Origin of the sequence: Flavobacterium soyae, assembly GCF_021245985.1 — a bacterium.
GTDB lineage: Bacteria > Bacteroidota > Bacteroidia > Flavobacteriales > Flavobacteriaceae > Flavobacterium > Flavobacterium soyae.
Window position 1 is genome coordinate 102,668 of the sequence record NZ_JAJQXA010000002.1, and the last position, 393,708, is coordinate 496,375.

At 33.3% G+C, this 393,708-nt stretch carries 290 protein-coding genes, 1 tRNA gene and 3 pseudogenes; 94 read left to right on the top strand and 200 right to left on the bottom strand.

The window, feature by feature from the left end; translation table 11 throughout:
• Positions 1 to 402: 402 nt before the first annotated feature.
• The gene (locus LUU93_RS02915) at positions 403 to 942 is read right to left on the bottom strand and encodes a hypothetical protein (RefSeq protein ID WP_232678039.1); all 540 of its coding nucleotides are present in this window, start codon (positions 940 to 942) and stop codon (positions 403 to 405) included.
• A 175-nt stretch (positions 943 to 1,117) separates the two neighbouring features.
• Between LUU93_RS02915 and LUU93_RS02920 the strand changes: the two genes are divergently transcribed.
• Positions 1,118 to 1,513: a VOC family protein gene (locus LUU93_RS02920; RefSeq protein ID WP_232678040.1), complete on the top strand. Its 396-nt coding sequence runs from the start codon at positions 1,118 to 1,120 to the stop codon at positions 1,511 to 1,513.
• A 25-nt stretch (positions 1,514 to 1,538) separates the two neighbouring features.
• Here the strand turns inward: LUU93_RS02920 and LUU93_RS02925 are convergent, their stop codons facing one another.
• Positions 1,539 to 1,856 (bottom strand): winged helix-turn-helix transcriptional regulator, encoded by a 318-nt coding sequence (locus LUU93_RS02925; RefSeq protein WP_232678046.1) that lies wholly within the window; start codon positions 1,854 to 1,856, stop codon positions 1,539 to 1,541.
• 113 nt (positions 1,857 to 1,969) lie between these two features.
• On the opposite strand from LUU93_RS02925, the gene LUU93_RS02930 reads away from it, so the two are divergent.
• Positions 1,970 to 2,380 (top strand): DUF6194 family protein, encoded by a 411-nt coding sequence (locus tag LUU93_RS02930; RefSeq protein ID WP_232678052.1) that lies wholly within the window; start codon positions 1,970 to 1,972, stop codon positions 2,378 to 2,380.
• Positions 2,381 to 2,517: 137 nt separating this feature from the next.
• Here the strand turns inward: LUU93_RS02930 and LUU93_RS02935 are convergent, their stop codons facing one another.
• The 8 genes from LUU93_RS02935 to LUU93_RS02970 all read right to left on the bottom strand — a co-directional run bounded on the left by LUU93_RS02935 (position 2,518) and on the right by LUU93_RS02970 (position 7,855).
• Positions 2,518 to 3,456 (bottom strand): hypothetical protein, encoded by a 939-nt coding sequence (locus LUU93_RS02935; RefSeq protein ID WP_232678053.1) that lies wholly within the window; start codon positions 3,454 to 3,456, stop codon positions 2,518 to 2,520.
• Between the two features lie 87 nt (positions 3,457 to 3,543).
• The gene (locus LUU93_RS02940; protein ID WP_232678055.1) at positions 3,544 to 4,086 is read right to left on the bottom strand and encodes a helix-turn-helix domain-containing protein; all 543 of its coding nucleotides are present in this window, start codon (positions 4,084 to 4,086) and stop codon (positions 3,544 to 3,546) included.
• 54 nt (positions 4,087 to 4,140) lie between these two features.
• Entirely contained in the window at positions 4,141 to 4,554 is a 414-nt protein-coding gene (locus tag LUU93_RS02945) for a VOC family protein (RefSeq protein ID WP_232678056.1), read from the bottom strand.
• A 75-nt stretch (positions 4,555 to 4,629) separates the two neighbouring features.
• A complete protein-coding gene (locus LUU93_RS02950; RefSeq protein WP_232678057.1) occupies positions 4,630 to 5,748 on the bottom strand; it encodes an FAD-dependent oxidoreductase in 1,119 nt (372 codons plus the stop codon).
• Positions 5,749 to 5,811: 63 nt separating this feature from the next.
• On the bottom strand, positions 5,812 to 6,576 hold the full coding sequence (locus tag LUU93_RS02955; protein WP_232678058.1) for a helix-turn-helix domain-containing protein: 765 nt from the start codon (positions 6,574 to 6,576) through the stop codon (positions 5,812 to 5,814).
• A 100-nt stretch (positions 6,577 to 6,676) separates the two neighbouring features.
• Positions 6,677 to 7,051: a DoxX family protein gene (locus tag LUU93_RS02960; RefSeq protein WP_232678061.1), complete on the bottom strand. Its 375-nt coding sequence runs from the start codon at positions 7,049 to 7,051 to the stop codon at positions 6,677 to 6,679.
• Between the two features lie 6 nt (positions 7,052 to 7,057).
• On the bottom strand, positions 7,058 to 7,525 hold the full coding sequence (locus tag LUU93_RS02965) for an SRPBCC domain-containing protein (protein WP_232678062.1): 468 nt from the start codon (positions 7,523 to 7,525) through the stop codon (positions 7,058 to 7,060).
• Positions 7,526 to 7,528: 3 nt separating this feature from the next.
• Entirely contained in the window at positions 7,529 to 7,855 is a 327-nt protein-coding gene (locus LUU93_RS02970) for an ArsR/SmtB family transcription factor (RefSeq protein WP_056209295.1), read from the bottom strand.
• Positions 7,856 to 8,131: 276 nt separating this feature from the next.
• Here LUU93_RS02970 and LUU93_RS02975 point away from each other — a divergent pair, with 276 nt between their 5' ends.
• The gene (locus LUU93_RS02975; protein ID WP_232678063.1) at positions 8,132 to 8,485 is read left to right on the top strand and encodes a DUF2200 domain-containing protein; all 354 of its coding nucleotides are present in this window, start codon (positions 8,132 to 8,134) and stop codon (positions 8,483 to 8,485) included.
• An 89-nt stretch (positions 8,486 to 8,574) separates the two neighbouring features.
• Here the strand turns inward: LUU93_RS02975 and LUU93_RS02980 are convergent, their stop codons facing one another.
• The gene (locus LUU93_RS02980) at positions 8,575 to 10,923 is read right to left on the bottom strand and encodes a TonB-dependent receptor (protein ID WP_232678065.1); all 2,349 of its coding nucleotides are present in this window, start codon (positions 10,921 to 10,923) and stop codon (positions 8,575 to 8,577) included.
• Between the two features lie 335 nt (positions 10,924 to 11,258).
• Here LUU93_RS02980 and LUU93_RS02985 point away from each other — a divergent pair, with 335 nt between their 5' ends.
• Complete coding sequence (locus tag LUU93_RS02985; protein ID WP_232678068.1) at positions 11,259 to 12,347, top strand: sensor histidine kinase; 1,089 nt, start codon at positions 11,259 to 11,261, stop codon at positions 12,345 to 12,347.
• A 1-nt stretch (position 12,348) separates the two neighbouring features.
• Complete coding sequence (locus tag LUU93_RS02990; RefSeq protein ID WP_232678070.1) at positions 12,349 to 13,053, top strand: LytR/AlgR family response regulator transcription factor; 705 nt, start codon at positions 12,349 to 12,351, stop codon at positions 13,051 to 13,053.
• Between the two features lie 77 nt (positions 13,054 to 13,130).
• Here the strand turns inward: LUU93_RS02990 and LUU93_RS02995 are convergent, their stop codons facing one another.
• From LUU93_RS02995 to LUU93_RS03035, 9 genes are all read right to left on the bottom strand, one after another.
• Complete coding sequence (locus LUU93_RS02995; RefSeq protein ID WP_232678072.1) at positions 13,131 to 13,499, bottom strand: hypothetical protein; 369 nt, start codon at positions 13,497 to 13,499, stop codon at positions 13,131 to 13,133.
• Positions 13,500 to 13,640: 141 nt separating this feature from the next.
• On the bottom strand, positions 13,641 to 14,573 hold the full coding sequence (locus tag LUU93_RS03000; protein ID WP_232678706.1) for a transglutaminase-like domain-containing protein: 933 nt from the start codon (positions 14,571 to 14,573) through the stop codon (positions 13,641 to 13,643).
• A gap of 20 nt (positions 14,574 to 14,593) precedes the next feature.
• Entirely contained in the window at positions 14,594 to 15,445 is an 852-nt protein-coding gene (locus LUU93_RS03005; RefSeq protein ID WP_232678074.1) for a substrate-binding domain-containing protein, read from the bottom strand.
• A gap of 47 nt (positions 15,446 to 15,492) precedes the next feature.
• On the bottom strand, positions 15,493 to 15,966 hold the full coding sequence (locus LUU93_RS03010) for a DUF4265 domain-containing protein (RefSeq protein WP_232678077.1): 474 nt from the start codon (positions 15,964 to 15,966) through the stop codon (positions 15,493 to 15,495).
• Complete coding sequence (locus LUU93_RS03015; protein WP_232678078.1) at positions 15,966 to 16,358, bottom strand: VOC family protein; 393 nt, start codon at positions 16,356 to 16,358, stop codon at positions 15,966 to 15,968. The genes LUU93_RS03010 and LUU93_RS03015 overlap by 1 nt, the downstream gene beginning before the upstream one ends.
• Before the next feature lie 3 nt (positions 16,359 to 16,361).
• Complete coding sequence (locus LUU93_RS03020) at positions 16,362 to 16,802, bottom strand: DinB family protein (protein WP_232678080.1); 441 nt, start codon at positions 16,800 to 16,802, stop codon at positions 16,362 to 16,364.
• Entirely contained in the window at positions 16,802 to 17,674 is an 873-nt protein-coding gene (locus LUU93_RS03025; RefSeq protein ID WP_232678082.1) for a nucleoside phosphorylase, read from the bottom strand. Before LUU93_RS03025 ends, LUU93_RS03020 begins: the two co-directional genes overlap by 1 nt.
• 229 nt (positions 17,675 to 17,903) lie before the next feature.
• On the bottom strand, positions 17,904 to 18,236 hold the full coding sequence (locus LUU93_RS03030; protein WP_232678085.1) for a translation initiation factor: 333 nt from the start codon (positions 18,234 to 18,236) through the stop codon (positions 17,904 to 17,906).
• Between the two features lie 113 nt (positions 18,237 to 18,349).
• Positions 18,350 to 19,300 (bottom strand): isopenicillin N synthase family dioxygenase, encoded by a 951-nt coding sequence (locus LUU93_RS03035; protein WP_232678086.1) that lies wholly within the window; start codon positions 19,298 to 19,300, stop codon positions 18,350 to 18,352.
• 371 nt (positions 19,301 to 19,671) lie between these two features.
• Here LUU93_RS03035 and LUU93_RS03040 point away from each other — a divergent pair, with 371 nt between their 5' ends.
• A complete protein-coding gene (locus tag LUU93_RS03040; RefSeq protein ID WP_232678087.1) occupies positions 19,672 to 21,648 on the top strand; it encodes an alpha-ketoacid dehydrogenase subunit alpha/beta in 1,977 nt (658 codons plus the stop codon).
• Positions 21,649 to 21,747: 99 nt separating this feature from the next.
• Here LUU93_RS03040 and LUU93_RS03045 read toward each other — a convergent pair whose 3' ends face one another.
• From LUU93_RS03045 to LUU93_RS03060, 4 genes are all read right to left on the bottom strand, one after another.
• Complete coding sequence (locus LUU93_RS03045) at positions 21,748 to 22,719, bottom strand: quinone oxidoreductase family protein (RefSeq protein ID WP_232678088.1); 972 nt, start codon at positions 22,717 to 22,719, stop codon at positions 21,748 to 21,750.
• Positions 22,720 to 22,899: 180 nt separating this feature from the next.
• Positions 22,900 to 23,478, bottom strand: coding sequence for a Crp/Fnr family transcriptional regulator (locus LUU93_RS03050; protein WP_232678092.1), 579 nt, complete (start codon positions 23,476 to 23,478; stop codon positions 22,900 to 22,902).
• 16 nt (positions 23,479 to 23,494) lie between these two features.
• The gene (locus LUU93_RS03055) at positions 23,495 to 23,971 is read right to left on the bottom strand and encodes a hypothetical protein (RefSeq protein WP_232678095.1); all 477 of its coding nucleotides are present in this window, start codon (positions 23,969 to 23,971) and stop codon (positions 23,495 to 23,497) included.
• A 6-nt stretch (positions 23,972 to 23,977) separates the two neighbouring features.
• The gene (locus tag LUU93_RS03060) at positions 23,978 to 24,385 is read right to left on the bottom strand and encodes a glyoxalase (RefSeq protein WP_232678097.1); all 408 of its coding nucleotides are present in this window, start codon (positions 24,383 to 24,385) and stop codon (positions 23,978 to 23,980) included.
• 250 nt (positions 24,386 to 24,635) lie between these two features.
• Between LUU93_RS03060 and LUU93_RS03065 the strand changes: the two genes are divergently transcribed.
• Entirely contained in the window at positions 24,636 to 25,064 is a 429-nt protein-coding gene (locus LUU93_RS03065; RefSeq protein ID WP_232678102.1) for a hypothetical protein, read from the top strand.
• 215 nt (positions 25,065 to 25,279) lie between these two features.
• Here LUU93_RS03065 and LUU93_RS03070 read toward each other — a convergent pair whose 3' ends face one another.
• Both LUU93_RS03070 and LUU93_RS03075 read right to left on the bottom strand, forming a co-directional pair.
• Complete coding sequence (locus tag LUU93_RS03070) at positions 25,280 to 26,539, bottom strand: mechanosensitive ion channel family protein (protein ID WP_232678104.1); 1,260 nt, start codon at positions 26,537 to 26,539, stop codon at positions 25,280 to 25,282.
• Positions 26,532 to 26,825, bottom strand: a complete 294-nt coding sequence (locus tag LUU93_RS03075; RefSeq protein ID WP_232678108.1) for a DUF3817 domain-containing protein — start codon at positions 26,823 to 26,825, stop codon at positions 26,532 to 26,534. The genes LUU93_RS03070 and LUU93_RS03075 overlap by 8 nt, the downstream gene beginning before the upstream one ends.
• A 103-nt stretch (positions 26,826 to 26,928) precedes the next feature.
• Between LUU93_RS03075 and LUU93_RS03080 the strand changes: the two genes are divergently transcribed.
• The 5 genes from LUU93_RS03080 (at position 26,929) to LUU93_RS03100 (ending at position 32,609) form a co-directional block, all read left to right on the top strand.
• Positions 26,929 to 27,462, top strand: coding sequence for a DUF6155 family protein (locus tag LUU93_RS03080; RefSeq protein ID WP_232678111.1), 534 nt, complete (start codon positions 26,929 to 26,931; stop codon positions 27,460 to 27,462).
• Between the two features lie 108 nt (positions 27,463 to 27,570).
• On the top strand, positions 27,571 to 29,109 hold the full coding sequence (locus LUU93_RS03085) for a DEAD/DEAH box helicase (protein WP_232678113.1): 1,539 nt from the start codon (positions 27,571 to 27,573) through the stop codon (positions 29,107 to 29,109).
• 169 nt (positions 29,110 to 29,278) lie between these two features.
• Complete coding sequence (locus LUU93_RS03090; RefSeq protein ID WP_232678117.1) at positions 29,279 to 30,613, top strand: DEAD/DEAH box helicase; 1,335 nt, start codon at positions 29,279 to 29,281, stop codon at positions 30,611 to 30,613.
• Positions 30,614 to 30,691: 78 nt separating this feature from the next.
• Entirely contained in the window at positions 30,692 to 31,216 is a 525-nt protein-coding gene (locus tag LUU93_RS03095) for a GNAT family N-acetyltransferase (protein WP_232678120.1), read from the top strand.
• Between the two features lie 124 nt (positions 31,217 to 31,340).
• Positions 31,341 to 32,609, top strand: a complete 1,269-nt coding sequence (locus tag LUU93_RS03100) for an NAD(P)/FAD-dependent oxidoreductase (protein ID WP_232678122.1) — start codon at positions 31,341 to 31,343, stop codon at positions 32,607 to 32,609.
• A gap of 361 nt (positions 32,610 to 32,970) precedes the next feature.
• Here the strand turns inward: LUU93_RS03100 and LUU93_RS03105 are convergent, their stop codons facing one another.
• Positions 32,971 to 34,200 carry a multidrug effflux MFS transporter gene (locus LUU93_RS03105; RefSeq protein ID WP_232678123.1) on the bottom strand — a complete coding sequence of 410 codons (1,230 nt, stop codon included), beginning with the start codon at positions 34,198 to 34,200 and terminating at the stop codon, positions 32,971 to 32,973.
• Between the two features lie 117 nt (positions 34,201 to 34,317).
• Between LUU93_RS03105 and LUU93_RS03110 the strand changes: the two genes are divergently transcribed.
• Positions 34,318 to 34,734 carry a hypothetical protein gene (locus LUU93_RS03110; protein ID WP_232678125.1) on the top strand — a complete coding sequence of 139 codons (417 nt, stop codon included), beginning with the start codon at positions 34,318 to 34,320 and terminating at the stop codon, positions 34,732 to 34,734.
• Positions 34,735 to 35,013: 279 nt separating this feature from the next.
• Here the strand turns inward: LUU93_RS03110 and LUU93_RS03115 are convergent, their stop codons facing one another.
• A complete protein-coding gene (locus LUU93_RS03115; protein WP_232678133.1) occupies positions 35,014 to 35,475 on the bottom strand; it encodes a hypothetical protein in 462 nt (153 codons plus the stop codon).
• 170 nt (positions 35,476 to 35,645) lie between these two features.
• On the opposite strand from LUU93_RS03115, the gene LUU93_RS03120 reads away from it, so the two are divergent.
• Positions 35,646 to 36,116, top strand: a complete 471-nt coding sequence (locus tag LUU93_RS03120) for a hypothetical protein (protein ID WP_232678142.1) — start codon at positions 35,646 to 35,648, stop codon at positions 36,114 to 36,116.
• A gap of 235 nt (positions 36,117 to 36,351) precedes the next feature.
• Here LUU93_RS03120 and LUU93_RS03125 read toward each other — a convergent pair whose 3' ends face one another.
• From LUU93_RS03125 to LUU93_RS03155, 7 genes are all read right to left on the bottom strand, one after another.
• On the bottom strand, positions 36,352 to 37,203 hold the full coding sequence (locus LUU93_RS03125) for a hypothetical protein (protein ID WP_232678144.1): 852 nt from the start codon (positions 37,201 to 37,203) through the stop codon (positions 36,352 to 36,354).
• A 5-nt stretch (positions 37,204 to 37,208) separates the two neighbouring features.
• The gene (locus tag LUU93_RS03130; RefSeq protein WP_232678146.1) at positions 37,209 to 37,730 is read right to left on the bottom strand and encodes a hypothetical protein; all 522 of its coding nucleotides are present in this window, start codon (positions 37,728 to 37,730) and stop codon (positions 37,209 to 37,211) included.
• A gap of 158 nt (positions 37,731 to 37,888) precedes the next feature.
• Complete coding sequence (locus LUU93_RS03135) at positions 37,889 to 38,434, bottom strand: hypothetical protein (protein WP_232678148.1); 546 nt, start codon at positions 38,432 to 38,434, stop codon at positions 37,889 to 37,891.
• Positions 38,427 to 38,603 (bottom strand): hypothetical protein, encoded by a 177-nt coding sequence (locus tag LUU93_RS03140; RefSeq protein WP_157848516.1) that lies wholly within the window; start codon positions 38,601 to 38,603, stop codon positions 38,427 to 38,429. The genes LUU93_RS03135 and LUU93_RS03140 overlap by 8 nt, the downstream gene beginning before the upstream one ends.
• Positions 38,604 to 38,706: 103 nt before the next feature.
• Positions 38,707 to 39,105, bottom strand: a complete 399-nt coding sequence (locus LUU93_RS03145) for a hypothetical protein (protein WP_057117985.1) — start codon at positions 39,103 to 39,105, stop codon at positions 38,707 to 38,709.
• 114 nt (positions 39,106 to 39,219) lie between these two features.
• Positions 39,220 to 39,696: a hypothetical protein gene (locus LUU93_RS03150; protein WP_065450148.1), complete on the bottom strand. Its 477-nt coding sequence runs from the start codon at positions 39,694 to 39,696 to the stop codon at positions 39,220 to 39,222.
• Between the two features lie 3 nt (positions 39,697 to 39,699).
• Positions 39,700 to 40,419, bottom strand: coding sequence for a hypothetical protein (locus tag LUU93_RS03155; protein ID WP_232678150.1), 720 nt, complete (start codon positions 40,417 to 40,419; stop codon positions 39,700 to 39,702).
• Positions 40,420 to 40,556: 137 nt separating this feature from the next.
• On the opposite strand from LUU93_RS03155, the gene LUU93_RS03160 reads away from it, so the two are divergent.
• Positions 40,557 to 40,826 carry a hypothetical protein gene (locus LUU93_RS03160; RefSeq protein ID WP_232678152.1) on the top strand — a complete coding sequence of 90 codons (270 nt, stop codon included), beginning with the start codon at positions 40,557 to 40,559 and terminating at the stop codon, positions 40,824 to 40,826.
• Here the strand turns inward: LUU93_RS03160 and LUU93_RS03165 are convergent.
• The 3 genes from LUU93_RS03165 to LUU93_RS03175 all read right to left on the bottom strand — a co-directional run bounded on the left by LUU93_RS03165 (position 40,823) and on the right by LUU93_RS03175 (position 42,601).
• Positions 40,823 to 40,993 carry a hypothetical protein gene (locus LUU93_RS03165; RefSeq protein WP_232678154.1) on the bottom strand — a complete coding sequence of 57 codons (171 nt, stop codon included), beginning with the start codon at positions 40,991 to 40,993 and terminating at the stop codon, positions 40,823 to 40,825. The two genes, LUU93_RS03160 and LUU93_RS03165, sit on opposite strands and share 4 nt — an antisense overlap.
• Before the next feature lie 3 nt (positions 40,994 to 40,996).
• Entirely contained in the window at positions 40,997 to 42,190 is a 1,194-nt protein-coding gene (locus LUU93_RS03170) for a hypothetical protein (protein WP_232678156.1), read from the bottom strand.
• Positions 42,191 to 42,274: 84 nt separating this feature from the next.
• Positions 42,275 to 42,601 carry a hypothetical protein gene (locus LUU93_RS03175; protein ID WP_232678158.1) on the bottom strand — a complete coding sequence of 109 codons (327 nt, stop codon included), beginning with the start codon at positions 42,599 to 42,601 and terminating at the stop codon, positions 42,275 to 42,277.
• A gap of 672 nt (positions 42,602 to 43,273) precedes the next feature.
• Here LUU93_RS03175 and LUU93_RS03180 point away from each other — a divergent pair.
• Positions 43,274 to 45,187, top strand: a complete 1,914-nt coding sequence (locus LUU93_RS03180) for a DUF294 nucleotidyltransferase-like domain-containing protein (RefSeq protein ID WP_232678160.1) — start codon at positions 43,274 to 43,276, stop codon at positions 45,185 to 45,187.
• Between the two features lie 3 nt (positions 45,188 to 45,190).
• Complete coding sequence (locus LUU93_RS03185; RefSeq protein ID WP_232678167.1) at positions 45,191 to 45,787, top strand: 3'-5' exonuclease; 597 nt, start codon at positions 45,191 to 45,193, stop codon at positions 45,785 to 45,787.
• 291 nt (positions 45,788 to 46,078) lie between these two features.
• Here LUU93_RS03185 and acs read toward each other — a convergent pair whose 3' ends face one another.
• From acs to LUU93_RS03220, 7 genes are all read right to left on the bottom strand, one after another.
• Entirely contained in the window at positions 46,079 to 47,989 is a 1,911-nt protein-coding gene (gene acs / locus LUU93_RS03190; RefSeq protein ID WP_232678184.1) for an acetate--CoA ligase, read from the bottom strand.
• Positions 47,990 to 48,492: 503 nt separating this feature from the next.
• On the bottom strand, positions 48,493 to 49,962 hold the full coding sequence (gene ilvC / locus LUU93_RS03195; RefSeq protein ID WP_232678186.1) for a ketol-acid reductoisomerase: 1,470 nt from the start codon (positions 49,960 to 49,962) through the stop codon (positions 48,493 to 48,495).
• An 87-nt stretch (positions 49,963 to 50,049) separates the two neighbouring features.
• The gene (ilvN, locus tag LUU93_RS03200) at positions 50,050 to 50,571 is read right to left on the bottom strand and encodes an acetolactate synthase small subunit (protein WP_232678188.1); all 522 of its coding nucleotides are present in this window, start codon (positions 50,569 to 50,571) and stop codon (positions 50,050 to 50,052) included.
• A gap of 92 nt (positions 50,572 to 50,663) precedes the next feature.
• Positions 50,664 to 52,358: a biosynthetic-type acetolactate synthase large subunit gene (ilvB, locus tag LUU93_RS03205; RefSeq protein ID WP_232678190.1), complete on the bottom strand. Its 1,695-nt coding sequence runs from the start codon at positions 52,356 to 52,358 to the stop codon at positions 50,664 to 50,666.
• Between the two features lie 120 nt (positions 52,359 to 52,478).
• Complete coding sequence (gene ilvD / locus LUU93_RS03210) at positions 52,479 to 54,152, bottom strand: dihydroxy-acid dehydratase (RefSeq protein ID WP_232678192.1); 1,674 nt, start codon at positions 54,150 to 54,152, stop codon at positions 52,479 to 52,481.
• Positions 54,153 to 54,421: 269 nt separating this feature from the next.
• Positions 54,422 to 55,540: a 3-isopropylmalate dehydrogenase gene (gene leuB, locus LUU93_RS03215; protein WP_232678194.1), complete on the bottom strand. Its 1,119-nt coding sequence runs from the start codon at positions 55,538 to 55,540 to the stop codon at positions 54,422 to 54,424.
• Between the two features lie 240 nt (positions 55,541 to 55,780).
• Positions 55,781 to 56,956, bottom strand: a complete 1,176-nt coding sequence (locus LUU93_RS03220; RefSeq protein WP_073482969.1) for a 2-isopropylmalate synthase — start codon at positions 56,954 to 56,956, stop codon at positions 55,781 to 55,783.
• 155 nt (positions 56,957 to 57,111) lie between these two features.
• Here LUU93_RS03220 and LUU93_RS03225 point away from each other — a divergent pair, with 155 nt between their 5' ends.
• Positions 57,112 to 58,656: a hypothetical protein gene (locus LUU93_RS03225; RefSeq protein WP_073481254.1), complete on the top strand. Its 1,545-nt coding sequence runs from the start codon at positions 57,112 to 57,114 to the stop codon at positions 58,654 to 58,656.
• 312 nt (positions 58,657 to 58,968) lie between these two features.
• On the opposite strand, the gene LUU93_RS03230 is transcribed toward LUU93_RS03225, so the two are convergent.
• Positions 58,969 to 60,624: a M1 family metallopeptidase gene (locus LUU93_RS03230; protein ID WP_232678196.1), complete on the bottom strand. Its 1,656-nt coding sequence runs from the start codon at positions 60,622 to 60,624 to the stop codon at positions 58,969 to 58,971.
• Positions 60,625 to 60,771: 147 nt separating this feature from the next.
• Positions 60,772 to 62,427 carry a M1 family metallopeptidase gene (locus LUU93_RS03235; RefSeq protein ID WP_232678198.1) on the bottom strand — a complete coding sequence of 552 codons (1,656 nt, stop codon included), beginning with the start codon at positions 62,425 to 62,427 and terminating at the stop codon, positions 60,772 to 60,774.
• Positions 62,428 to 62,543: 116 nt separating this feature from the next.
• Here LUU93_RS03235 and LUU93_RS03240 point away from each other — a divergent pair, with 116 nt between their 5' ends.
• Positions 62,544 to 63,242, top strand: a complete 699-nt coding sequence (locus LUU93_RS03240; protein WP_232678200.1) for a carbohydrate-binding family 9-like protein — start codon at positions 62,544 to 62,546, stop codon at positions 63,240 to 63,242.
• A gap of 176 nt (positions 63,243 to 63,418) precedes the next feature.
• Here the strand turns inward: LUU93_RS03240 and hisIE are convergent, their stop codons facing one another.
• The 10 genes from hisIE to LUU93_RS03290 form a co-directional block, all read right to left on the bottom strand.
• Entirely contained in the window at positions 63,419 to 64,015 is a 597-nt protein-coding gene (gene hisIE / locus LUU93_RS03245) for a bifunctional phosphoribosyl-AMP cyclohydrolase/phosphoribosyl-ATP diphosphatase HisIE (protein WP_232678211.1), read from the bottom strand.
• A 97-nt stretch (positions 64,016 to 64,112) separates the two neighbouring features.
• Positions 64,113 to 64,868 carry an imidazole glycerol phosphate synthase subunit HisF gene (gene hisF, locus LUU93_RS03250; protein ID WP_232678222.1) on the bottom strand — a complete coding sequence of 252 codons (756 nt, stop codon included), beginning with the start codon at positions 64,866 to 64,868 and terminating at the stop codon, positions 64,113 to 64,115.
• A gap of 85 nt (positions 64,869 to 64,953) precedes the next feature.
• Positions 64,954 to 65,676 carry a 1-(5-phosphoribosyl)-5-[(5-phosphoribosylamino)methylideneamino]imidazole-4-carboxamide isomerase gene (hisA, locus tag LUU93_RS03255; protein ID WP_232678224.1) on the bottom strand — a complete coding sequence of 241 codons (723 nt, stop codon included), beginning with the start codon at positions 65,674 to 65,676 and terminating at the stop codon, positions 64,954 to 64,956.
• A gap of 123 nt (positions 65,677 to 65,799) precedes the next feature.
• Positions 65,800 to 66,381: an imidazole glycerol phosphate synthase subunit HisH gene (hisH, locus tag LUU93_RS03260; protein WP_232678226.1), complete on the bottom strand. Its 582-nt coding sequence runs from the start codon at positions 66,379 to 66,381 to the stop codon at positions 65,800 to 65,802.
• A 68-nt stretch (positions 66,382 to 66,449) separates the two neighbouring features.
• On the bottom strand, positions 66,450 to 67,586 hold the full coding sequence (gene hisB / locus LUU93_RS03265; protein WP_232678228.1) for a bifunctional histidinol-phosphatase/imidazoleglycerol-phosphate dehydratase HisB: 1,137 nt from the start codon (positions 67,584 to 67,586) through the stop codon (positions 66,450 to 66,452).
• A 369-nt stretch (positions 67,587 to 67,955) separates the two neighbouring features.
• A complete protein-coding gene (hisC, locus tag LUU93_RS03270; protein ID WP_232678238.1) occupies positions 67,956 to 69,005 on the bottom strand; it encodes a histidinol-phosphate transaminase in 1,050 nt (349 codons plus the stop codon).
• Positions 69,006 to 69,121: 116 nt separating this feature from the next.
• On the bottom strand, positions 69,122 to 70,405 hold the full coding sequence (gene hisD / locus LUU93_RS03275) for a histidinol dehydrogenase (protein WP_232678240.1): 1,284 nt from the start codon (positions 70,403 to 70,405) through the stop codon (positions 69,122 to 69,124).
• A 200-nt stretch (positions 70,406 to 70,605) separates the two neighbouring features.
• Positions 70,606 to 71,463: an ATP phosphoribosyltransferase gene (hisG, locus tag LUU93_RS03280; RefSeq protein ID WP_053471449.1), complete on the bottom strand. Its 858-nt coding sequence runs from the start codon at positions 71,461 to 71,463 to the stop codon at positions 70,606 to 70,608.
• A gap of 304 nt (positions 71,464 to 71,767) precedes the next feature.
• The gene (locus LUU93_RS03285; protein ID WP_232678242.1) at positions 71,768 to 73,174 is read right to left on the bottom strand and encodes a sensor histidine kinase; all 1,407 of its coding nucleotides are present in this window, start codon (positions 73,172 to 73,174) and stop codon (positions 71,768 to 71,770) included.
• On the bottom strand, positions 73,175 to 73,840 hold the full coding sequence (locus tag LUU93_RS03290; protein WP_232678260.1) for a response regulator transcription factor: 666 nt from the start codon (positions 73,838 to 73,840) through the stop codon (positions 73,175 to 73,177).
• Between the two features lie 202 nt (positions 73,841 to 74,042).
• Here LUU93_RS03290 and LUU93_RS03295 point away from each other — a divergent pair, with 202 nt between their 5' ends.
• Positions 74,043 to 76,133 (top strand): LTA synthase family protein, encoded by a 2,091-nt coding sequence (locus LUU93_RS03295; RefSeq protein ID WP_232678271.1) that lies wholly within the window; start codon positions 74,043 to 74,045, stop codon positions 76,131 to 76,133.
• A 410-nt stretch (positions 76,134 to 76,543) separates the two neighbouring features.
• Here the strand turns inward: LUU93_RS03295 and LUU93_RS03300 are convergent, their stop codons facing one another.
• A complete protein-coding gene (locus tag LUU93_RS03300) occupies positions 76,544 to 77,542 on the bottom strand; it encodes a zinc dependent phospholipase C family protein (RefSeq protein WP_232678273.1) in 999 nt (332 codons plus the stop codon).
• Between the two features lie 324 nt (positions 77,543 to 77,866).
• Between LUU93_RS03300 and LUU93_RS03305 the strand changes: the two genes are divergently transcribed.
• Positions 77,867 to 78,667: a hypothetical protein gene (locus LUU93_RS03305; RefSeq protein WP_232678275.1), complete on the top strand. Its 801-nt coding sequence runs from the start codon at positions 77,867 to 77,869 to the stop codon at positions 78,665 to 78,667.
• Position 78,668: 1 nt separating this feature from the next.
• Here LUU93_RS03305 and LUU93_RS03310 read toward each other — a convergent pair whose 3' ends face one another.
• From LUU93_RS03310 to LUU93_RS03405, 20 genes are all read right to left on the bottom strand, one after another.
• Positions 78,669 to 79,634 (bottom strand): YeiH family protein, encoded by a 966-nt coding sequence (locus LUU93_RS03310; protein WP_232678277.1) that lies wholly within the window; start codon positions 79,632 to 79,634, stop codon positions 78,669 to 78,671.
• A gap of 74 nt (positions 79,635 to 79,708) precedes the next feature.
• Positions 79,709 to 80,605, bottom strand: coding sequence for a LysR family transcriptional regulator (locus LUU93_RS03315; RefSeq protein WP_232678279.1), 897 nt, complete (start codon positions 80,603 to 80,605; stop codon positions 79,709 to 79,711).
• A gap of 242 nt (positions 80,606 to 80,847) precedes the next feature.
• Positions 80,848 to 82,875: a hypothetical protein gene (locus tag LUU93_RS03320; protein WP_232678280.1), complete on the bottom strand. Its 2,028-nt coding sequence runs from the start codon at positions 82,873 to 82,875 to the stop codon at positions 80,848 to 80,850.
• A 127-nt stretch (positions 82,876 to 83,002) separates the two neighbouring features.
• Positions 83,003 to 83,749, bottom strand: coding sequence for a 3-oxoacyl-[acyl-carrier-protein] reductase (gene fabG / locus LUU93_RS03325; RefSeq protein WP_232678282.1), 747 nt, complete (start codon positions 83,747 to 83,749; stop codon positions 83,003 to 83,005).
• 165 nt (positions 83,750 to 83,914) lie between these two features.
• Positions 83,915 to 84,187 (bottom strand): hypothetical protein, encoded by a 273-nt coding sequence (locus tag LUU93_RS03330; RefSeq protein WP_232678284.1) that lies wholly within the window; start codon positions 84,185 to 84,187, stop codon positions 83,915 to 83,917.
• 84 nt (positions 84,188 to 84,271) lie between these two features.
• Positions 84,272 to 85,618, bottom strand: coding sequence for a DUF4302 domain-containing protein (locus tag LUU93_RS03335; protein WP_232678287.1), 1,347 nt, complete (start codon positions 85,616 to 85,618; stop codon positions 84,272 to 84,274).
• Between the two features lie 10 nt (positions 85,619 to 85,628).
• Positions 85,629 to 86,489 carry a substrate import-associated zinc metallohydrolase lipoprotein gene (locus LUU93_RS03340; RefSeq protein ID WP_232678288.1) on the bottom strand — a complete coding sequence of 287 codons (861 nt, stop codon included), beginning with the start codon at positions 86,487 to 86,489 and terminating at the stop codon, positions 85,629 to 85,631.
• A gap of 19 nt (positions 86,490 to 86,508) precedes the next feature.
• Positions 86,509 to 87,984 carry a RagB/SusD family nutrient uptake outer membrane protein gene (locus LUU93_RS03345; RefSeq protein WP_232678291.1) on the bottom strand — a complete coding sequence of 492 codons (1,476 nt, stop codon included), beginning with the start codon at positions 87,982 to 87,984 and terminating at the stop codon, positions 86,509 to 86,511.
• A 10-nt stretch (positions 87,985 to 87,994) separates the two neighbouring features.
• Complete coding sequence (locus LUU93_RS03350) at positions 87,995 to 91,723, bottom strand: SusC/RagA family TonB-linked outer membrane protein (RefSeq protein ID WP_232678293.1); 3,729 nt, start codon at positions 91,721 to 91,723, stop codon at positions 87,995 to 87,997.
• A 296-nt stretch (positions 91,724 to 92,019) separates the two neighbouring features.
• Positions 92,020 to 93,132: a FecR family protein gene (locus LUU93_RS03355; protein ID WP_232678295.1), complete on the bottom strand. Its 1,113-nt coding sequence runs from the start codon at positions 93,130 to 93,132 to the stop codon at positions 92,020 to 92,022.
• A 90-nt stretch (positions 93,133 to 93,222) separates the two neighbouring features.
• A complete protein-coding gene (locus LUU93_RS03360; protein WP_232678297.1) occupies positions 93,223 to 93,834 on the bottom strand; it encodes an RNA polymerase sigma factor in 612 nt (203 codons plus the stop codon).
• Positions 93,835 to 94,196: 362 nt separating this feature from the next.
• Complete coding sequence (locus LUU93_RS03365) at positions 94,197 to 94,625, bottom strand: hypothetical protein (protein ID WP_232678299.1); 429 nt, start codon at positions 94,623 to 94,625, stop codon at positions 94,197 to 94,199.
• A 140-nt stretch (positions 94,626 to 94,765) separates the two neighbouring features.
• A complete protein-coding gene (gene sucD / locus LUU93_RS03370) occupies positions 94,766 to 95,638 on the bottom strand; it encodes a succinate--CoA ligase subunit alpha (RefSeq protein WP_053471430.1) in 873 nt (290 codons plus the stop codon).
• Between the two features lie 86 nt (positions 95,639 to 95,724).
• Positions 95,725 to 96,087, bottom strand: a complete 363-nt coding sequence (locus LUU93_RS03375) for a nuclear transport factor 2 family protein (RefSeq protein WP_232678301.1) — start codon at positions 96,085 to 96,087, stop codon at positions 95,725 to 95,727.
• Between the two features lies 1 nt (position 96,088).
• Positions 96,089 to 97,018: a UDP-3-O-(3-hydroxymyristoyl)glucosamine N-acyltransferase gene (locus LUU93_RS03380; RefSeq protein ID WP_232678303.1), complete on the bottom strand. Its 930-nt coding sequence runs from the start codon at positions 97,016 to 97,018 to the stop codon at positions 96,089 to 96,091.
• 132 nt (positions 97,019 to 97,150) lie between these two features.
• Positions 97,151 to 97,717: an elongation factor P gene (gene efp, locus LUU93_RS03385; protein WP_132991049.1), complete on the bottom strand. Its 567-nt coding sequence runs from the start codon at positions 97,715 to 97,717 to the stop codon at positions 97,151 to 97,153.
• A 142-nt stretch (positions 97,718 to 97,859) separates the two neighbouring features.
• Positions 97,860 to 98,645, bottom strand: coding sequence for an acyl-ACP--UDP-N-acetylglucosamine O-acyltransferase (lpxA, locus tag LUU93_RS03390; RefSeq protein ID WP_029270176.1), 786 nt, complete (start codon positions 98,643 to 98,645; stop codon positions 97,860 to 97,862).
• A 70-nt stretch (positions 98,646 to 98,715) separates the two neighbouring features.
• The gene (locus LUU93_RS03395) at positions 98,716 to 100,104 is read right to left on the bottom strand and encodes a bifunctional UDP-3-O-[3-hydroxymyristoyl] N-acetylglucosamine deacetylase/3-hydroxyacyl-ACP dehydratase (RefSeq protein ID WP_232678305.1); all 1,389 of its coding nucleotides are present in this window, start codon (positions 100,102 to 100,104) and stop codon (positions 98,716 to 98,718) included.
• Positions 100,097 to 101,140 (bottom strand): UDP-3-O-(3-hydroxymyristoyl)glucosamine N-acyltransferase, encoded by a 1,044-nt coding sequence (gene lpxD / locus LUU93_RS03400; protein ID WP_232678307.1) that lies wholly within the window; start codon positions 101,138 to 101,140, stop codon positions 100,097 to 100,099. The genes LUU93_RS03395 and lpxD overlap by 8 nt, the downstream gene beginning before the upstream one ends.
• Positions 101,141 to 101,179: 39 nt before the next feature.
• Positions 101,180 to 102,409: an HD domain-containing protein gene (locus LUU93_RS03405; protein WP_232678309.1), complete on the bottom strand. Its 1,230-nt coding sequence runs from the start codon at positions 102,407 to 102,409 to the stop codon at positions 101,180 to 101,182.
• Positions 102,410 to 102,630: 221 nt separating this feature from the next.
• Here LUU93_RS03405 and porX point away from each other — a divergent pair, with 221 nt between their 5' ends.
• The 4 genes from porX (at position 102,631) to LUU93_RS03425 (ending at position 106,601) form a co-directional block, all read left to right on the top strand.
• Positions 102,631 to 104,184, top strand: a complete 1,554-nt coding sequence (gene porX, locus LUU93_RS03410; RefSeq protein ID WP_232678311.1) for a T9SS response regulator signal transducer PorX — start codon at positions 102,631 to 102,633, stop codon at positions 104,182 to 104,184.
• A 233-nt stretch (positions 104,185 to 104,417) separates the two neighbouring features.
• Complete coding sequence (gene tsaE, locus LUU93_RS03415) at positions 104,418 to 104,825, top strand: tRNA (adenosine(37)-N6)-threonylcarbamoyltransferase complex ATPase subunit type 1 TsaE (protein ID WP_232678313.1); 408 nt, start codon at positions 104,418 to 104,420, stop codon at positions 104,823 to 104,825.
• A gap of 165 nt (positions 104,826 to 104,990) precedes the next feature.
• The gene (locus LUU93_RS03420) at positions 104,991 to 106,190 is read left to right on the top strand and encodes an alanine dehydrogenase (protein ID WP_232678315.1); all 1,200 of its coding nucleotides are present in this window, start codon (positions 104,991 to 104,993) and stop codon (positions 106,188 to 106,190) included.
• Positions 106,191 to 106,226: 36 nt separating this feature from the next.
• The gene (locus LUU93_RS03425) at positions 106,227 to 106,601 is read left to right on the top strand and encodes a DUF4258 domain-containing protein (protein WP_232678318.1); all 375 of its coding nucleotides are present in this window, start codon (positions 106,227 to 106,229) and stop codon (positions 106,599 to 106,601) included.
• A gap of 107 nt (positions 106,602 to 106,708) precedes the next feature.
• Here the strand turns inward: LUU93_RS03425 and LUU93_RS03430 are convergent, their stop codons facing one another.
• The gene (locus LUU93_RS03430; protein WP_232678320.1) at positions 106,709 to 107,374 is read right to left on the bottom strand and encodes a uracil-DNA glycosylase; all 666 of its coding nucleotides are present in this window, start codon (positions 107,372 to 107,374) and stop codon (positions 106,709 to 106,711) included.
• Between the two features lie 134 nt (positions 107,375 to 107,508).
• On the opposite strand from LUU93_RS03430, the gene LUU93_RS03435 reads away from it, so the two are divergent.
• The gene (locus LUU93_RS03435; protein ID WP_232678322.1) at positions 107,509 to 109,674 is read left to right on the top strand and encodes an endonuclease MutS2; all 2,166 of its coding nucleotides are present in this window, start codon (positions 107,509 to 107,511) and stop codon (positions 109,672 to 109,674) included.
• Positions 109,675 to 109,971: 297 nt separating this feature from the next.
• Positions 109,972 to 110,385, top strand: coding sequence for a thiol-disulfide oxidoreductase DCC family protein (locus LUU93_RS03440; protein ID WP_232678324.1), 414 nt, complete (start codon positions 109,972 to 109,974; stop codon positions 110,383 to 110,385).
• Between the two features lie 218 nt (positions 110,386 to 110,603).
• Here the strand turns inward: LUU93_RS03440 and ettA are convergent, their stop codons facing one another.
• The 3 genes from ettA to holA all read right to left on the bottom strand — a co-directional run bounded on the left by ettA (position 110,604) and on the right by holA (position 113,615).
• Positions 110,604 to 112,295 (bottom strand): energy-dependent translational throttle protein EttA, encoded by a 1,692-nt coding sequence (ettA, locus tag LUU93_RS03445; RefSeq protein WP_111291005.1) that lies wholly within the window; start codon positions 112,293 to 112,295, stop codon positions 110,604 to 110,606.
• Between the two features lie 65 nt (positions 112,296 to 112,360).
• Positions 112,361 to 112,543 (bottom strand): CAL67264 family membrane protein, encoded by a 183-nt coding sequence (locus LUU93_RS03450; RefSeq protein ID WP_056209547.1) that lies wholly within the window; start codon positions 112,541 to 112,543, stop codon positions 112,361 to 112,363.
• Between the two features lie 67 nt (positions 112,544 to 112,610).
• Entirely contained in the window at positions 112,611 to 113,615 is a 1,005-nt protein-coding gene (holA, locus tag LUU93_RS03455; RefSeq protein WP_232678326.1) for a DNA polymerase III subunit delta, read from the bottom strand.
• Positions 113,616 to 113,716: 101 nt separating this feature from the next.
• On the opposite strand from holA, the gene LUU93_RS03460 reads away from it, so the two are divergent.
• From LUU93_RS03460 to LUU93_RS03470, 3 genes are read left to right on the top strand one after another with little or no spacing between them, the layout of a single operon-like run.
• Entirely contained in the window at positions 113,717 to 114,169 is a 453-nt protein-coding gene (locus tag LUU93_RS03460; protein WP_232678328.1) for a type I restriction enzyme HsdR N-terminal domain-containing protein, read from the top strand.
• 12 nt (positions 114,170 to 114,181) lie between these two features.
• Complete coding sequence (locus LUU93_RS03465; protein WP_232678330.1) at positions 114,182 to 115,201, top strand: glycosyltransferase family 2 protein; 1,020 nt, start codon at positions 114,182 to 114,184, stop codon at positions 115,199 to 115,201.
• Positions 115,202 to 115,235: 34 nt separating this feature from the next.
• On the top strand, positions 115,236 to 116,069 hold the full coding sequence (locus LUU93_RS03470; protein ID WP_232678332.1) for an OmpA/MotB family protein: 834 nt from the start codon (positions 115,236 to 115,238) through the stop codon (positions 116,067 to 116,069).
• Between the two features lie 191 nt (positions 116,070 to 116,260).
• Here the strand turns inward: LUU93_RS03470 and LUU93_RS03475 are convergent, their stop codons facing one another.
• From LUU93_RS03475 to LUU93_RS03485, 3 genes are all read right to left on the bottom strand, one after another.
• Positions 116,261 to 116,881, bottom strand: a complete 621-nt coding sequence (locus tag LUU93_RS03475) for an L-threonylcarbamoyladenylate synthase (RefSeq protein ID WP_232678334.1) — start codon at positions 116,879 to 116,881, stop codon at positions 116,261 to 116,263.
• 149 nt (positions 116,882 to 117,030) lie between these two features.
• Positions 117,031 to 119,367, bottom strand: a complete 2,337-nt coding sequence (locus LUU93_RS03480; protein WP_232678336.1) for an ATP-dependent helicase — start codon at positions 119,365 to 119,367, stop codon at positions 117,031 to 117,033.
• Positions 119,368 to 119,587: 220 nt separating this feature from the next.
• Entirely contained in the window at positions 119,588 to 120,355 is a 768-nt protein-coding gene (locus LUU93_RS03485) for a sulfite exporter TauE/SafE family protein (RefSeq protein ID WP_232678338.1), read from the bottom strand.
• Positions 120,356 to 120,470: 115 nt separating this feature from the next.
• On the opposite strand from LUU93_RS03485, the gene LUU93_RS03490 reads away from it, so the two are divergent.
• Positions 120,471 to 120,992, top strand: a complete 522-nt coding sequence (locus LUU93_RS03490) for a DUF7935 family protein (protein WP_232678339.1) — start codon at positions 120,471 to 120,473, stop codon at positions 120,990 to 120,992.
• Positions 120,993 to 121,115: 123 nt separating this feature from the next.
• Here LUU93_RS03490 and LUU93_RS03495 read toward each other — a convergent pair whose 3' ends face one another.
• The 4 genes from LUU93_RS03495 to LUU93_RS03510 all read right to left on the bottom strand — a co-directional run bounded on the left by LUU93_RS03495 (position 121,116) and on the right by LUU93_RS03510 (position 125,460).
• The gene (locus tag LUU93_RS03495; protein ID WP_232678341.1) at positions 121,116 to 121,523 is read right to left on the bottom strand and encodes a hypothetical protein; all 408 of its coding nucleotides are present in this window, start codon (positions 121,521 to 121,523) and stop codon (positions 121,116 to 121,118) included.
• Between the two features lie 24 nt (positions 121,524 to 121,547).
• Positions 121,548 to 122,453 carry a patatin-like phospholipase family protein gene (locus tag LUU93_RS03500; RefSeq protein ID WP_232678344.1) on the bottom strand — a complete coding sequence of 302 codons (906 nt, stop codon included), beginning with the start codon at positions 122,451 to 122,453 and terminating at the stop codon, positions 121,548 to 121,550.
• A 116-nt stretch (positions 122,454 to 122,569) separates the two neighbouring features.
• Positions 122,570 to 124,630 carry a M1 family metallopeptidase gene (locus tag LUU93_RS03505; RefSeq protein ID WP_232678346.1) on the bottom strand — a complete coding sequence of 687 codons (2,061 nt, stop codon included), beginning with the start codon at positions 124,628 to 124,630 and terminating at the stop codon, positions 122,570 to 122,572.
• A complete protein-coding gene (locus LUU93_RS03510; RefSeq protein WP_232678348.1) occupies positions 124,627 to 125,460 on the bottom strand; it encodes a transposase in 834 nt (277 codons plus the stop codon). The genes LUU93_RS03505 and LUU93_RS03510 overlap by 4 nt, the downstream gene beginning before the upstream one ends.
• Positions 125,461 to 125,548: 88 nt before the next feature.
• Here LUU93_RS03510 and LUU93_RS03515 point away from each other — a divergent pair, with 88 nt between their 5' ends.
• A complete protein-coding gene (locus LUU93_RS03515; RefSeq protein WP_232678350.1) occupies positions 125,549 to 126,292 on the top strand; it encodes a Dph6-related ATP pyrophosphatase in 744 nt (247 codons plus the stop codon).
• An 87-nt stretch (positions 126,293 to 126,379) separates the two neighbouring features.
• Here the strand turns inward: LUU93_RS03515 and LUU93_RS03520 are convergent, their stop codons facing one another.
• The gene (locus LUU93_RS03520; protein WP_232678352.1) at positions 126,380 to 126,919 is read right to left on the bottom strand and encodes a DUF1697 domain-containing protein; all 540 of its coding nucleotides are present in this window, start codon (positions 126,917 to 126,919) and stop codon (positions 126,380 to 126,382) included.
• A gap of 223 nt (positions 126,920 to 127,142) precedes the next feature.
• Here LUU93_RS03520 and recG point away from each other — a divergent pair, with 223 nt between their 5' ends.
• Positions 127,143 to 129,251, top strand: coding sequence for an ATP-dependent DNA helicase RecG (gene recG / locus LUU93_RS03525; protein ID WP_232678354.1), 2,109 nt, complete (start codon positions 127,143 to 127,145; stop codon positions 129,249 to 129,251).
• Between the two features lie 252 nt (positions 129,252 to 129,503).
• On the opposite strand, the gene LUU93_RS03530 is transcribed toward recG, so the two are convergent.
• The 3 genes from LUU93_RS03530 to LUU93_RS03540 all read right to left on the bottom strand — a co-directional run bounded on the left by LUU93_RS03530 (position 129,504) and on the right by LUU93_RS03540 (position 131,666).
• Positions 129,504 to 130,103: a PAS domain-containing protein gene (locus LUU93_RS03530; RefSeq protein ID WP_232678356.1), complete on the bottom strand. Its 600-nt coding sequence runs from the start codon at positions 130,101 to 130,103 to the stop codon at positions 129,504 to 129,506.
• Between the two features lie 77 nt (positions 130,104 to 130,180).
• Positions 130,181 to 131,035, bottom strand: coding sequence for a hypothetical protein (locus LUU93_RS03535; RefSeq protein ID WP_232678358.1), 855 nt, complete (start codon positions 131,033 to 131,035; stop codon positions 130,181 to 130,183).
• Between the two features lie 31 nt (positions 131,036 to 131,066).
• Complete coding sequence (locus LUU93_RS03540; RefSeq protein WP_232678360.1) at positions 131,067 to 131,666, bottom strand: TlpA family protein disulfide reductase; 600 nt, start codon at positions 131,664 to 131,666, stop codon at positions 131,067 to 131,069.
• Between the two features lie 573 nt (positions 131,667 to 132,239).
• Here LUU93_RS03540 and LUU93_RS03545 point away from each other — a divergent pair.
• The 9 genes from LUU93_RS03545 to LUU93_RS03585 all read left to right on the top strand — a co-directional run bounded on the left by LUU93_RS03545 (position 132,240) and on the right by LUU93_RS03585 (position 144,449).
• Positions 132,240 to 133,298, top strand: a complete 1,059-nt coding sequence (locus tag LUU93_RS03545) for an efflux RND transporter periplasmic adaptor subunit (protein ID WP_232678362.1) — start codon at positions 132,240 to 132,242, stop codon at positions 133,296 to 133,298.
• A 111-nt stretch (positions 133,299 to 133,409) separates the two neighbouring features.
• Entirely contained in the window at positions 133,410 to 136,505 is a 3,096-nt protein-coding gene (locus LUU93_RS03550; RefSeq protein ID WP_232678364.1) for an efflux RND transporter permease subunit, read from the top strand.
• Positions 136,506 to 136,574: 69 nt separating this feature from the next.
• Positions 136,575 to 137,885 (top strand): TolC family protein, encoded by a 1,311-nt coding sequence (locus tag LUU93_RS03555; protein WP_232678366.1) that lies wholly within the window; start codon positions 136,575 to 136,577, stop codon positions 137,883 to 137,885.
• A 27-nt stretch (positions 137,886 to 137,912) separates the two neighbouring features.
• Positions 137,913 to 138,776 carry a bestrophin family protein gene (locus LUU93_RS03560; protein ID WP_232678368.1) on the top strand — a complete coding sequence of 288 codons (864 nt, stop codon included), beginning with the start codon at positions 137,913 to 137,915 and terminating at the stop codon, positions 138,774 to 138,776.
• 136 nt (positions 138,777 to 138,912) lie between these two features.
• A complete protein-coding gene (pheT, locus tag LUU93_RS03565; RefSeq protein ID WP_232678370.1) occupies positions 138,913 to 141,333 on the top strand; it encodes a phenylalanine--tRNA ligase subunit beta in 2,421 nt (806 codons plus the stop codon).
• Between the two features lie 631 nt (positions 141,334 to 141,964).
• The gene (locus LUU93_RS03570; protein ID WP_232678372.1) at positions 141,965 to 142,399 is read left to right on the top strand and encodes a hypothetical protein; all 435 of its coding nucleotides are present in this window, start codon (positions 141,965 to 141,967) and stop codon (positions 142,397 to 142,399) included.
• A gap of 7 nt (positions 142,400 to 142,406) precedes the next feature.
• Complete coding sequence (locus LUU93_RS03575) at positions 142,407 to 143,054, top strand: hypothetical protein (protein WP_232678373.1); 648 nt, start codon at positions 142,407 to 142,409, stop codon at positions 143,052 to 143,054.
• Positions 143,027 to 143,815 (top strand): sensor histidine kinase, encoded by a 789-nt coding sequence (locus tag LUU93_RS03580; protein ID WP_232678375.1) that lies wholly within the window; start codon positions 143,027 to 143,029, stop codon positions 143,813 to 143,815. The genes LUU93_RS03575 and LUU93_RS03580 overlap by 28 nt, the downstream gene beginning before the upstream one ends.
• Entirely contained in the window at positions 143,799 to 144,449 is a 651-nt protein-coding gene (locus LUU93_RS03585; protein ID WP_232678377.1) for a response regulator transcription factor, read from the top strand. Before LUU93_RS03580 ends, LUU93_RS03585 begins: the two co-directional genes overlap by 17 nt.
• A gap of 196 nt (positions 144,450 to 144,645) precedes the next feature.
• Here LUU93_RS03585 and LUU93_RS03590 read toward each other — a convergent pair whose 3' ends face one another.
• Positions 144,646 to 145,158, bottom strand: a complete 513-nt coding sequence (locus LUU93_RS03590) for an adenine phosphoribosyltransferase (protein WP_232678379.1) — start codon at positions 145,156 to 145,158, stop codon at positions 144,646 to 144,648.
• 112 nt (positions 145,159 to 145,270) lie between these two features.
• Between LUU93_RS03590 and LUU93_RS03595 the strand changes: the two genes are divergently transcribed.
• Positions 145,271 to 145,344 (top strand) — tRNA-Arg (locus LUU93_RS03595).
• Positions 145,345 to 145,535: 191 nt separating this feature from the next.
• Here the strand turns inward: LUU93_RS03595 and LUU93_RS03600 are convergent.
• The 28 genes and pseudogenes from LUU93_RS03600 to LUU93_RS03735 form a co-directional block, all read right to left on the bottom strand.
• Positions 145,536 to 146,191, bottom strand: a pseudogene (locus tag LUU93_RS03600) (IS6 family transposase).
• Between the two features lie 83 nt (positions 146,192 to 146,274).
• Positions 146,275 to 147,312 carry a hypothetical protein gene (locus LUU93_RS03605; protein WP_232678381.1) on the bottom strand — a complete coding sequence of 346 codons (1,038 nt, stop codon included), beginning with the start codon at positions 147,310 to 147,312 and terminating at the stop codon, positions 146,275 to 146,277.
• Positions 147,313 to 147,783: 471 nt separating this feature from the next.
• Entirely contained in the window at positions 147,784 to 148,749 is a 966-nt protein-coding gene (locus LUU93_RS03610; RefSeq protein ID WP_232678383.1) for a glycosyltransferase, read from the bottom strand.
• 144 nt (positions 148,750 to 148,893) lie between these two features.
• Positions 148,894 to 149,583: a thioesterase II family protein gene (locus tag LUU93_RS03615; RefSeq protein ID WP_232678386.1), complete on the bottom strand. Its 690-nt coding sequence runs from the start codon at positions 149,581 to 149,583 to the stop codon at positions 148,894 to 148,896.
• Positions 149,584 to 149,598: 15 nt separating this feature from the next.
• On the bottom strand, positions 149,599 to 150,432 hold the full coding sequence (locus tag LUU93_RS03620; protein ID WP_232678388.1) for a carboxylesterase family protein: 834 nt from the start codon (positions 150,430 to 150,432) through the stop codon (positions 149,599 to 149,601).
• A 2-nt stretch (positions 150,433 to 150,434) separates the two neighbouring features.
• Positions 150,435 to 154,415, bottom strand: a complete 3,981-nt coding sequence (locus LUU93_RS03625; RefSeq protein WP_232678390.1) for a condensation domain-containing protein — start codon at positions 154,413 to 154,415, stop codon at positions 150,435 to 150,437.
• Positions 154,416 to 154,418: 3 nt separating this feature from the next.
• On the bottom strand, positions 154,419 to 158,774 hold the full coding sequence (locus LUU93_RS03630; protein WP_232678392.1) for a type I polyketide synthase: 4,356 nt from the start codon (positions 158,772 to 158,774) through the stop codon (positions 154,419 to 154,421).
• Position 158,775: 1 nt separating this feature from the next.
• Entirely contained in the window at positions 158,776 to 161,469 is a 2,694-nt protein-coding gene (locus LUU93_RS03635; RefSeq protein WP_232678394.1) for an AMP-binding protein, read from the bottom strand.
• 14 nt (positions 161,470 to 161,483) lie between these two features.
• Positions 161,484 to 165,881, bottom strand: coding sequence for a condensation domain-containing protein (locus tag LUU93_RS03640; RefSeq protein WP_232678396.1), 4,398 nt, complete (start codon positions 165,879 to 165,881; stop codon positions 161,484 to 161,486).
• Complete coding sequence (locus tag LUU93_RS03645) at positions 165,878 to 167,743, bottom strand: class II aldolase/adducin family protein (RefSeq protein WP_232678399.1); 1,866 nt, start codon at positions 167,741 to 167,743, stop codon at positions 165,878 to 165,880. Before LUU93_RS03645 ends, LUU93_RS03640 begins: the two co-directional genes overlap by 4 nt.
• Positions 167,744 to 168,005: 262 nt before the next feature.
• Entirely contained in the window at positions 168,006 to 168,674 is a 669-nt protein-coding gene (locus LUU93_RS03650) for a 4'-phosphopantetheinyl transferase family protein (RefSeq protein WP_232678401.1), read from the bottom strand.
• Positions 168,661 to 169,614 (bottom strand): aminoglycoside 6-adenylyltransferase, encoded by a 954-nt coding sequence (locus tag LUU93_RS03655; RefSeq protein ID WP_232678403.1) that lies wholly within the window; start codon positions 169,612 to 169,614, stop codon positions 168,661 to 168,663. Before LUU93_RS03655 ends, LUU93_RS03650 begins: the two co-directional genes overlap by 14 nt.
• A gap of 6 nt (positions 169,615 to 169,620) precedes the next feature.
• Positions 169,621 to 172,008: an outer membrane beta-barrel family protein gene (locus tag LUU93_RS03660; protein ID WP_232678405.1), complete on the bottom strand. Its 2,388-nt coding sequence runs from the start codon at positions 172,006 to 172,008 to the stop codon at positions 169,621 to 169,623.
• A gap of 17 nt (positions 172,009 to 172,025) precedes the next feature.
• A complete protein-coding gene (locus LUU93_RS03665) occupies positions 172,026 to 176,477 on the bottom strand; it encodes a non-ribosomal peptide synthetase (RefSeq protein WP_232678407.1) in 4,452 nt (1,483 codons plus the stop codon).
• Complete coding sequence (locus LUU93_RS03670) at positions 176,465 to 178,084, bottom strand: cyclic peptide export ABC transporter (RefSeq protein ID WP_232678409.1); 1,620 nt, start codon at positions 178,082 to 178,084, stop codon at positions 176,465 to 176,467. Before LUU93_RS03670 ends, LUU93_RS03665 begins: the two co-directional genes overlap by 13 nt.
• 155 nt (positions 178,085 to 178,239) lie before the next feature.
• Positions 178,240 to 185,271, bottom strand: coding sequence for a non-ribosomal peptide synthetase (locus tag LUU93_RS03675; protein WP_232678411.1), 7,032 nt, complete (start codon positions 185,269 to 185,271; stop codon positions 178,240 to 178,242).
• Positions 185,272 to 185,976: 705 nt separating this feature from the next.
• Positions 185,977 to 187,884 carry an alpha/beta fold hydrolase gene (locus tag LUU93_RS03680; protein ID WP_232678415.1) on the bottom strand — a complete coding sequence of 636 codons (1,908 nt, stop codon included), beginning with the start codon at positions 187,882 to 187,884 and terminating at the stop codon, positions 185,977 to 185,979.
• A 113-nt stretch (positions 187,885 to 187,997) separates the two neighbouring features.
• Positions 187,998 to 188,327 carry a peptidase associated/transthyretin-like domain-containing protein gene (locus LUU93_RS03685; protein ID WP_232678418.1) on the bottom strand — a complete coding sequence of 110 codons (330 nt, stop codon included), beginning with the start codon at positions 188,325 to 188,327 and terminating at the stop codon, positions 187,998 to 188,000.
• Between the two features lie 141 nt (positions 188,328 to 188,468).
• Positions 188,469 to 189,143 carry a thioesterase II family protein gene (locus LUU93_RS03690; RefSeq protein WP_232678422.1) on the bottom strand — a complete coding sequence of 225 codons (675 nt, stop codon included), beginning with the start codon at positions 189,141 to 189,143 and terminating at the stop codon, positions 188,469 to 188,471.
• 27 nt (positions 189,144 to 189,170) lie between these two features.
• Entirely contained in the window at positions 189,171 to 193,802 is a 4,632-nt protein-coding gene (locus LUU93_RS03695) for a non-ribosomal peptide synthetase (RefSeq protein WP_232678424.1), read from the bottom strand.
• A complete protein-coding gene (locus LUU93_RS03700; RefSeq protein ID WP_232678426.1) occupies positions 193,789 to 202,128 on the bottom strand; it encodes a non-ribosomal peptide synthetase in 8,340 nt (2,779 codons plus the stop codon). The genes LUU93_RS03695 and LUU93_RS03700 overlap by 14 nt, the downstream gene beginning before the upstream one ends.
• Before the next feature lie 6 nt (positions 202,129 to 202,134).
• A complete protein-coding gene (locus tag LUU93_RS03705) occupies positions 202,135 to 203,739 on the bottom strand; it encodes an MBL fold metallo-hydrolase (protein ID WP_232678428.1) in 1,605 nt (534 codons plus the stop codon).
• Positions 203,740 to 203,748: 9 nt separating this feature from the next.
• The gene (locus LUU93_RS03710; RefSeq protein WP_232678430.1) at positions 203,749 to 207,171 is read right to left on the bottom strand and encodes a non-ribosomal peptide synthetase; all 3,423 of its coding nucleotides are present in this window, start codon (positions 207,169 to 207,171) and stop codon (positions 203,749 to 203,751) included.
• Between the two features lie 18 nt (positions 207,172 to 207,189).
• Entirely contained in the window at positions 207,190 to 208,227 is a 1,038-nt protein-coding gene (locus LUU93_RS03715) for a serine hydrolase domain-containing protein (RefSeq protein WP_232678432.1), read from the bottom strand.
• Positions 208,228 to 208,239: 12 nt separating this feature from the next.
• Complete coding sequence (locus tag LUU93_RS03720) at positions 208,240 to 212,169, bottom strand: non-ribosomal peptide synthetase (protein ID WP_232678434.1); 3,930 nt, start codon at positions 212,167 to 212,169, stop codon at positions 208,240 to 208,242.
• A gap of 158 nt (positions 212,170 to 212,327) precedes the next feature.
• Positions 212,328 to 214,040 carry a carbamoyltransferase N-terminal domain-containing protein gene (locus LUU93_RS03725; RefSeq protein ID WP_232678436.1) on the bottom strand — a complete coding sequence of 571 codons (1,713 nt, stop codon included), beginning with the start codon at positions 214,038 to 214,040 and terminating at the stop codon, positions 212,328 to 212,330.
• Between the two features lie 168 nt (positions 214,041 to 214,208).
• Positions 214,209 to 220,502, bottom strand: coding sequence for a non-ribosomal peptide synthetase (locus tag LUU93_RS03730; RefSeq protein WP_232678438.1), 6,294 nt, complete (start codon positions 220,500 to 220,502; stop codon positions 214,209 to 214,211).
• Between the two features lie 200 nt (positions 220,503 to 220,702).
• A complete protein-coding gene (locus LUU93_RS03735) occupies positions 220,703 to 221,752 on the bottom strand; it encodes a TauD/TfdA family dioxygenase (protein ID WP_232678440.1) in 1,050 nt (349 codons plus the stop codon).
• Positions 221,753 to 222,282: 530 nt separating this feature from the next.
• Here LUU93_RS03735 and LUU93_RS03740 point away from each other — a divergent pair.
• A complete protein-coding gene (locus LUU93_RS03740; protein WP_232678442.1) occupies positions 222,283 to 222,960 on the top strand; it encodes a response regulator in 678 nt (225 codons plus the stop codon).
• Positions 222,961 to 224,454: 1,494 nt separating this feature from the next.
• On the opposite strand, the gene LUU93_RS03745 is transcribed toward LUU93_RS03740, so the two are convergent.
• Entirely contained in the window at positions 224,455 to 226,149 is a 1,695-nt protein-coding gene (locus LUU93_RS03745) for a T9SS type A sorting domain-containing protein (RefSeq protein WP_232678444.1), read from the bottom strand.
• A gap of 1,122 nt (positions 226,150 to 227,271) precedes the next feature.
• Here LUU93_RS03745 and LUU93_RS03750 point away from each other — a divergent pair.
• From LUU93_RS03750 to LUU93_RS03770, 5 genes are all read left to right on the top strand, one after another.
• On the top strand, positions 227,272 to 229,401 hold the full coding sequence (locus LUU93_RS03750) for a tetratricopeptide repeat-containing sensor histidine kinase (RefSeq protein WP_232678446.1): 2,130 nt from the start codon (positions 227,272 to 227,274) through the stop codon (positions 229,399 to 229,401).
• 42 nt (positions 229,402 to 229,443) lie between these two features.
• Positions 229,444 to 231,354 (top strand): sigma 54-interacting response regulator, encoded by a 1,911-nt coding sequence (locus tag LUU93_RS03755; RefSeq protein ID WP_232678448.1) that lies wholly within the window; start codon positions 229,444 to 229,446, stop codon positions 231,352 to 231,354.
• A gap of 220 nt (positions 231,355 to 231,574) precedes the next feature.
• On the top strand, positions 231,575 to 232,141 hold the full coding sequence (locus tag LUU93_RS03760; RefSeq protein WP_232678450.1) for a Crp/Fnr family transcriptional regulator: 567 nt from the start codon (positions 231,575 to 231,577) through the stop codon (positions 232,139 to 232,141).
• Positions 232,142 to 232,507: 366 nt separating this feature from the next.
• A complete protein-coding gene (locus LUU93_RS03765; RefSeq protein ID WP_232678452.1) occupies positions 232,508 to 233,932 on the top strand; it encodes a DJ-1/PfpI family protein in 1,425 nt (474 codons plus the stop codon).
• 216 nt (positions 233,933 to 234,148) lie between these two features.
• The gene (locus LUU93_RS03770) at positions 234,149 to 234,946 is read left to right on the top strand and encodes a DJ-1/PfpI/YhbO family deglycase/protease (RefSeq protein ID WP_232678454.1); all 798 of its coding nucleotides are present in this window, start codon (positions 234,149 to 234,151) and stop codon (positions 234,944 to 234,946) included.
• Between the two features lie 73 nt (positions 234,947 to 235,019).
• Here the strand turns inward: LUU93_RS03770 and LUU93_RS03775 are convergent, their stop codons facing one another.
• Entirely contained in the window at positions 235,020 to 235,595 is a 576-nt protein-coding gene (locus tag LUU93_RS03775; protein ID WP_232678456.1) for a Crp/Fnr family transcriptional regulator, read from the bottom strand.
• 220 nt (positions 235,596 to 235,815) lie between these two features.
• Between LUU93_RS03775 and LUU93_RS03780 the strand changes: the two genes are divergently transcribed.
• Genes LUU93_RS03780 through LUU93_RS03795 form a run of 4 tightly spaced genes read left to right on the top strand, consistent with a single transcriptional unit; the run spans position 235,816 to position 238,091 of the window.
• Entirely contained in the window at positions 235,816 to 236,034 is a 219-nt protein-coding gene (locus tag LUU93_RS03780; protein ID WP_232678458.1) for a 2TM domain-containing protein, read from the top strand.
• 11 nt (positions 236,035 to 236,045) lie between these two features.
• Entirely contained in the window at positions 236,046 to 236,615 is a 570-nt protein-coding gene (locus LUU93_RS03785) for a cupin domain-containing protein (RefSeq protein WP_232678460.1), read from the top strand.
• A 17-nt stretch (positions 236,616 to 236,632) separates the two neighbouring features.
• On the top strand, positions 236,633 to 237,187 hold the full coding sequence (locus LUU93_RS03790; protein WP_232678463.1) for a carboxymuconolactone decarboxylase family protein: 555 nt from the start codon (positions 236,633 to 236,635) through the stop codon (positions 237,185 to 237,187).
• 37 nt (positions 237,188 to 237,224) lie between these two features.
• Entirely contained in the window at positions 237,225 to 238,091 is an 867-nt protein-coding gene (locus LUU93_RS03795) for an alpha/beta hydrolase (protein WP_232678465.1), read from the top strand.
• Positions 238,092 to 238,283: 192 nt separating this feature from the next.
• Here LUU93_RS03795 and LUU93_RS03800 read toward each other — a convergent pair whose 3' ends face one another.
• The 3 genes from LUU93_RS03800 to dinD form a co-directional block, all read right to left on the bottom strand.
• Positions 238,284 to 238,724, bottom strand: a complete 441-nt coding sequence (locus LUU93_RS03800; protein WP_232678467.1) for a hypothetical protein — start codon at positions 238,722 to 238,724, stop codon at positions 238,284 to 238,286.
• A gap of 86 nt (positions 238,725 to 238,810) precedes the next feature.
• Positions 238,811 to 239,233 (bottom strand): MgtC/SapB family protein, encoded by a 423-nt coding sequence (locus tag LUU93_RS03805; protein ID WP_232678469.1) that lies wholly within the window; start codon positions 239,231 to 239,233, stop codon positions 238,811 to 238,813.
• 68 nt (positions 239,234 to 239,301) lie between these two features.
• Positions 239,302 to 240,153 carry a DNA damage-inducible protein D gene (gene dinD / locus LUU93_RS03810; RefSeq protein ID WP_232678471.1) on the bottom strand — a complete coding sequence of 284 codons (852 nt, stop codon included), beginning with the start codon at positions 240,151 to 240,153 and terminating at the stop codon, positions 239,302 to 239,304.
• 268 nt (positions 240,154 to 240,421) lie between these two features.
• Between dinD and ppsA the strand changes: the two genes are divergently transcribed.
• The 6 genes from ppsA to LUU93_RS03840 all read left to right on the top strand — a co-directional run bounded on the left by ppsA (position 240,422) and on the right by LUU93_RS03840 (position 248,022).
• On the top strand, positions 240,422 to 242,848 hold the full coding sequence (ppsA, locus tag LUU93_RS03815; RefSeq protein ID WP_232678473.1) for a phosphoenolpyruvate synthase: 2,427 nt from the start codon (positions 240,422 to 240,424) through the stop codon (positions 242,846 to 242,848).
• A gap of 105 nt (positions 242,849 to 242,953) precedes the next feature.
• Positions 242,954 to 244,141, top strand: a complete 1,188-nt coding sequence (locus LUU93_RS03820; protein WP_232678476.1) for a PAS domain-containing sensor histidine kinase — start codon at positions 242,954 to 242,956, stop codon at positions 244,139 to 244,141.
• A complete protein-coding gene (locus tag LUU93_RS03825; RefSeq protein WP_232678478.1) occupies positions 244,138 to 245,187 on the top strand; it encodes a response regulator in 1,050 nt (349 codons plus the stop codon). Before LUU93_RS03820 ends, LUU93_RS03825 begins: the two co-directional genes overlap by 4 nt.
• Positions 245,188 to 245,305: 118 nt before the next feature.
• Positions 245,306 to 245,758 carry an Hsp20/alpha crystallin family protein gene (locus tag LUU93_RS03830; protein WP_232678480.1) on the top strand — a complete coding sequence of 151 codons (453 nt, stop codon included), beginning with the start codon at positions 245,306 to 245,308 and terminating at the stop codon, positions 245,756 to 245,758.
• Between the two features lie 76 nt (positions 245,759 to 245,834).
• Positions 245,835 to 246,665, top strand: coding sequence for an ATP cone domain-containing protein (locus tag LUU93_RS03835; RefSeq protein ID WP_232678482.1), 831 nt, complete (start codon positions 245,835 to 245,837; stop codon positions 246,663 to 246,665).
• Between the two features lies 1 nt (position 246,666).
• On the top strand, positions 246,667 to 248,022 hold the full coding sequence (locus tag LUU93_RS03840) for an MBL fold metallo-hydrolase RNA specificity domain-containing protein (protein WP_232678484.1): 1,356 nt from the start codon (positions 246,667 to 246,669) through the stop codon (positions 248,020 to 248,022).
• 7 nt (positions 248,023 to 248,029) lie between these two features.
• Here the strand turns inward: LUU93_RS03840 and LUU93_RS03845 are convergent, their stop codons facing one another.
• Entirely contained in the window at positions 248,030 to 250,525 is a 2,496-nt protein-coding gene (locus LUU93_RS03845) for a cation-translocating P-type ATPase (protein ID WP_232678486.1), read from the bottom strand.
• Positions 250,526 to 250,610: 85 nt separating this feature from the next.
• Positions 250,611 to 251,048 (bottom strand): OsmC family protein, encoded by a 438-nt coding sequence (locus tag LUU93_RS03850; RefSeq protein WP_232678488.1) that lies wholly within the window; start codon positions 251,046 to 251,048, stop codon positions 250,611 to 250,613.
• Between the two features lie 547 nt (positions 251,049 to 251,595).
• On the opposite strand from LUU93_RS03850, the gene LUU93_RS03855 reads away from it, so the two are divergent.
• The 5 genes from LUU93_RS03855 to LUU93_RS03875 all read left to right on the top strand — a co-directional run bounded on the left by LUU93_RS03855 (position 251,596) and on the right by LUU93_RS03875 (position 254,591).
• Entirely contained in the window at positions 251,596 to 252,108 is a 513-nt protein-coding gene (locus LUU93_RS03855; RefSeq protein WP_232678490.1) for a hypothetical protein, read from the top strand.
• Between the two features lie 51 nt (positions 252,109 to 252,159).
• Complete coding sequence (locus LUU93_RS03860; protein WP_232678492.1) at positions 252,160 to 252,828, top strand: BON domain-containing protein; 669 nt, start codon at positions 252,160 to 252,162, stop codon at positions 252,826 to 252,828.
• 174 nt (positions 252,829 to 253,002) lie between these two features.
• Complete coding sequence (locus LUU93_RS03865) at positions 253,003 to 253,167, top strand: FeoB-associated Cys-rich membrane protein (RefSeq protein ID WP_232678494.1); 165 nt, start codon at positions 253,003 to 253,005, stop codon at positions 253,165 to 253,167.
• Positions 253,168 to 253,218: 51 nt separating this feature from the next.
• Positions 253,219 to 253,704, top strand: a complete 486-nt coding sequence (locus LUU93_RS03870; protein ID WP_232678496.1) for a hypothetical protein — start codon at positions 253,219 to 253,221, stop codon at positions 253,702 to 253,704.
• A 53-nt stretch (positions 253,705 to 253,757) separates the two neighbouring features.
• Entirely contained in the window at positions 253,758 to 254,591 is an 834-nt protein-coding gene (locus LUU93_RS03875; RefSeq protein ID WP_232678498.1) for a universal stress protein, read from the top strand.
• Between the two features lie 116 nt (positions 254,592 to 254,707).
• On the opposite strand, the gene LUU93_RS03880 is transcribed toward LUU93_RS03875, so the two are convergent.
• Positions 254,708 to 255,148 carry a hypothetical protein gene (locus LUU93_RS03880; RefSeq protein ID WP_232678500.1) on the bottom strand — a complete coding sequence of 147 codons (441 nt, stop codon included), beginning with the start codon at positions 255,146 to 255,148 and terminating at the stop codon, positions 254,708 to 254,710.
• Between the two features lie 257 nt (positions 255,149 to 255,405).
• Here LUU93_RS03880 and LUU93_RS03885 point away from each other — a divergent pair, with 257 nt between their 5' ends.
• Positions 255,406 to 256,044: a hypothetical protein gene (locus LUU93_RS03885; RefSeq protein ID WP_232678502.1), complete on the top strand. Its 639-nt coding sequence runs from the start codon at positions 255,406 to 255,408 to the stop codon at positions 256,042 to 256,044.
• A gap of 32 nt (positions 256,045 to 256,076) precedes the next feature.
• On the opposite strand, the gene LUU93_RS03890 is transcribed toward LUU93_RS03885, so the two are convergent.
• Genes LUU93_RS03890 through LUU93_RS03900 form a run of 3 tightly spaced genes read right to left on the bottom strand, consistent with a single transcriptional unit; the run spans position 256,077 to position 258,199 of the window.
• Positions 256,077 to 256,796: an LOG family protein gene (locus tag LUU93_RS03890; RefSeq protein ID WP_232678504.1), complete on the bottom strand. Its 720-nt coding sequence runs from the start codon at positions 256,794 to 256,796 to the stop codon at positions 256,077 to 256,079.
• A gap of 49 nt (positions 256,797 to 256,845) precedes the next feature.
• Positions 256,846 to 257,517 (bottom strand): BON domain-containing protein, encoded by a 672-nt coding sequence (locus LUU93_RS03895; RefSeq protein WP_232678506.1) that lies wholly within the window; start codon positions 257,515 to 257,517, stop codon positions 256,846 to 256,848.
• Positions 257,518 to 257,539: 22 nt separating this feature from the next.
• Positions 257,540 to 258,199: a BON domain-containing protein gene (locus tag LUU93_RS03900; protein ID WP_232678508.1), complete on the bottom strand. Its 660-nt coding sequence runs from the start codon at positions 258,197 to 258,199 to the stop codon at positions 257,540 to 257,542.
• A 305-nt stretch (positions 258,200 to 258,504) separates the two neighbouring features.
• Here LUU93_RS03900 and LUU93_RS03905 point away from each other — a divergent pair, with 305 nt between their 5' ends.
• The 3 genes from LUU93_RS03905 to LUU93_RS03915 are packed head-to-tail and all read left to right on the top strand — an operon-like array spanning position 258,505 to position 261,034.
• Positions 258,505 to 259,275 carry an MlaE family ABC transporter permease gene (locus LUU93_RS03905; protein ID WP_232678510.1) on the top strand — a complete coding sequence of 257 codons (771 nt, stop codon included), beginning with the start codon at positions 258,505 to 258,507 and terminating at the stop codon, positions 259,273 to 259,275.
• 2 nt (positions 259,276 to 259,277) lie between these two features.
• Positions 259,278 to 260,048: an ABC transporter ATP-binding protein gene (locus LUU93_RS03910; protein WP_232678512.1), complete on the top strand. Its 771-nt coding sequence runs from the start codon at positions 259,278 to 259,280 to the stop codon at positions 260,046 to 260,048.
• Positions 260,049 to 260,050: 2 nt separating this feature from the next.
• Positions 260,051 to 261,034: an MlaD family protein gene (locus LUU93_RS03915; protein ID WP_232678515.1), complete on the top strand. Its 984-nt coding sequence runs from the start codon at positions 260,051 to 260,053 to the stop codon at positions 261,032 to 261,034.
• Positions 261,035 to 261,202: 168 nt separating this feature from the next.
• On the opposite strand, the gene LUU93_RS03920 is transcribed toward LUU93_RS03915, so the two are convergent.
• Positions 261,203 to 261,448: a hypothetical protein gene (locus tag LUU93_RS03920; protein ID WP_232678517.1), complete on the bottom strand. Its 246-nt coding sequence runs from the start codon at positions 261,446 to 261,448 to the stop codon at positions 261,203 to 261,205.
• A gap of 211 nt (positions 261,449 to 261,659) precedes the next feature.
• Between LUU93_RS03920 and LUU93_RS03925 the strand changes: the two genes are divergently transcribed.
• From LUU93_RS03925 to LUU93_RS03945, 5 genes are all read left to right on the top strand, one after another.
• Positions 261,660 to 262,349: a VIT1/CCC1 transporter family protein gene (locus LUU93_RS03925; protein ID WP_232678519.1), complete on the top strand. Its 690-nt coding sequence runs from the start codon at positions 261,660 to 261,662 to the stop codon at positions 262,347 to 262,349.
• Positions 262,350 to 262,459: 110 nt separating this feature from the next.
• Entirely contained in the window at positions 262,460 to 262,894 is a 435-nt protein-coding gene (locus tag LUU93_RS03930; protein WP_232678521.1) for a thioredoxin family protein, read from the top strand.
• A 40-nt stretch (positions 262,895 to 262,934) separates the two neighbouring features.
• The gene (locus LUU93_RS03935; RefSeq protein WP_232678523.1) at positions 262,935 to 263,828 is read left to right on the top strand and encodes an FAD:protein FMN transferase; all 894 of its coding nucleotides are present in this window, start codon (positions 262,935 to 262,937) and stop codon (positions 263,826 to 263,828) included.
• A complete protein-coding gene (locus tag LUU93_RS03940; protein WP_232678525.1) occupies positions 263,825 to 264,052 on the top strand; it encodes a DUF4266 domain-containing protein in 228 nt (75 codons plus the stop codon). Before LUU93_RS03935 ends, LUU93_RS03940 begins: the two co-directional genes overlap by 4 nt.
• A gap of 15 nt (positions 264,053 to 264,067) precedes the next feature.
• Positions 264,068 to 265,252, top strand: coding sequence for a DUF3570 domain-containing protein (locus LUU93_RS03945; RefSeq protein ID WP_232678527.1), 1,185 nt, complete (start codon positions 264,068 to 264,070; stop codon positions 265,250 to 265,252).
• Between the two features lie 126 nt (positions 265,253 to 265,378).
• On the opposite strand, the gene LUU93_RS03950 is transcribed toward LUU93_RS03945, so the two are convergent.
• The 7 genes from LUU93_RS03950 to LUU93_RS03980 form a co-directional block, all read right to left on the bottom strand.
• Complete coding sequence (locus LUU93_RS03950) at positions 265,379 to 268,492, bottom strand: efflux RND transporter permease subunit (RefSeq protein WP_232678529.1); 3,114 nt, start codon at positions 268,490 to 268,492, stop codon at positions 265,379 to 265,381.
• 3 nt (positions 268,493 to 268,495) lie between these two features.
• Positions 268,496 to 268,795, bottom strand: a complete 300-nt coding sequence (locus LUU93_RS03955; RefSeq protein ID WP_232678532.1) for a DUF190 domain-containing protein — start codon at positions 268,793 to 268,795, stop codon at positions 268,496 to 268,498.
• 69 nt (positions 268,796 to 268,864) lie between these two features.
• Positions 268,865 to 270,235: a magnesium transporter gene (gene mgtE, locus LUU93_RS03960; RefSeq protein WP_232678533.1), complete on the bottom strand. Its 1,371-nt coding sequence runs from the start codon at positions 270,233 to 270,235 to the stop codon at positions 268,865 to 268,867.
• An 11-nt stretch (positions 270,236 to 270,246) separates the two neighbouring features.
• Positions 270,247 to 271,257 carry an efflux RND transporter periplasmic adaptor subunit gene (locus LUU93_RS03965; RefSeq protein WP_232678535.1) on the bottom strand — a complete coding sequence of 337 codons (1,011 nt, stop codon included), beginning with the start codon at positions 271,255 to 271,257 and terminating at the stop codon, positions 270,247 to 270,249.
• Between the two features lie 2 nt (positions 271,258 to 271,259).
• The gene (locus tag LUU93_RS03970) at positions 271,260 to 272,513 is read right to left on the bottom strand and encodes a TolC family protein (protein WP_232678537.1); all 1,254 of its coding nucleotides are present in this window, start codon (positions 272,511 to 272,513) and stop codon (positions 271,260 to 271,262) included.
• Positions 272,514 to 272,615: 102 nt separating this feature from the next.
• Positions 272,616 to 273,983, bottom strand: a complete 1,368-nt coding sequence (locus LUU93_RS03975) for a sensor histidine kinase (protein WP_232678539.1) — start codon at positions 273,981 to 273,983, stop codon at positions 272,616 to 272,618.
• Positions 273,973 to 274,659, bottom strand: a complete 687-nt coding sequence (locus tag LUU93_RS03980; RefSeq protein WP_232678541.1) for a response regulator transcription factor — start codon at positions 274,657 to 274,659, stop codon at positions 273,973 to 273,975. Before LUU93_RS03980 ends, LUU93_RS03975 begins: the two co-directional genes overlap by 11 nt.
• A gap of 337 nt (positions 274,660 to 274,996) precedes the next feature.
• On the opposite strand from LUU93_RS03980, the gene LUU93_RS03985 reads away from it, so the two are divergent.
• Positions 274,997 to 275,860: a DMT family transporter gene (locus tag LUU93_RS03985; RefSeq protein ID WP_232678543.1), complete on the top strand. Its 864-nt coding sequence runs from the start codon at positions 274,997 to 274,999 to the stop codon at positions 275,858 to 275,860.
• A 275-nt stretch (positions 275,861 to 276,135) separates the two neighbouring features.
• On the opposite strand, the gene LUU93_RS03990 is transcribed toward LUU93_RS03985, so the two are convergent.
• The 3 genes from LUU93_RS03990 to LUU93_RS04000 all read right to left on the bottom strand — a co-directional run bounded on the left by LUU93_RS03990 (position 276,136) and on the right by LUU93_RS04000 (position 279,917).
• The gene (locus LUU93_RS03990; RefSeq protein ID WP_232678545.1) at positions 276,136 to 276,834 is read right to left on the bottom strand and encodes a DUF1826 domain-containing protein; all 699 of its coding nucleotides are present in this window, start codon (positions 276,832 to 276,834) and stop codon (positions 276,136 to 276,138) included.
• Between the two features lie 102 nt (positions 276,835 to 276,936).
• A complete protein-coding gene (locus tag LUU93_RS03995) occupies positions 276,937 to 277,464 on the bottom strand; it encodes a GNAT family N-acetyltransferase (RefSeq protein ID WP_232678547.1) in 528 nt (175 codons plus the stop codon).
• A 74-nt stretch (positions 277,465 to 277,538) separates the two neighbouring features.
• On the bottom strand, positions 277,539 to 279,917 hold the full coding sequence (locus tag LUU93_RS04000; RefSeq protein ID WP_232678549.1) for a TonB-dependent receptor: 2,379 nt from the start codon (positions 279,915 to 279,917) through the stop codon (positions 277,539 to 277,541).
• A gap of 197 nt (positions 279,918 to 280,114) precedes the next feature.
• On the opposite strand from LUU93_RS04000, the gene LUU93_RS04005 reads away from it, so the two are divergent.
• Together LUU93_RS04005 and LUU93_RS04010 are read left to right on the top strand one after the other, a co-directional pair.
• Positions 280,115 to 281,692 (top strand): histidine kinase, encoded by a 1,578-nt coding sequence (locus tag LUU93_RS04005; RefSeq protein WP_232678551.1) that lies wholly within the window; start codon positions 280,115 to 280,117, stop codon positions 281,690 to 281,692.
• Positions 281,689 to 282,384, top strand: a complete 696-nt coding sequence (locus LUU93_RS04010; protein WP_232678553.1) for a LytR/AlgR family response regulator transcription factor — start codon at positions 281,689 to 281,691, stop codon at positions 282,382 to 282,384. The genes LUU93_RS04005 and LUU93_RS04010 overlap by 4 nt, the downstream gene beginning before the upstream one ends.
• Positions 282,385 to 282,472: 88 nt before the next feature.
• Here LUU93_RS04010 and LUU93_RS04015 read toward each other — a convergent pair whose 3' ends face one another.
• The 4 genes from LUU93_RS04015 to LUU93_RS04030 all read right to left on the bottom strand — a co-directional run bounded on the left by LUU93_RS04015 (position 282,473) and on the right by LUU93_RS04030 (position 288,588).
• Positions 282,473 to 282,907, bottom strand: a complete 435-nt coding sequence (locus LUU93_RS04015; RefSeq protein WP_232678555.1) for a response regulator — start codon at positions 282,905 to 282,907, stop codon at positions 282,473 to 282,475.
• 134 nt (positions 282,908 to 283,041) lie between these two features.
• A complete protein-coding gene (locus tag LUU93_RS04020; protein WP_232678557.1) occupies positions 283,042 to 286,083 on the bottom strand; it encodes a PAS domain S-box protein in 3,042 nt (1,013 codons plus the stop codon).
• Between the two features lie 2 nt (positions 286,084 to 286,085).
• The gene (locus tag LUU93_RS04025; RefSeq protein WP_232678560.1) at positions 286,086 to 287,228 is read right to left on the bottom strand and encodes an FIST signal transduction protein; all 1,143 of its coding nucleotides are present in this window, start codon (positions 287,226 to 287,228) and stop codon (positions 286,086 to 286,088) included.
• The gene (locus tag LUU93_RS04030) at positions 287,203 to 288,588 is read right to left on the bottom strand and encodes a sigma-54-dependent transcriptional regulator (RefSeq protein WP_232678562.1); all 1,386 of its coding nucleotides are present in this window, start codon (positions 288,586 to 288,588) and stop codon (positions 287,203 to 287,205) included. Before LUU93_RS04030 ends, LUU93_RS04025 begins: the two co-directional genes overlap by 26 nt.
• Before the next feature lie 148 nt (positions 288,589 to 288,736).
• Here LUU93_RS04030 and LUU93_RS04035 point away from each other — a divergent pair, with 148 nt between their 5' ends.
• Entirely contained in the window at positions 288,737 to 289,780 is a 1,044-nt protein-coding gene (locus tag LUU93_RS04035) for a serine hydrolase domain-containing protein (RefSeq protein ID WP_232678564.1), read from the top strand.
• Between the two features lie 142 nt (positions 289,781 to 289,922).
• Here the strand turns inward: LUU93_RS04035 and LUU93_RS04040 are convergent, their stop codons facing one another.
• The 6 genes from LUU93_RS04040 to LUU93_RS04065 form a co-directional block, all read right to left on the bottom strand.
• Complete coding sequence (locus tag LUU93_RS04040; RefSeq protein WP_232678566.1) at positions 289,923 to 292,301, bottom strand: DUF4982 domain-containing protein; 2,379 nt, start codon at positions 292,299 to 292,301, stop codon at positions 289,923 to 289,925.
• A gap of 380 nt (positions 292,302 to 292,681) precedes the next feature.
• Positions 292,682 to 293,713, bottom strand: coding sequence for a glycoside hydrolase family 53 protein (locus LUU93_RS04045; RefSeq protein WP_232678568.1), 1,032 nt, complete (start codon positions 293,711 to 293,713; stop codon positions 292,682 to 292,684).
• Positions 293,714 to 293,716: 3 nt separating this feature from the next.
• Complete coding sequence (locus LUU93_RS04050; RefSeq protein WP_232678570.1) at positions 293,717 to 294,814, bottom strand: glycoside hydrolase family 53 protein; 1,098 nt, start codon at positions 294,812 to 294,814, stop codon at positions 293,717 to 293,719.
• Between the two features lie 108 nt (positions 294,815 to 294,922).
• Positions 294,923 to 295,990, bottom strand: a complete 1,068-nt coding sequence (locus LUU93_RS04055) for a SusE domain-containing protein (RefSeq protein WP_232678572.1) — start codon at positions 295,988 to 295,990, stop codon at positions 294,923 to 294,925.
• 29 nt (positions 295,991 to 296,019) lie between these two features.
• On the bottom strand, positions 296,020 to 297,627 hold the full coding sequence (locus LUU93_RS04060) for a RagB/SusD family nutrient uptake outer membrane protein (protein WP_232678574.1): 1,608 nt from the start codon (positions 297,625 to 297,627) through the stop codon (positions 296,020 to 296,022).
• A 10-nt stretch (positions 297,628 to 297,637) separates the two neighbouring features.
• Entirely contained in the window at positions 297,638 to 300,580 is a 2,943-nt protein-coding gene (locus tag LUU93_RS04065; protein ID WP_232678576.1) for a SusC/RagA family TonB-linked outer membrane protein, read from the bottom strand.
• 990 nt (positions 300,581 to 301,570) lie between these two features.
• On the opposite strand from LUU93_RS04065, the gene LUU93_RS04070 reads away from it, so the two are divergent.
• Positions 301,571 to 305,641: a hybrid sensor histidine kinase/response regulator transcription factor gene (locus LUU93_RS04070; protein WP_232678578.1), complete on the top strand. Its 4,071-nt coding sequence runs from the start codon at positions 301,571 to 301,573 to the stop codon at positions 305,639 to 305,641.
• A gap of 395 nt (positions 305,642 to 306,036) precedes the next feature.
• Here the strand turns inward: LUU93_RS04070 and LUU93_RS04075 are convergent, their stop codons facing one another.
• From LUU93_RS04075 to LUU93_RS04145, 15 genes are all read right to left on the bottom strand, one after another.
• Positions 306,037 to 307,101 (bottom strand): cellulase family glycosylhydrolase, encoded by a 1,065-nt coding sequence (locus LUU93_RS04075; protein ID WP_232678580.1) that lies wholly within the window; start codon positions 307,099 to 307,101, stop codon positions 306,037 to 306,039.
• Between the two features lie 568 nt (positions 307,102 to 307,669).
• Complete coding sequence (locus LUU93_RS04080; protein ID WP_232678582.1) at positions 307,670 to 309,898, bottom strand: DUF6055 domain-containing protein; 2,229 nt, start codon at positions 309,896 to 309,898, stop codon at positions 307,670 to 307,672.
• 229 nt (positions 309,899 to 310,127) lie between these two features.
• Entirely contained in the window at positions 310,128 to 312,338 is a 2,211-nt protein-coding gene (locus tag LUU93_RS04085) for an alpha-galactosidase (RefSeq protein WP_232678584.1), read from the bottom strand.
• Between the two features lie 28 nt (positions 312,339 to 312,366).
• Entirely contained in the window at positions 312,367 to 313,578 is a 1,212-nt protein-coding gene (locus LUU93_RS04090) for a M24 family metallopeptidase (RefSeq protein WP_232678586.1), read from the bottom strand.
• Between the two features lie 32 nt (positions 313,579 to 313,610).
• The gene (locus LUU93_RS04095) at positions 313,611 to 315,752 is read right to left on the bottom strand and encodes a family 43 glycosylhydrolase (protein WP_232678589.1); all 2,142 of its coding nucleotides are present in this window, start codon (positions 315,750 to 315,752) and stop codon (positions 313,611 to 313,613) included.
• A gap of 196 nt (positions 315,753 to 315,948) precedes the next feature.
• Entirely contained in the window at positions 315,949 to 318,051 is a 2,103-nt protein-coding gene (locus tag LUU93_RS04100) for a beta-galactosidase (protein ID WP_232678590.1), read from the bottom strand.
• 7 nt (positions 318,052 to 318,058) lie between these two features.
• On the bottom strand, positions 318,059 to 320,746 hold the full coding sequence (locus LUU93_RS04105; RefSeq protein ID WP_232678592.1) for a DUF5695 domain-containing protein: 2,688 nt from the start codon (positions 320,744 to 320,746) through the stop codon (positions 318,059 to 318,061).
• 75 nt (positions 320,747 to 320,821) lie between these two features.
• Positions 320,822 to 322,513, bottom strand: coding sequence for a DUF885 family protein (locus tag LUU93_RS04110; RefSeq protein WP_232678594.1), 1,692 nt, complete (start codon positions 322,511 to 322,513; stop codon positions 320,822 to 320,824).
• Positions 322,514 to 322,622: 109 nt separating this feature from the next.
• Positions 322,623 to 325,676, bottom strand: a complete 3,054-nt coding sequence (locus tag LUU93_RS04115; protein ID WP_232678596.1) for a beta-L-arabinofuranosidase domain-containing protein — start codon at positions 325,674 to 325,676, stop codon at positions 322,623 to 322,625.
• Between the two features lie 53 nt (positions 325,677 to 325,729).
• On the bottom strand, positions 325,730 to 327,979 hold the full coding sequence (locus LUU93_RS04120; protein ID WP_232678598.1) for a S9 family peptidase: 2,250 nt from the start codon (positions 327,977 to 327,979) through the stop codon (positions 325,730 to 325,732).
• 294 nt (positions 327,980 to 328,273) lie between these two features.
• Positions 328,274 to 329,689: an APC family permease gene (locus LUU93_RS04125; RefSeq protein ID WP_232678600.1), complete on the bottom strand. Its 1,416-nt coding sequence runs from the start codon at positions 329,687 to 329,689 to the stop codon at positions 328,274 to 328,276.
• A gap of 250 nt (positions 329,690 to 329,939) precedes the next feature.
• A complete protein-coding gene (locus LUU93_RS04130) occupies positions 329,940 to 331,175 on the bottom strand; it encodes an NAD(P)/FAD-dependent oxidoreductase (RefSeq protein ID WP_232678602.1) in 1,236 nt (411 codons plus the stop codon).
• Positions 331,176 to 331,249: 74 nt separating this feature from the next.
• A complete protein-coding gene (locus tag LUU93_RS04135) occupies positions 331,250 to 332,260 on the bottom strand; it encodes a 4-hydroxyproline epimerase (RefSeq protein WP_232678604.1) in 1,011 nt (336 codons plus the stop codon).
• Between the two features lie 3 nt (positions 332,261 to 332,263).
• A complete protein-coding gene (locus LUU93_RS04140; protein ID WP_232678606.1) occupies positions 332,264 to 333,832 on the bottom strand; it encodes an aldehyde dehydrogenase (NADP(+)) in 1,569 nt (522 codons plus the stop codon).
• A gap of 20 nt (positions 333,833 to 333,852) precedes the next feature.
• Positions 333,853 to 334,767 (bottom strand): dihydrodipicolinate synthase family protein, encoded by a 915-nt coding sequence (locus LUU93_RS04145; RefSeq protein ID WP_232678608.1) that lies wholly within the window; start codon positions 334,765 to 334,767, stop codon positions 333,853 to 333,855.
• Positions 334,768 to 334,903: 136 nt separating this feature from the next.
• Here LUU93_RS04145 and LUU93_RS04150 point away from each other — a divergent pair, with 136 nt between their 5' ends.
• Positions 334,904 to 335,746 carry an AraC family transcriptional regulator gene (locus LUU93_RS04150; protein WP_232678610.1) on the top strand — a complete coding sequence of 281 codons (843 nt, stop codon included), beginning with the start codon at positions 334,904 to 334,906 and terminating at the stop codon, positions 335,744 to 335,746.
• Between the two features lie 516 nt (positions 335,747 to 336,262).
• Here the strand turns inward: LUU93_RS04150 and LUU93_RS04155 are convergent.
• From LUU93_RS04155 to LUU93_RS04180, 5 genes and pseudogenes are all read right to left on the bottom strand, one after another.
• Positions 336,263 to 337,864, bottom strand: a complete 1,602-nt coding sequence (locus LUU93_RS04155) for a RagB/SusD family nutrient uptake outer membrane protein (protein WP_232678612.1) — start codon at positions 337,862 to 337,864, stop codon at positions 336,263 to 336,265.
• Between the two features lie 11 nt (positions 337,865 to 337,875).
• A complete protein-coding gene (locus LUU93_RS04160; protein WP_232678614.1) occupies positions 337,876 to 340,875 on the bottom strand; it encodes a SusC/RagA family TonB-linked outer membrane protein in 3,000 nt (999 codons plus the stop codon).
• Between the two features lie 472 nt (positions 340,876 to 341,347).
• Positions 341,348 to 342,707: pseudogene (locus tag LUU93_RS21870) on the bottom strand (IS3 family transposase).
• A gap of 164 nt (positions 342,708 to 342,871) precedes the next feature.
• Positions 342,872 to 344,866, bottom strand: a complete 1,995-nt coding sequence (locus tag LUU93_RS04175) for a flavin monoamine oxidase family protein (protein ID WP_232678619.1) — start codon at positions 344,864 to 344,866, stop codon at positions 342,872 to 342,874.
• A 46-nt stretch (positions 344,867 to 344,912) separates the two neighbouring features.
• Positions 344,913 to 346,631 (bottom strand): alpha-keto acid decarboxylase family protein, encoded by a 1,719-nt coding sequence (locus tag LUU93_RS04180; protein WP_232678621.1) that lies wholly within the window; start codon positions 346,629 to 346,631, stop codon positions 344,913 to 344,915.
• Positions 346,632 to 347,293: 662 nt separating this feature from the next.
• Here LUU93_RS04180 and LUU93_RS04185 point away from each other — a divergent pair.
• From LUU93_RS04185 to LUU93_RS04205, 5 genes are all read left to right on the top strand, one after another.
• Positions 347,294 to 347,506, top strand: a complete 213-nt coding sequence (locus LUU93_RS04185; protein ID WP_232678623.1) for a hypothetical protein — start codon at positions 347,294 to 347,296, stop codon at positions 347,504 to 347,506.
• Positions 347,487 to 347,741: a DUF2141 domain-containing protein gene (locus tag LUU93_RS04190; RefSeq protein ID WP_232678625.1), complete on the top strand. Its 255-nt coding sequence runs from the start codon at positions 347,487 to 347,489 to the stop codon at positions 347,739 to 347,741. Before LUU93_RS04185 ends, LUU93_RS04190 begins: the two co-directional genes overlap by 20 nt.
• 36 nt (positions 347,742 to 347,777) lie before the next feature.
• The gene (locus tag LUU93_RS04195; protein ID WP_232678627.1) at positions 347,778 to 348,470 is read left to right on the top strand and encodes a DUF4397 domain-containing protein; all 693 of its coding nucleotides are present in this window, start codon (positions 347,778 to 347,780) and stop codon (positions 348,468 to 348,470) included.
• Between the two features lie 190 nt (positions 348,471 to 348,660).
• Positions 348,661 to 349,140, top strand: a complete 480-nt coding sequence (locus LUU93_RS04200; protein WP_232678629.1) for a CAP domain-containing protein — start codon at positions 348,661 to 348,663, stop codon at positions 349,138 to 349,140.
• A gap of 335 nt (positions 349,141 to 349,475) precedes the next feature.
• On the top strand, positions 349,476 to 350,231 hold the full coding sequence (locus LUU93_RS04205) for a GH12 family glycosyl hydrolase domain-containing protein (RefSeq protein WP_232678631.1): 756 nt from the start codon (positions 349,476 to 349,478) through the stop codon (positions 350,229 to 350,231).
• Between the two features lie 95 nt (positions 350,232 to 350,326).
• Here the strand turns inward: LUU93_RS04205 and LUU93_RS04210 are convergent, their stop codons facing one another.
• From LUU93_RS04210 to LUU93_RS04260, 11 genes and pseudogenes are all read right to left on the bottom strand, one after another.
• Positions 350,327 to 350,698, bottom strand: a complete 372-nt coding sequence (locus LUU93_RS04210) for an MmpS family transport accessory protein (protein WP_232678633.1) — start codon at positions 350,696 to 350,698, stop codon at positions 350,327 to 350,329.
• Positions 350,699 to 350,792: 94 nt separating this feature from the next.
• Positions 350,793 to 351,611, bottom strand: a complete 819-nt coding sequence (locus LUU93_RS04215) for a helix-turn-helix domain-containing protein (protein WP_232678635.1) — start codon at positions 351,609 to 351,611, stop codon at positions 350,793 to 350,795.
• A gap of 272 nt (positions 351,612 to 351,883) precedes the next feature.
• Positions 351,884 to 352,354 (bottom strand): energy transducer TonB, encoded by a 471-nt coding sequence (locus tag LUU93_RS04220; protein ID WP_232678637.1) that lies wholly within the window; start codon positions 352,352 to 352,354, stop codon positions 351,884 to 351,886.
• A 15-nt stretch (positions 352,355 to 352,369) separates the two neighbouring features.
• Positions 352,370 to 353,050, bottom strand: a complete 681-nt coding sequence (locus tag LUU93_RS04225; RefSeq protein ID WP_232678640.1) for a 3-keto-disaccharide hydrolase — start codon at positions 353,048 to 353,050, stop codon at positions 352,370 to 352,372.
• 171 nt (positions 353,051 to 353,221) lie between these two features.
• Complete coding sequence (locus LUU93_RS04230; protein ID WP_232678642.1) at positions 353,222 to 353,413, bottom strand: hypothetical protein; 192 nt, start codon at positions 353,411 to 353,413, stop codon at positions 353,222 to 353,224.
• A 420-nt stretch (positions 353,414 to 353,833) separates the two neighbouring features.
• Positions 353,834 to 354,498, bottom strand: a pseudogene (locus LUU93_RS04235) (IS1 family transposase).
• A 147-nt stretch (positions 354,499 to 354,645) separates the two neighbouring features.
• Positions 354,646 to 355,002 carry an immunity protein Imm33 domain-containing protein gene (locus LUU93_RS04240; protein WP_232678644.1) on the bottom strand — a complete coding sequence of 119 codons (357 nt, stop codon included), beginning with the start codon at positions 355,000 to 355,002 and terminating at the stop codon, positions 354,646 to 354,648.
• 153 nt (positions 355,003 to 355,155) lie between these two features.
• Positions 355,156 to 356,022, bottom strand: a complete 867-nt coding sequence (locus tag LUU93_RS04245) for an RHS repeat domain-containing protein (RefSeq protein ID WP_232678645.1) — start codon at positions 356,020 to 356,022, stop codon at positions 355,156 to 355,158.
• 627 nt (positions 356,023 to 356,649) lie between these two features.
• Positions 356,650 to 357,075 carry a DUF7832 domain-containing protein gene (locus LUU93_RS04250; RefSeq protein ID WP_232678647.1) on the bottom strand — a complete coding sequence of 142 codons (426 nt, stop codon included), beginning with the start codon at positions 357,073 to 357,075 and terminating at the stop codon, positions 356,650 to 356,652.
• A 12-nt stretch (positions 357,076 to 357,087) separates the two neighbouring features.
• Positions 357,088 to 357,579, bottom strand: coding sequence for a hypothetical protein (locus LUU93_RS04255; RefSeq protein WP_232678649.1), 492 nt, complete (start codon positions 357,577 to 357,579; stop codon positions 357,088 to 357,090).
• A 191-nt stretch (positions 357,580 to 357,770) separates the two neighbouring features.
• Positions 357,771 to 358,469 carry an IS1 family transposase gene (locus LUU93_RS04260; protein WP_232678651.1) on the bottom strand — a complete coding sequence of 233 codons (699 nt, stop codon included), beginning with the start codon at positions 358,467 to 358,469 and terminating at the stop codon, positions 357,771 to 357,773.
• Positions 358,470 to 358,732: 263 nt separating this feature from the next.
• Between LUU93_RS04260 and LUU93_RS04265 the strand changes: the two genes are divergently transcribed.
• Positions 358,733 to 359,074, top strand: coding sequence for a helix-turn-helix domain-containing protein (locus LUU93_RS04265; protein WP_232678653.1), 342 nt, complete (start codon positions 358,733 to 358,735; stop codon positions 359,072 to 359,074).
• Positions 359,075 to 359,566: 492 nt separating this feature from the next.
• Here the strand turns inward: LUU93_RS04265 and LUU93_RS04270 are convergent, their stop codons facing one another.
• The 6 genes from LUU93_RS04270 to LUU93_RS04295 form a co-directional block, all read right to left on the bottom strand.
• Complete coding sequence (locus LUU93_RS04270) at positions 359,567 to 360,277, bottom strand: leucine-rich repeat domain-containing protein (protein ID WP_232678655.1); 711 nt, start codon at positions 360,275 to 360,277, stop codon at positions 359,567 to 359,569.
• A 206-nt stretch (positions 360,278 to 360,483) separates the two neighbouring features.
• On the bottom strand, positions 360,484 to 361,263 hold the full coding sequence (locus tag LUU93_RS04275) for an RHS repeat protein (RefSeq protein ID WP_232678708.1): 780 nt from the start codon (positions 361,261 to 361,263) through the stop codon (positions 360,484 to 360,486).
• 1,455 nt (positions 361,264 to 362,718) lie between these two features.
• Positions 362,719 to 363,579 carry a tyrosine-type recombinase/integrase gene (locus tag LUU93_RS04280; RefSeq protein WP_232678658.1) on the bottom strand — a complete coding sequence of 287 codons (861 nt, stop codon included), beginning with the start codon at positions 363,577 to 363,579 and terminating at the stop codon, positions 362,719 to 362,721.
• A gap of 3 nt (positions 363,580 to 363,582) precedes the next feature.
• Complete coding sequence (locus LUU93_RS04285) at positions 363,583 to 364,437, bottom strand: tyrosine-type recombinase/integrase (RefSeq protein WP_232678660.1); 855 nt, start codon at positions 364,435 to 364,437, stop codon at positions 363,583 to 363,585.
• Between the two features lie 108 nt (positions 364,438 to 364,545).
• A complete protein-coding gene (locus LUU93_RS04290; protein WP_232678662.1) occupies positions 364,546 to 366,837 on the bottom strand; it encodes a CHC2 zinc finger domain-containing protein in 2,292 nt (763 codons plus the stop codon).
• 9 nt (positions 366,838 to 366,846) lie between these two features.
• Positions 366,847 to 367,083 carry a hypothetical protein gene (locus tag LUU93_RS04295; protein ID WP_232678664.1) on the bottom strand — a complete coding sequence of 79 codons (237 nt, stop codon included), beginning with the start codon at positions 367,081 to 367,083 and terminating at the stop codon, positions 366,847 to 366,849.
• Positions 367,084 to 367,284: 201 nt separating this feature from the next.
• Here LUU93_RS04295 and LUU93_RS04300 point away from each other — a divergent pair, with 201 nt between their 5' ends.
• Complete coding sequence (locus tag LUU93_RS04300) at positions 367,285 to 367,626, top strand: helix-turn-helix domain-containing protein (protein ID WP_232678653.1); 342 nt, start codon at positions 367,285 to 367,287, stop codon at positions 367,624 to 367,626.
• 809 nt (positions 367,627 to 368,435) lie between these two features.
• On the opposite strand, the gene LUU93_RS04305 is transcribed toward LUU93_RS04300, so the two are convergent.
• From LUU93_RS04305 to ppk1, 5 genes are all read right to left on the bottom strand, one after another.
• Positions 368,436 to 368,864 (bottom strand): hypothetical protein, encoded by a 429-nt coding sequence (locus tag LUU93_RS04305; RefSeq protein ID WP_091291046.1) that lies wholly within the window; start codon positions 368,862 to 368,864, stop codon positions 368,436 to 368,438.
• A gap of 5 nt (positions 368,865 to 368,869) precedes the next feature.
• Positions 368,870 to 372,178, bottom strand: coding sequence for a DUF6443 domain-containing protein (locus LUU93_RS04310; RefSeq protein ID WP_232678666.1), 3,309 nt, complete (start codon positions 372,176 to 372,178; stop codon positions 368,870 to 368,872).
• 13 nt (positions 372,179 to 372,191) lie between these two features.
• On the bottom strand, positions 372,192 to 375,647 hold the full coding sequence (locus LUU93_RS04315; protein WP_232678668.1) for an RHS repeat domain-containing protein: 3,456 nt from the start codon (positions 375,645 to 375,647) through the stop codon (positions 372,192 to 372,194).
• Between the two features lie 7 nt (positions 375,648 to 375,654).
• Entirely contained in the window at positions 375,655 to 377,316 is a 1,662-nt protein-coding gene (locus LUU93_RS04320) for a T9SS type A sorting domain-containing protein (RefSeq protein ID WP_232678670.1), read from the bottom strand.
• Between the two features lie 180 nt (positions 377,317 to 377,496).
• Positions 377,497 to 379,515, bottom strand: a complete 2,019-nt coding sequence (gene ppk1 / locus LUU93_RS04325) for a polyphosphate kinase 1 (protein ID WP_232678671.1) — start codon at positions 379,513 to 379,515, stop codon at positions 377,497 to 377,499.
• A 460-nt stretch (positions 379,516 to 379,975) separates the two neighbouring features.
• On the opposite strand from ppk1, the gene LUU93_RS04330 reads away from it, so the two are divergent.
• From LUU93_RS04330 to LUU93_RS04360, 7 genes are all read left to right on the top strand, one after another.
• Positions 379,976 to 381,277, top strand: coding sequence for a beta/gamma crystallin family protein (locus LUU93_RS04330; RefSeq protein ID WP_232678673.1), 1,302 nt, complete (start codon positions 379,976 to 379,978; stop codon positions 381,275 to 381,277).
• A gap of 209 nt (positions 381,278 to 381,486) precedes the next feature.
• On the top strand, positions 381,487 to 382,344 hold the full coding sequence (gene fdhD, locus LUU93_RS04335; RefSeq protein WP_232678675.1) for a formate dehydrogenase accessory sulfurtransferase FdhD: 858 nt from the start codon (positions 381,487 to 381,489) through the stop codon (positions 382,342 to 382,344).
• 315 nt (positions 382,345 to 382,659) lie between these two features.
• Positions 382,660 to 385,029, top strand: coding sequence for an FdhF/YdeP family oxidoreductase (locus LUU93_RS04340; RefSeq protein ID WP_232678677.1), 2,370 nt, complete (start codon positions 382,660 to 382,662; stop codon positions 385,027 to 385,029).
• A gap of 78 nt (positions 385,030 to 385,107) precedes the next feature.
• A complete protein-coding gene (locus LUU93_RS04345) occupies positions 385,108 to 385,689 on the top strand; it encodes a Crp/Fnr family transcriptional regulator (protein WP_232678680.1) in 582 nt (193 codons plus the stop codon).
• Between the two features lie 122 nt (positions 385,690 to 385,811).
• On the top strand, positions 385,812 to 386,414 hold the full coding sequence (locus tag LUU93_RS04350) for an isochorismatase family protein (protein WP_232678682.1): 603 nt from the start codon (positions 385,812 to 385,814) through the stop codon (positions 386,412 to 386,414).
• A 60-nt stretch (positions 386,415 to 386,474) separates the two neighbouring features.
• Positions 386,475 to 387,209 (top strand): pirin family protein, encoded by a 735-nt coding sequence (locus tag LUU93_RS04355; RefSeq protein ID WP_232678684.1) that lies wholly within the window; start codon positions 386,475 to 386,477, stop codon positions 387,207 to 387,209.
• A 2-nt stretch (positions 387,210 to 387,211) separates the two neighbouring features.
• Complete coding sequence (locus LUU93_RS04360) at positions 387,212 to 387,703, top strand: cupin domain-containing protein (RefSeq protein WP_232678686.1); 492 nt, start codon at positions 387,212 to 387,214, stop codon at positions 387,701 to 387,703.
• Positions 387,704 to 387,938: 235 nt separating this feature from the next.
• Here LUU93_RS04360 and LUU93_RS04365 read toward each other — a convergent pair whose 3' ends face one another.
• The 3 genes from LUU93_RS04365 to LUU93_RS04375 all read right to left on the bottom strand — a co-directional run bounded on the left by LUU93_RS04365 (position 387,939) and on the right by LUU93_RS04375 (position 390,446).
• The gene (locus LUU93_RS04365; protein ID WP_232678688.1) at positions 387,939 to 388,940 is read right to left on the bottom strand and encodes an NADP-dependent oxidoreductase; all 1,002 of its coding nucleotides are present in this window, start codon (positions 388,938 to 388,940) and stop codon (positions 387,939 to 387,941) included.
• 1 nt (position 388,941) lies between these two features.
• Positions 388,942 to 389,730, bottom strand: a complete 789-nt coding sequence (locus LUU93_RS04370; protein WP_232678690.1) for an SDR family oxidoreductase — start codon at positions 389,728 to 389,730, stop codon at positions 388,942 to 388,944.
• A gap of 125 nt (positions 389,731 to 389,855) precedes the next feature.
• Positions 389,856 to 390,446, bottom strand: coding sequence for a TetR/AcrR family transcriptional regulator (locus tag LUU93_RS04375; RefSeq protein WP_232678692.1), 591 nt, complete (start codon positions 390,444 to 390,446; stop codon positions 389,856 to 389,858).
• Between the two features lie 426 nt (positions 390,447 to 390,872).
• Between LUU93_RS04375 and LUU93_RS04380 the strand changes: the two genes are divergently transcribed.
• Positions 390,873 to 391,955 (top strand): pentapeptide repeat-containing protein, encoded by a 1,083-nt coding sequence (locus tag LUU93_RS04380; protein WP_232678694.1) that lies wholly within the window; start codon positions 390,873 to 390,875, stop codon positions 391,953 to 391,955.
• A 580-nt stretch (positions 391,956 to 392,535) separates the two neighbouring features.
• Here the strand turns inward: LUU93_RS04380 and LUU93_RS04385 are convergent.
• Entirely contained in the window at positions 392,536 to 393,057 is a 522-nt protein-coding gene (locus LUU93_RS04385; RefSeq protein ID WP_232678696.1) for a hypothetical protein, read from the bottom strand.
• Positions 393,058 to 393,708: the final 651 nt, after the last annotated feature.

Consider the following 393,708-nt stretch of genomic DNA (forward strand, 5'->3'; position numbering starts at 1 on the left):
ACTTCCATATTTAGATGTCCATTTAATAGACTGAGGGCCTTCTTCTCCCGTGCGCTCAATACCTCTGGGTAATATCCACAGATTGGTATGAAGATCTGAGCTCCAATCCATTGATCGGGCAGTAAGTATTAATCCATCTAAGCCTTTGTAGACTATTCTTGTGCACATACGAAAATTTTATAGCAACATGTAAATGTTGTAGTTAATTAGTAGTTGTTTTTTTAATTTGATTCATTTCTCCTAAGAATTTATAATTTAGATTTCGAAAGTTTTATTAAAACTTTTTAACCTTAAAAATTCTTCAGTAGAAGCAGATGTAAAATTTGAATATAGATTTTAAAAATAGTAAAATAATAAAGTAAATGTAAGATTTTTAACAGTAATTTTTACTGTTTCATTTTTTTAATTTTTTCCGGAATAAGGAACATTCATTTTTGCGGTTTTTATATATCTGTTAGAGACTGTATCTGTATCAATTCCTTTCATCACGTAATTTATTTCTCTAAACCAGCTTTGTTTATCGGGAACATATTTTGTTGTTAAATTCCCTCCGTGATATGGATCGTAATAATTAACACTTGTAATTAATGTATCTCCTTTGACTTTATAAGAGCCCTCCGCAGAAATTTTTCCGTCTATAGTCGAATATTTTGGAATTTGAAGAACACTATATCTGGCATTTTGATACACAAAATGATATTGAAGCAGGGTGTCTGCAGCAGTTTGTTCAGATGACAATTCTTTTTGATGTTTTAAATAAACATTGTAAACCTTTCCCTGAAGTTTAAATTTTGCAATCCATTTGCTGTCTTTTGTAATATCCGAAGAATCATAAACAGAACTTGATGAAGGCTGGATTACGGTTTTCTTTTTTTTCTTTTGTTGAGAATACGTAATGCTAATACTTAAAATTAAGGCAGATAATAGTAAAACTTTTTTCATATTTGAAATATCAAATGTTTTTTTATGTTATTAAATGACTTCCATTTTAGCGAATATAAGAAATATCTTTGTTTTTGGTAATCAAAAATAAAGCTGAAAAAATGCAGCCTTTTCATTATGAAAAAATATCTGCATCAAGAAATTAATTTCTTTACTTTAAATAAAACTTAAGCTTATGAAAACTAGAATGATATGGGGAAACTTGGTTTCTAATGATTTACAAAAAACAATTCAGTTTTATACTGCGTTAGGCTTCAAACAAAACGGAAAAGAAACGGATGAATTGGTAAGTTTCATTTTTGCTGAAAATAATTTTATAATTAATTTCTTTACTGCCAAAAGATTTGAAAATGCTTTAAGAAGCAAATTAACCGACACTACAAGCAATAATGAAATTATTTTTTCATTATCCGCAGACAGTAGAGAAGAGGCAGGCCTTTGGCTTGAAAAAGTTAAAAAAGCAGGCGGAAAAATATTCTCTGAACCTGAAAATTTTGAAAAAGGTTATACCTTTGGTTTTACTGATCCCGATGGGCATAAATTCAATTTTTTATATTGGCCGGGAATGTAATTATAGCTGATATATAAAAGCAAAATCATTCCATATGACTTATTGCCCAATTTTGAATTTCCTTAACAACTGACTTTAACGAAAGACCTTTAGCTGTAAGGGAATATTCAACTGTTGGAGGAACTGTTGCGTATGCTTTTCTTTTTATTATTTTTCTGGACTCTAACTCCTTAAGAGTTTTTACTAACATTCTGGTGTTAATGCCAGGAATTGCTTTTGAAAGTTCATTATATCTCATAGTTCCTGACATAAGATTGTTAATTATGGTCATTGTCCATTTTCCCGAAAAAAGATCCATTGCTTCCTGAAAAGGGCAAACTGAAATATTTTTTATCTTTTTCATCGCTTCTAAAGTCTATTTTTAGCCATTACTTTACTTTTGCAAACTATATACCAAATTGGTAACTTCTTGCAAATGTAAAACTTCAAACTTACATTTGCTAAAAAAACAATACTATGACAATTGAAGATATTAAAACATACTTACTTGAAAATTTTGAAGGATTAAATATTATAGAAGCGGATGGTGACTTGTTTTTTATGCATATGAATAATGACAAACTACCATTTGTTACACTTATCAATAAGGATAATGATTACGATAGTGTATCAAATCTAAATAGGGATGGTTTTTTCAGATTAAATTTCCCAATTAATAAAGAAATTTTCATATCTAAATTTGGAGGTTTGACAAATGATACAAAACTTGAAGCATATCTGAACATTGGGTTAGACTTTACACAAGAAGATACACTCTTTCCTCATCCAACTTACGGTTCATTAAACTGGGTTTGTATTGTTAATCCATCAAAAGAAACATTTGAAATAATAAAGCAATATTTAAAGACATCATTTGAAAGGTTATAAATCTTTATTTCATTTTGCTTTTTTTGAATACAATTAATACTCAACCAATTCAATGTCCATAGTTTTTATAAGTCCGTTATCAAAATAAAACCTCTAAATGTATGACCCAATAAGAGATTTTAAATTGCCGTTATATTTTACTCAACCCTGAATCTTTCATTTTTGCAATCAATAATCAATTTATGGTTTAAAAAGATTTTATTCCCAATCATTCCCTGCATTCCTGAGCTTTTCATTAAAAAAGTCTGCATTTTTGAAACTCCTTCGATATACGTTACTTCCGAAATTTTTAATTGCGTACCTCCAAACTGCATTTCTTTATTTGCAGGAGCAGAAATCACTGTCAGTAGATTTTCCCATGAATTTCCTTTTTCGACTTTTAATTTGCTGTTTTTGAGCTTATATTTTTGCCATTCTTCTTTATTTATAATCAATTCATAACCACTGGTTCCGGAATCATAAAGGAGTTTTAAATCCTGATTTTCAATTTTTGCAGTAAAAAGGAGTTTACGTTTCTTAAATTCAAATTTTGTAAATCCGTTTTCGATTTCATTTTCAGTAAATGCGCAGGTGTTATTTCTAAAATCTAAAGAAACTGTTCTTTTTTCTAATAAGTCAGTTCCAATTGTTCCTATGATATCGACAGAATCCGGGTTCTGTAAATCAACTTTTTTACCATAATTCAACAATTGAAATTTTTCAGAAGAAATATTGAGATTCATTATTTTGAAGTTTAACAGAATATCTTCTTGTTTTTCCTTAAACTCAATTTGTTTAGGGAATTTTTCCTGAACAGACTGCAGTGATTTTTTGTAGAAAATAGTTACCGGCGAACCAAAGTCCAGCTGCATATAAAATGTTTTTTCAAGACCTTTTATTTGAACAGGTAAAAGAAGCGCAGTATAAGGATTTTCTCTATCTGATACCCATTTAATGTGGACGTTTTCTACATTTCCCGAAACCTTAAGGTAATTTTCCGAAGGACTGAATTTTCTATCAAAATAAAAATAGCCGACAATTAATGAGAAAAGAATAAGGGCTAAAAAAGCCAGCACGATTTTTTTAATTATTTTCATTACATTTTTTTCTGCAATATTGAGAATTGTAATGCAATTTAACCGAAAAACCGATATGACTTTTTTACGCCAATCTTATGGCATAGCCTATAAAATATTGTATTTCAGCTTTATATATAAATCTGCTTTTTGAGTTAAACTCAATCCGTTTTTAAAAATTATATAAACATTTATGATTTTTAAGAGTACTAAAAAGACAATAAACAGCGGAAAATTTAGAGAAAATGCTTTCTGAATAAATGGACTTACAATCATCAAAGTTCCAAGAACAAAAGTGTAGATAATCTGTACGGTCAAAATACTTTTTCCTAATTCTTTTGCTTTTGGTTCTTTCGATTTATAAGTTAAAATAGAAGGAAAAATAATATTTCCAAACGGAATAACAAGAGAAGACAAAGCAGAAAAATTAATAAGTTTAGCTCGTTTAATTTCAGGATCATTTTGTGAATCTGAAATTAAATTTTCAGGTTCAACTTCAAATGATTTTGCCAAAGCTTTAAGCGTAAAACCTTTTGGGATATTTCCCGCTTCGATTCTTTGTATTGTTCGTAATGAAAGCCCTGATTTTTCAGCAAGTTCAGTCTGAGTCAGATGCTTTTCTTCTCTCAATATTTGAACTTTTGTTTTCATTTGCTTATTTTAATTATACTTTTTCGAACTGATTTTTCTTAACAGATTAGATTTTTAATAAACCGGTTCCCAAAGCTCAATTTTATTACCTTCTGTATCCATTATATGCACAAATTTTCCATAATCATACGTTTCGATATCATCAAGAACGGTTACGCCATTTGCTTTGAGTTTTTCTACAAGTCCTTCGATATTTTGAACACGGTAATTTACCATAAAGTCTTTTTTTGACGGAGAAAAATATTCATCGCCTTTGTTAAAAGGGCACCATTGCGTTGATTCTATCTGCTCTGGTTTATCAAGATTTCTCGATTCAAAACTTGCCGAACCCCACTCATTGATTTCTATTCCTAAATTTTTAACATACCAGTCTTTTGTTTCCTTTGGATTTTCAAGAAAAAAGAAAACACCGCCAATTCCAGTAACTTTAGGAGTTGTATCGTCTGGTTGATTTTGTGAATCTGACATATTTTTAGCTTTTAGTTATAAAGGTTAGTTTTCTTTGACTAAGATAAAATTATTTTCATCACAAAGGATAAAATTTCAGTTAACAAATTTTAGAAAAGAAAAATCAGTTTTAAGCATTTCTATTTCATTTTCCTTAGTTTCCTGCTGCGCTTCTTTTGCATAAACAAACATTCTTTCTTCGTAATTATGTATAGCACTTTCAATAGTTTCAAATTCCCCGCTTAATAGATTTTCAGATAAAATTAAAGCATCAAGAAGTCCAATATTGGCACCTTGTCCTGCAAAAGGAGGCATTAAATGTGCGGCATCGCCAATAAGTGTAATAGGCAGGGGGCGGTTATTTTTCCATGCTTTTTCTACAGAAATCTTTTTAGTTGGTAATCCGGTAAAGAAAGAAGTGGTACAAAATAATTCTTTATATGATTCTCCCCAATCAGAAAGTTTATCTAAAAGAAATACTTTGACATTTTCTATATTTTGAAAATCGATTTTTAACGTTTCAGGCATCTTAAAAATAACATTATAACTTAATGTATTATTATTTTTAGGATTGGCAGCCAATAAATTACCATTGTTAGAAACCATTAAAATTTTATCACCACATAACTCATAAAAACCGAGAGATTTTGCTTGTGATGCAGAAACTTCACCTTGAATCATATACGTTCCCGTAAATTCAATTTCGGCATCTGTAATATATTTTCTAATAGAAGTCATGCCGCCATTTGCGCCAATAATAAAATCAGCAGCTATAGTTTTTCCGTTTTCAAAATGCAAATGCCATTCTCCATTTTGTTCCTCAATTTCAGTCAGTTTACTATCCCAAACAACTGTATTTTCTTTTAAACTGTCAATTAAAAGTGTTCTTAAATCATTTCTATTAATTTCAGGAGCGTCATATAGTTCTTCTTCAGTAATTTCTTTACTAAACAATACATTTCCTTTATAATCAGTCATAATTCTCCCCATCGGAATCGCCATTTTATAATACGTATCAAGCAATCCCGCTTTCTGCATCGCGTCCTGACCTGAACCTTTATGTAAATCGAGTGTTCCGCCCCAAATTCTTGCTTTTGGATCTTTATCTCTTTCGTAAACCGTAACATCAATTCCGTTTTGCTGTAATAATCTGGCCATTGTTAAACCAACCGGACCAGCACCAATAATGACCGTTTTTTTATTTGTAAGTAACATAATTTTTTATTGCTTAATTAGGTTACAAAATTGGAAAAGGGTTGTGAGATGAAATAGTAAAAATCAGTCGTTTTTGGTATTCAGCTTTTTAATCGCCACAATATCCATAAAACGATTGTCTTTGTTTCTGCTTAATTCTTTTGGCGTAACGCCGGAGTATTTCTTGATTTCTTTGATAAAATGATTTTGATCTGTGAAGTTTTGTTCCGGAAAAAGGATGCCTTCACTGATAGGTTTAAACGAAGAGCCAAAACGCAGAATATTGCAATAAGTTTTTAACGAAATGCCGAATTGCTGGTTAAAGTAACGATTAATCTGACGGCTGCTCCAAAACACGTTTTCAGAAAGTTCCTTTACCATTATAGAGCCTTTTGAAAAATAAATAAGTTCGAATAATTTCTTTTTTCGATTGTCAATATTTGGTATTAAAATTCGGTTTATTATCTGGGTCGCTTTACCGCAAAAGTTTTCAAAAGTGCTTAAATCATCTGCTTCAAACTGCCAGATTTCATCTGAAATAATTTTTCCGTCATTTAAAACATCTTTGATCGAACCTCCAAATAAATATTCTACGGCAAGCAGTTTAAAGCCAATGGAAAACATTTTTGCTCCAACGGGAATAGTAATCTGACCCGGAATTGTATCTAAACCTCGAATTGTTTTCTGCCAGTTATCAGCATTTAAATTCATTACCGCCAAATCAACCATTCCGTTTGGTAAAACAGTTGATGGAATATCCTTTCCCGTATTGTTTTCCAGCATCCAAAAGCTGTGAACAAAATGCAAAATCGAATTATCCGGTAAAGCTGATTGAATTAGCAGGCTCATTTATTAGAAATAATATTATTGTAAAATTAAATATTAGTTTTCAGTCGCAGTCTCGGTTTTCAGTTTTTTCAGAACCGTAAACTACGACTGAAAACTGAGACTAAATAACAGTTCTTCTCTCATCTGGCCTAAAATACCATGAAGTAACTGTTAAAACCAATAATAATGTCGGTCCAAAATATGCTATACCAGAATCACCTACAGCAAAATGAGAGAAAATAGCGCCGCTCATGGCAAAAAAGAATCCTGCGTAAGCCCATTCTTTTAATAAAGGGAATTTCGGAATTAAAATGGTTATAACACCTAAAATTTTCCAAACGCCTATAATGGTTAGAAAGTAAAGCGGATAACCTAAATGCGCCATCATATCGGCTTCTTCTTTCATTTTTATAATTTGTACAATTCCTGTTGAAGTCATTCCTAATGCCAGCCAAATTGTGGCAATCCAATAAATAATTTTGTTTTTTTTGCTCATAACGATTTATTTAAGTTTGTTTACTATTTCCTGTAAGCGATTGTGTGCGAAATTCATACCTTGTGCAAAAGGCAGTTTCAATTGTTGATCTCTGTGTTCTACAGATTTGTAGATAATTTGCATCGTAAGTCTGCTTGTATCTTCTGTAAGTTTTTCAAACTCCAAAAATTCTAACTGAGGCACAAAATTGGCATTATCCATTTCAAAAGTTCTGGTAATTCTTTCATTTGGAACAAAATTATGTATTACGCCATTGGCACTAAATACAACATTTCCGTTGGGATCTTTGGTTTCAAACTGCCAGCCGCCATGCTGTCTATTTTCTAATTTTACCACTTTTGTTCCCATCCATTGTTCCACAATTTCGGGCTCTGCATAAGCTTTAAAAAGCAAATCAACCGGAAGATCAAATTCTCTTGTAATTACAATTTCCTGCTGGCCGTTTTCGGCATTAATTTTTGTTTTGCGTTCCATAAATTAATCTTTTTTAGGTTTATAGTTTTTCATTATACTTTCTAATTTATTAAAACGATCGTCCCACATTTGGCGAAAAGGTTCAATAAAATCAGCAACTTCTTTTATTTTTTTCGGATTTATATAATAGTAAATCTCGCGTCCGTTTTGCTTTTGGTCAAGGAGTTCACATTCCGTTAATATTTTAATATGTTTCGAAATGGTCTGTCTTGACGAATCAAAATTTTCCGCTATGGTTCCCGGCGTCATCGCTTGTATGGCCACCAAATTTAAAATTGCTCTTCGCGTTGGATCGGCAATTGCCTGAAAAACATCTCTACGTATTTCCATTATGCAGTTATTTGACTGCAAATATAATGAAGTCATTTGACTGCGCAATATTTTTTTTGATTTTTTTTTCACCATGCGTTAAACTGGATCAAAATCCAGCCTTACAATATAAATCGAGCCTGGGGCCTTTCTTCAAAGGATGGAAGTTCCGAAGGAACGATTCATACTGCAGCAACAGATTTTAATTCGTTGAAACGGTGCATATTCATTTTGTTAATTTTTACCAATAAAATTCAAAATTTTTATAATTTTAAATTCATTAAAAAAGAAGAAAACATGAATAATAATGCTAGAGTGTTTCAATATTCATTCGCAAGTATTTATCGATTATACAAGGAAAAAGTAGAGAAGAAGGGACGTACGGCAGAAGAAGTAGATACTGTTATACTCTGGCTTACGGGTTATAACGATAAACAATTTAGAGATCAGATTGAAAAGAAGGCTGATTTGCAGGCATTTTTTGCAGAAGCACCAAACCTGAACCCAAATGCATCTAAAATTACAGGCGTAATCTGCGGTTACCGAATTGAAGATATAGAAGATCCGTTAATGCAAAAGATTCGCTATATGGATAAATTAGTAGATGAATTGGCGAAAGGAAAGAAAATGGAAAAAATCCTAAGGGAATAGAATAAAAAAGTCGTTTTAGAATTAAAACGACTTTTTTATTTAAAATCAACATTTGGAATTTGTATTTTTAAAATTGGAATTTAAACCTTTTACATTCCGTCAGGCAATCTATCTGCTTCATTTTTACTTCTGTTAAAACGATAAATAACATTAAGGTTGATGTATCTTCCTTGCGATCTGGCTTCAGATTCTAAATAGTAATATTGAGTTGTAATTTTTTCTGTCGTAATCTGTGAGTTGAATAAATTATTTACGTTTAAAGTTACCGACATTTTGTCTCCAATAAAATCCTTGCTCAAGCCTAAATTTGCACTATACTGGGCTTCTGTAAGCGATTGAACTCCCTGATTTTTTCCTCGGTATCTAAAACTGAATTCTCCTGAAATAATTTTAGGAAACTTAACAACAGATCTAAAATTAGACAGCCAGGTTTGATCTTCGGCACTATAATTTACGTTTTCAAAAGTTCCCTGCTGTTTGAATTTGTAATAATTAAAATCTAAAGCCAGCCTAAGCCATTTTGTTGGATTATAAGTTGTTGAAACTTCTGCACCGTAACGATCTTCAGTATCAAGGTTTACAGGCGTGCTTACAAAATAATTTTCATCTGTACGTTTTACTATATACTCAAAATAATTGGTGGTATGCTGATAATAAAGAGACGGATTAATACTTAGTTTTCCTGGTTTTGCCAATAATGTCAACTCAAAAGAATTAGTAAACATTGGGTTCAAATCTGGATTTCCTACTGTTAGGTTTCTTAAATCTGAAACTCCCGAAAACGGATTTAACTGCCAGAATCTCGGTCTGTTTATTCGTTTACTGTAACTCAATTGTAAATCTGTTTTTTCGGTTAAATTATATACAAAATGCAGTGTAGGGAAGAGGTTAATGTAATTTTTAGAGTTATTAAAAGTATTTTTTGTATCGGCAATTTTTATATCTGACAGTTCAGAACGCAGACCTAACTGGTAATTAAACTTTTTATATTTGCTTGAAAACTGAAAATAAGCGCTGTACAAATTTTCATCGTATTTTAATTTATTAGTAAATTGTTCCTGCAGTACATTGTCCAGAATAGTGTGATAATCACTTCTTAGTGCGCGAAGATCGCTTCTAATTCCCATTTCAATTTTAGAATTTTCAGAAATTGGGTCTACAAAATCTGATTTTATAAAAATATCATTACTGCTTTCTATATCTCTCGAATACAAATTAGAAACCGAGGCGTTAAAAGGATACGTTTTTTGCTGCGTAATATATTGGTTTTCATCATCATTCCAAAAATCATATTGTAAACTTGTTGTCCATTTTTTATCTTTTTTGTCAAATATTTTTACATAATTTAATTCTAATGCGTTGTAAATTTGAGGTTCTTTATACTTTTCAGATCTCGAAATAATACTGTCAGTAACATTATTCGCATCTGCATAATTGTAATTGTAATGCATTTTGTTGTTATTATTGTTCTTACTGCGGTAATAACTTCCTGTTAATGTATTTTTTGAATTGATATAATAATCCCCGCCAACATACATATTATAGATGCCAATACTTCGTTTCATATCATCATACTGGTTTAAAATTGTCGTTGTACCATTATCTGTATTAGTCTGAAACTGTTTGTTGTAACCATAAATATCTAAATAGCGGCAGCCCAAATTTCCAAAAAGATTTACCTTTTCTGTCTTATAACTCACATTAGCATTTAAGTTATGTCTTGCAGGATTTCCAATTCCGGCCTGAAGCGAACCATTAAAGCCTTTCATTGTGTTCTTTTTCATAATAATATTAATGATTCCTGCACCGCCCTGCGCTTCATAAGCAGAAGAAGGATTGGTAATAACTTCTACTTTTTCAATATTTGCCGCCGATATTTGCGATAAACCATTATTTGCCGTCAGCATAGACGGTTTTCCATTTATTAATACCGTAACGCTGCTGTTTCCTCTAAGGCTTACAACTCCTGCAATATCTACATTTACTGAAGGAACATTATTTAAAATATCATTAGCAGATCCTCCGCTGGATAAAATATCTTTACCAACATTAAAGACTTTTTTGTCAATTTTCATTTCTACTGCTGATTTTTCGGCAATAACATTTACTTCGTTTAATTGATTTATACTCTCTTCTATAAGAATGTCTTTCATGACAATATCTTTATTCAATTGAATATTTTCGACCGTAAAAGATTTATACGACATATAAACGGCTTTAAGCTGATAATTTCCGGGATTGCTTTTTAAAATGTAATTTCCATCAGCGTCTGTAACGGCTTCTTTTTTATTTTCTACAGATGATAATAAAAGCGTTACATAAGGTAATGCCTGTTTGGTTTTAGAATCTACTATTTTTCCTTTAATAATAAATTGTGATGTTTGTGCTCCAGATGTAAATCCGAAAAGCAAAATGATTAATAATGCAAACTGTTTCATTTTTTGATTGGTTTAGAATTTTAAGCAAAACTCCTTTTTAATTTCACTCAAAATTTACACACATGATATAAGGGCGATTATTGCGTATAAACAATCAAATAGAAACCATAAATCGTGTTTATAGCCAATTTTTATATGTTTGTATCTTTTTTTTGCATGTTCATCGACAACTATTTTGTCTTTCTAAATAAATGTTAACTTTGGTTTTATTTAAAGCTGCTAAGGTTCTGAGATACTGAGATGCTAAGTTTTTTTAAAACAAAGTAATAGCAGTTTAAAAAAAATCTTAGCATCTCAGTATCTCAGAACCTTAGCAGCTCAGCAACTTAAAAACCATGACACCATTCGAAAAAATTATAAATTTCTCTAAAGACCACAGGATTAGTACCCATATCATTTTTTGGGTATTCATTTTTATTATGTTCTTTAGTAAAAACACTTCTTCTGATCCTGAAGAATTAAAGGTTGATATAGCATACACGCTGTATTACGAATTGTTTTCTATCATTGGGGCTTATTTTATGTCTTATAGAATTTTACCTCGTTTAATGGCACCACAAAAACATAATAGAGTTTGGGCAGAATTTATTCTGGGTAGTTATGTAATCTCTGTTACTGCCAGGATTTCAATGGTGTATGGCTTAGAGGGCTTTACACGAAAACGGCCTTTTAATCAGGAACCCATTGCTGAAATCCTGACCGATTTACCTACTTTATTTGGAGCTTATTTTTTGCACATACTTTCTTTGTCTATATTTTTTATTTTTATAAAATTGATAAAAGACCAGTATGTCATTCAGAAAAGGTCTTTGCTGCTCGAAAAGCAAAAAGCAGAAACCGAATTAAAAATCTTAAAAGCACAATTGAATCCTCACTTTTTGTTTAATACACTCAATAATATTTATTCTCTTTCTATTGTAAATTCTCCAATAACCTCAAAATCAATTGCTGTCTTATCTGAAATATTAGATTGTATTTTATACCGCTGCAGTTCGACTTATGTTCCAATTTCTCAGGAAATTTCCTTGCTTGAAAATTATATTACACTCGAAAAACTGAGATATGATGAACATTTAAACGTAGTATTTAATCATTCCATAGATCATAATAAATCTATTGCGCCTTTGATTTTGCTTTCTTTGGTCGAAAATGCTTTTAAACATGGAGCAGGAGAAGACACGGGAAGTTCTCCAAACATTCAAATTGATTTGAAACTGCAAAACGATCATTTTGAGTTTAAGATTGTAAACTCCATAAACAAAATTGACAGCGAATCTGGAAATGGAAAAATTGGATTAAATAATATTATCCAGCAGCTTGATAAAATTTATCCGGAACATTATACTTTTGATGTTACTAAAACTGAGGAGGATTTTACGGCTTATTTGCAGATTAATTTAGCAACCGAATATAATTTAGCTTAAAATGAAAATAAAGTGTTTATTAGTCGATGACGAGCCTTTAGCAATCAGCTTATTGCAGAACCATATCAGCAAATTAGATTATTTTGAAGTCGTGGGTACTTGTCCAAACGCTTTAAAAGCCGCCGACGTTTTGCGTACAACTGCTGTAGATTTAATGTTTTTAGATATTAAAATGCCGCAGATTACGGGAATCGATTTTTTAAAAACATTAAAGAATCCGCCGGCTGTTATTTTTACTACCGCTTATCGTGAATATGCCTTAGAAAGTTATGAACTTGATATTGTAGATTATCTTTTAAAACCAGTTACTTTTGATCGTTTCTTTAAAGCGGCAGATCGTTATTTAAGAATCAGCGGGCCGGTAAACAGCAAGATAATTACACCTTCGCAGGAAGATTATATTTACATTAAAAACGGGCCAAAATTCAATAAAATAAACGTCGATACTATTTTGTACATAGAAAGTGTCAAAGATTATATTATTGTGCATCAAAAAGAAGGAGTAAAATTAAATGCCAAATATAAAATTAGTGATATTGAAATAGAACTGCAGGATAAAAGCTTTTTAAGAATTCATCGCTCTTTTATTATTAATCTAAAAAATATCACAGCATTTACCGCTTACGATGTCGAAATTGGAAATATTGAGATTCCAATAGGTGCAAGCTATAAAGAGTATGTTTTTAAAATTTTAAAGAATTCATAGAAAATAAAAACTCCTTAAAAGAATAATTTAAGGAGTTTTTAGTCTTGTTTTTAATGGTTAGACCAGGATAGCAAAGCTTATATTTTCTTGAGCGTAATTTTCATCTCTTTACTGTCCAAAATTAATTCATCACTTGTAATAGTACTTTCGCAAGGATACGGGGTTCCAACTTCATCTTTAATTACTAAATTTTTTCCCCCTTTTGTCAATGCATAAGTACCATTTGTTATTTCTCGTGTTAGAAATCCGGTAACATGCCCATCTTTTGTAAATGTTAAGGTTCCATCTGTTAAAATTACAGTTTTTAAAGAATCCGAAATAGGAATTTTCGGTTCTACCGCTGTTATTTTCCAAGAGTTTACCAATTTATTTCTACCCTTAGAACATGAAATCATTAATACTGCAGCCAATGCAAGTGTGAAGATAAATAATTTAGAATTTTTCATGATTTTGTGATTAAAAATTAGAAATGAAAAGTTACAAAAAAAAAAAGTAATTCTAACATTATAGTCACAGAAAGTGAATTTATGATATCTGATTTCTAATATTTTAAACTAAATAAGAAAAGATTAAAGAACTTTGATAAATTAATTTAAAGTCAAAGCACCCAGAATTTCTTCATACATAAAGGGTCCTCCGGGATAAGTTGCTGTATAATCCAGGTTCATCCAGACCTGACCACGTTCGTCAATATGGTAATGCAGATTTTTGCCGTAACTTTCTCTTTGAAAAAGTACGTTTTTAATTAAATAATTAACTTTTTCCAGATCAATCATAGAACCAATTAATATTTCGGGATAAATATGGCCTTTTGTATGAATAAGTCTTGGAGTTCCGCCAATAGACCGAATTGCCGCCGCCATTAAAATAGAATGATCGTCGCAGTCTCCTGAAAAATATTCTAATGACTCGCTGGCCGTAGCAATATAATCGCCTTCTTTAGGGTCATTGACATAATTCCAGCGGCTGTTTATTTCTTTAAAAACAGCAAAACACTGAATAATTGTCCTGTAATCAGAATAGCCTTTAATGCCTTTAAAATGCTTTGTAGTGGCCATAATGGCAAAATTTCGAACTTTCGGATTTTGATATTCGATGGCGCTTAGAATTTTTGATTTATTGGGAAACGGAAGCAGTTTTGCCACAATTATATCCTGCGGATACGGATTGTCTGACATGGTATAAATCATCGAATTATAATCTTCAGAAATCTCGCTGAAACCATAATTTCCAATAACCGATCCGTAAAATAAAATCAATAAATAAACCGCTACACATAAAATTATTATGGTTCGCAGATACATCAGCAGAAAGAAAACAGCGGCAAAAACAAAAATGAATATAAAAACACGATCCAGATTAAAGGCCCACTCTAAATCAATAAGGTTTTGATGCAGAATGATAAATATTGGAATGGTAATAAAAAGACTCAACACAGAAATAATAATCCTATCCCAAGGCGATTTCACCTGTAATTTAGATTTTAATTGCGGAAGGTCAATTTTAGGGAAATTTATCATAAGAATCAAAAAAGCAGTTTTTACAGCGCTTTCACCGTTTCAACAAAAGTACTTTTTTTATCAATAATTCCCAGATCAAATAATTGATTTTGAATTTTGATAAATGCTTTTTCACTTAAATGTTTTTGTGACCATTGTGTTAGTTTCAGCCATTCCTGAATGTCCTCAGCTTTTTGATTAAATAACTCGGCCAAAGTCTTGTCGATATCAGGAATCTGTGCAAAATCATGCGTAGTTTTATTGATAATTTCCAATACTTTTTCAACCGTTTTTGGGTTCTTTTTTAAGAATTCATCACGAACCGCTATAACAAACGAAGGCCATGGAGTAGGGCAGTCGCCAACACGCCTGAAAATTCCCTGGTCAACAAGAGGTTTTGTCATAAAACGTTCCCACATAAAATAATCTGCAGTTCCGTTTGTCAGGGCTTCAACAGCACCGTCGATAGTGTTTATAATTTCAAATTGCAGATTATCACTGTTCCAGCCTTGTTCACTTGCATTTACATAAGCCATTAATTGTGAGCCCGAACCTATTCTTGAAATCGCTATTTTCTTGTTTTCTAAATCTTTTACAGTCTCGAAACCTGATTTTGCTGCTACGTGAATTCCCCAAATTAATGGTGACTGCACATAAATCTGCACAATTTTGCTCGGATTTCCTGCTGTTATATCTTTTACAATTCCTTCTGTTAAAATAACGGCCATATCAGCTTCGTCGTCACGCAGCATCTGACACATTTTTCCGGTACCCTCAGGAACATTTTTCCATTGTAAATCGATATTTTCTGCTTCAAATTCGCCATTTTCAATGCATAAATGCCATGGCAGATTGAAGTGTTCAGGAACACCTGCAATTTTTACAGTTTTCATTATAGTTTAAGTTTAAGTTTGGTATGCGTATTCTTAAGTATGTAAGTTTAGTTTTTTAGTAAATCGGCCCGGTGTTTATCTGAAAGGCAAGGTTCTGCATATTGAATAATTTCCTGAGACTCGTATTCGTTTAAAACACTTCTCACGATCGAATAATCGACATCACGAACTACTTCGACAGAAATAAAATTATCGTTCAGGCCTTCTGACAAACAGTTTATTGCCCTTAGTTTTTCTCTGATAATTTCCTTGTCAAATCCTTTTTCTAAAATTATAACCTGAACAATCGAATTTCCTGAATTTTCTATAGTTTCTCTATAAACCAGATGTTTTTCATTTTCATCAAATTCAGCATAAAATAAATCATCCGTAGCAATTAAAGGGCCAAAAAATGGAATATTATCCAGCTTAAAAAGCCCTTTATCTAAATCTATAATTTCAGCCCACATAGTTTCTGAAACCGTATCTTCTAAATAATCGCTGTAATATTTAAATAATATTTTTTTATGTGTTTCCTGCATTATTCTATTTCGTTTATTATGGCTTTTAAGGATGATATAACTATGCGGTAACCATCAGGGTCCTGAATCATTTTTCCGTTTTCGTTCCAGAAAGGATTAGTTGCAGTTATCGTTGCAATATTATGGCGTATAAGTTTATGAATTAATTCATTATAATCTGAAATTGTTTTAGGATAAAGTATAATTACATCGTCTTCATCAAAAGAATGATTGGCTTCTGTATGAGACTGTGTAAATTCAAAGTGCCAGTCTAAACCCGATTTGCCAATAAAAATACCGTCATAATTATTATGATTCTGAAAATCTCCTAATCGTTCAAAACCCAAAACATTGACATAAAAATTTTCAATTTTTTCTAGGTCATTGGTATGTCTGGCTACTCTTAAAAACATAATCTAAGATTTTATCTGATTGATATGATGTTCTAAATGTTCTACATAATCAGTCATGAGAAACCTTAGATCGATTACAGATTCATCACTCAAAATAATTTTATAATCTAAGGCTTTTTCATCAACAGATTTAATTAATCTCACAATCTGCTTGTTTAATACAAACCATAATTGCAGGAGCTCATCAGGATCCATTGTTTGATACTGATTTAAATTTACTAAATCTATTTGATTATACGGTCGATGCTGGTAAGGTTTTGCTGCATAATTAATTTCTGTAAAACGAACCAAATTATGAATAGCAGAATCTGTTAAATGACCTAAAATTTCTTTTTTAGACCACTTTCCAGGTATTTTGGCTTCTAAAGCTTCATTACTTAACGTTGAGAAATGATTAACATTTTCGTTCAGTAATTTTTCAAATTTAAGAATAGCCGTTTGCATTATTTAATACTTGAAAGTTTATTTAGTGTATACGTAATCAATGCATCTACAGCTTTATAAGGATCTTCGCTAAAAGTTCCCGAAGCACGATTGGCAATAATTGCATTTAAAGATAATGCATTATGTCCTAAAAGCGAAGAAAGCCCATAAATAGCTGCAGTTTCCATCTCTAAATTGGTAATGCGATTGTCATCAAAATCAAAATTATCCATTTTATTGTTTAATTCTTCATCCTGAATATTCAATCTCAAAACACGTCCCTGCGGCCCATAAAATCCTCCTGCTGTTGCTGTTATTCCTTTGAAAATTTTATCAGATTCAATAATTTTTTCCAGTTTTTCAGAACACGGAATTACATAAGGTCTTCCTTTTCTAATATCCCAATTGGTATGATGAATAAAAGCATCTTCAAGAGCCGTATTCGAAACTTCGTCAATTAAATAGGAGCGAAGCATATTATCTAATCCAAGTCCGAATTTTGACATTACAAAGCTGTCTACAGGAATATCTGCCTGCAAAGAACCCGAAGTTCCAATTCTAACAATATTTAAAGAGGTTAATTTTTCTTTTGGCTGACGTGTTTTTAAATCGATGTTTACCAAAGCATCCAATTCGTTTAAAACAATATCAATATTATCAGGTCCAATTCCGGTTGACATTACAGAGATTCTTTTTCCTTTGTAAATTCCGGTTTGGGTTTTAAATTCTCTTTTTTGTGTAGAATATTCAATCGAATCAAAAAACTGAGTAATTTTTTCGACTCTATTCTGGTCTCCAACAAAAATAATATCGTTGGCAATATGTTCAGGACGAAGGTTTAAGTGGTATACACTTCCGTCCGGGTTAAGTATTAATTCTGATTCTTTTATCATTTTTTTTAAGGTACTAAGGTTCTGAGGTACAAAGGGACAAAGGTTTTTCTGTAGAGGCGCACAGCTGTGCATCTATAAAATTCCAAAATTTAAATTCCAAATTCCAATTACTCAAATTTACACAAAGCTTTGTGAACTTTGCATTTTTATAAAAGCCTTAAAGTAAATATTCTTAGCGAACTTTGCGTTAAATAAAAAATTGGAATTTGGAATTTAAATTTTGGAATTTTTATCCCCCGACACGCTTCGTTTTAAATCCTTTTTCTTTTAAAATTGCCATAATTTTGTCGCGATAATCGCCTTGAATGATGATAGAATCATCTTTAAAAGTACCGCCAACACTCAATTTTGTTTTGATTTCTTTGGCTAATACTTTAAAATCTTCATCGCTTCCTTCATAACCTTCAATTATAGTCGTTGGTTTTCCTTTGCGTTTTTCAAATTTACAGATCATAGGTTCTTTCTGTACATACAAAACATGTTCCTGCTCCTGAATTTCCTCAGGTTCATTTGATTCTTCGTGATCTGGAAATAAGTTTTTTAACTGATCTTTTAAATCCATAATTTTTTTATTCTAAAAAATAAATTCCAAATATTAAGGTTTTTAAAAATTAAATTCCAAATTCCAATGTAAGTTTGGAATTTGGAATTTTAATATTGGAATTTACTAAAGTTTTATTTTTTTATTAAACCTAATTCTACCAAACGTTCGTGTAAAAACTCGCCCGCTGAGATATCCTCATATTTCTTAGGATTCTCTGCATCAATACATTTATCTAAGCAATCCAGACGCATATCGCTTACAGGATGCATAAAAAACGGAACTGAATAACGAGAAGTTCCCCATAATTCTCTAGGTGGGTTTACAACCTGGTGAATTGTAGATTTAAGTTTATTATTGGTATGTCTTGACAACATATCACCCACATTAATAACCAATTCGTCATCTGCCGCAATAGCGTCAATCCATTCGCCGTCATGGTTTTGAACCTGAAGTCCTTTACCCTGAGCACCCATTAACAAAGTGATTAAATTAATATCACCATGAGCCGCTGCACGAATTGCATTTTCTGGTTCAGAAGTAATAGGAGGATAATGAATTGGTCTTAAAATAGAGTTTCCTTCTTTTGCATATTCATCAAAATAAAACTCATCAAGTCCAAGGTGTAAAGCCAAAGCTCTTAAAACATAAATTCCGGTTTTTTCAAGCATTTGGTAAGCATCTTTACCAACCTCATTAAAGCGAGGCAATTCTTTAACTTCTACATTTTCAGGATATTCTGAAGCCCATTTAGATTCTTTATCAACATACTGGCCAAAATGCCAGAATTCCTTCAAATCTCCCTCTTTACGCCCTTTAGCATGTTCTTTACCAAAAGACACATAACCTCTTTGTCCGCCAATTCCGGGAATTTCATAATTATGCTTAGTTTCTACTGGCAAGGCGAAAAATTTTCTAATTTCACCATAAAGTTCGTCTACCAATTTGTCATCTAAGAAATGACCTTTTAAAGCTACGAAGCCAATGTTTTCAAATGCACTGCCGATTTCATTTACAAATTTTTGTTTACGTTTCGGGTCGTCCGAAAGGAAATCACGTAAGTCTACACTAGGAATGTTTTGCATACTTTACATTTTTATTTAAGAAAAAAAGGCGTATAAAGCCTTTCAATAACAAAGGTAGAGAATATTTTATATTTGAATTTTATAAATTACCATAAAATTTAGTTTTAAATCTATTTTTTAATACAAAATCTGAATAATTAATTTTAAATACTGAAAAATTTACGCATTATTTTTTTTGTAGCTAAAATAAGATAAAAAACATTTCGCTTACAAAAAAATCCCATTATATTTGTCTTCATTTTTTTAAATAGAAAACAGCAGATTATTTTTTCTATTTTTATAAATGCTAACTAATAACTGTTTTTAATTATTTAACAAATAACGTTAAAATTGTTATATTTTTATATATTTGACTAAAAAATAATAGTGCAATGATCTTTTACAGAGAAAACCTTACTGACGAAAAATTACTAGATTTATATAAAAAAATCCTGAAACCCCGCCTGATCGAAGAAAAAATGCTCATTTTGATTCGACAGGGAAAAGTTTCAAAATGGTTTTCAGGAATTGGCCAGGAAGCCATTGCAGTAGGAGTTACATCCGTATTAGACGAATCTGAATATGTATTGCCAATGCACCGAAACCTTGGTGTATTTACAACCAGAAATATCCCTTTACATAGACTTTTTTCACAATGGCAGGGAAAAGCAAATGGTTTTACAAAAGGCCGTGACAGAAGTTTTCACTTTGGAACCCAGGAATTCAATATTATAGGAATGATTTCGCATTTAGGTCCGCAATTAGGTATTGCTGACGGAATTGCGCTTGCTAATAAACTTCAGGACAATAAAAAAATTACTGCTGTTTTTACCGGAGAAGGGGCAACAAGTGAAGGAGACTTTCATGAAGCATTAAATATTGCAGCTGTTTGGAAACTTCCGGTTATGTTTATTATCGAAAACAATGGCTACGGACTTTCTACACCAACAAACGAACAGTATTTATGCGAAAACCTTGCCGATAAAGGAATTGGTTACGGCATGGAAAGCTGGATTATTGATGGAAATAATATTGTTGAAGTATACAACAAATTATCGCAGTTAAAAAAAGAAATGATCGAAAACCCGCATCCGGTTTTATTAGAATTTAAAACATTCAGGATGCGCGGCCATGAAGAGGCGAGTGGTACGAAATATGTTCCGCAGGAATTAATGGACGAATGGGAAGCCAAAGATCCGGTTACGAATTATAGAAAATATCTAACTGAAAATGGAATTCTTACTGCAGAACTTGACGAACAGCTTCATGCTGAAATTAAGCAGGAAATTGATGAAAACTGGTCAATGGCAAATGCTGAACCTGAAATAGAACCAACTTACAGCGGAGAATTAGATGATGTTTATAAAGACTTTGAATATGAAGAATATACTCATGGTGAAGAAGTAAAAAATATTCGTTTTATAGATGCTATCCGAAATGGTTTAGAGCAATCTATGTGGCGTAATAGAAACTTAGTCATTATGGGGCAGGACATTGCTGAATATGGCGGTGCTTTTAAAATTACAGAAGGATTTGCTGATGCTTTTGGAAAAGATCGAGTACGAAATACACCAATTTGCGAAAGCGCCGTAGTTTCGACCGCAATGGGATTATCCATCAATAATTATAAAGCAATTGTCGAAATGCAGTTTGCTGATTTTGTTTCGACAGGTTTTAACCCAATTGTCAATTTATTAGCAAAATCACATTATCGCTGGGGCGAAAAAGCCGATGTTGTCGTTAGAATGCCTTGCGGCGGCGGGACACAAGCCGGACCGTTTCACTCGCAGACAAATGAAGCCTGGTTTACTAAAACTCCAGGTTTAAAAGTCGTTTATCCGGCATTTCCTTATGATGCAAAAGGGTTATTGAATACTGCCATTAACGATCCAAATCCAGTTTTGTTTTTTGAACATAAGCAATTGTACAGAAGCATTTATCAAGACGTTCCAACAGATTATTATACCATTCCGTTTGGAAAAGCTGCTTTATTAAAAGAAGGAAATGCAGTAACCATTATAGCTTTTGGAGCTCCTGTTCACTGGGCATTAGAAACTTTAGCCAAAAATCCTGAAATTCAGGCTGATTTAATTGACTTAAGAACATTACAGCCGCTTGATACGGAAACTATTTTTGCTTCGGTTAAAAAGACCGGAAAAGCTATTATCTATCAGGAAGATACTATGTTTGGCGGAATTGCCAGCGATCTTTCGGCTTTAATTATGGAAGAATGTTTTGAATATTTAGACGGTCCTGTAAAAAGAGTGGCCAGTTTAGATTCGCCAATTCCGTTTACAAAAGCTCTTGAAGATCAGTTTTTAGCTAAAAATCGTTTTGAAGAAGTTTTATTCGAGTTACTGAGATACTAAGATTCTAAGTTGCTAAGATATTGAGGTTCTAAGATGCTAAGATTAGTTCTGAGTTTAAAAAAAAACTTAGAATCTTAGCATCTTAGAACCTTAGCAACTTTAAATAAGAACCACTAATCTTTTACCATCAGGAACGTCTGTGTCCCACATTTTCTCGATATCGACTAAATTCACTTTTTCTATATTTACTTTTAGTTTGTTTTGAGAAGCCAAAAGAAACATTTCAGGAAGCATTTCTAAAAATAGCAATTTTACTTCGTCTTTTGTCCAGCTCCCTAAACCAGAGCCAGACAATTGCAAATCAACACTTCGCAAAATTTGAGCTGATAATTGAATCGTATCGCCAGATATTGAACCCACAGAAACATAACGTGTTTTATGTGTAAAATTCCCGTTTCCTTTTAAAGCAAAAAGAATCAGTTCTGCCGAATGCCCCCACAAATAATCCAAAACAATATCAATTGGTGTATTTTGATGAATTTGTTTAAGCTGCGAAATAAAGTTTTCATCATTCTGTTTTAAAGAAATAATTTCGTCAGCACCCAATTCTAAAAGACTTTGAAGTGTTTTCTCGTTTCTTCCCGTAACAATTATTTTCTTCGCTCCATAATGTTTCGCAATCTGAATGGCTATTTGACCTGTAAAACCAGTTGCGCCATTAATTAGAACCGTTTCTCCCGGTTTTATTCCGGCTCTAAAACGAAGCGCCATTGCCGAACCTGCAACTGCATTTGGCATTGCTGCCGCCGTTGCATCTTCAATTCCGTCTGGCAATGCAACCATTCTGTTTTTTTCGACTAAAGCTTTTTCGGCTATTGTTCCGGAAATTCCGCGGGCATAAACTCTGGTTCCGTTTTCAAGTAAACCAATGGCGTCGCTGCCAATTACAAATCCGTTTTGATTTTCATTTTCTGAAGAATAATGTTCTCCACTTGCAATTCCTTTATCCAGATTGGTAATCGCTATGGCTTTAACCGAAATTAAAACCTCATTTTCATTTGCTGAGACTGGCTCTTGAAATTCTGCATATTTTGGCAATTCGCCTTTTTTGTAAACTACTGCTGCTTTCATAATTTTTTATAAATATTAAATTTTATGAAGCAAAATTATAGAGCCGTTTATGGGCAGACGATAACATTTGTTATCAAATGAAATAAGAAACAATTATCAAGTTTTTTTTAAACCATATAAGTTATATAAGAAATTATAAGCTAGGCTTAAATTAACTTATATAACTTATATGGTGAAATTTTAATTATTTTTGTGAACCAGTTTACTTTTGATTCGGCTTAAATGAACAGTGCTCACGCCAAGGTAAGATGCAATGTAATGCTGCGGAACACGCTGCACAATTTGAGGTTTTTCTTCAATTAAACTAAGGTAACGCTGAGTAGGGGAGTCTTTTATGAAAGAAAAAAAGTGTTTCATATAATCAAACGTTCTTTGAAAAAGCATATTGATTAACCGATCCCGAAGTTCTGGAATTTCTTTTATTTCTTCCAAAATTGTATCAACATCATTTTTAGAAATCCACCATAAAACAGAAGGTTCGATTGTTTCCACCACAACCGGACTCGGAAATTTTTTAATGAAACTTTCGATAGAAGCAACGCTTTGATTTTCGAAAAAGAACTGCGAAGTCAAATCTTTTCCGTTATTATTAAACCAAACCCTGATACAGCCTTTTTCAATTATAAAAAGCTTTTTAGAAACTTCTCCTTCTTCAATCAGAACTGTTTTGGCAGGAACTTCAATACGATTAAAACAACTCGTGTATTCGTTCCATTTTTCATCGGTTAAAGGGAATTTATTTCGGAATTGATCAAACATTTTTTTTTATAAATTATTAAGCTACATTAGAATTATATCCTGTGTGAATGGACAAAATATGAATTATTATTTGATCAAGTAACTCAATATTTTCGTTATCAAACAACACAGAAATTTTTTGTGAGGAACTCCAAAATTTATGTTTTATATCGGCAACTTTAATTCCATCTAAAAAATAAGAAAAATCAGTATTGAAAGAAAAAATATTCTCTGGAGTTATCCTTAAAATTGTATCTTGGTTAGATATATAGCTTTTGTTAATTTCAATTATATCTTTGATTTTATCTTTATCTTGAAATAAAATTTCATATTTCGCAGAACTGAAAACAGGTTCATAACTTTGAAGTTCTAAAATAAGATCATCATTAGAATCAAAAATTTTAATTAAATTCTTTCGAAGCCAGTTAAATTTTATTGTAGAATAAAACAACAATTTACCATCTTTATAAACAAATAAATTTTGATTCTTATCTTCTATAATTTCTATTTCCATTTAAAATCATTTCGAATCTGATTCAACCTCAAACAACTGCACCTGACTTTTCAATCTCTCAATCAATAAATTCATCATTCGTTTGTTTAAACTCGATGAATTTTTAATATAGGTTTCGTATTCTTCAATGGTAAAAAGCGCCATTACAATTCCTTTTAGAGAATTTCTGAACTTAATATCTTTTTGAATGGAATTTTCTATAGTCTGTAGTTTCTTTTCGACTGTATACGAATAAAAATCAGCTTTGTTTTTATTTACATAATTAATAAAAACCGCAATAAACAAATCGTTCTGAAGTTTTAAAATAGGCCTAATCGTCTGATTTTGAAAGATCTCATCTGAAGAAGATTGAGCACTTACAGTTCCTAAAGTTTCGCCTCTTAATTCTCTTAAAAAAGTGTCTCTATCCGCCATGTTTTTTATTTAAATTTAGAAAAAAATATAATGCAAAAATAATTTCACCATATAAGTGATATAAGAAAATTTAAGTTTTATTCTTAACAAGCTGAAATTGCTTATGTTAGAAAATAAATTAGTTCAAACCATATAAGTTATATAAGGAAATTAAGTTCTCTCTTAACAAACTAAATTACTCGTATGGTCAAGATTATGCTTTAATTTAAATGAATTTACATAACTCTTATATGGTTCAAAAAACACACTCATGAATATAAAATCTTTTATTTTTCTTCTGCTGATATTGGTTACCATACTTTCCTGCAATTCTAAAGAGGAAAAAAATGGTTATCACGAAGTTTTGTATCTTGCTGTAAACAATAAAGATACCGCAATTTTAGCCATAAACATAAGCGACAAACGCTTTTACGGCCGTTATGAAATATCTTATTACAAAACAGGAAAAGATTCCGGCGATGTAAGAGGGGATATAAAAGGAGACACTTTTAGAGGTGATTTTCATTTTATTTCTAACGGCGGAAGCTGGAAAAGAATTCCTTTAGCGTTGCTGAAAAAAGAAAATAAATTGATCTTAGGAAATGGTGTAATTGGCACTTACATGAATCTCCCGTGCTTTATTAATGGGACTTTGAATTATAACGATCCAAAGTTTGTTTTTGAAAAGGTGGGGAAATAGTTTCAGGTTTCAAGTTTTTAAACTTTGTCTTTAGTTTCCTAGCGCAAAGTATTTCCATAAAGTATTGTCATTTCGACTGAAAGGAGAAATCGCACACGAAACTCCGTACAGTTTGTCGCCAATCTTTGTCGATATACGCGTGCGATTTCTCGTTCCTAGAAATGACAAACTGCGAGAACTTAAAACCTGAAACAAACAAAACTTGAAACTAAAATTTACCGATCTAAAACCCCAATCTGCGAAGGAAGTTCAAATATTTCAAGATCAAAATAGATAACCGACGCCATAATGTGATCGAAAATATCAGACATTATATATTCGTAGTTTGCCCAGCGTTTATCGCTTGAGAAAACATAAATTTCTAACGGAACTCCATGTGCGGTCGACTGCAGCTGGCGGCACATGATATGCATGTTTTTATTTAATCCAGGATGGTCTAATAAATACTGCATAATATATTTTCTAAACAAACCTAAATTGGTCATATTACGACCGTTAAGGGCAAGTGATTTATCTATTCCCCTAAGATCATTATACTTTTCAATTTCTGCTTGTCTGGTTTCAATGTACGAAGTGATAAGCTGTATTCCTTTCATGTGATTTAAATCATCATTATTCAGGAAACGAATACTGCTGCTTTTAATCAAAATATGTCTTTTGATACGTCTTCCTTCAGAATTCTGCATGCCGCGCCAGTTCTGAAAAGAATCTGAACTTAAAGCATAAGTTGGAATCGTTGTAATGGTGTTATCAAAATTTCGAACTTTTACAGTCGTTAAATTGATTTCAATTACATCGCCATCGGCACCAAATTTATCCATTGTAATCCAGTCACCAATGCGAACCATATCATTTATGGCAACCTGAACACTCGAAACAAATCCTAAAATAGTATCTCTGAAAATTAAGATAATAATGGCCGAAAGAGTTCCTAAAATGGTTAGCAATTCACCTTTTTTTATTCCGAATAAAGTCGAAATAATCATGGCGACTCCAAAAATCCAAAGCACAATCATAATAACCTGAACGAAACTGTCGATAGGTTTGTCGCTGTATTCGGGTTTTTGCTTTAAATAATCTCGTAAAGCATTAAAAATTGTTCTAATGATCCATAAACTGATCAGAACAATATAAATGCCAACGATTTTTCCGAAAAGTAGTTCCCAATATTCGTATTTGTCCAGAATAATAGGAACAGCTTTATAAATGAAGAAAAACGGAATTAAATACGCTGTATATTTTGTGGTCTTATTGTGAATTAAATAATCGTCAAACTTTGTTTTGGTACGCTGTGCAAATATGGCAGTAAGTGTTACCAAAACAAATTTTGCAATATAATAAATGGCGTAAGCCAAAGCCAGCATAATGGCAATATTAAAGATCAGGCTGATATAAGATGCAAAGTTGCGGCTCATTCCCCAATCCCTGAAAAGCGGGTATAAAAAATTGAATATTTTATCCAAAAGCTTAAGCATTTGCTTTAGTTTCTAAGTATTTTTTCTCTATGTAGAAAGTTCCAAACGGAATAAGAGAAGCGATTAGTATAATTGCAAATGTTTTTAAATCCCAGTTTTGAGGTTTTTTCAATAAAAAGGCCAAAATAATATAACCTATAAATAACACACCATGTGTCATTCCTAACGGTCTTAATAATGTATGATAAAGTTCAGGATTGTTAGTTTTAATAATAAGCATATTGGCAAATAAAACTAAATAAGAGATTCCTTCTAAAATAGCGGTAACTTTAAAAATCTTAAGCATGTAGATATATTTTGAGATTATAGGCACAAAATTAAGTATTAGGATTGGTTTTTAAGTTATGTGTCAGGAAAGTAATTTACTTTTGTAATCTTAAACTTTGATAATGAGCAAACGCGATTTAAAAAAATATTTAACCGAACTAAGCAAAGAACAACTAGAAGAACAGCTTATTGAGCTGTATGAAAAATTCAGTCCCGTAAAAGTGTATTATGATTTTGTTTTTAACCCAAAAGAAGACAAACTTCTACAGGAATCAAAGGTTAAGATTTCTCATGAATATTTTCCGGTAAAAAAGCCCAATACAAAACGGCGCCCGAAAGCAAAAATGCGTCGTTCTGTGGCACAAAAAATCATCAAACATTTCATAATGTTAGGCGTTGATCCGTTTATTATTGCCGATTTGATGTTTTATAATATCGAAATTGCGCAAACCTATTCTTCTAATAATTTAATTAAGCAGGAATTGTTTTACAAAAGTATCTTTAGCTCGTTTGAACAGGCGGTAAATTTTGTAATTTCTAACGGAATCCTGACTGAATTTAAAGCAAGGATTAAAGGCATTCATCAAGAGATTTTGCAGCAAAAATGGAAAAATAAGTATGATTTTGAAGCAATTCTGGATAAAATTGACTTTTAAAAACACTTCCTATAAAAAATCTTATTTAAAAAAATCATTTATTTTAGGTTAAAATAAGATGAATAACTGTTTTTTAGATGTATTTTTGCAAAAATCCAAAAATAAACAATGCTTCAAAACACTTTAGAAATAGAAAGAGAAGAGAAAAAAGAACTTTATGCATACCAAAAGGGTGATATCGACGCCATTTTTGACCGCTTAGACAATGCTCCTTCTAAACATCATTTATTGTATCAATTGCCAACCGGAGGCGGAAAAACAGTAATTTTCTCTGAAATTGTGCGTCGTTATTTATCCAATAATGACAAAAAAGTGGTTGTTTTAACACACCGAATTGAGCTTTGCAAACAAACTTCAAAAATGTTGAAGGGCTTTGGCGTAAGCAATAAAATAATCAACAGTAAAGTAAAAGAATTACCGGATCAAAATGATTATTCTTGTTTCGTGGCTATGGTTGAGACTTTAAAAAACCGTATCAACGACGAAAAATTACACCTTGACAATATTGGTCTGGTGATTATTGATGAAGCTCATTACAACTCATTCAGAAAACTATTAAACTCATTTAAAAATGCTTTTATTCTTGGAGTAACAGCAACACCTTTGAGTTCAAACATAAAATTACCAATGCACCAAAGCTACGACGAACTTATCGTTGGGGACACTATTGGTTCATTGATCGACAAAGGATTTTTGGCCAGAGCAACAACATACAGTTACGATGTTGGTTTGACTTCATTAAAAGTGGGTATCAACGGAGATTATACCGTAAAATCATCTGATGATTTGTATACCAATTCATTAATGCAGGAAAAATTGCTTCATGCGTATACAGAACGTTCTTTGGGCAAGAAAACTTTAATTTTCAATAATGGTATTCATACCTCATTATATGTATATGATACTTTTAGAGAAGCAGGTTACGATATCAGGCACCTTGATAATACAAGCAGTTCTGAAGAGCGTAAAGATATTTTACAGTGGTTTAAGAAAACTCCGGATGCAATTTTGACTTCTGTCGGAATTTTAACAACTGGTTTTGATGAGCCAACTGTTGAGACTATCATTTTAAACAGAGCAACGAAGTCATTAACTTTATATTTCCAGATGATTGGCCGCGGATCTCGTAAACTACCTGGTAAAGACGAATTTACGGTAATTGATTTAGGAAACAACGCCGCTCGTTTCGGTTTATGGAGCGAACCGGTAAACTGGCAGCATATTTTTAAATCTCCAGAATTTTATCTTGAAAACCTAAGAGACGATACTGAGATCGAAATGTTCTTTAAATACAGCATGCCGCTGGAATTAAGAGCAAAATTCAGCAAAACTGCCGATGTTACTTTTGATGTTGATGAAGAACACAAACTGGCGATAAAACAAAATTTACGTTCAAAAATTGTTTTAGACAAATCGCTTGAACAGCATGCCGCAATGTGTGTTGATAATACGGAGACACTTCAGGAAGCAAAAGCTTTGTCGAGAGAATTAGAAGACGATATCGAATGCCGAATTAAACGTTACGCAAAATGTTTAAGCCAGTGCAGTAAAAACTACCGCGAATGGCTTCTTGACGATTACAAACAAAGACTTACCTTATTAGTAGGTAAAAAATACCGCGAAAAAATCATGAACGAACCGGATTGAGAATAGAGGTTAAAAAAGTTTCAGGTTTCAAGTTGTACCCCTGAACTATATAAAAAAGCATGATCTTTGTCAAAATTTGAAACTTTGACAAAGATTTTTAGTTTCAGTTTGTATAATAAGCAATCTGAAGCAAATCTAAAATCAGAACTCTAAAATCTAAAAATAAAACATGTCTAAACAATTCTCAACATTACGACTTTCAGCGCCAATTTTAAAAGCTTTAGGCGAATTAAACATTGTTGAACCTACTGAAATTCAACAAAAAACAATTCCGCTTTTATTGTCCGAAAACCACGATGTTGTGGGTTTAGCCAAAACCGGAACCGGAAAAACTGCCGCTTTTGGACTTCCGCTATTACAATTAATTGACACGGAATCTCCTGTAGTTCAGGCTGTAATTTTAGTTCCAACAAGAGAATTAGGACATCAGATTTTTAGAAATTTAGAAGATTTTTCAAAATATATTCCGAATATTTCAATCGCAGCAACTTGCGGTGGAATCCCGATTAAGCCTCAAATTGAACGTCTTACATCGCCAACACATATTATTGTGGCAACTCCGGGACGTTTAATCGATTTGATCCAAAGAAAAGCCGTTGATTTAAAACAAACGCAATTTTTAGTTTTAGATGAAGCCGATGAAATGGTTTCAATCTTAAAAGAAAGCCTGGACGAAATTCTGGCTGAAGTCCCTAAAAAACACCGCACATTATTATTCTCGGCTACTTTACCGGGAACAATTAAACAATTGGTTCAGAATTACTTAAACAAAAATGTAGTTCAGGTAAGTGCCAATATGGAAACTGTTGGTAACCAAGGAATTGATCACGAATATATTGTAGTTGATCCAATTGAAAAATTAGACATTTTAATGCATTTTCTAAATTCAAAAGATGGAGAACGCGGTATTATCTTCTGCAAAACAAAAGCTGCTGTTAATAAATTAGCCAAAAATCTGGCGATTAACCGTTTTTCTTCGGGAGCAATTCACGGGAGTTTAACACAGGGGATTCGTGACAGAATTATGGAACAATTCCGAGAAGGACATATCAATATATTAGTTGCCACCGACTTAGCCGCTAGAGGAATTGATGTAAAAGAAATTTCTTATGTTGTAAATTACCATTTGCCTGACGCTTACGAAACTTATGTTCATCGAAGCGGAAGAACTGCCAGAGCAGGGGCAAAGGGACTTTCTTTAACCGTTTTGCAGGAAGAAGAAGTGGCAGAAATTGCAGATTTTGAAAGAGAACTGGGGCTTAAATTCACCAAATTTCAAAAACCTTCAGCCTTGAGTATTGAAGAAAACAATACGCTTTTATGGGCAAAACAAATCTTCAAAACTAAACCAAACCACGACATTTCGACTGATTTGAAAACTAAGGTAAAAACCGTTTTTCACCATCTTACAAAAGACGAACTGATTGAGAAATTGCTGGCCAATTATGTTTTACAAAACAAAATTGAAGTAACAGAAAAGCCTGTTAAAAAATTCAAAAAGTAATACTTCAAGCTTTTGAATCTGCTGATTTATGTTGTAAATTTATGAGGAAATTTAAATCCTAAAATAACATAATCCAGAATGGAAAATATTCAAATTAACAAGATTACGCTTGACGAGATTGAACAATTGCAAAAAATTGGGAGGCAGACTTTTCAGGAGACTTTTTCAGAATCAAATTCTGAAGAAAATATGAAAGATTATTTAGAGAAAGGTTTTTCTACAGAAAAATTAACGGAAGAACTAACGAATAAAAATTCTGAATTTTATTTTGCTGTTCTTGATAATAACGTAATCGGTTATTTAAAAATAAACTTCGGAGAATCGCAGACTGAACTGCAGGACGAAAAATCCCTTGAAATCGAACGTATTTATGTTTCAAAAGAATTTCACGGAAAAAAAGTCGGACAATTACTTTATGAAAAAGCGATTCAAACAGCAAAAGAAAAGAATGCTGACTATGTTTGGTTAGGGGTCTGGGAAGAAAATCATCGAGCTTTAAGTTTTTATAAAAAAAATGGTTTTGTTGAATTTGACAAACACATTTTTAAACTTGGAAATGATGAACAAACAGATATTATGATGAAACTTAAATTGACTGAATAATTCTCAAAAAAGGAAAACAAAACTCAGGTTTGGGTTTCGTATCTGGAATTAAAATGTTAAATTTATGGAACTGCTAAGGCAAAAACAATTTTACTCATAAATCCTACATTATAAAACAACACATATGAATATAGTCATTATAGGAGGCGGTTTTGCAGGAATAAATCTCGCAAAAGAACTTGTAAATCATCCTCAAATACAAGTAACCCTTGTAGATAAAAACAATTATAATTTTTTTCCTCCGCTTATATATCAGGTTGCAACCGCTTTTTTAGAACCCTCAAGTATTAGTTATCCTTTTAGAAAATTTTTTGCAGGTAAAAAGAACCTTCAGTTTCGTTTAGGCGAATTACTTTCTGTAGTTCCTGCCGAAAATAAAATCATTTTGAGCAACGGCGAATTATCATACGATTATTTAGTTTTTGCAACGGGTGCCGAAACGAGTTATTTCGGAATGGAAAACGTAATGAAAAACGCGATCCCGATGAAAACCTTAAATGATGCCATCGAAATGCGAAATGCATTGCTTAAAAATCTTGAAAAAGCAGCTATTACCAAAGATATTCGTAAACGTCGTAAATTGTTAACGATCGTTGTTGCCGGAGGCGGACCAACTGGAGTTGAAGTTTCTGGAATGTTTGCCGAAATGAGAAAAAATATTCTATTAAAAGAATACCCTGAATTAGAAACATCTGCCAGTAACGTTTACCTTGTTGATGGAGGTGATGCTTTACTGTCGCCAATGAGCGAAGCTTCTCAAAAAGACACTCTCGAAGCTCTTACAAAACTTGGCGTTGTAGTAAAACTGCACACTCGTGTTGTCGATTATATTGATGATACGGTATTTTTTGAAAACGGAGATACGATTAAAACCAAAAACTTAATTTGGGCAGCAGGAGTTTCTGCCAAACTTTTTGACGGAATTCCGAAGGAAAGCTACGGCCGCGGCCGACGCATGGCTACAGATCAATATAATAAGGTAAATGGTTTAGAAAACATATATGCAATTGGTGATACCGCAATTTTAGCCGGAGATAAAAACTTTCCCGACGGACATCCGCAGGTGGCTCAGGTTGCTATTCAGCAAGGATTAAATTTAGCCAAAAACTTTAAAGCAATGGCTCAAAACAAACCTTTGAAATCATTTGCTTATAAAGATAAAGGTTCGATGGCCATCATTGGAAAAAATAAGGCTGTAGTAGATTTACCAAGCCCAAAATGGCATTTTAAAGGCTTTTTGGCCTGGATCATTTGGCTGTTTATTCACTTAATTTCTTTAATTACATATAGAAACAGACTGAATACTTTCTGGAATTGGATGGTAGCATATTTCGCAAGAGATCAATCTCTTAGAATGATTATTAGACCTGACAAGAAACAACAATTAGAGTAAAGTTTTAAACTCCAAAATTTTTAAAAATCCAAATTCCAATTACCGGAGTTTGGATTTTTTTTTGAGTTTACTGTAGCTTTTATCCTCAAAGTATTGTCATTTCAACCGAAGGGAGAAATCGCACACGAAACTCCTCAATCTAAATCGCCAATCTTTGTCGACATTCTAGTGCGATTTCTCCCTTCGGTCGAAATGACAAACTGTTGAACATAAAAAAGAGGCTGTCTCAAAAGTCGAGACAACCTCTTTTTTATTCGGATACCTATCGGAGAAATTTTTCATTTACGCGATTCTCAACAGCTTGATTTTACTTTTGAGACAGCCTCTTTTTTATGTTTTATAATCCAATTGGAATTAATATCTAGTGTCCAACTACCACATCATCATTTTCAGCGATTTCGACTTTATTTTTAATGAAACGTTTTCCGATATTTAAAACTACAAAAGCAATAATTGTAGTAACTGTCATAATAAGAACCATTGGTGCTGCAGAATCTTTTACAAAAATCCCGACAGCAAATGAAGCTAAAGCTCCCAATCCTAATTGAATAGCACCCATTAAAGCTGAAGCACTTCCGGCATTTTTAGCAAATGGAGCCATTGTAAGTCCGGCAGTATTTGGATTTGAAATTCCTAAACAGCCCAGAAATAAAAAAAGCATCACAATAGTCGTATACAATCCTAATAAATTGTTTAGCGAAAGTATCAGGAATATAATGGCAATTAGAGATTGCAAAATTAAGGCCGCAAAAATCATCTGTTCGCTGGAAAATCTCTTCAATAAAACTGAATTAAACTGACTCGAACCGATAAAACTAACTGACATAAAAGCAAAAATCCATCCGTATGTTTTGGCATCAACGTGGTAAATATCCATAAAAATAATAGGCGAGGCTGCTACATAAGTAAATAATCCCGAAAAAGCGATCGCTCCCGTAAATGCGTAGGTGTAAAATTGTGGTTCTTTTAAAACCTTTAAAAAATTAGAAATAATAGGTTTTGGTTTTAATGAAATAGAAGTATCGGGTTTATAACTATTTGGCAAACCAACTTGAGAGGCAATTAAAATAGCGATTCCCATACAAAATAGTATAAAAAATACGGTATGCCAGCCATAATCTTCTGTTACATAACCACCAATTGTTGGAGCAAGCATAGGCGAAAGCCCTAAAACAAGCATTAAAAGAGAGAATACTTTTGGAATATCTTTTACAGGAAACAAATCACGAACCATTGCAACAGAAGCAACTGTTGCAGCACAGCTTCCGATAGCCTGAATGAAACGTAAGAAGATAAATAAATCAATATCAGCAACATATATACAGCCAAAAGAAGCCAAAATATAAACCATCAAACCGATAAAAAGTGGTTTTTTACGCCCAAATCGATCTAATAACGGCCCGTAAAGTAATTGCCCGGCAGAAATTCCGATAAAATAACTCGATAAACTCATTGAAACTTTTGCCACAGATGTATTCAAATCTTTAGCAATACCAGAGAAACCAGGCAGATACATATCGATTGAAAAAGGACCAAGTGCTGTTAAAGAACCAAGAATGAGAATAAGCTGGATATATTTTTTTGTTGTCATTTTCTTAAAAAAAGGCTTATAATTTTTTGCAAAGGTAAAGATTTCATACCTTGTAGTAGATATCAAATACATTTAATATCAAAAACGTAACATTAGTAATCTTAAAAAATAAAAATTATGAAAAAGTACATTTTATTATTTGCCATTCTTTTTACAACAATTTCTTTCGCTCAAACCATTTCATCAAAACAAGAAAATGCAAATGTTGAGCAATACGCATTACTAACAAAAGTAAATCAATATTATCCAGATATTACTTTAAACAAAACGATTACAAATTTTTATGCTGATGGAAAAATTATCGATTCGCAGCAGCAATTTGATTTAAAAGGAACAAAATTTACAAGTTATAAACTGGGAATTGAACCAGACAATAAAAAATTATTATTTGAATATGTTTCTGAAGAAACCGGAAAAGTTTATGGTGATGTTTCAATTTTTAAAGGAAATGTTTTGAGAACAACTTTTTCTGAGAAAAATAATTCTATAGAAGTTTCATTAAACGGAAAATCTGTTTACCAAAATAAAATTTAAATATAACAATTTAAAATATCATATTTTCGAAAATAAGAGCATCGCATTATGTGATGCTTTTTTATGAAACACATAGATATCTGACAAACAACAATCTAGCTATATTTAAACACATATTAAAATGAACTATAATTTATAGTATGATTTGCAGTACGTCCAAGAAGATGTTAACAACTTTATCAACAACACATTTGCCCCAGGTTTTAGGTAAGTCTAAAAAATCAAAAAAGATAAGAACATAAAAAAAGCCCCGTTTTATTGGGGCTTATTTATTGCTTTTTAATTTAATCCTTCATAGGGATTATCACTGTATACTTCTTTGCCATTCTTATATAATTGAAAAAAGTATTTACTTTTTCCTTTAATTGTAGTGTCGACCTTATAAACATCAGAGCCCAAAATATAAATTGAGCCTTTTGAAGTAGCATTACCATTCCCAACAGCGTATTGAAACTCATAATCTAAACGCTTATTGTCAGGCTGTACTGTAATCAAATACTCATTACAATCATTAGGTGGTTTTGGATATTCAATATAACTTTCTGCTATTTGTTTATCTGAATCGTAAATGTTAAGCATCTTTGCAGGTAAACTAAATTCAGGATAATAACGATTTACTAAGCTAATAAATGCAGATTGCCCCGAGTTCAAGGATTCCGACTTAGAGATAAATGTTTTTTTCTCCTGAGAAAAAGCAGAAAAACATACCAATAATATAAGAGATAAAGTAATTTTTTTCATGTGGCTTTATTTGTGAGTTTAAATTTACTAAACATTTTCAAATATAATGCCAATAATTTTAATTTCACTTTGTCAATTGCTATAAAAGAATAAATAATTATACCTTAAAAAAAAAAGTACTGTCATTAAAATATTGTTAAATTAGCGAATTATTAACTTAAATATATGCTATGCAAGAATTTGACGAGAATTTTGAAGAAGATGAAGAACCAATTGATACAGATGCAATATTAAAATATCTCGCAGAAAGTGAAATTGAAGCTAAAGAAAGAGACGCTAGATGGAAAAAAATGGAAGAAGATGGTATCAAAGAAACTGTAAAATATTTTGACAGAATTCATGATTACCTTTCAAATTATAATAACCTAATGGTAGGCGCATTTTTTGCTTTAGCACAGTTTCAAAAAAATATTTCAAGATGGACAATAATAATTCCTATTGTTAACTTAGGTGTTTTAGTTTATATAAATTATAGAATGATGAATAAAAGTAGATTTGAAGCTAATATCACTAACCAAGATTTAAGTTTACTTCCTCAACAAGAAAGAAAACTAAGAAACACTAATCTTTTTTCGTTTCTATCGATCATATCAACGGCAATTGTAACAATTTGCTTTTTATATTATCTCGCAACTTATTAAAAAAAAAGCCTTTGTAAATTAATACAAAGGCTTATCTATTATGTAATCATTGAAATATTGTCGAGAAATATAATTACCAGTTTTTCGGTTGTAAATATTAATGTAGTGATAATCAAATCCGACATTTTTACACCAGTTATGTAGATAATATATTGATTTGCAAAACTCAACTTTTATAGGTCTTATACTTTTATCTTTATTAAAGATTGTACAGCTGTAAGGCGTTGGAGTAGTATTAGCCATAAATATTTGTAATTTGTATTTCTACATCTTGCAAGATATTTTTGATTTTAAAACCACCATTGATACAAACAAATGTTGAAATATCAAATTCTCCTTTTTTGATGATACTTGTACCTTGTTCAATGTAATTTGTCAAAATCCAAAATTCATTAGTTCTTATATCCGTGAAAATGTAAACTCTTAATCCGTAAGGATATGAGGTTTTGCCAGTTGTCATTTTTACGTAAAAATCTCCAAACTGAACGATACCGCCGTTATTCTGAACAGGGAACGACGTAACCAAATCATAACCATTTCGAATATAATTTGGAGTTTCCCCTTGAAATTCAATTGTATCTACGTGAGTAGAATTCGGGTAAGTATCATAACTACCAATGTAAAATTTGTTATCTCCCTGAATTGTTCCAAGATTAAGCATTGAATAAACCCTACGATCAAATGTATAGCCTGAACCCTGAGAAAATCTGCCATCGATACGAAATTGAGGTAGCTTATATTCTTTAAGGTATCGCAACGGTTTTTTCTGAAAATCACTAAAGTTTGAAATTTCTACACTTGAACCACCGTTGCTATAAGGAATACTTAAATAAATTTCGGTAAATGCAGTAGCAAAATAATTTTCTGGAATCACATTTAAATCGACATTACCCAAGTCATTGATAACTGACAGCATAGGCAAACTATCATAATTATTAAACTCTACGCCATTAACACGCTTGTTATCAATAAATACTGATAATATAAAAAATGGTGTTTGAATACCTCTAATTAAATACCCCTCAGAAGATTCAATCTCTTTAACTTTGACTGCGTAAGTTTCATCTATATATTGAATATAATTCATAGTAATTAATTAAATAACGGAACTTTTTTTAAGTCCGAGGTTGATAAATATTTTTTTAAATCAGCCTTTAAATCACGGCGTGTAATAACATAATAACAGCCGATTACTAAAGGAACAGTTGTAACTTGCTTTACTTTCAATAACTCGTTAATAGTCTCTCTCTCATTTTCGAAATTAGACATTGGTTCAGTTATCCAAGTGTACCAAGGAGAATCTTTCGTTTGCTTATTTGTTCCCAACCAAACCGCCAAAGATTCTGCTATGTCATGAACTTCTTTACGAGGTGTAATTTTATTCAATTCAATTTCCTTTGTCATTGGGTTAGAAACTGCAATTCTTAAATCCTTTTCAGCATCTTCCAAAGCTTTTTCCTCAGCATCTTGTGTGAATTTAGCATACCATTTTTTTAATAATGGATAACACACAATGATACCAACAACCAAAAGCCAGTATTTTTGCAGAAAATCAAAGAGCCAAACAGTATTGGCTTGGCTCTTTGTTCTATTTACTATCTCTCTTTGAGCCATAATTATTTTTTCTTAAATAATTTATAAGCTAAGAATCCCGCTAAAGCTACTAATACAACATTTGCAATAGTTTTATTGTTTGTGTAAAAAAGTTTGATTTTATCTAACATCTTGTTTAAATTTTTGAATTAATAAATTTTATCGTTTTGGGCGTTTGTTTAGACTGTAACGCTGTAAACAGTATAAAAAAAAAGCAGTACGGGAATAATCAAATAATTGAATTTGAATCTCTTTTTAGCCGTTACCGTAACACCTGAAAGATTGTAATCTCCCATAATATCGATAGCATCCTGAATGTCTGAATCGTAAATTAAATTATGATCGGGTGCGCATTCATGCTTAATAATTGCCCTTGCAATAACTAAATAAAATTTAGCATCTACGATTTTGATTGTTTGGTCAGGATCTAAACCGACAGCTTTTGAAATAACATCAATATACTTTTGAGTATCATTTTCAGATGGCGGTGCATACTCAGTTATAAGCTTTCTTACCGTATTTTTGCCTTTATCAATATCGTTTGTCAAATCTCGCAACATGGCACGAATACCGTATTTTACTTCTGTAAATTGTTCAAAATGTTTGTCTGTATTTTGAGCATTTGGAATTTTACCTTGCCAAGCGATATTTGTCAAAACCAAGTTACCCGGATTGTTATTTCGAATACCTCGAGTTAATTCTTTTCTACCTAAATAACTACTCATTTTCTTCTGTAATTAAAGGTTTGGCAGGTGCTTGCGGTTCATCTTTTCCGAAATCAAGCTTACTTAATTCATCAGATACAACCTGAATACCTTTTAAAATAGCAGTTACAACCGCACCATATTTCACGATAATACCAATTATCGAAACAATTCCTTTCAAATTTTTCATTACTTATTTTGTTTTAATTGTTTTCTTTTTTCTAAATGATCTTTGAGTAAATCAACTCCCTCATGAAGTATAAGAGGGAGGAACTTTAATATAAACCTAAACATTAGTTCGAACGAATAAATGTACCTGCATAACCGCCATTTTTTGCACGTGGGTTAATTACAAATGCCATGCTGTCAATTACCACTTTACCGCCGTTTTTCTGCATTGTTCCCCAATGAAAAGATTGTACACCAGTTTTAGTGTTTGTAAAAGTGCATGCTACTGAGCCAAACCAACCTTTTTCAGAAAGATTTGATTTATTTGTAGTTACACACTTAATCGCAATTAATTCGCCTTTTGACAATCTCCAACCAGTTGTTAAATGCTGTTCTACACCTTTATTTGGGCCTGTAACAGGCATATAAGTAGTATACTTTGCACCTGAATGTTTTACCTTTTGTTGGTTATTGTTATTATTGTTGTAATTCTGATTATTAGAATTTTTTCTATTTTGTGCCATTACTTTATAATGTGTTTAATTAATAATATGATTTCAGCCAGTTTTTTTACTATGATTACTACCGAATCTATCAGAAATACAATAAGATAGATTCGATAGTAATTTTTCGGCTTGCTATCTTTTTCTAGCAACTCTTCTTCCTGAATTATTGCGGTCACGTCTTAAAAACCAAATCAATGCAATAAGACCAGCGACAGCACCTAAAACAATTTTCCAGTTTCTTTGAAACCAAACCTTAATAGTTGAACTTACGACAGTAGCACCAACCTGACCAGAGCCCTGAACAAAACCAGTACTTAAACCGTCATTAATCCCAGTTGTTACGGCTTTTGCGAAAATCTGAGAACCTGCATTTGCTACAGCTCCAGCGGTTTGACTTGCTACAGCTAAAGCTTGCTGATTATTATATTCAGCTTGCGCTGCATTGTTTGCTTTTTTTGCTTCGTGAGCATCCTGCAAATTCTGCGATATGTTTTGAACAGCCCCACCAACGAAAGGAATAGCCCCCATAATAGGAGTAGCAACCTTTACTAAATTTTTGAACGAAACGTTTTTCTTAATCGCTGTTCCAATTTTTTTGAAAAATCCCATAGCTTACACAGTTTTTAAACATCTTACGACGAAATTAATAATTGAACCTTGGGACTTATTGATTTCAATACCAACCACAGCCACTAAAGGCAAGGTTAATCTATCCGTTAAGCCTTGTAAAACTTTTCCATCTGCTAAAACAGCTTGGATAGGGTCAATGTCACGGCTTAATGTTTGCAATTCAAAAGGAAGGTATTTAACTACCTGACCGTTTGCATACTGGTAAGACAAATCACTTACTGAATCGTCAACAGTCATGACAGCCAAATCAAATCCCTGAACATCAATTTTTTTGTTAAACTCCTCAGAAGCAACAGATTTTTGTTCAAAAAAGAATAAATTGTTTGTTTGCTGTGGCTCTTCAATTCCGTGTAAATCGTAGCGTTTACCTGCAATTAAATCTTCAAGAGTAATTTTAATACTCTCTTTATCTGCAAGATAAATTGAACCTTCGTCTGCTAATTCACATAATGCAATCAAAGCATTATCTTCATCTGACTGTGTATTTTCAGTTCCGTAGGTACTTGCTAAAATGAAATCTTTAAGCAAAACTTTATTTGCTAAAATGACATTCGAGCCGTTTCCACGTTCAATGTAAATACTAATTTTTTCAGTAGTTAAGCCTGATAACGGCAGATCACTTGAAAGAATTAAAGCACCGATTGCTTTTGTTACTTGAAGTTCTGGCGATTTTGTAACGCCTGTAATAGTTGCAATTTTCATTTGTTATAAATTTTATTTGTTTAAATTTCTTTCACAAAGGTTATTGCAACTACCAATGGGCATTACTCAATTTTACCTATTTGTAGTCATTTTTACCTATTTTTACCTATTTTTAGAAAAAATTAATTCAATAAAATATGGAAAAACTAGACGTTGTTAAATTAGACGAAGCACTAACAAAAATCATAATTGCAAACAATCAAGTAAATCGACTAACTCTTAAAAAAGATAGAAAAGAAAAAGACAGACTTGAATCGCAAATCACTTACCTTAAAGATAAAATGGTTACTGATTTTAACTTAATGCAATACGATCTACATATAAAAATGGAAATGCATAACACTAATTTTTTCATTACTGACGTTGAAGATATTATTCGCAATAACTCAGAAGACAGCAACACTTAAGTTAAAATTCCATAATCTATCAAATCCTTAATTGTTAAATACTTTCTTGTTAATGCAAGACTGTCTAATATAATTTGATACTCTTTGCGAGCAGTTTTGTAACTTACTTCAAGGATAAATTGAAGTTGCACTTTGTTAACTTTTTGGCTTAGATTTCTTGTTTTCATGGCTTATAAAAATAAAAGTTGATGTTCGTGGAATAATTCAGAATCAAAATCATTTACTAATTTTTCCTTTGTTCTAAATTCGTGCAGATAGAAATGTAATTTGTTTTGAAACCAAACTAAAAGTTGGTTTTCAGTAGTCATGTCCATATCTTGAAGTAAAAGATTTAGAGCGACGATATAAGATATATCCTGATTGTTTGCGTAATATTCTCTAAATAGAGATTTTGCAAGACGTTTTTTAATTGTTGTCGAAGAAAGAACAACCTTTTTTAAACGCTTAATTATAGGATTGAATTTGGTAATTTGGGACTGCAAAAAATCAAAATCAAAAAGAGTAATAAGCTTCTCTTTATTGATTTGACTTTTGCCAGTATTCTCACGAAGTTCAAAAAAACCTTTATTTGCAATTTTTAATAACTCATAAAGATTTGCTTTATCAAAAACACCCCAAGTCATTGCCTGACTGATATTTATATTTCCTTTTGAATGTTCGTTAAGACCTCTAAAGAACGCTGAATTTAACTGATATTCAAAACGCCAAACATTGTCGTTTTTCAAACCATTATTTGCATAATATTCATTTATGTATGGCTTTTCGGTAAGCTGTAAAGACAGCGTTTTGTTATAGCATCGTATTATTTTATCAGATGTTCTTTTCCCAATTTGGAAGCCGTTAAGTATTGATTTTCCTTTGTAGGTTTCAAAATAGCTTTGTAAATTTTTTGGACGCCCCGAAATAAGGTAGTTACCTGCAACCACATTACTATATAAATTACGGTAAGAATTGTTGATATCAGACTTATCAAGGCATATATCCAGTCTATTAATAGACTTAAATAAGTAGTTCGTTTCATCGCAAAAAGCATTTATGACACCTTTTAAAGCGTCGTTAGATAATGTGTAAAATAGATTGTTTTCAAATTGAAGCTGAGCAAATTGTTCGCTCATAATTGCTGAGCGTGGTTTTGCTGTGTAAATACCGATTTTTAAATTCTCATAATACAAGTCTGCTCTTAGCTCAAAAATCTTAGTTCCATATTCGTAGGGTTTTAAGCGAAACTTTGAATGTTCGGGAAATTCTCCAAACGGTTGACCCTCTAAATTGATAATTAAGTAGTCTATATTTATAAGAGTAGGTTTTAAATTGTTGTTTTTAAATTTAGTCTGGGCTTGATGCCTTTCTTTATATGAAATCATAGTTTTTTAGTAGGTTTGAGTGAGTTAGTTGCCGTTATACCCTACGGCAACTATTGAAAAAATCGAAAGGGGAGTAGCAAAAAATTAATTTTCCAAATTCTGCCATAACGAATAATGATTTTTAGGCAAATCATTAACTGTAAATTCTTTTTTCGAAATAGCTTCAGTTATTTTCTTTTCAACTTCAAAAAATTTGTTTTTGTAATTTGAAATCTGAGAATTAAAAAAAACATTTATCTGCTGACCAATATTTTTAATTTCTCTAATCGTAAAATCATGCTGATATTTTAAACCAAGTAAATCGACAGTCTCTACAGGATTTTTTGAATATTCATTTAAATCATGATTTAACCCAGCTAATTCCAAAAGCAAATTTTCTCGTTTTTGGATTAAAAGTAAAATTGTTGACATATATTAAGGTATTAGAAGATTATGTTTAAGAAGTTTTGAAATCAGCGTTTTCTGAGAATTGCAGTAAAAAATAAATTCGTGAACACAAAAAGATTGAGTTACTATAAAACAATCCGTACAAACTCTAATTGTAATTCCTATATTTGAACCACGGATTCTTAGGAATAATGTTTTGAACTTTAAATGAGAGGTTTTGCAAAATGGGCGCATTTTTTTCAAAAATGTTTTTGCATTGAAATTTGTGTGACGCATCTTGTTAAGTTCGACAAGTAATAGCGTGTAATTCTCTAAAGAGGAACGTTTTAAAGCCATTGGTTAATGTTAATTAGTTACATCACAAATGAACTATAATTTATATTATGTAAAATAGAAAATCATAACAAATGCTCCGGCTTCAAGATTTATTATTTTAAATAAACTCATAAATGCATTCCTCTAACCTCAAACTGTACAGAATAAAAAATCAGATTTTAAAATCATAATTTATTGTTCATATAACAATGAAATTCAAGTAATTATCAGAATTTTAATTTAAAAAAAACATTTTGAAGCCTTGAATTCAGTAAATCTTAACATTTCTTTAAAATAATTAGATTCTGACCAAGATGGTTTCATTGTAAGAGTTTATTTTATTATTTTTACATTCAATATTCTAAAAGATATTAAACATATATGAATACAATTGCTGAGCATATTGCAGACTTTTTAAAAGAATACCCGCCGTTTGATAACTTAACTTTTCAGGAATTATCAGATATCGCTACAAATATTCGTGCTATCAATTTAGAAAAACATGCAGTATTGTTTCAAAATAATGATCCGCTTCACGACAGTTTTTATGTTGTGGCTTCTGGTGTTATCAATTTAACAACAATTGCTGATGCCGAAGAAACCATTATAAACAAATGCCACGAAGGAGATATTTTTGGTTTACGTCCGTTTTTTGCTAAAAATAACTATATGATGACGGCAAAAGCGCGTGAAGAAAGTATTGTTTATGCGATTCCAATTGCTGTTTTTCGTCCATTTGTGGCTAATAATTCGGATGTTTTAAATTTTTTACTGGAAAGTTTTGCCATAAATTCAAGGCATACCAGAGATAATGCACGTTCTAACGGAAAATTAGACCCCGATAGTAATTTTATGGACCAGCAGAATGAGATGCAGTATATCCAGTCTCTTTCTTATAATAATTCTCCGTTAACAACTGAATCTCACCATATTGTAAAAGATGTTGCCATTTTGATGACAGAATCTATGGTGGATAATATTGTTATTTGTGAAAAAAATAACCCGATTGGTATTGTAACCCACGCCGACTTATCTTCAAAAATTGCAACTGGACGTTACCCTATTACTGAAACGATTGACAAAATAATGTCTTCACCGGTTGTTACGGTAATTGAAAATGTTTCTTTGGCCGAAGCCCAGCTTCTTATGCTGAAACATAATGTTTCTCACCTGTGCGTAACTAAAGACGGTACAAGTAAATCTGCTGTAAAAGGAATTATTTCTGAGCATGATTTAATTGTAGCACAAGCTAGTAACCCTGGTGTTTTAATTAAAGAAATTAAGCGTTCGCAGCTTCCAAAAGATTTAAAACAAATTCGTGATCGTTTATCAGATTTGATTCAGAATTCGATTCAAAAAAATATACCAATTTCTCATGTTAGTAATATTGCAAGCGAAATTAACCTGGCCATCATAAAACGTGCTGTTGAGCTGTCAATTTTAGATCTAGGCTCCCCTCCTGCCAGATTTGCATGGTTAAGCATTGGCAGTCAAGGTCGTAAAGAACAGCTTTTATTGACAGATCAGGATAGCATTTTAATTTTTGAAGATGTTGCCCCTGAAAAATATCGCGAGGTAAAAGATTACTTTTTAAGACTGGCAAAAAGAACAACTGCCATACTTGAAAAAGTTGGTTATGAATATTGCCCAAATGGTCACATGGGAAGCAATATGTTATGGTGTAAATCATTGAGTGACTGGACAAAACAATACAACAGCTGGATGAATACTCCAGGTGAAAACAGCAATGATTTGAGCAGTATTTTCTTTGATTATGAAATCGTAATTGGTGAGGCAAAAATTGAAGAAGTTATAGAAAATGTGGTATTTAAAAATGCTGTAAATAATACTTTATTCTTTGACTTTTTAGGGAACGATGCCTTAAAGAGAAATTCTCCTTTGAGTTTCTTTAAAAAATTCATTGTTGAGGAAGAAGGTCCGCAAAAAGGAAAATTTGATATTAAAACCCGTGCCTTAATGCCGCTTATTGATAGTGCACGTTTGTTAATTTTGAATGCGAATATCAAAGGAATTAAAAATACCTACTTAAGATTCAAACAATTAGCCATTACCGATTCTAAAAATGCCGAAATATATTTAAGTTGCGCCGAAGCATTTTTAACACTTTCAAAATTTAGAACTGTTGAAGGCTTAAAAAATGACGATTCTGGACAATATATTAATTTAAGAGAAATGTCTAAAACAGACAAAGAGAAGTTAAAAAATGCTTTGACCCCGATGAAAGACCTTGAGGAACTAATAAAGAGTAAATTTCAACTTACACAATTCTCATAAAATATGCTAGACTGGATTAAAAATATTAATAAGGAATACCCGGAATTCTGGAAAGATTACTTAACCAAATTAGAAGCAAAACCCAACAAATATGTGGTTCTGTCAACCGAAACTTCTGGCTTAAACCCTAATAAAGATGTTATTTTATCTTTGGGGGCATTTTCTGTTATTGACGACAGTGTTGTAATTAAGGAGAATTTTGAAGCGGTTTTACTTCAGTATAAATTTTTAGAAGAACACGGAATTTCTAATGAATTTATTATTGAAAGTAAAATGAATAAAATGCCTGAAGCTGAGGCTTTAGAAGCTTTTATAAATTTTATTGGAAATGCTGTTCTCGTTGGCCATCATATTAATTTTGACATTGAAATGCTTAATGCTGCCTTAGAAAGACTGGACTGCGGAAGATTAAAAAATGAAGCTCTCGATATTGATGTTATGTATCGAAAATTAACCGATATTAATGACAAGCAGTTTTCTTTAAATGATTTATGCGAAATTTATAAAATCCCAAAAAGCGACAGAAATTCTTCTGCCGAGGATGCTTATAAAATTGGGCTTTTATTTTTGAAGTTGAAGTCGAGATTGGGAATAAGATAAATCCTAAACACAATCTTGTCATTTCGAGGAAACGAGAAATCGCACAAGAAACTCGGCAATGCATGTCACCAATCTTTGTAGAATTACGAGTGCGATTTCTCGTTTCCTCAAAATGACAAAATACATATGATTGTCAGGCTGAACGAAGTCGAAGCCCCGCAAAGTGATTCTGCATGAGAGGCTTCGACTTCGTTCAGCCTGACAATACTGTGAATATTTTTCACAACAAAACATAAAAAAATGCCTCTTAAAAAATTAAGAGGCATTTTTTATATAAATACAAATCAAGAATTAAGAAATTCTATCTTTAATAATTTCATCTACAATTTCTGGATTCAATAATGTTGAAGTATCTCCAAAATTAGAATTATCACCTTCCGCTATTTTACGTAAAATTCTACGCATGATTTTTCCAGAACGTGTTTTTGGTAAACCAGAAACGAATTGGATTTTATCTAATTTAGCGATTGGCCCAATGTGATCCGAAATATATTGATTGATCTCTTTTGATAAATTCTCTTTATTTCTAACTTCTCCAGTTTCTTTCAGGATTACATAACCATATAAAGCGTTTCCTTTAATATCATGTGGGAATCCAACAATAGCAGATTCTGCAACCGCTGGGTGTTCGTTGATTGCATCTTCGATTGGCGCTGTTCCTAAATTATGTCCCGAAACAATTACAACATCGTCTACTCTACCCGTAATTCTATAATAACCTACTTCATCTCTTAAAGCTCCGTCGCCTGTAAAATATTTTCCAGGGAAAGCAGAGAAATAAGTGTCTTTGTAACGTTGGTGATCTCCCCAGATAGTTCTGGCAATTCCAGGCCAAGGGAATTTAATACATAAACTTCCAACAACTTGGTTTCCTTCGATTTCATTACGTTTTTCATCCATTAAAACTGGTTGAATTCCCGGTAATGGCAATGTCGCATAAGTTGGTTTTGTTGGCGTTACAAAAGCAATTGGCGAAATCATGATTCCTCCGGTTTCTGTCTGCCACCAAGTATCTACAACAGGGCATCTCTTATCTCCTACGTGGTCGTTGAACCAGTGCCAAGCTTCTTCGTTGATTGGTTCTCCAACTGATCCAATTACTTTAAGAGATTTTAGAGGATATTTTTGGATATAATCTAAGCTTTCTTTTGCTAATGAACGAATTGCTGTTGGCGCTGTATAAAATTGTGTGATTTTATGTTTTTCGATAATATCCCAAAAACGACTAAAATCCGGATAAGAAGGAACTCCCTCAAAAATTACAGTTGTTCCGCCATTTAGTAATGGTCCGTATAAAATGTATGAGTGTCCTGTAATCCATCCAATATCTGCTGTACACCAAAAAATATCATTTTCTTCGTGACTGAAAACGTTTTTGAATGTATACGCCGTATAAACCATGTATCCAGCTGTTGTATGTACCATTCCTTTTGGTTTTCCTGTTGATCCTGAAGTATATAGAATAAACAAAGGATCTTCGGCATCCATAATTTCAGCTACGCTGTTATCAAGGGCAGCATCTAGTAAAGGCTGTAACCAAATGTCACGGCCTTCTTTCATTGCAACTTCTGTTTTTGTTCTTTTTACCACTAAAACTTTAGAAACAGATGGGCAAGTATCTAAGGCTTCATCAACAATAGATTTTAAATCAATTGTTTTATTTCCTCTGTAACCTCCATCAGATGTGATAACCATTTTACATTCGCTGTCGATAATTCTTGCAGAAACTGCAGAAGAAGAAAATCCGGCAAAAATTACAGAGTGAATAGCCCCAATTCTGGCACAAGCCAAAACTGCAACGGCAAGTTCAGGAATCATTGGCAAATAAATACAAACGCGGTCTCCTTTACGAATTCCCTGCTCACGCAGAACATTTGCCATTTTTGAAACTCGTTCGTATAATTCGTTATAACTTATATGTAAAGCACTTTCAGACGGATCATTCGGTTCAAAAATAATAGCCGTTTTTTCTCCTCTTTTGCTTAAATGTCTATCAATACAGTTTTTGGTAATATTAACTTTTGCATCTGTAAACCATTTTACTTCGGCGTCGGCCATGTTAAAATCAACAACTTTTTCCCACTGTTGATACCAAGTAAAATTTTCTTCAGCAATTTTTCCCCAAAATTTTCTCGGCTCTCTTATTGACTTATTGTAATGTTTAAAATATTGTTCTAAATTTTCAATTTTATAATAACTCATAGTTTTGTGGAATTTTTTTTATAAATGTATTAAATCTGCTTCTATTCTTAAAATTATTTAATTCATAAATTTTATATAAAAAAAACATATAATAAATAAAATATACGTTTTTTTTAAAGTTATTCTAAAAAAACACTTTTTAAAGAAAAATGTAAATCGCAAAAAAGGCATGACAAACAAATTATCACACCTTTTTATTTAACAAATTTCAATAACAATTAATTTTGCAATTCTGCATTACAATACTTTACCTATTTTGAAAATAGCAGCATCTTTATTAATTAAAATAGAAATTTCAACAAGTATATTTTTTGATTAAAAACATACCCCAACTTTAGGGATTAGCTTCACTTAACTTGCTTGTCTCACAGAAGTTAAGTGAATGCAATATGCATCTATATCTATTTTCTTAATAAGTGCTTACTAATTCAAAATATTAATTTAAAACATTGATACAGAGCAAATTCCACTACATTCGGAATGCGTGGAAATTCCCAAATTTATTATACAATTTTTTTCATTGCCGTCATAGACTCTCTTAACCAAGCTCCTACTTCTTCGATAGGATGCTGACGAATTTCTTTATTAACTGCAATTAGAACATTATTATCTACTCCATTTGAAGTTGAAAACGGTTTACCAATAATATTAGTTTCTACTTTTTTCATGAATTCAGTCAATAATGGCTTACAAGCATGATCAAATAAATAACAGCCATATTCTGCAGTATCAGAAATTACACGGTTCATTTCGAATAATTTCTTTCTTGCAATTGTGTTTGCAATTAATGGTAATTCGTGTAATGACTCATAGTATGCAGATTCTTCAATGATTCCAGCCTCTGTCATTGTTTCAAAAGCTAACTCAACACCAGCTTTTACCATTGCAATCATTAAAACTCCATTGTCAAAATATTCCTGCTCAGAGATTGGAGCTTCTTGCGGAGCCGTTTTTTCGAAGTTAGTTTCTCCGGTTGCAGCTCTCCATTTCAATAAATTAACATCGTCATTAGCCCAGTCAATCATCATAGTTCTTGAGAATTCTCCAGAAATAATATCGTCCTGGTGTTTTTGGAATAACGGACGCATGATATCTTTTAATTCTTCTGCTAATTCGTAAGCTTCAATTTTAGAAGGATTATTTAAACGATCCATCATATTTGTGATACCACCATGTTTCAAAGCTTCAGTGATAGTTTCCCATCCGTATTGAATTAATTTTGAAGCATATGCTTTATCGATTCCTTTTTCAACCATTTTATCAAAACATAAAATAGATCCAGTTTGAAGCAATCCGCAAAGAATAGTCTGCTCACCCATTAAATCTGATTTTACTTCGGCAACGAAAGATGATCTTAAAACTCCTGCTTTATGTCCTCCAGTTGCTACAGCGTAAGCTTTTGCCTGATCTAAACCAAATCCGTTTGGATCGTTTTCCGGGTGAACTGCAATAAGTGTTGGTACACCAAAACCTCTTTTATATTCTTCACGAACCTCAGAACCAGGACATTTAGGAGCACACATAATAACTGTAATATCTTTACGAATCTGCATTCCTTCTTCAACAATATTAAATCCGTGAGAATAAGCTAAAGTCGATCCTTGTTTCATTAATGGCATAATCGCAGTAACAACAGATGTATGCTGTTTGTCCGGAGTAAGGTTACAAACTAAATCAGCAGTTGGAATCAACTCTTCATAAGTACCTACTTTAAATCCATTTTCAGTTGCATTTTTATATGAAGCTCTCTTTTCAGCAATTGCATCTGCACGCAATGCGTAAGAAATATCTAAACCTGAATCTCTCATGTTTAAACCTTGATTCAAACCTTGTGCACCACATCCAACAATAACAACTTTTTTTCCTGCTAATGCTGAAATTCCGTCTGCAAATTCTGACTGCTCCATAAATTCGCAAACTCCAAGTTGCTCTAATTGTAATCTAAGTGGTAATGTGTTGAAATAATTTGCCATTTTGTTTTAAAATATTTAATGAAATGAAATTTAGTAATTAATTTATTTATAATTGGTTGTGATCGTGTAATATCACATATTAATTGTTTATTTGAAGGTTTCTAACAATGATGAAATCTCCATTTTTTCTTTAGAAACCGAAATTCTTCCCGAACGTACAAACTGCATTATGCCGTAAGGTTTGAATTTTTGGTATAATTCTTCAATTTCTGAACGTCTTCCTGATTTTGAAATCACAAAGAAATCACGAGAAACCGTTACAATCGTAGACTGGCTGTCTTTGATGATATTCTGAATTTGTTTTTCATCAAACAACAAGCTTGAAGCGATTTTAAACAATGCAGTTTCAAGATAAATGGTTTCTTCATCTGTATGATAAAATGCTTTTATAACTTCGATTTGTTTTTCAATCTGTCCCACAATATTCTGAACCCATTTCTCTGTTGTATTTACTACAATGATAAATCTTGAAACATTTTCTATTTCTGATTCTGAAACATTTAGACTTAATATGTTAATGTGGCGCTTTAAGAATATTCCTGATATCCTATTTAATAAACCCACGTTATTTTCTGAGTATACCGATATGGTAAATGTTTTATCTTCCATGTAATTTTTGTTTAAAGTTTTTTTGTTTCAGGTTTTACTCCCGATAGCTATCGGGATTGAAACTTTTAACCTGAAACCTGAAACTTTTTTCTTTAGCTTAATCTAATTTCTGAAACACATGCTCCTGTTGGAATCATTGGGAAAACGTTATTTTCTTTTTCAACCATAACTTCTAAGAAATAAGAATCTTTTGAAGCCAGCATTTCAGCAACTGCAGCATCTAAATCTTCGCGTTGTGTAACTTTCTTTGATTTAATATGATATCCTTCAGCAATTGCAACAAAATTTGGATTAATCATTTTTGTTGATGCATATCTGTTGTCAAAAAACAATTCCTGCCATTGGCGCACCATTCCTAAAAATTCATTGTTTAGAATAACAATCTTTACCGGAACCTGAGTCTGGAAAATTGTTCCCAATTCCTGAATTGTCATTTGGAAACCTCCATCACCAATAATAGCTACAACTTCACGATCTGGTTTTCCCATTTTAGCTCCAATTGCAGCCGGAAGCGCAAATCCCATTGTTCCTAATCCGCCGGAAGTAATATTACTTTTTGTTGAATTGAATTTAGCATAGCGACACGCAAACATTTGGTGCTGGCCAACATCTGAAACAATAATCGCATCACCTTTTGAGTGTTTGTTAATCATTTCGATAGTTTCTCCCATTGAAAGTCCTGCTGTTTTTGGGTTTAGCTCATCTTTAATAACAGATTCATATTCTATTTTAGCCAATTCTTTAAACTCATTATGCCATAAATCGTGCGATTTTGCATCAAGTAATGGCAACAAAGCAGCTAAAGATTCTTTTACATCACCTAAAACCGCTACTTCTGTTTTAACGTTTTTGTCGATTTCGGCTGGATCAATTTCGAAGTGAATTACTTTTGCCTGTTTAGCATAAGTACTTAATTTACCTGTAACACGGTCGTCAAAACGCATTCCGAAAGCAATTAAAACATCGCATTCGTTAGTAAGCAGGTTTGGGGCGTAATTTCCGTGCATTCCTAACATACCTACATTTAAAGGATGATCTGTTGGCAGAGCCGAAAGCCCTAAAATTGTCCATGCAGCCGGAATTCCTGATTTTTCAAGAACCGCTTTAAATTCAGCTTCGGCCTGACCTAAAATAATTCCCTGACCGAAAACTATAAAAGGTTTTTTAGCACTATTAATTAAAGCTGCTGCTTCGGCAACCTTATCTAAATTTAATTTCGGAACCGGATTGTAGCTTCTAATTCCAGTACATTTTTCATAACTAAAATCAAACTCATCAAACTGAGCATTTTTAGTAATATCGATTAATACTGGTCCCGGACGCCCGGAACGAGCAATATAAAATGCTTTCGCAATAATTTCAGGAATTTGTGAAGCTTCAGTTACCTGAAAATTCCATTTTGTAACCGGAGTAGAAATTCCAATTATATCCGTTTCCTGAAAAGCATCAGATCCTAATAAATGTCTTCCAACTTGTCCGGTAATGCAAACCATTGGAGTTGAATCGATTTGAGCATCTGCAATTCCGGTAACTAAGTTTGTTGCTCCTGGTCCAGAAGTAGCTATTGCTACCCCTACTTTCCCTGTCGCTCTTGCATAACCCTGAGCAGCATGCGTTGCACCTTGTTCATGACGTACTAAAACATGGTGTAACTTATCCTGAAATTTATATAATTCGTCGTAAACCGGCATTATAGCTCCTCCCGGATAACCATAAATTAAGTCTACTCCTTCTTCTAATAAACATCTAATAACGGCTTCGGCGCCTGATATCCTAATTGTTCCCATTTGTATATTTTTTTCTCCCTTATTTCTATTTTTTAAGAAATAGAGATTTACACTTTTATAGTTTATTCAAGAATCTTTTTCATTTTTATTGAAATTGATTTTTGAAATTGTAATTGAATGCTAGTTATCGGTAACACATCCTGTTGATGCGCTTGAAACTGATCTTGCATATTTAAGTAAAACTCCTCTGTCAACTTTTAGCTCTGGCTGAACCCAAGCCGCTTTACGAGCTGCATATTCTTCGTCAGATATTTTCAGGTCGATTGTATTTTTTACAGCGTCGATAGCGATCATATCTCCATCTTTTACTAAAGCAATACCACCCCCATCATATGCTTCTGGTGTAACGTGTCCTACCACGAATCCGTGTGAACCTCCGGAGAATCTCCCATCTGTAATTAACGCACAGCTGCTTCCTAATCCAGCTCCAATAATCGCAGATGTAGGTTTTAGCATTTCAGGCATTCCCGGACCACCTTTTGGCCCACAACCCCTGATGACGACTACATTACCCGGTTTAATTTTTCCGGCCTGAAGACCTGGAATTACTTCAAATTCTCCTTCAAAAACAACAGCCGGTCCTTCAAAATATTCCCCTTCTTTACCGCTGATTTTTGCTACAGCACCTTCAGAAGCAAGGTTTCCGTATAAAACCTGAATATTTCCTGTTGGTTTTAATGCTTTTTGTATTTCATGGATAACTTCTTGTCCGTCTTGTAAATCCGGAGTTGAAGCTAAATTTTCAGCAACTGTTTTTCCTGTTACCGTTAAACAATCTCCGTGAATCAATCCAACTTTTAATAGATATTTCATTACTCCCGGAATTCCTCCAACTTCATGAATATCTTCCATCATATATTTACCACTTGGTTTCATGTCAGCAAGAACCGGAGTTCTGTCATTAATAGCTTGAAAATCATCCAAAGTAATTGTGATACCAACAGAATGTGCCATAGCAATTAAGTGCATAACAGCATTTGTAGAACCCCCTAAAACTGCTACAATTGTAATAGCATTTTCGAAAGCTTTACGAGTCATAATATCTCTTGGCTTAATATCTTTTTCTAATAAAATTTTAATAGCAGCTCCGGCAGCAAGACATTCATCTCTTTTTTCCTGACTCAAAGCAGGGTTTGAAGAGCTGTATGGCAAACTCATTCCTAATGCTTCAATTGCCGAAGACATCGTGTTTGCAGTATACATTCCACCGCAGGCACCAGCTCCAGGGCAGGCATTTTGAATAACACCTTTAAAATCTTCAGGAGTAATTTCATTTTTTACTTTTTTTCCTAAAGCTTCAAAAGCTGATACAATGTTTAAAGATTCACCTTTCCATTTTCCAGAGTGAATTGAACCTCCATAAACCATCATCGACGGGCGGTTTAATCTTCCCATTGCGATTAATGCTCCGGGCATATTTTTATCGCAGCCGGGAATTGCAATGATACTATCGTACCATTGTGCTCCTGCAACTGTTTCTATAGAGTCTGCAATTACATCACGAGATACTAATGAATAACGCATTCCTTCTGTACCGTTAGAAATTCCATCACTTACACCAATGGTATTAAAAATAAGCCCGACCAGACCAGCATCCCAAACACCTTTTTTAACATCTTTTGCTAAATCATTCAGGTGCATGTTACACGTGTTACCATCATAACCCATGCTCACAATCCCTACTTGTGCTTTTTTCAAATCTTCTTCAGTTAAACCAATACCATACAACATCGCTTGCGCCGCTGGCTGTGTTTGATCTTGAGTGATGGTTTTGCTGTACTTATTTAATTCCATTATTGTATTATTTTTTTTTAATTTTTATTCAAAAAAAAACCTTCCAGTATTTGGAAGGTTTGTAATATAGTTTTTCAATTATATTTATACCATTCCCGATGCAGATGTGCAAAACACATTGACAACAACGACAGAAGTAATAATAATTGAGATTTGCATCATTTATTTTTTTAGTGTTACAAAAGTACGGAAACTTTAAGAACTAAAAAAATAAAATCTCAACATTTTCAATACTTCTTGTTATTTAATCTATAATTTTAATAAAAACTCTAAACTATTGTCGATTGTCCAATATAAACGTTGTCATTTCTGAAATATAACAAATCATCTTTACTGAAAATAAAATTAGAAACAAACTCTCCTACTTCATTTGTACCGAATTTTGAATCTGGTTTTAAATCAACTGTAACAACTTTATATTCAATTGCTTTTTCAATAGCTTTATAAATCACATTTGCTTCTGTAAACAATCCGAAATGTTCCAACAACATTGCTGCAGATAAAATGGAAGCAATTGGATTGGCAATATTTTTTCCTTTTGCCTGAGGATAAGATCCGTGGATTGGTTCGAAAAGCGCATTTTTTTCTCCTAAAGATGCGGAAGCCAATAAACCAATTGAACCTGTAATTACGCTGGCTTCATCTGATAAAATATCTCCAAATAAATTTTCTGTCAAAATCACATCAAATTGTTTCGGATTTAAGATGATTTGCATTGCTGCGTTATCAACAAATAAAAAGTCTAAAAGAACATCAGGATAGCTTTCACCCACTTTTTGAACTACTTTTCTCCACAATCTTGAAGTTTCCAAAACATTAGCTTTGTCAACCATTGTTAATTTTTTGCGTCGGTTTTGTGCCGATTTAAAAGCTAAATGTGCGATTCTTGTTATTTCTTCTTCTGAATATTCACATAAATCTGAAGCATGTGTTCCTTCTTCATTTAATGTTTTAGCTCCAAAATAAGCACCGCCTGTTAATTCTCTGAAAATAGTAAAATCTGCGCCTTCAATAATTTCTCTTTTTAAAGGGGATGCTTCTACTAATGCTTTATAAGGTTTTATCGGGCGGATATTGGCAAACAATCCTAATTCTTTACGAAGTTTTAATAATCCCTGCTCCGGACGAACTTTTGCATTTGGATTATTATCGTATTTAGGATCACCAATTGCTCCAAATAAAACGGCATCAGTATTTAAACAAAGATTTAAAGTTTGTTCCGGTAACGGGTTTCCAGTTTTATCAATAGCAACCGCTCCCATGAGTGCTTCCTCAAAAACAAATTCATGATTGTACACTTCGCCAATAGCGTGCAATGCTTTTTTGGCTTGTAAAATTACCTCTGGTCCAATTCCGTCTCCTGGTAAAACTGCTATTTTCAAATTCATAACGTCTCGTTCTTTATGTATTTAAATCTTTAATTTTTTTTTCTTTTTGTTGCCTTTATTTTTAAACACATAGTCCCGATGCATAGGGATTGCAAGCTTAATAAGGCGTTTCACTTGCATTAACAAACATAGCTATGTGTTAGAAACTAGTTTCTTTTTATATTCTTTTACACATTTAAAACCTATGTTTCTATGTGTTAAAATATTTTCTCTTTTCTCTATTCTCTATTATCTTTTCGACTAGCTTCTGATTAAATCTCCTTCAATTTTTGAAGCTTCGATAATCTGGTGAATATCTGCATCTACAACTTCTTTTTTGATATCTGCAAATTTCAGGAACTCAATATATACAATGTCTAATTGTACTTTAGTCAATTCGTAACCTACTTTTTTAGCACGGTAAGCTAATGCAGCTCTTCCGCTTCTTGCAGTCAAAATGATTGAAGATTCGTTAACCCCAACATCAAGCGGATCCATGATTTCGTAAGTTGCTCTGTTTTTGATAACACCATCCTGATGAATTCCAGAACTGTGTGCAAAAGCATTTGCTCCTACGATAGCTTTATTTGGCTGTACAATCATTCCCATACTTTCAGAAACCAAACGGCTCATTTCGTTTAATTCTCTTGTATTAATGTTTGTATCTAAGTTTAAATATGGATGTTGTTTAAAAATCATTACCACTTCTTCAAGTGCTGTATTTCCTGCTCTTTCTCCAATACCATTAATAGTACACTCGATTTGTCTTGCTCCATTTATAGCTCCTGCGATAGAGTTTGCAGTTGCCATTCCTAAATCATTATGACAGTGACATGAAAGGATTACGTTTTCGATTCCTTTTACGTTTTCTTTTAAATATTTAATTTTCGCCCCGTATTCTTCAGGAAGACAATATCCTGTTGTATCAGGAATGTTTAATACGGTTGCACCAGATTTAATTACTTCTTCACAGACTTTTGCAAGGAAAGCATTGTCTGTTCTACCAGCATCTTCTGCATAGAATTCAACATCTTCTACATATGTTTTTGCGTGAGCTACTGCAAATTTTGCTCTTGCAATAATATCTTCCGGGGTAGTTTGTAATTTATGGAGTATATGAGATTCTGAAGTTCCGATTCCGGTATGGATTCTAGGTCTTTTAGCGTGCTTTAAAGCAGCTGCAGCAACATCAATGTCATTTTTTACGGCTCTTGTCAATCCGCAGACGGTTGCATTTTCTACAATTTTACAAATCTCAGAGACCGATAAAAAATCGCCCGGACTTGACACAGGGAAACCGGCTTCGATAATATCAACTCCCATTTTGTCTAGTCGTTCTGCGATAACTAATTTTTGCTTAGTATCTAACTTACATCCTGGAACTTGTTCACCGTCGCGTAATGTGGTGTCAAAAATTTGAACTTTCTCTCTATTCATATTCATTTATTTAATGTAATTTCACATCTTGATAACAAATATATATTGTACTTCTTCAGTACGAAATTCATTTTAATGAAATTATACTGTTCATAACACAATTTATAACAAGCTAAAACACTAACAACCAATAAGTTATATTATTATTTTTTACAATGGCTAACCATCAAAAAGATTCCTTATTTGTTCTGATAAAATCACTTTCCAAATCTGAAAAGAGACAGTTTAAAATTTTTGCAAGCCGATTAGAGACAAGTTCGAATACTAAATTCATTGAATTATTCAATATTTTAGATAAATCTGAAACCTATGATGAAAAGCTGATTTTGAAGAGCGGAAGTATCAAAAAAGTACAGTTATCTAACTTAAAATCATACTTATACAAACAAATTTTGGTAAGTATTCGTTTGAATATTCCCAGCCAGAACATTCGTTATCAGTTACGTGAACAAATTGATTTTGCTGTTATATTATATAATAAAGGTTTGTATAAACAGAGTTTAAAAATTCTGGACAAAACAAAACAGCAGGCTTTAGAAAACGACGAAAAATTAATGGCTTATGAAATTGTAGAATTTGAAAAACTAATCGAATCACAATATATTACCCGAAGTATTCAGGGCCGCGCCGACGAGCTGGTTATTCAGGCCAAAGAATTAAATTACAGAAATACTATTTCAAGTAAATTATCAAATCTTTCGCTTCAATTATACGGAATCATGCTGAAAACGGGTTACGTAAAAAGCGATGAAGAGTATAAATATATTGATGATTATTTCAACAAACATATTGCAAAACTAGACGAAAGTAAATTTGGTTTCCGCGAAAAATACTGGTTTTACAATGCTAATTTATGGCGAAGCTTCCTGGTTCAGGACTTTTTAGCAAGTTATAAGTTTGCTTATAAATGGGTTCAGCTTTTTTACGACAACCCAAATATGATTTATCTGAATCCGGTATTTTTCTTAAAAGGAAACCACTATTTTCTGGAGTCGCTTTATATGCTGAAATATACGTCTAATTTCAAAAGATATCTTTCACTTTTAGAAGAAACCATCCAGGATCCAAAATTTCCGGTAAACGATAACATTGCATCACTATCATTTCTTTACATCTATAATAATAAACTGAATTTACATATTCTGGAAGGTACTTTTGCCGAAAGTGAATATTTAATTCCAGAGATTTTAGAAAAATTAAAATTACACAGCGAACATCTTGATGAACATCACGAAATGTTGTTTTTCTATAAAATTGCTTCTATTTATTTTGGAAATGAGAAATATAACGAATGTATCCTTTATTTAGATAAAATTATCAATAATAAGAACTTAACCATGCGCGAGGATTTAATGTGCTTCGCAAGACTTTTATCTTTGATTGCACATTATGAATTAGGAAAAGATTATTATTTAGAAAATCATCTTAAAAGCACGTATAAGTTTTTATTGAAAATGAATGATTTGCATGAAGTTCAAAAGGAAATCATTAAGTTTTTGAGAAACCTGAACAACTTCTACCCTGCTGATATTAAAAAGGAATTCAAAAAAATGCACGCTCGTTTTGTAGAGCTGGAAAAGAATACTTACGAAAAAAGGGCTTTTTTATACCTTGATATTATTTCATGGCTTGAAAGTAAAATTGAGAATCGAAAAATTGCGGATATAATTAAGGAAAAGGCTAAACTTAACAGCAGATAAAAATTCCATTTTTTTAAATTGCTTCGCCTGTTCGCTATCGCTCGGGTCCAAATTCCAATAAAAAAGCCTGAAAGATTTAATCTTTCAGGCTTTTTTGTCATTTCTGACCGAAGGGAGAAATCGTACAAGTTGATCGACAAAGTTAGACGACATTTCTTTGCGGAGTTTCTAGTGCGATTTCTCCTTCGTCGAAATGACAACTACATGAAAAAATTCAAATTAATAAAAAAATCCCAAACTCCATAATTGGAATTTGGACCCGAGCGATAGCGAACAGGCGAAGCAATTTAAAAATTGAAATTTATCGAATTTTTATTCGATTATATTAGAAGTAGTAACATAAAAATCCTTATCAACTTCTACTTTTCTGTCTTCATTAGTCGTTTTTTCAGACTGCCATTCTGTTGTTGGTTTTAACCACGTTTCAACACCGTTTAATTTTACTCTAACCGGCATATCAAATTTAGCAACACAATTTGTCCAGTGATATCCGAATGTTCCGTTTTTAAACATGTATTCAAAAACCGGAACTTGAGTTGTAGTCAAATATTGCGCATAAACCCTGTTGAAATTAATTCCAGATTGCTCGTTAATATAATCCTGAATTTGTTTACCTGTAACCGTTTGGTGGTAAAAAGTCTTATTCATACCTCTCAATATCGATTTCCATTTGGCATCATCATTAATTACCTGACGAATCATGTGCAGCATAGTTGCACCTTTTGGATACATATCTCCTGATCCTTCATTATTTACATCATAATGTCCTATAATTGGCGTATCATTTTGAATGTTTTTTCTGCATCCAATTATGTATTCAGCTGCAGCGTCTTTTCCGTAATAATATTCAATAAAAAGGCTTTCAGAGTAATTTGTAAAACTCTCGTGAACCCACATATCAGCAATATCTTTGTACGTAATATTGTTGGCAAACCATTCGTGGCCAGACTCGTGAATAATGATAAAATCAAATTTTAATCCCCAGCCAGTTCTGCTTAAATCACGTCCTAAATAACCTTTTTTATATTGGTTTCCGTACGTTACAGAACTTTGGTGTTCCATTCCTAAATACGGAACTTCGACTAATTTATAACTGTCTTCATACCAAGGATAAGGTCCAAACCAGTTTTCAAAAGCTTTCAACATTTTTGGAGCATCTTTAAACTGCTCTTTTGCCAAAGTTAGATTATCTCTTAAAACATAATAATTACAGTCTAAATCGCCTTTTTCTCCTTTATAAACCTCAGAAAAATTAACGTAATCACCAATATTAATGTTTACGCCGTAATTATTGATTGGGTTCGAAACGTACCAATTAAATGTTTTTGTTCCGTCTTTTTCTTTTTTAACGCTTTGTAATCTTCCGTTAGAAACATCTGTTAAATCTCCTGGAACATTCACGCTGATTAACATATTTTCTACTTCATCATACATATGGTCTTTGTTTGGCCACCAAACGCTGGCACCTAAACCCTGACAAGATGTAGCAATAAAATCTTTTCCGTTTTTATCTTTTTTCCAGGAAAATCCTCCATCCCACGGCGCTCTTACCGCTTCTTTTGGTTTTCCTTCAAAATAAACTACAATTTCTTTAGTATCGCCAACTTTCTGCTTTTCAGTTAAAGTAATGAAAAACGCATTTCCGTCTCTTTCAAATTTCAATTCTTTCTTATCCTGTGTTACTTTCGTAATTTTCATAGGTTCCTGCAAATCAATCTGCATTCTGTTATTCTCTGTTAAAACAGTATAACGAACTGTATTAGAACCCGAAATAGCTTTTTCTTTAGGATTAACTTTTACATCAAGATGATAGTATTTTAAATCCCACCAGACTCTTTCTTTTGTTATGCTTCCGCGTAAAGTATCCTGATGTGTAAAAACTGTTTCTCCTTTATTAAGAAGTCCCTGTGCATTGGCAGTAAAACCAATTAAAAAAGCAGTAAAAATGCTTCCGAAGTAATTTTTCATTAGTAAAATGGTATTATTTTGAAATCAATCTGTAACAAATGTAAACATTCGAATTAAGATTTCTAAAATTTTATGATTTCTTCATCAAAAAACAAACCCAATAAACTATCCAATTTATTGGGTTTCAATTTTAATTATTTCCGAAGTTTAATTGGTGATATTAAATTCTGTTACGTAAAAGTTTTTATCAACAGCCAAAGTTGATTTATCATCCTTTACATTTTCTGCTTTCCAGTCTGTTGTTGGTTTTAACCATGTTTCAACACCGTTTATAGTAACTTTTAAAGGAAGATCAAAATTCTCTACACAATTAATCCAGTGATAAACCAATTTTTGATTTTTAATATAATATTCAAAAGTTGGAACCTGAGCCGTTCTTAAATACTGGTCAAAAACCGGACTGAAATTAATTCCGGACTCTTTACTTATATAATCTTCAATTTGCTTTGTAGTAACTGTTTGATGGTAAAAAGTTTTATTCATTCCTCTCAAAATCGATTTGAATTTTGCATCATCATTTATAACCTGACGAATCGTATGAATTATATTCGCCCCTTTTGGATACATATCGCCAGAACCTTCAACATTTACATCATAATAACCAATAATTGGTTTTTTATTGGTAATCACTTTTCTAATTCCTCTTATATATTCATTTGCAGCGTCTTTTCCGTAATAATACTCAATAAAAAGCGATTCAGAATAAGTTGTAAAACTCTCATGAATCCACATATCTGCAATGTCTTTATATGTAATATTGTTGGCAAACCACTCATGTCCGGATTCATGAATAATAATATAATCAAATTTTAATCCCCAGCCTGTTCCGCTTAGATCGTTTCCCTTATAACCATTTTGATAGTCATTTCCGTAAGTCACAGAACTTTGATGTTCCATCCCTAAATACGGAACTTCAACTAATTTATAGCTGTCTTCGTAAAACGGATAAGGTCCAAACCAGTTTTCAAAAGCTTTCAGCATTTTTGGTGCATCCTGAAAGTGTTTTTTAGCAATTTCAAGGTTATCTCTCAAAACATAATAATTACAGTCTAAATCGCCTTTTTCTCCTTTAAACTTTTCAGAGAAATTAACGTAATCTCCAATATTAATATTTACTCCATAATTGTTAATTGGATTCGAAACATACCAATTAAAGGTTTTCGTTCCGTCTTTTTGTTTTTTAACGCTTTGTAATCTTCCGTTAGAAACATCAGTCAAATGTCCCGGAACATTCACACTGATCAACATATTTTCCACTTCATCATACATATGATCTTTACAAGGCCACCAAACACTCGCTCCTAAACCTTGACAAGATGAAGCAATGAAATCTTTTCCGTTTTTATCTTTCTGCCATGTAATTCCTCCGTCCCACGGCGGTCTAACAGCTTCTTTAGGCACTCCGCCAAAAGAAATTATAATTTCCTTAGTTTCGCCAACTTTTTGATTTTCAGTTAAAGTAATGAAAAACGCATTTCCGTCTCTTTCAAATTTTAATTCTTTTCCGTTTTGCATTACTTTCGTAATGTTCATAGGTTCCTGCAAATCGATCTGCATTTTATTATTCTCCGTTAAAACAGTATAACGAACCGTATTTGAGCCAGATATAGTTCTATCCGCAGGATTTACTTTTATATCCAGATGATAATATTTTAAATCCCACCAGGCTCTTTCTTTTGTAATGCTTCCGCGTAAAGTATCCTGATGTGTAAAAACCGTTTCAGACTTATTCATAAGTCCTTGAGCATTGGCAGCAAAACCAATTAGAAAAGCTATTATAACACTTCCAACGTATTTTTTCATTATAAATTAAGTTTTTGAATTAGTTATAATATTAGTATAAATTTTTATTTTTTTGTTACAGATTTGTATTCCTATACAGTATTGTTTTTTTATTTTAGCTAAAATTTACCAGTTTTATGAAATATTGTTCTTTTTTATACCTTTTGACATTCCTGTATTCACTAAATAATTATTCCCAGACATTTCCTGTTCATAAAACAAGCGAGAAAATAATGATTGACGGAGATTTAACCGATTGGAAAACACCTTTTTTAGGTCCGTTTGTAGTTCATAATTCAAGCGAAAAAGCAACACAAAATACAATGGTTTCACTTTCGTGGAATGATGAAAACCTTTATATCGCTTATCATTCCGTAGATTCGAAAATAGTTGGAAAGTCTCAGAAAAAAGATTCAAAGATCTATGAAGCTGATGATTTAGTTGAAGTATTTATTGATCCGGATGGTGACGGAAAAAATTATCTTGAAATTGGTGTAAATGCTTTTTCTACCAATTATGATATGCTGATAAAATGTATTTCTCCTGAATGTGGAGGCTGGAAAACGACAATGAATTTTGATATAGAAGGATTAGAAGCTGTCAGCAAAATAACTCCTGAAGGTTTTGATACCGAAATTAAAATCCCTTTTACGAGCCTGGAAAAAATCGAAAACGGAAATTTCTTAAAGCCAAAAATTGGTACAAAATGGAAAGCTAATACTTTTAGAATTGATTACGGTAACACAACCGAATATCTTGCATTACAGGATTATAAAAGTTTAAGGTTTGGTTTTCATCACCCGGAAGAATTTGCGGTTTTTGAGTTTATGGAGTGAGTGTTGCGAGATGGCACACAGATGATGCTGATTCGCTATGCGAAAGTGCGGATTTATACGGATTTTTTTGTCATTTCGAGGAACGAGAAATCGCACTCGTTTATCGACAAAGATTGGAGATATCCTTTGCGGAATTTCTAGTGCGATTTCTCGTTCCTCGAAATGACAACTTTGTGTTACTTCTGGCGCTTTTTCAAAACATCAACAACATCATTCAATTGAAAACCTTTTGCCTGCAGTAAAATCAGATAATGAAAAAGCAAATCAGCGCTTTCGCTAAGGAATAAATCATCATTATCATCTTTTGCTTCGATCACCACTTCTACAGCTTCTTCACCTACTTTTTGAGCAATTTTATTGATTCCTTTTTCGAATAATGAAGCAACATAACTCTTCTCCGAATCGGCATTTTCTCTACGGATTTTGATTGTGTTTTCTAAATGAGAAATGAAACCATAATTTTCCTTGTTTTCCTCCTGCCAGCAAGTATCTGCACCCGTGTGACAGGTTGGCCCAACAGGTTTTGCCTGAATTAAAAGTGTATCTCCGTCGCAGTCATTTTTAATACTTACCAAATTTAAAAAATTGCCACTCTCCTCACCTTTTGTCCAAAGTCTTTGTTTGGATCGGCTAAAGAATGTTACTTTTTGTGTTTCTATTGTTTTTTGAAGCGATTCTTCGTTCATATAACCCAGCATCAAAACATTTTTTGTTTCTGAATCCTGAATTATCGCCGGAATCAATCCGTGTGCGCTTTTTATATCAATTTCCATTTTAGATTTTAGATTTTAGATTTTAGATTTTAGATTTTGATTCTCTGAAATCTTATTATTATAGATTTAATCTCTTTGTTCTTGTTTCTTGCTTCTTTTAAAGTCTAACTTCAATACCGTTACTCCTAAGCTCTTCTTTCAAAGCCTTTATCTCAATTTCTTTAAAGTGAAAAACGCTCGCAGCCAAAGCCGCATCTGCTTTTCCTTCTTTAAATGAATCTACGAAATGCTGTATATTTCCCGCACCGCCAGAAGCAATTATCGGAATATTGATTAAGGTTGATAATTTAGCCAAAGCTTCGTTTGCAAAACCGTTTTTAGTTCCGTCGTTATCCATTGAGGTGAATAATATTTCGCCGGCACCGCGCTCTGCAACTTCTATAGCCCAATCGAATAAATTTAGTTCTGTTGGGACTTTTCCACCTACTAAATGTACAATCCATTGTCCGTCAATTTGTTTGGCATCAATTGCCACTACAACGCATTGGCTTCCGAATTTCTGCGCCAAATCATTAATTAACTGCGGATTTTTTACTGCCGATGAATTAATCGAAACTTTATCTGCACCGTTATTCAGCAGAATTTCAACATCTTCAACAGACGAAATCCCGCCGCCAACGGTAAACGGAATATTGATTTTTTCCGCCACACTTCGTACCATATTAACCAGCGTTTTACGTCGTTCTTCGGTTGCCGAAATATCCAGAAAAACCAATTCATCTGCACCTTCAGCAGAGTAAATTTCTGCTAATTCTACAGGATCTCCGGCATCGCGCAAGTCAACAAAGTTAACGCCTTTTACGGTTCTTCCGTTTTTTATATCTAAGCAGGGTATGATTCTTTTTGCTAACATTTTTTTAATGTGTTAATGAGAAAATTTGATAATTAGATAATTTTCTGCGTTTGCTAAACAATTATCTAATTTTCTAATTGACAAATTATCTAATTATAAAGTTTTCTAGTTGCTTTAGTGTAATTCTTCCTTCGTAAATCGCTTTCCCAATGATTGTTCCTTCACAGCCTAATTCGGCTAATTTTGGTAATTCATCAAAAGTTGAAATTCCTCCCGAAGCTATTAGTTTTACTCCTTTTGCTTCTTCTAAAATTTTCCCGTAAAGATCAAAACTTGGGCCTTCAAGCATTCCGTCTTTGGCAATATCGGTACAAATAACATACTGAATCCCTTTCGTTTGATAATCCTGAATAAACGGAACCAAGTCTTCATTTGATTCTTCTAACCAGCCTGAAACAGCAATTTTTTCATCTTTTGCGTCAGCTCCTAAAATAATTTTATCTGAACCATATTCTGAAATCCATTTTTCAAAAATAGCTCTGTTTTTTACCGCAATACTTCCGCCAGTAATTTGATTTGCACCACTTTCAAAAGCAATTCTCAAATCATCATCCGATTTTAATCCACCGCCAAAATCAATTTTTAAGCCCGTTTGCGTTGCAATTTGTTCCAAGATCTTATAATTGACAATTTTGCTTGATTTTGCACCGTCTAAATCTACTAAATGGAGGTATTCAATTCCGTGTGCTTCAAATGATTTCGCTACTTCAAGCGGATTTTCGTTGTAAATTATTTTGGTATCATAATCACCTTTTGATAAACGAACACATTTTCCGTCAATGATATCTATGGCTGGTATTATTCTCATGTTTTGATATTTTAGATTTAAGAGTTTAGATTTTAGATTATTTTCTAAACTGATATTTTGATTGAAATTGATTTTTGATATTGCAATTGGAATTTGGAATTTTAAAAATTGGAATTTTAAAATTTACATTTTTAAGAAATTCTCTAAAATCTTCTCCCCAACTGCACCACTTTTTTCTGGGTGAAACTGAGTTCCGTAAAAATTATCTTTTTGTAAAGCCGATGCATATTCTAAATCGTAATTTGTTGTTGCAATGGCTTCTGCACAGTTTGGAGCATAAAAACTGTGAACCAGATACATAAATTCATTTTCTGGAATGTCTGCAAATAAATCTGATTTTAAGTTATAAATTTGATTCCAGCCCATTTGCGGCACTTTTACCTGATTTGAAAACTTTACAACATCAACATCAAAAATTCCTAAACCTTTTGTATTTCCTTCTTCAGATGAATTGCACATCAACTGCATTCCAAGACAAATTCCTAAAACAGGCTGTTTCAAATTCGGAATCAAACTGTCTAAACCGCTTTCACGAAGTTTCGTCATTGCTGAACTTGCTTCGCCAACTCCAGGAAAAATCACTTTATCTGCCGCCTGAATTTCTTCTGGATTATTACTTAAAACAGCTTTAAAACCCAATCTTTCAATAGCAAACATAATGCTCTGAATATTTCCTGCTCCGTAATTTATAATTACTATTTTCATTAAAAAAGCTTTAAGCTTTAAGCCGTAAGCTTTAGGCTTATTGCCTATTGCCTATAGCTTATAGCGTTTTACAACATTCCTTTCGTCGAAGGTAAAATCATTTTTTCGGTATCTCTTTTTACGGCTACTTTTATGGCTTTTGCGAAAGCTTTAAAAATGGCTTCGATTTTATGATGTTCGTTAATTCCTTCTGCTTTGATATTTAAATTGGCTTTTGCTCCGTCAGAAAATGATTTAAAGAAATGATAGAACATTTCAGTTGGCATTTTACCCACCATTTCGCGTTTAAATTCGGTTTCCCAAATCAGCCAGTTTCTTCCTCCAAAGTCAATAGCGGCTTGAGCTAAACAATCATCCATTGGAAGACAAAATCCGTAACGCTCAATTCCTAATTTATTTCCTAGTGCTTTCGCGAAAACTTCTCCCAAAGCAATTGCTGTATCCTCGATTGTATGATGTTCATCAACTTCTAAATCCCCTTTTACCAGAATTTCTAAATCCATTTGGCCGTGACGTGAAATTTGATCTAACATGTGATCAAAGAACGCAATTCCAGTGTCGATTTTGCTTTTTCCGGTTCCGTCAAGATTTAGATTGATATAAATATCCGTTTCATTTGTTTTACGAGTAATCGATGCTGAACGTGCTTCTAATTTCAAAAACTCATAGATTTTTTTCCAATCCATTGTCTGTAAAACGATTGTTTCGTTCAATTCTTCACGTTTAGATGAAATTTCGTTGCTTCCAATTCCGTCTGTATCGTTCATAAAAATAGCTTTTGCGCCAAGATTTTTAGCCAATTCCACATCTGTCAAACGATCTCCTAAAACAAAAGAATTCTCTAAATCATATTCTGGATTATTTAAATATTTGGTCAACAATCCAGTTCTTGGTTTGCGTGTTGGTGCATTTTCTTCTGGGAAAGTTCTGTCAACAAAGATTTCATCAAATACAACGCCTTCGTTTTCAAAAGCTTTTAAGATAAAATTCTGCGTTGGCCAAAACGTATTTTCAGGAAAACTATCAGTTCCTAGTCCGTCCTGATTGGTTACCATTGCCAGTTCATAATCTAATTCATTGGCAATTTTAGCCAGATATTGAAAGGCTTTCGGGTAAAACTCCAGTTTATCTAAACTGTCTAATTGGTAATTTTCAGGTTCTAAAACAATCGTTCCGTCACGATCGATAAAAAGTACTTTTTTCATGGTTTATATTTTTTCTGCCACAGATTAAAAGGATTAAATGGATTTTTCTTTTGCCACGAATTTGCTTCGCCTATTCGCTATCGCTCGAGTCACTAATTTTCACTAATTTAATTTCATCCACATTGGTGTAGTCCCTACGGGACAATTGTTGATGGTATTAATTCTTTTTTCTACCGACATTTAATCTCTACGAGATAATTCAATTAAAGAATTAGAAATATTTAATCTTTTAAAAGAACTCCGTTAGGAGTTAGATATCGGTAAAAAAAACTCCAAATGAATATTTGTCCCGTAGGGACTATACTTACTAAGAATCATCATAATAAATCCAACAAAAATAATCCGTTTAATCTGTGGCCTATATCTTTTTTACTTCAACAACTTTAATTCTCTAATTACAACAGCATTTTCTTCTTTTGTCCCAATTGTAAAACGAAGGCAGTTTTCACATAAAGGCTGTGTTGTTCTGTTTCGAATTACGATTCCTTTTTCGATTAATTGATTGTATCTTTTGTTCGCGTCATCCACTTTTGCTAGAATAAAATTAGCTTCTGTTGGATACACTTTTTCTACAAAATTAACTTCAAGCAAAACTTTAAGTAATTCTTCTCTCTGCTCAATAATAGAAGCTATTTCCTGTTTTATTTTTTCAGAATCTTTTAAACGTTCTTTTGCTCTTTTCTGTGTCAGTTCGTTTACGTTATATGGCGGCTTTATTTTGTTTAAAACCGAAATAACAGCTTCTGACGCATAACAGATTCCTAAACGAATTCCAGCCAAACCATACGCTTTTGAAAGTGTTTGTGTAATAATCAAATTTGGATATTCGTCAATTTCAATTAACCAGCTTTCTTTCTCCGAAAAGTCAATATAGGCTTCGTCAATAACCACTAATCCATTAAAATTTTTAAGCAGTTTTACCACGCTTTCATCAGAAAAAGAATTTCCGGTTGGATTATTTGGAGAACATAAAAAGATAATTTTTGTGTTTTCATCTACAGCTTCCAGAATCTTTTCAACTTGTGGCTGAAAATCATTTGTCAACAGAATTTCTCTGTTTTCAATTGCATTTATATTCGCCAAAACACTGTACATTCCGTATGTTGGCGGTAAAGTGATAATATTATCTGTTTTTGGTTCGCAAAAAGCTCTGAAAATCAAATCCAAAACTTCGTCGCTTCCGTTTCCTAACAAAATCTGACTTTGCTTTGTATTGTTATTTTTAGCCAAAATTGCCTTAACTGAATTCTGCTGTGGGTCCGGATAGCGGTTTACGCCATTTTGAAACGGATTTTCATTGGCATCTAAAAAAATCATTTCTGCGGTATCAAAATCTTCAAACTCATCTCTTGCAGACGAATACGGTTTTAAAGATTTTACGTTTTCACGTGTAATTGTATTTATATCGAAAGTATTCATTTTCTAAGTTTTGCTCCTGCAAGGTTTTCAAAACCTTGTAGGTATTATTGTTTAGCTTTTATAATCAGGATCAAATTTAAACCTGCAAGGTTTTAAAAACCTTGCAGGATTACCCTCTATTTTAATGATTGTAATCTAAGCGTTACTGCATTTTTATGCGCTTGTAAACCTTCGGCTTCAGCCATAATTTCAATCGCTTTTCCAATGTTTTGAATTCCTTTTTCTGATATTTTTTGAAAAGTCATCGATTTCATAAAACTATCAAGGTTTACACCGCTGTAATTTTTAGCATAACCGTTTGTCGGCAGCGTGTGATTAGTTCCAGATGCATAATCTCCGGCACTTTCCGGCGTATAATTTCCAATAAAAACTGAACCTGCATTTACGATTCCGTTACAGTAGAAATCATCATATTCAGAACAGATAATAAAGTGTTCCGGGCCATATTCGTTGATTAAATCTAATGCGATTTGATCAGTTTCGACATAAATTAATTTCGAATTTTCGATTGCTTTTATGGCGATGGCTTTTCTTGGAAGTACTTCAATTTGCGATTGAATTTCTTTTTCAACTTGGTCAATTAATTTTCTTGAAGTCGAAACTAAAATTACCTGACTGTCTGTTCCGTGTTCTGCCTGAGACAATAAATCTGAAGCTACAAAGGCTGGAACTGCTGTATCATCGGCTACAATTAACAATTCTGATGGGCCGGCCGGCATATCGATTGCAACTCCAAATTGTGTTGCCAATTGTTTTGCCACAGTTACAAACTGATTCCCAGGTCCGAAAATCTTATACACTTTTGGAATCGATTTTGTTCCAAAGGTCATTCCTGCGATTGCCTGAATTCCGCCTACTTTTAATATTTTAGTTACGCCGCATAAATTAGCAGCGTACAAAATTGCCGGATTTATTTTTCCTGTTTTATCCGGAGGCGAGCATAATACAATTTCTTTACAGCCTGCAATTTCAGCAGGAACGGCCAGCATTAATACTGTTGAAAATAAAGGTGCCGTTCCGCCCGGAATATATAATCCAATTTTTTGAATTGGTCTTTTTTCCTGCCAGCAATTTACACCTTCAATAGTTTCAACTTCTATTCTTTCTGTTTTTTGAGCGCTGTGAAACTTGTAGATATTGTCTTTTGCCAGTTGAATTGCTTCTTTTAATTCATTCGGAATCAATTCAATTGCTTCTTTAATTTCTTCTGCAGAAACTTGATAATTATCTAATGTAATTCCGTCAAAAATCGAAGTATATTTTGCTACGGCTTCATCTCCTTTTTTCTGAACTTCTCTGAAGATTTCTTTTACCGTAACTTCAATATCATCAATCGTTTGGGTTGGTCTTTTTAATATTTCAGACCAGGTATCTGGTTTTGGATTGTCTATTTTATTCATTTTATTTTTTGCTTTAAGCTTTAAGCAGCAGGCTTTAGGCTTTATTAACGTTGTGTTTATTTTACCGCAAAGTTCGCAAGGTTTTTTCTGTTCTTTGGCTTAGAAAACGATAAGTTCGCAAAGCTGTTGTCGAGAATTGGAATTTAATATTTTTTAAAGCTTAAAGCCTATTGCCTAAAGCCTATAGCGTGCAAAGCATATTAAAGAACCATTTTCTCAATTGGGCAAACTAAAATTCCTTCGGCCCCAACTTCTTTTAATTGATCGATTACGTCCCAAAAAGTGTCTTTGTCAATTACAGAGTGTACACTGCTCCAGCCTTCCTGCGCTAATGGCAGAACGGTTAAACTTCTTAAAACCGGAAGAATTTTTCCAACTGCATCGATTTTCTCATTTGGAATGTTCATCAAGATGTATTTTGAATTTCTCGCTCTTAAAACCGATTGTATTCTGAATTTTAAAGTATCGATGTGTTTTTGAATTTCCGGTGAAACTTTTGGCGAAACAGCCAAAACTGCTTCACTTTTCAGGATCACTTCAACTTCTTTTAGATTGTTTTTGAATAAAGTGCTTCCGCTTGAAACGATATCTACAATTGCATCGGCAAGACCAATGTTTGGTGCGATTTCTACAGAACCAGAAATTTGGTGAATATCTACTGTTAACCCGAAAGAATTGAAATATTCGTTAACTGTATTTGGGTAAGATGTTGCAATCCTTAAACCTGCTAAATCCTGTATAGAATTGTATTCAAAGGTTTTAGGAACAGCAACAGAAACTTTGCATTTTGAGAATCCTAATCGCTGTACAACTTCAATTTCTTTTCCTTTTTCTACTAAAAGATTGTCGCCAACGATGGCTAAATCTACTACTCCGTCAATCAAATACTGAGGAATGTCAGAATTTCTTAGATACAAAACTTCAAGAGGAAAGTTTGAAGCTTCGGCTTTTAACTGATCGATTCCATTGTTGATTGAAATACCACAGTCTTTAAGGATTTGAATGCTGTCTTCGTTTAAACGACCAGATTTTTGAATTGCAATTTTTAAAGTACTCATTTTTTAGTTTTTTTGCTGATTAATAGTTTGAGTACAAAGAATTGGAATTAAAAAACCCGCTTGATGTACTCAAACGGGTTTTAAAATATGATGATTTACATGCATACCATTAACACATCGCTTGAGAGCAATAATGAAAATGATGATGATGTAATTGATTTGAAATCATTGTTTGGTTTGTTTTATAATTCTTTGATTCGGTTGCAAATATACTAGTTAATTTCATAAAAAAGCAATTTTTAATATAACTTAACGATAGTTTATTGTTAAAAAAAATATAGAGAGCTGTTTTCATTGAAAATTTTCAATTTACGAAAACGTTTTCTAAATCCTTATTGAAAGCTAAAATTACTGTTGTCCCTACTCCTATCTGACTTTCGATTTTAAATTTAATATTAAGCAGTTCGGTAATTCTTTTTACAATTGACAAACCTAAACCAACGCCTTTAATTTCAGGATGTTCGGTGTAATTAGATCTAAAAAAAGGATTAAATATTGTTTCTAAATCTTCTTTTGCAATACCTATTCCGCTATCTGAAATTTTGCAGATTATTTTATCGCCTTCTTTAAAAAGTAAAATCGAAACTTCTCCAGCAGAATTTGTATACTTAACAGCATTTGAAATAATATTTCTAAGAATGGTTATAATTAAAAAATTGTCTGACTGAATGTAAAAGTCTGTTCCGGCATCAAATTTCACATCGAGTTTTTTACCTTTTATTTTCTCTGAATTCAGGGTTAAAACATCTAAAATTATAGCATTTAAATAAACATTTTCTGCATTTATATGTTGTTTTTGGTTATCGAATCTGGCCATTGTCAGAAGCTGATCTACGAGCATATTTAAATGATCGACTTCGTTTATACAATAGTTTATTTTATCCTCGTATTCTTTATTATCTCTGGGTTTACGTATAAGTACTTCAAGTGTTCCTTTAATAACTGTGAGCGGTGTTCTTAGTTCATGTGAAGCATCTGAGGTGAATTGTTTTTCACGTTCAATGGCATCTTCAATTCGGTTTAATAAATTGTTGATGGTTTTTGAAAGCGTATACAACTCGTCTCGTGTTTTAGGCAGCGGAATACGCGCTTTCAGGTTATCTTTTGTAATAATTTTTGAAGTATTTATTATGGCGTTTATTGGCTTAATACTTCTGCCTGCAAAAAATCTGGCTAAAAAGAATAACAATATTAAAATCGCTAAAAAGGACAAAACCATGATATCAAACAAATTGTTTAATACCATTTTAGAATCGGCCAGCGACATTGCGATAATTATATAGCCAATTTTTTTATTCTGAATATTTAATTCAACCTGAATTTGTCGAATGGCGTGATCTCCCATTTTGGTATCAAACAACTCGTAATTCCCAACAGAATCATGAAAATCAAGTGTTTGTGTTTTTAGATTAGGTGCTTTTTCAATGATTCCTTTATTCAAATCTAAAAATTCAACAAATACAGGATTTACATCAACAGTATTGTGTTCACGCTCTTCCCATTCTTCTTCATCAATAAGGATTACTTTGCCATTTTCAACTTTAATCTCTTTTAAATGGTTCTGAATTTCGACTTTAATATTTTCGTCAATGTGGCTGTAAACGGTATGTTTTACAATAGAATATATAACCGAAAAAACTACTAAAATCAATAAACCCGTGGTTATAATATAGTTTAAGGCAATTCTGTTTTTAAAGGAAAGCTGGTTCATTTATAAGTCATTAGCAATATAACCTACACTTCGGATGGTTTTAATATAGTCTTCTTCAATTTTTAATTTGAGCTTTTTACGAATAGCATTCATAAAAACATCAATTACGCCTGTATCGTATTCAAAGTTAATATCCCAGACGTCTTTTAAAATCTGATTTCGTGTACATACTTTTCCTTTATTTTGTATTAGATAGGTCAACAATTCAAATTCTCTTTGTGTCAAGGCTATTTCTTCATCATTTTTTAAAACTATATGTTTAGAAAGGTCAATTTTAATAGTCCCCAATGAAAGGGCTTCGCTTCCGCCCTTGTTTCTAAAATGAATTTTAATTCTTTCAACCAATTCTTCAAAACTAAAAGGCTTTTTAATATAATCATTTGCACCTGCCTTCAGGCCTTCTATAGTTTCCCGAACTGTATCTTTTGCTGTTAAAAAAATTATTGGTGTTTTTTGATCCTTGATCCTGATTGCTTTGCATAAGTCTAAACCATTGATTTTAGGAATCATCCAATCAAGCAAAATCAAATCAAATTTATGATTCTGAGTTAGTTCAAAAGCTTTTGAACCATCATTTGCGGTTGTAATTTTATACCCTTCTTCCCGCAGTCCCTGTTCTAAAAACTGAACGATTCCTAACTCGTCTTCAACAATTAAAATATGCATATGGTATTATTTTGATACAACATTAATGTCTCTTTTATATTTCAAAGATATAGCTTTTAAAGCTTAGAAACCACTAAAAATCACAACAATAAGTTAAAAAAATTAACCTTAAGCAAACATTAAGTATAGACTAAGTAAGGTAAAAGCGTAACTTCATCTATTGTTAATTAATCGAAATTAATTTTGCAGAAAATAAAATACCATGACTTCCTGCAAAAAAATTTCTCCGTTTTATAATCTGGCCATTTTCTATTTTTCTGTAAGTTTTATATTGAGAATTGTATTGATTTTTCATCCAATAACGCAAAGCTCATTTAATTTTTTAGAAAGTTTGAAAATTTTTGGTTTAGGATTAATTTCAGATTGTTTTGTTTTCCTGATTGCAGGTGTTTTTCTATGGCTGTATCTCATTTTCCTTTCAGAATCCAAATATAGTAAACCTTACGGTTATATTATTTTAGGATTGTTAACTGCGTTATTTCTCTATGCGGCTTCAGGAAAAAGCATTTTTGATGAATACGGAGGTGCTTTACCCAGAATTGTTTTGGTTTTTATAGGTTTAAAAACAATTTTATTTACAATTTTTCTTTTACTGCCAAAATACAGAGCGAGACTTAGATTTTGGCTCTTTTCATTTGTCGTTTTTCTATATGTTTTACTAATTCTGCAAAACGGATTAAGTGAATATTTCTTTTGGAATGAATTTGGCGTAAAATATAATTTCATTGCTGTTAATTACCTGATTTACACCAATGAAGTTATTGGAAATATTATGCAGTCTTATCCTGTAATTCCTTTATTTTCGGCTTTATTTCTAATAAGCGGTATTGTTACTTATTTTATTGTAAAAAATTCTAAGGATTACATTAATGAGATTCCGACTTTTACTGAAAAAGTAAAAATTTCTGCAGTTTACTGGCTCTTATTTGCTATTTCGCTTTTTGCGATTCCTGCTTTGGCAAAGACCGAAAACTCTAAAAATGTATTTGTAAACGAATTGCAGTCTAATGGGTTGTATAAGTTCTATTTAGCTTTTCAAAACAATAAGTTAGATTATTTTAAATTTTATAAAACACTGTCTAACCAGGAAGCTTTTAGTATTTTGAAAAAACAACTTCCAACTATTACCGGAGAAAATACAATTCAAAAAATATCCAGTGATTCTCTGGAGAGTCATAAAAATGTGGTTTTAATTACGATTGAAAGCCTAAGTGCCGATTTTATGAAAACTTATGGTAATCATGGAAATATAACACCGTTTTTAGACAGTTTGTCTCAAAAAAGCCTGCAGTTTACCAATTTGTATGCTGCCGGAAACCGAACTGTCCGCGGACTTGAAGCTGTTACCTTATGTCTTCCGCCAACTGCAGGAGAAAGTGTTGTAAAACGAGAAGACAATAAAAATAAATTTTCTACCGGAGCTATATTCAAACAAAAGGGATACAATGTAAAATTCATGTACGGCGGAGATGCTTTTTTTGATAATATGCAGGATTTCTATTCTGGTAATGGTTATCAAATTGTAGATAAATCTAGTTTTTCTCCAGAAGAAATAACATTTTCAAACGTTTGGGGTGTCTGCGATGAGGATATGTACAACAAAGCAATTAAAATTATGAATACTGAAGCAAGGCAGAACAAACCTTTCTTTAATCATATTATGACTGTAAGTAATCATAGGCCTTTTACGTACCCAAATAATAAAATTGATATTCCAGGCGATATTAAATCTCGTGACGGCGGTGTAAAATATACTGATTATGCTCTCAAAAAATTCTTTGATATGGCCCGAAAACAGCCTTGGTTCAACAATACAGTTTTTGTTATTGTAGCCGATCATTGTGCTTCGAGTGCAGGAAAAACAGAACTTCCGCTTGAAAAATACAGAATTCCGGCTTTTATTTATATGCCGAATGAAAAACCTGAAAAATGCAGTAAATTAATGTCGCAAATTGATCTTATGCCAACACTTTTTGGATTATTGCATTTTGATTATGACAGTAAATTTTTCGGACAGGATGTTTTAAAACCTTCCTATAAACCAAGGGCTTTTATTGCTACTTATCAGGATTTGGGTTTGATAAAGGATAATGTTTTAACTATTTTATCGCCTAAACAAGAGGTAAAACAATTTGCATTAAAATTAGATCCAAAAGATAGTGTTTCATCTGAATTTCAAATTGAGTATGATGAAACACCGCTAAAAAAGTACAAAATGGATTTGGTTAATGAAACGATTTCTTATTATCAATCTGCTTCGTTTTTGTTGAAGGAGAAGAAATACCAGAGATAAAGTTTTTAAATCTCAATTTTTTAAATTCCAAATTCCAATTTAAAAATTGCAGTTAATGGCACACAGATTTGGCGAATTTAAACAGGTTTTTATATTCGGCGTGAAATACTGGACGTAGACGCACTGCTGTGCGTCTCTACATGAATCGCGTTGTGTATTAAAATATACTAACATGGATTAATCGACATCAATTAATCGTAGAGACGCGCAGCAGTGCGTCTACACAATCTAAATCTACAATCTATAATCTGAGTCAAAATTTAATTCCAAAACTTGATTAACCGCAAAGAGCGCAAAGGTTTACGCAGGGCTCACAAAGAAAAAGCCTCAAATTCTAAATGAATTTAAGGCTTTTTAAAATATAATTTTCAAATCTGAAAACTGAAAACCGAGACCGGAAACTCTCTTATTTAATCATTCTGATTCTTCATTCCAAATAAATCTCCTTTTTGAAACAATTTCAAATCATCTTTTAAAGCCTGGTTATTTCTTTGTGTAACCTCTGGTGAATCTAAATCGCTTAGATCTGGTTTTCCGGCATTTACCCATGCTGTGTACCAAAAACTTGCAGTTGCAGTAATGGCTTTTTTCATTTGGTTTTCCACCATTCCGTTTAGCTGATCATTTAGTTTCTTTGCATATTCATCAGAGAAAATTGGAGTATTGTATTTGCTTTTTATCACTTTTCCATCTACATCCATTTTAAAAACTTGATTCTCAGGAGTTGAAGTTCTTAATTTTTTATCGATGTCTAATAATGGCTGCGCTAAACTGTGAGTATCATTTATCATATCCCAGATTGCTTTATGAACATCTGTATAATATTGTGCCTGAGGAACATTTAATTTATAATTTTTAGCAAATAATTCAGGAAGTCTGCTTTCCCAAAGAGAATGAATCCCTTTTTGGTCGCTCAATTGCCCGTCGTGATTTGCAGAAGTATGTAACGGCATATGTGCATCACCAATATAATGACCTAAATCTGCAGCAAGAAATAAAATTTCTGCTCTGTTTTTATCTTTAAAAGCTTTGGTTAATTTCACCATCATATCTTCAATATACCAAGGTAAAATTCCGTTATCATTTAGAAATTTAGCGTCGTATTTTTTCTTTGCGGCTTCCATTGTCTGCGGAATACTGTCAGCAGAACCAAAGTTTTCCATATCGAAATAATGTCTTGGATTTTCATCTTTGTAATTTAAAGCATACTTACGAATATCCGGAACAGAAGCTTCCTGAGTAATAAAATCAATGTGGTTGTAAAAGAAAACCTGAAGTTGCTGTGGCAAAGCCATTACAGCAGCTTTATTAATTCTTTCATGCCCTACAATTCCCCATGATAAAGTAAAAAAACCAATAACTAATGCAAATAAGGCAATTAATTTTGGTCTCATTTTGAAGTTTTTCATTTTGTTTTTGTTATTTGAAATGCAAATTTACCTTATTTGCAGATAATTTAAAAGATTACCTTTCAAGATTATGTTAATTTTATTTTTTGGAATTTTTGAACCATATAAGTAATATTAGTTTAACCCTTAATTATTTTTCTTTGTAAGTTTGTTTTAGAATTAAGTTTTATAAATATGCGCCATTTACATTTATTTTTTATACTCTTTTTTAGTTCTGTTTGTTTAGCACAGGAGGCTGACATAGAGTTAAAAAACATTAACGATACTATTTTAAATCCTAAGCGGGTTCTAAAAATACAAGATCCGCTCGATGCAGTAAAAACGATGCAAAAGTTGTTTCCCGGAAAATTATACAAACTTTCTGACCACAATACTTTTATAAGCTGGAATTGTAAAACTTGTAAACCTTTGCCTTTTATTGATGTTAATGGTGTTGAAGGTGATCAATTATTCCCTTATAGTGAAGGTGTGGCGACAAGACTTCTTGCCAATATTGATTATTCTGATTCGAAAGGGAACCAATTCAAAATTTTAGCTTTTAATCATTCTTATTACGATGCAGATGGTTTACAAACCGGACGTTTTTCTGGCGGTTTGTTAGGTTTGGCAAAATTTGCTAAGAATGGCAATGCTTGGGAAATGCGATCTTTTCAGCCTGCAGTTGCTGCTTTTGGAGCTTTTGCACAATGCCCAACACCAAAACTTATACAAATTGGTGAAGATCAATTTGCATTTACATTATTGCATGTAAATGGCGGTGCCGGCGGTCCTTTTGAAGGTTATTTTTATATTGTCGCTGGTTTTGATGGTAAATACCAGCCTATTCTCGAAGCTAATAATTACCAGTTAACCAATGTTTCAAGTGTAAAATGGTCAGGTTCTTATACGGTTATAGATGATGGTACTAAAAAACATTTTAGAGATATTATTATTAAAACCGGCGGATCATTCAGTAAAGCTGCAAAAGCTGATGATGAGTTTGAAGTTACGCCTCCAGAGGAAATCGCTGCAATGGCAAAAACTAAAAAATCATTTAATTTTGAGATCGAAAGACGTTTTTCTTTTAAGGGAAAATCATATAAATTGATTGGTAAGCCCGTTGTAAAGTTTTCTAATGTGAAATAATCTAGCTTAGAAAAACAATTGACGCTAAACTTAAACCTGCAATAAATACCCATAGAAAAACTCCCTGAAGCAAAGGCTTTACTCCTACTGATTTTAAAGTATTTATATTTAAAGCTGCTCCAATTAAAAACAATGTAATGGTTAAACCAATTTTAGCCAGATTTACAATATGCGGTGCAACAATCGATACTTGCGGAACGTAAGAATTAATAAGCATTGCTAAAACGAACAAACCAATAAAATAAGGAATCTTTATTTTTGAGTTTTTATTTTTGAAAATAACGGCTGTTAAAAGTGAAATTGGAATAATCCATAAAGCTCTGGCCAGTTTTACGGTTGTTGCGATTTGCAAGGCTTCTGCCCCGTATTTATTTGCTGCGCCAACTACAGAACTTGTATCGTGAATGGCAATAGCGCACCATAATCCAAAATCTTTTTGAGACAAATCAAGCTGATGTCCGATAAATGGGAAAACAAACAACGCAATTGAATTTAGAATAAATATTACGCCTAAAGCAATTGATGTCTGATTTTCATTTGATTTTATTACGGGAGAAATTGCTGCAATGGCACTTCCGCCGCAAATCGCTGTTCCGCATGAAATTAAATGCGATGTTTTTTTCTCGGTTTTCAACCATTTCCCTAAAAGGAATCCAAAGATAATAGTACTGAAAATTGAAAAAACAGTTAATACAAAACCTTCTTTTCCTACTGAAAAGGCACTTGATGCGTTCATTCCGAAGCCTAAACCTACTACTGAAAACTGCAGCAAAAATGTGATGGCTTTACTATTGAATTCGACAAAAGGATTTCCGAAAACATTCACGACTATAATTCCAAGTAATAATGCAATTGGTGGAGAAATTATCGAAAACAAACACAGTAAAATTACCACAGCAAAAATTAACTGTTGCAAGAAGTGATTTATTTCAAATAATTGAGATGCGGAATGTTGTTTCGTTTTCAAAATAGAGTAATTGATATTTACTCTGCAAAGTTCCGTTGATTAAATGGAATTCGCCAATCGTAAAATACAATCGACTATAACTTCAAGTTATAATGGTTTGCGATATTCTGAATAAACAACTCTGATAAAGGATCTGATTTTCCTAATAAAGTAATGATATAAAAATGTCTTTCTATTGCTAATTTCTCAACATCTAAAACAATTAATTCTTTGTTTTTCAATTCTTTGCTAACTGCATGAATGGACATAAAAGCAAAACAATCTGAATTTAATAAATAAGATTTTATGCTTTCTGTACTTCCTAACTGCATTTCGATTTGTAAATCTGAGAATTTTAAACCCACATTTTTAAGTGCAAATTCTATAACTTCAAGTGTTCCTGATCCACGTTCGCGGGTTATAAATTTCATTGATTTTAAATCATCTACTGAAATTTCATTTTGTTTTACAAATGGATTATTGCTGTTGCAGACTAAAACCAGTTCGTCTTTTAAAAACGGAATGTATTTTATAGATTGATTTTTTGATTGTCCTTCGACAATTCCAATTTCGATTTCTTTATTGATTAAAGCGTTTTCAATTTGTTCTGTATTTCCGTTTAACAAATTGACTTTTATGTCTTTTTGTTTTTGGTGGAAACGTGCCAAAACAGGAGAAATTATATATTGAGAAATTGTGGTACTTGCTCCTAGTCTCAATAATCCCTGACGTTCGCTGATAAAGGAACTCATTTCAAAATCGATTTCGCGGTAAATTTCGAAGATTTCTTTAGTATGTTTAAGCAGAATTTCTCCGGCTGGAGTTAAAGCGATTTTAGAACCGTTTCGTTCAAAAAGTTTTGTTTTGTAGGTTTCTTCGAGTTCCTGAATATGTTTAGAAACTGCCGGCTGGGTAATATACAATTCGGTTGCCGCTTTAGTAAAATTAAGACGGAGTGCAACGGTGTAGAAAACTTTTAGCCTGAAATCCATATTGTTATTTAATGTGAAACACAAATTTCACGAATTTACACGAATTAAATTTAGTATAGTCCCTACGGGACAAATTTATTTGATGGATCATATTTTTTCTACCGACCTAAAACTCCTAACGGAGTTTATCTAACAAAAAAAATTAAACGGCAAAATCTCGTAGAGATTAAATATCGGTAGCAAAACCAGCGTTTCAAACACAATTTTGTCCCGTAGGGACTTTATATAATAATGTATAAAATCTACAAAAGCCCATTATATTTCCTAACAAACCATTCCGCCGTTAATAAAGCCGCAATTAAAATCAATAACCAAACCCAGTCAATTATTGGAGTTTTGGTTGACACGTTTTTCTCGATTGATTTGTATTCTTTGTTTTCTAAAAGTGTATTTATCAGATCTTCTGCTTGATTTTCAAAGAAAGCTTTTCCGTTGGTTTGTAACGCCAATTGTTTCAGTTTTAAAACATCAGGATTTACAAATTGCTTTTCGATATCAAAATCTAAGATTTCAAAATGACTGGAATACGATGTGTTTGAATTTAATTCTTTTACGGTGAAATTATATTTTCCGGCTGTTAATCCTTCTAAATTTACGGAGAACGAATTATTTCCTTTTAATAAATCGTAGTTTTTAGCTTGTTTGGTTTCAGCATTTGTAACGGTAATTGTAAGTCTCGCTTTTTCGTCAAACTCATAATTTTTATTGAAGTATTGGGCGTTGATTACAATTTCTTCTCCAGAATTATAAAAACTTTCGTGTGTTACTACCAATGATTTTTTTGAAGTTGATGTTGCCAAAAACTGAATTATCTTATCTACAAAAACATCGTACTTTTCAAATGACTGATTGTCAATATGACTTTGCAAACGCCATTTCCAGCTGTTTTCTCCTAAAAGAAAAGCAGTTCGTTTTCCTTGATTTTCGGCGAAAGCCAATAAAGGCGCATTGGTAGAAACGTTTCTAATTTTTGAAGAAAGTAAAACAGAAACATTTCCGTTTGTTGAAATTGTTCCGAATGCATTTTGCAATGGCGGGAAGTTTTCAAAACCAATATTATCTATCGCAAACAAATTAAACTGCGATTGAAACTCTGATAAATAATCTTCAACTTGTCCGCTCATTTTGAAGATTAAATTGTTTTGCTGCTGGTTTAGAAAATTAAAATCGGTGTTGTTTCCGGTTATAATAAACGTATTTCTTCCGGCAGCTTTATTGTTGTCAAAAATTGGTTTGAAAGCATAAGTCGGCTGATATAAAACTAAAACCGAAGCTTCTTGTAACTGATTAATATCATTTGGTTTAACCAAGATTACTTTACGCTGCGCATTAACTTCTATTGAACGTTTTAAGGCCGCAATATCCGGGTGATTTATTGCCGAAACAATTGCAATCGTTGATTTTTGATCGATGATTTCGACGGCAAAATTCTTGATATTATTGTAGCTGTTTTTCTCTTTTGCGTTTGAAGAAATATTGGCTCTAAAAATCTGCAGCCCTACTTTATCTGCAGGTAAAAGCAGATTTAAAGTGGCTGTTTTTTTTGATGGAGAAAAAGAAACTTTCTCTTTTGCTACAACTGAATTTCCCTGCGAAATTGTAAAATCGGCAGTTGTGGCTTTGTCTCCGGCATATTGCAAAAAAACTTCAACGGGAAATTTATTTTTGTGGAATGCGTATTTGTTTACGTTAAGCTGATTTATTTTTAAATCAAAAAACGTGGTTGTATCTCCTACAACCAAAGGATAAACTTTATTGGCAGGATCGAATCTATATACGTAGTCGTTTCCTGTAGTTTGATTTCCGTCGGTAATAATAACGGTTGGGAAAGTCAGGTTTTTGTTGATGCTTTTTAAATTCTTGGCAACTTCGTCTAAATTGGTTTGTTTTCCTTTGAAATCAAATTTATCTGAGGTTTTAAATTCATCGTCAAACTGATATGACTGAATATCGAATTTTTCTTTTAAAGCTGGATTTGAAATTAGCTTTTGATATAATTCGACTGCTTTTTTATCTGATTTTAAAGCTGTTATCGAACTCGAATTATCGACTGCAATGGCTAATGGTGTTTTAGTTATTTCGAGCGAATTTTTAGAAATTATCGGGTTTATCAATAAAACCAATAATCCGAAAATAGCCAAAAAACGTAAAAAAGCCAAAAACCAAATCAGATTTGATTTGGTTTTGGCTTTATAAAAGTATTGAAAGTACGACAAACCACCCGCTATTACTAAAGAAAGTAATAATAATAAAATCGTGTTTGTAGTCATATTTTTTTAGTATTCAGTAATCAGTTTTTAGTGATCAGCATTAGAAAATCGAATTATAACAAATGTGTTCTCTTTATTATTATCAGACTATATTTACTGAATACTTAAAACTGAACACTGCAAACTATTAAGTAAGCATTCCTCCACAAACATTAAGGACTTGTCCGGTAATATAACTGCTCATATCTGAAGCTAAGAAAAGACAAGCGTTTGCTACATCTTCAGGGCTTCCGCCACGTTTTAACGGAATCCCTTCTCTCCATCCTTTTACTATATCTTCAGATAATTTTGCTGTCATTTCAGTTTCGATAAACCCTGGTGCGATTGCGTTACAGCGAATATTACGAGAACCTAATTCTAAAGCTACAGATTTTGTAAAACCAATTGCTCCGGCTTTTGAAGCAGCATAGTTTGTCTGTCCGGCATTTCCTGAAACTCCAACTACAGAACTAATATTAATAATAGAACCTGCACGCTGTTTTAAGAAAGTTTTTTGAATTGCTTTTGTCATATTGAAAACTGATTTCAGGTTAACATCAATAACCTGGTCAAAATCAGCTTCAGACATACGCATAAGTAAATTATCTTTTGTGATTCCGGCGTTGTTAATTAAAATATCAACTGTTCCAAAATCTGCTAAAACAGCATCAACAAAAGTCTGCGCTTCATTAAAATCGGCAGCGTTAGATTGGTAACCTTTTGCTTTTACTCCTAAACTATTCAACTCAGCTTCAAGAGCTTCTGCAGATGCAGCAGATGAACTGTATGTAAATGCTACGTTTGCTCCGTGTTTAGCAAAAACTTCTGCAATTCCTTTACCAATTCCGCGGCTGGCGCCAGTAATGATTGCTACTTTTCCTTCTAGTAATTTCATATTAAGGTATTCGTTTTTATTTTTTGAAATACAAATATAGAGTATTTGGGCGTTTAATAAAATTTGTAATACAAAATTTGGTTCAGAATTTTCTTTTTATTGTAAATAAAAAAACAGCTCAATAAATGAGCTGCTCCCTCCAAAATAAAAATCAAAACTAAATTTTTATATATGATTTTGATATGTTATAAAATACATAATTCCAAGAACCACAGCCATAATCAGCATTCTATAAATAGATGCCTGAAACTCTTTTGTTCCTTCTATTTTATCTTTTTTCTTTTGTTTTATAAAACTTGCAATCGCAAAAGGTATACTTATTATAATAGACAAGCATAAATAATATCTTGTATAATCCGGATAAAACCATGATACGGCCTGAAGTATTAAACCCCATAAAAAGAAAATAATATTTATTGGTGTAAGGTACTTTTTCATTGCTTTTTAGAATTTGGTTAGAAAAAAAACAGCTCAAAAAAATTGAGCTGCTTCCTCCAAAATAAAAATTAAAACTAAAAATTACTATAATTGATATGTTGTCATTCTAAAGTTAGTTGTAGGACTTGTAAGCGTATAAATGTTGTTTGAAAACGTAATTTTAAATGCTTCTTTTTTCAAGTAAAGTCCTGCCGTATTGAAGAATTCATCATCAAGTGCTTTTAAGTAAGCCGGAGCCGGGATATAAGCTGATCCATCATCCCATGAATCATGAGTCAGAATAATTCGTTTGTTTGTATCATCTGCACTTGTTGTAAAGTTGTGATAAACACTTGGTTTTCCTCCTGCGAAACGATATTGGATATAGTTACCAAAAGCTGAATTGAAATAAATTTGAATTCTAGTTATTTTTTGATTTGCCGGTAATGTAGCATTTACATTGTCAAATAACGTTTTAAAGTATGCAGAAGTTGTTGGTGCTGTATAAAGATTTGCAGTAATAAAACTTATAACCATTTGCGGCTGACCATTTAAGAAATTTTTATAGTCATCAGTAATGATTAAAGGTTTATTAGAATATTTAATTTCAGCCTTAACTCCACCAGTTCCTGTAGCTGTAAAACTTCCATCAGCATCATTATACACAAAATTTGATAATTTTTGTCCGCCAACTTCTACAGCCGGGCTTACAACAATTCCGGTTGGTGTGTACCCAACTCCCATATTGTAGCTGATAGAATATCCGCTTTCGATAGAATTTGATTCTGCAAAACGAGTTACTTCGCTAAAAGAAAAATCAAATTTGTGCGTTGTCGTACCATCTGTAGTTTCCAGTAATCTAAAAAGCGGTCTTTCATCGCTTCCTATTACGTTTTGCTCCATTACCAGATTCTGAGGCAGTTTTGCCCAATCATCGGCCGTTGCTTTTACAAAACGTATTTCTGTACCGTTTCTGTTTGCTTTAAAAATGATTTCTCCGTTTTCTTGTCCGTAATATAAAAACTGAAAGTCTCCTAAATATCCTTTGGCCCTTAATGCCGGAATTGGATAATTATCTGATTCTGATAAAAGGTGAATTCTGTTTTTTGTTGTAAAGGTTAAACTTACTGTACTTCCAAGCTGTATTGCATATTCACTTTTATATACATCAGTATCTGCATCAAAATCAGAAGCCATTTCTACAGTTCCGTCCTGAGCAAACTTAAACAAGTGTGTGTATCCTCCTAAAACTGTATTATCTGTAAAATAAACCGCCTTCCAGCCAAATTGTGATGAAAGCAGCGCAGTATTAAGTTCAGATTTTTGATTGTTTAAACGTGTTGTAGGCGTTTCGTCAAATAATTGATCGGCATCTGTATTATTGTTACAGGCGCATAAATGCAGTATCAAAATAGCTGCAAATAAATACTTATATATGTTTTTTATTTTCATGATACTTGTTTTAGTTGTTTATTACAGCGGTTGTGTTTTTCTCAGCTTCATCTCTTAAAGCATAAAAGTCCATGTTGAATGCTTCTTTGAAATATTTTACTACAAGAGCTTCTTTTGTTTTTAATGCCTGTAATGCAAACGGACTTTGGATACCAGTTAAAAATGCTTCGTATTGTGCTTTTGTGAAAATTAAAATCATTGAAGCTGTTTCTGCAAAGTCTTCATTAATATTTGATCTTGCATAAGATGTAATAAATCCAATTTCGTTTGATTCCGGAATATCATAATTATACCAGTCTGCCGTATATCCTACAGGTGTTACTGCAGCCCACGCTTTTTCGTCAAAAGGTTTGTTTTGATTCAAAATATGGATGTACTCGTGCTGAATGGTGTGTATAAATTCTGATACGTTTGCACGATCTGACTTGTCTATATAATCTGTTTCAAATAATGTAACACGCTGTCCTCCTTCGGCTATACCCAGGGTTCTTGTTCCTACACTGTTTAAGTTTACTCCTCCAACCAGAACAATTTCTCTTGGTGCAATTTTTTTAACAAAATCTGCCCCGCCAACTGTTGAGTAGCTTTTTAGCCATATTTCTTCAACAATTTCAAGTGCCGGCTGCACTTTATCGATTGTTGGCGGAAATAAATAACGGCTGTTATCTACTGTATTTTGGTTCCATTTGTATTGTACATTAATATTAAAAGGGTTTAAATATGTAGTTGCAATCCAGTTATCTAAGGCCGTTTTTACTGGCTGTGTATAGTCTAACTGGCTTTCTCCCGGCTGATCTTCGCTTCCGCATGAAATTAGAGCTGCCGAAACCATAGCCATAACGATAATTTTATTGTATTTGAATAGTTTCATAAGTTTTTAATTTTAAAGATTATCTAGGATTTAATTCGACACCTGTGTTTGATGCATGCAAAGGAATTTGTATTGCTCTGCGGTTGTCATCTTTTACTAATGTGTTTACCGGTTTGTTTGTTGTTTCGTGGTTAACTACGATGTTAAAACGTTTTACATCAAACCATCTCATTCCTTCATGTATAAAATCCCTGCGTCTTGTTTCTGCAATTGCTTTAATGTAAGATGTCTGTACTGGCGTCATGGTGTAGAACGGTGTGTACTCATCTGCAATTACCGGATATTTTGCTACAACTTTTGCTTCTGTTAATTTGTCTGTTGGCTGATATCCTACAGTTCTTGTTGATAGAAAATATTCTAACTCATCGTTTGCCAGTGCAATTTCTCCTTTCATTACGTGAGCTTCGATTCTGTTTAAGAAAAACTCATCATTGCTTAATAAAACTTCTGCAACATACGGATCCCCAATTCCGGCTGTTACATTTGAATATTTGAAATATTCATAAAATTTAGGAAGAAATACTGTTATACTGCTGTTTGATGAATAAAAATTATAAAGCCACGGTTTATTAAACAAACTTGTTGCTGTACCAAAAATATCCGGATATCTTGCTCCTGAAAGATAAAAACGGTTTGAATAGTATGATCTGCTTACAATTGAATTTGCAGAAACGATTAATAAATTTGTTTCGGCATCACTGCTTGCGTAGGCTAATCTTTGATCAACGGCACTAAGTAAATCATAAGATGCAAAATCTCTTAATTTACCAACTGGTTTTGAACCTAAATCGCTTGTTAATTCAAGTACTCTGTCCCAATCTCCTTTTATTAAATAAAATCTGCTGGCAAAAGCTTTTGAAGCATTTACATTGAAGTGGAATTTTGGCTGTTTGTAATCGTTTGTTACGATTTTTAAACCATCTTCGATATCTTTTTCAATAAAGTCAAAAACTTCTCTTACTGTGTTACGTTTGTATTTTGTTACTAATTCTGTTTCCGGTTTTGTAACGTACGGAATCCCTAAATCTGTTGAAGCTGTAGTAGGATTGTAACGTTTTGACCAAAGTGAAACCAGCATAAAATGAGAATAAGCTCTTGCTATTAAGGCTTCTCCTTTTTGCGGGTTTAAACTCGCCGGGCTTCCTAAGTCTTCAATTGCTTCTAATGCTTTATTGGCATGGGCAATTGCTCTGTAACATGCATCCCAATAGTAAGCCTGAGTATCGATATCTGTTGTTTCTGTTTGAATTTCCCAGTTATAGTTTTGCTCATTTTTTCTTAGTGTTTCTGCCATTCCACTGTCAAAAACATTATCAGACATTGTTTCTGCTATATCAAAATAACTCATTTGCGGATAGGCTTCGACTAATAATTCTGATATTTTTTGAGGTGTGTCAATTTCTGTTCTGTTATCTGGTTTTTCCGAAAGGAAATCATCACAGCTAGTAATACTTATAAGTATTAATAGGGATAAAGCTATTTTTAAGTTTTTCATGTTCTGACTATTATAATGAAAGGTTTAAAGTAAAGGTGTATTGAGATGTTACCGGTAAAGCAACTCCTCCAGAATTACGAAACTCAGGATCCTGACCGTTTAATCTTTTATCAGAGTAAAGTAACCAAGGATTAACTGCAGAACCTTTTAATGTAAAAGTACTTAGTCCCAATTTTTTCTTGAAATCTTTAGGGAATTCCCAGCTTAATGAAATGTTTTTCAAACGAATGAAATCACCATCTGCAATACGAGCATCTGAATAATTATAAGTATTGTAAGCTCTTGCAAGTGTACGCTCTCCACCATAATTAGCATTTAAACGTCTGTCAGCAATAACCGGAATGTTTGTAAAGTTTTCATCTCCAGGGTTAATCCAGCGGTTTGTAAAATCTTTTGTAAATACTGTTAAATCATCATAAGTACTATCATACACAGGGTTTAAACGAACTTTGTTTCCTCCTGACCCAACAAAAAACACATACAATGACCAGTTTTTATAGGTAAATGTATTTGATAAACCTATAGATTTGTTTGGTTCTATCGATCCTTCATATTTAAGATATTTCGTAACATCTAAATTATCCTGAAAGTTAGCATCTGTAATATTATTTTCTGCTCCATCTTGTAAAATAAACGTTGGAAGACCTTGATTGTTTAAACCTGTAAATTGGTAAGAATACAATGAGTTTCTTGGGTGTCCAACTGTGTTTCCTCCGTTTGCATCAATTAAATCAAATGCAGTTGGTGTGTTTTCTAACTTCGTAATTTCCTGGTGGTATACAGAAAAGTTAAGTGTTGTAGACCATTTAAAATCTTTGTTATCAAAGTTTTTAGTTGTAATACCAACCTCTAAACCTTTAGTTTCCATATCGGCATTGTTTCCTTGTCTGATTCTTTGTCCTCCAATTCCTGAAGTAATTACATAATCAACTAAGTCAAATGCTTTACGACGGTAAACATCTGTTGTTAACTGTACTCTGTTATTGAACATTCCAAGATCAAGTCCAATGTTGGTTTCAAATTGTTTCTCCCAAGTTAAATCACTGTTTTGCAGTTCGTCAATTCTAATTCCAGATTCTCTGTCATCAAGATTAAAACGGTCTGTAATATAACTTTTGTAAATTGCCAAAGAGTTTGTTGCCGGCCCAGCAGTTGCAGTTAAACCGTAAGAAGCTCTAAGCGCCAATGTGTTTACTGACTCAACATTTTTCATAAAACTTTCTTCGGCAACATTCCATTTCCCGCTAAAAGTGTATGTTGGTAACCATCTTGATGAATCGCTGTTTCCTTGTCTGTTTGAACCATCATAACGTCCTGTTACAGAAGCTGTATAGCGACGATCGTATGTATATCCTATTTTTCCGAAGAAACCAACTGTTCTTTCTTTTTCTTCATTAAATCCATAATAAGAATCTCCTCCATTGATGATTTTTTCGATGATTCTTGGGTCTGTAAAGGCTGTTAAACCTTTGTCATATTGTAAACCAGCAGCTGTAAATTGATCGCTTGTTCTGTCTACAACTCTCATCTCTGTTCCAAATAAACCTTCTACTTCATGTTTATCGCTGAATACATTTCTATAATTAACACTATTTCTCAGGTTGTAAGATGTCATGTCGTTTGTAAATTTTCTTAAGAAACCTCCATTTGGTAAAACAGAAACTTTTGGTGCTGTTAAATCATTAGGATCTTGGTATAAGAATATATTCTCATCTCTTACAAGTGTGTTTACACCATCTTCTCCGTCTGGAGTTCCGGCTTTATAAGCACCAACTACATTCGAGTTTTCTAAAATTTTATGCTCACGGCTTGTATTTGCGTAACGTGCAGAACCTGTTAGATTATACGTTAAATGCGGTGTAATTTTATAATCAAGATCTAACTGGAAACGGATATCTTTTACTTCGATTTCCATATAATTGTTTGCAAGCTCGTTGATGATATTCATCTTAGCCCAGTTGTTTCTGTAGTATTCTAAGTTACCATTATCATCATAAGGACGTAATGTTCTGCTTGTATTTAAAACATAATTAAATGGGTTAATATCAAAATCACGGGTTACTTTTCCAAAAACTACATCTTTTTCACTTTCGTAACTTCCAGGAGCTCCCTGATCACGAATAGATGCCAATGTAGATAATGTAATATTCAATTTATCGTTTACATAAAATGTTCCTTTAATGTTACTTGAAATTTGTTTTACATCATCGGCAATTGTCCATCCCGGATCTGTATAATATCCTAAAGATGCGTAGAATGTGTTATTTTTTCCTCCGCCAGAAAAACTTAAAGAGTGATTTTGAGTAATAGATGGTCTAAACAAAACGTTGAACCAGTCTGTATTTGCTAATTCGTATTTTTTTAAGAAATTATTACGGCTTACCGGATCATTGTTTACTAAATATCCTCCTGTTTCAGGCACATAAGTATTGATTGCTCTTCCTAAAATGTTGTAAGCGCCGCCATATCTTCCATTTACTGTTGAAGGTAAATCTAAATATCCTTTTTGTTCCATTTCTTTTAAAATACTCATAGATTCCTGAGAATTTAAAATATCATACTGGCTGTAGTTTGGTACCGCTCTAACAGTTTGCTCTAAACCGTAAGTAATTTTTAACGGAGCATCTCTACGTCCTTGTTTTGTTGTTACAACCACAACTCCGTTTAACGATCTTGAACCGTAAATAGAAGTTGCCGATGCATCTTTAAGAATCTCAATACTTTGAATATCGTTTGCGTTTAAACCTGCTACAGATGAACTTAATAATGTTTCTGAGTTTCCAGATGCTAAATCTGCAAATGACATATTGATGATATCTTCCTGAACCACACCATCAATAACCCATAATGGTTTTGTATCTCCAAAAATTGAAGATGATCCACGAACTGTAATTTTTGGAGCTGTACCAAATGTTCCCGTTACGTTTTGTACCGTAACCCCGGCTGCTTTACCTTCGATCATTCTGCTTACATCAACAACGCCGTCTACTTTTAATTCGGCTCCGGAAATTTTGCTGATCGCTCCCGTAAAAGTTCTTTTAGATGTTTTTTCGTAACCTGTTGTAACTACAACTTCTTTTAAGTTTTGTCCTACTTCAGTAAGCACTACGGTTGGCGTAGTGTTTTCAATACCAATTTCTTTCGTATCCATACCTACGTAAGAAATGATAAGTCCAGTTGAATTTGCAGGCATTTCGATAGTAAAATTACCATCAAAATCTGTTAATACAGCTATTTTAGTTCCTTTTGCCATAACTGTAGCACCCGGAAGCGGGCTTCCTGACTGGTCTGTAACTTTACCCTTGATAATTGGACCTGCAGTTAATACTTCAAAAAGTGAATCATGGTTATCTGCATTTGCAAAAGGGACTGCACTGGCAGTTTTTTGCAAAATAATCTGATTGCTTACTTCAGAAAATGTAATATTAAATGGAACCAGGATTCTGCTTAATATACTGGAAAGCGTTTCCTGATTGGCTTCTATACTCACTTTATTACTCAATTGAGGAAGTCTTGAGTTATACGAAAACTTTACATGTGCAGACTTTTCAATTTTAGACAAAGCATTATCAAGAGTCAAATTTTCAACTGTAATTGTAACTTTGGTATCTAATTTTTTTTGCCCATTTACATTATTTGCCACTGCAAAGCTTGAAAACACAAGTGCTAAGACAAACTGAAATAGTGTTATTTTCATGATTCTATGGAGTAATCGTTGTTTAACAACTGGTTTTTTCATAATTTTGATTTGTTTTGATTAATACTGATTCGAGTGTATTTTAAGAAACGTATGAATTACTCTTTACAGAGAGCAATTCGATTTAATGAAGTGTCGATAATGTTACAGCATTTCGGCACTTTTTTTATGGTATTCTTTTTACATAGGCATTTAATTATTTCTGGTTGAGTTTAGTTTTTGGTTATTATTTTGGTGAAATAAATTACATTCCAATAAAAAATTGAAAGGCTTTACTTCGAAAATTTAATTAGTAAAAACAAGAGTATTTTTGGTGCAATTACAGTTACACTAAAAAATTAATTACAACCGTCTGAGGTAATAATTATTTGATTCCCATTCATTTCAAAACTGGTATTATTACCTATGCTTTTACAGACAATTTTTAGTTTCTCTGTTAAAGGCTGGTCACTTAATGATGTTGTTAAGTGGCAGTCTGTTAATTTATTTTTTGGGTAATCGATATTTACTAAGTAAGCCTGCTCTATTGTTTCAAAAATCTGCGAAACAGGAATATCATTAAATTCAAAACTCAACTGTTCTATATTCCCAATACTTTGAGCTAAAGCTGCATCCTGAGTAATATTTGTAATTTTATTAAACTTTAAGTCGCTTCGCAAAAATCGTAACGCCTGATTAGGCAGTAACACGATTTCTTCTTTATCAGATCTGGAAACAAGATCGTTTGATTTTACCTTAACTTTACCGGTGCGAACAAGAATTTCTACATCAGGCTGGTCAGAATAAGCTTTAACTCTAAAACTAGTTCCTACAACCTTCGTAACAATTTCATTTGCGTAAACGAAGAAAGGTTTTTGGGGATTTTTACTAATTTCAAAGAAACCTTCGCCGGATAAATACACCTTCCTTTCGTTTCCGGTAAAGATTTTAGGGTAACTTAATTTACTGTTGGGCTGCAGTAATACAGAACTGCCGTCTGATAAAGTAATAATTTGAGGCTTGTCAGAATTATTAGTCTGCTCAACTAATCCTTCATTGTTTTCGTAAATAAGTTCATTATACGTTACAACTGTGCTTTCATTTTTAAAATAACTATTATAAAACCACACTGCCATAAAAGCAAAAAACAATGCCGCCGCTGCGCCAGACAAAAATTGTCTACGTAAAAACTTAACTTTTAAATTCTGTAAAGTTTTTTGATTTTCTTTATCCCGCACTTTTATCCAGGTATTGTGCAGCGCCCTGTGAATATCAGAGCTTGAAAGATTGTTTTCAGGAACTTTCATTGCCAGAAGCAGTAATCGTGCATCTTCAACTAATTTAGCACGCTGAAGGCTTTCTAAAGTCCATTCTTCCCAGCCATCTTCATCGATTTTAAACAAAACCCACGACTTGAATGATTCGTCAGATAAAAAATCTTCTATTTCGGTATATTTATTACGTTTTTGCATCTAAAAATAAGGTTACAAAAACATAGAGGACAGTTTTTTTATTTTATACTCACTAAATTAAGATTTTTTTTAAGTTTTTTTAACCTTTTTTTAAAGAGTACCTGAGAATAGCAGCATTATTAAGGAAAAACTACCTTTCCATTCTTTACGAAGAGTAAGTAATCCGCGGTGCAGTAAATTACTTGCTGATTGATAATTGACATCCAGCATTTCTGCAATTTGTTCTACAGATAAGCCCTGATGATAGCGTAAATAAAGTGCTTCTTTTTGCCTTGCAGGTAATTCGTTTAATAATTTATTTAAGTATATTACTTTTTCTTTTGCAGCATAATCATCGTCCAAAAGTTCGTTTTCTACAGAAAATTCTAAAAGAAAAGCAATAGCATCTGTAGTGGCAGTTTTTCTAAAAATATGATCTCGTTCATACAAACGAGCAATTCTCTTTCGAACGCTGGAAAATAAATAGGATTTTACAACTACAGATTCCTGCAGTGAATTACGATATACCCAAATATCTGTAAAAACATCCTGAATACAATCCTGAACTTTTTCGGCATATGGAGAAAGGGAATTTCCATAATTTACAAGATCACTATAGTATCTTTCGAATAATAACGAAAATGATTTTTCATCTCCAATTATTAAATTATTCCAAAGTGTATTATCATCAACAGCACTAACTGGCAGGATTCGGGTTTTCATATTTTGGGACTTATCGTTCTTCTGTAAGACAATATTCTTTAATGCAGAGAATACATTATTTTAACATTATCATTTACTTTTGTTCGATAAATATATAAAAGCAAAAATTTAAAACCAATTATTTTACACAAAAGAGACAGTTTTCTAATATAGAAAACTGTCTCTTTTGGCTGGTATAACTGGGTTCTTAAGGAAATGTTAAAATTATTTTTAAATTAAAACAACCATAATACTTATCAGATTTTACTTGCTTATTTGTACTTAATTTTATTCCCCTTCTCAACCGTTTTCTTAATTTAAGCAAAAAAAAAAGCCCTGCATCTTGCAGGGCTCTTACTATTTTTGATAATGCTTTTTAGCTTTTAGAAAGCCACATTCCATCTAGGTAATTTTGCATTTTCATCTAAGAAATTTTGCAAAACCTGCCCTTCAACTGAAGTTGGTATTGCTTTTACATCTGTATTAAAAGTTTCGTACCAAACTACTTCAAGAACAGAAATATTCTCCAATTTCATTTGTGCCGGCCATGAATATTTTCTACCTGTTTTAGCAAACTGATGTCCGTTTACGATTTTATCGTATAATCCGCCGTTTTTGCTTTTAAGAGTTCCATCATTTTGAACAGTTCCTGTAGAACCTACCATGATTAATTCTTTTACATCTCCGTCGATTTCATAAACTACAAAAATTCCAGCGCTTCCTTCCGGAGCGTTGCAAACTTCTTCTAGACTATCATTTACAGTAAAAGTAAAACTATTACTTGCTTTAAACTTTTCTAATTCTTTACTCATATTTCTTTTTTTAGTTTCTAAGATACTGAGGTACTAAGATTCTAAGTTTTTTTCTATTAACGCCTCAGTCTTTAAAATGTAAAAAAGTCTCAACAAAATATTGAGACTTTTTTGGAATTTATTATTTTAATAATTGGAATTTATCCAAGTACTTCTTTTACTTTTTTACCAATTTCAGCTGGTGAATCAACAACGTAAATTCCGTTGTCTCTCATAATTTGTTTTTTAGCAGCAGCTGTATCGTCAGAACCACCAACAATAGCACCTGCGTGACCCATCGTTCTACCAGCTGGAGCAGTTTCTCCGGCGATAAAACCAATAACTGGTTTACGGTTACCATCAGCTTTTACCCATCTTGCAGCATCAGCTTCTAATTGACCTCCAATTTCACCAATCATAATGATTGCTTCAGTTTCAGGATCGTTCATTAATAATTCAACAGCTTCTTTAGTTGTAGTTCCAATGATTGGATCTCCACCAATACCAATAGCTGTAGTGATTCCTAAACCTTGTTTTACAACCTGGTCAGCAGCTTCGTAAGTTAAAGTTCCAGATTTAGAAACGATACCAACTGTTCCTTTTTTGAAAACGAAACCTGGCATGATACCAACTTTAGCTTCTCCCGGAGTAATAACACCCGGACAGTTTGGACCAATTAATCTAGAATTTCTTTCTTTAACATAATTATTTGCTTTAATCATATCTGCTACAGGAATTCCTTCTGTAATAGCAATAATTACTTTAATTCCGGCATCAGCAGCTTCCATAATTGCATCAGCAGCAAAAGCTGGCGGAACAAAAATGATAGAAGTATCAGCTCCGGCTTGATCTACAGCATCTTTTACTGTATTAAAAACCGGGCGGTCTAAATGACTTGTTCCTCCTTTTCCCGGAGTAACACCACCAACAACATTAGTACCGTACTCAATCATTTGAGAAGCGTGGAAAGTACCTTCGCTTCCTGTAAATCCCTGAACAATTATTTTGGAATCTTTATTAACTAAAACACTCATGATATATATTTTATGTAGTTTTTAAAATTGTGTTGCAAAAATAAGGTTTTGTAATGTAATTTGCCTCTTTTATTATCAAAAAAATATTAAGAAAATTGACTCATTTGATAACCTCTATAAAGCTTATCGTCTTTTATTTGCCAAATCGTTGCAAAATGCGCCAATAACATTTCCTCTCGCGGGTTCTCGATTGTTTTTACATAATGAGAATAACGTACTGAAACTAAGTCATCTTCGGCAAGAATGTGGCTTATTCTAACTTTAGAACGCACATAAGCCCTGCTGAGTTCATTTGTCAGTTCAACTATGGCATTATAATCCAACTGAATAAAACCTTTACTGCTGTTCCATTCAATGATTACTTCAGGATGCAGATAAGTTTTTAAAATTTCACTATCAATTAAGGCATCCGACTTATAAAATTTTTGAACAAACTCTTTTATAGACATATTACTTCAATTTATTTAGAATTTCAGGAATCTTTTTGATATTGGCTAATTGTTTTAACTTTTCTCTTGATTCTTCGATTGGAGTTCCAAAATATGATTTTCCTCCTTCAACCGATTTTGTAACTCCGGTTTGTCCCATAATAACAGCCTTCGCTCCTATCGTAATACCACTGGTTGTACCAACTTGTCCCCAAATTGTAACTTCATCTTCAATAACAACACAGCCTGCAATACCAGTCTGCGAGGCAATTAAACATTTTTTCCCTATAACAGAATCATGTCCAACATGCACTTGATTGTCGATTTTTGTACCTTCCTTAATTGTAGTGTCTCCGGTAACTCCTTTATCAATTGTACAAAGTGCACCAATTCCAACATTGTCTTCAATTACCACTCTTCCGCCAGAAATTAACTGATCGAAACCTTCCGGACGTTTTTTATAATAGAAAGCATCTGCTCCTAAAATAGTTCCGGCATGAATAATAACATTATCACCAATAATCGTATGATCGTAAATAGAAACGTTTGAGTGAATCAAACAGTTCTTTCCTATTTTAACATGATTACCAACAAAACTATTAGGCTGGATTACAGTCCCTTCCCCAATACTAGCTGAAGATGAAATCGCAGCATTTGCAAATTGAAATGGTTTAAAATGTCTGGTTAAAGTATTAAAATCCCTGAAAGGATCATCAGAAATTAAAAGAGCTTTACCTTCCGGGCATTCAACCTTTTTGTTTATTAAAACAATTGTTGCTGCAGATTGTAAAGCTTTGTCATAATATTTTGGGTGGTCAACAAAAACAATGTCACCTGGTTCTACAACATGAATTTCGTTCATGCCTAAAACCTCAAAGTTTTTGTCGCCAATAAATTCGCAGTTAAGCAAATTTGCAATTTCTTCTAAAGAGTGAACTTTTGGAAATTTCATATATTTTAATTAGAAAATTTGTCAATTAGAGAATGTGTCAATTAGAAAATGAGTCAGTTAGAAATGAATGTTCAAATTGTCGATTCACACATTATCTAATTGACTCATTGACAAATTATCTTAATTAATAAACTACTCTTTTACACGCTCCATGTAAGAACCTGAAGCTGTATCGATTTTAATTTTATCACCTTCGTTGATGAACAACGGAACGTTTACAGATGCACCAGTTTCTACAGTAGCATTTTTTGTAGCGTTTGTAGCTGTATTTCCTTTTACTCCCGGCTCAGCGTAAGTAACTTCAAGAATTACAGATGCAGGCATATCTACAGATAATGGTAAATCAGTTTCAGTATTAATCTGAACCATTACATTTGTTCCTTCTTTTAATAAATCCGGAGCATCTAAGATATTTTTGTTTAAAGAAATCTGCTCAAAAGTTTCAGCATTCATAAAGTGGAATTCATCACCTTCTGGATATAAAAACTGGAATGTATGTGTTTCAACTCTAATAACGTCAATTTTATGACCAGCAGAAAAAGTATTATCTAATACTTTACCTGAAGTTAAACTTTTTAATTTTGTTCTTACGAAAGCTGGACCTTTTCCTGGTTTAACGTGAAGAAATTCAATAATTTTATAGATATCGTGATTAAATTTAATACACAATCCGTTTCTAATATCTGATGTAGATGCCATTTGTTTTTTATTTTAGATTTTTGAATGTAGATTTTAGATTTTAGATTTTTAAAAACTGATCTACATATTTTTTATAATGTTTTAATGCTTAATTAATTTTATAATGTTTAGAAATCTAAAATCAGAAATCTAAACTCTAAAATTAATAATTCCCTGAATAACCTTTCATAATTCCTCGTGATGAATTTCTAATAAAATCAAGAATTTCATCTCTCTCAGGAGTTGCTTCCATTTCTGCTTCAATGATACTTAAAGCTTGTGTTGTATTGTAATTCTTTTGATATAAAATTCTGTAAATTTCCTGAATTTCTCTAATTTTTTCAGTACTAAATCCTCTTCTTCTTAAACCAACTGAATTGATACCAACATAGGATAATGGTTCTTTAGCTGCTTTTGTATAAGGAGGAACATCTTTTCTTACCAAAGATCCTCCAGAAATCATGGCGTGATCTCCAATATGAATAAATTGATGAATCGCCGCCAAACCGCCAATTACGGCATGATTACCAACAACTACGTGACCTGCCAAAGCAACACCATTTACAATAATGGCATTATTACCAATCTCGCAATCGTGTGCAATGTGGGCATAAGCCATAACTAAACAATTGTTTCCAAGAATAGTTTGTCCAGAAGCAACAGTACCTCTATTGATAGTAACACATTCTCTAATAGTACAATTGTCTCCAATTATAGCAAGAGAATCTTCTCCGCCAAATTTTAAATCCTGTGGCACTGCAGAAATTACCGCCCCCGGAAAAATATTGCAATTTTTACCAATTCGAGCGCCTTCCATAATGGTCACATTTGAACCAATCCAAGTACCATCTCCAATAACAACATTATTGTGAATTGTTGTAAAAGGCTCAATTACAACATTTTTGGCGATTTTAGCGCCTGGATGAACATATGCTAATGGTTGATTCATCTATATTTTATATTTTAATTAAAATAGTCTAATTTTTAGGGCAACAAACCTAAACAATAAATTTGATTAATTATTGTTTTCTTGCAATTTGTGCCATTAATTCTGCCTCAGTCACTAATTTTCCGTTTGCGTAGGCATTTGCCTGCATATGACAGATTCCTCTTCTGATAGGAGAAATCAACTCACATTTAAAAATTAAGGTATCACCCGGCAATACTTTGTGTTTGAATTTAACATTGTCAATTTTCATGAAATATGTCAAATAATTTTCAGGGTCCGGAACAGTACTTAAAACTAAAATTCCGCCTGTTTGTGCCATTGCTTCAACAATTAAAACTCCCGGCATAACTGGAGCCTCAGGAAAATGTCCTACGAAGAAATTCTCATTCATAGTAACATTTTTTAAACCAACCACATGGCGATCAGACATTTCGATAATTCTGTCGATCAACAAAAATGGAGGTCTGTGAGGAAGCATTGACATAATTTTATGAATATCCATCAATGGTTCCTGGTTTAAATCATAAACCGGAACATGATTTCTCTGCTCTATTTTAATTATTTTTGCCAGTTTTTTAGCAAACTGGGTGTTTACAAAGTGACCTGGTTTATTTGCAATGATTTTTCCTTGAATACGAACTCCAATAAGAGACAAATCTCCAATAACATCAAGTAATTTGTGTCTTGCAGCTTCATTTGGATAATGCAATGTAAGGTTATCTAAAACTCCGTTTGGTTTAACAGAAATTTCCTCTTTACCAAAAGCTTTCTTTAAATTAACCATTGTAGACTCAGAAATTTCTTTGTCTACATAAACAATAGCATTATTCAAATCACCACCTTTAATCAGCCCATTTTCTAATAAAGACTCTAATTCGTGTAAAAAGCTAAAAGTTCTTGAGCTTGCAATTTCTTCTTTAAAATCAGCAATACTTTTAAGCGTAGCGTTTTGAGTGCCTAAAACTTTTGTACCAAAATCTACCATTGTAGTTACCTGATACTCATCACTTGGCATAACAAGGATTTCGCTTCCTGTTGCTTCATCAGTAAACGAAATAACTTCTTTTACGACATAAACATTACGGCTTGCGTCTTGTTCTTCGATTCCTGCTTTTTCTATTGCTTCAACAAAATATTTTGATGAACCATCCATAATAGGAAGTTCAGAGGCATCCAATTCAATAATAATATTATCCAAATCACAGCCAACTACTGCCGCTAAAACGTGCTCAGGAGTTTGTATTTTAACACCTAATTTTTCTAAATTAGTTCCTCTTTGCGTATTAACAACATAATTAGCGTCAGCCTCAATGACTGGCTGGCCTTGCAAATCTACTCTGACAAAAGTGAAACCATTATTAATTGGAGCAGGTTTAAAAGTCATTGTAACTTCTTTACCAGTATGTAATCCAACTCCTGTTAGTGAAATTTCATTTTTGATGGTCTTCTGTTTAACCATTATTTCCATTTTTTGGGTTTATTATTTGTTTTTTTATTTCTTCAACTTCGGCAACTATCTTAGGAAGATTTTTGAAATGAACATACGATTTGTTAAAATCAGTATATCCAAGTGATGGCGTTCCCTGCAGAATTTCATCATCTTTAATATTTCTCGCTACTCCGGACTGTGCCTGAAGTCTCACGTTATTTCCTATTGTTAAGTGTCCTGCGATACCAACTTGTCCGCCAATCATACAGTTTTCGCCAATTTTAGTAGAACCTGCAACACCACTCTGCGCAGCAATTACAGTATTTTTACCAATTTCAACATTATGGGCGATTTGAATTTGATTGTCTAATTTAACTCCTTGTCTAATAATTGTAGAACCCAGAGTTGCCCTGTCAATTGTAGTATTTGCACCAATATCTACATTATCTTCGATAATCACGTTACCTATTTGCGGCACTTTACTATAAACCCCTTCTTCATTTGGCACAAAACCAAAACCGTCTGCACCTATAATAGTACCTGAATGTATCGTACAATTATTACCAATTATAGTTTCTGAATAAATTTTTGCACCGGCAAAAATAAACACATTATCACCAATAACAACATTATCACCAATAAAACTGTTTGGGTAAATTTTTACATTATTTCCTAAAACTACATTTTGTCCTATATAACTAAAGCTTCCTAAATACAGGTTTTCACCATGTTTAGTTCCTTCAGACATAAAAGACTGTGGTTCAATTCCGTTTTTATTCAATTTTACCTGATTGTAAAAATGTAATAATTTAGAAAAAGAAGCATACGCGTCTTCAACCTTTATTAATGTAGTAGTTATTTCCTGTTCAGGTATAAAGCTGTCGTTAACAATGGTAACGGTTGCTTTTGTGGTATATATATAGTTGATATATTTCGGATTAGCCAAAAAAGTAAGAGATCCTTCCTCCCCTTCTTCTATTTTAGAAAGTCGAGAAACTTCGGCATTGGGATTCCCAACAACTTCTCCTTCTAAAATTCCTGCTATTTGTTCTGCTGTAAATTTCATTGCGACAAAAATATAAAAAATAGATTTTAAATGTTAATTTTAGATAAGTTGTTTTGGAAAACAGATATAATATTTTGTCACCAATTTAGATAACGATTTCAGATTCAACTGATCAGAAGCTTCAACAACATCCTCAATTGTTTTATCTTTTTTCAAAATTCGTATTGGTTCGGCAGCTTTACTATAAGCCTGATTCTTAATTTTACCTCTAAAAATAAAATAACCGGCGTCTAAGGCCGATATATTATGCGTTTCTGCAAATTCTTCTTTTAAAGATTGGGATTCTTCCATCGGAATTTTGTCTGCACTAAGTTTAATCTTTAATAAGTCTCTGTTAATGATCATTTTACTTAAAGTAGAAAGTATAAAATCATTATGCCTCTGCCATGCTTTTAAAGCACTGATAATATCAAAATCATCTAACTGGGAAAATAAATCCAGTTTTTCGGCATCAAAATCTTCAAGATTAATTTTGTTTTGCATAAAATACAAAAGTGGTTCACTGCAAGGAAGTTTAGCTCCTTTTAAAGTCAATTCTTTAGCTCGTTTCAACGCCTTCATTAAGATTAACTCGGCAACCAGACTCGTTTTATGCAAATAAGCCTGCCAGTACATTAATCTTCGCGAAAGCAGAAATTTCTCTACAGAATAAATACCTTTTTCCTCAATCACCAAAACGTCGTCAACCACATTCATCATCTGGATTAAACGTTCTGAATTTACATTTCCTTCTGCAACCCCGGTATAAAAACTATCTCTTTTAAGATAATCCATTCTGTCCATATCTAATTGACTTGAAATCAATTGCAGCATGAATTTCCTATGATATTCGCCCTTAAAAACCTGAATCGCCAGACTTAATCTACCATCAAATTCATCATTAAGCCTGTTCATAAACAATAATGAAATAGCTTCGTGATTTACATCTTCAACAATACTTTTTTCCATAGCATGCGAAAACGGCCCATGCCCAATATCATGCAGTAAAATAGCAATTAATAAAGCACACTCTTCCTCATTTGAAATGGCAACACCTTTAAAACGAAGACCTTCAACTGCTTTCTGCATTAAATGCATACAGCCCAAAGCATGATGAAAACGGGTGTGATTTGCTCCCGGATAAACTAAATACGATAATCCCATTTGTGAAATACGTCGCAAACGCTGAAAATAAGGGTGTTGAATTAGGTCGTAGATTAGTTCGTTCGGTATTGTTATAAACCCGTAAATTGGGTCATTGAATATTTTTAATTTGTTAATTTGAGTCACTCGTTGGTTATTTTTTGGTCAACAAATATAAGTAAATAAGTATAAATTCATTTTAGTTTTTAACTTAAAAAACAGATATTTATCATAAGTATTTTCTTAAACATTAAAAAGACGCAAAAAATAATTTTAAATAAATTTCAATTTGTCACCCCTAATTTTATACTATTTTTAATACTTTTTAAGTTCTATACTTTTAAATTGCATTAAAATTAAAACTGTTTATGGATAAGATTAAAATACTTTGGGTCGATGATGAAATTGATCTTTTAAAGCCACATATATTATTTCTCGAAAAAAAGAATTACGAAGTTACAACAAGCAACAACGGCCTTGATGCCATTGCTTTGTTTGAAGAAGAAAATTTCGATATTGTTTTCCTTGATGAAAATATGCCGGGAATGAGCGGACTTGAAACCCTTTCTGAAATGAAGGAGAAAAAATCGGCCATCCCGATGATTATGATTACCAAAAGTGAGGAAGAATATATAATGGAAGAAGCAATTGGTTCTAAAATTGCCGATTATCTGATAAAACCAGTAAATCCAAATCAGATTTTATTGAGTTTGAAGAAAAATCTGGATGATTCAAGACTAATTTCAGAAAAAACGACGCTCGATTATCAGAAAGAATTTCGCAAAATTTCAATGGAATTAGCGATGGTTAATTCATATGAAGACTGGGTTGAATTGTATAAAAAACTGCTTTTCTGGGAATTAAAACTAGAAAACATCAACGATCAGGCAATGGTCGAAATCCTTGAATCTCAAAAGGTTGAAGCCAATTCTCAATTCGGAAAATATATTGAAAGAAATTATGAAGACTGGTTTGCACCAAAAGCAGATAAACCAATTCAGTCACACAATTTATTCAAAGAATTAGTAGTTCCTGAAATTAAAAAGAAAGACAAACCAATCTTGTTTGTTGTAATTGATAACCTTCGCTACGATCAATGGAAATCTTTTGAAACCGTAATTTCTAATTACTATAAATTAGAAAAAGAAGTTCCGTATTTCTCTATTCTTCCAACCGCTACACAATATGCCAGAAATGCTATTTTTTCAGGTTTAATGCCTTTGGATATGGAAAAACAATTTCCGCAATATTGGAAAAATGACGTAGAAGACGGAGGAAAAAATCTTTACGAAGCTGAATTTCTTTCGGCACAAATAAAACGTTTGGGATTAAATATTAAAGAAGATTACTTCAAAATAACCAATTATTCCGGCGGTAAAAAACTGGCAGAAAACTTTAAAGCCTTAAAAGGAAATGATTTAGTAACCGTTGTATACAATTTCGTTGATATGCTTTCGCACGCTAAAACCGAAATGGAAGTCGTAAAAGAATTAGCTTCTGATGATAAAGCGTATCGTTCATTAACCTTAAGCTGGTTTAAAAATTCTCCATTACTGGAAATCATTCAGCAGGCACAGCTTTTAGGTTTCAAATTGATTTTAACCACAGACCACGGAACAATTAATGTAAAAAATCCGTCGAAAGTTGTGGGAGATAAAAATACAAGTTTAAATTTGCGCTACAAAACAGGCCGCAGTTTAACATACGAACAAAAAGACGTTTATGTAGTTAAAGAACCTAAAACAATTGGTTTACCTGCAATAAATATGAGTAGTTCGTTTATTTTTGCCAAAAATGATTTTTTCCTGGCTTACGTAAACAACTATAACCATTATGTAAGTTATTACAAAAATACATACCAACATGGCGGAATTTCGTTAGAAGAAATGATTATTCCGTTCTTGGTATTTAACCCAAAATAAAGTTTTCAGTCTCGGTTTTCAATGAGAACTTGAAATTGATTTAAAATATATTTTGCCACAGATTAAAAAGATTAACACAGATTAAGAAATCCTTAAAATCCTTTTAATCTGTGGCAAAAAATAATTTCGCTTTCGCAGAAGATAATTTAAATAAAAAGTTTACAGCCGCAGTTGACAGTTTTCAGACTAAAACTGCAAACTGCGACTGCGACTAAAATAAATAAAACATAAAAATGACTATCGTTTTTTCATTAGATCAAATTCAGGAAGCTGCACAGCAGATTTTAGATTCAAACCCTAAAAAAATTATCCTTTTTAATGGAGAAATGGGCGTTGGAAAAACTACTTTAATTAAGCAGTTATGCAAAAGTTTAGGAGTTCAGGATGCTACCAGCAGCCCTACTTTTTCTTTAGTAAATGAATATAATACTTCTAATAATCAAACCGTTTATCATTTTGATTTCTACCGATTAAATAAAGAAACCGAAGCGCTCGATATGGGCGTCGATGATTATTTATATTCAGGAAACTGGTGTTTTATAGAGTGGTCTGAAAAAATAGCGAACCTGCTTCCAGAAGAATATTCTACAATTAATATTGAATTATTGGCAGATGGAAAAAGAGAATTAAAATTAGCCTAAAAAACTTTGCGAACCTCTGTGATTTTTTTGCGAATCTCTGCGGTAAAAATTTACACAGAGAGACACAAAAAATAACTTAACATTAGGACTTTACTATTAGCAGAATTTTTGCACTAATTTTAAAACTTTTTACGTAATTTGTACCCTTAATATTTTGCACAATCCATGTCAATTACCTTAACTCCATTTACAAAACAACAATTGCTTCCGCAAGAAGAAAAACTTGAGGTTGGTCGTTTTAAAAGAGAACTTTTCATAGGAATTCCTAAGGAAACAAGCTATCAGGAACGTCGTATCTGTTTGACTCCCGATGCCGTAAATTCCCTTACTTATGAAGGTCACCGTGTTATGATTGAATCTGGAGCAGGAGAAAGTTCAAGTTATACCGATAAGGAATATTCAGATGCCGGTGCAGAAATTACAAAAGATACCAAAAGAGTTTTCGGCTGTCCGCTTCTACTAAAGGTAGAACCGCCAACGTTAACTGAAATTGAAATGATAAATCCGGAAACTACAATCATTTCGGCTATTCAGTTAAAAACCAAAAAGAAAGCTTACTTTGAAGCTTTGGCACAAAAAAAAATTACAGCTTTAGCTTTTGAATATATTAAAGATGAGGATGGTTCTTATCCTGCCGTGAAATCTCTAAGCGAAATCGCAGGTACTGCTTCCATTCTTATTGCTGCCGAATTAATGATTACAGATGAATTTGGAAAAGGACTTTTATTCGGAAATATTACCGGCGTCCCTCCTACAGAAGTTGTGATTCTTGGAGCCGGAACGGTTGGTGAATTTGCTGCAAAAACTGCAATTGGATTGGGTGCAAATGTAAAAGTTTTCGATAACTCAATTACTAAATTACGCCGTTTACAAAATAATTTAAGCCAAAGGATTTTTACTTCTACCATTCAGCAGAAAGCGTTATTAAAATCATTAAGACGCTGTGATGTCGCAATTGGTGCAATGCGCGGCAAAGAACGCTGCCCAATTATAGTTACCGAAACTATGGTCGAACACATGAAAAAAGGTGCAGTAATAGTTGACGTAAGTATTGATACCGGAGGTTGTTTTGAAACTTCGGAAGTAACGACCCACGAAAAGCCAACATTCATTAAAAATAATGTTTTGCACTATTGTGTACCCAATATACCTTCACGTTATTCTAAAACTGCTTCATTATCAATTAGTAACATGCTAACACCTTACCTGCATCAGATAGCCGAAGATGGTGGTTTAGAAAGTGCTATTCGTTGCAATAAAGGACTTAAAAACGGAATTTATTTATATCACGGAATTCTAACAAATAAAGCCATTGGCGACTGGTTCGACCTGCCAGACAACGATATTAATTTACTTGTATTTTAAAGGAACTTTAATGTACCTTTGCAAAAATTTTATTTCATGAAGTTCGTACACCGTTTTGCCTATTATTTGATTGGATTAATTATGGGATGCTTTTTTGTAGCCCTTGTATTTAGTGGTAAAGACACTCGCTGCAATTATTTTCCAAATGCCAGAGTTTTAAACAATCTAAGAACAAAGCCTTTTGAATATTCAGATAAAGCAATTCAGACTTTAAACGAAAAATGGATTGATACTGCCGATATCAAAAGTACTTTAACTTACGGAGATGTTGATTTTGACCAAAGTAATGTTCCCTTCAACAAAGGAAAATTATATATCATTGAAGGAAAAACAGTTAAAAATCAAGAGATTATATTAAAAGTAGTGAACTACGAAAACAAAGCTGTTTTAGAGGAAATTATTAAAAAATAGCCCTGTTTTTTCATTTCGAGGAACGAAAATTCGACAATGATTGGCGACATTCTATACGGAATTACTGGTGCGATTTCTCGTTCCTCGAAATGACAAATAAAACTTTTTTACCACTCAATTTCCTTAAGCCCTTTTGATTTCAAGAAAGCATTTGTCTGGCTGAAATGTTTGTTTCCAAACCAAAATCCTCTATTGGCACTTAAAGGAGATGGATGTCCTGATTTTAAAATATGATGTTTAGAAGCGTCGATCAAACCTGCTTTCTTTTGAGCAAAACCGCCCCAAAGTAAAAACACAACATTTTCAGATTCGGCAGAAATTTGTTTAATAACAGCATCAGTAAATTTTTCCCAGCCTTTTCCTTGATGGCTTCCGGCTTCAGATTGACGAACAGTTAAAGTAGCATTTAAAAGAAAAACACCCTGATCTGCCCAGCGTTCTAAATTGCCCGTTTTTGGTAACGGTTTACCTAAATCAGTTTCAATTTCTTTGAAAATATTATATAAAGATGGAGGAAACGGAATTCCGTCATTTACAGAAAAACACAAACCATTTGCCTGATTAGGTCCGTGATAAGGATCCTGTCCGATAATAACCACTTTTACCTGATCAAAATGACAATGATCAAAAGCAGAAAAAATCTGGCTTCCTTTTGGATAACAAACCTTCGTTGAATATTCTGATTTTACAAAATCGATTAATTCATTGAAATAAGATTTTTCAAATTCTGCATTTAAAACTGGCTTCCAGGAAGAATGCATTTTTACGTCCATAATTTTTTTTATGCGAATTTCAGAAATTTTTAAGTTAAATCATACTTTAACAAACAATAAAATTACACTATAACTTTACAGTATTCAATGATACTATTTTTGTATTTTTGCCTGTACTTTCTTAAAGAAATTAAATGATTAGTATTACCGAAAAAACATTACAAGACTTACAATTTCCAACAGTTCTCGAAACCATTTCGGCTGGCTGTAATACAGATATTGGAAAAGAAAAAGCTTTACAAATAACACCATTCAGAGATAAAGAAACCTTAATGCAGTCTTTAATGCAGACTTCAGAATATGTTTCGTCTTTTGAAAATAACAACGCAATTCCAAATCATGGATTTGACGCTATAACGCACGAAATTAAGTTTTTAGCAATTGAAGACAGTTTTCTTGAAGTAGGCAGTTTTAGAAAAATTGCGAATCTTTCTTCAACAACGAATTTTTTATTAAACTTCCTGAGAAAGTTTGACGATTATTATCCAAACTTAAATGCAAGAGCTTCTCGTGTAGAATTAACAAAAGACATCATAACTCATATTGATGCAATTGTTGATAAATACGGAGAAATTAAAGACAATGCCTCTCCCGCACTTTTGAGTATTCGTCAGAATATGAATTTAGTTCGCGGAAAAGTAAACCAAAGTTTTGGTGTAGCTTTAACGCAATATAATGGTTTAGGATATTTGGATGATATCAAAGAAAGTTTTGTTCAAAACCGACGTGTTTTGGCTGTACTTGCTATGTACAGACGTAAGGTAAAAGGCTCAATTTTAGGAAGTTCAAAAACCGGAAGCATTGCTTACATTGAACCAGAAGCAACTTTAAAATATTCAAGAGAATTAGCAAATCTTGAATATGAAGAGAAAGAAGAAATTACGAGAATTTTAAAGAATTTATCGAATATAATTCGTCCGTATTTACCTTTACTAATTGAATATCAAGACTTTTTAAGTGATATTGATGTCGTTGCCGGAAAAGCTAAATATGCAAATCGAATCAACGGAATTTTGCCGACAATTACAGAAGAAAGAAGATTATTTTTTAGAGAAGCGTATCATCCTATTTTGTATTTGAACAACAAACAAAAAAATGAAGTTACGCATCCGCAGACAATTGAGTTAAAACAAGAAAACAGAATTATTGTAATTTCTGGACCAAATGCCGGAGGAAAAACAATTTCCTTAAAAACTGTTGGTTTGTTACAATTGATGTTACAATCAGGAATATTGATTCCGGTTCATGAACGAAGCGAAACTTTCTTGTTTGACAGAATTCTAACAGATATTGGAGACAATCAATCTATTGAAAATCATTTAAGTACATATAGTTATCGTTTAAAAAACATGAATTATTTCTTGAAGAAATGCAACAAGAAAACCATGTTTTTAATTGATGAATTTGGTACCGGCTCTGATCCAGAATTGGGTGGAGCTTTAGCTGAAATTTTCCTGGAAGAATTTTATCACCGTGAAGCTTTCGGGATTATTACAACGCATTATTCAAACTTAAAAATTCTGGCTAACGAACTGCCTTTTGCAACAAATGCAAATATGATGTTTGACGAAAAGTCTTTAGAACCAATGTATAAATTGGCTTTAGGACAAGCAGGAAGTTCGTTTACATTTGAGGTTGCACAAAAAAATGGAATTCCGTTTGGATTAATTAATCGTGCGAAAAAGAAAATCGAAGTTGGAAAAGTTCGTTTTGATAAAACCATTGCAACGCTTCAGAAAGAAAGATCGAAGCTCGAAAAGACTTCTCTTAATTTAAAAGAAGAAGAAACCCGCGCTCGTGAGGAAAGCAAAAAGATGGAAAACATCAATACAAGAATCCAGCAGAAATTAGAAAGCTATCAGGAATTATATGACAGCAATCAGAAGATCATATATATAGGACAAAAAATTGACGATATTGCTGAGAAATATTTCAACAACAAAAACAAAAAAGAACTTATTGGAGAATTTTTGAAAATTGTTGAAATCGAAAACTCAAAACGTAAAAAAGCAACTCCAAAAGAAGTTAAGGCAAAAGTTGAAAAACAAAAAGAAGTAATTGCCGAAGTTCAAGTAAAAGTTGAAGAAATCCGTAAAGAGAAAAAAGAAAAGAAACTCAAACCAGTTATAGAAAAACCAAAACCAATTTTAAAAGTTGGTGACAGAGTTAGAATGCTCGACGGAAGATCTGTTGGAAGTATCGACTCTATCGAAAAAAACAAAGCAACAGTAAATTACGGAATTTTTACTTCGAAAGTAAGTTTGGATGAATTAGAGTTTGTCGAAGCTGGGAAGAAGTAAGTTTTTTTTTAGTTTTCAGTCGCAGTCGCAGTTTTCAGTTTTAAAAATGCGTAAAATTGAGGCAAAATTAAAATAAAGCGATTTAAGAAACGAACTTCAAAAAGACAGTTACGAAGATAGAAAAATTTCAAAAATCGCTTAAAAACAATTTATGAAAGCCGTTTTTAATTTGTAAAATTTATTGAATTTTTATTTTTAATAAATTACATTGATAATTATTTTATACTCTTTTTTGTCATTCCGAGGAACGACAAATTAAATACAACTTTGTCAAAGTTTTCATTTTAAATAATCAAAATGCAAGAATTACCAAATCAAAAAAAAATAATCCTCTTCGATGGCGTTTGTAATCTCTGCAACGGCGCTGTTCAGTTTATTATCAAACATGACAAAAAAGATATTTTTCGTTTTGTGGCTTTGCAATCAGATTTGGGAAAAGAAATTTGCAATTATATAGGTGTCGATCAAACGAAAATTGACAGTATTATTTTGTATAATCCCGGTGTTGCTTATTATCATAAATCATCTGCAGTTATAGAAATTGCAAATGACTTAGGTGGAATTTACAGTTTACTTTTTGTTTTTAAAATTCTTCCTGAAAAACTTCGAAATTATATTTACGATTATATTGCTAAAAACCGCTATAAATGGTATGGCAAAAAAGAAAGCTGCATGATTCCTACTCCGGAATTGAAGGCTAAGTTTTTGTAAAGATTGCCCACTGATTTTACTGATCAAACGGGTTTGCACAGGTTTTTATTTTGTCATTTCGAGGAACGAAAATCGCACTAGTAATTCCGTATAGAATGTCGCCAATCTTTGTCGAGTTTCTTGTGCGATTTCTCGTTCCTCGAAATAACAAAAAACAAAAATCCCAAATTCATGATTAATTGGAATTTGGGATTTTTTTATTGAAAATTTAGATTTTATTATCTAATCAATTTTCTGTATTTCAAACGTTTTGGAGTTAAATCACCGCCAAGACGTTTCTTTTTGTTTTCTTCATAATCAGAGAAACTTCCTTCGAAGAAATAAACTTCAGAGTCACCTTCAAAAGCTAAGATGTGTGTACAAATTCTATCTAAGAACCATCTGTCGTGAGAAATAATTACAGCACAACCAGCGAAATTCTCTAAACCTTCTTCAAGTGCACGAAGTGTGTTTACATCAAGGTCATTCGTAGGCTCATCCAGTAAAAGTACATTTCCTTCTTCTTTCAAAGTCATTGCTAAGTGTAAACGGTTACGCTCTCCACCAGACAACATTGAAACTTTTTTGTTTTGCTCTCCACCGCCAAAATTGAAACGAGATAAGTAAGCTCTTGAATTAACCTGCTTCCCTCCCATCATAATCAATTCCTGACCATCTGCAAAGTTTTCCCAAATAGATTTATTCGGATCAATATTAGAGTGCGACTGATCTACGTAAGCAATTTTTACAGTTTCTCCAACTGAAAATTCTCCGCTGTCAGTAGCTTGCTCTCCCATAATCATTTTGAAAATGGTAGATTTACCAGCACCGTTTGGCCCGATTATTCCAACAATACCAGCTTGTGGCAAAGTAAAGTTTAAGTTATCGTATAATAATTTTTCACCAAAAGCTTTGGCAACATTTTTAGCTTCTATAACATTTGTACCTAAACGTGGACCATTCGGAATATAGATTTCCAAGTTCTCGTCCAATTGTTTTTGGTCTTCATTTAATAATTTATCGTAATTCTGTAAACGTGCTTTTTGTTTTGTCTGACGTCCTTTTGCTCCTTGACGAACCCATTCTAACTCACGCTCTAAAGTTTTTCTACGTTTTGAAGCTACTTTTTCTTCCTGAGCCATACGGTTTGATTTTTGGTCTAACCAAGAAGAATAGTTTCCTTTCCATGGAATTCCTTCTCCTCTATCCAACTCAAGAATCCAACCTGCTACATTATCAAGAAAATATCTATCGTGTGTTACCGCAATTACAGTTCCTGAATATTGTGCTAAGTGCTGTTCTAACCAAAGTACAGACTCTGCATCAAGGTGGTTGGTAGGCTCATCAAGTAATAATACATCTGGCTGCTGCAATAACAAACGACATAAAGCTACACGACGACGCTCACCTCCAGAAAGGTTTTTAATTGGCGTGTCACCTTCCGGCGTACGCAAAGCATCCATTGCAATTTCTAATTTGGTATCGATTTCCCAAGCACCAAGAGCATCAATTTTATCTTGTAAAGCGGCCTGACGATCCATCAATTTATCCATTTTATCTGGATCTGAGTAGTTCTCTTCAAGACCAAATAAATCATTAATTTGATTGTATTCTTCCAAAACAGCCATAGTCTCTGCAGCTCCTTCACGAACAATTTCGATAACCGTTTTAGAATCATCAAGAATTGGTTCCTGCTCTAAATAACCTACTGTATAACCTGGTTGAAAAACTACATCTCCCTGATAATTTTTATCAACTCCTGCAATAATTTTTAAAAGAGAAGATTTTCCAGAACCATTAAGACCTAAAATACCAATTTTAGCTCCGTAAAAGAAACTCAAATAAATATTTTTAAGTACTGGTTTGTCTGCTCCCTGATAGGTTTTACTCAATTTTTGCATTGAGAAAATTACTTTCTTATCGTCTGACATTTTCTATATTTTATTTTAATTATTTATTTTTTATTGAATTGATATTGCAATTGATATTGAAAAGATTAAACTCTACCTTTTAAAGCGTTAAAAACCCAGGCATTAGCAAAAAAACCAACACCTGCCGCCGCAAATCCCCAGCCAGAAACATCGCTATATCTAAAAGCACCAAGACCTATAAGCAACAATCCCATAAGTACCATTATAAAAGTAGCCCATCCTAAAACGGTATTTTTATTCATTCCCATAATTGTGTAATTATTATTTTTAAGTAGCAAAATTTTTAGAAAGGCAAATATCGTGAATTTTCACGGCTTAATTAAATATTTTATACAGCATTTCTTTTAACAAATCTGATTGTGGTAAAGCATTGGCTCCTACACCTTTACTTTTTACATCAATATCACGTAAGGCTCCAACAATCTGGCTGACTTTTCTCATTGGATAATTTTTTACAGCCAAATCGTATTCTTTTAGAAAATACGGATTTACTCCAATTGCTGCAGCCACGTTCTTTGGGTTCTTATCCTTGAGTCCGTGGTATTTTAAAAGCTGCACAAAAAATCCAAAAACTAAACCGGTTGTCATTACCAGCGGATATTCTTTTGGGTTATGGGCAAAATTTTCGGCTATTTTATAAGCTTTTAATTGATTTCGTTCCCCTATTGCTTTTCGGAGTTCAAATACATTATAGTCTTTACTGAAACCAATATTCTCCTCAATGTGCTGAGGTGTAATCATGGTTCCTTGTGGTAAAATAATCTGTAGTTTTTCTAACTCATTGTTGATTTTACTTAAATCCGTTCCTAAAAACTCAACCAGCATAGCATTTGCTTTGGGATCGATTGTATATTTTTTTCCAGCCAGAACACGCTTAATCCAATCCCCAACCTGATTTTCATATAGTTTTTTACTTTCGTAAACAATTCCTTTTTGCGCTAAAAGTTTGGTAACTTTTTTACGTTTATCAAGCGTTTTATATTTATAACAAAAAACCAAAACTGTAGACAGCATCGGGTTATCAACATAAGACTCTATTTTATCAATTGTCCTGGACAAATCCTGTGCTTCTTTTACAATAACAACCTGACGATCAGCCATCATAGGATAACGCTTGGCGGTTGAAACAATATCTTCAACAGAAACATCTCTTCCGTATAAAACCGTTTGGTTAAATCCTTTTTCTTCTTCGGCCAGTACATTTTGTTCAATATATTCAGACAGCTTATCTATATAATAAGGCTCTTCGCCCATTAAAAAATAAATAGGTTTTATATCTCCTGCCTTGATATCATTAACAATTTTTACAACTTCGTCCATTAAATTTAGTTTTCAGTATTCAGTATCAGTTTTCAGTTTAATTCGAAATAAAATAATTAACTAATTTTCAAATTGACTAATTTTCAAATTATATTTGCTATATGTTAAAACTAAATTTCCCCACATATACTTTCCGATTCAAAAATAGCGAAAATAAAGTGTCTATTTTTGATGAAATCAGGAAAAAATTTATCATTCTTACTCCAGAAGAATGGGTTCGCCAGCATGTGGTTCAATATTTAATTCAGGAAAAAAAATACCCAAAATCATTAATCAATGTAGAGAAGGTTTTAACTGTCAACGGATTACGAAAAAGATATGATGTTGTAGTTTTTAATTCAGATGGTTCTATACATATATTAGTAGAGTGTAAAGCACCTGAGGTAAAAATATCTCAATCAACTTTTGATCAAATTGCCCGTTATAACATGACCATGAAGGCACGGTTTTTGAATGTCACGAATGGATTAAATCATTTTTATTGTCAAATGGACTTTGAAAATGAAAAATATCAGTTTTTACAAAGCTTACCAGATTACCATATTAATAAATAAAATAAAACACTTTTGGATAAAATAGCAGTTGTCATTTTAAATTGGAACGGAGTTAAATTGTTAGAACAATTTTTACCTTCTGTTTTACAATATTCAGAAGAAGCCACCATTTATGTAGCTGATAATGCATCAACAGATACTTCTGTAAATTTTGTAAGAGAAAATTTTCCCTCAATAAAAATAATACAAAATACTGGTAATTACGGTTTTGCAAAAGGTTATAATGAAGCCCTTCAAAGTGTAGATGCCGAAATTTATGCCTTAATTAATTCTGATATTGAAGTAACCGAAAATTGGCTGAAACCTATTATCGAAACTTTCGATAAAGAAAAAGAAACCGCTATAATTCAGCCAAAAATTCTTGATTTTAAAAATAAGGAATATTTTGAATATGCCGGAGCAGCCGGCGGGTTTATTGATAAATACGGTTTCCCATTTTGCCGAGGCAGAATTTTTGATACTATCGAAAAAGACAACGGTCAATATAATGACAACTGTAAACTTTTTTGGGCATCTGGTGCTTGTTTCTTTATTAGAAAAGAAGTTTATCATGCTCTAGGAGGTTTTGATGAAACTTTTTTTGCGCATCAGGAAGAAATTGATTTGTGCTGGCGTGCAGCAAATGAAGGGCATACAATAAAATACAATTCAAAATCAGTTGTTTATCATGTTGGAGGAGCAACTTTGCAGCAGGGAAATCCTAAAAAAACATATTTAAACTTTAGGAATTCATTGTTAATGCTTGTCAAAAATCTTCCTAAAAAAGAATTGTTCTTTGTAATTTTCTTCCGAATGATTTTAGATGGAGTTGCTGGTATCCGTTTTCTTACTCAAGGAAAATTTGGACATACTTTTGCAATTTTAAAGGCGCATTTTTCATTTTATTGCCTATCTTTAAAATATCTAAGCAAACGAAAAGATTTTCAAATACAGCAATACTATACTGTAAAAAGTATCGTTTTCCTCTATTATATAAAGAAATTAGGGGTTTTTAAAGAAATCTTTAACAGTAATCAAAATATTAAAAACTAAATTTGTAATCAACGTTTAATTAAATATAATACCTATGAGAAAAATAGTTATCGCACTATCAGTATTAATGGCTTTAACTTCGTGTGTATCGAAAAAGCAATATGCTGCATTAGAAGCTAAGCAAAAAGAGACACAAGATTTATTAAACTCTTGCACAGTTAAATTAAATTCTTGTCTGGAAGAAAAAGCAGGATTAGCAGCAACAGCTGAAAGTTATAAACAACACAATCAAGACTTAATTAACAGCTCTAAAGATTTAACAGTTTTAACTACTAAAGGTGCAGAAAACCTTGAAAAATCTTTAGAAAGTTTAAAAGAGAAAGATCTAAAAATATCCAGACTTCAAGATGCACTTACTAAAAAAGACAGTGTAACATTAGCATTAGTTACAAGTTTAAAAGGTGCTGTTGGAATCAACGATCCAGATATCGAAATCAATGTTGAAAAAGGAGTTGTATTTATCTCTATCGCTGATAAATTGTTATTTAAAAGCGGAAGTTATGACGTAAGCGATAAAGCTAAAACTGTTTTGGCAAAAGTTGCAAAAGTAGTAAATGACAAACCTGATTTTGAATGTATGGTTGAAGGACATACTGATGATGTTCCATACAAAAGCAACGGAATTTTGCTAGACAACTGGGATTTAAGTGTTAAACGTTCTACTTCTATCGTTCGTGTCTTAACAAATGACTTAAATGTTAGCCCTGCAAGATTAATTGCTGCTGGTAGAAGTTCTTACGTACCATTAGTTGCAAATGATTCTCCAGAAAACAAAGCACGTAACAGAAGAACCCGTATCGTTGTTATGCCTAAAATTGATCAGTTCTACGATATGATCGAGAAAGAAATGAAAAAACAGGCAAAATAATTTAAAGTAACATACTTTATATACAGAAAAAGCAGGTCGATTGACCTGCTTTTTTTTTTGTTTCCTTAATTTTTTTTTAACAACCAATTAAAAGAAATCAAGGACAGCATTATTTTTATTAACTAACTAAATTTTAACTATCCTAAAGTTAGTTATATTTTTTTTAACTTTTACATGATTTAAGTATTTTTTTACAAAATATCAATATCACCTTTCCCTTCCCTTACAATAACCGGCTCATGCTCTGATAAATCTATAATTGTTGATGGAATATTATCTCCATAACCGCCATCAATTACCATATCGACTAAATTCTGCCATTTTTCAAAAATCAATTCAGGATCTGTAGTGTACTCAATTACGTCATCTTCATCACGAATCGAAGTCGAAACTATTGGATTTCCTAACTGGCGAACGATTTCTAAAACAATATTATTATCCGGAACACGAATACCAACAGTCGTTTTCTTTTTAAACTCTTTAGGCAGATTATTATTTCCCGGTAAAATAAAAGTATAAGGTCCTGGCAAAGCTCTTTTTAATATTTTAAAAGTCGAAGTATCAATCTGGCGCACATAATCTGACAAATTGCTTAGATCATGACAAATGAAAGAGAAATTTGCTTTCTCTAATTTAACTCCTTTTATTTTTGCAATTCTTTCTAAAGCCCTCGAATTGGTAATATCACAGCCTAAACCGTAAACAGTATCTGTTGGATAAATTACCAAACCGCCATTTTGAAGCACTTTTACAACTTTTGCAATTGCAGCTTCGCTAGGTTTATCTGGATATATTTTTATGAATTCAGCCATTTTTGTTTTTTTGTTTAAAGTTTTGATTTTGTTTCAGGTTTCAAGTTCTCTGCTGTCAGGCTGAACGAAGTCGAAGCCCGCGTCCAATTGGAGCGCCCTTCGACTTCGCTCAGGGCGACAAATGTTTTCAAAACTTGAAACAAATATTCTTATCCTACAACATCTAATTTAGCAAATCTTAGCAGCAATTTCTTAATTCCGCCGACTTCAAATTTAATTTCGGCTTTTTTATCAGCTCCAACTCCTTCTAAATTAATCACTTCTCCTTTTCCGAAACGTTCGTGCATTACCACATTTCCCACCGTTAATTTACTGTCAAACAAATTAGTGCTAGAACTTACCGGTGCATTTCCTGAAACAGGTTTTAATTTACGAATGTTTAAATCCGGTTTCGGGTTATTATCTGTAATATGTTTTGGCGGCGTTCCACCCACTGGTTTTGCTAATCGCAATTTTGATTTATCAATGTCTCCAAAAATATCTCCGTCAATTGGTGATTTGTAACGGTAATTACTTTCTGATGGAGTTAGGTATTCTAAATATTGTCCGTCAATTTCTTCAATAAAACGAGATGGTTCACTATCTGTCAATTTTCCCCAACGGTAACGTGACTGAGCATAAGTCAAATACGCCTGATGTTCTGCACGAGTTAAAGCTACATAAAATAAACGACGTTCTTCTTCAAGTTCACTTCTGGTACTCATACTCATCGCACTAGGAAACAAATCTTCTTCCATACCCACCACAAAAACATGAGGAAACTCTAATCCTTTTGCTAAGTGAATCGTCATCAACGCCACACGATCTTCATCTGTTGTATCTTTATCTAAATCTGTTGCAAGTGCCACATCTTCCATAAATTCAGATAAAGCCCCTCTTGCACCGTCAATCTCTTTTTGTCCTTCTGTAAAATCTTTAATACCGTTTAAAAGTTCTTCGATATTTTGAATTTTTGCCATTCCTTCAGGAGTTGCATCTTTCTTTAATTCCTGAACCAAACCAGTTTTCTTTGCAACGTGGTCTGTAATATAAAATGCATCCTGATTTTGATCAATAACCTGAAAACTCTGAATCATCGTTACAAAATCTTTCAATTTATTTTTTGTACCCGCATTCAGTTTTAGGTCAATTTTATCAATATTCACCATTACTTCCCAAATCGAACGTTTATAATGATTGGCAGCAATAGTTAGTTTTTCGACCGTTGTATCTCCAATTCCACGTGCCGGATAATTGATTACACGAATCAATGCTTCTTCATCTTTTGGATTAATTACCAAACGTAAATAACACAAAACGTCTTTAATTTCCTTACGCTGATAGAAAGACAATCCACCATAAATTCTATACGGAATATCACGCTTTCTCAATGCATCCTCCATCGCACGCGACTGAGCATTAGTACGGTATAAAATCGCAAAAGATCCATTATGAAGCTGGTTCTGCATTTTCTGTTCAAAAATCGTACTCGCTACAAAACGGCCTTCTTCGGCATCTGTTAAGCTTCTATGTATTTTAATTTTTGGGCCAAATTCATTCGCCGTCCAAACTACTTTATCTAGTTTGGTTTTGTTATGCTCCATTATGGTGTTTGCTGCTTCCACAATATTTCGGGTCGAACGGTAATTCTGCTCTAAACGATACATTACTACGCCTTCATAATCCTTTTGGAAATTCAGGATATTATTGATATTCGCTCCACGGAAGGCATAAATACTCTGTGCATCATCTCCAACCACACAAATATTCTGAAATCTATCAGACAAAGCCCTAACAATCAAATACTGAGAGTGATTCGTATCTTGGTACTCATCAACCAGAATATAGCGAAAACGATCCTGATATTTTGCTAAAACCTCTGGAAAACGAGTCAGTAACTCATTTGTTTTCAGCAATAAATCATCAAAATCCATTGCTCCAGCCTTAAAACAACGTTCTACATACTGCTGATAAATTTCTCCTAATCTTGGTCTTTTTGCCATTGCATCAGCCTCGATTAATTCTGGATTATTGAAATATGCTTTTACTGTAATTAAGCTGTTTTTATAACTGGATATACGGCCTAATATCTGTTTTGGTTTGTAGATATCACGATCCAGCTGCATTTCTTTAATAATAGAAGAAATCAGTCTGGCCGAATCCTGAGAATCGTAAATTGTAAAATTTGATGGATAACCTAAATGATCTGATTCTGAGCGAAGAATACGGGCAAAAATAGAGTGAAAAGTTCCCATCCAAAGGTTTTTTGCTTCAGATGCCCCCACAATATCCGAAATCCTGTGTTTCATTTCACGGGCTGCTTTATTGGTAAAAGTAAGCGACAAAATGTTGAATGCATCAACACCCTGAGCCATCAAATAAGCAATTCTAATTGTTAAAACACGGGTTTTTCCCGAACCTGCACCAGCAATAATAATCATTGGCCCGTCTTTTTGCAGAACGGGTTGTCTTTGTGCTTCGTTGAGCTGGTCAATATATTTCTGCATGTAATTTTTCTCCTTTATGCAAAAATAAGAATTATAGTTTTAATAAGCTACTAAGATTCTGAGGTTCTATGTTGCTAAGTTTTTTTTGAACCATATAAGTCATATAAGTTCATTTAATTCTGTGACTTAAACAAAGCCAGTAACACTTATATGATTTAAAAATTTAAACTTATTGAGGCACAGCTTATAATTTCTTATATCACTTATATGGTTTAAAAAACTATTTGTAGAAAACGTCGTAAGCAAATCGGATCAAAGTCCCTACAACCACAACCAAAAAGAAAATCCTAATAAAGCCATTTCCTTTGTTAATTGCCAGTTTTGCGCCAAGCCAGCCGCCAAGTCCGTTGCTTATTGCCATCGGGATTGCAATTGTCCAGATGATTTTTCCTTTAATCATAAATAAACAGATCGAACCGAAATTCGTTGCCAGATTTACCATTTTAGCGTTCGCAGAAGCGTGCAAAAAATCAAAACCTAAAAGCGCAATAAAAGCAACCACAAAGAAGCTTCCTGTTCCGGGGCCAATAAATCCGTCGTAGAAACCAACAATTATACTAATGACAACCGCATAAATTATTTGTGTTGCTGCAGAATGATCTTTGGCAACATGCTGTCCGAAATTTTTCTTTGCGTAAGTATATATAAATAGCAATGATAAAACAACAAGCAAAAGCGGTTTCATAAAATCATTGCTTACAAGTGTCAAAATAGTAGAACCTAAAAAAGCAGATGGAACTGCTAAACACATCATAATCAAAAGCAATTTCCATTGAATAACTACTTTTTTAAGATATTGAAAAGCTGCAAAAGCTGTTCCGCTAAAAGCTGGAATTTTTAAAGTTCCAATAACTGTTGAAACCGGCTGATTTGGCAATAAAATTAATCCCATTGGTGTTTGGATAAGTCCGCCGCCGCCCACAATTGCATCAATAAATCCTGCCGCAAAAGCTGCCAGGCAAAGAAAAAATATTATGTATGAATCCATTAAAAGTGTATTAAAAAACAAGTTGCAAAAGTAAGTTTTACAATTTGTTTATTCGCGTAAATTTAAAGTGGATTTCTCGTCAAAAAGTATATTTTTGCTAAAAAAATTTACCCAAATGGATTTTACAAGAATTATAGAATTAGCGAGTTATACTTTACCTGCAATTGTTACCGGATTTGTAGCCTACAGTTTTTTTGAACTGCATATTAAAAACAATGATAAAAAGCGTGCTTTTTTGTTAAGCAGACAAGCTCATAAAGAATCACTTCCGATACGTTTGCAAGCTTACGAACGTATGACTTTATTTTTAGAGCGTATCAATTTGACAAAATTATTAATCAGAATCACTCCTATTTCACACGATAAACATGATTATGAAAACTTTGTAATCGACCAAATCGAACAAGAATTTGAGCACAATTTAACACAGCAAATTTATATGTCTGATGAATGTTGGACTATTATTACAACTGCAAAAAACTCAACAATTCAAATGATTCGTAAAGCTGCCATGAGCGACCGTGTTGACAGCGCAGATAAACTTCGTGAAGTTATTTTGAATGAATTATTAGAGAAACAATCTCCAAGTAATGCTGCTTTAGGTTATATTAAAAACGAAGTTGCAGAACTTTGGTAAAAAATGATTTTAGATTTTAGGTTACTGAGTTCAGATTTATGAGCTTTCAATCTAAAATCTAAAATAACTTTAAAGAATAAATGGTTCTTTATTTATTCCTTCTTCTAAAATATTCTGTTTAGTTTATTTGAATTTACGTTCCAGAAAATTTAAATCATCATTAACTAAAGCTTTTACTATTTCCATAGTTTTTTCTTCATTTTGATCAAGCAATTCCGAAGTATAATTATTGTTCAATTTTTCACTTAAACCAAACCAGGTCTTTTGCATTTTTGGTCTTTTGAAAAATACATAAAATTCAAATTTCTCATATGTACCTACAGCAGAAATTGATAAACCGTTTTTATTATTCAAATTTTCAAATTCAAGTGAAGGTGAATAATAAGGATCTTTTATATTTTCCATTTCATGCAAATATTTCTTCCACGGAAAATTATTAACTAATTCCAATATTTCTGAAGAATCTATTTTTCCTTTTTCAATAATATTTGGATTTGTTGGTTCACAGATGCTATATCTAAATTGGCTCATTTTATTTTTTGTTATTTATCTTAATCAAGCTATCTTATTATCACTCATAACTTCAGACTTATTCTGAGCATATTCGTAACCTTGTTTCCACCATACTTTCATAATTTCTTTATTGAAAATCAAAGCGTTATCTGTCAATTTAGTTGGAGTATAATATAAGTTAAGCTTCACATCTTTAGTATTTGCCATAAGTTTTCCTATAGCAATATCATGTTTTTCTACTTGATCTAAAGCAATTCTAAACAAATCAATCATTAATGAAAATGGGTTTTTACCAATAACCGTTTTACCTGTATTTACCTCTGTTTCTAAAATAATAACATCGATTTCTGTGGCGCCGCGATTAATAGCTTCTCGAATTGGAACCAAACTCGAGAATCCACCATCACCATATTCGCAATTATTTTTTGAAACCAAACTCATAAACGGAACATAATTACTGGAAATCCACGACCATTCGCAAAACTCTTCATAAGAACAATCTTTAACCGATTTGTATTCTGATTCGTTTTTAGTAAAATTGGTAACTGTAATAATTACATCATTATTCATTTTTTTTAGTTTATTGAAATCAGAGAGAGAAAAATTATTCTGAATATATCTCTTTAAACCTTTGCTTTCGCCAAAAGTTCTCTTTCCTTTAAAAAACTGACGAAGTACATTAAAGTGATTAATTGTAACGATATCTACTCCTTCTTTTACTTTTACTACAAATGGGCAGATATTAAAAATACTTGACATCGTAACATTTGTATAAACAGAATGTATTTTTTTGATATGACCGAGAGCTAAATGCGGAATAAGTAAACTTCCTGTAGATGTTCCTATAAATAAATCGTATTCATGTCGTTTTTCTTCAATTAAATACTGTGCAACTCCTCCAGCAAAGGCGCCTTTACTTCCACCACCAGAAATAACTAATGCTCTCATAAAATATAAAGTAGGTTTTGTTTTTTGGTTAGAGAATAGAGGAAAGAAAACAGAATATAGACTCAACCTAGAAATCTATTTTCTTTAATCTATTTTTTTAATCTATTCTCTATGTTCTATTCTTTTAATAAACGATTCAATTGAAACTGTTCATCGGGTGTCAAATTAGGTAAAATTCTACTAAATGAAGCACGCATTTCTGAATTTTTTAACAAAACCCTGATCGAATCTCTTCCAAATTTTGAAAACTGCCACATATGGTGCGTTGTAGCGTTAACTAAATTGGTTAAAACATCATCATTAATAAACTTAAAAGTAATTAATTTTTCTAATGCATTCTGACGTGTAGTCGCTTCATATTTTGTTGTGGAAAAATCAATTAATTCATTTATTAATTCCTCAGGATTATTGCTGTAATCCGGTGTAGATAAAGCAAGCGAAAGCCACAATGCACGAAGATTATAATCGTTAAAACCAATCCAGTTTTTCGATTTATCAAGATATCCTTTTCTATGATTCGGGAAGTTATTCCATAAATAGAATAATGCAACTTCCTTTGTTTGGTATGATTTATCATCAAGCAGCGTTTCATATTCTGTCCTGAAATCTTCCGGGATTTTTGATAAAGTTTCTGCTAAAGTCTGGCGAAGCTGCACATTATTTTGATGCAGTGCTTTCAATAATAATCCTTTCTTGTCTTCGTATTTTTCAGTTTGCAATTGTGAAATAACTGCTTCTTTTACTGAATGATGAATGTCTGAATCTATTGTTTTAACAAAGAAATCAAGCTTTTCTTTCAAAGGCGTTTTCTTTAATTTATCTACTTCTAAACGCACTTTAATTGCATTGTTTTTACTTAATAAAGCATTGGCTGTCGGCGTATCAAATGCTGTAGATTCCAACCAGGTTTTCTGAAACTGAACCAAATCAAAATTGGAAACCTTTTTAATTTCGTCAAAGAAATTCTGTGTGTTTACATTCTTGAATGCGTATTTTTTCAAATAACTTTTTACCGCTTTTTTAAAAGCCTTATCTCCAACAGATTCATGTAAAACGAAAAGTGCCCACGCACCTTTTTCATAAAAAGTGAGCGAACTGGCTTTTCCATTTAAAACTGGAATAGTGTCTGTTCTTGAGGCAAATTTTATCTGCTGTGCCGTATCATATAATTTGGCATAAAAATAATCATCTCCAAAAATGTTTCTTTCAGCCAATAATGCATAATAAGTTGCAAAACCCTCCTGAAGCCAATGATGCGTACTGCTTTCGGCTGTAATTAAATCTCCAAACCAATGATGTGCCAATTCGTGTGCATCAACATTAGTATAATTTCGATCTATAAAACCAATATCATCAACTACATAACGTGTGGTAAAAAGTGTAGCTGTCGTATTTTCCATTCCGCCGTATAAAAAATCGCGGACCGGAATCTGTCTGAAAACTTTCCACGGATATTTCACTCCAATCTCTTTTTCCAGGAAATCAAAAATTCGCTTCGAATAACGATATGTTGGTTCAAAGCGCGATTCATCTTTGTTTTCAATATAATATTCTAACGGAATTTTAGATTTAGATGTAAATTGTTTTTTATCATATTTTCCAATAGAAAGCACCAGTAAATAAGAACTCATCGGGTTTTCCATTTGGTATTGCCAATGTACCAGATTATCTTTCTCGGTTTTGCTTTTTAAAACTCCGTTTGAAACAACCTGATATTCTTTTTTATAAGTAATTCCGAGATTGAAAATTACTTTTTCGTTCACATCATCAAAACTCGGAAACCAGTTGCTGGTGTATCTTCCCTGTCCCTGCGTCCAGATTTGAATATCGTCATTTTCAATATTTACAAAATACAAGGCTTGTTTTGGTTTTACGTTGTAACTGAAAGTCAGATGATTATTTCCTTTCTGAAAATTGTTAATTATTTGTAATTCTTTGTTTGTATTAATAAAAATTACATCTTTTCCATCAATTTGAACATTTGTAAACTGCATGTTTTTGGCATCGATTTTTATGGTATCAATAGGCTGCAAAACCTCAAAATCATAATCTGCTTGTCCGTAAATTATTTTTTGAGAATCAACGATATTTAATTGTCCCGAAACCGATTTAAAATCAACATATTTGGTTTGCTGTGCAAAAATGAAAGTGGTTATAAAAAAGAAAATGCATTTCATTGCAATTGTGAATTTATAGAATCTGTCTCCCAAGATATTGGATTATTTTTAATATAATCATAAATTATTTCAAATGTTTTGTAATTCCTAACAATATGATCGTGATAGTTTGGCTGCCAAATTGATTCAAAACCACTGATTTGTTTCGTCGTAATCGATTTAAAAACAGCAACAAATGATGAAATGGAATTGGGTTTACGAGAAAATGTCTGCAACGATTGGTTCTGTAGAGACGCACAGCAGTGCGTCTCCGCAAAGTTTGTCGACAAAGATTGCGTTTCATTCGTTGTGGATATGCCGGACGTAGACGCACTGCTGTGCGTCTCTACAATATGCGACGTTTTAATTGGTACGTTTAAATTCGATTCGTTTGATGATTTCGACAAAGATTGGTTCTGTAGAGACGCACAGCAGTGCGTCTCCGCAAAGTGTGTCGACAAAGATTGGATTTCATTCGTTGTGGATATGCCGGACGTAGACGCACTGCTGTGCGTCTCTACAATACACGACGTGTTAATACACGACGTTGTAATCTGTGACGGTTCAATATACGATGTATTTCCTTGAATTTCAATTAATAAATGAATATGATTTGGCATAACAATCCAATTATGAAAAAACCAATTTTTACGAATCTTTATCGATTTCAAAAGCTCATTCTCTACAATCTTTCCATTTTCATTTAAAATCATTTTTCCATCTTCAATAGATCCAAAAATACATTCTCTATCTTTTGTAACCATCGTAATGAAATAAACTGCTTCACTTGAATAATCCCAATCCTTTAATCGATTGGAATCGATTTTTAATTTGTTCTTATATAATGTCATCAATTGGCGTATAAAAACTCAAAGTTACAAAGGTTCCACCAACAAATCGAATGAAATTTGTAAGTTTACCATACAAAAATAACCAAACGTGCCTACAACAAAAAAAGCCTTATTTAACTGGAGCAGCGGAAAAGATTCTGCCCTAACATTATACAAGATTCTTCAAAATCCTGAATTTAAAATTGAATGTTTATTAACAAGCGTGAATCAGCAATATCAGCGAATTTCAATGCATGGCGTTCGTGTTGAATTATTGCAGGCGCAGGCAGAAAGCATCAGAATTCCATTAAAAATCATGCAGGTTCCAGAAATGCCAACAATGGAAGTTTACGAAACCGTAATGACAGAAACTTTGACGGAATTAAAAAATCAAGGAATTATGTACTCTGTTTTTGGAGATATTTTTCTGGAAGATTTACGAAAATATCGTGAAGAACAATTAGCGAGAATAGGCTTTGAAGGCGTTTTCCCTATTTGGAAAATTCCATCTCTCGATTTAATTCAGGAATTTATTTCGCTTGGTTTTAAAACAATTGTTGTTTGTGTAAACGAAAGATATTTGGATAAAAGTTTTGTCGGTCGAATTATCGATCAGGACTTTATAAATGATTTACCTAAAAACGTTGATGTTTGCGGTGAAAACGGAGAGTTTCACACTTTTACTTTTGATGGGCCAATTTTTTCTAAACCTATTGATTTTGAAATTGGTGAAATTGTTTATCGAAAATATGAAAAACCAAAAACTCAGGATTCTTCAAATAAAGCCTGTGACACAAATACTGCAGATGCTTTTGATTTTGGATTTTGGTATTGTGACCTAATCCCTAAGTAATTGTCAGGCTGAGCATAATAGTTTGCCGCGAATTACACAAATTTCCACAAATCAATTCGTGGAAATTTGTGTAATTCGCGGCAAAAACTATTCGTTGTACATTGATAATAAATTCGTAACCGTATTCAGGTTTCGCATTGTTCCTATTACATTCAGTTTTTTCTCTATGTATTTCAGTTCAAGTCTAGTTTTTCCTGCACCAATGGCGTATTTAATGTAAATCCTGTTTTCATCAATGCTTGCTTCATCTGGTTTAAACTGACTGATTTTTAAATCATGTATGCTTTCTTTCTTTAAGGCAATAGCAACAAAAACTACATACAACTTTTTGGCATCAATATCTTTTTCCTTTAAAAATGGATTGTTTGCAAGACTCAGCTCTAAATCTTTTTTTGAAATCACAATTGCAGGAACTTCATGTCCAAAAACCTTAAAAATTTCCTGTTTGATTATAAAACCCACTTTTGCAGCATCATCTTCACTATCAACAAAAACATTTCCGGACTGCAGATATGTTCGAACATTTTGAAAGCCAATATTTTCCAGCATTGTTTTCAAAGCGTCCATTTTCATCATATTATGGCCCGAAACGTTGATACCGCGAAGAAGAGCTAAATGTGTCGTCATTTTTTAAAATTTTAATCAAAGATAATATTAAAACTATTCGTCTTCACCAATTTTTCTCCACAACATGAATTCTGCCTTTGTCATCAAAAAACAGCTATCAGCAATTATTTCAGACTTTCAAAATTCCTAATTAAAATTTATCTTCGCTTTTCAAATTAAATCCCAAAATAGAAATTCCAATTCCAAAATCTAAAGTCAAAACTCTAAAATCTAAAATTAATAAATGTCTAACAATCTCCTTGAAACTCCTATCGAATACTTAAAAGGTGTTGGCCCAAGCCGCGGTCAATTGCTTCGTAAGGAATTAGGAATTCATAAATACGGAGATTTAGTCAATTTTTATCCAAACCGATATATCGACAGGACTCGTTATTATAAGATTAATGAACTGCAAAATACGGGAGCAGAGGTTCAGATTATTGGAAAAATCATCAACATAAAAACGGTTGAATTTGCCAAAAACAAAAAGCGCCTAGTCGCAAGTTTTGTTGATGATACAGGAATGATTGAACTAAACTGGTTTCAGGGACATAAATGGATTCGCGAAAGCTTAAAACTCAACGAACAGCTCGTTATTTTTGGAAAATGCTCTTTGTACGGAAGTCAATTTAGTATGGCGCATCCGGAGATTGAATTGTTGAGCGAACATGAAAAAAGCCTTCGTTCTGCCATGCAGCCGGTTTATCCTTCTACAGAAACACTGACAAACCGCGGAATTTCAAACAGAACGATCAATAAAATAATGGAACAATTATTTATTGAAACTCAGGCTTTGTTTACCGAAACTTTTCCGGCATATTTAATTGAAGAATTAAAGTTAATTCCTAAAAGAGCGGCTTTATTTAATATACATTTCCCTAAAAGTACTGATGCTTTGGCAAAAGCCCAATTCCGATTAAAATTTGAAGAATTGTTTTTTATTCAATTACAATTAATAACTAAAAACTTAATCAGGAAACATAAAATAAAAGGGCATCCTTTTACAAAAGTGGGTGAATTTTTTAATGATTTTTATCAAAATCATCTTCCGTTTGATCTGACAAATGCTCAAAAAAGAGTAATAAAAGAAATCCGTTCAGATATGGGAAGCAACGCCCAAATGAACCGATTGCTTCAGGGAGATGTTGGATCAGGAAAAACGATTGTAGCTTTTATGAGCATGCTTTTAGCAATCGATAATGGTTTTCAGGCCTGTTTAATGGCACCGACAGAAATTCTGGCAAATCAGCATTTTATCGGGTTATCTAAATTTGCTAATACACTAAACATCAATATCAAAATATTAACAGGTTCTACTAAAACTTCTGAAAGGAAAATTATTCATGAAGAACTTGAAAATGGAAATCTGCAGATTTTAATTGGAACTCATGCTTTGTTAGAAGATAAAGTAAAATTTCAAAGTTTAGGTTTGGCGGTTATTGATGAACAGCATCGTTTTGGTGTTGAACAGCGATCAAAATTGTGGAAGAAAAATGATATTCCGCCGCATGTTTTGGTTATGACGGCAACGCCAATTCCGAGAACTTTGGCTATGAGTTTATACGGCGATCTCGATATTTCTGTTATCGATGAATTACCACCTGGAAGAAAACCAATTGAAACAGCGCATCGTTTTGACACTAACCGATTAAAAGTCTGGAAATTCCTGCGCGATGAAATTGCCAAAGGAAGACAGATTTATATTGTGTATCCATTAATTCAGGAATCTGAAAAAATGGATTACAAAGATTTGATGGACGGTTACGAAAGTATTTCGAGGGATTTTCCGCTGCCACAATATTCGATTTCAATTTTACACGGAAAAATGAAACCTGCGGATAAAGATGCCGAAATGAAACGCTTTTCTGAAGGGAAAACCAATATTATGGTGGCAACCACTGTAATTGAAGTTGGTGTAAATGTTCCAAATGCCAGTGTTATGATTATCGAAAGTGCCGAACGTTTTGGTTTATCGCAATTGCACCAGTTACGCGGACGCGTTGGCCGTGGTGCCGAACAGAGTTATTGTATTTTAATGACAAGCCATAAATTAAGCGCCGACAGTAAAACGAGAATGGAAACAATGGTGCAGACCAACGATGGTTTTGAAATTGCCGAAGTTGACCTAAAACTCCGCGGTCCCGGAGATTTAATGGGAACGCAGCAAAGCGGTGTTTTAAACCTGCAAATAGCTGATATTGTTCGCGACAAAGAAATTTTGTCTTTGGCAAGAAATTATGCTCTGAAAATTTTAAAAGAAGACGCTCCCTTACAAAAACCGGAACATGCTATTTTAAAAATGGTATTTATCGAATTAACAAAGAAGAAAAATATTTGGAATTATATTTCGTAAGGGTCAAAGTGACAAAGATACAAAGTGACAAAGGTTCAGGGGTTTTAACTTGACGAATGTCATCCTGAACGAAGTCGAAGGCTTATGAAACCAAAATAACCTTTGTCCCTTTGTCACTTTGAACCTTCAAAAAAAATACACTCCACTGCATCTAAACTTTAATAACTTTTAAATATTCAGGTGATTAGATTTGTTGGGGGTCAAATTTTTGATTGAATATTGCGCCGACACAATGAAGCATACTTTATTGAACTATTTTTTGGGCGGAGTTTTTTCGAATAAACCGCTGAATAAGCCCTTGCTTACTTTATTTTTATCATCCTTTCCTGTAGCAATTAAATGATCGACATATTCCATATATGTTTTTTTACGTTCTTCTAAAAAGCCAACCAAATATTCTTCAGAAGCATTTAAACCACTTGCTTCTTCAATCTGCAAGAGTTTTTTGTACAGCGGTTCAATAAATTTTGTAATGAGAGGTTCGGGAACAGATTTTCTGGTTCCAAAGTAGCCTACAATATCTCCATCAGCATCGGCAATAATTTTAAAATCGGTTACAACCCAATAATACCTGCCGGTTTTTGCCATATTTTTTATGATAACATGGATGTTTTCACTTGATTTTATACTGTCCCATAAGAATTTAAAAATCACTTTTGGCATATCAGGATGCCTCACAATATTATGAGGCTGCCCTACAAGTTCAAATTCATCATACCCTGAGACATCAATAAAATCTTCATTGGCATACAGAATTGTTCCGTTTTTATCTGTTTTACTGAGTAATACTTTATTTTTATTCCAATCAACTTCTCTGTCAGAAGGCGTTGGGCGGTTAAATCTCGTATCCATAAATTTCTACTAAATAATTAATAAACAATAGTATTTGTATGTGTAAAAATGTTTGTTTAAAGTTGTTTTTACAACATTTAATTTCTTGAATTAGTAGACTTTACATGAATATCATTTACTAAATCATCAATCTTTTTAGCGCTCTCACGCATCATTTCCAAATACGTCAAAAGCTTATCATTATCAGTATGTCCTTTTGAAACATCAATTAACTTTAAAACTGAATTTACCGGAAGTTTTAAATCTAAAGTTGTTCTGTGAATAAAGTCATTATATTCTTTTGTAGCCGACAGTGAACTATATTTTGCAGATGCCAGTTTCATGTTTTCTAATTCATATTCATCAGAAATTTTAGAAATATGATTGTGGCTGTGTTCTTTAAAATAATAAGCCCAATATCCGTTCATAAAAAATACAACAGCTGCCAATACAGTATGAATTATAAGTGTTTCTAAATCAAAATTTACCTGAGAAAAATAAATCTGAAGTCCGTTTGCATCATTATAAACAAAGTTTTGCAAATAAGCCAGCCCGGCGTGATGAAGTACAACCAGAAGTGTTAACGGAATCTGCAGTTTCCAGTTTTGATAAATAATTAAAATGGTACTGGCAATGAAAACTGTAAAATGCATTTCGAATAAACCGTGCATTTGATAAATATACTGTGCCATAAATATCGCCAGCACAATCGACAATACGTATTGATAAAATTTGGAATTCTTTACAAAAAACTTGGCCGAATAATATGCCAAAAGGTTTAGTGTTCCAACTCCCACTCCTATTTCGAATGTATCATATTTAAAGGACAATCCGATTCCGAGGAGAAAATAAACGGCGAGAACATAATTAATAATAGTATCTGATTTTTGTGTCATAGTTGACATAAAATTGTGCAGATAATCTTGCTCATTTAAACTGGCTTTTGTTTTCATAGGTTAAAATTTTTTAGGTTAGTGATAGATTTTATTTAGTGCAATTTGGTAATGAACATCCGTAAGCTTTGAGGGCTAAAGCATTAAATGAGGGCGAAATATTTTGTTTTAACAGTGAATCGATCGCCATTTGGGCATAATTACTATCAGCATCTGTGCAATATCTAGTTTTATTGTAATTACCACGATAATATAAATTATGACCGGCATCTAAAAGAACAGCCTGCGGGGTCGAAATCACACCGCATTTTTGAGCTATGCCTTCATCAAAATAAACTGGAATCTGCGCTCCAAACTTTTGCTGAATTTCTTCAATAGAAAAAGTCTTCTTTTTGTTTAAAACAACAATTTTAAAATTGACTTTATCACCATATTTCTTTATCAAATCACTTACATGCGGAACATTGAAGCGTGAACAAGGACAATCCGGATTAAAGAAATGAAAAAAAACAGGTTTGTTATCAAATGCGCAGCATTGTGACAAATCAATTTTAGAACCCATTGCGATAGCATGGTAATTCTTCGGAATTGGCGTTGGCAGACTATATTTAAATTCATTCTGCCAAAAAAGATAACCAACTGAAAATAGTAAAAGTGTAAACCATAAAGCTAAGAGTATTTTTTTCTTCATATTATTATTTTTTTAGTAATTAAGAGCAAAAAATATAAACACTTGTTAATATAATTATTAAATAATTTCTGTAAAAAACCTAAAAAACTACATCTAACCTATTATTAAAGCAAATAATCTTACAGTATTTTATACCTATTATTGGCAAAACCGGCATTTTGTTTAACATAGTAATGTTACAAATAAATTCGATAAAGTGCAAAAAAAATCGGACAAATGCGAAAAAAAATTATGAAGTATGAGCAATCATTGGAGATGAAAGGAAATAAAAATTAAAACATAAAATTTTACTTTTATACCAAACACAAACATATCAGTTTGATTACAAGATATATAGATAAAAAACTATCAAAGCTGTTAAGAATTATTAAAAAAAAAGCAGCATTTATATTTAAACCTTTTCTCAAAAGCGAAGTCTAAAAGCAAACTTTGGCAGTTATAGCTCATAAAAGCGATTTGAAATTATAGTAATCCAAGTGTTAAATAAAAGCTAACACCTTTTGGTTTCAGTACAAAAAGTTAAATTTGTTAGCTGCAAAAAAAATACAACAAAAAAACATTCACCTAAATTTTATGAAATTAAAACACCTAATCTACGCCTTGATAATCATCGTTTTAGGAGGATTTATTACCTATCGGATAATATCCAATAAAAGCAAAAATGACGAATCAAAAAAATTTGGCGACAAAGATAAACCAACAACAGTCACTGGACTTGTAGTTAAAACTTCGACATTTGATAACAACTTATCTTTATCAGGTTCAATCGAAGCAAACGAACAAATTGAAATTCACAGTGAAGTTTCGGGAATTGTAGAAGGCATTTATTTTAATGAAGGAAGTTACGTGAATAAAGGTCAGATACTTTTTAAAGTAAACGACATCGAATTAAAAGCACAATTAAGACAAGCAGTAACCAAAGAAGGCTTAGCTGCAGAAAATGAAAGAAGAGCAAAACTTTTACTTCAAAAAGAAGCAATCAGTCAGGAAGAAGCTGATGTTGCAAGAGCAGATTATGCTTCGGCACAGGCTCAAAGTCAATTAATTAGAGCGCAAATTTCTAAAACATCTGTAAAAGCACCTTTTTCAGGAAAAGTGGGTCTGCGTTCTATTTCACCAGGAACCTATATTACACCAACAGTTTTAGTAGCAAAACTGGTCAACACAGGAAAATTAAAAATCACATTCTCAATTCCTGAGAAATATGCATCGCAGGTAAAATCCGGTTCAACAATCGATTTTACAGTTTCTGGTTCAGATAAAACCTATTCAGCAAAAATTTACGCAATTGAGCCAGAAGTGGCAGTTGCAACGCGAACTTTACAAATTCGTGCCATTGCAGATAATATTGACGGAAAACTTTTTCCGGGAACTTTTGCCGATGTAAAATTACCATTAAACATTATTAAAGATGCCATAGTTGTACCTTCTCAGGCTATTGTTCCTGTACAAGACGGTAAAAAAGTTTTTATTGCAGACATGGGTAAAGCCAAAGAAGTTATGGTTGATGCAACAACAAGAACTGACGCTTCTATTTTGATTTTATCAGGATTAAAAGCCGGAGATACTTTAATAACAAGCGGTGTTATGTCATTAAAAAATGAAGCACCTATTAAAGTAAAAGTAAAATAGTCATAAAGCCGAAAGTCCAAAGTCATAAGACTTGAATATAGATTTAAAGATGGCGGTAAGATTTAGCAATAAATCTGAAATCTAAAATCAACAATCTAAAATAAATCACAAATGAGTTTATCAACTACAAGCATAAGAAGACCTGTTTTAACCATTGTACTGAATTTATTAATCATATTATTCGGTTTTATTGGTTATACATTTTTGGGTGTGCGGGAATTTCCTTCTATCGACCCGGCGCAGGTTTCTATCAGAACAAGTTACACAGGTGCTAACGCCGACATTATAGAATCGCAGATTACTGAACCTCTTGAAAAAGCTGTAAATGCTATTGACGGAATACGAAATATTACTTCTTCAAGTAATCAGGGAAGCAGTAATATTACCATTGAGTTTAATCTTGATAAAGATTTAGAAGAAGCTGCAAACGACGTTCGTGATAAGGTTTCACAAGCCATTAGAAGTTTACCGCAGGATATTGATGCCGCTCCTGTTGTATCAAAAGCAGATGCCGATAGTGACGCTATTATTTCGATGACTGTTCAAAGTGACACCAGAAGTTCTTTAGAATTAAGTGATTATGCTGAAAATGTTATTTCTCAGCGATTAGAGACAATTCCGGGTGTGAGCAGCGTGCAGATTTGGGGTCAAAAACGTTACGCAATGCGTTTATGGATCGATCCTGTAAAATTAACGGCCTACGGCTGTACGGTTGCCGAAGTTCGCGATGCATTAAATGCACAAAATGTCGAATTACCTTCGGGAAAACTGACTGGAAACAATACCGAATTAACCGTAAAAACAATTGGTAACTTATCAAAAGCCGAAGAATTTAACAATATTATTATTCGTACCGACGGGGATAAAATCGTTCGTTTAAGCGATGTGGGCGGCGCAGAATTAGGACCTGAAAATTTAGAAACAAAACTAAGCCAGTCAGGGCTTCCATTAATTGGTTTGGCAATTGTGCCAATGCCGGGAGCTAATTACTTAGATATTTCGAAAGAATTTTACAAAAAATACGAAGCTCTTAAAAAGGATCTTCCAAAAGATATTAAACTGAATATTGCGCTGGACAATACTATTTTCGTAAAAAAATCGGTACTTGAAGTTGCCGAAACTTTAGGGATTTCGATTATTCTGGTAATCATCATTATTTATCTTTTCTTTAGAGACTGGGCAATTGCGTTCAGGCCTTTAATTGATATTCCGGTTTCATTGATTGCTACTTTCTTTATCATGTGGCTTTTTGGGTTCTCAATTAATGTCCTAACATTATTAGCAATTGTTTTAGCAACAGGTCTGGTTGTAGATGACGGAATTGTAGTTACCGAAAATATCTTTAAAAAAGTTGAAGAAGGAATGTCGCCAATCGAAGCTGCGATTAAAGGTTCTAATGAGATTTTTTATGCCGTAATTTCAATTTCGGTAACACTTGCGGCGGTATTTTTGCCGGTAATTTTCTTAGAAGGTTTCGTGGGCCGGCTCTTTAGGGAATTTGGTGTTGTAATTGGTGCAGCCGTTTTAATTTCTGCCTTCGTATCATTGACTTTAACGCCAATGTTAAATGCTTATTTAATGAAAGGCGGCGAACAGAAAAAATCAAAATTTTATACTAAAACGGAGCCTTTCTTTGAAAAATTAAACAGCGGTTATGCTGAGGCTCTAACTAAATTCATGGACAAAAAATGGATTAGTTTCCCAATTTTAATTGTTTGTTTTGGATTGATTTATTTGTTCTTTACCATTCTGCCAAAAGAAACAGCTCCTTATGATGACAGAAGTGCTGTAACTATGCGTATGACAACTCCCGAGGGATCTTCATACGAATATACAGACCGCTTTATGCAGGAAATCTCAAAATTAATTGATGATTCTATTCCAGAGAAAAAAGTGAGTTTAGTAATTACTTCTCCTGGATTTAGTTCAAATTCGGTTAACAGCGGATTGGTCAGACTTGCATTAAAGGATGTCGACGAAAGAAAAAAATCGCAAAAAGATATTGCTGACGAATTAACAAAATGGACAAAACAATATCCTAATGCTAAAACTTCTGTAACACAGCAGCCTACAATTGCCGTAAACAGACGCGGCGGTCTGCCGATTCAATATATTATCCAGGCTCCGAATTTTGAAAGATTAAAAGAAAAAATTCCTGTTTTTATGGATGAAGTTGGCAAAAGTGATGTTTTCTCTACTACCGATGTTAATTTAAAATTCAACAAACCTGAAATTAACGTAAGTATTGACCGTGCAAAAGCAGAAAGTTTAGGTATTTCGATTTTAGATATTGCACAGACTTTACAGCTTTCATTAAGCGGGCAGCGTTTTGGGTATTTCATTAAAAACGGAAAACAATATCAGGTTATTGGTCAGTTTGATCAAAAAGACAGATCAAAACCTCTGGATTTAACGTCGATGTTTGTAAAGAACAAAAGCGGGCAGTTAATTCAAATGGATAACGTTGTAAATGTTGCAGAGCAGAGTAATCCGCCGCAATTGTACCATAATAACCGTTATATGTCTGCAACTGTTTCTGCAGGTTTAGCACCGGGAAAAAGCATCAATGATGGTATTCAGGAAATGGACAGAATTAAAACTAAAGTTTTAAACGACAGTTTTACAACAGATTTAAGTGGAGAATCGCGAGATTTTGTCGAAAGCAGCTCAAATACTTCTTTTGCATTTGGATTAGCTTTATTATTGATTTTCCTGATTCTAGCTGCACAGTTTGAAAGTTTTATCGATCCGTTTATTATCATATTAACGGTGCCAATGGCGGTTGCGGGAGCTTTATTTTCACTTTGGTTATTCAACCAGACCTGGAATATTTTCAGCCAGATTGGAACTGTAATGCTTATTGGTCTGGTAACAAAAAACGGTATTTTGATTGTCGAATTTGCCAATCAGTTACGAGAACAGGGCAAACCAAAAATGGAAGCCATTCTCGAAGCATCAGAAGCACGTTTACGCCCTATCTTGATGACCAGTTTAGCCATTGCATTAGGTGCATTGCCAATTGCAATGTCACTTGGAGCCGCTTCTACCAGTAGAATTGGTATGGGAGTTGTAATTGTGGGAGGAACAATTTTCTCCCTTGCTTTGACCCTTTTTGTTATTCCGGCTATTTATTTTATGTGGTCTAAAGCCAGAAAACATTATCCTGAATTTGATCGTATCGACGAATACGAAAAAGAAAGTAAATAAATATTTATTAGCCTCGAATTCAGAATTTTATTAAATTAATTCGTGAATTCGGGGCAAAAGAAAAATAACATGAATATTAAGAATATATACTGCACTTTAATAGTTCTGTTCTTTTGCATTGTTAAAACAAATGCACAAGAAGTTTTGACTATTGAAGAAGCAATGAAAATCGCTTTAGAAAATAATTTTGAGATTAAAATTGCCAAAAATAATTCGACAATAAGCGAAACAAATGTTACTGTTGGAAATGCGGGCATACTGCCAACCGCTACAGCTAATATTGTAGACAATAATAGTGTTACCAACTCAACTCAGGTACGTCAGGACGGAACATCGACTACATTAAACAATGCAAAAAACAACAGTTTAACGTATGGAGTCAGCTTAGGCTGGACGGTTTTTGACGGAATGAGAATGTTTGCCCGATACGATCAGTTAAAAGAACTTCAAAAATTAGGCGATGCCGAATTAAAAAGAACAATTCTCGTAAAAATTGGTCAGGTAAATTCTGCTTATTATGATTTAGTACAGCAACAGCATCAATTAGCCGCTTTAGATACTACAATTGTAATTTCTAAACAAAGAGTAGAATTGGCACAAAATCGTTTCACTATTGGTAAAGCTTCAAAATTAGAAGTTTTAAATGCGCAGGTTGATTTAAATACAGATCAGGTTACTTTATTGAGACAAAAAGAATCGTATGCTAATGCTAAAATATTATTGAATCAATATCTTGCCCGTGACCCTAAAATCAACTTCACAGTGACTGATATCGTTACTGTTGATGAAAAACTGGTTTTGGCCGATTTAATGGATTTGGCACAAAAACAAAATCCGGCTTTAGAATCGCAGATAATCAATAAACGTATTGCCGAATTACAGCTTAAACAAGTAAAAGCAAGTAGATACCCAACTGTAAATTTAACTTCGGGTTATAATTTTGCCGAAAGTCAGTCAAGTTTAGGATTTACAAGCGAAAACTCTTCAAGAGGTTTTACCTACGGTTTTAATGCTTCGATGAATATTTTTGACGGATTTAACCAGCATCGAAATGAAAAAGTAGCCAAGCTTCAAATCGAAAATTCTCAAATTGCTATCGATCAGCAAAATACGATTTTGAACACGCAGTTAAGCACAGCTTTTCAAACGTATTTAACCAATTTAGAATTAATTGATTTAGAAGAAAATAACGAAGCAATTGCCAGACAAAATTTAGAAATTACTTTAGATAAATTTAGAATTGGAACTATTACAACCATTGATTTTAGAACAGCTCAGCTAAATTATGTAAACGCAAAAGTTCGTTACAGCAACGCACAATACGAAGCAAAATTATCTGAAATTGCCTTAAAAGAATTAGCAGGAAATATTAATTTTTAAACTAAATTTGTTTCAAAACAAACTTAGATGATCTCTTATAATACCAAAGAATGGTTTACATTTATATTCCATTTTCATAAATCTGATACCGTTAGAAAACTTTTACCAATCATGCTTGCGATTGGTATTTATGCCGCAGCCGTTGGTTATCTGGAAGTTGAATACTTTAAAGTTGGCAAAAACGATTATATACATAACATTCCTATCATGCACGGAATGCTTGGTTTTGTAATTTCGTTATTGCTCGTTTTTAGAACAAATACCGCTTATGACCGCTGGTGGGAAGGCCGCAAACTTTGGGGAGGTCTCGTAAACAGCAGCCGTAATCTGACTATAAAACTTTCGGCTATTTTAAAAGACGAAAACGACAGGAGTTTCTTTAAAAAATTTATTCCGCTGTATGCTGATATTCTGCACAAACATTTAAAAGATGCCGATACCAGTAAACAGCTTTTTGAAGATGTTGATTTAGAAATAGATCATCATAAACACAAACCAAATCAGTTAAAAAAAATCATGTATCATAAAATCAATGATTTGTATGATGCAAAAAAAATTACCGGCGATCAATTAATTATTTTAAATAACGAATTACAGTCATTTACAGATATCTGCGGTGCGTGCGAGCGTATTAAAAATACACCTATTCCCTACTCTTACAGCGCATTTATCAAGAAATTTATCTTCTTTTATACCATGACGCTTCCGTTTGGGTATTCTATTAGCCTGGGATATTTTGTAGCGCCGGTTGTCGTTTTTATATTTTATGTTTTGGCAAGTTTGGAGCTTATTGCAGAAGAAATCGAAGATCCGTTTGGAGATGACGAAAACGATCTTCCAACAAAAAAGATTTCTGAAAACATCAAAAAACATATCGAAGAATTGATTTAAACGAACTAAAACTCAAAAGAGTAACACATTATTTTGAGCTTATCAAACGTTTTAAGTCAGAAAAAACAAAATAAATTCTTTCTTACTACAATTCTCAATCCTTATATTTGTATCCTGATAAAAGAATAAAACTAACATGAAAATATCTTACAACTGGTTAAAACAATTCATTAAAACTGATTGGACATCTGAACAAACTTCTGAATTATTGACAGATTTGGGTCTTGAAGTTGAAGTTGTAGAAAAATACCAGTCAATTAAAGGCGGATTAGAAGGGGTTGTTGTAGGACATGTGCTTACCTGCGAAAAACATCCTGATGCCGACAGATTAAAAGTTACTACAGTAAATATTGGTTTAGAGACCCCTGTACAAATTGTATGTGGTGCAGCAAATGTGGCTGCGGGACAAAAAGTTCCTGTTGCAACTATTGGAACCGTTTTATATGATAAAGATGGTGTTGAATTTACTATTAAAAAAGGTAAAATTCGCGGACAGGAAAGCCACGGAATGATTTGTGCCGAAGATGAACTAGGTCTTGGTAATGGTCACGACGGAATTATGGTCCTGGATGAAAATCTGGTTCCGGGAACTAAGGCTTCTGAAGTTTTTCAAATTGCAGATGATGAAGTTTTTGAAATTGGTTTAACGCCAAACCGTGCCGATGCAATGAGCCACTTTGGTACTGCACGTGATTTAAGAGCCGGAATGCTTCAAAGAGGTGTAAATGTTGAATTGATTACGCCATCTGTAAGCAATTTTAGAGTAGATATGCGTACGCTTAAAATTGATGTTAATGTTGAAGAACCAGCTTTAGCACCAAGATACTGCGGTGTAACTATCTCAGGAATTACGGTTCACGAATCTCCAAAATGGCTTCAGGATCGTTTAAAATCGATTGGTTTAACGCCAAAAAATAATATTGTCGATGTTACTAATTATGTTTTACACGAATTAGGACAGCCGCTTCATGCTTTTGATGCTGCAAAAATTACCGGAAAAGTAATTGTAAAAACATTGCCAGAAGGAACAAAATTCACTACGCTTGATGATGTTGAAAGAACATTGCATGCTGAGGATTTAATGATTTGCGACGAAAAAGGACCGCTTTGTATAGCAGGTGTTTTTGGAGGAAAAAAATCTGGCGTTACAGATGGTACAACTTCTATTTTCTTAGAAAGTGCTTATTTTGATGCTGTAAGCGTTCGTAAAACAGCAAAAAGACATCAATTGAATACCGATGCTTCTTTTAGATTTGAAAGAGGAATTGACCCAACTATTACAGAATATGCTTTAAAACGTGCCGCTATCTTAATTCAGGAAGTTGCAGGTGGTAAAATCACTTGCGATGTTGTAGAAGTTTATCCTAAAAAAGTAGAAGATTTTTCGGTTTTATTGAATTTCAGCCACGTTTCTAAAATCATCGGACAGGAAATTCCAAAAGATACCATCAAAAAGATATTAGTTTCTTTAGATATTAAAGTAAACAGCGTTTCTGATACCGGTTTAGGCTTAACAATCCCGGCGTACCGTGTTGATGTTCAAAGAGAAATTGATGTTATCGAAGAAATTTTAAGAGTTTATGGTTACAACAATATTGAGTTTTCTAAAAAATTCAATGCAACGGTAGCCAATTCTCCAAGAACAGAAGATTATAAAGTACAAAATGTTATCGCTTCTCAATTAAACTCTCAAGGTTTTCATGAAATGATGGCAAATTCTTTAACAACAGCCGCGTATGCAAAATTATCGACTGTTTTAAAAGAAGAACACAATGTAACAATGTTGAATCCTTTGAGCAGTGATTTATCAACAATGCGTCAATCATTATTATTTTCTGCTCTTGAAGCGATTTCATATAATATCAATAGAAAAAATTCTGATTTAAAATTATTTGAATTTGGAAAATCATATCACAAATACCTAAACGGTTACGAAGAACACAAACATTTAACTTTGTCTATTTCTGGAAACAGAAATAAAGAAAGCTGGACAATGCCGCAAAAAGGAACTGATTTCTTCTTATTGAAAGGTTATGTAAAAGGTATTCTGGTTCGTTTGGGAATTGAAAAAATTTCAAATGCCCCGGTACAGTCTGATGTTTTCTCAGAAGGAACTTCAATTTGCTACAACAATGATACATTAGTTGAAATGGGAGTTGTGAAAAAATCGATTTTAAAGCATTTTGGGATTAAACAAGATGTTTATTATGCTGATTTCAACTGGGATTTGATTTTAAAAATCATTACAGGAAAAATTAAATATACTGAAATTCCTAAATATCCGGAAGTTCGCAGAGATTTAGCTTTGTTGATCGACGAAAAAACTACTTACGAAAGTATTTTTAATTTAGCGAGACAAACGGAAAAAGCTCTTTTAAAAGACATTAATTTATTTGATGTTTATCAGGGAGACAAACTTCCGGCAGGCAAAAAATCGTATGCGTTGAGCTTTACAATCCAGGATAATACAAAAACGCTTACTGATGCTCAGATTGACAAAATCATGTCGAAATTACAACAGACTTTTGAAACTGAACTTGGCGCAAGTTTAAGATAAATCTTAACGTTATTAAATAACAAACCCGACAGGTGTATTATACTTGTCGGGTTTATTTTTTTGTTTCAAGTCTCATGTTTCAAGTTTTTTAAAGTTTCAGGTTTCAGGTGGTTGCCTGAGTATTGTTTTACCATAAAACTCGCAAAGAATTTCACAAAGCTTTTGAAAAGTTTTTGTTGATCCACATCTTCAAAACATTTCTTTCTTTACGCAATCCTTTGCGGACTTTGCGGTTAATTAACAAGCTGCCAGGCCTGAAACCTTAAACACCAAAAAACAAAATCACTAACTAATTAAATATTTATTCCAAATTTGATCTCCAAATCTTAATTATTAATTATTGATTGTTAGTTATAAATTTTCATTCAGTCTTTTTCTGCTGAAAGAATTTTCTTTACTGCTGTTTATGCGCTTTTAGCATTAGTTTTTGCTCTTAAAAATTGACGTTATAAAATTATTTAATTGCAAAATAGTATTAAGCAGTATTTTAGCCCGTTTTTTTAGATAATTTTACCTGAAGAAAAAAGGGTATTTTTCCCCTTGCGTTGTTTTTAGACATCAAATAATTTTGTCGTCTACAATTAAAAAAAACTGTAAACTAAACAAGTAACCAATTAATTCATAAATAACAATGAAAAATCCACCAGCAAAACCTAGTCAGTTAATAACTAAAGAATTTGCAAAGCAATTGAATGTTAACTACAACAATAAAAAAGCGGCATCCTTAACAGGTAAACACGCTAAAAAAGAAGATGCAAACGCTATTTGGTATTCATTAGAAGCTTTAGAAAGTTATATACATTATATTAAAACCAATGGCGCAAAAGACGGATATAACGTAGATGGAATACGTTTTTATTTTGGTGTATATCCAGATGATGAACAACATGGCGATAAAGCCGGATTAACAACCCTATTCTTGGTTCCAACTGGAAAAAAAGTTGAAAATAATACCGCAAAAGTTCAAAGTTTTGCAATGGTTCAGGAATCAGCCCCTGCTGATATTCAAACTCTTGAACCTATGAATTACGGTAATATCGGTAGACCGCCAAGCTTAATCTATTAATAAAATTATGTTTGAATTTTTAAGATCGTATATCATTTATTTAGCTTTATTATCAGGAAGCATCGGATTAATTTCTATGCATAAATTACCTGGTAATAAAGCTAAATTTTTAGTAATTTTAATCTTTTTTTCTGCACTAATAGAATTAGTGGGATATTATTTTACTTATTTGACAGGCTTATTAAACTATTACGTCTATAATTTCTATATGTTTGTCAGCTTTTCTGCCTATATACTGCTGCTGCGGAGCCTTTTGTCGAAGATAAATTACAGAATGACGGCAGTTTATTTTTTGATCCTGTTTATTGTTTCGTTCTTTTTAAACATTATTTATTTTAAAGAAGATACAAACCGTTCGTTTACATACAGTTTTGCCATAGGTGTAATGTTAGTATTAATATTATCCTGCTTATATTTGGTAGAGATTTTTAATTCAGACAAAATTTTAAATTTCAAACGATCTGTTTTTTTCTGGTACATTTTAGGAATATTGGTTTTTCATGTTCCTTTTACGCCTTTTATGCTGGCTATCAATTGGTTTCTTATTAAACAAGACGAATCAGTATTTAGCTTAGTATTGTTCATCTTAAATTTTTTAGCACATAGCTGTTACATTATAGGATTTTTATGGAGCGAAAAGAAATACAATTATTAGTAATTTCATTAGGTATTGTTTTTTTTACTTTACTGGTCGTTGTACTTGTACTTTTCTTTTATTTTTTAAAGAAGAAGAACAGCTACCTGGTCGAAAAAATGGAATCTGAAATGTATTTTCAATCTGAATTAGTAAAAACCCGAATCGAAATTAAAGATCAGACGCTTTCTGAAATTAGTAAAGAACTTCATGATAATATCGGCCAGATTATTTCTGTTGGGATTATGCAGCTCAACATGTCTATAAGCAGTAAAAACATTCAGGTAAAGGAATTAAAAGATCTTAAGGATGTTTTGGCAAAAGCATTAGATGAACTCAGAATTTTATCACGTATCATTAACAAAGATAATTTGCTGCAGAGCAATTTTATCGAAGCTATAAAACAAGATTTAATACGTATAAAAAAACTTAAAAAAATTCAGTATCGTTATAATTTAGTTGGAGAAATCCCAAAGATAAGTGAAGAGCATGATTTATTTATTTACCGAATTTTTCAGGAAGCTTTACATAATAGCCTAAAACATTCTCACAGCGATTTATACGAAGTAAATATTGTAACAACTGAAACTCTTTTTCAATTAAAATTAAAGGATTTCGGAATTGGCTATGATCCTCTTAAAGCAAATTCCGGATTAGGATTAACCAACATGAAATTGCGGGCTAAACTTATTGGAGCCCAATTAATCATGGAATCAGATTCATCAGGAACAACTGTAACTTTAGAATACCCTTTAACCACAACCAATGAAACCGAATATTAAAAGTAAAATTATTATTGTCGACGATCATCAGCTTTTTTCCCAATCATTAGAACTTTTGATAAAAAGTTTTGGAGGCTACGATGTTATTGAGCGATTTGAAAACGGAAAAGTATTTATTTCTTACCTTCAGGAAAACCCCCATACCAATATTGACCTGGTATTATTAGATGTTAATATGCCTGTTTTAGACGGCCTAAGCACGATGAAATGGGTTAAAGAAAACAGATCTGATTTAAAAGTAATTGCGCTTTCTGTAAATGATGATGAAGAAATTATTATTAAAATGATTACTAACGGAGCAAAAGGTTATTTACTAAAAGATACATCACCGGAAATTTTTAAGGAAGCCATTGAATGTGTTATCGAAAAAGGATTTTATTTTACCGAATCAGTTTCGGCAATGCTCGTTAATAAAGTCAACAGCGATAATAAAAAAATCAGTTTAAAAGAAAAAGAACTGGTGTTTATTAAACATGCCTGCACTGAGATGACGTATAAAGAAATAGCCTCAGAAATGTGTTTAAGCCCTAAAACCATTGACGGTTACAGGGAATGTTTATTTGATAAATTAGAGATAAAAACGAGAATAGGTTTGGTTTTGTATGCCGTTAAACACAAAATTGTGTTTGTTTAACCTGTTGGGGCAAATAATTTTTAAACACATAGAAACATAGATTTAATACCTTGAAAAAAGGCGTTTCACTTATTTTAAACACACAGAGACAGCTATGTGTTAGAAACTGGTTTCTTTTTATATTCTTTTATATATTTAAAACCTATGTTTCTATGTGTTAAAAATTTCTTTAATTAATTATATCCAGCGCTTTTTATTAATAAGACAGCACTGCAAAAATGGGAAACTCTTTTATTTTTTCTCTTCCGTTAAGGAAAGTCAGCTCCATTAAAAAATTGCATTGAACGATTTCGCCGCCTAATTTTTCAACCAGCTCGCAGACTGCTTTTGCGGTTCCGCCGGTTGCCAGAACATCGTCGTGAATTAAAATACGGTCACCTTTTTTGATTGCATCCGTATGCATTTCAAGGCTGTCTGTACCATATTCTAATTCGTATGAAGCTGAAATAGTTTCAAAAGGCAGTTTTTTAGGTTTCCTTACCGGAACAAATCCTGCGTTTAGTTCTTGTGCCAATAACATCCCGAAGAAAAAACCACGACTTTCTGCCCCTACTACCTTATCAATTTTCTGTCCGTTAAGAGAATTTACCAAAAGAGATAAGCATTCCTGCCTTGCTTTTACATCATTTAACAACGGAGTGATATCTTTAAATAAAATTCCTTCTTTAGGAAAACCCTGAATATCACGTATATAATTTTCAATCTTCATTTTTTTTTATTTTTCTGTAATTTTTTGCTTGTTTATCTCGCATTTATCTCTATATTTGCACCCGCAAACAGCGTTCAACAAAGCTACGAAAATTAGCTCAATGAAACAAAAAGGCCTCGTGGCGCAACTGAATAGCGCATCTGATTACGGCTCAGAAGGTTACTGGTTTGAATCCAGTCGAGGTCACTCTACGGGACAAAAGATAAAAATTATCTTTTGTCCCGTTTTTTTATCCTTCACCTCTTTATTAATCAAATAGATACGACTTGCAATTTCATTTACTCTAGCGATTTGGAATTGATTATTTCTAAATGTAAAATTTTCGACTCCGTTCGCATCTGTCAGAATCAAATATCAGAATTTAAGTAATTTAAAAGTTAGCCTGCCAATTTACAGAATGATTTAAACATAGATATTCCTGGTCTGATTCTTTCTAAGCATATGAATAACCTCAATACCGCTTAGGGTTCTCTTTGCAGATTCAAAATTTTTAAAACCTAAACCGTTTTGTATGCGCCATTTGATAAAACGATGGTCCTGTATAATACTGTTAAGATATTTACATTGCCTGATTTTAATCTTTGAGAACGAACATTTGTTATAGACTTTGATCGCTGCAGCATTAGAACCGCTTTTATTAATGTTTATTACTCTTGGCCGACAGTTATTACTAATTGCTTTAATTAGAAATGAATGGGCGCTCATTCTCTGCCTTTTCTTAGTTAATAAGAAATCAACTGTATTGCCGGATCTATCAACTGCTCCATACAAATAACACCATTACCCTTTAATCTTAATGTAAGTCTCGTCCATTCTCCAACTACTGCCAACCTCTACTTTGCGTTTCTTCATTTGTGTCTCCATTAACGGTGCAAACTTATATACCCAGCGTTGAATTGTAGCATAATCAACTTGAACTCACCGTATTTTCATAATCTCTTCAACATCTCGATAACTTAAAGTAAACCTTAGTTTGAAATATACTTGCCTGTAGGATAATAGACTTTGGATAGCAATGACCTTTTGTATTCATTTTTCGATGGGTTTAAGATTCTAAAGATAAAAGTTATTACCAGATGCGACAGAACCTTATGTTCTGCTTTAATAAGCAAGTTTTTATCGACTTATTATCTTTAACAAAATATCAAACATAAGAGCCTTCATCTCATTATTGCAAAGGTTAATATCTGCGTTAGGAACACTTCCATGATAAATAATGTTTCTGATCCTTATAATTTCTGTTAATTCCACTTTATATTTATAAGGATTTAAACCTAAATGCAAAATGAAACTCTCAAACCTATTTATCAGTCCTGTTTTTTTTATAGAATTTTCCTTTAGATTTACTTTAGAATCAAGCTCGACTCTATCTGACTCCCATACTACTTCGCTAATTTCTTTATAGCTATTTGTTTTTTCTGTTCTGTTTGTAAAATCAAATTCTTCGTCAATTGTAAAAGAAGTTTCTTTTAAAGGATTTGACAAAAAAAAGTTTCTAACCTTTTCAATAATAATATATAGAATCATAAATGTAGAGATATCATCTAAATTTTTAATTCTTATTAAACAAGAAACTGCCTGCTCAACAAGCGATTTATAAGTTTGGTATTTCTCAAAACTTACTGATTGAGCAAAATCATAAAATGTTGGGTACATATCCTTTAAAAAATATGTTTCAAAATAATCCAAATTTTCATTGGTAAATTTGAAAACTTCTCTTGTTTTATAATCATTGATTCGAAGAGAAGCACTAAAAAAATCAATGCTTTTTTCCCAGTAAAATGACATCAATAGACATAAATCTTCTCCTAATTCGAGTAGTTCAAAGTCTTTTAAAGCTTTACTTTTATCGATCAAGGTCAGGTATGCATCTCTGGTTATCAAAAAATCTTTAACCGAAGAACTTGATTTACAGGAATGCTTAAAATGAAGAATAAAACTGACCGGGCCAAAATCCGTTCTTCGATTCTCATTTTGTTCAATAAACTTATTATCCTCCTCATATTTTCCCGGCAAACCATATTTTATATAACGATCAAGATGAAGAAAAATGTTTTCTGTTATTTTAAATTGTGCTTCGATATCACATTCGCCATTTTGAATAAGCTCGAGATTATCCAAAATAAGTATCAATGTTTTTTTATCCTGATCCAAACAATGTGTTTCCTTAATTTCAATCAGGGAACTCCTCGAAAAATCAAGAACATCATTATGATCCCAAGGATTTTGCGCAATAACAGGGGTTATTAATTTCAGGATATTAACTCCCGAAGTTTTTAAAAAGTTTAATTTCTGATATAAGAAATCCTGCGGCTTATAATAAATTATTAACTGCAGTTTTTCAGGCTTTCTTTTATTGTAGAGTAAACTTGACTCATATTGGATATTTTCTATATTACCGTTAATTATTTCATGTAAAAGCTCTCGATGTTTTGAAAATTGCAAATTTATTTGAAGATCCTTCTGGAAATATCCTTTCATTTTTTTGTAACATTGTGAATAGCAGACTTAAATAGCAGATAATAAAAACACTAAACAAAATGATATAGAAACCTTTAAATCTGGTTTAGTTTTGTCTGTCTTGCCATCTGTATTTTTTAATATATTTTTTACCTTTTTTAATCCTTAATCATTTATTTTCAAGTAATTTTTTAAAATAGAAGGCAGCATATATACATTCACTCTAACTTTTCCGAAGAAGTTAATTTCTTTTCTGATTAGATTTACAGCACTTAAAAAACTTTCTTCCTGAGGAGACAATGAAGTTTTGCTCCTAAGTTTAAGCTTTCTTTTATATAGAAATAAATATTTCAAAACATTTGAGTAGTTATTTCTGTCAAGAAAATCTAAAGAATTAAGCATATGAACTTTGTCCTGAAAATAAATATCATTCTGAGTATTAGTCCCATGCTTACGATAGGGTACAAAAAACAAAGGATAATATTTAATCTTTTTAGCTGTAGTAAAAACATTAAACCTGAAGTGATTATCCTCTCCGTATATGATTGAATTATCAAATGTATAATTATCGAAGACTTCTCTTTTAGTCAATATTGAATGCATCACTGAATATCTTAAATGGATCATCAAACTTCTAAAATGCTTGTAAAAAAGAAGATGCCCCATCGTATACATCCAGAAATTTCTTAAGAGTTTAAAGAAAATTTCAGCGAAAGACATTTTTGATATGAGCTCTTGACAAGAACTGTCTTTAGAAAAAACACTTATGAAATTGGATATTACTATTTCAGCGTTTGTTGAAACGGCTTTTTTATAGAACCAAGAAAGTGTATCTCTGCTTATACAATCATCATCATCAATAAACATCACATATTTTGAATTATCATCCAGATACTTTCCTCTAAAAGATTCATTTCTACAATAAGAAATCGTCATTTCTTCGGGCAAAAATATTTTTTTCACATTAAACTTATCTGAAGTAATATTTTTTACATAGTCAGCTGTTTTTTCATTTGAATAATTATCGATAATGATAACTTCAAAATTATTAAATGTCTGCTCTTCCAGCGATTTGAGAAGGTGACTCAGTAAATGCTGTCTATTTTTTGATATTATAATAACCGAAATCATTTTATTTTAGTAATTTTTATTAATTTGATTTTTTATTTCTCTTACTGACATTTTAGATCGGAAATCTTAAATTCAGGTTTTTTTATCCTCATCTTCAGTAGAAAAACGCAATACTTTTATTACGTTAGATATTCAATTTAAATATTAGAAGTTTTTAAAATATTTTTCAAAAAAATCCAAATTATTAAAAATAAAAAAATGATCTCCTTCAAGTTCAGCTATCTGAACAGAGGCTACGCTTTCTCTTTTCCAGCCTTGCATTACAAAATTTCCGTCTGAGTGTTCTTCTGATCCGTAAAACACATCTATAGGGATTTTTAGTTTATCCTTATTTTCCTGATAAGTATATGATTCATAAATAGAAAAGTCAGCTCTTAAAATAGGTATTACAAAGCTCTTGAAATCCTCATTATCCCTGAAGTCTTTTGGTATTCCTCCTAAGCTGCAAACTTCCTTCCAAAACATCTCATCAGATTGATGTGTATATTTTATAGTACGAAGCCTGGAAGGAGGTGTCCTTCCAGTTATTACAAGTTTTTTTGGCATTTTACGGTTCATTTTCTGAATTTTGACTGATACTTCATATGCAAGTAACCCTCCCATACTATGCCCGTAAAGGATATAATTTTCGTTATTATCCAGTATATTTGATATCTGGCTCAGGCAGTCTTCCAGCAATTCTTCAAATGTTCCTGCAAATTTCTCTCTCATTCTGGTTCCTCTACCCGAGTATTCTATTACCTTAATCTTATCTTTATTCTCCATTTTTTCAATAAGATTTTGGTAGGAAAGCTTGTGACCTCCGGCAAAGGGGAAAAAAATTATATTCATCATTTAATAATAATCTTATTATTTTGAGTTAAACAACCATTCCGGAATCATGTCTGTGTCATATAAATCCGGATATACTGTGTGTTCTAAGCCGGAAATCTCCCAATAGGTGTAGTTTTTATTATTCATTTTTTGTAGATATTTTACCAGCTTTCTATCCGGTTCTATAGGGTTTTCTGTATCTGCATTTCCATGAATGATCCATATTGGTGACTTCGCCGCTTTTTTACCAAAATCTTTATCAGGAATCCCGGAAATACTCACAGAAGCTTTAAATATATCCGGATGTCTGGTCAGCAGATTATATAATGTGGAGCTTCCCATTGAAAAACCTATTCCGTAAACACGCTTTTTATCGACGTTAAGCTTTGTAGTCAGACTTTTTATAAGTTCTGAGGTTGCATCCAGACAATAGTCATTTGGTACGGAATACATAAGTTTAGACTCATCAAAAAAGTAATTAGAGGAACGCATAGAATATTGTATTGCTATTACATATGCTGGGTATTTTTTACGTACTTTTTCCTGAAGCCAGTATTTAGGGAGAGTAGTAATCTGGTTTTTATTGTCATTCCCTATTCCTCCTGAATGGGGAAATATAATAACCAGCGGATACTTTTTTCCTGCCTCGACCGAAACTGGTTCAAGAATCCTGTAATTAAGTATGGAGTCATTATAGCTAAATTTTTCATACTTAAATAATGAATCGTCTAACTTCGTTATTTTTCCTCTTTTTTCCTTTATATCATCTTGCGAAAATTTATTTTCGGTTAGTAAATAATGAGAATTCTGTGCTTTACAAGCAAAAATAAAAACTATTATTATAGAAAAAACCAAGCTTTTATTTACCATGATTATTTAATTTCAAGATTTAAATTAGAAAATATAAGATTAGCTACCACTTTTGCAGGACCAGTAGCCATAGTCATATGATTCCCCGGAGTGAAGCTTATTTTAATTTCGCCATCACAATATTCGCGGAAACCGTTGTAAGGTGTATCATGGTTTCTTTCAAATTCTGAAGTCAGTTCAGGTTTAATAAGGGCAATATCACCTTTATAGATTGATGAAGGTCTGTAGTTTTTAATGACATAGTTAGAATGATATGCTTGCTCAATAAATCTGTGCATACCTATCGAATCAGGGTCTATATTTTCCTGAATAAGTAAAGCTCTGATTATTTTTTCATAGTCTTCTCTTTGCTTATTATCACTATCAAACTCGGGTCTGTACATATTAGGATCTAATAATACAAGGGAGCTTACTTCTATTCCCAGTACCTGAAGCTGCATTGCTATTTCAAAAGCTGTACTTCCTCCAAAAGACCATCCGCCCATATGTATTCTTTTACCTTTATACATTTGCAGGATAGAGTTTTTGTAAAACCCAGCCAATGTTTCCAGATCTTTTGCAAGTACCGGATATTCTTCAACGGCAATAGTTTCAAAAACATAAAAATCTACACTATCCTGCATAAACGGCCTTAACGTGTTAAACAGTGATGTTCCCGTAAGCGGCGGTATCAGGAAGAAAATATCTTTATTATCATCATTCTGATTCAGAGTGTGATAGATTTCTTCTCTTTTAAAGTTTTTATTGGCAATCATTGTATCTATAAATACCGCCAGTTTCTCGATAGTATCATGCTGAAACAGCTCTGCTCCTTTTAGGCTCACATTAAACTCTGTGCTTAATTTATAGGCAGCTTTCATTGTCAAGATGGAATTTACACCCATTTCAAAAAACTCTTCATCAATATAAATCACAGAACTTGGCATAATATCAGTAAAAATATCCTTTATTCTCTGTTCTGTCATGCTATTTGTTTTGGTTCTGTTTTTATCCGTTACATTTATCTGTCTTTTCAAAGATTGTATATCTATTTTACCTGTACTGGTTCTTGGAAAATCATCAACAAACAGTATTTTATTCGGGATCATATAGTTAGGCAGTATATCCTTCAAAAAGTGTTTAAGGTTTATATCAGTAAACTCATCAACTTTTTTTACATGACAAAATGCTACCAGCCTTGCCATTGTAGGATCTTCTACGTCTACAGGAACTATTTTTGCCTTCATCACACCTTCAAATTTTTCTATTGCAATTTCTATTTCTTCGGGTTCGATACGGTATCCTCTCAGTTTCAGCATCGCATCTTTTCTTCCTACAAACTGTAAAATACCTTCTTGATCAATATATCCTAAATCGCCTGTTTTTAAGCCTGAAATTTGACCGTTTTCATAGATAAAATTATTATTTGCAGTTCCTATATAACCTTGAGCTACACTTTTACTTTCTACATATATTTCTCCTATAATTCCTGATGGCAGCACATTACCGCTATCATCAATAATTTTAAACACGGTATTATGTATTGGTTTACCCAAAGCAAAGTATCTTGATGATGTATTAAGATTGATTTCAAGCGCTTCGTTATAAGCAGTAGAAGATGCTTCTGTAGATCCATATCTGCTGACGATCGTGGTTTCCGGCATGAGTTTTTTGAACAACATCATGTCTTCCATCGAAATTGCTTCACCACGTACTTCTAAGAAATTAAGTTTATTCAGTAAACTTGTTTTATCATTTTCAATAAGAAGCCTGATAAAACTTGGAGTAAGTGAGAGTCTTGATATTTCTTTCTGAGATACAGTCTCGACAAACTTATCAATATTATGGTACAAGTATTCTGGAAGGATAACGATTTTATTCCCCTGAATAATTGCTTCTAATATATTTCTTATGGAAGGACTGAAAGAGACTCTTATGTTAAGACAAAAAGTATCCTGAACATTAGCCGGATAATTTTGCAGAAGATATAATAACCCGTTTAGGGTGTTTTCATTAGAAACCTTAACGATCTTAGGAATTCCGGTAGATCCAGATGTGTAATAGATTGATAAGATGTCTTCTGTCAGGCTTTCTCTCTCTTCGGTAAGGCTGTCTTCTGAAGGAATATGATCTGAAATATGGATCAGGGTACAGTTTTCTTTTACATATGGCAAACGGTCTCCAAAGAGTGTTTTTTCTTCAGAGCTTATAATACATGCCTGCAAATCTGTTTCAAGAGTTATAAGATTAAGCTGCTCTATCGGGTAACCGTGTTCTAAACTAATCACTGTACATCCTGCTTTTAAAATTCCCAGAATACTCACAACCAGATTGACAGAATACTTAAGGTGAACCCCTACGGCACCTTTAATGTTTTTGGCTATCAGCTGATTTGCGATATAATTACTTTTTGCATCCAGCTCTGCAAATGTTAGAGAATTATCCTCAATATCTTCTATTGCTGTTTTTTCTTTATATTTTGCCAATGCTTCGGTAAAGAGCTTTTGCAGAGAAACATTTTTATGATCAAATTTGTCTCCGACAATAAGGGATCTTTCAATGTCTTTTTTGTACTCAAAAATATCAAGTTCTGAATACTTCAATTCAGCAAGATTTTCCAGATTATTATAAAGACCCATGATAATATCAGTCATGTCGTTTATGATATCTTCTGAAAATATATCTGATCTGTAACTAATGCTGAATGAAATTTTATCTTTTTTTGAAGATGCCAGAATAGACAGTGGAAAATGCGATATACTCTGGCTTTCAGAAACAAGTCTTTCGATACCCACATCGTTAAATGCATCATTATTGTTTTCTGAAACATCTTGAAAACTTACGTTGGCACTAAACAGATTTTTAGCATTGATGGCCTCATAAATTTCAGGCGTAGAAATATAAGAGTACTCACGCGAATCTAAAAGCTGGTAATGAAAATCAGAAATAGATTTCATAATAGTCTCCTGTTTCTCAAAATCATTAGCCACCGGTATTGTTGTAATCATTGGCCCTATGATATCTCTAAAGTTATCATGATCCATATATCGGTGTGTTATGGTATTACCCCACACAAATTTTTTGTTTCTGAAATATTTAGAGAACACCATTCCAAATAAAAAGTTGATCACCGTATTACTGGTCAGCTTATTATTTTTCAGCATTTCCTGAGTGGTAGTATTCAGATCGTAAGTAACATTTAGTTCACTATAAGTTTCCTGAAGGGTTTTCTTAACCGGAACTATTTGTTCTATTGGCGTTGCATCATAATTCTCCAACAGATTTTTCCAGTAAAACAATCCTTTTTCCTTGTTCTGCTTTAACAGCCATTTTGTATATTCAGAAAAAGGAACTGATTGCAAAGCCTTAGGGATAACATTATTCTGAAATCTGCTGTAGTAGCCAAATAACAGTTGCAGCATTAACTGTACCGATACAACATCTGCAATAATATGATGAATTTTTATAATGATAATATGCTTATCTATCAGCGCAAATTTTATAAGTGATTCTTTAGAGATATCAAAGCTGCCCTGCCTAAAAGACTGCTCATCCTGTGGAAGTATCTCTTCACAGAAAAATTTGTCTGTCTCAATAATTTTCGATTTAAAAACCTGTTCCTTGGAATCATAATCAAATGACGATTTTAAAATCTCATTGCTTGATACCAAAAGCCCACATGCCTTCTTGAAAGCATCAAAATCAATTTCTTTTTCAGATTTAAAAGTAAGATGAATAATATACCTAGAACTATCCGGATTATTCTTTACAAATCCTGCCAAGCCTTCTTGAAAAGGTGTCATTCTATAAACAGGAATAAGACTTTCAATATTCTTTGTTTCAAGATGTTTTATAAGATGCTCCTTATTGTTTCTGATAGAGTCTATTAATGTTTTGTTTTCGGCGTCTTTTTTGTTTAAGACGATGTTTAGGTTATAAGACTCATTAAGGCTTACATCAATATTATTGTCCTCAATATATGTTAATAATTCTTTCAGTTCCATTAGTTAAAATGTTAGCGTTATTTTGTTATCAGTTATTGTTTGTATCTCTTGTGAAATTTGGTGCAGGTCTATCGCATCCATAAGATTTTTAAGACTGTATTCTAAACTGAATTCTGCTTTTATTTTATTCAGAATTACCATTGCTTTCAGAGAGTCTCCTCCCAGTTCAAACATATTGTCTTTTATTCCTACCTCATCCAGACACAGTACTTCTTTGATGATATTTACCAGCTTGATTTCTGTTTCAGTTTCAGGAGCTACGTATTCTTTATTTGTAAATACCCTTTCTTTAGAAAAAGTAACATGGTCGAGATCTTCTTCTTCTATAACTTCCAGATATCCGGTCTCTACATCCATTCTGCTTCTGGAAGCAACTACAAGATGTTCTCCCGATGCTATGGACTTAAAGAGAATTTCAAGCATTTGAGAAACGGTAATTGATCTGCTTAAAATAGATTTATGTCTGTATTCCGGCACGTTCTTTAATGCTTCGTTGATCATTCCTACTCCTGCTACAATAGGCCAGTGTACCGTTACTCCCTTATTATTTGCTATGCAATTATCCAGATATGAATTTGCTGCAATATATCCCAGCTGACCTATAAATGGTTTTGATACGGCACGTGACGAATATCCTAAAAAAAACTGCAGAGAATTATTCTTTAATATCTCCACTAAATTTTTAGTACCATATATTTTAGGATTAAATACTGAAGAATCATCTGTTCCTCTTCTTAAAATGATTCCGTTATAGTCTCCTACTCCCGCGGCATGTATCACTCCGGTGATAATCCCTATTTCCTGTTGTGCAGTTTCTATTTTACCTTTAAGCAGTTCATAATCTGAAAGGTCTCCCTGTAGGTACTTTACTTTGGCTCCATAGTCTTCGAGTATTTTTCTATTTTCAGGATTTTCCTCGCCTCTTCCTATAATTATCAGATTAGCCTGTGCATTTTCTGCAATATATTTGGCTGTTTCAAAACCAAGTCCTCTCAAACCACCTGTTATCAAATAGGTATTTGGCATGGAAACCTCATAAGGTTTTGATGGTAATTCAATTTCTTCAAATTTTTTGATGAGGAGCATTTTTTCCCTAACAGCATATTCAAAATGTGCTTTACCGTTCTTTTTAATGTGAGACAATATATCCTGAGAAAAGCAGTCAAACTTTGATACATCGACGCAGGTAGTCGTGATGTTTTCAAATTCCACATTCACCATTTTCAAGGCATTATATGCGGTTGCTTTTATTGCGCTTGTTTTTTCATTTGGTTTAACCTTAAAGAATGAATCTCCAATTAAATTGATATTCAGATCTTTACCAAAGAATACGCTGTCAAATCCTCTTACGAAATGATAAATCGAACGATATCCGTACAAAAGTCCTTCCTCAGTTTCCTTATCTCCAAACCATACAAAATATACCATTCTTGGTACAATACTTTTTTGCTTTAAATTAGAGAACAACGCAGAGGTCTCTTTCTCGTCTGAAAAATCAGTACGTAAAATATTCTCAGATAATTCAGCAGAGCAGCTATTTTTATCCTGATTACAAATGTAAATGGCCTTTTTACCAAAGAAGGAAAGCTTCTCATATATATTGTTGTCATTAGAGATCACAATAATCTGCTCTTCTTCTATATTGGCTTTATTTTCTAAAATATCTATTGCCTGAACTTCCCATTTTTCGCGGTAAGTATAATATTCTTTTTCAAGTTCACGAACTTCCTCTTTCTGAAAGACAGGGTTTGTTATAATTTCATCTATAAACTCAACTTTTTCAAAAGGATATACCGGTGCCGATATGATATTGGCCTCCGGGAAGATTTTTTTCCAATTTATCTCATATCCTTTCTCTGACAATGATACGATAACGTTAAGCATCTGATTGTATTCGGATTCTTCTTTATTATAGACATCGTAAGTCTGAATACTGACATCTACATTTTTCAATATTTTGGATACTGTAGTTCCGGGACCAATGTTTACAATGGTAAGATTATCTTTGTCCGGAAGAATCGTACTGATACATTGATCAAACAAAACTGGCATTTCCATATGATTAAGCCAATATTCTGATGCTATGGCGGAATTCTCATTTACAGTATTTCCTTTAGCACAGGAAGTAAAAGGAATTTGTGGGGCTTTGAATGTGTAACCATCCAGAAACGACTTAAATTCATTTTTTATAATTCCTGTAAAAGGCGTATGGTAAGGTCCGTCAGCTTGTAGTTCAGTAAAATATATATCCTGTTCTTTTAATTTTTCTTCAAACTGAATCATATCGTGTTTGAGTCCTGAAACAGTATAGCTATCCTGCGAATTGTATGCAGATATAAATGTATTATCACTTTCTTTGAGCATATCTTGAAGGTGTGATAACGGAATACGGATGCTTATCATTCTGCCTTCTGGTAAACCAGCAAGTAATTTTGCTCTCTTATGTATAATGTTTAGTGCTTCTTCAAAAGAAATAACCCCGCTTAAACATGCACACACATACTCTCCGAGACTATGACCTATCATGTATGACGGCTTCAACCCTATTTCTATTAATAATTGTGCGTACGAATACTGGAAAGCAAAAATTATAGGGTTTGTATGATCTATTTTTCTTTGATCTATTTCTTCTCCATCCAGAAATATTTTTCTGTAATCTATATCTGAAAGCTTTTCCAATGCAGAAAAACACAGGTCCATAGTATTTCTGAACACCTCAGAATCACGATACATCTGTACGCCCATCTTAATATAACTTGAACCTTGGCCAGAGAATGTGAAAACCAAAGGTTTATTATTCGGGGATATTGCCTGTACACGAGAATTTTCTTTATAAAAACCTCTCAACTTTGAAATCAGATCTTGTCTAGATTCGAATATAAAACTTTTTCTGATATCAAAATTCGATCTTGATTTTCGATACGTATATGCCAGATCATGAATATTTACTTCTTCATTTTCTATAAATTCTGAAACATTTAAAGCTATTTTTCTAAGTGCTTTTTCAGATTTTGCGGAAATTAAAAAAATGTCAGGAAAGTTGTTTTCTATCCTGTTTTTTTCTACAAGCGGAGCCTGTTCCAGAATAATATGAGCATTGGTACCTCCTATTCCCAATGAAGTTACAGCTACCCTTAAAGGTGAATTCTTTTTCTCTATGTCTATAATCTTGTTATTTACATAAAAAGGGCTTTGTTCAAAATTGATGTTAGGATTTGGAGATTCATAGTTAATACTTGGAGGAATCTGCTTATTTTCGAGGCATAATACCGCTTTTATAAAACTTAATATCCCTGCTGCATAACTCGTATGTCCGATATTACTTTTCAGAGAGCCAATAGGAATTTTATTTTCTCTTCCCAATCCATAGGCCTGCGTAAGGGCTTCCACCTCAATAGGATCTCCCAAAGATGTTCCTGTACCGTGAGTTTCTACATAAGATATAGTTTCTGGTAAAACCCTGCTGAATTTCAGTGCTTTTTCAATACATTCTTTCTGCCCGATTACACTTGGTGCGGCATATCCTATTCTCCTGTTGGAATCATTATTACATGCGCTCCCTTTTATAACACTGTAAATATGATCTTTATCTCTTATAGCATCTTTTAATTTTTTCAGCACTACAACTCCTATGCCTTCTCCCCAGGATGTCCCCGATGAATCTGCATCAAAAGCCCTGCAGTGCCCATCTTTAGATTCTACTCCTTCTTTGTAGATATAGCCTTTTTCTTTACTGTTAAAAAAATTGACTCCCGCTATTATGGAATATTTGGATTCTCCCAATAAAAGACTTTTGCACCCTTCATGAATCGCAACCAATGAACTTGAGCATGCACTCATAATAGGCAGCGGTAATCCTGTAAATCCAAATTTATAAGATAAAAGTGCCGGAGTAAAATGATGGGCCGATAAAAAATTAAAGGAATAAAAATCTATGGGTAATTTATCTCTTAGCGATCTTACATGCATCTGCCATGTAAAGTCTTCTATAATACTTACAAATAAACTGCTGCTTTCTAATTTTTTAATATCACTTCCCGAATCTTCCACTGCTTCCCATATAGACTGATGCAGCATTCTGGTTTGCGGGGAAAGCAGTTGGGCTTCATTCTTATTATATCCAAAGAAAGAATAGTCGAAATTTTTTTTGCTTTTTAACCGTCTGCTTTTGCGAACGTAATCTTTATTCTCAGCCATCTCTCTTGGTACACCCGAAGCAACTATTTCATCAATAGTAAGTTCATCAATAGGTTCAAATCCTTTTTTAAGCTGATCCCAGAAAATATTATGATTCTCTGCAGTGGGTACTTTGCATGATATCCCTACCACTGCGATTTCTAAACCTGTATATTCGTTCATGTTATTCTGTTGAAAAATTATTTAATATGCTAAGAGTCTCATCTATGGTACTCAAAGACTCTTCAATACTTTTGTTGTAGTCAGAAGTGGCTGTTTCACCTTTAAGATAAATTACCAGTTTTGAAATCTGAGGAAACTCGAAAATATTAACAGGAGTTACTTCTTTTTTTATTTCTGGCAACTGGTTAATTTCTTTTACCAACTGTAAAAGCTTTAATGAGGTACCTCCTATTTCAAAAAAATTGGCATTTGTACTTATCTGGGATTCTTCAAGATTCAGAAGATTTGCCCAAATTCTGCGGATTTTAATTTCAAAATCACCTTTTGCCTCAATATATTCTGTCTGTATGGTATCTTTAAATGATACTTCCGGCAAAGTTTTTCTATCAATTTTCCCGTTTGGAGTCAGCGGAAATTCGTTTAATGAAATGTAATAAGTTGGGACCATGTAATCTGGCAAATATTTCATTAAATATTTTTTCAGCTCTGCATTGTTAATTGGCATTTCCGCGCTATAATAAACTGCTATATATTGCTCAGAATTATAAGAAACAATATTGGCCAAAACGGTTCTTATATGGCTCGAATAGTTACTTGCTGCTGATTCTATTTCCTGCAGTTCTACTCTGTTTCCTCGCAGCTTTACCTGAAAATCATTCCTTCCTAAAAATTCAATATTATAATCTTCCTGCAGTCTTCCCAAATCTCCGGTTCTGTATAACCTACCGTATTTAGGATGCTCATAAAAACGAATATCAGTTTCCTTAGGATTATTTACATATCCCAGACCTACACCTATTCCTCCTACAACAATTTCTCCTTTAATCCCTAAAGGAAGAACATTATAATTATGGTCCATGATGTACATTTTTACCTTTGGAATAGCTTTTCCTATAGGGAAAATGTTCCCGCTTTCTTCATTTATTTCATAAAATGAAGAGACATCACTTGCTTCACTTGGTCCATAAGAGTTATATATTTTGATATCACTTACTAGATTCCTCAGGTTTTTAATGATTACCGGATCTATTTTTTCTCCTCCAAATATTACTTTACGCAGCGAGTTTAAAACTTTATACTCTGCATCAGTAAAAGAGCTAAATATGGCCGGAGCTGCATTTGCTACCGTTATTTTATTTTTGTGGATGAAGGAAGGAATATCATACAATCCAGTATTTTCCAAATAAATTGTAGCCCCGGCTAAAAGCGGTGCAAAATAGTTTTTTTGAGTAAGGTCAAAACTAATATTACTTATAATACCTACTTTATCATCTTCGTTAATTCCTATATCATTTTTATACCATTCCAGCAGGTTAAGAAACCCTTTGTGTGTATTAATAGCCACTTTAGGTTTTCCGGTAGATCCCGAGGTACACATCAAATAAACAGGATCTTCTTCACTAATATTCTGATTCTGCTCTACGCAAACAATTTGTTCTATCTTATCTAAAAACTCCTTAAGCCGTGCTTCATCAAAGATCAATTTACAGTTAATATCTTCGAGCAATGATTTTTTCCTTTCTTCAGGAATAAAAGGGTCAATTACAACATACGCATTTCCTGATTTTATAACTCCAAGCAGTACGGGAATAAAATATTCTGATTTATTGATGCAGATACCAATATAACTTTTTTCGTTTTTTGTATAACTGCTGATGTAATGTGAAACTTTATCTGACAGATATTTTACGTCTCCATAAGACAATGATTTTCCTTCAAAATCAATCGCTGTTTTTGTGAAAAATTTATCAAAAGAATCTTCAAATTTTGCAATAAGACTTTCGGTTTCAAATACTTGTAATTCTCTATGAAACAGATATTCAACAATCTGGTTTTCGCTTTCAGATATATAATTGATCTCATGAAGAATAGTATGGAGATTTTTTGATAAATCATTAATTATATTTATCAGATGTTCCAGTAAACGCTCAACTTGTTCGTGTTTATAAGAAGGATGAAAATCAATACTGATATTAAACTGCTCTCGATCATCCTGAATCAGAATGTCAATATATGAACTGCCTCTTTCTTGAAATCTCTTACTGCATATTTCTTCTTTAGAATTGAATGAAAAAAACATTCCTGTTTTTACCATTTCTTTCAGCAGTTTATTTTTCTCCTCATCTTCCCGTAAATCTTTCCATTGATCTTCTTCTGATGCAGCTTGAATTGCCTCAGCTTCTTTTCGAATATGATTTTCTATCGTGTCTTTGTCTTCGATTTTATTCTTTATAAACAGTGTTCTGTCTTCATCTTTACTTAAAAAATTGGTACTGAGAATGGCGTTTTTCTGTCCTGTATATCGATATAATAATATTCTGTAAATTCCCAGAAACAAAGCCTGCGAGATAATATCATGTTCTACAATAAACTTTTTTACTTGATTATATTTAGTACCTGAAATATTTCTGCTTATTACCGTAGAAACGGTATGCTGAGTGTCTCTGCTATTCTTCAAATCATTAAGATCAAGGGTATCCAGTTCTTCGTGTCCAAAGTAAAGCACATCCCTGAAGAAATAAAATGTATCTTTCCTGATTAAATACGCTATTATTTTTTCTTTATTCTCCTTCAAAAACGTTTTTTCCTCTACAGAAAGTTGAAATACATTCCCTTTAAGCCTGATCTGTGTGTTTTCAATTTCCAGTCTTATTCCTTTTGCATCAAGCGTCTTTAAAATAGGTATGATTTCCATATTTATTTTGTAAATTATATTAAAAATTCCTGATCCTGATTCATCTCAATTCTTAGTACCTCAAGAACCTCATCTAAAGTATCTACTGAATTACTCGCCATTTTTTCGATCAGATAGATATATAAATGCAGTAATTTTGCCATTTTACTTTCAGAAAAAATGTCTGTATTATATTCCAATCGAATTACGAGTTCTTCTTTTTTTACCGTAATATCTATTTTGAATTCTATTTTGGAGTGTGTGCCTATTTCTTCTTCATGTACAAATTCTTCTATCTGTACACCGTCATCAAACAGTATTGTACGGGATACTTCTTCTTCATTATGAAGAATGATTGTTGTATCAAAAAAAGGATTTCTCGATGCATCATTGTTCGGTAAGTACTTTTCTACCATCAAATCAAAAGGATAATCTTCATTTTCATACACCTGCACAAATCCTTTTGTGTTTTCTTCAAGGAATTCCTGAAAGTTCATTCCTGATGAAACCCTGATTTTTAAAGGCAGATAATTTATAAAGGATCCTATAATGGGTTCTATATCTACGTGGGTTCTTCCGGAAGAAATTGTTCCGATATAGAATTTATTTTGATTACTATAAGCATGTATTAACAGTCCATATATCCCAACAAGATAATTGTTCAGAGAAAGAGACTGTTCATTAAGGCTTTGCTTCAATCCGTTAAAGTTTTCTTTTATCTTTGTGCTTATGGCGGTTCCATTATAAGAGATCATAGCCGGACGCACATAATCTATCGGAAAATCCAAGGAAGGAATATCTTCGGCAAAGAAGTTTTCCCAGAAATTTTCATGCATCTTATATTTGCCTTTGTGCCAGTTTACATAATCTTTATATTGTATTGCCAAAGACTCAACATTGATACGCTTATCTTTAAGGTAAATGTTATAGTTTTCTTTGATTTCTTTATATAAAATCTCGCGCGACCAACCATCGGAAATAATATGATGAAGGGTTGTTGCAAGGGTATATTCTGTTTCTCCTTTTTTTATTAGGTTTAACCTAATAGGTAATTCCTTTGAGAGATCAAAAGGTTTGTATCTTTCCTGACGTAAAAATTCAATCATTGACGATGTATCCTGTATGACTATAACAGGAATTTCCAGATCAATATTCTCTATTGGTAAGATATACTGATAAATATCTCCATCTTCATATTTGAATATCGTTCTAAGGGTTTCATGTTTTTGTATAAGTGCCACAAAAGAAGCCTTAATTGCCTCAATATCCAAAAAACCATTGATTGAATAATGCATAGGAACATTAAACAAGGCTGCGCTTTCTTTTTTAATGGTCGACAGCCACATACGTTTCTGAGAATTTGAAACTTCATATCTTGACTGAGCCGCAACGGGAGAAATCTTCGTGTAAAGAAATTCTGTGCTATCATTTACTTTTTCTAGAAAAAACCGTGAAAAGTTTTCAAAATCCGGGTATTTATAAATATCAGCCAAAGTTATTTTTACATTGAACTCTTTGTATATTTTGTTGAGCATCTGTATTCCCTTTAAGCTATGTCCGCCCAAAGAAAAGAAGTTGCTGGTTCTAGTTATCTCATCTGTCAGTAAGGTTTCTTTCCATATCCTTAATAAATGTTTCTGCAAATCTGAGGTTATAAAAATCTCATTCTCTTTAGAAAAATTATAAATCGATTTATTAGATTTATATTCTTCATATAAATCTTTAAGAGCCTGCTGATCCACTTTATTATTTGTTGTTAACGGAATTTTATCCACATATAAAATTTCAGCCGGAACCATATATTCAGGAAGAGAATTTTTAAGGTATTCTTCCAAATCTGAAGAACTTTCTTTGGTGATCCCGGTTACAAAAGCGCAAAGTCCTGTATCTCCGTTGTTTTCTACAGCCAATACCGCAGAATCTGTAACTCTCGAAAAAAATCTGATAATGTTTTTCACTTCATCCGGCTCAACTCTGTAACCTCTTATTTTTACCTGACTGTCTCCTCTTCCAAGGAACATGATTTCGTTTTCCAGCGTAAAAAAACCAATATCACCTGTCGCATATATTCTTCCGTAATCGGGATGAACAATGAATTTTTCTGAATTAAGCTCTTCAATATCCAAATATCCTTTTGCAAGTCCTACACCTCCAATAAAGATGTTTCCTGTCTCATATTTTGAAACTTCTTTCTTTCTGTCATCCAGAATAACAGCAAAATTATTGGGGATCGGAGATCCTATTACTGGCCTTTGAATGTATTGCTCTATATCCTTTATTTTTTTAAAAACAGTCCCTATAGTAGTTTCAGTAGGACCATAATGATTGATAACTTCTATTGTCCCTAAAGATTTTTTAAAGTCTGCTAAATCTCCTGTCTTTATTTTTTCTCCTCCCAGAATGACTTTTTTAAGATCCGATCCTTCAATTTTATTAAAGTTTTTTGCATTTAATATGGCATTAAAATAAGACGGAGTCGTTTTTATATACGTTACTTTTTTATCTGCAATCGTACTGATTACCTCATCTACATCATACAGAATCTCTTTTTTTACCATCTGTAATTTCCCTCCTGAAAGTAAAGTACCCCACAAACTTGTATATCCTAAATCAAAGGCATAAGAAGAAAGAAGTATGGAGGTCTCGCTATGGTTTATATCGAGTAATCTGTTAAGGAAGTCGACATAATTTATCAAAGATTTATCCTGAATACAAACTCCCTTAGGAGCTCCGGTTGTTCCTGACGTATATATAATATAACAAGTACTGTCCGGCGTACGAATAGAATTACTGCCCGTGGATGTACCTTCTGTAAAATTTAGTGTATCAATAAAGAGTTTTGGTTCAAATTCCTCTTTCTGATAGTTACTTCCTGTGATTAAAAGCTGCGCATTCGAATTGTTAAGTATATGCGTGATTCTTTGTTGAGAATCATTAGGATCTATAGGAACTATGCTCCCATTAATTTTTAATACGGCCAAAAAAGCAACAATCACGTTATGATCCCAATCGCACATTACACCTATTGTTGGCGATGAAACATCTACTATTTTATCCCGAATTAATGCTGCCAGCTCGTTTGATTTCTCATCTATTTGTTTATACCTATAGGCTCCATTTTCATCTTCTATAGCAATATTTTCTGCAAACTGCTTCACGATTTCTGAATATCTTTCCAAAACCGATTCTGCGGTTATGTTATTTTCTGCCTTCAACGGTTTCTGAACACCAGTTTTGTAAGGCTCGATAGCAGCTGTATTTTCAGAATATTTTTCTATCAGCTGCATACTGTTGTGCTCCCACAGCTTTATAAAGTACGTGATATCTTCACTTTTGATGTTATCTTTATGATGCAGCGCAACAGTGGTTTCTTCTTTTGCAGAATATATCTGGGCGATAAAATCTGAATATCCATTTTGGTGATCTCTAATTTCACTCAAAGGAGTTTTATCTTCGGTAATTTTACTCAGATCAATAAATTCAAAAATATACCTGAAGTTTGATTTTATAAAATCTACATATTCCTGATTATTCGGAATATATTCTTTGCGGCTGTTTAGTAATATCACCAGTTTGCCTATGCTGCCACAGTATTCTTCTATTCCTGAAAAACCTTTTGCGGCTTCTGCATTAAAAGGTAAAATGTTGGCATAAAGTCCAATATTTTTGTAAAGCTGCTCAAAGCTTCTTCCATGGCTTACATATCCTGCACCATATGCTGTATTTTTATCTGCAGATATCTGGCAAAGCGTATAGTACCAACCTGATAATAGCAGTATTTCTTTATCAATCGGGGCGTTTTGCAGTAACTGAACAAACTTGTCGCTCAGTTTATAAAGCTGTGTTTTCCTTTTTCCGGTTTCAACAACATTCAATTCCATATTTGTTCTGAAAGGCTGAAAATTTTTCATTATATCTTTCCAGAATTCCGAATTTTCTTGATTACCTTCTTCAGTAATAATATGTTCTCTCCATGCAGAATATTGCAGGTAACTGATATCAGCTTTATCATAAGTACCTTTGCGGTATTTTTCTAAAATACGGTGGTAGAGCGTTATTATACTCCAGCTGTCAAAAAAGTAAAGTCCGTATCTGAACGTTATTGACACAGCATTTTCGTTATCCTGAACGATGGTTATACTCAGATTGTATTCTTGGGATACTGCATTATCTGTATTTTCCAGCACTTGTTTGTGTACAAGTTTCACATCAAAATTTCTTTCCTCCTCAATAGTTAAAAAGGCTTCTTTTCCCGGAGAAGTAATAGTCATGTAAAGAGATAATTCATCTTTCAGAACTTCATTTATATCATCACAGAACTTTTGTCCCTGAATATTCTCCAGAGAAAAAGCCATTACATTATACAAGTCACCTTTACTCGCCGCCAGATATGTGAGGTTTTGCTGGGGTGACAAATTATATCTTTTTATCATATGCTTAAAGAAATTGGATAGTAGTTTTTGATATCCGCGTGTTCTCTTTCGATTCTTCTCGCCAAAGCATCAAATTCAATTTTAAAGCCCATAGGGTTGCTGATCCATTCTTTAGAATTTTGTGCTGTTTGAGAGTCTATAAGATTTACTTTTTCGTTCATTTGTCTTGCCAGTACATTTAGTCTGAGCGTACGTTCCAGACTGATCATATACATCATAGCCGTTTCAATACTTTCTCCACAAGCAATTGCTCCATGGTTAGCTAAAATGGCAACGTTTTTATCTCTCAGCTTTTCAGCTAATTTAACAGCACGATCTGTTGTATTAACAGGACCATCGAATTCATTATACAAAACATAATTATCATAAAACATACAGCTGTTTTGGTCAAGCATTAGGATTTCAGGTTTTTCCAGCGATGAAAAAAGTGTTCCCCACGGAGAATGTGTATGCACGATACAGTTGGCTTCTCTGCTGGTATTATGTATTTCTGAGTGTATGCAGAATCCTGCTACATTAATAGGATATTCCCCTTCAATAACTTCGCCTTCGTTATTTACCAATATCAGATTGTCCGGTGTTATTTCATCGAATAGTATACCGAAAGGATTTACCCAAAACAGGTTTTTCTCATTGGGTACTTTCATACTGATATGCCCACTGATACTTCCTTCATCAAGATGAAGACTTCTCAGCATTCTGCAGGATAAAGCAAGTTTATATTTTAACATTGCTTTACTATCTCCGTACTTAGATTCGTTGGTAATAAAGAAAGAAGCTGTATTTTTTCTGGCTTCAGTTACTTTTTTTGTGGCTGACGCTTTTACGTAGTTATTAATATTATCTTCTTCAGACATAGATACAAAGAGCTGTCTTGCTCCGTCATAAGAATCACGACCATGGGTGAAGTTAATATTATCCATCATCAAAAGATCTCCCTTTTCCCAATTAAACCTGAAAGCTACATCTTCGTATGCCTGTCTTACTACTTCTAGATCATCGATAGATATGGCTGTACCATCTCCATAATAGCTATTACGCGGAAGATTGTCAATTCCGTAAGCATCTATCAAATAGCTGTATACATCACGATCTAGATTACTATAGTGAAAAAGATGCGCCTGATTGAACCATATTTTTTTATTGGTGGCTTTATCAAGAAGTGTTGCCTGTGTAACGTAATCAATTCTAAGTCTGGTATCATCAATCTGAGTAAGATTCATATGATGGTCCTTACAGTATTTCTGTACTTCGTTTATGTCTGATGTTCCGAAAAAAGTCTGCCACGGAATATCCATTTCCTCGCTAAAATTTCGAACGTACATTATGCCGCCTTTATCTTCAAATCTTTTGGTAGTATCAGACGGGATTTTATTATACACAGCCGAACTATTACAGATAGGCGTACAACCACCGATCTCAGAGGGACGCTCACAATAAAAAAACAGCTTTTTGGGCCAGGATTTCGAATACGAATGCTCATTATGCTGAGGAATAAACTGCTCTTTAGGGTATTCTGTAGAGGTATATATTTTATCTTCCAGCCTCGTTCTTGGAGACGAAGGTTCTGCATACTCTAAAGCTCCACCCGAAGACAGGCTGTCTACAACTGAAGAAAATTCTGTTTTAGAAACAAAACTTTTAAATTTTCTGAATAAAATGATTCTGTTTTTTTCATATATTTCATTTACAAAATCATTGTTTTTTTCCAGCCAGCTTTCTAGTTCATTATCTTCAACCGAGGTTATAATGGCTATTTTTGTATATTCATTTCCAACTATTTCAAACTTTATATTTTTAGGATATTTATCACCGATTTCCTTAGGCTGGATCTTTATAAGACTGTTAAAACTATTTTCCATGTTGTGTATGATTTATTTGTTTATACTATTTTAGAAATTATCAAATGCTTTTTTTATTTATTATTTTTTCAGCATATACCTTGTGGATCATACTAAAAAAAGCGGGCTTGTTCTATTAATAACATTTTCCTTTCATGATCAAGTTTTTCCATTGATGAAATTTTGTAACAATAGCCGCTATTTTATCTAAAGCAAGAGTAAATACCTGTCTGTTTTTAGATCTTTAACAATAGCTTTTTAAAATTTATTTTTTTTGTATATCTTACCCGCATTGTGGATATCGAATCATTTCTATGTCAAAAAAAATATCACTTTGAAAAATACTTTTTATTGCCAGGTGACACATATAATTTTGATCTATGGGTACTTTTTTTACATAAAATTTTTCTTCTTCAATTAAGGTAAGCCCGCTATTAATCTCAAAAGATTTCAAAGGGATATTTAATCCCTTACCATTCGCTTTAATAACTGCTTCTTTTTGAGTCCAATACTCGTAAAAAGCAGCTGTTTTATTAAGAGAAAACTGAATCTTGTTCCATTCAGAATTTGTCATTTGTAATTTAAAATCATCAACATCAATATCTTTGACTAATTCAACATCAATTCCTATTTTATGTTCTGAAGAAACAAATACAACTATATTACCTGAATGGGATATATTAAAATGCGGAAAACCCAAAATAAAAGGTTTGCCATATTTGTTATATTGAATATCTGTTAATTTGCAGATATCTCCATTGAGAACATTATTCAATATCAAATAATTACCTAACAATGAAGCCTGTGCATCCTGCCATCTTTTAAATTTCATTATTTTTTCTCTCATTCTTAAGGGCAGCTTTGACAAATAAGACTCATAATATTTAACATGAAATTCTTCAGATATAAATAGGTACTTAATTTGGACAGGAAGATGATTACTGCTTTTCATATTCTGGTATTGCCACATTTTTAATAAAATCAATTACGAAGTTTTCAAATTCTTTGTTTAGCGAAAATTTATATTCTTTAGAGACACTGCTTGAAAATTTCTGATATAATTCAGTTGTTTTAATTAGCGAATTTTGCATGTTATATATAGTGCCAGACAATAACGTTCCATTTAAGTCTTCATAAGTTTCTTCTCCGCTCCAGTCATATATTTTCAAACTATCATAAAAAACATCTGTTGATTTTTTTTTAAGTGCTGCATCCCATTCTATCATTCTTATTAACTCCTTTTTCATGTAATGATCATAAGTGAGAATTGTAAAATAAAAATCTCTTCTTATCAGCTTAATTGATGCGGTGTAACAGGATTGCCAAAAAAAATTATAATGCTGAAAAAATATTTTTTTGTCCAATTTTTTATCCAAAGAAATACTATCCGAAAAAGCAATATTTCTTTCCAAAATGCTTTTCAGATTAATTTTATCTACATGAATTTTATAACCTCTTTTTATAGTCTCATAGAATTTTAAAATATTTCCTTCAGCACTATTTTGTAAAAATTTTGGCAATAACCATTTTAAACCAATATCATTTAGTTTTAAGTAATACCTGATCAACTTGATTTTCTTTATATCAATAATTGTTAAATCATACATTAAACCATCTTTTAAAATCACTTTGTTTTTATCGACCCCTTCTTTAAAGTCTTTATATACCCTTCTTGATATTATTTTTCCTAAGGGATTAATCCATGAGTGATTCTCATTGTCTAAATATTTTATAGGATTATTAGTAAACAAGTATAAATCTATGTCAGAAAATTGATCTATAGAATCTTGAGAAAAACTCCCTATTGACACCAACGAAATAATGTCCTGATTGACAGACAATAGTAATTCAATGCCTTTATTTATAGTATGTACCCTTTCTGATGTATTCATAATAATTTAGTCTATTCGTTCTTTAATTTCATCAGAACCAATTTCTCTTTTTCTTTGTTTTTTCAACTTATTGTTTCCAAAATTATAAGTAAACGTCAGTCTTATAATTCGCGGCTCATAACTGTAAAGAACATAAGAACTGTTCAAATTATCTGTAGACTCAAAACTATAATCACGTCCAAAAATATCGCTAAAACTCAATTGAACCCTGCTGTCCCATTTTGGAATTTTTTTATCTATACTTAAATTTACTCTCTGAAAATCATCTATACGGCTTACTCCTGATATTCTTTTTGAATTATAGGAAGCAAATACCTGAATAGAAAAGTCTTTGGGCAATGTGAAGTTTTGAGAAGTTCTTAAAACATAAAATGTATCATCCTCTTTTTTATCATCCATTTTTTGATCTAAATAGGATAATTGCAGGTTATTTTGCATATCCCACCAATTTGAAATCTTAAATGGTAAAGACAGAGAAAAATTTAAAACCTTTAGATAATCTATATTTAAGGACGTTAAAACTTGCTGGGCTGTGTTATCAGGAAATGTGGCTTGTGATCTGGCAATCGCGTTTTTTTCAATTGTGTACTCCAGCGATACTATATATTTTTTATACTGGTAATTTGTTGAAAGTGCGTTACTGATAGATGGTTTAAGCTCAATGTTCCCAAAATAATAGGTATTTGGATCCAGAAATAAAACAAAAGGAGCTAAATCAAAATAAGTAGGTCTTGAAATTCTTCTTCCATAGGAAAATTGCAGAGTATTGTTCTTATTTAATTTTCTGGACAAAAAGAAGGATGGAAAAAGTTCACTTAATTTAGAATCAAGAACATTTCCTTTCGTTAATAAGTTTAAATCCTGAGTCGAATATTCGTAACGCAAACCAAGTTTAATATCAGTCTTATCATTTGCTTTCCAATCCATAGAGGAATAAACCGCTGCTATATTTTCAACTAAATCTGATTTTTCGCTAAATTCTTCATTCTTTATATATTCATCATTTATTAAATCCTGCACCAAAACTGTATTTTCAAGATTTGAATTGGTATATTTTGATCCTAAATCAAATTTTACATTTTTGTTTATTTCTTTTGAATAATCTACTTTACCAACCCAAACATTTACAGGAGTCTTTTTTGTTGCCGAAAAAATTTCATTTTTATACTCATTTCCGGAGGCATCAAAATAAGTATTTTGATAGTTATTGGGAGCTCCGTTATAATAGTTCAAATAATCAACATCAAGGTTTAAAGTTTGTGAATCATCGATTTTCTTATTGAAATTAATATTTGTACTAAATAAATCTCTCTGGCTGTCTTCATCATTAAATAAAACGATTGACGAATTATTACCCGTTGATTCACTTAGTGCCGTATTACCAAATACTTCTTGTTTAAATCTACTTGTATTGCCATTAACAAGTAATCCAAGTGTGGTCTTATCATCAATATAATAATCCAGACCCAGCCTTCCGGAATAACCGTTTATTACCGGATATCTGTCACTAATCGTTTTATTATAATAAGTATTATTATCTGATAGTATGGTCGAAGAATTCGTAAATTGTCGAGGATTGTTATTTCTGTCAAAATTTAAATCTCCAAAAAAATTAATATCCTTTTTTCTGGTATTCCAGTTAATTCCTGCTTTTTCCTTATCTTTTTTTCCATACCCCACACCTAAAAGAACACCGCCATTTGTTCCTTCAGTATTTTTTTTAATCTGTTTTATATTTATTAATCCACCTGTGAATTCTGCATCATATTTAGATGGTGGATTTGATATTAATTCAATTTTGTCAATATCTTTAGCATTAGTACTGCTTAACATTTGCAAAAGAGATGCAATAGGAACTCTTACCAGCTTGTCATTGATCATTATACCAACTTCTGTTTTACCATTAAGCGTTATTGCACTACCGTTTGAGCCAATATCCACTCCAGGCATTCTTTGCAATACTTCTAAAGCACTTCCTGAAATTCCTATCGGAGTACCCTCAACGTTAACAACCAAACGATCCGTCTTTTGAACCATTTGTTGTTTTTTTGTTGATATCACCACTTCCTTCAAAACATTGTCTGTTACCAATACAATTGGGCTAATGTTCAGGTCTTTATTTTCTATAACGATATCTGTTTTATATTCCTGAAAAGAGAAAGCAGAAACGATTAAAATATAATTGCCATTTTTTATGTTTTTAATACTAAATGCGCCATCAATTCCTGATTGAACAGGCCGAATTTTTACGGTATCATTTACTGCAATAATTTCAATTTTTGCTAATGACACAGCATTTTCTTTATTATCTTTTATACTACCAGATACATTATATTGTGCGATACAACTTGTAGAAATAATAAATAAAAAAATAACTGATAGTATACTTTTCATATGTTTGATATTCTGATTTAAAAGTTAAAATTGATTTCGATGTTTTGCTTAAGTTCTTTTTCTGTTTGCAATAAAATGTCATAATCTGCCAATTTATCGTCAGGATTTTTTATGATTTCCTGTATTATTTTTTTAAATTTTTCAATAATGATTGTAATATTATGGAGTGAATAATAATCTGAATTGTACTCTAAGGCACAGCATAATTTATCATCATCATGATAAAAATTAAATGTTAAAGGAAATCTGCTTACTTTGTGTTTATATTGAAACGGCTTTATTTCAACCGCATTAAATCCCGAAATATCAGTTAATGAAAAATCTGGGTTTTGATATGCAATCATTACATCAAACAATGGTGAATTCCTGTTTTGTAATGTTGTAAAGGGAAAACCTGAAAATTGAAATGAATTAATAATTTTTTGATTTATAGTATTGAAAACTTCTTTAAAAGTATCTTCTTTCTTTATCATAAATCGCAACGGTACTGTATTAACAAACATTCCAATGCATGGAAATAATTCAGTCGAATTTCGTCCAGAATTTACCGTGCCAATACAAATATCTTTATGATTGGAATACTTATGTATAAAAGACCCCACTAATGAAATTAATATGGAGTATACCGATAAATTAAAAGTGTAGGCTAATTTTACCAGCTCTGTTTTTTCATTGGCATCAATTATAAAATTAACCTCATTGCCATTAAATGAAACTTCATCATGCTTTAAGTCTTTAAAAAATGAGTCTTTTATTTGATATCCTTTCAATTCTTTAGTCCAATACGCATTTGCATTTTCATCCAAAGGCTGGTTATTTATCCATTCTGAATAATCTTTGAACTGAAATGGTAATGGATTGATTTCATATTCTTTTCCTTCAGACAACTGGTTGTAAATAACCATTAGTTCTTTTATAAATATTTCAACAGACCATCCATCCATAATAATGTGGTGTGTTGAAAATAACAAGTACTGTGTAAATTCATCAACCACAACATGGTATAATCTTAGTAATAAGTCTTTCTCCAATTCAAATTCTTTGTACAAAATTGAAGTTGAGAAAGCATCAAATTGTTCACTTTCTACCTCGATAGTTTTCAATTCAAAATTCACTTCACCGACAGGTTTAATCTTTTGTTTTGGAATTCCTGCTAATGAAAAAAAGTTAGTTCTTAAACTCTCCTGTTTATCGATAACCTGCAATAATGCCTGGTTTAGTATAGAGATATTGAGATTTCCCTGAATTTCATAAATAGCATTCATATTGTATGCTATCGATGCTTCAGTTCGCTGAGATGCTATCCATATATTTTTTTGTGCATGGGTAAGATCATAGAATTCTTTCTCAGGAGCAGTTGAAATTGGATAAAAGGTAGTTCCCTTAGATATAATATTATCGATTAATGCTCCTATGGATTTAATAGTCGGATTAACAAAAATATCTTTTTGAGACAAGCTGCAGCCAAATAACTTATTGATCTCATATATTATTCGAACTGCATTTAAAGAATGTCCTCCTAATTTAAAAAAATTATCCGTGATACTTACCTGATTTACCGGCAGATTTTGTAGCCATAATGCAAGCAGCTTTTCCTCTGTTTTAGTTTGCGGCAACGCTGCCTCATCCAGACGATAGGTTATATTTTGGTTTGCCAGTGCTTTTCTATCTATTTTATTGTTAGGCGTTAATGGAAATTTTTCTAATCTTACAATGATTTTTGGTACCATGTACTCCGGCAATTCTTTTTGTAGAATTTGAGTAACCAAATCTTCCTGAAACAGATCATTCGTTTTTACAAAAGCAGCCAAAAAAGCCTCGTCATTTATTTTTTTAGCAATTACAATCGCTTGATCAATATTCGGTATTTTGACTAATTTTTCTTCAATCTCACCTAATTCAATTCGATAGCCTCTTATTTTAACCTGAAAATCATTTCTTCCTAAAAATTCGATTTCACCTTTATCATTCCATTTACCTAAATCTCCGGTGTTGTATAATCTTTCTTTATAATCAGCTATATAAGGAAATCTTTCATTTGTTAATTCAGCATTCAGATAATAACCTTTGGCGTGACCATCACCGCCGATATAAATATCGCCAATTGCGCCAATCGAAACGGTATTACGCCATTGATCTAAAATATAGAATGAGGTATTATCTATTGGTTTTCCAATGTTTTTGGCATCACGAGGCTGTACTATTTTTTTAGTACTCGACCAGATTGTTGTTTCCGTTGGACCATACATATTCCAAACTTCTTTGCAAGTACTAATAAGTTTCCCTGCTAATGTTTCACTTAGTAAATCTCCTCCGCAAAGTATTTTTAAGGATTTATTTCCATTCCAGCCGGCATGAAACAACATTTGAAAAAAACTTGGAGTTGCCTGTACAATAGTTGGTTTTGTATGCTCTATATCTGAAATAACTTTTGTTAAATCAGAAAGTACATCGCTCTTAACAACACGTAAAACCGAACCTGAAATGATAGGCAGAAATAACTCAAGAATTGAAATATCAAATGAATACGTAGTCACTGCATAAAAAATATCATCAGAAGTGATACCCGGCTCCTTTTGCATGCTCCATAAAAAATTAATTAAGGATTGGTGCCCAATTTCAACCCCTTTAGGATTTCCAGTCGAACCAGATGTATAAATTATATAGGCTGTATCGTTAAAAGCCGGTAATGCCGTGATATAATCTTCAGCTCGAAAATCTTTTATATCTTCTAATATAAATTCTTTCGTATTTTTAAAATCAAAACTAACTGAAAGATCTTCACTTATAATAATGCTTTCGCATTTGCTGTTTTCTATAATATATTCTAATCTATCCTTAGGAAAATTAGGATCAAGAGGAATGTAAGGCCTGCCGGATTTAATGACCCCCAACAATACACATACTAAATTGGCCGATCTGTTTAATAAAACTGCTATTGGCCTTTTTTTCTGCGAATTGATATTTTGAAGAATATAAGTAGCTACTTTATTGGATTCAAAATCTAATTGAGAATAACTTAATTCTTGGTCACCATCACTAACGGCTATTTTATCTTGAAATAATTTTACATTTTTCAGGAAAACATCAACAAAGGTCTCAGAAGGGTATGAAACAGTAGTGTTATTAAATTCTTTTATAATTTTTGCCCTTTCCTGTACAGAAAGGTAATTTATATCTTTTATTTTTTGAGATGAATCAAGTAATACCTCATGCAGTATATTTTCAAAATGAATGGCAAATTCATCTATACTATAACCCGTAAAATAACTTTCATTATAATCAAAGTCAATTTTTACATCTTCTTCCTCATCAAATTCTCTTATATAGACAGCTAATGGTACTCTTTCAGATTCATGGCTTAAAGGAATAACGGTTGTTTTTGTTCCATAAAAATTATTGGAATAATTTTGTTTTTCATAAGACAATGTAATACTAAACAGTCGGTCTGTCTCTTCAAAAATATTTAATGCCTGAATGAGTTTACCTAAAGGAAATCTTTGATGTCTGTATTCCTGACGTAGTTTATTTTTAATTTGTAAAATTAATTCCTGAAAAGAATTGTCAAAATCTAATGCCAGGCGCAAAGGCGCAATGCCCATAAATAAGCCCACCGTTTTTTTAAAACTTGATTTTCCTCTATTTAATACCGGGATACCTATAGATAAATCATCAGATCTATAATATCTGCCGAAGTATATATATAATACTCCTAAAATGATATGAAAAGCAGAGGCATTATGCTTACCGGCCAGCTCGTTGATTTGATTGTACATTGCTCTCTTAATGTATATTTCTTTCCTTTTACTTTCATTCTTTTTTTCAGAAATTAAAGGAATTAGTGCATCCGGTAAATTTGAAAATTCTTTTGTCCAAAATTTTTTGTCTTCCAAAAAAGTATTCGAATCCTGATAATTAATATCATCATGAACAAAATCAACGTAAGTAAAAGGATAATCAGATTGTATTTTTCCGTGCTCAACTATTTCATTATAATTTTGAACCAAACGCTGAAACATTAAAGATGTACCCCAGCCATCTGTAATAATATGATGGTATTTAGAGAATAAATAAAATAAATCGTCGTGTACTTTAATTAAAATAAATTTATGCAGTAGTACTTTTTTATTCAAATCAAATGGCATCTGAAAATTATTACGCATAAATTCCAAAGAAATTCTCTCAGCATCAGATTCGTTAGAATAGTCAACACACTCTAAATCAGAGTCATGAACATCAAGTATGTAAAAATAAGGGATGCCGTTGTTTGAATCTATAATAATTCGGTACGCATCGTGTTGGTTTATTAAATGAATATAAGCGTCTTTAAAAGCATCTACATTGATATTTCCCCTAATTTCAATTTTAGCCCCAATATTATATATAGCATCGTTTGGGTATAGGATCTGTTCAAAATAAATATCTTGCTGTGGGAGCGTGAGGGAGAAATTATTGATTAATTGTTCCATAAAATAGCTTGACTAAATTCATTTTTTTCTATTCTTATATCTTTTATTATTTTTCCGTATTCAAATTTTAAAATCCGGTCTGCATGTTTGAAATAAGCGTCATCATGAGTAACGGCAATAATTGTTTTACCTTGCTGTTTGAACATTGGGATTAATTTTTCGTAAAAATATTTTCTGAAATAAGGGTCTTGATCTGCTGCCCATTCGTCTAAAATTAGTATCGGACTTTTTTCAAGCATCGCAAATATCATAGACATTCTTTTACTCTGACCTTTGGAAAATTTTCTTCTTGCAGATGATTCTTCATCGTCGGTAAGAACTTTGTCCAGCTCCATTAATTCTAATAAAGAGATATATTCCTTATTGTTTTTGAGGGAATAATTGTCATAATTCTGAGAGAAAATATAGTTATCCGTAAATATTACAGATAATAAATTCTGGTAATTAGGCGTGTTGGATTGAACAGGAATTTTATTTAATAAAATTTCACCTGATGAAGGGCTGTACAATCCGGTTAACAGATTTATAAAAGTACTTTTACCGCTTCCATTTCCTCCAATTATAAAGATGGTTTCACCTTTGTTTATAGAAAGATTTATTGGTCCTAATCCGAAAGAAGAATTATGCTCGAATTTACAGTCTTTAAATTGTAAATTTTCAAAATCAATAACTTGCATCTGCCCCTTTTGTTCTTCAATTTCATTTGTGTTAATTTCTTTAAAAAAAGATTTTACTCTTTTTATTGCAATTCTTGTCCTTGTGTACATGTTTTGCATTGTAATTAACTTATTTAAAGGCCCTGACATAAATAGCAGTACTGTTACAAAAGAGACCATTTCTTTCGACTGAATTATGCCAAAAGCAGGAAGCAAAAAAAGGATGACACCAAAAACTATATAAAGTCCGTATTGACTTAATATATTGATAGCATTAAAATTATTAGCTAAAAATTTATCTAAATCTTTGGCACCGGTTCTATTAGCAGATACACTATTATATAAGTTATTTTTTCTTGTTTCACTTATCTTTAATTCCTTGAATCCCTGAATAATATCATGAATGTATTTATTAAAAAAATCATTCTCACTTCTTAAAATACTCAGTTTTTTTGCTAATTTTTTGCCAACAAGAAAGTATACGTAGGCTATAATAGCGATCAGAGCAACAATCACTAATGTACTTTTATAGGATAGTATAAATAAATAACCAATACATAATAAGATCATTAATAAAGAATTGAGCGTGTTTGTCATTATTCCGGGCAGAAATATAAAGACCCTCATTTCTTCAATAATTCCATATATTCTTTCAGTTCCTAAGGTTTCCAATTGCTTTAAGGAAGAACTTTGAAGCTTTTTAGCTAGGATCAATTCATTATCATACACAAAATTGTAGGTGTAGTCGATTATTTTTTTTTGGAAAAACAGGTTTAACAGGTAAGAATAAACAATAAAGGAAAAGAAGGTAATTCTTAGATAATTCTTAGACTTAAAATTTTCATCTGTTATTGCGACATTTAGTATATATATAATTCCAAGCGTTAATAAGGTATTTACTAACGAATAGAATATCAACAGCAAAATTTTATTTAGATTTATTTTAATCATTTAGGATTTCAATTAATTACCTCTGCTTAAACTTTTTTATTACAATTTTGAAATAATAAACACTATCAAAATTATTGCGTCATGAATTTGTCATTGCTTTAAATTGGCCGCTGTCAATAAAATTCTTCTGTATCGACAATCTTTTCCGGTATGTTTTATTTATTTATGTAATTGAGGAAACTATCAAATACTTGTTTATTTTTTTGCTGCGTTTTAGTTTCCATATAAGCTGTATGCTTTCCTTCAAAAGAATTTAATGCATGTATTTTTTCTGTCTGATTCCGGCTTATCTGGGCTAGAAGATGTTTATAACTCTCTACAATCAAGTCCATATATTGGGTATCAAACAATTCTTTTTTATAGTCCAGAGATCCCAAGAGCCTGTTTTTTCTAATTCTCATTACGAGACTAAAATCGAATTTTGCAGTAAATTCCTCAGGCATAAAAATTTCAAGTTTATTTACCTGAATTTTCTCGGCGATATTATTTAAATCATATAATTCTTCATTAAACACAAATCTGCCCTGAAATAATGCATTCGAATCATTTTTTTCTCTCAAATTCAGTTTTACCAATTCTTCCAAAGAAAGATTTTGGTGCTCAATATCCTGTATGATGTCATCATTGGCCCTGATAAGCAGGTCAATAAAGCTTTCTTCGGGATTGATTGTTGTTTTTATTGGTAATGTATTTACAAAAAAGCCCATAATCGATTCAAATTCTTTTCTGTTTCTTCCGGTAACAGAGGTTCCAAGCACAATATTTTTTTGATCTGAAATATGATGCAGTAAAACACTAAAACTTGTCAGTAAAATTGAAAAAAGGGAAACATTTTGCTCAATCGAGATTGTTTTTAGCAGAGTAAAAATGTCATCTTTAATATAAAAATTAGTAACACGACCTTCGCTTTTACTATCATTTTTAATTGGATGCTGATTTTTAATCAGGTTTAATTTCTCTACTCCGCTTTCCAGCCTGTTTTTCCAATATTGAACATTTTTATTATGCTCTTGATCTTCTTTTATGCTGTTTTGCCATGAAACAAAATCCAGATAAGTATAATCGACTTCCTGCAGACTGTTTTCTCTGTTTGTTACAAATGCATTATATATTTCGACCCATTCGTTTATTAAAATATTCAAAGACCAGCCATCACTTATAATATGATGCATGACGATAATGATGAAATAAGTATCATTGGGTAATTTAAGAATCTTTAATTTTGATAAGGGAGCAGCACTTAAATCAAAACTTATCAGGTTTTCTTTATTTAAAATTTTTAATAATTCTTCATTTTCAGGTAAATAATCATAATCTTCAATTTCAATTATTGGCGCTGTCTCTTCTTGTATAAACTGAATTGGATTTTCTCCGTCAAATTCAAATCTTGTTCTAAAACTATCGTGTCTTTTAATAAGCTCATCGTATGAATTTATAAAATGTTTGATACTAAAAGTTCCTTCAATCAGTAATGCTGTCGAAATATTGTAAGCGCTGGATTCTATTTCATCCTGACTTAAAATCCATAATCTCCTTTGATTACTGGATAATAATGATGTTGTTTTTTGAGATTTTTTTATTGCCAGGTTCGAATTATGTTTCAAATCGAGACCGTTAATAAATTTACTAAGGCTTCTGACAGTAGGTTTACTAAAAATATCTTTTAGCTTTAAATCCAGAATAAGTTTTTTATTGATGGAATTTATATATTGTATGGCCAACAAACTATTCCCTCCCAATTCAAAAAAGTTATCGGTAATGCAGATAGCATCTTTTTTAAACAGTTCCATTAAAATAGTAACAAGCGTTTGCTGTACTTCATTTTCGGGAAGGATAATTTCGGCATTCTCTTTTATGCTTTCTATTTTTGGCAATCTTTTTTTATCGATTTTACCATTAGAAGTCATTGGTAATGATTCCATTGTAAATAGTACGGCAGGAATCATATAAACAGGCATTTTTTGAGTCAGATATTCTTTAAATTCATCCTCATCATATCCTTCTTTGGTTACTAAATAGGCTATTAGTATATTTTCTGAATTTGAATTTTTATCAACTTTTACACAGCTTTCTTTTATATATTGATTCCTGGCTATCATTACTTCGATATCCCCAAGTTCAATCCTGTTTCCCTGTATTTTTACTTGTCCGTCTTTTCTTCCTATAAACTCAATATTTCCTTCAGGCAGCCATTTAACCAGATCTCCCGTATCATACATTCTTTGACCAATAACAAAAGGATTGTCGATAAATTTAACTTTCGTAAGATCAGGATTGTTTAAATATCCATTAGAAACTCCTGCCCCGGAAATATAGAGATTTCCAATAATCCCTATTGGCAGCGGAATTAAGTCTTCTGTCAGAACATAAGCAGATGCATTCGAAAAAGTACGTCCCAGAGGGGTTCTGTCATGTAATGGTTCATCATCCACAGGGTAAATAAGCTTTCCTATAGTTGTTTCTGTAGGACCATAATGATTAACAATCTTTAATTCATTATTTACTTCTTTTATCTTTTCAATAATCCCTTTTGACAATTCTTCTCCTCCAAAAACAATCATTTTCTTAGGCAGCAAAGGCTTATTGTCATTCACTAATGCTTTCCAGAAAGTAGGCACTATTTTAATACAATCAATGTCGTTTTGATCGAAATATTGATGTACATATTCTATATTTCTTAAAGAATCCTTAGACAGCAAATGCAATGTTTTACCATAAATTAAGGAACTGTACAAAGTGGTATTTCCTAAATCTGTTGATAAGGAAGACATTAGTAAAAATGTTTTAGCCTGATCGATTTGAATTCTGGAATTCAGTCCATAAAAATAATCCGTTAAATTCTGTTGATTCACCATTACTCCTTTTGGAGCACCTGTGGTTCCAGAAGTATAGATTAAATACGCTAAATTATCCGGTGTTGTATTATTAATATTTAATCCTTTTTCTTTTAAAAACTGATTGTCATTTTTATTGTTTAATGTGATGATTTGAATATTTTGATTTACAAAAATTCCTGAATCAGCATCATTTGTTATAACAAAGTTGGCTTTGGTATCGTTTATTATATAGGCAGCTCTTTCCTCTTGTATATCAGCATCCAGCGTTACGTATACCCCTCCGGATTTCATGATTCCCAGTAAAGCCACAATTGACATACTCATATGCGAATTGTAACAAAGCAAAACAAAATCTCCTTTTTTAAGTCCATTGCTTAAAAGATAATCCGCCAGTTGATTTGCTTTTTCATTAAGCTCTTTATAGGTGAGTTCTTCATCATCAAAAACAACGGCAATAGCATCAGGAACATTATTAACCTGCTCTTCAAATAAATCTATAATGGTCTTATCCATAGGATAATCTACCGATATATCATTAAATCCAACTAAAAGTTCTTGTCGCTCCTCCGCTGTTAGAAAATCAATTTCTTCTATAGGGTTTTCAGGTTGCTCTAATGATTTTATCAGAATGTTTTCAAAATGAGAAAACATTCTTTTAATCAATGATTGGTCATAAATATCTGAATCATAATTTATTAACAAGGTTAAAACATCTGATTCCGAAAAAGTAAAAGTGATATCAAATTTAGAATTCCTGCTTTCAAATTCGTAATTCTCTATTTGTAAACCTGTTAATTCTTCTTCATTAACCAGGCTTTTTACTTGTTTTTGATTTTGTAATACAACTAAAACATCAAATAAGGCAGAACGGCTAGTGTCTCTCTTTAAATTCAATTCGGTCAACAACGCATCAAACGGATAATTTTGATGTTCGTAAGCTTCCAGCAGGATATTTTTTTCTTTATTTAATAAATCAAGGAAACTGTTTTTTTCTTCAAATTGGGTTCGTATCGCTAAAGTATTTAAAAATAATCCCATTTGGTTTTCCAAATCCGGATGTTCTCTTCCAGCCACCGGAGTTCCAATTATGATATCATTTTGTCCCGTATATTGGTGCAATAAAGCATTAATTCCAGCCATTAAGGTCATAAACAAGGTCGCATCATGCTCTTTTGAAAAGGTTTTCAGTTTATTCAGAAATTCTTTTGAAAAGATATGTGTAACGCTGTTTCCATTATACATGCGAAGCAATGGACGGTTTTTAAAACTAGGCAGATCTAATACCGGTAATTCTCCTGCAAACTGCTGCAACCAAAATACTTTAGATTCCTGACTTTTTTCCTGTTTCAGTACTTCATTAAGCCAAACTGAATAATCTTTATATTGAATGCTTAATTCAGGCAGCTTAGCTTCTATTCCTTGTGTTAACGCATTATAGATTTTTACAATTTCTGAGACCAATAACTCTATTGACCATCCATCGCCAATGATATGATGCATCGACAAGAAAAACACAAATTCATTTTCTTTCAATTTAACCAGACTTGCTCTTATCAATGCAGCTTGCTCTAAATCAAAAGCAATTGCGTTGTTTTCCTGTAAATAGGCAAATACTGCACTTTGGTCTTTTTCAGATGTAAAATCTTTTTCTGTTATCTTAAAATTAATTTCTTCTGCCGGTACTATAAACTGATGAACTTCTCCTTCTTTATTCGTTTTAAAATAGGTTCTCAATATTTCATGACGCTGGATTAAAAATGCAAAGGATTCTTCAAATTTAATTTTATCGATATTTCCTTTTAATTTTACTACTGCAGGCATGTTATAAGCCAAAGAACCTCCTTCTAGTTGGCTCAAAATCCATAATCTGTGTTGAGATTTGGTTACAGGATATGATGCTTTCTCCGGAGTTTTAGGAATGAAGGCAAAATCTTGTGCCTGTAATTTTAGACTAATTTCTTCAATTGTCGGACTAGAAAAAAACGCTTTAAAAGTTATACCCTGATGAAGTTCTTTATGTATTCTATTGATAACCTGCCCGATGATTAAACTGTTTCCGCCCAGATTAAAAAAGTTATCTGTAATACCTACTTTTTCAATTCCTAAAACGTCTTGCCAAATCGCTGCTAATTTATCCTGAGTTTCGTTTTTTGGCGCTACATATTCACCCCTGATAATGTCATCTGCGGTAACAGAAGGCAGCGCTTTTCTATCAACCTTACCATTAGAAGTGACAGGAATACTGTCTAACGCGATAAAGAAATTCGGAATCATGTATACAGGAAGTTTTTCCTGTAGATAATGACGGATTTCTATTTTATCGATTTTCGATTCAGAAACATAATAAGCAACAATTACTTTCTCCTGATTTACTTCTTTAATCTCAACAATTACATTTTTTATTGCGTTTGAATATTGAAATAAATGCGTTTCTATTTCACCCAATTCTATTCTGTAGCCACGAATTTTTACTTGATGGTCTTTTCTGCCAATGTATTCAATGTTTCCATCAGCAAGCCATTTGGCTAAATCTCCTGTGTCATACATTTTTGTACCCTCAATAAAAGGGTTATTGACAAACTTTTCTTCTGTAAGCGCTGTTTTATTCAAATAGCCCCTGGCAACTCCAACCCCGGCAATGTATAGTTTGCCAACTGAACCAATGGGTTTTAAAGATAAATTTTCGTCAAGAATATATAAACTGATATTATCAATTGGCTTACCAATTGGAACGGAATTAATGTTATGCTGCTCTGCACAATCATAATAACTTACATCGATACTTGCTTCTGTTGGACCATAAAGATTCATCAAAGAAATATTTGATAACTCACTATAAAACAACTTCCTTTGGTGTAATGTTAATGCTTCACCGCTTACAAATACCTGCTTTAAAGTTTTTATACGTTCTTTTTCATTTGGATTTTCCTTTATATATTCTAAAAAAACAGCTAACATTGCAGGAACAAAATGTATTACTGATACATGATTCTCATATATGTTCTGTATCAATTGAGCAGGATCTTTTTCTACTCCCGATTTAGCAATTGAAAGTTTTGCTCCATACATGGCCCACCATACTAATTCCCAAACGGAAACATCAAAAGAATATGTAGTTTTTTGAATAAGTGTTTCACTAGAATATAATGGATATGCTTTTTGCATCCACGTTAATCTGTTTACTAAAGAAGTATGTTCGATCATGACTCCTTTAGGGTTTCCTGTTGTTCCGGATGTATAGATCAAATAAGCTAAGCTTGTGGGAGAATTGATTTTAGCTAAATTTAAAGTCGTGTATTTTTCTCTTTGATTATAAAAAATAGCGTATTCAGTTTCATCAATAATGATTTTACTTTTCGTATCACTTTCTATATAATCAATTCTGTCCTGAGGATAATTAGGATCAATAGGAACATAAGCAGCGCCAGATTTTAAAATCCCAAATATAGAGACAATCATGCGTTCGCTTCTTTCTAATTTTATACCTATCAGGTCATCTGGCTGAATATTGTATTTTTCTCTTAGATAAGCTCCTAACTGATTGGCAATTTCATTAAACTCTTTGTAACTCAGTTCAGTCCCTTCAAAAACAACTGCTATGTTGCTGGAAGCCTTTTCGACCTGATCTTCAAATAATTCAATTATGGTTTTATCATGCGGATAATCTACTGCAGTATTGTTAAAATCAAATAATAATTGATGCTTATCCTCTGTACCCAGTAAATCAAACTCATCAATATTACTGCTTATAAATTCCTGAAGATGAACTAATATTTTTGTAAAACTGGAACCTAAATGCTGCAGCAATGGCTTGTCGGCAAAATCTTCATTGAAGTAAATTATTAATTCTAATACGTCGCCTGTTATATTAAATTTTAATAAAACACCTCTGCATTTATCAGAACCTATTGAATCATCATTTAAACTAATTCCAAAATGAGAATAACTGCCTAAATCCTGATAACCTAAATCATATGTTGTATAAGCTAATTTATTTTGGACTTCCTGCGATATCGATTGCAGGTGTTCTTTAAAAGATTTATTAAATGAATTATTATCGTCTTCCAAAAAGAAAGAATTCGAATCTTTATTCCCTGTTAGAGAGTTGTAAGACGTAATAATGCCGGCATAATTATAAAAATATTTATGCAGAAGTATAGAATATATAGAGGTAAATATTGAAAATTGCGAAAGACAATTATTATTGGATATCTTTTGTAAATATCCTAAATCTTTTATATCGATCGCATATTTAAAAGATTCAACATCTTTATTTAAAGAGAATACCGGCTCTTTGTCCTTAATCTTATTATCCCAAAAAAGTGCTGCAATTTTATTAATGTTTTCCATGAAACTTATAACATTTTATTTAACGGGGTATATTTTTTTTAATTGAACGAAATAAGGATCAACATATTTAACTCAAGATTTTATCAGTATTTCTTAATCAAAATGATCATTCATACTTATTATAAAAACAGTTAACCATTCTTAAAAATCATTAATAATACATGAAATTTATTATAACGTAACGCAAAAATAACATAGCGTTTTATAAAAAATTACGGATTTTTTAGCTAAAAATTACGGGCTTCTCCCCCGCTTTTTTTAAGTTTTTATAAATTGCTCTGAAAAAGTATTTTATAGTTCTTAAAAAAAAAAATAGAATTATGTTTTGTAAATTATAGAAGCCTTAAATTTGAAAATGGCTGGAAAATAATTTCAAAATACCAAATTTAACTGCACAAAAAAGATTTATGCATTTCTATAAGGCAATTAACTGGATGTATCCCGAGAGTAATTAGAAGCAGAAAACAATGACTTCTCTATCAACAGAAAACTTAGGTAAAAAGATAAAAAATAATAGATTATTATACCTCGCATTTAAAACTGATTCGGCACAATAATTTTTAAATAGTAAATTATTATTAGACTTAGGAGCAGTTAAATCTTTATATAGAAGTTAGTATCAAATCAGCATTTTTAAATTAATGAGGGCACAAAAGTTATTACTCTCCATATTGTTGTATAAACTTGTTGTGCCCATATTTTTATTTAGACAATTCCCCAATGAAATAAATAAATAATTATTAATATATAAGAAAAAGCTGTTGAAAAAACCACCTCTAAATTTGGTATCAACTTTATCCTAACTAATAAATATAAAAGATTAATAATAGTTGTTCCAATAAATATATAATTTAGAATAAACAAAAAATTATATTTTTCAGGCAGTCCAAATAGTAGAATAAACAAATTGTAGTTAGAGGTTTGAAAAACAGCCCAGATGAAACCAAATACTATAACCATTCCCAATGATGAGTTTACTATAAATAAGTATTTTAGTACTTTCAGATTTTTATTTTTGCCCCGGAAAATTGAAAAAATACAGTATAAGAATGTGCCTAAAACAACTATTATTGCAATAATTAACGGAGATATATACAACAGGACAGGTTTATTAAGACTTTTTGCCAGCTTAGATATTCCGCCGTTATATTTAATATTAGAAATAAATTTGATTTGAGATAATTCTTCTTTTATTTCAGGTTTTTTATCAGGTCTGCTAATAAAACTTTCTACTATGCTTTTTCCGGCTTTTGAAAAACTTGTTGCATGACCGTACGGCATTTCAAACAGAAAGCTTTTTTTATATTTTTTTGCCAGTTCTTTACCATTATTTAATGGTGTAATTGGATCATATTTTCCGGCAAAAATCAAAGTTTTAATCTGATTGTTTTTTTGTGTTGAATCATTAATTTTTTGTGCACCAATTTCCCATTTTTCACAAATAGATAAATCTGAACGATAAAATAATATTCCTCTTTTATTTTTTTTGAATGCAGCAGTATTTTGGTCATAATCTGCAATGCTTTTATCTGTAAACCCATCATTACATGAAACACAATAATAAGTTCCAAAATCTCTTTTTAATGCCTCAGAAAAGGCATCTACTAAATTGGCTAATATAAACTTATCTTCTTTATAAAAACTGTTTATTATTAAAGGAACCAGTTCGATTAATTGTTTATTATAAAGAGATTGATGGATAATTATTTTAAAATCGTCAGCGTTATATGTAAATTTCCCAGTTTGAACAATAGTTTTGTCAACATTTACTTCGATGCCTTTTTTATTCAATTTATTTATTACTGAATAATATTTTGATTCTAAATCAGGGAATTTTTGTTTACTTTCCTTAAAAAGTGTATTCAAACTACTGATATAATTAGACGTATTGTTTTTATAATATTCATGGATATTATTAATTGGAGAATCTAAAATAATACCTTCGAAATCATTTGGAAACTGACCAGAATATACCTGCGTAATATAAGTCCCGTAAGATACCCCATACACAAACCATTTATTTATGCCTAACGATTCTTTTAATGCATGTAAATCTTTTGAAATATTTAAACTGTTGTATGCTTTTATATCTATTCCTTTTTCGATAAGGTCATTTTTACATTGTTCTGAAACATTGACAATTTGGTTTATATCTGTAGTAGTACTATTATTTTCGGCAAGTACCTGCAAGATATCTTTTCCAAGTTTAGGACAAAGGCTTGGTTCAGAAAAACCAGTGCCTCTTAAATCAACAAGTATAATATTTGCTTCATTTCTAAGAGGATGATTTAACCATTTTTTGATAGGCCCTATACACCAGCCACCAGGACCACCAGAAATATGAACTGCATTTTTACTAGATTTTTTAAAGCACGGTAATACAGCTACAGCTAATTTTATAGTTTTATTCGAATTCGAACTTTCCCAATTTTCAGGAACACTTAGACTATACCATTTTATATTCTGGCTATTTACTTCCTTCCAGTCTGGAAAATAGCTTGCTGCAGTTTTAAGTTTATAAGTGTTATTTGAATTTTGCGCATTTATATCTGAAAAAAAATGAAAAAAAATGATGCAGATAAATAGTTTTTTAATGGTGGATTTAATTCTCATTCGTTTATTTAAAATAATATCTAAATTTTAGCTAGTCTTATATGTACTTTTATAATTGTTTTTTAACAATGGGAGGTTTTTATGTTGCTATTTACATTCTAATTTCTATTTTTTTACCAGATATTTTGCAAACAAATCTCCCCTACTGATTCATTTTTATTTATGATTTCCTTTGTTATACTATACTTAGTATATTGTTCAACCGTTATTTCTAAAATATATTTATTGGGTGGTAAATCATTTATTATAAATTCTCCATTCTTATCGTTAAATTGCAATTCTTTAACGAAAACATTATCTTTTTCCTGAAAAACCTTAATCGTAAATGTTGGCACAGGACTAAAGCCATGATCAACTAATCTTCCCCATATTGAATAATTATTTATTTCATTAAAAGACATAAAAAGAAATAAAATGATTAGTAAGCATTGAATTTTTTTCATTAGCATCAGTAGTTTTATATTAATATCTTTTTTTAATTGTTACGAAAAATAGTTTGCTGCAAAGCATCAGCATTAATAATCCTGTTGCAAATTGAACTCCCTGCAAACAAGATGGAAACAAAAATCAAACGTTCATCTTATTTATTCTTGTACCTTTTTACAGTTAATTAAAATATCGCAAATGATATCTTTATTTTCATATATAAAAAAATGATTTCCTTGCAAAATATTATAATCAAATCTATCTTCGGTATAGTTTTTCCAATTCAGGATCAGGTCTGCAGATTTTTCTTCATTTCCCATTAAAGCAAAAATTGGTGTTTTAATTTTTGCAGGAGAGATTACAGTATCTTTTTCAATAATCTCAAAATCGGCCCTTAATATTGGTTCAAAAATCTCCAAAAGTTCTGCACTATTTAATATCTCTTCTGACAGCCCTCCTAATTCTTTTAGTTTTTCAAAAAAAAGCGGGTTCGGAATTTCAAATAGCCTCTCATTTTTTCTCATATTGGGTCCAGGGTTTCCTGAAACTACCAAATAAGATGGAAAATCTCCCATTTCTTCTAATTCTTTGGTAATTAAAAAACCTAATTCTGCTCCAAGGCTGTGTCCAAATAAAATGAATGGTTTTTCATTTCTTCTTTCCTTTATTTGAAATATTAAATCCTTGACCGCCTTTTCTTTATCATAAATTAAATCTTCATGATACCGGAGTCCTCGCCCGGGTAATTCTACAGGTTCTAAAGAAAATGAATCTTTCAACCTGCTGGTAAATGAGTTGAAAGAGTATATACTTCCGCCTGAAAAGTGTAGCATAAATAGCTGGTAATCCATTTTAAAATATTATTTAAGTATTCCTGTTAACTTTTCTTTATTATGAAATAAGTCTTTAGTAATTATTGTTTTAATTACGTCCAAATTATTATTTATCATATTCATATGATTTCCTTCTACTATTGCAAGGCTTATATTTCCTGAACAATATTTATCCAAATCATTAAACTGTTTATTGTAATTTCGTTCATCAGCACCTATTTGCGAAGGTTTAACTAAAGTAATGTTACCTGTATAATTTGCGGGCTTGTAATTCATCACTAATTTGTTAGCGTTTACCATTCCACTTACAACATTTTGTTCTATTTCTGAAATTAATAACTGCGCTGATTTTGAGGATTTGTTTAGGTCTTCGCTTTTATCTGTCTGTTTAGACAGCAGTCTTTTTATTAATTCCTTACGTTTCTCTTCAGTTAGATTCTCATCATAAGAAGGCGTATAAAATCCAGGATCAAATAGGATGACACTATTTAATTTATCATTCCTTTTTTCTAGTTGTGAAGCCATTTCATAGGCAATTGTTCCGCCAAGAGACCATCCGCAAACATTAATCTTTTTTAAAAAATTAAATGTGTCGATAGAATGTATATAATTTGATGCAATATTTTCAACAGTAGTATTTACGGCATCATCAACGGTAACTGAATTAAAAACGACTAAGCTTACATTTTCCGGAATTATTTCTTCCAAAATTTTAAAGTTTAAGGTATTATAACCTATAGGAGGCACAAAAAATAAGAAATCATTCTGCTCCTTGTAATTAATACAATAGAAATTATTTTCGTGGAGATTAAAATCACTTTTAAGCTGTTCGTTTATGAACAATGAAAGATCTTTAATACATGGATTTTTATAAATATCAGATGCCAGTATTTGGGCATCAAACATTTTTTTGATTTTATGAATAGCTTTTAAGGCCAAAATCGAATCTAATCCAATATCGAAAAAGTTAGATTGAATATCAAATTCCTTATATGGAATAATCTCCTGTATGATATTAAAAATTATTTTTTCAGTTTCTGTATCAGGCTCCATTAAACTTGTACCAGTGTTTAAATTGATACTTTTTGTCAATTCGGTATAATTAATTTTACCACTATCTGTTAAAGGAATTTTTGTGATTTCAACAAATTCATGGGGAATCATGTAATGGGCTATTTTTTTCTCAAGAAATGATTTTAGTTCCCCCTGATCCAAAGGTTTATTTTGTGTATAAAATGCAACCAATCTTATATTGTTTTTATCATTTACAGGCACTACGATAGACTTAATGATTTTTGGATGAAGTTTCAGATTATATTCGATCTCACCTGGCTCAACCCTATACCCTCTAACTTTTACCATTCTGGTTTTACGTCCCTGGAGAATTAATTTTCCTTCATTGTCAATTAATCCTAAATCGCCTGTTTTCACATATCGGATTCCTTCACTTTCCATAAAGGTATTTTCTTCGAGATTGCTATGAAAATAACCTGTAGAAATACTCGCTCCTGAAATGGCTATCTCCCCTATAATTCCTAATGGGAGTTCTTCCTTTTTTTCATTAAAGACCTTAATATTGGTATTTTGTATTGGTTTACCCAACGGCAAAATTCTCTGGCTGTCTGTATTCTCATTTGTAAAATAGGCAGTTCCCGGTGCTTCTGTTGCACCATATCTGCCTACTACTTTTAAAGTTGGAAAAGAGCTTTTTAGTCTTCGGAAAAGTTCAACAGAAATAGGTTCTCCGCTTATCTCCAGATATTGCAGCGAAGACAAAGCATTTTCCATTTCACAATCATACAATAACTGTATAAATGTCGGGGTTAAAAAAAGTCTTGTTACTTTATTTTTTAGAGATAATTCCTGAAACGATACCGGATTATTATTTGACTCATCAGAATATACAAATAAAGAGCTTCCTTGCATTAAGGGTTCAAAAATTTCCCGCAATGAAGGTCCAAAACATAATAACGTTTTAAAACCATATATATCATCTGGAACAGCCGGGAAATTATTTTTAAGCCACAATATTCTGTTAACATGTCCGTTATGACTTATTTTAACTAATTTAGGGATTCCTGTTGAGCCAGAAGTATAATTTATACAGCAGAGCGAGTCGGGATCAACGACCGGAAGTGTGATAGCATTGACCAAATCAATTTTAGTAATTACAAAAAGTTTAGCACTTAAGTTTACTTTTAATTCAGTATCCGTAAGAATTGTGGCTAATTTTATGTTTTCATTGATCCATTCTATTTTTTCCTTAGGAAAGTCTTTTTCAATACTAACGATATGACATCCAGCTTTTAATATCCCGATAATTGATGCTATTTGATTTACGGAACGTTTCATATTAATACCAACCGGACCTGATATGCTATTTTTAAGAAGCAAATTACAGATACTATTGCTCATTTTATCTAATTCAGCATAAGTACATTTTTGATCAAGATCAATTACTGCAATGTTATCGGGATGCTTTTTTGCAATTTCGCTAAACTGACCATGCAATGTAATATTTGACAAATCGTAACGCAATCCGTCTAAACTTGCTTTTTTGAGTTCTGCAATTTCAAAAATTGAGATATTGTTAAGCGATTGATCTTTAATTTTTTCTAAATTATTAAACACTTTCACAATTCCGTTAGTGATATCATTTAATAAATAGCTTGTAAAACAATCATTCCTATATCTTAACTTCACTTTCAGTCCACCTTTCTCTTCAATAAACATTATGTTTATAGGAAAATGGGAAGAAATATTACTATCATGAGAAACCTGAGTCAAATTGAAATTATCCTCATCCTGATTCATTCCAAATTTTATATAGTTTTGAAATCCATAGGAAATACTAAATAAATTTTGATGACCTGTATTTCTAACAATATCATTAAATGTGAGATAAGCATATTCCTGAGATTCTAAAACCTGAAACTGTACCTCTTTTATAGCATCTAATATTGTTTTTTCTGAATTAAAATTTACTATGACAGGAATTGTAGTAATGCATGGCCCTACAATCGATTCTATATCCTCCTGACCTAAAGGTCTTACTGTAACGGTATTGCCCCAAACAAATGAATCTGTTCCATTGTATTTTGAAAAAATCAAACCTGTTAAAAAATTAAATGCAGCAGATAATGTGATATTCTGCTTTTTTAAAACCCTTACTGAAATTGTATTAATATCAAAATTATATTCTAAATCAGAGAATTCATTTTCTTTCAGTTCAGTTTCGCCTACTGTTTTATTTTCTAACAAACTTGGCTCAACATTTTTTAAGAGATTTGTCCAATAGTCTATTCCTTTTTTCTCGTCTTTTGAATTAATCCAATCAACATAGGTTGAAAATTGTACTGTTGATGAGGCATTTATCAAAGGTTTTTTTCCTAATTTCAATTCGGTTGAAACTTGCATCAATTCATTAAGAATAAAAGAAATAGATGTTGCATCAATAATAATGTGATGACTGGTTATTACTATTATACTTTTATTGTTTTTTACCTTTATTAATGAAAACTTGATCAAAGGCTCTTTCTCGATATCAAATCCTTTAAATTTTATTTCGTTTAGCAGTTTTATCAATTCCTGCGAGTCAGAATCATTCTCTGTCTCAAAATACTCACAGGTTACCGTTCCTGCCGGCAAGGTCATAGATGCAAAATTTCCTGTATCGTAATTAAAGGTGAAACAGGTTCTTAAAATTTCATATTTTGAGGTTACAATAGTACACACCTGACTAAAAAAATCATAAGGGATATTTTCAACAGACTCGTAACTATTTTGATTGATGTAATTTTTATTATCTGGATAATTTAATGCATAACCCACTAATCCTTTTTGAAAAGGGGTTATGTTTTCTTTTAAATTGTCTTGTTTTTTATGAACTAATTTTTCAAGATAATTTTTAAAATACTCAATAAAATTATGGCACATTTCCTGATTGAATCCCAGTTCCGGACTGATACTAAAATCACAATTTAGAATATCTTCTTGTACCCATGCATTAAAGACTATTTTATTAAGCTTATTTTCACTAAACTGATCCGTTTTCTCAATAGCTGACGAAAATGTAGAATGTGAAGAAAGTATTAATTTATTATTATCTACTCTTGATTCTGATTTTTGACTGCTGGATTTATAGGATAAATTTCCCAGATAGTTAAAAAGTATAACAGGTGCAGATTCCATTTGTCTACTGACATACATTGGGCCGTAATACTTTAAAATTTCAAAACCTATCCCACCATTTGGCACTTCTTTATTTGTTGCAGTTACACTACTTAACGTTTCTTCAAGAGATTCTTTAATAATGTTGTATTTTATTGGATACTTACAAGTAAACCAACCAATTACATCTGAAACATCATGATTCGTTATAGAATCTCTACCGTGTCCTTCTCTTTCTATTACACAGGTTTCTGCTTTAGTAAGATCATAAAATGAAAACAAGAATGCTGTAATTATTTTATCCTGTAAATCCTTATTTGATTCATGATCTCCACTTTTAATTTTTACAATATCTCTAAAGCCAACCCCGTCATTTTTTTCAAACTTATCCGAATAATCAATTTGTGATAACCAGTATTCTAATTCTGTGTCTAATAGATCGTTTACTGCTTTTTGATTTTCAAATATCCAATTTTTATAGCTGTTCATAACTGGTGCTTTTTTTATTTAATTTAATATAATTTATTTGTATATCACTCAAAAGTATCTGCCATGAAACTGCATCCATTACTAAGTGATGACAGCCTATAAACATGACAGGTTTTCCTTCTTCATAAAACACGTTTATGTACAACAATGGTCCATTTTCTATATCTATTGACAGGATAGCCTTTTCAATAGCTTTTTTGATATTCATTTTTTCCTCTTTTGATTCTTCTAATAAATATCGCTGACTCTCATAGTCATAATACTGTTGCCATAAACCTTTTTCTTTTTTAAATCTGAGGCTGAAAGAATCGTGATCCTGAGTTAAGGTATCAAAACTTTTATCAATACTTTTTAAGTCGTATCCAAGATTGATAAAATAAGAGGCATGCATTACAAAATTTAATTTATGCTTATTGACGTCAAAAAAATACTGCTGGATTGGAGATAAGATAAAAGGTATATTATTTTCCCTTTCTTGTTTTACGTTCTTAACCAGTATATCTTCTTTTTTAGCTATAGTCTTTAAAAAATTAAGATAAGGCGACATCATAAAATCTTTGATCGTTACCGGATATCCTTTCTTTTTACACATGGCCACTACTTTCAGCATGGTTAAGGAATCTCCTCCCTGTTCAATAAAACTCAGCTCCGGATTTACACTATTTATTGAAATATCCAGCACTTCTGCCCATATTTCAGCCATTTCAAGTGATTTTGGAGTCAAAACCTGTATAGTATCTTGGTTATTTTCTCCATTTATGGAAGCTTCATAGGTATTGATTAACTTTTTCCTGTCTAATTTACCGTTAGACGACAGGGGTATTTCTTTTATTTGTTGAAAACTATGCGGTATCATATAGTTAGGAAGAGATTTTAATAATTCACTTCTCAAATCATTTTCCAATTGAAAATCTAATGTTACAGTATCATCAAATTGTATAAAAACAACCAGTTTATTTTTAATTTTTAAGGCATGTGCAGTTTTAATCTGCTCCTGCATTTCAAATGTTTTATTAATTTCGCCAAGCTCGATTCTATTTCCTCTTATTTTTACCTGATCATCATTCCTGCCCAAATATTCGATATTTCCATCTGGGCGCCACTTGCCTACATCGCCTGTATTATACATGGATTGTCCCGGAACAAATGGATTATCAATGAATTTTTGGCGAGTTAATTCCGGCTGATTCAGATAACCTCTTGCCACACCAGCTCCGGCAATAAAAATAGTACCTTCAACACCTACCGGAACAATATTGTGCTGGTGATCTAAAATGTACATTTTTGTATTATCAATTGGTTTTCCTATAGGAATAACATCTAATTTCTTAGAACATTCAAAATAGGTTACATCAATTGTAGCCTCGGTTGGACCATATAAATTAATTAGTTTTGTGTTTTCTAATAATTCATGAAATTTAGTGTTGGCTGCTATGTTTAAAGCTTCTCCGCTTGCGTACACTACTTTAAGACTTTTTAGCTGATTGATTGATTCCGGTTCACTTTCCAGATATTCTAAAAATTGTGTAAGCATTGAGGGAACAAAGTGCATTACACTTACAGAGAATGCTACAATATGCTCAATAATCTTAGCAGGATCTTTTTCGTCACCGTCCTTTAAAAAAACAACTTTTGATCCTTCTGTAGCCCACCATATTAATTCCCATACTGAAACATCAAATGAATTAGGTGTCTTTTGCATGATCACATCATGCTCAGTCAGTCCATAAGATTTCTGCATCCAAAGTAGTCTGTTCACTAAAGAATGATGCTCAATTAAGGTTCCTTTGGGCTGCCCTGTCGTTCCTGATGTATAAATTATATAAGCAATATCATTTGCTTTGTTCTTTCTTTCCGGATTAAGATCAGAATAATTGTTTTTGTATTTTATAAATTCTTCTATAAAAGCGGCATCAATAATTACTTTATACTGACTGTCGTTTTTAATATATTCTACTCTTTTTTCAGGTAAATTAATATCAATTGGCAAATAAATCGCTGATGCTTTTAACACACCAAATATGGCAGTAATTAACCATTCATTTCTTTCCAGTTTGATTCCAATAACATCATTGTCTGTAACACCAAATTTATTAATAAGGTAATGAGATAATTGATTGGACAATGTATTGAATTCCGTGTAGGTAATATTTTTACTGTCTGTTAAGACAACTGTTCTTTCAGGAAATTTATTTACTTGTGATTCGAACAAATCTACTACCGTTTTATCAGTAGGATAAGAAACTTGAGTTGTATTAAAGTCAACTGTTATTTTTTCTTTTTCTAACGCTGTAATGTAGGAAAGACTTTTTAACGGCTGGTTTACATCTTGACAAACTTGCTCTACTAAATGAAGAGCATGATGAATTATATTTTTAATTAACGTTGTATCATATTTGTTTTCATTGTATTTAAAATCAATTTTTAATGCTGATTTTCCGGGAACAATGATCAAATTAAAATCATAATTAGTTTGTTCAAATATTTCAACAGATTTTATGCTTAGTTCTTCCCCTGTATTTGGCAAATCATTTTGAATTGCTTCCTGAACCATATAATTCTCAAAAACAAGTATATGATTTATTAAGTTCATTCCCAACTCACTTTGGGACTGGACTTTCGACAAATTAAGATAATGATGATCATTTGCATTAACGGCTGCGTGCTGAATTTCTTTTAGGAAAAAAGCAACTGTATCTTCATAATTGTATTTAATCCTAACCGGTATCGTATTGATAAACAAACCTATCATGGTCTCTATTCCCGGTAAATCTCCGGGTCTTCCTGACACTATCGATCCAAATACAACGTCTTGCGTATTATTATATTTGGAAAGTAGAAATCCCCATATCCCCTGAATAAAAGTGTTTTGGGTTATTCCAATTTCATGACACAAATCATTCATTTTTTTGAATAAATTACCTTCAACTTTTAATGTTTCTATTGATTCCTTATAATCGTAAGCAATAGAATTATCAATTTTAAAAGGAATTTGAGCAACATTTGAATAATCTGACAGATAGTCTTTCCAAAATGATAACGATTTTTTACTATCTATTTTATCCAGCCATTCAATGTACTGTGAATAAGGTTTTGGCACTGGAAGGTCTATCAAAATACTCTGATTTATACTATGAAGTATTTGATAAAAATCATTAATTAAAATGCTCATACACCATCCGTCAATAAGAATATGATGATGGCTCCAGATAAATTCATATTCATTGTTTCCTAAATCAAGTACCAACAATCGCATTTGACTCGGATTTTCCGGATTAAATCCTTTTTGTTTATCCTTTTGTTTTGTTTCGTTTACAAAAGCTTCAATAGTTTGGTTTTCAATTTGTAAAAAAGAGAAATCACCTTCAACATTTTTTCTTACAATCTGCAGGGGCTCATTGGCTAAATTTTCTGAAAAACTTGTTCTTAAAACTCCGTGTCTGTCAATCAGTTTATTGTATGCTTCCTTAACATTGTCAATACTTAAATTAGCAGCATTTATGCGGTATGACATTTGTTCAAAATACATCGAAGACGAAGATTCTGATATCCAGTGAAAGTATAATCCCTGCTGCAAAGGCGAAAGTTTGTAAACATCTTCTACTCTGCCGTCTTTGTTTATTCGGTTTAAATCTTCAATACTAATTTCTTTAAAAGATAAATCTGAAGGTGTCAGATAGCTTTTATCTGAGCTTGCTAATTCCTCAATAAGATTTATTAATGCTTTTTCGTAAGCATTGATGATTTTTTGTGCGGTTTCTTTCTCGCAGATTTCTTTAGCATACCTGAAATTGATATTGAGTTTCCCTTCTACCAATATTCCTGTAACTTCCAGAGGTACATCTCTTTTATTTTTAGGGTCAATATTTAAACCAATAAATTCTGACGCATATTCTAATAGGGATTCTTCTTTTTTATCATCCACATTATTACCAAAATCTCCTAAATAATTAAATGCAATTGACGGGTTAACTTCAGGGATATAATGTGGCGATAAATATTTTAATATACCATATCCTATTCCTTTATTTGGAATTTTCCTTAAGCTCTCTTTTACAACAATCAAAGTTTCATTTGCGGTATTTGCAGGAGCGGTTTGTAAAACAAAAGGATAAACAGTAGTAAACCACCCTATAGTTCTGCTAATGTCTATTTCAGGTATTATATCTTCCCTTCCGTGACCTTCAATATGCAAAATGCTTTTATTTATTCCCAGACTTTCCTGCAGTGCAATCGCTAATGCAGAAAGTAAAACATCATTAACTTCTGTTTTATAAGTACGGTTTACTTTGGTTTGCAGTAAATTGGTAAGATCAGGGTTTAAGGTAAAAGTCAATACATCTTTGATCTCAAATTCTCTACTTTTTATTTCCTTGTCTGTTGGAAAATCAGAAATAGCCTGATTTGCTATTTCATACCAATAGTTTTTCTCTGCGTTTAACTTTTCTCCACCTGCGTATTCTTTTTGTGCAGCTGCCCATTTTTGAAAAGAATCAGATTTTAAAGGTAATTTGGGTTCATTTCCTATTGTATATTCCTTATACAACACTGCTAAATCTTCTAATAAAATACGCCAGGAAACACCATCAATAACTAAATGATGAATAATAATTGCCAGTCGATCGCCATCTTTTAATCTAAAAAGTGCCGTTTTGACCAGGCTTGTCTGATCAAGTTTAAAGCCCGCCTGCATTTCTGCTCCAACCTTAGAGATTGTTTCAAGTTCATTTTTATCCTCTCTAAGGTCGTAAAAAATTACAGCATGGCTTTCTTTAAAATTGCTTCTGTTTTTTTGGTGCCATATTCCGTTTTCATTACTAAAACTCATTCTTAGCGCATCGTGATGAGCTATTATACGAGTAAAACATTTTTGCACAATTTCAATATCCAGCTCGGTTGTACTTTTTAATACTACTGATTGGTTGTAATAATTATGTGCCTTAAAGATAGAATCATTGAAAAAATAACTTTGTATAGGAGTCAGCTCTACTGCCCCAGCTACTTCAGACTGATCAATAATTTTATTGCTAACTTCAATATATTGTGCCAGATCCTCTACTATAGGATTGTTAAATAAGTTTAAAAGTGTAAGGCTGTATCCTTTTTGTTTTAATTTAGATATGATTTGGATCGATTTAATCGAATCGCCTCCCAGATTATAGTAATTGTCTTTAACACTAATAGCTTCTCTTTTTAATACCTCTTCCCAGACTTGTACTAATATTTTTTCTTCATGAGATCTGGCTCCTACATATTCTCCTTTTATTACATCATCATTACCAACATCGGGTAATGCTTTTCTGTCTATTTTTCCATTTGGGGTTAAGGGCAAAATTGGTAACTCTACAAAGAAAACCGGTATCATGTATTCCGGAAGTTTTTCTTGTAAAAAGCTTATTAATTCTGTTTTATCTATTTCAGAGTTTGAAACAAAATAAGCCACAAGTGTTTTTTCTTCATTAACCTCTTTAGCTTCCAGAACTACTTGAGTAATTTGCTCTGAATAATCTAAAACAGCGGCTTCTATCTCTCCTAATTCGATCCTGAATCCTCTGATTTTTACCTGATGATCTTCTCTTCCTAAAAACTCAATACTGCCATCTGGTAACCATCGTCCTAAATCTCCGGTATCGTACATGCGCTGTCCGGATATAAAAGGATTTTCGATGAATTTTTTAGCTGTTAAATCGGGATGATATAAATATCCTCTGGCTACATTGTCTCCGGAGATGTAAATGCGTCCTGTTATCTCTCTAGAAACAATTTGCAAATCTTTATCTAAAATATAAATCTGGGTATTGGAAATAGGCTTACCAATAGGAATTATATTTTTACAATCATTTATTTTTGTTACAGTTGCCCAAACGGTACACTCAGTAGGCCCATATTCATTATACAATCCAATGTTTTCAAAATGTTTGTTGTGGGTTGCAATTATATCTAATTTAATCGCTTCTCCGGCAAGAATAACATTTCTTAAACTGAGATTTGCTTTTTCTTTTCTGAATGCCTCAAATAGTACTGAATAATAACTCGGTACACAAAGCATGTCCGTTATTTTATTATCTATTATTCTTTTGGTAATATCCTCAATATCTTTTATCACTTCATCTCTTTCGACTACTAATGTGCCGCCCAGTAAACCGCTCCAGATTACGGCTATAGAGGAATCAAATGCAAATGAAGAAATCAGTAAAATTCTCTCTACCTGATAATAATTTAATCTGCTTAAAGTTGAATTTACCAGATTTCCATGTTCAACCATTACCCCCTTTGGGTTTCCTGTTGTTCCAGAAGTGTAAATAACATAAGCCAGATCTGACGCTTTGTTTGCAACAGGAGGTTTTTCATTCCCATATCTGAATCTTTCAAAATTATAAAGCATAATTTCTTCTGCATCCAGCACAAGTTTACATTTACTGTCTTTCTCAATAAAGTCTACTCTGTCTTCTGGGTAATTTATATCTATGGGTAAATAAGCCGCTCCGGCTTTTAATATCCCTAAAATAGCGATAACAAAAGTTTCTGATTTATCCAGCTTGATACCTACAATATCATTAGGTTTTATATTGTAGTTCTCTAATAAGTATCCCGCCAGCTGGTTGGCTTTTTCATTTAATTCACGGTATGTAAAACGTTTATTATCAAAAAGCAATGCTTCTTTATCGGGCATGCGTTCTGCCTGATCTTCAAATAAGCTGACTATGGTTTTATCTTTAGGAAAATTTTCTTTGGTATTATTGAATTTTTCTAGTACCAGTATTTTCTCATCCTCATTAAGATAACTTATTTTTGAAACTGCTTGAGATGGATTTTTTAATACCTGATCTAAAAGCTGTTCCAGATGTTGTGCTAATTGTACGGCAAAATCCTGACTATAAATGTCTGTATTGTATGTAAGAGATAGTCCAAGACCTTGTTCCTTTTCAATAAAATTGAAATACAAATCAAATCTACTGTTTAGATTTTCAACTTGATTGTAGGACTTTATAGTGAAATTCTTAGGGGTCTGATCTGCCTGCTGCTCTAAAATAGCAAAAGACTGTCTTAGATCGAGCATGACATCAAACAATCCGCTTCTGCTCATATCACGATGCAGTGTTAAGTCCCTCATTAATTCATCGAGCGGATAAATTTGATTTTCAGATGATTCTAAAGTCACTTTTTTGACATTGTTCAATAAGTCGATGAAACTTTCTTCTGTTTTTATTATGGTTCTTAAGGGTAATGCATTGACAAAAAATCCTATAAGGCTTTTTAAATCTGCATTTTCCCTGCCTGAACTTGCACTTCCTATAATGATATCTTCCTGATGCGCATATTTGGATAGTAACAGTTTTACTAAGCTCAGTAAACTCATAAATAAAGTTACTCCTTGTGATTTATTCAATTCTTTTAAGGAGTTTAAAAGATCTGGATTTAATGTAAAATTTAAAGTTTTTCCATTATAAGTTTTTATAAGCGGTCGTTGTTTTTGAGCTGGCAGTACAAGTGTAGGCAGATCACCACTAAATTGTTTGAGCCAATATTCTTTATTTTGATCCAGCTTTTTGTTTTTCAGCATATCTTGTTGCCAAACTGAATAATCTTTATAATGGATCTTAATTTCTGGCAATGAAATATTTTTTTCTTCTTCTGAGTTGCTATAAAAGCTAAATAAATCTTTTACCATTACTTCCATCGACCATCCATCACTTATAATGTGATGCATGACCAGGCTCAGTAAAAATTTAGACTCTGCGGTCTGAAATATTTTTACTTTAAATAATAATCCTTTTTCAAGATCAAAAGAGCTTACTTGTTCTTTTTCAATACTTTTATTTATAGCATCTAAATTTTCAACTCCTTTAAAATCTTCAAAAGGCAAAGAAAAATCTATATCTTCAAAATCTAAAATATACTGTTTTATATCGCCATTACTATCCTCTTTAAAAACGGTTCTTAAGGACTCATGTCGTTGTATTAAAAATCTAAAAGATGCTTCGACTTCTTTGATATCTAAATTTCCCTCAAGCTCATGAACACTGGATAAATTGTATGCAGAATTTCCTCCTTCAAACTGGCTCAATATCCACAATTGATTTTGTGCAGCAGATAAGGGATAATTCTCCTGACGCAAAGCTACTGGTATAGAAAAGGATACCTGTGAATCGATTTTATGATTCTTGAAAAATTGAATTATATCCTCTTTATTTTCTTTTATCAGGTTATAACTAATTTCATCTAATTCTTCTCCATCATAATATACTTCAAGATTATCATTTTCAAGTTGAATATCTATATCGTTATTTTTTAATTGAACAAGTAATTCTCTAACCTTACTCATAGTTTCTTATTTTTTTTTATTGTAAAGTATTTCTTTCTCTCCAAACAATCTCTCAGCGACTAATCCTCTGGAAAGACACTCCTCTATTAATAAATTAGATTGAACTATAGGATTCGATTCGTCCGTATATTTAATACTGCTAATAAATTCACACCATGGTTCTTGTCCCATTGCATATACATAAACTTCTTCTGGTTTAAATATATCTACCAGAGTCATTCCACGGTCAAAATCACAGCCGGCAAGTCTTCTTGACTGATCGTGATCTTTTTGCAGTTCGTCTACAAGTAAAGGACCATAAAGCCAGGTCAATGGAGCTCCATCACATTCCATTCCCAGCAGCAGTACATCAATATTGCCTATTATGGGCCGTGTATGTTCATATACTTTTTTTTCTAAAACCCTGGAATCGGCAACAAAAAGCAGGGAAAAATTGGAAATTTCTATATGAAAACACAATTTTGCTTTTATATCTAAATCACTATGCTCTCCTGTAAAAGGTACTCCTGTAATTTTACAATCTAAAAACTCTACAGTCTCAAAGTCTTCAATTTCAATAACGTTTTTAAAACCAATATTATTAAACATCAATTTTACAGAAGGATCCTGAAGATGTCCGCCACCGCTTCGCGGCACGACTAAATTTTTGATTTTATGCCTTAAAGGTAAAAGTGTTTCAAATAAAACATGATCTTGATGATTATGCGTAATTAAAACATAATCAATAGAATCTGGTAAATCATAATCAGAAAAATGTTCAACACTTGATAAATAGCCATAATAGCTGATTAATGGATCGACTAATATACTTACATCTTTTGTTTCTATTAAAATACAGGCATGACCAAAATATCTCATTCTGATTTTATCTCCAGTATATTTAACATAGGGAACTGATGTTTCTTCTGTAAAAAAAGATTGAAATAAAACTTCTTCATCTTGATTTAAATCTCCTAAAAAGCCTCGTATAAAATCATATTCCTGCGGATTTCGACGCATTTTACTTAATTCGTCGATAAATTTATGATCAAACGGCATGTCTAAATGCAGCACATCGTCTTCATTTAATTTTGGTGTACTCAAACAGAAGGGACGAGAATCATTATTGGTAACCCATAAGGCAATACTTTGGCTGTTTTTATTATAAAATTTGCTTTTATATAAAAGATTTTCAAAAAATCTAAATGATGGATTACCATTTAAATCATATATAAGTTCAACATACCCTTTTAAAATCTCAGGTACAAACTCATAAAGTCCTTCAAGAGATTGTCCTTTTGCTTCTTTTTTCAGCATTTTAACTAGTTTTCTAATGGCTAATGAAAGGCTGATAGAATCTCTCTGGTTTATTAAAGTAGATTCCATTAATTTTTTAATGTCTTCAGTTCTGTTTTCAGAATAATCCATAAAAGGTCCGCCAAGCATTTTGGGATTATTGACCATTTCTTTATGGAGTTCCGGAGATTCTATATAGGAATTCATTATTTCCAAATGTCTGCCTGTAATATTCATTGCTGCAGTTGAAGGCGATACTAAATGTGCCCATGCAAACCACCTTTCAATTAAAGGTTCAATTACTACGTTAGGCTTTAAATAAACTAATTTCTCCATACTATTGTATTAAATTGTTGTTCTTGACTTTCGAACATTATTATTTTTATTGATAAATTTTAATTCCTTAATTAACAGTGATATTCCTTGAATGGTAGGATTATTAAAGACATCAACTGTTGTTATTTTAATTAAAAAATGACTCTCGATTACACTTTTTAACCTCATGACAATGAGACTATGTCCTCCCAATTCAAAAAAATCATCTGTAATTCCTATTTTTTCAACCCTTAAAATTTCCTGCCATATCTCAGTTAATTTTTCTTCAATATCATTTGTGGGGGCTTTATATTCTTTTTTAATAAAATCCGCCGCTGATACTTCGGGCAAGGCTTTACGATCTACTTTTCCATTTGCTGTAAGCGGCAAAATGTCCAGCTCTATATAATAATTGGGAAGCATATATTCTGGTAATTTCCCTTGCATATAGTTTCTGATTTCTGATTTATCTACTTTTTTATCTGTAATAAGATATGCCACCAGTACTTTATCCTCATTAATTTCTTTAGCATCTATTACCACCTGAAGCAGATTTTCTGAATATTGCAATAATGCCATTTCAATTTCTGCTGGCTCAATCCTGTGTCCTCTTATTTTTACCTGATTGTCTCCTCTTCCTAAAAAACTTATATTTCCATCGGGCAGCCAGCGTCCCAGATCACCAGTATTATATATGCGTTCGTTTTTCTTAAAAGGATTAGTAATAAATTTTTCGCTGGTCAAATCGGAATTATTATAATAGCCTTTTGCCAAACCATCGCCCCCTATAAAAATATGTCCGGCAATACCTATTGGCACCATATTCATTGCATCATCCAGAATGTAGAATTTTGTATTATGAATAGGAGTTCCAATATTTAAGGCATCTGAGGGTGCTTCTATTTTTTTTGTACTGGACCAAATAGTAGTTTCTGTAGGTCCATACATATTCCAGACTTCTTTTGTACTCAAAAGTAATTTCTCTGCCAGTTTTTCACTTAATACGTCACCACCGCAAAGAGTTTTAATCGTTTTATCGCCTTTCCATCCGGCATCAAACAATAATAGATAAAAACTTGGTGTTGCTTGAATAAATGTTGGTTTTAATGTTTCAATTTTATTCGATAATTCTTTTTGATCAGAAAACAATATCTGACCCGCAATATATACCTCCGCACCGGAAATTAATGGTAGAAAAAATTCCAGAATCGAAATATCAAATGAATATGTAGTCACTGAAAAAAATAAATCCTGAGCTGTCACATTCATTTTTTCTTTCATACTTAAAAGAAAATTAAACAATGAATTATGTCCAATTTCTACACCCTTTGGATTACCGGTTGAGCCGGAAGTGTAAATGATGTAAGCAGTGTCTTCTGGTTTTACTTTTGTATTATAGGCTGCAATAGTGACCTGCTCTGTATCAAAGTCATCATAATTTATCCATTGAATCCCGTTAGCGTCATCATGTAACTCATTTGCAAAAATAATTTTTATGCCACTGTTTTCTGCAATGTATTTTATTCTGTTTTCGGGTAAATTTGGATCTATTGGAATATAGGATTTGCCCGCTTTAAAAATACCAAGCAATAAAGGTATAAGCTCTACAGATCTTTTAATGCAAACCCCAATAGGCTCATTATTGGTACCATAATTTGCAGCAATATAATGCGCAATTTGATCTGATTTAGAATCTAACTCTTTGTAACTATAACTTTTAAAATCATCTTTTACAGCAATATTCTCTGGAACTTGTACTGCTTGCTGACGAAATAAATCTATAACTGTTTTATCTTTTGCATATTCTTTCTCAGTAGCGTTAAATTGGGATAAGGCTGCTTTTTCATTTTCGGTTATGCATATTATATCCTTTAACAATACATTTTGATCGATCATAACCTGAGTGAGTACCTGTTCAAAATGCCCTGTTATTCTTTTTGCAATTTCATGATCGTATAGGTCACTGTTGTAGTTCAGGTTTAACAATAAGCCATTTGCGCCTTGTTCAACAAATGCAAATGTCATTTCTAACTGTGAAGTCTTCCTGTTATTCTCGTATTTACTAATTTTCAAATCAGCAGAAATGTGATCCTGATTCTGAAAAGATTGATTTTGATTTTGCAATATTACCATCACATCAAATAATGGAGAACGACCGGCATTTCTTTTTAAATTTAACTTTCCTACTAACTCGTCAAAGGGATACTGCTGATATTTATAAGCATCTAACAATATTGTTTTTTGCAGTTCCAGAAAATCCAGAAATTTACTTTCCTTGTTCAATGGTGTCCTAACAGCCAATGTATTAAGATACAATCCTATTTGTTTTTCCAGATCAGGATGTTCCCTTCCCGCGATTGGAGTACCTATTATAATGTCATCCTGGCCTGTATGTTTGTGCAGTACGATATTAATCGCTGCAAGCAAGGTCATGAATAAAGTCGATTTTTTTTCTTTGGAAAATGTCTTTAAACTTTCTAAAAATGTTTCAGAAAATCGATGGGTAAAAGTATCCCCATTATAAGTCTGAACTAACGGACGTGGTTTAAATCCCGATAAATTTAATACAGGAATAGTATTAGAAAATTGATTTAACCAATATTGCTCTGCACTTTGATATTTCTCGTTTTTAAATCCGGCGGCAAGCCATGCTGCATAATCTTTATATTGAATAGACAATTCAGGCACTTGTATTGTTTTTCCCTGAATGAGGTTCTTGTAAAATTGTATTACCTCCAACATCAGTATTTGCATCGACCATCCATCGCCTATAATATGATGCATGCAAAGTGAAAGAATGTGTTTTTTCTCTGCTAATTTTATTACTGAAACTCTTAACAATAGGGCTTTCTCCAGATTGAAAGGTTCATTGTTTTTTAGTTCTAAATAGGAATCTGCTTCTTGTTTCTGAATGGCAGAATCTGAATAATCTTTGAAATCTATTTTAAAATCAACTTTATTTTTTGACAAGATATACTGCCTCACTTCTCCCTTATTATCTGCAACAAAATAGGTACGAAGAATCTCATGACGATGGATCAGATATTGAAAAGATTCCTCAAATTTATCCATATAAAAATCTCCTTCAATGTACATTGCAGTAGACATATTATAAGCCACTGAACCATTTTCAAACTGACTGATAATCCACAAACGGCCCTGAGAAGGTGTTAGTGGATACGAATCTGATGGCGCAGCTTTTGGAATAGAGTAACCACTTGATTTACTTATATCATCAAAATGAATATCTTTGTTGGGGCTTTTTTTTCCCTCAACTAATTCTTGCTTTAAAAATACAATTAATTCTTGTTTATTACTCAATATTAATTGTTTATCACTTGCTGTAACATTAGTAACATTTCCGGTAAGTCTAAGGTTTTCCTCAGAATTATCTAATGAGATGGCAATAGATTTATTTTTAAGGGTTAAAATTAGATCTTGTATAGTATTCATTATTTGAATTATGATTAATTATTTTTTATTTTGAACAAGCAGATCACGCAGTACCTTTTCATATAAAAAAGGCATTTTATCAATCTCATAAGATTGATTTTCAATTGTTATTAAACTTTTTTTAGTATTTAAATAATATAAGTTTAAAACTGTAAAACCCTTAGAATCAGAATAACCCGTATGTCCCACTTCTTTATTTTCATCATTTAGATAAAGTGCAAAACCATAATGCATCTGTGTATTTCCAAAAATAGAATGTTTAGTTTCAGAATAAGGTGTGATCATTTGCTGAAATGATTTTTTTGAAATTAATCTGCCGCCGTACAGGTTATTGTTCCATGTTAATAAATCCTGGACATTTGATATTACTCCCCCGGCAGGAACTTCAGACGGGTCGAATGTTACGTTATCAATTTTAGTTCGGGTTCCATTTACATAATTATAGCCATGTACAAAATTTTTAAAATCTTTTTCAGGAAACTTTGTATTTTTCATTTTACATTCCTCCATCAGTTCAGCAAACAAATTCTTGTATGGTCTTCCGGAAACTTTTTCAATTATTCTGCCTAGCAGTACATAATTCCCATTGTTGTATTTAAAAGACGAATTAGGTTTAAATGCTAATGGTGCGTTTAAATCTTCGATGCCAGATGTGTGGTTAAGCAAGTTCTTGACTGTAATGTCTAAAGGCCATTTTGGGTTTAAATCACTTAAGTATTTATTTATTGGGGCATCGAGTGTGATAGATCCTTTTTCGATCAATCTTAGTAATAATACAGCTGTAATTTGTTTACTAATAGAGAGAATTATGAATTGATCATTTTTTTTCATTGGTATTTTATTCTCAATATCTGAATAACCAAAACTTTTACAATATTTAACCTCAGTACTATCTGCAATAAGAATTACACCATTAAATTTTCTGTCCTGATTACTGCTGTTAAAAACAGAATCGATTTTATGTTCGTACACATTATTTTCTTTTATTGCCTTTGAACATGAAATCAGAGAAAGAAAAATGAAAAGAAACAAAGTATTTTTTTTTAAAACTGCCATATCTTTTTATTGTTAGACTAGTTGTTCTATTATATTTATCAAATGATTTTTATACGACTGAGATAACATCTCAATTTCCTTAATTGTAAAATGAAATTTGTTGAAATTGATGTAGAGTATCAACCTTCCTTCGTTTATGATTCCGGTGAAATTAAGAATGTCGTTGCATTGGCTTTTTTCAGAAGCATCCTGATAAACAAATTCTACCCCGCTAAAAAGACTGTTATTTAAATTGTTTCTGATACTTGACGCAAAATCCCCTAAATAATTAAATGTAATTTCCGGCTCAACATTTAAATCTTCATTTTTTAAATATTTCAATATTCCATATCCAATACCTTTGTTTGGAATGGTGTTAAGATTATTTTTAATGTCAAGCAAAGTTTCTATAACATCCTTATTATTTTCTTTTAAGTCAATATGGACTGGAAACATTGAGGTAAACCAGCCTATGGTTCTTGAAATATCTAAATCATAACCTATATTTTCTCTTCCGTGTCCTTCTAAATTCAATAAAATTTTATGGAATCCAAATCTTTCATTTACCGCCAGAACAAGAGCTGTGATTAGTATTTCATTAATTTCTGTCTGATGTTTTTTATAACATTTAGTGATTAAATCTTGTGTTTTATCCTCATCAAGAGTTACGAAATATTTTTCTCTTTCGCTTATTGTATTGGCAGCACCAGAATTAATTTGTAAAGTATCGAAAGGCTTTTTGTTGATATTTTGCCAATAAACACTCTCGCCTATCAGGCTAAATTTATTTGAATATTCTATAAGTTTTCCTTGCCATTCTTTTAGAGAACTGCCTTTTTGTGGCATTTGGAAATGGGTATCATATAAAATTTTATGATACAAATTAGACAAATCTTCTGCAAGAATCCTGAACGAAACACCGTCAACTAATAAATGATGCACAATAAATAAAAGTTTATCCTTCTTTTCGTTTTTCAACAAACAAACTTGTATTAATGGCCCCTTCTCAATATTGAACTGTTTGCTCAGTGCTTTGCTTTTTTCAGTAAAATCGTTTTCATTCTCATAAAAATTAGTTGAAAAACGATACATATTATCAAAATCTCCATAATACTGTGTCCAGTGATTCTCATTTTTTTTAAACTTAATCCGTAAGGTATCGTGATATTGAATTAGCTCATGAACAGCTTTTTTCATAATTTCTTCCTGTATTTCCTGAGCATCTAAAACAATAGATTGATTGTAATGATTGTAATCCCCTTTCTTTTTTTCAAAAAATAATTTCTGAATTGGTGAAAGTGGTACATCTCCGGAAAAAATATCCTCCTTGTTCTGGACTGCCTTTTTTAATTTTACCTTTTCTGAAAAATCTTTTATTACAGGATTCTTTATAATTTCACCCAGACTAAGCAAATATCCGCTCTGGCTCAATCTTGAAACCACCTGAATTGATTTTATAGAATCTCCTCCTAATTCAAAGAAATTATCATTTACAGATATGGATTTTCTATTAAAAATTTCTTCGAGTATCGCAATAATTCTTGTTTGTATCTCATTTTCAGGACTGATAAATTCAGAGGTCGCTTTTTGCAAATTTACATTTGGCAACTTCTTTCTATCTACTTTACCATTTGATGTCATAGGTATACTATCGATCTCTACAACAATAGACGGCATCATATGCATCGGAAGGTTTTTCTTTAGATTCTCCTTGAATCTCTGCTCATTATAGCCTTCTTTTGTAATTATATATACAACCAGTATTTTATCTAAGTTTAAATTATCAATAATCGTAACGCAACATTCTTTGATATAATCTTGTTGAATAATGGTCGCCTCAATTTCACTTAATTCAACTCTGTATCCCTGAATTTTTACCTGATTGTCAAATCTTGATCCAAATTCAATTTCTCCATTCAGGTTCATTCTTACTAAATCACCTGTCTTGTATAATTGGTCTTCGTCGTCCTGAAATGGATTTTTTATACGTTTTTCATTTGTTAAAGAAGGCTGATTTAAATAACCGCGAAAAATGCCTTTTCCTCCTATTAAAAGTTCTCCCCAAATTCCCTTTGGGCATAAATTTAAATTTTCGTCGACTACATAAATCTTCGTGTTTGAAAAAGGTTTACCAATAGGCACATTTTTTCCTGTCAAATTATCTTTTACTTCATGCAGTAATTTTCCTATTGTGGCCTCTGTTGGTCCATAATGATTGATAATACGTATTGACGGTTTTACCTTTTTTATTTTATTTATGATGCTGTTCGAAAGTTCTTCTCCTCCAAAAATGATCATACTGTTAGGCAGCAGTAAGTTATTATCAACCTCTAATGATTTCCAGTAAGTAGAAACTATTTTAATACAATCGATCTCATGTTTTGCAAAGTAATTGTGTATGTATAAGGAATCCCTCAATTCTTCTTTAGAAAACAGATGTAGTGTATTTCCGTAGATTAACGAGCTATACAATACTGTATTTCCTAAATCTGTAGCCAGGGTTGACATGAGACAATTAACTTTGTTTTTTCCAATGCTGATCTTATTGTTCAATCCAATAAAATAATCAGATAAATTTTCATGGCTGATCATAACACCTTTAGGATTACCTGTCGTCCCAGAAGTATAAATAATATAAGCCAGATCAGCAGGATTTACACTATTAGAAGTTGCTGTAAGCTGCATTTGATTCCAATCTCCATTTTTGTCATCTAAATTTATTATCTCAACACCTTTATTGGCAAAAACCGCTGAATCAATTTGACTGCTTATTACGAAACTAGCTTTTGTATCCTGTATAATATATGATATTCTATCCTCAGGAATATCAGAATCAAGCGGAATATATATCCCGCCAGATTTCATTATACCTAATATTCCTATTACGGATTTATCCATATTAGTATTAAAACACAGCAATATATTGGGATTTTTTTCTACTCCCTCCTTTATCAAATAATGGGCTAATTGATTTGACTTTTCATCTAATTCTTTGTAGCTCAAACTTATTCCGTCAGAAACTACTGCTATATTATCCGGATTACTGCGTACCTGTTCTCTGAAAAAGTCAAGAATTGTGTGATTTTGCTTTTCTTCATTTACACTAATATTGAAGGACAGTAATTCGTATTTTTCCTCTGCCGTTATACATTCTATTTCTTTTATTGCAATAGCAGGATTAACAATAACACTAGTCATAATTTTTTCAAAATGACAAAATATTCTACTGATAATTTCATTTTCATAAATAACAGCATTGTACTCAATTACCAAGTCTAGTTTTTCAGATTCAATGAAACTAAAAGAAATATCCGGGATATGGTTTTTAAAGTCAGGTTCCGTCCATTTAGGATGGTTTATTCCATCTTCTTTTAGTAGTTCTTTATGATTTAAAACAACTAATACATTAAAAAGCCCAGAAAGACTAACATCTTTATTCAATTGATCTATTAATTCATCAAAAGGATATTGCTGATGTTCCAGCGCATTCGATAAAACTTTTTTCTGAAATTGTAAAAATTCCAGAAATTTACTTTCCTTATCAATCTGAGTTCGGATTGCAAGTGTATTCGTGTAACTATCAGACAGATTTTCTATATTAAAATGATCCTGTCCTGCTATAATGGTTCCGGTTATAATGTCGTCCAGTTTTGTATATTTATAAAGCAAAACATTTACTGCCGCCATTAAGCTTGTAAACAAGTTAGTTTGTTGCTCTTGCGAAAATTTCTTTATTTTTTCAAGAAAATCTTTTGAAAAACTATGAGTAACTGATTCTCCTTTAAAGGTTGGAATTAAGGGACGAGTCTTAAAACTGGGTAAATCTAATATTGGAATTTCTCCTTTGAACTGATTCAGCCAATACTGCTCAGAAGCTTGATATCTTTCTTTGCCTAAGAAAGATATCAGTTCTTCTTTTCTATCTTGTTTAAGATTTTTATCAATGGAATATAAATCTTTCATGAGAAATTAAATATTTTTTTATTATTATTTAAACTTTACTTTTTGTTAATCGTAATTAGCATTACACACTTAACCAACTTACTATCAATGACCTAAAAGCTATTACAAATATTTGCTTTTCTTTATTTAAGTCCCGTTGAACGAATCTTTAAAATGTTTTACAAAGTCTCGTATAAATCAATTTTTTGTTTTCTCTCGTAAAGTTTGTGATTACACCAGAAATAATTGACAGTTTCCCATTCCATTACACTCTTTAAATCAGGGAAAAATCCTTTACCTCTAAAGTTTGCACTGGTATTGCACAGTAATGGAATTCCGCTTACGTCCTTATAGTGTGACAGTAATTCATAAATTACATCATTCTCATTCTCATTAACAGTTTGAAGCCTGGCGCTTCCGTCAAGATGAACAATAGCCGGAACTTTATTATCCCATTCTTTTCTTACTGTATGTTCAAAAAGCATAAATGGATCCGGATTTCCTGGAAAAAATACTTCCGGAGCATCATTTTCTAAACAAATTGGTGCTACAGGTCTGTAAAATTCTCTTCCTTTTACTTTATTAAGCAAACTTTTCATTTTAATGTTTGTGGCAGGCGAAATAATACTTCTGTTTCCTAATGATCTTGGACCAAGCTCTGCACGGCCATTAAGAACAACAACAGGTTCGTCTTTTTCGTGCAATAAAGTGGCAAGTTCTTTAATAGAAAATGGCTTGGTTAAATACGTATCACTTTCCTCAATATTTTCAATAATTCCGGGACCACTATAAACATTCCAATCCAAAACGGCTGTATCCGTTTTATCTAGCATGGCACAGCACGCAACTCCAATTGCACTTCCTGAATCATTAGGAAAAGGCGGCACCCACATGGTATCAAAAATCCCCGCATTACGTAATTTACTGTTCCATTTTATGCTTAAAGCGCATCCTCCTACAAAACAAAAATTTGATCTTGAATAAGGTAGTTTATCTATTATAATTTTTAATCTTTCGATTAAAAGGTTTTCAAGAAAAATATGAAACGTACATAGTACATCTTCATTACTTAATCCGATTGAATCACATAATTGTTTAGATTGACTAATGAATTGTTGTGTAATCCAATTGACATTTTTAATATTTACTACACCTTTTATCTCTGCTTCCAATTCATTATAGATTCTGAAAAAATGCTGCAATAATTCTTCATTTTTATTTCCAAGTGCGATATATGCCATCAATTTCCCAGAAATAGCGTAATCTTTTTTGTTTTCGCTAAATGGGCTAAATTCATACGCAAATTCTGGGTAAACACCGCCAAACATTAAAAAAACAGGTCCACAGTTTACTGTCTTTTTTTCCTTTGCCTCATAATAAAATAGTTGAGGAACCATTCCTCCGTCCCATGATAATACATATGAGTTTTCATTGTTTTTTGCATATGGACTTGTGCAGTAAGCACCAAAAATATGTCCTGAAACATGCATATAACTCGTATAAGATAAATTTAAGGCATCAATTTTGGCATCATGAGATTTTAAAACATCATCTGTTTCTGATAATAAAACTCCATATTTTGATAATTTTAAATCAATAAAGAAATCCTTTGACAATTCAAGATCTTTTAAAATTGTCACCTCATCTTCCTGCTCTGACTTTAATACTTCCTGCTTATCATTTCTCCATCCATCAATAGCAATCTTGTCTAATGTAGCAAAACTGTAGCTATATTTATTTAATATAGATTCAACTTCTTCAAATGTCAGGTTAAAATCGGCTAACCTAAAATTGTTATTTAATTTTTCCATTTCATACGAAAAAATTAATTTTCCATTATCAATTAATGCAAGTGCTCCGTCATGACTTGATTTTATTCCTAGTATCTTCATTGTTTATTTTTTACCTTATTATTTAGTTTAATATTTATTGATTAGGATTCGATTCTGTATTGATCTTAATTTTTATTGTGAATGATCCAAAATTCATTTAACCTTCAGAAAGAGAGAATTTCTTTCAAAACGAGAAAGTTTTTCATGAGATGACAACTTATTGTCAAACTATAAAATCATTTCCTGAATTTCATTTGATTCGTTCTCTTCATTGATTGCTCCAGATCCATTGTTTACTATAAAACCTGACAGTTTTTCTATAGAACTATTATCAAAGAAATCGTTCAGACTAACTTCTAACTTGTGGTTATAATACATTCTGGAAAGTACATGGGTCGCCTTTAAAGAGTTACCTCCCAAATCAAAGAAATCATCATCAAGACCTATCTTGTTTGTATTTAAGACTTCTGAAAAAATGTTCCATAAAATAGTCTCAATTGAATTTGCAGATCCTACTGAAATAAGAGTTGATTTATTGAATTTTGTATAATCTAATAATCTTAATATTTTATAGATATTAGAATGCTGATCAGAATTATGGTTTCTTATTACGTTATCATCCCAAATCCACCCAATAACATCCTCATTGAGGGTTTCAGATTTTTTTACATTATAATCTTCAACTTTCAAATCATTATTTAACAAAGCAGCCGGACTTTCGTAAGGCTGATTTACAGATACATTTATAGCTGTATTTTTTCTTTCCCAATGCTGCAATTCCATATTAAAATTGTAATTTTCCAGAAGATTAAGCGTGTCCAAAAACTTTTTGAATGCCGTATTTTTGCCAGTCTCTTTAAATAAGAATTTTACATTTTTAGATTTCTCAAAATACAAATCCTTTATTATAGATAAGATTTCATATTCAACACCTTTTCCTAAAACCCTACAGCTTAAAAAGAAATTTGTAATGGTCAAATCTCCCTGATCTTCTTTTAAAATAACGCAGCCTACGATACCATAATCACCAAATAAATCTTTTAAAGTGACAGAATATCCTTTATATCCTCGAGCCGTCATGTTATGCAAATCAGAATCCTCCAGAATTACCCCATTCATATTGAACTGATTGGTTCTTTTAGAAAGCTGAACCATTCTTTTCAGACTATTGTTATCAATTTCATTAAAGTACAACTGCAGATTTAATTTTGATAAAAAATCAATATTTTGATCCTTGCTTTCTTCTACATATTTGTTTCTTTCTTTTTCTGAGAGATACATTTCGTTTCTCAGTTTATCCTCTGATGTAATATCAAACTTGTCCAAAGAAATAATACTGTTTAAAAAACCAGCAATATGCAAATCATTTTCAGGAAGTTGTAATGTCAGCACTTCAGGATTTCCTACGATCATATTATGGCACTCCATCACATTATCATCAATAAAAATGAAATTGTTTAAAGATAAATTCAATTCAGTGGCGATTTCCTTTATATTGAGATGCTTCTCATTCCAGTTAATTCGGGAAGAAATAATATGGGTTTGTTTGAGGAGCATATCAGGATGATTTTGAAAAATATTCCAAACATCTTCTTCATTATTTTTACTCAAAAGCACTATTAAAAATCCTTCCTCATGCTTTTTTATGATGAATTCCTGTAGATATTGATGCCCTGCTGTTATTTTGATGTCTTCTATACTATCTTCTCCACAAACACCTGCCCATAAAGTATTATCACAGTCTAGAGCAATAACTTTTGACAGAATTGTCGATTTATTAAGAATTACACGCGTTATATAAGATGAAATTGAATAATAAAATTCTTCTTTATAAGGAATGTTTGCATTTTTATTTCTGTAATAATCAAAAATTGGTACCCAAGGGAAAATTTCAGAAAAATTCAATAAATTGATCAGAGTTACATTCTCTATTCCTTTAGATATGTTGGCCAATTTATTGTAATAGATAATTATTTGTTCATTTGCATCTTCATTGTATTGATCATGGGCTATAGGAAGAATAAATAGCAATATTGTTCTCTCTTTAGCAATTTTTATCAATGATTCCTCTAATTTATTATATACTAAGGGTAAAGAATTAGTATTATTTTGATCTATATAATCCTCAAAACGGTTAAATACAACAACTAAATCATTATTTCCTGAAGAATGATGAATTTCATTCAATCCCTGTAAAACCTGATTGTAATCAAAAAAAGAAATATTATGATTGATCCTGAATTCCTTAAACCAAAAATCTAAATGATCATTTAGAGGATTACTCACAAAGGAAGAAAGTATTTGTATCGATTGTTGAGTATTTACAAGTTGTTTTTTTTCTAAATTTTTAATTGGATTATTTAAATCTGCTACTGAATTTACAATCATAGACTCAAAATTATTCAGTACATTTTCCATCGAATCACTTCTGAAAAGGTTAGAATTATATTCTAATTGAATCGTAATTTCCTCTTTTCCGATAGTGACATCTAATTTAAAATCTAATTTAGAAGAGTCTCTCTCTGTTGTATCAATGTATTTTGTGATTTCTGTATTATCTGACAACATCACTTTTAAATCCTGATCTTCTTCATTATGAAATACAATCATAGTATCAAAAATCGAGTTTCTGGAATAATCTGTCTGCTCATTAAATTTTTCAATCATTAAATCAAAAGGGTACTCTTGATTTTCATAAACCTGCAGAACATCCTTATGCAGTTCGGCTAAATATTGTTTTAAGGTATAATTCTTATTAACGTTAATTTTCAGGGGCAGATAATTAATAAATACACCTATAAGCTGTTCTAAATCAACATGATTTCTTCCCGAAACAATTGTTCCGATGATAAACTCATCTTGTTTAGCATACAAGTGAATTAATAAGCCGTAAATACCAATAAAATAGTCGTTTACATTGATATTGTATAACTCTAAATTTTTCTTGAGATTGCTAATTTTTTTTCCACTTATGATAGTCTGAACACTATTACCATCGTAGGTCATTTTTTTGAGTCTTGGAAAGTCTAATGGAAAATTAAGAGGCTCTATTTTTGAAACAAAGAAATTCTGCCAGAACTGTTCTTGCTTTTTACAGTTTTTTTCATGCCAATACACAAAATCTTTATATTGTACTTTTAATAAAGGAAGATTGATTTTTTCATTTTTTATAATAGAATTGTAAAAAACAGGTATTTCACGATTAATAATTGTTCTTGACCACTCATCACTAATTATATGATGCAGGGTCAATAATAATATATGCTCGTGAGCATTGATTTCAATAAGTTTTACCCTAATGGCAATTTCGTTTTCTAAATTAAAAGATGTTGAATTTTCGTCAAGAATTACACTATCAATATTTTCAACATTTTTTAATAACCCTATTGAAAAATTTAATTGTTCAACAGGTAAAACATACTGCCTTAATTCACCATTTTTGAACTTAAACAAAGTTCTAAGTGTTTCATGGCGTTCAATCATTTTTAGGAAAGACTTTGCAAGTGCATCCACATTAACATTTCCATTTATTTTAAATCTCAATGGTACATTGTATAGATTTTTGGTTTCTCTTCTTTGCGATGCCAGCCAAAATCTTTTTTGAGCGTTGGAAACCGCATAATTTTCCTGAATGGCGATTAACTCTATTTCATCAAAAAAACTTTCATTTTCTATATTTAACAGTGACGAAAATTCCTTAGGAGTTGGAAATTCATATATTTCCTTTAAGCTTAATCGTATATTAAATTCTTTATGAACCCTGTTCAAAAATTGGATTCCTTTTAGGCTGTGTCCTCCTAAAGCAAAAAAATTATCGTGCAGATTTATTTCTTCTGTTTGCAGTATTTCTTTCCAAAAAGAGATTATTTTTTCTTCTGTAGGATTGCAGTCATATTGTTTATTTTCTTTTGCAGCTTTTAATGGTAAATTTTTATAGTCAATTTTATTATTGGCTGTAATAGGGATTTTATCCAACTGAATAACAGTTGAAGGAATCATATAGTCCGGTAAGTAATTATTGAGAGATTCTTTTATAAAAATTTCATCTATGGAATCTTTAGAAATTACATAAGCAATAATTTCTACATCCTTATTTACATTACTTGTTACAACAACAGCCTGATCAATCTCTTGGATGCTTTCTAAAACATCTTTTATTTCATCCAGTTCAACTCTATATCCTCTTATTTTTATCTGATTATCATTTCTACCTAAAAATAATATATCGCCATTTAAAAATTTAATTCCTAAATCTCCGGTTGCATAAATTCTGCCGTGTGTATGGTACTCAACGAATTTTGTAGAAGTTAAATCTAACTTATTAAGATAACCATGTGCTAATCCTGATCCGCCAATGTGTAGTTCTCCAATTACACCAAACTCGACTTCCCTGCCTTTTTTATCCAAAATTAGACACAAATTGTTTGTAATAGGTTTTCCTATTACTGGTCTTGCCTTATATTGCGCTATATTTTTTGTATCAATTTTATGGGCTATACAGCCAATAGTTGTTTCAGTTGGTCCGTAATGATTGATAAACTGAATTCCAGAATTATTAGCATTAAATGAAATAATATCCTTTGTATTTATTTTTTCTCCACCCAAAAGGACTAATCTAAGTTTAGAACCTTCAATTTTGGAAACATTGTAGGAATTATTTAAAACATTAAAATAAGAAGGCGTGGTTTTAATATAAGTAATTCCGTTAGCTGCAATATAATTTATAATAGAATCTGTTTGATAAATTAACTCTCTGTCAACAAAATGCAGCGTCCCGCCGGTTAATATCGTACCCCAGATAGCGGTATATCCAAGATCAAAAGCATACGACGATAACAGTATCGAAGCATCTGTTTCGTTAATTCCTAAATAAGCACACAGCCATTTTACATAATTTACCAATGAGCTGTCTTTAATACAAACTCCCTTAGATTTTCCCGTAGTACCAGATGTGTATATAATATAACCTATGTCTTCTGAAGACCTTTTTGGAAGATTGTAATCATATTTCCCTAATTCATTAGTATCAATTGTATCCAAAAAAATGGGATTACTATTTTCAATACTTTCAAACACATAGCTAAATTTCTCTACGCTTAGTACATGTTTTATCCCTGCGTCTGAAACAATGTGATTTATTCTGCTGCTGTTGTCATTTGGGTCAATTGGAATAAATGCTGCCCCTAGTTTTAAAATAGAAAGCATTGAAATCATTAAATTATGATTGGGATCACATAAAACACCAATTTTAGAATTATCTCCAACTCCCTTTTCCGACAAATAAATAGCTAACAATGTAGATCTGGCATCTAATTCATTATAAGTTAACGAATTAGAATCTGCTACTATTGCACATTCATCTCCATGATTTTTAACCTGATAATCAAATAAATCTAATATAGATTCCTGATTATCAATTATATTTCCGGGTATTTCTTCATGCTGATAATAAGTAATATCATTTATCTGTCCCTGATTAAGATTATCTGTAATTTGAATACAATAGCTTTCCCATAAATCCAATATGTATTTTACTTCTTCTGACTGAAATTTATTTTCATCAAAAAACAAAACAATTTTAATAGTATCGTCAGAATTATGTATCTGAAGTCTAAGTTTTAAAGGCTGGTCGTAAATTGATACAGCTGCCAATTTAAGTTCTCCGGATTTACAAAACAGCTTATGATCGATATATTCAAATTGATAAGATAAAAAATCAGAAGCATACTCATAGTAGTCTTTATCAATTGATAAATATTCCTTATGTGTATTTATACTCTTTAATTCTTTTTCAACATTTTTCAAATATTCAGAAATTAACAAACTATCCTCAGTCGAATGCAACCTAAAGGGGATATTAAATGAAAATGCTCCCAAATTACCATATAACTGCTCAAAACTTCTACCGTTATGAATATATCCTAAAGTGCTGTGTTCCTCCTTTTCACTAGACAAACGCGATAATGTATAATACCATGCTGATAAAAAACACAATTCTCTGTCTAAATGACTGGTATCTAATTTCGAGATTAATTCTTTATTTATAATCTTAGAAACTTGTGAAACACCAGTATTTTTATTAAAAGATTCAAAATTAACTTTTAACCTTTTACTGTTTTTAATTTTATCACTCCAGTAGTTTTTACTTTCTGCTCCGTCATCAGACAATAACAACTGATTTTTCCATTCTGCGAATTGTAAATAATTAATAGACAATTGTTCTTCAACATTATTATTAGCATAATGCATCGATTTATCGGCTATTAACAATAAACTCCACAAGTCCGAATAAAAAGCAGGAGACTCTAAAATAAGTTCTGATACATTTTCATCTATCTTTAATATCGCTACTTTTAGGTTAACATCCTCAGAAAGCAAATCTTTTTGATTTTCTTTATTTTTTACAGATTCATCTGTTTCTTGTTTTATCAGTAATCTTATCTTTTCGTCAAGTCTTATACAGACTGAATTTTCCTGATCTAACATAGATACCTCCAATTTAAGCATTATTTCATCCTTCATGATAGATGTTAAGCTTAAAATGAAATTATTTATGTTACTATTTTTAATCTCAAGTACAATTCTGTTTAGTAGGTTATCGTTCTTTAAGCTATTAAAATGAATAAAATTTTGTTGAGGCGATAAACTGTAATAACTGTTTTTTTCTAAAGACATAGTACTATTATTTTTTTGTAGTGTTTGTTAGATCATTCATTGATTTTTTACAAATAATTATCAATAGAATCTTCTTCGGACATTGAAACCAATAAGCTTCTATCTCCCTCATAAGAATCACGCCCATGTGTAAAATGAACATTATCAATCATAATAAAATTTCCCTCTTCCCAGTCAAATCGAAACATGGCTTTTTCATAAGCTTCCCGGATCTCATTTAAATCCTTTACTTCAATTTCAGAACCATCTGCGTAATACGTATTTCTAGGTAAACTCTCTAGTCCATAATTTTCAATTAAATACTGTGAGATTTCCTCGTTTAAATTAGAGTAGTGAAATAAATGGGTCTGATTAAACCAATTTTTATCGTTATCATTTTTGTCATTTAGTATAGCCTGAGAAATTTGAAAGATCTTAAGTTTATTGTCTTCCCTCCACTGTAATTTTATATTCTTTTTTTTACAGTATTCCTCTACTTCGCTATTTACTGATGTATCAAAAAAAACTTCCCAATTAATATCCATTTCATCGCTGAAATTCCTAACGTACATAACACCGCCCTTGGACTCAAATTTTTCTGTAATTTCTTTAGGAATTAGTTTACAAACCGAACGGCTGTCTGTTATTGGTGTATGTCCCCCTGATACGGAAGGTTTTTCGCAATAGAAAAATACTTTTTTAGACCAAAAATCAGAATAAGAATGCTCATTATGCTGGGCAATTTTTTGTTCCTTCGGATATTCTGTAGAAGTATATATTTCATCAGTTACTTCAGTTCTCGGTGTAGAGGGCTCCTTATAATTTAATGGTTTGCCATTTGAAGTAATAGTAACAATTTCCGAGAAATCTATTTTTGGGATTAAACAAGAAAAACCTTTAAACAGCAAAATCCTGTCTCTCTCAAAAAGCATATTGACAAAGTCTATATTAGTTTGAATCCATTCTTTCAAACCTAATTGTTTATTTTTGGAAGTGATCAATCTAATTTTCGTATAGTCATTCCTTATAATATCTAAATTTAAATCTTCAGGCACATCTGTAATAGGGTTTATTTTTTTTTGTTCTGATTTTAATATATCCTGAAATTTTTTTTCCATACTAAATTTCATTTACGCTTTCATATTTTTTATTTTCTAAAGGCATTCTGAGCCTTTTTTTACAAAAACCAATATTGTACTACAAAAGCTACAAAATAAAAAATCTTATTTTGTAGCTTTAAATTTGTTTATTTTTAATTCACGAAAATAGCTGCAACATGCAGCTAAAAATTACGGCTTTTAAGTGTAAAAATTACGGAATTGCAATTCTGAAGATAAAAACCATTAACAATCAGCAATTAATAGTAATAATCATTTATTAAAGAAGTAAGAGATAATCTTAAAGAAAATTTTAGATTATAGAGAGTGTGTCATTAAATGTGTAAGTTAAAAAACGACAGGTCATTAAACCATCATCATTAGAAAACAAATAAGTTAATAAAAATAAGGAAGCAAAAGTCTACAATACATAATTTGCCTTTCGTAAAATTTATACCAGTATCATTAAGTAAAAAAAACAGTATAGATTTACTTCAATTGTACGGTAAATCCGTAATATTTAATTAACTTTGATGCCCTATTTAAAAAAAATGAAGATTCCCCTTAAGATTTTGATCGTTGATGATCACCCCATGACAGTTGATAGTTATATTAATCTACTCTCTGACGTAGATTTTCAAAAAATACAGCCAAGTTTTATAAAAAGTTATAATTGTGAGGATGCATATAATAAGATAAAACTGCAGCAAATACAAAACATAAATATTGATTTTGCTTTATTAGATATTAGTCTTCCTCCTTTTAAAGAGTTTAATATTAATAATGGGATTGATATAGCTATATTTATTAGAAAAAAATTTGTCAATTGTAAAATTGTACTCCTTACAATGCATAGTGATCCTTTAACGGTAGATAAAATCATTAAAGAAATAAAACCGGAAGGGTTCATTTCAAAAAGCGATATTAACTTTGAATTATTCCCAATCATTTGCAAAAAAATTCTTGAAGGAGATATATATCTAAGTAATACCATAATACAATCTCAAAGAAATCTATTTAAAAAAAATATAAATTGGGATAAACATGACAATCAAATTTTAACCTTAATATATCAGGGAGTTAAAACGGTCAATCTTCCTAAGTATATTCCTCTTTCAATGAGTGCAATAGAAAAAAGAAAAGCCAATATAAAAGATCAACTTTTAAAGGGAAAAGGCAGTGATAAAGATCTAATTGAAAAAGCTAAAAAATTAGGATTGTTACAGTAATTGGGACTGCTCTCTTAATTTATCACACAAAATATTGTGCTATTTATCATTGATGAACAGCTAGGAATTGATACCTTTTTTGCCACAAAAACTTAAAACGCTTTTTCATTCAAGTTTTTGAATTAATCTTTTTGTATCTCAAACTTTTGGTGTTTTTTTTACACCAAACTTAAACTTTTTTTATTTATGACACGACAAAGTATATCATTGACAGTTCCTAATAAAGATTGGCTAAAAAATCAGGTTAATACTGAAGGGTTTAGTAGTAAAAATGAAGCTATTAACTATCTGATTAAATAAGCTTGTTTATAGGGATAATACTATGCATATGTGAGAGCTAAAATAGATAAGAGAGAAAAAAGTGGTTTTCCAAGAAAGCAAACTAGAGAAGAAATGTTATCTGAATTTAAAAAAGATTTTCCTGATGTGTATAGCTATTAATAGGAAGACAAGACTTTTAGATGAGTTCAATTTAGTTTTTGCATAATAAAAATGCCTTACTTTTACCTTGTAAGCAAAGTAAAAAAAAATGATACAATTTCTCAAGTTGCCTCCAAATTTGCCACAAAAAGCTAAGGCAGTTTTGATAAAAAAGTTATAACGGCTTTTTTTTGACGCTCACTGTCTATACAATCAAAAGAGTATCTATTTTTGTAAATTAAAATAAAATTGTTAAGTATAAACCCTATAAAGCTATGAAGTAAAAAAACTAATAATTAATAAAAAAGCAGTTTTTTTTAGCAAAGCATAAATTACCTTTGTATTTTTGACAAAAACAAAGCACCATAAAGTCAATATAAAACACTAACAAACAGTAACTTATAAACAAACCATCTTTAATAAGATGACAGCTTTAATTAGCGTGGCAAAATCGCGGCACTCTAGCTTTTAACCCCCTACGATACATACAAACCGCTTTTTAAAAATAATTATCTTACAAATTCATTTAAAATAAGCCAATTTCTTTAAATCATTCATAAAATGGTTTGTAATTGTTCAGTAACGTCACTTAAGGAGACAACTAGCAAATAGTTGTCTCTTTTCTTACCCATAAAGTCTTATCTATCAAGCTTTAACAGCATGATTTTTACGATTCGATTTTTCTCATAAGGAATCTCGAATAAACAGTCTTAAAGTGGCTTTATTACAGATTTAATCAAAGCTGAACGATGGTTCGAAGTCCTGTTAAGGATATAGGATTTTTTTTCTCTTGGTTTATCATAATTTTTTGATACTAAATATAGTAATTCCAAAATAATTTTAGCTTCCTTTTCATCTATCTAAAGCAAGATCTCCTGTTTTAAAATCAATACCTGTGAGATCAAACGACAACTTATGTAGCACTAACTAATTAATAGATAAAAAATAGCAACAGCATTAATGCTGTTGCTATTTTTATAACCTTTGGCAAGTTCACTTTGAAAGTGTTCTATCTTATGAAGCGTACCTGAATACTGTTCCCTACTTCCAAGAGTTTGAGATTAAAATAATCTTTTATTTTTTAATTATTTTAGACACATAACTCTTATTATCAATTTCAAACTTAATAAAATAGAATCCTGAATTCAATCCCGAAATATTAATTTCATTTATTTCAAATCCTTCCATGAGTTTTTGTCCGTTAATACTAAAAATTTGGTATTTATCAACCTTTATTTCAGAATCAATATTGATAAAATTTGTTACCGGATTTGGATAAATATTGAATTTAGAAACTTCCAATTTATCAATTCCTAAAGTAGTTCCAAGCTCATCTGCTCCACAATCAATTCTTCCTCCTTCAATTCTTAATTCATTATAATAATCTGTTTCGGTACTGGCGGCAAAATAAGCGGGATTTCCTGCATTTTTACTAGGAGAAGTTGTCAAAAGATGAAAATCAGGATTTGTAATACTAGCGTTCGTCAATTGAGGATTTGCAAATATCGAGTTTGTATTTGTTTTTGTTCCTGTTAAAAAAGAAGCAAATCCTGTATATTGTGTTCCGTTCCAGTCTGCTATCATTTTTGTTGTACCTGCCTGACAGTAAAATGTATTATAATTGAAATTTAAATTTGGCTGCGTTAATTCTGCATAAGCCAAAATATTTTGAGTCTGGGTATAAAAAATATTATTTTCGATACTACTGTTTTCACTGTAAGAAAGATATAATTCTCCGTTTCCAGAATTGCTGTAATCATTAAAATAACAGGTATTATTTCTAAAAGAAGAATTGATAACTTTTCCTGAACCAGACGGATAATCAAATCCACCCATTGCTGCAGCACAAATTTGATTGTCATAAAAAACATTATTTCTAATAATAATTCCATCGGTAGTCTGACCTATTTTTTCGCAGCCAACCTCTATTCCGTAACCATTATGATACGAGGTATTGTTTTCAACTATTATGTTTTTCCCACCGTCTATATAAATCCCTCCGGATGTTGAATACGCTGCAATACAATCATGGGCAATATTGTTTTTAACAAGTCCGTTTCTTGCCTGATCGTTTGCAGGAGTTGGGCAAGTGCCTTCGTGACCAATAATATCTATACCAATGTTGGTAAGATTATGAACATTATTATTAGTGACTTCAAACCCGTTGACATTTCCATTTACCGCAATTCCTTCGCTGTAACCTAACCTGCAATTATACAATTCATTATTTTGTATTTTTAAGTTGGTAATTGCTGTTGTACCATTAGTTCCAAATACTATAATTCCTTGTGCATTTACGTTTTCGTTTACAGCGGCATTTACATTAGATGAAAAATGAATATCATGTATTTTACAGTTTTTAATTATAATATTATCCCCACTTCCTTCAACTAAAATTCCCTGAGCCGTATTTTGAATATTGTTTTGCAGTTCAATCCCATCAATAATTACATTGCTTTTATTATTGATAGCGATAATAGCATTCTGAGTTGTTATTCCTGCTGCATCAATAACAGGAAGTGTTGTCGAATAATTTTTTAAGGTTATATTACTTTTCGAAATCGTAATCTTTTCTAAATAAGTTCCCGGAAAAACGTTTAAAATTCCATTAGCCGGCAATTGATTCAATCCGTATTGTATTGTTTTCCAAGGTGAAGCAAGAGAACCGGAATTGGTATTATTACCAGTTGCTGCAACATAATAATTGGTTTGTCCGAAACAAAAATTAGACAAAACGCAAAATATTAAAATTATTGTTTTTCTATTCATTTTCTTTTTTCTTTTTAGCAACGTCATTTGGGTTGACGTTTGGTTATAGATTTGGTAAACCAAATGTATTAATTAAAGATTAAAATAAAAGTACCCGGATCAACTTTGCTGTTGTTTTTTCAAACAACGGTAAAGTTATACTTCAAGCAATTTTTGCTTTAGATTACAGCCTAATTTATTTATACATTCATTGATGATTCATTCAGTGGCTATTTTTTTAATGACATCCAGAGTATCCAAAATAGTTGCTGTGTTATCAATCGATTCATTCATCATTAAAACCTGTTTTTCTCTGGTATAAGTTTGCAAATTGTTAGGCAAAGGTCACTCTTAAAAAAACATTAAATTTTATAATTTAGCGTTTTTTTTATGCTTTTAAGACACTATTTAACCCGTTTTTACTTCTAAAAATGAATATAGTTTCCCAATCTGGTTAAGTTAAATTCTACAGGATATAAACCGCCCATAAAATGCTCAAGACACTAGACTTAAAAGAAAATCTTTATTTTTATCTTAACAATAATTTAAGTTACAGAATTCCCAATGATGATATATCATATTTTTATTTAGGAGAATTATAATCTGCTGTTGTTGAAAGGATAAACTATTCGTAATTTTATTAAATTCGATTAGAATTAAAAATATATATTTAAATTTAATTCAAAAAAAAGGATATCTTATCTTGTCCGTGGAGCATTCTGTAACAGATGTACAATAGTAATAATTTTTGCTAAGAATGAAAAATCTATTATGCCTGCTAAGAACAATTTCTGTATTACGATCGCAATTATTATGCTAATTATACCCTCATTCTCATTTTCTCAAAAAATGTGGGATAGGCAGTTAACATTAATATCACAACTCCGCAATTCTAATTCGGATACAAGCCGCGTGAATATTTTATTAAAGTTGAGCCATTATTATTTATATCGGGAATATTATCTTTATAAAACAGGCGGCCCGACAACACAGATGGACAGTGCTTCTTATTTTGCAAAGAAAGCCCTTTATCTTAGTAATAAACTGAAATATGAATTTGGAAAAAATCAGGCAGATTTATTAATAGGAGATGCCTATATCAGAAAAGATCAAATACCATCTGCAATAAAGTTATTAGGAACATTGAAAGATTCTACCCGTTTTCGTATGCTGATTATCTTAGCGCGGCATTATCTTTTTCATTCAGACAGATCGCCAAAAGATTTAAACAATTCACTGTTTTATCTGGAACAATCAAATAAAATTACTGAGATTCAATACGTATCAAACCTGCAGGCAGAAAGAATGCACGTAAAAGCAATGCATTTATTTATTACAGAAGGTTTTCAGCAAAGTAAAAGGGAATACCTAAAAACTATTAATAAAATAAATCTTCCTGGCAATGAAGAAAAAACAGCTCTTTTATGGCATGAACTTGCAACGCTGGTACCTATGCGTGAAAAAACCGGATTAACTAAATTGGATTGTTTTGAAAATATGCTTTCTCTTTACAAAAAAAGCGGTAATAAAGAAAGACAAGCATGGGTTTTGAAGACCATCGCTGATATACATCTGGTAAGTGGTAAATTTAATCTTGCCGAAACAGAATTATTACAAGCACTTGAGCTATACAAAGCAATAGGTTATAAAGAACTCCATTACATTTATGATCTATTGTCTGTTACCTATCGTTATAAAGGTGACTCTGGTAAATGTATTTCTTATGGTTTAAAGGCTATAGAAGGTATGGAGACAGCAAATGATTCAACTTCTGCCCTTACTTTCTATAGCCGTCTTGCACATATGTATAAAGAACTCGGTCAGCCAGACAAAAGTATAGAATGGTATTTAAAAATTTTTGACAACCAACATTTTAAAAGTACTGATAACCTATACAAATTCAGGGAAGCAAGACTTTTTGCAAGAGAGCTAATAAATGCAAAAAAAGATAAGGAAGCGCTTTCCTATATTCTGGATATAAAGGCAAAATATAAACCTATTGGAATTTATTCTAAAGCATGCCTTACTAGTTCACTGGCCTACTGCTACCAAACTATACAGCAGAACAAAAAGGCTGAAAAATATTATCTCGAACTGATAAAACTGTCAGGACAAATGGAACAGGGAAATGAAATAACTGCAAATATCAATTCGGAAATTGGTCAGTATTTCATAAACAAACAGCAATATAGTAAAGCATTGCCTTATTTGCAAAAAGCATTAAACTATTCGCAGGCTGCAAATAAACCTTCTTTTACTAAAGATATACACTTCATGCTCTTTCAGGCCAATTCTGGTTTGAAGAATTTTGATTCTGCCATTAAACATTTACTTAAACACCAGCAATTAAAGGATTCTATGTTCAATGAAACCAAAAATTGGCAGATTGCTGAATTACAGGTTCAATTTGAAACTGCTAAAAAGCAAAAGGATATTGAATTGCTTAACAAGCAAAATCAATTGCAATATAGTAGGATTGAGGAAACTAAGAAGTCAAGAAATATTACAGTAGCTATAGCAGTATTACTACTGATTATAGTTGGATTATTATTTAATCGCTATCTTATTAAACAAAGAAGTAATTGTAAACTAGAGGCCAATAAGAAAGAGCTGGATCAGAAAAATTTTTACCTGGAAAATCTAAATATACAACAAGACAAACTTCTTAAAGAAAAGGAGTGGCTGATAAAAGAGGTCCATCATAGAGTTAAAAATAATCTTCAGATGGTTACAAGTCTGCTCAACTCCCAGTCATTATACTTAAAAGATAACGAAGCTAAAACGGCAGTTAAGGATAGTCTCCGCAGAATGCAGGCAATGTCAATGATACATAAGAAACTTTATCTTGATGATAATGTTTCTACAATTGCAATGGCTGAATATATTAGTGAACTGGTGGATTATTTACATGAAAGTTTTGATAATAAAAATCAAATAACTTTCAAAAAAAATATCAAAGCAATAGATCTGGATGTTTCGCAGGCAATTCCGTTGGGATTAATAATCACCGAAAGTATAGTAAACGCCATAAAATATGCTTTTTTAGAAAACCAAAAAGGAATTGTAGAAATTAGCTTAGATCTGGAAGATAGTGATTTGGTGCTTAAAATATCAGATAATGGTATAGGCCTGCCGGATTTAACTAACAAAACCAAAAACAATTCCCTTGGGCTCAATCTTATCAAAGGTCTTGTAAAACAATTAAAAGGCAGTTTTAGTATCGAAAATAATAAGGGAGTACATATTATAATTAAATTTATACCTCATAAATAATTAATCGCAGCATTGAATTTAAAATTTTATACTTGATTTACTATGAGCAGTAAAGTATTGATTGTAGAAGATGAATTTATAGTCGCAAATGACCTTCAGCTAATATTAAAACAAGCTGGATACCCTGTAACCGGAATTGCTGTTTCGGTCGAAGAAGCTTATGAACAAATAGCAAAAAACAAACCTGATCTTGTTTTATTAGATATTCATTTGGAAGGAGAGCAATCAGGAATTAATCTAGCAAAAAAACTAAAAACCGAAAACATTGCTTTTGTTTATTTGTCTGCTAACTCCAATCAGACCATACTTGAAGAAGTAAAAAAAACAGATCCTTACGGATTTCTTGTAAAACCATTTCGAGAAAAAGATTTACTTATTACTTTAGAAATCGCTTCATACAGACATAAAAACAGCATAGAATCTCGCTCAGGACAGGAAAATCTTTTGCAGGAAAAGCTAAGCAAAATAAGTCATCAGGCACTTCAATATGAAAATTATCTAAATGAAACTGCACGTTTACTACAAACTTTTATTACTTACGATCTGATTGTATTTGAAATAAAGAACTCCGATCAAAAAAAATGTACTGCTTATTTACGCATAGGTTTTAACGAATATCAATACATAGGCGAAAGAGAATTAGAAAACATCACGAATTCAAAAAGCACTATTTTTTTTACCGAAATCAATTATCTGGAAAACGAAGCAGTTATATATGAAACTGAAAATTTTAATCAAAATTTGTCTTTCATAAAAAATCATTTTCGAGCAGAATCTTATCTCATATTTCCTTTTCCATTAAATGACAAATTAAGCGTTCAATTTATATTCTGCAGTCAAAAGAAAAAAATCTATTCGCAATATCATATTGATTTATTGACTAGTGCAAAAAAGCATTTTAAAGACCTTATGACTCAGGTTGCAAATCAGCAGAAAGTGTTGAAAGAAAACACGAAAGACAATCACAAAGATACTGTTTTTCAACAGTTTAATAACATAATCGGGAAACATCCTCTTTTATTGGATGCACTTGATCTTATCACACAAGTTGCTCCTTACAACACCTCAGTTCTTATACTTGGAGAAAGCGGAACAGGAAAAGAAAAAGCGGCTCAATCTATTCACAATCTCTCCATCCGAAAAGACGGTCCTTTTATAAAAGTGAATTGTGCTGCCATATCGCCAACTTTAATAGAATCTGAATTATTTGGTTATGAAAAAGGTGCATTTACGGGCGCCGTTGAAAGCAGAAAAGGAAAATTTGAACTAGCAGATGGCGGAACTATTTTCCTGGATGAAATTGGCGAATTATCGAATGAAATGCAGATTAGATTATTGCGTGTTTTACAAGAAAAAGAAATCGATTCAGTGGGAGGAAATTCAGCTCGAAAAGTTGATATACGAATTGTGGCCGCTACAAACCGAAATCTCGAAAAAGAAGTTGCTCTGGGTAATTTCAGAATGGATCTTTACTACCGCCTAAATGTGTTTCCGATAACCATGCCTGCCTTACGGGAGCGTAAAACCGATATTTCAGAATTAGCAGATTATTTTGCAAAGAAATTCTGCAGGGAATTCAACAAAAAATTTAACGGCATAAGCCCGAAAATGATCGAACAAATGAATGAATATGACTGGCCGGGAAATATTCGCGAATTAGAAAACTTTATAGAAAGATCGGTTATATTAAATAATGGAAAAGCTGAATTAAATCTTAATCTGAATTCTTCTCCTCTTTCAGAATCATCCAATACAAAAAATGTTCATACATTAGAAGATGTAAAAAATGCACAGCTGCAACTAGAACGCGATTACATCATTTCAATTTTAAAAAAAGTAAACGGCAGAATACGCGGAACAGCCGGCGCAGCTTCAATACTAAATATCAAGCCTACAACTTTAGAATCTAAAATGAGTAAACTGGCTATTAAAAAAGATGATTACACAGACTAGAAATTACTCCACTTTTTTCGGAGCTATTGCATATTTCTCCAAAATCTTCGTAGAAATATAAAACTTTGATTTTCTAATATTTAAACTATAAAAAATAAAAAACCAGCAGCAGCGGTAGTTTACGTTTCATTATTGCTTTTATTTCTGTTTCACAAAATTACTGGCATGTTCTTGGTCATTTTCTGCAGCATATTGATGTCTAAAAAATGATGTATTGTCTATGGATCAGCTGCGAAATCATATTGAAGAAATTACTCCTGTAAGCGATGAAGAGTTTGCTTATATCAAAACTTTCTTTACCAAAAGGAAAATAAAAAAACATCAGTACTTAATTCAAAGCGGAGACAAAGTCCAATGCGAATATTGGATTATAAAAGGTACACTAAGAGCATTTTACATTAATAAAGACGGCAAGGAGCATATTCTTCAGTTTGCCATCAAAAATTGGTGGATTTCAGACTATAACGCTTATTTCAATCAAACAGAATCTTCGATAAATATTATCTGTATGGAAGATGCCGAAATATTATGTCTGACACTTTACGCAAGAGAAAAACTGGCATCTGAACTTCATAAAATGGAGCATTTTTTTAGAATGAAATTAACCCTGCTCTACTCTTCGCAGCAAAAAAGAATTATTTCTCTATTATCAGACAATCCAAAAGAGCGTTATGAAAAGTTTGCCAGTTATTATCCAAGCATCTTGCAGAAAATACCAAAAAAATACATCGCAGAATATCTCGGCGTCTGTCGGGAAACGCTTAGCAGACTTTATCTTAATAATTAATAAACAATCTTAAGAAACATAACGCAAGGTTTCAACCTTGGTGACGCAACGGATAACCGTCTCTTTTTGTGTACCCAAGGTTGAAACCTTGGGCTATGTTGAATAAAATTGTCAAGAAGTTAATCAATTTCACAATTCACAATTCACAATTCATAATTCATAATTCATAATTCATAATTCATAATTAAAAAAATCCATTCTTAACCAAAGTCAATGATTTGGAAAGAATGACCGATATAATTTTGCCTTGTTTTTAAAATTAATGTGATCGTAATCACACTTTTAAAGTGATTTAAATCAACTTCCAGCGAATATGTAAAATGGAAATTTGTTAGAGAGATAACAGAAAATTTTAAACGAAAAAACATGAAAACAATACCATATAATTCAATTACCCAGAAAGTCTTGATAGTCGCACTCTGTATGTTTATGACTGTTACAGCCAATGTTAAAGCTAAAAATTCTGAAAGCATGAAAAAGAAAATTTTGTTCGTGGTCACCAATCATGAAAAAAAGGGAAATACGGGAGAGAAAACAGGATTTTATCTTTCTGAAGTAACGCATCCTTGGGATGTTCTAACAAGTGCAGGATACGAAATTGATTTTGTGAGTCCGAAAGGAGGCAAAGCACCTGTAGAAGGATTCAATTTAAGTGATTCGACAAACAAAAAATTTTGGCTTGACTCAAAATACAGAGAGAAAATAGAAAACACGTTGAACCCTCAAAGCATCAATCCTGAAGATTATGCTGCCATACATTTTGCTGGCGGTCACGGTGCGATGTGGGATTTGTCCAACAATAAACAGCTGACTGCAATAGCTTCTAAAATTTATGAAAATAACGGAATCATCAGTGCTGTATCTCATGGTCCGGCAGGCCTTTTAAATATTAAGCTTGATGGTAAATATCTTGTAGACGGCAAAAAAATTAATGCCTTTACAAATGAAGAAGAAACCGCTGTAAAACTAGATAAAGCTGCCCCTTTTTTATTAGAATCTAAACTTATAGAAAGAGGAGCCATTTTTGAAAAATCGGGTTTATGGCAGACACATGTTACGGTCGACCAGCGCTTGGTTACGGGGCAGAATCCACAATCGGCAAAAGCAGTTGGTAAAGCACTTTTACAGCAGTTAAAAGCTTCTGAAATCTTCTCAAAATTAACGATGTATGAAGTACCAGAAAATGCTTTAGAACCATTTCGAAAAGCATTGAAAGATTATGTAACAGTTTCTCTTTCATCCAAAGAAAATATTATGGCAGAAGCTTTTTACGAACAAGACAAACCAAATATTTTATGGCTGATTGAAAGATGGAACGGAAAAAAACAGCTGGAAGATTTCGGCAAAAAAACTCAGGCAAAAGCATTACAAACTTTAACTGAAAAATCCTTAAAAACGGCACCTAAAATCTATTATGTAAAAGATCTGGAACCTTTAACCAAAGAGCAATGGAGAAAAACTTCAAAAAAAGAAGACAATCAGCTTGTGATTATGCTTTTTGTTGACGGAAAAAAAGGAACAGAACAGCATTTTAAAGATACCTACCATATCGCTATGCCGCAATTTCGCAGTGAACCTGGCGTCGTAACGTATCAGCTTTCAGAAATTGAAGGAGATGAAACGCTGTTTGTAACCTACGAGAAGTTCCGAAACAATAATGCTTTTCAATATCACCTCAACTTTCCACCAATTAAACCTGTAATCGAATATTTGGAAACCAGCATCAAGAAACCTCCTTTTCAAAACGGACTGCATAATCTTATAGAATTTGCTCCGATGACAAGAGAATAAAAATATTTTAACACATAGAAACATAGTTTCTGTAAACCCCTAAAAAAAGGCGTTTCACTTGTTTAAATACACATAGTGAAACTATATGAAAGAAATATATTTCTCTTAAACATCCTTGTTTATGATTAGAATCTATATTTCTATGTGTTTAAATAAATCTTTTTCAATTTCAACAAAATCCTAAGAAATCAGTAGTAATAGTTAAAATAAAAAATCATGAAAAAATTAAGACAAATTATGACAGCAAGTTTATTAAGCGCCGTTGCATTATCAGATGCACAAGCACAAGATATCGATCATAAATTAGATGTGATCAACCAATTAACAACACCGTCTCATGTTTCTGTAATGCCAGTTTCTTCGCTGTTGAATGCACCGGGAAATGAAGCTTTGAGAGCTTTCTTTTTTAATCCTGTAAAAGACAAAACAGTTTTAAAAGGTAAAAAAATCGCAGTGCTTGCTGCAGACGGTTTTGAAGAAATTGAACTAACAGGACCTGTATGGTATTTTAAAGAATTAGGCGCACAGGTTGATATTGTTTCTCCAAAATACAATCCTGCTCCAGCAAGATACGGATTAAGCAGTCCTGAAATGGCAAAAACACATGTGATGGCTATTCAATATTTACAGCCCGTTGGATGGATAAAATTTGACCGCACAGCAGATCAGATTAAAGTGAGTGATTATGATGCCGTATTTATTCCGGGAGGCGCGTGGAATCCTGACAACCTTCGTTACGACAAAGACGTTATTAAATTCATTCAGGATTTTAATAAATCAGGAAAATTGATTGCTGCCATTTGTCACGCACCGGTTGTATTAGCTTCGGCTGATATTTTAAAAGGCAGAAAATTAACGGGATATTGGAACATTCAGATCGATCTTAAAAATGCAGGCGGAATTGTTTCTGATCAGCCTGTAGTAGTTGATGCCAACATTATAACAAGCAGACATCCCATTGATGTAGCTGATTTTTCGAAAGCAGTTGAAAGCTGGTTAGTTAAGAAAAAGTAATTCTGTTACATTACTGCTGAATTATAATAACGGAAGATAAATTTTGTCTTCCGTTATATTTTATTTTAACAAATCACTTACCGATCATTCGTTTACGAAGCCTGCTTAGAGATTCTGGTTTTATGCCAATGTAAGATGAAAGCTGATTCTGCGATACCATCTGAAAAAGATAAGGCTCTTTTTTTAAAATGGTTTTGTATCGTTCTTCGGGAGTTTGAAAATGAAGCATTTCCTCTCTTTCGATAATGATCAAATAAGCATATTCGGCTATTAATCTTCCAAATTTTGACCAGTTGGGAGAACTATGGTATAAGTTTTCTACCTGTTCATATTCTAAAGCAATTACTTTCGAATCTTCCATCGCTCTGCAATAGTATTGAGCTGTTCTCTGCGTGATGAAACTAGCGAAATCAACCAGAAAATCATCTGGTTTTGCAAATCGGCAATTGATTTCGTTTCCCTTATAATCCACATAAAACATTCTGAAAAAACCACTTTCTATAAAGTAGATATGACGGCAGATTTCTCCCTGCTGCAAAAGGTCGGTATCTTTTGGCACGTCTCTCCTTTCGATAATTGGAAGCATCAAATCATACTCTTCATCAGACATGGGAACAAATGATGTTATAACGTTTTTAAGTGCATCCATAGCAATAAGTTAAGAGAAATAACTTCTCTAAAATTAGATTTTATTCTGCTAAATACAAAATGCTTTCTTTTTAAAATCTAAATGATTCGTTCTTAACCAAAGTCAACGATGTTCGCCAATTACCCGCTCTACCTTTGTCATGTAAATAAATTGAAAATCAAATAATTAAAAACATTTCATTTAAAAATAATCTATTACTAATCATTAAAAAAACTTAATCATGAAAACTAAATTTAACATCGACGCTAAAGCACACAATCCAAAATTAGGATTCAAAATTCACTTTCTTGCTTTCCTATTGGCAACTCCAATAATCTTTCTTATTTGGTATTTAACAGACACTACTTATCCTTGGCCGCTTTGGTCTACTTCTGCTTGGGCAGTTGGAGTTCTTTTTCACTATTTGGGTGTATTTGTATTCAGAAAAAATAAAATCTAATCTCAATAATCATGGAAACTAACAATACAACATTCAGACGTATCGTAACAGGACATAATGAAAAAGGAAAAGCCATTATAGTTTCTGATGAAGTTCCGGCGAGAACTTATATGGTTGGCGGGCCAAATGGAGCCAAATTTCATGAGGTTTGGAATACAAAACAAACTCCTGCGTTAATCGACAGCATTTCTAAAGATCCTGAAGAAAACGGACTTATTCTAGGCCCTCCAAAACAAGGAACAAGAATACGAGTAATCGATTTTCCGCCGGAAAGTGATGAAATTAGAAATCTGACCCAAGAACAAGCTTTGGAACATTTTAAAACCATGAGCGGTGAACAAGCTTCAAAAGCAGGCGGAAATGCACCTCATCCTTTAATGCATAAAACCGAAACTATAGATTATGGGATTGTTCTGGATGGCGAATTAACCTTAATTGTTGACGAAGGCGAAACAACGGCAAAAGCAGGAGATATTATTGTACAACGAGGCACAAATCACGCATGGAGCAATCGATCTGGAAAAGTCTGTCGCGTAGTATTCGTTTTAATTGACGGACAATTTGAAGAAAATCTTCGCTAAATCTAATAACTATTATCATGCGAGTAAATCCTATACCTCCAGAAACAATGAACGCCGAAGTTCGTTATGTGCATGACGAAGTTGTAAAACTTATCACAACAAGTCAAGGTCCTGTTTCTATGCTGAATAACGAAGGTGCTTTAACGGGCCCGTTTCCGCCCATGCTTGGTTTTCCGCAATTTGGAATTCCTGCTTTAAGTTTTGTGCGTTCATTAGACAATCATGCAACACTTCCTAAAAAAGTACGGGAAGTCGCTATTCTTACTGTTGGTGCAGCATTTGGCGCGCGTTTCGAACTTTATACTCACGAAATTATGGCTAAACATTTTGGCTTTTCAGCCGAAGCAGTTGCATCGTTGGCATCAGGAATTCGTCCAAATGAATTAAATCAAGAAGAAGCCGTGGCGTATGAAATTGCTTCTGTGTTAGCCAAAGGACGAATTGTTCCTGAGTCATCTTATAATCTTGCCAAAGAAATCTTAGGACAAAATGGAGTTGCCGAACTTATCTTTTTAGTTGGCGCTTACACCCTACTTGCAACTGTTTTAAATGGTTTTGATGTTCTTTCCTAACCCAAAAAGACATCCAATTTTAATAAAAAAAAATACAATGAAAATTTTAAAAACAATGAAAAAATCGAAAATGAATTCTCAAACTCCCTTAAAATCAATATCAAAACTATTCCTGCTTTTGTTTACTTCCATCGCAAGTGCATCATGTACAAATGATGATAATGCTGTAAAAAAATCTCCTGTTGTATTGGTACACGGCGCTTGGCAGGCATCCTATGTATGGGATCAAACCGAAAAGGACTTAAAAGCCGCGGGTTACAATGTTACAGTCGTAAAACTTCCGGGACATGGAGACGACACTACTCCAGCCTATCAGGTTTCATTTCAGGCTTATGTTGATGAAGTGAAAAAAGCGATTAACTCATACAGCGAACCAGTAATTTTAATTGGTCATAGTTTGGGAGGAGCTGTAATTACTGAAACTGCTGCTGAAGTTCCTCAAAAAATCAAAAAACTGATTTATGTTGCTGGTTTTATTCCACAAAGCGGAAAAAGTGTTTTAGATTATTCACAAATGGATACGGCTTCACTTTTACCTCCATCATTAAAATTGTCTAATGATCAGACTTTGGCCGGAATCGTAAATCCAGAAGTGAATCTTCCTAAAATATTTGCTCAGGATGCAACAGATGCGCAAAAACAATTTCTTGTAGAAAAATACAAAGCAGAACCTACAATTCCGCTTGGAACACCTTTAAATTATAAAACAGAAGATTATAATGCTGGCGGGAAAAAATACTACATTTTCACAACTGCAGATAATACTATTACTTATAATTTTCAGCAGAAAATGGCAAAAGAAGCTGGTATTACTGATACTTATACCATCAATTCAGGACATAGTCCGTTTATATCAAAATCTGATGAACTTACTAAGCTCATAAAAAGCGTTTTAGCAAAATAATCATCTTACAAATTCACTTGAAAATAAGCCAACTTCTTTAAATCATTCATAAAATGGTTTTTAAATTGTGAAGTAAACGTCACTTAAAAAATAGAACAATCCCTATGTATTTGATACATAGGGATTGTTCTATTTTTATACTAGGTTTCAAACATTCTTTCGGATCAGGTGCAAAAAACGGACTATCTTTAGCTATCTTAATTTGCTTAATGCATCCTCAAGTTTAATTTTTTCCTGAACATAGTCTTCTTTTAATGAGTCAATTGTGCGTTCCATAGCAGGATCATATTCTTCAATATGAGAAACAAACTCTCTGATATGTTTTACCTTATTTTTAAAATGGTTAAGGTGTCGCTGTGCTTCCAAAATATTGGTATTCATGTATTCTCGCTCGTCTTGTGGATAAGATTCCACTATATCACTCTGCTGTTGAATAATTAGTTGAGCCGAGTCCATTATACTGTCTGATTCTTTATTTAATAAAAACCACTTTTTAAGTGTTTTATTATTTATATCCGAGAATTGAACTGAATCAATAGCAATTGAGTTTCCATTTGAATCTGTCCAGTCCTTTTGCTGACAACAGTAGAAAAGTACAGCAGTAGCAGCAAGAATAATAAACTTTGTTTTCATATCTATACTTGTTTTAAGATAATATATAATTTAAAGCAGTACGTTTCTAGTGTTATCTAAAAGGTAGAAAAGTTACATTAAAAAGCTTACTTCCTATTTCTTAACCACTGATCTACAGGTTCAAAAACGGCATTTACAATTGTGACAAGAAAAGTACAGATTAAAGCTTCTATAAAATAGCCCGATGCAATAATACAGCCGATAGCAGCACTGCACCATATAGTAGCTGCAGAATTTAATCCATGTACATTTGAGCCCTCCCTAAAAATAACACCCGCACCCAGAAAACCTACTCCCACCACAATCTGGGCAGTAATCCGGGTCACATCAATATTGGGTACATCTGCTGAAATTTTCATCGACAATAATACAAAGGCAGCAGCTCCCGCTGCTACAAGCATATTTGTCTTTAAGCCAGTTTCCTTATGATGCCACTGCCGTTCAAAACCTATGATTAATCCTGCAGCAAAAGCCGCAATAAGTCGGGTAAAAAATTCTGCTGTATTCAAAACTATTATTTTTTAGCTGGGTTAATATATTTCCTTCTTAGCATTAAACAAATTTCATCCAAATGAAATTAATGGCTGCCTTTTCTTGATGCCAGTTTATTATCATTATGCTTGGTCAATGCTATATTTTCTACTACCGGCAGATTCTCTGGTAAAGTACCTCCCGTTTCTTCAATTGCTTTGCGAAGTTTTACTCCGACGGCAAAATGGACACTGTTGGCATCAGCTGCATCATTTGTTTCCTCATCACTCAGCAGCTCGGCTGTCTGCTTCACACGAGATAAATTCATGGCTAATTCAATACTATCCATGTGGTCCAGAATATTTTCATCAGCATCAAGATTTCTGATTTCACGTATAGCTTTTACATCGAGCCCTCCGTAAAGCCCCATGTAGCCGTGATTTTGAAATAATGCATAATCTTTCGGTTTTATTATACCTGCTTTGCGGGCTGCCCCAGCAAGCTGCAGATTTCGCTTAGCAAGTTCATTTCGAAGAAAAATCCTTCTCTGTTTTACCATTTTTAAGTTGTTTTGTTTTTGTATTGCACTAAGCTCAGCATAACGGGTTTGCGCTGCCAGGTATGCCTGTCCTACAGCTACAGGTTTTAAGGCAGGATCAGCATTTTGTATGATTAGGTAACAAGCATAACGAGACAAATTTATATCTTCATTTTCAAAAGCGGCTGCTTTTCTCTTTTTGGGGTCTGTAATCTCTTTAAAATGCATCTCCTGCTTTTGGCCAGCATTCCTGCAGGCTGTTTCTGCTTTTTCTATAACCGGTAAAAACAGCTTAAAATCAGTATAACCTAACAAACCGCTAAGCTCCCTTGAACTCCAGTACTCATTGCCGGTTTTATCATATCTGCGTATTTTATCAAAAACTGAGATACTTCTTTTTGATGATTTTTTTGTTTTCATAAGACTTTTAAATATTTTCTGTAATAAAACATCATACTTTTTATTCTAAGGAATTTTATTTGCCATTACCTAATATGCTAATAGCTAACAAAACAAATTTCTTCTATAATTCAGTACCGAAAAATGATGCACATCACAAAACCTAAAATCTCTTCACCCAAAAATATAAACAAGACTATGACACTCATCATTTTCAACTAAAATGTACTGCACTACCTTTATTTTATTAAAACCAGCAATAAATTACAAACTGATTTAACAAATAAAAATGGAGAAGTTGATTTTAAAATTCAGTGAAATAGGAATTGATGACATTAGCAAAGTCGGAGGAAAAAATGCTTCTTTGGGTGAAATGTACAACAACCTCACTTCTAAGGGACTTCGAATTCCAAATGGATTTGCCATTACAACTAAGGCATACAAGTATTTTATAGAATATAATAAGCTGCGAGGCCCTCTGCAGGAACTTCTGGTCAAATTAGATACGGTCGATTTTGCCAATTTAGCTGAAATCGGATCTAAAGCAAGAAAGCTAATCCTTGAGGGCAGATTTCCTCTGGATCTGGAAACCAGCATAACAACAGCCTATAATTCCTTATCCAACGATAAAGAAAGAGATTTTGCCGTTGCAGTACGAAGCAGTGCCACGGCAGAAGATCTCTCTAATGCCAGCTTTGCCGGACAGCATGATTCCTATCTCAATATAAAAGGCAGTGTTCCACTTATATATGCCGTGAAATGCTGCTTTGCTTCACTTTATACTGACAGGGCAGTAAAATACAGACAGGATAAAGGTTTTGATCATAATAAAGTATTCCTTTCTGTAGGGATTCAGCAGATGGTCCGCTCAGATCTTGGCTGTTCCGGTGTGGGTTTTACACTTGAGCCCGAATCAGGATTTCGTAATGTGGTGCATATTGCCGGAACCTGGGGTCTGGGCGAAACCATTGTACAAGGCACAGTTACGCCTGATGAGTTTATTATATTTAAAACTTCACTTAAAAACAATAAAAAAGCAATACTGCAGAAAAATCTTGGAAGTAAAAGCAAAATACTGGTATACAATGATAATGCTGCCGGCACCAATTCGACAGTTCTAAAAGTAACACCCCGAAAATACAGCAGCAGCTTTGTATTGGAAGATTCAGAAATAGAAATTTTGGCGAGATGGGCCATTATAATTGAAGATTATTATCAAAAACCTATGGATTTTGAATGGGCTAAAGACGGACTCAGCGGTGAGCTTTATATTATTCAGGCAAGACCAGAAACTGTGCACTCCACAGCCAGACCTTTGTCTGTTACATCATATAAATTACAAAATAAAGGACAAGTACTCACTACCGGCGAAGCAATCGGACAGGCAATATCCAGTGGTATTGCAAGGGTATTATATTCCGTCGCCGATTTGGATCTTGTTCAGAAAGGAGATATTCTCGTAACTGATTACACAAGTCCTGACTGGGATCCAATACTTAAAAAAGCTGCCGGGATTATTACCAATAAAGGAGGAAGAACAAGCCATGCCTCTATTGTGGCCAGAGAACTTGGAACTCCAGCCATAGTGGGTACATCAAACGCTACCCAGGTAATTAAAAATGGAGACCTTATTACCCTGAGCTGCGCCGAGGGTAAAACTGGCTATGTATATAAAGATAAATTAGAGTTTACACGCACAAGTGCGGTACTTGATTCCCTTCCGCTTCCCATAAAACCTAAAGTACAGCTTATAGTCTCTGAACCTGAAAGGGCCTTCGAACTTGCATTATATCCTAATGATGGTGTAGGACTGCTTCGTTTAGAATTTATTATTACCCATAATGTAAAAATTCATCCTATGGCCCTGGTTCATCCCGAAAAAGTTACAGATCAAAAGCAAAAATCCGAAATCGACAAACTGACCCAGAATTATTCCAATAAAAAACAGTATATAATTGATAAACTTTCTCAGGGAATTTCAGTAATTGCTGCTGCCTTTTATCCTAAAGAAGTCATCGTGAGAATGAGCGATTTTAAAACCAATGAATATGCAGGACTTTTAGGAGGCACCGTTTTTGAGCCTTTGGAAGAGAACCCGATGCTGGGGTTCAGGGGAGCATCCCGCTACTATCATGAAAATTACCGCGAAGGATTTGAACTTGAATGTATGGCACTCAAAACAGTGCGCGATGAAATGGGGCTTACCAATGTAAAACTGATGATCCCTTTCTGCCGTACACCACAGGAGGGAAAAAAAGTTCTTACAATTATGGCTGATTATGGACTAAAACAGGGAGAGAACGGTCTCGAAATATATGTCATGGCCGAAATACCTTCAAACGTGCTTCTTGCCAGCGAATTTGCTAAAATTTTTGACGGGTTCTCCATTGGATCCAACGATCTCACCCAGCTTACCCTGGGCATTGACCGGGATTCTGCATTAACTGCAGCTCTCTTTGATGAACAGAACCCTGCCAGCACAAAACTCATCAGAAAAATGATCAAAACAGCTGTAAAAAAAAATAAAAAAATTGGTTTGTGCGGTCAGGCTCCAAGCGACTCCCCTTCTTTTACCGAGTTTCTGGTAAAAGAAGGAATCAGTAGTATTTCTTTTAATTCAGATGCACTCATTAATGGCATAAAACATATAAATACTGCAGTAAATAAAACTGCAGAGATAACAAACAAAAGCCTTAATGGGCAGTCAAATAAATGAATTTTAAGATGAAAAAAAGTATCTCAAAATGAATATTTAATAAGTCCGTTCATTGATATTCAAAAACATTTAACGATATTTGTTACTATGTAATTCGAATGGTATATGAAAAACCAGGCGTTGTTAAATGCTATAATTGAAAATGCAATAGACGGGATCATTACAATTAATGACAAAGGTATTGTAGAGACAATAAATCCTTCGGCATGCCGGCTTTTTTTATATGCACCCAATGATGTTATCGGGAAAAATATCTCGATACTTATGCCCTCTCCCGACAGGGAAAAACATAATTCCTATCTGGAAAGTTACAAGTCTTCAGGAGTTCCTCATATTATTGGTTATGGAAGAGATGTTTTAGGACGAAAAAAAGACGGCAATATATTTCCTTTCAGACTTGGAGTAAGCGAAGTAAAATTTGAAAATAAAAGAATTTTTGCAGGTTTTATACATGATCTGAGCCACCAAAAAGAAGCAGAAACCCGATTAATGCAGTATACCCAGCATTTGGAAGAGCTTGTAAAAGACCGGACTTTAACCTTAAACGAAACTATAGAGGCCTTAACAAATGCTAAAGAGGAAGTAAGCACCACGCTGGAGAAAGAAAAAGAACTGCATCAAATCAAAAGCAGGCTTTTATCAATGGCTTCTCACGAGTTTAGAACACCACTGAGTACTATCCAGCTTTCTTCGTCCTTAATTCAACGTTATGCAGAAGAGTTAAACACCCCAAAGATTGATGACCATATACGAAAAATAAAAAGTGCTGTTGCCAATTTAACTGTTATACTGGATGATTTCCTTCTTCTTGAAAAAGCAGAAGCCAATAAAATAACCCTCCAGATATCCTGTTTTGACCTTCAGGCTTTTATAAAAGAAATCATAGGTGAACTGAAACTTCTTACCAAAAAAAAACAGAAAATAATCAATATCCCAAATAGCGAAATTGCACTGGTAAAACTAGATAAAAATCTTCTTAAAAATTGTATCATCAATCTTATGTCTAATGCCATCAAGTATTCAGGTGAAGAGACAGAAATTGAGCTGTGGACCACTCTTGACAGTGATAAGATAACCATTAATATCAAAGATAATGGTATAGGGATACCAGAGGAAGAACATGAGCATTTATTTGAAGCCTTTTTCAGGGCTCATAATACAGGAACTATTCCTGGTACCGGTTTGGGGCTTCATATTGTTTCACGCTATGTAAAAATTATGAACGGCACTATATCGTTTAAAAGTGCTGCAAATAAAGGAACCTTGTTTACTATTGAACTGCCGCGTTTATGAATAAAGTGCTTATTATTGAAGATAGCGATAGTATAAGAGAAAATATTGTCGAAATACTGGAACTTTCAGGCTATGAAGTTTTTGCCGCTGAAAATGGCAAAAAAGGAGTTGAACTTGCTCTTAAAACCATTCCTGATATTGTACTGTGCGATATCATGATGCCCGAACTTGATGGTTATGGCGTAGTACATATTCTACATAAAAATCCCCAGACGCAGGCTGCACCTATTATATTTTTAACCGCCAAAGCGGAAAGAGCCGATATTCGAAAAGGTATGGAACTGGGGGTTGATGACTACCTTACCAAACCTTTTGACGACTTGGAACTTTTGAGGGCTATTGAAACGAGACTCAAAAAAAAAGAAGCACAGCAGCTTTTCTATGGACAGAGTGCCGAAAACCTCAATACAATTATTTCCAAAGAAGACGGACTTTCGAAACTTAAAGAAATTATGCTTGAGAGGAGTTCGAGAAAGTATAAAAAAAATCAATGCATTCATTATGAAGGTGATCGTGTGACAGGTATTTATTATATCATAAGCGGAAAAGTTAAAACTGTAAAGCTTACCGAAGAAGGCCGCGAGCTTATTACAGGTATTTATAAAGAAAATGATTATCTGGATATCAGTATTTTATTTTCAAATGATACTTATAATGATACTACAATTGCTCTTGAAGATACAGAATTAAGTTTCCTGCCCATTGAACAGCTCGACAAACTGCTGTTTCTCTATCCGGATATAGGAACCAAATTTATTAAAATCCTTTCCAATGATATGAAGGATAAAGAATCCCGCCTTCTGCAAATTGCCTATATGTCGGTAAGAAAAAGAATAGCCCAGGGAATCGTACATTTATTTCAGCAGCACAGCCCTGACGGCTTCACTATCAAGTTCAGCCGGGATGATCTGGCAGCTTTCTCCGGTACGTCTCCTGAAACAGTTAGCCGCACTCTGACCGATTTTAAGGAAGAAGGATTAATTGAAAAAACAGCCAGCACAATCCATATTCTTAATTTAGATAAACTCAGTAAAATTAAAAACTGATTTTTCATTTATGATCTATATCACTTTATCAAGTGATTTTTCTCATTCTTTTGACAGGTGATACGTTGTATTTTTGGGTAATTCATTTTAGAAATGTTTAACTTAAATTTTTTAAACGATGACGACACTTGTTACAACAAAGAAAAAAAACAGCTCACATCCGAGCATTTTTGAAGATTTTTTTACTGATCGTTTTCTTGAATTCCCTCCATTTTTTGCCTTTACTAATCAAAAAGGGGCATTCATACCTCACGCAAATGTAATTGAAAACAGTGCTGATTTTGAAATTGAAATCGCAGCACCTGGTCTTACCAGTAAAGATTTTAAGGCCGAAATAAAAAATGGCATTTTACAAATTAGTGCCGAAAAAGAAGAGGAATCTGAAGAAGAAGATAAAAACTTTAGAAAAAAAGAATTCTCCTTTAGCTCCTTCAGCCGTTCTTTTGTTCTCCCTGAAAATATAGCAGCAGATAAAATTGATGCCAAATATAAAAACGGGGTATTAAAACTGACCCTTCCTAAAAAGAAAAGCAGTCCTGCTAAACCGGTACAACAGATTACAATAAGCTGATTATAAAATGCAGGATGTCTTCATGGACATCCTGCATTTTATAATCTTAGATCAGTTCAAAACCAAACCCCTTGTTATGAAAGTTATTAAACACTCAGGGCATATTGTACCTTTTGACAAACAAAAATTAAAGCTTTCCCTCCAAAAATCCGGCGCTGCCCCTGACTTGATAGAGCAGTCTTTACAGCTTATAGAAAACCAGATCTATGAAGGTATCACTACAAAAGAAATATACAAACTGGCTTTTGCAATCTTAAAAAAAGCTTCAAACGGGCATGCAGCGAGGTACAATCTGCGCTATGCATTACAGCTTCTAGGTCCGCATGGTTTTTTCTTTGAAAAATTCATTTCCAGATTATATGAAACAGAAGGGTTTGATACCAAAACAAACTTAACACTTCAGGGTAAATGTGTGTCCCATGAAATTGACGTTGCACTTAAAAAAGAAAATACGGTGTGGATGATTGAATGTAAGTTTCACAGCAGCAGAGAAAGTTCCTCAGATGTAAAAGTCCCCATGTATATCCTTTCGCGTTTTAATGATCTTAAAATCCGGGAACATATTGTTTTTTCCAATAAAGAAACTTTCAGTTCCTGTATCATAGTAACCAACAACCGTTTTACAAAAGATGCTGAGACTTTTGCAGTCTGCTCCGGAATTGGTCTTTTAAGCTGGGACTACCCTAAAGACAACAGCATCAAAAACAAAATAGACAAAGGGAGACTTTACCCTGTAACCTGTTTGACAACTCTTTCTATGGTTGAGAAAGAAAAACTGCTTATTTTGGATCAGATTCTCGTCAAAGACATTATTAATGATTCAAAAAGCCTTTCTAAAATTGGACTAAGTGAAAACAGGATCAGAAATGTATTAAAAGAGGCTTCACAAATTTGTAACTTTATTTAAAATGAAAATAAAATTTATAGGAGGTGCCGGAACCGTGACAGGTTCAAAAACCCTCATAGAAAGTAATGGGGTAAGAATTTTAGTAGACTGTGGTCTTTTTCAGGGTCTTAAAGTACTTCGGGAACTCAACTGGGAACCTTTGCCTGTCCTGGCTTCCACGATTGACTGCGTACTGCTTACCCATGGTCATTTAGACCACTGCGGCTGGCTGCCAAGGCTGATAGATCAGGGATTTAAAGGAAAAATATACTGTACAGGTCCTACAAAAGCTGTCGCTGAGCTTGTTCTGATGGACAGCGCCAAAATACAGCAGGAAGAAGCCGACAGGGCCAATAGAGAGCATTATTCAAAACATACACCGGCAGAACCTCTCTATACTGTACAGCAGGCAGAGTGTGTTTTTCCTTTTTTTAAAGTCATTTATACAAATGAATCAGTAGTTATAGCCAATGAAATTACCGCGGTTTTTTCAAATGCAGGACATATAATCGGTGCCTGCAGCATTACGTTAAATCTGGAAGGAAAAACACTGGTTTTCTCTGGCGATATAGGACGTGATGATGATGTATTGATGTTTGCACCGCAAAAACCTTCTCAGGCAGATTATCTCTTTTTAGAGAGTACCTATGGTAATCGTCTTCATCCTGATCTTGACCCAAAGAAAGAACTTGAAAAATTTATCAATGACACAATAAATCTCAAAGGAACGGTAATCATTCCCGGATTTGCTGTAGAACGCGTCCAGTCCATAATGTATCTCTTATGGGAGCTTAAAAAAGAAGGCCGGATTCCAAATGTGCCTTATATCCTGGATACTCCTATGGGGGCAGGTGTGCTTAATATCTTTCAGGAAAATCTGAAATGGCATAAACTCTCCAGCGATGACTGTCATCAAATGTGCAGCATGTTTAAAATAGTTTCTGAATTTCAGCAGACTATCCGAATTATTGAGGATCCCCAGCCAAAAGTCATTTTAGCAGCAAGCGGTATGGCTACAGGCGGCCGTGTTTTATCATACTTTGAGCATTATATAAGTATGGAAAAAACTACAGTTATAATTGTCGGTTATCAAGCCGAAGGAACACGCGGGAGAAAACTCCTGGAGGGAGCAGATGAAATAAAAATATATGGAAATTACTACACTGTTAAAGCCAAAATTGTACAGATAGAAGGATTATCTGCTCATGCAGACCAGAAAGGTCTTGTAAACTGGCTCTCAGATCTTAAAAATGCTCCCAAATTCATTTATTTGGTTCATGGCGAGAATCAGCCGGCAGATGAACTGCGAATTAAAATTAAAGACCAATATGGATATAACTGCAGTGCCGCTTTAATGGGCAGTGAGATAGAAGTTTAAATTTTAGTTAATCACCTTTTCTAAGATATTTTACTCCCTCAAACCATAATACCGACAAAGTACCTATAGTTAAACAGACAGCCGATTGAAAAAATGAGATTAATTCAAAATCAAACAAAGATCGTAAAAATGGTATGGCAAACAGCAGAATAACCAATAGTATTGTAATACTAATTATAATAGCAACCATGGCATTTTTATATCGCAGCGTTACCAATAAGGAATAATGAAAAGATCTGTTGACAAGAGTAAGTAAAACATTGGCCGTGATTAAAGTTAAAAAAACCATGCTTCTGGTGGCAGCTTCTCCTAAATTACCGTATACTGACCATTGATATACCAGTAAAACTCCCAGAGTTATCATAATCCCCTGAAACAAACTGATCATAATTTCTTTTGCATTAAAAAAAGCTGCTTGTAAAGATCTTGGTGGTTTTTGCATAATATCATTCTCGGCTGGTTCGTTCTCATATAATATTGAACAAGTCGGCCCCATCACAAGTTCAAGCAGAATAACGTGCAAAGGGCTTAGGATATTAGGATAAAGCCAGCCTAAAGCCAGCGGAATAAAAATAATGAGAATAATAGGAATATGTATCGATATAATATAACGTATCGCTTTTTTCAGATTGACATAAATTTTCCTTCCCGCAGCAACTGCTTCTACCATTTTTGAAAGATCATCCTCAACAAGGATAAGCGAAGCCGCATTTTTTGCTATTGCAGTTCCCTTTTTCCCCATTGCAATACCAATATGTGCCGCTTTTAGTGATGGGCCGTCATTGACACCGTCTCCTGTCATAGCAACAATTTGTCCGTTAGCTTTTAAAGCATTAACAATTCTTAATTTAGCATCGGGAAACATACGGCTGAAAACATTAATATCCATTACTATAGCTTGCAGGTCTGAATCCGTCATTTCCATAAGTTTCTCTCCTGTAATAGTTTTATCAAAGCCCTGAAAACCTATCTCCTGAGCAATTGATGCTGTAGTTCTGGCATTATCTCCGGTAATAATCTTAACTGCTATTCCAGCCTTGTAAAAAGATTTCAGCACCTGTTCAATATTGTCTTTTGGAGGGTCATAAAAAGCAATTAAACCTTCGAAAATAAATCGAATTTCCTGCTGTGTTTTAGGATATTCGCTGCCCTCCAGGTCAGCCTTTGCTACACCGAGAACCCTGTAGCCTTTGCTGGTTAGAGTATCAAGCGCAGCGGTTATTATTTTATATTCAGAAGATGAAAGATGACAGACTTCCAAAATCGCTTCAGGTGCTCCTTTTGACGCAATAATTCGGCTGCCGTACTGATCTTCAAAAACGTGTGTCATCATAGGCGGCTTTCCTGACAAGGGATATTCATGAACCATTTTAAAATCCGTTCTTAAATCTTGGCCAGCGATTTTTTTATAAGCATTATGCAGTGTAACTTCCATAGGATCAAAAGCTATTGGTTCACTTGCCCACATTGCGGTTGTTATGAGTTCACGTGCCTTTATTAAATTAGAAAAAACTTCTGGAGACAGCTCCAATCCCAAAGGAATCCAAAGTTTTGCGAGTTCCATTTTATTCTGGGTAATTGTCCCTGTTTTATCGGTACAGATAACCGTAGCACTGCCTAATGCTTCAACAGTTTTCATCTGTTTCACGACAATACCCATTTTCATCAGTCTTTGTGCTCCCAAAGCCATAAAAGTTGTGAAAGCAACCGGAATCTCCTCAGGCAGTATGCTCATCGCTAAAGTAAGGGCCATTAAAAGACTTTTCTCAATACTGCCTATTTTTGAATAGTTGATAATCCATACCAAAATAAATACAAGAGCGCCTGCTAAAACCATTTTTTTTACAAAACTGCCAATTTGAAGTTCCAAAGGTGTTTTCTCTTTTTTAACACCTTCAAGACTGGTTCCTATTTTGCCCAATCTGGTCTGGACACCAATATCTGATACCTTCACAATAGCAAGTCCGCTGGCAACTGTAGTACCTGAAAATACTTTATTATCTTCTATTTCTGAATCCTTGAAAACAGCCATAGACTCACCAGTTAATATAGACTCATTTACTGAAAAATCATTGGAACGCATTATTACACCATCTGCCGGCACTAAACTGCCTTCTTCAACAATAATTGTATCACCTTTCACAATATCCTGAGTCATTATCTTTTGATGCTTTCCCTGACGGATGACTTGATACAAAGGCTGCACAAACTCCTGCAGTGCTGCTAATGCATTTCGACTTCTTCTATCCTGATAAATCGATATGGCGGCAATAAATAAAATCGAAACAGTAAGAAATACAGCATCACTATACTGTTTATTACTATAGTAAATCCCTGAGGCAAGAAACAGTAAAAGAATCATTGGTTCTGAAAAAATGCTTTTTAAAAAGGAATAGACTCTATTCTCTTTTTTATACTCTAACGTGTTCAAACCATTTTTTTTTCTGCTCTCAGCAACTTCATCGAGACTTAATCCTCTTAATTCCTGTTCCTTTATATTCATAATATTGTTAAATAAAAATTAATCTAAAACAATTCAAAAACACAAAACAGTTTCTTAAAAAACTATCCCTAAAGCATATCAGTTTCTATTGTACGACAACCGAAGGAAATATATGTATCCTGATCTTTAAAGAATTTAATACCAGGCTGTGTTCTCTGCACAATGAAAAAATCTTTAAGGTTTTATTGATCTGACTCCTTTCAATAATTACAATAGTAGGTCTTATCAGGATATCTGTTATTTCAGAAACTTTATCAGATATTGCAACGGATGCTCTAATGCTGCTTTTGTAGCTTTTATAATTAATCCCCTTATTTTTTGCTGTTCTTAAAAATGCCGTCATATAGGAGCTGGCAACAGAGGCAATAAACAAATGCTCTGCAGACCAGATATCATCATTTACATGGCTAAGACAGTAGTGGGCCGCTATCTGGATCTTATCCTTAAAAAGCAGTGAACTCACTTCTGCATTTTCATCCTCTTTCCAGTGAAGATCTACCTGATATTCCTGTGAAGTTTCCATAATGATTTTTAATATGATTTAATACAGAAAGTACATTTTTAATAAAGAAGATTAATTTATGAAACATATACTTTATAAGAAATAAGTATTGTGCTAAATTAATTATTTACTGAATAAAACTATATGATATTCATCACATTACCTGAAGTTTTCTAAAAGTAAAACCTGATCAATATCATTTTGATTTGACTACTGTATTTTATGCTAACTTCAAAAAAACAATTAACAAATCATAGTATTTAGTGTTTACAACCTATGCAGTTAAACAAAATTACTATTTATACTGTCGCTGCAATTCTTTAATGTTTCCAAAAAACTGCATTTATACAATATTTTTTATAATCATGCTAAAAAGCTTTTGATCAGTACTGTTTCATTATCCGGACCTTTGCCGCAGAGTACTTAAATATGTCTAAAATCATTTTAACAAATGATAAGCATCATTTCCTTCTTTAGAGTTTTAATGCAATTTTACCAAACAGAACTCACAGATATAAATTCTAAATTTCATCATATTAACACTAAAGAAAATAATAAATAACCGGCCATGAAAAATCATAAATTATTTGTAGCGCATTTTCAAACTCAGCAGCAGGCAGAAGATGCAATAATAAAGCTTAAAAGACGAGGTTATGACATTACAAAACTATCGCTGATAGGCACGGATTGTTATACCGAACAGAATGTTCTGGGGTATTACAGTATTTACGATCAAATGGAAAAATGGAGTTCCATCGGATTATTTGCAGTAGGCTTAACCTCAATGATATTTGGCTCTTTATTCTTTTTTGATCTTGGAGTTGGCATGCCTAATATTAAAATGCCTATTATATATGCTTGTATAGCAATACTTATAGGAGCTGTAATTCCACTGATTGCTATTGCATTTTCAAAAAATAAGAACATCGAGTATAAAACCGAAATCAGAGCTCATAAATTTATGCTTTGTGCTGAGCTGCCTGCTGATAAAATTGAAAAAATACAGGCCATTCTTCACATACATCTTCCAAAAGAGAACTCACTTTCTGAGAAAGAAAATCAAGTACTGCTGGAAAACTAATAAAAATAGATCAAAAAACTTTATTAATTAACTGTCTTAAATTAAAGTAAAATGAAAACTGATGAAGAATTACAAAGAGATGTGCAAAATGCCATTAAATGGGAACCACAGCTTCATGCTGCAGAAATTGGAGTAACTGCTAAAAATGGTATAGTAACCCTTATGGGAACCGTAGATGCTTATTTCAAAAAAATCGAAGCAGAGAGTGCTGCTAAAAATGTAGATGGTGTAAAAGCAGTTGTAGAGGAAATTGACGTAAGATATTCCAGTAACACAAAATCGGATAATGATATTGCAAATGATGTTCTAAAAGCACTAATTGACTGCTGGTCAGTTCCAAACGAAAATTTAAAAGTAAAAGTAGAAGACGGATGGATTACACTTGAAGGCCATGTTACCTGGAATTATCAAAAAGAGGCAGCAAACAACGCTATTGCATATCTGCCAGGTGTCAAAGGGGTGACCAACCGCATCAAAATCAAATCTGAAATACAAAATGAAATTGAGAAAAAAGATGTTGAAAGAGCCTTAAAAAATAACTGGACACTTCGTTCACAAGACATTCTGGTTCGTGTAGACGGTACAAAAGTAACTTTAACAGGAGTAGTTTCCTCACTGTACCAAAAAGATCTGGCCGAAAAAACAGCTTGGAAAACACCTGGTATTTGGTCTGTAGACAACCAGCTCGTTGTGGAGCATAAATATACTCCTATTGTATAGTAAAGTTCTTCTATTAATTCCTTTTCTTTTTGCTCTGCTGCAAACTACAGAAGGAATCTATATGGTACTTTCAGAAAAAAAAGGCTCACAGATTCAACAAAAAACAAGCAAAGATTAATTTGACTTAAAATTAAATCTGCAGATCACAAAAACAAATTTTAAAAATTTAGTATTATGGAACCAAGTTGGATTATATTATCCTTTACAGGATTGATCGTATTGTCAGCGATGATTTTTGTAGTCATACGCAATATAAAAGACAAAAAGAAATTTGAAGAAGATTTAAACAAGCCTTCACATCATTATGAAGAGGAATCTGAGGTACATGATTTAAAATGAAAATTAATTTAACTCAACAGTTTATTATGATAATTTAAAATAATTCAGCCCATGAAAACAATTGCAATTTATATTCTTTTCTTAATTACAACAGCTCTGATATTGCTCAACCGGTATACTGCATTGTATATTAATAATTCTATTGTGCATTTTATAATACTCTATACGGCTGTCCTTACTTTCGTTTTTATAATTGGTTCATTTTGGGGTAAACTCAAAAATTCAAAGTCCAGATTCATTACTGCATTCATTGTTGCAATATTATGTTTCATTAACTCTTTCCTGACTTGGGGCGGAGACTGGAAAACACAGAACGTTTTATATCAAAATATAAAAAACCCTGATAAAACTATAGAATTCCAAATGAGAGGCGATCGTTTTTCATTTGGTTATAAAAAACGTATTGTAAACCGGCTTAAATTATTTCCTGCATTTGACTGGACAACAGACATAGATACCGCAGAGATTAATAGCAAAGAATGGAAAAAAATTAACAAATATTTAAACGAAATGGAATTTCCTGAACAGCAGCAGTAAATTAATTTCCTCTTTTACATCACCTTATTTTCATATCTTAAAATTTTATAACCATGAAAAAAATTCTTGTTACAACAGACTTATCTAATAACTCAAAGACAGCGGTGCGTTTTGCTATACAGCTTGCTTCTCAGGCTCCTTATGAATTGACTTTCTACCATGCAGATACCTCATTTATAATAGATCCATATGCGGCCGTTACCTTTGTCGATATACCTCCAACGGATAATAAAGTACAGCAAAAAGAACTTATAAAATTTGTAAATACTCTTTATAAACAAACTGGAAAAGTCCCCGGTAAAATTAATTTTATTGCAGAGAGCAGGCTCGATGTAAGCAGCGCTGTTATTGACTGTGCCGCAAAAATTAAAGCCGATTATATATGTATTGGCACCCGTGGAGGCGGACTAATCAATAAATTACTGGGCAGCCATGCGTCCCGAATTTTAAGCGAATCTCCGGTTCCAATTTTTGTAGTGCCCCGATATTACCGTGTAAAACCCTTAAAATCGATATTGTATCCATCTGACATTGAAAACTTTCCGCATGAAATTCAGTTGGTTAAAAAGTTCTCAGCTTTATTTGACGCCGCAATATCAGTCTATCACTATGATTATTTTAGCAATGAAAAGCAGATAAAAAACAAACTAAATGACATTGAACGTAAATTTCAATCTGAGAAAATTACCTTTTATTTTAAAAAGCTTTCCACTGAAAATTCATTACTAAAAAATCTTCAAATTGATATTATAATTACAAAACCATCTATTATAATAATGTTTACAAAAGAAGACCGCACTTGGTTTGAACAGCTCTTGCAGTCTGTCAAAACTGCTGAAAAAGGTTTTGATACCAGAACACCAATGCTTGTCTATAGAAAAGAATAAAAAAGCAGGCAGACTAAATCCAATACGAACCTGCCAGTCTTTATTTTAAAGATGTAATGTCTGTTTTTTTAATTCTCACTTCTTTACATGCTGACAATTACTACGTCTGGTTCAGTTTACGGCAATTCGTATACATTAAATTCACATAAAGCCGCTTCAAGTTTTAATTTTTCCTGAAGATAATCGACTTTTAATGAATCTAATGTATAGCTTACATTTTCATCAAAATGTTCTGTACTGACTTCATAATCTTTAATATACTTAACTTTCTTTTTCAATCTCTCTAAATGATACTGCGTAATTACAATATTATTTTTAGTTCTTCCTCTCCTATCGTGGTTTTCAATCTCACGTTTAATAATTGAATTAGCCGAGGCAATTACGCTGTCAGCCTCTCTATTAAAAGAGAACCATTCTCTAAGTGTTTGACGCTCAATATCTGCAGCCTGAACCAAATCTTGATTAATTTCATCTTCATTCGAATTAACGCCTGTTTTATCCTGGCACGAATATATCAGTGCAGCGATCATGCCCATTATGCTCAATTTTGTCTTCATACTGTTATGATTTAAAATATTAGTTTTACCCTTTACGTATTGATTGTTTTTACTAAAAAATGTTCCCAAAATATTGATCTAAACTGAAAAATTTATGCCATATTAAACTCTATAAAATGGTATCTCTCATCGATTATTTAACATGTACTCAAAGTAGATACTTAAAAAAAACAAACTACTACTTGAAAGATGATTCTGGTCATATTTCCTTCAAAGTGATAACTATAACTTTACTATGAATTTTAATAAGAGTCAAAATGAAAACAAGTGTATATATTATCGTAATGTCATCTCTTTTAATGATTCAGTGCTCAAGCACAAGCATCATTAGTACATACAAATCAGCACAAATGGTGAATCTTGAAAAAGGAAAAATCATCGTAACTGCATTAACAAAAGATTCTGATAAAGAGCTGCGAAAAAAAATGGAGAATCACATGGCCGATGATTTATGCAATCTAGGTTATAATGCAGTATGCTCTATTGAGTTGTACGGCTTAAATACACTTAACGGTCAGGATGAAAAACTGATATTGAGTAAACTTCAGCAGGAAAATGTAAGTGCAGTATTGACTATTGTTCTGCTTCGCCGCGATAAAGAAAAATACCATGCTCCAGCCAGTATGTACGACATATCAAATCAATATCGCCATAGCGGTTTTTACCCTTACTATGCCGCTGTTTATGGCAAAATTTATGAGGAAGGCTACTATATTGACAATACATCTTATTTCTGGGAAAGTAATCTATACAGTTTATCCGATCAAAAACTGCTTTATTCAGTTCGTACTGAGTCCTTCAACCCTTCTGGCATTTCTAGTCTTGCCCATCAATATGGGAAATTAATAATAAAAGATATGCTGGCAAAAAATGTAATCAGAGATCTTAATAAATAAAAATTCATTTATAATATAGAATCTACAAAACACTAAAAACATCCTTCATTTTCAAATTGAAATTTTGGTTTGAGTCCGTAACGCTTAATACTGTGTTCGATAATAAAAAGTCTTGCCTGCTCAATATCATCAGTAACCATAAAAAGCTTTAAATCCAATTCATTAATAGTTCCTTGCTGTTTCATTGAATTTATGTGTTCAATGAGTGCCTTATGATATGGGGTATTAAATATGATTATCGGAAAATTTCTAATCTTTCCTGTTTGCATAAGTGTCAGAGATTCAAAATACTCATCCATTGTTCCAAAACCTCCCGGCATTACTATAAAGGCGAAAGAATATTTAACTAAAAGTATCTTGCGTACAAAAAAATGTTTTACCTGTACCCACTTATCAAGATAAGAATTGAGATTTTGATCAATTGGAAGCTTTATGTTACAGCCTACAGATTTTCCTCCGGCTTCTTTTGCTCCACGATTCGCAGCTTCCATTAAACCGGGCCCTCCGCCTGTCATAATCGTAAAACCAAGCTTTGCATATTCTCCCGCTGCTTTTCTTGCAAATTCATAATAAGGATGGTCTTCACTAAAACGTGCTGATCCAAAAAAAGTAATACAGGGACCTATCGAATAAAGTTTCCTAAAACATCTTATCAATTCCAATAAAGTAGACGCTATAAATTTCAGTTCCGCAAATCTTGACTGAGGGCCTTCTAAAAACTTAATTTCTGCCTTTTCATTTTGATTTATCATAATCCTTAATTTAAATCCTGCTAATTATCCGCTTTTTTTTTATCTGATTTTAACACAAATATGGCTGTTCAAGATCCACTTTTAAATGATTAACAACTTTTATTACCCCAGGAGTTTTATAGGCAATTCTCTCCGCTTCTTCCTTCTGAAAAATTGAGCCGACCGTACCTGAAAGCTGAACGGTTGCACCGGCAACCTGAATATCTATTTCATCCATATCAAAAGCCCAATGTCTGCGGAGCGCTTTTTCAAGTATTTCCTTTTCTGCCTGATCATAGAGTTCCCTCTTAAGTTTTATGTTATTGGTAACATCCCTTACTCCAGCTTGATTTCTAATTATATCCAGAGCTGTTTCCCTTTGAAAATTCCATGGTACTATCCCCTCTGCTGTTACACTTCCTCTCTCGACAGTCAGACTAATTGTATTTTGAGGAACAATTAGATTTTCTTTTAACTTTTTTACAATCTTTGCTGCAATATCCTGATCAGAAAAAAATAAAGTACTGTCAATTTTTACTTCAATTTCATCTACGATTGCCGCCACTCCTTTAATTTTCTTTGCAGCATGCAGTGCCTCTGTTTTTTTTACCAGATTGTCCACAGTTCCATTAAGGGTAACAATCCCTTCTTTGATAATAACACCAATTTCAGCCGCATGCAGCATTGGTTCGAACTTTATCGCTTCCTGTATTTCCCGTTGTAATACCTCATTATTTTTCATGATTTTTTTGTTTTTATTTATCCTAATCAAATTCTACCAAAATTTCATTATCTACAAACCACACCCCAGGCGTATCCCATGCAATTTTCTCTGCTTCTTCTTTCTGGAAAAGCGAACTGACAATACCACTTAAAAAAATTGTTTTTCCATCAACCCTGACTTTTATATTATCAACTTCCAGAAGCCAGCTTCTGCGAAGTGCTTTCTCAACCAGTTCTTTTTTTATTTCATTTTTTACTTCCGCTTCTATCTTTATCTTGTCAATTACACCTCTGACTCCATTAAGATAGCGTATGGCATTATCGGCGGCCTTTCTTTGGAAATTCCAATGTAAAATTCCTTTAAGTGTCACCCAGCCGTCTTTAACGGTTACTTCTATCTTATGATCGGGCACTGCCCAGTTTTCATGCAGGGCCTTAGTCACTAAATTTGTAATTTCTTTATCACTTTTAATGGCTGAAGTAAATAAATCCACTTTTACATTATTAACTACATCTTTCACTCCCGGAATTTTTTTAACGACATGTTCAGCTTCTTTTTTCTGCGCATAAGTATCTACTGTTCCTTCAAGATTAACTGCGCCTTCACTGACATGGACATCAATTTCATTAGTATGCAGAAGAGGTTCCCATTTAAGGGCTTCCTTGACTTCCTTTCTTAAAACATCATTATTTTTTTTCATGACTCTTTTTTTTTATATGTACACTAATTTAATACTGCATCAAATACACTGCCTACAGTAAAACAAAATTGGATAAAGAATACAGTAAAAAAAATGATCTTCATCAGTCGTAAAAATGACCTGAATCATAAAAAATATTTTGATTACAACACAAGAAAAAACATAGTAAATTTGTGTACTTTAAACTGCTATCATCCCTCTATTTTAAAAAGTACCTAAATCACATCTGAAGCTAAATGTGATGCCAATCATTTTTAATTTCTGCAATAAATTCTTCCTTTACTAAAAATAAAATACATGGTCATATGAAACTTACAATGACAGTACTGCAGTTTTTAGAAGATACCGGAAACCTGTCAAGGTTTACAGCCCGATACTTTGCTATAGGTTTTAGAAAACCTTTTGAAACCAGGGAATTGTTTCGGCAATGCTATAATATTGGATACAAATCTTTTACGCTTGTATCATTAACCAGTCTGATAATCGGACTGGTGCTGACTATGCAGCTTCGTCCGTCTCTTGTGAAATATGGAGTTGAATCACGGCTGCCAATTATGGTGGGAATTGCCATCATTAGAGAAATTGGACCTGTGGTGGCAGCTTTGATATTTGCAGGCAAAATTGCCAGCAGTATTGGAGCTGAGTTAGGATCTATGAAGGTTACTGAACAAATCGACGCCATGGAAGTAAGTGGAACCAACCCTTTCAAATATCTTGTGGCCACACGTGTTCTGGCCTGCACCATTATGCTGCCTATTCTAATTGTAATGGCTGACGCAATAGCACTCGTTGGAGCATTTATAGGAATCAATATACAGGGAGTAACAAGTCTGCGCTTATTTTTTTCTGAAATTTTTAATTCTCTGGAATTAACAGATATTCTCCCATCGTATATAAAAACCTATTTCTTTGGGTTTGTAATAGGCATTGTCGGTGCTTATAAAGGTTATAATGCAGTGAAAGGCACACGAGGCGTTGGAAATGCAGCCAACTCTGCAGTGGTTTTAGCTTCAGTTTTGATTTTTATAATTGATTTACTGGCGGTACAAATAACAGAAATATTAGGACTTAACTGATTATGGAAAATTCATTAACAGGCAGTATCAATCTGACGGAAGGCCGCAAAGCTGTTATTATCATTGAGAATCTTTCCAAACAGTTTGGAAACCATAAAGTATTGGTCAATCTTAATCTTACGGTCTTTGAAGAAGAAAATGTAGTGATTCTCGGAAAATCAGGATGCGGAAAATCCGTGCTCATTAAATGCATCATAGGTCTTATAAAACCACAGCGCGGTCATATTTTTGTAACCGGAACCGATATTACATCAATAAAATATGATAAAATGGATCAGATGCGTACAAAAATTGGATTCCTTTTCCAAAGCAATGCAATTTATGACTCCATGACCGTCAGAGAAAATTTAGAATTCCCTTTACGAAGAAACAGGGTTAATATTTCACAGGACCAGATTAATAAACTTGTTTGTGAAGCACTGGAAAATGTGGGACTTCTGCACACGATCGATATGATGCCTTCAGAACTATCAGGAGGCATGCTCAAACGCATAGCTTTGGCAAGAATCATAATACTCAAACCCAAGATAATTTTATACGACGAACCTACCTCAGGACTTGATCCTGTAACTGCAGCAGAAATTGAAAATCTTATCTTAGAACTAAAAAAGAAGTATCATACAACCTCCATAATTATTTCTCATGATATGAATTGTGTAAAGAAAACAGCAGATCGTGTAATCCTTCTCTTAGATGGCAGCTGCTACGCAGCAGGCACCTACGCAGATTTCCAAAATTCGAACGACATCAATATTAAACAATTTTTTCAATAGTGATGGATACTGATGATAAAAATAATTTAAAACTCGGAACTTTTGTTTTACTAGGATTAATACTGCTAGTGGTTTCATTATTCTATGTGGGAAACCGGAACAGTTTATTTAGCAGCGGTATTCAATTAAAAGCAAGGTTTTCAAATATAAACGGTCTTCAGCAAGGCAGTAATGTTTTATATTCAGGAGTAAATGCAGGAACTGTAAAGTCAATTAAACTTTTAAATTCAAGAACAATTGAAGTTACACTCCTTATGAAAAAAGAGATCGTAAGCAAAATTCCAGTAAACTCAAAAATTGCCATAGGTACTGATGGATTGATGGGAAATAAACTTCTCAATATTACGCCCGCGCGCATAAATGCAGGCATGGTTAAAGATGGGGATTATTTACTTGTAGAGAAAACTGTCAGCATCGATGAGATTCTTACAACACTCTCGAGAAGTAATGAAAACATCTACATAGTATCAGAGTCTCTTAAGAACCTTACTAGTCGTCTGGAACAAAGTGAGACGCTGAACCTTTTGGAAAAAAAAGAGCTCTCAGAGAATCTTCAGGCATCATTGTCAAACATTCGCACAACTACTGAAAATGCTAAGAAATTTACTTTAACCTTAAAGGAAATAGCTAATGATATTCATTCCGGTAAGGGTGCCGCAGGGCTTTTACTCACAAATAAAGCTTTTTCCGATGACCTTCAGACTACACTTTCAAATTTAAAAGAAACCACTGCATCAATTAATGAGGCATCTGTCCAGATTAATCTTCTCAGCACTGGCCTTAACAGTAGTTTACAAGAAGGCAAAGGACCAATTCCTGCTTTACTTAAAGATTCTCTATTAACTAAAAAAATTAATCTAAGTTTGGATAATATAGAAAAAAGCACCCACAATTTTAACCAAAACATGGAAGCTATAAAACAAAGCTTTCTGTTCAGAGGTTATTTCAAGAAACAAGATAAAAAAAATAAAGAAAAGAACAATTAGAAATACATTATTACAATATCTATACTACAGTTTTACAGCAGCATAAAATAATAAAAATCTATAAGTCCCTTATTTATTTTTAACTATATAGAAATATCTCTATCATCATATTATTACTTCTCAAATAAGAGCATTATATAGTAATTTTCATTCTATGTTTCCAGGTAATCATTTGATGGTTACAGTATCAAAAAGCTCAGCTTTAGTTATAAATGTATTAATAAAATCATAAACTTTGTTTCTATCTTCAATTGCGGTCTCAAAAGAATTTAAATGAAAATCATCATTATAATCATCAATGTGAATAATCTCTGTATAGCCTTTAGAAATTAAGCTTCCTTTTAACTTTAGAACACTGAGCTGCTGCTGGCTGTTTAATTCTTTCCTGATCTGCAGTTTAATAGCCTTCTCCATTTTAATAATTCTTAAATTTAAGATTTAGATCTAGACAAATCTATACTAAAATGAATAAATTTAAAAAAAATATATTATGCTGAATAGAAAAAAAGTACACGAAACAAAATACAATTTCAAACTAGAGAATTTCTAAAAACCAATTTGGGAGGTGTAAAGAAAAACAGACAGTAATCCTGAAAAAATTTAAATAACTGTAAAAACAATGTTTATGGAGGCAGAAAATCATTACATTAATAGAAGCGGATGGCTCAGAGCGGCTGTTCTGGGAGCAAACGACGGAATTTTGTCTACAACAAGTTTAGCGATTAGCGTTGCTGCTGCAAATGTAACAAGAGAACCTATTTTACTTGCGGCCATAGCCGGACTTGCAGCAGGAGCGCTTTCTATGGCAGCAGGAGAATATGTATCAGTAAGTTCGCAGGCAGATGTTGAAACTGCTGATCTTGATCGTGAAAAACTAGAATTAATAAACATGCCTGAATCTGAACTTGACGAATTAACGCATATTTATATTCAAAGAGGTTTAAATAAAGAACTTGCCCGTCAAGTCGCAATGGAATTAACTGCCCATAATGCACTTGAAACCCATGCCAAAGATGAACTCGGAATTAATGAAATCACACAGGCCAATCCATTAATGGCTGCTTTTGCATCGGCTATGTCATTTATAATTGGAGGTCTGCTTCCACTGCTGGTAGCTATTTTTGCTCCGATAAAAAATATGGTATTTTACCAATATGGTTTTTCAATACTTTTTTTAGCATTATCAGGAATTATGGCAGCCAAAGCAGGAGGATCAAATATTCTTAAAGCCGTTTTACGTATCTGTATTTGGGGTACTTTTGCAATGGCAGTATCTGCTCTGATTGGATATATTTTTGGAGTTCAGACTGCTTAAAAATAAGGATGAATTATCTCCTTAAAAATTAATCTAATCTTAAGCAAGTCAAAAAAATAAGATCCGCAGCAATTCGTTATTTCGTATATGTCTAAAAACAAAACTGCAAAATGAAACTAATTACACTATTCCTTTTATTGACAGTACTGCCTATAAACTGGGAACCTGACTTTAATAATGCAAAAAAAACCGCAAAGGAAAAGCACGAATTAATTCTATTGAACTTCTCCGGTTCAGACTGGTGCGGGCCTTGTATCATGCTGCGCAGAGACTATCTTGAAAATCAAGAATTCACAAAGATGGCAAATGACAATTTAGTTTTAGTAAATGCTGATTTTCCAAGAAAAAAGAAAAACTCAGGAACTCCTGAACAGGTTAAACGTAACGAAGATTTAGCCGAGATATACAATAAAGAAGGAAGTTTTCCTCTAACCCTTCTTCTCGACGCTGAGGGTAAAATACTTAAAACCTGGCATGGAAAACCGGAAACATCACCTGAACAATGGACAGCCGAAATAAAAGCGATCTGTGACAGCCGAAAATAACATATTAAAAAGTCAAAAATACTCGCAGTCCCTGAAACTCATGGGTAACAACTTCACTATTACAGTTGTAGCCGAGAATGAGAAAACTGGAAATCAGAATATTAAACTTGCTGTTGAAGAAATCAGAAGAATTGAAAAACTTCTGACTACCTACAAAGGAGACAGCCAGACCAATATGATTAACGAGAATGCAGGAATTAAACCTATAAAAGTAGATCTGGAAGTTTTTAATCTCATTGAAAGATGTATTGGAATTTCAAAAGTAACACAAGGAGCTTTTGATATCTCTTACGGAAGCATTGATAAAAGCCTGTGGAATTTTGATAAAGCCATGACTGAACTGCCGGACGCTGAAACAGCAAAAAAAATGGTTCATCTTATTGATTACAGAAATATTACACTTGACAAAGAAAATACAACTGTATTTCTAAAAGAAAAGGGAATGCGTATTGGTTTTGGAGGTATTGGAAAAGGATATGCGGCCGAAATGGCAAAAAAAATCCTGATTAAAAACAATGTCCAGAGCGGTATTATTAATGCCAGCGGAGATCTTTCTGCCTGGGGACTGCAGCCAAACGGAAAAAAATGGACTATTGGAGTAGCAGACCCTGACTCACCAAATGCTGCATTCTCCTATATGGAAATATCCAATAAGGCAGTAGCTACTTCTGGAAATTATGAAAAATTCGTTACTATTAATGGAAAAAAATATTCGCATACGATCGACCCAAAAACAGGCCTGCCTATAACCGGAATAAAAAGTGTCACCATTATAGCTTCAAATGCTGAATTTGCAGATGCTATGGCAACTCCCATAGCTGTTATGGGTATCAAAGCTGGTTTGTATTTGATAGATCAGATACCTGATTTATACTGCATTATAATTGACGATAACAATAAAATTTACACATCCAAAAACATTCGTCTAAAATGAAAAAGCAAAAAATCCTCGTATTGTTATGCAGTACTGCTTTTGCAGTCTTACTGCTGACCTCCTGTACATCGGTAAAAGAATACCAGAAAGGGAAACTCAACGATTCTGAAATGGTACTTTCTAACAGGAAAATTGAAAAAACAGAACTTAGTTTCCAATCCTACCGAGAAGGAGCTTCCGGGGCAAATTCAGGAAAAAGCGGTGGCGGCTGCGGCTGTAACTAATCTTTGTAAAGGAAAATGAAAAGAGTATTCATAACAGGATTTGCATTATTGGCATTGTTTCAATTAAGAGCTCAAAATGTCCCAACTGATTCTACCAGTTACAAAAGCAGAAAATTAAAACTCGAAGAAGTAAACTTAGTCTCGAGTTATTACACACAGGACGGTGACAATTCTGCCGTTACCGGCGGGCGCGGTTCAGAACATCTTACCGATATTGCCAATACCATTGACGTTAAATTAGTGAAATATGGTGAAACAGGAATTAAACATACCTTTGATATAGAAGCAGGAATTGATCATTATACCTCTGCTTCATCAGATATGATTGATTTAAGTGCCAATTCATCTGCTTCTTCTTCAGATAATCGATTTTACCCCTCATTAACTTATTTAAGAGAAAATGAAGAGAAAGGACAAACTTTTGCTATAGGTGTTTCGTCATCAACCGAATTCGATTATCAGTCTTTTGGTGGAAACATAAGTTTTTCGCAGAAAACAAAAAATAAAAACGGTGAATTTACAGCTAAATTCCAAACGTTTATCGATCAGCTCAAACTAATTGAACCTGTTGAACTTCGCTCTTCGGGAAGTGAAGGCTATGACAGTGCAAACAGAAATACATTTGCAGGAACCTTAAGTTACTCTCAGATTATAAATAAAAATCTTCAGGTGATGCTTATAGGAGATGTTATTAGTCAGAATGGCTATTTAAGTCTTCCCTTTCATAGAGTATATTTTACAGATGGTACTGTGCATCAGGAAAAAATGCCCGATAGCAGACTTAAAATACCTCTTGGAATCAGGGCTAGTTATTTTTTAGGTGATGCTGTTATTATCCGCGCTTACTACAGATATTATACTGATGACTGGAGCCTAAAAGCACATACCGCTGACCTGGAAATTCCTGTAAAATTAACTCAGGCTTTTTCATTAAGTCCATTTTACAGATATTATACTCAAACTGGCACAAAATATTTCAAACCTTATGGAGAACATACGGCTGCGGATGAATATTACACCAGCAACTATGATTTATCAAAGTTTGACAGCAGTTTCTTTGGAATGGGAATGAAATTCACTCCGCCAAACGGTATCTTTGGTCTTAAACACTGGAATACTTTAGAGATTCGTTATGGACATTATACCAGAACTACTAATATGACTTCTGATATTATCAGCATTAATATCAAATATAAATAGATTTTAAAATTTAACATAAATGCAAATAGGCTGTTTCTTTAAAAACAGCCTATTTTTAATTAACATTCGTCAGAAACAACTTGAAATTGACTATCTATCAAACAATTGCATAACGTAATCTACAACTCATTCTTTATATTTTTTATTTATCCAGAGGTATAAAGGAGGAATTAGTACAGGTGCAAAAAACAGTGTACTGGTTAATCCGCCTATAATTACTGTTGCCAGCGGCCGCTGTACATCTGAGCCAATACCAGACGAAACAGCTGCAGGAACAAGACCTATAATAGCAACAATAAGAATTGACAATAATGCCCTTAATTGCTCTTTTGACGCCGTCAATACATTGTTGTGCAAATCATCTTCAGATATGGTTTTTCTGTTGAGAGCCGATACAAGCAATACACCTGCCATTACAGAAATACCAAAAATACTCACAAAACCAACCCCGGCAGAAACATTAAAGTAATATCCTCTAAGGAGTAAAGCCACAATGCCGCCTCCTAAAGCAAACAATATACAACTCATTGTTATCATGGTGTGCTGGAAATTTTTATACAGCATAAACAGGAATAAAAAGACCATGATAATTGTGAGAGGAATAGTAAAAGCTAATTGTTTTCCCGCTCTTTCGAGATTTTCATATTGTCCGCCATAAATAATATTATATCCTTTGGGTACTGTTACACTTTTATCAACTTTTTGTCTCAGCTCTTTTACAAAACTTCCCTGGTCTCTTCCTTTTATGTTTGTTCTAACGGTAATCATACGTTTACTTCCATAACGATAAATATTAGTTTGTCCTTCTACAAAATGTATATTTGCCAATTGACTCATCGGAATCAATGCACCATTTGACGACGGTACTAAAATATTTTTTACGGCATCGATAGAATTTCTGTACTCTGGCAAAAACCTAACTACTATGTCATAACGTTTTGTCCCGTCATATAAAGTAGAAATCGTTTTGCCCCCAATCGCAGCCTCAATCATATTTTGAATATCGGCAACATTAATTCCAAAACGGGCAGCTTGTTCCCGGTCAATATCTATCGCTAATTGTTCCTGTTCTCCCTCCTGTTCAATATTTACATTGACAGCACCGTCGATTTTTTTGGCAATCTGCGCAATACGCTCTGCTTTTTTTCTCATCATCTGCAAATCATCGCCAACAACAGAAATAGCAAGATCTGCCGCGCTGCCGTTTACAATCTCCATTACCTGGTCAATAATGGGCTGTCCCGAAGAAAACTGTACCGATGGAATTTGCTGTTGTAAATCAGTTTTAATAATATCAACCAAATCCTTTTTAGCAATGGTGTCGCTCCACAGTTTATAATCTTTAAGTCCAACAAGAATTTCATTTCTATTGGCAGGAAATGGGTCAGTACCGTCATCATTGCGTCCGGTTTGAGTTATTACATAAGATATTTGAGGATATTTAGCAATAATTTTTCTGATTCTTGGGGCGTATTTCGCATTTTCCTGAATAGAAATTCCGGCAGGGAAATTCCCTCTTAAAAAAATCGATCCTTCATCTAATGTTGGCAGAAACTCAGTTCCTAATTTTATTCCGCATAAAATAAACAGCCCAACAACTGAAAATCCTATCAAAGTGGTTTTCTTATAATTATTTAAAAATCGGGATAATGTTTTTTCGTACGTATTCGTTAAAAAATCCAATGCAGCATTTTTATGCTCTTTAATAGGCTTATCAATATCCAGTAATTCTTTTCTGTAGACAAACGAAATCAGTACCGGAATAAAGGTTAGTGCCGCCAGCATTGAACCTATAACTGCAAAAGCCAGGGTTAAAGCCATTGGAGAAAATAATTTACCTTCTACCCTTGTCATTAAAAGTATTGGCATATAGGCCAATATGATAATAGTTACTGAAAAGAAAATTTCTCTTCCTACTTCTTGTGCAGCCTGCAGCGTAATTTTTACGATACCTTCTTCTCTTTCCTGAGGCGTAGCTGTTCGATATCTCCTAATAAGATGTTCTGCCATAAGACAGGCTCCATCTACGATAATTCCGAAATCTATTGCTCCCAGCGAAAGTAAATTGGCAGGAATACCTGTAAGCCTCATTAAAATAAAAGCAAACAATAATGAAAATGGAATAGTTAAAGCTACAACCAATGCACTTCTGGCACTGCCAAGAAATAAAATCAACAGGATAATTACAATCGAAATTCCTTCCAGTAAAGTATGTGCAACAGTTTCTAAAGAGTGGTCAATCAGGAAACTTCTGTCATACATTGGGCGCAGGGTTACACCTTGAGGCAGCTCATTTTCCTGCAAATCGGCCATTTTCTCTTTTAATGATTTTAAAACCTCGCTTGGATTTTCATATCTCCTTAAAAGAATAATTCCTTCAACACCGCTGCTTACATCTTTTTTATCTTTGGTTACGGTATACCCCAAAACTCCGCTTGGCGGCGGCGGCGTGATTTCGACTGTTGCCACATCGCGGACAAAAACTGGAATGCCATTCTCCGATTTTAGAACAATGTTTTGAATATCCTGATCTGTTTTAATAGCTCCTAATCCCCGTACAGCAAAACCCTGTCCGCCTCTTTCAATTATATTTCCTCCGGTATTTTGATTGTTTACATTTACCGCATCCATTACGTTTTGCAAAGTAAGATTGTATTTCCTCAACTTTTCCGGAGAAGTAATGATATGAAATTGTTTCAAAGGCCCTCCAAAAGTAGTAACATCAGCGATTCCCGGAACCTGCAGTAAAGCAGGTTTTATAACCCAGTCTTGTAAATCCCTTAGCTGGGCCTGACTGTAGTTTGACGGAGCTTCTACAACATATCTGAAAATTTCGCCTACCGCTGTAGAAAGCGGTGCTAATTCTGGTGCAGCACCTTCCGGCAGTTCGGCACCTGCAAGACGCTCTGTAACCTGCTGGCGTGCAAAATAATCATCAGTTCCGTCTTTAAAAGTAAGCTGCACTACAGATAAACCAAAAATAGTACGGCTTCTGCGGTCTAAAACATTAGGTGTATTTTGTAAAGCTCTTTCAATAGGAACTGTTACCTGCTGTTCGACTTCTTCAGCTGCCCTGCCTTCGTATTGGGTAACTACAATTACATTTGTGTCTGCAATATCAGGATATGCCTCAATTTTTAATTGTGTAAAACACCAAAATCCTATTGCCATCAATACAACGCTAATAGCAATTACAGCCCAGCGGTTTCGCAGACTGAATATGAGTAAATTCTTAATCATTATCTACCATTTTTCAACTTGATTAGTAACTATAAAACCGCCTTTGTATACTTCTCGCAAAGCTTTTAAGGCTCGTTTTACTTTATCATCTTCATCAATAAAGATGATAAGCAGGGGAGTTTCATCAAAACTGAACAAATCATTAGGTCTTTTAAGACGCTGATGCTCACCATATCCTAACTTTCCATGAAATACGGTAGCTCCCAGCACATTTTGTTCAATTAAAACCCTTAAAATATATTCGTACAAAGGCTGTGTGCCTTTTAACTCATCCTTATCAATGTATATATGTGCTTGTATCATTTATTTTATATTAGAGTATTAGTAATATGTGTTTACTATTTTTTAGAGAATTTTACTCAGCGGATTATCTTACAAAATTGTTCCTTTTAAAATAATAGATGCTATCGAAAAATAGATAATGAGCCCTGTTACATCTACCAGTGTAGCTACAAATGGCGCCGATGAAGTGGCTGGATCTATTTTACATCGTTTTAACAATATGGGTATCATAGAACCGCTTAATGTTCCCCACATTACAATTCCTATTAAAGAGAAAAATATGGTTATAGCTATTAAAAGCCAATGTTCTCCGTAATCATACCAATGCAGATTCTGCCATATTGTAATTCTTACGAAACCGATGCTTCCCAGAATGACACCTAACGATAAACCTGATAAAATTTCTCTCCGCATTACAAACCACCAGTCTTTTAAACCTATTTCTCCCAGAGCCATGGCCCTGATAATAAGAGTTGCTGCCTGAGATCCGCTGTTTCCACCGCTTGAAATAATTAAGGGAACAAATAATGCCAATACTACCGCTTTTTGAATTTCGCCGTCAAAATACCCCATTGCAGTGGCTGTTAACATTTCTCCTAAAAACAGAATAATTAACCAGCTGGCACGTTTTTTCAGCAGAGAAAAAAATGATGTTTTTACATAGGGATAATCCAGTTCTTCTAAGCCTCCTATTTTTTGAATCTCTTTAGTATGATCCTGCTCGGCAACATCTAAAATATCATCAATAGTGACTACGCCTAACAGAATGTTTTCTGAATTGACAACCGGTAAAACATCTCGGTCATATTCTTTGAACTTGGCAACAGCGCTTCTTTTAGTTTCTGTAATAGATAAACTGGGACAAAAGCCATCCAATATCTCTGTTATTTTTTTGTTTGTATCATTGAATACCAATTTTCTTATCGGAATATCATCTATCAGTTTATTATCAGATTCGACCACAAAAATCACATTAGCGGCTTCATCATCTTTATAATTATTTTTTAAATGAAGTATAGCATCTTCAATTGTAATTTCCCTACTAATGGCTGCAGCGTTAGTATTCATTATTCGGGCTACACTATCCTTGGGATAGCCTAATAATGTTTGAATATTTTCTTTGTTTTTTTCGTCAAGCAGATTTAAAAAATAGGTTTGTTCTAAACTTTTTAGAGAAGAAAAAAACATCATCCTGTCATCAGGGTTTAACTCATTTAAAATAAATTCACTTTTTTTAGGTGAATAGTTTCTAATTATTTTTTTTTGCAAAAGAGGATCTAAATAAGAAAAAACAGTTACCTGATTTTTACCTGGCAAAGTCTGATAGGCTTTCAAAGCTGCCTCAAAAGGAATAGATTCAAAAATTTTTGCTGCTGCCGACGGATGAACATAATGCGTATTATTACGATTAAGCAAAAGATCTGAAAAATCACCTTTTAATATTTTTTCTTTTATAGACATAATGAATTCATTTAATATCCAAAACTTAGTCCTTTTAACTGCATTACACCCTGAACGGCTATAGCATCACCATTAGTCAAACCTGTATAAACAACAATTCTGTTTCCTATCTGATCACCTGTAGTTACTTCTGTACGTTCAAAATATTTAGTTCCTTTTTTTACAAAAACATAGTTTTTTGCCTGAACTGTAACCAGAGAATTTTTATCAACACTAATAAAATCTCCTTCACTTAAACCAAAAGAAACAGTTGCAAACATTCCGGCTTTCAATTTACCGCTGGTATCATTTAAACTTATTCGAAGCTTAACCATTCTGGCAGACTGGTCGATCATATCGGCAACGGCATCGATCTTTCCGGTAAATTTCTCATTAGGAAAAGCAGTAAAACGGACAATACAATTATCTCCTTTTTTGATTTTGCTGATTTGATTTTCAGGAATATCACAAATAATAAATGATGTTCCTGCCTTTGCTTTTTTTAGTACTTCAGGCTGAAATCCGCCGGCCTTCAATTTAGTTTCATGCTCTATTATAGCTGCTCTTTCATTAGCTAAACCTGCCTGTTCCATTGATAAAGCAGTTTGTGCTTCTAACAATTCTTTACCTGTGGCCGCACCATGAGCTTGTAAATCTTTGGCGCGCTCTACTTCTATTTGTTTTTGTCTGATGTTTTTATTCTTAATCTGGTTGATATTAATTATATGCTGAATCAGCTGTGTATAACTAGCCGCTAAATCTGAATTTTCGAATAAAATAATGTTTTGCGAAGCTCCTTCTTCTGATTTCATAACTGTTGCCGATACTTTAGCCGGAGCGGTAATATTATTGCTAAGTACAGAACTGCCTATTGGCTCGGTCTTAAAAAATGCGATACTGCTGGTGTTAGGGAACAAAATAGTTTTACCATTATTGAGCACCTGCGGTACATTATTTATTTCTTGTACTTGTTTATGATCTTTTCCTCCGCAGGCGCAAAGAAGCAGTAACATAAGCCCGCTGTATTTTATTAAATGTTTCATATTTATTGTGCTATTTGATTAATTAAACCTGAGGCATAAAGCAATTTTATATATGCTGTTCTATATTGCTGCATGGTTTCATAGTATTGCTGCTGCATATCTAACCAGCTTCTCTGTGCTTCGAGAAAATCAATAATTGTTGTTCCGCCCCTCAAATAGGAATATTTTACGCTTTTTAAAATATTTTCAGATTGAGTAAGTAAACTATCAAAGTTTTGAACATTCTTTTTTTGAGTTTCAAAAGCATTAAAAGCATTGGTAACTTCGGTTTCAACTTGAAGATTTGTTGTCTGCAGGCTTTGTTCTGCCTGCTGTTTTATGTAATTAGATTTTTTAATTTCTCCCTGGTTCCTTGAAAAAAACGGCAGTTCTATTGTACCGTACACTCCAACATAAGGAACCATGTTTTGCGGATTATAAATAACTCCTAATTCAGGCTGTGGGTATGCTAAAGATTTTTGGAGTTTAATATTTGCATTGGAAGCCTCAATAATGGATTTAGCAGCTAAAACATCGCTTCGTTCGATTAAACCTTTCTGCAGAAGAACTTCTAAATCAGCCGGAATAATAAAAGAAAAATCATCATTTACATCAATATTTATTTCTTCCTGAGTGCCCAGCAGATATTTAAGATTGACCAGCTCATTTTTCAGATTTTGTTCTAATGATCTTATTTGTAATGTATATTGATTGGACAATAAAGAAGTACGATTAAAATCAGTCTGTGAAATAACCTGATTCTTAAGGCGGACTTTATTAATTATCAATAAACTATCAATATTGTTATTGGCTTTTTTAATTATTTCTAATTGCTTTTGGGCTGCCCAGATATCTACCCATTTCAAACCTACTTCTTGAAAAAGTGTACGTTCTGTTTCAGTATAACTTTTTTGTGCCGCTGTTGTGTTTTGACTGGCAAACTCAATTTTATTTTTCCGTGTTCCGAAAAGCTGAAAAACTTTACCTGCCTGCAAATTTGCCTGTGTATTGGCATTATTAAAAAAACCTGTATTAGGGGCATAATTTTTCTCTCCTGTAATGCCAATGTAATTAAACCCAAAAACTGGATTAGGTCTTAATTTTGCTGTTTCAATATCGCTTGCTGCAATAGCAACATTATAATATTGGCTTTTAAGTACCTGATTGTTTTTTCTCGCTGTCTGTAAGGCGCTTTGAAGATTATAAGTGGTTTGCGAAATTCCTTCTGCCGAAACCAAAACCAATAAAACATATAAAAAAAAGGGATGTTTTTGCATAACGTTATTCCGTATTTATTGTTATGCAAAAATAGAATAAGCCTGCAGGTTAAGCCATTAGAGACCTTTTAGAAAAAAATTAGAATTTCATTAGAGAAAAGTTTAAACGTGTGGTAGTTCAACTAAAAAAGTGGATCCTTCATTTATTTTTGATGAAACTGAAATAGTCCCTTTGTGCAGTAAAATGATTTTTTTTGTCAATGAGAGGCCAATTCCGTTACCATCAGCATAAACACTATTTGTCCCTCTGTAGAACGGTGTAAAAATATGTTTCAGATCTTCGGGCAGAATACCAATTCCATTGTCAGAAAAATGTAAAGCAATTCTATTTTCAATAAATGATATTGAAACCCGGCTCTGATGGTTTTCTGAAAATTTACAGCCATTCTCAAATAAATTAGCAAAGGCTACTTTTAAAAGGTATTCGTTGCCATTTACTAAAATTTGATTGTCGTTTTCAAAATCGTTTTCAAAATGAATTGCCACATTATAATCGGGGTTTGATTTTTGTATCTGCTGTCTTGCATCTAACAATACCTCATCTATGCGGACTGATTTAAAAGCTATTTCTGAAAGATCATAACTTGCTTTGGCAAAATCAAGTAAACTGTTAGATAGTTTAGCTAGTTTTTTAGCATCATCAAGGGCATATTGAATAGCTCTTTTATATTCTTCAACGCTGCGGTCTTTATTGGTTGACAATTCTAATTCTGCAATTATCGCAGAAAGCGGCGTTCTTAATTCATGCGAAATATTTGAAACAAAATGCTTTTGAGCATCAAATGAATTTTCTAAACGGTTCAGCATTTCATTAATAGTATTAGCCATCTCCGAAAGTTCGTCTTTGCTTTCGTTAGTACTTATTCTTAAATCAAGATTAGTAGCCGAAATTTTTTTTGCTTTATTGGTCATTTCAACAATGGGTTCAAATGCTTTTTTTGAAAAAAAACGACCGGCAATATATATAAAGAGAATAGATATTATAAAAACTATAATAATATTTTGAAGCAGGTTCTGCAGTTTTTTATATCCATATTCATCATAAGCTGCTGCGGTGATAACATAATTTTTTTCCTGGAATTTATATTTTAGACCAACTACCTGCCAGTCTTTCTGATAAAATTGTAATTCCTTCTGCTGAATAATTTTATCAAGCATGGGTTTAGTTTCTTTAACCACATCTATATTTACCGCATCATGGTAAAGCAGGTTAAATGATGTATTATAAATAGCAACTTCAACCTCATTCAAAGTAGCTCTGTTATTTTTATAGATGTTTTGTAATGTTTTGGAATTAACTTTTGCATTAAGAAACAAATTAGCTTTAGTGACTGCTTCTTTTTTTAAGGAAGCATAAAATTCTTTTTCTCTGTTTTCTTTTGCCGAAAGATAAATTACCGAAGCAAATGCCAATAAAATAGAGGCTGTAATAAAAGTGAATAATAGAGTAAGCTGATTTCTAATTTTCATCTGTTTTTAAAATAAATCCCATTCCGGATTTGGTATGAATAAGTTTTTTGTCAAAATTCTTATCAATTTTTTTTCGCAGATAATTGATATATACATCGATGAAATTTGTTCCGGTGTCAAAGTTTGTATCCCAGACTTTTTCTGCAATTTCTGTACGGGACAAAACACGCTCCGTATTTTGAAGCATATATTCTAAAAGTTTAAACTCTTTTGGTGTAAGACTTATGTCTAAATTATTTCTTTTTACATCTTTAGTCTGAAGGTTCATTTCAAGATCAGAATATTTTAGAATAAAACCAATGTTATAAATTGTATTACTGCTTCGTTTCAACAATGCTTTTATGCGAACCAAAAGTTCTCTCATTTCAAAAGGTTTAGTCAGGTAATCATCTGCACCGGCATCAAATCCTTCTACTTTATCATCAGTTGTACCAAGAGCGGTCAGCATAATGATAGGCAGTTCTGGCTTAGTTCTGCGAATTTCTTTGCAGAGATCTAAACCATCAAGTTTAGGTAAAATTATATCTGTTATTACCAGATCATAGTCATTATTAAATGCCAGCTTCTTTCCCGAAAGACCATCATAAGCCAGTGTGACTATAAATCCCTGCTCTTCAAGCCCTCTTTGTATCAGTTCGGCTACCCTTTGGTCGTCTTCTATTACTAAAATTTTCATCTGTGTAAAGTTACATTTTTATTTTTGTATCATACAATCTTGTTAATTTTCTGCACCACTGATACGGGTTTTATAGTCTATGTATCTCATTCTGTTTAGTACTTCTTAATTCAAAAAAATAAAACTTTTAAATGCTGCATATCACTATCTAATTTTTTTCTATTTTAGCAAAAAAAATAAATATGAACAGAAAGAGCTGTCTTCCTCCACCTAGATTTTAATAATTAACTACGCATTAGCGGTGTTTAGCTGCCGAATTATTATCGGCATTTTCACTTATGTCTATTGCTCAATTTATTATTAATTTTTATCATGTATTTAGGTACAGACAATTCTTATGAAAAAATCATATTTGGTATTACACATTGCTGTAATCCTCGCAGGCTTTACGGGTATATTCGGTAAGCTTATATCTCTTAATGAGGGGCTGTTAGTCTGGTACAGAGTATTCTTTTCCTCTATTGTATTATTTGTAATTTTAAAGCTGTTCCGAGTATCAATAACTCTTAAACTTAAAGAGAAATTTGCTATAGCAAAAATTGGAATGTTTATAACTATTCATTGGGTATTTTTCTATGCTAGTATAAAATACTCCAACATATCTATTGGGGTGGTTTGCTATTGCATGACCAGCTTTTTTACTGCAGTTCTCGCTCCGCTAATCAACCGAAATGACTTTAATTTATCGGAGTTATTTTTAAGTCTGATTACACTAATAGGTATTGCCCTAATTTTCCATTTTGATTCATCTTATCAATTAGGGATAATCCTCGGCGTTATTTCATCAGCGTTCGCAGCACTTTATACAATATATAATGAGAAACTGGTTAGAAGCTATGACAGTAGAATTATCAATTACTATCAAATGATCGGCGGAACTGCAGGTCTTGGAATTCTACTGCCGTTTTATCTTCACTTTTTTCCTGTAAATAACATTTTTCCAAACCTAAGTGATACCTTTTATCTTCTTTTATTAGCTTCCTTTTGTACAGTTGGTCTTTATGTATTGTTTGCAGAATCTTTAAAACGCATTTCATCTTTTACAGTAAATTTAAGTTTTAATCTTGAACCAGTTTATGCAATTATATTAGCATTCTTGCTTTTTAATGAAAACAGGGAATTGAATATATCGTTTTACATTGGTTTATTTTTTGTAATGATTTCTGTATTGCTGCAAACTATAATTTCGCTGAGGAAATAAAACTAAAATAACCTCTTACTACTATTTGTAAGAGGTTATAATTGTAATATATAAGTGCTAACCCGATCGCATAGATTTCTAATCTGTGTCCGCAAAGTATATCTTATCAGATTTTAAAAAAGAAAATCCAGTTTTTAACTATAATTACTTTACATCCGTTTTTATTAATATAGGGACGGACACGGAAAGAATTTCCGTGCTGTCGTTGCGCACATATCCGAGCGATTGGGTTTGGCAATTGTACCATTATGGCTGCATTGTCGCAAAAATTTCATTTAACAAATTAACAACAACCGATATTCACCTTCATTTTCTATTGGTGCTCTATGAATACAAGGCAGTACTTGTTGTTTTGGATGATCTACAGCCAGCCGCCAAAGATGCCCTAACCCTAAATTAATAGGTTCAGCATCCTGATGTACCTGATAATGCAAATCAAAATAATTTTCCTTCAAAAAGTTTTCGAATTCTTCCTCTGGTCCATCATACAGTCCTTTTAGCTTTGCCCGGATTTCTGGAATTAGGATTTTTTGCGCTGCCTGCGAATTAGCAATAATATCACTTGCCGCACCGTGATAGGTACATAAAAAAGTATCTGTTGCAATGGGCGAACGATCAACATGAAACGAATACACATCTGTCGAGATGAAATCAAATTCATCATCACGTTCATAACACTTCAGTAAATTAAGAGAGGGCGAAGCTCCAAAATCAGTTAATAATTGTAAATCATTTAAGATTATTTCCCTTGCTATACTTCCCTTTTCTGAGAGTTGGAGTGCGATTAGATCTTCGGGGAAAACTTCTGTTATATTTTCTTTTAAAGATAACTTGGCTGCAATCTCATTAAAATCGCCATCTAAATTTCTGTGCCAGCATAGTGCATTCATTTCTCCTTTGAAATTTGTTTGCACAAGATCAGAGAAATTTGATACGATTCCAATTTGGCCACCGTCAGAAAATATATTATTCATAATATGATATTAAGAGATTAGTTGCTTCTCTAATAAAAAATATAAAATGATCCAGCCATAGTTTCTGCCGGATCATAAATAAAAAAACTGTGTATTCAAAAATTATTTGACCTCTTTCTCCATTACAACCATTCCTTTAAATTCGTCTTTTATAAAAGGAAACGTCAAATCCATTTCGGCTGTTACTGTAAAATTTTGCTTTTCATAAAACTTTAAAGCATCTGAACACTTCATTGCTTTGAGCCAGATCGTCTTTTTATTTTCATTAGCGGCAAGTTGTAAAACCATTTTAAGAGTAGCTTTTCCTAAACCTTTCCCGGCAGCTTCTTTTAGAAAATATAACCGCTCGATTTCTAAAGCATCAGTATCATTTTTTCCGTCTGCTGATTTATTATTATTAATTTTTAATATGCCTATAGCTAATTCCTGATCGTAAATAAGATAGAACTGACTATGAGGCACATTCATCTCTGAGGTTATTTTTTCTTTTGTAAAGTTGCTGTTTATATAATTTTCACCATTGTCGGTCCATAAATAGAGATAATGTTCTTTATAGGACTGCTTATATACCTCCAAAATCTGCGGAATATCATCTTCTGAACAAATTTTGTACCTAGGTTCTTTTATCATTTGCTAAATATTTTCAATCTTGATTTTCAATAGAAACGCAAATGTAAGCATATAATAAATAAACTACAGCCGTATTAATTACGATTAGCACTACTCGCCTGCCTGATTGCTTTTGGATCTGTTAAATTAAAACGATACACAAAACTAAGTCTGTAGCGGGCTGCATTTGGTATACTGTTTTCGGTAATATAATAATCTGTACCAGTTGTTGTACTTTTATTTTGGCGTAAGTCAAAAGCATTTGTGACATCAAATACAATGGTAGCTTTGTCTTTTAATAAAATTTTGCTTAAACCAAAATCAAGCGATTGCAATGCATCATTTCTTGTTTGCGCATTTTGCTGTGCACCCCGAAAATTATAACGCCCCTGAAAACTGAATTTTGATGGGAGCTTAACCTGAGTGCTTAAACGTCCTGTAAAAGTTTTTCCGCTATAATCAAGGTTTTCGTCCTGATAACTTCCTTTTTGCGTAAAATGATAAAAATTCATTTCTAAATTTACCTGAAGCCATTTTAACGGATTATATAACGTCGAAAGTTCTATACCTCTTCGTATTTCATGCTGAATATTGATAGGCGTTGTAAAAAATATATCATTTTCACGATAAGTAAAATCCTGAATGTAACCACTCTCCCATTGATAATAAACGGAAGGATTGAGCGTAAGCTTTTTCCATGCTTTAAGGAAAGCCAGTTCAAACACATCAGAATAGGAAGGGTTTAGATCTGGATTACCAATATATTGCGCATTCAAATCGGTCAGTTCGTTAAAAGGATACAAAGCATATAAAGGCGGACGATTAATTCGCTTACTGTAATTTAACTGCAAAGTAGAACCTTCAAACTTATAGCTTAAATTAACGGTGGGAAATAATTTGTTGTATTTTTTATCATCGTTATAAGTGTTTTTAATATCTGTAATCGCAATTTTAGTGAATTCTGTACGAAGGCCCAGCATATAATTAAATCTCTTAAATTTGTTGCTGTATTGCGCATAAGCACTTGAAATGGTTTCTGTATAATTTAGATCATTGTCAATATTTTGATAAATCGTCCAAATATTTTCCTGTTGCTGCTCAGCCAAAAACTGACTGGAAACTTTACGAATCTCTGCCTTAACCCCCATTTCAAATACAGAAACAGTATCAATTGGCAGAATAAAATCACTCTGAACAAGCAAATCTTTACTGCTTCCTATTGAGTTGGTCCTAATACCGGGATAGGCCAGCGCTTCTGGATAAATACGCTGTGTTGAAAGATTCCACTTTTTATCACTGTTCCACCAATCATACTGAACATCGATTGTCCATTTTTTTGATGGCTTTTTAAAAGTCTGGGTATAATTAAACTCAAATTGGTTGTAATCTCTTTTTTCCAGTGATTTTCCTTCTCTTGTTAAAAGACTATCTCGTGTATGGTTTGCATTGCTGTAATCATATAATAAACGGGTTTTATCATCATCTTTCGTGGCATTTTTTAAAAAAGCTGCGGTAATGGTACGATGTTCATCAATATAATAATCAGCACCCAGATAAATCAATTTTCCATCGTCGTGGCGATCCTCATTTTGCACATGGTTAAGATAATTTGGAGTGCCGTTATTCATAGTCGACTGGTTCGTGGTATATAACCCAACATAATCAGAGGAACGGATGCCAAAATTGGAAAAAATATTGATTTTATCTGATTTAAAATTGATGCTTGGATTAAGGCGGCTGTCATTTGGTGATCCGGCAACTAATCGAACCTGACCACTGAAACCGCTTTTTTTGTTTTTCTTTAATATAATATTAATAATTCCTGCCGAACCGGAAGCATCATATCGGGACGAAGGATTAGTTATTACCTCGATACGCTCAATCTGGTCAGCGGCAATTTGATCGAGTGAATTGCTTTGTGTTAAACCAGATTGGCGCCCGTTGATTAATACCAAAACGCTGCTGTTTCCGCGAAGACTTATTCCCCCCGTTGGGCTAACTGTTACAGAAGGAACTCCGTTTAAAACATCGTGAGCAGAGCCATTCTGCGAAAGCACATCTTTGCCCACTTCAAAAACTTTTTTATCCAGCTTTAAACTAACGCTGGTTTTTTGCCCAGTCACCACTTCAACAGCATTTAATTGTACAGCATCGGTATGTAAAAAAATAATTCCTAATTCTGTTTTTGGTTTTCCCGAAATGATTTCCAATGTCTGGATATAATTTTGATAACCTATATAACTAAAAGAAATTGTCAATTTACCGCTTGGCAGTTCTTCGAGATTAAACATACCCTGGTCGTCTGTTACACCAACTGCTGCTGTTTTTGAGGTGTTATCTTGTATGGATACTGTCACATACGGAATTGCTTCTTTAGTTGTATTGTCCAGAACTTTGCCAGATACAGCAGCTTTTTGTGCAAAGCTAAACATTGAAATAAATAAAATTAAAATACTGGTTATTAAGGTTTTCATGTTTATTGGTTTTGATGATACAAGATTACTTTATAAAATAAAATCTTACCTTTTAAAACATGCAAACGGCTCTAAGAGCTTTTGAAATGCATTTCGGTATTCGATATTTATTTTATCTTTATCTTATGTATCGACCTCCCTTTTTTATAGTTTTATTACTGCTATTGTTTTCATCCTGTAAACAATACACCGAGTATGTGAAATCGGATGTAACATATTATGTTGATGATGAAAATCGTCCTCATGATTATTTGGGCAAATCTGATAACTCCATTTTTAAAGTTCCAATAGAAATCGAAATCCTTAAACGTGAAAATAAACTGACCCCGTTAGGTTTACAGGTAACTGCTTTTGGTTCTTTTGATGTTTATTGGGATGGTGTTTTTGTGGGAAGCAACGGTAAAATGGCAAAATCAGGCCAGCCTGAAATTCCGGGAACTGAAATGACTTATTACCAAATACCCGAAAAATTGGCTAATACAGGCAAACACATTGTCACAGTAATTGGAACACAAACTAAAATTCGGGATGCAAATCGCAGCATCGGCTTAAAATTGGAAAGCTTTTTAAGACTTCATCGTGCGCCGCTTGTGGTCATGTCTTTTATGAATTTGATGGCAGGGGCTTTTCTTATTGCCTTTATTTATTATTTCTTTCTCTACATAAACAGTACTCGTAAAGAAGCAACCGTTTTACTTTTTGGGATAATCTGTCTGCTCTTTTTCTGTCTGCTTATTATAGAATACATGAAATTTTATATCGATATTCCGTATACCAGCTTTTATACCCGATTACAGATTGTCGGTTTGCTCACATTCGTAATTTCAATACTGGTTCCCTGGTATTTTATGCTGCAGTTTGGCTTTAAAAGAAAGCGGTTGTTTTTATTTCTTTTGATTGTAAGTCTTCTAACTATTTATATTGTATACTACGGTCATTACGATATGACAGCCATTTATTTTAGTTATGCAATGTGTGCTGTCTCCTTAATTATTGCGATCGATGCGGCATTCCGCAAAATTAAAGGCGGCTTAATCGTAGTGATTGGTTTACTGGCTAGTGTAATTGTAAACAGATATATATATTATGATTTTGGGTTATTTATAGCATTTACGATTATCGTCCTGTCTATGCTTTATCTGCATACTATTAGGGCAAAAGCTCTCGAAGAAGCCCATAATGCCTCGTTATTGCTTTCATCGAGATTACAGTTAGAACTGGTTAAGAAAAATATTCAGCCGCACTTTCTGCGTAATACACTGACTTCATTGATAGACTGGATAGAAGAATCTCCGCAGCAGGGTGTTGTATTTATTCGTGCGCTGGCAGATGAATTTGATATTATGAATTCTATTGCCGAGGACACGCTAATTCCTATTCAGCAGGAAATTGAATTATGCCGGAAACATATAGAAGTAATGTCTTTTCGAAAAGAAGTATGTTATAACTGGGAAGAAAAAAATATTGATGTCAATGAAGAAATTCCGCCTGCGGTAATTCATACCATTATAGAGAACGGAATCACACACAGTTTACCTCCAAAACAAGGCTGTATTACTTTCTGCTTAAGCTTTATCCGGGAAAAACAATACAAACAATATACATTGTTAACCGTGGCAAAAAACCGAAACAGAAAGAAAGAAAACAGCAGCGGAACAGGTTTTAAATACATCAAAGCCAGATTAAATGAAAGTTATGGCAGCAATTGGGAATTTGATTCGTTTGCTGTTGAAGAAGGATGGTGTACAACAATTAAAATTTTTGATAAAAAATGAAAATTCTAATTATTGAAGACGAAGCCCGAATTGCCAAACGAATCGAAAGAATGACCCGTGATTTTTTTGATAAAGAGGTACAGATTTTACTTAGTGATTCTGTTGAAAACGGGCTAAATACTATCGAAAAACAATCAATCGATTTACTGCTTCTCGATTTGAATTTGAATGGCGAGGACGGATTTGAAGTGCTGCAGACCGTTGTCGCAAAATCTTTTCAAACCATTATTATTTCTGCTTATACGGATAAAGCGATTATGGCATTTAATTATGGTGTCTTGGATTTTGTTCCTAAGCCATTTGATGCCAACAGACTGGCTCAGGCTTTTACACGTTTTACAACACCAGAAAAAACAAATGGTCTGGATATTCAGTTTTTAGCCATAAAAAAAGCAAAAACTATTAAACTCATCACTGTTAAAGAGATAAGGTACATAAAAGGCGCAGGAATTTATACCGAATTACATTTAGCAAATGGTCGTGTAGAACTGCATGATAAGTCTATGGAATCATTAGAAAAACTCCTCCCGGCAGAATTCGAGCGAATTCATAAATCCTATATTCTTTGCTGGCAGGAAGCAGATAAACTGATTGTAGAAGCCGGCGGAAAATATAATATGTTACTAAAAAATGGTGAGTTATTACCTGTAGGTCGTTTAAAATACAAAGAAATCAGGCATAAATTGATTTAGTTTTTGATGTAGTCATTTACTGATACAGAAGCAATTGAGCTGAACACAATACTAGTTTTTATCAAGACTTTTTGTCTCGTTAATTTGATCAAAAGATAGACAATAACCGTTTAATAAATCCTGGATGAGATGCTTTTAATTGCTCCTTAATAGCAATTATTTTATTTATAATCAGCTCTATTTTTTCATAACTATCATTTCCTTTTATTATATAATCAAAAGCACCAAGCCTTAAAGCGTTAACTACTGTTTTAGTATTTTCCTGCCTGGAGATCATAATTACATATATATTAGAATTATACTGCTTAATTTTTTTAAGTACTTCAAATCCATTAATATCCTCCATGTGATGATACAGAAAAATGATATCTGGATTTTGATGCAAATTATTAATACAATCTGTACCATTTGCATAGTGGGTAATGTCATTATAATTCATGTTTAAGAGATATTGATTGTACACATTAGCACAAAAAATATCCTCTTCTACTATGAAAAATTTAATTTGGGGCAGATTCTCCATGTTATCTTATTTATCTCTGATAACAGGTAGCCCATAATCAAGCCAAAAACATAATGCATTACAAATAAGATACTTACAAAATAATAAATAGATTTAATTTTCCGAAAAGTGGAAAATTTTCCATTTTTTGGAAATTAATCTAAAGTTTCTTTTTGCAATTCGTCTACAACTGTAAGCAGGGTTTGTTTTATTTGAAAAAATAAATGGGTGATTTTTTCTTTAACTGGCTGTTCCTCTTTTGTAATTATTTCCAGAATATTAATTTCATCTTTAATACTCACTATTCCCATGCTTTCAATACTAGGCTTGATCTTATGAATAAGCTGATTCATCAATAAAAAATTATCTGAAGACAATGCAGCTTCTGCCTTAGGAAGTATTTCTTCTATTTGATCAATAAAAATTACAATCATTTTTAAAACAAATTCTGAATTGCCCCTGCTAATTTTGTCCAAAATTTTTAAATCGTAAAGTTTTTCATTGCTCTCAAAAACAGGTTTATCTATAGTATTAAATTGTTTATTGGTAAATCTTGATATGGTTTCTATTAAATCAAACTCTTCAAACGGTTTGGTTATATAATCATCCATACCAGCATTTTTACATTTTTTAGCTTCGCTTTTAAAAGCACTGGCAGTAAGGGCAATTATTGGTGTTTGCAGTTTGAGTTCTTCCCGAATTTTTATTGTAGCTTCTATACCGCCCATTTCAGGCATCTGGATATCCATTAAAATAATATCAAATTTCCTGTTTTTCAAAATTTCAATCGCTTCTAAACCGTTAGTGGCTTCAGTTACCTCACAATTAAAATAATGCAGGGAATTAATAGCAACCATTCTATTGATAATATTATCTTCTACTAATAAAATATTAGTTCCTGAAATATCGACATTAATCTCTTCTTGAACTTTTTTAATATTATTGATATCTCCCTTTTCAAAGTTTAATATAAAACTAATTGTAGTACCCTGGGCTTTCTCACTCTGAACCTTAATTTCCCCTTTCATCAATTGAATCAATTCCCGCGTAATAGCCATTCCCAAACCTGTACCCCCAAATTTTCTTGTTATTGCCTTATCCTCCTGAGAAAATTTATTAAAGATGATATCTGCAAAACTTTGCTCCATTCCAATTCCAGTGTCTATTACAGAAATTTGAAGTCTCTGAAAAGCTTTGCTATCTTTCACGATTTCACATTTCAAATATATTTTTCCTTTATTGGTAAACTTCAAAGAATTGCCTACCAGATTAAATAAAACTTGTTCCAGTCTTAAAAAATCTCCTTTTAAAACAGTATTAATTTCTGGTGAAATCTGCGAAATAAGCTTTAATCCTTTTTTCTTGGCAAGGGGCTCAAGAACTGCAACTACATTATTAATTACATCTTTAAAAATAAAATCTTCTATTTCAAGAGACATCTCTCCTGCTTCAATTTTAGATATGTCTAATATATTGTTAATGATTGACAGTAAATGTTTTGAAGCTACAGTACTGTTCTCAACATATTTTTTTTGCAAATCTGTAAGCGGCTGTCTTTCCAGTTCGCGCAAGAAACCAATTATACCATTAAGAGGTGTACGTATTTCATGGCTCATATTTGCTAAAAAGATCTCTTTAGCTTTAGAGGCTTCCTCTGCTTTAATTTTCTCTTTTTCCAGTTCCTCCTCCATCAGTTTTTGCTCCGTAATATCAAGATGAATTCCTATTGAACCAACCAGATTCCCTTTGTCATCATAATTGGGAGCTCCTCCAATAGCCCACCATCTTAACTCTCCTCTTTTGTTTTTAACGGGCATTTGATACACATCAGAAATTCCCCGTTCATGCAGTTTTTTCTTGGCTTTCATCTTCTCGATATTCTTTCCAAGTACAAACGTCTTGGAAGGATTCAAGCCAATGAGCTCATCAATTTCAAATCCTGAAATACTTGCAAAACTTTGATTTGCATATTGAATTATTCCATTATTATCAACTTCGATAAGTCCTAAATTCATGTTGGCAATAATATTGCGGTATTTTTCTTCCTGAAATTTCAGTTTTGTTTCGACTTTTTTTCTCTCTGAGATATCCTGGATAAAGGAGCAAAAAAATACTTCTCCATTTTGCTCTATGGGTATAATCGAAATTTCTACAGGAAATTCCTGCCCTTTATTATTTATCGCCGGCTGCTCTATTTGTTTGTTTAAAACAGATCCTTTACTCTTACCTGTCTCTGCATAATATTTAAGTCCTTCCTGGTGTCCTTTTTTATGTCGGTCAGGAATTATAGTTTCATTTAAGTTTTTACCTAAAACCTCTTCCTTTTTCCAGCCAAAAATAATTTCAGCCTGATTATTCCAAAAAGTTATTTTTCCCGTAATATCAATGGCGATAATAGCATTTAATGAAGAATTCATTATAATACGATTACGCTCTTCACTTTGTTTCAGCAGATTTTTACTTTTAATTCTTTGTGTTACATCTGTAGATTTCCAAAGATGTCCAATACATTGATTTTCAATAAAAATTGGTATATAATCTCTTTCAAAAAAACGATTATCTACCGTTTCAAGTACTTCGCCAATTACAATTTCTTTATTTAATAAAATTTCATTTATCCTTTTTTTATAAGCTGTACTGTCTTTAAACAATACTTTTGCTTCATTTAAATAATCAATTGTCTTTTTTCCTATCATTTCTTCGGGAGAAGCATTGATACTGCGTATATCGCATAAATATTGATTAACAAATAAAATAGTATCGTTATTGTCTACAACTAAAATTCCTGATTGTAAATTCTCTAATAAAGTCTTTAAGAACTGGACGGTTTCAAATAGTTTTTTTTCAGTTTCTTTTCTTTTCGCTATTTGTTCACTTAAATATTTTGAAATAAAAAGAAGATCATTTTTTTCCTCTTCATTTATCGATCCATAACCCTGATCTAAATCGGTAAGGCTTTCGTAAAGATTTAAAATAGATTGTTGTTTTAATTCATATTCTTTTTTTAAATTCTCATGAACCTCATTGTATTCTTTTTCACTTTCCTGAAATGAATGATCCATTAAATCCTTGTCCCTTTCAAAAGATAAATAAGAGTCATTAACCGTTTTTATAAAAGATTGAAAAGACGGGTCATCCTGAAGACCCAGAGGTACATTTTTATTAATTTGCCTTTGTAAAAGTTTATGAATTTCCATAACTAATCTATTTCATTAATACAGGTAATTGTCATTGTCTGGTTGTGAAGTATGCACTCGCCAAATGGTTTCAATGGTGAGATCTCTCCATAGGAATAAAAACCGGAAAGAGTTGTTTTATCGCCAAAAATATCAGAAACAGCTTCAACTTCTTCGTCTATTCTGCTTCCCAGAATTAATTTTCGTCCCACACAACTAATCAGAAGAGCTAATTTTGGACTAAAACTATTTACCTCTAAACAAGAAGCTGCGGCCTCACTTGCCGCATCTATTAATCTGTCAAAATTAGCTTTCATAAAACGTACTTTACTGCCTTTTGGCACATCACCTGCAAATGTCATTGTCTGACTGGCCTCGTCTATTGATAAAATGGTTCTTACAATTGGTTCGTCGACTCCGTCAACCTTGATTGACAGCGGAAAAAGTAATGCAGAACCCGGTAATTCTTCCGCATATTTTCCTAAATAGATTTTATACAGATCTAATACATTTTTTCCATCAATTTCATATAAAACATTGTTTTCAGATTTGGTCACTATTCGCTCTAATCCAAAACTTTCCCATCCTCCCAAAGATCCATGAGACACAAGTAATTTTTCGCCATAAAAACCAATAGCAATAATTTTGCCCTGTGCAGGAGTTTTATTCAATCCTACAATAGTTTTTTCAAACCTTGATCCATCGCCAGCAAGCCCTCCTACAATTAACACCTCTTCTTTTTTTACGGCATTCATTCCATTAACTAACTCACTCCCGTTTACTTTTCCTCCATCTGAGAGTATTAGAACCAATTTTAAATTTTCCTGATCAAATTTACCAATTAGAGAAGACCCCGCCTGAAAACTATTTTCAAAAGCAGTTATATCAACTTCATAAGTTTTGATTTGAGTTGAAGAAAATTTAATTGCTGTGAGAGATATGGTATTGTCTAAAACTTCATTTTCATAAATTTCACCCGCTGATGAACTAAGAATCAATTGCGAAGCCGGGAATTTATTTTTTAATTGATTAAAAACCTTTTCGTCTGATAAAAGTTCTCTTGACCCAAAACCTAAAACTAAGTCTAAATCAGCGAAATCTAAATTATCAGTGTTTAATTCTCGTATAAAAGAATTATTTTCAAATAAAGTTGTAGCTATTTTCATTTAAATCCTTTTTTTTAGTTTGACTTGATTGAATTAAGTTATAAATCGTAGATTTTCCGATGTCTAATTGTTTGGCCGTTTTTACAACATCTTCATTATTTTTTTTTAAATAATACAATATAATTTCAGCCGTAAACTCTTTCAGTGTTTTATCTTCAGACAAGAAAAAATCAGTGCTATTATTTATACTATCAAAAGTTAAATCTTCGGCAGAGATTTCATTGTTTTCACACATTACACAAGCCAGGTCAATGATTGATTTAAGCTCTCTTATATTTCCGGGAAATTTATGTTTGAGTAATTTATCTTTAGCCTCTTTTGAAATACTTATTGTTTTCAATTTATTCTCTTTTGTAAAAAGATCAATAAAATGCTTTGATAAAAGCAAAACATCGCGGCCTCTTTCCCTTAAAGGCGGCAATTCTATAGGAAGTCCCACAATTCTATAATAAAGATCTTCTCTGAACGCTCCTTTTTTTACCTCTTCTTTTAAATTTTTGTGAGTGGCAATTATGAGCCGGGCATTAAACTTAATAACTCCTTTTCCTCCAAGTCTTGTAACTTCTCTTTCCTGCAATGCCCTAAGCAATTTACTCTGCAGATTTAAATCAAGTTCAGCAATTTCATCAAGAAAAATTGTACCTCCATCAGCCTGTTCAAATTTACCGATCAATCTTTGGTCCGCTCCGGTAAAAGCCCCTTTTTCATGGCCAAAAAATTCGCTCTCGATCAATTCCTTTGGGATTGCTGCCATATTTAATGCTATAAATGGTTTGTATTTTCTATCAGAATTATAATGTATGGCCTTAGCTACCATTTCTTTACCGGTGCCTGTCTCTCCGGTAATAGAAACATTTATGTTTGTACTTAATGATTTATTTATTTTATTTAAAACCGCTTTTATTGCCTCGCTTTGCCCTAATATAGTCTTCTCGAAGCTAAATTTTTGCTCTAACTTTTCTTTTAATTCCTCGACTTCATCAATGAGACTTAAATTCTCCCTGATTTTAATAATCGAGTTCCAAAGCAGCTCTTTTGTATAAGTATTTTTTACAATGTAATCTTTGGCTCCTGATTTTAAGAAATCTACAGCCACTTCAATTTCTTCCTGACCGCTTATAACGATAATTGGGATTTTATTATTAATCTGATGAATTTTTTTAAGCAGTAAATCACCGGTTATATCCGGTAATCCAAAATCCAGGCAAATAATATTGGGGTTCTGAAACAAGTTATCCAAACACTCCTTTCCGGTTTGAAACAAGAGTACTTCAAAGTCAGGATTTAATTTAAGGTGATATTTTAGAGTCTCTCCAAAAAAAGGGTCATCTTCAACTAGAAAAATTTTAAATGGTTTCATCTCTAATCTTTTAAGTTTTAATCCCTACCAAATTAAAGAAAAAATCCTACATATTTACATTTAAACGACAATTATTGTATCTCAACGAGATTATTACTGTAACATTTATAATAATTTGGTGTCTTTTTTAGTAAATAAATTTCTATAAATGAAAAATCTAAGAACACAACTGCATCTGCTGCTATTTTTTGTATTAGTCGTTTTAAGCCATAAAACAATTGCCCAAATAAAAACGTTAGAAGGCAAAAACATAACCACAAGTGATGTTGATAAATTCATCAAAAAACAGATGGATTCACTCGAAATACCTGCCATATCAATTGCGATTATAGAAGATGGCAAAATAGTCTACTATCAGGCATCAGGAATAAAAAATAATGAGAAACAGAGTATCGATACCTATACCCTGTTTGAAGCAGCTTCAATGACAAAACCTGTTTTCGCTTATGCTGTTCATAAACTTATAAAAAAGGGCTTTCTTGATTTAGATACCCCACTCTATAAGTATTACCCTTATGAAGATATTCAATACGATGACCGCAATAAATTAATAACCGCAAGGATGGTATTATCTCATACCACGGGGTTACCCAATTGGAGAGAAGATGGATCTAAGTTAGCTTTTATTGCTAATCCTGGTGAAAAATACGGCTATTCTGGTGAGGGATACGAATATCTTGGAAAAGTTGCGGCACATTTAACCAATAAAAAAATCGAAGATATAATTGAGGAAGAAGTGTTTAATCCTTTTGATATAAAAAACTCTTACCTAATAAAAAATAAATATGTTGAAGAACATCTGGCAGATGGATTAAAAGATAATAAATACTGGGGGAAAAACCAGTTATGGCAACAGCCGGGTGTTGCATATAGTTTATGTACTGAAAGCAAAGAATACGCAAAATTCATTATGGCACTGATAAAAGAAAGCGATACGCCAGGAAGCATCTTTCAAGATATGGCATTACCTCAGTTAGAAACTGAACCTCAAAAATCAATTTGTCTGGGAATATTTTGCAAAAAAACACCTTACGGGCTAAAATATTCCCATTCAGGAAATAATAACAACCGGTATAATTCGAATTTCGAATTTTATAAAGATTCCAAAATAGGTTTTGTATTTTTTATGAATTGTCACAAAGGATTAGAATTCACTAAAAGATTAAATGATTTTTTAATTAACGGTAGATAATGAAAAGATGAAACAGTTTGAGATAAAAAGTAAAAACAAAGCCACTGAAATGCGGTGGCTTTGTTTTTCTTTCTGTGGGCAATGAGTGATTCGAAAGTAATTTTGAAAAGGAAAATCACTTTTTCAAGATTGCAATATTTTATTAAAGCTCTGACTTTAAATTTATTTTACCTTTCTGAAGTCCTTTACCAGTTACTTCCAATTGGATTGGACCTGCAGTTTTAACTGCTTTAACCAAGACCACAAGTTTACCGCTGAAAAGCTTCATTTTATTCTGGTGAAATATTTCCAATGATGCGGCATCGCCATTACATGCAGCTCTGTAAACTCCAGCACCAGTTACTTTAAACTGCAGTTCATTGACCGCTGCAGGACATGGAATTCCGTTTTTATCTACTACCGAAACAGTTACAAAAGAGATATCCTCACCATCAGCTTTAATAGTTTCGCGGTCTGCGTCGAGTACAATTCTATATGGATCGCCGGCAGTTTTAATCTCGTTTTCTGCCGCTATTTTTCCATTTGAATCAAATGCTGTAACTTTTACCGTTCCAGGCTCATACTTCACATCATTCCACATTAAACGATAACGATTTTGCGGACTTGAATTATTTTTTTTCTGGATTCCCATACTTTTTCCATTTACAAAAAGCTCAGCGCTGTCGTAATTTGTGTAAACGAAAACAGGAGTGATTTCCCCTTCCCTTCCTTTCCAGTTCCAATGCGGCAGTATATGAAGCGTTTTATCTTTCGTATTCCATCTGCTTCTGTAAAGATAAAAACGATCTTTAGGAAGTCCTGCCAAATCTGAAATCCCGAAATAAGAACTTCTTGACGGCCATTTTTCATCATAAGGCGTAGGTTCTCCTAAATAATCAAAACCTGTCCAGACAAATTCTCCAATAACCCACGGCTTGTCATCCTGAAGTACAAAATCTTCATCAGGAACATTTGACCAGCTGCAGGCTTCAAGATCATAAGATGAACATTGAAGATCATTGTATTCTTTATTTTTTGCCTGTACAACAGGAAATTTATAAATTCCTCTTGAACTCACTGTCGAAGCCGTTTCTGAACCTAATATAAATCCTTGCGGAAATGATTTATAAGCTTCTTCATAAAGATGAACCCTGTAGTTCAGCCCGGGTACATCTAATAAAGACCCAAAACCTGATGCCATAGTCTGTTTTACCTGATCCATTCCCACCGTTACAGGGCGTGTTGGATCTTCTCTATGAAAAATATCCTGCAAAAATTTAGCCCTTGTCAAACCTTCGGCCCCATATTGATCCGGAACTTCATTTCCTGAACTCCACATTACAATACAAGGATGGTTTCGCGTGGCTCTCACTAAATTCACAATATCTTTTTCTGCATATTTTTCAAAAAAACGATGATATCCGTTTTCTACTTTTGGCTTTGCCCATTCATCAAAACTTTCTGCGAGAAACATAAATCCCATTTCATCAGCCAGTTCAAGCTGTTCAAAAGAGGGCATATTATGAGAACTTCGGATCGCATTACATCCCATATCTTTTAGAATCGTAAGCTGTCTGCGAAGTGCCGCTTTGTTTACAGCCGCACCAAGAGGACCCAAATCATGATGAAGACAAACTCCTTTAAATTTTGTTACTTTACCATTAAGGCTAAATCCTTTATTGGGTTCGTATTTAATGAATCTTATACCAAACTTTATGTTTTGTTCGTCTTTTAAAGTTCCGTCAGCTGCATATAATTTGGTTACCGCTGTGTACAAATATGGTGTCTCAGGACTCCACAAATGTGGTTTGGCAACTGCAATTATCTGATGGAATTTTCCATCCTTCATTTCTGCACCTTTTTGTGCCGCTACTACATTATTATCTGCATCCTTTATTTGGGTTTCCATTGACAGGTTACTGCCATGAAACTCAGCTTTAATATCAACAACAGTATTATCCGCCTTCATTTCAGGAGTTGTTATAAAAGTTCCCCATTGTGCAAAACTTTCCTCCTCTTTTACTACAATACTAACTTTTCTGTAAAGACCAGCTCCGGGGTACCATCTTGAAGAAAATGGCATATTAGTCAGTTTTACAGCCAATAAATTTTCTGAGCCTGCTTTGATATCTTTGGTAATATCAATATAAAAATAGCTGTAGCCATACCCCCATTCTCCTATTTTTTTTCCATTTAAAAAAACCTGAGGTTCGCTCATAGCCCCTTCAAAAATAAGAATTGCTTTTTTTCCCTTTTTAAACTCCGGAATAGAAAATGTATTACGATACCAGCCTGTTCCAATATGCGGAAGTGCTCCGGTACGGCCTGTTTTTTCGGTTGGGATTTTTTCTCCGTTTTGTTCAATTGCCGAAACCTGTCTATCCCATTCTTTATCAAAAGGTCCATAAATGGCCCAATCATGAGGCACACTGACTTTTTCCCATTTTGAAGCATTAAAATCTACAGAAAAAGCATCTTCTTTTACTTCTTTAGAAAAAAGCCAGTTATCTTTTAAAACAACAGTAGTGGATTGCGACATCATTTTTCCGGACGAAAAAATCAGTAGAAATAAGAATGATATTGACCTAAAAATTAATTTCATTTTCTGTTTTAATTATTTCAACATTAAGATATTAAGACAACTCGTTAGGTGCAACTATTTTTAACACATAGAAACATAGAATTTATTGAACTCAGGAAAGGCATTTCACTTGCATTAACAAACATAGCTATGTGTGAGAAACAAGTTTCTTTTTGATTTACTTTTTCAAGAACATAAAATCTATGTTTCTATGTGTTTAATTATTTTTTTTATGCTCTACATCCAACGGGTTAAGATAATTTAGCTTTATGAAACTTAATATCTTAATGGCAATTTTTAATTTTTAATTTTTAATTTTTAATTTTTAATTAAAAAAAGTTTTATTCTTTAAAAGCGTCTAATGCCGGCGAAGGTTTTCCGTCAGAAAGCCAAGCGTTTAATTGATAACCGCTCCAGCTTTTTTCGCCTTGCGGTTCCCAGTAAATAACGCCTAAACCTTTATTATTAGGTACGCTTTTTACGGCTTTTATAGTAGCTTCAAGCATTTCTTTGGTATTTTGTACAGCTTCATAATCACCGCCAACTTCAACCACCATAACTTCTTTATTGTAGCGCAAAGCCATGTCTTTTAGATTATTTTCTAAATCTAAAATGGTACTTTGATAATCGGTTTTAATCCAATACGGATAATACGATAAACCAATTACATCGTATTTTACCTTATTTTCAGTCGCTTTATCAAAAAACCATCTAAATTTTTCGCTTTTATTTCCTTCATCAAGATGAACAATTACTTTAATTTTTGGGTCGATAGCTTTTGTTGCTTCATATCCTTTATTAAGCAGTTGTGCCAGCTGATTAAAATTGTCTGTGCTTCCTTCCGGCCAAAGCATACCGCCCGGAATTTCATTTCCAACCTGAACCCATTCCGGGGTTACTCCTGCTTTTTTTAACAGCTGCAAAACATCATAAGTATGCTGATAAACATCGATTAACAATTCAGGAAAAGAATGTTTTGCCCATGCAGCTGGTTTATTTTGTTTGCCGGGATCTGCCCAGGAATCGCTGTAATGAAAATCGATCATGATGCGCATTCCCATTTTTTGTGCGCGGACCGCCATGACAACTGTTTCTTCGGGACTGCAGTGCCCGCTGGCTTTATCATCATTTGGATTTACCCAGACACGTAACCTAATGGTGTTTATTCCGCGGTCTTTTAATAATTGCAGACAGTCTTTTTGAGAACCGTCTGCATCATAAAATTTATAGCCCGTTGCTTCCATTTGCGGAAGCCAGCCCACATCTGCTCCTTTTGAAAAAGAATATTTTTTACTTGTCATTTTAGATTTACATGAAGTAAACAAAATGGCAGTTATCATCAAAAAAGATACAATTTTAAGTGATTTTTTCATGTTTTAGTCTTTACTGAAAGCTTGCATTACTGATAAGGCATTGTTATCAAAACTGTATAAAGCCTGATTTTCGAATGTAGAGCCGCTTTGAGATTGCGGTCCTTTAAAAGCAACCCATTCTCCACCCCAATACGCAAATCCCTGCCCGGATTCTGATGTTTTTACTATGTTTTTAATATCCATAACAAATGTTCTTTGTCCTGCCGGAGTTGCAGGATATCCCGGAACCAGCTGATCGTTTGTGCCTACAATATTATTGGTCTGGTCATTGTGCAATAAAGTAAAAGGATAAGCGGTTTCTGCAATCAGGACTTTTTTGCTGAATTTCTTTCCTAAAGCATCAATGGTATTTTTTACTTCTGTTAAATCTTTACCGTGCCAGACAGGATAATAAGATAATCCGATATAGTCGTAATCAACACTTTTCATTTTGGTAAAAAACCAATCGGTACCACCGCCATTTACACCTGCATAATGAATCATTATTTTTGTATTTGGCGCTTTACTGCGAACTGCAGCACTTGCAGCACTTAATAAAGCTATACATTGCTGTTCGTTACTAATTAGGTTTCCTTTCGGCCACAATAACCCACTATTGATTTCATTACCAATTTGAATAATATCCGGATTAATTTCTGTAATTATTGCTGATGTGTAATTAGAAACTGCCGTTTTTAAATCGGTAAAAGATAAATTTTTCCATTCTTCGGGAATGGTCTGAGCGCCAGGATCGGCCCAAGTATCAGAATAGTGAACGGTAAGCCAGACTCTTAAACCGGCCTGCCTTGCTTTTTGAGCCAACTGTTTTACTTCACTTAAACCAGAACGCCCATTTACAGGTTTTTTCCATAAACGAATTCTAACTGTATTACAACCTGCATTTTTTAGTGTTGTAAGCATTCCTTCGGCTTTGCCGTTATTGTAAAATTTAGTTCCTAAAGATTCCATTTGAGGGAGAAATGAAACATCTGATGCTCTGATAAAAGTATCACTTGCATCTGGCGGGTTAACAGCTTCTGCATCTTCAGAATCATTACCTGAGCACGAAAACTGAATCGCTGTAATGGCAAGCAGCCCAAGAATTTTTATATATTTTTTCATAATTATGAATTATAATGATTGAAATTTTGAATTTAAAATAACTTCTTTTAATGTAAAGAAGAAGCCCCAAATTTTCACCATTGAGGCTTCTCTGATTTTTAATTCAATTTATGGAGTTGATATAAACATGTAACGACCGTCTAAATCATTGAACCAGATATCATATTTTCCGGCCTCAACAATGATATCTCCACCGTTATCTCCCCAGTTTACATCCCAGCTGTTGTTTGCTTTGAATTTCATTTTTCCGGCTTTTAAAGTTTGGGTAACTTTCCAGATATGCTCATCAAATGCAGATTTCACTAAAGGAACCTCTGTATTCCAGCCGGTATCATCGCCTGTTAATACAGATCCGGTCAAACCAATTGTTGCATAGGTTGTCATTGGTCCTGTGTAAGGCGTAATTTTGTATGTCAATTCTTCAATATTAATCTCAAAGCTGTAATAACCTGAAGCTGTTGTTGGGAAAACACCAGGATCACTATCGCTTTCTGTTGCTCTGTATTGTACGTTAGCGCCATTTGCTCCGTACATTGGAGCCCAGAATCCAATTTGCTCGATTAATTTAAAACCATCTTTATTAAAATATCCTGTATAATAGTGTTTTGCATTTTCTTTTGGGTCTCTGTAAATTGGCATGTTGTTGCTGGTTACGCTCCATCCTGCTGCAGTTCCGGGCCCTACTAAAAATAAATCGACTTTAGGGAAAACACCTCTGTAAGGAGTCAATGCAATTGTAATTGGCGTAGAAAATTTTGGTTCTGAAAGTGTTGTTCCAACGGTAGATTTAATTCTAATATCAATTGTTCCTTCAACACCGGCTGTAAGTCCAAGTTCCAGTGCTTTTGCATTAAGTTCTGCTACTGTAATAGCAGCATGTGTAGTTGTAGAAGTTGTAATATCCAGCGGTGCTGCAAACTCTGTATTACTTGCTGCAAACTGCACTGTATAGGTAACAATCGTTGGGGTTCCGTAATTTACTTTTTCCCAGGTTACAGTCACGGCCGTATTGTTTGGTGTTTCTTTATTTAAAATAGTAGAAGAACCGTTTTCAGGAGTTATGATAGAAAAAGCAGCTTCCTGAGGCTCTAAAATCATCAAATTCTCTTCGTTTTCACAAGACCAAAATCCTGTAAGTAACACCACTGCTATAAATAGTTTATATATAAGTTTCATTTGTATATCGTTTAAGTTTAAAAAAAGTTTTAGTAACCCGTGTTTTGAGTTAAATTTCTATTTGCTCCCAATGACCCTTCCGGAATAGGAAAAACGCTCATGTAAGACGGAATAGAGATTCCTTTTGAAGAATTTCCTTTCCATGCCCAATTATAAGATCCTCCTGTATATTTTCCAAAACGAATTAAATCTTGTCTTCGGTGTGCTTCCCAGTGTAATTCGCGTGCTCTTTCATCAATAAGAAAATCAAGCGTTAATTCACTTAAAGTAATGTTACCAACAGTTGAATTAGAATTGGCTCTTTGCCTTAAAGCATTTACATAATTTAATGCCTGGGCTGTTGTCCCGTTTCCGCCTCTTAAAGTAGCTTCAGCATACATTAAATATACATCGGCTAACCTGAATAAAGGAAAATCAGTATCGGCATAAGTAGAACTGCTGCCGTTAACTCCTGTTGAAGTTTTATTAGAAAATTTAGATAAAATATAACCTTGTGTTTTTACGCCAATATCTTCAATATCAATAGATCTTTGTTTTGATGGATCGCCCTGAACGCCTTTACCAATCGTATTTCTGGTATCCTGACTGAATTTTGTCCCGTCAAATTTTTGAGCAAATTCTTTTCTGATTCTAAGCGCTCCTGTCCAGCCGCCAATTCCAAAATCAGCACCATTATTTTCCCAGGCACCAATTTGCCCGTTTGTTAAAACAGTTGTTGCTCCCCAGTTTTGAGAAACTGCTCCATCAGACTGGATCCCGAAAATGATTTCCTGAGAAGTATTGTTGTCTGCCTTAAAATTGTCCAGATATTTTGTTTTCAAAGTATAACCGCCGTCAATAATTTCGTTACACATTGTAATACAGTCATCAAAACGATCGGCCTGAATATATACCTGGGCATTCAAATACATTTTAGCCAAAATCATACGAGCCATAGATTGGTCTAATCTTCCATATACATTTGTTCTGGCTGCTTTTAAATCTGGTAAAACGGCTTTTAATTCACTTTCGATAAAATCAAATAATTGCTTTCTGTTAAACTCTGGGCCGGTAAAATTTACCGGATCATTTTCGGTATACATTGGCGCTTTTCCAAATAAATCCATCATATTGTAATAAGCATACGCTCTTAAAACACGAACTTCCTGACGGTAAAGTGCTATATCTGCCAAATCTGCAGTATTTGTAATACCTCTTGAACTTAATTTTTCTGGTGTGCTTTGACGTAAAAACTCGTTTGCATAAGAAACAGAAACCATCGTTCTGCTAAACATACCTAAAATAACAGGGTTTGCCGCTGTCCAGATATTACGTTGTAATTCTGCCGTTCCTCCATCATTTTCATAACTCCAAACCAATTCGTCTGTAGTTAATTCCTGCATGTATAATAAACATCTTGTAAACTGGCTTGTGCCTGCATCTACCCCTTCCAGTGAAGAATCATTAGGACCAATAACTCCTGTTAAAGTTAAATTTCCGTACACTCCGGCAAATGCTTTTTTGTATCCGTCAGGTGTAGAAAATAATACATCAGAAGAAAGAACGTCGTCATCTTTCGAGACTACATTTAAATCATCTGTACACGACTGAAAAACCACAGTCAATGCTATTATTGTTGTTACTATATATTTTTTCATGATTTCGTTATTAAAATTTAAGATTAAGACCAAACAGGATTGATCTTTGTCTTGGATAAATCGTTTTATCTACACCGTTATTTGTAATTTCAGGATCTAAACCATTGTATTTTGTAAGTACAAAAACGTTCTGAACCCCGGTCGACACTCTTAATGAAGCTTTACTGTTTAACCAGTTCGATAAAGTATATCCTAACGTAACATTGTCTAATTTTAAAAATGAAGCATTTTCTATATAAAGATCTGATAATACAACATTTGAAGTAGTTTGAAAGTTAGTTTCTGTTACCTGCGAAGGGATATTACTTAAAACACCTCCGTTTTCCATAGCGTCATATTGTGCTCTGCTGGCATCTACGGCATTAAAAATCCGATTACCAATACTTGCTCTTAAATTGAATGAAAAGTCAAACTTTTTATAATTCATGTTTGATGCAAATCCTAATGTAAAATCCGGATCTGGATTATTATAAATGTATTTATCTGAATCATTTTTGATATTATCGCCATTTAAATCTGCAAATGCCCCTTCAATTGGTTTTCCTTCGCTGTTGTATAATTGTTTGTATACATAGAAAGAATAAGGAGTGTAACCCTCTCTAAAAATTTGTCCCGGAGTTCCCGTTCCTGCTATATTGTCTCCTAAAAAGATATCAGTTCCGTTAACCAGATTTTTTATTCTTCTTTCGAATTTGGCAATATTAAAGTTCATGTTCCAGTTAAAATTTTCTGTTTTAACTGCATTGGCATTAATCGTAAACTCAACACCTTTTGTGGTAAAACTTCCAACATTTTGATAGACACGGTTAGAGAAGTTACTACCATCAGATATTGCTGCGTTTACTAATAAATCTTTAGATTCTTTGTAATACACATCAAGTCCGGCAGATAAGCGATTGTTTAAAAAACCAAAATCAAGACCTGCATTGTATGAAGTGGTTTCTTCCCATTTCAAATTGTCTGTTCTTTTTGAAGGAAGTGCCACCGGAACCGGGCTGTCTCCAAAATAATATTCAGAATTTCCACCGCCGACCTGATATTTTTGAAGATATCCGTTTGGCTCAGGAATATCCTGCTGTCCCGTTATACCGTAACTTAACCTTAATTTTAAGTCAGATAATACAGTACTGTTTTTAAAGAAATCTTCTCTGATTTTCCATGCAAATGCTGCCGATGGAAAATTCCCCCAGCGATTGGCTTCTTCAAATCTTGATGAACCGTCTCGTCTGTAAGACAGTGTTAATAAATATTTATCTCTGAAATTTAAATTTGTTCTGGCAAAGAATCCTAATAAAACAACATCTGTATCAAGAGTAGTTTCAGGAAATGTTGATGGCAGATCAGGGTTCAGAATGTTGCCTGTTTCAAATCTTGAGCTTTGAAATTTTTGATACGAATAACCACCTGTCATTTCAAAATTCAATGAGTTAAACGTTTTGTTATAAACTAAATAAGTATCTAATAATTTATTTCTTCTGGTTGCTTCTGTATATTCATTTGTACCATACGGAATGTTGTTGTTTGACGGAGCAGAACCGGCATCAGCACCAACTAATCTTCTTCTTTCTCCATTCGATTCATCAAAACCAACATTTACAACGGCTCTTAAAGCGGGTAAAAAATGAAATTTATAATCAATTTCAAAATTTCCAAAAATCCTGTCATTTGTTCCTCTATCATTTGTATTCAGCAATTGCGAAACAGGATTTCTTGCTGCAGTTGATACTAACGGATAATTTCCGTTGGCATCTACACCAGTAGTATATTCAAAATAACCTCCGTAAGGCGCACCTTCAACTTTTATTGGCTGTGTTGGGTCAAAACCAATAGCAGCTCCTTCAACAGCATCAGTAAATCTGTTTATTTCGTTTGTATAATTGGCCGAAAGCCTAAGTTTTAAATGGTTGTCAAAGAAAGCAGGGTTCATTACTAAACCAACCGTATTTCTTTTAAAATTATTGGTTAAACGCAATCCTTGCTGATCTGTATTTCCCAGCGTTAAACTTGTTGGAATAATATTGAATAGATTTCCTCTTACGGCTAAACTTTGATCTACCGTTCCGGTGTTTCTGTAAATTGCTTTTTGCCAGTCAGTATTTGCAGTTCCCAGCTTATTTAGGTCATCGCTTCTTCTGTCTGCAATCACACTTCTAAATTCATCTGCACTAAAAACATCAACAGTTTTAGTCAGCGTGCCCGCAGCATATTGTACATTATAATCTACAGATAATGTTTTGCTTCCTTTTTTAGTAGTAATAATTATTACACCATTTGAAGCGCGGGAACCATAAATTGCTGAAGCCGAAGCATCTTTTAAAACAGTTATCGATTCGACAGTAGCCGGATTTAATGATGCCAAAAAGGACGAAGAACCTGTATTTGTAGCATTATCAAGAGGCAGTCCGTCAATTACAATAAGAGGATCATTACTTGCAAAAAGCGAACTTCCACCTCGAATTCTAATTTGAGAACTAGAACCCGGAGCGCCTGTTGAATTTACTGTTAAACCGGCTACTCTTCCGTTAAGCAGGTTTTCTGTCGTAATATTATTTCCTTTGTTAAAGTCTTTTGTAGTAAGTGCCGTAACAGATCCTGTAGCGTCTTTCTTTTTAACGCTTCCGTAACCTACCTGAACAACTACTTCTTTTAATTGATTAGTATCTTCTTCAAGATATACAGTTATGTTTTTCTGCCCGCCTGCCGGAATCGTCTGAGTGGCATAACCGGTATAGGAAAACGTAATTTGGCTGTCTGCTTTTACTCCGGATAATTTAAATTTTCCATCAAAGTCAGTAGAGGTACTAATGTTCGTTCCCGATACTTTTATGTTTACTCCTGGTATGGGCTGCTTGGCTCCTTTTTCGAGGACAACACCGCTAATTGTGTTCTGAGCAAAAACACTAAAAGGAAGTAAGAGTAATAAAAGTAAAAATTTGGTTTTAATTCTTTTCATACTTTTTTAATTGGTTTGGTTTAAGTTAGTTTTTGTTAATTAGTGCTGGTTACAAAATGATTGCAGATATATATAACTTTTAAAGAAACAGGGGTATTTTCTATAATAATTGTTTCTATAGAAATCGTTTCTTAAAATTATAACCTGCATTAAAAATAAGCTTACTCTATTTTTTTAGAATGAGTAGAGTTTTCCGCCAGTAAATTTTAATTGGAATGCTGGTCATGTCTAAATTGTTTTTGGTTAAGATAATTTGTTAGTTATTTCATCGACTTACTTTGAACAAAAGCAAAACATTTTTATTCAAACGTTATAGCTTATCAACTCACTTGCAAATTAAGGATACAGCAAGTTTTTAAGACAGGGAAAAATTCATTTATAAAAGGGGACATTTTCGTAAAAACCCATATACAATGCTTCATAAAAACATATTATGCAATTTTTCATTCAAAAAAAAATAACAAAACCAATAATTAACCATTAAAATAATATTTTTAATAATTAACTAAGAGTATAATTTTTAACCGGTATATTCTCAAAAAAAGACGTTTCACTTTCATTAACACATCTCGATACTTCGGACAATGTCATTAAATTAAGCTTTTAGAAAATAAAAATTATTCCAAATAAAATCCGTTTTTATCCGCGTTTTTACGAAGTAAATCTGTTTTATCCGCGTCAAAATTATACGCTGATTTTACAGATTAGCTAAAGCGAAAACGCTGATAAAAACGGATTTTTCTATTTACCTTTTTCAACATCACAAAATCTATGTTTCTATGAGTGCCAATTAATTTTTTATGCATTACCTCAACAGGCGTAATTAATCTAAAAAACAAATGTTATTTTTACACACCATATAAAAATACATTAATTTCGCAAAGCATACAGATTTTACCTATATTCATATAAAAAATGATCCGGCTTTCAGATCACATTCCTTGTATTTTTCGTATATCAAAGAGCAGCAAGTTTTTTAAAAAAAATTCTATGAATAAGCTAAAGTCTTTTCTTGTTATTAGTTTTCTTTCTATAAATGCATTTGGACAGAATTACCCAATAAGACATCTTGATATATCATCAGGGCTTTCTAATAATTCTGCTGCGTCAATATATCAGGATCAAAATGGATATATGTGGTTTGGAACTTTTGACGGACTGAACAGATATGACGGAAATGATTTTAAAATTTACCGTCATATCCATACTGATCCTAATTCTATTCAGGGAAATGCCATTAGCTGTATTGAAGGTGACTATAAAAACAATTTGTGGATAGGAACAACAGCCGGCCCTGTTGTTTTTAATGCAGAACGTTCCTCTTTTACCCCATTGAAGTATTTTGGAATTGATAAAAAAGCTAAACCTTTAAAAATTACTGCTTATGAGATAATTGCTGTACATTCTCAAAATATAATTCTTGTTGCTACAAAAGAGGCGATAGTAGTTTATAAAGAGGGGGAGCAAATTGGAACGGCAATACCATTTAATGGAAAATTAAATTATATAGCACGATCAATAGCTTATAATGCTAAGAAAAAAGTATTTTATGTTTTTGTAACCGGCTCAGGTCTTTGCCAGTATGATATTAAATCAAAAAAACTAACACTTCTCAACAATACTATTACGGCCGCAAATTGTATAAAGCTGACAAATGAAGGATTGTGGATTGGCTCTGATGAAGGTGCTTACTTATATAATGAGAGCCTGAATACGTATTCTAAAAATTACTTTCTGGAAAAAACTGTAGTACGCGATTTTTTTCAGCAGGGTAACAGGCTTTGGATTGCTACTGACGGTGCGGGTCTTTACACTATTACAAAAAAACAGCCTGCCCCTGTTTTATATCGTGCAAGCGGCCCTGTTTCATTACTTAACAGTAAATCTCTTTATGATATATTTGAAAGTAAAAACGGAGAAATGTGGTTTGGAACTTTGCGCGGCGGTGTAAGCATGATGGGCAAAAAACCGCTTTATTTTAATCATTTTAAAAGCAAAACACCACAGACTAATAAACAAGATGAAGATCCTGCTGCAAACTTCATGCTTTCTTTCTGTGAAGATGAAAAGAAAAACATCTGGATAGGCACAGACGGCGCCGGAATGCGATACTGGAACAGAAAGCAAAATACCTACGATGTCTATTCTGTAACATCAGCTGCCGGCAGAAAAATTCAGAGCAATTTTGTTACAAGTATAGTCAGAGATTCTGATAATGCAATCTGGGTAGCGATGTGGAAAGGCGGAGTATGCCGAATCGATCCAAAATCAAAGGCGATTCAGAATTTTTCTATTTATAATCAATACACTAAAAAAGCAGAACAGGAATCATGGCTGCTCTTTTTAGATTCAAAAAAAACGTTGTGGCTTGCCGTAACTAACTCAGGCGCATTATACCAATTTGATAGAAAACAAAATAAATTTATCTGCTACAGTACAGCTTTACGCGATGTTACCTGTCTCTATGAAACCAAAGACGGAAAGATCTGGGGCGGAACATTCAATTCTTTTTTTGAAATCGACCCAAAAACAAAAAAAGTAAAAAACTATCATTCTGATTATACAATCAGATGTATAACTGAAGATCAAAACAACAATATCTGGATTGGTACAGTAGAAGGCGGTCTGCTTTTATTTGACAGAAAAGCAAGAACTTATAAAAAGTACACTACTCAAAACGGCCTTTCAAGCAATACTATACTCCGCCTTTTAGAAGACAAAGAAGGGAATTTATGGATGAGTACATATCACGGTATCTCAAGATTTAATCCTAAGAATAATACTTTTAGAAATTTTGGGGTTACTGATGGACTGCAGAGCAATCAATTTAGCTGGAATGCAGGTACTAAACTTTCTACAGGGGAATTTATTTTTGGGGGTATAAACGGATTCAATGTTTTTCATCCTGACAGTATAAAAGACAAAAAAAATACAGGCCGATTTTTACTAAATGATTTGCTGGTAAACAATCAGTCTTTAAAAATGAACAGTCCTTATATAACAGAAAAAAAACTCGAAATGATAAGCGGTGCTGAACTCCCTTATGAAAAATCGGCATTAAGTTTTGATTTTGTTTATCTTGATTACGTCAATTCTGAAAAAATCAATACCGCTTACTTTCTTGAAGGCTGGGATAAAAACTGGAATTATACCTCAAAAAATAACAGGGCAAATTATTCCAGACTGACTGAAGGTACTTATGTTTTTAAAGTAAAGACAACCGATGTTTTTGGAAACTGGACCAATGAAGTAACACTGGCAACGGTAAAAATCCTTCCGCCCTGGTATCGAACATGGTGGGCATATACACTTTACTTAATCGGTGCAATTGGAGCGATTTACGCATATGTAGATTACCATAAAAACAAGGAAAGACTCCGCTATGAAATAAAACTTGCCCGAATGGAGCATAAAAAAGACAAGGAACATGCCGAAAAACAGTTTTCTATGTTCACTTATATGGCCCATGAATTACGCACTCCTTTATCCTTAATTATAAATCCGCTTAAAAGTGCAATTGAAAGAAAAAACCGTTCTGAAGATGATCTCGACCTAAATCTTGCCTATAAAAATGCTAAACGATTATTGAGTCTTACAGATCAATTATTACTGTTTAGAAAAGCCGAAACAGATCTTGATGAACTCAAAATTTCGAAGATTAATTTAAACATGCTTTGCCGTGAAATCTACGAAAGCTTTACACAAATGGCAGCTGTTAAAAGTTTAAACTATCAATTTATTGAAGAAAAAACACCAACCGAAATATATGGCGATTATGAAAAAATAGAGATTACGCTGTTCAATTTAATCTCCAATGCTTTCAAATTTACCCCAAATAATGGATCAATAACTATTGAGATAACGGAAAATACTGCGGATGTTTCGATTATTATATCAGATACCGGAAGCGGCATCAATGAAAATGATATCGATACTATTTTTGAAAAATTCAAGCAAATTGAGTCTAAAGCCAGCAATGGGTTTGGAATAGGTCTTTATATTGCCAAATATTTTGTGAATAAACATCATGGTGAAATACAGTGTAAAAGTAAAGTTGGAAAAGGTACTTCGTTTATTATTACACTTCTTAAAGGAAACAGCCATTTTGCAGAAATGAACATAAGCGAGAATCATCCGCACATGTCTCCGCTTGTGGGAGAACTTCTTGAAGGAATGCCGGCCGCACATCAAAATACATATGAAAAAAGAATACAGCCATCATATCCTGAAAATCTGCAGGAGGAATTAATCAGTACAAAAAAAGTATTGCTAATTGTTGAAGACAATCCTGAAATGAATCATTACCTCGTGCAGCTTTTCTCTAAAAATTATATTGTTTATTCTGCGGCTGATGGTCTTGAAGGGTTAAAACTTATAGAAAAACATATGCCGGATATTGTACTGAGCGATATCTCTATGGAAGGCATGAACGGTTTGGATTTATGCAAAAAAATCAAGCAAAATGATGATTTGAGCCATATTCCGGTAATACTTCTCACTGCTACAACCAGTAACGACATCCATTTACAAAGTATTACCGAAGGTGCAGATGATTATGTTACCAAACCTTTTGACAGTAATATACTTTTGGCAAGAGTAGATTCTGTTCTTCGAAACAGAGGGCAGCTGCGCAAGTATTTCCTGGACAGTATAACACTTCGGGAAAATGTAAATAAAGTTCCCGCTGAATACAAAGAATTTCTTGATAAATGTATCGAAATTGTCGAAGCCAATCTTGAAAACAGCGAATTTAACCTAAAGAGTTTCTCTGCTGCAATGGGTATGAGCCATTCAAATCTTTACAAAAAGATTAAAGCAATTTCGGGACAAACCGTAAATGTTTTTATCAGATCTATCAGAATCCGAAGAGCTGCAGTAATTATGCTTACTGAAAATATTAATATCGCGCAGGCCGGCCCTCTGGTTGGTATAGAAGATCAGCGCTATTTCCGCCAGCAGTTTGTAAAATTGTTTGGTATGAAACCTTCAGAGTATATCAAAAAATACAGAAATTCTTTTAATAAGGAATTAAATATCATTCAGAAAAGGGATATTACATAATTAGGCTTTTTTGAGGATTAAAACATTTATTAATTCATTGTTGGCAGCAATTGTAGTTATTAATGAAAAGCATTGCGGGATTATAAATGAGGAATATTACAAAAGATCAAATAACAACTTGTAAAGACTGCGAGTTTAGACATATTTGTACCGATTGCCGCGCTTATATTGAAGAGCCTCATAATATATTTTCAAAGCCTTTAAAATGTGGATATGATCCATACACTAACAAATGGTCAGATTGGAGTACAAATCCCTTAAAACAAAAAGTAATTGAATTTTATGGATTTTAAAAACCTCACTTAAGTTCTCCATACTCCAAATTATCAAACATAAAAAAGAAGGTCACTGCTGACCTTCTTCCTTACTAAACTCAAAATAGCTTTAGGGTTAAATTAATTCTCGCCCCAGCCGTATCTTACACGAAATACACCAGTACTGCTTACTGTATTTATAGTAATGTTGGTTCCGCTGCCTCCTCTGTTAAACAGACTATAAGAATCATTATCTCTCAATCCCGGCCAGTAAACACTTGCAATTTGATCATTTCTGCAGACATCGCTGGTGGCCACAATATAAGCAATTTCATTATCAGACTGGTTTCCGTTCTGGTAGTCTTTGCCTGAGTTCATTGCGGCACCAAATTCAGTAATCACCGTACGGGCGCCATAACTTCCTATGCGGCTGCGCCAGTCTGCTCTCCATTGAGTAACTGATCTGGTTACCCAGAAAGCATAATTATGCAGTCCAAGTAAACAGCCATTAAAACGGCTGTCTGCCCCAACTCCGGTAACATTCTCAGAATACCCTATTCCGTCCAGGATTATTCTGCCTTTTGGAACACCGGAATAATTAGAAAGAAATTGAGCATAAATACTCGTGAGCTGCGATAATGTATAGCCATGAGGCTCATTGAATGGTTCAAAATAAACGTTCCCGTTGCTTTGATATTTATTTACTACAGTAGTCCACATATTCCAAAAAGCTGTAGTATTATCAATTTTGCCGTCTTTTGAGGAAGATGACTCCCAGCATGCAATGATTACTTTCCATCCTTTACTGGTCGCTTTATCGATTACTCCCTGATAACTGCCCCACCAGCTCTCTGCAACAGAAGGCGGGTTAATAGGTATGCGTATTGTGTTAACTCCGCTTATTTTACTGGAAAAACCATTCAGTACGGCTTCTGTTTTCGATGCAACTGTACTGTAGCTGTCCCCTGCGGTCAATCCTGAGATAATAACCCAGCCATCTACAAAATTATCTCGCCCGTCTGCCCAGTTTAACCCGGCAATTGATGCAGCACCTACCTTAGCGGTAGAAGCATTAGTGTTTGATACTGTGTTTTCAACTGCAGGTTCATTGGCCGCTGCATCTCCAGAATTTACATCCAGAGCTTCTTCTTTGGAACAGGCACATAAAATGATGCCTAATAACATAACTGCATATCTTTTTTTCATTGAAATAAAATAGTTTAAATTGTTTAATTAATAGTTTGGTTCTTCTCCTTGCTTGTTATACAGTACTGTAAAAATCTATTTTTAATACTATTTATATACCAGCAAGGCTCTGCACTTAAAATAATCAGTCTCTGTTTTCTTCTTATTTGAAATTCAGTTTCAAAAATTAAAAAGTAAGTCTATTATAACGTGCATTCATTGCAATTAATCGTACGGTCTCATAGGTTTTATGGGTTTAGTTAGTAAAAAACATCTTATAGACAGCAGCTGCATTTCATATTATGATGTTATTACAAAGTAATGTCTTACAGAAGTTTCTCAACAGGGGTAATTTGGAAAAAAAAAGAGGTCATATTGGTAATTTGATATTTTTTTAGCTTTAAAAAAATACAATACATAAAATATTAGCAATTAAATTATCTATAAAATAATTATACAATTAATAAATTACAGGTCTTGTACTTATAAAAATCAAAAAAGAATCTCTGTGAAACATTATTTAAACGATAAAAGCCCTGTCAAATAGTATTGACAGGGCTGATTAAATTTTAAATAAAATGGAGTATTTCTATTTCTTAATAAATGTTTTATTTACGATGGTACTTTCCGTTTCAATACGTAATAAGTAAACACCATTGGTCAAAGAACTGCAATTGTAAGGAATATTAATTCTGCCGGCATCATAAGTCTTGTTAGTTATAGTATTTAACTTTCTTCCATTAATATCAAACAATGTTATGTTAACTTTTTGCTGTTCAGTCTGCATAAAGGAAATTGTGATATTTCCTGATGCTGGATTTGGATAAATACTCAAATCAACTTCTGAATCAAGAACTGACTTATTAACACTAAGTGTTGTAGTACAGTTAGGCGTTGTACTAAAAGCCATTGTTCCTGCCGAGAAATTTGTAAATGCAGTATTTATGTCAACATTAGAAGCATCATTAGCACCTTTACCATCACATTCTGTTCTGCCATTTCTCCAATAAGGAAACTGAAGATAGACACCCGCAGTAGAACAGCTTCCTATTTCTGCATCACCCCCCACGACAACTGAACTTCCAAAATTTCCGGCAAACAGCATCGCATTTCCTTTAATATTAGCTGAGTTTGCGACTGAACCGCCTTCCATCCATGCATTTCCTTCAACAATAGCATTACTGGATAAAGTGGCATTGTAAACACAGGCATTATCCCTAACAATAGCATTTCCGCTCACATTTCCACCATCAACCATTGCATAACCATCTATACGGGCATTGCCTGAAACAGTACCGCCCCTTACAATAGCATAAGGCCCAACAAAAACCGAAGCAGCAACACTGGCATTATTTGATACCCATCCGCCTCCGTTGGAATGCAAATGTCCATTTGTTTTAAGAAATTTTCTAAAATCGGCTGCCGGCTGAAACCCTTCAGGATTAGCATTTGCTATTTTTAATTCATAAGGATATCTTCTCTGTTTTGGATAACCAACATCCATATTGTAGTTTACATGTACTTTTGGCGCTGAAAAAACCACAAGAAAAATTCCGGCTTCATTGGATGTATTAAGGGTAAAAGATGCTTCTCCATCAGAGTTATACATTGGGCTGTAGCGAGATACAGTACCGTCTGTTTTGGTAGTAACAAAACCATAACGCCATCCGGCCTGAGTTGGATTTACTTCGGTATGTCCTTTAAACTTAATTGTAACTTTCTTTTGAGTACCGCTGCAAGTTGGGTACAAAGGAATTATATTCATTCCATAATCCTGCGGCGCCCAGTCGTTGTTGGTATAATATTGATCTGTTGTACCTGCGGCCTTCGTCAATAATGTGTACTGTCTGCTCGTGTAACGGGGCATATTGTTTTTAATAAACGTATATGTGTCTCTAATTGTTTTGCCAAAATTACTTGTTGTGTTTATTTGAGAATTCCATTGAATAGGATAATCAAAAGCCGGCTGTCTTTGCGCATATCCCCAAAGATAATCGTTAAGCTGTTCCTGAGTAAATCCTTTCAGCCTTTTAATGGTTTCAAGAGGATGCTCCTCATTTTTAGATTCTGCCCACATTCTTCTGGTAAAATCAAATCCGTCTTTTTCCTGCACATAATACATCAAATGAAAATTGGTATAATGATGACGGGTAGATGACCACATAAAATGCCTGGTTTGTATCCATCTCGTTAAGGTTCCGTCTATATCAGCCCATTTCGGATATGCCTGTGCCCTCATAAAATTGGCATGGCCTTCAAAAAAAGGACCTGCCCAATCGTAACCTGCAAATGCTGTTCCGTTACCGGGATTCTCCTGAATCCGCATCATCATTTGAAGCGTGTGGGCAAATTCGTGAGATAATGCCCCGCCGTCTCTGGTGGCTTCGGGATGCACAAACATTGCACCAATAGTATTACTAAAAGAACTTGCATGGGCAAATGCCTCTAAACGCGGATCTGTTGAATTCCAGGTATTCATGACCATAATAATGATCTTGTATTTTCCAAAATTCGTTGTCGGTGAATTATTAATAAAATGCAGATCGGTTATGTATCGTTTAAAGCTGTGTTCAAGCGTATCTGCAACTGCTTTAGGCGCAAACCTCAAAACAGGGTCTGAATATGCAGCTGGATTAGTCCCAACTTTATCTCCCCAGTAAAGTACAAAATTTGTAGACTCATATTTTCTGGAGTTTGAAATTTTATTATAAAATTCATTATTTGGGTCACTCCATTCTGTGGGTGTGAAAAGTGTTTTCTGGGCAATTATACAATGACTGAACAGAAAAACGGCAACTAGTAGGAAAAGTTTTTTCATAGTATATTTTAGTTATTAGTTAAGGGCATTGAATTCTTTGTAAATGTAAAAATGAAATTATAGTATTTATAATACAATATTAACTATATTTAATACTATTTTACCTAATTTTAAGTTTATATTTATTTATTACCCAACGACTTAACAAGTATCTTCAAAAATCTTAAAAAGATATTATATAAAAAAGAACAAGCCCTAAAAAAGATTAATGAACAATGAAAACTCCAAACTAATCATTCAATTCTACAGCTTTGATTTCTATAACCACACTGCTTTCTTGTCTTGACGAAGAAACCTTTAATCCTGCTTTCATAAGGAAATCACCAGAAAAAACAGTACCTGATTCTTCAAAAGTATTTTTAGCTTTTGGCATTAAGTTAATTTCTTTTACACTGTACATTTTTGAAGCATCAAGTCCTTCCAGCCTTACTAAACTGTAATTAGGATCTGTAAGCGGATGCAGCGTATAAGAAAAAAGTACCGATTGTGTTTTATTTTCATTTACATACATCAAAACGGCCCTGCTGTCTTCATAAGGAGAAATCAATCGGTATAAATCTCCCTGCCAGATTACGGGACTTAACCGTTTATAATTGGCTGCGGCCTCTTTACAATATAAAAGTTCATCATTTTTTAAACCGCCAACATGAATATCAAATCCTAATTTTCCCATCATGGCCACATCGGTTTTAAATTTAATGGACTGATTTCCCATTGAGGTTACATGATTACAAACCGCCAGTGCTGGATAAAAACCAGAATAACCCCATTGTATAAAAATGCGGTCAAAAGGATCTGTATTATCGCTTGCCCAAAATTCCGTAAAGTAGTTCAGCATCCCATAATCCACTCTGCCTCCGCCTCCGGCACAAAGCATCATGGGCAGGTTTGGATATTTACTCTTTATCTTGTCCAGAACTTTATATAATCCTCTTGTATATTCTATAAACAAATGGGATTGTTTATTTTTTAAATAAGAGGAATAAGCGTTCGTCATCATGCGGTTACAGTCCCATTTAAAAAAAGCCACACCAGACTGTGTCTGCATTATATCATCAACCACCTTAAATACAAAATCCTGAACTTTCGGATTACATAAATCCAAAACCAATTGTGAACGATACAGGCTCTTTTCGCGATTTGGAAGGGTTAAAACCCAATCCGGGTGTTTTTCATACAATTCACTTTTCTCATTAATCATTTCGGGTTCAATCCAGATACCGAATTTTACATTGGTTTCCCTGGCCTTTTCCATCAAAAAACCAATACCGTCCGGTAATTTCGTTTTCGTGGCCTGCCAGTCTCCCAAACCAGATACAGAACCGCTTCTTGGATATTTATTACCAAACCAGCCATCGTCGAGCAAAAACATATCGACACCTAATGTTTTGGCATCATCAAACATATTACTCAGCTTAGTCTGATCAAAATCAAAAAAAGTAGTTTCCCAGTTATTTAATAAAGTCAGCCGTGGTTTTTCACCATCTTTAAGCCCGTATTTTCGTGCCCAGGTATGTAAGTTCCTGCTTGCCTGCCCTTTTCCATGATTCGAAAATGTATAAATAAAAGAGGGTGTTTTGAATACTTTTCCGGGTTCCAGACTGTACTCTGATGCAAATTCATTGATTCCCGAAATAATTCTCAGTTCATTGTTGTTGTCTACATCAAATGTGAATTTAAAATTGCCTGACCACGCTATTGTGCCAGCAATGACTTCACCTGTGTTTTCATTTGATTTTGAATTTAACGAAAGAAAAAAACTCGGTGCGGCAAACATGTTGGTACGAACCCCTAATTTTGAATCTATAACCCTGCTTCCCGGGTTAAGCTGGCTTTCTTCCATTCTCATTTCCTCAACTACATCACTGTAATATTGTGTTAGCCAATATCTGTCGGCATCTAAATGTAAGGCCGATGAAGCATAATTATAAAGTATTACAGGCTTTTTTTCCTGATGCTGAATTTCTGTCCACAGCTCAATTACATTTTCTTTATAGAATGTTTTATAGTAAAGATTTACATAAAAAGGATATTGAGGATCTTTGAGTTTAATGATTGTTTCTGTTGAATTAGCATCAATTTTTCTCACGATATGATTTTGATATTCTAATTCCAGAGAAGGGTTCCCATCATTATGCGTAGTTCGAATTGCAGACGTAAATAAATTATCCGTACCAAAAGCCGGATAAGCATTATGACGTAAATCAATCAATGGATTTCCGTCGTTGACTATAAACTTTTTGGTGTTTTCTTTGGACACTAATTCATATTCAAAACTGTTATTCAGCTTTGTACCCAAATAAGTCTGATATAACTTTTGATTTTTACCTACTTTTAAAACTAAGGCCGAATTTTCGGTTTCAATCTGAATTACCGGTTTTTCCTGTGCCTGAACAAAAGAATACAAAAGGCTTAATAATAAAAGTAATAATTGCTTCATTTTACGTCTTTATTATTGGTGTTAAAAATTAATACCCAAAAGGATTGTCAACACTAAACATAGGTTCAGTAAACCATTTTGCTCCATTTTCAGTCATATAAAAATGGTCTTCATGCCTGATTCCAAATTTTCCCGGAATGCAAATCATTGGTTCGTTACTCACCACCATTCCTTCCAGCAGTTTTATTTCGCTTCCGCGGACTAAATACGGGTATTCATGAATATCAAGTCCGGTTCCGTGTCCCACTCTGTGCGGTAATCCCGGTAAATTATAATCAGGGCTTAATCCGGCTTCTGCCAATGTTTTTCGGGCTGCATCATCTACTGATCCGCAGGAAGCACCAATCTTTGCAGCTTCAAAAGCAGCAAGCTGAGTCTTCTTTTCTAAATTCCAAATAGTTCTGTATTCATCAGAAGCTTCTCCATAAACATACGATCTGGTAATATCAGAAAGATATCCTTCTAACCTGCAGCCTGTATCTACAATAACTGCTTCATTTTCTTTTAAAGGCTGCGGGACCGAAACACCGTGAGGATACTGTGTATCATCTCCAAATAAAACAATACAGAAGTAAGAACCGGAAGAAATTCCTGCTTTGATATGGGCTTTATTTATAAAATCTGTGACTTCACCCACTGTAATTCCGGGTCTTAATATTCTCGCAGCAGCTCTTTGAACCTCCATCGTAATATCTTTTGCTTTCTGTATAATCGCGATTTCATTTTTAGATTTCTGCATTCTACAAGCCGACGTAATATTTTGTGCCGTTATAAAATCATAACTGCTATTTGCTTTTGAAACTCCATCAACCAAAAAATAAGGGGCTGATTCATCAATTGCAATTAAACCCGTTAAAATATTTTTTGTATTCAATAAGTTTCCAAACAAAACATACGGAGATTCATGTTCTTCCCAACAGTTAATAGAAGAGTTAACTTTTTTGTATTTTTTAAAAGTGCCTTCTTCAAATTTTGGTACGATATATTCTAAAGAGCCGTCATCAAAAAGCAAAGCTCCCACCATTCTTTCAGAAGCACTCCAAAGCGTTCCTGTAAAATAATACAAATTGGTTCCTGCATTTAGATATAGTACTTTAACAGAATGGTCTTTCATTAGCTGTACGGCTTTTTTGATACGCCCTAAATATTCTTCCAGCAGAATAGGCTGAACATCATAGGTTCTGTTTTCTATTTTTTCTAATTCAGCTGCGGCATTTGAGCCTCCTGCACCTATTGTCATTTTTTTTAAATTAAATTAAATCTTATGGTTATTTATTTCTCTTTTGGTTTAGTTTCTTTCATCAGTTTTTGCAGATCTTCCTGAGTAAGTGCATAGTCATACATTTGTACTGATGCAATATATCCGGAAAAATATTCTCCCGCATCTGATGCTCCTATTATAATTTTTGCCTTATCTATGGCAGATGATAATAGCATATTTTGTGAATTATCTAAAATACCATCCACATATACTTTTTCTACAACACCATCGAAAGTTAAAACAATGTGATGCCATTTACCGGCTTCGGGTACTTTTTTATATCTCATATCAAAATGACCGTCTAAATGTACGCCAGCACCATAATTTCCGCTGTTATATGCCAATGCATTATAGGAATTTGCCAAACCCAATGCCTGCCTGTCACACCAGGAAACTAAAATTTCTCCTTCGTTTGCTATCTCGGGATTTTTAACCCAGACTGCGGCGGTATACGAGCCATTCCATGCCAGACTTTTAGGAACTGGTTTATTTAGCGTCAAAGCTCCTTTTTTAAAATTAAAAGCTTTAATTCCGTTTAATTCTTCTAAAGAAATATCCCCGCTTTTTTCAAAAATGCCGCCTATAGATCCTTTATTTAAAAAAGAAGCTGAACTAAGGTTACTAAAACTTTTGGCATTTAGATCAACAATCATTTTTTTACTGCTTTTTTCCGCCGGAACTTTAACTGATGGTTGATTTTTTAAATGAAGAGGAATATCAAATAAGGAACTGTACACTTTTATATTCCAGACTGTGGGATAAAGTCCCATTTTTTCTGTCGCTAAAACAGTTAGTTTTATATAACGGGCAGTTACATCATTATCATCAATCATTGGGCTTCCCGCCGTTTTATTTCTGGATTTATCAGCATACATATTCCAGTTCTTTTCGTTTAGAGAATATTCCAGTTTATACTGGTAATAATAACTCGCAAATTCAAACTGAGTCATTATTCTTTTTATTTTTTTCTCAGAACCTAAATCAACTATTAAATACTGAGGTGTGGTATTATCAGCCGCTTTCCACATTGTGGCATTATTATCATCTGTGGCAAAAGATGGTTTATATTCATAATTATACTGAGTTGATTTTAAATGATAAAAGGAAGAAGCGGTTGTTTTTGCCTTAAAAGCAATATTTTCAGGTACTTCAGATTGTATTAATTTTTCAATTCCTTGGTTTGCAGGGATAACTTTTTGGATTGTCGAATCATTTTCAAAAATCATTTTATCGATACAAACCTGCCTTGCAAGTCCGCCTCTTGTCATGGGATAATCATGTTTATGATAGACGATGTAGTAATCGTCTTTTTCCTGTAAAACAGAATGATGTCCGGGACCATGAACACTTTGATCTTCATTGGTACTCAAAATAGGATTGTTTTTCCCCGGAGTAAAAGGCCCGTAAGGCGAATTAGAATAGGAATAGCGAACATTGTAGGTTTCATCATGACAGGAAGCTCCTGAATACATTAAAATGTACTTGGATCCTTTTTTCATCATATAAGCTGCTTCAAATGGAGCCGGGGTTTGTTCTAATGGAATATTGACTGAATTTTTCATTTCACTCATTGTATTTTTGTCCAATTCTCCTACAGCATATCCACCATTATAATACACCCACGTTCCCCAATATCCATATATTTTGCCGTTTGCATCTTTAAAAAACTGTGCATCAAGTGATGGAAAACCTTCTCTGGGATATCCGTTTGAAATAACCGGAACATCGTTTTCACTCAATTTTGTCCATGGCCCAACCGGAGAATCTGATACATATCCGTAAATATTACAGCCTATTTCGCAATTCCCAAAATACAAATAATACTTACCGTTGTCTCCCTCTATTATATCGGGAGCCCAAAAATTAGTGATTGATTTTGCAGAAAAAGAAGGAATTTCCATGATATAATTATACCAGTTTTTCAGGTCTTTACTATACCAGACCGTAGGAGCTCCAGATGCCAGCATTTCGTTGTCTGTTGTGGCATAGATATAATAAATGTCTCCAAACTTTTTGATAGTGGGATCTGCAAACCAGCCCGGTAAAATGGGATTTCCAGCACCTGGACCGTTTACCTGAACATCATCCTGAGCCATGATGGTTCCCGTAAAAACAAGTATAATAAGACTATAAAATAGTTTCTTTTTCAGCATTGCATTGTATTATAAATTAAACTGAGTAAAATATTTTTATAAAAAATAAATGCCATCCTGAGCGAAGTCGAAGGCTTTTAAACGAAAAGGGCTTCGACTTCGCTCAGCCTGACAAAATTGGACTTCGCTCAGCCCGGAAAAATTCAACTTTGCTTGACCTGACAATGGTTTTTGAATTACCCAAAACAGATTTATATTAATATTTCCAAACCAATACATCAGCAGTTTTTATTGCTGTGTTTCCAATAATAATTTTGGCGCTTTTTGGTAAATTAATTTGATAGATTTTATCCGAATAATTAACTGCTATACCAAATCCGTCGCGATACTCCACCATAACTCCTTCAGGATAATTTTCTATAGGCATATTTTGTTTCTGGTATAACTTTCTTATGACTTGTTTTTCAAGTTCACCATTTTTAGAATCTACACCAACGTAGGTTACGGTTCCTTTACCTAAATTACGTGAAATAATGGCTGGCGTTCCCGAGTAAAAATCTCCGTCATAGGTTCCCCAGATTTCTGTTTCTTTATTTGGTTTTAGTAAATCGCCCCAGCTTGTCCATTTAAATTCCTGATTATCAAATTTTATTATACCCGGAGACTGCGGCATTAACAAATCATACGATTCTATTTGAGAACCTATTAAATTCCACATAGGTTCATAGAACTTAGCTTCCCAAAGATGACCCTGACGGTTTTGAATTCCGGATCGGCAGCTCATTATTAAATTTCCTCCATTTTTGGCATACAGATTTAGTTTATCGATCATTTTTTGATCAATCATCTGATAAGCCGGTACTATTAAAAAAGGATAATTCGAGAAATCAGCCGTATCGCGAACAAAGTCAACCGGTGCGCCAATAGATTTCGCAGCTTTGTAATATTTTAAGAAATGCCCAATTGTATTCCACTCTTTTGTCTGTTTGTTTAATTCAATCGCCATCACATTATCGGCATTGAACAAAATTCCGGTTTTACGTTTTAAATAGTAATCCGGCAATGCAGGTTTAGCATCATACTTCTTTCGCAGTGTATCAATTTCTTTTATAAACTGATTAAATTCTTTACCGCCAGCGGTTGGTGTAACACCATCTGTACCTACAATACCATAATGAAACTGCTCATATCCATACAAAGGCGCACGAAAACGATAGGTGCAGGTAAATTTACTGCCGCCGGCAAAAACATGCCATAACCACATACGGATGCTTCCGGGCAGTGGCTGCGGATTGATGCTTCCCCAGTTTACTTGTCCCGGCTGTAATTCCATACAGCCATACATACCTTTTAAGGGACGAAAAAAATCATTAGACATGCCAATACTGGCATAATCGCCTAAGCGATACCCATTTGGCCCTATTCCCAGACTTCCGCCGTAAACCAAATAACGGGTATAACAGTCAAAGTCTAATTCTTTACTCATTCCAACGAAACTTTCGTCGTAGTTAGATCTGTAATTAGAAGTGATCCATTGATTTTTATCTGCATACTTTCGTATTGTAACTGCCTGGCTGTCCAGAAAAGTTGCAGTTTCCTCATCTGCAAATCGATAATGGTCTAACTGCGAATGTAAATTCATTCCCCATTCTTTGTGCAACGGAATATTAATCTGATCGAAACTGCTGTAAGTTCCACTCCAGAAATTGTTTCCCCAAGCCTGATTCAGGGCATCAATAGTTGTATACTTTTCCTTTAGCCAGTTACGATAGCGCTGCTGCGCATCTGCTCCGTAATCCAGAAAACGCGTAGGTTCATTGTCAACCTGCCATCCAATAATGTTTTTATTACTGCCATATCTTTTTGCCAGTTCTTCAATCATTTTCAGCGAATAGCTTCGATAATAATTACTTGAAAATGAAGCGTGCTGTCTCGAACCATGATCTGTTTTGGTGCCGTCTTCATAAGTGGCGAGTACATCAGGGTGCTGGCGGACCAGCCATACCGGAGGTGTAGCGGTTGAGGTGCACATAATTATTTTTAAATTATATTTTGCAGCAATTCCTACCGCTTTATCCAGCCATTTAAAATCATAAACACCTTCCTGCGGTTCTAACTGCGCCCATGCAAATTCGCCAAAGTGAGTAAATTCAAAACCCATTTCGGCAATTTTTTTCAAATCGCGATCCCACTGACTCTGATCCCAATGTTCGGGGTAATAATATACGCCAACTGTAGTTAAATCTTTTTTTGGAAAAAAATTTTCAAAATTCTGCGCACCGGAATTTAAACCCGTAAGTAATCCGAATAAAGTAAATACTATTTTTTTGAAAAGGTGTTTTATTGATTTCCGCTTCATTTCATACTTATAATTTAATTTGTACAGGTTTATTTTTTAAAGGAATTTTATAAGCTCCCCTAACTTTTTCATAAGGCAATTTTACATCTTTATCTATTCTTAAATAAGCATTAGGCGTATAATTATCTTTACTGTTCAATGTTATTGTAACAGCACCTGTTTTAGTATTGTAAGTTACTTTTTTAAATGTTCCCGCATCTAGTGTCAATCCTGTTTTTATTGGTGAAATGAATACTTTAGATTTTGCAGCAGTTGTAATTTCTACCTCAATCTCATCTCCTTTTTCTTTTAAATTTCCTCCAAAAGCCAGCCAGCCATACTCTTTTTCATTGGTAATAAAAGCAGCGGTATTTACGGCATATCCAAAAAAACCGGAACCATAATCCCCAGATAAATAATCAATCTGCAGTGTTTCAGGATAAGAATGAAAAGCAGCCGGTCCAAAACCATCCTGTGTAATATTTGAAATTCCGCCTAATAATCCGCCGTACCCTACTTTTAGTAAATGAAAATCATCCGGCGTTTTTTTATACTGTTCCAAAACCGGAATGGCATTTAGTGCTGAACCATAATGATGGATCTGACGTTCTACTCTCGATAATTTCCCTCCGTAAAGAAAGTCCCAATACCTGCGGGCATTTCCATTATAAGCCCAATGCGGCATTGTAGGCATATAGGCCAAAATAGCATCAAGGGTTACTTTTGCTTTATCTGTATATCCAAAATAATCAGACCACATATATACTTCTTCCTGACCTGTAGAATCCCACGGCATTTCGCTGCCAAAAGGATAATTCAATGTTCTCCAGTGATCTGCCCTGGCTTTCATTTTGGCTTCCAGATTAGCTGCCATTTCGGTATATCCTTCAGTTTTTAAATCTTTTAAAATCAATAAAAATACTGTTCCTTCCATTTGTCCAAACTGCGCATAATACGGTGCTAAAGTTGTCATGGCAATACTGGTTTCATAAGCATTTTTTAAATACCAGTCCCAGGTATGATTCGTAACTAAACCATCATGATATCTGGCCAGACGATACATAGTCCAGTGCGCAGCGGCAACATGCGGATAGTTATAAGATCTTCCCGGATCATCTGCGCCTTTTTTGTCCCAGGCTGCCCAGGTTTTATAGTTTACCTCTTTGCTGTAAGTACCTTCCGGCATTAAAGCCGGCTCATAATAAAACACACTTTTTTTAACTCCGTATTTAAGTGTATCGGCAGTATTATACTGAATTCCGCCCCATAAAGTCTTATCAACAAACTGCTCTAATTTTGCTATTTCTTCTCTATTTGGATCAATCAATTGTTTCATGACAGCGCCAAGCCAGCCGCCTGCCCCGCCCTCATCACTTAAACCTGCAATCCAGACACGGCTGTCCTGACTAACCTGTTTTTTGGTTTCATAATCATACGAGATTACCGAAGGATTACGGTGAAAAGGATCATTTTTTTCATCAAACCATTGGGCTGTTGTCAAAAAATGTCCGAAATCTGCAATGGTGTTCGTTTCAGATTTTATTACTTTATAGTTAATTGTCTGTTCTAATCCGTCTTCATAGGTTACGGTTAATCTGGCTCTTCCCCATTTTTTTCCCTGCACTTCATATTGAAAATAACCATTTTTATCTTTTGATTTCTGTGTTATTGTCAAAGCTCCTTCTGGCTCAATTTTTAAGGATTTGACTGCTTTTTTATATTTTAGAAAAAGCTGTCCGTTTACATCCAGAGGCAAAACATAACCCGGAACTCCAACAGCAGCCGGACGTTCGTTCTGAATTAAACCAGCCTGAATATTCTCAATCTGATTAACCAATACAAGCTTTAGGGAGAAGTTTTTAACCTCTCCCACCTGAAGCAGTACTGAAGTTGGCGAATTCCATTGTTCTGCTTTTTTCCATTCCTGCTCAGCATAGGCTTTGGAAACAGGCATCCATTCGTGAAAACCTTCAAAAACAATGCTTCTTGGTGTTTCATCATCTAGTAATGGCCGATACGCTTCAAAAGGCATATTCATCTCAGGAAGTACTAACAAAGCCGGACCGTGGCCGCTCAATCGTTTTACTTCCAGATAGCCTGCATCTTTACCAATATAAGGATCAAAAAATACATTATGAAGATGGGTTTCATCGAGTGTTTTTCCTTCCAGAATGTTATTAAAAATCATAGGAACTCCTAAAGCCCCAATTTCTACCGCTGCATTAGATTTGTTTGTGATTTCAAAACGCACTACCAAATTCCCCTCTTTTTCTTCATAGAAACGTTTTATCGTAACCGGAATGTCAGCCGGAAGTGTATTAGAAAGATCTGCCGCCGCCAAAGTATTTCCTGAAACGCTTAAAGCGGTAACAGCTGCACGTTTAGCTGCTGTTGAATAACTTTTCCAGGATGCGTCGACAGCTTTAATTCGCAGGTTAATATCGCCTAACTGATACAAACCGTCTTTATCACGAATTGCCAGTCGGTCTCCCGGTGTAAAATCAAAAGTTTTATCTGAAACAGGAGACAAAGACGCCACCGTTTGGGATGACTTCAATAATTTGATTTCAAAAGATTTTGTGCTTAAAGTCGTAAAACCTTTATCAATTTCAAGCGTTGATTTTTTTGCTTTAATCTTGTCCCAATATTCCTGCGCCTGTAAATTGGAAACTACAGAACAGCAGATCATCAAAGCCAGTATTTTTATTCTTTTCATATCTTTTATTATTTTTAAGAGCAAAACAGGTCGTGTCCGGCTTCTTTGTTATACTTCTTTAAAAGAGACTTTCAATTATTTAAAATCAGTCGAAAATTTCCAGTTTGTTTTATAGTCCTCAGAAACAGATAAATCTTCTAAGAGGATTCGGAGCATTTCTACGGGCATTATATTTTCCTTTAAAACACGGTCATGAAACTGTTTTTCTGTCCATCCTTTTGCCAGCAGTTCATTTCTTAAGGCATAAAACTGTAATCCGCCTGTCATATACGCTGTCTGATATAACGGTGCGTCTCCGCTCGCAAAAGAACGTCTTACTTCTGCTTCTGCATTTGCTCTTTCGTGGCCCACTTCATTTACTAATAAATCAATACATTGCTGCGGCGTCATTTCTCCCAAATGATATTTCAATGAAAAAATAATTCGTGTACAGCGGTGGATTCTCCAAAATAACATTCCGAGTTTTTGCTCTGGTGTCTGCGGAAATTGTTTGTTCCAAAGTATGATTTCCCAATACAAAGCCCAGCCTTCCATCCAGAATGGTGTATCAAAAGGCTGGCGGTACGACTTGTAACGGCTGTTCATGAAAAACTGTAGGTTATGTCCCGGAAGCAGCTCATGCTGAACGGTTGCGAATGAAAAATTTGGGTTGTTCCCCCGCATACTCATCAACTTATCCTTCTGGTCCATATCTTCTGTTGGATACGAAATGCTAATTTCCCAGCCTCCGGTAAAAAACGGGTTTATCTTTTGACGTTCTGGTGTCATCATAATCATCTGCCAGGTTTCTTTTGTCAAATCCGGCAGGGTAATTAAATCCCGGTCTTCTATAAATTTTACTGACTGATTGTACAAATTCGTAATTGCCTGCGGCTGTTCACCAGCCTGAACGTAAGTATCTTTAACATGCTCGAGGGCTTTTTTCCAGTCATTTCCGTAGCCTAATTCCGTTGAGGCTTTAATCATTTCTTTTTTACACCATTCAAACTGATTTTGTGCAGCAGCGATCAATTCTTCTGGCGAATACGGAATATATTCGTAAGCCAGACTTTTTATTATGGCTTCTCTCCCTATTGGTTTTCCTATAATACCGCTTCCGTCGTCTTTTATACTTGTCTTAGAATAGTTTGTTCTTAAAAAGTCTTCGTAGTTTTTAAGTTTGACTGATAAGTTCTTATACGGTTTTTCCATCCACCAGGTAAAATCAGGATCATAGCTGTAATAAAACTCATAAGCTTCTTTTAATGATTTCTGAAATGCTGCTGCTGATTTTGCTGCTTTATCTGCGGCAAACCAATCTTTAAAAGGTTTGTTTTTCAGCAGTTCTGTTTTTTTATCTATGCTAACTCCGGCATCATCAAATGCTTTGGCAAGCTGCTTTGAAACCGGTCGTTTTCCTCTTCTTCTTTCCTGAATAAAAAGTGTGATATCATTTGTAAAATCTAATACAGGCTGTACTTCTTTATAGGCTTTAAACTCTATCTGCAGGAAATAGTTTTCTTTACTAATCAGGTTTTTAAGCAGCAGATAATCAACTTTGGCATCTTTAGACAGGCTTTTAAAATCAATCTCTCCCAGCTTTTTTGTCCAATCGTCATAAAATTTAGAAAAGCGTACATAATATTCTTCTGATTCGTTGTTAGAATAAAAATTCTGCAGTGCCGTTTTATCTGACTGATATGTATTGACTACATCTGTAAGCTCGCTGGAAAACAGAGGCGTTACCACAAATAAAAATAGAATAAAACTTAAAATTGATTTTTTCATGGTTTTGGTTTAATGATTCTGATTTTTTTTGGCTTTTGCCGCTAATTACACGAATTAAATTTGCAGAAATCGTGTGATTCGCGGCAAACTTATTTTACTTTTCTATTCACTATTTCAGTGACACGTCCAGATAAACAGAATGACGTCCGTAGGTTTCATAAAAAGGTTTAAAAAGAACGCCGTCTATAATAAACTGCAGTTTTTTAGGATCTCCACTTATCGATCTGCTAATATCTTTAGCCTCTAAGGTTACTTTACGCCAGTCTTTTCTCGGTTCTGGTTCTTGGGCTGCCAGCAATACCGGGCCGTAAAATAAACTCGCAATGTTTTGCTGATCCATAACCGGTTCCAGATGAAACTCAAATGGCATGCGCAGTTCTATAATATCTCCGTTTTTCCAGCTGCGGTTCAAAGTAAGGTAACTTCCCGGCTGTACTTTTACATTTTGTTCTTTGCCATTTATGGTTACAAAAAATCCTTTTGATGCCCAGTGCGGTACACGTACCTTAATATCGAATTTTCCATTTCCTTTAATCATTAATTTGGTATTATCTTCTTTTGGAAAAGCGGTTGTCTGTTCAATCGTTATATTTTTTTCTTTCCAGTTTAAAATTGAAGGCACATACAGATTTACATAAAGTGCTTTATTATCGGCACTTTTAAAATAAATCGAATTCTGAAATTTGGTATTACTTTCGATGGCTGTACCGTTGCAGCAGGTAAAACCTGTCATGTGCGGATTCCCAAATTGTTTTACTGAGCCGGGTCTTAACGGAACATGATAGGTATTTGCCGGACTATTCTCTGCTACAGAAGCCAGAATGTGGTTATAAAGACCACGTTCGTAATAATCCATCAGCTCGGCACGCTGTTCATACAGGAACAAATCTCCGGTTAATTTAAGCATATTGTAAGTTGCACAGGTTTCATTTTGACCGCCGGATGAAAAACCGTTTTCATAAATGGTCGCCGGCTGACTGATAAAACATTCTGCATTAGCGGGATTTCTGGCCCCTGCAACGCCGCCAATACTGTACATATAATCGTTTACTGCTTTATACCAAAAATTATCGGCTATGTGGTAATAATCAGCAGAATTAGAATCACGGTACATTTCAAGCGCTCCCATAATCTGCGGAATATGCTGATTGGCATGCAGTCCGCGGAAAGTATCAACGTTTTTAGCCAGTCCGTGTGAATGTTTTGCATCACCGTAAAACACTTTTATATTGTCAAACAATTGTGCTGCTTCAAGATAATGAGGATCTTTTGTAATTCTGTACAATCTTGCCATCGCTTCATTCATACCTCCAAATTCTCCGGCAATATAGCGGTTCCACATACTGATAAGGGTTTCTTCAGGCAGTTTTTTCATACGGACATAAACCCAGTCTCCCATTCCTTTAGCTGTTTTTAGCGCTTTTTCGTTACCGCTTACTTCGTAAACATCCATTAATCCGGCAAGAATTTTATGTAAAGTATAATACGGTGCCCAAATTTGAGTTTTCTGTCCTCCATAAGCTGCCCCGTTTTCCAGCATTATAAACTGATCCGGCGGATAGGCACTAATAAATCCTTTTCCCCAGTTCCAATAATCAGTGCGGATACCTTCGGCACTCAAATCAGAATCGTAGGCTGTTTTACCTGGCCCAAATGGCACAGCAGCTGGATCTGATATATATTTCCCGCCAGTTTCCTTTGGGCTGCCTGACATTTGCGATAATTGATACAATGTATTTACCATATAGTTCATCTTATCGGCAAAATTGGCCTGAAGTGCTTTATCATAACCTGTACCAGCATACGCCTGAGCAATTGCTGTGAGATAATGTCCTGTGGCATGCCCTCGTAATTTGGTTTCCTGAGTATCCCATACACCCAGCGGCTCTGCTCCTTTTGGCTGTTCCTGTCCAAAAGCATTACGGAACATATACAGAAAAGAATCAGGATCTGTCTGTGCCAGTGTGGTGAAGAACTTATCACGGTTTTCGATAAATTTTGTATGTTCTCCGTGGTTATTATTATTTAAAGAAACCTGATCCAGACTAAAAACTTCTAATTTACGCTCCGGGTTATTTGCTTTTTTCGCCTCTTTTACAACTACAACAGCTTTAGGCTTTAAATCTGTACCCGGAACACTTCCCGTTACGATGTATTTACCTGTTTTAAGCACCTGATTATTATCTGTAGGCGAAGGCCAAATTACACGAACTTCCGGGCCAGTAATCCCGTCACGATATATGCCTTTTATAAATGCAGGAAGTCTTGGCAGATTTCCCTGTGCTGTTTCTACTTCAATATCTGAAACACTGGTCAAGTATTGATTATACAATTGCGGAGTTGTTTTAGAAAATAACGGAAGATCTGCTTTCAGGTCTTCTTCTGCTTCCTCTTCCTGACCTGCGGTTAAAGCATTATTATAAATTCTGTTAACCTGTTTGTCACTTAATGCGATTCTGTAAATTCTAAAATCGTGTAATTTGGCATTGAGATAGCTATTTTCAGACGTTAATGATTTTCCTATGTAAAGTGTATTTTTACTGCCGGAATTTTTATCAAATAACTGCTCTAATTCCAGACTTACATTTTTTGTTTCACCTGCCAATACTCCGTTTACATAAGTACTCATTGTTTTAGACGGAATATTAACCACAACGGCTATATGATTCCATTTTCCTTCTTCCAGAGCTGCAGCCTGTGTATTATATTGTTCTGTACCTTTTGTGATTTCTGTATACAAACCTTCTTTATCTTTTATGCCTATTGGGGCGAGATATAAATGTGATTTGGCATCTCTTCCAAAATCGAAAAATCGCTGGTCTTTCTGTTTAGAACGCATAAAAATCCATCCTGTAATACTTAGAGATTCTTCACCAGACAGTGCTTCGCCCGGAATCGAAACAAAAGCCTGATTATCGGCCAGCAGATACAATACTCGTCCAAACTGTTCATCATTGACAAATTTAGCTTTAGAATCTTCTATTTTTCCATGCCAGTTGTTTCGTGACCAGTCTTTTACATCACCATCAAATAAATAGCGGGCAATTAGTCCAGTCTCACCAATTCCGTCTAAAATCTGATCACCGTTTTGTGCCTGTACAGCAGTTGTACACAATGCCCAAAAACTCAGCCATGTCCAAATAAGTACTTTATATCTTTTCATAATTCAATTTTTCTCCACGATTTAAAAATCTCTATACTATTCTTTTAATGTTTTTACTTGTAAATTTCTTCCCAGGCCGGAGGTACAACACCCAGCAGATATTTTACAAAATAGTCACGGCGTTTGCGTTCTCCATAATCACCTCCGGCAGAATGTCCCATTCCCGGAACGATTACAAGCTCAAAATTTTTATTGGCTTTTATTAAGGCATTGGCAAACTGCATAGTCGAAGCCGGATCTACATTATCATCTAATTCACCCAAAATGAGCATTAAGTTTCCTTTTAGCTGTGCTGCATTTGCCGTATTGGAGCAGGCTTCATATTCAGCACCTACGGGATATCCCATCCATTGTTCATTCCACCACATTTTATCCATTCGGTTATCGTGACAGCCGCAGGAAGCTACCGCAACATCATAAAAATCTGAATTAAAAACCAGAGCTGCTCCGGCATTTTGACCTCCGGCCGATGTTCCGTGAATTCCAACCTTATCAATATTCATATATGGATATTTAGCCGCGGCGGCTTTTATCCAGAGTTTTCTATCCGGGAAACCTCCGTCTTTTAAATTTTTCCAGCATACATCGTGGAAAGCTTTAGAGCGGTTTGAAGTTCCCATTCCGTCGATCTGAACCACAATAAATCCTAATTCTGCCAAAGAAGACATTGCCCAGTAATATGGTTGAAAATTCTTTGGAACAAAGGAATCCTGCGGTCCTGCATAAATGTATTCTATAACAGGATATTTTCTATTGGGGTCAAAAGTTGTCGGGCGTACAATTACTCCCCAAATATCTGTTTTGCCATCTCTGCCTTTTGCCGTAAAAACTTCCGGTGCTGTCCAGCCCGTTTGCTGCAGTTTAGAAATATCTGCCTCCTGCAGGGGCAGGATAGTTTTTTGAGTTTCTGTACTTTTTAAAACTGTAACCGGCGCAGCATCAACTCTTGAATACTGATCTATGTAATATTTATAATCCGGGGAAAAAGTAACTTTATGATTTCCATTTTCTGTAGTTAATCTTTTAAAGTTTTTCCCATTAAAATCAATTCGGCAGAAATGAAGTAAATAAGGATCCTGACTGCTGTCTAATCCGCTGGCGGTAAAATAGATTTGTTTTTTTTCTTCATCAATTTTAATTACTTCTCTTACAGGCCAGTTCCCTTTTGTTATCTGATTTTTTACTTTACCTGTAAGGGCATCGTATAAATACAAATGATTCCATCCGTCACGCTCTGAAGCCCAAATGATTTCTCCGCTTTTTTTGCTGTTATAACGGTATCTTTTTCCACTGTATTCTACAAAAGTAAGGCTCGTTTCTTCTATAAGAACTTTAACTTTTCCTGTTGAGGCATTTACTTCTAAAACACGGTATACCTGATGCCCTCTCTGATTGTATTCAAAAGTAAAAGCACTGCTGTCGTCTTTCCATTCTATTTCTGAAAGATCGTATTGCTGCTGAAATAAATCGGTTGAAACAGGAATTTGTGTTTTTGAAGCAATAACAAATACCTGCGGACTTTTAAAAGGAAGCTGATCTCCGGGTTTTAAATAATCTCTGGTTTGTAATTTAGGCTGAAACTGATCTGACGGACTTGATTCTACAAAATAGATTTTATGCTCTTCGCCGGGTCTGACTTTATAAGCCATTATTTTTTGACTGTCCGGCGACCACTGCATATAGGAAGAATAAAAAAAACCTTTTGAACCATCATAACTTAACTGGGTTTCTGCTTTTGTCTTTTTATTTTTTATATACAGATTATAATTTTTAATAAATGCAATGTATAAGGAATCCGGCGAACCTACAGGTTTATTGCCTAATTCATCAAAATTTCCGCCCCAATAATCATCTTTTTTTAATGATTTTTTATAGTCACCAACTTTTGTCAGTTCATAAGTATTTAAATTACAGGAAAGCTTAAGTGAATCTGCCGTAAAAGTTAATGTTGATGATGTTTTATCAAATTCCAGATTTTCGACTGGCAGTTCATTTACATTTACTTCTTTTCCTATACTCTTTGACAATGACTGAGCTAATTTAGTATGGTCAAAAGCGGGAGTTTGTTTCTGCTGTTTAACATCGGCCAAAAGAAATTCTTTCCCTTTCCCGATGTTATTACTATACCAGACATAGTCATTCCCAATCCAATGAAATTCATTAGGAGCATTAAATACTTTGTTCTTAAATAAAGAATCTACCGCATTTGCTCTTTTGTAGTCTTTCAGTGTACCCTGAGCCTGACTGATCAAACACCATCCAAGTGTTAAAAATACACTTATTTTTTTGCCAGTTGTCTTCATAATTTAAATATGAATAAAAATATATAATATTTATTGAGTTAGCTGGGTTAATATTAACATATACTAATATTATATTATCCCTGGAAATTATAATGTGAAGAATAATTTGTTATTAAATACTAATAACCGGACCGTACATCGTTTTTGACTGCATTTTTAGGGATAAATGAAAATTTTTGGATGCGTGAATCGTAGAGGACACATCACTTAGAGACGCACCTCACATTTATTGATATACCGGACGTTAGACGCACTGCTGTGCGTCTCTACATGGTACGTCACAATATATAATTATTAATTCGGGTCCTTCTCTTTAATAAAATAATAAATTGGAATTCCCATTAACATAATTAAAACGCCCCAGCCGCAGGTTGAGAATTTGGTGAACAATAACGAAACACAAACCGCTGATGCAATCAGGATATATAAAAAGGGTAAAAATGGATATCCAATTGCTTTATAAGGACGAACGGTATCCGGCTGTTTTTTTCGAAGAATGATAATTCCGAAAATCGTGAGGATGTAAAAAATAAGCACGATGATAATTACAAAGTCTAATAAATCACCGTATTTACCGGTGAAACATAATACAGAAGCCCATAAACATTGTGCCCAAAGTGCCCATGCCGGAACACTTTGATGGTTTAGTCTGGCTGCTTTTTTAAAAAACAAACCGTCATTTGCCATCGTATAATATACTCTGGCTCCCGCCATGATTAATCCGTTATTGCAGGCAAAGGTTGAAATCATAATCATAAGTGCAATAATGAGCGTTCCGATATTTCCAAAAATATACTGTGAAGCCACTACTGCTACTCTGTCTGATTTTGCTGCGGCGATTTCGCTTAACGGAATAACTGCTACATACATCAGGTTGGTTAATACATAAATGATTGTTACAATCAGGGTTCCTAAAAACATACTTAACCCTACATTACGTTTAGGATTCTTAATTTCTCCCGCAATAAAAGTTACTCCGGTCCAGGAATCACTGGAAAACAAGGTTCCAACCATTGCTGCTGAAATACCCGAAATTAAAGCTGTAGTTCCAATCGGCATCCACGACGCAGTTTCGAGATTAAAAGAATGCGGCGTCCAGGCATTATGCCAGTTGGCATTCCATACAGAAGCTTTGGCCGCTAATGTGAACCCAAAGATGATTAATCCTGAAATGGACAGAATCTTTATAATCGTTAGGATTGTCTGTAGAATTTTGCTGTTTTTTACACCGCGCGTATTTAAATAGGTTAGAAAAAAAATGGTAACGATCGAAACGATCTGGGCTACATTAAGTTTAAAATTTCCTATTTCATACAGTATATTTTCGTCACTTACTGCAGGAATAATGTAGGCTGTAAATTTTGAAAAAGCCACACCAACAGCAGCAATGGTTCCGGTTTGAATGACTGCAAAAAAACTCCAGCCATACAGGAATGCTATTAATTTATTATAGGCTTCTTTTAAGTATACATACTGACCGCCTGCATTAGGAAACATGGCACTTAATTCGCCATAACTTACAGCAGCGATCATGGTAATAATTCCGGAAATGAGCCATATTAAAATAAGCCATCCCGTAGATCCTACCTGTCTGGCGATATCGGCACTGACAATAAATATTCCCGACCCAATCATGGAACCTACCACAAGCATGGTTCCGTCGAGAAGTCCTAATTCTTTTTTAAATTCTTCATGGTTCTGGTCTTTCATTTTTTGGTTTGTTTGGTTGTTTTTTGGTTGATTTTGATCAGGATTACAAAAGAATAATTGAAATTCGAAATAGGTTTTATATCTTGAATTTAGTTGTGAGTTTGGTTATTATTTCATTTGTAATCAATAGTTTTAAGACTGAAAATTTTGGCAGACAATAAATTTAATTCGTGTAAATTCGTGTAATTCGCGGCAGCTTAATTTGACAGCAAAAAAAATCAGCTTCTTGATAAAAATGAAGCTGATTTTGTTAGAGCTGAAACATCTGCGTATTTACAGAAGCTGGTTTCTCAGCAATAATCTCTGATACTATTTTTCCTGTTGCCGGAGCCAGGCTTAATCCCATCATGGCGTGACCTGTTACTACTGTCAGGTTTTTAAGTTTTTTATCTCTGGCTATTATCGGCATTCCTGACGGTGTGCAAGGTCTGAATCCAAACCAGGTATCTTCTTCTTTTGGCATTTCAATTTTTAACTCCGGATAGAAGTCATTAATTGAATTTACAATTCCCTGCAGTCTGTTCTGATTAATTTTGATGTCGTTGGTATGGGTAATTTCCATTGTTCCTCCAAAACGAATATCGGTATTCATAGGGGTTACAGCTACTTTTCCTTCGCATAAAATAGACGGAATCGTCGGTTTATGTTCCTGATCTTTTAAGGTAAAACTATATCCTTTTCCCGGCAGGATCGAGATATTTATATTAAGTTTTCTGGCAATATACGGACTCCACGATCCGGCAGCCAAAACAACCTCATCTGTAGTAAAAGTGCCTTTATCTGTTATAATTTCAGCGACTTTGTTATTCTTTAAAACAAAATCGTTAACGGACGTATTCTGTTCAATTTTTACATTCATCCTGTTTAATTCATCTTTTATAAACTGCATGAATTTCTGCGGATAAATATGGGCATCGCTTTTATAATGAACCCCTCCTATTACATCTGTTACAGTTCCTTTTTCCAGCTGGGAAACTTCTGCTTTAGAAAGAAAATCAACCTGAAGCCCTAATCTTTCAGCTAGTATCCCTTCATGTTCAATTTCTATACCTGTTTTATCAGTTTTAAACAACATTAAAAGCCCTTTTTCTTCATAAAAAAAAGAGCTGTTCTGCCTGGCAAAATCCTGATATAGTTCTTTGCTCAAAAGCGACAAATCCCGAAGTGCGGGCATTGCTTTTTCGACATGTTTATAATTGGCATGTTTATAAAACTGAAGTCCCCATTTCATTAAATCTAAATTTAAGCGGGGTTTAACATAAAACGGACTATGACTATCAAACATCCATTTTATGCCTTGGGCAATCATTCCGGGTTGTGCCAGCGGAATTATATGAGAAGGGACAATCATTCCGGCGTTACCATATGAACAGCCGTCATTCATATCTGATTTATCAAAAACTACTACTTCATATCCTTCTTTGGCTAAATAATAAGCTGAACACAATCCTATTATACCTCCGCCTATTATACTTACTTTTTTCATTAATATTATAAATTTAAAAATTCATTGGTCCAGGATTTTTGTAAACCAATGAATTTTTGATCGTACTCTTTTTTCTAAATTACCTGAAATCCAAAAGCATAGGGATCATCATCTTCATCAATGATGATGTTGTTATAACCGTACACTTTTGCCCAGCCCTGAATGCTTGGTACAATGGCTTTGATATCGCCTATTGAAGTTTCTTCTTCTACTTTGCCAATAAATTTGCTTCCTATAAAGCTTTCATGGATATATTGTTCTCCTTTTTTTAGTTTTCCTTTTGCATGCAGCTGCGCTATTCTTGCCGAAGTTCCGGTTCCGCATGGTGAACGGTCAATTGCTTTATCTCCGTAAAAAACGGCATTTCGCCCTGATGAAGCGGGATCAATTGGATCACCCGTCCATAACATATGGCTTACATCACGAATCGTATCATTTTCGGGATGAATGAAGAGATTGGGATATTTCTTATTGATGCTTTTGCGGACTTCCTGACTGTACTGCACAATTTTTCCTGCTGTAAAATCCTGAATGCCTGAAAAATGCTGCTGCGGATCGACAATCGCATAATAATTCCCGCCATACGCTACATCAAACACTATTTCGCCTAATTCAGGACAGTCAACCGTCAGGCCTTCGGCAGCCAGATATGATTTTACGTTGGTTAAACGTACCCAGTCGACTTTTTTCCCGGTCTGCTGATATTCTATCTGCACTAAACCTGCCGGGGCTTCCATTTTTATTTTTCCGGGAATTTTTGGTACTATCAATCCTTCTTCTATAGCAATGGTTATGGTTCCAATGGTTCCGTGGCCGCACATAGGGAGACAGCCTGATGTTTCGATAAACAGGATTCCGAAATCATTTTCAGGATTGCTTGGCGGGTATAAAATGCTGCCGCTCATCATGTCATGACCTCTGGGTTCAAACATAAGTCCTTTTCGAATCCAGTCGTATTCTTTTAAAAAGTGCTGGCGTTTTTCACTCATATTGTTTCCAACGAGGTTTGGACCGCCTCCGGCTACTACTCTTACAGGATTTCCGCAGGTATGTGCATCAACGCAAAAAAATGTTTTTTTTGGCATAAACTAAATAGGATTCTGGGTTAATATATCGTTTACTGTTCTGTTAATACGTAACGGATTTTTATCCTGCAGTGCCTCCGGCAGCAATTGATCCGGCCAGTCCTGAAATGTTACGGGACGCACCCATCTTTTTACTGCTGTTAATCCTACTGATGTAAATTTGCTGTCTGAACTGGCAGGAAACGGACCTCCGTGTGTCATTCCTGAGCAGACCTCAACCCCTGTCGGGACATTATTAAATATTAAACGCCCTACTTTATTTTTAAGATTTTCGATTACTTCTTTAAAATCTTCCCATTCCTGTAAGTCTGAGTTTAAAACGGTTCCTGTAAGCTGACCTTCCAGATCCTGAATAATTTCGTTGAGCTGTTTTATATCCCTGCATTTAACCAAAACTGAAAATGGACCAAAAACTTCCTTATGGAATGTTTTGTTTTTTAAAAAAGTATCTCCATCTACAGCTATAATATTTTGTACGGCATAATTTGGTTTTACCTCTTTTTGTAAAGTGGTCTGCTGTGTATATCCTTCTTGTTCAAGAACTTCTGATTTAAGATTTTCATATTGGTTTTTGATTGCCGGATGAAGCATACACGATGGCTCTAACAAATCTGTCTCTCTTGCTAAAATAGAGAAAAAATGGTTTAATTCCTCACTGTCGATCCCTAAAATAAGCCCCGGATTGGTACAAAATTGTCCTGTACCTGCAGTAATGGATGCTGCATAATTTTTTGCCCATTTTTCACTGTCTGTTTTTAAGGCTGAAGGTAAGGCCAAAACAGGGTTTATACTTCCCATCTCGGCGTAAACCGGAATTGGTAATGGTCTGCCGGCTGCAATTTTACAAAGTGCCGTTCCTCCTTTTATACTTCCTGTAAAACCAACTGCTTTTACAGACGGATGTTCTACTAAGGTTTTTCCAACTTCGATTCCGCTGCTGTTAAGGTTTGAAAAAACGCCATTTGGCATTCCGGTTCGTTTAGCGGCTTTTATAATGGCAGAAGCTACTAATTCACCTGTTCCGGCATGAAGCGGATGTGATTTTACAATTACAGGGCAGCCAGCTGCTAATGCACTTGCTGTATCACCTCCGGCGGTAGAAAAAGCGAGCGGAAAATTACTGGCTCCAAATACAACGACAGGTCCTATTGGAATCTGCAATCGGCGGATGTCTGGTTTTCCTTCAGTTTTGTTGATAATGGCTTCGACCCAGGAACCTTCCCGAAGCATTGCTGCAAAAGCTTTTAACTGTCCTGTTGTTCTGGCACGTTCTCCATTTGCCCTGCCAGCCGGAAGCCCTGATTCCTGAATATAGGTTGTTAACAGTTCTTCGCCTAATGCTTCTATTTCTTCGGCAATAGCATCTAGAAAATCAGCTTTTTCAGCGTCTGCTGTTTTACTGTAAGTTTTGAATGCTTCTTCGGCTAAAAGTACGGCCTGATTTATTTCGTCTTCTGCAGCTTCATAAAAAACGGTTTCATTTTCTATATTGAGCTCCGGATTTATGGTTTTAAATGTCTTTTTGCCTTTTGCGGAAAGCACGTCTCCAATATAGTTTTTTCCTGTAGTCATCGCTTTCTTTTCAAGTTTACTTAAATAGTTTTGTATTCTGGTAAAACGGGTCTGTTTTTCATTGCAAGATCAATAATAGACAAAACACGTTCTCTTTCAGTTCCCTGTAAAGGAAGTCTTGGTGCTCTTACATTTTCTGTCCCCAGTCCGGTTGCTACTTCTGCAAGTTTTATGTTTTGTACCAATTGCGGGGAAATGTCCAGTTCTAATAATGGCATAAACCATCTGTAAATGTCTACGGCTTCATTCACTCTGCCGGCTTTTACTAATTTGTAAATGGCTACAGTTTCTGCCGGATAGGCTACTACTAAACCTGCTACCCATCCATCGGCTCCAGTTACTAAACTTTCGAGGGCTAATGTATCAACGCCGCAAAGCACTTTTAAGCGGTTTCCAAAACGGTTTCTTATTCTTACCACATTGCTGATATCACGAGTAGATTCTTTTACAGCCTGAATATTTTCGAGTTTTAAAAGTTCTTCAAACATATCCAGCGTTACCTCTATTTTGTAATCAACCGGATTATTGTAAATCATAATAGGTAATGAAGTACTTTTTGCAATCTCTTTAAAATACACTACTGTCTCGTGATCTGTTGCTTTATAGCGCATTGGCGGCAGTAACATTAAACCATTTACACCCAATTCTTCAGCTCGTTTTGCTAAAGTTACTGCTTCGCTTGTTGTCTGCTCTGCAATATTTACGATAACCGGAATTTTTCCCTCCGCTATTCTTAAAGTGGTATTTATTAAAACTTCTTTTTCTTCCTTAGTTAAGGTACTGGCTTCACCAAGGGTTCCGCCTAATATAATTCCATTAACTCCGGCATCAATCTGCGCTTTAATATTTTTCTCGAACATTACGAGGTCCAGTTGACCTTCTGCTGTAAACTTAGTCGTTACAGCTGGCATTACGCCTTCCCAGTTTATCTTCATATCTTAATTTTTATCAAAAATAAAACTTAAACAAAAAGGCGTCTTTGTCATTATTAACCTATATCAGGACTATATTACCACATCTATTGTATAATCTGATTTTTTTGATAATATTTACATATCCAAAAAACAAACCTTGAAAATCTTACCCTTTAAAATACCAAAAACCGAGAGAGAAGCTCTTATCTATCAGGAAGATATTGAGCGCGTTTTTTACGATCAGCTGCATCAGCATGAAGAAATTCAGATCAGCTATATTGTAAAAGGTTCCGGTACACTGATCGTTGGGGATTCTATTAATGATTATAAGGAGGGGGATATATTGGTAATTGGTGAAAATCTGCCTCATGTTTTTAGAAGTAATGTTGAAGCAAGCCCGGAGTCTATAATGCTGACTTTATTTTTTACGAAAACTTCTTTTGGAAAAGATTTTTTCAGCCTGAATGATATGAGCAGTGTCGAGGATTTTTTTAAGGAATCAGAGTATGGGGTGAAAATCCTGTCGAATCAAAAGAAAATTACACATCATTTTGCCAAGCTAAAAAAGCAGAATAAAATACAGCGCATTGCTTCTTTCCTAAAAATTATAAACATTATTATTTCTTCAGAGAAAACACCTCTTTCTTCTTTTGTTTACAGGAAAAAATATACTGATGATGAAGGAAGACGAATGAGTGCTGTTTTTGAATATGCGGTTGAGTTTTACCATCAGAATATTACTCTGGAAGAAGTTGCGGATAAAGCAAATATGAGTAAAAATGCTTTTTGCCGTTATTTTAAAAAGCGTACCAATAAAACGTTTTTTCAGTTTTTGATTGAAATCAGAATTGAAAATGCTTGTAAACTGCTGCACAATAAAAAGGACCTCTCTATTTCGTCTATATCTGAACTCTGCGGATTTCAGGATATAGCTAATTTCAACAGAAAATTTAAGGAGTTAAAAGGTATATCGCCATCTCATTATCGTGCGCAGTTTTAATTTATTGATCTATTTTTTTTTCACGCAGATTTAGAATTTTTTATTGAATTGCCTCCTGCTTTAGCTGGAGGTACCTATGATTGTATTTAAAAAAGGCTTTAGCAAAAAAAAGTTTTGGCTAAAGCCTTTCTAGTTGACCTTATTTTTCCTCCAGCTAAAGCAGGAGGCAATTAAAAAAACTTTGTGTCCCTCCAGCTAAAGCAGGAGGTAATTAAAAAAACTTTGCGTCTTTACGAGATTAAAAATTTTCAAAAACAGCTAAATACTGCATTTTAATTTCTCTGTTTGCTATTTTATCTGTTGTTTTACAAGAGATTGATATTTGGCAGATCATCAAAACCAGACTAATCTTTATTGCTTTTAGCAGTACTTTATATACCATATCATTATTTTTTAAAATTTAGAAAAAATGAAAAGCCATCCCCGTTATTATCAGGGATAGCTTTTCCAACACTTACAAGTAACCAACTTGCAACCTTATATTTTCACTCAAAAACGATTTTCTATATTCATTTTTTAATTATATCCTTCATTTTGGGTTAAATTGTGGTTCGAATCCATTTGACTTTGCGGAATTGGAAACACAATTCTAAATTCACCATTTGGTTTATGCGAAAACCATGATTTTTTAGTGTATACCCCAAATCTTATCAAATCTTGTTTTCTATGATGTTCTCCCACAAATTCCCATGCTAATTCATCAAGGAAACCGCCGTATTGAATATCACTTCCGCCTTCAAGGTTTGTAATCTGTCCGTTTGCATAGGCACCGTACTTGTAAACACTTCCTCCTAATAATTTTGCTCCCGAAACGGCCGCTTTATCAGGGTCTGTTCTTTTAAATGCTCTTTGTCTGATCTCTGTTACTATGGATGCGGCTCCTGCTGCGTTTCCTGTTCGTAATAAACATTCTGCCTTAATCATTAAAGCATCTGTATATCTGTAAAAAGGTACATCATTTGCACTTCCGCCAACTGTTCCTGAACCAATTTCATATTTTACAAAACGATATCCTTCATTGTATTCTGTTCCGTTTACATCAGACATATAATTGATATAGTTTAATTGCTGGCCGCTTTCTAAAATTAAAGGCTCTCCTGATTTTGTAAATTGTAAACCTCCCAGCCAGGAATCTTTTAAACGCTGGTCATCTACGTCGTAAGTATCAATAAACTGAGGAATTCCACCGCTCCCGCCCCAAGGCGTTCCTGATAATTCAAATGTACTCTGACTTGCGGCATATAAGGTTTTATAAGGATAATAAGAGCCTCCTGCAAATTTATCATCAAACGGAATCGAAAATATCTCTTCGACTGATCCTTCATTTTTGATTACAAACGGATCTGAATAATTAGACGCTAAACTAAATTTACCGCTGTCAATGATATCATTTACCTGACTTAAAGCCTGTGTCCATTTTGCAGTTCCCTGATATACTTCAGAGTTCAGGTATAGTTTGGCCAGTGTCATTTTTGCGGCCCATTTTGTTACTCTTCCGTAAGTGGCCTGTGTATTGGCTTCACTTAAGGTAGGTATTGTTTCCAGTAATTCTTTTTCGATAAAATCATAAACTTCTTTATCTGTATTCTGCGTTGGCAAATAACCCGCAGGCAGATCATAAGTGGTTACTAACGGAACTCTTCTAAAATTATCATACAGTAAATAATAATAAGTGGCTCTTAAAGCTCTGAGTTCATTGATATAAACTTGTTTGTTTTCAATTCCCTCTAAATTTTCAATCTGGTAAATAGCTCTGTTGGCACTGTTTATACCGGCATAAGCGTTGAACCATAAACCATCAATATGTCCTAAAGTTGGTCCCCAGGTATGCAGGTGCATGGTGATGTATAAATCTCCCCAGCCAATTCCGTTTCTAAAAGGTGTTACGATTAAATCTGAAGACTCTTCGTAAAGATCAAAAAGTCCGTTCCATCCCCAATATACGTCTCTGAATTTACTAAATGCAGGAGCTATAATATTGGTTAAATCTTCTGCAGTAAGCTGTGTTTTTTCTGCTGAAATATCACTGTATATCGTTTCATCCAGATCTGTACATGCGGCACATGAAAGCAATACAGACAATAGTGCTATTTTATATTTTTTGTTTAACTTTTTCATAATACTGCTTATTAAAAGGTTATATTAATTCCTAGTGTAAAGGTGCGGCTTGACGGATATTTGTCACGTCCGTCGTTTCCTGATGATAAGATTTCGTCAGAATTTCTTATGATCTCAGGATCAATTCCTTTATAGCCTGTAATTGTAGCCAGATTTGATCCTGACGCATATATTCTTGCCGAGCTGATAAATTTTAAGCTTTTAAGGTCGAAAGTATAGCCTAAAGTAACATTGTCAAGTTTAACGTAATCGCCATCTTCTATATAATAACTCACATAGGTCTGAGAATAATTAAGCTGCGTTTTTCCATACACTTTATCATGCGCAGAAGTCAGCATATTATAGTTAATAGTTGGATTTTCATAAAACATACGCTGGAAGTTTAAGATTTGAAAATCGTATGCTCCATTTAGGATTACTCCTAAATCAAAATTCTTGTATCTGAACGTATTGGTCCATCCTGTATAATAAGCCGGAATACCGTTTCCTAAGTATTGTTTGTTTTCGTCATTGTATAAATCAGGCGTTAGTGTTTTTCTTGTACCGTCTTTCGTTTCAATAATCCATTTCCCGTCATCTGTAATATCAACTGATTTTAATCCCCAGAAATTTCCTATTGACTGCCCGACTTCTAATCGATGCGTTGAAAACGAAATTGGATCTCCCGCATCTCCAACATTAATAAAGTTTCCTTCTATCTCATATAAATCATTTGATAAACTTGTCAGCTTATTTTTGTTGTGAGAAAAGGTCATTGTCGATGTCCATTCAAAATCTTTGGTTCTTACCGGCACTATGTTCAACAGTACCTCAATTCCTTTGTTTTCCATTTTCCCAACATTTGCGGTGATACTTGGATATAAATATGGAGGTGTTGGAACACTGTAATTCCATAACATATCTTTTGTTTTTTTGTTATAAACATCAACACTTCCGCTTAGTCTGCTGTTAAAGAATGAAAAATCGACCCCAAGGTTCAGCTCCTGTGTTTTTTCCCAGCGCAAATCAGGATTTGGATTACTTGCGGGCTCTAATCCCTGAACCCATTCTCCGTTATTATAAAAATATCCTTCATATTTATATAATGTCTGCGATAAATAAGAGTCACTCGGAATTATACCTGTTTCTCCGTATCCTGCACGAAATTTCAAATTATTAATAAAACTAAGATTTTTTAAAAATGATTCGTTACTGATTGTCCATCCGGCAGATACAGAAGGAAAAGTTCCCCATTTGTAGTTTGTTCCAAATTTAGACGAGCCTTCTCTTCTCACACTGGCAAGTAAATGGTATTTATTATCATAACCGTAACTTGCTCTTCCAAAAAAACCTACTAACGTATTGTCGTTTTTATAACTGCCCATTCCGGCAAGTCCGTCTTTTAGTGCTTTACCTGCTCCTAAATTATAATATGAATAAGCATCTGTCGGGAAATCAAAGTTATTTGCCCAGAATCCTTCATTAGAATTGTACTGATAACTATATCCTCCTAAAACACTAAAATTATGGTTCCCTAATGTTTTAGCATATCTGGAAGTAAACTCTAAGTTATCAGTCTGGCTCTCACTTGATCCCCTTGAAGCAAATCCGTTTCGTCCCTGATTGGTATTTGAATAATGCTTTTTACTTTCAGAATAACCAGTAAAACTAGTATTTCTTTGTGTTGCCAGTAAAAGCTTGTTTTCCCATCCCGGTAAAAGATTCAGTGTGATTGTAGAGCTTAATCGGGTCCAGTCATTTTCGATTATTCCATCAGCTTCTTCAATCATAGCTACCGGATTTGAATATTGAAATCTGTCAGTCTGTGTCCAGGTTCCATCATCATTCTGAGGTCTGTCTGTAGGATTTCTGATTAGCGCCTGTCTGTAAATGTTACTGTTAAAAGATCTTCCATCACCCAGTGCACCCATTTTTTGTCTTCCGCTTAATAAGTTTAAGTTGATCTTCAATAAATTATCAAACATAGAATGGTTTCCGTCAAATGATACCCTGAACTCATCATTGTACGATTTTTTAAAAGTTCCTTCCTGTGTAATGTAATTTATATTGGCTACATAATTAGACTTTGCATTTCCGCCTTTTAATCCCAGGTTATTATTTAGGGTAACACCTGTTCTTGAAATCTGGTCTAACCAGTCTGTTGTATATCCCTCATCTTTAAAAGGCATTTTAACACCGTCGGCTAATAATTGCCTCATTTCTGCGGCATTTATAAAATCGGCTTTTCGGCTAAAATTAGATAAGGCGGTGTATTGATTAAAAGTCAGCGTTGTTTCTATATCCTTATCAACTGTTTTGGTAGTAATCAGGATAACTCCATTTGCTCCTCTGGTTCCGTAAATAGCTGCCGCTGATGCATCCTTAAGCACATCAATTGAGGCAATTTCTTCAGGAGCTACACTGTTTAAACTCCCCGGAATTCCATTGATCAAAACAAGCGGAGAAGTTCCTCCCTGTAAAGATGATATTCCACGTAAAGAAACAGAAGGACTTGCAGAAGGATCTCCTGATCCGTTTGAGATGCTTAAACCGGCAACTTTTCCTTTTATTAATTCAGAAGCGTCGCGAACAGCACCCTGAGTAAAGTCTTTAGCTTTTACAGTTGCTACCGCACTGGTTACTTCACCTCTTTTTTGAGTTCCGTATCCAATTAAAACAACTTCAGATAATTCATTTACATCTGATTCTAAAACAACATTCAGAACCTTTTTGCCGTCTAGTTTTATTTCTTTTGTTTTAAGTCCTAAATAAGAAAAAACTAAAATGGCATTATTTCCTTTAGTAACTATTTCAAAGTTTCCGTCGAAATCACTTGCTGCAGCATTAGTTGTATTTTTCTCTAAAACTGATACTCCAGGAAGAGGAAGATTATTGGTGTCAGTGATTTTTCCGCTGATTCTCTGCTGAGAAAAAGAGTTAAAAACAACAAACAAAAATAAAATTGTAAACAGCATTTTGTCTCTGTAACAAGATGCTGCAATACCTTTTAAAGCATGGTTGGCTGGTTTCATAATTTTACAATATTGGTTAGTGTATTATTAACACTTGTAAAATTATGTTAAATGTGAGCTATCAAAAATGCTTATATTACCACATGCTAATACTATATTATCCGTTTTTTGCACTAAACCATTCTTATTAACTAAAATGTGTTTATTTTCTCAATAAACAACAAATAATTTTAGCACATACATAATTTTTAACTCAAATTAAGAATATTAAATTAATAGACTGCTCTTTTAAATTGTGGATTAATAATAAGCATAAAAAATTGCTGTCATTGACTGTCATGCATAAAAAGATACAATAATGGTACTAAATGACAGGTTATGTATTTTTCAAATTAAAAAAAGAGGCTGTCTCAAAAGTAAAATCAAGCTGTTGAGAATCGCGTAAATGGAAAATTTCTCCGATAGGTATCCGAATAAAAAAGAGGTTGTCTCGACTTTTAGACTGCACCCAAAAGTTTAGACAAATTTATAATTAAGTTTTACAATAATGAGCTCGATATTGTATCGGGCTCATTGCTTTTAGATTAAGTTTTATTCTGTCATTATTATAATAATTAATATACTCAATAATCTCCTGTTTTAATTGACCAATGGAACTGTATTTTTTAAGATAAAACAGCTCTGATTTTAATGTTCCAAAGAAGTTTTCAATAATGGCATTGTCAAGACAATTTCCTTTTCTGGACATACTTTGTTTAATTCCTTTTTCTTTTAATAAGTATTGGTACTGTTTCATTTGATACTGCCATCCTTGATCAGAGTGCAGCGTTAAATTAGTATTATTGGGTATTTTCTTAAATGCTTTTTCAAGCATCACAGCTACTTGGTTAAATACGGGTCTTTCAGCCAGTTCATAGCTAATTATTTCTCCATTAAACAAATCAATTATTGGTGATAAATATAATTTTTTTCCTGAGACGTTAAATTCAGTTATATCGGTTGCCCATTTTTGATTAGGTACTGATGCTTTAAAGTTTCTGCTCAGAATATTTGGGGCAATCCTGCCTTGTTCTCCTTTATAGGATTTATATTTTTTAACTCTGATAAGACTTTTTAATCCCAACGATTTCATTAGTCTTAAAACTGTTTTATGATTGATGATTATCCCTTGAAGGTTTAACTCACTAGTGATCCTCCTGTATCCGTAACGTCCCTTATGCTTATAATAAATTGATTTTATAAGTTCTTTTACTTTTTTGTATTTATCAGCTGTTTTACTCTGTTTTTGATAATAATAAAAACTGCTGCGCGCCACATTACTACAATTTAAAAGTAATTTTAAATCATAGCGATGCCTTAATTCCATTATGACTTGCGATTTTTGGCTTTTTCTTCGGCTTGAATTAAGGCTTGTAACTTTTTTAGAAAATCAATTTCACAGCGTAATGCTTCATTCTCTAACAGAAGTTCTTCTTCCCTGGTTAAAGGTTTTTTGGATTTACTTTTTTATCTTTAGAATCACTCATAGATTTTGGCCTCCCTTTTGGTTTTAGTTTTAATCCTTCTAAACCAAAATTAGCAAAATCTTTTTTCCATTTAATGATAATTGAATCCGAAGGAATGTTAAATCGTAAACGAGCTTCTCTTAAAGATAACGAATCCCTATAAATTGACTTTAAAACCTTTAATTTAAAATCAATCGGATAAACCCGATTTTTTCGTAATAATAAACCTGCCCTTCCATATTCCCTGTAAAAACTGACCCATTTGCGTATATTAGATTTGCTGGTTCCTTTCTCGTTAGATACTAATGCAAATGAATAATGTTTAACAACTACTAATTCTACACATTCAAGTTTGAATTCATAACTGTGCTTGACTTTTCTTTCCATAAAAATGCCCCCAAATAGCGTCTAACTTTTTGGGGGCAGTGCAACTTTTGAGACAGCCTCTTTTTTTTCCCCTCCTTACTGCTTCCTTATTTTAATTATTCCAGCAGTTTTCAATTTACATCTAAAATGAGGAAAAATAATTTGTTGTATTTGATTAAAGTAAATTATTCCGGACTGATAAATGGATAGTATTTTTCGTCAATAATAGGTTCGATACCGAAGAAATCATTCAAAACAGATTCGGCAGTACAAAATGCACCTTCTACCCAGGCCTGATCGTTTGAATATGTTTCTCCAACGATAAAAATTTCGCAATCTGTTTTTGGTACAAGCTGTGAAGGTTTTCTAATTTTTCTTTGTACATCACCCAAATTATAATGCGATTTATAGGCATGATACCCTGCATTGAAAGGGGGAAGTGACCAATCCATGTATCTCGTTTCCAAAGGTTCAGGCACATACGAATAATCAGCCTGTGGCCCAAAATGCAATGACGCTAATTGTGAGCGAAGCATTTTTACCATTACGGGAGTAGCTTCTCTTGGCCCTTCGAGCGGCTGTAAATCTCTTGATTCAGGAATTTTACGTGTTGCATCTGGCCCAAGTTCTAATGCTTTCCAGAATGTTGCGTATAGAATATCATCATAACTGGCCAAAATACCGTATACTTTTTTTCCTTTTCCGTCTCTGGCATTATCACCAAAATAAACTACTTGTCGGATAGGCATATCTGTTATACTTGGCCCAATAGTATCTAATTCGGCTACGATCGAAATTTGTTTTTCTTGTTTAAAAGTCAAACGTTCCTCGACTGCGTTTTCTACAGCAGCAATAAAACTTGCCCTATCGTTAAACGAATTACTAATTATAACTGGATTTTTTGCCGATTCTATTTTTTTAAGATAGTTAGAAGGAAAACCCTCTTTTCTTAATTTCTCAATTCCTTCTTGTGTTAAGAAATAACTTGTTAGTTTAGCAGGATAAGTTGGGCTTCCGGCTTCGGTTGTTCTCCACCAGGGTGTATCGAAAAACATACCTATTTTGTATGAAGGCTCCATTAATACAGACTCTAAATACAACTGTACTTTTTCATGATTTAATACATCCATTCCTTCCTCATCACTGTATCTGGTTGCCTGTGCTACTAATTCAATGGCTGCTCTTGGCATAGCAAGAAATGCTGCATCACATTTTTTTCTTTCTGCAAGTGCATCTGGATCTTTGCGTGTTGCAGTTGTAAAATTCACTCCTGATTTGGTGTGCAAAATAGAACGCAGCCTAACATTTGGATAATAATTTAGAGTGATTCCTTTTTCTTTTGCTAATTTTTCAACTTCTTCAAATAAGCTGTCAAATAAGCTGGAATATCCTTTTATTAAAGTTTTATATTCTGTTCCCGGAAGAAACTCATCATTGACATTAAATGACTGGGCGCTATTGCTGTTTACAACGTTTGAACTATAACCATTACCATCAGATAAATAACTAAATCCTTCTTGTCCAAGCATATCATAGCCCAGGTTCCAATATCCAATTTCTTTTAACAAGTCTCCTTTTTGAAAGATCGAACTATCAGGCATGTCAATATTGATTCTTCCTTCTTCATAAAATCTGCACCACTCTCTTCGGGTTGTTGGCCCGGATGTTTGCGTGATCGCTACAGATTGTATAGTTGTAAAACCATCATCTGGCGGGGCATCCTGAGCATAATTGTTTGCGAAATACGGCGCTGGCTGGTTAGAATTGATATCTGAGATATACATGTTTTTAGAACGCAAAGACATTAAAGGATCTGCTGACTCATTAAACGGAATTGAATCTTTCTTTAAATCAAGTTCTTCTATCGTTTTAGTCACTAAACGATGTCCCGGTCCCTGAGGAGTGCCATCCCAATATAAATATCTCATACCGCCCAATTCCAGGTACGAATTGTCTTTGTTGTCTTTATAATGCCATGTACAAACACGTGCGCCCGGTTCTCTTGTTCCCGGATTTTTTTTAGAAAAATCGTATTTTCCCCAGTCGTAGAGTTCTAATACATCGCCCTTAACGAGCATTTTTTGGTTTTTTTCGTTTTTAGATTTTCCATCAAGTAATCTCCACGCAGTATAAAGTCCTGCAGCACCTGCTCCAAAAATAGAGTATGTTTTTTTGCTCATGATAGTATGCTTTTAGATTTTTTAGTCGTTTTATAGATAATCATTTTTATTCATTTCCCAGTCTTGCCATTTGTTGTGCCAGATCTTTTTGAGGAATCACAATTTCTACCAAGGTTGGCAGATTTGTTTTTTTCTTAAGTTTTAGCAGTACTTCGTCTAACTCAGTAACTGTTTCAGCGCGGTAGCTGTTTGCTCCAAATGCTTTGGCAAGTGCCTGATAATCCCATTTTGGAAGAATATCAAATTCGTCAAATTTATGAGATGGGCCTGCCTTAAACGAGTCCATGTCTACATATACTTGCTCAATTGCGTATACTCCATTGCTCATTACAAAAATTACGGAATTGATGTTGTATTTTACAAGGGTCGAAAGTGATTGTGCAATCATCATAAAACCGCCGTCACCGGCTACAGTCCAGACTTGTTTACCACTCCCAAGCTGAGCTCCAGAAGCTGCACCAGTTTCAAAACCAATACACTGCCAGGCAGCCGAAGAAATATATGCGTTTTGAGATAATCCGTAAATATTGGTAGCTACGTACATTGATGAACTTACACCAAAAGTCATTACAATATCGTCCATCATTTTTTGCTTTTGCAGAAATAATGCTGCATGCTCAAAAAAACGGTTAAATGTTATTACTTCCGGAGTTTTATCATATTTAGGATCTGAGTTGGATCGCCATGGTTCCGGGAATTTTGGCTGAGCAGGAGCTACTGTTTTTAAAGGATATCCCGAAGCTTTTTTAAAACGTTCTGTTAAGGCTTCGATGAAATCTTTTAAAGTTACATTCGAATAGGTAAAATAACCAACCCTTGTTTCCTGAGTAGTAATCTGAATCATATCCGAAAATTTATTTTCTACCAGCCATAAATAATCATCGGTAATAATAGTTCCTAAAGATAAAATACAGTCTGAAGCTTCGACCACTTTTATAACTTCTGGTATTGAGGCCTGATCAGAATAGGTACCTATAAATTTATCGCCTTTCTCATCCAGCACCGTTTTTCCAAGTGAAGTTGTAGTGTACAACATTCCGCTTGCTTTAATAAGTTCTTCTAATTGCTTAGTTAACTTATGTCGTAAAAGCTCTACACCTGCAAAAATTATAGGTGTTTTGGCCTGACTAATTTGGGTCCAGGCCTGAGAAACAGCATTTTCAAGTGCTGCTGCTTCACTCTTTATTATTTCGGCCTCCAGTTTTTTATTAGAAGGTTTAGGGCAAGGTTCGCCCCACACCTCTTTATAGCATGCTATGTACACAGGTCGCTGGTGTGTAAGTGCTGCGATAAGTAATTTATCGATTTTTTCAGGTGCACCTGCAGAAGTACTCAGGGTCTCGGCAGCAACAGTTACTCTTTCATAAACTTCCTGATCTGCGTTAAGATTACCTGTAGAGTGATGGTAAAGAACATTGTACATACTCCCAATTTGCCTTGCATCGGCTCCGGGCGTGGCACTAATTACAACAACAGGGCTGCGTTCTACATAAGCTCCTGCAATAGCATTTAGTGCACTAAAAGTACTTACGCCGTATTGTAAAGATACGGCAGCTAAACCTCTGGTACGTGCGTAAGCGTCTGCCGCATAAGACGCGTCCAATTCGTTTGAAGTTCCAATGGTTTCAATTCCATCAAAATCTTCCAGAGCTTGTGTAAAATGTTTTACATAATCGCCCGGAATCTGAAAAACTTCGGTAACATTTAATTGTTTGAGCCGGGTAAGCAGATAATCTGCAACTGTAAATTCTTTTGTAGGTTTCATTTTTTGCTATTCTAAATTAGGAGTTATAATATCTGGAATTACTATTGCTGCTTGTTGAGCCTGATATGAATATGTTTGCTGTTGTAAACCGTTTAAATTTTCTATTTTGTTATGTTTTTTCAGGTTAGTTACGTTCGTTTATTAAAGTGATTTCAGGGACACACTTTACTTACGCTTCTTATATCATTTCTGTAATAAAATTAGTATGCCGCCATAGTTCAAATTAAAAAAAAGGCACGAGTGCGGGATTTTTATCCATGAGAGGTCAAAATAAAAGCATAAGATCATTTCTCTGCATTTTGAAGTATTCATTTTATTGAAATACACTTCGTCTGAACAACAACACAACAACCTGAAAAACAAATAATTAACAACAAAAAAAACAAAGTAAAACCACATTATTTCAAAATGATATAAAAACAAAAAAACCGCAATAACAATGGGTTTCAGTGTGAAGATTATGGATTATATATACAAAAAACAGATTAAGCAATAACAATCCTTTTCTTAAAATAATTTTCCTGTTATTGATTGCCTATTTAAGACGTCTTTTTACTTTATGTAACGGTTCACCCGCAAAATTGTCCGTTTGACTTTATTTTTTATGACTCTTAAAAAACTGCCTTATTACTTTCGCAGAGCAATATCCTAAAATTCAAATAATGATTCAAATTAAAATCCCTCAAACAGGCTGGCTTACAATCTTAATAGTCATTTTATCTCTTACCAATACTTATGGACAAAATACCAATGTTAAAATTTCTGGTATCCGCTCTGAAAAAGGACAAATTATATTAAATGTATTTAAAAACAGTGAAGATTATGAACAGGAAAAAGTTTTCAAAAAATTAGTCTTTGAAAAAAAAAGCAGTTGATAACGGTTCTATAATGATTAATTGTGATATCGAACCCGGTGTTTACGGTATTACTCTTATTGATGATGAAAATAAAAATGGGGAACTCAATAAAAATTTGATTGGGATACCTAAAGAAGGTTTTGGTTTCTCGAATTTTTTCATGGAAAAAATGAAAAAACCAGTCTTTGATGACTTTAAGATCACTATAAAAAACCCGAACAGCAAAATCACCATTAAGGTAAAATATATGTAATTGGATAAAAACAAAGTAAAACTCAAAATTAGAATTATGAAAATCAAAACAATCTTTATTAAATTAATTCCTGTAAAGGTAATGGCTGCGGCAGCCCTGATATTTTTATCATCTTGTGATAGCAACGAAGTAGACCCTTTTGGTTCTGCACACCTTAAAGTTGTAAATGCCGCGCCTAACTCCGGTTCTCAAAAATTTGTTATGGCCAACATTCCTTATATTGGTAATCTGGATTATCTGGAACATTCAGTATCGTACCATGATGTAGCGGTGGGAAACAATCTCGTAAGCCAGTTTAGAGACGAAAACGATAATGACCTATATGCTTCTGAAGAACTTGATCTGGATGACGATAAAAGATATACTGTATACTTAACGGGAGAATCAAGAAATGATGCAGAAGTGAGACTTTATGAGGATAATATAACTGCTCCGGCCAGTGGTAAAGCCAAGGTAAAGTTTATTCATTTAAGTGCTGGTGCTCCTGCCAATATTGATTTCATTGACGCCCAAGGCAATAATCTGGCTTTAAATGTTGCACGCTACAATCAAAGTGGTTATTCTGAAATTAATGCCGGTTCATTAGGCATTCAAGTACGCGGCAGCGGGGAATCTGAAAATCTGGCAGCCTTGGCAGCAACTGATTTTGCTGCCGGAAAAGTTTATACCGTTTTTATAGCCGGATCTTCTGCATCAGGATATACAATTAGCCAAATTTCGCATAATTAAGTTATTGCTTTATTTCATAATAAATGACCAAATCTCTAAAATCAGGATAGTATTAGAGATTTGGTCATTTTTTCTTGAAAACAATATCAAAAGCATTTGGATCAAATTATTGTATATATTTTTTAAAAAATATTAGTTCAAATTCTGCTCTTCTCACATATCTTTATGCCTTAATAAATAATCGATTATTATGTTTCCAAAGCACGCTGTTTATATTCTTTTGACCTTCTTATTATTTATCTCGTGCAGCAGCGATAATGATGATACTATTGATGATACAGACGTAACAGATTCTGTTTTGATAGAAATTAATAAACTTAGGGCAACGGGATGTAAATGTGGTACCGATGATATGCCTCCGGTACCTGCATTGGTAAGCAATTCATTATTGGCAAAAACTGCTGTTAATTATGCTCATGAAATGAATACACGTAATTTTTTCTCGCATATATCTCCTGAAGGGACAAGCCCTATACAAAGAGCCGCTGCTGCTGGTTATACCGGAAAATATGTAGGCGAAGTTATAGCGCGGAATTACAGTACTCCTGCCGAAGTTGTAACAGGATGGAAAAATAGCGAAGACCATTGCAAGGCAATGATGAGCAGTACTTATGTAGAAATGGGTGCCGGAAAATCAGGAAATATATGGGTGGCAAATTTAGGACAGTAAGCTAATTTTCTTCACGAAGCTGTTATAACTATACAATAAGGTATAAATAAGCCATTTACCTTCTCGACAAATAGGAAAAAAAAATAGATTTATTCTCATTATAGTAAGAATAAGTCTATTTTTATTTTTTTCAGATTATATTATTCTCAGTTTTTTATTTTATTTATGGTCAATTTTACCATAACTAACAATTTGAATTTATATTTTAACAGGTTATATCCTGTTTTTATGATAATAATTAAAAAATGCACTTGTTTTACTACAATAAATTCACTAAATACATAATTATTAATACTTTAGTATAACTAATTATTAACCCTTAAAATTAAAATTTTATGAAAAAATCATTTTTATTTGTAGTATTAAGCTTAATGTTTATGAGTTGCGAAACAAGTGAATCAAATGATTCAGAAGTTAAAGCTGCATGGTCATCATCTGCCCAATATGCCAGCTGGTCAAATGGCGGTTATACCGTTTATAATAACATATGGGGTTCGGGTGCAGGAAGTCAGTCCATATGGGCAAATAATTACAGTAATTGGGGTATTTGGGCTAACCATCCAAATACAGCAGGCATTAAATCATACCCAAATTCGACCAAATATGTTGGTAAAGTGTTGAATACAATCAATACACTTAGTACCAGCTTTAACGCAACTACCCCTAGTGGAGGTGCCTGGGTTTCGGCTTATGATCTTTGGGACAGCAATAAAGCCAATGAAATAATGTTATGGTTAAACTACACAGGAAATTCAGACGGTTCAGGAAATGTAAAACCAATTTCTTATAATTATTCCTCAACAGGTGCCGCTGTTCCGGTATATACAAACCAAACTATTGGCGGTCATACATGGAACGTATTCCGAGGTAACAATGGCTCTAATAATGTATATTCATTTTTACGTACTACAAAAACCAATGGCGGTACAATTGATGCTAAAGCAATTTTTAATTGGATAAAAGATAGAGGATGGTTTGGTAATGTTACTGTTGGAGATATCCAATATGGATTTGAAATCTCATCATGCTACGGTACAAACGGAAACGGAGCAAACTTTACTTGTAACAGCTATTCTGTAACTAGTAACTAATAAATTAATAATATGAACAAAACGGGCTCAACTTGAAAAGTTGAGCCCGTTTTATTTTTTTACAATATCATCTACTTGACATTCCTGCAGACTTATTACCGCAATGCATCAGACAGTGAACAACTAATAATTCCATCGCTGGAGACAGTGTTGGTAAGTGTATTTTTCTCAACCCCATTCACATAAATTTTTGCAGTCAGCGTCTGTCCGGGTGTACCCTCCTGTCCTGTAATCGAAGAACCACTCACTCCCAAAGCATAGATTCCTTCCCCAAAAGTCACCTCTTTAGACCAAGGAATACTTACATTGTCTTCCATTACATTAGAACCGCTTTCATTAATGTAGACTACTCTGATATTCTTAGAAAATGTTCCTGTTAATTCATACTTTACCTTTCGGGATGCTCCCGGAGATGTATTGTTATCATCACTGCTGCATGAGCTTACAAAGCACAGCAGAGCTGCCAACCCAAATACTATTTTTTTCATATCGTTACAATTTTAAATTCCACCAAAACTAAATAATGGCAGGTTTACAGAATTGTATAAAAACGACATCCGGTTATTCACTCAGGTAAATAAAGGAAGAACTTTCGGTTCCCAGGCTTTCTTTCCTGATGAACTGATAAGGAGAAAGACCTGAAAATTCCTTGAAATCTGTATTAAAATGAGACTGGTCTGCATACTGAAGATCATAGGTCAATGCTGTAAGATCACCATAAACTGCAGTGGGCAGGACTTTGAGTGCATTCTCAAAACGGATAAGCCTGCCGAATTTAGTCATAGAAACTCCTGTATTTATTTTAAACCTCCGTTGAAGCTGCCTCTCTGAAAGCCCATAATGACCGGCTAACTGCTGCTGTTTTTTTTCCATGTTCCACAGCCATGACTTATTGCTGTGAAAAAGATCATTGATCGTCTGGTCTATTTTTCCGTGGTATAATCTTTCATAAAAATAGGTGCTCAAAATCTGTACCCTGTTGTGATGATCCTGAGCATCCAAAAGCAAAAATGGAATTTCGGTCTTATCAAGCAAATTAATATCCACCATTCTATTGGTCATTTCCGATGCGTCAATACCAAACAAGGCGTGTAAAGCGTGAGGATAAAAACTAACTCCAAAATGAGAAAACTGTGTATCCCAAAAAGCATCAGAGGGTTTGGTATCCAGCCCGCTTAAATAGCATAAAGGCATTATATTTCCATTGGCATCCTTAATTGGAGAAAAAGTATTGATATCCTGAAATATAAGCCTCGGATACTGATCGGCAAAAGAGCGTATATGCAGCACTTTTTTTTCCAGAGCCATCGAATCATAACTCCAGAAATAACGTATCCACGCTTTTAATTTTTCATGAGGCTGGTAAACTTTATATTCCATAAATAGTATTCAATGTAAAAACTGTACGCATAAAAATACAAAGCATTTTTACTCCAAGAGCTTGTTTTTAATCAATTGGTTTGTCTGAATATAGATGCTAGATAAAGACTTATAGCGGAATAAGCTCCTAATTTTTTCAATTTTGCTTTTTGTAAAAATATAAAAGCTGTAACCCAAAACCAATATCCCTGCAAAGATTAATACAAAAACTGCTAAAAGAAACGTTTAGCAGTTTTTTTAGATATAGAAAATTTTGTTTATAAAAAGTTTAGCTACTGAACATAAAAGGGAAAGCTGTACAAACATCTTACTCGTTTTCCTCCTTTTATCGCAGGCGTCCAGTTAGGAGATAATTGCAAAACCCTTAGTAGCTCTTCGCCTGATCCATAGCCAAAATCACGAAGGATTTTTATATCAGATAACGTTCCATCTTTTTCAATTACAATAGTTGAAAAGACTGGCCCTATCGCTTCGTTTTTAACTGCTTCTTCTGGCATAACATAATTCTTCGTTAAGAAAATATGAAACTTATTTATACCTCCCGGATATTTAGGCAAAGAATCTACCAATGTCGGATTGTAAATTTCCTTATCATTTTCATCAACATTATATTCTAATGCAGTCTTTTTTTGAGATTCCTTTTCAACTTTTAAAGGAGGCTTAACAATTGCAGGTTTACTGCTCTCTTTTTGGCAACTTATAATTATGATAAAACTAAAAAATAAAAAAATCTTTTTCATCATTTCGTTCATCTTTATTTATAATTCTTTTATTATAATATTACGATACCATACATTGTTTCCATGATCTTGTAAAGCAATTTTTCCTTTTTTGAATGTTCCAAAATCAGGCCATCCGGCAAATTTACTTCCATCTATTAATTTTTTAAAATTATCGCCCCAAAGTACCGTTTCAACTACGACAACTCCATTCAAAATAAAGGTTAATTTTCCTTTATTGCTGATAATTTCAGCCTTATTCCATTCTCCAACCGGTTTTACAGGTTCTGATTTACTTTGAATCAAATCGTATAAATCTCCCGCACGGTGTTTCGTAATTTTTCCATCGGGATGACCATCATTATCCAAAACCTGCATTTCCAGACCTGTACTAAATGTGTTTTGATATTTTTGAGGATCTTCGTTAACATAAAAAATAATACCGCTGTTGCCATTTGGAGATATTTTCCATTCTAACTTTAAATGAAAATTTTCAAATTCAGCATTAGTTACTAAATCCCCTCCCTGCCCATCTTTAGCCGTATCTGGATTAAAATGCAATACTCCATTTTCTGCTTTCCATCCGGCCCCAGCCGAATTTTTACCATAAGTATGCCAGCCATTTGTAGTCTTCCCGTCAAAAAGAGGTTTAAAACCCTTCTGCGCTTGAATTATTTGTGCAAAAGCTAAAATCAAAACTGCTGCTATAACTTTTTTCATTTGTTTCGTTTTTTAATTAATTGGACCTTGATAAATAACTCATAAAAAATATCTTTAAATATACTTAAAAAGGATGAGCAAAAAATATTCATATTTAGCAATATAGGCAGCAATTCAATTGTAATTTTTTTTTAGTTTATTGTTATAGTTTTTCAGGCTATTAATTTCCTGTTAATCCTCATTTTCAGCTTTACTGATCATTTCTAAAACAATATCAAGAATTAAAAGAGTTTTTAATCTGGTTCCACAGCTCAAATAAATCCAGGTTCCTAAAGATTCATCTGCCGGAAACATACAGGTAATTTGGGAAATACAAACGGTGTACTGGGTTAAATCATCGGTTCTGAATTGGATTGTTTTCATGTGTAGATAATGTTTAGGCGATAAGATAAAGGTTAAAACGAGCTCAATTTCGTTATTAACATTTATATCCGTTAAAGCATTAAAGTTATCTGATGTAATTCGTTTATCTTCTAAATTTTAATTATAATATTATTATAATTGTTTCAACGAATCCTTAATAAGTATAAACCAAAACTATATCAGCATAGCTTATTAACACACTAATTATGAAGGAAATGTAAAATTATTTCTAATTGTAAGATATCATCTTAGGAAATTAAAGCTGCTGCAGAAATCAAGTTAATATACTCTCTGGGTCTATGAGTAGTGATCTCTCTAAAATACCTAGTAAATAATGATTTTAAATCAAAACAAGGTTCATAAGTTAAGTCAAGAATATTAATACTGCTGTTTTTTCAGATAAACTCATTATTTAAAAACTCAAATCCAAAAGTATATTTTTAAAATTGAAACTAAAATTAATAGACTTTTACTAAAGCAAATAGTCCTTCGATTCAATCTTTTAAGATGAGTTCTCATCGTCAAATTTTTCCTTTCAATATGATTTGTACCGAAGCGTTTTACAGAATGTAATTTCTCCTCGGTCAAATATCTGTAGTTTTTTAATTTGTCGGTAAATATCATTTTTGCTTCAGATAATTTTAAAGTATCCAGGTTTTATTAGTTCGTCTGCCAACATAAAAGGCGACAACACTTTTAGAGTTCTTTTCCAGAGCATAAACCAGCCAGGTATAATTTCGTTTGTTCCTGATATAAGTGCACATTTCATCAACCTCATAAGTTCTTCCTTTGCTGATAATTGGATGGTTGATGTTTCTGGCAATTGAAACTAATCTTTTTAATAATGTTGTAGTTGAAATTTTTAATACTCTTGCCGTACTTCTTATTCCTAAGCCTTCTTTGGTCAACTGAACAATATTTTTGTTTGTATCTGGTTTATATGCCTGATAATTATAATTTTCAACTCTCGTTTTCTTGCATAGTTTACAAATATATCGTTGATTACCTGATTTTGTTTTGCCGTATTTTATCATGTATTTAATTTCACCAACACATCTGCAGCACCAAGTACTATTTAAAGCCATTTTATTCGATTTAAAACATTATTAAATAAAAAAAACAACCCGAAGGTTGTTTTAATTTTACTTACGATATTACTATAAATCTCTGATTATGTGTAAATGTTAAATGGAATTATTAAGCACCAACACATCTGATACATTACCATTTTTTTAAATATCTAACAAAGATAAATCTTCCCATACATCCACATAATCCCCATTCTCAGCTATCAAAACTCTACTTCCTGCTGGAAGCCCTAAATAAGGAAAAATTAATGGACACCATTCTTCTAAATGGACTACGTGTAAAGGTTGAAAAAAATCTTTTTCATCTGAATATTCACCTGCCCAAATATACCAACCAGTAGTATCACTAGTAATTGGGTGTCGTAATGCATGAATAGGTTCAGATTTGCTTTTTTCCTTTATATCTAAAGAAATTCCCACTTTTAAATCCAATGCAGATGGTTCAAACTTAACCCCATATTTATTACAAATTTCTAACTGTATTATTTCAAGATTACTCATTATTTTCTACTATTTATTATTGCTTTCATCAATTTTGAAAATGCACTCATTTGCCCACCTTGACTTGCAGAGCAAGTGGCACATTGTGCATTTACTGCCTGAACTGAGCGCATCTTAACAAGGCAATTGTTCCCGTTTTATAATGTTCCTCTACTAATGGAGTAATATGGTTACTATCATTGGAGTGGAAGTTCCTCCACAATGAACACACGGTTTTCCTTGTACACTTGCTCTTTGAGCTGGAGTTGTAGCGTTATTAGGTCTTTTATATATTTTGTCTGTTACGGGTGCTACATTTTCAGCTTCACTTGCGATATTAACTCTTACTTTGGCAGCAGATTCTGCCTTCAATGCAACCCCACCAGCCGCTCCTGAGCCAACAATACTAATTCCCTCATCAATTGCATCAGCTGTACCTTTAGAAACACCTGTTGACTGTATTGCTTGACTAGTTAAAGAAGAGGTGTCTTCGCCCGTAATTAATTGACTAAGACCCGAACCTGCCACATCAGCACCGTGGACATCTACTACACCTCCAACGACTCCCCCGACTCCTGTCCAAGAAGTTGCAATTCCTCCTGCTGTACCTGCACTTGCTTCTAAGATTCCTCCAACTAATTTTAGTCCTCCCATAAATCTATTCCATCCCTTACTAGGAGGATCCGGCCACATTCCGTCAGGATCAATAAAATAAATTGGATTATTAAAAGTATAATTATAAGGTGTCCATCTCCTTCCTTGCTCTGCTTTAGGATCAATATTCATCCACCTACCTAAAGCAGGATCATAATTTCGTGCTCCATAGTCATACATGTTAAGCCCCAGCTCGTCCTGCAGTTCTTTTCCGTTGTAAAGTCGTTTCGATGCTTGATTTGTAGAAGCTGCTGCAATATTATAGCCTTTGTGTTTTAAGCCAAAAGGATAATAGTTATTCTCTTCAATAATTTCAAGAACTTGTGTTGCCGGGTTTTTACCGTAACTTAAACGTATGTTTCCTAAATGATCTTTATACTGAAACACATACGAATAAACACCATTGTCATTTTTAACATACCCTTCGGCTGTCGGGAAAAATTCTAAAACAGTGTTTTTGTATTGAAAACCATCCAGATAATTGGTTGTGGTTACAACTGCTCCCTCAGTAACAATTTTTTCAAGTTTCTCACCTGTCGCATTGTAAATGTACTCAATTGTGTTTCCTGTTCCAAAAATTATTTTCTTTGGTAAATTAAGATGGTTGTACTGTATTGCTGTGATATTTTTGTTTTTATCAAGAATAAGGTTTCCATTGGCATCATAACCATAATCATCGCCTGTTTTATTAAAATCATTAAAACCGCTGGTGTTATTGCTGTTGTCTAAAACAGTGCTCAGCTGGTAAACTCATTATGTAAAATAGCTCATTCCTTTTAGACCTCTCCCAATCCCGACGCTTCTGCCCGCGCACTAGGTAAGTTTTTATTCTGCTCAGTCGCCGCAAGGGCTATAATTGTTTTTGCTGCATAAATGCCAGGAAATTTTATATTCAAAAGGAAAAACAATAATAGCATTTATGCAGCAAAAACAAGCCGATTACACAAGTTTTAAAATGCAGAAAACCTCTCCGACTGTCGAGGTTTTTTTTATATTCTTTCCTATTTTCAAATCCTATTTGTTTTTCCAAGCCGAATATCTTTTTGTAATTATTGGCTCAATTTTTTTATAATTTTCCCGATTATCGTCTACATGGTATAAAGTTTTATAATGATTAAAAACTTCTGAATAATCATCTATATATTGACCATAATCATTTTCATTTGCATAATAGGAATTTGCAAACTTATTACCTTCTTCATTTAGGTCTTCTGACCAGAATTTACTATCACATTCTTTTATCAAAAATTCTGTGCCAGTCATTTCTCTATTCTTTACTTTCTTAATTGATTCTTTGGAGTTTTCAAGATGCAGCAATCCTATTAAATCATTATCTATTATCCATGTAAGAAACATTCCAATATGGATGCCTCCATTTTCTAATGGCAGCTCTTTAGGGAAGTTATTTCCTGAATGCCAATCTATTCTATCATATGTCATATTTTAAATTATTTATGGTCGAACAACATTAACTTGTGTAGGAGGAATTTGAGTTCCTGCTGGCAAGTCAATTGAGTTCCCGTTATTTCCAATTATTGTTCCTCCTCCCAATTCAATTTGAGGGAATGCTGATTTTTGATTCTTTGTAAGAGGCACAGTCGCAGAAGATTTTGCTTCTGTAATTCCAATTGTTCCTTCTGCATCGACTGTTACAAAATCAGGACGTGTCCGAGTTCCATCTGCAGCTGATAAGCCACCTTTTTTGTAGGCTGATGCAACTTTTTGTGCAGCAACTATACCATTTGTTATACTAATGGCATTCCCATTGATGGCTCCATCAACCAAATTAGCTGTAGCTTTCCAAGCTCCAGTAACATAATTTTTTAACCATCCTGGAGGATCTGGCCACATCCCGTCAGGATCAATAAAATACACGGGATTATCCATTGCATAATTATATGGAGACCATCTGCGACCTTTTTCTGCCAATGGGTCAATATTCATCCATCTGCTAAGTGCAGGATCATAGTTACGTGCACCATAGTCGTAGAAATTAAGTCCCAGCCGTCCTGCAGTTCCTCGCCGTTGTACTTATATTATATTTATTAGGGTTTTCGAATATCTTTACAAGGTTTCACCTGTTAAATGCAATATTTAAGAACATGATTTTAAAGGTTAAATTTACTGTTTATTGCTCATATCCAAAAGTAAATCTTTAAGACAGCAATAAAAACTACTAAACTTTTACTGAAGCAGATTGTCCGTCTGTTGAGTCTTTTTATATGAGTCCTGAGCGTCAAATTTTTCCTTTCAATATGGTTTGTTCCAAAACGCTTGACAGAATGCATTTTCTCATCAATCAGATACCTGTAGTTTTTAAGTCTGTCTGTAAATATCTTTTTTGCTTCTGATAATTTCAGAGTTTCCAAAACACGATTCAGAGTTTTGTTAGTTCGTTTGCCTACATTAAAACTAACCACATTTTTAGAATTCTTTTCCAAAGTATAAACCAGCCAGATATAATTTTTCTTGTGTCTGACATAAGTACACAGTTCATCTACTTCGTAAGTTTTGCCTCTGCTGACAATTGGTCTGGTTATATTTCTCGCAATGGAGACAATTCTTTTCAATAATGTTGTGGTTGATATTTCCAGTATTCTTGCAGTGCTTCTTAAACCTAAACCCTCTTTGGTTAATTGAATAATCTTTTCATTAATATCTAATTTGCAAGCTTGATTTGTATAATATTCTATAAAACGGTGAGAGCACATTTTACAATAGTACTGCTGTTTATTGTTTTTTGTTCTCCCATTTTTAATAACCTTTTGTTCTTTACATTTTGGACAATTCATACCATCACTAACTTTGGAACACCATGTCGCAATTTTACTCATTTTAGCTCGTTTAAGGCAATATTAAAACAAAAAAGATGAGCATTACTGCTCATCTTTAAATTATTTATTTCTAAAATTCACTCAATTTCAAAAGGTTATATTTTCAAAATCTCATATCACTAACTTTGAAACACTACCTTATTAGATACAAATGTATCTAATTGTTTCCAACAACACAAATCCTATCCGATTTTTTTATATCCTATAATTGCTTAAATTTGCCATATCACATCAATATCATTAACTTTTATCCCTTTTTAGACATGAACACAGGTGCTATTATATCGCAATTAAGAGACAAAAACGGTTTCTCACAAAGTGATCTTGCCGAGAAAAGTCAAGTATCAAGAGTTATGATTGGTAAATATGAAAGAGGCGAAGCTGTACCTTCTATTGATGCAGCCAAAAAAATTGCTGATGCACTTGGGGTTTCTTTAGATTATTTGGTTGGTGTCACCAGTCAGACTTCTTTTGATAAAAGAACACTTGAACGTATTATTGATCTGGAACTTCTCGAAGAAAGTAAAAAACAAACTCTATATGATTTAATTGATACCTACATTCGTGATTTTAAAACAAGAAAAGCTTTTGCCAACGTAGGATAATATTTTGATTATAAAACACAAAAACCACTCATTTCCGAGTGGTTTTTTTATTCTCTTTGTCGATACACTCTGCGGTTGGGTTTTCAAGACCAAAAGTAAAAACCACACCAAAGCTATGTTACATAATAAGTCATTATAGTGCTGCCGCTCTCGCGCTGCACTATAAACTCATTATGTAAAATATCCCGTTTCCAAAAGACCTCTCAGCAAAGCCGACGCTTCTGCCCGCGCACTAGGTAAGTTTTTATTTTGCTCAGTCACCGCAAGGGCTATGCTTGTTTTTGCTGCATAAACAAGCACGATTACTAAAGTTTAATACACAAAAAAACCTCGCCGGCTGGCGAGGTTTTTTGTTTTTATTCTGCTGATTCTCTTTGTCGGTGCGAAGTCGGAGACATTCGCACAGCATTTCCAGTAGAACTCTTCGCACAGCTGGGTGCAATAATTAACCACAAACACATCTGATACATTACCACTTTTATTAGCATTCTATTAATTTGATAATTTAATCATCTGCATAGGCTTAAAATTTTTCTGATTTTCTGATTTTGATAAATCAACTCCGTTCTCAATGTAAAGCGTTTTCAATAAAGGATTGTTAGAAATATCTAGCTTTTCAATTTTCGTTGAATTAAGATAAAGCTGAATTAGTTCAACATTCTTTTTTACATCGATCTTTTTTAAATTATTATTTTCAGACAATTGCAAATTTTTTAGTTTCGGAAGTTCATACAAACTAATCTTTTCGAATAAATTTCCTTGCAGATACAGTGATTCAATATTAGAAGTGTTAATTAAAACCAGTTCATTTAAACCATTTCTAAAAGCATAAAGCCCTTTTAATTTTGGCATATTTTTTAACATGAGCTTTTTTCCAAGGTTGTTCTCACCGATATATATTTCTTCAATAGTCGAATTATTAAAAAAGACATCTAAATTTACAACCTGATTTTTCATTGCATTTACTATCTTAAGTTTTTTGAAATACATCAAATCATCCAAGCTTTTTATGTTTTTATTTGAAATCTTCAACTTACTTATAGTATCTATCTCTGAAATTTGAATTTCATTATCCTTGTTCACATCATAACCTAATTCTAACAATGCTTTTTTTAAGTTTTCATCTTTAAAATCAATCCTTTGCGAATATAAACTCTTTGGAAAAAATACTATTAAGAATAGTAAAATATAATTCAGTCTCATATAGCGGTCTTTTCAATTCTTTTTCGTTAGTAAAGATATAATAAATGCAATAATTCCAAATACTATAATGATAACTATTCTATCATATTTGGAATTATAGTATCTGTTAAAAACTGTATCATTAGGTTTTTTTTTAAAATTTATTAAAGTATAAATTATAAATATAGTTCCTATAATATAATATATATAAATCATGATTTTGATGTTTATTTTTTCTGATCTAAAATCGAATCTCCAAGTTTATCTACTCCGTTAAAAAGGTTGTCATTAATTATTTGCTCCATTGGACCAAATACACTAGACCCTCCTAAGCCACCTGAAAGTCCCTCAATGGCTGCTTTTGTGAAAAATTTCTTCCAACTAAAGTTACCTTCAAATGCATCATTTACAAGTTCTAAACCCGTTCCTACGGCAGAAATTTTTCCTCCAACATAAGCCATTTCAGTTGCTAAAGGGAGCCCAACTCCCGTAGCACCTACAGGAACTGCAGCTAGAGTTAGACTATCTCCAAGATTCTGCAATGCACCTGGTACTTGATCTCCTAATGCATCTCCTAAACCTTTATTTTTAGAAATATAAGTACCATTTTCAGTTGTAACACCTCCATCGTCAGTATCTGTCTTTTCACCATTGTTTACAACTATATTTCCATCAGCAGCAAACGAAACCATTGTACTGTAATCCTCTGTATGTGCAGTACCAGATTCAAAAACTTGTTTTACATTTCCATAGCCCTTTGCTTCAGCTTGCTCTACAGTTTTTACATCTTTATCGTAAGTTATATGTTGCTGTCCATTTGTTCCAATCCAATTTATCCAATCACTAGGCGCCATACCATCAGGATCAATAAAATATATTGGATTATCAAAAGCGTAATTATATGGACTATGTCTTCTCATTTTTTCAGCTAATGGATCAATGTTCATCCAGCGTCCTAATGCAGGATCATAATTTCTTGCTCCATAGTCGTAAACCCCAAGTCCCAGCTCGTCTTGGAGCTCCTTGCCGTTGTACTTATACTTGTTGTGTCCTGTGCAATATCAAGCTTCGCGCGAGCATCTTCTTTTTAAGAACGTTCTTTTCATTTTTCCTACTTGGTAAAAATAGAAAAATAAATAGATTATATTCTCAAATGAAAAGAAAAAATCTAATTATTTTTCTTACAATTTTTCTTTTCATTTGAAAAAAATAAATTCATTTTTTCTTTTTTTTCTTTCCCGGGAACATTTTACTAAACGGTATTCTCGGAAGTACTTTTTCAAAAAAGTCTGCCATAAGAGGTATTCTGTCTTTTTCGACAAAATTTAATATAATAGTCATCACAACGATGAAGACTAAAACAATTATTACTATTAATATACTTGTGTCCATAATATCTTCTTTATATATAAATATTCCCATTTTCTAAAAAAGTTGATTTTTTTTAAATTATTTTTTATTCGCCTATTAGGGTTTTAGACTCTAAAAAAGGACGGTTTCTAAAAATCCCAGCGTCTGCAAGGTATTTACAAGCTTTAAAATAAAATAGGACACTAAAAATTGCCCTGCCTGACCTTTTGTTTTTTTTCATTTCACAAATTAAAGCAGCGCATTTTAGATATGCTGTGACATGGATTCATAGCAATATTATATATTGGGAAGATTAAAAATGGTTAACTATGGTAACATTCTTTCAATTAAAAAAATCGGTTTATAGATTATAAGCTCGATTTTTAACGAAGATTTTTTTATCCTTATTTTTCAATTGAAAAAAAATGTTTCTGAAAAAATCTTCGGTAAAAATGAGCATAGCCCTTGTGGCGACTGAACAAATAATTAAGGTTCGTAGTGCGTTGGCAGAAGCGTCGGCCGTGGGGTGGCGCGTCGGGAGTGCGGCTATTTTACATAACGAGCTTATAGTGAAGGGCGAAGCGAACCCGAAGGGCCTGCACTATAATTGCTTGTTATGTAACATAGCTTGGGAGTGGGCTGGGCTTTGAGCGTTGGGGGCAGCTTATTGCAATTGTGGAGCCTGCGGAACAACTTGCAATGTGCTGCAGGAGCGTTGGCAGAAGCCCAGACCGCAGGAGCGTCGGCTGAGCGTTGGATGGGCGGGACATTAAACTCAGCGAAGCGTTCCTATTTCTTTTTTGCGTTTGGTGTTTTATGGCGATATTTCCTTTAAAAACTAAATTGTCGGGCTATTGTGGGATTAATTTCTTTCTTAATTCCATTTAATAACTAATAATCAGTATTTTATTTTTTAAAATTGTGACCATAACAGGATTCGAACCTTTGATTTATTTAAATGATTTTTTGGTTATATTTGTCTTATGAACTTTATAGACATTATCAATTTTGCCGCTTCACTTTTGGCGGTTTATTCGTTTGTAAAAAACGAGATTTTTAAAAAAATTATAATTGGTAATACTGGTAATATTAGAAATATTGGTAACAATAGTTTATTTAATCGGATGCAGTTTTTCGACTGCTGTCTTTAAGGCGTTTAATCCAGTTTCTTTGTATTTTTCTGTAGTGTCCGGACTTTTGTGTCCTGCAAAATACTGAACGGTTCTAAGGTCGTTGTTCTTGGCCAGTAAATTGGCAATTACACTCTGGCGGATTCTCGTTGCGGTTAATTTCTTTTTAAACTCTTTTTGGTAAGTGCTGATTAAATAATCAATATCGTCTTTGGTTATTGGTGTTCCAAGTTTGCCTAATAATAAAGCATTTTGATTATTTCTAAAGGTTTTAAGACTGTTTCTGTCCTGATTGATGTATTGGTATAATAAAAGGATTTGTTCTGCTTTTAAAGATAAACTTCTCTCGTTGGTTATTCCTGTTTCTTTGATTTGTATGGTGGCTTTTTCTAAATCTATATCGCTGAGTTTTATATGTTCTATTTCTCCTACCCGTAAAGCCTGATGGATTAGTAAACTTAGCAGGATTTGATTTCTTTTAGCCAAAAGCGGATAACGTTCTTTTCTTGGTTTTAAAAGATTTTGTAGTTCTTTTGGAGTAAATAAATCCTGTAATTGTATTGGGTTTTCTTTAGCATTGCGCAGGCGTATAGATCTGGCAGGATTGTCTTTTCGTTTTCCTGTTTCAATCAGGTAATCGTAATATTTTTTGATCGATGCAATTGTTTTTTTTACATTGCCGGCGCTGTATTGTTTCTGCAGGATTTCTATATACTGCATGAGGTTTTGATAATTATACCTGTCTGCTTTTTTATTATGCTTTTTGTACTTATTGATCTCATAGAGATAACTTTGTACCGAACTCGGCATTAAACCCTGTTTTAAATAATCTTCGATTTTCATGGCTCATTGTTTTAGTTTTAAGTTTGATGTTCTGGTATAAATCTGCGTTGTGGAGAGCTGGCTGTGCCCTAAAAAATCCCGTACCATTTCGATGGACATTTCATTTTCTAATAAATGCGTTGCAATGGAGTGCCGAAGTGAGTGCAGGCAGTAGTTTTCGGGTTTTAGGTTTTGGGTTCTTCCTATCAGTCTTTTAAATAAATTATAGATGTTCAGCCCTTTCATTCTATATCCGTTTGTGTTGATTAAAAAACTTTCCTGGTTTTCTTTTCTAATGATTTCTATATCTTTTAAAAAGTCCTTTAAATCTTTTGCAATCGTTTCTGTAAACGGGATAACCCTGCGTTTCTTTCCTTTTCCTTTTCTTACAAAGAGTAATTTCTGCTCTAGGTTTACATCTTTTATATTTAATAATTCTGCTTCGTTCTGCCGAAGTCCGCAGCTGTAACACAAGTGTAATATGGCTCTTTCAATATTGTTTTGACAGCTTTTATAAAGGAGTTTGATTTCTTTTTGGGTAAATATTTTTCGTTCTGTTTTAGCAGCGTGTTTAATTTTTAAATTATACGGATTTCTCTTTATGCTTTTAATTCTTTCTAAGTAGTCAAAGTATAATTTAATGGCTAACAGCTGGCTGTAAAGGTGGCTTTGGCTTATAACTTTTTTTGTTGCTCTGCTTGGCTGGGTCTGCAGATGCCCGTAATAGTTTTTTATATGGGTGTCTGTTATCCTCTGCGGTGTTTCTCTGGTGTATTCTAAAAGCTTTTGGGCATATTTTGGATAAGTGTTGATGACTTTTCTGCAGTATCCCAAAGTCTGCAGTTCTTTTCTAAAGTCATAAATCATATTAGCAAGCATAAGTATGATGTTTTTCAGGTTTTACTTTTTTGGAACTTGGGACGCTGGGCTGTATTTTATATTTAAGAGTTTATATTTTAGATTGTTATGGTTTCATCCAGCGTCCCATTAGTGTCTCTTTAGCGTTCCATTACTGTTTTTTAATACTTTGATTTGTAATAGTAATTTGTCTTTTATTTTAATTCTTAATCTTTGGTAATCATCCCAGTAATCAACTTTGTATTTTAATCCTTTATTGGCATAACCTCCTATTTGTCTAATGTATTCGAGCTCTAACAAGCTTTGCAGATAGCGGTGTATCTGGCTTTTACTCATATTAAAGGCTTGTCTTATTTCCCGCTGGGTAAAATCATTTTCTTTGTTTTTAAGATGCTTTTTCAGGCGTTCAAAAAACTGTCTTAAACTCCCGTCGAGTTCATCGACTTTTAAAATAATGCTTTCAAAAAGCACTTCTGTTGCCTGCTGTAAATCTTCTATTTCGGTAATGAGTTTATCGTTTTTCAGTTCCCTGTTCTGCTGGTTGATAATAGTGATCTGTCTGACGATGCTTTGGAACATTTCGTTTAAACGCCTTATTTTGTGTACTTCTTCGGGCAGTTCCAGTTTGGTGGCGTAAGGGTTTATTACTTCATAAGTCTTTAAATTTCTAATGATCTGCTGCAGCTCGTTCCTTGCTTTTTCCTGATCTGCAGGTTCTATTTCTCCGGCATATTTTCGGTTTTGATAGTCTATAATTCTTCGGCTCTGTTCTGCGCTTTCATCAACGGCAAGCAGAAAACTCCGGCTCATATTATCTTCGTAAAGCTCGCCTTTTGTCGTGGCTGATAAACTGCTGAAAATGCCTTTTACTTCTTTCTTGGTCGATTTTATATTTCCTTTTTTGTCTTTGATCGATACGGAACTCGATAATCTTTGATTGCTTATGAGTTCCCGCATAGCAAACATGGCTTCTTCTTTCAGACCGTCCAGGTCTTCTATAACCAGTACTTTATTTACCAGTTCATATTCGCCCCAATTGTACAAACTGCTTTCTGTAATTCTTGTAAACCGCAGTACATCTTCGGGCGGGATCAGGTCAGCTATTTTACTGATCAGGTGCGTTTTTCCTGATCCTGAACTTCCCTGAACTATCGCATGTAACGGGCTTTTAGTTTTATAACTTGATGCAATGATAAAGAGCAGTAATCTTGAGTTTTCCTCGCCTATAATTCCGCTTTTCTCGATCAGTTTGTTGATCTGCTGTAAAACATCATTCTGCTTTAAAATGCTTATAGGTTCTTGTTCTGCCACAGATTTAAAGGATCTCTTTTGATCTGTTTTTTCAGAGGAAAATAAAACTGTTTTCCGCTGTTCTAAAAGTGCCGTAAATATTTCTTGTTCATGCAGCTGCAGGGTTTCGTTTATGTCTTTGCTTGGCAGTTCTATTGTCGATATTATCAGCGCAGGATTCATAACCCTAAACTCATTGGCATATTTTACTGCTGCTGTTTTCCCTGCATCATCATTATCAAAAGCAAAAATAATTTCTTCTAATTCTTGTAATTCTTTGATGGCATTTTGGATTTCTTCGTTTAAGCCGTTTGTGCCGTAACAAGCCAGTAAACTGTAATTTTCTTTAATTTTATCGATCTGCAGTAAACTTGCGCAGTCAATAATACTTTCGGTCAGGATTAGTTTTTGGGTTTCCTTTTTTGGATAATTTGGATAAAGCCCTGATCTGTTTTTAAGATAAAAATGTTTGGCTTCTTTTTCATTTATCGTACTTCTAAAATAAAAGCTTACGATTTGGTTTTCTTTATTTCTCAGCGGAAAAACAATTGATTTGTTTCCAAAAGGTTTATACGCCTGCCCGCCTGTACGGCTGTTAGTTCCTCCTAAATTCAGCAGGCCGTAATCTAAACAGCTCTGGATAAGTTTTTCGTCTTTGCGTTCTCCATGATGGAACTGCCCTGAGTTAAACCCTATTTCTAAAAGGTCTATGTTTAGATTTCTTTCCCTGCAGTAATCCTTTGCAGGACTGCTGTTAAAAATCCCTTTTCTAAAACTCTGGAACATTCTTTCTAAGAAAATGATTTTATCATTTTCGCCGTAAGCTTTTGGCTTTATGCTGTAAGCTTTTGGACTTTCTATTTTTGACATTGGACTTTGGGCTAATTCAGTACACTTTTTTAAGGCTTCGTGTTTAGTAAGTTTTTCATAATCCTGAACAAATTGTATCACATCGCCTTTTTTATCACAACCGTGGCATTTGTAAAAATCTTTTTCAAGATTTACCTGTAAACTCGGCTTTTTATCCTCATGAAAAGGACAAAGAAGCATCTTGTTTTTATTGGGCTTTAAGTTGTAATGATCCAGTACAGCAGACAGATTTAGGCTTTGCTTGATTTCTTGTATGGTCATAATTCCTTTTTAAAGGGTTTGTTTTTCTGTCACACTTATACCTAATGTTGTCGAGTCAGCACTTAAGCCTATTTCTAAATCACAATTTTCTATGGGAACTCCAAAATGTTTCAGCCACACTTTTGAGATAAAAAAAGAATAATTTAATCTGCGGCAGCCATTATCTAACTGGTAACAATTATAATAAGCGGTGATTCTTTTTACTTTACCCACATAATGGTATTTTTTTCTTGGTTTAATTTTCATAGTGCATCGTTTTTAAATTAGTCAGGGTTGCTGGAGTTATCTTGATTAAAAAAAAAATAAAAATTTATTCCTGTTATTATTAGATACAAATGTATCTAATTGTTTTCAACAACACAAATCCTATCCGATTTTTTTATATCCTATAATTGCTTAAATTTGCCATATCACATCAATATCATTAACTTTTATCCCTTTTTAGACATGAACACAGGTGCTATTATATCGCAATTAAGAGACAAAAACGGTTTCTCACAAAGTGATCTTGCCGAGAAAAGTCAAGTATCAAGAGTTATGATTGGTAAATATGAAAGAGGCGAAGCTGTACCTTCTATTGATGCAGCCAAAAAAATTGCCGATGCACTTGGGGTTTCTTTAGATTATTTGGTTGGTGTGACCAGTCAGACTTCTTTTGATAAAAGAACACTTGAACGTATTATTGATCTGGAACTTCTCGAAGAAAGTAAAAAACAAACTCTATATGATTTAATTGATACCTACATTCGTGATTTTAAAACAAGAAAAGCTTTTGCCAACGTAGGATAATATTTTGATTATAAAACACCAAAACCACTCATTTCCGAGTGGTTTTTTTATTCTCTTTGTCGATACACTTTGCGGTTGGGTTTTCAAGACCAAAAGTAAAAAACCACACCAAAGCTATGTTACATAATAAGTCATTATAGTGCTACGGCTACGCCCTGCACTATAAACTCATTATGTAAAATAACTCGTTTCCATTAGACCACTCAGCAGAGCCGACGCTTCTGCCCGCGCACTAGGTAAGTTTTTTATTTTGCTCAGTCACCGCAAGGGCTAGGCTTGTTTTTGCTGCATAAATGCCAGGGAATTTTATATTCAAAAGAAAAACAATAAAAGCATTTATGCAGCAAAAACAAGCGCATTTACTAAAGTTTTAAAACACAAAAAAACCTCGCTGCTGGCGAGGTTTCTTTTCTATTTCTCTTTGTCGATTTCCTTTGCGGGCACGGAAAAAATTTCCGCGCTATCGTTGCGCATATCCGCGCGATCGGGGATACAGATGAAACATCTGGAACAATAAAAATCACTAGTTTTGATGGAAAAACCTTAAAAGGGGAATTCAATATTAGTAACTTAACCAATGATAATGGTGTTCCATTAGGTTACTGTGACGGTACTAAAATAGTAGAAAAAAGATTCAATATCACCGCAGGTACATTTACGGCTATTCCCTAAACATGTAGCAACTCCATAAAAACCAAAAGCCACTCCGATATTGAAGTGGCTTTTTTGATTATTGTTGTGAGTACAGTTTATAAACTGCTCTATCCGTTGACGAAATTTAGTATATTTCCGAGCTATCTGGTTTTATCTTATCGAGAAATCCTGCTTAATATAAATTTATAATCTGTATTCAATTGAGAGAGTTCAAGTGTTTCTATATTATTTGCAATGTTAAATTTAAAGATAAACTCTGTACCAGTTGCAAAAAAAGCGTTTCTATCATTTGCAGATTTAAAAGAGAAAACAATTCTATCGTTTTTAGATGAAAACTGAAAATCACAGTATTTTTTTTCCAAAGATTTTATATTTCCAGTTCCATCTTCAGAAAAAAGTATGGTTGGACACACGTTATACGAGGTCTCTTCACCACCTCCAGTACTTTTGCACATTTGCCATACACCAAATACAGAACCATCTAATTGTTGTTGTTTTATGTTTATTACTTCTGCCTTTTGTTTTGTATTCTTATTACAACATATCAGTGCCAAACTTATAAATATAATTAATTTTGTTTTCATGAATATTATTCTTTATGATTAGGTTCGTTTGCTCTCTCTGGTGAGTTAGTGTCTTTTCTAACTTTATTCTCATTATCAACTGCATTACCAGTATCTGTTTTAGTAATGTATGGTATAGCATGTCCCACTAGCTCATGAGCTAAAATATCCGCAGGATTATCAGTCAAAGCATTACCGTTTGTATCTTTTAATCCTACTAATGGATTTCCAGAAATAGTAACATCAGCTTCTTTGGTAACAGTTTTCGTACCATCTGAATATGTTGTAGTTGTACTCTTCTTACTGGTAACACCTCCACCAGCATCATTATCTACACTTTTTGTTTTGCCTTTTTCTTGAAAGGTCTGACCTATGGAAATATTTATTTTCTCTTTATCATTTATTGCCGCTACAAGTTGTTTTGAGTAATAAGATGAGAATTTAGAAGAATCCCCACCAGCTTTGGCTAAATATAAATGACCACTTTTGTTAAAAGCAAAAGTTCCTAATGCTTTACTATTTATCATTTTTAAGACTGTACCTTGGTCTGCTTTATTAGCAACAATAATTTCCTTGCCATCAGGGTCGATATATATTATTGGATTATCAGCTACATAATTATATGGACTCAAATTAAAGTATTTCTCCGCTAACGGGTCAATATTCATCCAACGTCCCAGAGCAGGGTCATAATTCCTTGCTCCATAGTCGTAGAAGTTAAGCCCCAGCTCGTCCTGCAGTTCTTTGCCGTTATACTTATACTTATTATTAGTCGTCGTATAATCATTATACCCCTTATGTTTTAAACCAAAAGGGTAATAATTATTCTCTTCAATAATTTCAAGAACATTCTGTGCATTTTTAGCATAACTTAAGCGAACGTTACCTAAATGGTCTTTATATTGAAACACATACGAATAAATACCATTGTCGTTTTTTACATAGCCTTCAGCTGTTGGGAAAAATTCTAAAACAGTATTTTTATATTGAAATCCGTCCAGATAATTTGTTGTCGTCACCGTTGTACCTTCGGTTACAATTTTCTCCAGTTTCTGCCCTGTTGCATTGTAAATATACTCAATACTCCCGGTTGTTCCAAAAATTATTTTCTTTGGTAAATTAAGATGGTTGTACTGTATTGCGGTAATGTTTTTGTTTTTATCAAGAATAAGGTTTCCATTGGCATCATAACCATAATCGTCGCCTGTTTTATTAAAATCATTAAAACCGCTGGTGTTATTGCTGTTATCTAAAACGGTGCTCAGCTGGTTAGAATTTGCGAGATAAGTATAAGCCAGGTTATCTATTAAAATAGGCTGTATCTGCGGGTCAGTGTCTCCTTTTCGCATTAAAGAGACGATATTTCCGTTTTTATCGTAGGTCAAATTCTCATCATACGCATTTGTGGTCACGCCGCTTTTTTCGTAAATGGCATTTTTTAATCGGTTTAGGTTATCATATTGATAACCGTAGGCACGTTCTATATTATCTGACCCGGTTCTCCACAAAGTTTCAGATATATTTCCGTTATACAGCCCGTTAACACCGCTTATTACAGCCTGGGTTGCATTATAATTAATTTTAAAAGCAAACAAATCTTTTGGGTCAGTTCCCTGCTGCAAACCTGCTGTTTTGTTAATCTCGGTAAGCCAGCCTCTAATATTGTAGTTATAATCTACTTTCTGCAAAGGTGCGCCCGTAGTGTTACCAACACTTTTAAGGGTTAGCTGCCCTAAAGCATCATAAGTATTAGCCGCCATAAGCTGCGCTGTTCCTGCTCCTATTTTGTGGGTATGGGTGAGCAGACGATCCTGAGAAGAATACGTAAATTTTTCTTCGATATTAATTTTTGCACCGCCGCTTACACGCTGGTGTTCTGTCTGGGTTGTAAGTGATTTTCCTGTAAAATCAAGTTCGTTATCGGTATGGCTTACACCAGTTAAATGATTTTTTACATAAGTGCTTATCACTCTTCCTTTAGTGTCATAAAAAATTGTAGTTGTTTCTCCTGCAGTAGAAGCAGCCGTGCTTAAAGCTCTTGTCCAGCTTCCGGTTGAGAGTCCTTTTACATTGGTTAAAACCGGCTTTCCTATTACAGACGCAGGTACTGCCTGAGCACCGGTAAAGGTATAATCATCATAATAATTAACTGTTAAAAGTTTAAAACTGGTTGGTGCAATGCTATTTTTATAATTAGCGGCAATTCCATCTATAGTAGTCGCAGCCTTGGTTTCAAACAAAGTTACTGCCGTGTTTTGGTTTCCCTGCAGTGTAAACCTTGCTGCAGGACTTACTGCCTGACTGCTCCAGCCTGTATAAATCGGTCTGCCGTAAACATCATATTTGGTAATGATCCAGCCTATTGCAGCATCGTCTTTAAAGGGCGAAAATGCAGGACCTGTCGCGACAACCCTGTCCAGCTTGTCATAAACGATAAACTCCCACTGCTTTCCTGGGAGTTTTTTCTCGACAAGTCGGTTTTTATTATCGTATTTATACTGGTAGCATAATCCGTTTAAAACATCAGAGGTTATGGTTCCGTCTGCTTTTGGCGGAATTACGTAGGTCAGGTTTCCATAAATATCATAAACATAATAAGTATCATGTTTTGTTCCGGCATCATAAGTCCTTTTTAAAACAACCTGTCCTTCTTTGTTTTTAAACTCTACTGTTGAGCCTGCCGTTTCTATCGGGCTTGCAGCGGTATTTTCATCATAAGTTACGTTTTTATAAAGCGCATTTGCGGGATAGTTTCCGGCATCTGAAAATGAAATTTCATATAAGCCTGATCCTGCTGTCCACGTTGTAATGGCTTTAAATAATTTTACTTCTGCAGCCGTGTTGGTCTGATAGTTTACTTTAATTTCGTGACCGCTGCCCATTGCCCATGGAGTTCCGGGAGCAGCTTGTTTCAGTACCCTGTTTAATGGTGAAGATTCTAAACTCTTTTGCGAAAACGGATTGGCTGTGTTTTCATATTTAGCGGTATTATAAAAATTTATCGCTGCTGTTTCAGCATTTGAGTCAAAAGCCATATTAGTTGAAGATGCTTCATACGGCAGGTATTCCTTTACCTGTCTGCCAAAAGCATCGTAACCCATATAGGTTATAATATCTTTTGAGTCAGATGATTGTTTATTTACAATTTGCTGCATTGGCCGTCCAAGACCATCAAAATAGGTGACGTTTTGAGCAGCCTGATCGATTGTTGGGGCTGTTATTTTTACAAGAGAAGGTTTCTTATAAGTAACGGTTTTAACGTAATTTTCGGTTTGTGTCTGGCCTATTGCCGTAAAAGGAAACAAAACCAAAAAAAATTTGATTATATTTTTCATACTGTTTTTGGTTTTATGGCTTGTAATTGTATTGGTTCTCTGATACCACGTTTCCTTCATTATCTTTTACATAATCAAGCCTGCCGTTAGCATCGTACTTGTAAGTTGTTGGAAAACCTTTAGGATCTGTAATAGTGCTTACCCCAATAAGCGGCAGATAAGTATAGGTTGTTACTATTTTGTCTGTCAAAGCAGTCCTTAAAGAATTAAGAGCAGTTGTCAATGCTGCTTCTGTCCCTGTATCAGATTGTGTCTGCAGATTAGCCACGTAACCTGATACAGTGCTGTAAAGCGCATTTTCTATTTTGGCAATAGGCTGTGTTTTATTATACCCCCAGATAATCGAAACAGGAGTTCCGTTTTCGAGTGTGTACTGCAGAATATTTCCTTTATCGTCATACTGGTCAAAAGTTATTTTTTTATCAGCAGTAACGATAGCCGCTGTTCCTTTGTTTGCATACATATATCTTGGCAGTAATAAATTGCTTGTTGATGCATTTCTTTCGTAACCCGTTTTTTGTTCGGATACTTTTACTAAGTTCCTGAAATTTTGTGTGTCTAACGGCATTCCAACCATATTGGCTGCTTTGAGTTCACTTACAAATGGTTCGCCCGCCATTTCAGTATCTTTGGCATAAAAATATTTGGTTTCGAGTGCTTCCTGATTTGAGCTGGTTGAGGTTTGCGATGATAATAGTGTATGATTAATCCCTCTGTAATTATAATTAGTGACTGTGCTGACAGGGTTCCCTCCGTTAAGATCATAAGTGATTTCCTGAGTGGATTTTAAGTAATGCCAGAACGAAATATTTGAATAGGAAACGATACTGATATTATCAATGTTTGCCAGATTTGAAATTGTTTTGGGCAGAGTAACCCCGTAGCAGGGATGCGGAAAATATATTGTTCTGTTATCATGGCCTGGGGCTATACAGGTGTAACCATCTCCGAAAAATATCTCATTCATCATTTTTTCATGTCTATGATTTGCTACACATGACCAATATGGTGTTCTTTTGGTTAAATCTGCCTCTGTACAAACATAATTAACTGGTGCCGAAGCAATTTTTTCATAATTTTTTCTGGCACTGTAGGATATGGCTTCTTTTCTTAAAGCGGTTCTTTCCTCATATTCATTTATAGTCTGCTTAACGGTTTTTAGGTCTTTATTAAAATAGGTGGCTTTTTTCAGCAGGCCGTTATCCCAGCCCAGATTAGACAGAGGTGTGCTTCTTACATCATAAGTTCCTACGACAAAACCGCCGCCGCCATCACGGTGAACAATAAATTCATGTTCTTCACCGCCGTTTAAAAAAGAATCCGATCCGTATGAAATGGTCACATAATTATAAAATACATTTGAACTGCCGGTATCAAATAATGAAGACAAACTGCTTGATGATAAGTTTAAATAGGTGGCAGTAGTTATAACCCCCTGCATTCCTGCTCCTGCAGATTCTATAGTTTTTTGTACTTTATAAAAATCAATATAATAAGGATCCTGTCCTTTGTTTCCTGTTGATTTGGTCAGATCATCTTTTTTAGCATAAAAAAACCTTTTGATAACAGGAGCTGATGATGCAGATGCATAATCAGAACTGCGCTGCACCCTTACTCCGCCGGTTATAACATTTGATGGTACAACAACCCCTCCTGCGGGTATATAATTATAATTGACAGAAGCTGATGTACAGTTCCAATCAGCACTTAAGCTAATAATATAATTTTGATTTGCCCCTGCGACAAAATACAGGTTTTTTGCTGCAGTACTCATACTTGGGGTTATTTGATAAGTATTGAGAGTAACTTCAGCAGCATTGTCTGACCTGTAAAGTGTCTCGTACCTTTTTGCAGTATCATTATAGACGCTTATTGTCGCTTTATTTTTGCCCAGATTTAAATCGGGATCCGGACAGGAGAAACTTACTCCCGCAGTTAAAGGAACATTTTGGGCCATTGAGCCGCTTGTAAAAGTTGATTGGGAAACTGCAGTATTTGCTTCTTCTGTTGTAACAGCACTCACCGAGCTGTAAACCCTGCTGGGCTGAACCGTTATCTGGCCATAATAATCATTTGGCTCATAATCAAATGTAGTATATCCTTTTGTCGGGTAAATAATTTTTGTCATTAAACCAATTTTTGCAAAATTCCCATCAGGTTCTTTATCTGCCCCGTTATAATTTACAGATCCTAGTTCATACGCCGTACTTTTAGGTACGATATTGACATTAGTTTTACCATTATAATACCCCCAGTGGTCCTGGCTCAAAGATAATCTCGCCGGAAAGCTGTTTCTGTTATTGTATTCAAACTGATAGTTTTGGTTTACATCCTTAAACTGGATTTTATCCAGAAAGACCCTGCTGTTAGCTGTTGTGGTATAAGTAAAATTGATGCGGTCAATTTCAGCCGCCGCCTTATCTTTTATAGTAATCTGCGATATTTTGTTATTTCCGGATGTTACATCTGCACTCGAAGCAGAAAGATAAGTAAACGAAACTTCCCCATGAATTGGGTTTGTACTCTTTATGGATTTTATTGTTTTCCCTGCCAGATTTATGGTATGGTCATACATGGAGCTTAAACCTCCTGTGTACTGTTCCAAATTACCTGCAGCATCATATTGTATGCGGGGATACAGCATTCTGTAAGTCTGTGATTTTGAAGCTGTGTAAACAGACACAGCATCATTATAAGTAAACTGGATTTCATCTCCTTTAGGATGAACAATTTTACTCAAATACCATGATGAAACTGTTATATTAGGGATAGAATGACCGCTTCCTAAAACCCTCTGTGTGGTAATTTCCTGATTATCAAAATAATATTTAACACCATCGGGTGCTGTAATTACAAAATTTATACTTTCCGGGGTCAGTGTGTACTCAATCCGAAGTTCCTGGGCAGGCATCAAAGCGACACCACCTTCATTATTTAAGATAAACTTACCTGAATATTTCCCAAAATTAAAATTAAAAATATCAGCTTCGCTGTCCACATCGTTTTCTCCAATGTATTGGTAAAAGTCCAAAGCCGGAGGCGAATAACGCCCCATCTGTTCTGTTATGGAAATTGGAATAGGATAGTCTCCCCGGGTTTCATCGGGTTTGTCCCTTACCACCCTTGTAATAACCCCGCCAAAATTAAGGTTCCAGCTCTGCCCTACATTTGAAGAAATCTCATCTACTTTTATACCATTTGAACTGTAAAACATGCTGATTGGAACTTCTAAATTGGCTGTTTTATAGGTATACAAAGGGATATTTATATTTTGTGATCCGGTAAATAAACCAATAGGTGTGTTTCCATACGTTCCTAATGCATAAGCTGTAGGAGAAGGAGGGATAATATTAGGTACATATTTACTGGGGTCATTTTCTGAAATTTGTCCAAAAATTACCAGCGGCATATATATAACTGTTAAAAAGAACAAATTTTTAATAGTTTTTTGTAGTGATAAAATATTCATTTTCTTTTTAATTAACGGTTTTAATTACTTTCACAGACTCTGTCTTAACATCTGTCTGAATTTTTATAATATAAATTCCTTCTGCATAACCGGTTAAATTCACCGGAACAGTTCTGCTGTTTATACTAAAATGCTGTAAAGTTCTGCCTAGAATATCTACAACTGTGGCGGTACCTTCCTTGAAGTCATAACCAATAATAATATTGGTGTATGTAACCGCAGGATTGGGGATTGCTTCAATACTGGCTTTAACTTTTTCAACTTTTGTTTTATCTTTCAATTTTACAACCCAAAAATCATTTCCGCCAATATTTGAATTTTTATCTTTTGATGAGGCAGCGTTTGATGTTCCGGCCATTAAGTAACCGCCATCTCGGGTTTCGACCAGTTTTCTTAAAATATCTTCACCGTTACTTCCCACGGTTTTACTCCATAACTCTTCTCCTTTATCATCTATTTTGAGCGCTGTGTAATCGTTGATTCCGTCTTTTTCTTTACCAATTCCTGCCTTTTTTGCCAAATCGCCAATTACAGACTGCCTGGTTTCTGTTTTGGTGTGACCGCCGATTAAATAAGTATGATCGTTGTTCTCCACCAGCGATGTCAGGATATCTGCTTTACCAAAATCGAAAGTTTTGCTCCATAAAACTCCTCCCTCTGTATCAAGTCTTAATACCCAAAAATCCGTCCCGCTGCCTACAATCCCGCCTAGTGAAGTTAAGGCACCCGTGCTGTTAGAATTTCCTCCGGCAATATAACGGCCGTCTGCAGTCTGGTGAATTACATACGGCTGATCATCGCCTTCTGCTCCATACGTTCTCTGCCACTCGATTTCTCCTGAATCGTTTAGTTTTACAATCCAGTAATCTCCTGAACCATTATTAGCTTCGGTTTTGTCTCCCGATATTGGAGAAGTTGAATATCCTGCCAGAATATAACCGTTGTCAGAAGTCTGTTCCATACTTCTTAATAAATCTGCATATTCTCCTCCGTATGTTTTCTGCCATTCAATAACACCCTGCCTGTCCAGTTTTACTATCCAGTAATCCATATTACCGCGGCTTTTTTCAGATTTACTGTATAAATCTGTTTTAGCTGAAGCACTATTTTTTTTATCTATAGTATTATTTGAAATTGAAGAAGGGCTGGAACCGGATGAACCGCCCAGAATATAACCTCCGTCTTTAGTCTGAAAAGCACATAAAAGCTCATCCTGACCATTTCCTCCAATAGTTCTCTGCCATTGTTCGGTACCGGAAGCATCAAGTTTTATTACCCAAAAATCGCTGAGACCTTTACATTCTTCTTTCTTTTGAAAACTGTTTCCTGAACTGGAAGTTCCTGCCAGAATAAATCCGCCGTCTTTTGTATTTTTAATGCTTTGAAGAAGATCAAAACCATTTCCTCCAATGCTTTTCTGCCAGTCAAGTTCTCCTTTCTCCGTCATTTTCCAGATCCAGTAATCCAGATCACCATGATTATCATCTGTTTTATTTCCCGTTTTATCAGAAACAGAACTTCCTGCCAAAACAAATCCGTAATCAGCCGTTGGCAGTGCATCAAAAAGATAATCTGCATGGATCCCTCCGTATGATTTTTCCCAAAGGATATCCTGAGAGTAAATTAAAAATGGTAAAAGTGTAAAAAGTAATAAGTAAAATTTTTTCATAAGCAGTTTTAATTTCGGCGCAAATCTAGAAAATGTTATGGTTAAATCTTTACGGGATTCCGTAACATTTTAATAAAAAAACAATCAATTATTTACAAAAATAAGTTTTGTATTACAAAAAAAAGCCCAGCTTTACAGTCAGGCTTTTTCTCTATAAAAAATAATATCTTCACATAAACATCATTCCATATTACACTCCCCAATCCAATTATAAATTTCAGTCTGCGCACGTCTTGGTTCATCAATACCTAGGATATCCAATTCATTAGTTCCTTCACTATTTATAGTTCTCCTTTTTGTATTATCTTCTAGCTGCAACTGAATTATTGTATTAATTTCTTCAATGTGTTTTTCATCATACAACGGAAAAGCAACTTCTATTCTTCTGTTTAAATTTCGGCTTAACATATCTGCAGATGATAAATAGATTTTTTCCTCGCCATTATTTGCAAATTTGTAAATTCTGGAATGTTCTAAAAACATATCTACAATCCTGTAGATTTTTATGTTTTCGCTTACATATTTAATTCCCGGCAGTAAAGTGCAGATTCCACGTACGATCAATGTCACATCAACCCCTGCCCTGCTGGCTTCAATAAGTTTGTCAATAATATCTTTTTCATCAACTCCGTTTACTTTTAAAAATACAGCAGCTTCCCTGTCGGCTTTTTTATTTTCTATTTCATTGTCTATTAATTCTATTAACTTGTCTTTCATGTTAAAACCTGCCGCCAGAATATGTTTTGGTGTTCCTGCTTTTTTCTTGGTTTTTAAAAATGTAAAGACTTTTTTTAAATCATCTGTGTATTTTTTTTCAGAGGTGAAAAATCCAAAATCAGAATAAACATTTGCTGTACTTTCATTAAAATTTCCGGTTGACAAATAATTATAATATTTCTTATTTCCGTATTTATCTTTCATGGTTACCATTGCCACTTTTGCATGAACTTTTAAATTCGGCATGCTTTGAATGATTTTTATTCCCGCATTTTTCATTTCGCGGGACCAGAATAAATTATTGTATTCATCAAAACGTGCTTTAACTTCTACAAAAACAGTTACTTTTTTGCCATTTTTAGCCGCGCTTATCAAAGCATTTGCAATTAACGACTGCGATGAAATTCGGTATAAAGTAATTTTTATCTCCAGAACGTTTCTGTTAATTGCCGCCTGATTAAAAAATTGAAGTACATAATAATACGACTGATACGGAAAGTGAAGCAATTGATTTTGTTTGTCAATAATTTCAAAAATTGACTTCCTGCTTTCAAAAGGCAGATGTTTGAGCCCGGGATAATTTGCTCCTTGCAGATTTGGTTTAACAGGATTTGGAAACTTGAATAAATCATAAAAATTATGATGGCTTCCGCCTTTTATCATTTCATTATTGTGCAGGCGGAAAGCTTTTTTACATACCGAAATTGTTTCAGAATCCATATTAGAATCATACAAAAACCTTGTTGATGAACCTCGTTTCCGTTCTTCAATTTTTGCTTCGATTTTTGCTATCAAATCTCCTGAGTTTTCATCTTCTATCAGATAATTTTCATCTCGGTTTAGTTTTATCGCATAACAGGAAACCACTTTTCCGGCAGGAAATATAAGAGATAAGCAATTCTTTATTATGGTATCAATCGAAATAATATAATGTGTATCATCCTGACTTTGCAATTGTTTATAGCGATCCAGTTTATCAGATGGAATATTGAGATAAGCATAATTATAATTACCTGCACTATCTTTTAACTTTACCAGAAAATATAAGCAGCGATTATGTAAAAAATAAGTTTTAGGCTGATTTACCGAAATGTAAATTACCTGAATATAAGAGAGAATAATGCTTTTAAAATAATATTCGATCTCCTGCAGGTGCTCTTCTATAAGCTCTTGATTTTCATAATAGACAATATTATTAGCTGCTAATTCTGGAAGTATTGAAGTGTTCCAAATTGTTCCGAACCTGTTTTGCTGAAGATTTACTTCAGTTAAAATTTTGCTGAGCAGCTCCTTATTCTTTTTTGAATTTTTAATCAGCAGTTTTCTGATTTTTACTCTAAAAAACTCATCTAAATTAGAAGAATGAATGGCTAAAAACTTAATTCTTTCGTATAACGAATTATTGGAGTCCTCGGCTTCATCCAAAATACAGTTATTGAAAGACAGCCACGAAATTTCTGAAGGTATAAGATAGTTTTGCACGTAAAAAATTGGTTTATACTTTATTGATACTTGTAAATTTCAGAATTAATTATTTTAAAATATAAATACAGACAGCAGTTAACCATAATTTAATTTATTGGTAACATGTCCTAATCTGCATAATATCATTATCATAACTTAAGTATACACGTCATTATGAATGTAATATATACTGAATGCCCATTGGCAATTTTATTAACTTCAAAAGCGGCAAATAATCTTAATCCTGTTAACTTTTTGTTAACCGTATTATAATACCGCTTAGATAGTACGATTTCTCCTTTAAGGTACTTATAACTGGTAGGAATTATAACTCAAAAAACAATCGTTCTATTGACAAAATTTTCAGAAATAAAATGCTGTGACTGATTATTTTTTATTCCTCAGCTGGTTATTACTATCAAATAATTTATCAAAATCAATGAATTTAAATATGTTATAAACCATTAAAACCAGAATTATGAAAAAACAGAATCCAAAAAAGGTATTAAGTAAAGCCTTAATTATTATGCTTTCGGCTATTACATTCTCATGTCAGGATACGACATTAGAAGAAACCGAAAATCCTGCTGTAGCAAAAGAGCAGCAAAATTTTAAAAAAATGAGTGCCGCTGCAAGTTCTAATCTTGCAAAAAGGTGGGCTCCTATTCATTACAGAGATGTAGATGCTACAGGAACTTATGCCGAAGGCGGAAAATCAGATTACATTACTGCTATTAATTATGATAATGACTGGAATGGCGAAAACAACTGGAACAACCTTCCTGCTTATGCTAACTCATTAGCTGCACATTGTTACTATTCGGTTGTTGAATCAAATACACATTGGTTTATTACTTATGCTTTTTTCTCTCCACGCGATTGGACAGATAATCCGTTTTTATACAGTTTAGACCAGCATGAAAATGATTTAGAAGGTGTATTAATGATTGTAGAAAAAGATGGTTCTGCTTACGGTGCCTTAAAAGGAGCTGTTACAGTAAGTCATTCCGATTTCTTTTCGTATGTACCATCCGGAAGTCCTTTTGTAAGCGGACTGGAAAGTGTTGACGGAACATTACAAATGAGAGATTACAATGGAGAGTTACACCCTGTTACAGCGCAAGATTCTAAAGGGCACAGCCTTAAAGCATGGCCGCAGCACGATATTGACGGGGACGGAATTATTTACTACCCATCTGCAAGTGGAACTGCACAAATACCATCTGATAATTATGATACTTATGTGGAGTACAAACTTGTCGATATTTTTGAAAGCGGAGGATTATGGGATCAAAGATTCAATACTGAATTGTTTTATAATGCAGGCGGAGGATTTAAAGGAAATGATTTTAAAACTGGCGGTGCTAATGCTCCTTGGGCATGGAATGATGGAAATGATGGTATTGTACAAGGCGGAGAATTTGCGACAGATCCTGCAAAATTAGCTGATAATTATTTTGATGGTGTAGGTAATTTTTCACGTGTCTATACTGATAATAAATACAATGGATCAGCCGGAGGTGTTGTTACGGTTTACCAAAATTGTAGTTATACAGGTTATGCAATTGCTTTACCTGCGGGCGATTATACATTGGCTCAGCTAAAATCATACGGCATTGTAAATGATGATTTATCATCAGTTCGTTTAGAAAATGGATATAAAATTACATTCTACCAAAACGATAATTTTGGAGGAGAATCTGTTGTAATAACAGGAAACAATAGCTGTTTAGGAGGTTTTAATGATAAAGCCAGCTCAATAAAAATCAGCGCAATATAACTGATTTTTATTCTAAATATGCAGACAAGAAGCGAAGTTGTTTTTCTTGTCTGCATATCTTTTTTGGGCTTTTTCTAAATTATCAATTCCAATTAAAACAATATAAATCATTGCAATTTCATTCCTTAAAACAGTTTAATTGCTGAGAGAAAAATCCTCTTATCAATCATTTTTTACTAATTTTACGTATCAACATTTAATGAATTTACATGGAAATGAATGATTTGGAATTAGTTTCCATTAAAGAGGTTTGCATTACAAAAGTGAATGGATTTGAAAGTTCATCCTTATTAGACATTCTTTCTGTAGAAGAACCGCTTGAAATAAGAATTTCTTACGGTTCCGAAACTGAAAAAACACACAAGAATATCTCTGTAACAATGCGTACGCCGGGCAATGATTTTGATCTTGCAATTGGTTTTTTATTTACCGAAGGCATTATAATTTCTTATCAGGACGTAAAAAAAATCTATCACATACAAACAGACTGTTCCTTTCAAAAGAAAAATATTGTTCAGGTCGATTTGGCAGATAATTTCATTCCACATTTAATGTCGTCAGACCGGAATTTTTATACCACATCAAGCTGCGGCGTTTGTGGAAAAAATTCTATACAATCTATCAAAACGGTTAGCTCTTTTAATCCTTTAGAGAATCCAAAACTGAATATCGCTGCAGAAGTATTTTACCAATTACAAAATAAATTAAAAGCAGCTCAAAGCAGTTTTGCGGTTACTGGCGGCATTCATGCGTCAGGCCTTTTTACTATTGAGGGTGATTTAGTTCTTTTACAGGAAGATGTTGGGAGACATAATGCTTTGGATAAGTTAATTGGCACTGCCTTAGCAAATAATTTACTGCCATTAAATAAACATATTTTGCTCCTTAGCGGAAGAGCTAGTTTTGAGTTAATCCAAAAAGCGGCTATGGCAGGAATATCTGTTGTTGCTGCTATTGGTGCGCCATCGAGTCTTGCTGTAGAATTGGCTAAAGAATTTAATATTACTCTTTTGGGCTTTCTTAAAGATGACAGATTTAATATATATAATTCCAGTGATATCAGGTAGTAATACCAACTTCTTAGAAAAATTAAAATAACCCGTTGGGTGTAATTCATAAAAAAAATATTAAACACATAGAAACATAGATTTTATGTGTAAAAAAGGATACAAAAAGAAATATATTTCTTTTACATAGATAGTCCCGAAGCATCGGGATGCATTTTAAATAAGTGAAACGCCTTTTTTAAGTAAACAAAAGCTATGTTTTTATATGTTAAAATAATTACACCCAACGGGTTAAAATAAGAGTTTTTTATATAATTGATATTAAAATTATAATAACAAAAGCCTTTACAAATAAATTAATTAATTGCAAAAGTGATGGAAAAAGATAAATCCCCAAAAGACATCGACGCTAAAATTACGAGAGAACCAGATGCAGAAAATCCATATAAACTTTCAGATCTTAAGCTGACAAAAGTTGGAAAATGGGCTGCCGGCGTTCCTGGTGTAGTGGCCGCTTTTAGCGATCTTATCGAAGAAAAAACGGTTGTTCGCGGGACAAAGGCTTTATTTAAGATGAATCAGGCTGGTGGTTTTGATTGCCCGAGCTGTGCATGGCCTGATCCCGATGATGAGCGATCACCTTTAGGAGAATACTGCGAAAACGGCGTTAAAGCTTTAGCTGAAGAAGCGACTACAAAAAAAATCACAGCTGACTTTTTTAAACAAAATTCTGTCTATGACCTTGCCAAATTAGACGATTTTCAAATTGGAAAAATGGGAAGATTGACCGAACCTATGTACCTTCCTAAAAATGGCACACACTATGAACCTATAAGCTGGGATAATGCATTCAAAAAAATAGCAGAGCACCTCAATGCATTAGAATCACCAGATGAAGCCGCATTTTATACCTCAGGAAGAACAAGCAATGAAACATCATTTCTTTATCAGCTCTTTGCTAAAGAATTTGGTACCAATAATATGCCAGATTGTTCTAATATGTGCCATGAAACATCAGGATCTGCTTTAAGGACTACAATCGGAATTGGAAAAGGAACCGTAACACTGGATGATTTTTATGATACCGATGTAATCGTAATTATTGGTCAAAATCCCGGAACCAATGCACCAAGAATGATGACTGCATTAGCAAAAGGCAAAAAAAACGGAGCAAAAATTATTGCTGTAAATCCATTGCCGGAAGCTGGTTTAATGGGTTTTCATAATCCACAGGAAATTAACGGAATTATAGGAAACGGTGTCAAACTAGCCGATCTTTTTCTTCCTGTAAAAATAAATGGAGATATGGCACTGTTAAAAGCCCTTGAAATTATATTATTTGAATTGGAAAATAAAAATCCCGGAAAAGTCTTTGATTATGATTTCATCAAAGAAAAAACTACCGGATACGATGCTTTTCTAAAACAGTTTGAAGATTATAATTTAGAGGAACTTGTCCAACTTTCGGGTGTTTCTAAAGAAGCACTTTATGAAGCTGCAGAAATCATCGCTTTCAAAAAAAGAATTATTGTCTGCTGGGGAATGGGACTTACACAGCAGCCCAACGGTGTAGAAATGATTAGAGAAATTCTTAATATTCTGCTGCTTAAAGGAAGTATCGGTAAACCCGGTGCAGGCGTCTGTCCCGTTCGCGGTCATAGCAATGTTCAGGGAAACAGAACCATGATGATTGATGAGAAACCTACTAATGAACAACTCGACCGCCTTCAGGCTTATTTTGGTTTTAATCCTCCCCGTAAACACGGATATGATATTGTAAGGGCCATTAAAGCCATGAAGGAAGAAAAAGTAAAATTACTATTTTGTATGGGAGGTAATTTTCTATCAGCAACGCCGGATACAACTTATACAGCAAGTGCGTTAAGAAAACTGAACTTAACTGTAAATGTATCTACAAAACTCAATCGCAGCCACTTGATTCATGGACAGGAAGCCATCATTTTGCCTACTCTATCCCGAAGCGATATTGATATCGTGAATGGTGAAGCACAATTTATAACTACAGAAAACTCAATGGGCGTTGTACAATCATCAAAAGGAATGCTCAAACCTGTATCTGATAATCTTATTAATGAAACTCAGATTGTGTGCAGAATGGCTATGGCAGCTCTGGGAAATAAATCGGTTGTTAACTGGCAGCGATATCATAATAGTTATGACGATGTGAGAGACGCCATTGAAAAATGTATTCCCGGTTTTGAAAATTATAATTTCAAGGTACGGCAAAAAGGAGGTTTTTATTTGCCTAATGCGGCACGCGATGGAAAATTTATCACTAAAGATTTTGGAGACCGTGCACCATTTACATTAACGGCAATACCCAAAAATGAACTTGCCCCAGACGAGTATATGATGGCAAGTACCCGGACACACGACCAGTTTAATACCACAATTTATGGTCTTGATGATCGTTATCGCGGTATAAAAAATGAACGCAGGGTAATATTTATGAACCAAAAAGATATCGAGCAGGCGGGATTCAAGTCCGGCGATAAAGTCGATTTATTTAACTACGATGATGATATCGAAAGAATTGCCCCTTTGTTTATTATTGTTTCATATCAAATCCCTGAGAAAAACGCTGTTACTTATTTTCCCGAAACAAATGTTCTGGTTTCTGTTAATAATGTTGTCAAGGATAGTAATATGCCGGCCTCAAAATATGTAAAAATTAAAATTAGAAAACATGATCCTAAAATTTATGAAAGAATAAATCGATTGTAACATATCCAACCACTCTAAGATTCTTTAGCCTTTTAAAAATATAAAATTTAGTACCTTTATTTAAAAATATTTAAAGCTATGTATGAACAGCTTTTCAGCTATATCAGCAGGTACAGCGAATCTCCTCTTACCGAGGAAGATGAAACATTAATAAAAATATCTCTGAAACCTGCTAAATTAAAAAAGAAGGAGTTTTTTCTGGAACAGGGAAATGTCTGTCAGTTTACTGGTTTTATACTAAAAGGTGCTATGAGGCAATTCAGCATTGACAGTGCCGGTAATGAGCATATTATTCAGCTGGCTCTTGAAAACTGGTGGATCGTGGATCGTGAAAGCTATCTTATGAAAACACCTTCTGTTTATAATATTGATGCATGGGAAGATACAGAACTCCTCGTGTTAGAAGCTGATGATCTGCAGCGTCTCCTTGAAATACCTGCAATCAAGGAAATGTTCTGGAATATGAACCAGAACAGTTTTATAGCTTCCCAAAAAAGATTGAATAACTCCATTGCCCTTCCTGCAATGGAAAGATATGAGCAGTTATTAAAAAGTTATCCTGACTTTGTACAGCGTTTTCCCCAGCATATTATTGCTTCTTATCTTGGTATCAGCAAAGAAACCCTCAGCCGGGTACGCAGTAAATTATTCCAAAAATAACATTTGCCTCTGTTCTAAACTTTCTAATGTTCTTTATTGACAAATGTCATCGTTTTCTGCTCCAGAGCTGAAATAACTTTGCCTTATAAATCAGTAATAAAATTTATAAAACATTAGAAAAAATGAAACAGTTTACAAAAGATGATACCGTAATGTTATTAATAGATCATCAAACAGGCACACTTAATTTTGCAGCTAACAGACCACATGAAATGATTGTGAGCAGAACAAGAGCATTGGCTAAATTTGCAAAAGCTTTAGACATTCCGGTTGTTCTTACCAGCAGTCAGGAAGATCATGCACAGGGACCATTAATTCAAGATTTGCAGGAACTGCTTCCTCAGGAATTTGCAGACAGGGTAAAAAGAGAAGGAATCACAAATGCATGGGACGACGAGAATTTTAAAAATGCCGTTCTAAAAACTGCTGCCGGAAGAAAAAATGTAATTATGGCAGGACTTACCAATGATGTATGTATTGTATGGCCGTCAATTTCGATGCAGGAAGAAGGATTTAATGTTCAGGTCGTTCTTGATGCAGGCGGATCTCCTTCACAAATTGCTGATGATATTGCACAGCAGACATGGGAAAGCCAAGGTGTAAGAACTACAACTATTAACCAGATAATATCTGAAATGGTACACAATTGGGCAACAGAAGACGGACAAAAAGTACTTCCAATTCTTTTTGAAGAAGTAATGTCTAAAGTAGGACAGTTCTCTTAATTACCAGCTTACATAATAGAAGCCGGATATTGATGTCCGGCTTCTTTAAAACAAAAAATTATGATACAGAAAATAAACAGTTCCATGTTTATCGGACACGGGCCAATTAAAGTATTGTATCCCGGATCGGCGGTTTCAAATACTGATACCGGAATAGGAAGTATTGGACGAATTGACCATCCTGAAATTAACAGCAATACGGTTATTAAAATGCATCCTCACATTAATGATGAAATACTTTCTTATTTTAGAACAGGTGAAGCAGAACACAGTGATTCAGAAGGATTTGTTAAGATAATTGGCAGAAAGACACTAATGCTGATGAAAGCCGGCAGGTCATTCTTCCATGAAGAAAAAATAATGGGACAGCAGGAAACTATGGAAGGACTTCAGATTTTTATCCGTCCCCAAAAAAAAGATCTTGACCCTGAAGTGGTATTCTTAGAACTGGACAGCCTGCACAGTGAAAACAGCTGGCGTTTAATTGGATCCCCCAATCCTGAAACTAAATTTCAATTCAGCAGCCAGACCTGGATTTACGATATGAAACTCCTTAGCGGCAGCACTTCTGAAATTCCTGAATTTCCAAAGAAAAACCTTACTGCACTTTTGTATGTTTTTCAGGGATCGGTACAGGTAAATGATATTATTGCTCTTAATAAAAAGGAATGCATCGTATTTAAAGATGAGCCTGTTTTCATAAAGGCTTCAGAAGATGCTGAACTGGTTTTATTCTTCACTGATGAGCAGGCAGAAATATATAAGGATGGAATGTACAGCGGAAATCAAATATAATTATGAATACAACTATCCAGATTATCAGTAAAAATGAAGGGGAAAGATTAGCAGTTGCCGGAGGCAATTACAGAATTATAATTTCAGGTGAGCAGACCAATGGTGATTACGCCGTTATTGAAATGACAGTTCCCCCAGGCGGGGGACCGCCTCCGCATGCACACCCAGAAACCCAGGAAATGTTTCATGTACTGGAAGGAGAACTCGAATTTAAAACTGAAACCGGAAAACAGATTGTAACCCAAGATGGTTTTATAAATATCCCTTTTGGAGGAGCCGTACACTGCTTTAAAAATATTTCAGAAAACAACGCACGTCTCTTATGTACTGTAGTACCTGCAGGTTTGGAGAATTTATTTCAGGAAATAGGTATTCCCGTAGAAGCCGGTGAATTCCTGCCCATTCCTGAATTGACAGAAAAACGCAGGGAATTTTTAAAAGAAATAGATATTAAATACGGCCAGAGAACATATCCGTCTAATTATTTAGGGTAACAGTTCTTAATAATACTAAAACTTCTAAGTATCATCATACAGCACTTTTAATTTAAAACAAGCATTCGGTTTTGGTCTAAATCAGTTAAATCCCATCGCCGAATTTAGATCATAATGATCTTCGTTAAAACTACTTTACAGGGCTACAATAAATGAAAATCATCTATAACTATTCAGTAATTTAAGTACTCGTTTTAATTAAAAAGTGTTGGCCTGTATATTTAAAAGAAGATTATTATTTTATTTTAACCACTACTTTTCCTTTCGCACGCCCGCTTTCTACATACGATAATGCTTCGTTGGTTTTATCAAATGGAAAAATCTTATCTATTACCGGTTTAATTATATCAGCTTCAATCAGCGCTGTAATTTTGCTTAACTGCTGCCCGTCTGCCTTCATAAATAAAAAAGAATACTCAACATTTTTATTTCTTGCTTTTTTGCGAATTCCTGAACTTACTAAAGAAAGAATAATTTTGATGAACCACGGAGTTCCAATTTCTTTTGCAAAATCAGGAGTCGGCGGTCCGGTAATAGAAATAAGTTTTCCTCCCGGTTTTAATATTTTAAGTGATTTTTCGAGTGTTTTTTGATCCTGGCTGTTTAGCACCACATCATAATCACTCAAAATGTTTTCAAAATCACTGTTTTGGTAATCAATAATAATATCAGTCCCCAAATCTTTAAGTAAATCGAAATTTTTTGCGCTCGTTGTCGAAGCAGCCACAGCACCTAAATGTTTGGCCAGCTGAATTGCTAAAGTTCCTACACCTCCGGAACCAGCCTGAATGAATACTTTTTGCCCTGCTTTAATTTGGGCCCTTTCTATCAAAACCTGCCATGCCGTAAGCGCTGCTAAGGGAATAGATGCTGCTTCTTCCATTGAAATATTTTTAGGTTTAAGCGCCGCATCTTTTTCATCTATGGCAATAAACTCTGCAAATGTACCTATACGATGATCAGCCGGTCTGGCATAAACCTGGTCGCCAATTTTAAACTTCTTTACATTTTTACCGGCCTGTACTACTACTCCGGCAGCATCATGCCCCAAAATTAACGGCAGTTTATAAGGCAGGATAAGTTTAAATTCTCCTGATTTTATTTTAGAATCTAAAAGATTAATTCCCGCTGCATGAACTTCAACTAAAATATCATTATCCTTTAGTTTTGGTATTGGCATATCAGCATACTGCAGGCTCCCTTTTTTATTGTACTTATTAATTATAAATGCTTTCATCTTATTTGGTATATAATTTTATGGATGGTTTTAAACCCGGGTAAATCTTTTTAGGATTTACTAAATCAAAAGCTATTTTTGGAAAAAACCTGCTTACGATATATAATGCTTTTGTGTCTCCGGCGCGAATAGTAAACTGGTCTTTTTTTATCCCTTTAATAAGTGTTTTTACCAATTCTTCCGGAGCCATTTTTTTATCAGTTCTTTTTGCTGTCATCTCAGTTTCAACAACCGGAGGCAGTAACTCAAATACTTTTACAGTACTGTTTATTATTTCCAGGTTCTTCCTAAGCAGTTTAGTATAAAAACTTAAGGCCGTTTTTGTTGCAGAATAGGTTGGCTCTTCTAAGGCTGGTACCAGACTTAAAATAGATGTGGTATTAATAATTGCACTTTCTTTTCTGGATTTCAACATATCGATAAAAAGATTAGTAAGCCTTATAACACCAAAATAATTTACATTCATTTCGTAAACGGCGTTCTTTAAAACTTGGTCATCTGCAATACCAAGATTAAGAGCCGGGCTTCCAACTCCTGCATTGTTATACAAAACATCAATTCCGCCTAAAGAAGTTACTTTTTCTAACAGCGACTGTGCATCATTTTCATTTTCAACATCACTTTTTATAACTGTTAATGCCGGAAGCATTTTTTTAGCAGCATCTAATTTAGCCTGATTTCTCCCTGTAATTATTACATTTGCCCCTTCAGCTAAAAACTGTCTGGCTGATTCAAGCCCAATTCCGGAAGCTCCTCCGGTGATTAATATTGTTTTCCCTTTTATATCCATGTTAATTTTAAATTTTAGTATTAAATTATTTATTCTTGTATCGTTTCTAATTAAAAATTTTAAATAATTATACTTTTTAGTCTATTTTAAAATATACTTTTTAGTTTATTTTTAAGTAAAAAAAATTAAATTGAGTATTGTTCTAATTCAGACTTTAGGTTTTTAATCAGCCCCTGCATAGGCTTTGCTGTATCCATCACCCTGCACATTATGATTCCACCTTCAATTGCTGCTACCATTTTAAAAGCAAAAACACCAGCATCAAGTTCATTAGAAAATTCACCTGAAGCAATTCCCTGCTGCAGCAATGCGGTAAGCTCTTCCTGACCGGCTCTTAATATTCGGGCAATTTTTTGTTTTACAACTGGGTAATTATCATCCGATTCTACAGCATTATTAAATATTGGACATCCCCCGGGAATTTGTGTATCAATCGGATTTTTATAAAAATCCATAAATGCAAATATTTTACCTTTTGCCGTTTTACCTTTATAAACTGCTGCCCTGATTTTGTCCGAAGTTATCTTTAGCGCCAGGTCAATAACTTGTTCAGAGAGATCTTCTTTATTTTCAAAATGACCATACAAACAGCCTTTTGTCAGCTTTGTCGCTGCCAGTACATCATCTATATGTACACCAGAAATACCTTTTTCATTGTAAAGAGGTACTGCTGTTTCTAAAATAAACTGCTTGGTTTTTTCTGCTTTTGTTAACATCACACTTAAAACAATAATTACAAATATACTAAAAAGTATATTTTAAACTAAAAATAATAAAGTTTTTTTTAATTTAAGAAATAGTATATCGATCATAAAATGATTTGGGCATCCCCATACTTAATTTCAAAATCCTGAAAATGTGCTGACGAATCTGGTTTTCTTTATTTCCTAATAAGGTATTTTACTTATTTCTGTAATGCTAAAATCAATTAAGATATACTTTCAGATATCCAACTCAATGTTTAAATTTGATACTGAACATTATTAAAAAGATAATCAAATTCATATATACCATTGATAATTGTTGAATAACAACTAAAAGTAGCGTAAATACAACTATAAGTTTTTGTTTTTTTTTGATTCTGGAAAAGGACGCAAATACCTTTGTAGTGTCGAAAAAATAAATATAAAAAGATAGTACTTATGTTAAACACTAAAATGATTGGCAATAAAATTGCCGAAGCGAGAAAGAAAATAAATATTTCTCAGGCCCAGCTTGCTCAACGTTTATTTATTAGTTCACAAGCTGTGGGAAAATGGGAACGCGGAGAATCAATGCCGGACATTACTACTTTTAATCGTCTTGCAGAAATCCTGAATGTTGATCTTAATTACTTTTCAGAAAACTTTCAATCTGAAAGCATTGTAACTGCTGCTGAGCCTTTTTTGGATAAACAATCGGATGAAATACCATCAGTAAAAAAGAAAAAAACACTGAGCTGGAATATGTCAAGCGGAAACTGGGTAGACGCTGACTTTTCGGGATTGAAAAACCTGCATGAAAAATTCAGCTCGTCCAATATGCAGCGCTGTACTTTCATTGGTTCAGATATGTCGGGGCTGCTGCTTAAAAATAATAATGTTGATCACTGCGATTTTTCAGATTCTGATATTAGCAGCAGCGATATCCAAAATTCAAATTTAGCAAACAATATATTTAAGGATTGTTCACTGAGAAAAACTGAATTTTCAAGAAACTATATAAAAGGCTGTGATTTTTCTCGTGCTAATTTTATTGAAGTGAATTTTCTAAAAAGTAATTATATTGATAACTGTAATTTTTCAGATGTTGATATCAGCAGCGGCCACATTCAAAGTTCTGAATTATCAAACAATATATTGAAAAACTGTTCTTTGAAAGATACTGAATTTTTAAAAAGCCATATCGAATCCTGCGATTTCTCTAATGTGAATTTTACAGGAGCGGAGTTTAAATCTGGTACCTTCGTAAAGAATACAATAACAAATGCTTTGTGGAATAATACCTCTTTTATTGGAATGCAGATTGACAGTATGGTTTTTGACGGCACATTAGAGGATTGTTATTTTGAAAACTGCGACTTTAAGAAAGTAATATTTCAGAATGTAATCCTTAATAACACTTTCTTTAAAAACAATAGTTTGAAACGAATCAAATTTGTAGACTGTCAGGCAGATCGAATCACCTACGAATTTCTAAAAAGCGAAAAAGCAGATTTGAGTGGTATCGAGCTGCTGGTTTCATAAAAAACAAAATCAATTCAATAAAACGTAAAGTTTTTTATGAAATACCTTCATGTTTTTTACTTTTTTAGCTTCTGATAACAATAATAAAAAAAAATATGCAGCATTTTTAATGCTGCATATTTTTTTATTTAATTCAAGTTGCTAGTTTAATAAATAAATTGGCTCAAAAAAAGTTTAATCCCTACGGGACAAATCTGCAGTATGTTTTCTTTTGGTTACCGATATGAAATCTCTACGAGATAATTTAAATGTGACTGAATCTTCTGTCTACAACTCCGTTAGGAGTTAAATATCGGTAGAAAAGATATTTCCAAGAATTTCAAATGTCCCGTAGGGCAATGTCATTAAGTTAAGCTTTTAGAAAATAAAATTATTGCAAATCAAATCCGTGTTTATCAGCGTTTTTACGAAGTAAATCTGTTTTATCAGCGTCTAATTGTGACGCTGATAAAACAGATTTTTCTAATTACTTTCTTAATTAAACTGTTAAGTAATTTTATAGATTTCCTCTTAACTTAATGACATTGCCCGTAGGGACTACACTTTATTAACTAGCAGCTTGAATTATTTATTATATAAATTAAGATCCTTTGGTATTAGTAATACGATTAGATAAATTTAAAAGAAGGTTAAAAGCAATCAGGAAACAAAGTATGCCTAAAATGGCAATCCAGAGATTAGCCGTTTCTGTTTTATGTTTTACACTATCGTTTTTATTCTTGATCGCAGTCATATTCAATTTCATAATCTGAAAAATATCCTGGCGAATTTGGCTTTTCAGGGTCTCATCTGTCCAGTTCTTTTTTAAAGAATCAAATTTTTTCTGCAGACTGCTCGTTACTTCATCTTCACCAGCTTCTGTAATGTTTCCCTTTTGTCTGGTAAGATTATCTTGAAATACTGCTATTGTTTTTTCTTTATCCGAATTAGTTTCATCTAACGAAAGGAGCATGTTCCTGGAATATTCGAGCGTGTTATAATTAGCCTTCAAAATATCCTCAGTATCGTTTTCGATCGAAAAATTATAGTATGCACTCACCAATGAAAGAAAAATAATCATTAGAAAAAGCAAACCAGCTCTTAGATTTAATATTATTTTCATTTTTAGAATTATTTTAAACTATCCGTTGTTACTTTGTTATTTTCTTTTTTAAGTCAGTATAAAAAACTGAATTTCAATAAATTATTAACAAATTCTAATTTACGACTCTTAAGTTTTAAATCCTAATTTAAAACTCCTTACTTTTCTTCTCTATTTTTTCATCTATACTATTTGGGAGATTAGCAAAAGGGCAATAAAGAAAACAATGGTAAACACCATTAAGTTAATAACCCTGTCTTTATTCTGTATAGATTTATTTGACATATATAGTTTTGTAATCTCTTTATTTCTTGTTTTATTTGTTTTCATGTTAGTTTTAAATTAACTGGCTTGATTTTTCTCTAACAAAAACAAATGGTGTGCCTTAACATTTTAAAACAACACAAAACATTGACTAACAATAAAATATAAAAACAGAATTATCATACTACTTATAAATTCCTATCAAAATGATATAAATACTTATCAAAATGATAAGATTACCCACCAAAAATGAGAAGGAAAGAAATCAAATGAAGGGTCAAAAAAAAGAGGCTGTCTCAAAAGGACAGCTTCTTTTTTTTGGTAAAAACAAGATTGTCCACTAAAAACATTAATTCAGGTTTTTCGGATTCCACTTTCAAGATAATTTTTTATTTCTTGCTGATTTTA

Bases quoted from the DNA above. Each gene is read 5' to 3' on its own strand.
- LUU93_RS03785 (WP_232678460.1), top strand. From the start codon at position 236,046: ATGGAAACTAACAATACAACATTCAGACGTATCGTAACAGGACATAAT.
- LUU93_RS04155 (WP_232678612.1), bottom strand. From the start codon at position 337,864: ATGAAAAAGTTAAACAAAAAATATAAAATAGCACTATTGTCTGTATTG.
- LUU93_RS03670 (WP_232678409.1), bottom strand. From the start codon at position 178,084: ATGATTAAAATAAATCTAAATAAAATTTTGCTGTTGATATTCTATTCG.
- LUU93_RS03645 (WP_232678399.1), bottom strand. From the start codon at position 167,743: ATGGAAAATAGTTTTAACAGTCTTATAAAGATCCAGCCTAAGGAAATC.
- LUU93_RS04315 (WP_232678668.1), bottom strand. From the start codon at position 375,647: ATGAATATTTTATCACTACAAAAAACTATTAAAAATTTGTTCTTTTTA.
- LUU93_RS03910 (WP_232678512.1), top strand. From the start codon at position 259,278: ATGGAAAATTCATTAACAGGCAGTATCAATCTGACGGAAGGCCGCAAA.
- LUU93_RS03345 (WP_232678291.1), bottom strand. From the start codon at position 87,984: ATGAAAAACTTAAAAATAGCTTTATCCCTATTAATACTTATAAGTATT.
- LUU93_RS04115 (WP_232678596.1), bottom strand. From the start codon at position 325,676: ATGAAAAGATATAAAGTACTTATTTGGACATGGCTGAGTTTTTGGGCA.
- LUU93_RS03490 (WP_232678339.1), top strand. From the start codon at position 120,471: ATGGATTTTACAAGAATTATAGAATTAGCGAGTTATACTTTACCTGCA.
- LUU93_RS04065 (WP_232678576.1), bottom strand. From the start codon at position 300,580: ATGAAAAGAATTAAAACCAAATTTTTACTTTTATTACTCTTACTTCCT.
- LUU93_RS04010 (WP_232678553.1), top strand. From the start codon at position 281,689: ATGAAAATTCTAATTATTGAAGACGAAGCCCGAATTGCCAAACGAATC.
- LUU93_RS04070 (WP_232678578.1), top strand. From the start codon at position 301,571: ATGAATAAGCTAAAGTCTTTTCTTGTTATTAGTTTTCTTTCTATAAAT.
- LUU93_RS02955 (WP_232678058.1), bottom strand. From the start codon at position 6,576: ATGAGCCTGCTAATTCAATCAGCTTTACCGGATAATTCGATTTTGCAT.
- LUU93_RS03715 (WP_232678432.1), bottom strand. From the start codon at position 208,227: ATGGCAGTTTTAAAAAAAAATACTTTGTTTCTTTTCATTTTTCTTTCT.
- LUU93_RS03995 (WP_232678547.1), bottom strand. From the start codon at position 277,464: ATGATAAAAGAACCTAGGTACAAAATTTGTTCAGAAGATGATATTCCG.
- LUU93_RS03615 (WP_232678386.1), bottom strand. From the start codon at position 149,583: ATGATGAATATAATTTTTTTCCCCTTTGCCGGAGGTCACAAGCTTTCC.
- LUU93_RS04220 (WP_232678637.1), bottom strand. From the start codon at position 352,354: ATGATGAAAAAGATTTTTTTATTTTTTAGTTTTATCATAATTATAAGT.
- LUU93_RS04020 (WP_232678557.1), bottom strand. From the start codon at position 286,083: ATGGAAATTCATAAACTTTTACAAAGGCAAATTAATAAAAATGTACCT.
- LUU93_RS03185 (WP_232678167.1), top strand. From the start codon at position 45,191: ATGCTAGACTGGATTAAAAATATTAATAAGGAATACCCGGAATTCTGG.
- LUU93_RS02915 (WP_232678039.1), bottom strand. From the start codon at position 942: ATGAAAAAAGTTTTACTATTATCTGCCTTAATTTTAAGTATTAGCATT.
- LUU93_RS02940 (WP_232678055.1), bottom strand. From the start codon at position 4,086: ATGAAAACAAAAGTTCAAATATTGAGAGAAGAAAAGCATCTGACTCAG.
- LUU93_RS03745 (WP_232678444.1), bottom strand. From the start codon at position 226,149: ATGAATAGAAAAACAATAATTTTAATATTTTGCGTTTTGTCTAATTTT.
- LUU93_RS04225 (WP_232678640.1), bottom strand. From the start codon at position 353,050: ATGAAAAAAGTTATAGCAGCAGTTTTGATTTTAGCTTTTGCACAAATA.
- LUU93_RS02950 (WP_232678057.1), bottom strand. From the start codon at position 5,748: ATGTTACTTACAAATAAAAAAACGGTCATTATTGGTGCTGGTCCGGTT.
- LUU93_RS04135 (WP_232678604.1), bottom strand. From the start codon at position 332,260: ATGCCAAAAAAAACATTTTTTTGCGTTGATGCACATACCTGCGGAAAT.
- hisD (WP_232678240.1), bottom strand. From the start codon at position 70,405: ATGAATAAAATAGACAATCCAAAACCAGATACCTGGTCTGAAATATTA.
- LUU93_RS04280 (WP_232678658.1), bottom strand. From the start codon at position 363,579: ATGAAAATCGAAGATTATTTAAAACAGGGTTTAATGCCGAGTTCGGTA.
- LUU93_RS03925 (WP_232678519.1), top strand. From the start codon at position 261,660: ATGGAGGCAGAAAATCATTACATTAATAGAAGCGGATGGCTCAGAGCG.
- LUU93_RS03155 (WP_232678150.1), bottom strand. From the start codon at position 40,419: ATGAAAATTGCAACTATTACAGGCGTTACAAAATCGCCAGAACTTCAA.
- LUU93_RS04350 (WP_232678682.1), top strand. From the start codon at position 385,812: ATGAAACAGTTTACAAAAGATGATACCGTAATGTTATTAATAGATCAT.
- hisIE (WP_232678211.1), bottom strand. From the start codon at position 64,015: ATGGAAATTGATATAAAAAGCGCACACGGATTGATTCCGGCGATAATT.
- LUU93_RS03160 (WP_232678152.1), top strand. From the start codon at position 40,557: ATGGAAAAACTAGACGTTGTTAAATTAGACGAAGCACTAACAAAAATC.
- LUU93_RS03520 (WP_232678352.1), bottom strand. From the start codon at position 126,919: ATGACGACACATTTAGCTCTTCTTCGCGGTATCAACGTTTCGGGCCAT.
- hisA (WP_232678224.1), bottom strand. From the start codon at position 65,676: ATGAGAATAATACCAGCCATAGATATCATTGACGGAAAATGTGTTCGT.
- LUU93_RS04240 (WP_232678644.1), bottom strand. From the start codon at position 355,002: ATGAGTAATCTTGAAATAATACAGTTAGAAATTTGTAATAAATATGGG.
- LUU93_RS03680 (WP_232678415.1), bottom strand. From the start codon at position 187,884: ATGAGAATTAAATCCACCATTAAAAAACTATTTATCTGCATCATTTTT.
- LUU93_RS04320 (WP_232678670.1), bottom strand. From the start codon at position 377,316: ATGAAAAAATTTTACTTATTACTTTTTACACTTTTACCATTTTTAATT.
- LUU93_RS03555 (WP_232678366.1), top strand. From the start codon at position 136,575: ATGAATATTAAGAATATATACTGCACTTTAATAGTTCTGTTCTTTTGC.
- dinD (WP_232678471.1), bottom strand. From the start codon at position 240,153: ATGAAAACAAAAAAATCATCAAAAAGAAGTATCTCAGTTTTTGATAAA.
- LUU93_RS04015 (WP_232678555.1), bottom strand. From the start codon at position 282,907: ATGGAGAATCTGCCCCAAATTAAATTTTTCATAGTAGAAGAGGATATT.
- efp (WP_132991049.1), bottom strand. From the start codon at position 97,717: ATGGCATCTACATCAGATATTAGAAACGGATTGTGTATTAAATTTAAT.
- LUU93_RS03395 (WP_232678305.1), bottom strand. From the start codon at position 100,104: ATGGTTAAACAGAAGACCATCAAAAATGAAATTTCACTAACAGGAGTT.
- LUU93_RS04295 (WP_232678664.1), bottom strand. From the start codon at position 367,083: ATGAAAATTAAACCAAGAAAAAAATACCATTATGTGGGTAAAGTAAAA.
- LUU93_RS03300 (WP_232678273.1), bottom strand. From the start codon at position 77,542: ATGAAAAACTTCAAAATGAGACCAAAATTAATTGCCTTATTTGCATTA.
- LUU93_RS02995 (WP_232678072.1), bottom strand. From the start codon at position 13,499: ATGAAAAATTCTAAATTATTTATCTTCACACTTGCATTGGCTGCAGTA.
- LUU93_RS04300 (WP_232678653.1), top strand. From the start codon at position 367,285: ATGAACACAGGTGCTATTATATCGCAATTAAGAGACAAAAACGGTTTC.
- LUU93_RS03130 (WP_232678146.1), bottom strand. From the start codon at position 37,730: ATGGCTCAAAGAGAGATAGTAAATAGAACAAAGAGCCAAGCCAATACT.
- LUU93_RS03480 (WP_232678336.1), bottom strand. From the start codon at position 119,367: ATGCAGAAATATATTGACCAGCTCAACGAAGCACAAAGACAACCCGTT.
- hisG (WP_053471449.1), bottom strand. From the start codon at position 71,463: ATGAGTACTTTAAAAATTGCAATTCAAAAATCTGGTCGTTTAAACGAA.
- LUU93_RS04075 (WP_232678580.1), bottom strand. From the start codon at position 307,101: ATGAAAAAAAGATATGCAGTTATGTTATTAGGCATCATTTTATGTGCC.
- LUU93_RS03085 (WP_232678113.1), top strand. From the start codon at position 27,571: ATGCTTCAAAACACTTTAGAAATAGAAAGAGAAGAGAAAAAAGAACTT.
- LUU93_RS04050 (WP_232678570.1), bottom strand. From the start codon at position 294,814: ATGAAAAAATATATAAAAATTCTTGGGCTGCTTGCCATTACAGCGATT.
- LUU93_RS03550 (WP_232678364.1), top strand. From the start codon at position 133,410: ATGAGTTTATCAACTACAAGCATAAGAAGACCTGTTTTAACCATTGTA.
- LUU93_RS04330 (WP_232678673.1), top strand. From the start codon at position 379,976: ATGAAAAAACAGAATCCAAAAAAGGTATTAAGTAAAGCCTTAATTATT.
- LUU93_RS03875 (WP_232678498.1), top strand. From the start codon at position 253,758: ATGAAAAAAATTCTTGTTACAACAGACTTATCTAATAACTCAAAGACA.
- LUU93_RS04130 (WP_232678602.1), bottom strand. From the start codon at position 331,175: ATGAAAAAAGTAAGTATAATAGGCGGAGGTATAATAGGATTGTGTTCA.
- LUU93_RS02990 (WP_232678070.1), top strand. From the start codon at position 12,349: ATGAAAATAAAGTGTTTATTAGTCGATGACGAGCCTTTAGCAATCAGC.
- LUU93_RS02920 (WP_232678040.1), top strand. From the start codon at position 1,118: ATGAAAACTAGAATGATATGGGGAAACTTGGTTTCTAATGATTTACAA.
- LUU93_RS04305 (WP_091291046.1), bottom strand. From the start codon at position 368,864: ATGAAAACAAAATTAATTATATTTATAAGTTTGGCACTGATATGTTGT.
- ilvN (WP_232678188.1), bottom strand. From the start codon at position 50,571: ATGGAAGATAAAACATTTACCATATCGGTATACTCAGAAAATAACGTG.
- LUU93_RS03795 (WP_232678465.1), top strand. From the start codon at position 237,225: ATGAAAATTTTAAAAACAATGAAAAAATCGAAAATGAATTCTCAAACT.
- LUU93_RS04200 (WP_232678629.1), top strand. From the start codon at position 348,661: ATGTTTCCAAAGCACGCTGTTTATATTCTTTTGACCTTCTTATTATTT.
- LUU93_RS03700 (WP_232678426.1), bottom strand. From the start codon at position 202,128: ATGAGTAAGGTTAGAGAATTACTTGTTCAATTAAAAAATAACGATATA.
- LUU93_RS04160 (WP_232678614.1), bottom strand. From the start codon at position 340,875: ATGAAACCAGCCAACCATGCTTTAAAAGGTATTGCAGCATCTTGTTAC.
- LUU93_RS03505 (WP_232678346.1), bottom strand. From the start codon at position 124,630: ATGAAATGCATTTTCTTTTTTATAACCACTTTCATTTTTGCACAGCAA.
- LUU93_RS03220 (WP_073482969.1), bottom strand. From the start codon at position 56,956: ATGAATAGAGAGAAAGTTCAAATTTTTGACACCACATTACGCGACGGT.
- LUU93_RS03665 (WP_232678407.1), bottom strand. From the start codon at position 176,477: ATGGAACAATTAATCAATAATTTCTCCCTCACGCTCCCACAGCAAGAT.
- LUU93_RS03845 (WP_232678486.1), bottom strand. From the start codon at position 250,525: ATGAATATAAAGGAACAGGAATTAAGAGGATTAAGTCTCGATGAAGTT.
- LUU93_RS03500 (WP_232678344.1), bottom strand. From the start codon at position 122,453: ATGAGAGCATTAGTTATTTCTGGTGGTGGAAGTAAAGGCGCCTTTGCT.
- LUU93_RS03790 (WP_232678463.1), top strand. From the start codon at position 236,633: ATGCGAGTAAATCCTATACCTCCAGAAACAATGAACGCCGAAGTTCGT.
- LUU93_RS03955 (WP_232678532.1), bottom strand. From the start codon at position 268,795: ATGATACAAGCACATATATACATTGATAAGGATGAGTTAAAAGGCACA.
- LUU93_RS04285 (WP_232678660.1), bottom strand. From the start codon at position 364,437: ATGCTTGCTAATATGATTTATGACTTTAGAAAAGAACTGCAGACTTTG.
- ilvD (WP_232678192.1), bottom strand. From the start codon at position 54,152: ATGGAATTAAATAAGTACAGCAAAACCATCACTCAAGATCAAACACAG.
- LUU93_RS03360 (WP_232678297.1), bottom strand. From the start codon at position 93,834: ATGAAAACCCGAATCCTGCCAGTTAGTGCTGTTGATGATAATACACTT.
- LUU93_RS03695 (WP_232678424.1), bottom strand. From the start codon at position 193,802: ATGAACAGCTATAAAAATTGGATATTTGAAAATCAAAAAGCAGTAAAC.
- LUU93_RS03005 (WP_232678074.1), bottom strand. From the start codon at position 15,445: ATGAAAACTGTAAAAATTGCAGGTGTTCCTGAACACTTCAATCTGCCA.
- LUU93_RS02930 (WP_232678052.1), top strand. From the start codon at position 1,970: ATGACAATTGAAGATATTAAAACATACTTACTTGAAAATTTTGAAGGA.
- LUU93_RS04265 (WP_232678653.1), top strand. From the start codon at position 358,733: ATGAACACAGGTGCTATTATATCGCAATTAAGAGACAAAAACGGTTTC.
- leuB (WP_232678194.1), bottom strand. From the start codon at position 55,540: ATGAATTTGAAAATAGCAGTTTTACCAGGAGACGGAATTGGACCAGAG.
- LUU93_RS04000 (WP_232678549.1), bottom strand. From the start codon at position 279,917: ATGAAAACCTTAATAACCAGTATTTTAATTTTATTTATTTCAATGTTT.
- mgtE (WP_232678533.1), bottom strand. From the start codon at position 270,235: ATGTCTATAAAAGAAAAAATATTAAAAGGTGATTTTTCAGATCTTTTG.
- LUU93_RS03890 (WP_232678504.1), bottom strand. From the start codon at position 256,796: ATGATAAATCAAAATGAAAAGGCAGAAATTAAGTTTTTAGAAGGCCCT.
- LUU93_RS04145 (WP_232678608.1), bottom strand. From the start codon at position 334,767: ATGAAGATAAACTGGGAAGGCGTAATGCCAGCTGTAACGACTAAGTTT.
- LUU93_RS03470 (WP_232678332.1), top strand. From the start codon at position 115,236: ATGAGAAAAATAGTTATCGCACTATCAGTATTAATGGCTTTAACTTCG.
- LUU93_RS04290 (WP_232678662.1), bottom strand. From the start codon at position 366,837: ATGACCATACAAGAAATCAAGCAAAGCCTAAATCTGTCTGCTGTACTG.
- LUU93_RS03170 (WP_232678156.1), bottom strand. From the start codon at position 42,190: ATGATTTCATATAAAGAAAGGCATCAAGCCCAGACTAAATTTAAAAAC.
- hisC (WP_232678238.1), bottom strand. From the start codon at position 69,005: ATGAATACTTTCGATATAAATACAATTACACGTGAAAACGTAAAATCT.
- LUU93_RS03030 (WP_232678085.1), bottom strand. From the start codon at position 18,236: ATGGATTTAAAAGATCAGTTAAAAAACTTATTTCCAGATCACGAAGAA.
- LUU93_RS03950 (WP_232678529.1), bottom strand. From the start codon at position 268,492: ATGATTAAGAATTTACTCATATTCAGTCTGCGAAACCGCTGGGCTGTA.
- LUU93_RS03225 (WP_073481254.1), top strand. From the start codon at position 57,112: ATGGCTAACCATCAAAAAGATTCCTTATTTGTTCTGATAAAATCACTT.
- LUU93_RS03880 (WP_232678500.1), bottom strand. From the start codon at position 255,148: ATGAAGACAAAATTGAGCATAATGGGCATGATCGCTGCACTGATATAT.
- LUU93_RS04195 (WP_232678627.1), top strand. From the start codon at position 347,778: ATGAAAATCAAAACAATCTTTATTAAATTAATTCCTGTAAAGGTAATG.
- LUU93_RS03625 (WP_232678390.1), bottom strand. From the start codon at position 154,415: ATGGAACTGAAAGAATTATTAACATATATTGAGGACAATAATATTGAT.
- LUU93_RS02960 (WP_232678061.1), bottom strand. From the start codon at position 7,051: ATGAGCAAAAAAAACAAAATTATTTATTGGATTGCCACAATTTGGCTG.
- LUU93_RS03180 (WP_232678160.1), top strand. From the start codon at position 43,274: ATGAATACAATTGCTGAGCATATTGCAGACTTTTTAAAAGAATACCCG.
- LUU93_RS03425 (WP_232678318.1), top strand. From the start codon at position 106,227: ATGAAGTTCGTACACCGTTTTGCCTATTATTTGATTGGATTAATTATG.
- LUU93_RS03010 (WP_232678077.1), bottom strand. From the start codon at position 15,966: ATGCAGGAAACACATAAAAAAATATTATTTAAATATTACAGCGATTAT.
- LUU93_RS03080 (WP_232678111.1), top strand. From the start codon at position 26,929: ATGAGCAAACGCGATTTAAAAAAATATTTAACCGAACTAAGCAAAGAA.
- LUU93_RS03340 (WP_232678288.1), bottom strand. From the start codon at position 86,489: ATGAAACTATTCAAATACAATAAAATTATCGTTATGGCTATGGTTTCG.
- LUU93_RS04385 (WP_232678696.1), bottom strand. From the start codon at position 393,057: ATGAAAATAATATTAAATCTAAGAGCTGGTTTGCTTTTTCTAATGATT.
- LUU93_RS03305 (WP_232678275.1), top strand. From the start codon at position 77,867: ATGCAAAAGTTGTTTCCCGGAAAATTATACAAACTTTCTGACCACAAT.
- LUU93_RS03930 (WP_232678521.1), top strand. From the start codon at position 262,460: ATGAAACTAATTACACTATTCCTTTTATTGACAGTACTGCCTATAAAC.
- LUU93_RS03110 (WP_232678125.1), top strand. From the start codon at position 34,318: ATGAAAAAGTACATTTTATTATTTGCCATTCTTTTTACAACAATTTCT.
- LUU93_RS03235 (WP_232678198.1), bottom strand. From the start codon at position 62,427: ATGAAAAAATACGTTGGAAGTGTTATAATAGCTTTTCTAATTGGTTTT.
- LUU93_RS03990 (WP_232678545.1), bottom strand. From the start codon at position 276,834: ATGAATAATATATTTTCTGACGGTGGCCAAATTGGAATCGTATCAAAT.
- LUU93_RS03575 (WP_232678373.1), top strand. From the start codon at position 142,407: ATGTTTGAATTTTTAAGATCGTATATCATTTATTTAGCTTTATTATCA.
- LUU93_RS03755 (WP_232678448.1), top strand. From the start codon at position 229,444: ATGAGCAGTAAAGTATTGATTGTAGAAGATGAATTTATAGTCGCAAAT.
- LUU93_RS04340 (WP_232678677.1), top strand. From the start codon at position 382,660: ATGGAAAAAGATAAATCCCCAAAAGACATCGACGCTAAAATTACGAGA.
- LUU93_RS03100 (WP_232678122.1), top strand. From the start codon at position 31,341: ATGAATATAGTCATTATAGGAGGCGGTTTTGCAGGAATAAATCTCGCA.
- LUU93_RS03230 (WP_232678196.1), bottom strand. From the start codon at position 60,624: ATGAAAAATTACTTCGGAAGCATTTTTACTGCTTTTTTAATTGGTTTT.
- acs (WP_232678184.1), bottom strand. From the start codon at position 47,989: ATGAGTTATTATAAAATTGAAAATTTAGAACAATATTTTAAACATTAC.
- LUU93_RS03585 (WP_232678377.1), top strand. From the start codon at position 143,799: ATGAAACCGAATATTAAAAGTAAAATTATTATTGTCGACGATCATCAG.
- LUU93_RS03050 (WP_232678092.1), bottom strand. From the start codon at position 23,478: ATGTTTGATCAATTCCGAAATAAATTCCCTTTAACCGATGAAAAATGG.
- LUU93_RS04250 (WP_232678647.1), bottom strand. From the start codon at position 357,075: ATGACATATGATAGAATAGATTGGCATTCAGGAAATAACTTCCCTAAA.
- LUU93_RS03485 (WP_232678338.1), bottom strand. From the start codon at position 120,355: ATGGATTCATACATAATATTTTTTCTTTGCCTGGCAGCTTTTGCGGCA.
- LUU93_RS03970 (WP_232678537.1), bottom strand. From the start codon at position 272,513: ATGCAAAAACATCCCTTTTTTTTATATGTTTTATTGGTTTTGGTTTCG.
- LUU93_RS03635 (WP_232678394.1), bottom strand. From the start codon at position 161,469: ATGGAAATCATACCTATTTTAAAGACGCTTGATGCAAAAGGAATAAGA.
- LUU93_RS03820 (WP_232678476.1), top strand. From the start codon at position 242,954: ATGAAAAACCAGGCGTTGTTAAATGCTATAATTGAAAATGCAATAGAC.
- LUU93_RS03020 (WP_232678080.1), bottom strand. From the start codon at position 16,802: ATGCAAACGGCTATTCTTAAATTTGAAAAATTACTGAACGAAAATGTT.
- LUU93_RS03870 (WP_232678496.1), top strand. From the start codon at position 253,219: ATGAAAACAATTGCAATTTATATTCTTTTCTTAATTACAACAGCTCTG.
- LUU93_RS03775 (WP_232678456.1), bottom strand. From the start codon at position 235,595: ATGGATGCACTTAAAAACGTTATAACATCATTTGTTCCCATGTCTGAT.
- LUU93_RS03650 (WP_232678401.1), bottom strand. From the start codon at position 168,674: ATGAAAAGCAGTAATCATCTTCCTGTCCAAATTAAGTACCTATTTATA.
- LUU93_RS03985 (WP_232678543.1), top strand. From the start codon at position 274,997: ATGAAAAAATCATATTTGGTATTACACATTGCTGTAATCCTCGCAGGC.
- LUU93_RS03740 (WP_232678442.1), top strand. From the start codon at position 222,283: ATGAAGATTCCCCTTAAGATTTTGATCGTTGATGATCACCCCATGACA.
- LUU93_RS03095 (WP_232678120.1), top strand. From the start codon at position 30,692: ATGGAAAATATTCAAATTAACAAGATTACGCTTGACGAGATTGAACAA.
- LUU93_RS03770 (WP_232678454.1), top strand. From the start codon at position 234,149: ATGAAAAAATTAAGACAAATTATGACAGCAAGTTTATTAAGCGCCGTT.
- LUU93_RS03380 (WP_232678303.1), bottom strand. From the start codon at position 97,018: ATGAAATTTCCAAAAGTTCACTCTTTAGAAGAAATTGCAAATTTGCTT.
- LUU93_RS04260 (WP_232678651.1), bottom strand. From the start codon at position 358,469: ATGAGTAAAATTGCGACATGGTGTTCCAAAGTTAGTGATGGTATGAAT.
- LUU93_RS04310 (WP_232678666.1), bottom strand. From the start codon at position 372,178: ATGAAAAATATAATCAAATTTTTTTTGGTTTTGTTTCCTTTTACGGCA.
- LUU93_RS03290 (WP_232678260.1), bottom strand. From the start codon at position 73,840: ATGCATATTTTAATTGTTGAAGACGAGTTAGGAATCGTTCAGTTTTTA.
- LUU93_RS04060 (WP_232678574.1), bottom strand. From the start codon at position 297,627: ATGAAAAAATATATAGTAACAACAATAATAGCATTGACTGTGGTTTTT.
- LUU93_RS03115 (WP_232678133.1), bottom strand. From the start codon at position 35,475: ATGAAAAAAATTACTTTATCTCTTATATTATTGGTATGTTTTTCTGCT.
- LUU93_RS03025 (WP_232678082.1), bottom strand. From the start codon at position 17,674: ATGATAAAAGAATCAGAATTAATACTTAACCCGGACGGAAGTGTATAC.
- LUU93_RS03285 (WP_232678242.1), bottom strand. From the start codon at position 73,174: ATGAACCAGCTTTCCTTTAAAAACAGAATTGCCTTAAACTATATTATA.
- LUU93_RS04230 (WP_232678642.1), bottom strand. From the start codon at position 353,413: ATGAAAACAATCCAATTCAGAACCGATGATTTAACCCAGTACACCGTT.
- LUU93_RS03430 (WP_232678320.1), bottom strand. From the start codon at position 107,374: ATGGACGTAAAAATGCATTCTTCCTGGAAGCCAGTTTTAAATGCAGAA.
- LUU93_RS04035 (WP_232678564.1), top strand. From the start codon at position 288,737: ATGAAAAATCTAAGAACACAACTGCATCTGCTGCTATTTTTTGTATTA.
- fdhD (WP_232678675.1), top strand. From the start codon at position 381,487: ATGGAAATGAATGATTTGGAATTAGTTTCCATTAAAGAGGTTTGCATT.
- LUU93_RS03335 (WP_232678287.1), bottom strand. From the start codon at position 85,618: ATGAAAATAAAAAACATATATAAGTATTTATTTGCAGCTATTTTGATA.
- LUU93_RS04180 (WP_232678621.1), bottom strand. From the start codon at position 346,631: ATGAAACCTACAAAAGAATTTACAGTTGCAGATTATCTGCTTACCCGG.
- LUU93_RS03610 (WP_232678383.1), bottom strand. From the start codon at position 148,749: ATGATTTCGGTTATTATAATATCAAAAAATAGACAGCATTTACTGAGT.
- LUU93_RS03075 (WP_232678108.1), bottom strand. From the start codon at position 26,825: ATGCTTAAGATTTTTAAAGTTACCGCTATTTTAGAAGGAATCTCTTAT.
- LUU93_RS03510 (WP_232678348.1), bottom strand. From the start codon at position 125,460: ATGACATTATATAAGAACAAATTAAAAATCGATTCCAATCGATTAAAG.
- LUU93_RS03580 (WP_232678375.1), top strand. From the start codon at position 143,027: ATGGAGCGAAAAGAAATACAATTATTAGTAATTTCATTAGGTATTGTT.
- LUU93_RS03965 (WP_232678535.1), bottom strand. From the start codon at position 271,257: ATGAAACATTTAATAAAATACAGCGGGCTTATGTTACTGCTTCTTTGC.
- LUU93_RS03035 (WP_232678086.1), bottom strand. From the start codon at position 19,300: ATGCAAAACATTCCTAGTGTAGACTTACGTGATTTCCTTTCGGACGAC.
- LUU93_RS04095 (WP_232678589.1), bottom strand. From the start codon at position 315,752: ATGCTGAAAAAGAAACTATTTTATAGTCTTATTATACTTGTTTTTACG.
- LUU93_RS03165 (WP_232678154.1), bottom strand. From the start codon at position 40,993: ATGAAAACAAGAAATCTAAGCCAAAAAGTTAACAAAGTGCAACTTCAA.
- LUU93_RS04255 (WP_232678649.1), bottom strand. From the start codon at position 357,579: ATGAATATTGACCCATTGGCAGAAAAAGGTCGCAGATGGTCTCCATAT.
- LUU93_RS02975 (WP_232678063.1), top strand. From the start codon at position 8,132: ATGAATAATAATGCTAGAGTGTTTCAATATTCATTCGCAAGTATTTAT.
- hisB (WP_232678228.1), bottom strand. From the start codon at position 67,586: ATGAAAAAAGTACTTTTTATCGATCGTGACGGAACGATTGTTTTAGAA.
- LUU93_RS03860 (WP_232678492.1), top strand. From the start codon at position 252,160: ATGAAAACTGATGAAGAATTACAAAGAGATGTGCAAAATGCCATTAAA.
- LUU93_RS03055 (WP_232678095.1), bottom strand. From the start codon at position 23,971: ATGGAAATAGAAATTATAGAAGATAAGAATCAAAATTTATTTGTTTAT.
- LUU93_RS03945 (WP_232678527.1), top strand. From the start codon at position 264,068: ATGAAAAGAGTATTCATAACAGGATTTGCATTATTGGCATTGTTTCAA.
- LUU93_RS03530 (WP_232678356.1), bottom strand. From the start codon at position 130,103: ATGGATACGAGATTTAACCGCCCAACGCCTTCTGACAGAGAAGTTGAT.
- LUU93_RS03560 (WP_232678368.1), top strand. From the start codon at position 137,913: ATGATCTCTTATAATACCAAAGAATGGTTTACATTTATATTCCATTTT.
- LUU93_RS03935 (WP_232678523.1), top strand. From the start codon at position 262,935: ATGGGTAACAACTTCACTATTACAGTTGTAGCCGAGAATGAGAAAACT.
- LUU93_RS03590 (WP_232678379.1), bottom strand. From the start codon at position 145,158: ATGAAGATTGAAAATTATATACGTGATATTCAGGGTTTTCCTAAAGAA.
- LUU93_RS03435 (WP_232678322.1), top strand. From the start codon at position 107,509: ATGATTAGTATTACCGAAAAAACATTACAAGACTTACAATTTCCAACA.
- LUU93_RS03630 (WP_232678392.1), bottom strand. From the start codon at position 158,774: ATGAACGAATATACAGGTTTAGAAATCGCAGTGGTAGGGATATCATGC.
- holA (WP_232678326.1), bottom strand. From the start codon at position 113,615: ATGGACGAAGTTGTAAAAATTGTTAATGATATCAAGGCAGGAGATATA.
- LUU93_RS04080 (WP_232678582.1), bottom strand. From the start codon at position 309,898: ATGAAAAAACTTTTCCTACTAGTTGCCGTTTTTCTGTTCAGTCATTGT.
- LUU93_RS03060 (WP_232678097.1), bottom strand. From the start codon at position 24,385: ATGGCGGATAGAGACACTTTTTTAAGAGAATTAAGAGGCGAAACTTTA.
- LUU93_RS04185 (WP_232678623.1), top strand. From the start codon at position 347,294: ATGATTCAAATTAAAATCCCTCAAACAGGCTGGCTTACAATCTTAATA.
- LUU93_RS03150 (WP_065450148.1), bottom strand. From the start codon at position 39,696: ATGGGATTTTTCAAAAAAATTGGAACAGCGATTAAGAAAAACGTTTCG.
- LUU93_RS03705 (WP_232678428.1), bottom strand. From the start codon at position 203,739: ATGGAGAAATTAGTTTATTTAAAGCCTAACGTAGTAATTGAACCTTTA.
- LUU93_RS03640 (WP_232678396.1), bottom strand. From the start codon at position 165,881: ATGATAAAAAGATATAATTTGTCACCCCAGCAAAACCTCACATATCTG.
- LUU93_RS02965 (WP_232678062.1), bottom strand. From the start codon at position 7,525: ATGGAACGCAAAACAAAAATTAATGCCGAAAACGGCCAGCAGGAAATT.
- LUU93_RS03015 (WP_232678078.1), bottom strand. From the start codon at position 16,358: ATGTTTTTAAGAGTAGCCAGACATACCAATGACCTAGAAAAAATTGAA.
- LUU93_RS03915 (WP_232678515.1), top strand. From the start codon at position 260,051: ATGGATACTGATGATAAAAATAATTTAAAACTCGGAACTTTTGTTTTA.
- sucD (WP_053471430.1), bottom strand. From the start codon at position 95,638: ATGAGTGTTTTAGTTAATAAAGATTCCAAAATAATTGTTCAGGGATTT.
- LUU93_RS03175 (WP_232678158.1), bottom strand. From the start codon at position 42,601: ATGTCAACAATTTTACTTTTAATCCAAAAACGAGAAAATTTGCTTTTG.
- LUU93_RS03140 (WP_157848516.1), bottom strand. From the start codon at position 38,603: ATGAAAAATTTGAAAGGAATTGTTTCGATAATTGGTATTATCGTGAAA.
- LUU93_RS03895 (WP_232678506.1), bottom strand. From the start codon at position 257,517: ATGAAAAATAATGAGGTATTACAACGGGAAATACAGGAAGCGATAAAG.
- LUU93_RS03090 (WP_232678117.1), top strand. From the start codon at position 29,279: ATGTCTAAACAATTCTCAACATTACGACTTTCAGCGCCAATTTTAAAA.
- LUU93_RS04375 (WP_232678692.1), bottom strand. From the start codon at position 390,446: ATGTTAACAAAAGCAGAAAAAACCAAGCAGTTTATTTTAGAAACAGCA.
- LUU93_RS04360 (WP_232678686.1), top strand. From the start codon at position 387,212: ATGAATACAACTATCCAGATTATCAGTAAAAATGAAGGGGAAAGATTA.
- LUU93_RS03940 (WP_232678525.1), top strand. From the start codon at position 263,825: ATGAAAAAGCAAAAAATCCTCGTATTGTTATGCAGTACTGCTTTTGCA.
- LUU93_RS03350 (WP_232678293.1), bottom strand. From the start codon at position 91,723: ATGAAAAAACCAGTTGTTAAACAACGATTACTCCATAGAATCATGAAA.
- LUU93_RS03825 (WP_232678478.1), top strand. From the start codon at position 244,138: ATGAATAAAGTGCTTATTATTGAAGATAGCGATAGTATAAGAGAAAAT.
- LUU93_RS03570 (WP_232678372.1), top strand. From the start codon at position 141,965: ATGAAAAATCCACCAGCAAAACCTAGTCAGTTAATAACTAAAGAATTT.
- LUU93_RS04025 (WP_232678560.1), bottom strand. From the start codon at position 287,228: ATGAAAATAGCTACAACTTTATTTGAAAATAATTCTTTTATACGAGAA.
- LUU93_RS03540 (WP_232678360.1), bottom strand. From the start codon at position 131,666: ATGAAGAAAAAAATACTCTTAGCTTTATGGTTTACACTTTTACTATTT.
- lpxD (WP_232678307.1), bottom strand. From the start codon at position 101,140: ATGAAATTTACAGCAGAACAAATAGCAGGAATTTTAGAAGGAGAAGTT.
- LUU93_RS03545 (WP_232678362.1), top strand. From the start codon at position 132,240: ATGAAATTAAAACACCTAATCTACGCCTTGATAATCATCGTTTTAGGA.
- LUU93_RS04120 (WP_232678598.1), bottom strand. From the start codon at position 327,979: ATGAAGACAACTGGCAAAAAAATAAGTGTATTTTTAACACTTGGATGG.
- LUU93_RS04100 (WP_232678590.1), bottom strand. From the start codon at position 318,051: ATGAAGCGGAAATCAATAAAACACCTTTTCAAAAAAATAGTATTTACT.
- LUU93_RS03460 (WP_232678328.1), top strand. From the start codon at position 113,717: ATGTTAAAACTAAATTTCCCCACATATACTTTCCGATTCAAAAATAGC.
- LUU93_RS02980 (WP_232678065.1), bottom strand. From the start codon at position 10,923: ATGAAACAGTTTGCATTATTAATCATTTTGCTTTTCGGATTTACATCT.
- LUU93_RS03355 (WP_232678295.1), bottom strand. From the start codon at position 93,132: ATGCAAAAACGTAATAAATATACCGAAATAGAAGATTTTTTATCTGAC.
- LUU93_RS03420 (WP_232678315.1), top strand. From the start codon at position 104,991: ATGTCAATTACCTTAACTCCATTTACAAAACAACAATTGCTTCCGCAA.
- LUU93_RS03440 (WP_232678324.1), top strand. From the start codon at position 109,972: ATGCAAGAATTACCAAATCAAAAAAAAATAATCCTCTTCGATGGCGTT.
- LUU93_RS03330 (WP_232678284.1), bottom strand. From the start codon at position 84,187: ATGAAAAAGTACCTTACACCAATAAATATTATTTTCTTTTTATGGGGT.
- LUU93_RS03980 (WP_232678541.1), bottom strand. From the start codon at position 274,659: ATGAAAATTTTAGTAATAGAAGACGACCAAAGGGTAGCCGAACTGATA.
- LUU93_RS03125 (WP_232678144.1), bottom strand. From the start codon at position 37,203: ATGAATTATATTCAATATATAGATGAAACTTACGCAGTCAAAGTTAAA.
- LUU93_RS02925 (WP_232678046.1), bottom strand. From the start codon at position 1,856: ATGAAAAAGATAAAAAATATTTCAGTTTGCCCTTTTCAGGAAGCAATG.
- LUU93_RS04215 (WP_232678635.1), bottom strand. From the start codon at position 351,611: ATGGAATATAAAGTTTACCAGCCTCATGAAAAATTAAAAGCGTGGATA.
- tsaE (WP_232678313.1), top strand. From the start codon at position 104,418: ATGACTATCGTTTTTTCATTAGATCAAATTCAGGAAGCTGCACAGCAG.
- LUU93_RS03685 (WP_232678418.1), bottom strand. From the start codon at position 188,327: ATGAAAAAAATTCAATGCTTACTAATCATTTTATTTCTTTTTATGTCT.
- LUU93_RS03675 (WP_232678411.1), bottom strand. From the start codon at position 185,271: ATGGAAAACATTAATAAAATTGCAGCACTTTTTTGGGATAATAAGATT.
- recG (WP_232678354.1), top strand. From the start codon at position 127,143: ATGTCTAACAATCTCCTTGAAACTCCTATCGAATACTTAAAAGGTGTT.
- LUU93_RS03240 (WP_232678200.1), top strand. From the start codon at position 62,544: ATGAAATATTGTTCTTTTTTATACCTTTTGACATTCCTGTATTCACTA.
- ppsA (WP_232678473.1), top strand. From the start codon at position 240,422: ATGGAGAAGTTGATTTTAAAATTCAGTGAAATAGGAATTGATGACATT.
- LUU93_RS03000 (WP_232678706.1), bottom strand. From the start codon at position 14,573: ATGATAAATTTCCCTAAAATTGACCTTCCGCAATTAAAATCTAAATTA.
- LUU93_RS03730 (WP_232678438.1), bottom strand. From the start codon at position 220,502: ATGAAGGATGAAATAATGCTTAAATTGGAGGTATCTATGTTAGATCAG.
- LUU93_RS04345 (WP_232678680.1), top strand. From the start codon at position 385,108: ATGTATGAACAGCTTTTCAGCTATATCAGCAGGTACAGCGAATCTCCT.
- LUU93_RS03295 (WP_232678271.1), top strand. From the start codon at position 74,043: ATGACTTCCTGCAAAAAAATTTCTCCGTTTTATAATCTGGCCATTTTC.
- LUU93_RS04105 (WP_232678592.1), bottom strand. From the start codon at position 320,746: ATGAAAAGAATAAAAATACTGGCTTTGATGATCTGCTGTTCTGTAGTT.
- LUU93_RS03105 (WP_232678123.1), bottom strand. From the start codon at position 34,200: ATGACAACAAAAAAATATATCCAGCTTATTCTCATTCTTGGTTCTTTA.
- hisH (WP_232678226.1), bottom strand. From the start codon at position 66,381: ATGAAAATAGTAATTATAAATTACGGAGCAGGAAATATTCAGAGCATT.
- LUU93_RS03850 (WP_232678488.1), bottom strand. From the start codon at position 251,048: ATGGAAACTTCACAGGAATATCAGGTAGATCTTCACTGGAAAGAGGAT.
- LUU93_RS03145 (WP_057117985.1), bottom strand. From the start codon at position 39,105: ATGGCACAAAATAGAAAAAATTCTAATAATCAGAATTACAACAATAAT.
- LUU93_RS03120 (WP_232678142.1), top strand. From the start codon at position 35,646: ATGCAAGAATTTGACGAGAATTTTGAAGAAGATGAAGAACCAATTGAT.
- LUU93_RS03070 (WP_232678104.1), bottom strand. From the start codon at position 26,539: ATGCTTAAGCTTTTGGATAAAATATTCAATTTTTTATACCCGCTTTTC.
- LUU93_RS03905 (WP_232678510.1), top strand. From the start codon at position 258,505: ATGAAACTTACAATGACAGTACTGCAGTTTTTAGAAGATACCGGAAAC.
- LUU93_RS03735 (WP_232678440.1), bottom strand. From the start codon at position 221,752: ATGGAAAAAAAATTTCAGGATATATTAAAATCAGAACAAAAAAAAATA.
- lpxA (WP_029270176.1), bottom strand. From the start codon at position 98,645: ATGAATCAACCATTAGCATATGTTCATCCAGGCGCTAAAATCGCCAAA.
- LUU93_RS04365 (WP_232678688.1), bottom strand. From the start codon at position 388,940: ATGAAAGCATTTATAATTAATAAGTACAATAAAAAAGGGAGCCTGCAG.
- LUU93_RS03450 (WP_056209547.1), bottom strand. From the start codon at position 112,543: ATGGGAATGAATAAAAATACCGTTTTAGGATGGGCTACTTTTATAATG.
- LUU93_RS03830 (WP_232678480.1), top strand. From the start codon at position 245,306: ATGACGACACTTGTTACAACAAAGAAAAAAAACAGCTCACATCCGAGC.
- LUU93_RS03835 (WP_232678482.1), top strand. From the start codon at position 245,835: ATGAAAGTTATTAAACACTCAGGGCATATTGTACCTTTTGACAAACAA.
- hisF (WP_232678222.1), bottom strand. From the start codon at position 64,868: ATGTTAGCAAAAAGAATCATACCCTGCTTAGATATAAAAAACGGAAGA.
- LUU93_RS04125 (WP_232678600.1), bottom strand. From the start codon at position 329,689: ATGAAAGACCAGAACCATGAAGAATTTAAAAAAGAATTAGGACTTCTC.
- LUU93_RS02970 (WP_056209295.1), bottom strand. From the start codon at position 7,855: ATGGAAATACGTAGAGATGTTTTTCAGGCAATTGCCGATCCAACGCGA.
- pheT (WP_232678370.1), top strand. From the start codon at position 138,913: ATGAAAATATCTTACAACTGGTTAAAACAATTCATTAAAACTGATTGG.
- LUU93_RS03710 (WP_232678430.1), bottom strand. From the start codon at position 207,171: ATGAATACTATACAAGATCTAATTTTAACCCTTAAAAATAAATCTATT.
- LUU93_RS03900 (WP_232678508.1), bottom strand. From the start codon at position 258,199: ATGAAAAAAAATAATGATGTTTTAAGAAAGGAAGTCAAGGAAGCCCTT.
- LUU93_RS04085 (WP_232678584.1), bottom strand. From the start codon at position 312,338: ATGAAGCAATTATTACTTTTATTATTAAGCCTTTTGTATTCTTTTGTT.
- LUU93_RS04355 (WP_232678684.1), top strand. From the start codon at position 386,475: ATGATACAGAAAATAAACAGTTCCATGTTTATCGGACACGGGCCAATT.
- LUU93_RS02985 (WP_232678068.1), top strand. From the start codon at position 11,259: ATGACACCATTCGAAAAAATTATAAATTTCTCTAAAGACCACAGGATT.
- ettA (WP_111291005.1), bottom strand. From the start codon at position 112,295: ATGTCAGACGATAAGAAAGTAATTTTCTCAATGCAAAAATTGAGTAAA.
- LUU93_RS03780 (WP_232678458.1), top strand. From the start codon at position 235,816: ATGAAAACTAAATTTAACATCGACGCTAAAGCACACAATCCAAAATTA.
- LUU93_RS04110 (WP_232678594.1), bottom strand. From the start codon at position 322,513: ATGAAAAAATCAATTTTAAGTTTTATTCTATTTTTATTTGTGGTAACG.
- fabG (WP_232678282.1), bottom strand. From the start codon at position 83,749: ATGAAATTACTAGAAGGAAAAGTAGCAATCATTACTGGCGCCAGCCGC.
- LUU93_RS03320 (WP_232678280.1), bottom strand. From the start codon at position 82,875: ATGACTACAAACACGATTTTATTATTATTACTTTCTTTAGTAATAGCG.
- LUU93_RS03855 (WP_232678490.1), top strand. From the start codon at position 251,596: ATGAAAAATCATAAATTATTTGTAGCGCATTTTCAAACTCAGCAGCAG.
- LUU93_RS03690 (WP_232678422.1), bottom strand. From the start codon at position 189,143: ATGCTACACTTTTCAGGCGGAAGTATATACTCTTTCAACTCATTTACC.
- LUU93_RS04370 (WP_232678690.1), bottom strand. From the start codon at position 389,730: ATGGATATAAAAGGGAAAACAATATTAATCACCGGAGGAGCTTCCGGA.
- LUU93_RS03725 (WP_232678436.1), bottom strand. From the start codon at position 214,040: ATGAAGATACTAGGAATAAAATCAAGTCATGACGGAGCACTTGCATTA.
- LUU93_RS03885 (WP_232678502.1), top strand. From the start codon at position 255,406: ATGAAAACAAGTGTATATATTATCGTAATGTCATCTCTTTTAATGATT.
- LUU93_RS03475 (WP_232678334.1), bottom strand. From the start codon at position 116,881: ATGGCTGAATTCATAAAAATATATCCAGATAAACCTAGCGAAGCTGCA.
- LUU93_RS03040 (WP_232678087.1), top strand. From the start codon at position 19,672: ATGATCTTTTACAGAGAAAACCTTACTGACGAAAAATTACTAGATTTA.
- LUU93_RS03495 (WP_232678341.1), bottom strand. From the start codon at position 121,523: ATGAGCCAATTTAGATATAGCATCTGTGAACCAACAAATCCAAATATT.
- LUU93_RS03365 (WP_232678299.1), bottom strand. From the start codon at position 94,625: ATGAGTAAAGAATTAGAAAAGTTTAAAGCAAGTAATAGTTTTACTTTT.
- LUU93_RS04055 (WP_232678572.1), bottom strand. From the start codon at position 295,990: ATGAAACTTATATATAAACTATTTATAGCAGTGGTGTTACTTACAGGA.
- LUU93_RS04030 (WP_232678562.1), bottom strand. From the start codon at position 288,588: ATGAAACCATTTAAAATTTTTCTAGTTGAAGATGACCCTTTTTTTGGA.
- LUU93_RS03865 (WP_232678494.1), top strand. From the start codon at position 253,003: ATGGAACCAAGTTGGATTATATTATCCTTTACAGGATTGATCGTATTG.
- LUU93_RS03840 (WP_232678484.1), top strand. From the start codon at position 246,667: ATGAAAATAAAATTTATAGGAGGTGCCGGAACCGTGACAGGTTCAAAA.
- LUU93_RS04270 (WP_232678655.1), bottom strand. From the start codon at position 360,277: ATGAGACTGAATTATATTTTACTATTCTTAATAGTATTTTTTCCAAAG.
- ilvC (WP_232678186.1), bottom strand. From the start codon at position 49,962: ATGGCAAATTATTTCAACACATTACCACTTAGATTACAATTAGAGCAA.
- LUU93_RS03800 (WP_232678467.1), bottom strand. From the start codon at position 238,724: ATGAAAACAAAGTTTATTATTCTTGCTGCTACTGCTGTACTTTTCTAC.
- LUU93_RS03975 (WP_232678539.1), bottom strand. From the start codon at position 273,983: ATGAAAATTAGAAATCAGCTTACTCTATTATTCACTTTTATTACAGCC.
- LUU93_RS03065 (WP_232678102.1), top strand. From the start codon at position 24,636: ATGAATATAAAATCTTTTATTTTTCTTCTGCTGATATTGGTTACCATA.
- LUU93_RS03535 (WP_232678358.1), bottom strand. From the start codon at position 131,035: ATGAAAACAAAAGCCAGTTTAAATGAGCAAGATTATCTGCACAATTTT.
- LUU93_RS03660 (WP_232678405.1), bottom strand. From the start codon at position 172,008: ATGAAAAGTATACTATCAGTTATTTTTTTATTTATTATTTCTACAAGT.
- LUU93_RS02935 (WP_232678053.1), bottom strand. From the start codon at position 3,456: ATGAAAATAATTAAAAAAATCGTGCTGGCTTTTTTAGCCCTTATTCTT.
- LUU93_RS02945 (WP_232678056.1), bottom strand. From the start codon at position 4,554: ATGTCAGATTCACAAAATCAACCAGACGATACAACTCCTAAAGTTACT.
- LUU93_RS03315 (WP_232678279.1), bottom strand. From the start codon at position 80,605: ATGGATTTCAGGCTAAAAGTTTTCTACACCGTTGCACTCCGTCTTAAT.
- LUU93_RS04175 (WP_232678619.1), bottom strand. From the start codon at position 344,866: ATGAGCAAAAAAACATACTCTATTTTTGGAGCAGGTGCTGCAGGACTT.
- LUU93_RS04090 (WP_232678586.1), bottom strand. From the start codon at position 313,578: ATGACAATAGGTGCAGGAGGCTCAAATGCCGCAGCTGAATTAGAAAAA.
- LUU93_RS04380 (WP_232678694.1), top strand. From the start codon at position 390,873: ATGTTAAACACTAAAATGATTGGCAATAAAATTGCCGAAGCGAGAAAG.
- LUU93_RS03760 (WP_232678450.1), top strand. From the start codon at position 231,575: ATGGATCAGCTGCGAAATCATATTGAAGAAATTACTCCTGTAAGCGAT.
- LUU93_RS03620 (WP_232678388.1), bottom strand. From the start codon at position 150,432: ATGGTAAATAAAAGCTTGGTTTTTTCTATAATAATAGTTTTTATTTTT.
- ilvB (WP_232678190.1), bottom strand. From the start codon at position 52,358: ATGGGAACAATTAGGATATCAGGCGCCGAAGCCGTTATTAGATGTTTA.
- LUU93_RS03720 (WP_232678434.1), bottom strand. From the start codon at position 212,169: ATGAAAGATTTATATTCCATTGATAAAAATCTTAAACAAGATAGAAAA.
- LUU93_RS03765 (WP_232678452.1), top strand. From the start codon at position 232,508: ATGAAAACAATACCATATAATTCAATTACCCAGAAAGTCTTGATAGTC.
- LUU93_RS04045 (WP_232678568.1), bottom strand. From the start codon at position 293,713: ATGAAAAAATCACTTAAAATTGTATCTTTTTTGATGATAACTGCCATT.
- LUU93_RS04205 (WP_232678631.1), top strand. From the start codon at position 349,476: ATGAAAAAATCATTTTTATTTGTAGTATTAAGCTTAATGTTTATGAGT.
- LUU93_RS03045 (WP_232678088.1), bottom strand. From the start codon at position 22,719: ATGAAAGCAGCAGTAGTTTACAAAAAAGGCGAATTGCCAAAATATGCA.
- LUU93_RS03135 (WP_232678148.1), bottom strand. From the start codon at position 38,434: ATGAGTAGTTATTTAGGTAGAAAAGAATTAACTCGAGGTATTCGAAAT.
- LUU93_RS03655 (WP_232678403.1), bottom strand. From the start codon at position 169,614: ATGAATACATCAGAAAGGGTACATACTATAAATAAAGGCATTGAATTA.
- LUU93_RS03375 (WP_232678301.1), bottom strand. From the start codon at position 96,087: ATGTCTATAAAAGAGTTTGTTCAAAAATTTTATAAGTCGGATGCCTTA.
- LUU93_RS03920 (WP_232678517.1), bottom strand. From the start codon at position 261,448: ATGGAGAAGGCTATTAAACTGCAGATCAGGAAAGAATTAAACAGCCAG.
- porX (WP_232678311.1), top strand. From the start codon at position 102,631: ATGGATAAGATTAAAATACTTTGGGTCGATGATGAAATTGATCTTTTA.
- LUU93_RS04140 (WP_232678606.1), bottom strand. From the start codon at position 333,832: ATGACTACAGGAAAAAACTATATTGGAGACGTGCTTTCCGCAAAAGGC.
- LUU93_RS04040 (WP_232678566.1), bottom strand. From the start codon at position 292,301: ATGATGTCGCAATCCACTACTGTTGTTTTAAAAGATAACTGGCTTTTT.